436 protein-coding genes, 6 tRNA genes, 8 pseudogenes and 2 riboswitches (2 of these 452 cut by a window edge) are annotated in these 446,828 nt (G+C 62.2%); of the genes and pseudogenes, 225 read left to right on the top strand and 225 right to left on the bottom strand.

The window, feature by feature from the left end; translation table 11 throughout:
• The 8 genes from mutS to ACX82Z_RS18330 form a co-directional block, all read left to right on the top strand.
• Window positions 1-1,931: the 3' portion of a DNA mismatch repair protein MutS gene (gene mutS, locus ACX82Z_RS18365; protein ID WP_459911869.1), read on the top strand. 757 nt of this gene lie to the left of the window's left edge; the window shows 1,931 of its 2,688 coding nt (coding positions 758-2,688); the start codon falls outside the window, past its left edge; it ends in the stop codon at window positions 1,929-1,931.
• Window positions 1,928-2,494 (top strand): hypothetical protein, encoded by a 567-nt coding sequence (locus ACX82Z_RS18360; protein ID WP_459590451.1) that lies wholly within the window; start codon window positions 1,928-1,930, stop codon window positions 2,492-2,494. Before mutS ends, ACX82Z_RS18360 begins: the two co-directional genes overlap by 4 nt.
• 73 nt (window positions 2,495-2,567) lie before the next feature.
• Window positions 2,568-5,339: a [protein-PII] uridylyltransferase gene (locus tag ACX82Z_RS18355; protein WP_459590450.1), complete on the top strand. Its 2,772-nt coding sequence runs from the start codon at window positions 2,568-2,570 to the stop codon at window positions 5,337-5,339.
• A 1-nt stretch (window position 5,340) separates the two neighbouring features.
• Window positions 5,341-6,939: a murein biosynthesis integral membrane protein MurJ gene (gene murJ, locus ACX82Z_RS18350; protein WP_459590449.1), complete on the top strand. Its 1,599-nt coding sequence runs from the start codon at window positions 5,341-5,343 to the stop codon at window positions 6,937-6,939.
• Window positions 6,940-7,006: 67 nt separating this feature from the next.
• Window positions 7,007-8,071, top strand: coding sequence for a tryptophan--tRNA ligase (gene trpS, locus ACX82Z_RS18345; RefSeq protein ID WP_459590448.1), 1,065 nt, complete (start codon window positions 7,007-7,009; stop codon window positions 8,069-8,071).
• A gap of 70 nt (window positions 8,072-8,141) precedes the next feature.
• Window positions 8,142-8,633 carry a universal stress protein gene (locus ACX82Z_RS18340; protein ID WP_459590447.1) on the top strand — a complete coding sequence of 164 codons (492 nt, stop codon included), beginning with the start codon at window positions 8,142-8,144 and terminating at the stop codon, window positions 8,631-8,633.
• Window positions 8,634-8,874: 241 nt separating this feature from the next.
• Window positions 8,875-9,450 (top strand): NifU family protein, encoded by a 576-nt coding sequence (locus ACX82Z_RS18335; RefSeq protein WP_459590446.1) that lies wholly within the window; start codon window positions 8,875-8,877, stop codon window positions 9,448-9,450.
• Window positions 9,451-9,710: 260 nt separating this feature from the next.
• The gene (locus tag ACX82Z_RS18330; RefSeq protein ID WP_459590445.1) at window positions 9,711-10,214 is read left to right on the top strand and encodes an MmcB family DNA repair protein; all 504 of its coding nucleotides are present in this window, start codon (window positions 9,711-9,713) and stop codon (window positions 10,212-10,214) included.
• Here ACX82Z_RS18330 and ACX82Z_RS18325 read toward each other — a convergent pair whose 3' ends face one another.
• The 6 genes from ACX82Z_RS18325 to ACX82Z_RS18300 form a co-directional block, all read right to left on the bottom strand.
• Complete coding sequence (locus ACX82Z_RS18325; RefSeq protein ID WP_459590444.1) at window positions 10,215-10,781, bottom strand: ActR/PrrA/RegA family redox response regulator transcription factor; 567 nt, start codon at window positions 10,779-10,781, stop codon at window positions 10,215-10,217.
• 22 nt (window positions 10,782-10,803) lie between these two features.
• Window positions 10,804-12,147, bottom strand: a complete 1,344-nt coding sequence (locus tag ACX82Z_RS18320; RefSeq protein ID WP_459911867.1) for an ActS/PrrB/RegB family redox-sensitive histidine kinase — start codon at window positions 12,145-12,147, stop codon at window positions 10,804-10,806.
• Window positions 12,148-12,201: 54 nt separating this feature from the next.
• Window positions 12,202-14,643 (bottom strand): ATP-dependent helicase HrpB, encoded by a 2,442-nt coding sequence (gene hrpB, locus ACX82Z_RS18315; protein ID WP_459590443.1) that lies wholly within the window; start codon window positions 14,641-14,643, stop codon window positions 12,202-12,204.
• A 96-nt stretch (window positions 14,644-14,739) separates the two neighbouring features.
• Window positions 14,740-15,225: a bacterioferritin gene (bfr, locus tag ACX82Z_RS18310; RefSeq protein ID WP_459590442.1), complete on the bottom strand. Its 486-nt coding sequence runs from the start codon at window positions 15,223-15,225 to the stop codon at window positions 14,740-14,742.
• Window positions 15,191-15,502: a (2Fe-2S)-binding protein gene (locus ACX82Z_RS18305; RefSeq protein ID WP_459590441.1), complete on the bottom strand. Its 312-nt coding sequence runs from the start codon at window positions 15,500-15,502 to the stop codon at window positions 15,191-15,193. The genes bfr and ACX82Z_RS18305 overlap by 35 nt, the downstream gene beginning before the upstream one ends.
• A gap of 298 nt (window positions 15,503-15,800) precedes the next feature.
• Window positions 15,801-17,102 carry a PQQ-dependent sugar dehydrogenase gene (locus ACX82Z_RS18300; RefSeq protein ID WP_459590439.1) on the bottom strand — a complete coding sequence of 434 codons (1,302 nt, stop codon included), beginning with the start codon at window positions 17,100-17,102 and terminating at the stop codon, window positions 15,801-15,803.
• Between the two features lie 210 nt (window positions 17,103-17,312).
• Here ACX82Z_RS18300 and ACX82Z_RS18295 point away from each other — a divergent pair, with 210 nt between their 5' ends.
• Window positions 17,313-18,788: an aldehyde dehydrogenase family protein gene (locus ACX82Z_RS18295; protein ID WP_459590438.1), complete on the top strand. Its 1,476-nt coding sequence runs from the start codon at window positions 17,313-17,315 to the stop codon at window positions 18,786-18,788.
• 33 nt (window positions 18,789-18,821) lie between these two features.
• Complete coding sequence (locus tag ACX82Z_RS18290) at window positions 18,822-19,568, top strand: glucose 1-dehydrogenase (protein WP_459590437.1); 747 nt, start codon at window positions 18,822-18,824, stop codon at window positions 19,566-19,568.
• A gap of 6 nt (window positions 19,569-19,574) precedes the next feature.
• Here ACX82Z_RS18290 and ACX82Z_RS18285 read toward each other — a convergent pair whose 3' ends face one another.
• The gene (locus ACX82Z_RS18285) at window positions 19,575-20,321 is read right to left on the bottom strand and encodes a sulfite exporter TauE/SafE family protein (RefSeq protein WP_459590436.1); all 747 of its coding nucleotides are present in this window, start codon (window positions 20,319-20,321) and stop codon (window positions 19,575-19,577) included.
• 173 nt (window positions 20,322-20,494) lie between these two features.
• Here ACX82Z_RS18285 and asnB point away from each other — a divergent pair, with 173 nt between their 5' ends.
• Window positions 20,495-22,006, top strand: a complete 1,512-nt coding sequence (asnB, locus tag ACX82Z_RS18280; protein ID WP_459590435.1) for an asparagine synthase (glutamine-hydrolyzing) — start codon at window positions 20,495-20,497, stop codon at window positions 22,004-22,006.
• A 13-nt stretch (window positions 22,007-22,019) separates the two neighbouring features.
• Here the strand turns inward: asnB and ACX82Z_RS18275 are convergent, their stop codons facing one another.
• The 6 genes from ACX82Z_RS18275 to modA form a co-directional block, all read right to left on the bottom strand.
• Window positions 22,020-23,009, bottom strand: a complete 990-nt coding sequence (locus ACX82Z_RS18275) for a L,D-transpeptidase family protein (protein WP_459590433.1) — start codon at window positions 23,007-23,009, stop codon at window positions 22,020-22,022.
• Between the two features lie 94 nt (window positions 23,010-23,103).
• Entirely contained in the window at window positions 23,104-23,829 is a 726-nt protein-coding gene (locus ACX82Z_RS18270; protein ID WP_459590432.1) for an alpha/beta fold hydrolase, read from the bottom strand.
• A 78-nt stretch (window positions 23,830-23,907) separates the two neighbouring features.
• Entirely contained in the window at window positions 23,908-24,579 is a 672-nt protein-coding gene (locus tag ACX82Z_RS18265) for a glutathione S-transferase family protein (RefSeq protein ID WP_459590431.1), read from the bottom strand.
• Window positions 24,580-24,661: 82 nt separating this feature from the next.
• Complete coding sequence (modC, locus tag ACX82Z_RS18260) at window positions 24,662-25,744, bottom strand: molybdenum ABC transporter ATP-binding protein (protein ID WP_459590430.1); 1,083 nt, start codon at window positions 25,742-25,744, stop codon at window positions 24,662-24,664.
• On the bottom strand, window positions 25,744-26,421 hold the full coding sequence (modB, locus tag ACX82Z_RS18255) for a molybdate ABC transporter permease subunit (RefSeq protein ID WP_459911865.1): 678 nt from the start codon (window positions 26,419-26,421) through the stop codon (window positions 25,744-25,746). Before modB ends, modC begins: the two co-directional genes overlap by 1 nt.
• Before the next feature lie 70 nt (window positions 26,422-26,491).
• Window positions 26,492-27,232, bottom strand: a complete 741-nt coding sequence (modA, locus tag ACX82Z_RS18250; RefSeq protein ID WP_459590429.1) for a molybdate ABC transporter substrate-binding protein — start codon at window positions 27,230-27,232, stop codon at window positions 26,492-26,494.
• 300 nt (window positions 27,233-27,532) lie between these two features.
• Here modA and ACX82Z_RS18245 point away from each other — a divergent pair, with 300 nt between their 5' ends.
• Genes ACX82Z_RS18245 through fhuB form a run of 5 tightly spaced genes read left to right on the top strand, consistent with a single transcriptional unit; the run spans window position 27,533 to window position 33,995 of the window.
• The gene (locus ACX82Z_RS18245) at window positions 27,533-29,593 is read left to right on the top strand and encodes a TonB-dependent siderophore receptor (protein ID WP_459590428.1); all 2,061 of its coding nucleotides are present in this window, start codon (window positions 27,533-27,535) and stop codon (window positions 29,591-29,593) included.
• A gap of 13 nt (window positions 29,594-29,606) precedes the next feature.
• Window positions 29,607-30,365 carry a siderophore ferric iron reductase gene (locus ACX82Z_RS18240; protein ID WP_459590427.1) on the top strand — a complete coding sequence of 253 codons (759 nt, stop codon included), beginning with the start codon at window positions 29,607-29,609 and terminating at the stop codon, window positions 30,363-30,365.
• Window positions 30,358-31,125, top strand: a complete 768-nt coding sequence (locus ACX82Z_RS18235; RefSeq protein WP_459590426.1) for an ABC transporter ATP-binding protein — start codon at window positions 30,358-30,360, stop codon at window positions 31,123-31,125. The genes ACX82Z_RS18240 and ACX82Z_RS18235 overlap by 8 nt, the downstream gene beginning before the upstream one ends.
• Before the next feature lie 3 nt (window positions 31,126-31,128).
• Window positions 31,129-32,040 carry an iron-siderophore ABC transporter substrate-binding protein gene (locus ACX82Z_RS18230; protein WP_459590425.1) on the top strand — a complete coding sequence of 304 codons (912 nt, stop codon included), beginning with the start codon at window positions 31,129-31,131 and terminating at the stop codon, window positions 32,038-32,040.
• Entirely contained in the window at window positions 32,037-33,995 is a 1,959-nt protein-coding gene (gene fhuB, locus ACX82Z_RS18225) for a Fe(3+)-hydroxamate ABC transporter permease FhuB (protein ID WP_459590424.1), read from the top strand. Before ACX82Z_RS18230 ends, fhuB begins: the two co-directional genes overlap by 4 nt.
• Window positions 33,996-34,007: 12 nt before the next feature.
• On the opposite strand, the gene ACX82Z_RS18220 is transcribed toward fhuB, so the two are convergent.
• Entirely contained in the window at window positions 34,008-35,423 is a 1,416-nt protein-coding gene (locus ACX82Z_RS18220; protein ID WP_459590423.1) for a glycosyl transferase family protein, read from the bottom strand.
• Window positions 35,424-35,570: 147 nt separating this feature from the next.
• Here ACX82Z_RS18220 and ACX82Z_RS18215 point away from each other — a divergent pair, with 147 nt between their 5' ends.
• The 6 genes from ACX82Z_RS18215 (at window position 35,571) to ACX82Z_RS18190 (ending at window position 42,172) form a co-directional block, all read left to right on the top strand.
• Window positions 35,571-37,712, top strand: coding sequence for a TonB-dependent receptor domain-containing protein (locus ACX82Z_RS18215; RefSeq protein ID WP_459590422.1), 2,142 nt, complete (start codon window positions 35,571-35,573; stop codon window positions 37,710-37,712).
• A gap of 8 nt (window positions 37,713-37,720) precedes the next feature.
• Window positions 37,721-38,479, top strand: coding sequence for a siderophore-interacting protein (locus tag ACX82Z_RS18210; protein WP_459590421.1), 759 nt, complete (start codon window positions 37,721-37,723; stop codon window positions 38,477-38,479).
• Window positions 38,480-38,521: 42 nt separating this feature from the next.
• Window positions 38,522-39,415 carry a siderophore ABC transporter substrate-binding protein gene (locus ACX82Z_RS18205; RefSeq protein ID WP_459911864.1) on the top strand — a complete coding sequence of 298 codons (894 nt, stop codon included), beginning with the start codon at window positions 38,522-38,524 and terminating at the stop codon, window positions 39,413-39,415.
• A 129-nt stretch (window positions 39,416-39,544) separates the two neighbouring features.
• Window positions 39,545-40,465, top strand: coding sequence for an ABC transporter permease (locus ACX82Z_RS18200; RefSeq protein WP_459911863.1), 921 nt, complete (start codon window positions 39,545-39,547; stop codon window positions 40,463-40,465).
• A complete protein-coding gene (locus tag ACX82Z_RS18195; protein WP_459590420.1) occupies window positions 40,455-41,423 on the top strand; it encodes an iron chelate uptake ABC transporter family permease subunit in 969 nt (322 codons plus the stop codon). Before ACX82Z_RS18200 ends, ACX82Z_RS18195 begins: the two co-directional genes overlap by 11 nt.
• A complete protein-coding gene (locus ACX82Z_RS18190) occupies window positions 41,420-42,172 on the top strand; it encodes an iron ABC transporter ATP-binding protein (protein ID WP_459590419.1) in 753 nt (250 codons plus the stop codon). Before ACX82Z_RS18195 ends, ACX82Z_RS18190 begins: the two co-directional genes overlap by 4 nt.
• Window positions 42,173-42,192: 20 nt before the next feature.
• Here the strand turns inward: ACX82Z_RS18190 and ACX82Z_RS18185 are convergent, their stop codons facing one another.
• The 6 genes from ACX82Z_RS18185 to ACX82Z_RS18160 all read right to left on the bottom strand — a co-directional run bounded on the left by ACX82Z_RS18185 (window position 42,193) and on the right by ACX82Z_RS18160 (window position 47,894).
• Window positions 42,193-42,636 carry an SRPBCC family protein gene (locus tag ACX82Z_RS18185; RefSeq protein WP_459590418.1) on the bottom strand — a complete coding sequence of 148 codons (444 nt, stop codon included), beginning with the start codon at window positions 42,634-42,636 and terminating at the stop codon, window positions 42,193-42,195.
• A 169-nt stretch (window positions 42,637-42,805) separates the two neighbouring features.
• The gene (locus tag ACX82Z_RS18180) at window positions 42,806-43,873 is read right to left on the bottom strand and encodes a TRAP transporter substrate-binding protein (RefSeq protein WP_459590417.1); all 1,068 of its coding nucleotides are present in this window, start codon (window positions 43,871-43,873) and stop codon (window positions 42,806-42,808) included.
• A gap of 96 nt (window positions 43,874-43,969) precedes the next feature.
• Entirely contained in the window at window positions 43,970-45,295 is a 1,326-nt protein-coding gene (locus tag ACX82Z_RS18175; protein ID WP_459590416.1) for a TRAP transporter large permease, read from the bottom strand.
• Complete coding sequence (locus tag ACX82Z_RS18170; protein ID WP_459590415.1) at window positions 45,292-45,804, bottom strand: TRAP transporter small permease subunit; 513 nt, start codon at window positions 45,802-45,804, stop codon at window positions 45,292-45,294. The genes ACX82Z_RS18175 and ACX82Z_RS18170 overlap by 4 nt, the downstream gene beginning before the upstream one ends.
• 292 nt (window positions 45,805-46,096) lie before the next feature.
• Window positions 46,097-46,879 (bottom strand): enoyl-CoA hydratase/isomerase family protein, encoded by a 783-nt coding sequence (locus ACX82Z_RS18165; RefSeq protein ID WP_459590414.1) that lies wholly within the window; start codon window positions 46,877-46,879, stop codon window positions 46,097-46,099.
• A 109-nt stretch (window positions 46,880-46,988) separates the two neighbouring features.
• Entirely contained in the window at window positions 46,989-47,894 is a 906-nt protein-coding gene (locus ACX82Z_RS18160; RefSeq protein ID WP_459590413.1) for a LysR family transcriptional regulator, read from the bottom strand.
• A 240-nt stretch (window positions 47,895-48,134) separates the two neighbouring features.
• Here ACX82Z_RS18160 and ACX82Z_RS18155 point away from each other — a divergent pair, with 240 nt between their 5' ends.
• Complete coding sequence (locus tag ACX82Z_RS18155) at window positions 48,135-49,100, top strand: Bug family tripartite tricarboxylate transporter substrate binding protein (RefSeq protein ID WP_459590412.1); 966 nt, start codon at window positions 48,135-48,137, stop codon at window positions 49,098-49,100.
• A 153-nt stretch (window positions 49,101-49,253) separates the two neighbouring features.
• Here the strand turns inward: ACX82Z_RS18155 and ACX82Z_RS18150 are convergent, their stop codons facing one another.
• The 9 genes from ACX82Z_RS18150 to ACX82Z_RS18110 all read right to left on the bottom strand — a co-directional run bounded on the left by ACX82Z_RS18150 (window position 49,254) and on the right by ACX82Z_RS18110 (window position 57,606).
• Window positions 49,254-49,715 carry a MaoC family dehydratase gene (locus ACX82Z_RS18150; protein WP_459590411.1) on the bottom strand — a complete coding sequence of 154 codons (462 nt, stop codon included), beginning with the start codon at window positions 49,713-49,715 and terminating at the stop codon, window positions 49,254-49,256.
• 10 nt (window positions 49,716-49,725) lie between these two features.
• Window positions 49,726-50,169: a hypothetical protein gene (locus tag ACX82Z_RS18145; RefSeq protein ID WP_459590410.1), complete on the bottom strand. Its 444-nt coding sequence runs from the start codon at window positions 50,167-50,169 to the stop codon at window positions 49,726-49,728.
• A 39-nt stretch (window positions 50,170-50,208) separates the two neighbouring features.
• A complete protein-coding gene (locus tag ACX82Z_RS18140; protein WP_459590409.1) occupies window positions 50,209-51,144 on the bottom strand; it encodes an SDR family NAD(P)-dependent oxidoreductase in 936 nt (311 codons plus the stop codon).
• Window positions 51,144-51,821: a hypothetical protein gene (locus tag ACX82Z_RS18135; RefSeq protein ID WP_459590408.1), complete on the bottom strand. Its 678-nt coding sequence runs from the start codon at window positions 51,819-51,821 to the stop codon at window positions 51,144-51,146. The genes ACX82Z_RS18140 and ACX82Z_RS18135 overlap by 1 nt, the downstream gene beginning before the upstream one ends.
• Before the next feature lie 62 nt (window positions 51,822-51,883).
• Window positions 51,884-52,867, bottom strand: coding sequence for a Bug family tripartite tricarboxylate transporter substrate binding protein (locus ACX82Z_RS18130; RefSeq protein WP_459590407.1), 984 nt, complete (start codon window positions 52,865-52,867; stop codon window positions 51,884-51,886).
• 111 nt (window positions 52,868-52,978) lie between these two features.
• Window positions 52,979-53,758, bottom strand: a complete 780-nt coding sequence (locus ACX82Z_RS18125) for a carboxymuconolactone decarboxylase family protein (protein WP_459590406.1) — start codon at window positions 53,756-53,758, stop codon at window positions 52,979-52,981.
• 22 nt (window positions 53,759-53,780) lie between these two features.
• Window positions 53,781-55,388 (bottom strand): GMC family oxidoreductase, encoded by a 1,608-nt coding sequence (locus ACX82Z_RS18120; protein ID WP_459590405.1) that lies wholly within the window; start codon window positions 55,386-55,388, stop codon window positions 53,781-53,783.
• A gap of 32 nt (window positions 55,389-55,420) precedes the next feature.
• Window positions 55,421-56,413: a D-2-hydroxyacid dehydrogenase family protein gene (locus ACX82Z_RS18115; RefSeq protein WP_459590404.1), complete on the bottom strand. Its 993-nt coding sequence runs from the start codon at window positions 56,411-56,413 to the stop codon at window positions 55,421-55,423.
• Window positions 56,410-57,606, bottom strand: coding sequence for a CaiB/BaiF CoA transferase family protein (locus ACX82Z_RS18110; protein ID WP_459590403.1), 1,197 nt, complete (start codon window positions 57,604-57,606; stop codon window positions 56,410-56,412). The genes ACX82Z_RS18115 and ACX82Z_RS18110 overlap by 4 nt, the downstream gene beginning before the upstream one ends.
• 221 nt (window positions 57,607-57,827) lie before the next feature.
• Between ACX82Z_RS18110 and ACX82Z_RS18105 the strand changes: the two genes are divergently transcribed.
• The 4 genes from ACX82Z_RS18105 to mprF are packed head-to-tail and all read left to right on the top strand — an operon-like array spanning window position 57,828 to window position 64,326.
• Window positions 57,828-59,162, top strand: coding sequence for an AcvB/VirJ family lysyl-phosphatidylglycerol hydrolase (locus ACX82Z_RS18105; RefSeq protein ID WP_459590402.1), 1,335 nt, complete (start codon window positions 57,828-57,830; stop codon window positions 59,160-59,162).
• 40 nt (window positions 59,163-59,202) lie between these two features.
• Window positions 59,203-60,201 carry an HlyD family secretion protein gene (locus ACX82Z_RS18100; RefSeq protein WP_459590401.1) on the top strand — a complete coding sequence of 333 codons (999 nt, stop codon included), beginning with the start codon at window positions 59,203-59,205 and terminating at the stop codon, window positions 60,199-60,201.
• Window positions 60,202-60,203: 2 nt separating this feature from the next.
• The gene (locus ACX82Z_RS18095; protein ID WP_459590400.1) at window positions 60,204-61,739 is read left to right on the top strand and encodes a DHA2 family efflux MFS transporter permease subunit; all 1,536 of its coding nucleotides are present in this window, start codon (window positions 60,204-60,206) and stop codon (window positions 61,737-61,739) included.
• A 1-nt stretch (window position 61,740) separates the two neighbouring features.
• The gene (gene mprF / locus ACX82Z_RS18090; protein WP_459590399.1) at window positions 61,741-64,326 is read left to right on the top strand and encodes a bifunctional lysylphosphatidylglycerol flippase/synthetase MprF; all 2,586 of its coding nucleotides are present in this window, start codon (window positions 61,741-61,743) and stop codon (window positions 64,324-64,326) included.
• Between the two features lie 75 nt (window positions 64,327-64,401).
• On the opposite strand, the gene ACX82Z_RS18085 is transcribed toward mprF, so the two are convergent.
• Complete coding sequence (locus ACX82Z_RS18085; protein ID WP_459590398.1) at window positions 64,402-65,298, bottom strand: aminoglycoside phosphotransferase family protein; 897 nt, start codon at window positions 65,296-65,298, stop codon at window positions 64,402-64,404.
• 168 nt (window positions 65,299-65,466) lie between these two features.
• Window positions 65,467-65,697, bottom strand: a complete 231-nt coding sequence (locus ACX82Z_RS18080; RefSeq protein WP_459590397.1) for a hypothetical protein — start codon at window positions 65,695-65,697, stop codon at window positions 65,467-65,469.
• 171 nt (window positions 65,698-65,868) lie between these two features.
• Between ACX82Z_RS18080 and ACX82Z_RS18075 the strand changes: the two genes are divergently transcribed.
• The 6 genes from ACX82Z_RS18075 (at window position 65,869) to ACX82Z_RS18050 (ending at window position 73,197) form a co-directional block, all read left to right on the top strand.
• Window positions 65,869-67,188: an HlyC/CorC family transporter gene (locus ACX82Z_RS18075; protein WP_459590396.1), complete on the top strand. Its 1,320-nt coding sequence runs from the start codon at window positions 65,869-65,871 to the stop codon at window positions 67,186-67,188.
• A 241-nt stretch (window positions 67,189-67,429) separates the two neighbouring features.
• The gene (locus ACX82Z_RS18070; RefSeq protein ID WP_459911861.1) at window positions 67,430-69,001 is read left to right on the top strand and encodes a peptide ABC transporter substrate-binding protein; all 1,572 of its coding nucleotides are present in this window, start codon (window positions 67,430-67,432) and stop codon (window positions 68,999-69,001) included.
• A 74-nt stretch (window positions 69,002-69,075) separates the two neighbouring features.
• Window positions 69,076-69,999, top strand: a complete 924-nt coding sequence (gene oppB, locus ACX82Z_RS18065; protein ID WP_459911859.1) for an oligopeptide ABC transporter permease OppB — start codon at window positions 69,076-69,078, stop codon at window positions 69,997-69,999.
• A gap of 10 nt (window positions 70,000-70,009) precedes the next feature.
• A complete protein-coding gene (locus ACX82Z_RS18060) occupies window positions 70,010-71,140 on the top strand; it encodes an ABC transporter permease subunit (protein ID WP_459590395.1) in 1,131 nt (376 codons plus the stop codon).
• 1 nt (window position 71,141) lies between these two features.
• Window positions 71,142-72,767, top strand: a complete 1,626-nt coding sequence (locus ACX82Z_RS18055; RefSeq protein ID WP_459590394.1) for an ABC transporter ATP-binding protein — start codon at window positions 71,142-71,144, stop codon at window positions 72,765-72,767.
• A 178-nt stretch (window positions 72,768-72,945) separates the two neighbouring features.
• On the top strand, window positions 72,946-73,197 hold the full coding sequence (locus ACX82Z_RS18050; RefSeq protein WP_459590393.1) for a hypothetical protein: 252 nt from the start codon (window positions 72,946-72,948) through the stop codon (window positions 73,195-73,197).
• A 52-nt stretch (window positions 73,198-73,249) separates the two neighbouring features.
• Here the strand turns inward: ACX82Z_RS18050 and ACX82Z_RS18045 are convergent, their stop codons facing one another.
• Genes ACX82Z_RS18045 through ACX82Z_RS18035 form a run of 3 tightly spaced genes read right to left on the bottom strand, consistent with a single transcriptional unit; the run spans window position 73,250 to window position 77,998 of the window.
• A complete protein-coding gene (locus ACX82Z_RS18045) occupies window positions 73,250-74,443 on the bottom strand; it encodes an osmoprotectant NAGGN system M42 family peptidase (protein WP_459590392.1) in 1,194 nt (397 codons plus the stop codon).
• A complete protein-coding gene (gene ngg, locus ACX82Z_RS18040) occupies window positions 74,424-76,223 on the bottom strand; it encodes an N-acetylglutaminylglutamine synthetase (protein WP_459590391.1) in 1,800 nt (599 codons plus the stop codon). The genes ACX82Z_RS18045 and ngg overlap by 20 nt, the downstream gene beginning before the upstream one ends.
• A 2-nt stretch (window positions 76,224-76,225) precedes the next feature.
• Window positions 76,226-77,998: an N-acetylglutaminylglutamine amidotransferase gene (locus ACX82Z_RS18035; protein ID WP_459590390.1), complete on the bottom strand. Its 1,773-nt coding sequence runs from the start codon at window positions 77,996-77,998 to the stop codon at window positions 76,226-76,228.
• 91 nt (window positions 77,999-78,089) lie between these two features.
• Here ACX82Z_RS18035 and ACX82Z_RS18030 point away from each other — a divergent pair, with 91 nt between their 5' ends.
• Both ACX82Z_RS18030 and hemA read left to right on the top strand, forming a co-directional pair.
• Window positions 78,090-78,593 (top strand): MarR family winged helix-turn-helix transcriptional regulator, encoded by a 504-nt coding sequence (locus tag ACX82Z_RS18030; RefSeq protein WP_459590389.1) that lies wholly within the window; start codon window positions 78,090-78,092, stop codon window positions 78,591-78,593.
• 115 nt (window positions 78,594-78,708) lie between these two features.
• Entirely contained in the window at window positions 78,709-79,986 is a 1,278-nt protein-coding gene (gene hemA, locus ACX82Z_RS18025) for a 5-aminolevulinate synthase (RefSeq protein ID WP_459590388.1), read from the top strand.
• Here the strand turns inward: hemA and ACX82Z_RS18020 are convergent.
• Together ACX82Z_RS18020 and mscL are read right to left on the bottom strand one after the other, a co-directional pair.
• Window positions 79,983-81,149, bottom strand: coding sequence for a pyridoxal phosphate-dependent aminotransferase (locus tag ACX82Z_RS18020; RefSeq protein WP_459590386.1), 1,167 nt, complete (start codon window positions 81,147-81,149; stop codon window positions 79,983-79,985). The two genes, hemA and ACX82Z_RS18020, sit on opposite strands and share 4 nt — an antisense overlap.
• A 55-nt stretch (window positions 81,150-81,204) precedes the next feature.
• Window positions 81,205-81,636 carry a large conductance mechanosensitive channel protein MscL gene (gene mscL / locus ACX82Z_RS18015; protein WP_459590385.1) on the bottom strand — a complete coding sequence of 144 codons (432 nt, stop codon included), beginning with the start codon at window positions 81,634-81,636 and terminating at the stop codon, window positions 81,205-81,207.
• Between the two features lie 195 nt (window positions 81,637-81,831).
• Between mscL and ACX82Z_RS18010 the strand changes: the two genes are divergently transcribed.
• Complete coding sequence (locus tag ACX82Z_RS18010) at window positions 81,832-85,317, top strand: PAS domain-containing hybrid sensor histidine kinase/response regulator (protein ID WP_459590384.1); 3,486 nt, start codon at window positions 81,832-81,834, stop codon at window positions 85,315-85,317.
• On the opposite strand, the gene ACX82Z_RS18005 is transcribed toward ACX82Z_RS18010, so the two are convergent.
• Both ACX82Z_RS18005 and ACX82Z_RS18000 read right to left on the bottom strand, forming a co-directional pair.
• Complete coding sequence (locus ACX82Z_RS18005) at window positions 85,318-85,971, bottom strand: response regulator transcription factor (RefSeq protein WP_459590383.1); 654 nt, start codon at window positions 85,969-85,971, stop codon at window positions 85,318-85,320.
• Between the two features lie 86 nt (window positions 85,972-86,057).
• Window positions 86,058-86,453 carry a hypothetical protein gene (locus ACX82Z_RS18000; RefSeq protein WP_459590382.1) on the bottom strand — a complete coding sequence of 132 codons (396 nt, stop codon included), beginning with the start codon at window positions 86,451-86,453 and terminating at the stop codon, window positions 86,058-86,060.
• Between the two features lie 107 nt (window positions 86,454-86,560).
• On the opposite strand from ACX82Z_RS18000, the gene ACX82Z_RS17995 reads away from it, so the two are divergent.
• From ACX82Z_RS17995 to ACX82Z_RS17985, 3 genes are read left to right on the top strand one after another with little or no spacing between them, the layout of a single operon-like run.
• On the top strand, window positions 86,561-86,908 hold the full coding sequence (locus ACX82Z_RS17995) for a DUF952 domain-containing protein (RefSeq protein WP_459911857.1): 348 nt from the start codon (window positions 86,561-86,563) through the stop codon (window positions 86,906-86,908).
• Entirely contained in the window at window positions 86,905-87,978 is a 1,074-nt protein-coding gene (locus ACX82Z_RS17990; protein WP_459590381.1) for a quinone-dependent dihydroorotate dehydrogenase, read from the top strand. The genes ACX82Z_RS17995 and ACX82Z_RS17990 overlap by 4 nt, the downstream gene beginning before the upstream one ends.
• A gap of 30 nt (window positions 87,979-88,008) precedes the next feature.
• The gene (locus ACX82Z_RS17985) at window positions 88,009-88,911 is read left to right on the top strand and encodes a histone deacetylase family protein (protein WP_459590380.1); all 903 of its coding nucleotides are present in this window, start codon (window positions 88,009-88,011) and stop codon (window positions 88,909-88,911) included.
• Here the strand turns inward: ACX82Z_RS17985 and ACX82Z_RS17980 are convergent, their stop codons facing one another.
• Window positions 88,912-89,178 carry a DUF6460 domain-containing protein gene (locus ACX82Z_RS17980; RefSeq protein WP_459590379.1) on the bottom strand — a complete coding sequence of 89 codons (267 nt, stop codon included), beginning with the start codon at window positions 89,176-89,178 and terminating at the stop codon, window positions 88,912-88,914.
• Between the two features lie 156 nt (window positions 89,179-89,334).
• Here ACX82Z_RS17980 and ACX82Z_RS17975 point away from each other — a divergent pair, with 156 nt between their 5' ends.
• Together ACX82Z_RS17975 and ACX82Z_RS17970 are read left to right on the top strand one after the other, a co-directional pair.
• On the top strand, window positions 89,335-89,538 hold the full coding sequence (locus tag ACX82Z_RS17975; RefSeq protein ID WP_459590378.1) for a putative periplasmic lipoprotein: 204 nt from the start codon (window positions 89,335-89,337) through the stop codon (window positions 89,536-89,538).
• 219 nt (window positions 89,539-89,757) lie between these two features.
• Window positions 89,758-90,387: a hypothetical protein gene (locus tag ACX82Z_RS17970; RefSeq protein ID WP_459590376.1), complete on the top strand. Its 630-nt coding sequence runs from the start codon at window positions 89,758-89,760 to the stop codon at window positions 90,385-90,387.
• A 94-nt stretch (window positions 90,388-90,481) separates the two neighbouring features.
• Here ACX82Z_RS17970 and rpiB read toward each other — a convergent pair whose 3' ends face one another.
• From rpiB to ACX82Z_RS17945, 5 genes are all read right to left on the bottom strand, one after another.
• Window positions 90,482-90,928: a ribose 5-phosphate isomerase B gene (gene rpiB / locus ACX82Z_RS17965; protein ID WP_459590375.1), complete on the bottom strand. Its 447-nt coding sequence runs from the start codon at window positions 90,926-90,928 to the stop codon at window positions 90,482-90,484.
• Window positions 90,929-90,942: 14 nt separating this feature from the next.
• Window positions 90,943-92,217 carry a TRAP transporter large permease gene (locus ACX82Z_RS17960; RefSeq protein WP_459590374.1) on the bottom strand — a complete coding sequence of 425 codons (1,275 nt, stop codon included), beginning with the start codon at window positions 92,215-92,217 and terminating at the stop codon, window positions 90,943-90,945.
• 2 nt (window positions 92,218-92,219) lie between these two features.
• Window positions 92,220-92,684: a TRAP transporter small permease gene (locus ACX82Z_RS17955; protein WP_459590373.1), complete on the bottom strand. Its 465-nt coding sequence runs from the start codon at window positions 92,682-92,684 to the stop codon at window positions 92,220-92,222.
• 66 nt (window positions 92,685-92,750) lie between these two features.
• The gene (locus tag ACX82Z_RS17950; protein WP_459590372.1) at window positions 92,751-93,743 is read right to left on the bottom strand and encodes a TRAP transporter substrate-binding protein; all 993 of its coding nucleotides are present in this window, start codon (window positions 93,741-93,743) and stop codon (window positions 92,751-92,753) included.
• A gap of 11 nt (window positions 93,744-93,754) precedes the next feature.
• Window positions 93,755-94,666 carry a FadR/GntR family transcriptional regulator gene (locus ACX82Z_RS17945; RefSeq protein WP_459590371.1) on the bottom strand — a complete coding sequence of 304 codons (912 nt, stop codon included), beginning with the start codon at window positions 94,664-94,666 and terminating at the stop codon, window positions 93,755-93,757.
• 204 nt (window positions 94,667-94,870) lie between these two features.
• On the opposite strand from ACX82Z_RS17945, the gene ACX82Z_RS17940 reads away from it, so the two are divergent.
• The 9 genes from ACX82Z_RS17940 (at window position 94,871) to ACX82Z_RS17900 (ending at window position 106,092) form a co-directional block, all read left to right on the top strand.
• A complete protein-coding gene (locus tag ACX82Z_RS17940; RefSeq protein WP_459590370.1) occupies window positions 94,871-95,602 on the top strand; it encodes a FadR/GntR family transcriptional regulator in 732 nt (243 codons plus the stop codon).
• Complete coding sequence (locus tag ACX82Z_RS17935) at window positions 95,599-96,615, top strand: ABC transporter ATP-binding protein (RefSeq protein ID WP_459590369.1); 1,017 nt, start codon at window positions 95,599-95,601, stop codon at window positions 96,613-96,615. Before ACX82Z_RS17940 ends, ACX82Z_RS17935 begins: the two co-directional genes overlap by 4 nt.
• A complete protein-coding gene (locus ACX82Z_RS17930; protein WP_459590368.1) occupies window positions 96,612-97,748 on the top strand; it encodes an ABC transporter ATP-binding protein in 1,137 nt (378 codons plus the stop codon). The genes ACX82Z_RS17935 and ACX82Z_RS17930 overlap by 4 nt, the downstream gene beginning before the upstream one ends.
• A 37-nt stretch (window positions 97,749-97,785) precedes the next feature.
• A complete protein-coding gene (locus tag ACX82Z_RS17925) occupies window positions 97,786-99,300 on the top strand; it encodes an ABC transporter substrate-binding protein (RefSeq protein WP_459590367.1) in 1,515 nt (504 codons plus the stop codon).
• Window positions 99,301-99,331: 31 nt separating this feature from the next.
• Window positions 99,332-100,837, top strand: coding sequence for an ABC transporter substrate-binding protein (locus ACX82Z_RS17920; protein WP_459590366.1), 1,506 nt, complete (start codon window positions 99,332-99,334; stop codon window positions 100,835-100,837).
• A gap of 57 nt (window positions 100,838-100,894) precedes the next feature.
• Entirely contained in the window at window positions 100,895-102,391 is a 1,497-nt protein-coding gene (locus tag ACX82Z_RS17915; RefSeq protein ID WP_459590365.1) for an ABC transporter substrate-binding protein, read from the top strand.
• Between the two features lie 65 nt (window positions 102,392-102,456).
• The gene (locus ACX82Z_RS17910; RefSeq protein ID WP_459590364.1) at window positions 102,457-103,404 is read left to right on the top strand and encodes an ABC transporter permease; all 948 of its coding nucleotides are present in this window, start codon (window positions 102,457-102,459) and stop codon (window positions 103,402-103,404) included.
• Window positions 103,401-104,279 carry an ABC transporter permease gene (locus ACX82Z_RS17905; protein ID WP_459590363.1) on the top strand — a complete coding sequence of 293 codons (879 nt, stop codon included), beginning with the start codon at window positions 103,401-103,403 and terminating at the stop codon, window positions 104,277-104,279. Before ACX82Z_RS17910 ends, ACX82Z_RS17905 begins: the two co-directional genes overlap by 4 nt.
• A 19-nt stretch (window positions 104,280-104,298) precedes the next feature.
• Entirely contained in the window at window positions 104,299-106,092 is a 1,794-nt protein-coding gene (locus tag ACX82Z_RS17900) for a gamma-glutamyltransferase family protein (protein ID WP_459590362.1), read from the top strand.
• An 8-nt stretch (window positions 106,093-106,100) separates the two neighbouring features.
• Here ACX82Z_RS17900 and ACX82Z_RS17895 read toward each other — a convergent pair whose 3' ends face one another.
• A complete protein-coding gene (locus ACX82Z_RS17895; RefSeq protein WP_459590361.1) occupies window positions 106,101-106,817 on the bottom strand; it encodes a GntR family transcriptional regulator in 717 nt (238 codons plus the stop codon).
• A gap of 249 nt (window positions 106,818-107,066) precedes the next feature.
• Here ACX82Z_RS17895 and ACX82Z_RS17890 point away from each other — a divergent pair, with 249 nt between their 5' ends.
• The 6 genes from ACX82Z_RS17890 (at window position 107,067) to ACX82Z_RS17865 (ending at window position 113,811) form a co-directional block, all read left to right on the top strand.
• Entirely contained in the window at window positions 107,067-108,101 is a 1,035-nt protein-coding gene (locus tag ACX82Z_RS17890) for a Bug family tripartite tricarboxylate transporter substrate binding protein (protein WP_459590360.1), read from the top strand.
• Window positions 108,102-108,175: 74 nt separating this feature from the next.
• On the top strand, window positions 108,176-108,697 hold the full coding sequence (locus tag ACX82Z_RS17885; protein WP_459590359.1) for a tripartite tricarboxylate transporter TctB family protein: 522 nt from the start codon (window positions 108,176-108,178) through the stop codon (window positions 108,695-108,697).
• Between the two features lie 9 nt (window positions 108,698-108,706).
• Window positions 108,707-110,224 carry a tripartite tricarboxylate transporter permease gene (locus tag ACX82Z_RS17880; RefSeq protein ID WP_459590358.1) on the top strand — a complete coding sequence of 506 codons (1,518 nt, stop codon included), beginning with the start codon at window positions 108,707-108,709 and terminating at the stop codon, window positions 110,222-110,224.
• The gene (locus ACX82Z_RS17875; protein ID WP_459590357.1) at window positions 110,221-111,249 is read left to right on the top strand and encodes a Gfo/Idh/MocA family protein; all 1,029 of its coding nucleotides are present in this window, start codon (window positions 110,221-110,223) and stop codon (window positions 111,247-111,249) included. Before ACX82Z_RS17880 ends, ACX82Z_RS17875 begins: the two co-directional genes overlap by 4 nt.
• Window positions 111,250-111,261: 12 nt before the next feature.
• The gene (locus ACX82Z_RS17870; protein ID WP_459590356.1) at window positions 111,262-112,284 is read left to right on the top strand and encodes a Gfo/Idh/MocA family protein; all 1,023 of its coding nucleotides are present in this window, start codon (window positions 111,262-111,264) and stop codon (window positions 112,282-112,284) included.
• 201 nt (window positions 112,285-112,485) lie between these two features.
• Complete coding sequence (locus tag ACX82Z_RS17865; protein ID WP_459590355.1) at window positions 112,486-113,811, top strand: M20 metallopeptidase family protein; 1,326 nt, start codon at window positions 112,486-112,488, stop codon at window positions 113,809-113,811.
• A gap of 185 nt (window positions 113,812-113,996) precedes the next feature.
• Here ACX82Z_RS17865 and ACX82Z_RS17860 read toward each other — a convergent pair whose 3' ends face one another.
• Entirely contained in the window at window positions 113,997-114,635 is a 639-nt protein-coding gene (locus ACX82Z_RS17860) for a VOC family protein (RefSeq protein ID WP_459590353.1), read from the bottom strand.
• Window positions 114,636-115,487: 852 nt separating this feature from the next.
• On the opposite strand from ACX82Z_RS17860, the gene ACX82Z_RS17855 reads away from it, so the two are divergent.
• The gene (locus tag ACX82Z_RS17855) at window positions 115,488-116,870 is read left to right on the top strand and encodes an amidohydrolase (RefSeq protein WP_459590352.1); all 1,383 of its coding nucleotides are present in this window, start codon (window positions 115,488-115,490) and stop codon (window positions 116,868-116,870) included.
• A 117-nt stretch (window positions 116,871-116,987) separates the two neighbouring features.
• Window positions 116,988-117,554: a DUF308 domain-containing protein gene (locus tag ACX82Z_RS17850; RefSeq protein ID WP_459590350.1), complete on the top strand. Its 567-nt coding sequence runs from the start codon at window positions 116,988-116,990 to the stop codon at window positions 117,552-117,554.
• A 79-nt stretch (window positions 117,555-117,633) separates the two neighbouring features.
• Here ACX82Z_RS17850 and ACX82Z_RS17845 read toward each other — a convergent pair whose 3' ends face one another.
• The 14 genes and pseudogenes from ACX82Z_RS17845 to ACX82Z_RS17780 all read right to left on the bottom strand — a co-directional run bounded on the left by ACX82Z_RS17845 (window position 117,634) and on the right by ACX82Z_RS17780 (window position 127,464).
• The gene (locus ACX82Z_RS17845; protein ID WP_459590349.1) at window positions 117,634-118,053 is read right to left on the bottom strand and encodes a hypothetical protein; all 420 of its coding nucleotides are present in this window, start codon (window positions 118,051-118,053) and stop codon (window positions 117,634-117,636) included.
• 133 nt (window positions 118,054-118,186) lie between these two features.
• On the bottom strand, window positions 118,187-118,372 hold the full coding sequence (locus tag ACX82Z_RS17840) for a hypothetical protein (protein ID WP_459590348.1): 186 nt from the start codon (window positions 118,370-118,372) through the stop codon (window positions 118,187-118,189).
• Window positions 118,373-118,506: 134 nt separating this feature from the next.
• Window positions 118,507-120,126 (bottom strand): MFS transporter, encoded by a 1,620-nt coding sequence (locus tag ACX82Z_RS17835; protein ID WP_459590347.1) that lies wholly within the window; start codon window positions 120,124-120,126, stop codon window positions 118,507-118,509.
• A 63-nt stretch (window positions 120,127-120,189) separates the two neighbouring features.
• Window positions 120,190-121,173, bottom strand: a complete 984-nt coding sequence (glsA, locus tag ACX82Z_RS17830; protein ID WP_459911855.1) for a glutaminase A — start codon at window positions 121,171-121,173, stop codon at window positions 120,190-120,192.
• A 473-nt stretch (window positions 121,174-121,646) separates the two neighbouring features.
• Window positions 121,647-121,722 (bottom strand) — tRNA-Phe (locus ACX82Z_RS17825).
• A 121-nt stretch (window positions 121,723-121,843) separates the two neighbouring features.
• A complete protein-coding gene (gene yacG / locus ACX82Z_RS17820) occupies window positions 121,844-122,053 on the bottom strand; it encodes a DNA gyrase inhibitor YacG (RefSeq protein WP_459590346.1) in 210 nt (69 codons plus the stop codon).
• Window positions 122,053-122,679 carry a Maf-like protein gene (locus ACX82Z_RS17815; protein WP_459590345.1) on the bottom strand — a complete coding sequence of 209 codons (627 nt, stop codon included), beginning with the start codon at window positions 122,677-122,679 and terminating at the stop codon, window positions 122,053-122,055. Before ACX82Z_RS17815 ends, yacG begins: the two co-directional genes overlap by 1 nt.
• 27 nt (window positions 122,680-122,706) lie before the next feature.
• On the bottom strand, window positions 122,707-122,925 hold the full coding sequence (gene infA, locus ACX82Z_RS17810; RefSeq protein ID WP_024588484.1) for a translation initiation factor IF-1: 219 nt from the start codon (window positions 122,923-122,925) through the stop codon (window positions 122,707-122,709).
• An 88-nt stretch (window positions 122,926-123,013) separates the two neighbouring features.
• Window positions 123,014-123,475, bottom strand: a complete 462-nt coding sequence (locus tag ACX82Z_RS17805; RefSeq protein ID WP_459590344.1) for an arsenate-mycothiol transferase ArsC — start codon at window positions 123,473-123,475, stop codon at window positions 123,014-123,016.
• Window positions 123,472-123,954 carry a UPF0262 family protein gene (locus tag ACX82Z_RS17800; RefSeq protein ID WP_459590343.1) on the bottom strand — a complete coding sequence of 161 codons (483 nt, stop codon included), beginning with the start codon at window positions 123,952-123,954 and terminating at the stop codon, window positions 123,472-123,474. The genes ACX82Z_RS17805 and ACX82Z_RS17800 overlap by 4 nt, the downstream gene beginning before the upstream one ends.
• Window positions 123,955-123,962: 8 nt before the next feature.
• Window positions 123,963-125,254 (bottom strand): annotated as a pseudogene (gene hisD, locus ACX82Z_RS17795) (histidinol dehydrogenase).
• 14 nt (window positions 125,255-125,268) lie between these two features.
• A complete protein-coding gene (locus tag ACX82Z_RS17790) occupies window positions 125,269-125,703 on the bottom strand; it encodes a DUF2948 family protein (protein ID WP_459590342.1) in 435 nt (144 codons plus the stop codon).
• A 95-nt stretch (window positions 125,704-125,798) separates the two neighbouring features.
• Window positions 125,799-127,088 (bottom strand): UDP-N-acetylglucosamine 1-carboxyvinyltransferase, encoded by a 1,290-nt coding sequence (gene murA, locus ACX82Z_RS17785; protein ID WP_459590341.1) that lies wholly within the window; start codon window positions 127,086-127,088, stop codon window positions 125,799-125,801.
• A gap of 181 nt (window positions 127,089-127,269) precedes the next feature.
• Window positions 127,270-127,464, bottom strand: coding sequence for a hypothetical protein (locus ACX82Z_RS17780; RefSeq protein ID WP_459590340.1), 195 nt, complete (start codon window positions 127,462-127,464; stop codon window positions 127,270-127,272).
• Between the two features lie 120 nt (window positions 127,465-127,584).
• Between ACX82Z_RS17780 and ACX82Z_RS17775 the strand changes: the two genes are divergently transcribed.
• Window positions 127,585-127,659, top strand: a tRNA-Thr gene (locus tag ACX82Z_RS17775).
• 111 nt (window positions 127,660-127,770) lie between these two features.
• Here the strand turns inward: ACX82Z_RS17775 and ACX82Z_RS17770 are convergent.
• Window positions 127,771-128,334 (bottom strand): TetR/AcrR family transcriptional regulator, encoded by a 564-nt coding sequence (locus tag ACX82Z_RS17770; RefSeq protein ID WP_459911853.1) that lies wholly within the window; start codon window positions 128,332-128,334, stop codon window positions 127,771-127,773.
• Window positions 128,335-128,493: 159 nt separating this feature from the next.
• Between ACX82Z_RS17770 and ACX82Z_RS17765 the strand changes: the two genes are divergently transcribed.
• From ACX82Z_RS17765 to ACX82Z_RS17755, 3 genes are read left to right on the top strand one after another with little or no spacing between them, the layout of a single operon-like run.
• Complete coding sequence (locus ACX82Z_RS17765; protein WP_459590339.1) at window positions 128,494-128,988, top strand: (2Fe-2S)-binding protein; 495 nt, start codon at window positions 128,494-128,496, stop codon at window positions 128,986-128,988.
• On the top strand, window positions 128,985-130,040 hold the full coding sequence (locus tag ACX82Z_RS17760; protein WP_459590338.1) for an FAD binding domain-containing protein: 1,056 nt from the start codon (window positions 128,985-128,987) through the stop codon (window positions 130,038-130,040). The genes ACX82Z_RS17765 and ACX82Z_RS17760 overlap by 4 nt, the downstream gene beginning before the upstream one ends.
• Window positions 130,033-132,279, top strand: coding sequence for a xanthine dehydrogenase family protein molybdopterin-binding subunit (locus tag ACX82Z_RS17755; RefSeq protein WP_459590337.1), 2,247 nt, complete (start codon window positions 130,033-130,035; stop codon window positions 132,277-132,279). The genes ACX82Z_RS17760 and ACX82Z_RS17755 overlap by 8 nt, the downstream gene beginning before the upstream one ends.
• A gap of 64 nt (window positions 132,280-132,343) precedes the next feature.
• On the opposite strand, the gene gpmI is transcribed toward ACX82Z_RS17755, so the two are convergent.
• Window positions 132,344-133,852: a 2,3-bisphosphoglycerate-independent phosphoglycerate mutase gene (gene gpmI / locus ACX82Z_RS17750; protein WP_459590336.1), complete on the bottom strand. Its 1,509-nt coding sequence runs from the start codon at window positions 133,850-133,852 to the stop codon at window positions 132,344-132,346.
• A gap of 113 nt (window positions 133,853-133,965) precedes the next feature.
• Here gpmI and ACX82Z_RS17745 point away from each other — a divergent pair, with 113 nt between their 5' ends.
• Entirely contained in the window at window positions 133,966-135,279 is a 1,314-nt protein-coding gene (locus tag ACX82Z_RS17745; RefSeq protein ID WP_459590335.1) for an NAD(P)H-dependent oxidoreductase, read from the top strand.
• Window positions 135,280-135,726: 447 nt separating this feature from the next.
• On the opposite strand, the gene proC is transcribed toward ACX82Z_RS17745, so the two are convergent.
• Window positions 135,727-136,536, bottom strand: coding sequence for a pyrroline-5-carboxylate reductase (proC, locus tag ACX82Z_RS17740; protein ID WP_459590334.1), 810 nt, complete (start codon window positions 136,534-136,536; stop codon window positions 135,727-135,729).
• A 180-nt stretch (window positions 136,537-136,716) separates the two neighbouring features.
• Here proC and folD point away from each other — a divergent pair, with 180 nt between their 5' ends.
• Together folD and ACX82Z_RS17730 are read left to right on the top strand one after the other, a co-directional pair.
• Window positions 136,717-137,616 carry a bifunctional methylenetetrahydrofolate dehydrogenase/methenyltetrahydrofolate cyclohydrolase FolD gene (gene folD / locus ACX82Z_RS17735; protein WP_459590333.1) on the top strand — a complete coding sequence of 300 codons (900 nt, stop codon included), beginning with the start codon at window positions 136,717-136,719 and terminating at the stop codon, window positions 137,614-137,616.
• A gap of 4 nt (window positions 137,617-137,620) precedes the next feature.
• The gene (locus tag ACX82Z_RS17730; RefSeq protein WP_459590332.1) at window positions 137,621-138,583 is read left to right on the top strand and encodes a GlxA family transcriptional regulator; all 963 of its coding nucleotides are present in this window, start codon (window positions 137,621-137,623) and stop codon (window positions 138,581-138,583) included.
• Here the strand turns inward: ACX82Z_RS17730 and ACX82Z_RS17725 are convergent.
• Together ACX82Z_RS17725 and ACX82Z_RS17720 are read right to left on the bottom strand one after the other, a co-directional pair.
• Window positions 138,577-139,659, bottom strand: a complete 1,083-nt coding sequence (locus ACX82Z_RS17725; protein WP_459590331.1) for a CobW family GTP-binding protein — start codon at window positions 139,657-139,659, stop codon at window positions 138,577-138,579. The genes ACX82Z_RS17730 and ACX82Z_RS17725 overlap by 7 nt on opposite strands.
• Window positions 139,660-139,666: 7 nt before the next feature.
• The gene (locus ACX82Z_RS17720) at window positions 139,667-140,776 is read right to left on the bottom strand and encodes a D-alanyl-D-alanine carboxypeptidase family protein (protein ID WP_459590330.1); all 1,110 of its coding nucleotides are present in this window, start codon (window positions 140,774-140,776) and stop codon (window positions 139,667-139,669) included.
• Window positions 140,777-140,949: 173 nt separating this feature from the next.
• Here ACX82Z_RS17720 and ACX82Z_RS17715 point away from each other — a divergent pair, with 173 nt between their 5' ends.
• From ACX82Z_RS17715 to ACX82Z_RS17700, 4 genes are all read left to right on the top strand, one after another.
• Window positions 140,950-142,113, top strand: coding sequence for a M20 aminoacylase family protein (locus ACX82Z_RS17715; RefSeq protein ID WP_459590329.1), 1,164 nt, complete (start codon window positions 140,950-140,952; stop codon window positions 142,111-142,113).
• A 47-nt stretch (window positions 142,114-142,160) separates the two neighbouring features.
• Window positions 142,161-142,237: transfer RNA gene (locus tag ACX82Z_RS17710), tRNA-Arg, on the top strand.
• Between the two features lie 25 nt (window positions 142,238-142,262).
• Window positions 142,263-143,177 carry an alpha/beta fold hydrolase gene (locus ACX82Z_RS17705; RefSeq protein WP_459590328.1) on the top strand — a complete coding sequence of 305 codons (915 nt, stop codon included), beginning with the start codon at window positions 142,263-142,265 and terminating at the stop codon, window positions 143,175-143,177.
• Between the two features lie 63 nt (window positions 143,178-143,240).
• Complete coding sequence (locus tag ACX82Z_RS17700) at window positions 143,241-144,284, top strand: AbrB family transcriptional regulator (RefSeq protein ID WP_459590327.1); 1,044 nt, start codon at window positions 143,241-143,243, stop codon at window positions 144,282-144,284.
• A gap of 9 nt (window positions 144,285-144,293) precedes the next feature.
• Here the strand turns inward: ACX82Z_RS17700 and ACX82Z_RS17695 are convergent, their stop codons facing one another.
• The 3 genes from ACX82Z_RS17695 to ACX82Z_RS17685 form a co-directional block, all read right to left on the bottom strand.
• Entirely contained in the window at window positions 144,294-144,905 is a 612-nt protein-coding gene (locus ACX82Z_RS17695; protein WP_459590326.1) for an alpha/beta hydrolase, read from the bottom strand.
• Window positions 144,906-144,913: 8 nt separating this feature from the next.
• Complete coding sequence (locus ACX82Z_RS17690; RefSeq protein ID WP_459590325.1) at window positions 144,914-145,846, bottom strand: VOC family protein; 933 nt, start codon at window positions 145,844-145,846, stop codon at window positions 144,914-144,916.
• Window positions 145,847-146,056: 210 nt separating this feature from the next.
• A complete protein-coding gene (locus ACX82Z_RS17685) occupies window positions 146,057-147,058 on the bottom strand; it encodes a PRC-barrel domain-containing protein (protein ID WP_459590324.1) in 1,002 nt (333 codons plus the stop codon).
• 223 nt (window positions 147,059-147,281) lie between these two features.
• Here ACX82Z_RS17685 and ACX82Z_RS17680 point away from each other — a divergent pair, with 223 nt between their 5' ends.
• On the top strand, window positions 147,282-148,202 hold the full coding sequence (locus ACX82Z_RS17680; RefSeq protein WP_459590323.1) for a diacylglycerol/lipid kinase family protein: 921 nt from the start codon (window positions 147,282-147,284) through the stop codon (window positions 148,200-148,202).
• A 57-nt stretch (window positions 148,203-148,259) separates the two neighbouring features.
• On the opposite strand, the gene ACX82Z_RS17675 is transcribed toward ACX82Z_RS17680, so the two are convergent.
• From ACX82Z_RS17675 to ACX82Z_RS17665, 3 genes are read right to left on the bottom strand one after another with little or no spacing between them, the layout of a single operon-like run.
• Window positions 148,260-148,478, bottom strand: coding sequence for a hypothetical protein (locus ACX82Z_RS17675; RefSeq protein WP_459590321.1), 219 nt, complete (start codon window positions 148,476-148,478; stop codon window positions 148,260-148,262).
• Between the two features lie 13 nt (window positions 148,479-148,491).
• Window positions 148,492-148,959: a hypothetical protein gene (locus tag ACX82Z_RS17670; RefSeq protein WP_459590320.1), complete on the bottom strand. Its 468-nt coding sequence runs from the start codon at window positions 148,957-148,959 to the stop codon at window positions 148,492-148,494.
• Window positions 148,960-148,966: 7 nt separating this feature from the next.
• Window positions 148,967-149,302, bottom strand: a complete 336-nt coding sequence (locus ACX82Z_RS17665; RefSeq protein ID WP_459590319.1) for an ElaB/YgaM/YqjD family protein — start codon at window positions 149,300-149,302, stop codon at window positions 148,967-148,969.
• Window positions 149,303-149,437: 135 nt separating this feature from the next.
• Here ACX82Z_RS17665 and ACX82Z_RS17660 point away from each other — a divergent pair, with 135 nt between their 5' ends.
• Window positions 149,438-150,559 (top strand): AI-2E family transporter, encoded by a 1,122-nt coding sequence (locus ACX82Z_RS17660; RefSeq protein ID WP_459590318.1) that lies wholly within the window; start codon window positions 149,438-149,440, stop codon window positions 150,557-150,559.
• On the opposite strand, the gene ACX82Z_RS17655 is transcribed toward ACX82Z_RS17660, so the two are convergent.
• Complete coding sequence (locus ACX82Z_RS17655) at window positions 150,552-151,313, bottom strand: Crp/Fnr family transcriptional regulator (RefSeq protein WP_459590317.1); 762 nt, start codon at window positions 151,311-151,313, stop codon at window positions 150,552-150,554. The genes ACX82Z_RS17660 and ACX82Z_RS17655 overlap by 8 nt on opposite strands.
• A gap of 166 nt (window positions 151,314-151,479) precedes the next feature.
• Between ACX82Z_RS17655 and ACX82Z_RS17650 the strand changes: the two genes are divergently transcribed.
• Window positions 151,480-151,893: a response regulator gene (locus ACX82Z_RS17650; RefSeq protein ID WP_459590316.1), complete on the top strand. Its 414-nt coding sequence runs from the start codon at window positions 151,480-151,482 to the stop codon at window positions 151,891-151,893.
• A 3-nt stretch (window positions 151,894-151,896) separates the two neighbouring features.
• Here the strand turns inward: ACX82Z_RS17650 and ACX82Z_RS17645 are convergent, their stop codons facing one another.
• Window positions 151,897-152,445, bottom strand: coding sequence for a sigma-70 family RNA polymerase sigma factor (locus tag ACX82Z_RS17645; RefSeq protein WP_252910290.1), 549 nt, complete (start codon window positions 152,443-152,445; stop codon window positions 151,897-151,899).
• A gap of 1 nt (window position 152,446) precedes the next feature.
• Complete coding sequence (locus ACX82Z_RS17640) at window positions 152,447-152,638, bottom strand: NepR family anti-sigma factor (RefSeq protein WP_459911852.1); 192 nt, start codon at window positions 152,636-152,638, stop codon at window positions 152,447-152,449.
• A gap of 243 nt (window positions 152,639-152,881) precedes the next feature.
• Here ACX82Z_RS17640 and ACX82Z_RS17635 point away from each other — a divergent pair, with 243 nt between their 5' ends.
• The 4 genes from ACX82Z_RS17635 (at window position 152,882) to ACX82Z_RS17620 (ending at window position 155,493) form a co-directional block, all read left to right on the top strand.
• Window positions 152,882-153,676 carry a response regulator gene (locus ACX82Z_RS17635; RefSeq protein ID WP_459590315.1) on the top strand — a complete coding sequence of 265 codons (795 nt, stop codon included), beginning with the start codon at window positions 152,882-152,884 and terminating at the stop codon, window positions 153,674-153,676.
• 104 nt (window positions 153,677-153,780) lie between these two features.
• Window positions 153,781-153,948 (top strand): DUF1328 domain-containing protein, encoded by a 168-nt coding sequence (locus ACX82Z_RS17630; protein WP_459590314.1) that lies wholly within the window; start codon window positions 153,781-153,783, stop codon window positions 153,946-153,948.
• Between the two features lie 66 nt (window positions 153,949-154,014).
• On the top strand, window positions 154,015-155,001 hold the full coding sequence (locus tag ACX82Z_RS17625) for a sensor histidine kinase (RefSeq protein ID WP_459590313.1): 987 nt from the start codon (window positions 154,015-154,017) through the stop codon (window positions 154,999-155,001).
• A 303-nt stretch (window positions 155,002-155,304) separates the two neighbouring features.
• Complete coding sequence (locus ACX82Z_RS17620) at window positions 155,305-155,493, top strand: hypothetical protein (RefSeq protein WP_459590312.1); 189 nt, start codon at window positions 155,305-155,307, stop codon at window positions 155,491-155,493.
• Window positions 155,494-155,508: 15 nt separating this feature from the next.
• Here ACX82Z_RS17620 and ACX82Z_RS17615 read toward each other — a convergent pair whose 3' ends face one another.
• Window positions 155,509-155,658: a histidine kinase gene (locus tag ACX82Z_RS17615; RefSeq protein WP_459590311.1), complete on the bottom strand. Its 150-nt coding sequence runs from the start codon at window positions 155,656-155,658 to the stop codon at window positions 155,509-155,511.
• Between the two features lie 132 nt (window positions 155,659-155,790).
• Between ACX82Z_RS17615 and ACX82Z_RS17610 the strand changes: the two genes are divergently transcribed.
• Window positions 155,791-156,384 carry a shikimate kinase gene (locus tag ACX82Z_RS17610; RefSeq protein WP_459590310.1) on the top strand — a complete coding sequence of 198 codons (594 nt, stop codon included), beginning with the start codon at window positions 155,791-155,793 and terminating at the stop codon, window positions 156,382-156,384.
• Window positions 156,381-157,490, top strand: a complete 1,110-nt coding sequence (gene aroB, locus ACX82Z_RS17605; protein WP_459590309.1) for a 3-dehydroquinate synthase — start codon at window positions 156,381-156,383, stop codon at window positions 157,488-157,490. The genes ACX82Z_RS17610 and aroB overlap by 4 nt, the downstream gene beginning before the upstream one ends.
• 3 nt (window positions 157,491-157,493) lie before the next feature.
• Here aroB and ACX82Z_RS17600 read toward each other — a convergent pair whose 3' ends face one another.
• On the bottom strand, window positions 157,494-157,799 hold the full coding sequence (locus ACX82Z_RS17600; protein WP_459590308.1) for a BolA family protein: 306 nt from the start codon (window positions 157,797-157,799) through the stop codon (window positions 157,494-157,496).
• 134 nt (window positions 157,800-157,933) lie between these two features.
• Here ACX82Z_RS17600 and ACX82Z_RS17595 point away from each other — a divergent pair, with 134 nt between their 5' ends.
• From ACX82Z_RS17595 to ACX82Z_RS17580, 4 genes are all read left to right on the top strand, one after another.
• A complete protein-coding gene (locus ACX82Z_RS17595; RefSeq protein ID WP_459590307.1) occupies window positions 157,934-158,551 on the top strand; it encodes a J domain-containing protein in 618 nt (205 codons plus the stop codon).
• Window positions 158,552-158,620: 69 nt separating this feature from the next.
• Window positions 158,621-159,607, top strand: coding sequence for a cobaltochelatase subunit CobS (gene cobS, locus ACX82Z_RS17590; protein WP_459590306.1), 987 nt, complete (start codon window positions 158,621-158,623; stop codon window positions 159,605-159,607).
• A gap of 7 nt (window positions 159,608-159,614) precedes the next feature.
• Window positions 159,615-161,513 carry a cobaltochelatase subunit CobT gene (gene cobT / locus ACX82Z_RS17585; RefSeq protein ID WP_459590305.1) on the top strand — a complete coding sequence of 633 codons (1,899 nt, stop codon included), beginning with the start codon at window positions 159,615-159,617 and terminating at the stop codon, window positions 161,511-161,513.
• Window positions 161,510-162,514, top strand: coding sequence for an esterase-like activity of phytase family protein (locus ACX82Z_RS17580; RefSeq protein ID WP_459590304.1), 1,005 nt, complete (start codon window positions 161,510-161,512; stop codon window positions 162,512-162,514). Before cobT ends, ACX82Z_RS17580 begins: the two co-directional genes overlap by 4 nt.
• Window positions 162,515-162,518: 4 nt before the next feature.
• On the opposite strand, the gene ACX82Z_RS17575 is transcribed toward ACX82Z_RS17580, so the two are convergent.
• Entirely contained in the window at window positions 162,519-163,145 is a 627-nt protein-coding gene (locus tag ACX82Z_RS17575) for a queuosine precursor transporter (protein ID WP_459590303.1), read from the bottom strand.
• Window positions 163,146-163,230: 85 nt separating this feature from the next.
• Complete coding sequence (rpmB, locus tag ACX82Z_RS17570) at window positions 163,231-163,527, bottom strand: 50S ribosomal protein L28 (protein ID WP_459590301.1); 297 nt, start codon at window positions 163,525-163,527, stop codon at window positions 163,231-163,233.
• A gap of 250 nt (window positions 163,528-163,777) precedes the next feature.
• Between rpmB and ACX82Z_RS17565 the strand changes: the two genes are divergently transcribed.
• The 3 genes from ACX82Z_RS17565 to ACX82Z_RS17555 are packed head-to-tail and all read left to right on the top strand — an operon-like array spanning window position 163,778 to window position 166,141.
• Window positions 163,778-164,530 carry a DUF3108 domain-containing protein gene (locus ACX82Z_RS17565; RefSeq protein WP_459590300.1) on the top strand — a complete coding sequence of 251 codons (753 nt, stop codon included), beginning with the start codon at window positions 163,778-163,780 and terminating at the stop codon, window positions 164,528-164,530.
• Window positions 164,531-164,590: 60 nt separating this feature from the next.
• The gene (gene yddG, locus ACX82Z_RS17560) at window positions 164,591-165,466 is read left to right on the top strand and encodes an aromatic amino acid exporter YddG (protein WP_459590298.1); all 876 of its coding nucleotides are present in this window, start codon (window positions 164,591-164,593) and stop codon (window positions 165,464-165,466) included.
• Between the two features lie 3 nt (window positions 165,467-165,469).
• On the top strand, window positions 165,470-166,141 hold the full coding sequence (locus ACX82Z_RS17555; RefSeq protein ID WP_459590297.1) for a lysoplasmalogenase: 672 nt from the start codon (window positions 165,470-165,472) through the stop codon (window positions 166,139-166,141).
• On the opposite strand, the gene ACX82Z_RS17550 is transcribed toward ACX82Z_RS17555, so the two are convergent.
• Window positions 166,067-166,558 carry a cupin domain-containing protein gene (locus tag ACX82Z_RS17550; RefSeq protein WP_459590296.1) on the bottom strand — a complete coding sequence of 164 codons (492 nt, stop codon included), beginning with the start codon at window positions 166,556-166,558 and terminating at the stop codon, window positions 166,067-166,069. The genes ACX82Z_RS17555 and ACX82Z_RS17550 overlap by 75 nt on opposite strands.
• Window positions 166,558-167,325: a hydroxyacylglutathione hydrolase gene (gene gloB, locus ACX82Z_RS17545; protein WP_459590295.1), complete on the bottom strand. Its 768-nt coding sequence runs from the start codon at window positions 167,323-167,325 to the stop codon at window positions 166,558-166,560. The genes ACX82Z_RS17550 and gloB overlap by 1 nt, the downstream gene beginning before the upstream one ends.
• Window positions 167,326-167,403: 78 nt before the next feature.
• Between gloB and ACX82Z_RS17540 the strand changes: the two genes are divergently transcribed.
• Window positions 167,404-168,159: a class I SAM-dependent methyltransferase gene (locus tag ACX82Z_RS17540; protein WP_459590294.1), complete on the top strand. Its 756-nt coding sequence runs from the start codon at window positions 167,404-167,406 to the stop codon at window positions 168,157-168,159.
• Window positions 168,160-168,193: 34 nt separating this feature from the next.
• Here ACX82Z_RS17540 and edd read toward each other — a convergent pair whose 3' ends face one another.
• From edd to zwf, 3 genes are read right to left on the bottom strand one after another with little or no spacing between them, the layout of a single operon-like run.
• On the bottom strand, window positions 168,194-170,008 hold the full coding sequence (edd, locus tag ACX82Z_RS17535) for a phosphogluconate dehydratase (RefSeq protein ID WP_459590292.1): 1,815 nt from the start codon (window positions 170,006-170,008) through the stop codon (window positions 168,194-168,196).
• Between the two features lie 26 nt (window positions 170,009-170,034).
• On the bottom strand, window positions 170,035-170,727 hold the full coding sequence (gene pgl / locus ACX82Z_RS17530; protein WP_459590291.1) for a 6-phosphogluconolactonase: 693 nt from the start codon (window positions 170,725-170,727) through the stop codon (window positions 170,035-170,037).
• 1 nt (window position 170,728) lies between these two features.
• Entirely contained in the window at window positions 170,729-172,198 is a 1,470-nt protein-coding gene (gene zwf / locus ACX82Z_RS17525; RefSeq protein ID WP_459590289.1) for a glucose-6-phosphate dehydrogenase, read from the bottom strand.
• 181 nt (window positions 172,199-172,379) lie between these two features.
• Here zwf and ACX82Z_RS17520 point away from each other — a divergent pair, with 181 nt between their 5' ends.
• Window positions 172,380-173,507, top strand: coding sequence for a beta-ketoacyl-ACP synthase III (locus tag ACX82Z_RS17520; RefSeq protein WP_459590288.1), 1,128 nt, complete (start codon window positions 172,380-172,382; stop codon window positions 173,505-173,507).
• A gap of 177 nt (window positions 173,508-173,684) precedes the next feature.
• Window positions 173,685-173,960 (top strand): hypothetical protein, encoded by a 276-nt coding sequence (locus ACX82Z_RS17515; protein ID WP_459590287.1) that lies wholly within the window; start codon window positions 173,685-173,687, stop codon window positions 173,958-173,960.
• A 56-nt stretch (window positions 173,961-174,016) separates the two neighbouring features.
• On the opposite strand, the gene ACX82Z_RS17510 is transcribed toward ACX82Z_RS17515, so the two are convergent.
• The 3 genes from ACX82Z_RS17510 to soxR all read right to left on the bottom strand — a co-directional run bounded on the left by ACX82Z_RS17510 (window position 174,017) and on the right by soxR (window position 177,411).
• Window positions 174,017-175,315 (bottom strand): NAD(P)/FAD-dependent oxidoreductase, encoded by a 1,299-nt coding sequence (locus ACX82Z_RS17510; RefSeq protein WP_459590286.1) that lies wholly within the window; start codon window positions 175,313-175,315, stop codon window positions 174,017-174,019.
• Window positions 175,316-175,366: 51 nt separating this feature from the next.
• Entirely contained in the window at window positions 175,367-176,800 is a 1,434-nt protein-coding gene (locus tag ACX82Z_RS17505) for a glutamine synthetase family protein (protein ID WP_459590284.1), read from the bottom strand.
• Window positions 176,801-176,979: 179 nt separating this feature from the next.
• Window positions 176,980-177,411 carry a redox-sensitive transcriptional activator SoxR gene (gene soxR / locus ACX82Z_RS17500; protein WP_459590282.1) on the bottom strand — a complete coding sequence of 144 codons (432 nt, stop codon included), beginning with the start codon at window positions 177,409-177,411 and terminating at the stop codon, window positions 176,980-176,982.
• A 66-nt stretch (window positions 177,412-177,477) separates the two neighbouring features.
• Between soxR and ACX82Z_RS17495 the strand changes: the two genes are divergently transcribed.
• A complete protein-coding gene (locus tag ACX82Z_RS17495) occupies window positions 177,478-178,917 on the top strand; it encodes an MFS transporter (RefSeq protein ID WP_459590281.1) in 1,440 nt (479 codons plus the stop codon).
• Window positions 178,918-179,017: 100 nt separating this feature from the next.
• Here the strand turns inward: ACX82Z_RS17495 and ACX82Z_RS17490 are convergent, their stop codons facing one another.
• Window positions 179,018-179,263 carry an SMc00767 family acetate metabolism repressor gene (locus ACX82Z_RS17490; protein ID WP_459590280.1) on the bottom strand — a complete coding sequence of 82 codons (246 nt, stop codon included), beginning with the start codon at window positions 179,261-179,263 and terminating at the stop codon, window positions 179,018-179,020.
• Between the two features lie 35 nt (window positions 179,264-179,298).
• Window positions 179,299-180,588: an isocitrate lyase gene (gene aceA, locus ACX82Z_RS17485; protein ID WP_459590279.1), complete on the bottom strand. Its 1,290-nt coding sequence runs from the start codon at window positions 180,586-180,588 to the stop codon at window positions 179,299-179,301.
• A 197-nt stretch (window positions 180,589-180,785) separates the two neighbouring features.
• Between aceA and ACX82Z_RS17480 the strand changes: the two genes are divergently transcribed.
• The gene (locus ACX82Z_RS17480) at window positions 180,786-182,216 is read left to right on the top strand and encodes a helix-turn-helix domain-containing protein (RefSeq protein WP_459590278.1); all 1,431 of its coding nucleotides are present in this window, start codon (window positions 180,786-180,788) and stop codon (window positions 182,214-182,216) included.
• On the opposite strand, the gene ACX82Z_RS17475 is transcribed toward ACX82Z_RS17480, so the two are convergent.
• Together ACX82Z_RS17475 and ACX82Z_RS17470 are read right to left on the bottom strand one after the other, a co-directional pair.
• On the bottom strand, window positions 182,217-183,194 hold the full coding sequence (locus ACX82Z_RS17475) for an NADPH:quinone reductase (RefSeq protein WP_459590277.1): 978 nt from the start codon (window positions 183,192-183,194) through the stop codon (window positions 182,217-182,219).
• Window positions 183,191-183,802 carry a ferric reductase-like transmembrane domain-containing protein gene (locus ACX82Z_RS17470; RefSeq protein ID WP_459590276.1) on the bottom strand — a complete coding sequence of 204 codons (612 nt, stop codon included), beginning with the start codon at window positions 183,800-183,802 and terminating at the stop codon, window positions 183,191-183,193. Before ACX82Z_RS17470 ends, ACX82Z_RS17475 begins: the two co-directional genes overlap by 4 nt.
• Window positions 183,803-183,867: 65 nt before the next feature.
• Here ACX82Z_RS17470 and ACX82Z_RS17465 point away from each other — a divergent pair, with 65 nt between their 5' ends.
• The 6 genes from ACX82Z_RS17465 to ACX82Z_RS17440 all read left to right on the top strand — a co-directional run bounded on the left by ACX82Z_RS17465 (window position 183,868) and on the right by ACX82Z_RS17440 (window position 190,462).
• A complete protein-coding gene (locus ACX82Z_RS17465; protein ID WP_459590275.1) occupies window positions 183,868-184,815 on the top strand; it encodes a DMT family transporter in 948 nt (315 codons plus the stop codon).
• A 75-nt stretch (window positions 184,816-184,890) separates the two neighbouring features.
• Window positions 184,891-186,339, top strand: coding sequence for a glutamine synthetase family protein (locus ACX82Z_RS17460; protein ID WP_459590274.1), 1,449 nt, complete (start codon window positions 184,891-184,893; stop codon window positions 186,337-186,339).
• A gap of 93 nt (window positions 186,340-186,432) precedes the next feature.
• Window positions 186,433-187,533, top strand: a complete 1,101-nt coding sequence (locus ACX82Z_RS17455) for a polyamine ABC transporter substrate-binding protein (protein ID WP_459590273.1) — start codon at window positions 186,433-186,435, stop codon at window positions 187,531-187,533.
• A gap of 56 nt (window positions 187,534-187,589) precedes the next feature.
• A complete protein-coding gene (locus tag ACX82Z_RS17450) occupies window positions 187,590-188,729 on the top strand; it encodes an ABC transporter ATP-binding protein (protein WP_459590272.1) in 1,140 nt (379 codons plus the stop codon).
• Window positions 188,730-188,735: 6 nt separating this feature from the next.
• A complete protein-coding gene (locus tag ACX82Z_RS17445; protein ID WP_459590271.1) occupies window positions 188,736-189,647 on the top strand; it encodes an ABC transporter permease subunit in 912 nt (303 codons plus the stop codon).
• On the top strand, window positions 189,647-190,462 hold the full coding sequence (locus tag ACX82Z_RS17440; RefSeq protein WP_459590270.1) for an ABC transporter permease: 816 nt from the start codon (window positions 189,647-189,649) through the stop codon (window positions 190,460-190,462). The genes ACX82Z_RS17445 and ACX82Z_RS17440 overlap by 1 nt, the downstream gene beginning before the upstream one ends.
• Here the strand turns inward: ACX82Z_RS17440 and ACX82Z_RS17435 are convergent, their stop codons facing one another.
• Window positions 190,463-192,370 carry an AsmA family protein gene (locus ACX82Z_RS17435; protein WP_459590269.1) on the bottom strand — a complete coding sequence of 636 codons (1,908 nt, stop codon included), beginning with the start codon at window positions 192,368-192,370 and terminating at the stop codon, window positions 190,463-190,465.
• A 154-nt stretch (window positions 192,371-192,524) separates the two neighbouring features.
• Here ACX82Z_RS17435 and ACX82Z_RS17430 point away from each other — a divergent pair, with 154 nt between their 5' ends.
• From ACX82Z_RS17430 to ACX82Z_RS17420, 3 genes are all read left to right on the top strand, one after another.
• The gene (locus tag ACX82Z_RS17430) at window positions 192,525-194,483 is read left to right on the top strand and encodes an acetoacetate--CoA ligase (RefSeq protein ID WP_459590268.1); all 1,959 of its coding nucleotides are present in this window, start codon (window positions 192,525-192,527) and stop codon (window positions 194,481-194,483) included.
• 366 nt (window positions 194,484-194,849) lie between these two features.
• Entirely contained in the window at window positions 194,850-195,836 is a 987-nt protein-coding gene (locus ACX82Z_RS17425) for an iron ABC transporter substrate-binding protein (protein ID WP_459590267.1), read from the top strand.
• Window positions 195,837-195,886: 50 nt separating this feature from the next.
• Window positions 195,887-197,416: an ABC transporter permease gene (locus tag ACX82Z_RS17420; RefSeq protein WP_459590266.1), complete on the top strand. Its 1,530-nt coding sequence runs from the start codon at window positions 195,887-195,889 to the stop codon at window positions 197,414-197,416.
• 2 nt (window positions 197,417-197,418) lie between these two features.
• Here ACX82Z_RS17420 and ACX82Z_RS17415 read toward each other — a convergent pair whose 3' ends face one another.
• On the bottom strand, window positions 197,419-200,547 hold the full coding sequence (locus ACX82Z_RS17415) for an ATP-binding protein (RefSeq protein WP_459590265.1): 3,129 nt from the start codon (window positions 200,545-200,547) through the stop codon (window positions 197,419-197,421).
• 247 nt (window positions 200,548-200,794) lie between these two features.
• Between ACX82Z_RS17415 and ACX82Z_RS17410 the strand changes: the two genes are divergently transcribed.
• From ACX82Z_RS17410 to ACX82Z_RS17400, 3 genes are all read left to right on the top strand, one after another.
• A complete protein-coding gene (locus ACX82Z_RS17410) occupies window positions 200,795-201,250 on the top strand; it encodes a phasin family protein (protein ID WP_459590264.1) in 456 nt (151 codons plus the stop codon).
• 250 nt (window positions 201,251-201,500) lie between these two features.
• Window positions 201,501-201,577 (top strand) — tRNA-His (locus tag ACX82Z_RS17405).
• Between the two features lie 68 nt (window positions 201,578-201,645).
• Window positions 201,646-201,837, top strand: a complete 192-nt coding sequence (locus ACX82Z_RS17400; RefSeq protein ID WP_459590263.1) for a hypothetical protein — start codon at window positions 201,646-201,648, stop codon at window positions 201,835-201,837.
• 6 nt (window positions 201,838-201,843) lie between these two features.
• Here the strand turns inward: ACX82Z_RS17400 and xseA are convergent, their stop codons facing one another.
• Window positions 201,844-203,400, bottom strand: coding sequence for an exodeoxyribonuclease VII large subunit (gene xseA / locus ACX82Z_RS17395; RefSeq protein WP_459590262.1), 1,557 nt, complete (start codon window positions 203,398-203,400; stop codon window positions 201,844-201,846).
• A 29-nt stretch (window positions 203,401-203,429) separates the two neighbouring features.
• Window positions 203,430-204,392: a LysR substrate-binding domain-containing protein gene (locus ACX82Z_RS17390; protein ID WP_459590261.1), complete on the bottom strand. Its 963-nt coding sequence runs from the start codon at window positions 204,390-204,392 to the stop codon at window positions 203,430-203,432.
• 213 nt (window positions 204,393-204,605) lie between these two features.
• Between ACX82Z_RS17390 and ACX82Z_RS17385 the strand changes: the two genes are divergently transcribed.
• A complete protein-coding gene (locus ACX82Z_RS17385; RefSeq protein ID WP_459590260.1) occupies window positions 204,606-204,893 on the top strand; it encodes a DUF1127 domain-containing protein in 288 nt (95 codons plus the stop codon).
• A gap of 94 nt (window positions 204,894-204,987) precedes the next feature.
• Here ACX82Z_RS17385 and ACX82Z_RS17380 read toward each other — a convergent pair whose 3' ends face one another.
• From ACX82Z_RS17380 to ACX82Z_RS17355, 6 genes are all read right to left on the bottom strand, one after another.
• Window positions 204,988-205,788, bottom strand: coding sequence for a DUF937 domain-containing protein (locus ACX82Z_RS17380; RefSeq protein ID WP_459590259.1), 801 nt, complete (start codon window positions 205,786-205,788; stop codon window positions 204,988-204,990).
• A 78-nt stretch (window positions 205,789-205,866) separates the two neighbouring features.
• The gene (ampC, locus tag ACX82Z_RS17375) at window positions 205,867-207,024 is read right to left on the bottom strand and encodes a class C beta-lactamase (protein ID WP_459590258.1); all 1,158 of its coding nucleotides are present in this window, start codon (window positions 207,022-207,024) and stop codon (window positions 205,867-205,869) included.
• A 99-nt stretch (window positions 207,025-207,123) separates the two neighbouring features.
• Window positions 207,124-208,497: a glutamate--cysteine ligase gene (locus ACX82Z_RS17370; RefSeq protein WP_459590257.1), complete on the bottom strand. Its 1,374-nt coding sequence runs from the start codon at window positions 208,495-208,497 to the stop codon at window positions 207,124-207,126.
• Between the two features lie 100 nt (window positions 208,498-208,597).
• Window positions 208,598-209,332 (bottom strand): 16S rRNA (uracil(1498)-N(3))-methyltransferase, encoded by a 735-nt coding sequence (locus ACX82Z_RS17365; protein ID WP_459590256.1) that lies wholly within the window; start codon window positions 209,330-209,332, stop codon window positions 208,598-208,600.
• A 58-nt stretch (window positions 209,333-209,390) separates the two neighbouring features.
• Window positions 209,391-209,819 carry an EF-hand domain-containing protein gene (locus ACX82Z_RS17360; protein ID WP_459590255.1) on the bottom strand — a complete coding sequence of 143 codons (429 nt, stop codon included), beginning with the start codon at window positions 209,817-209,819 and terminating at the stop codon, window positions 209,391-209,393.
• Window positions 209,820-209,872: 53 nt separating this feature from the next.
• Window positions 209,873-210,541 (bottom strand): DNA-3-methyladenine glycosylase I, encoded by a 669-nt coding sequence (locus ACX82Z_RS17355; protein WP_459590254.1) that lies wholly within the window; start codon window positions 210,539-210,541, stop codon window positions 209,873-209,875.
• 173 nt (window positions 210,542-210,714) lie between these two features.
• Here ACX82Z_RS17355 and ACX82Z_RS17350 point away from each other — a divergent pair, with 173 nt between their 5' ends.
• Together ACX82Z_RS17350 and ACX82Z_RS17345 are read left to right on the top strand one after the other, a co-directional pair.
• Complete coding sequence (locus tag ACX82Z_RS17350) at window positions 210,715-211,500, top strand: L,D-transpeptidase (protein WP_459590253.1); 786 nt, start codon at window positions 210,715-210,717, stop codon at window positions 211,498-211,500.
• A 187-nt stretch (window positions 211,501-211,687) separates the two neighbouring features.
• Window positions 211,688-212,551 carry a bile acid:sodium symporter family protein gene (locus ACX82Z_RS17345; RefSeq protein WP_459590252.1) on the top strand — a complete coding sequence of 288 codons (864 nt, stop codon included), beginning with the start codon at window positions 211,688-211,690 and terminating at the stop codon, window positions 212,549-212,551.
• Here ACX82Z_RS17345 and glcF read toward each other — a convergent pair.
• From glcF to ACX82Z_RS17330, 3 genes are read right to left on the bottom strand one after another with little or no spacing between them, the layout of a single operon-like run.
• Window positions 212,548-213,849 (bottom strand): glycolate oxidase subunit GlcF, encoded by a 1,302-nt coding sequence (glcF, locus tag ACX82Z_RS17340; RefSeq protein WP_459590251.1) that lies wholly within the window; start codon window positions 213,847-213,849, stop codon window positions 212,548-212,550. The two genes, ACX82Z_RS17345 and glcF, sit on opposite strands and share 4 nt — an antisense overlap.
• Window positions 213,849-215,051 carry a glycolate oxidase subunit GlcE gene (glcE, locus tag ACX82Z_RS17335; protein WP_459590250.1) on the bottom strand — a complete coding sequence of 401 codons (1,203 nt, stop codon included), beginning with the start codon at window positions 215,049-215,051 and terminating at the stop codon, window positions 213,849-213,851. The genes glcF and glcE overlap by 1 nt, the downstream gene beginning before the upstream one ends.
• Before the next feature lie 7 nt (window positions 215,052-215,058).
• Entirely contained in the window at window positions 215,059-216,555 is a 1,497-nt protein-coding gene (locus ACX82Z_RS17330) for an FAD-linked oxidase C-terminal domain-containing protein (RefSeq protein ID WP_459590248.1), read from the bottom strand.
• Window positions 216,556-216,661: 106 nt separating this feature from the next.
• On the opposite strand from ACX82Z_RS17330, the gene ACX82Z_RS17325 reads away from it, so the two are divergent.
• The 3 genes from ACX82Z_RS17325 to ACX82Z_RS17315 are packed head-to-tail and all read left to right on the top strand — an operon-like array spanning window position 216,662 to window position 219,536.
• Window positions 216,662-217,435, top strand: coding sequence for a (Fe-S)-binding protein (locus tag ACX82Z_RS17325; RefSeq protein WP_459590247.1), 774 nt, complete (start codon window positions 216,662-216,664; stop codon window positions 217,433-217,435).
• Window positions 217,435-218,871 (top strand): LutB/LldF family L-lactate oxidation iron-sulfur protein, encoded by a 1,437-nt coding sequence (locus ACX82Z_RS17320; protein ID WP_459590246.1) that lies wholly within the window; start codon window positions 217,435-217,437, stop codon window positions 218,869-218,871. The genes ACX82Z_RS17325 and ACX82Z_RS17320 overlap by 1 nt, the downstream gene beginning before the upstream one ends.
• Window positions 218,868-219,536 carry a LutC/YkgG family protein gene (locus ACX82Z_RS17315; protein ID WP_459590245.1) on the top strand — a complete coding sequence of 223 codons (669 nt, stop codon included), beginning with the start codon at window positions 218,868-218,870 and terminating at the stop codon, window positions 219,534-219,536. Before ACX82Z_RS17320 ends, ACX82Z_RS17315 begins: the two co-directional genes overlap by 4 nt.
• Before the next feature lie 9 nt (window positions 219,537-219,545).
• Here the strand turns inward: ACX82Z_RS17315 and ACX82Z_RS17310 are convergent, their stop codons facing one another.
• The 3 genes from ACX82Z_RS17310 to leuS form a co-directional block, all read right to left on the bottom strand.
• Window positions 219,546-220,442, bottom strand: a complete 897-nt coding sequence (locus ACX82Z_RS17310; protein WP_459590244.1) for a 1-acyl-sn-glycerol-3-phosphate acyltransferase — start codon at window positions 220,440-220,442, stop codon at window positions 219,546-219,548.
• A gap of 102 nt (window positions 220,443-220,544) precedes the next feature.
• Window positions 220,545-221,096: an LPS assembly lipoprotein LptE gene (gene lptE / locus ACX82Z_RS17305; RefSeq protein ID WP_459590243.1), complete on the bottom strand. Its 552-nt coding sequence runs from the start codon at window positions 221,094-221,096 to the stop codon at window positions 220,545-220,547.
• Window positions 221,083-223,710 carry a leucine--tRNA ligase gene (leuS, locus tag ACX82Z_RS17300; RefSeq protein WP_459590242.1) on the bottom strand — a complete coding sequence of 876 codons (2,628 nt, stop codon included), beginning with the start codon at window positions 223,708-223,710 and terminating at the stop codon, window positions 221,083-221,085. The genes lptE and leuS overlap by 14 nt, the downstream gene beginning before the upstream one ends.
• A 93-nt stretch (window positions 223,711-223,803) precedes the next feature.
• Here leuS and ACX82Z_RS17295 point away from each other — a divergent pair, with 93 nt between their 5' ends.
• From ACX82Z_RS17295 to ACX82Z_RS17285, 3 genes are all read left to right on the top strand, one after another.
• Window positions 223,804-224,466 carry a YggS family pyridoxal phosphate-dependent enzyme gene (locus ACX82Z_RS17295; protein ID WP_459590241.1) on the top strand — a complete coding sequence of 221 codons (663 nt, stop codon included), beginning with the start codon at window positions 223,804-223,806 and terminating at the stop codon, window positions 224,464-224,466.
• A 77-nt stretch (window positions 224,467-224,543) separates the two neighbouring features.
• Entirely contained in the window at window positions 224,544-226,034 is a 1,491-nt protein-coding gene (locus ACX82Z_RS17290; protein ID WP_459590240.1) for an SLC13 family permease, read from the top strand.
• Window positions 226,035-226,149: 115 nt separating this feature from the next.
• Entirely contained in the window at window positions 226,150-226,557 is a 408-nt protein-coding gene (locus tag ACX82Z_RS17285) for a hypothetical protein (protein ID WP_459590239.1), read from the top strand.
• A gap of 13 nt (window positions 226,558-226,570) precedes the next feature.
• On the opposite strand, the gene ACX82Z_RS17280 is transcribed toward ACX82Z_RS17285, so the two are convergent.
• Window positions 226,571-226,843, bottom strand: coding sequence for an usg protein (locus tag ACX82Z_RS17280; protein ID WP_459590238.1), 273 nt, complete (start codon window positions 226,841-226,843; stop codon window positions 226,571-226,573).
• 238 nt (window positions 226,844-227,081) lie between these two features.
• On the opposite strand from ACX82Z_RS17280, the gene acs reads away from it, so the two are divergent.
• Window positions 227,082-229,037, top strand: a complete 1,956-nt coding sequence (acs, locus tag ACX82Z_RS17275) for an acetate--CoA ligase (RefSeq protein ID WP_459590237.1) — start codon at window positions 227,082-227,084, stop codon at window positions 229,035-229,037.
• 54 nt (window positions 229,038-229,091) lie between these two features.
• On the opposite strand, the gene ACX82Z_RS17270 is transcribed toward acs, so the two are convergent.
• Both ACX82Z_RS17270 and ACX82Z_RS17265 read right to left on the bottom strand, forming a co-directional pair.
• Window positions 229,092-229,547, bottom strand: coding sequence for a cyclic nucleotide-binding domain-containing protein (locus ACX82Z_RS17270; RefSeq protein WP_459590236.1), 456 nt, complete (start codon window positions 229,545-229,547; stop codon window positions 229,092-229,094).
• Between the two features lie 56 nt (window positions 229,548-229,603).
• A complete protein-coding gene (locus ACX82Z_RS17265) occupies window positions 229,604-230,287 on the bottom strand; it encodes a response regulator transcription factor (protein WP_459590235.1) in 684 nt (227 codons plus the stop codon).
• Window positions 230,288-230,445: 158 nt separating this feature from the next.
• Here ACX82Z_RS17265 and ACX82Z_RS17260 point away from each other — a divergent pair, with 158 nt between their 5' ends.
• On the top strand, window positions 230,446-230,955 hold the full coding sequence (locus ACX82Z_RS17260) for a L,D-transpeptidase family protein (protein ID WP_459590234.1): 510 nt from the start codon (window positions 230,446-230,448) through the stop codon (window positions 230,953-230,955).
• On the opposite strand, the gene ACX82Z_RS17255 is transcribed toward ACX82Z_RS17260, so the two are convergent.
• The 5 genes from ACX82Z_RS17255 to ACX82Z_RS17235 all read right to left on the bottom strand — a co-directional run bounded on the left by ACX82Z_RS17255 (window position 230,948) and on the right by ACX82Z_RS17235 (window position 234,656).
• Window positions 230,948-231,589 (bottom strand): class I SAM-dependent methyltransferase, encoded by a 642-nt coding sequence (locus tag ACX82Z_RS17255; protein ID WP_459590233.1) that lies wholly within the window; start codon window positions 231,587-231,589, stop codon window positions 230,948-230,950. The genes ACX82Z_RS17260 and ACX82Z_RS17255 overlap by 8 nt on opposite strands.
• Window positions 231,586-232,011 carry an EVE domain-containing protein gene (locus ACX82Z_RS17250; protein WP_459590232.1) on the bottom strand — a complete coding sequence of 142 codons (426 nt, stop codon included), beginning with the start codon at window positions 232,009-232,011 and terminating at the stop codon, window positions 231,586-231,588. The genes ACX82Z_RS17255 and ACX82Z_RS17250 overlap by 4 nt, the downstream gene beginning before the upstream one ends.
• The gene (locus tag ACX82Z_RS17245; protein ID WP_459590230.1) at window positions 232,011-232,307 is read right to left on the bottom strand and encodes a YciI-like protein; all 297 of its coding nucleotides are present in this window, start codon (window positions 232,305-232,307) and stop codon (window positions 232,011-232,013) included. The genes ACX82Z_RS17250 and ACX82Z_RS17245 overlap by 1 nt, the downstream gene beginning before the upstream one ends.
• A 112-nt stretch (window positions 232,308-232,419) precedes the next feature.
• Entirely contained in the window at window positions 232,420-234,249 is a 1,830-nt protein-coding gene (gene typA, locus ACX82Z_RS17240) for a translational GTPase TypA (RefSeq protein WP_459590229.1), read from the bottom strand.
• A 116-nt stretch (window positions 234,250-234,365) separates the two neighbouring features.
• Window positions 234,366-234,656 carry a YggT family protein gene (locus ACX82Z_RS17235; RefSeq protein WP_459911850.1) on the bottom strand — a complete coding sequence of 97 codons (291 nt, stop codon included), beginning with the start codon at window positions 234,654-234,656 and terminating at the stop codon, window positions 234,366-234,368.
• 185 nt (window positions 234,657-234,841) lie between these two features.
• On the opposite strand from ACX82Z_RS17235, the gene ACX82Z_RS17230 reads away from it, so the two are divergent.
• Both ACX82Z_RS17230 and pyc read left to right on the top strand, forming a co-directional pair.
• Window positions 234,842-234,917 (top strand) — tRNA-Ala (locus tag ACX82Z_RS17230).
• A 134-nt stretch (window positions 234,918-235,051) separates the two neighbouring features.
• Entirely contained in the window at window positions 235,052-238,513 is a 3,462-nt protein-coding gene (gene pyc, locus ACX82Z_RS17225; protein WP_459590228.1) for a pyruvate carboxylase, read from the top strand.
• A 12-nt stretch (window positions 238,514-238,525) separates the two neighbouring features.
• Here the strand turns inward: pyc and ACX82Z_RS17220 are convergent, their stop codons facing one another.
• Both ACX82Z_RS17220 and ACX82Z_RS17215 read right to left on the bottom strand, forming a co-directional pair.
• Complete coding sequence (locus ACX82Z_RS17220) at window positions 238,526-239,707, bottom strand: GNAT family N-acetyltransferase (protein WP_459590227.1); 1,182 nt, start codon at window positions 239,705-239,707, stop codon at window positions 238,526-238,528.
• Window positions 239,704-241,065, bottom strand: a complete 1,362-nt coding sequence (locus ACX82Z_RS17215; RefSeq protein ID WP_459590226.1) for a lipopolysaccharide biosynthesis protein — start codon at window positions 241,063-241,065, stop codon at window positions 239,704-239,706. Before ACX82Z_RS17215 ends, ACX82Z_RS17220 begins: the two co-directional genes overlap by 4 nt.
• 362 nt (window positions 241,066-241,427) lie before the next feature.
• Window positions 241,428-241,624: riboswitch (cobalamin riboswitch) on the top strand.
• A 104-nt stretch (window positions 241,625-241,728) separates the two neighbouring features.
• Between ACX82Z_RS17215 and ACX82Z_RS17210 the strand changes: the two genes are divergently transcribed.
• A complete protein-coding gene (locus ACX82Z_RS17210) occupies window positions 241,729-244,608 on the top strand; it encodes a ribonucleoside-diphosphate reductase subunit alpha (RefSeq protein ID WP_459590225.1) in 2,880 nt (959 codons plus the stop codon).
• Window positions 244,609-244,768: 160 nt separating this feature from the next.
• Complete coding sequence (locus ACX82Z_RS17205) at window positions 244,769-245,890, top strand: ribonucleotide-diphosphate reductase subunit beta (protein WP_459590223.1); 1,122 nt, start codon at window positions 244,769-244,771, stop codon at window positions 245,888-245,890.
• Between the two features lie 36 nt (window positions 245,891-245,926).
• On the opposite strand, the gene ACX82Z_RS17200 is transcribed toward ACX82Z_RS17205, so the two are convergent.
• From ACX82Z_RS17200 to ACX82Z_RS17165, 8 genes are all read right to left on the bottom strand, one after another.
• The gene (locus ACX82Z_RS17200) at window positions 245,927-246,385 is read right to left on the bottom strand and encodes a PTS sugar transporter subunit IIA (protein ID WP_459590222.1); all 459 of its coding nucleotides are present in this window, start codon (window positions 246,383-246,385) and stop codon (window positions 245,927-245,929) included.
• The gene (gene mnhG / locus ACX82Z_RS17195) at window positions 246,382-246,777 is read right to left on the bottom strand and encodes a monovalent cation/H(+) antiporter subunit G (protein WP_459590221.1); all 396 of its coding nucleotides are present in this window, start codon (window positions 246,775-246,777) and stop codon (window positions 246,382-246,384) included. The genes ACX82Z_RS17200 and mnhG overlap by 4 nt, the downstream gene beginning before the upstream one ends.
• Window positions 246,774-247,055: a K+/H+ antiporter subunit F gene (locus ACX82Z_RS17190; RefSeq protein ID WP_459590220.1), complete on the bottom strand. Its 282-nt coding sequence runs from the start codon at window positions 247,053-247,055 to the stop codon at window positions 246,774-246,776. The genes mnhG and ACX82Z_RS17190 overlap by 4 nt, the downstream gene beginning before the upstream one ends.
• Entirely contained in the window at window positions 247,052-247,537 is a 486-nt protein-coding gene (locus ACX82Z_RS17185; protein WP_459590219.1) for a Na+/H+ antiporter subunit E, read from the bottom strand. The genes ACX82Z_RS17190 and ACX82Z_RS17185 overlap by 4 nt, the downstream gene beginning before the upstream one ends.
• Window positions 247,534-249,153: a monovalent cation/H+ antiporter subunit D gene (locus tag ACX82Z_RS17180; protein WP_459590218.1), complete on the bottom strand. Its 1,620-nt coding sequence runs from the start codon at window positions 249,151-249,153 to the stop codon at window positions 247,534-247,536. The genes ACX82Z_RS17185 and ACX82Z_RS17180 overlap by 4 nt, the downstream gene beginning before the upstream one ends.
• Window positions 249,153-249,494, bottom strand: a complete 342-nt coding sequence (locus ACX82Z_RS17175; RefSeq protein WP_459590217.1) for a Na+/H+ antiporter subunit C — start codon at window positions 249,492-249,494, stop codon at window positions 249,153-249,155. Before ACX82Z_RS17175 ends, ACX82Z_RS17180 begins: the two co-directional genes overlap by 1 nt.
• On the bottom strand, window positions 249,494-252,409 hold the full coding sequence (locus ACX82Z_RS17170) for a monovalent cation/H+ antiporter subunit A (RefSeq protein ID WP_459590216.1): 2,916 nt from the start codon (window positions 252,407-252,409) through the stop codon (window positions 249,494-249,496). The genes ACX82Z_RS17175 and ACX82Z_RS17170 overlap by 1 nt, the downstream gene beginning before the upstream one ends.
• Before the next feature lie 158 nt (window positions 252,410-252,567).
• Window positions 252,568-252,993 (bottom strand): hypothetical protein, encoded by a 426-nt coding sequence (locus ACX82Z_RS17165; protein WP_459590215.1) that lies wholly within the window; start codon window positions 252,991-252,993, stop codon window positions 252,568-252,570.
• A gap of 202 nt (window positions 252,994-253,195) precedes the next feature.
• Here ACX82Z_RS17165 and dgcN point away from each other — a divergent pair, with 202 nt between their 5' ends.
• Window positions 253,196-254,191 (top strand): N-acetyltransferase DgcN, encoded by a 996-nt coding sequence (gene dgcN / locus ACX82Z_RS17160; protein WP_459590214.1) that lies wholly within the window; start codon window positions 253,196-253,198, stop codon window positions 254,189-254,191.
• 46 nt (window positions 254,192-254,237) lie between these two features.
• Here the strand turns inward: dgcN and ACX82Z_RS17155 are convergent, their stop codons facing one another.
• From ACX82Z_RS17155 to infC, 18 genes are all read right to left on the bottom strand, one after another.
• Complete coding sequence (locus tag ACX82Z_RS17155) at window positions 254,238-255,125, bottom strand: VOC family protein (RefSeq protein WP_459590213.1); 888 nt, start codon at window positions 255,123-255,125, stop codon at window positions 254,238-254,240.
• A 54-nt stretch (window positions 255,126-255,179) separates the two neighbouring features.
• Window positions 255,180-255,644, bottom strand: a complete 465-nt coding sequence (locus ACX82Z_RS17150) for a DoxX family protein (RefSeq protein ID WP_459590212.1) — start codon at window positions 255,642-255,644, stop codon at window positions 255,180-255,182.
• A 90-nt stretch (window positions 255,645-255,734) separates the two neighbouring features.
• On the bottom strand, window positions 255,735-256,046 hold the full coding sequence (locus ACX82Z_RS17145) for a hypothetical protein (protein WP_459590211.1): 312 nt from the start codon (window positions 256,044-256,046) through the stop codon (window positions 255,735-255,737).
• A 98-nt stretch (window positions 256,047-256,144) separates the two neighbouring features.
• The gene (locus tag ACX82Z_RS17140; protein WP_459590210.1) at window positions 256,145-256,438 is read right to left on the bottom strand and encodes a DUF1330 domain-containing protein; all 294 of its coding nucleotides are present in this window, start codon (window positions 256,436-256,438) and stop codon (window positions 256,145-256,147) included.
• 24 nt (window positions 256,439-256,462) lie between these two features.
• Window positions 256,463-257,152, bottom strand: a complete 690-nt coding sequence (gene pyrF, locus ACX82Z_RS17135) for an orotidine-5'-phosphate decarboxylase (RefSeq protein ID WP_459590209.1) — start codon at window positions 257,150-257,152, stop codon at window positions 256,463-256,465.
• Between the two features lie 21 nt (window positions 257,153-257,173).
• Window positions 257,174-257,764, bottom strand: a complete 591-nt coding sequence (locus tag ACX82Z_RS17130) for an NADPH-dependent FMN reductase (protein ID WP_459590208.1) — start codon at window positions 257,762-257,764, stop codon at window positions 257,174-257,176.
• Window positions 257,765-257,837: 73 nt separating this feature from the next.
• Window positions 257,838-258,434 carry a phospholipid N-methyltransferase PmtA gene (pmtA, locus tag ACX82Z_RS17125; protein ID WP_459590206.1) on the bottom strand — a complete coding sequence of 199 codons (597 nt, stop codon included), beginning with the start codon at window positions 258,432-258,434 and terminating at the stop codon, window positions 257,838-257,840.
• A gap of 100 nt (window positions 258,435-258,534) precedes the next feature.
• A complete protein-coding gene (gene dnaJ / locus ACX82Z_RS17120; RefSeq protein ID WP_459911849.1) occupies window positions 258,535-259,659 on the bottom strand; it encodes a molecular chaperone DnaJ in 1,125 nt (374 codons plus the stop codon).
• A 206-nt stretch (window positions 259,660-259,865) separates the two neighbouring features.
• Window positions 259,866-261,785, bottom strand: coding sequence for a molecular chaperone DnaK (gene dnaK / locus ACX82Z_RS17115; protein ID WP_459590205.1), 1,920 nt, complete (start codon window positions 261,783-261,785; stop codon window positions 259,866-259,868).
• Between the two features lie 187 nt (window positions 261,786-261,972).
• Window positions 261,973-262,905 carry a lysylphosphatidylglycerol synthase domain-containing protein gene (locus tag ACX82Z_RS17110; protein ID WP_459911847.1) on the bottom strand — a complete coding sequence of 311 codons (933 nt, stop codon included), beginning with the start codon at window positions 262,903-262,905 and terminating at the stop codon, window positions 261,973-261,975.
• Window positions 262,906-263,149: 244 nt separating this feature from the next.
• Window positions 263,150-265,555, bottom strand: a complete 2,406-nt coding sequence (pheT, locus tag ACX82Z_RS17105; RefSeq protein ID WP_459590204.1) for a phenylalanine--tRNA ligase subunit beta — start codon at window positions 265,553-265,555, stop codon at window positions 263,150-263,152.
• Window positions 265,556-265,576: 21 nt separating this feature from the next.
• Window positions 265,577-265,975: a GFA family protein gene (locus tag ACX82Z_RS17100; RefSeq protein WP_459590203.1), complete on the bottom strand. Its 399-nt coding sequence runs from the start codon at window positions 265,973-265,975 to the stop codon at window positions 265,577-265,579.
• Between the two features lie 36 nt (window positions 265,976-266,011).
• Window positions 266,012-267,097, bottom strand: coding sequence for a phenylalanine--tRNA ligase subunit alpha (gene pheS / locus ACX82Z_RS17095; RefSeq protein ID WP_459590202.1), 1,086 nt, complete (start codon window positions 267,095-267,097; stop codon window positions 266,012-266,014).
• Window positions 267,094-267,921: a BUD32 family EKC/KEOPS complex subunit gene (locus ACX82Z_RS17090; RefSeq protein WP_459590201.1), complete on the bottom strand. Its 828-nt coding sequence runs from the start codon at window positions 267,919-267,921 to the stop codon at window positions 267,094-267,096. Before ACX82Z_RS17090 ends, pheS begins: the two co-directional genes overlap by 4 nt.
• 112 nt (window positions 267,922-268,033) lie before the next feature.
• Window positions 268,034-268,435: a 50S ribosomal protein L20 gene (rplT, locus tag ACX82Z_RS17085; RefSeq protein ID WP_459590200.1), complete on the bottom strand. Its 402-nt coding sequence runs from the start codon at window positions 268,433-268,435 to the stop codon at window positions 268,034-268,036.
• Window positions 268,436-268,467: 32 nt separating this feature from the next.
• Window positions 268,468-268,677, bottom strand: a complete 210-nt coding sequence (rpmI, locus tag ACX82Z_RS17080) for a 50S ribosomal protein L35 (protein ID WP_252911496.1) — start codon at window positions 268,675-268,677, stop codon at window positions 268,468-268,470.
• 223 nt (window positions 268,678-268,900) lie between these two features.
• Window positions 268,901-269,521 (bottom strand): methyltransferase family protein, encoded by a 621-nt coding sequence (locus tag ACX82Z_RS17075; RefSeq protein WP_459590199.1) that lies wholly within the window; start codon window positions 269,519-269,521, stop codon window positions 268,901-268,903.
• Between the two features lie 42 nt (window positions 269,522-269,563).
• Window positions 269,564-270,100 carry a translation initiation factor IF-3 gene (gene infC / locus ACX82Z_RS17070; protein ID WP_459911846.1) on the bottom strand — a complete coding sequence of 179 codons (537 nt, stop codon included), beginning with the start codon at window positions 270,098-270,100 and terminating at the stop codon, window positions 269,564-269,566.
• 187 nt (window positions 270,101-270,287) lie between these two features.
• Here infC and ACX82Z_RS17065 point away from each other — a divergent pair, with 187 nt between their 5' ends.
• The 9 genes from ACX82Z_RS17065 to ACX82Z_RS17025 all read left to right on the top strand — a co-directional run bounded on the left by ACX82Z_RS17065 (window position 270,288) and on the right by ACX82Z_RS17025 (window position 278,696).
• Window positions 270,288-271,064 (top strand): alpha/beta hydrolase, encoded by a 777-nt coding sequence (locus tag ACX82Z_RS17065; RefSeq protein ID WP_459590197.1) that lies wholly within the window; start codon window positions 270,288-270,290, stop codon window positions 271,062-271,064.
• Entirely contained in the window at window positions 271,064-272,221 is a 1,158-nt protein-coding gene (locus tag ACX82Z_RS17060; protein ID WP_459590196.1) for a benzoate/H(+) symporter BenE family transporter, read from the top strand. The genes ACX82Z_RS17065 and ACX82Z_RS17060 overlap by 1 nt, the downstream gene beginning before the upstream one ends.
• A 96-nt stretch (window positions 272,222-272,317) precedes the next feature.
• The gene (locus tag ACX82Z_RS17055) at window positions 272,318-272,749 is read left to right on the top strand and encodes a DUF2852 domain-containing protein (protein WP_459590195.1); all 432 of its coding nucleotides are present in this window, start codon (window positions 272,318-272,320) and stop codon (window positions 272,747-272,749) included.
• A 103-nt stretch (window positions 272,750-272,852) separates the two neighbouring features.
• Window positions 272,853-273,605: a M48 family metallopeptidase gene (locus tag ACX82Z_RS17050; RefSeq protein ID WP_459590194.1), complete on the top strand. Its 753-nt coding sequence runs from the start codon at window positions 272,853-272,855 to the stop codon at window positions 273,603-273,605.
• 43 nt (window positions 273,606-273,648) lie between these two features.
• Window positions 273,649-274,317 carry a phosphoribosylanthranilate isomerase gene (locus ACX82Z_RS17045; RefSeq protein ID WP_459590193.1) on the top strand — a complete coding sequence of 223 codons (669 nt, stop codon included), beginning with the start codon at window positions 273,649-273,651 and terminating at the stop codon, window positions 274,315-274,317.
• A 1-nt stretch (window position 274,318) separates the two neighbouring features.
• Window positions 274,319-275,539 (top strand): tryptophan synthase subunit beta, encoded by a 1,221-nt coding sequence (gene trpB / locus ACX82Z_RS17040; protein ID WP_459590192.1) that lies wholly within the window; start codon window positions 274,319-274,321, stop codon window positions 275,537-275,539.
• A gap of 2 nt (window positions 275,540-275,541) precedes the next feature.
• Window positions 275,542-276,384, top strand: a complete 843-nt coding sequence (gene trpA, locus ACX82Z_RS17035; protein ID WP_459590191.1) for a tryptophan synthase subunit alpha — start codon at window positions 275,542-275,544, stop codon at window positions 276,382-276,384.
• A gap of 52 nt (window positions 276,385-276,436) precedes the next feature.
• Window positions 276,437-277,348 carry an acetyl-CoA carboxylase, carboxyltransferase subunit beta gene (accD, locus tag ACX82Z_RS17030; RefSeq protein WP_459590190.1) on the top strand — a complete coding sequence of 304 codons (912 nt, stop codon included), beginning with the start codon at window positions 276,437-276,439 and terminating at the stop codon, window positions 277,346-277,348.
• 16 nt (window positions 277,349-277,364) lie between these two features.
• Window positions 277,365-278,696, top strand: coding sequence for a bifunctional folylpolyglutamate synthase/dihydrofolate synthase (locus tag ACX82Z_RS17025; RefSeq protein WP_459590189.1), 1,332 nt, complete (start codon window positions 277,365-277,367; stop codon window positions 278,694-278,696).
• A 53-nt stretch (window positions 278,697-278,749) separates the two neighbouring features.
• Here ACX82Z_RS17025 and trxA read toward each other — a convergent pair whose 3' ends face one another.
• Window positions 278,750-279,070, bottom strand: coding sequence for a thioredoxin (trxA, locus tag ACX82Z_RS17020; RefSeq protein WP_459590188.1), 321 nt, complete (start codon window positions 279,068-279,070; stop codon window positions 278,750-278,752).
• A 140-nt stretch (window positions 279,071-279,210) separates the two neighbouring features.
• A pseudogene (locus tag ACX82Z_RS17015) lies at window positions 279,211-279,859 on the bottom strand (glutathione binding-like protein).
• 97 nt (window positions 279,860-279,956) lie between these two features.
• On the opposite strand from ACX82Z_RS17015, the gene ACX82Z_RS17010 reads away from it, so the two are divergent.
• From ACX82Z_RS17010 to ACX82Z_RS16995, 4 genes are read left to right on the top strand one after another with little or no spacing between them, the layout of a single operon-like run.
• A complete protein-coding gene (locus ACX82Z_RS17010; RefSeq protein WP_459590187.1) occupies window positions 279,957-280,784 on the top strand; it encodes an urease accessory protein UreD in 828 nt (275 codons plus the stop codon).
• A gap of 10 nt (window positions 280,785-280,794) precedes the next feature.
• On the top strand, window positions 280,795-281,097 hold the full coding sequence (locus ACX82Z_RS17005) for an urease subunit gamma (protein ID WP_459590186.1): 303 nt from the start codon (window positions 280,795-280,797) through the stop codon (window positions 281,095-281,097).
• A 24-nt stretch (window positions 281,098-281,121) separates the two neighbouring features.
• The gene (locus tag ACX82Z_RS17000) at window positions 281,122-281,709 is read left to right on the top strand and encodes a HupE/UreJ family protein (protein ID WP_459590185.1); all 588 of its coding nucleotides are present in this window, start codon (window positions 281,122-281,124) and stop codon (window positions 281,707-281,709) included.
• Between the two features lie 13 nt (window positions 281,710-281,722).
• The gene (locus ACX82Z_RS16995; RefSeq protein WP_459590184.1) at window positions 281,723-282,028 is read left to right on the top strand and encodes an urease subunit beta; all 306 of its coding nucleotides are present in this window, start codon (window positions 281,723-281,725) and stop codon (window positions 282,026-282,028) included.
• A 12-nt stretch (window positions 282,029-282,040) separates the two neighbouring features.
• Here the strand turns inward: ACX82Z_RS16995 and ACX82Z_RS16990 are convergent, their stop codons facing one another.
• Both ACX82Z_RS16990 and ACX82Z_RS16985 read right to left on the bottom strand, forming a co-directional pair.
• A complete protein-coding gene (locus ACX82Z_RS16990; RefSeq protein WP_459590183.1) occupies window positions 282,041-282,598 on the bottom strand; it encodes a hypothetical protein in 558 nt (185 codons plus the stop codon).
• 156 nt (window positions 282,599-282,754) lie between these two features.
• A complete protein-coding gene (locus ACX82Z_RS16985) occupies window positions 282,755-283,273 on the bottom strand; it encodes a hypothetical protein (protein WP_459590182.1) in 519 nt (172 codons plus the stop codon).
• 214 nt (window positions 283,274-283,487) lie between these two features.
• Here ACX82Z_RS16985 and ureC point away from each other — a divergent pair, with 214 nt between their 5' ends.
• From ureC to ACX82Z_RS16940, 9 genes are all read left to right on the top strand, one after another.
• Window positions 283,488-285,200: an urease subunit alpha gene (ureC, locus tag ACX82Z_RS16980; RefSeq protein ID WP_459590181.1), complete on the top strand. Its 1,713-nt coding sequence runs from the start codon at window positions 283,488-283,490 to the stop codon at window positions 285,198-285,200.
• Between the two features lie 38 nt (window positions 285,201-285,238).
• Window positions 285,239-285,661 (top strand): EamA family transporter, encoded by a 423-nt coding sequence (locus ACX82Z_RS16975; protein ID WP_459590180.1) that lies wholly within the window; start codon window positions 285,239-285,241, stop codon window positions 285,659-285,661.
• 16 nt (window positions 285,662-285,677) lie between these two features.
• A complete protein-coding gene (locus tag ACX82Z_RS16970; RefSeq protein WP_459590179.1) occupies window positions 285,678-286,286 on the top strand; it encodes a glutathione S-transferase family protein in 609 nt (202 codons plus the stop codon).
• Complete coding sequence (locus tag ACX82Z_RS16965) at window positions 286,286-286,774, top strand: urease accessory protein UreE (RefSeq protein ID WP_459911844.1); 489 nt, start codon at window positions 286,286-286,288, stop codon at window positions 286,772-286,774. Before ACX82Z_RS16970 ends, ACX82Z_RS16965 begins: the two co-directional genes overlap by 1 nt.
• On the top strand, window positions 286,767-287,423 hold the full coding sequence (locus tag ACX82Z_RS16960) for an urease accessory protein UreF (protein ID WP_459590178.1): 657 nt from the start codon (window positions 286,767-286,769) through the stop codon (window positions 287,421-287,423). The genes ACX82Z_RS16965 and ACX82Z_RS16960 overlap by 8 nt, the downstream gene beginning before the upstream one ends.
• Window positions 287,420-288,037 carry an urease accessory protein UreG gene (ureG, locus tag ACX82Z_RS16955; RefSeq protein WP_459590177.1) on the top strand — a complete coding sequence of 206 codons (618 nt, stop codon included), beginning with the start codon at window positions 287,420-287,422 and terminating at the stop codon, window positions 288,035-288,037. The genes ACX82Z_RS16960 and ureG overlap by 4 nt, the downstream gene beginning before the upstream one ends.
• A 75-nt stretch (window positions 288,038-288,112) precedes the next feature.
• On the top strand, window positions 288,113-289,231 hold the full coding sequence (locus ACX82Z_RS16950; protein ID WP_459590176.1) for a 5-methyltetrahydropteroyltriglutamate--homocysteine S-methyltransferase: 1,119 nt from the start codon (window positions 288,113-288,115) through the stop codon (window positions 289,229-289,231).
• A 117-nt stretch (window positions 289,232-289,348) separates the two neighbouring features.
• The gene (locus ACX82Z_RS16945) at window positions 289,349-290,248 is read left to right on the top strand and encodes a D-alanyl-D-alanine carboxypeptidase family protein (protein WP_459590175.1); all 900 of its coding nucleotides are present in this window, start codon (window positions 289,349-289,351) and stop codon (window positions 290,246-290,248) included.
• A 448-nt stretch (window positions 290,249-290,696) separates the two neighbouring features.
• A tRNA-Arg gene (locus tag ACX82Z_RS16940) sits at window positions 290,697-290,773 on the top strand.
• Here the strand turns inward: ACX82Z_RS16940 and ACX82Z_RS16935 are convergent.
• The 20 genes from ACX82Z_RS16935 to mgtE all read right to left on the bottom strand — a co-directional run bounded on the left by ACX82Z_RS16935 (window position 290,744) and on the right by mgtE (window position 309,696).
• Window positions 290,744-292,402 (bottom strand): recombinase family protein, encoded by a 1,659-nt coding sequence (locus ACX82Z_RS16935; protein ID WP_459590174.1) that lies wholly within the window; start codon window positions 292,400-292,402, stop codon window positions 290,744-290,746. The two genes, ACX82Z_RS16940 and ACX82Z_RS16935, sit on opposite strands and share 30 nt — an antisense overlap.
• Complete coding sequence (locus ACX82Z_RS16930; RefSeq protein WP_459590173.1) at window positions 292,399-292,797, bottom strand: HVO_A0114 family putative DNA-binding protein; 399 nt, start codon at window positions 292,795-292,797, stop codon at window positions 292,399-292,401. Before ACX82Z_RS16930 ends, ACX82Z_RS16935 begins: the two co-directional genes overlap by 4 nt.
• The gene (locus ACX82Z_RS16925) at window positions 292,794-293,147 is read right to left on the bottom strand and encodes a toxin-antitoxin system TumE family protein (RefSeq protein ID WP_459590172.1); all 354 of its coding nucleotides are present in this window, start codon (window positions 293,145-293,147) and stop codon (window positions 292,794-292,796) included. Before ACX82Z_RS16925 ends, ACX82Z_RS16930 begins: the two co-directional genes overlap by 4 nt.
• Complete coding sequence (locus ACX82Z_RS16920) at window positions 293,144-293,461, bottom strand: hypothetical protein (protein WP_459590171.1); 318 nt, start codon at window positions 293,459-293,461, stop codon at window positions 293,144-293,146. Before ACX82Z_RS16920 ends, ACX82Z_RS16925 begins: the two co-directional genes overlap by 4 nt.
• Before the next feature lie 137 nt (window positions 293,462-293,598).
• Window positions 293,599-293,820 (bottom strand): DUF2274 domain-containing protein, encoded by a 222-nt coding sequence (locus ACX82Z_RS16915; RefSeq protein WP_459590170.1) that lies wholly within the window; start codon window positions 293,818-293,820, stop codon window positions 293,599-293,601.
• Window positions 293,821-293,822: 2 nt separating this feature from the next.
• On the bottom strand, window positions 293,823-294,950 hold the full coding sequence (locus ACX82Z_RS16910) for a TraB/TrbI/VirB10 family type IV secretion system protein (protein WP_459590169.1): 1,128 nt from the start codon (window positions 294,948-294,950) through the stop codon (window positions 293,823-293,825).
• Entirely contained in the window at window positions 294,947-295,969 is a 1,023-nt protein-coding gene (trbG, locus tag ACX82Z_RS16905; protein ID WP_459590168.1) for a P-type conjugative transfer protein TrbG, read from the bottom strand. The genes ACX82Z_RS16910 and trbG overlap by 4 nt, the downstream gene beginning before the upstream one ends.
• Complete coding sequence (gene trbF, locus ACX82Z_RS16900) at window positions 295,945-296,634, bottom strand: conjugal transfer protein TrbF (RefSeq protein ID WP_459590167.1); 690 nt, start codon at window positions 296,632-296,634, stop codon at window positions 295,945-295,947. Before trbF ends, trbG begins: the two co-directional genes overlap by 25 nt.
• Entirely contained in the window at window positions 296,631-297,992 is a 1,362-nt protein-coding gene (trbL, locus tag ACX82Z_RS16895) for a P-type conjugative transfer protein TrbL (RefSeq protein ID WP_459590166.1), read from the bottom strand. Before trbL ends, trbF begins: the two co-directional genes overlap by 4 nt.
• A gap of 2 nt (window positions 297,993-297,994) precedes the next feature.
• A complete protein-coding gene (trbK-alt, locus tag ACX82Z_RS16890) occupies window positions 297,995-298,261 on the bottom strand; it encodes a putative entry exclusion protein TrbK-alt (RefSeq protein WP_445998680.1) in 267 nt (88 codons plus the stop codon).
• A gap of 14 nt (window positions 298,262-298,275) precedes the next feature.
• Window positions 298,276-299,049 (bottom strand): P-type conjugative transfer protein TrbJ, encoded by a 774-nt coding sequence (trbJ, locus tag ACX82Z_RS16885; RefSeq protein ID WP_459590165.1) that lies wholly within the window; start codon window positions 299,047-299,049, stop codon window positions 298,276-298,278.
• Window positions 299,046-301,538, bottom strand: coding sequence for a conjugal transfer protein TrbE (gene trbE, locus ACX82Z_RS16880; protein WP_459590164.1), 2,493 nt, complete (start codon window positions 301,536-301,538; stop codon window positions 299,046-299,048). The genes trbJ and trbE (ACX82Z_RS16880) overlap by 4 nt, the downstream gene beginning before the upstream one ends.
• 10 nt (window positions 301,539-301,548) lie before the next feature.
• Complete coding sequence (locus ACX82Z_RS16875) at window positions 301,549-301,830, bottom strand: VirB3 family type IV secretion system protein (protein ID WP_459590086.1); 282 nt, start codon at window positions 301,828-301,830, stop codon at window positions 301,549-301,551.
• Window positions 301,830-302,162, bottom strand: coding sequence for a TrbC/VirB2 family type IV secretion system protein (locus ACX82Z_RS16870; RefSeq protein WP_459590087.1), 333 nt, complete (start codon window positions 302,160-302,162; stop codon window positions 301,830-301,832). The genes ACX82Z_RS16875 and ACX82Z_RS16870 overlap by 1 nt, the downstream gene beginning before the upstream one ends.
• Window positions 302,159-303,154: a P-type conjugative transfer ATPase TrbB gene (gene trbB / locus ACX82Z_RS16865; RefSeq protein ID WP_459590088.1), complete on the bottom strand. Its 996-nt coding sequence runs from the start codon at window positions 303,152-303,154 to the stop codon at window positions 302,159-302,161. The genes ACX82Z_RS16870 and trbB (ACX82Z_RS16865) overlap by 4 nt, the downstream gene beginning before the upstream one ends.
• A 146-nt stretch (window positions 303,155-303,300) precedes the next feature.
• Window positions 303,301-303,762, bottom strand: a complete 462-nt coding sequence (locus ACX82Z_RS16860; RefSeq protein WP_459590089.1) for a ribbon-helix-helix domain-containing protein — start codon at window positions 303,760-303,762, stop codon at window positions 303,301-303,303.
• A 10-nt stretch (window positions 303,763-303,772) separates the two neighbouring features.
• Entirely contained in the window at window positions 303,773-305,761 is a 1,989-nt protein-coding gene (locus ACX82Z_RS16855; RefSeq protein WP_459590163.1) for a conjugal transfer protein TraG, read from the bottom strand.
• 162 nt (window positions 305,762-305,923) lie between these two features.
• The gene (locus ACX82Z_RS16850) at window positions 305,924-306,814 is read right to left on the bottom strand and encodes a LysR family transcriptional regulator (RefSeq protein ID WP_058899646.1); all 891 of its coding nucleotides are present in this window, start codon (window positions 306,812-306,814) and stop codon (window positions 305,924-305,926) included.
• Window positions 306,815-307,410: 596 nt separating this feature from the next.
• Complete coding sequence (locus tag ACX82Z_RS16845) at window positions 307,411-308,262, bottom strand: universal stress protein (protein ID WP_058899645.1); 852 nt, start codon at window positions 308,260-308,262, stop codon at window positions 307,411-307,413.
• 96 nt (window positions 308,263-308,358) lie between these two features.
• Window positions 308,359-309,696: a magnesium transporter gene (gene mgtE / locus ACX82Z_RS16840; protein WP_058899644.1), complete on the bottom strand. Its 1,338-nt coding sequence runs from the start codon at window positions 309,694-309,696 to the stop codon at window positions 308,359-308,361.
• A gap of 535 nt (window positions 309,697-310,231) precedes the next feature.
• Between mgtE and ACX82Z_RS16835 the strand changes: the two genes are divergently transcribed.
• The 7 genes from ACX82Z_RS16835 to ACX82Z_RS16805 all read left to right on the top strand — a co-directional run bounded on the left by ACX82Z_RS16835 (window position 310,232) and on the right by ACX82Z_RS16805 (window position 317,678).
• On the top strand, window positions 310,232-310,504 hold the full coding sequence (locus ACX82Z_RS16835) for a hypothetical protein (protein WP_459590162.1): 273 nt from the start codon (window positions 310,232-310,234) through the stop codon (window positions 310,502-310,504).
• A gap of 180 nt (window positions 310,505-310,684) precedes the next feature.
• Entirely contained in the window at window positions 310,685-313,384 is a 2,700-nt protein-coding gene (gene mgtA / locus ACX82Z_RS16830) for a magnesium-translocating P-type ATPase (RefSeq protein WP_058899643.1), read from the top strand.
• A 336-nt stretch (window positions 313,385-313,720) separates the two neighbouring features.
• Entirely contained in the window at window positions 313,721-314,494 is a 774-nt protein-coding gene (locus ACX82Z_RS16825) for a hypothetical protein (protein WP_205630914.1), read from the top strand.
• Window positions 314,495-314,722: 228 nt separating this feature from the next.
• A complete protein-coding gene (locus ACX82Z_RS16820; protein ID WP_058899641.1) occupies window positions 314,723-315,421 on the top strand; it encodes an MgtC/SapB family protein in 699 nt (232 codons plus the stop codon).
• Between the two features lie 112 nt (window positions 315,422-315,533).
• Complete coding sequence (locus ACX82Z_RS16815; RefSeq protein WP_247647829.1) at window positions 315,534-316,571, top strand: sensor histidine kinase; 1,038 nt, start codon at window positions 315,534-315,536, stop codon at window positions 316,569-316,571.
• Between the two features lie 7 nt (window positions 316,572-316,578).
• Window positions 316,579-317,241 carry a response regulator transcription factor gene (locus ACX82Z_RS16810; RefSeq protein ID WP_058899639.1) on the top strand — a complete coding sequence of 221 codons (663 nt, stop codon included), beginning with the start codon at window positions 316,579-316,581 and terminating at the stop codon, window positions 317,239-317,241.
• Between the two features lie 116 nt (window positions 317,242-317,357).
• The gene (locus ACX82Z_RS16805; protein ID WP_082676025.1) at window positions 317,358-317,678 is read left to right on the top strand and encodes a PilZ domain-containing protein; all 321 of its coding nucleotides are present in this window, start codon (window positions 317,358-317,360) and stop codon (window positions 317,676-317,678) included.
• Window positions 317,679-317,713: 35 nt separating this feature from the next.
• On the opposite strand, the gene ACX82Z_RS16800 is transcribed toward ACX82Z_RS16805, so the two are convergent.
• The 8 genes and pseudogenes from ACX82Z_RS16800 to ACX82Z_RS16765 form a co-directional block, all read right to left on the bottom strand.
• Window positions 317,714-318,946, bottom strand: coding sequence for a DUF3363 domain-containing protein (locus tag ACX82Z_RS16800; protein ID WP_205631026.1), 1,233 nt, complete (start codon window positions 318,944-318,946; stop codon window positions 317,714-317,716).
• A 174-nt stretch (window positions 318,947-319,120) separates the two neighbouring features.
• Window positions 319,121-319,471, bottom strand: a pseudogene (locus tag ACX82Z_RS16795) (relaxase/mobilization nuclease domain-containing protein); the annotation flags it as partial.
• A gap of 293 nt (window positions 319,472-319,764) precedes the next feature.
• A complete protein-coding gene (locus ACX82Z_RS16790; RefSeq protein ID WP_058899636.1) occupies window positions 319,765-320,085 on the bottom strand; it encodes a hypothetical protein in 321 nt (106 codons plus the stop codon).
• Window positions 320,082-321,005 carry a lytic transglycosylase domain-containing protein gene (locus tag ACX82Z_RS16785; protein WP_058899635.1) on the bottom strand — a complete coding sequence of 308 codons (924 nt, stop codon included), beginning with the start codon at window positions 321,003-321,005 and terminating at the stop codon, window positions 320,082-320,084. Before ACX82Z_RS16785 ends, ACX82Z_RS16790 begins: the two co-directional genes overlap by 4 nt.
• 4 nt (window positions 321,006-321,009) lie before the next feature.
• Window positions 321,010-321,345: a DUF736 domain-containing protein gene (locus ACX82Z_RS16780; RefSeq protein ID WP_058900783.1), complete on the bottom strand. Its 336-nt coding sequence runs from the start codon at window positions 321,343-321,345 to the stop codon at window positions 321,010-321,012.
• Window positions 321,346-321,380: 35 nt separating this feature from the next.
• Window positions 321,381-321,926 (bottom strand): S26 family signal peptidase, encoded by a 546-nt coding sequence (locus ACX82Z_RS16775; RefSeq protein WP_058899634.1) that lies wholly within the window; start codon window positions 321,924-321,926, stop codon window positions 321,381-321,383.
• The gene (locus ACX82Z_RS16770; protein WP_058899633.1) at window positions 321,923-322,438 is read right to left on the bottom strand and encodes a DUF2840 domain-containing protein; all 516 of its coding nucleotides are present in this window, start codon (window positions 322,436-322,438) and stop codon (window positions 321,923-321,925) included. The genes ACX82Z_RS16775 and ACX82Z_RS16770 overlap by 4 nt, the downstream gene beginning before the upstream one ends.
• Entirely contained in the window at window positions 322,435-322,704 is a 270-nt protein-coding gene (locus tag ACX82Z_RS16765) for a helix-turn-helix transcriptional regulator (protein ID WP_058899632.1), read from the bottom strand. The genes ACX82Z_RS16770 and ACX82Z_RS16765 overlap by 4 nt, the downstream gene beginning before the upstream one ends.
• 469 nt (window positions 322,705-323,173) lie before the next feature.
• On the opposite strand from ACX82Z_RS16765, the gene ACX82Z_RS16760 reads away from it, so the two are divergent.
• Window positions 323,174-323,461: a DNA -binding domain-containing protein gene (locus tag ACX82Z_RS16760; RefSeq protein WP_058900782.1), complete on the top strand. Its 288-nt coding sequence runs from the start codon at window positions 323,174-323,176 to the stop codon at window positions 323,459-323,461.
• A gap of 9 nt (window positions 323,462-323,470) precedes the next feature.
• On the opposite strand, the gene ACX82Z_RS16755 is transcribed toward ACX82Z_RS16760, so the two are convergent.
• From ACX82Z_RS16755 to ACX82Z_RS16720, 8 genes are all read right to left on the bottom strand, one after another.
• Window positions 323,471-323,992 carry a DUF2285 domain-containing protein gene (locus ACX82Z_RS16755; RefSeq protein WP_058900781.1) on the bottom strand — a complete coding sequence of 174 codons (522 nt, stop codon included), beginning with the start codon at window positions 323,990-323,992 and terminating at the stop codon, window positions 323,471-323,473.
• A gap of 46 nt (window positions 323,993-324,038) precedes the next feature.
• Window positions 324,039-324,254 (bottom strand): transcriptional regulator domain-containing protein, encoded by a 216-nt coding sequence (locus ACX82Z_RS16750; RefSeq protein WP_058899631.1) that lies wholly within the window; start codon window positions 324,252-324,254, stop codon window positions 324,039-324,041.
• Between the two features lie 313 nt (window positions 324,255-324,567).
• Entirely contained in the window at window positions 324,568-325,410 is an 843-nt protein-coding gene (locus tag ACX82Z_RS16745; RefSeq protein ID WP_058899630.1) for a DUF932 domain-containing protein, read from the bottom strand.
• A 351-nt stretch (window positions 325,411-325,761) separates the two neighbouring features.
• The gene (locus tag ACX82Z_RS16740; RefSeq protein ID WP_058899629.1) at window positions 325,762-326,076 is read right to left on the bottom strand and encodes a DUF736 domain-containing protein; all 315 of its coding nucleotides are present in this window, start codon (window positions 326,074-326,076) and stop codon (window positions 325,762-325,764) included.
• Window positions 326,077-326,825: 749 nt separating this feature from the next.
• The gene (locus ACX82Z_RS16735) at window positions 326,826-327,365 is read right to left on the bottom strand and encodes a hypothetical protein (RefSeq protein WP_058899628.1); all 540 of its coding nucleotides are present in this window, start codon (window positions 327,363-327,365) and stop codon (window positions 326,826-326,828) included.
• Between the two features lie 40 nt (window positions 327,366-327,405).
• Window positions 327,406-327,831, bottom strand: coding sequence for a hypothetical protein (locus tag ACX82Z_RS16730; RefSeq protein WP_058899627.1), 426 nt, complete (start codon window positions 327,829-327,831; stop codon window positions 327,406-327,408).
• 181 nt (window positions 327,832-328,012) lie between these two features.
• The gene (locus tag ACX82Z_RS16725) at window positions 328,013-330,094 is read right to left on the bottom strand and encodes a ParB/RepB/Spo0J family partition protein (RefSeq protein WP_058899626.1); all 2,082 of its coding nucleotides are present in this window, start codon (window positions 330,092-330,094) and stop codon (window positions 328,013-328,015) included.
• Between the two features lie 884 nt (window positions 330,095-330,978).
• Window positions 330,979-331,107: a hypothetical protein gene (locus tag ACX82Z_RS16720; RefSeq protein ID WP_459590161.1), complete on the bottom strand. Its 129-nt coding sequence runs from the start codon at window positions 331,105-331,107 to the stop codon at window positions 330,979-330,981.
• A gap of 15 nt (window positions 331,108-331,122) precedes the next feature.
• Between ACX82Z_RS16720 and ACX82Z_RS16715 the strand changes: the two genes are divergently transcribed.
• From ACX82Z_RS16715 to ACX82Z_RS16705, 3 genes are read left to right on the top strand one after another with little or no spacing between them, the layout of a single operon-like run.
• Window positions 331,123-332,742 carry an ATP-binding protein gene (locus ACX82Z_RS16715; protein WP_459590160.1) on the top strand — a complete coding sequence of 540 codons (1,620 nt, stop codon included), beginning with the start codon at window positions 331,123-331,125 and terminating at the stop codon, window positions 332,740-332,742.
• Between the two features lie 32 nt (window positions 332,743-332,774).
• On the top strand, window positions 332,775-334,046 hold the full coding sequence (locus ACX82Z_RS16710) for a hypothetical protein (RefSeq protein ID WP_058899624.1): 1,272 nt from the start codon (window positions 332,775-332,777) through the stop codon (window positions 334,044-334,046).
• On the top strand, window positions 334,046-335,200 hold the full coding sequence (locus tag ACX82Z_RS16705; protein ID WP_058899623.1) for a hypothetical protein: 1,155 nt from the start codon (window positions 334,046-334,048) through the stop codon (window positions 335,198-335,200). Before ACX82Z_RS16710 ends, ACX82Z_RS16705 begins: the two co-directional genes overlap by 1 nt.
• Window positions 335,201-335,615: 415 nt before the next feature.
• On the opposite strand, the gene chrA (ACX82Z_RS16700) is transcribed toward ACX82Z_RS16705, so the two are convergent.
• From chrA (ACX82Z_RS16700) to ACX82Z_RS16685, 4 genes are all read right to left on the bottom strand, one after another.
• Complete coding sequence (gene chrA / locus ACX82Z_RS16700) at window positions 335,616-337,019, bottom strand: chromate efflux transporter (protein ID WP_058899622.1); 1,404 nt, start codon at window positions 337,017-337,019, stop codon at window positions 335,616-335,618.
• A gap of 11 nt (window positions 337,020-337,030) precedes the next feature.
• The gene (locus ACX82Z_RS16695) at window positions 337,031-337,849 is read right to left on the bottom strand and encodes a chromate resistance protein ChrB domain-containing protein (RefSeq protein WP_058899621.1); all 819 of its coding nucleotides are present in this window, start codon (window positions 337,847-337,849) and stop codon (window positions 337,031-337,033) included.
• A 260-nt stretch (window positions 337,850-338,109) separates the two neighbouring features.
• Entirely contained in the window at window positions 338,110-338,835 is a 726-nt protein-coding gene (locus ACX82Z_RS16690) for a hypothetical protein (RefSeq protein ID WP_058899620.1), read from the bottom strand.
• Between the two features lie 12 nt (window positions 338,836-338,847).
• Entirely contained in the window at window positions 338,848-339,585 is a 738-nt protein-coding gene (locus ACX82Z_RS16685; RefSeq protein ID WP_082676166.1) for a HupE/UreJ family protein, read from the bottom strand.
• A 147-nt stretch (window positions 339,586-339,732) separates the two neighbouring features.
• Here ACX82Z_RS16685 and ACX82Z_RS16680 point away from each other — a divergent pair, with 147 nt between their 5' ends.
• The 4 genes from ACX82Z_RS16680 (at window position 339,733) to ACX82Z_RS16665 (ending at window position 342,566) form a co-directional block, all read left to right on the top strand.
• Window positions 339,733-340,029, top strand: a complete 297-nt coding sequence (locus ACX82Z_RS16680) for a hypothetical protein (protein ID WP_459590159.1) — start codon at window positions 339,733-339,735, stop codon at window positions 340,027-340,029.
• 97 nt (window positions 340,030-340,126) lie between these two features.
• Window positions 340,127-340,408: a metal-sensing transcriptional repressor gene (locus ACX82Z_RS16675; protein ID WP_058899617.1), complete on the top strand. Its 282-nt coding sequence runs from the start codon at window positions 340,127-340,129 to the stop codon at window positions 340,406-340,408.
• A complete protein-coding gene (locus ACX82Z_RS16670) occupies window positions 340,408-341,721 on the top strand; it encodes an MFS transporter (protein WP_058900779.1) in 1,314 nt (437 codons plus the stop codon). The genes ACX82Z_RS16675 and ACX82Z_RS16670 overlap by 1 nt, the downstream gene beginning before the upstream one ends.
• Before the next feature lie 221 nt (window positions 341,722-341,942).
• Window positions 341,943-342,566, top strand: a complete 624-nt coding sequence (locus ACX82Z_RS16665) for a HoxN/HupN/NixA family nickel/cobalt transporter (protein WP_205630911.1) — start codon at window positions 341,943-341,945, stop codon at window positions 342,564-342,566.
• Between the two features lie 334 nt (window positions 342,567-342,900).
• Here ACX82Z_RS16665 and ACX82Z_RS16660 read toward each other — a convergent pair whose 3' ends face one another.
• On the bottom strand, window positions 342,901-343,404 hold the full coding sequence (locus tag ACX82Z_RS16660; protein ID WP_058899616.1) for a winged helix-turn-helix transcriptional regulator: 504 nt from the start codon (window positions 343,402-343,404) through the stop codon (window positions 342,901-342,903).
• A gap of 84 nt (window positions 343,405-343,488) precedes the next feature.
• Between ACX82Z_RS16660 and ACX82Z_RS16655 the strand changes: the two genes are divergently transcribed.
• Window positions 343,489-344,499: a dihydrofolate reductase family protein gene (locus ACX82Z_RS16655; RefSeq protein WP_205630909.1), complete on the top strand. Its 1,011-nt coding sequence runs from the start codon at window positions 343,489-343,491 to the stop codon at window positions 344,497-344,499.
• A gap of 451 nt (window positions 344,500-344,950) precedes the next feature.
• Here ACX82Z_RS16655 and ACX82Z_RS16650 read toward each other — a convergent pair whose 3' ends face one another.
• The 3 genes from ACX82Z_RS16650 to ACX82Z_RS16640 are packed head-to-tail and all read right to left on the bottom strand — an operon-like array spanning window position 344,951 to window position 347,753.
• On the bottom strand, window positions 344,951-345,658 hold the full coding sequence (locus ACX82Z_RS16650; RefSeq protein WP_058898338.1) for a VIT1/CCC1 transporter family protein: 708 nt from the start codon (window positions 345,656-345,658) through the stop codon (window positions 344,951-344,953).
• Window positions 345,655-347,100 (bottom strand): sensor histidine kinase, encoded by a 1,446-nt coding sequence (locus ACX82Z_RS16645; protein ID WP_058898339.1) that lies wholly within the window; start codon window positions 347,098-347,100, stop codon window positions 345,655-345,657. Before ACX82Z_RS16645 ends, ACX82Z_RS16650 begins: the two co-directional genes overlap by 4 nt.
• Window positions 347,097-347,753: a response regulator transcription factor gene (locus tag ACX82Z_RS16640; protein WP_058898340.1), complete on the bottom strand. Its 657-nt coding sequence runs from the start codon at window positions 347,751-347,753 to the stop codon at window positions 347,097-347,099. The genes ACX82Z_RS16645 and ACX82Z_RS16640 overlap by 4 nt, the downstream gene beginning before the upstream one ends.
• Before the next feature lie 133 nt (window positions 347,754-347,886).
• Here ACX82Z_RS16640 and ACX82Z_RS16635 point away from each other — a divergent pair, with 133 nt between their 5' ends.
• From ACX82Z_RS16635 to ACX82Z_RS16575, 13 genes are all read left to right on the top strand, one after another.
• Complete coding sequence (locus ACX82Z_RS16635; protein WP_058898341.1) at window positions 347,887-348,354, top strand: DUF2271 domain-containing protein; 468 nt, start codon at window positions 347,887-347,889, stop codon at window positions 348,352-348,354.
• 11 nt (window positions 348,355-348,365) lie between these two features.
• On the top strand, window positions 348,366-350,558 hold the full coding sequence (locus tag ACX82Z_RS16630) for a PepSY domain-containing protein (RefSeq protein WP_058898342.1): 2,193 nt from the start codon (window positions 348,366-348,368) through the stop codon (window positions 350,556-350,558).
• Complete coding sequence (locus tag ACX82Z_RS16625) at window positions 350,548-351,540, top strand: FAD:protein FMN transferase (RefSeq protein WP_459911841.1); 993 nt, start codon at window positions 350,548-350,550, stop codon at window positions 351,538-351,540. Before ACX82Z_RS16630 ends, ACX82Z_RS16625 begins: the two co-directional genes overlap by 11 nt.
• A gap of 1 nt (window position 351,541) precedes the next feature.
• Window positions 351,542-351,850 carry a hypothetical protein gene (locus ACX82Z_RS16620; RefSeq protein ID WP_058898343.1) on the top strand — a complete coding sequence of 103 codons (309 nt, stop codon included), beginning with the start codon at window positions 351,542-351,544 and terminating at the stop codon, window positions 351,848-351,850.
• 596 nt (window positions 351,851-352,446) lie between these two features.
• Window positions 352,447-352,740, top strand: a complete 294-nt coding sequence (gene tnpB, locus ACX82Z_RS16615; RefSeq protein WP_080600525.1) for an IS66 family insertion sequence element accessory protein TnpB — start codon at window positions 352,447-352,449, stop codon at window positions 352,738-352,740.
• A 208-nt stretch (window positions 352,741-352,948) separates the two neighbouring features.
• Window positions 352,949-353,758 (top strand): phosphonate ABC transporter ATP-binding protein, encoded by an 810-nt coding sequence (gene phnC / locus ACX82Z_RS16610; protein WP_006473175.1) that lies wholly within the window; start codon window positions 352,949-352,951, stop codon window positions 353,756-353,758.
• Window positions 353,755-354,603, top strand: coding sequence for a phosphate/phosphite/phosphonate ABC transporter substrate-binding protein (gene phnD / locus ACX82Z_RS16605; RefSeq protein ID WP_003501103.1), 849 nt, complete (start codon window positions 353,755-353,757; stop codon window positions 354,601-354,603). The genes phnC and phnD overlap by 4 nt, the downstream gene beginning before the upstream one ends.
• 70 nt (window positions 354,604-354,673) lie before the next feature.
• Window positions 354,674-355,480, top strand: a complete 807-nt coding sequence (phnE, locus tag ACX82Z_RS16600; RefSeq protein WP_006473411.1) for a phosphonate ABC transporter, permease protein PhnE — start codon at window positions 354,674-354,676, stop codon at window positions 355,478-355,480.
• Window positions 355,481-355,493: 13 nt separating this feature from the next.
• Window positions 355,494-356,492, top strand: coding sequence for a phosphonate dehydrogenase (locus tag ACX82Z_RS16595; protein WP_003501101.1), 999 nt, complete (start codon window positions 355,494-355,496; stop codon window positions 356,490-356,492).
• 12 nt (window positions 356,493-356,504) lie between these two features.
• Window positions 356,505-357,425, top strand: coding sequence for a LysR family transcriptional regulator (locus ACX82Z_RS16590; RefSeq protein ID WP_003501100.1), 921 nt, complete (start codon window positions 356,505-356,507; stop codon window positions 357,423-357,425).
• Window positions 357,426-357,765: 340 nt separating this feature from the next.
• Entirely contained in the window at window positions 357,766-358,368 is a 603-nt protein-coding gene (locus ACX82Z_RS16585; protein WP_003501098.1) for a recombinase family protein, read from the top strand.
• Window positions 358,361-360,013: an IS481 family transposase gene (locus ACX82Z_RS16580; RefSeq protein WP_003501095.1), complete on the top strand. Its 1,653-nt coding sequence runs from the start codon at window positions 358,361-358,363 to the stop codon at window positions 360,011-360,013. The genes ACX82Z_RS16585 and ACX82Z_RS16580 overlap by 8 nt, the downstream gene beginning before the upstream one ends.
• On the top strand, window positions 360,010-360,990 hold the full coding sequence (locus ACX82Z_RS16575; RefSeq protein ID WP_003501092.1) for an ExeA family protein: 981 nt from the start codon (window positions 360,010-360,012) through the stop codon (window positions 360,988-360,990). Before ACX82Z_RS16580 ends, ACX82Z_RS16575 begins: the two co-directional genes overlap by 4 nt.
• A 359-nt stretch (window positions 360,991-361,349) precedes the next feature.
• Here the strand turns inward: ACX82Z_RS16575 and ACX82Z_RS16570 are convergent.
• The 6 genes and pseudogenes from ACX82Z_RS16570 to traA form a co-directional block, all read right to left on the bottom strand.
• Window positions 361,350-362,996: pseudogene (locus ACX82Z_RS16570) on the bottom strand (recombinase family protein).
• Between the two features lie 42 nt (window positions 362,997-363,038).
• Window positions 363,039-363,371, bottom strand: coding sequence for a type II toxin-antitoxin system HicB family antitoxin (locus ACX82Z_RS16565; protein WP_012090880.1), 333 nt, complete (start codon window positions 363,369-363,371; stop codon window positions 363,039-363,041).
• A complete protein-coding gene (locus ACX82Z_RS16560; RefSeq protein WP_072294780.1) occupies window positions 363,368-363,622 on the bottom strand; it encodes a type II toxin-antitoxin system HicA family toxin in 255 nt (84 codons plus the stop codon). The genes ACX82Z_RS16565 and ACX82Z_RS16560 overlap by 4 nt, the downstream gene beginning before the upstream one ends.
• A 16-nt stretch (window positions 363,623-363,638) precedes the next feature.
• Window positions 363,639-363,953, bottom strand: coding sequence for a hypothetical protein (locus tag ACX82Z_RS16555; RefSeq protein ID WP_459590158.1), 315 nt, complete (start codon window positions 363,951-363,953; stop codon window positions 363,639-363,641).
• On the bottom strand, window positions 363,943-364,170 hold the full coding sequence (locus ACX82Z_RS16550) for a helix-turn-helix transcriptional regulator (protein WP_354149648.1): 228 nt from the start codon (window positions 364,168-364,170) through the stop codon (window positions 363,943-363,945). Before ACX82Z_RS16550 ends, ACX82Z_RS16555 begins: the two co-directional genes overlap by 11 nt.
• 137 nt (window positions 364,171-364,307) lie before the next feature.
• Window positions 364,308-367,167, bottom strand: a pseudogene (traA, locus tag ACX82Z_RS16545) (Ti-type conjugative transfer relaxase TraA).
• A 181-nt stretch (window positions 367,168-367,348) separates the two neighbouring features.
• Between traA and ACX82Z_RS16540 the strand changes: the two are divergent.
• Both ACX82Z_RS16540 and ACX82Z_RS16535 read left to right on the top strand, forming a co-directional pair.
• Complete coding sequence (locus ACX82Z_RS16540) at window positions 367,349-367,675, top strand: conjugal transfer protein TraD (protein ID WP_459590157.1); 327 nt, start codon at window positions 367,349-367,351, stop codon at window positions 367,673-367,675.
• Window position 367,676: 1 nt separating this feature from the next.
• Entirely contained in the window at window positions 367,677-367,943 is a 267-nt protein-coding gene (locus ACX82Z_RS16535; RefSeq protein ID WP_459590156.1) for a conjugal transfer protein TraD, read from the top strand.
• Window positions 367,944-368,042: 99 nt separating this feature from the next.
• On the opposite strand, the gene ACX82Z_RS16530 is transcribed toward ACX82Z_RS16535, so the two are convergent.
• From ACX82Z_RS16530 to ACX82Z_RS16505, 6 genes are read right to left on the bottom strand one after another with little or no spacing between them, the layout of a single operon-like run.
• Window positions 368,043-368,753 (bottom strand): hypothetical protein, encoded by a 711-nt coding sequence (locus tag ACX82Z_RS16530; protein WP_459590155.1) that lies wholly within the window; start codon window positions 368,751-368,753, stop codon window positions 368,043-368,045.
• Window positions 368,754-368,764: 11 nt separating this feature from the next.
• Window positions 368,765-369,979: a GIY-YIG nuclease family protein gene (locus ACX82Z_RS16525; protein ID WP_459590154.1), complete on the bottom strand. Its 1,215-nt coding sequence runs from the start codon at window positions 369,977-369,979 to the stop codon at window positions 368,765-368,767.
• Window positions 369,972-372,023, bottom strand: a complete 2,052-nt coding sequence (locus tag ACX82Z_RS16520) for a DEAD/DEAH box helicase (RefSeq protein ID WP_459590153.1) — start codon at window positions 372,021-372,023, stop codon at window positions 369,972-369,974. The genes ACX82Z_RS16525 and ACX82Z_RS16520 overlap by 8 nt, the downstream gene beginning before the upstream one ends.
• Window positions 372,024-372,026: 3 nt before the next feature.
• Window positions 372,027-373,040, bottom strand: coding sequence for a phospholipase D family protein (locus ACX82Z_RS16515; RefSeq protein WP_459590152.1), 1,014 nt, complete (start codon window positions 373,038-373,040; stop codon window positions 372,027-372,029).
• The gene (locus ACX82Z_RS16510; RefSeq protein ID WP_459590151.1) at window positions 373,037-375,766 is read right to left on the bottom strand and encodes a class I SAM-dependent DNA methyltransferase; all 2,730 of its coding nucleotides are present in this window, start codon (window positions 375,764-375,766) and stop codon (window positions 373,037-373,039) included. Before ACX82Z_RS16510 ends, ACX82Z_RS16515 begins: the two co-directional genes overlap by 4 nt.
• On the bottom strand, window positions 375,747-376,007 hold the full coding sequence (locus tag ACX82Z_RS16505) for a HigA family addiction module antitoxin (protein ID WP_459590150.1): 261 nt from the start codon (window positions 376,005-376,007) through the stop codon (window positions 375,747-375,749). The genes ACX82Z_RS16510 and ACX82Z_RS16505 overlap by 20 nt, the downstream gene beginning before the upstream one ends.
• A gap of 820 nt (window positions 376,008-376,827) precedes the next feature.
• Window positions 376,828-376,888: riboswitch (Fluoride riboswitch) on the top strand.
• A gap of 83 nt (window positions 376,889-376,971) precedes the next feature.
• On the opposite strand from ACX82Z_RS16505, the gene crcB reads away from it, so the two are divergent.
• Window positions 376,972-377,352, top strand: a complete 381-nt coding sequence (crcB, locus tag ACX82Z_RS16500; protein ID WP_459911838.1) for a fluoride efflux transporter CrcB — start codon at window positions 376,972-376,974, stop codon at window positions 377,350-377,352.
• Window positions 377,353-377,400: 48 nt separating this feature from the next.
• Window positions 377,401-377,730, top strand: a pseudogene (locus tag ACX82Z_RS16495) (EamA family transporter); the annotation flags it as partial.
• Between the two features lie 8 nt (window positions 377,731-377,738).
• On the opposite strand, the gene chrA (ACX82Z_RS16490) reads toward ACX82Z_RS16495, so the two are convergent.
• Window positions 377,739-378,956 (bottom strand): chromate efflux transporter, encoded by a 1,218-nt coding sequence (gene chrA, locus ACX82Z_RS16490; protein ID WP_459590149.1) that lies wholly within the window; start codon window positions 378,954-378,956, stop codon window positions 377,739-377,741.
• Entirely contained in the window at window positions 378,953-379,282 is a 330-nt protein-coding gene (locus ACX82Z_RS16485) for a PadR family transcriptional regulator (protein ID WP_459590148.1), read from the bottom strand. Before ACX82Z_RS16485 ends, chrA (ACX82Z_RS16490) begins: the two co-directional genes overlap by 4 nt.
• Before the next feature lie 159 nt (window positions 379,283-379,441).
• On the opposite strand from ACX82Z_RS16485, the gene ACX82Z_RS16480 reads away from it, so the two are divergent.
• The 7 genes and pseudogenes from ACX82Z_RS16480 to ACX82Z_RS16450 form a co-directional block, all read left to right on the top strand.
• Window positions 379,442-379,798 (top strand): ArsR/SmtB family transcription factor, encoded by a 357-nt coding sequence (locus ACX82Z_RS16480; protein ID WP_459590147.1) that lies wholly within the window; start codon window positions 379,442-379,444, stop codon window positions 379,796-379,798.
• Window positions 379,791-380,315, top strand: a complete 525-nt coding sequence (locus ACX82Z_RS16475; RefSeq protein ID WP_459590146.1) for an arsenate reductase ArsC — start codon at window positions 379,791-379,793, stop codon at window positions 380,313-380,315. The genes ACX82Z_RS16480 and ACX82Z_RS16475 overlap by 8 nt, the downstream gene beginning before the upstream one ends.
• Before the next feature lie 8 nt (window positions 380,316-380,323).
• The gene (gene arsC, locus ACX82Z_RS16470) at window positions 380,324-380,749 is read left to right on the top strand and encodes an arsenate reductase (glutaredoxin) (protein ID WP_459590145.1); all 426 of its coding nucleotides are present in this window, start codon (window positions 380,324-380,326) and stop codon (window positions 380,747-380,749) included.
• Between the two features lie 28 nt (window positions 380,750-380,777).
• A complete protein-coding gene (gene arsB / locus ACX82Z_RS16465) occupies window positions 380,778-381,848 on the top strand; it encodes an ACR3 family arsenite efflux transporter (RefSeq protein WP_459590144.1) in 1,071 nt (356 codons plus the stop codon).
• A gap of 12 nt (window positions 381,849-381,860) precedes the next feature.
• Window positions 381,861-382,613: an arsenical resistance protein ArsH gene (arsH, locus tag ACX82Z_RS16460; RefSeq protein ID WP_459590143.1), complete on the top strand. Its 753-nt coding sequence runs from the start codon at window positions 381,861-381,863 to the stop codon at window positions 382,611-382,613.
• 48 nt (window positions 382,614-382,661) lie between these two features.
• Window positions 382,662-383,801, top strand: coding sequence for an MFS transporter (locus tag ACX82Z_RS16455; RefSeq protein WP_459911837.1), 1,140 nt, complete (start codon window positions 382,662-382,664; stop codon window positions 383,799-383,801).
• A 293-nt stretch (window positions 383,802-384,094) separates the two neighbouring features.
• Window positions 384,095-384,687: pseudogene (locus tag ACX82Z_RS16450) on the top strand (IS5 family transposase); the annotation flags it as partial.
• Window positions 384,688-384,700: 13 nt separating this feature from the next.
• Here ACX82Z_RS16450 and ACX82Z_RS16445 read toward each other — a convergent pair.
• The gene (locus tag ACX82Z_RS16445) at window positions 384,701-387,664 is read right to left on the bottom strand and encodes a Tn3 family transposase (protein WP_459590142.1); all 2,964 of its coding nucleotides are present in this window, start codon (window positions 387,662-387,664) and stop codon (window positions 384,701-384,703) included.
• Between the two features lie 129 nt (window positions 387,665-387,793).
• On the opposite strand from ACX82Z_RS16445, the gene ACX82Z_RS16440 reads away from it, so the two are divergent.
• The gene (locus tag ACX82Z_RS16440) at window positions 387,794-388,393 is read left to right on the top strand and encodes a recombinase family protein (protein ID WP_009452622.1); all 600 of its coding nucleotides are present in this window, start codon (window positions 387,794-387,796) and stop codon (window positions 388,391-388,393) included.
• Window positions 388,394-388,535: 142 nt separating this feature from the next.
• On the opposite strand, the gene ACX82Z_RS16435 is transcribed toward ACX82Z_RS16440, so the two are convergent.
• From ACX82Z_RS16435 to ACX82Z_RS16425, 3 genes are all read right to left on the bottom strand, one after another.
• Window positions 388,536-388,940 (bottom strand): MerR family transcriptional regulator, encoded by a 405-nt coding sequence (locus ACX82Z_RS16435; RefSeq protein WP_009452623.1) that lies wholly within the window; start codon window positions 388,938-388,940, stop codon window positions 388,536-388,538.
• 70 nt (window positions 388,941-389,010) lie between these two features.
• The gene (locus ACX82Z_RS16430; protein ID WP_028793180.1) at window positions 389,011-389,670 is read right to left on the bottom strand and encodes a DsbA family protein; all 660 of its coding nucleotides are present in this window, start codon (window positions 389,668-389,670) and stop codon (window positions 389,011-389,013) included.
• On the bottom strand, window positions 389,667-390,107 hold the full coding sequence (locus ACX82Z_RS16425) for a disulfide bond formation protein B (RefSeq protein ID WP_024706423.1): 441 nt from the start codon (window positions 390,105-390,107) through the stop codon (window positions 389,667-389,669). The genes ACX82Z_RS16430 and ACX82Z_RS16425 overlap by 4 nt, the downstream gene beginning before the upstream one ends.
• Window positions 390,108-390,328: 221 nt before the next feature.
• Here ACX82Z_RS16425 and ACX82Z_RS16420 point away from each other — a divergent pair, with 221 nt between their 5' ends.
• The 10 genes from ACX82Z_RS16420 to ACX82Z_RS16375 all read left to right on the top strand — a co-directional run bounded on the left by ACX82Z_RS16420 (window position 390,329) and on the right by ACX82Z_RS16375 (window position 398,680).
• Complete coding sequence (locus ACX82Z_RS16420) at window positions 390,329-392,461, top strand: heavy metal translocating P-type ATPase (RefSeq protein ID WP_459590139.1); 2,133 nt, start codon at window positions 390,329-390,331, stop codon at window positions 392,459-392,461.
• Between the two features lie 66 nt (window positions 392,462-392,527).
• Window positions 392,528-393,145, top strand: coding sequence for a cation transporter (locus ACX82Z_RS16415; protein WP_459590138.1), 618 nt, complete (start codon window positions 392,528-392,530; stop codon window positions 393,143-393,145).
• Window positions 393,138-393,641, top strand: coding sequence for a copper chaperone PCu(A)C (locus ACX82Z_RS16410; protein ID WP_459590137.1), 504 nt, complete (start codon window positions 393,138-393,140; stop codon window positions 393,639-393,641). Before ACX82Z_RS16415 ends, ACX82Z_RS16410 begins: the two co-directional genes overlap by 8 nt.
• Window positions 393,638-394,258, top strand: coding sequence for an SCO family protein (locus tag ACX82Z_RS16405; RefSeq protein WP_012092648.1), 621 nt, complete (start codon window positions 393,638-393,640; stop codon window positions 394,256-394,258). Before ACX82Z_RS16410 ends, ACX82Z_RS16405 begins: the two co-directional genes overlap by 4 nt.
• On the top strand, window positions 394,258-395,001 hold the full coding sequence (locus tag ACX82Z_RS16400) for a cytochrome c biogenesis CcdA family protein (RefSeq protein WP_459590136.1): 744 nt from the start codon (window positions 394,258-394,260) through the stop codon (window positions 394,999-395,001). Before ACX82Z_RS16405 ends, ACX82Z_RS16400 begins: the two co-directional genes overlap by 1 nt.
• A gap of 25 nt (window positions 395,002-395,026) precedes the next feature.
• A complete protein-coding gene (lspA, locus tag ACX82Z_RS16395) occupies window positions 395,027-395,491 on the top strand; it encodes a signal peptidase II (protein WP_459590135.1) in 465 nt (154 codons plus the stop codon).
• Entirely contained in the window at window positions 395,488-396,600 is a 1,113-nt protein-coding gene (locus ACX82Z_RS16390) for a flavin-containing monooxygenase (protein WP_051085129.1), read from the top strand. The genes lspA and ACX82Z_RS16390 overlap by 4 nt, the downstream gene beginning before the upstream one ends.
• Window positions 396,601-397,039: 439 nt before the next feature.
• Entirely contained in the window at window positions 397,040-397,534 is a 495-nt protein-coding gene (gene copM / locus ACX82Z_RS16385) for a CopM family metallochaperone (RefSeq protein WP_459590134.1), read from the top strand.
• A gap of 120 nt (window positions 397,535-397,654) precedes the next feature.
• Window positions 397,655-398,053 carry a Cu(I)-responsive transcriptional regulator gene (cueR, locus tag ACX82Z_RS16380; RefSeq protein ID WP_459590133.1) on the top strand — a complete coding sequence of 133 codons (399 nt, stop codon included), beginning with the start codon at window positions 397,655-397,657 and terminating at the stop codon, window positions 398,051-398,053.
• A gap of 159 nt (window positions 398,054-398,212) precedes the next feature.
• A complete protein-coding gene (locus ACX82Z_RS16375) occupies window positions 398,213-398,680 on the top strand; it encodes a c-type cytochrome (protein WP_459590132.1) in 468 nt (155 codons plus the stop codon).
• Between the two features lie 16 nt (window positions 398,681-398,696).
• Here the strand turns inward: ACX82Z_RS16375 and ACX82Z_RS16370 are convergent, their stop codons facing one another.
• Window positions 398,697-399,308 carry a class I SAM-dependent methyltransferase gene (locus tag ACX82Z_RS16370; protein WP_459590131.1) on the bottom strand — a complete coding sequence of 204 codons (612 nt, stop codon included), beginning with the start codon at window positions 399,306-399,308 and terminating at the stop codon, window positions 398,697-398,699.
• A 10-nt stretch (window positions 399,309-399,318) separates the two neighbouring features.
• Window positions 399,319-401,685, bottom strand: coding sequence for a heavy metal translocating P-type ATPase (locus ACX82Z_RS16365; protein ID WP_459590130.1), 2,367 nt, complete (start codon window positions 401,683-401,685; stop codon window positions 399,319-399,321).
• A gap of 200 nt (window positions 401,686-401,885) precedes the next feature.
• On the opposite strand from ACX82Z_RS16365, the gene ACX82Z_RS16360 reads away from it, so the two are divergent.
• Window positions 401,886-402,587 (top strand): VIT1/CCC1 transporter family protein, encoded by a 702-nt coding sequence (locus ACX82Z_RS16360; protein WP_459590129.1) that lies wholly within the window; start codon window positions 401,886-401,888, stop codon window positions 402,585-402,587.
• Window positions 402,588-403,020: 433 nt separating this feature from the next.
• On the opposite strand, the gene ACX82Z_RS16355 is transcribed toward ACX82Z_RS16360, so the two are convergent.
• Window positions 403,021-403,731 (bottom strand): putative quinol monooxygenase, encoded by a 711-nt coding sequence (locus tag ACX82Z_RS16355; protein WP_459590128.1) that lies wholly within the window; start codon window positions 403,729-403,731, stop codon window positions 403,021-403,023.
• 160 nt (window positions 403,732-403,891) lie between these two features.
• Here ACX82Z_RS16355 and ACX82Z_RS16350 point away from each other — a divergent pair, with 160 nt between their 5' ends.
• On the top strand, window positions 403,892-404,764 hold the full coding sequence (locus ACX82Z_RS16350) for a LysR family transcriptional regulator (RefSeq protein WP_061498856.1): 873 nt from the start codon (window positions 403,892-403,894) through the stop codon (window positions 404,762-404,764).
• 164 nt (window positions 404,765-404,928) lie between these two features.
• Here ACX82Z_RS16350 and ACX82Z_RS16345 read toward each other — a convergent pair whose 3' ends face one another.
• Genes ACX82Z_RS16345 through ACX82Z_RS16335 form a run of 3 tightly spaced genes read right to left on the bottom strand, consistent with a single transcriptional unit; the run spans window position 404,929 to window position 405,982 of the window.
• Window positions 404,929-405,255 (bottom strand): hypothetical protein, encoded by a 327-nt coding sequence (locus ACX82Z_RS16345; RefSeq protein WP_459590126.1) that lies wholly within the window; start codon window positions 405,253-405,255, stop codon window positions 404,929-404,931.
• A 50-nt stretch (window positions 405,256-405,305) separates the two neighbouring features.
• On the bottom strand, window positions 405,306-405,662 hold the full coding sequence (locus tag ACX82Z_RS16340) for an antibiotic biosynthesis monooxygenase family protein (protein WP_090598490.1): 357 nt from the start codon (window positions 405,660-405,662) through the stop codon (window positions 405,306-405,308).
• Window positions 405,659-405,982 (bottom strand): NIPSNAP family protein, encoded by a 324-nt coding sequence (locus ACX82Z_RS16335; protein ID WP_090598491.1) that lies wholly within the window; start codon window positions 405,980-405,982, stop codon window positions 405,659-405,661. Before ACX82Z_RS16335 ends, ACX82Z_RS16340 begins: the two co-directional genes overlap by 4 nt.
• Before the next feature lie 72 nt (window positions 405,983-406,054).
• Here ACX82Z_RS16335 and ACX82Z_RS16330 point away from each other — a divergent pair, with 72 nt between their 5' ends.
• Window positions 406,055-406,738, top strand: coding sequence for an ArsR/SmtB family transcription factor (locus ACX82Z_RS16330; protein ID WP_090598493.1), 684 nt, complete (start codon window positions 406,055-406,057; stop codon window positions 406,736-406,738).
• Between the two features lie 499 nt (window positions 406,739-407,237).
• Here ACX82Z_RS16330 and ACX82Z_RS16325 read toward each other — a convergent pair whose 3' ends face one another.
• Complete coding sequence (locus ACX82Z_RS16325) at window positions 407,238-407,789, bottom strand: TetR/AcrR family transcriptional regulator (RefSeq protein WP_459590125.1); 552 nt, start codon at window positions 407,787-407,789, stop codon at window positions 407,238-407,240.
• Between the two features lie 121 nt (window positions 407,790-407,910).
• Here ACX82Z_RS16325 and ACX82Z_RS16320 point away from each other — a divergent pair, with 121 nt between their 5' ends.
• Genes ACX82Z_RS16320 through ACX82Z_RS16310 form a run of 3 tightly spaced genes read left to right on the top strand, consistent with a single transcriptional unit; the run spans window position 407,911 to window position 411,243 of the window.
• The gene (locus tag ACX82Z_RS16320) at window positions 407,911-408,900 is read left to right on the top strand and encodes an HlyD family secretion protein (RefSeq protein WP_459590124.1); all 990 of its coding nucleotides are present in this window, start codon (window positions 407,911-407,913) and stop codon (window positions 408,898-408,900) included.
• Window positions 408,887-410,092: an ABC transporter permease gene (locus ACX82Z_RS16315; protein WP_459590123.1), complete on the top strand. Its 1,206-nt coding sequence runs from the start codon at window positions 408,887-408,889 to the stop codon at window positions 410,090-410,092. The genes ACX82Z_RS16320 and ACX82Z_RS16315 overlap by 14 nt, the downstream gene beginning before the upstream one ends.
• Entirely contained in the window at window positions 410,089-411,243 is a 1,155-nt protein-coding gene (locus tag ACX82Z_RS16310) for an ABC transporter permease (protein WP_459590122.1), read from the top strand. Before ACX82Z_RS16315 ends, ACX82Z_RS16310 begins: the two co-directional genes overlap by 4 nt.
• 366 nt (window positions 411,244-411,609) lie before the next feature.
• Here the strand turns inward: ACX82Z_RS16310 and ACX82Z_RS16305 are convergent, their stop codons facing one another.
• The 5 genes from ACX82Z_RS16305 to ACX82Z_RS16285 all read right to left on the bottom strand — a co-directional run bounded on the left by ACX82Z_RS16305 (window position 411,610) and on the right by ACX82Z_RS16285 (window position 420,111).
• On the bottom strand, window positions 411,610-413,514 hold the full coding sequence (locus tag ACX82Z_RS16305; protein ID WP_459590121.1) for a UvrD-helicase domain-containing protein: 1,905 nt from the start codon (window positions 413,512-413,514) through the stop codon (window positions 411,610-411,612).
• A gap of 2 nt (window positions 413,515-413,516) precedes the next feature.
• A complete protein-coding gene (locus tag ACX82Z_RS16300; RefSeq protein WP_459590120.1) occupies window positions 413,517-415,499 on the bottom strand; it encodes an ATP-dependent nuclease in 1,983 nt (660 codons plus the stop codon).
• Window positions 415,500-415,586: 87 nt separating this feature from the next.
• Window positions 415,587-417,038 (bottom strand): argonaute/piwi family protein, encoded by a 1,452-nt coding sequence (locus tag ACX82Z_RS16295; protein ID WP_459590119.1) that lies wholly within the window; start codon window positions 417,036-417,038, stop codon window positions 415,587-415,589.
• Window positions 417,038-418,918: an SIR2 family protein gene (locus ACX82Z_RS16290; RefSeq protein WP_459590118.1), complete on the bottom strand. Its 1,881-nt coding sequence runs from the start codon at window positions 418,916-418,918 to the stop codon at window positions 417,038-417,040. Before ACX82Z_RS16290 ends, ACX82Z_RS16295 begins: the two co-directional genes overlap by 1 nt.
• Before the next feature lie 11 nt (window positions 418,919-418,929).
• Window positions 418,930-420,111: a Fic family protein gene (locus ACX82Z_RS16285; RefSeq protein ID WP_459590116.1), complete on the bottom strand. Its 1,182-nt coding sequence runs from the start codon at window positions 420,109-420,111 to the stop codon at window positions 418,930-418,932.
• 99 nt (window positions 420,112-420,210) lie between these two features.
• Here ACX82Z_RS16285 and ACX82Z_RS16280 point away from each other — a divergent pair, with 99 nt between their 5' ends.
• The 3 genes from ACX82Z_RS16280 to ACX82Z_RS16270 all read left to right on the top strand — a co-directional run bounded on the left by ACX82Z_RS16280 (window position 420,211) and on the right by ACX82Z_RS16270 (window position 423,796).
• The gene (locus ACX82Z_RS16280) at window positions 420,211-420,837 is read left to right on the top strand and encodes a hypothetical protein (RefSeq protein ID WP_459590115.1); all 627 of its coding nucleotides are present in this window, start codon (window positions 420,211-420,213) and stop codon (window positions 420,835-420,837) included.
• Window positions 420,838-421,155: 318 nt separating this feature from the next.
• On the top strand, window positions 421,156-423,216 hold the full coding sequence (locus ACX82Z_RS16275; RefSeq protein ID WP_459590114.1) for a ParB/RepB/Spo0J family partition protein: 2,061 nt from the start codon (window positions 421,156-421,158) through the stop codon (window positions 423,214-423,216).
• Window positions 423,217-423,349: 133 nt separating this feature from the next.
• A complete protein-coding gene (locus tag ACX82Z_RS16270) occupies window positions 423,350-423,796 on the top strand; it encodes a hypothetical protein (RefSeq protein ID WP_459590113.1) in 447 nt (148 codons plus the stop codon).
• On the opposite strand, the gene ACX82Z_RS16265 is transcribed toward ACX82Z_RS16270, so the two are convergent.
• The 3 genes from ACX82Z_RS16265 to ACX82Z_RS16255 form a co-directional block, all read right to left on the bottom strand.
• Window positions 423,783-424,220, bottom strand: a complete 438-nt coding sequence (locus ACX82Z_RS16265) for a DUF488 domain-containing protein (protein ID WP_459911836.1) — start codon at window positions 424,218-424,220, stop codon at window positions 423,783-423,785. The genes ACX82Z_RS16270 and ACX82Z_RS16265 overlap by 14 nt on opposite strands.
• 14 nt (window positions 424,221-424,234) lie before the next feature.
• Window positions 424,235-424,858 carry a DUF488 domain-containing protein gene (locus ACX82Z_RS16260; protein WP_459590112.1) on the bottom strand — a complete coding sequence of 208 codons (624 nt, stop codon included), beginning with the start codon at window positions 424,856-424,858 and terminating at the stop codon, window positions 424,235-424,237.
• Between the two features lie 155 nt (window positions 424,859-425,013).
• Window positions 425,014-425,724, bottom strand: coding sequence for a dual OB domain-containing protein (locus ACX82Z_RS16255; RefSeq protein ID WP_459590111.1), 711 nt, complete (start codon window positions 425,722-425,724; stop codon window positions 425,014-425,016).
• A gap of 807 nt (window positions 425,725-426,531) precedes the next feature.
• On the opposite strand from ACX82Z_RS16255, the gene ACX82Z_RS16250 reads away from it, so the two are divergent.
• The 5 genes from ACX82Z_RS16250 (at window position 426,532) to ACX82Z_RS16230 (ending at window position 429,265) form a co-directional block, all read left to right on the top strand.
• Window positions 426,532-426,849: a DUF736 domain-containing protein gene (locus ACX82Z_RS16250; RefSeq protein WP_459590110.1), complete on the top strand. Its 318-nt coding sequence runs from the start codon at window positions 426,532-426,534 to the stop codon at window positions 426,847-426,849.
• 500 nt (window positions 426,850-427,349) lie between these two features.
• Window positions 427,350-427,841: a DUF1772 domain-containing protein gene (locus ACX82Z_RS16245; protein ID WP_459590109.1), complete on the top strand. Its 492-nt coding sequence runs from the start codon at window positions 427,350-427,352 to the stop codon at window positions 427,839-427,841.
• Between the two features lie 116 nt (window positions 427,842-427,957).
• Window positions 427,958-428,482: a TetR/AcrR family transcriptional regulator gene (locus ACX82Z_RS16240; protein ID WP_459590108.1), complete on the top strand. Its 525-nt coding sequence runs from the start codon at window positions 427,958-427,960 to the stop codon at window positions 428,480-428,482.
• Complete coding sequence (locus ACX82Z_RS16235; protein ID WP_459590106.1) at window positions 428,479-428,742, top strand: transcriptional regulator domain-containing protein; 264 nt, start codon at window positions 428,479-428,481, stop codon at window positions 428,740-428,742. Before ACX82Z_RS16240 ends, ACX82Z_RS16235 begins: the two co-directional genes overlap by 4 nt.
• A 4-nt stretch (window positions 428,743-428,746) precedes the next feature.
• Window positions 428,747-429,265 (top strand): DUF2285 domain-containing protein, encoded by a 519-nt coding sequence (locus ACX82Z_RS16230; protein WP_459590105.1) that lies wholly within the window; start codon window positions 428,747-428,749, stop codon window positions 429,263-429,265.
• 13 nt (window positions 429,266-429,278) lie between these two features.
• Here ACX82Z_RS16230 and ACX82Z_RS16225 read toward each other — a convergent pair whose 3' ends face one another.
• Complete coding sequence (locus ACX82Z_RS16225; protein ID WP_459590104.1) at window positions 429,279-429,566, bottom strand: DNA -binding domain-containing protein; 288 nt, start codon at window positions 429,564-429,566, stop codon at window positions 429,279-429,281.
• 490 nt (window positions 429,567-430,056) lie between these two features.
• Here ACX82Z_RS16225 and ACX82Z_RS16220 point away from each other — a divergent pair, with 490 nt between their 5' ends.
• The 12 genes and pseudogenes from ACX82Z_RS16220 to ACX82Z_RS16165 all read left to right on the top strand — a co-directional run bounded on the left by ACX82Z_RS16220 (window position 430,057) and on the right by ACX82Z_RS16165 (window position 438,191).
• Complete coding sequence (locus tag ACX82Z_RS16220) at window positions 430,057-430,326, top strand: helix-turn-helix transcriptional regulator (protein ID WP_459590103.1); 270 nt, start codon at window positions 430,057-430,059, stop codon at window positions 430,324-430,326.
• Window positions 430,323-430,838, top strand: coding sequence for a DUF2840 domain-containing protein (locus tag ACX82Z_RS16215; RefSeq protein ID WP_459590102.1), 516 nt, complete (start codon window positions 430,323-430,325; stop codon window positions 430,836-430,838). Before ACX82Z_RS16220 ends, ACX82Z_RS16215 begins: the two co-directional genes overlap by 4 nt.
• The gene (locus ACX82Z_RS16210; protein WP_459590101.1) at window positions 430,835-431,380 is read left to right on the top strand and encodes a S26 family signal peptidase; all 546 of its coding nucleotides are present in this window, start codon (window positions 430,835-430,837) and stop codon (window positions 431,378-431,380) included. The genes ACX82Z_RS16215 and ACX82Z_RS16210 overlap by 4 nt, the downstream gene beginning before the upstream one ends.
• Window positions 431,381-431,414: 34 nt before the next feature.
• Complete coding sequence (locus tag ACX82Z_RS16205) at window positions 431,415-431,750, top strand: DUF736 domain-containing protein (RefSeq protein ID WP_459590100.1); 336 nt, start codon at window positions 431,415-431,417, stop codon at window positions 431,748-431,750.
• A complete protein-coding gene (locus ACX82Z_RS16200; RefSeq protein WP_459590099.1) occupies window positions 431,747-432,679 on the top strand; it encodes a lytic transglycosylase domain-containing protein in 933 nt (310 codons plus the stop codon). The genes ACX82Z_RS16205 and ACX82Z_RS16200 overlap by 4 nt, the downstream gene beginning before the upstream one ends.
• Window positions 432,676-432,996, top strand: a complete 321-nt coding sequence (locus ACX82Z_RS16195) for a hypothetical protein (RefSeq protein ID WP_459590098.1) — start codon at window positions 432,676-432,678, stop codon at window positions 432,994-432,996. The genes ACX82Z_RS16200 and ACX82Z_RS16195 overlap by 4 nt, the downstream gene beginning before the upstream one ends.
• Window positions 432,997-433,184: 188 nt before the next feature.
• Window positions 433,185-433,646 (top strand): annotated as a pseudogene (locus tag ACX82Z_RS16190) (relaxase/mobilization nuclease domain-containing protein); the annotation flags it as partial.
• Between the two features lie 168 nt (window positions 433,647-433,814).
• Window positions 433,815-435,047 (top strand): DUF3363 domain-containing protein, encoded by a 1,233-nt coding sequence (locus ACX82Z_RS16185; RefSeq protein ID WP_459911834.1) that lies wholly within the window; start codon window positions 433,815-433,817, stop codon window positions 435,045-435,047.
• A 27-nt stretch (window positions 435,048-435,074) separates the two neighbouring features.
• Window positions 435,075-435,701: a TetR/AcrR family transcriptional regulator gene (locus ACX82Z_RS16180; protein ID WP_459590097.1), complete on the top strand. Its 627-nt coding sequence runs from the start codon at window positions 435,075-435,077 to the stop codon at window positions 435,699-435,701.
• A gap of 16 nt (window positions 435,702-435,717) precedes the next feature.
• Window positions 435,718-436,617, top strand: coding sequence for an SDR family oxidoreductase (locus ACX82Z_RS16175; RefSeq protein ID WP_459590096.1), 900 nt, complete (start codon window positions 435,718-435,720; stop codon window positions 436,615-436,617).
• 1 nt (window position 436,618) lies between these two features.
• On the top strand, window positions 436,619-437,227 hold the full coding sequence (locus ACX82Z_RS16170) for an ASCH domain-containing protein (RefSeq protein WP_459590095.1): 609 nt from the start codon (window positions 436,619-436,621) through the stop codon (window positions 437,225-437,227).
• 73 nt (window positions 437,228-437,300) lie between these two features.
• Window positions 437,301-438,191, top strand: a complete 891-nt coding sequence (locus tag ACX82Z_RS16165; RefSeq protein ID WP_459590094.1) for a LysR family transcriptional regulator — start codon at window positions 437,301-437,303, stop codon at window positions 438,189-438,191.
• Window positions 438,192-438,213: 22 nt separating this feature from the next.
• On the opposite strand, the gene ACX82Z_RS16160 is transcribed toward ACX82Z_RS16165, so the two are convergent.
• Entirely contained in the window at window positions 438,214-438,840 is a 627-nt protein-coding gene (locus ACX82Z_RS16160; RefSeq protein ID WP_459590093.1) for a TetR/AcrR family transcriptional regulator, read from the bottom strand.
• Window positions 438,841-439,022: 182 nt separating this feature from the next.
• Here ACX82Z_RS16160 and ACX82Z_RS16155 point away from each other — a divergent pair, with 182 nt between their 5' ends.
• From ACX82Z_RS16155 to trbE (ACX82Z_RS16120), 8 genes are all read left to right on the top strand, one after another.
• Window positions 439,023-440,663, top strand: a complete 1,641-nt coding sequence (locus tag ACX82Z_RS16155) for a carboxylesterase/lipase family protein (protein WP_459590092.1) — start codon at window positions 439,023-439,025, stop codon at window positions 440,661-440,663.
• A gap of 73 nt (window positions 440,664-440,736) precedes the next feature.
• Window positions 440,737-441,633: a LysR family transcriptional regulator gene (locus tag ACX82Z_RS16150; protein WP_459590091.1), complete on the top strand. Its 897-nt coding sequence runs from the start codon at window positions 440,737-440,739 to the stop codon at window positions 441,631-441,633.
• Window positions 441,634-441,792: 159 nt separating this feature from the next.
• Window positions 441,793-443,781 (top strand): conjugal transfer protein TraG, encoded by a 1,989-nt coding sequence (locus ACX82Z_RS16145; protein ID WP_459590090.1) that lies wholly within the window; start codon window positions 441,793-441,795, stop codon window positions 443,779-443,781.
• A 10-nt stretch (window positions 443,782-443,791) separates the two neighbouring features.
• Window positions 443,792-444,253 (top strand): ribbon-helix-helix domain-containing protein, encoded by a 462-nt coding sequence (locus tag ACX82Z_RS16140; RefSeq protein ID WP_459590089.1) that lies wholly within the window; start codon window positions 443,792-443,794, stop codon window positions 444,251-444,253.
• 146 nt (window positions 444,254-444,399) lie between these two features.
• Window positions 444,400-445,395, top strand: a complete 996-nt coding sequence (gene trbB / locus ACX82Z_RS16135) for a P-type conjugative transfer ATPase TrbB (RefSeq protein ID WP_459590088.1) — start codon at window positions 444,400-444,402, stop codon at window positions 445,393-445,395.
• Window positions 445,392-445,724: a TrbC/VirB2 family type IV secretion system protein gene (locus ACX82Z_RS16130; RefSeq protein ID WP_459590087.1), complete on the top strand. Its 333-nt coding sequence runs from the start codon at window positions 445,392-445,394 to the stop codon at window positions 445,722-445,724. The genes trbB (ACX82Z_RS16135) and ACX82Z_RS16130 overlap by 4 nt, the downstream gene beginning before the upstream one ends.
• Window positions 445,724-446,005 carry a VirB3 family type IV secretion system protein gene (locus ACX82Z_RS16125; RefSeq protein ID WP_459590086.1) on the top strand — a complete coding sequence of 94 codons (282 nt, stop codon included), beginning with the start codon at window positions 445,724-445,726 and terminating at the stop codon, window positions 446,003-446,005. The genes ACX82Z_RS16130 and ACX82Z_RS16125 overlap by 1 nt, the downstream gene beginning before the upstream one ends.
• 10 nt (window positions 446,006-446,015) lie before the next feature.
• Window positions 446,016-446,828, top strand: the beginning of a protein-coding gene (gene trbE, locus ACX82Z_RS16120; protein ID WP_459590085.1) for a conjugal transfer protein TrbE. The gene runs 1,680 nt beyond the window's last position; 813 of the gene's 2,493 nt are visible here — the first part of the coding sequence; its start codon is at window positions 446,016-446,018; its stop codon lies beyond the right edge, outside the window.

Raw genomic sequence — 446,828 nt, 5'->3', positions numbered from 1 at the left:
TCATCGCCTATATCGAAAAGACGCAAAAGGCCGAACGTCCGCCGCTCGCCTTTCCCGAGCGCGAGGAGGAAGGGACGAGCCTCTTCATCGACGCGGCCACGCGCGCCAATCTGGAGCTTTTGCGCACATTGTCGGGCAGTCGCGACGGCTCGTTGCTGAAAGCCATCGACCGCACTGTGACGGGCGGCGGCGCGCGGCTTTTGGCCGACCGGCTGATGTCGCCGCTGACCGATCCCGCTGCGATCAATGCGCGACTCGATGCGGTCTCGTTTCTGATTTCCGAGCCGCGTCTTTGCGAAAGCCTGCGCGCGGTTTTGAAGGGCGCGCCGGACATGCCGCGCGCGCTCTCGCGCCTTGCGCTGAATCGCGGCGGCCCGCGCGACATGGGTGCGATCCTTGCCGGGCTCGACGCTGCCCGACAGCTTGCCGAGCTTTTGCAGGCCGCCATGCTGCCGGCCGAACTCATCGACGCATGCGAGGCGCTGGCCGGCCTACCCGCGTCGCTTCATTCGCATCTGGCGACGGCGCTGGCGGACGAACTGCCGCTCCTGAAGCGCGACGGCAGTTTCGTCGCCAAGACCTATGACGGCGAACTCGACCAGATGCGCGGCCTTCGCGACGATACGCGTCGCGTGATCGCGGGCATGGAGCGCGATCTCGTCGAGGAAACCGGCATCCGCTCGCTGAAGATCCGGCACAACAACGTGCTCGGCTATTATATCGAGGTGACGGCCGGAAACAGCGGCGCGCTGACCGAGGGGGATGCGGCGAAGGCGCGCTTCATCCATCGCCAGACGATGGCGAATGCGATGCGCTTCACCACGACGGAACTTGCCGAACTTGAAACGAAGATCGCCAACGCCGCCGACCGCGCGCTCCAGATCGAGCTTGGCGTCTTCGATCGTCTGCTAGGCGAAATCGTCGGCCATGCCGACGCGCTGCGCAAGGGCGCTGCGGCGCTCGCCGCGATCGACGTTGCTTCGTCGCTGGCCGTTCTCGCCGAACAGGAAAATTACGCCCGACCGCTCGTCGATGACAGCCTCGCCTTCGAGATCGAGGGCGGCCGCCACCCGGTCGTGGAACAGGCGCTGCGCCGTCAGGTGGCCGATCCGTTCGTGGCCAACGATTGCGATCTGTCGCCGGTGGACGGCGAAAAGAACGGCGCGATCTGGCTTCTGACCGGCCCCAACATGGGCGGTAAGTCGACCTTCCTGCGCCAGAACGCGCTGATCGCCATCCTCGCCCAGACCGGCTCCTTCGTGCCGGCGCGAAAGGCGCATGTCGGTGTCGTCGACCGCCTGTTTTCCCGCGTCGGTGCGTCGGACGATCTGGCGCGCGGGCGCTCAACTTTCATGGTCGAAATGGTCGAGACAGCGGCGATCCTCAATCAGGCGGGCGAGCGGGCGCTGGTCATTCTGGATGAGATCGGGCGCGGCACGTCCACTTTTGACGGGCTGTCGATCGCGTGGGCGGCGGTGGAATATCTTCACGAGAAAAACCGCTGCCGCGCGATCTTCGCCACCCACTTCCACGAGATGACGGCGCTGTCTGAAAAGCTCGCCCGCCTCGCCAATGTCACCATGAAGGTGAAGGAATGGGAGGGCGACGTCGTCTTCCTGCACGAGGTTGGGAAGGGTGCGGCGGACCGGTCCTACGGCGTGCAGGTGGCGCGGCTTGCGGGCCTGCCCGACGCCGTCGTCGCCCGCGCCCGCGAAGTTCTCGGGCAGTTGGAGGCCGGCGAGACGAGCGGCAAGGCCGAGCGGCTGATCGACGATCTGCCGCTCTTTTCCGTCGCCGCGCGAAAGGCCGAGCCGAAACCCGTTGCGGACAACCGGCTTGGCGAAGCGCTCGCCGCGATCAACCCGGACGACATGACCCCTCGCGAGGCGCTGGAGGCGCTCTACCGGCTGAAGGTGGAGGCGAAGGGGTGATCGACGAGCCACAGGCCATGCCGCCACCCCGGCCACTACCGGCACGCCGCCGGCTGCCGGTGGTAGCATTCGCCGCCATCGCGGTCCTTCTCGGGCTTTGGTTGGGCGTCCTGCTGGTGGCGCTCTTGCGTGGTCAGGTTGCCGGGATGACTTTCGAGGCAGCATCCGCGCGCTACACCGTGATGGCTGCGATCGCTTTCGTAGCCATTGCCGTGACCGTCGATCTCATGGTCGCGCGCTTGTGGGCGCCTGCGCCCTTGCCCGGCTCCGGCCTTTGGGCAGCGATGCGCGTTCGGTGGCAACGCGACCGGACCGAAGAGGAATTCGCCAAGACTGTAAAGGTCTTGCTGATATGTCTCGGCCTCATCGGAGTGATCGTCTTGTTGGCTGTCGCACCGTTTCAGGTTCTAATCGGCATCGTCATCGTTTTTGCATGTCTGTGGGCGGGCGACCAGGTCGTCATGATCTGTCGGAATGCGCGCTATCGCTATTTTCCCAGTATCGTATCGGCGCTTTCAGGCGGAGCGTTCATCGGCCTCATCATCGGATATTTCGGCTCCTGACGAAACGGCGCAAATGATTCCACTTGGGGCCGAGATGTTGTAGAGGACGGCGCAAAGGAACATCCGGGCGACGATGGCGACGATTCCCCTGAAACTCGATGAGATCGTAGACGTGCGCGGCTTGCGTGGCCGTCTTGATGCGCTTGCGCCCGCGACCGGTGCCGACCGGCAAGCCATCGTCGACCTCCTGAAGGAGACGCTGGCGAACGGACACGCCCGCGCCGAAGCCATGCTGATGGACGATGGCGGCGGGACGGCCTGTGCCGAGCGCTTGTCGCATCTCATGGACGTGATCATCCGCGCCCTCAGTGACTTCACCATCACGCATGTGCACGGGAAAAAGGGTATCCGTTCGCCCGAACGCATGGCGGTGATCGCCGTTGGCGGCTACGGGCGCGGGACGCTGGCACCCGGCTCCGACATCGATCTTCTCTTTCTCCTGCCGAAAAAGCATACGGCCGAGGCCGAGAAGATCGCCGAATACATGCTTTACATGCTCTGGGATCTGGGGCTGAAAGTCGGGCATTCGACGCGCAATCTCGACGAGTGCATCCGCCTGTCGCGCACGGATGTGACGATCCGCACCGCGATCCTCGAAGCGCGCTACATCTGGGGCGATACGCCGCTTTTCGACGAACTGGTCGAGCGCTTTGACGAGGAGGTCGTCAAGGATACCGGCCCCGAATATGCGCAGGCGAAACTTGCCGAGCGCGACCAGCGCCACGCCAAGATCGGCGACACGCGCTATCTGGTCGAGCCGAACATCAAGGAAGGCAAGGGTGGGTTGCGCGACCTGCACACGCTGTTCTGGATCGGCAAGTATTTCTACCGCGTGCGCTCCGCCGAGGAGCTCGTCGGCAAGGGCGTCTTCACGCGCCGTGAATATCTGGAGTTCCGCAAGGCCGAGGACTTCCTCTGGGCCGTGCGCTGCCACATGCACTTCCTGACGGGGCGGGCGGAGGAGCGGCTCCACTTCGATATCCAGCGCGATATCGCCGAGCGGCTCGGCTACCAGAGCCATCCCGGCCTTTCCGCCGTCGAACGCTTCATGAAGCACTACTTCCTGATGGCGAAGACGGTGGGCGACCTGACGCGCATCTTCTGCGCCGCGCTGGAGGAAGAGCAGGGCAAACACGTTCCCGGCTTCAACCGCATCTTTTTGAATTTCTCGCGCCGCCGCCGAAAGCTCGCCGGCACCAGTGACTTCGTCACCGATAATCACCGCATCAACGTTGCCGACGACGAGGTTTTCAGGCGCGACCCGGTGAACCTCATCCGGCTCTTCTGGCTAGCCGACCGGCATGGGCTGGAATACCACCCCGAGGCGCTGAAACTCGTCACGCGCTCGCTCAAGCTGATCGACCGGAACCTGCGCCGGGACAAGGAGGCGAACCGCCTCTTCATGGACATCCTGACCTCGAGCCGCAGTCCCGAACTCAATTTGCGCCGCATGAACGAGGCGGGCGTGCTCGGCAAGCTCATCCCCGAATTCCGCAAGATCGTGGCGATGATGCAGTTCAACATGTACCACCACTACACGGTGGATGAGCATCTGATCCGCTGCGTCGGCGTCCTGTCGGAGATCGAGCATGGCGAACGGGCAGGGCTTCAGCCGCTGTCGCATGCGCTCATGCCGCAGATGAAGGACCGGCGCGAGCTTCTTTACACCGCCGTTCTGTTGCACGACATCGCCAAGGGACGGCCTGAAGACCATTCGACGGCCGGTGCCCGGATCGCTCGGCGGCTGTGTCCGCATATGGGCTTTTCCGCCGCCGATACCGAGACCATCGCCTGGTTGATAGAGAACCATCTGGTCATGTCGATGACTGCGCAGACGCGCGATCTCAATGACCGCAAGACCATTCAGGATTTCGGCGACGTCGTTCAGTCGGTGGATCGCCTGCGGCTGCTTCTCATTTTGACGGTTTGCGATATTTCAGGTGTCGGGCCGGGCGTCTGGAACGGCTGGAAAGGCCAGCTTTTGCGCACGCTCTATTACGAGACCGAACTGCTCCTGACGGGCGGCTTTTCGGAGCTTTCGCGCTCGGAGCGCGCCGGGATCGCGCGCGAGCAATTGTCGGCCGCGTTGGTCGACTGGTCGCCGGAAGAAGCGCGCCGCTATGTCGGGTTGCATTACGACAACTATCTTTTGACCGTCGATCTGGCCGACCAGCTTCGCCATGCGGCGTTCCTGCGCGAAGCGGATGCCGCAAGCCGCAAGCTTGCGACCGACGTTCGCACGCATGAATTCGAGGCCGTGACGGAAATCACGGTGCTCGCACCCGACCATCCGCGCCTTCTGTCGGTGATTGCCGGCGCATGCGCGGCGGCGGGCGCCAACATCGTCGATGCGCAGATTTTCACCACGACGGACGGGCGGGCGCTCGACACGATCCTGATTTCACGCGAGTTCGAGCGCGACGAGGACGAGCTGCGACGGGCGCGCCGTGTCGGCACGCTGATCGAGGAGGTGCTGTCCGGCAAGAGCCGATTGCCGCAGATTCTCGAAAAACGTGCCAAGCCGAAGCGCGGCGCGAAGGTGTTCCGGGTGGAGCCGAGGGCGAATGTGCGCAACGCACTCTCGAACCGGTTCTCCGTCGTCGAGGTGAAGTGCCTCGATCGGCCTGGTCTCCTGTCCGAGATCACTGGCGCGATCTCCGATCTTTCGCTCGACATCGCGTCGGCCCACATCACCACCTTCGGCGAAAAGGTCATCGACACATTCTATGTCACGGACCTGACGGGCCAGAAAATCGAGAACCCGACGCGGCTTCAAAACATTCAGTCCCGTTTGATCGCGACGCTCGGCGGCAACGCCGAAGGTAGCAAACAGGCTGCAGAATAGCATGAGCCTGATCCGCAAATTCGCGACCGTTGGCTTCGGTACGATGGCGAGCCGCGTGCTCGGCTTCACACGCGAAATGTTGATGGCGGCGGCGCTGGGCATCGGGCCGGTCGCGGACGCCTTCTACGCCGCCTTCCAGTTCCCGAATACCTTCCGTCGGCTGTTCGCCGAAGGCGCATTCAACGCCGCCTTCGTGCCCCTCTACGCCAAGGAGGTGGAAGCCGGCGGCATCGACGGCGCAAGGCGCCTTTCGGAGGAAGTGTTCGGCGTCCTGTTTTCCGCACTGATCGTGCTGACAATCGTGATGCAGCTTTCGATGCCGCTCATCGTGGCGACCATCGTCGCACCGGGTTTTGCCAGCGAACCGGAAAAATTCGAGCTGACGGTCTCGCTCGCCTTCATCATGTTCCCGTATCTGATCTTCATGTCACTGAGCGCGATGATGGCGGGAATGCTGAATTCGTTGCGCCACTATTTCGCGGCCGCGCTCGCACCGATCGTACTCAATATTGTGCTGATCGGCGTTCTCGCCTATGCGTGGCGGCAGGGCCATGACGGCAGAGCTGTCGGCTATGGGCTTGCATGGGGCGTGCTCGTCTCCGGCATCATTCAGCTTGCCATTTTATGGATGGCGGTGCGTCGTCTGGGCGTTCGCATCAGGCTCCGGCTGCCGCGCCTGACCCCGAACGTGAAGCGGCTGCTCTGGCTCGCCTTTCCGGCCGCGATCACGGGCGGCATCACCCAGATCAACACCCTGGTCGGCACCGCGATCGCGTCGACGCAGGCCGCCGCCGTCGCCTCGCTTGCCATGGCCGACCGCATCTATCAGCTTCCGCTCGGCGTCGTCGGCATCGCGGTCGCGATCGTGCTCCTCCCCGAACTTGCCCGCGCGCTGAAGGCCGGTGACGAGCGAGAGGCGGCGAGCCTCCAGAACCGTTCGGTCGAGTTCACGCTGTTTCTGACGCTTCCGGCTGCGGCGGCGCTCTTCGTCATCGCCGAGCCGATCATCCGTGTGCTCTACGAGCGCGGACAGTTCGCCGAAATGGACGCGACGGGACAGGTCGCCGCGATCCTCGCGATCTTCGGTCTCGGACTGCCGGCCTATGTGCTGATCCAGGCGTTCCGCCCGGGCTACTTCGCCCGCGAGGACACACGCACGCCGATGATCTTTGCCGCGGTTTCGGCCGTGACCAACATAACGCTCGCGCTTCTTCTCCTGCCGCGCCTCGGCGCGCCGGGCATCGCGGTCGCCTCGGCGGTTGCCGCATGGGTCAACGTCTCGCTCCTGTTCGCAACGCTGCTCAGGCGCGGCCATTGGATCATTGACCGTTCGCTGGCGCGACGTGTGCCGCGTCTGGTCGCGGCGGCATTCGCCATGGGGTTGGCGCTGTGGTTCGCGGCCGATTTCGCCTCGCCATGGCTTCAGCCGTCCTCCGCGCTGATCGAGCAGATCGTTGCACTTTTGACGCTGTGTGCCGGGGGAGCGATCGTCTATTTCGCGCTTGCCTTCGCCATCGGCGGCGCGGATGTGGCGACTGTCCGCCGTGCCTTGCGCCGGCGCGGCAAGGCGTCCACTGAGGATGCCGGCTTGAACGGCTAAGCTCGGCGGGCTATCAGCCTGCAACCAAACGAACAGCGTTGGCCCTCCACAAGCCTGCAGGATGACAATGACCGCTTTCCAGCCTCTCGTCTTTTCCGGTGTCCAGCCGACCGGCAATCTCCATCTCGGCAATTATCTCGGCGCGCTGACGAAATTCGTCGCGCTTCAGGACAGCCACGACTGCATCTATTGCGTGGTCGACCTTCATTCGATCACGGCGCAGCTCGTCCATGCGGACCTCGCCGAGCAGACGCGCTCGATCACGGCTGCGTTTCTCGCGTCCGGTATCGATGCCAAGAAGCACATCGTCTTCAACCAGTCAGCCGTGCCGCAGCATGCCGAACTCGCCTGGGTGTTCAACTGCGTCGCGCGCATCGGCTGGATGAACCGCATGACGCAGTTCAAGGACAAGGCCGGCAAGGATCGCGAGAATGCCTCGCTCGGTCTGCTCGCCTATCCGAGCCTGATGGCTGCCGACATTCTGGTCTACCGCGCGACGCATGTTCCCGTCGGTGACGACCAGAAGCAGCATCTGGAACTGACGCGCGATATCGCCACCAAGTTCAACAACGACTTTTCGGGCCGCATCGCCGATCTCGGCATCGGCGTCGAAATTATGATGGGCGACGAGAAGGTGAACGGCTTCTTCCCGCTGACCGAGCCTTTGATCGAGGGACCTGCGACGCGTGTCATGTCTCTGCGCGACGGCACCAAGAAGATGTCGAAATCCGATCCGTCGGACCTGTCGCGCATTAATCTGACCGACGACGCCGACACGATCTCGAAGAAGATCAGGAAGGCGAAGACCGATCCGGAAGCGTTGCCGTCCGAGCTTGACGGGCTGAAGGGACGGCCGGAAGCGGAAAACCTCGTCGGTATTTTCGCGGCGCTTTCCGGCGTCACGCGCGAAAAGGTGATCGCCGATTTCGGCGGCCGTCAGTTCTCCGAGTTCAAGCCGGCGCTGGCCGATCTCGCCGTCGAGAAACTCGCGCCGGTATCCGCCGAGATGCGCCGGATTTCGGACGACCGCGCCTATGTCGATGGCGTGCTGCGCGATGGTGCGGAGCGGGCCGGCGAACGGGCCGAAGCGACGATGAAGAATGTGCGCCGCATCGTCGGTTTCCTCCAGTAGCAAGCTGTCGCTTGCCGGTTGACCTGCCGGCTGGCAGATTGCGCGCTGGCAAATCAGACTGGGAGCCAAAATGGTATCCAAACGCCTCAGCCGGGAAGCCGGCCATCGTCGCAAATTCCTGGCGGTCGTCGACGACACGCCCGAATGCGAGACGGCGATCGCCTATGCGGCGCGGCGCGCGCAGACGACCGGCGGCGCATTGCTTCTGCTCTTCGTCGTGGAGCCGGGCGAGGTGCAGCACTGGCTCGGCGTGGAAGAGATCATGCGCGAGGAAGCGCAGGCGACCGCACGCGCTGCACTCGATGGGCATGCCGCAAAAGCGCGCGAGCGATTCGGGATCGAACCCGAATTGATCGTGCAGGAGGGCAAGGCGACCGATGCGATCCACGTCTTGATCGAGGAAGACCAGGACATCGCGATCCTTGTTCTGGCAGCGTCGAGTTCGAAGGAGGGGCCGGGACCGCTGGTCTCGACCGTCGCGGGCAAGGGCGCGGCCTTTCCAATCCCCGTAACGGTCGTGCCGGGTTCGCTGTCGGACGAGGATATCGACGCCATCGCCTGATTTTTGAGCCGGAACGGCCTGCAAACGGCAGCTTTCTGCGCTTCTGGCGCTCACCTGCGCAATGTATGCTCCGCGCCAGTTATCCGGTGCCGCCATTTTCAATGCGCTCCAGGGCCGAAAATGCGCTAAGTTGCCCCCTTGGCGCATCAAATGCGCCGGCCAGCGCGCACGATGTTGCAATCGCGCCCGCAAGCTTCTATTTTAGAACTATTCCAGATTTGCGCGACAGCGAGACAGAACCATGTTCATCCAGACGGAAGCCACTCCCAATCCGGCGACGTTGAAGTTCCTCCCCGGCAAGGTCGTCCTCGAAGAGGGCACGGCCGATTTTCGCGACGCGGCAGGTGCCGCCGAGGCTTCGCCGCTCGCCGCCCGCCTTTTCGAAGTTCCGGGCGTCACCGGCATCTTCTTCGGTTACGACTTCATCACCGTCACCAAGGACGGGGCGGATTGGCAGCATCTGAAGCCCGCCATCCTCGGAACGATCATGGAGCATTTCATGTCCGGCCAGCCGGTCATGGCTTCGGGGTCGCAGGCGCGCGCCGATGAGGCTGCCGAAGGCGAGGAGTTCTATGACGCGGCCGACGAGGAAATCGTCGTTACGATCAAGGAACTGCTCGACACCCGCGTGCGCCCGGCCGTGGCACAGGACGGTGGCGACATCACGTTCCGCGGCTACGAGAACGGCACGGTCTTTCTGCATATGAAGGGTGCCTGCGCCGGTTGCCCATCTTCGACGGCGACGCTGAAGCACGGCATCCAGAATCTGCTTCGCCACTTCGTTCCCGAAGTGCAGCAGGTCGAGCAGGTCGTCTGATCCCAGCAGACGACCAGCATACGACATGAAAAAAAGCCGGGCTTTTGGCCCGGCTTCTTTCGTTGGCGGTTATCCTGTTGCCTGGACGGCTCGCCTCAACTTTGTTGGACAAGGTTTATTCCCCGCCTCGATGATTTGCCAAGTGTAAAAGCTCGAAAAGCGAGGTTACGCTTCGCTGTGAGCGCTCAGTTGCGACAATTCGGCAACAGAAGCGACGTTGGAGCCTTTGCACAGCGGGCGAATCCTGCGAAAATCACAATATGCCGATCATATCGCCAATACCGATCAATCCGCTTGCGGACGGGCGTCAGTCAGACCGTGCGTTGCTCGTGCGCCGGGGTGTTCAGCGCCTGCTCATCGATATGGGCGTTTCGGTCTTGCCGGAACTTTGCCTGCCGACGGGCCGGCGCGCCGATCTCGTCGCGTTGACGCCGAAGGGCGAGATCTGGATCATCGAGATCAAGACGTCGATCGAGGATTTCCGGGTCGATCGCAAATGGCCCGAATACCGGCTTCATTGCGACAGGCTGTTCTTCGCGACCCATCCGGGCGTGCCGGCTGACATCTTCCCGGATGAGTGCGGTTTCATCCTTTCGGACGGGTACGGTGCGGAGATCATGCGCGAAGCGCCCGAACATCGGCTGTCTGCGCCCTTGCGAAAGGCATTGACGCTCAGGATCGCCCGCGCCGCGTCCGCACGCATCACGGCTGCGGAGATGGCGGGCGTTGCCGTGCCGCTTCTGGAAGACAATGCGGAGTGTTGATCAGCGCGGCGCGCGCTTGGCCAGGATGCGCTGAAGCGTGCGTCGGTGCATGTTGAGCCGACGCGCGGTTTCCGAGACGTTTCGGTCGCACATCTCATAGACCCGCTGGATATGCTCCCAGCGCACGCGATCCGCCGACATCGGGTTTTCCGGCGGAGCGGCCTTTTCTCCCGACTGGCGCGTCAACGCTGCGAATACGTCGTCTGCATCGGCGGGTTTCGACAGGTAATCGACCGCACCGAGTTTCACGGCGGTCACCGCCGTTGCGATATTGCCGTACCCGGTCAGGATTACCGTGCGGCAATCATCGCGCTTGTCGCGGATGGCGGAGACCACGTCGAGACCGTTGCCATCGCCGAGCCGCATATCAACAACAGCATAGGCTGGCGGCGCGGCGCGCACCTTGCCGACTGCCTCCTCGACGCTCTCGGCGGTGTCGACGAGAAAGCCCCGGCTTTCCATCGCGCGCGCCAGACGCGTCACGAACGGCTTGTCGTCATCGACAAGAAGAAGGGTTGCGTCGTCACCCAGATCGGCTTGGTCGAGTGTGGCTTCGTCTTCGATCATCGTTTTGGTCCTATGTTCGCCTCTATCTAGGCGAAATTGCCGTATTTTCCAGCATTTCAGTCATTTTCGAGGGCAAATTCGCATCGATGACGCCGCGCGGCCACGAAACCTTCACGACCGCGCCCTGACCCGGTCCATGCGCGTTGCCGAAGCTGACGGTCGCTCCAGAGCGTTCAAGCAATGTCTTGGCGATGAAAAGACCGAGGCCCAGTCCGCCGCCGGCCGATGCGGCCGAACGTTTCGTCATATACGGCTCGCCGATGCGGTCGAGCACTTCGGGCGAAAACCCCTCGCCATCGTCCAGAACCTCAAGCGAGACCGACCCGGCGTTCCATTCCCATCGGATGGAAACGGTGCTGCGGGCGAAATCGACTGCGTTCTCCACAACGTTGCCGAGCCCGTAAATAACGCCGGGATTGCGTCGCCCGACGGGTTCGGGGCCGACGAGCTTGCCGGGCAGAAGGTTGATCTCGATCCCGAAGTCCCGGTGCGGTGCGATCACATCCTCGATCAGCGACGTGAAGGGCAGCCTTTCCATATGCGCTTCGCCTTGCGAGGACAGGCTGGTGAGCTGTTTCAGGATGGTGCGGCAGCGTTCGCTTTGCGAGCGCAGCAATTTGACGTCCTCGCCGTAGCGCGGGTCCTTGCCGAGCGCGCGTTCCATTTCCTTGGCGACCAGCGTGATCGTGGCGAGCGGCGTGCCGAGTTCATGCGCGGCGGCGGCAGCAAGGCCGTCGAGGGCCGACAGATGCTGCTCTCGCTGGAGAACGAGTTCGGTGGCGGCAAGGGCGGTCGCCAGCAGCCGCGCTTCCTCGGCCACGCGGTAGGCGTAGAAAGCCGTAAAAGCGAGGCAGGAGACGATCGCCATCCAGATGCCGGCTACATAGATGATCGGCATGGACAGTTCGGTGCCGGGAAACCACGGCAGCGGATGGTGGAAGAAGGCGAGGCCCGTCGCCATCGCGATCACCAGCGTGCCGAGCATGGCCGTCCAGCGCAGCGGCAGCGAAGTCGCGGAGATGATGACCGGCACGGTCATCAACAATGCGAACGGGTTGGTGAGGCCGCCCGTCATGTAGAGAAGTCCGCCCAGTTGCAGCGCGTCGAAGGTGAGGATGGCAAGGGCAGCGAGTGGCGGCAGGCGGTGCGTCGCCGGGTAACGCACCGCCATCAGGACGTTGAGCCATGCCGAGCAGGCGATGAGCGCGAGGCAAAGGGCGACGGGAACGGGAAACTGCAGCCAGAAGGCGACGATCAGCACCGCCGCGCTCTGACCGACAACCGCAAGCCAGCGCAGCCGGATCAGCGTGTTCAGCCTTATGTGGTGGGTATGCCGGGGGTCCGGCGCGAGAAGCTCATCGACCATCGCACCCTTATGCGTCCGCTCGCGCCAAACGCCAAGCGCGCTCATGTCGCATTCCTAAGTGCCGCGCGGCTTGGCGCGGGCTGTCGCCTGCGCCTCCAGCGGATTGTCCGGCCAGTGATGTTTCGGGTAGCGCCCGCGCATATCCGCCCGCACGTCGGCCCACGAGCCGCGCCAGAAGCCCGGCAGGTCGCGCGTCGTCTGGATTGGCCGGTGCGCGGGTGAAAGGAGTTCGAGTGTCATCGGCACGGTGCCGTCCGCGATGGAAGGATGCGTGTCGAGGCCGAAGAGTTCCTGCACGCGAATGGCGAGCACCGGACCGTTCTCCTCGTAGCGAACGGGCACGCGGCTGCCGGACGGCGCGTCGTAATGAGTCGGTGCCAGTGCATCGAGCTTGCGGTGCAATTCATAGGGCACGCGCGACATCAGCCCATCGTGAAGCGCGGAGACTGGAATGCGGGAGAGGTCGGCGGTGCCGGTCAGGAACGGCGCCAGCCAGTCGTCGAGCGTAGCCAAAAGCGTGTCGTCCTCCATGGCGGGCCATGGGTCGCCCAGCCCGCGATGGAGCCAGCCGAGCCGCGCGCGCAACGTTTGCGCGTTCTTGTTCCACGGCAGGATGGAAAGGCCATTGGCGCGTACGGCGTCGATGATCGCGTGGTCGGCATCCTCGCCTTTCGGTGCGGGCAGTTGCCGTTCGGCGAGCACGATCGCGCCGAGTCGTTCGGTTTCACGCACGCGCACCATCCCTCGCTCGCGGTCGAACGCGGCTTCGCGTATGGTTTCTATTCCATCTGAAAGAGCGAGGCGGATTTCGTCCTCGGTGATGGCGGCGGCCGAAGCGATGCGCGCATTCTGCGCGCGGCCCTGAAGGTCGGCGACGACGATGAATGGCGCGGCGGCAAGGCCGTCTGCCGCGTCGATCGTGCCGCCCCGGCCATTGGCGAGCACGAAATGTCCATGCGTGCCCCGTGCCTTGGCGACGCGGTCGGGATAGGCGAGGAGCAGCGTCGAGCCGGCGCTTGCCGTGCCGTGGTTTGATGCGCCAGCCTGCCCTGCGAGCCGCTTCGCCAGATCGCGCGCGGCGTCAGCACGCTGGCCTTTTTCGCCGGCAAAACGGCGCAGCCGCGTTTCGAGATCAATGCTCGTACCTCCCAGCCCGCGCTCGGTCAAAAGCACGGCAAGCCTTGCCGCAAGCCGGCTGTCGGGCGCTTCCGCCACCATATGCGCCAGCCTGACAGGTAAGGCGAGTTTGCGCATGCTCTGACCGGAATCGGTAAGTCGTTCATTACCGTCGAGTGCGCCAAGACGCTCCAGAAGTGCGCGTGCTTCGGCCAGCGCCGGGGCTGGAGGCGCATCGAGAAAGGCAAGCGTTGCCGGATCGGTCACGCCGAAGGCGGCCGCGTCGAGGATCAGGCCGGAAAGATCGGCTTCGAGAATTTCGGGCGTCGAAAAGGCGGGAAGGGCGGCGGTTTGCTCGGCGCGCCAGAGACGGATCGCGATGCCCGGTTCGGTGCGGCCCGCGCGGCCCGCGCGCTGGTCGGCGGACGCTCGTGAGGCGCGGACCGTTTCGAGCCGCGTCAGCCCGGTTGCGGGCTCGTATTTCGGCACGCGGGAAAGGCCCGAATCGATGACGATCCGTACGCCGTCGATCGTGATGGAGGTTTCCGCGATCGAGGTCGCCAGCACGACCTTGCGGCGTCCGGCGGCAGGCGGGCGGATCGCATCGTCCTGCGCCTTGCCGGCAAGCGCGCCGTAGAGCGGGATGATATCGGTGTCGGCGGCCACGCACCCTTCAAGACGCTCCGCGACGCGCTCGATCTCGCGCTGTCCCGGCAGGAAAGCGAGAATACTGCCTGAATCTTCGCTCAAAGCGGCGCGGATTGCGTCGGCCATCGCGTCTTCCACGGTGACGGAGGCAGGTCGTTCCCGGTAGCGTGTCTCGACCGGAAAGCTTCGCCCTTCGCTGGTGATGACCGGTGCGTCGCCAAGAAGCGTGGAAACGCGCGCGCCGTCGATGGTCGCAGACATGACGAGAAGCTTCAGTTCGGGTCGCAGCGCCTCTTGTACGTCAAGCGCCAGCGCCAGCCCGAAATCGCCGTCAAGCGAACGCTCGTGGAATTCGTCGAACAAAACCGCCGAAACGCCGGGCAATTCCGGGTTATCGAGGATCATACGCGACAGGATGCCTTCGGTGACGACGAGAATGCGCGTTTCAGGGCTGGACCGCGAATCCATGCGCATTGCATAGCCGACCGTCTTTCCGACCTCCTCACCGAGGAGGCTTGCCATGCGTCGTGCGGCGGCACGCGCGGCAAGGCGCCGAGGCTCCAGAAGAAGAATGCGGCCGTCATCGGCGATACCGGACTGCAAAAGATGGAGCGGCACGAGTGTCGTCTTGCCCGCACCCGGCGGAGCGACGAGCACAGCGCGGCCGTGACCCGCCAGCGCATCGGCCAGCGTTCCGAGCACATCGGTGACGGGGAGATCGGGCAGAATCATAATGTTGCCGGCATGACGACAGATCTGCCGGATCGCCTGGATGAAGGCGCGCAGGAATCCGGCCGCAAAGACAGGTCTCCTGCGCGTCGACGGGTTTTATTCGGCGTCGTTGGCCGGTTCCGCGTTGAGCTGGCCGTATTTTTCCTCGCCGAGCTTTTCGAGCAGTTCGAGCTGCGTTTCGAGGAAATCGATATGGCCTTCCTCGTCCGCGAGAAGCTCTTCGAACAGCTTCATCGTGACGTAGTCGCCCTTGTCGTGGCAGACTTCGCGCGACTTCTTGTAGGACGTGCGCGCATCATACTCGCCGGCGAGATCGGCCTCGAGCACTTCCTTCACATTCTGGCCGATGCGTAGCGGACCGACCTTTTGCAGGTTCGGATGGCCTTCAAGGAAGATGATGCGATCGATCAGCTTGTCGGCGTGATGCATCTCTTCGATGGATTCCTCGCGCTCCTTCTTGGCGAGCTTGCCGTAGCCCCAATCGTGTAGGAGCCGGTAGTGCAACCAGTATTGGTTGACCGCACCGAGTTCGAGGAAGAGGGCTTCGTTAAGCCGCTCGATGATTTTTGGATCGCCCTTCATTGGCATTGCTCCCGAATTGACCACGCAAACCGCGTACACGGTCGAGATATGTAACGACCTCGCCACCGGTGTCCACCGACCGGCGATGATATTCTTCCGTCACGCGGATGATCGTCTCTATCACATTCGGAAAGCAACCGCAGCACCGACCGCGCTGCTTGAGCGTATGGTAAACCTTGGCTGGCACAATGAGTTGCCAGGGATCGGAATCGAGCAAGGATATAATCGTCGCCTCGATTTCCTTCTGCGTAATGATATTGCAATGGCAAACAAGCATTCAGGCACACAACTGGCTGGCCGGGACTCGAATGCGAGCAGCGCTGGCGCCGGCACGATCCGGGAGCGGGATCGGCCTTTGTCGCTCCGCCCGGGTTCAAGGCCCGAACTTAGCTACCGACGCCCGTGGACAAAGGCGTCATGCCCCTAAGAAAAGCCTTCCCGTGTCGCTTGTCAATGAAAACATGATCAAATTGATCAAGTTGGAATTCTTCTAAACTTTGCCTTGGCTGCATCCGGTTATGAAAAAGGGCGACGCAGAAGCGCCGCCCTCCAAATTTTGTTTCGCGAGGCGGGTGTCAGCCGCCGGCGCGCGAGACGCGCAGGATCGACGAGCCACCGCCGCCGCGCTGTTCGGTGACCGCGTAGACCGCGCCATCGGGGCCGACCTGAACGTCGCGAATGCGTGCTTCGAGCGGCACGCGCTCCTCAAAGGAGACCTGATCTCCATCCAGATGAACCACGACGAGTCCCGTCGACACGAGACCGCCGATCAGGAACGCGTCCTGCCATTCGGGGAATTCCTCACCGTCATAAAGCGCCATGCCCGAGGGGCCGATGACCGGGTCCCAGTAATAGACGGGCTGTTCCATGCCGTCCTGTGCGGTCAGGCCGCCGCCAACTTCGGCGCCGGAATATTCGACACCATAGGTGATGACCGGCCAGCCATAGTTGAGGCCCGATTGCGGCATGTTCAGTTCGTCGCCGCCGGCTGGGCCGTGCTCGACGGTCCACAGGCGGCCTTCGGCGTCGAGTGCGGCCGACTGAAGGTTGCGGTGGCCGTATGACCAGATTTCCGGCAGCCCGCCGCCATCGACGAACGGGTTGTCGTCGAGCGGTTCGCCGTCGAAGGTGATGCGGAATACCTTGCCAAGGCCGCTTTCGGTGTCCTGCGCCTGCTCGCGGATCGGCGCGTCGGAGCGCTCGCCCACGGTGACGAAGAGTTCGTTGTCACCCGAGACGACGAGGCGCGAGCCGAAATGCTTGTCGCCGTCATAGCTGGGCATCTGCTGGAAGATCACATTGACGTCCTCCAGCGCACCGCCGCCGTCCTCGTCGGCAACGAGGGTCGCCGATGCGACGGAGGTACCGTTGCCGTCGTCGCGGGGCTCGGAGAACGAGAAGAAGATGCGGCCGGAGCTTTCGAAGTCAGGGGCGAGCGCGACATCGAGCAATCCGCCCTGACCGGCTGAGTCCACTTCCGGCACGCCGTCGATTTCCGGGCCGGCTTCGCCTTCGGCGGAGACGATGTGCATCGCGCCGTCCTTGGCCGTCACGAGCATGCGCCCGTCCGGCATGAACTCCATGGCCCACAGATGCGGCAGGCCGCTCGCCACCTCGTCGACGGTGACTTCCGGCATTTCGGCCGGCTGCGGTGCGCGCGTCTGCTCCGGGAAAGCCGGCTCCTGATCGGGCGCGTTGGCCTCTTCCGTTTCTACAGGTTCGCCGGCTGCGGTCGCTTCGTTACCTTCGGCTGGCGGGACGCCATCGACATTGTCGAGAGGCGAATCGTCGCCGGTCGATTGTGCCATGGCAGGTGCCGCCAGGAGACTCGCGGACAAAATGGTCGATGCCAGCAAGACGCGTGTGATCCTGATCATTGAAAGCTCCTCGTTGATTTCGATGTGTCGCGGCGCGTAGCGCCAAAACCTCGCATCCCAACGAGATGGATCGGGGAGCGTTGCATGAAATCACGTTTGATTTATCCGACCATAGGGAAGCTTTTCTCATGACGCGCGCTCCCGAAACCTTGCCGAGGTTTTCGCCAGCCGATAGCTTGCCGTTGCGGTGGAGCGCGGAGGAAGTTTCAAATGAACATTCAGGCGAGGCACGAGGCCGGCGTCATCGTAGCCAAGGGCGTATTCGTCGACAACCGGTGGATGGAGAGCGAGAGCGGCGAGACGGTCGACGTGATCGCCCCGGCGACCGGCGCGGTGGTGGCGCGGATCGCGGCGGGCAATGCGGCGGACATCGACAACGCGTATCGGGCCGCGCGCCGTGCCTTCGAGACGGGAGCGTGGAGCAAGCTCACCGCAGTCGAGCGCGGACGGCTGCTGACGAAGCTGTCGCGCCTCATCGAGAATAATGCGGACGAGCTGACCGCACTGGAGGCGCTCGATACCGGCAAGCCGATGAAGCAGGCGCGTGCGGATATTGTCGCCTGCGCGCGCTATTTCGAGTTCTACGGCGGTGCCGCCGACAAGGTGCATGGCGAGACGATCCCGTTCCTCAACGGCTACATGGCGCTTACCGAGCGCGTGCCGCATGGCGTTACCGGCCAGATCATCCCTTGGAACTATCCCGCGCAGATGTTCGGCCGCACGCTCGGACCGGCGCTTGCCATGGGCAACGCGACGGTGATGAAGCCTGCGGAGGATGCATGTCTGACGCCGCAGCGCCTTGCCGAGCTTGCCGCCGAGGCAGGCTTTCCAGAAGGTGCGATCAATATCGTGCCCGGTCTGGGTGAGGAGGCCGGCGCGGCCCTGACCGCCCATCCCGGCTTCGACTTCCTGTCGTTTACCGGAAGCCCGGAGGTCGGCACGATGGTGCAGATCGCAGCGGCCAAGAACCATATCGGGTGCACGCTGGAACTTGGAGGCAAGTCGCCGCAGGTGGTCTTCGCCGATGTCGATCTCGATGCCGCGCTACCATCGCTCGTCAATGCGATCGTGCAGAATGCCGGCCAGACCTGCTCGGCCGGCTCGCGCCTTCTGGTCGAGAAATCGGCCTACGACCGGATCGTCGGCGCGGTCGCCGAACGCTTTTCGAAACTGAAAGCCGGCACGCCGGACATGGACCTCGATCTCGGGCCGGTCATCAATGCGCGCCAGAAGAGCCGCGTCGAGCGCTTCTGCCACAATGCCGTCGGGGACGGCATCGAGATCATCGCGGAAGGCAGCGTGGCCGAGAACGTGCCGGAAGGCGGGTTCTACGTTGCGCCGAAAATGTTCGGCCGCGTTCCGCGCGACAACGCGCTCGCGCTCGACGAAGTATTCGGCCCAGTCCTTTCCGTCATCCCGTTCGAGGACGAGGCGGACGCGGTCGCGCTGGCGAACGGAACGGATTACGGCCTCGTCGCGGGCGTATGGACGCAGAACGCGAACCGGGCGCTGCGTGTCGGGCGCAAGATCCGCGCCGGTCAGGTTTTCGTCAACGCCTATGGCGCGGGCGGCGGCATCGAACTGCCCTTCGGCGGCATGAAGAAATCGGGCCATGGCCGTGAAAAGGGCTTCGAGGCGCTGAAGGATTTGTCGGCGTTGAGAACCATGGTCGTCAGGCACGACTGAACCAAACATCATCTGCATAAAGGGAGGAATTTCATGCGGCTTGAAGGCAAGACGGCACTGGTGACGGGCGGGGCTTCCGGGTTCGGCGCTGAGATCGCGACGACTTTCGTGCGCGAGGGCGCGCATGTCACGATCATGGATTTGAACCAGAAGGGCGCCGAGGCACAGGCGAAGGCGTGCGGCAACGGGACCGTTGCCGTCGGCGGCGACGTGACGAACGCGCAGGACATCCGCCGCGCCGTCGAGGCTGCGACACGGAACGGTCGCCTCGACATCGTCGTCAACAATGCCGGCTGGACGCATCGCAACAAGCCGATGCTGGATGTGACCGAAGACGAATTCGACAAGGTCTACGCGATCAACGTCAAGTCGATCTTCCATATGACCAACGCCACGGTGCCGGTGATGCGCGCGCAGGGTGGAGGCGTCGTGATCAATATCGGTTCGACGGCCGGCATCCGCCCGCGTCCCGGTCTGTCCTGGTACAACTCGACAAAAGGCGCGGTGAATCTCCTGTCGCGGTCGATGGCGGTGGAACTCGCGCCGGACAATATCCGTGTCAATTGCATCGCTCCGGTTATGGGCGCGACCGGCCTGCTGACTTCCTTCATGGGCGCTGAGGACACACCGGAAAACCGGGCGAAGTTCGTTTCGACCATTCCGCTCGGCCGTATGTCGACGCCGAAGGACATCGCCAATGCGTGCCTTTATCTGGCGTCCGACGAGGCGGAATTCATCACCGGCGTGATCCTGGAGGTGGATGGCGGTCGCACGATCTGACCGGCTTCACCCGGCCATGAAATCGTAGATGATCTTGATGGCGAGGGCGGCGAGAAAGGCGAGGATCACGCGGTCGAAGGTCTCTTTCGAAAGCCGCTGCGCCAACGCCGATCCGACCGGCATGAACATCAGGATCGGCAGCATGGCGGCAAAGGAAATGGCCAGTCCGTGCCATGTCATGATTCCTGCCGCTGCGAGCGTGGGAACCTGGGTGAGCGTCATCGCGACGAAGAAGATCGAGACGGTCGAGATGAACACCGGCCGCTCGAGCCGCATGGCATTGAGGAAGGTCAGCGAGACGGGCGCGGATACGCCCGACGCGCCCTGCATGATGCCGGCCGTCAGCCCAACGGGGATGCTCAGACGCTCGGCGAGGGGACGCCCCACCATCCAGTCCGGCCGTGCAAGGCGCGCGGCGATATAGGCGAAGACGCCGAAGGCGACGAGCAGCGACAGATAGTCGGCCGGGAAGATCGCGAGCATCACCGTTCCGACGATCGCGCCGACTGCACCGGCGATAGCGAACGTCCATATGAACGGGCCGGGCATCCGCGTTTTCCAGAACCGCCATGCCTGAAGCACGTTTGTCAGAAGATTGGGCACCATCATCACGACCACGGCAAAGCGCACGTCGAACATCATGGCGAGGGCAGGCACGGCGATGACCGGTGCGCCCGCGCCGGTCGCGCCCTTCAGAACGCCGCCGGCAGCCAGACACAGAAAGGCGATAGCGAGTGTGGACCAGTCGAACATTGCTTTCGTCTATCAGTGCCGGCGCGCCGCTGCGAGCGGGAAACGCTGCTGGACCGCCAAAAGTCACGCTGTGACCGTTTCGTCCAATTCGCCATGGAGGTCGCTAAAACGATAGCGCTGTCGCGATAGCGGCGTCAGGCTAAGGCATAACTGAAACAAGAAGAGAAAATTACATGTGCGGTTTTGTGTGTTTGTGGAATTTCGGCGACGAAGCGCTTGCGGCGCGAATGATCGCGAAGATCGGCCATCGCGGTCCTGACGCGGTGGCGGTGACGCGTCTCGAAGGCGCTCCGGTGATCATGGCGCATTGCCGACTGTCGATCATCGGGACGGAAGATGGCGCTCAGCCGATTGGTCAGGGCGACGACATGCTGGTTGTTAATGGCGAAATCTACAATTACGCCGATCTGCGCGCGATGCTGGGCGAAGAGCTCTTTCATACGAAAAGCGACAGCGAGACGGTACTGCACGCCTTCCGCACGGATGCGCCGCGCTGGGTGAACCGGCTCGACGGCATGTTCGCCTTCGTGCTCGCCACGCGCGAGCGGATGATCGCGGCGCGCGATCCGCTCGGCATCAAGCCGCTTTACGTCGCGCGGGTAGGTGAAGGCATGGCCTTCGCGTCCGAACTCAAGGCGTTTGACGGCCTTCATGTGGACAGTGTCGAGGCCATCCCGCCTGGCGGTCTGGTCGACAGCCGCGAGGGCACGCGCCATTGGTATCGCCGGCCACATGGCGCGGCGACGGCTGAGCCCGGTCTCGACGAAGAAATGGTGCGGCGCGAACTGCGCTTCGTTCTCGAAGCCGCCGTCGCCAAATGGATGGTCGCGGATGTCGAGGTTGGCTCGTTCCTGTCGGGCGGGCTGGACAGTTCCATCATCGCCGCGCTGGCGATGCAAAAAGGCCCGCGCCGGCTCAAGACCTTTTCCGTGGGGCTTGCCGGCAGCCCTGACCTTGTCGCGGCGCGTCGGGTGGCCGAGCATATCGGGTCCGAGCATTTCGAGCATGCCTTCACTGCGCGCGACATCGCCGACGTTTTGCCGCATGTGATCTATCATCTGGAAAGCGCCGACGTCGATCTGGTGCGCAGCGCGGTGCCGACCCATTTCGCGGCGAAGTTGGCGCGAAAGCATGTCAAAGCCGTTCTGACCGGTGAAGGCGCGGACGAGCTTTTTGCCGGCTACACCTATCATCACGCCTATGTCGATCGCCCGCGCGCGCTCGCCGACGAACTGACGCGTTCGCTCGGCACGATGCACAACATCAACCTTCAGCGCGTCGACCGCATCACGATGGCGGAAAGCCTCGAAGCGCGCACGCCGTTTCTCGATCGCGAACTGATCGACTTCGCCCAGTCCATACCGGCCGAGCTGAAGCTGCGCCGAACCGACCCCGCAGCGCGCGACGCGACGGGGCCGACGACGGAAAAATGGATATTGCGCAAGGCCTGCGAGGACCTGCTGCCGCACGATCTCATCTGGCGCAAGAAGGCGCAGTTCGACGAAGGTTCAGGAACGGTCGACGCGCTCGCCGAGGCGTTGCGCATGATCGAGGGAACTGACGCGCCGCTCGACCGCGAGGCCGAAGGTGCCCTTTATGAGCGTCTTCTTCGCGGGCAATATGCCGAGCCGGATTTGATCCTGAAGAACGCCGGCACATGGGTCATGAACCGCGAGGCGGTCTGACCAGTCCCTGGCTCTATTCGTTCGGCGAGTGCGGGTCTTTCAACGCGGCGTCCGGACGGCTGATCGGCACGCGGTCATTCGATGTGCGGCGTGCCATCGTCTTTTCGCCGCTGCGCTGAAGCATGGCGCGGAAAGTGGGGTGCATGCCGCCGTCAAGATAGGCGTGTTCGCGGAAACTCATGCCGGAGGTCAGCATGGCTTCCATCTGCATGCGGTCCGCTTCGCCGCGATTCGCGATCGCCGGTTCCGCCGCATTGACGGGACAGGCGGCCATCGGATCGGTCGACTGGATGTCTGTGTCGAAGACGTAACGGCCTTCGCAATAGGCAACGCGCGGCTGGCGGCGCGTGACCTCGAAAATGTCGTAGCCGCGCTTCAGGTCCTGCCAGAAGGCGAAATTCGCATTGCCCCGGTGCTTGGCCATGTTGCGCGGCGTCATGCGGAAGGGAAACGCCTGCACCTGAAACGCGGACTGTCCGCCGCGCAGCGCATCGCGCACCACCGCGTAGATTTCGCCGACGCCTTCGTCGGTCATCGCGTAGCAGCCGGAGGACGAACACGCGCCATGAACCATCAGCGCGTCGCCGGTATAGCCATGGGCAGCTTCCAGCCTGTTCGGATAGCCCAGATTGAACGACAAATGATATTGCGAGCGCGGGTTCAGCATGTTCGCGTTGACGTGATAAAAGCCTTCGGGTGCCTGCCGGTCGCCCGCGCGGGTCTTCGGCCCAAGCTGGCCCGACCAGCGGCACATCGGATAGGTCTTCAAAAGCGCGTAGCGGCCGTTGCGGTCCTGCTTCCAGACTTCCAGTTCGCTTTCCTGCTTGAAAATGCGAACGAGAACCGGGCTTTTCGGCGTCATCTGCTTTTGCGACATCTGCGCCACGAGGGCAGCCGGGATCGGCTGCGTGCCGCGCGTATCGACGTCGAGCACGCTGGATACGCAGCCCGAAAGGGCGAGCGACAATGCAAGGGCGACGACAGGCTTCAACATACGCAACATGGCACAAGATTCCGCTTCGGATCGGGTCCGCCTTTGAACCCGGCAATGCCGAAACCTGCGCCTTCGTGGTTAAGAAGAGGTTTCAGCATATCCTTTATTGCCCGCCGATTCGGCCGATCAGCTCACCCCATGACAAATCGTGATCGAATTTGCCGTGCTGGAGAAATTCGACGACCTGCGCGATGACCAGCGGATTGTTCATCATGAAAGTGTGGGTGACGGGCAGGACGATATGGTCGCTCATGCCGGCCAGCCGTGTGCTTTCGACGGAAACCTTGCCATCGTTCGGGCCTTGGAACGTTGTCGACAGGATCGGGTTGACCGTGCGGTCGCCGGCGATGATGCCGACCTCGAAATTCGCCTCGGGCAGCATGTTCGGAAAACTGTCCGCTTTGGTGCCCAGTTGCATGCCGGCAGGTCCGTTGACCAGTTCGAAGAGCGCGATGCCGCCGAACGTGTCGACGACTTCGGAGCCGTGATTGGGTGGGGCCAGCATGACGACGCGGCCGAGACTGTCAGGCTTGCCTTCCTGCAACCACGCGCGGGCGAGAATGCCGCCCATCGAGTGGGTGACGAAGTGGAAGCGCCGGTCGCCGCATTCGGCGACGGCCTTGTCGACATTTCTCAAAAGCGCCTCGATGGAAAGCTCGGTCGACGGATAGGTCTCGCTGATAACGGTGTAGTCGAGCCGTTCCAGTGTCTCCTCGATCAGGAGCATGGATGCTTCGGTACGTGCCAGCCCATGAAGCAGCACGACGCATTCTTCCGCCCAGGCTTTGGCGGGAAGAAGAAGGAGAAGAACGAGTATGAATGCACGCACGGGCCGGCTCCCGACAGCTTATGTCGCGCAATGATTGCCACATGGAGCATTGGCAAGGAACTCAAATTTTCCGGCGTGCTACACGTCGAATTTCATATCCGCCATTTCATGCGCGTCGATTGTCGCGAGCTGATCGGCAACCGCCTTGCGATAGGCAGGCCTGTCGAAACAGCGATCCTGATAGGCGACCAACGCCGGAAATTTCTCAAGAATGTGGGGGCGTCTCGCTATCTTCAGGACGGACGACATCATCAGATCGGCGATGGTGAATTCGTTGCCGACGAGCCAGATGCGCTCGCCCAGGGCGGTTTGCAATTGTTCGAGCCTTTGCTGCGCTGCTGCGACAACGATCGGCCGGCGCCTGTCTGCCTCTTGCTTGTCGTCGATAAAATATTCGACCTCGGCGATATTCATCAGGAACGGCTCGATCGAATTCAGCGCGGCAATAACCCAACATATAACCTGCGAGCGCTCGTTGGCGTCGGTTGGCAGGAGCTTGTCTGCGCGCGTCGCGACATCGATGACGATCGCACCGCTTTCGAACAGCGTCGGCCGGCCGTCTTCTTCGAGATACGGAACCTGCCCGAAGGGCTGCCGGGCGCGGTATTCAGCGGATTTGAGCGTTGGCGCGTCGATCAGCCGGACTTCGTACGGCCAGTTCACCTCGTTGAGAACCCAGCGTGCGCGATGGTCCCGCACTTGACCCGCCGCAAAGGGCGGCACCCATTTCATTGCCGTGATCGTGATCATCGAGTGTCTCCCGTGGGTATTTTCAAGAAAGACGTGGCCACACTATCCGATCCGACAAGATGTGTTCGAAGTGTCGGGACTTTTATCGGTTGGCGGCCAGCGACACGCTCTTGATCTGGGCGAACACGTTCTCGCCTTCGACGAGGCGCAAGGCTTCGGCCGAGCGCCGCGTGATGCGTGCGCGGATCGGCGCTTCGAAGTCGACGCCGATATCGAGCCGAACGCTCGCTTCCGCGGCGTCGAGCATGTCGATGCCGACGATGCGCGCCGGCAGGATGTTGAGCATGCTGGTGGCGTCTGGAAGGCTTCGGGCGATGGAAACGTCGCTCGCCGCTATGCGTACGCGCGCCTGTTCGCCGACGTTGAGCGACTTTGCCACGACGAGCATTTCACGTCCGGCGATGTCGAGAACCGCGATGCCGTCCGGATCGTGTCGCTCGACCTTTGCGGGAAGGACGGCCGCGAAGTCGCGCCGCGCAGCAAGCGGCGAATCCGGCGCTGACAGAACCTCGTTGAGTGGGCCGGAGGCGACCAGCTTTCCCTGCCGCAACAAGACGAGGTGGTCGGCCAGCCGCTCGACCTCGGAAATGTCGTGCGTCACGAACAGGATCGGGATTTTCAGATTCGCATGCAGCGCCTCGAAATAGGGGAGGATTTCGTCCTTCGCCATGCGGTCGAGTGCGGAGAGCGGCTCGTCCATAAGGAGCAGGCGCGGCTGGGAAAGAAGCGCGCGACCTATCGAGACGCGCTGGCGCTCGCCGCCTGAAAGGTTGGCTGGCGAGCGGTCGACGAGATGCGCGATGCCCAGAAGATCGACGATATCGTCGAAGCGCACGTGCTTTTCGTCGGCCTTGGCACGGCGCTCGCCATAGGTCAGGTTCTGGCGAACGGTGAGGTGGGCGAAGAGGCTCGCCTCCTGAAAAACGTAGCCGAGCGATCTCTTATGCGTCGGCACGAATTGCCGTTCGTCCTGCCAGACCTCGCTGCCGATCGCCACGCGGCCCGGCGTGCGATTGAGGCCGGCTACCGAACGCAGGATCGACGTCTTGCCGCATCCAGATGGTCCGAAAAGCGCGGTGATGCCGTGCATGGGCACGGAAAGATCGACGTCGAGCCGGAAGGTGCCAAGAGTTCCCTTCAGCGCGATTTCAATCCGCTCGGCCATCAAAACGCTCTCCGGCCGGTGCGCCGTGCCAGAAGCGACACCGACAGGATGACGACGAACGAAAACGCCATCATGCCTGCTGAGAGAATGTGCGCCTCGCGCCACCGCAGGGTTTCCACGAAATCGTAGATGGCGATCGACAGCACTTTCGTCTCACCGGGGATGTTGCCGCCGATCATGAGGATGACGCCGAATTCGCCGACCGTATGCGCGAAGCCGAGAACCGCGCCGGTCAGAAGGCCGGGGACCGCGAGCGGCAGGGCAATGGTGACGAAGCGGTCCCATGGCGAAGCGCGCAAGGTGGCCGCCACTTCGAGTGGTCGCACGCCCATCGCCTCGAAGGAATTGCGAATGGGCTGCACCATGAAGGGCAGCGAGGAAATGACGGACCCGACGACCAGCGCTTCGAATGAAAATGCGAAGGTGCGCATTCCGAACCACGGGCCGAGCCAGCCGCCGAGCGCCTGTGGTCCGAGCGCTACGAGAATGTAGAAGCCGAGCACGGTCGGTGGCAGGACGAGCGGCAGAGCGACGACCGTTGCCACCACTTCCTTCCAGCGCGATTTCGTCCAGGCGAGCCACCATGCGATCGGGGTGCCGACCACGATGAGCAGGATCGTGGTGATGGCGGCAAGCTCGAGCGTCAGCCGGATCGGCGACCAGAGTTCCTGAGACAGCGTTTCATTCCCCCGAAATGAAAAGCCGCGCCCCGGTCGTCCAGAGGCGCGGCGATTTCAAACTATCGGATCAGCGGTCGAGCGCGTAGCCGTATTTCTCGATGATGGCGGATGCCTCGTCGCCCGTCAGGAATTCAAGGAATGCCGCGGCGGCGGGATTGGCTTCTCCGGTGGTCAGGAGAACGGCGTCCTGCCGGATCAATTCGTAATTTTCCTGCGGGACGACCCAGCGCGAGCCGGCATCGGTCTGCGAGACCTGTCCGAGCGCCACGAAGCCGACCTCGGCATTGCCGGTTTCGACGAACTGGTAGGCTTGGCCGATGTTCTGGCCCTGCACGATCTTCGGCTGAAGAGCCTCATAGACGCCCAGCGCTTCCATCGTCTCGACAGCTGCCTTGCCGTAGGGCGCGGTTTCCGGATTGGCGATCGCGATCTGCTGGAAGTCTCCTGCTTCCAGTGTCTCCGGGCCTGTCACCTTGCCGTCCTCGATCGAATAGAGGACGAGCTGACCGATGGCGTAGGTGAAAACGGTACCCTCGACGCCGTAACCCTCTTCCACGGCCTGCGTCGGCCGCTGATCGTCGGCGGCAAGGAAAACCTCGAAGGGCGCGCCCTGCGTGATCTGCGTATAGAACTGACCGGTCGCTCCGAACGACAATACCGCTTCATGGTCGGTCGCCTCGGCGAACGCGGCTGCGATCTCGTTGGCGGCGTCGGTGAAATTGGCCGCAACGGCCACGTTTACGGTATCAGCGTGAGCTGCGGAAGCCAGCAGCGACGCGGTTGCAAATGCCAGAACGAAACGACGCATCGGCGCCCTCCTTTATATTGCGCTGAATATATTGGTAGTCGTATCGGGACTGATGCGCGCGCGCAAGTTCGTCTTTCACAATTCGTGACTTCGCAAATGCCGGCCACCGATCGCCGATGAAATGAGTGGCATTGGCGCAAACGCGGGTCTGTTAGCGTTCATACTCTGTGTCCGCATGCGGTCCGCGTTTAAGTTGACTATTCAAGTCAGGAATATTATCGCCTCTCTCGAAACGTCCTACCCAGCCGGTCGGCAAGGCAAGCGGTTCACCCGTCTTAGTTTTGTCGTCCGGGGGATTGGATGAAGGTCAAACTGCTTGCTTGCGCGTCTGCCGCGCTTCTCGCTGGCACCTGCGCATATGCACAGGATGATGCCACGGTTCTCGATGCGCTCGTGGTCGAGGGGGGCGATGCGCAGCAGACGGGTGGCTCCAGAGGTGAGACGATCGCACAGGATTCGGCAACAGCGACGAAGACCGATACGCCGATCATCGAGACGCCGCGCTCCGTCTCGGTCGTCACCCAACAGCGCATGGCCGATCAGGGTGTCCAGTCCGTGCAGGATGCGCTCGTCTATACGCCCGGTGTCTTCGGCGCGACCTTCGGCTTCGATACGCGCGGCGACTGGTCACGCATTCGCGGCGTCGATCCGGTCCAGTATCGCGACGGGCTGCAGGAACTCTTCGGCTTCTACAACAATGTGCGCCCGCACCCTTACGCGCTTGAGCGCATCGACATCCTCAAGGGGCCGGCTTCGGTGCTTTATGGACAAGGCTCCATCGGGGGCATCGTCAATCTGTCGAGCAAGCTGCCGCAGGCCGAGGCGCGGCGCGAGGCCTATGTCGAATATGGAAATCACGACCGCAAGGAGATCGGCTTCGATCTGACCGGCTCGGCCAATGCCGACGAGACGTTCCTTTACCGCCTCACCGGCGCGCTGCGCGACAGCGACACGCAGGTCGATTACGTGCCTGACGATTCGTTTTTCTTCGCGCCGTCCTTCACCTGGCGGCCGAGCGCGGATACGAGCTTCACGCTCCTCGCCAACCTCCAGCGCAACGAATCCGGCACCTCGACGCAGTTCCTGCCATGGGCCGGCACGATCTTCCCGGCACCGAACGGGCCGATCCGCGACGGCGTGTTCCTGTCCGAACCTGGCTTCGACGGCTACGATACCGAGCAAAAGGCCATCACCGGCATTTTCGACCATCGCTTCGACGAGGTCTGGTCGATGAGCGTGCGGGCGCGCTATTCGGACAGCACGTCCGATTATCGGACGATGTATCCGTCCTTCCCGCCGACCATCAATCCGGACGGCACCACCATCGACCGTATCGTGTCGGTCTCGCAATACGATGCGCGCGCCTTCACCGGCGACGTGCGCTTCAACGCGGATACGTCGACGGGCGCGCTCGGGCACAAGATCGCCTTCGGCATCGACCAGCAATATGTGAATCTCGGCTCGGCGTTCGCCGGCGGCATCGCAACGCCGATCGACCTTTACGATCCGGTCTACGGCAACCTGCCGATCGTCGACCCCTTGTCGCCTCGCACGGTGACTAACACGCGCCAGACCGGCTTTTATCTCAGCGACCAGATGAAATGGGACCGCTGGCATGCCTCCGTCGGTGTGCGCTATGACCTTGCCCGTGACGGTTCGGGCAATACGGAAGACGTCGTATCGAAGGATTTCGGGCTTCTCTACGCGTTCGACAACGGCATCTCGCCCTATGTCAGCTATTCGGAATCCTTCCTGCCCACCATCGGCGTAGATATTAACGACGATCCGTTCCGGCCGCGGCGTGGCAAGCAGGTGGAAGCGGGTATCAAATATCAGCCGCCAGGTTCTCCCTCGCTCTACACGGCATCCGTTTTCCATATCGAAGAGAACGGCCGCCTCGTTGGCGATCCGACCAATCCCGGTTTTCAGGCACAGCTTGGCGACGTGACGATCAGAGGCTTCGAACTGGAAGCGCAGACGGTCATCGCGGACGAGTTCGAGCTTCTGGGCGGCTACTCCTATCTCGACACTGAAACGTCGGACGGCTTTCGTCTTTCCAGCGTTCCCACCCATCAGGCGATGGCCTGGGCGACGTGGCGGCCGGGCGGTGAATGGGAAGGCTTCAAGATCGGCGCGGGCGCACGCTACGTCGGCTCGTCCTATGACGGCGTCGATACGATCAAGGTGCCCGACTACGTTCTGGCGGATGCCATGGTCGGCTACGAGGCGGAGAACTGGGAAGTTACGCTCAACGCACGCAACCTGTTCGACAAGTCGCATGTCGTCACCTGCCTCGCGCGTGGCGATTGCTTCCTCGGCCAGCGGCGCACGGTCTCCATGAAACTGACGTCTAAATTCTGAGGATCGGATGGGCATGGCGATATCGAAGCATTCGGACGAAGCGGCCTTCATGGCCGCCGTCCATGCTGCCATGCCGGGCATCGACGCCGAATTCGGCGAGACGCCGCCGGACTGGCTGGGTGGCGAGGACGACCGGCAGGACGCCGAGGCCGTCGCAACACTTCATCGGGAGATCGCCACAGCCTTTCCCGGCGCGGGGCGCGCCTATCATGCGGTGCGAAGCTGGTCGATGCTCGTCTGGCAACCGGCCATGACCGGCGTCATGGCGGTTCATTCCCACGGTCTCGCCTTGCCGGTCGAGCGCATGGGCCAGCGTGTCGCAGATGGCGGGGTCTATGGCTTTCGCCTGCCCGGCGGGCTGTCCAGCCATGGCACGACGGAGCATCTGATCGACATCACGGCGATGCGCATCAGGGCCATGTCGGATCGCCTTCACGCATTGCTTGGCGAGATCGCGCCTATGAAGGAGAAGATCGCGTTCCGGCTGCTCGCGGACCGGATCCTCGGCACGCTCGTTCATATCCATGCGCACGAACCGCAGTTGCGGGTTTGCGACCACGCCGCGCATTGGCTCGACGCTGCCGGTCTGGGCGAGATGAGCGGACTTGCCGAGGTCACACTCGACAGCGGCGCGCCGCATCCCGTCCTCGACCGCAAGGCCTGCTGCCTTCATTATCTGTGCGAGCCCGGCGCGCTTTGCATGTCCTGCCCCAAGCAGCCGCGCGAAATTCGCTTGGCGCGCATGCGCGACTACTGGAACGGCCATGCTTGAGTTGCGCGACATCGTCATGCGCCATGGCGGCCGCGAGGTGCTGAACGTGCCGTCGCTCGACCTGTCAGATGACGGTTTCACTGCCATCATCGGGCATAACGGGTCCGGCAAGTCGACGCTGATGAGCCTGATCGCGCGTCAGCAGACGCCATCATCCGGTGTCGTTCGCCTCGACGGGCGCGCAATCGACAGTTTTCCGCAGCGCGAACTCGCCCAACGTATCGCTTTCCTGCCCCAGGAACTCAGCACCGCGCCGGGGCTCGACGTGCGCGAACTGGTCGGGCTTGGCCGCTATGCCTGGCGCGGGGCGCTCGGACGCTGGCGCGAGGAGGACCGGCAGGCGGTGAACGCCGCGCTCGCGCAAACCGACATGACGGATTTTGCCGACCGCATGGCCGACCATCTGTCCGGCGGTGAGCGCCAGCGGGCGTGGATTGCCATGCTGATCGCGCAGGACGCGCCGCTCCTGCTTCTCGACGAACCCACCTCCGCGCTCGACCTCGTGCATCAATATGCCGTCATGTCGCTTCTTCGCAGTCTGAACCGTAAGGCGGGGCGGGGCATCGCGGTCGTCCTCCACGACGTCAATCTGGCCGCGCGTTTCGCCGACCGGGTGATCGCGCTCAAGAACGGTCGCATCGCCTTCGATGGCACGCCGCAGGAATTGATGGCGGACGACCTTTTGAGCGACCTCTACGGCATCGATATCCGGCTGGTCGCTCACCCCGACGACGCGCACCCCATCGCCATCGTGGCCTGATCCATGGCACGTCTGAGACTGGTCGCCCTCATCGCGGCGTTTCTTTTTTCCGCAAGCGCGATAGCCGGCGTGACGATCACCGATGATCGCGGAACGCAGACTTTCGATGAAACGCCCCAGCGCGTGATCGCGCTTTCATGGGCGGTCGTCGAGCAACTCGTCGAACTCGACATCGAGCCTGTCGCCATTGCCGATCCCGAAGGATACCGGCTCTGGGTCGTCCAGCCAGCAATCGGCGAAGGCATCGCCAATGTCGGACGCCGTGACGAGCCGAATATCGAACTGATCGCCGAGCTTGAACCCGACGTCATCGTCATCTCCGACGATCAGGAGCAGCTTGCGCCCGTATTGGAGCGGATCGCGCCGGTCGTCTATTTCAAGCTCTTCAGCATCGATCACGACAATGCGGAGGTGACGCGTACGAGCTATCTCGAACTTGCGCGCCTCCTCGGACGCGAGGACTACGCCCGGGAAAGGCTGCAAGCGCTCGATGATCGTCTTGCCGCCCTGCGCCGCAAGGTGTCCGATCATTTCGGTGGACGGCTTCCCAAGGCAACCGCGATCAGCCTCATGGATCAGGCGAGGGTGCGCGTCCATGGCGACAACTCCACCTCGCAGGCCGCACTTGCCGCACTCGGCTTCGAACCCGCCTTTCCGCAGCCGACGAGCGCATGGGGCTTCGTCCAGAAACGGGTCGACCAGCTTGGCACCGTGGAGGAAGGCGTCATCCTCAACATCGAGCCGTTTCCAGGCGCGGACCAGCTATTCGCATCACCGATCTGGCAGGCCATGCCGTTTATCCGCGCGGACCGCTTCGCGCGCGTGCGGCCGAGTTGGACGTTCGGCGGAGCCTTTTCCATCGGCTATCTGGCCGACGCCTTCACTGATGCGCTCCTGACACTGGACCCTGAATGAACCGCGCCGCGCTCTGCCTTGCCGCGCTCGCCGCATCCGTGCTCGCGCATCTTCTGGCGGCGAGCGCGCTGCCGCTCGGCGAACAGCTCGCGATCGTCTTCGGACGCGTGCCCGATCTTTTCGAGGAAGTGCGCTTTTACTATTCGGTCCTGCCGCGTCTTTCCATGGCGCTCATATGCGGCGCGGCGCTCGGCCTTGCCGGAGCCGTCATGCAGGAGGCGACGCAGAACCGTCTCGCCTCGCCGATGACGCTCGGCGTATCTGCGGGCGCCCGCGTCGGGCTTTATGCTGCGACGATCTTCCTGCCGGGTCTCGCCGCGGCTTACGGCGTCTGGTTCGCTCTTCTGGGCGCGGCGCTGTCCATGGCGCTGGTGCTGTCGATCGCCGGGCGTCAGGGCATAGGCGGCCTGCCGATTGTGCTCGCCGGCATGGCGCTCAACATGCTTTTGACGGCCATCGCCGTCGCCCTCATCCTCATGAACGAGTTCTACGTCCGTCACCTTTTCATCTGGGGCGCGGGCGACCTGACGCAGATCGACTGGACGAATGTGGAATGGCTGTGGCCGCGCATCGCGCTCGTCATTCCGCTGACCTTCCTTCTCGCGCGGCCTCTGACGCTTCTCCGCCTTGGCGAAAAGGGCGCGAGCGCGCGCGGCCTGCCGGTGCTGCCCGTCCTGGGGCTGGCGGCGGCGGCCTCTCTCTGGCTCACGGCTGCTGTCGTCGCGATCGTCGGCGTCATCGGCTTCATCGGCCTGATCGCGCCGAACATCGCGCGCATGTCGGGTGCGCAGTCGACGGCGTCCCGCTTCGCGTTGTCGACGCTGCTTGGCGCGGCGCTTCTCGTGGCGACAGACGCCGTCGCTCTGTTCGGCTCGAACTTCACCTCTGACATGATCCCGAGCGGCGCGACCGCTGCGCTTGTCGGCGCACCCGCGCTCGTCTGGCTCGCCGTCACGCAGATGCGTGCGCGTGAGAATGTCCGCTTCTTCCTGCCGAAGGGGCGCGATCGCCTGCCAAGTATAGGACTGGCTTTCATCGTCGCGCTCGCCGGTATCTTCATCGTCGCCTCGCTTTCGGTCGCAATCACTGCCGAGGGCTGGCGTATCGGCTGGCCGAACGAGCTTTTACTGGCCTTGCGCTGGCCGCGTGTCGCGGCGGCGGCCGCAGCCGGCGCATCGATCGCCATCGCCGGCGTCGTTCTCCAGCGACTGATCCGCAATCCACTGGCCAGCCCTGACATCATGGGCATGAGCTCCGGCGCGACGCTGGCGCTGGTCGGCTCGGCGCTGCTTGCCGGCGGATCGATCCATCAGGCAAGTTCGGGCGTTGCCGTTCTGGGCTCGGCGGCCGTCCTCGTCGCACTCGTCTTTTTCGGCCGCCGCAACGATTTCGCACCGGCGATCATGGCGCTCGCGGGCATTTCGCTTGCCGCCTTTCTTGACGCTGTCGTCCAGTTCGTCATCGCGCGCGGCGGCGAAGAGGCCTATGCGGTGATCGGGTGGCTTTCAGGCTCGACCTATCGCGTCCAGGCCGGCGAGGCAGCGTTTCTGGCATTCGCGGCCGTGCTTTTCGGGGCGATCGCGCTTCTGGCACGTCGTGCGCTGACGCTGATCGTAGCGGGCGACGGCACGGCTTCGGCGCGAGGACTATCGATATCTGTCGCGCGCCTCTCGATGCTCGTCTTCGCGGCAATCATCACGGCGACCGTCACTTCGGTCATGGGGCCGGTCGCCTTTGTCGGGCTGGTCGCGCCGCATCTCGCCTCGATCCTCGGCGCGCGCCGCGCAGCCGACCAGACGATTGCCGCAGCCGCGCTTGGAGCCAGCTTGATGGTTGCTTCCGATTGGCTCGGTCGCACGGTTCTTTATCCGGCTCAATTGCCGGCGGGGACCATCGCGGCGATCCTCGGCGGCAGCTATCTGATTTTCCTTCTGGCGAGACGGCGTCCGGTCTGAAGCCCTCGCAGTCTAACCGCGATGACGGCCGTTCCACGAACGGCGCGCAGTGTCGTGCGCTTCCTCGTAGGAGCGGTGTTCGCCGATCGCCAGTAGCGCGAACGCGGCGGTGGCGACGATCGTTTCCTCCGCGTCCTCGTCTTTCGCCGCGTCGTCCCACACGGCCTGCCAGTATTCAAGGCTGCTGTAGCCGTCCAGCCGTCGGGATGCGGACGCCCTCGACAACGCGGCCATCTGGAACTGCGAGATGCCGCCATCGGCCTGAAGCTTGACTTCCGAACGCCGGAAAGGGGTCGCCTGCGCGACGTCGCGATGGCTGCCGATCGTCAGCAGACGCGGCCAGCCCAGTTGCAGAGCCGCCTCCTGATGCAGCGAATGCAGCGCGCCGGCCGGCACACCCAGAATCGTAGCCGGCGCGCTTGCCGGGTTCAAAAGCTGGACGATCAGATTCAACGGCGAGCGCATCTCGAACTGGCGATAAAGCGCGATCAGGGCCTGAAGTTGCGGATCGACGGCGGCAAGCGGCAGATAGGCGATGTTGTGCCGGTCGAGCGCCATCTGGGCGTCTTCGAGGGACAGGCATCGCGCGATGCTCCCTATGCGCATGGCGGCGTCCAGCGGGTCGCCATGGTTGGCGAAACCGTGCAAAAGCACACGCCGGCCCGTGCCGGCCACCAGCCGCGCGGCGTGAAGGAACCATGGCGGACGGGTGTCGCGCGGCGACAGATAGGCCGGCCAGTCGAGATCGGCGATAGGTGAGGGCGGGGCACCGCGCCGCGCCGCACGAACCATGCCCGCCAGTTCGTTGGCGGTGGGATTGCGATATTGGAGAGCGATAAGGAATGCGCCGATCTGCACAGGATCGGCTTCGCCCTCAACGATGATCGAAAAGGCGTCTTCCGCTTCCTGTGGCGTCAGCGAACGCGACCGTCCCGCGCCCGCGCCCACCGTGGCGATGTAGCGTGCAAGACGAGCCTGCGCCGGCGCGTCGGCGCCAATCTCGGAAAGCCGTCTGGCATGAAAAGAGGGGTCGGGCTGGCCTTCCAGTATGACGGCGGGCCGCATGGCCAGCGGCGGCGACTGGATCAGGAGAGGACGATCCGCGGACTGCGCGTTCGAGGCGGGTGATGACGCGCCGCGCACGATATTGTCGACCTCGCTCGCCACCGCGCGCAATCGAATACGCAAATTCTCGGCAAAGGGTGTCGGCACGAAGCCGCGTCCGGTACGCGTGACGATTTCGTCGCCGAACATGTCTCGGATCTGGGCCAGAAGCCGGCTCATCGCCGGAACGCCGATGCCGAGTTGTGCGGCCGCGCCCTTGGCCGAGCCGGCGACGAGCAACGCGTCGAGCGCAACGAGCAGGCGCAACTGGCCGAGCGTGTCTCCGCCTCGCGCATCATCCTCGGTGGAACCGGCCCCGCTCAATGGCAGATCCCCGTTCCGGCGCATGGGTGCAGGTGGTCGAATTGCGATTTTTGCAACTTGGAATCGTTCTTAAACATCGACGTTGACCGTCCGGCACCTCGCGATAATAGGAGTGCTATAGTCAAGTTTGCAGATTGGGGCAATTCAATGATCGCTGGCAACGGGCGGGGGATTTCGCGCGCTATTTTGAACCATCACACCGGGCGGCTTCTGGCAGGTTCCTGCGTGGCATGTCTGGCGTTCGGGCCGGCTCTGGCGCAGGACGAGGAAGAAACCGTCATCACGCTTGACGGCGCGACGCAACTCCAGCAACTCGTCGTGACGGCCGCCGGTTTCGAGCAGAACGTCGCCGACGCGCCTGCCAGCATCTCCGTCATTTCGCGGGAAGACCTCGAAAAGGGCGCGTTTCGTGACCTGACCGACGCGCTCAAGGAAGTGCAGGGCGTTTCCGTCACCGGCATCGCCAATGAGCGCGACATCTTCATTCGTGGCCTGCCGGGCCAATACACGCTGATCCTCGTCGACGGCAAGCGCCAGACGACCCGCGATGCACGGCCGAACGGAAGCTCGGGCTATGAGCAGAGCTTCATCCCGCCGATCAGCGCCATCGAGCGCATCGAGGTCGTGCGCGGTCCGATGTCGTCGCTCTACGGCTCCGACGCGATGGGCGGCGTCATCAATATCATCACCCGCAAGGTTTCGGACGTATGGACCGGCGAAGTGACCGTCGAAGGCACCGTTCAGGAAAACCGCGACGCAGGCGACAGCGGGCAGGTTTCGTTCTATGGCGCGGGGCCGATCGTCAACGACGTCATGGGCCTGCAGGTCTGGGGGCGCGGTCTGCGGCGCGGCGAAGACCATTTCCTTGACGGGTTTCAGGGCAACCGCGAAGGCAACCTTGCTGGTCGCCTGACCATCACGCCGAATGCCGACCACGACATCTTCCTAGAAGCCGGTACGAGCCGTGTGCGCGGTTATACGAGTGCAGGCAAGGTGCTCGCCGACACTGCGAACGATTCCTATCGCGACTACGACCGCGACCACTGGTCGATCAGCCATACAGGCCGCTGGGGGCCGACGACCTCGGACTTCTCGTTCCAGCAGGAATGGGGGCAGCGCACGACGACGACCTGGAGCCCGGGGCTTGGCAGCTTCGTGGAAAATCCGCGCGCACCGAAGGTTCGCAATTCGGTTCTGGACGGAAAGTTCACGACGCCGTTCGACATGCTCGGGCAGCACACGCTCGTCACCGGCGGCCAGTTCCGCGATACGACGCTGACCGACCAGGGCCATCTGCCCGAGGACCAGACGATCTCGATCCAGCAATGGGCGGTGTTCGCCGAGGACGAGTGGCAGATGACGGACAGCTTCGCGCTGACCGGCGGCCTGCGCATGGATCACCACGAGGTTTACGGCACGCATTTCAGCCCGCGCCTTTACGGCGTTTGGCACGCGACGAACAATCTGACGCTCAAGGGCGGCGTGTCGACCGGCTTCCGTGCGCCGGAAATCCGGCAGATCGCGCCGGGCTATTACATGCCCACGCAGCAGGGCGTCGGCTTGATCGCGCCCAATCCCGATCTGCAACCCGAAAGCAGCGTCAATTACGAAATCGGCGCGCTTTACGACAACTACGCAGGCTTCACGGCCGGAGCGACGCTCTTCTACACCGAGTTCTCCGACAAGCTGAGCAACATGAACACGCACCAGCTCGTCGATCCCGTGACGGGCGACATCATCGACCCGCTCGGTGGAGCCTCGTGTAACGCAGCCGCGCTGGGACCCTATCCGGGTTATTCGTGCCTGTGGCAGAATTTCAATATCGACGAAGCCGTGATCCGGGGTATCGAGCTCACTTCCACATGGGACGCGACTGACGCGCTCACATTGCGGGCGAGCTACACCTTCACCGATTCCGAGCAGACCACCGGCGCTTTTGCCGGCTTCCCGCTCGCCCGCACGCCCAAGCACCGCGCTTCGCTGCGCGCCGACTGGATGACGCCGGTCGAAAACCTCGATGTGTGGGGAACGCTCACCTATCACGGCTCGGAGATCAATGCCGGCGCGCGCATCGGCGGCAACGGAACGCCGGTCGTCATCGACGGTGCGACGGGCCGCAAATACGATCCCTATACGACGGTCGATTTCGGCGGCTCCTACGCCTTCAGCGAAAGCGTGCGCCTCAACGCCGCTATCTACAACGTCTTCGACAAGACGCTCGACGTCGGGGACTACAACGCCACGATCGACGGCCGGCGGCTTTGGGTCAGCCTGAGCTCGACCTTCTAGGAGCATTCATGGACGCTTCGACAAACGCGGCTATGCCAGTCAACCGTCCTTCGGGACGGCCGGCGCTGCCCTCCTACAGGCTGGTCGTGCGCGGCGCGCAGGATGCGCCGGGCAACATGCGCCGCGTGATCTTCGATCTTCCGGGCGGATTCGACTATGCGCCCGGTCAGGCGCTGGTCACGATGATCCCGCTCGAAGACGGCGCGTTCGGACGCCGGGACTATACGATCAGGAGCATCGATCGAGCCGCTCGGACCCTCGCGATCGATTTCTTCCTTCACGGCGACACGCCCGGGCCGAACTGGGCGCGTCAGGCGAAGGAAGGCGATGAAATCGATGCGCGAGGTCCGCGCGGGCGAACGGTTTTCGATCCTTCGGCGGACTGGCATCTGATGACCGGTGACGAAACCTGCATTCCGGCGATTGCGCATATTCTCGAAACGGTTGCTGACGGCACCCGCGTCTTTGCCTTTATCGAGGTTGCGACACAACAGGACCGGATAGAGGTCGATACGCGCGCAGCGCTTGAAATCGTCTGGCTTTCCCGTGACGGAGCGCCCGCCGGTCCATCGCGCCTGATGAGCGATGCCGTCGCGGGGTTCACGCTGCCTCAGGGACGCGGCAAGGCCTACATCATCGGCGAGACGAGCAATGTTCGCGCCCAGCGCCGCGACCTCGTCGCGCGCGGCATGGAGCGCGCCGACATTCTCTCCGAAGGTTACTGGCGGCCCGGACGGGTCGGCGGTCACGACCATGTCGACGACTGACCGGCAAATCATATCAGGAACGGATATCTCATCATGAAGCACATGACATTTTTCGCCGCTCTGGCGCTTGGCGCGCTCCTTGCCGGTCCCGGCCACGCACTTACCGTCACGCACGCGCAGGGCGAAACCGAAGTGGCTGACAACCCGCAGACCGTGCTCGTCTTCGATCTGGCCACGCTCGATACGCTCGACGCGCTCGGCGTTAATGTGCAGGGCGTGCCGAGCGGCGCGATGCCGTCCTATCTCGAACAGTATCAGGGCAATGACGTCGCGCGCATCGGCTCGCTCTTCGAGCCGGATTACGAAGCCGTCGCCGCCGCACAGCCTGACCTCATCATTGTCGGAGGCCGCTCCGCCGCGAAATACGCCGATCTTGCGCGCATCGCGCCGACCATCGATCTCACCGTGGATCGCACGAACTTCATCGAGAGCGCGAAGGAAAACGTCGAGACGCTTGGCGAAATCTTCGGCAAGCAGGCGGAAGCGGAGGTGAAGCTCGCCGAACTCGACGCCTCAATCGCGAACCTCAACGAGGTCGCCGCCGATGCCGGATCGGTGCTCGTCATCCTGACGACCGGCGGACGCATGAGCGCGCATGGACCCGGTTCGCGCTTCGGCGTCATTTACGGTGAATACGGCCTGACGCCCGCGGTCGAGGGTCTCGATACCGGAAATCACGGACAGGCGATCTCCAACGAATTCATCCTCGAAAACAACCCCGACTGGCTCTTCGTCGTCGATCGCGACGCTGCCATCGGCCGCGAGGGAGAAGCTGCGGCTCAGTTGCTCGACAACGAACTCGTCGGCCAGACGACCGCATGGCAGAACGATCAGGTGGTCTATCTCGACCCGGTCGGCTGGTATCTCGTCGGCGGCGGCCTGACCGCGATGCAGATGAGCGTCGACCAGATCGCGACTGCGCTGTCGACGAACTGACCGCCTCGCCATGATGAGGTAGCCGGCGTCCGAACGGGCGCCGGCATCGCCGTTTTTGAAGATCGTTTCATCGGAACCTGAAAAGTGCGAGCCAGCCTTCCGCCAGCCATCGCCGCGCTTGTCGTGCTCATGATCGCCAGCCTGTTCGTCGGCGTCAGCAGCATCTCGCTGCCGGCGCTGTGGGCCGAGGGGCTGGACGGGCGCGCCGCACAGGTTCTGTTCGCAAGTCGCGTGCCGCGCACGCTCGCGCTCGTTCTGGCCGGAGCTGGCATGGCGGTCGCCGGCCTCATCATGCAGATGCTGGTGCGCAATCGTTTCGTCGAACCATCGACCGTCGGCACGGTCGAAGCGGCGACGTTCGGCATCCTGCTCGTCACCGTTTTCGCGCCGGGCATGCCCATCGTTGGACGGATGGTCGTGGCGGCCATATGTGCGCTCGCCGGCACCGCGCTCTTTATGCAGATCTTGCGTTTCGTGCCCTTGCGCTCGATCCTGATGGTGCCGCTGATCGGCATCCTTTTGTCTGGCGTCATCGGGGCTGTGACGACCTTCTTCGCCTACCGCTACGACCTTTTGCAATCGCTTGGCGCGTGGACGAGCGGCGATTTCTCGATCGTCCTTCGCGGCCGCTACGAACTCTTGTGGATTGCCGGCTTCATGACGGTGATGGCCTATGTGGCCGCAGATCGCTTCACCGTCGCCGGGCTCGGCAAGGATTTTTCGACCAATCTCGGCCTCGACTACCGCAAGGTCGTCGCGCTTGGCCTCGTCGTCGTGGCACTGGTCAGCGCCTCCGTCGTCGTCACGGTGGGCGTCATCCCGTTTCTGGGCCTCGTCGTGCCCAATGTCATCAGCCTGATGATCGGCGACAATCTGCGCCGCGCGCTGCCGCTCGTGGCGGTGATGGGAGCGGGGATGGTGCTTGTCTGCGACATCGTCGGCAGGCTGGTGATCCATCCTTATGAAATTCCCATCGGCACGATGATGGGGATGATCGGAAGCGCCTTCTTCCTGTATCTCCTGTTGCGGAAGAACACCCGTGTCGCCTGAGGTCAGAACACGCCGGATTACTCTGACATTCGTGCTTCTGTGCGGGCTGGCCTTCGTCGCTGTCGCCGCCTTCATGACGCTCGGCGCGCGAGGCAACTGGAGCTTCGTCCTGCCGTTTCGCGGCACGAAGCTGGTCGGCCTCGTTCTCGTCGCCGTTGCTATCGCCGTATCGACGGTCGTCTTCCAGACGATCACCAACAACCGCATCCTCACGCCCTCGATCATGGGATTCGACGCGCTCTACGTCCTGATCCAGACGGTGCTGGTATTCGCCATGGGAGCTGGAACGGTTTCCGCGCTCGATCCGCGTGCCACCTTCGCCATGGAAGTCGCGCTGATGCTCGTCTTCGCCAGTCTGCTCTATCGCTGGCTGTTCGCCGCGACCGTCCATTCGCTGCATCTTCTGCTGCTCGTCGGCATCGTCTTCGGCGTCTTCTTCCGCTCGGTATCGGGTTTCCTCCAGCGCATCATCGACCCGAGCGAATTTCTCGTCCTTCAGGACCGGCTTTTCGCCAGCTTCAACACGGTTGATCCGAGCCTGCTCGCGATCTCCTGTGTCGTGGTCGGTGCGATCTCGCTTGCACTTTGGCGCATGCTGCCGGTTCTGGACGTGCTCGCGCTCGGCCGCGACAACGCGATCGCGCTCGGTGTTTCCCATCAGCGAATGGTGGCCGTCTCGCTGGTCCTCGTCACTATCCTCGTCGCCGTGTCCACCGCGCTGGTTGGACCGGTAAGCTTCTTCGGCCTGCTCGTGGCAAACCTCGCCTATCTGGCGATGCCGAGTGCGCGCCATGCCGTCATCCTTCCGGCAGCCGCGCTTTTGGCCGTCATCTTCCTCGTCGGCGGGCAAGTCATTCTCGAACGCGTCTTCGCCTTCGATACGGCGCTCGCCGTCGTCATCGAGTTCATCGGCGGGATCGTCTTCATCGCCCTCGTCATTCGTGGAGCCGCGCGTTGATCGAAATCGAAACGCTTTCCAAATCCTATGGCGAAACATGCGTCCTCGATGCCGTGAGCCTGCAATTCGAACGCGCCGGCGTCACCGGCATCATCGGTCCAAACGGGGCAGGAAAATCGACGCTTCTGTCGATCGTCGGGCGGATCGTTTCGGCGGATAGGGGACGCGTCAGCGTTGACGGACTAGACATAAAAGCGACGTCCGGCGACACGATCGCCAAACGTCTTTCGATCCTGCGGCAGGACAACCACATGGCGGCGCGGCTGACCGTGCGCGATCTCGTCGCCTTCGGCCGCTATCCGTATACGAAGGGACGCACCACGATCGAGGATCGCGCCCATGTGGACCGTGCGATCTCCTATCTCGGGCTGGACGATTTCGCCGACCGCTTCCTCGACGAGCTATCCGGTGGCCAGCGCCAGCGCGCGCATATCGCGATGGTCCTGTGCCAGGATACCGATTACGTGCTGCTCGACGAGCCGCTCAACAATCTCGACATCAAGCATGCGGTCGCGATCATGAAATTGATCCGCCGCGCCGCGCACGAGCTTGGCAAGACGATCATCGTCGTCCTGCACGATATCAACATGGCGTCCGCCTATTGTGACCGGCTCGTCGTCATGAAGGACGGGCGCATCGTTGAGCACGGTGCGCCGCGCGATGTCATGGCGGCCGGACTTCTGGAGACAGTCTACGAGACGACGGTGAAGATCGTCGAAATCGAGGATCGTCTCGTCGCGATCTACTGAAGGCGGTCCCGCGACGAAAGCTACTGATTGATCTCGGGCTCGACGAGTTTTGCAAGCTTGCGCAGCGAATCCTGCCAGCCGAGATAGCAGGCCTCGGGCGGGATGATGTCCGGCACGCCTTGCTGCTCGATGTTGATTTCCGTGCCGACCGAAACGGCTTTGAGACTGACGGTGACCTTCATCTCGCCTGGTAGGTTCGGATCGTCGAATGAATCGGTGTAGACGAGACGTTCGCCCGGAACGAGTTCCAGATAAGAGCCGCCGAAGGAATGACTTTGGCCGGTGGTGAAATTGCGGAACGACATGCGGTGACTGCCGCTGACCTTCGCCTCAAGTTCGTGGACGGTGCAAAGAAAACCGTATGGCGGAAGCCAGCTTGCGACCGCATCCGGTTCGATGAATGCGCGATAGACTTTCTCGGGCTTGGTGGCGATGACGCGGTGAAGGCGGATCGTGCTGGGCATGGGTTTCTCCCGTGGTTCGTTTCTGCCGCCCGGCGGCATCTTGCCACCGGACATACGTAAGACGAAGACGCACGGGAAAAGCCGACATGCCGGCGAACAAATCCGGCATTGCTGAAAAGCACGGGAAACCGGCCGGGCGTCAATCGTCCGGCCGGCTTTGAACCGCGGCTCAGGTATAGCGGTAGGGCGCGCCCGCATCGTTCATGGTCTGCGCGTAGGTCTTCAGGATATCGACGACTCGGCGGTTACGCTCCGAGGTCTCGGCGATCTCGTCCCAGAATTCGAGCGCGGCCGCTTCGACGGTCGCCCATTCTTCGGCGGGAATGGACGTCAGCTCCAGCTTGCCGCCCTGCGTGCGGTAATGGGCTTCTCCCCACCAATACCAGTGCTGGCGGTAATAGTTCGAGGAATCGATCGTCAGCCGGTAGATTTCCTGCAGATGCGGGGGCACCTCGTTCCAGCGATCGGTGTTGACGAAATAGGAGCCGGCCCATGCGCCGCTGATATTGTTGGTCAGATAGTACTGGTTGATGTCGGCCCAGCCGACCGTGTAGGTCTCCGTCGCGCCGCACCAGGCCACGCCGTCGAGTTCGCCGGTCTGGATGGCCACTTCGATGTCTTCCCACGGCAGTGTCACCGGCACGACGCCGAAGCGCTGGAGGAAGCGCCCGCCCGTCGGGAAGGTGAAGACGCGCAGTCCCTGAAGGTCGGCCAGCGAACGGATCGGTTTGGTAGTGACGAAGTTGCACGGGTCCCATGCGCCCGCGGAAAGCCATGTTACGCCCGGGATTTCGGCATAGGCTTCCTCCCAGATTTCCTTCAGCCCATACCATTCCCACAGCACGGGCACGTCGAGCCCGTAGCGCGAAGCGAACGGGAAAAACGCGCCGAAGACCGACACGTCCACCGGCGAGGCCATTGAATCGTCGTCGCTCTGCGCGGCGTCGATCGTTCCGCGTTGTACGGCGCGGAACAGTTCGCCCTGCGGCACGAGTTGGTCGGCGGTGTAGAGTTCGATCTCCATTTCGCCATTGGCAGCGCGGTTGAAAGCCTCGATCTGCGGCTGGATCACATGTTCGGCGAGCGCCGGGCCCGCATAGGTCTGAAGCCGCCAGCGGATTGGCGCCTGCGCCTTCACATAGGGCATGGCGAGCGTGCTTGCGCCCGCCGCGCCGGCTGTCACGAGGCCGGCCTTCTTGAAGAAATCGCGTTTTGTCAGCTTGTCCTTTATTATCATGTCGTCGTTCCCCTTTTTTGTTGAACGCGCCCGATTTCGCCCGGACGCTTGGCGGCATCGAAAGCTGTCCTGCGGCGATGGTCTCCCTTTGTTTTGTCAGCGGCCGACGTAAAGTTGCGGCAGCCAGAGCGCGATTTGCGGAAAGGCCATGACGATGACCATCGTCAGCGCCATGAGCGCGACAAACGGCACGATCGAGCGATAGATGTCGACGAGCGTGATCTCCGGCGGCGCCATGGCGCGCATCAGGAACAGATTGTAGCCGAATGGCGGGGTAATATACGCGATCTGGCAGGTGATCGTGTAGAGGATGCCGAACCAGATCGGATTGAAGTCGAGCGCGATCACGAGCGGGATGTAAAGCGGCGCGACGATCACCAGCATGGCGGTGTCGTCGAGGAACATGCCGAGCACGATGAACGACAAAAGCATGAAGATCAGTATCGTCCACGGATCGAGCGTCCATGTGTCAAGCAAAAGCGCGCGGATCGCCCGTACCGCGCCGAGGCCGTCATAGACCGCACCGAAGCACAGCGCTGCAAGGATGATCCACAGGAACATGCACGAGATGCCCATCGTGCGGCGCGTGGATTCGTGAAGCACGGCCCAGCTCAGCCGCCGCGTCACGAGGGCCGCCAGCGTTGCCAAGAGTGCGCCGACAGCCGAGCTTTCGATAAGGCTCGTCACCCCGGTCAGGAACATGCCCATCATCGTGCCGAAGACGAAAAGCGGCAGGAGACCGGCGCGCAGGAGCTGGAATTTTTCCGCTCGCGTGATCGCCTCGCGTTCCTCGCGCGGCACGATCGGCGCAAGTTCCGGCTGCAGGTGGCAGCGAATATAGACATAGGCCGCGAACAGGCTTGCCATCAGAAGGCTCGGCAGGATGCCTGCGAGCCAAAGCTGCAGCACCGGCTGGCGCGCGATCATCGCGTAAAGAACCAGCACCACGGACGGCGGTATCAGGATGCCGAGCGATGAGCCGGCCTGAATGACGCCGGTCATCAGGCGCTTGTCGTAACCGCGCTTGAGAAGTTCGGGCAGCGCGACCGTCGCGCCGATCGCCATGCCGGCCACCGAAAGCCCGTTCATACACGAGATCAGCACCATCAGCCCGATCGTGCCGAGCGCCAGACCACCGCGCATCGAGCCGAACCAGACATGGAACATGCGGTAGAGGTTCGACGCGATGCCGCTTTCCGACAGGATGAAGCCCATGAAGACAAAGAACGGAACGGTGATCAGCGGAAACCAGTTCAACACCTGGAAGGCCGCATTGAACGGCATTTCCATTGAGCCCTGGCCCCATAGCCACAGTGACGCTGCCGCGCCGACGAACCCGATGACGCCGAAGACGCGCTGGCCCGTCAGCAGCAATACCATCATCGTGGAGAACATGAAGAACGTGATGAATTCCGAACTCATGCGATCGGCCTTCCGCGCGCCGCTGCAATGTCCTTGAAGAATTGCGAGATCATCTGCAAAAGCATCAGGAAGATGCCGATCGTCATGATCATTTTGATCGGCCACATGGGCGGAGCCCAGGACGTGTAGTTCTTCTGGTTGTAGGTGATCGCATATTCGGTGCTGGAAACGCCGCCGGCGAAAAGCACGCCCAGATAGAAGATCACGAAAAGGATGGTGAAGGCGTCGAGCATGGCTTTGCGCCGAAAGCTCATGCGGCTGTAAAACAGGTCCATGCGCACATGGGCGTCCATCTGGAGCGAGTAGGCACCGCCGAGCAGGTAATAGGCGGACAGGAGGAACTGGCTCATTTCGAGCGACCAGTTGACCGGAGCGCCGAAGACCAGCCGCGAAAAGACCGAGTAAAGAAGAACCGCCGCCAGTACGAAGAACAGGTACATCGCGAACCGCCCGACCCAGGCGTTGACGGTATCGACATAACGCACATAGAGCCGGATCGGTTTAGGCATTAACGGCCTCCCGGACTGATGCGCGGGGGCCGGTCACAAGCGAGCCGTAAAGTTCCGAAGGCACGATCGTGCAAAAAGAAGAGGGGTGAACACCCCTCGGCATCGACGACAGACAGGTCCGTACCGTTCAAGACACCCCCGCGACATCACCGCTCCTGTTACTGGCAGTAATTCGGGATGCGCGCATCGTGTCAATACCGCGAAACCTGTTTCCCCTTGCCATCACGACTGTCCCGCATGCTGGGGACGAACGGCCGGTCATTGACGACGCGACTTAAAAGTCCCGAATTGACTATCTCCCCTTGAACACAGGCGCACGCTTTTCCACGAAAGCTGTTTGCGCTTCGCGGGCATCATCGGTGTTCGAAAGGTCGACGGTCACCGTCTGTTCGAACCTGTAGGCTTCGCGCTCCGGCATTTCCTCGATGACCTGCATCGCCCGCTTTATGCGGTTGATGGCAAGCGGGCTCTTTGCAGCGATCTCGCGGGCCATCTGCATGACTTCGGCCCACATTTCCTCTTTGGGCAAGGCGGCTTCGATGACGCCGAGACGATAGAGTTCCGCAGCCGGATAGCGGCGGCCGGTCAGATACATGGCGTTGGTGCGCGATTTTCCGAAATGCTTCGAAACGAACTTGACGCCGCCTGCGAGACCCACGTCGATCTCGGGCATGACGAAATAAGCGTCCTCGACGGCGAACATGATGTCGCAAGCCAGCATGAGTGCGAAACCGGCGCCGAAGGCCGGACCGTTGACGGCGGCGATGACCGGCTTGTTGCAGTCGGAGACGGCGTAGAAATATTCGCGCGTCAACCTGTTGTGGCGCAGATAGTGTCCGGGTTCCTTCGAAAAGCCGGCGCGTTCCTTGATGTCAGCGCCAGCCGAGAAATACGCGCCCGAAGCCGTGAGAACCACCACGCGCACGTCCTCGCGGTCGTTCAGCGCATCGAATATCTCGATGAGTTCTTCGCGTTGGCCTTTGTTCTGAGCATTGACCGGCGGCCGGTCGATCGTGACGATGGCGATACCCTCGGCCACATCCAGCTTGTGAAACGAATAAGTCGGGTTGGACATACGGGCGCTCCTTCGTTGACGATGTCGACAGAATTAACGGCATCGATTTTGATGGAGCGAGCGCGCATCTGGAAAACCAGCTTTGCGCAAACTGGAACCTTGCGCAAAATCAGATCGTGCGGCGGAACGCTTCCACGATGAAGTCGACGAACAGCCGGGTCTTCGGCGATGTGTGCCGGCTGCGCTGGAAGACGGCGTAAAATCCCGTGTCGAAACCGACATGCGAAACATGATAATCGTCGAAGAGCCGCACGAGCCGTCCGTCTTCGATATCGGCTCGCACCGCCCATTCGTACATCAGGCAGATGCCCGTCCCGCCCAGAGCGCAATCCCTGAGCGCCGGCCCGAAATCCGACCGGAAATTGCCGTTGATCACGATGTCCGAGCGCGTGCCCGCGCTATCGAGAAACGACCATACGGACCGGCCGAGGTTCAGGCAGTAGGCAAGGCAGTTATGGTCTGCGAGATCGTGCGGTTCACGCGGTCGCGCATGGCGTTCCAGATAAGAAGGGCTGGCGACGACGACACGCTCGCTGTCGCCCAGCTTGCGGGCCAGATAGGCGCTATCGCGCTGTTTGCCGACGCGAATGTCGATGTCGACGTTCTGATTGACGAGGTCGCAATCGTGGTTCGACAACATCAGGTCGACCGAGATTTCGGGGTTTTCTTCCAGAAACCGGGGTATCAGCGGCACGAGAAACTGCGTGCCGACGAAAATGCGCGAGTGAACCCTCAGCGTGCCTTTGGGCCGTTGCCCGTAATCGCGTGCGCTGTCGGCAGCTTCCCCGACCTGCTGGAGAATGTTCTCGGCTTGAGGGAAATAGCTCTGCCCGGCCTCCGTCAGCGTCAATGCCCGGCTCGTCCGGTTGAGAAGACGCGTGCCGAGATCGTCCTCCAGCGCATTGATCAGCCGCGACACCGAAGCCGTCGACAAACCGAGATACCGCCCGGCGGCCGAGAGGCTTCCCTCCTGTACCGCCGCGCAAAACACCTGCATCGATCTGAACTTGTCCATGACAGGCAGATAGCACCGTCCATCGATCGGGAACAACTGATCGCAGACATCTGACCTTTCGCGAAATGCAAAGATGCTTGTCGAGCTTTAAGTGTTCATTTGCCGCACTCGACTTGCAATGAATCGGATCATGCTGTTCCGCCATGTCGAGCGGGGCGCGACGGGAGGGTCGCATGCCGAGGACGAACGCTGCTTGCGCGGCCTTCGATGGCATGGCGAACGCAAAGCTGGAGGAGCAAAATGAACAGACGGACCGCATCCGGGCTCATCGCACTGGCGGCAATATGCGCGATTGGCACGACCGGCGTTAAGGCGCAGGAATTTCCGCAAGGCCCCGTCACGATTATCGTGCCGTTCGGGGCCGGCGGCGCGACCGATATTCTGGGCCGCGTCATCGCCAAGTCTTTGGGCGAAGTGCTCGAGGTTCCGGTGGTCGTGGAAAACCGGGAAGGTGCTGGCGGTGCGCTCGGCTCCCAATATGTCGCCCGCTCGGCTCCCGACGGGCAGACCCTGCTCTTTCACACCGCGAGCGTCTCGGTCTATCCCGTGACCGTGCCCGATGCCGATTTCGACTATCTGCGGGATTTCGAGCCGATCACGCTGGCCACGCGGGCGCCCTACGTGGTTGCTGTTCGCAACGACACGCCTGCCGACGACATCAACGAATTCGTGGCATACGCGCAGGAGCGGCCCGGCGAACTTCATCAAGGCTCGCCCGGAACCGGCACGGTCACGCATCTGGCCGGTGAGTATTTCAAGCAGAAAACCGGTGTGGAGATGTTGCACATACCCTATGCGGGCGGTGCGGCGGTCCTTGCCGCGCTTCGGGGCGGTGAAATCGATTTCCTCGTCGACACCTATCTTGCGATTCAGGGCGCGGTCGAGAGCGGGGAAATAAAGGCGCTGGCCGTCGGAACGCCTGACAGGCAGGTGTTCAACGAGGATATCCCGACGCTGGCGGGACAGGGGATCGAGGACTTCGAACTCTTCACATGGTTCGCTTTCTCCGCCCCGAAGGGCACTCCCGCCGAGACGGTCGAGAAGCTGAATGGCGCAATCCTTGAGACGCTGCAGGACCCCGACGTCATCCGGGCCGTCGAGCTTCAGGGCGAGGTCGTCGGGACCAGCCCGGACGAATTGCGCAACCAGATCGTTCAGGAAATCGATCTGTGGACGGGCGTCGCGGAAAACGCAGACCTCGAATAAGGTCCGTCATCTTCGCTTCCTTTGCTAAAACCGAATGATGAAAAAGCCGATGAGGGCACGGGCCTTCATCGGCTTTTTTGCGCAACTGTCACGACAAGCGAGACAGCAGACGAACCGGCTGCTCATCCGCCGGTTCGCCCTATCACTGCCTGCTCAGGAAGCGTTGCGGTCCTGGTATTCGACCATTGCCGAGCCGACCGTCAGCTTCTTTCCGGTGTCGTCCTCGCACCAGACTTCGAGAACACAGACCGTCTTTTCGGCCGCGGTTCCAGTGACGGTTTCGACCTTCGCGCACGCGATCACCGGCTGGTTCTCGTAGATCGGCGCGATATATTTCGTTCGCAGGCGACTGCGGCTGGCGACGGCGGGGCCGAAGACGTCGACGAGCAGTCCCTGAATCCAGTTTGTGGAAATCATCCCGTCCGCGATGATGCCCGGAAAGCCCTGTGAGCGGGCGTAATCGTCGTCATCGTGGATGGTGGGGGGCTGCGTGTGGATGCGCCCGTCATCGGCGGCGATCGTGGGCTGCGCGTCGACATACCAGCGCATGCGCTCGCGCGTCATCGCGCGGGGGCGCGTGCGGATTTCGGTGCCCGGTTCGATGGAAAGCATCATGGCAGGCTCCTCAAGCGGCTGAATTGGATTGCGGCGAGTAGGCGAGGATCACCTGATCGCGATACCGGATCAGCAATTGTCCGGTGGCCACGTTGGTGAGCTCCATTTCCAAAAGCACGTAGTCGCGTCCTTTTTTCTGGTAGCGCTCGCGAATGTGCCCGACGACGCTGAGGCGGTCGCCGACATGGGCCGGCGCGAACACTTCCGCGTCGTACTCGTAGTGGATGCGCGCGGTCGAACCCGTCCCGGCGGGGCAGGCTTCCCGATACAGACGCAACTTGTCCAGGTGGATGAGCGTCGGCGGCATGATGATGCCTTCGGCCGCCTGGAAGCAATCGTGGTGCATCTCGACCGCGTGGCAATATTCGCGGATGACGAAGGGACTGAGCGTATACTCGACCGGCCCCAGAACATCGCCAGTGTCGAGGTCGGTGACGACGCCTCCAACGGCCATGGCATTTCTCCTTTGTTCAATTTCGTGTTTCGGTAATCGTCAGGACGGCGTCCAGTTGAACACGTCCGTTATGACTTCAAGCGGCGTGAGGAACGGCCCCGCGCCGTCCTTCATGCGCTGTGTGACGAGTTCGGGCGTCCACTTTTCGGCGCTATGCATCGCCCGCACGGGGCGCGGTGCGCTGTAGAGGTAGATTTCGCTGCCGCGTGCGCCGACGATCTGGCCGTTGACGTCTTTCGCCAGGTCGCTTGCGAGGAAGGCGGCCACGGGCGCCATGTGTTCGGGCTGCGATTTCGCGCGCGCGGCCTTGAGTTTTTCCAGCGCTTCCGCACTCATCAAATGGGCGCGTGCGCCATCGGTCAGATCCGTCATGCGGCTGGTGCTGGAGGGAACAAGGCAGTTCGACCTGACGCCGTAACGGGCCATATCCCGCGCGATTGCGAGCGACAGACCGGCGATGCCGAGCTTTGCGGCGGCATAATTGGCCTGTTTCGTGCTGCCGATCAGCCCGCTGGCGGAACTCAGATGCACGAAAGCACCGCCGCCATTCGCCTTGAAGATGGTAGCAGCCGCCCGGCTTAGACGAACCGCGCCATAAAGGTTAGTGCGCATGATCGCCTGCCAGTCGTCAAGCGACATCTCGCGAACATCGCCCATGCGGATGATCCCCGCATTGTTGACGACGATATCCAGACGGCCGAAGCTCTCGATGGCCTGTTCGACGAGGTCGTTGGCCGAACGCGGCTGGGCTATGCTGGCATAGTTCGCAACGGCCTTTCCGCCGCTTGAGGTGATCTCCGCAACCACGGCGTCGGCGACGTTTGCCCGTACATTGTCCCCGGCGACAGAGACGCCCAGATCGTTGACGACGACATTCGCGCCGAGCGAGGCAAGGCGCAAGGCGATGGCGCGCCCGATTCCGCCACCGCTTCCGGTGACGATCGCCACCTTTCCTTCAAGCAGTAAAGTCCGCATCAAAACAAATCCTTGGCCGTCTCGTGGGGCGAGGGCATTGCGGACGCCCAGCGGGTGAGCGTGCCGGCAAGGAGTTCTTCGTCCCATCCGCCATCGCGTTGCGCGACCCGTATGGGACGGGGTTGCGCGGCGATGTGAATTTCATCGCCGTTGACGGCAATGATCTGCCCGGTAACGTCGCTTTCGGCGAGATGGATCAGGATCGCGGCAAGGGTCTCGATATCGGTTTCGCTCGTGCCGGACGCGACGCAATTGCAGTGAGCGCCTGCACCCGCCAGATCGAGCGCCGTGATGCGCGACAGTCCCGCTGTGGCGAATGAAGAGATCGCGCTGGTCGCACCGGCTCCGCCGAAAAAGGCTTCGCGCTCAACGACATGCACGATGTTCGTTTTTCCGGCGGCTTGCGCCCCGTTCGAAACGCTTTGGGTGGCAACGAAAGCAGTGTCGATCGATCGCTCGAACGTCGACAGCCATGTGTCGATATCGATTTCGTCGAACCGATCCGCGCACGACCTTTCCGGCAGCACCGCTATCAGGTCGATGCCGTCCGCCGGCGCGACAGCGGCGTCGGATACGGAAAGAACCCTGACATTCGCTCCCAGATTTTGCAGATGGGGCGGCAAGTCCCGCCACTCTTTTGCCGTGGCAGGCATGATCAATGCAATTTCAGTCGGCATTTCCACTCTCGTAATTGGCAAGGCCCGGCCGGCCTTGCCTTCGGTTGGTCTTGCGCAGGCTTCTACTGTTCCAGAACGACGCGTCCGGTCGCCTGCAACTCGCGCCATTGTGCGATGTCGGCGGCCAGTTGATCATTTGCTTCCTGCGGCGTGCTGCCGACGGGCGTCATGCCAGAGCCGGCCAGACGTCGTACGAACTCTTCGTCCTCGCCGGCCTTTGCGATTGCGCTGCTGATCTTGTCGACGATATCGGCCGGCGTTCCGGCCGGTGCGAACGCGCCGATCCATATGTTCGTCGATGCCGCGCTGAGATAGCCGGCCTCGCCAAGCGTTGGAACATCGGGCAGTTCGGGCCAGCGTTCGTCGGAAGTGACGGCGAGCGCCTTCATCTGTCCATCGCGGATCAGAGGAATGGAGGTCAGCGTGTCGAACACCACCTGCACCTCATTGGCCATGAGACCAACCTGCGAAGGACCGCCGCCATTATAGGGAATGTGAACCATGTCGGTTTCGGTTTCGAGCTTGAAGAGTTCGCCGATCAGGTGTCCCGACGAGCCCGAGCCGGCCGATCCGAAATTCAAAAGGCCGGGGTTTTCCTGCGCATAGGCGACGAGTTCCTCGACCGTGTTCGCGGGCACTTCCGGGTTGGCCACGAGCACGAATGGCCCTTCGGCCACGACGCTGATCGGGATCAGGTCAGTCTCGGTGTCGTAGGTCAGTTCCGGATTGAACGCCGGATGGATGCCGATGACCGAAGTGTGGATCAAAAGGCGCTGGCCGTCGGGGTCGGATTGCGCAACGGCAGCCGTCCCGACGATACCTGCTGCGCCGCCCATATTCTCGACGATCACCGGCTGCCCGAATTCCTGCGACAGCAGCGGGGCCAGCAACCGGGCCGCCGCATCCGTCGAACCGCCGGGTGCATAGGGAACGACAAGGGTCAACGGCCCGTTCGGATAGGATTGCGCGTCCTGGGACAGAGCCGGCCCCGCAAGGCAAGCTCCCGTGGCGGCGAGCACGGCAAATACGGTATTGCGAAAAGACATGAGGCTCCTCCTTCAACAGTCTTCCTGCGTCGAAGGAGTGTCAGCGAGCCGGCGGCCCGTCTCAATATACAAAAAGCGTCAACGATCATTGCCGATTCTGCAAAGCCGGCGTCACATATCGGCGCGCGCTTTCATCAAAGCGGGCACGGCGATGGTGCAGCTATGTATCGCGATCGCGCTCGCCAGTTGCAGAACATCGCAGATTTCCTCCGGCGATGCGCTCTCGTCGAGCGCACGCCTGATGTGCCGTCGCAATGTCTCCAACTGCGGCGCGACCGGCGAGGCGTTGAGCGCGATTCCGATGAACGCCTTGATTTTCGGCGGAAGGGGCCCGTCGCGATAAGGGATTTCGCCATAGGCCAAAAACGCCCGAACGAAATGCGGAGCGAAACGAAACAGATGGTCCGCGCTTTCCGGCCAGCTTCCGGTTCGGGCGATGTAAGCCTGCTTTATTTCTTCTTCCGCAGGGGTGAGGGGACGCAACTCGTGACCACGGCCCGCGCGCCCCAGTTCTTCCGCCAGTATCGACATGCCCGCGTCGAGGGTCGAATGCGACGACAGGACGGTCAATTGAATGACCTCCAGAATTTCTTCCGGTGTCGCACCCTTCTCCAGCGCCATGGCGATATGCCGTTCCGTTCCCTTCTCGTAGAGATGGCTGACGGCGGCGTCGACGGCGATATAGATGAACTCGCAGACCTTAGGTTCCAGATGCTGCGAGCGCATGGGCGCATGCTGGTAGTCGAGATAGGCGCGAAGATAATCGGGAGCCATTTCGAGAAGGCCATGATGAAACGGATGCCAGTAGCCCCGAAGGGATTCGACCTTTGATCTGAGCTGCTGCGCCTCTTCCTTGATGATCGCAGCATTGGAGACGTTCGGGTCCGTCATGTCGATGAACTCCAGATGATGTTCAGGGACGATTGGCGTCGAGGATCATGCGCGCGGCCTTGTCGGCGATCATGACCGTCGGGGAGTTCGTGTTGCCCGACGTGATGAAGGGCATGACCGACGCATCCGCCACGCGCAGCCCCTCGATCCCCAGAACCTTGAGCTTTGCGTCGACGACGGCGTCCGGATCGTCGCTGCGTCCCATGCGTGCGGTCCCGACCGGATGAAAGATCGTCGTCCCGACATCGCCAGCGGCTTTCTTCAGTTCGGTATCGTCGGTCAGGTCCGCGCCCGGCAGATATTCCTCCGGTCGATACGTGGCCATCGCCTCCTGGGCCATGATCTGGCGGGCGCGCCGAATGGAATCGGCCGCCACCTGAAGATCCTCGTCGGTCGACAGATAATCGGGCGTGATCGACGGAGCATCGTCCAGCAGCGGCGAGCGGCTGTGGATCGAGCCACGGCTGGTCGGACGAAGGTTGCATACGCTGACCGTGATGGCGGGGAAATCGTGCATCGGTTCGCCGAACCTGTCCAGCGAGAGCGGCTGAACGTGGAACTGGATGTTCGGGGTGTCGTAGCTGGCCGAGGATGTCGTGAATGCGCCAAGCTGCGAGGGTGCCATCGTCATCGCGCCGCGCCGCAGGAGAGCATACTGCATGCCCATTCCCGCACGGCGCATCAGGGACCGGTAGAGCATGTTCAAGGTCGGGACGCCCGACACCTTGAAGATGATGCGAAGCTGAAGGTGGTCCTGAAGGTTCTCGCCTACTCCGGGCAGGTGCCGGGTCACGTTCAGGCCGAGATCGCGGAGCCGTTCGCCGTCTCCTATGCCTGACCTTTCAAGGATCAGGGGCGTTGCGACCGCACCTGCCGAAAGGACGACTTCGTGGCGGGCACGAAGGATGCGTTCCTGCCCTGCGATACGTGCGACCACGCCGGTTGCCTTGCCGTTCTCCATGGTGACGCGCTCGACCAGTGCATCGGTGAAGACGTCGAGGTTAGCGCGTTTGCGTGCGGGCGACAGGAAGCCGCGTGCGGCGCTCCAGCGTCGTCCGCGCTTCTGGTTCACGTCGAAATACCCACACCCTTCGTTGTTGCCGAGGTTGAAGTCCGGCGCGTTGGGAATTCCTGCCTGCTCGGCAGCGTCGATGAAGGAATCGAGAACCTGCCATCGCATGCGCGGCTGCTCGACGCGCCATTCGCCGCCGCTGCCATGAAGCTGCGATGCGCCGCGCCAATTGTCCTCATGCGCGCGAAAGACGGGAAGCACGTCGTCCCATCCCCAGCCTTCCAGTCCCATGTCGCGCCAGCGGTCGTAGTCGGCTGCCTGGCCGCGCATGTAGATCATGGCGTTGATCGCGGACGATCCGCCAAGCACCTTGCCGCGCGGATAGGCGAGTTCGCGCCCGTTCAGACCCGCGACAGGGTTCGTGCGGAAAAGCCAGTCCGCGCGCGGATTGCCGATGGCGAAAAGATAGCCGACGGGAATGTGAAACCAGATCCAGTTGTCACGTCCGCCAGCTTCCAGAAGCGCGACGCGATAGCGGCCATCCTGCGAAAGGCGGTTTGCAAGAACGCACCCCGCAGAGCCTGCGCCACAAATGATGAAATCGTAATCCGACGACATCGAGCCTCCCTTCTCTCGTCACCTTTGCAGTATCAATCGCCTGCGATGTTGTCAGGCATTGCGAGCACGCGCACGGGTGTCCCGTTCAGCCATGCCGCGATGTCCTCGACGACGTCGCCGAAATAGGCAGCGTAGTTCGAATGCGTGACATAGCCCAGATGCGGCGTGGCGATCAGGTTTTCGGTCTTGCGATACGGATGATCTGCGGGCAGCGGCTCGACGTCGAAAACGTCGAGCGCGGCCGCCGCGATGGCTCGTGACCGCAGAGCGGATAAAAGCGCGTCTTCCTGCACGACAGGGCCGCGTGACGTGTTGACGAGAAGCGCATGAGGCTGCATCGCCGACAAAAGTTTCTCGCCGACGAGGCCGCGTGTCTCATCGGTAAGCGGAACATGAATTGAAAGAATGTCGCTCGTTGCGAAAAGCGCCTCGATCGTGCCTGCCGGTTCGACGCCGGCTGCTGCGGCGCGTTTCGCGTCGAGCTTCGGCGTCCACGCCACAATGCGCATGCCGAACGCATCGGCGACGCGCGCGACCTGTGTACCGACCCGGCCGAGACCGAGAAGGCCGAGCGTTCGACCGGCCAGATCGCCGCCGACGCTCGACTGCCACGGATCGGCCGCGCGAAAATTGGCGATTTCCACATCGAGATGCCGGATCGAGGCAAGGATAAGTGCCCATGTCAGTTCGGCGGTCGGATTGCCGGCGTTGCGCGTGCCGCAAACCGTCTTTCCAAGCCGGGCAGCAGCGGCAATGTCTATTGCGGCATTCGCCATGCCTGTCGTGACGATCAGTTCAAGCTTCGGCAGCCGGCGCAAAAGGGCCTCGCTAAGCGGCGTGCGTTCGCGATTGACGACGACGATCTGGGCATCTTCCAGCGCTGCGTGAAGCTCCGTCGCGTCGTCGATATGCGTCTGGTGGATGACGATATCCAGCCGTTCCTTCAACGCCGTCCAGTCCGCCGCTTTCAGAACGGCGTTCTGGTAGTCATCGAGGATGACACATCGACGGCGCCGGATCGTCACCGAAAGGCCCCGGCGCTGCGCAAACGGTCGATCGTTTCCGCGTCATAGCCGAACTCGCCGAGGATTTCGTCGGTATGCTGGCCGATGGCCGGCGGCGGTCCGTCGAGATTGGTGTCGGTTCCGCTGAACTGGAAAGGCGAGGCGACGCTGGCCACTTCCCTGTCGCCGACCTTGAGCATGATCTTTCCGTTTGCAGCGTCGAATTGCGGGCTGTCGGCGGCTTCGCCGATCGAGTTGACTTTCGCCACGACGACGTTGGCGGCGCCCAGCCGCTCGACGAGTTCGGCGCAGCTCAATTCGCGGGTTATGGCCGAAAGCGTCTCGACGAGCGCGACCCGGTTTTGTCGTCTTGCGAATACATGCGAGAATTCGGGAACGTCCAGCTTTTCCGGATCGAGCGCCCGGGCGAGCTGGCCCCATAACTGATCCGTGCTGGCAATGATGACGACCTCGCCGTCCTTTGCCGGAAAGGACTGGTTCGGCACGCTCAGGTGATTTGCCGTTCCCATCGGTTTGCGGATCGTGCCGTCCATCCAGTACTCGGTGTAGAAATAGCTCATCAGATGCGCCGCGCTCAGCATCAGCGAGGTTTCGACACGCTGGCCCTTGCCGGTCTTCTGGCGATGCAAAAGCGCGCCGAGGACGCCCGTCACGATGGCGAGGCTTCCATGCAGATCGACAATGGCCGAGCCGGCGCGCACCGGCGGACGACCAGGTTCGCCCGTAATGCTGATCAGGCCGGAATGCGCCTGCAACGCCAGGTCGTTCGCGCCGACATGGGAGAGAGGACCCGAGCGGCCATAGGCGGAAAACTCGGTGTAGACGAGACCGGGATTGGCTTTTGAAAGCGCATCGTAACCGAGACCCAGACGCTCCATCACGCCGGGTCGGTAATTGTGGACGACCACATCGACCTGACGCGCCAGATTCTTGGCAATCTGCTTGCCCTGGTCGGTGCGCAGATTGAGTTCCATGCTCCGCTTGTTGCGATTGAGCGCGATGAAGGACGGGCTTGCGCCGCCGAGTTCCGCCGCCTTGTCCTTTTCGATGCCGTAATAGCGCGCTTCGTCGCCCCCCGGCGGCTCGATTTTCAGGATGTCGGCTCCCATGTCGCCCAGCATTTGCGTGGCCGCCGGCCCTGCAAAAACCCTTGAAAAGTCGAGAACTTTGATACCGTCGAGAATGCGTGTCATGTCCTGATCGTTCGGCTTGTCGTTGCGGCCCGCCCTGCCGGCAGAGCCCGGATGCTTTTTGCCTATCACCGCGATACGGGAGGGTGAACGCGTATAATGCGCAGACGATTGTTGCAGATTCTGGAAAGATTGATGCGTACGTTCCGGTTCGAAGACCCGTCTGGCGGGCGAGTGCGCGCCGCCCTATAAAGGCTGAATGCGAACCGATCCGGAGGCGGTTGGTGAGATTTGGCATCGCATCAGGTTGCGGAATGCTTGTGGCGCTCGCAATGGTCGCCGGCCCGGCTCTTGCCGACACGGAGCCTATCTCCAGCGGCCGGCTGAACGATGTTCCGGTGATCGTGCCGCAAGGCGATGCCACTTCGCTGATCGTCCAGTTTTCCGATCGCTCCGGGTGGAGCGAGGACGACGATGCGCTGGCCAACGCGTTTGCCGATGCGGGCGCGGTTGTGCTTGCGGTCGATTATGAGACTTACGCCGAAGCGCTCGATGCCGACGGAGGACAGTGCCTTTATCTGGGCGGGGAACTGACGGACCTCGCCCAGAAGGCGCAACGTTCGATCGGCATCGACGCCTATATGCAGCCGGTTCTGGCGGGCCGCGAGGAAGGCGCATCCCTAGCCTTCATGGCGCTGGCGGACGCACCTGCCAACACCTTCTCAGGCGCCATCGCGCTCGGCTATCGCAACGCCTTGTCCCTGCGGCTGCCCATCTGTCCGGGACCGGCGGTTGAGGAAACGCAAGGCAACTGGCGCAGCTACGCGATCGAGAATGAACTTCCAGAAGACGCTTTCGTCTTTGCGCCGTCCGATGTGATGCAGGAGATGCAGGCATCGTTGTCCTCCTTGCGCACCGTCCACCTCAGCGAACAGGACGACGACATTTTTCTCACCGAGGCCATTTCCGCTTTGCACCGATTGCTCGTCCCCGACGACGTGTTCGCCGGCTTGCCGGTCGTGCAACTCGACGGTGACGGCGCGCAAGGGCTGGTCGTCTTCATTTCGGGCGATGGCGGGTGGCGCGATCTCGACAAGACCATGGGCGAATGGCTTGCGAGCCAGGGCTACGACGTGCTGGGGTTCGATGCGCTCGCCTATTTCTGGCGTCAGCGTACGCCCGATGAGCTTGCCGCCGACATTCAACGTATCGTCTCGATTGCCGATCCCGACGCTGCCCTTCCTGTCATGCTCGTCGGCTATTCGTTCGGCGCGGACGCGCTGCCTCTGGCATGGCCGCTTCTGCCACAGGCGTTGCGTGACCGCGTCCGCGTCATCGGGCTTCTTGCGCCCGGCCAGTCGACCTCGCTCGAAGTGACGGTGGCTGGTTGGCTCGGCGTTCAGGGTCAGGAACAATACGACGTCGCGGGCGCAATCGCCGCGCTGCCGCCGCAAAAGGTCCTGTGCATTTACGGGACTGACGATACGGCGAGTTCGTGCCCGCTGGAGCATCTGCCGGCAGGTTCGGTCATCGCGACGTCCGGCGGCCACCATTTCGACGGCAACTACGTCGCGCTTGCACAGGCGCTCGTCACCCGCTTCAACACGGCCCGCGATTGATATAGGGTGCCGTTACGAGATGCGGCGGGAGCAGGTGCCGATGAGCCGATTGAAAGTCGTGCTTCTCCTTGGGGCGGTTGTACTTCTGGCGGTAGGATTCTACTGGTGGTGGCGTCATCAGACGCTCTATCCTTCCAGTGACGATGCCTACCTTCAGGCTCATATCTTCACAGTGACGCCGCAGGTCAGCGGCACGATCAGCGAGATCGATCTCGTCAACAACCAGCATGTCACGGCAGGCGACATTCTTTTGCGCATTGACGATCAGGCGCTGCGCCTTGCGGTCGATCAGGCACGCGCGCAACTGACGATCGCCCAGCAGAACGCCGATTCGGCGACACAGAACGTTGCCGCCGCGCAGGCGCAGGTCGAAGCCGCGCAATCCTCGCTGACTGAATCCACGACCGAACTGACCCGCAGCGAACAGCTTCTTTCGACCGGTGTCGTGACCAACGCGGTGGTCGACCAGTTGCGCGCGGCCCAGCAGCAGGCGACGGCGCAACTGAGCGCATCGCGTGCCACGCTCGCAGCCGCGCAAGCGCAGGCAGGCAGCGGTGCGATGTTGACGGCGGGCGTCGAGGTTGCGCAGGCAGCCCTCGGGCAGGCGCAGGTGGAACTCGATCATGCGACGGTGACGGCCCCCGCCTCCGGCTGGGTGGCCAATCTGAGCTTGCGGCCCAATCAGGCGGTAACTGCCGGCGTTCCGCTATTCTCCGTCGTCGAGGACGAGGAGTGGTGGGTCGATGCCAACTTCAAGGAAACCGACCTGGAGCGCGTCCGCCCCGGCCAGCCGGCGACGATCAGCGTCGATATGTATCCGGGCGTGCGCCTTTCCGGAGAGGTCGAAAGCATCGGCGCGGGATCTGGAGCGACCTTTTCGCTGCTGCCGCCCGAAAACGCGACCGGAAACTGGGTGAAGGTCACGCAGCGCTTTCCCGTACGCATTCGCCTGACGGAAGAAACCGCCGACCCGGCCATGCAGTTGCGGGTCGGCGCGAGCGTCACCGTCACGATCGACACGACGGGTGAAGAGCGGTGACGATGGCCTCCACGGCCGGCCCGCAGGCGCCTGTCGTCAGTGCGCGATGGCCGGTCGTGCTTGCCGTCGTTCTGACGGCCGTGTTGGAGGTTCTCGATTCCACTATCGTCAATGTCGCACTGCCGCATATGCAGGCGGCCTTCGGCATCGCCAGCGACCAGACGACATGGATATTGACGAGCTACATCGTCGCCTCTGTCGTCGTGATGCCGTTGACTGGTCTTTTTTCGCAGTGGATCGGCCGCCGCAGGCTCATCACGACCGCCATTGTCGGCTTCGCCACGTTTTCGGCCCTTTGCGGTGTGGCATGGAGCGTGGAAGTCATGGTGTTTTGCCGTCTGGGCCAGGGCCTGTTCGGCGCGTTTCTCATTCCACTTTCGCAATCGATCCTGTTCGACGCCTTTCCGCGCGAAAAACGCGGGCAGGCGATGGCGATGTTCGGCCTTGGCGTCGTCGTCGCGCCGGTACTCGGGCCGACGATCGGCGCGCTTTTGACCGAATATTTCTCCTGGCGCGCGGTGTTCTACGTCAACCTGCCCATCGCCGCCTTCGCGCTGATGATGATTTCGGGCGAGCTCAAGCGCGACGAAACGCGCAAGGTCAAGATCGACTGGACCGGCCTCATATTGATGGTGCTTGCGATCGGCATGCTGCAATATGTGCTCGATCAGGGGCAGTCGAAGGAATGGTTCTCATCGCACGCGATCCAGATCGCCGCGACCGTCTCGCTTCTGGCGGCGATCGGGTTCGTGGTTCACGGCTACGGCAATCGCGGCAACATCATCGACTTCGCGCTTTTGCGCGATCGCAGCTTCGCCAGCGCCAATATCGCCATTGTCGGCTTCGGCCTTGCCATGTTCGGCACCATCGCGATGCTGCCGCTTTTCGTTCAGGGGCTGCTCGGCTATCCGGTGCTCGATGCGGGTTTTCTTTTCATCCCGCGCGGACTGGCGGCCGGATTTTCCATGGTGCTGACCGGCGCGGTTCTCGTCCAGCGCTTCGACCCCCGCCTGCTGGTCTTTCTCGGGCTGACCCTGACGGGAACCGGCAACGTCATGCTCGGCTTCCTCGATCTGAATGCCGGTTTCTGGGATCTCGCCTGGCCGGGTGTCGTCTCGGGGCTGGGCATGGGGTTGTTCTTCGTGCCGATGTCCACGCTCGCTTTCCAGAACATCGGACCCGACAAGCAGGACGAGGCATCCGGCATTTACGGTGTGATGCGCTCGATCGGCTCGTCCATCGGCATCGCCTTCGTGGGCTGGCAGTTCGTCCAGCGCACGCAGGTCCACTGGGCGATCCTCTCGGAAAATGTGACCGCCTTCAATCCCGCCTCCTATGCGTTCCTGAGACCGCTCGGCCTTTCCCCTTCGACGCCGGAAGGCGCGGCGGTCATCGTCTCGCATCTGGCCGCGCAGGCGCAGATGCTCGCCTTTCAGGACGTCTTCTTACTGTCCGGCGGCGCTGCGTTCCTGATGATTCCGCTCGTCTTTTTCATGCGTGCGCCCGCAAAAGGCACGGCATCAGCTCCGGTTCACTGACATGCAGGACAGCGACGCCCGCACATTCCCGCTGACGCGACTTCTCGAACCGCGCGTCGCAGGGCCGTTGATCGGTGCACTCGCCGTCACCATCGGCTTCGTCGTCATCCATGAAATCAGCGGACGCATCCATCTGAGCGAAGTGCATGCCGCGTTCACGGCCACGCCGTGGTCGGCGATCGTCGCAGCAATCGCACTGACGATGCTCAGCTTTGCCGCGATGTCGCTCTACGACGTTCTCGCCGCGCGGCACGTCGCGCGCGGGAAAGTGCGTCCAAGCCTTGCCGCATTAGCGGGCCTCATCGGCTACGGTTTTTCGAACACGCTCGGCTTTCATGTCTTCATCGGCGGTCCGGTCCGCTATCGCATCTACCAGACGGCCGGTCTGGACGCCGCAGATGTGGGGCGCATCGTCGGCATTTCCTTCCTGACATTCACCGGCGGCCTGGCGACGATCATCGGCGTATCGCTGCTGATCGACCCGGCGGGCATACCCGCACTCCACGCGATTTCTCCGGCTGCGGACCGTGCGCTGGGAGCCGTCACACTGGTCGTCGTCGCCGCAGGCATCGTCTGGCTCAGGCTCGGCCACAAGGAAGTCCGCCTTTTCGGCTGGCGTTTTCCGCTTCCGGGCGCAGGCAGCGCCATCGTGCAGATCATCGTCGGAGCCGTGGACATCGGCGCTGCCGCAGGCGTGCTCTATGTCCTGATGCCAGCCGATATCGCACCAGGTTACGCGGCTTTCCTGCTCATCTTCGTCGCGGCGATCATCGCCAGCGTGATCAGCCATGCGCCCGGCGGCATCGGCGTCCTTGAAGCGACGATCCTGCTCGGACTCGGCGCGGGCATGCGGCCCGACGTCATCGCTGCGCTTTTGATGTTCCGTATCATCTACTATTTCGTGCCGCTCGGCGCGGCCGCTGTCGCCCTTGCCGTCTTCGAAGCGCTGAAGGCGCGCGCACGGCTCAAACCAGCTTCCGCGTGGGCTGGCGCATTCGCACGCCTCGTCGTCCCGCCAGCCGCCACCGCGCTGGTCTTTGTGGGAGGTCTCGTGCTGCTCGTTTCCGGCGCGACCCCGACCCTTGGCGAGCGCGCGTCCGCCCTTGAAAACATTTTGCCGCTTCCCTTTGCCGAGGCATCACATCTGCTGGCGAGCCTTACCGGCTTGCTGCTCATCATCGTCGCGCGCGGCTTGTTCCGGCGTCTCGCGCTCGCAAGGCTTATCGCCATCTCGCTGCTGCTCGCAGGCGCGGTGTTCTCGCTTCTGAAAGGGCTGGACTGGGAGGAAGCAGCGATCCTTACGGTGCTGGCCGGGCTGCTCTATGTGAACGCCCCGGCCTTCTACAGGAAGGGCAAGTGGCGCGCGTTCCGCCCGACGGCCGGCTGGATCGCCCTCATCATCATCGTTCTGGCAGCCGCCGCCATCATCGGTCTCTTCGCCTATCGCCATGTCGATTATCGCGAGGCGCTGTGGTGGCAGTTTTCGTGGGACGGCGATGCGCCGCGCTTTCTGCGCGCCTCGCTGGCGCTGGCCATCGTGGCGGCCGCCGTCGCGGTCGATGCGCTAATCAACCGCCCCGCCCAGCCGAAGCACGAGTTGATGCCCGTACCCGATGCAGTGCGGAAGATCTTGGCGACCTCGTCCGGAACCCAGCCCAATGTCGCGCTTCTGGGCGACAAGGCGTTCATCGTCTCGTCGAAAGAGAACGCGTTCCTGATGTATTCAACCTATGGCCGCTCATGGATCACGATGGGCGATCCTGTGGGCGACGAAAGCGCAGGACAGTCGCTGATCTGGCGGTTTGCGGAAATGGCGGACCGGGCAGGTGGGCGCGCGGTCTTCTATGCCGCTCAACCCCAATATCTGTCGACCTATCTCGATCTTGGCCTTGCGATCTTCAAGATCGGCGAGATCGCTCGCGTCGATCTTTCGGCCTTTTCGCTCGAAGGCGCCGCGCGCCAGCCGTTCCGTTACGCCGCCAACCGCGCGATACGTGAGAAGATCGAGTTCGCGGTCATACCCAAGGCGAAGCTTCCTGTCGTCATGGACGAGTTGCGCGAGGTGTCCGACGCCTGGATGGAAGGCAAGACCGGCCACGAAAAAAGTTTTTCGCTCGGCAGTTTCGACGAAGCTTATCTCGGCGAGTTCGATTGCGCCGTGATGTGCCGGGAAGGCAAGATCGTCGCATTCGCGAATCTGTGGCGAAGCGGCGATGGCGAGGAACTGTCCATCGACCTGATGCGCTACCGCCCGCACGTCTCGCATGTGCTGATGGATGCGCTCTTCGCCCAACTGATGCTCTACGGCAAAGCCGAGAATTATCGCTGGTTCAGCCTCGGCGCAGCGCCGCTGGCCGGGCTGGCCGACCATCCGCTGTCATCGACGTGGAACCGGATCGGAACCTTCATCTACAGGCGCGGCGACGAATTCTACAATTTCGAGGGTCTGCGCGCCTTCAAGCAGAAATTCGATCCGGTCTGGACCCCGCAATACATCGCGTGCCGTGGTGGAATTTCATTGCCGCAGGTTCTTCTCGACGTGACCGGGCTGATCTCGGGCAGCCCGATCGGCGCTCTGCGAAAATAGAGCCAAATGACTCGGACATTGAAGCCGGTCGCGGGTCCAATCGGATAAGCGACCGCCGAATTCAGGAGTTTACGGCTAACGGCCGTATACCTCAGTCAGTCGCGCGATCGTGCTGCGGCCCAGATCGCTCATGACCGGGTTCGTCTCCGTATAATACCACACCAGGCCCATGGCCTGCTGGAACGCCCATGCGGCGCCACGCTTCCATTCCATATCGACAACCTGGAGCGTTTCGCGAAAAAGAGACCGACGGTCCCGGTCGAGCAGATGCCACGCGACGATGAGATCGAGCGAGGGATCGGCAGGGCCGAAACTGCCGGTGTCGAGCACCCCGATCAGCCGTTCGCCGCGCATCAGCAGATTGGCCGGAATGAGGTCTTTGTGACACATTGCCGTGTAGCTGGGTGCTGGCAGTTCACGAAAATCTCGCCACATCTGCCGAAGACGACTCACCTCAAGGAGATTCTCGCTTTTGGAAAAGCAAACCTCCATCCAGTCGTCATGATCGGACAGACTTCCGCCCCGGCCCCGGCCGTCGAATGTGCGCCCTTTCAAATCCGCGGCGCGAAGGGCGGTTACGAGTTGGACAAGATCCAGCGCGAACCTGGAAGAAGCACCTTGGCCTGCTGCCGGCGAAGCGATCTGTCCCTCTACCCATGTCTGTACAAGCCATGACAACGGGTAGTCCAAGCCGGGTCGTCCGATGCCGATTGGCTTGGGGTTCGGGAAGGGGAAATACCTGCCGAACTCCGCACTGGCATTTGCTTCTGCTTTCAGCAGGCGTGTGCATTCGGCGAGATTCATCATTCGCAACGGGAAACGCGCCGCGTATTTGGAGCCTATGCGGAAAATCGCGTTTACGGTGCCTGCCGACTTCTGGGCGACAATTTCCTCGCCTCGAAATTGGGGAAACTGGTCCCAGATCAGTTCGCTAATGCGCGCCGGGTCGATGTCTATCTGGTCGATATGCATTTATGCACTCCGTCCAACAGCGCCCCTCTGATCTGTAGGTCAAGATCTCACCCGGTCGGTTCGTTACACTATCTTCAATTGCCGTTGAACACGATGTGACCGCCCGCCCGCATTCTCCCTCCCCCAATGTAGCGAAGGCCGCCATTCGGCGACCTTCGAAAACGTCTGTCAGGCGACCTGCCGCTTTTCGGTGAAGGCGATGTCGCCGATGACCCGCACCCGCACGCGCCGGGCGTCACCCGGCAGATAGGCTATCGGGATGTCCTCGGTTTCGAGCGTGGTGATCGTGCCGGGCTGTGCACCGGCTTCGATCGCGCGTTCCTTTGCAAGCTTCTCGGCTTCCGCGATCGCAGCGTCACGCGAAAGGTCGGCGACCATTGAACTCGTTCTTGTCGCCATGGCGCTCGGCATCCTGCTACAGCTTCTCTTCGCCGTTCACATGGGCTTGGCTGCCGGCCGCGGATTTTTCCCGACGAGGCATTTTTGACGACGCAAACTTTTTGCGGCGCCGAGTTGTGCTATCGCTGCACGAACGGCATCATTGCCGCTGGTTAATTTTAAAGAGGCACCATGGACCTCGGGTCTGTCCTAACCCTTTGCATCATCGTCTTTCTTCTCATCCTTTCAGGACTGTTTTCCGGCAGTGAAACGGCGTTTACCGCGGCGAGCCGCGCGTTCATCGCACGACGCGTCAAGGAAGGCAGCCGCAACGCCGAGCGGCTGGCCGGGCTTCGCGAACAAAAGGACCGGTTCATCGCGGCGCTTCTGATCGGCAACAATTTCGTGAACACCACCGCGACGGCGCTTGCTTCTGGACTGCTGATCGCATGGTTCGGCGAAAACGGCGTCGTCTACGCCTCGCTCGCGATGACCATCCTGCTGGTGTTGTTCTCAGAGGTGCTGCCGAAGACCTATGCCCTGCAGCGGCCTGACGATACGGCGTTGAGGGCGGCGCCGTTCCTGGCTTTGACGATGCGCCTGATGGGGCCGATCGCCAGCGTGGTGAACTGGTTCCTCAGCTTTATCTTCCGGCTTATCGGAATAGATCCCGTCGCCAACAAGCCGGGGCAGTCGGCCGAGGAATTGCAGGGCCTGATCGACATTTACGGGTTCGACGAGGTCGGTGACGCGCGGGATGTGGCGCGCGAGGAACGACTGATGCTGCGCGGTGTCCTTGCGCTCGACGACATGAGCGTCTCCGATGTCATGACCCAACGAACGCGCATCGTCGGGCTGAATGCCACCGACGACGTTCGCACGCTTCTGGGGCAACTTGTGCGTTCCAGCCATACGCGCGTTCCGTTGTGGGGTGAGAGCCGCGACGAGGTCGTCGGCATCCTCGATACGCGAGCGGCCCTCAGGGCGTTCGAGGCGGCTGATTTCAACGCAGACGCCATCGATCTTGGCCCGTATCTGATGGATGCGGTCTACGTTCTGGAGACGCGCGCGCTGCGCGACCAACTCCATGCCTTCCGTGCCGCACCTATCAAGATGGCGCTCGTCGTGGACGAACACGGGGCCCTCTCGGGGCTGATCACGCTCGAAGACATCGTCGAGGTCGTGGTCGGTCAGATCGCCGAGCGTGGCCAGCCGATCATCGCGGACCTTTCCGGCGATGGCGTTGTGACCGTCAGGGGCGATACCCGCATTCGCGACATCAATCGCGCGCTCGACTGGGACCTTCCCGAAAACGAGGTGGCGACCGTCGGCGGGCTGATCGTGCGCCGCCACGGCGGGCTTGCCGAAGTGGGGGAGGTGGTACGGATCGACCGCTTCGACTTCCGCATCCTCGAAAGGCATGGCTGGCGCATCGATGGTGTCGAGATCAGGCGATACAGCGTCGAAGACCAGGCCGACGATGTTTCGGCGCAGGCGGTTTCGAACGGCTGAGAGCCGCCACGGGGTTGTCAGGTCAAGGCGGCGGCGGTTCTCCACAGGCGCGTCTTTTGCGTTATGAGCCGCTGGCGGCACGAGACGCAATATCCTTGCGCGACACATATGTGTTTGCCCGCGCGGTCTCTTTCCCGCTTGCCCTGACTTCGCTCTTGTCCATAATCCGGCTCAATCGGCGGTGGGGCCATAAATATAAGGTGGAGAACAAGAGATGATGCGTCAATTCGTGAATGCGGCGATGGTATCGACCGCGATCGTGCTGGCAGGAGGACTGGCCGCTTCGCAGGCCATGGCCCAGACCGTTTACAATCGCGGCAATGACACCGATCCCTCGACACTCGATCATCATTTGACCTCTACGGTGGCTGAAGGTCACCTGATGCGCGACCTTTACGAAAGCCTCGTGGTGCAGGATGCGAATGCGCAAATCGTGCCGGGCGTCGCCGAAAGCTGGGAGGTCTCCGACGACGGCCTCGTCTATACGTTCAAACTGCGCGAAGACGCGAAGTGGTCGAACGGCGATCAGGTGAAGGCCAGCGATTTCGTCTTCGCCTACCGGCGCATCCAGAACCCGGAAACGGCCGCGCCCTACGCCAACATCCTCTACCCGATCAAGAACGCCGAAGCGATCAACACGGACGGCATGGCGCTTGAAGAGCTTGGCGCTGTCGCCGTCGACGACACGACGCTCGAAATTACGCTCGAACAATCGACGCCCTATTTCCTGGAGCTTTTGACGCACCAGACCGGCTTGCCGCTGCATGAAGCATCGGTGACGGAGTTCGGTGACCAGTTCACGCGCCCCGGAAACATGGTGACGAACGGCGCATATATGCTGGAAAGCTTCACGCCGAACGACATGATCGTCATGCAGAAGAACCCCGAGTTCCATGACGCCGAAAACGTCGCGATCGACACGGTGAACTACATTCCCTTCGAGGATCGCGCGACGTGCCTGCGCCGCTTCGAGGCCGGCGAAGTCCTGTCCTGCTCCGACGTTCCGCTGGAACAGATGTCCTACATGCAGGACAACCTTGCCGACGAATTGCACATCGTGCCGTATCTGGGCACCTACTATCTGCCGGTGAAGACCAACCGCGACGACGCACTCGCCGATCCGCGCGTACGCCAGGCCATGTCGATGGCCATCGACCGCGACTTCCTTGCCGAGGAAATCTGGCAGGGCGCGATGGTGCCGACCTATTCCTTCGTGCCCGAAGGCATCGGCAATTACGGCGAGCCGGCGAAGCTTCCCTATGCCGGCGACGACCTTCTCGACCGCGAGGATGCCGCGCGCGAGCTTCTGGAGGAAGCGGGCATTTCGGACGGCGAACTGACCGTGCGCCTTCTCTACAATACGTCGGAAAACAACCGGAACACGATGACCGCCGTCGCCGACATGCTCGGCAATATCGGCATCAACGCATCGCCGGAGGAAATGGAAGGCGCGACCTACTTCAACTTCCTGCGCTCGGACGGCGACTACGACATCGCCCGCGCCGGCTGGATCGGCGATTATTCCGACCCGCAGAACTTCCTGTTCCTGCATGAAAGCCAGAATCTCGGCTTCAACTATTCGCGCTGGTCGAATGCCGATTACGACCAGTTGATGCGCGATGCCGCTGCCGAAACCGACATCGACGCGCGCGCCGAAATCCTGAAGCAGGCCGAAACGCTGCTTCTGGAGGAGGTTCCGGTGATCCCGATCCTCTATTACACGGCGAACTCGCTTGTCTCACCGAAGCTTCAGGGCTGGGAAGACAACGTCATGAACGTCCACGGCACCCGCTGGATGTCCATTTCCGAATAATCGGAAGACGCGTTTCCGGCGCGCTCCGTCGCGCCGGACGCCGTGCGCTGCACGGCTTGGAAGGTTTGACCGACATGCTTGGCTATGTTCTGCGCCGCCTCGCCGGTGCGATCCCGACGGTGTTCATCATCGTCACCATCGCCTTTTTCATGATCCGGCTGGCACCGGGCGGCCCGTTCGATCTCGAACGTCCGCTCGACCCGCTGATCATGGAAAACATCAACCGCGCGTTCAATCTCGACAAGCCGCTGTGGCAGCAATATTTCCTCTATCTGGGAAATCTGGCGCAGGGCGATCTGGGACCGAGCTTCACACGGCGCGACTTTTCGGTCGTCGACCTGTTTCGCACCGGCCTGCCCGTCTCGATCCAGCTTGGCGGAACCGCGCTCGCCATCGCGCTCGTCGTCGGCGCGTTTTTGGGCGCGCTCGCTGCGCTGCGACAGAACACATGGGTCGATTACATGGTCGTCGGCACGGCCACGCTCGGCATCACCATTCCGACCTTCGTCATCGCCCCCGTCCTGTCGCTGTTCTTCGGCGTCATGATGGGCTGGCTGCCGGCAGGCGGCTGGGGCGGCGGAAACTGGCGCTATCTCGTCCTGCCCGTCGCCACGCTCGCACTCCCGCAGATCGCCATCATCGCGCGGCTGACGCGCGGGGCGACCATCGAGGCGTTGCGCTCGAATCATGTGCGTACCGCGCGCGCCTATGGCCTGCCGTCCCATGTCGTGGTCGGCGTGCATGCGCTTCGCGCGGCGATCCTGCCGGTGGTTTCCTATCTCGGGCCGACGGCGGCCGCGCTTTTGACCGGCTCAGTCGTGGTCGAGACCATCTTCGGCATTCCCGGCATCGGGCGCTATTTCGTGCAAGGGGCGCTCGGGCGCGACTACACGCTCGTGATGGGAACGGTGATCGTCATCGCCATGTTCGTCATCCTCTTCAATCTCATCGTCGACATCCTCTATGCGGTGCTCGACCCGCGCGTTCGCTACGATTGAGGAGGGCGCGATGACCGATATTCCCGTCACCGACCGCGACATCGACAACATCGCCGGGCGCTCGCTTTGGCAAGATGCATGGCTGCGCCTTCGCCGCAACCGCGCGGCCGTGGTCAGCGCACTGGTGCTGGTCGCGCTTGCGCTGGCCGGCATCTTCGGCCCGATGCTCTCGCAGCATCCCTATGACCGGATCTATCCGCAATATGTGCGCGCGCCGGCAAGCCTTGAGGCCTATCCGCGTGCCGACGACATCGTCCCCGCCTTCGAGCGGGCGGTTACGCGAACGCGCGTCGAAGCCGGGGAAATCGAGGTGGACGGTTCGACCGTGCGCGTGCCGATTTCCTCCGACGAGCCCATCGACCCGCGCATCACGCGCTATATCGACCGCTCGGACCTGTTCTTCAACGCGCGGATCGAGGAGCTTTCTGCGGACGAGCTGACGGGTCAACTCGTCGCCGACGTCAACCGCGTGCATTTCTTTTTCGGCACCGACGCCAACGGGCGCGACGTGATGGCGCGCACCTTCATCGGCATCCGCATCTCGCTCGCCATCGGGCTTCTCGCCTCGCTGATGGCGCTTGCGCTCGGCGTCACCTATGGCGCGCTGGCCGGGTATCTGGGCGGGCGCGTCGACAACATCATGATGCGCGTCGTCGACATCCTCTATTCGCTGCCCTTCATCTTCTTCGTTATCTTGCTCGTCGTGTTTTTCGGGCGAAGTTTCGTTTTGATCTTCATCGCCATCGGCCTGACGGAATGGCTCGACATGGCGCGCATCGTTCGCGGACAGACGCTGACGATCAAACGGCAGGAATATGTGGAAGCCGCGCAGGCCATGGGCGTGTCGAACTGGGGCATATTGCGCCGGCACGTCATCCCCAACACGCTCGGCCCGGTAATCGTGTTCGTCACGCTTCTGGTGCCGAAGGCGATCCTTCTGGAAAGCCTGTTGTCGTTCCTCGGGCTGGGCGTGCAGGAACCGCTGACCTCGCTCGGCATGCTGATCTCGGATGGGGCGGCGAACATGCGCGGCGCGCCATGGCTTTTGATCTTCCCTGCCGCGACGCTGACGACCATCCTCTTCGCCCTCAATTTCCTGGGCGATGGCCTGCGCGACGCGCTCGACCCGAAGGACCGCTGACATGGCAGACGAAACGATCCTCGCCGTTCGCGACCTCCACGTCGAATTCCAGACCAATGACGGCACGGTCCATGCCGTCAAGGGCATCGACCTCGACGTGAAGCGCGGCGAAACCGTCGCCATCGTGGGCGAATCCGGCTCGGGCAAGAGCCAGACCACCATGGCGATCATGGGCCTGCTCGCCTCGAACGGGCGTGCGCGCGGCTCGGCGACCTATCGCGGGCAGGAGCTGGTCGGCTTGTCCGACCGGCAACTGAACAGGATTCGCGGCAAGAAGATCACCATGATCTTCCAGGAACCGATGACCTCGCTCGATCCACTCTACAGGATCGGCAGGCAGATCGCCGAGCCGTTGCGCTACCATGCAAAAATGTCGGCGAAGGGCGCGCGGGCGCGCGTGATCGAATTGCTCGACCTCGTCGGCATTCCAGACCCGGCGCGCCGCGTCGACGCCTATCCGCACGAATTGTCAGGCGGACAGCGCCAGCGCGTCATGATCGCCATGGCGCTCGCCAACGATCCCGACATGCTGATCGCGGACGAGCCGACCACCGCGCTCGACGTGACGATCCAGGCGCAAATCCTCGCGCTTTTGGCCGACCTGCAAAAGAAGCTCGGCATGGCGATCGTCTTCATCACGCACGACCTCGGCATCGTGAAGCGCCTCGCGGACCGGGTCTATGTCATGCGTTCCGGCGAAGTGGTCGAAACTGGCGAGACGACGAAACTGTTCGACGCGCCGCAGCACCCCTATACGCAAATGCTGCTGGCCGCCGAGCCGACCGGTCGCAAGGCGGCCGTGCCCGCCGACGCACCGGTCCTGCTCGAAGGCCGCGATGTCGAGGTCGTCTTCGGCAGCAAGGGCGGCTGGTTCGGCACGTCGAACAGCGAAATCCGTGCGGTGGACGGCATTTCGGTCGCGCTGAGAGCGGGGCAGACGATCGGCATCGTCGGCGAATCCGGTTCGGGCAAGTCGACGCTCGGGCGCGCGCTCCTGCGACTTTTGCCCGGCGACGGCACGTATCGCTTCGAGGGAAAGGACATTTCGCAGGCTGACAAGCGCGAGATGCGTCCCTTGCGCAAGCGGCTGCAACTCGTCTTCCAGGACCCGTTCGGCTCGCTCTCGCCGCGCATGACGGTTGGACAGGTCGTTACCGAAGGGCTGAAGGTTCATGAGCCGGGCCTGAAAGCGAAAGAACGTGACCGGCGCGCGATCGACGTGCTTCGCGAAGTCGGGCTCGATCCGGCCATGCGCAACCGCTACCCGCACGAATTTTCCGGCGGCCAGCGCCAGCGCATCGCCATTGCCCGCGCCATGATCCTGAAACCGCAGGTCGTGGTTCTGGACGAGCCGACATCGGCGCTGGACCGCTCGGTGCAAAAGCAGATCGTCGATCTTTTGCGCGACCTGCAAAAAGCGCACGGCCTTTCCTACCTCTTCATCAGCCACGATCTGGCGGTTGTACGGGCGATGGCGGACTACATCATCGTCATGCGGCGCGGCCGGATCGTGGAGGAGGGGCCGACCGATGCGATCTTCGACGATCCCGCCGAGCCCTATACGCAGGCGCTGATGGCCGCCGCAATCGACGGAACGCCGTTCCGGCAAACAGCCGTCGAGACTTAACTTTTCATTAACCCTTTGCCGTCACTGTGGGTAAATCGCGCTTCGACCACGGATGTACTGGCGTTGCGCAACAGAACAAAGCCGGGCCTCGCGTCCGGCTTTTTCGCGTTCACCCTCGGAACACTCGTCGCGTCCGTCCGTTTTGAACGGGACCAATCTTCCAACCGAGGACACGACAATGGACCCGATGAGCAGCGACGACCGCGACGACGCAAAAGAAGGCCTGCAGCGCCAGATCGAGGATCTGCGGGAGGAATTGGCGGCGCTTCAGCAGGCAGCGGGCGAACGCGCCCAGCAGGCGTATGAGGTCGTCAAGGAAAACCCCGGCACGTCGATCCTGATCGCATCTGTCGTGGCCGGCGTGATCGGCTTCGTGATCGGCCAGCAGATGGAATCTGAAAAGCACAGCAACTACCGTTTCCGCTGGTAGCCTGCGATCTCACCAACAAAAAAGCCCGGCAAATGCCGGGCTTTTTTATGCTTCAGTCCTGACCGTCGGAATGCGAATGGATGTCCGGGTCGAATTCGACCTGTTCGGCTTCTTCGGTCGGCTGTTCGGTAAAGCCTTCCAGGCTCGACACCTCCGCCACATCGCGCTCGATCTCGACGGGACTCGTCACATAGGCGGCGATGAGTTCGGCGATCGACAAAAGCGCGTGGATATGGATGCGCTCATAGCCGTGCGATGCATCGATGCCGAAGGCGACGAGCGCCGTGCGTACGTCATGCCCGGCCTCGATCGCGGATGCCGAATCCGAGCGATAAAAGCGGAAAATGTCCTTCTGGTACTGGAGGCCATTATCGCGGCATAGATCGACCAGTTTTCGCGTCAGATGATAATCGAACGGCCCGGCCTGGTCGGCCATGGCGATGGTGACGCCGAACTCCGACGAATTTTGCCCCGGTGCCGTCGTGCCGTTGTCGATCGACACCATCGAGGCAATCTCCGGCGTGACGATCGCAGCGGCGCCGACGCCCACCTCCTCGGCGATGGTGAAGAGCCAGTGGATATCGACGGGTGTTCGCGCGCCCTCGTCTTCCAGCGCCTTGATCGCGGCCAGCGCGACCGCCACACCCGCCTTGTTGTCGAGATGGCGCGCATTGATGAAGCCGTTTTCGTGGAATTCGGGCTGTGTATCGATGGCGACGAAATCACCGATATCGATACCGAGCGCCAGCGTTTCCTCGCGGCTGACCGTCCGCGCATCGATGCGCAACTCGACGTAGCTCCAGCCGATAGGCAGAGTGTCGACATCCTCGTTGAAGGTGTGACCGGATGCCTTCAAGGGCAGGATCGTGCCACGATACGAGCCTTGCTCCGTGTAGATCGTCACGCGTGCGCCTTCGGCGAAGCGCGCCGACCATGTGCCGATCGGCACCAGTTCGAGGCGGCCATTGTCCTTGACGAACTTGACCTGCGCGCCGAGCGTGTCGAGATGGCTGACGATGGCGCGCGCGCCGCGCCGGCGCGAGCCCTGCCGGACGGCCCGGATTGCGCCGCGGCGCGTCAGTTCGGGCGTCAGGCCGAGCCGCTCCAGTTCCTGCGAGCAATAGCGGACGATCTGGTCCGTATATCCCGTCGGGCTGTTGATGGAGAGCAGATTTTCCAGTTGTCGAGCGAGATAGGCTTCGTCGATCTTCAAGATTGACCTCGATTTAATTGCGACCCAGGGCATGTGCGACCGAGCGCTGGCCCGACATCGGGAAAAGCAGGTCGACGAACCGCTCCGCCGTCGGTTGCGGCTCGTGATTGGCAAGCCCGGGTCGCTCGTTGGCTTCGATGAAAACATAATCCGGCTCGGCTGGCGAGCGAACCATGAAATCGATGCCGACGACCGGAATGTCAATTGCCCTTGCGGCCTTGATCGCCGCATCGACAAGCCGGGGATGGACTTGCGCCGTTACGTCGTGGATCGAGCCGCCGGTGTGAAGGTTCGCCGTCTTGCGCACGACGACTTCCGTGCCTTCACCCGGCACGTCATCGAGTGCGAACCCTTTTTCGGCAAGGCAGCGCTCGGTCTCCCCGTCGATCGGGATCGTGCTTTCACCCCCGGTCGCAGCCGCGCGGCGGCGTGACTGGCGCTCGATCAGCGAGCGGATATCCGTGCTCCCGTCACCGACGATGTAGGGCGGGCGGCGCATGGCGGCAGCGACGACGCGAAAATCGATCACGACGAGGCGCAGATCGTCGCCCTCGAAGCACGCTTCGAGAAGGACGCGGTCGCAGATATCGCGTGCGGTGCGGATCGCAGTCTTCACGTCTTCCAGCCTGTCGAGGCCAACCGCCACGCCCTTGCCCTGTTCCCCGCGCGCCGGCTTTACGACCACCTTGCCGTGTTTTTCGATGAAGGTAGACAGCGCGTCGTCGTCATCACTCGCGACGATCTGCTCGGGCACCATGATGCCTGCGCTTTCGACCACGCGGCGCGTCACCGACTTGTCGTCGCAGATCGACATCGCGACCGCCGAGGTCATTTCCGACAGGCTCTCGCGGCAATGGACCGAACGCCCGCCATAGGACATGCGGAAAAAGCCGCCTTCGGCATCGGTGATCTCGACATGGACGCCGCGTCGGCGCGCCTCGTCGACGATCAGGCGTGCGTAGGGGTTAAGCGCGTCATATTCGGCGAGCGGCGAGGCGAACAGCTTCTCGTTGATGGGGTTTTTGCGTTTGACGGCGAAGACCGGAACGCGTCGAAAGCCGAGCTTGTCGTAAAGCTTGATGGCCAGATCGTTGTCGTGCAGCACCGACAGATCCATGAAGGCCGAGCCCCGCGCGGCGAAATGCTCGGCAAGCCGGCGCACGAGCATCTCGCCGATGCCGGGATGGCGCGCCTGCGGATCGACCGCAAGGCACCAAAGCGAAGAGCCTTTTTCGGGGTCGTTGAAGAGCCGCGAATGATCGACGCCCGTGACCGTGCCGATGATCTCGCCGGTGATTTCGTCCTCGGCAACGAGATAGGTCAGCGAGCGGCTGTCGCGATTGCGCCAGAAGAAATCCGGGCGCACCGGCACCATGTTGCGCGCGGCGTAGATCGTGTTGACTGCGTCCGCGTCGACCTCCGACGAGAGGCGGCGGATGAAATAGCCCTTCGGCTGCTTGCGCGCCGGCCGGTAGGTTGCAAGGTCCAGTCGGAATGTGTGCGAAGGATCGAGGAAAATTTCCTGCGGCCCCATGGCAAGTAGCACATGCGGATCGCGCACATAGAACGCGATGTCGCGCCGCTCCGGCCCTTCCTCGCGCAGCGCCTCGATGATCGCATCGTTGCTTTCATAGGTCTGGCAAAAATGGAGCCTGCCCCACCCGCAATCGATGGATGCATTCGCTCGCGGTTCGGTCGCCGCCTGATCGTGCTGCGCGATGGGCTTCATCGTTTCGTTTCGCATCCTTCTCAAGCGGTGGCCGAGGGCCTTGTCGGTGCGGCCGCGCTCGGCGGCCGCCGTTCTGCGGGACATCGTCAGATTCCGTGGGTCTGAAGCCAAAGTTCCAGAAGCCCCACCTGCCACAGTTCAGAACCCTGCAGCGGCGTGATGTGATCCGATGGCTTCGCAAAAAGCCTGTCGAGATAATCGTCGCGGAAGATGGCGCGGTCCTTCGCGGCGTTCGATGTCAACGCGTCGCGCACCAGATCGAGATATGGGCCATCGACATATTTGAGCTGCGGGACCGGGAAATAGCCCTTCTTGCGGTCGATGACCTCGCTCGGGATCACCTGACGCGCCGCTTCCTTCAGGACGCCCTTGCCGTTCTGCTTGAGCTTTTCTTCCGGCGGGATTTTCGCGGCGAGTTCGACGAGTTCGTGATCGAGGAACGGAACGCGCGCTTCGAGGCCCCATGCCATCGTCATGTTGTCGACGCGCTTCACCGGATCGTCCACGAGCATGACCTGGCTGTCGAGGCGCAGCGCGGCATCGACAGGGGTATCCGCACCCGCCGCAAGCAAGTGATCGCCGACGAGCTTCAGGCTGGGATCGTGATCGGGCAGCCAGTCCGGATTGATATGCTGCGCCATTTTCGCGTGGTCGCGGTCGAAAAAGACCTTCGCGTAGTCGGAGACGACATCGTTGGAACTCGCCAGCGGCGGATACCAGTGATAGCCACCGAACACCTCGTCCGCGCCCTGGCCCGACTGCACCACCTTGATGTGTTTCGAGACTTCCTTCGACAGAAGGTAGAAGCCGACATTGTCATAGGAAACCATCGGCTCGGACATTGCCGCGAAAGTACCCGGCAGCGCGTCCATCAATTCGCTCGATGGCACGAAGATCTTGTGATGCTTCGTGTCGTAGTGCTTGGCGATCAGGTCCGAATAGACGAATTCGTCGCCCTTTTCGCCGTTCGCTTCCTCGAACCCGACAGAAAAGGTCATCAGCCCGTGCTGGCCTTCTTCGGCGAGCAATCCGACGATCAGGGAAGAGTCGACGCCGCCCGACAGGAGGACGCCGACCGGAACGTCGGCGACCATGCGCCGCCTGACGGCGACGCGCAGAGATTCCAGCACGCGGTCGCGCCATTCGTCGGAGGAAAGCGAATAGTCCGGATCGCGCTGATATGGCGGCTGCCAGTAGATCGTGTCCTTCGAGGTGCCGTCAGGCTCGATCACACGGATCGTGGCCGGCGGCATCTTCTTCACGCCGTTGATGATGGTGCGCGGCGGCGGCACGACGGCATGGAACGACAGGTAGTGGTGAAGCGCGATGCGATCGATCGACGTGTCGATGCCGCCGCCCTTAAGGAGCGCTGGAAGCGACGACGCGAAACGCAGCGCCTTCGGCGTCTCGGCGATGTAGAGCGGCTTGATGCCGAATCGGTCGCGCGCCACAACGACTCGGCCCGAATCCCGCTCGTGGATGACGAAGGCGAACATGCCGAGGAAACGCTCGACGCATTTCGTGCCCCATGCGTGATAGGCCTTGAGGATGACCTCCGTGTCGCCCGTCGAGAAGAACTCGTAGCCTTTGGCTTCCAGCTCGGCGCGCAGTTCCGGATAGTTGTAGATGCAACCGTTGAACGCGATGGTGAGGCCCAGCTTGCCATCCACCATGGGCTGGCGGGCCTTTTGCGACAGATCGATGATCGACAGGCGGCGATGGGCGAGCGCGGCATTGTTGTGCATCACCAGGCCCGATCCGTCCGGGCCGCGCGGCGCGATGGCGTCCATCATCTTCGAAATGGCGAAAGCCGATGGCTGCGCGCCGTCGAACCTGATCTCTCCGCAAATTCCACACACGGTTGTCTTTCCAACCCTCCGTTGTTCAATTGAAATTGATCGCCTAATCACTTATAGTTCGAATGATTAGATGTCAAATAATGAGGCTGTCGTGATTGATGTCCGGACGAACGCGGAAGGCTCGAAGGAGTTCCTTGGCGCTGACCTGAAAACGGTGGAGAAAGTGATCCGCCGCATCGTCAGGGCGCACGATCTGCAATCCAAGGCGCTGACCAAAGCGGCTGGCCTCACCGCCGCGCAGCTTGTGCTTCTCAAGGGGATCGCCGAGCTTGGAGAGGTGACGACGACCGCACTGTCGGCCCATGCAGACATCAGCCCGGCGACCGTGGTGACGATCCTCGACAATCTTGAAGAACGCGGGCTGATCGAACGGTATCGTTCCGAACATGATCGTCGCATCGTTCACACGCGCCTGACGCCGACGGGCAGCGCCAAGGTTGACGATGCGCCCGAACCGCTTGGCGATGCGTTCATCGCGCGCTTCGCAGCATTGCCGGCAAGTGAGCGCAAGGCGCTCGTCGCGATGTTCGCCAAGGCGGCGGACCTGCTTTTGCCTACGGCTGCTGCGGTCAGAAAAGATGCGCTTCACCCTTGATCTGTAGCGGCGCTTGGCCGAAAACCATTTTTAGAAGCGTTCCAGACGTGGCAATTTGTCGATTGGACGCTTCCGCGCGGCCAAATTATGTTGCGTGCGGCATATGGGACCGACCATGAACTACGACCGATTTTTCGAAGACGCCATCGCGCAGCTCCATTCCGAGCGCCGCTACCGTGTGTTCGCCGACCTTGAGCGCATCGTCGGTGCGTTCCCGCGCGCGATCTGGCGCTCGAACGGCGAGGCGCGCGAGATCACCGTCTGGTGCTCGAACGACTATCTCGGCATGGGGCAGAACGAACGCGTCATCGGCGCGATGCGCGATGCGGCCGGCCAGATGGGATCGGGCGCGGGCGGCACACGCAACATTTCTGGCACCAATCATCCGCTGGTCGAACTGGAAGCCGAACTTGCCGACCTTCACGGCAAGGAAGCCGGGCTCGTCTTCACCTCCGGCTTCGTTTCGAACGAGGCGGCGATCTCGACCATCGCGCGCCTGTTGCCGAACTGCCTGATCCTGTCGGACGAACTCAACCACGCCTCGATGATCGAGGGCGTGAAGAAGTCCGGCGCCGAGAAGAAGATTTTTCGCCACAACGATCTGGCGCATCTGGAAAGCCTGCTGCAGGCCGCGCCGCGCGAGCGCGCCAAGCTGATCGCTTTCGAAAGCGTCTATTCGATGGATGGCGACATCGCGCCCATCGAGGCGATCTGCGACCTCGCCGACAAATACAACGCGATGACCTATATCGATGAGGTTCACGCGGTCGGCATGTATGGCGCGCGCGGCGGCGGCATCACCGAGCGCGAGGGTCTGGCGCATCGCATCGACATCATCGAGGGAACGCTTGCCAAGGCGTTCGGCGTTCTCGGCGGCTACATCACCGGCAAAAGCGCGGTGGTCGATGCCGTGCGCTCCTACGCGCCGGGTTTCATCTTCACCACCGCTTTGCCGCCCGCTCTTGCCGCTGCGGCGACTGCGTCGATCCGCCATTTGAAGGTTAGTCAGGCCGAGCGCGAAGCGCATCAACGTCAGGCTCGATCGACCAAGGAAGCGCTGTCGGGCAGCGGTCTGCCCGTTATGCCCTCGCAGACGCATATCGTGCCGCTGCTCGTCGGCGACCCAGAGCTTTGCAAGCAGGCCAGCGATCGGCTGCTCGAAAAGCACGGTCTTTACATCCAGCCGATCAACTACCCGACCGTTCCGCGCGGAACCGAACGCCTGCGCATCACGCCGACGCCGTTCCACTCGGACGCGCTGATCGGCGAACTCAAGGACGCGCTGCTCGAAACCTGGACTGCGCTCGGCATTCCCTTCCAGTCCGATGCGAGCGATGCCTCGCATGAATCGGAACGCGTCGTTTCGCTGGTGACCGCCAAGGCGGGGGGTTAACGCCCCTCGATCCAGCGCGCCAGCCTGTCGGCCGCTTCCTCGACTTGGTCGAGACGGCGGTGGAAGCACAGGCGGAAGAAATCTTCGCCGCCCGGTCCGAATGCTGTTCCCGGTGCCAAGCCCACATTCGCCTCGTCGACGATCTCGAACGCGGCGCGGCGCGTGTCGGTGATGCCGTCGATCCTAAAAAATAGGTAGAACGCGCCCGGCGGCACGGTCAGGTCGACCCGACCGGTAGCGAGAAGCCGCTGCGAAATCGCATCGCGCGCGATCCGCGCCGCCTCGACCTCGCCGGCCACGAAATCGTCGCCCTGATCGAGTGCCGCAACCGCGCCGCGTTGCAGAAACGCAGGCGTGCCGGACGTCGAATACTGGATGAGGTTTTCGAAGGTCTGCTGAAGGTCCGGATGAACTTTCAGCCAGCCGACGCGCCAGCCGGTCATTGCCCAGTTCTTGGAGAACGAGTTGACGAACAGGATTTTGTCGTCCGGCTGCATCACGTCCATGAAGGACGGGGCGCGCGGTCCGTCGTAATAGAACAGCGAATAGATTTCGTCGGCGATGATCCAGAGACCGCGCTCGCGCGCGATGGCCAGAATATCCGCCAGCGTTTCGCGGTCGGCAGTCCAGCCCGTCGGATTGGACGGCGTGTTGACGAAGATCGCCTTCGTGCGATCGGTGATCGCCTCCTCGATGCCGTCGACGTCACAGTTCCAGCCATTGTCTGAATGGGCAAGGCGAACGGGGACAGGCACCGCACCGGCGACGCCGAGGGCGGCGGGAAAATTCGGCCATGATGGCGTCAGATAGATGACCTCGTCGCCCGCACCGGCGACCGCGTCGATGGCAAGCTGGATTGCCTGCATGCCTGATCCGGTGACGATGAACTCCTCATGGCCAAATTGCCGGCCGAAATGGCGCTGGTGATAGTTTGCCAGAGCGTGGCGCAATTCGGGGATGCCGCGCTGCCACGTGTAAAAGGTCTCGCCATCTTCCAGCGCCTTGATCGCGGCGCTTGAGATGAAGTCGGGAGTCTTCTTGTCGCCCTCGCCGGCCCATAGCGGGATGAGACCGGGTTTGGTGCGTCCATGGTTGACGACGGCAACGATGCCGCTTTCGGGCGCAAGCCGTGCTTCGCCACGCAGATGATCGAGGATGCTCATTTACGATGTCCGGATGGAAAGGCGTCCGACCGGGATGGCCGGACGCCGAAAGGTGTCAGACGGGGCGCTTAGCCAGAAGATCACGGATTTCCGTCAAAAGCGCGACATCGGCAGGCGGCGCGGGCGGAACGTCCGAGACCGCTTCCTGACGCTCCAGCTTGCGGCGCATATTGTTCACCATCTTCACCATCAGGAAGATGATCCAGGCGAGGATCAGGAAATTGATGACGACGGTGATGAAGTTGCCGTAGGCGAAGACCGCGCCCTGCTCGCGCGCGGCGGCGAGCGACGTAGCTGTGACGTTCGACGACAACGCCACGAAATAGTTGGAGAAGTCGAAGCCGCCGAAAATCGCGCCGACGACGGGCATGATGATGTCATCGACCATAGACGACACGATCAGCCCGAACGCGCCGCCGATAATGACACCGACGGCAAGGTCCATGACGTTGCCCTTGGCGATGAATTCCTGAAATTCCTTGATCATGATGGCCTCTTTGTCCCCTTGAGCCTTCTGAACGAAAGGTGCGGCAGGCTGCCGCATCGCACCCGAAGATAGCAGATGCGGCGCGCGGCAGAAGATGGAAATTTCGCTGGCCCCATCAACGTATCGATGAGACTCAAGTCCGATGGACAGCGCTTCCGGCTTATGGTTGCGTAAGCGAAGGAGGAGCGCGCCGACATGCAGGGCTGGGTAGTCGTCATCGTCGCCATCGGCTACGTCACGCTTCTGTTCGGCGTGGCGAGCCTTGGCGATCGCCGTTCGGCGCGCCACGGCCCCGGCAAGGCACGGCCTTATATCTACTCGGCCAGCCTCGCGATCTATTGCACGTCGTGGACGTTTTTCGGGTCGGTCGGTCTGGCCAGCGACCGGGGCTTCGAGTTTCTGGCGATCTATATCGGGCCGATCCTCGTCTTCGTCTTCGGGTTTCCGCTTTTGCGGCACATCATGCGGCTGGCGAAATCGGAGAAGATCACCTCGATCGCCGACTTCATCGGCGCGCGCTACGGCAAGAGCTTCGCGGTCGCTTCGATCGCCACGGTGATCGCTGCGGTGGGAACGGTGCCTTACATTGCGCTGCAACTGAAGGCGATTTCCGGCAGCGTCAGCCTCATGGTCGAGCATTATAACGGCGCGCCGCCCTCGTTCGATTTCATCATCGGCGACATATCTTTGATCGTGACGGTGCTGCTCGCGATCTTCGCGATGCTGTTCGGCACGCGCCATGCCGACGCGACCGAACATCAGGACGGGCTGGTTCTGGCGGTCGCGGTGGAGTCCATCGTCAAGCTCGCCGCATTTCTCGCCGTGGGCATCGCCGTGTCGTTCTTCTTCTTCGGCGGCGTCGATGGGCTGGTCTCGGAAATCCGCGCGTCGAGCCAGGCCATGGCCGCCTACGACTACCAGACACCGCTTTCGAGCTGGATCGTCATGACGGGGCTTTCGGCCATCGCCATCATCATGCTGCCGCGCCAGTTCTACGTGACGATCGTGGAGAACCGCTCCGAAAGCGAGTTGCGAACGGCAAGCTGGCTCTTTCCGGCCTATCTCGTGATCATCAACCTCTTCGTGATCCCGATCGCCTTCGCCGGCATCGTCATCATGGAGCCGGGCGCGAATTCGGACCTCTACGTCGTTTCGCTGCCGCTTCATTTCGACCAGAACTGGCTGGCGCTTCTGGCCTTCATTGGCGGGCTTTCGGCGGCGACCGCCATGGTGATCGTCGCCTCCGTCGCGCTGTCGATCATGATCTCGAACGATATCGTCCTTCCGCTCTTCCTGCGCCGCATGGCCAAGCAATATATGGCGCAGCAGGAAGATCTGTCGCAGCTCATCCTCAATATCCGCCGCGCCGCGATCTTCGTCATCCTCGTCGCCGCCTTCCTTTATTATCGCGAGATCACGAACAATACGCGCCTCGCCTCGATCGGCCTGATTTCGTTCGCCGCCGTCGCACAGTTCGCGCCGGCCTTCTTCGGCGGCCTCGTGTGGCGTGGGGCGAACGCGCGCGGCGCCGTCATCGGCATGTTGTCGGGCATCGTCATATGGGCCTACACGCTGCTTTTCCCCTCGCTCGCGCCACCTGACACCGCCATCGTTCAGTACGGCCTTTTCGGACTGGAGGCGCTGCGCCCGCAATCGCTCTTCGGGACTGAGGCCGATCCGCTGGTCCATGGCGTCCTCTGGAGCCTTTCGATCAACACGCTTTTCTTCGTGCTTGGCTCGTTCTCGCGCACGTCCAAGCCGCTCGAACGCATCCAGGCCGCGCTTTTCGTGCCGCGCGACGCCAATCCGATGCCGAGCTTCCGGCGATTCCGGACGACGGTGACGGTGGAAGACCTGAAAGACACGATCGCGCGCTATCTCGGCGTCGAGCGAACCGAGCGCTCGTTCCAGAATTTCGAGGCGAAGCAGAGTCGGCCGCTGGTCGGTTCCCAGCCCGCGAACATGGATATCATCCGTTTTTCCGAACAGCTTTTGACGAGCGCGGTTGGCTCGTCTTCCTCGCGGCTCGTTCTGTCGCTTCTGTTCCAGCGTCACGACCGCTCCTCGCGCGAGGCGCTACGGCTGCTCGACGATGCGTCCGAAGCCTTGCAGCACAATCGCGACCTGTTGCAGATCGCGCTCGACCAGATGGAGCAGGGCATCACGGTGTTCGACCGCGATTTCCGCCTGATCTGCTGGAACAGACAGTATCGTTCGCTTTTTTATCTGCCGGATTCGATGGGGCGCGTCGGCGTTTCGCTGGACGAGATACTCAACCACCTCGCCGACCGGGGCGATATTTCCTATGACACGATCCATCTGACGATCGACCGTCTTGCGGCCTTCCGCTCGCCCTGGCAACTCGAACTGAAAAGCACCGGGCGCATCATCGAACTGCGTTCCAATCCGATGCCGGATGGCGGGATCGTTGCGACCTATGCCGATATCACGCAGCGTGTGGAGGCCGACCTTGCACTCAAACGCGTCAACGAAACGCTCGAAAACCGCGTCCAGCGCCGCACCGCCGAACTCACGCGCGTCAACGAGGAACTGGCGCAGGCGCAGATGCTGGCCGAGGAGGCCAACCTCGGCAAGACGCGCTTTCTCGCCGCGACCGGTCACGATATTCTTCAACCGCTCAACGCAGCCCGGCTCTATTGCGCCTCGCTCGCCGAAAGCGTCGGTGAGGGTTCGGTCGGCGATTCCGTCGCCAATATCGAATCCTCGCTCGATTCCGTCGAGACGATCCTCGGCGCGGTGCTCGACATCTCCCGCCTCGACACAGGCGCGATGCGGGCCGTCGACACGACCTTCCGGCTTGACAGTCTGCTGCGCCAGATTCAGACCGACTTCCAGCCTCTGGCGCAGGAAAAGAAGCTCGATCTGCGCGTCATTCCCTCGCAGCTTGCCGTACGAACGGATCGAAACCTTTTGCGTCGCCTGGTGCAGAACCTCGTTTCGAACGCGATCAAATATACGCGTTCGGGAACGGTGCTCGTCGGCGTCAAAAAACGCGGCGAGCTTCTGGAAATACAGGTCCATGACACCGGGATCGGCATTGATCCGGAGGAGATGAAGACCGTATTCCGCGAGTTTCTGCGGCTTGCCGACGGCGCGCGCGAGGCACAGGGGCTGGGCCTCGGGCTATCCATCGTCGACCGTATCGCACGGGTGCTGCGTCTTGAAATCCGCATTCACTCGGTCAAGGGCAAGGGGTCGTGCTTTTCGGCGCTTCTGCCGATCGCGCAAGCCCCGCAGATATCGCTCGCCAGCGAAGCGCGGCCGCCGGTTGGCGCCAACATCCCGCTCGAGGGCGTCTCGGTACTCTGCATCGACAACGAACCGCGCATTCTCGACGGAATGCGCAAGCTGCTCGAAGGATGGCGCTGCAAGGTGGCGACCGCGCCGGGCTCGGAAGGGCTGGACGCGAGCCTGCCTCCGCCCGACGTGATCCTTGCCGACTACCACCTCGACGGCGAGGACGGATTTGCGGCGATTGCGCGCGCGCGCGAGATGTGGAACCGGGACATTCCCGCGATCCTCGTCACCGCCGACCGGTCGAACGACGTGCGTGAACACGCCGCCGCGCTCGACATTCCCGTCCTGCAAAAGCCGGTCAAGCCGGCGGCGTTGCGCATGATGCTGACCCGCTATCGCAAGTTCGCGCCGGCTGCGGAGTGATCAGGCAATGGGCTGCGGCTCGGAGCTTATCCGCTGAAGACGGATGACGGCCTGCGTGCGGCTGTCGACGCCGAGTTTTTGCAGGATGGCCGAGACATGCGCCTTGATGGTGGCCTCGGACACGCCGAGTTCATAGGCGATCTGCTTGTTGAGCAGGCCCTCTGCCAGCATGGTCAGGACGCGCGATTGCTGCGGCGTCAGCGATTGCAGACGCTGGATCAGGTCGACGATTTCGGGATCGCCTTCCTCGCCGAGGTCGAGATCGTCGGGCAGCGCAACGCCGCCTTCCAGAACAGTCGTCACCGCACCCCGGATTTCGTCCATTCCGGCCGATTTGGAAATGAAGCCGGCCGCGCCGAGTTCCAGTGCGCGGCGCACTGTTTCGGCATCGTCACGGGCTGAAACCACGACCACCGGTACGTTGGAAGAAATGCCCCGAAGCGCAACGAGACCGGAAAGACCGCTCGATCCAGGCATCGTCAGGTCGAGCAGGAGAAGGTCGATATCGTCATTGGCGACGACGCGCGCCTTGGCAGCGTCGAAATCGCCGACCTCCTCGACCAGGGCACCGTCGAACGAGGACAGCGCCTGCCTCAGCGCACCGCGAAAAAGCGGATGATCGTCGGCAATGACAAAGCGATGGCGCTGACCCAAAAACCCCTCCTTATTTCCGGCTCCCGCCAGCGGAGTTTAGTCGGATTGGCGGGTCGCGCCAGCATTATTTAGCGCTAGCCGCACGCTCATGTCCGGTCCGGCTGTGGCTCCTGAAGATCGTTCTCCCACTCTTTGACGGTGTCGAAGAAATTCTGGAAGAAACGGCGCATGTAGCTAAGCGATTGTTCGAATTCCTGCTCGGTGGGAAGCGCATGCTGTGCAGTGCCCTGCGCGCTTTCGAGCGCTTCGACGCGCCGTTCCAGATCGTCGATCCGATCCTCGTAGGCGATCCTGTCGTCGGTAGCGGTTCGGCAGACGAGTTGCGCGGACTGCTCTTGGCAGACCGACATTTGCCCGGTCGCCGTGTCCATGCGCACGAAGCCGTCCTCGGTTCGCTCCATGCGGTAGCGTTCCGTCTCCTGCGCGAAAGCCGAGGTTCCGAGCGTGGCGGCGATGCCCGCGAGAAAAATCATATGGCGCATTGGCGTGATCCTCTTCGATGACGCATCCAATCCATAAATGGTGTGAAGAACCCGGCGCTTCCATGGCGATGCTTTTCTTCCACGGCCACGGCGGCTATAGCGGCGGCATGAGCACATTGATTTACAAGATCGTGCCGGCGTCCCTCTGGCAGGCCGCAGAGAAGGCAAACCGCTTCGATGGCGCGCCCATCGATCTTGCCGACGGCTACATCCATTTTTCGACCGCCAGCCAAGTACGTGAGACGGCCGCCAAGCACTTCGGCGGACAGGACGCTCTCCTGCTTGTCGCGATCGATGGCGGCAGGCTGGGCGAGGCGCTGCGCTTCGAGGTCTCGCGCGGCGGCGCGCTCTTCCCGCATCTTTACGCCCCGCTCGACCCGAAAGCCGCCGAATGGGTAAAGCCGTTGCCGCTCGGCGCGGACGGCCTCCACATCTTTCCGGACCTCGACGCATGAAGATGCTTTATCACGCGCTGGCCCGGCCTTTCCTTTTCGGCCTCGACGCTGAACGAGCGCATGGCCTGTCCATCGCGGGGCTGAAGAGCGGTGTGCCCGTCTGCGCCCCGCCCGCCGCCGATGCGCGCCTGCGGACCGAAATCGCCGGGCTTTCCTTTCCCAATCCACTCGGCATGGCGGCGGGATACGACAAGAACGGCGAAGCGCCGGACGCGCTTTTGAAGCTCGGTTTAGGCTTTGCCGAAATCGGCACCGTGACGCCGAAGCCGCAGGCAGGGAACCCGAAGCCACGCATCTTCCGGCTTATAGAGGACGAAGCGATCGTCAATCGCCTTGGCTTCAACAATGAAGGTCATGACGCATGCGTTCGACGCATGCGGGAGCGGTCGGGGCGCAGCGGGATCGTCGGCGTCAATATCGGCGCCAACAAGGACAGCACGGACCGGATCGCCGACTATGCAGCGGGCGTCGAACGCTTCGCCGATCTCACTTCGTATCTGACCGTCAACATCTCCTCGCCCAACACGCCGGGACTGCGCGATCTTCAGACGCGGGCGAGCCTTCAGGAACTGCTTGACGCGGTGGTGAGTGCACGCGGTGAGCGGGTGGTGCCGGTCTTCCTCAAGATCGCGCCCGACCTTGCCGACGGCGACCTCGAAGACATCGCCGAAACCGTCCTCGCGCGCAAAATCGAGGGCATCATCGTTTCCAATACGACGCTGTCGCGGAGCGGCCTTCAAAGCGCGCTGGCAACGGAAGCGGGCGGCGTTTCCGGTCGGCCCTTGTTCCACCGATCCACCGTCATGCTGGCGCGGATGCGCAGGCTCGTCGGCCCCGCCCTGCCGCTGATCGGCGTTGGTGGCGTTTCCTCCGCCGAGACGGCGCTGGAGAAGATCAGAGCCGGCGCGGACCTCGTGCAGCTTTACACCGGCATGGTCTATGGTGGGCCGACGCTGCCCGGCGAAATCGTGCGCGGCATGAGCGCATTCGTTACGAAGGAAGGCCTTTCTTCGATCCGCGACATAAGGGATTCGCGCACGGATCATTGGGCGGTTCAGACACTCGACTAGCGTCAAGACCGATCCTATCTTCATGGTGCAATGACGCTTCCCATCATTCACCACCCCGATTACGACGCGCAGTTTTCCGCCGATCATCGCTTTCCGATGAGCAAATACGCGCGGCTGATCGAAGTGCTGCGCGAAAAGGGGATTGCCCGGCCGGATAACGAGCACCGCCCGGACCTTCCCGGTTTCGAAACGCTCGCGCAGGCGCATGCTGGCGACTATGTGCGCCAGGTTCTCGACTGCACCGTGCCGCGCGCAATCGAGCGCGAAATCGGCTTCCCGGTCGATGAACGCGTCTCACGTCGTGCGCAGCTTGCCAGCGCAGGAACGCTTCTTGCTGCGCGCATCGCCCTCGACACCGGGCTGGCCTGCAATGCGGCCGGCGGCAGTCACCATGCACGGCATACGCAGGGCGCGGGGTTTTGCACCTTCAACGATGTGGCGGTTGCCCTGGCGTCCCTCCTCGATGAAGGCACGATTTCTCGCGCACTGGTCGTTGATCTCGACGTGCATCAGGGCGACGGCACCGCCGAAATCCTGATGAGCGAGAGCCGGGTCTTCACCTTTTCGATGCATGCGGCGAAGAACTACCCCGTGCGCAAGGCCGTTTCCGACCTCGACGTCGCGCTGGACGACGGTCTTGAAGACGAAGCGTACCTGACCGAACTCGAACGCGTCCTGCCGCTCGTTGCCGATCACGCCAAACCGCAGATCGTCTTTTACAATGCCGGGGTCGACCCCCACCGCGACGACCGGCTCGGGCGGTTGGCCCTGACTGACGAAGGCTTACGCGCGCGCGACCGGACCGTCATTAGCTATTTTCGCGAGCGCGGCATTCCCGTGTGCGGCGTCATCGGCGGCGGCTATTCGAAGGACATCGACGCGCTGGCCGCGCGCCATGCCATCCTGTTCGAAACGGCCGCCAGCTTTTCCTGATCAGCCCTTGCGGTAGCTGAGAAGCCGGATGAGGAAGAAGGCGGGAATGACCAGCACCGCACCGAGCAGGAAATAGTCGATAAAGCGCCCGAAGGCCGCAAAGCCGGTGTCGTAAAGGTGCAGGAAGAAGTCGCGCACGCCGTAGATCACGTCATAGGGCGACCAGCCCATCACGCTCATAACGATGCCGACGAGAAACGAAACGACGATCAGCTTGACCAGCACCCGCAAGGGGCTGTCGCCGAGAAAGCGGTTCACTGCCGACATGTCACGTCTCCGTTGATGCGAGCTTGCAGATACGCTTTGCGCGCCGCGCGTTCAAGTCGCGCGTCATTTTCCGCCTCATTGGAAGGCTTTCTTAACCCTGATGGGAGAGGTTCGCGGCGGTTTGGACGAAGACCACCCTCAAGCTTGGAGAAAGACATGACGCGGGTTCTGGGCGCAGCTTTGATCGCCGTCACGCTTGCGGGGTGCGGAACGTCGCCCGCCATGCGCACGGCGAGCGGAGCGGTAATCGGCGCCGGCTCGGGCGCGCTTGCCGGATCGCTGATCGCGGGATCAACAGGTGCAGTCATCGGCGGGCTTGGCGGCGCTGCCGCCGGCGCAGTCATCGGCGCCGGGCACTGATCGGCCGGCCGAGAACCGACAAGCGTTCCGGTTCACATTTGCCGTGATTGGCATCTCTGGCGTCGCGCGCGCTTGACTTACCCGGTTAACTTCCAATAGCCCTTCGCCAAACATCCGTACACGCTTTGCACGCGTCGGACAGGGAAGGATTCCGGTTTGTCTTCAGCGTTCATAACAGATGCCGAACATCCGAGCATCCAGGGCCGATATCTTTCCTACATGGCCATTACGGCGGTCTTGCTCGTTCTGCTCATCATCTTCCCGTTCTATCTGACGCCGGATCTGCAGGAATTCTACGTCAGCGAAGGCGGGCCCATCCAGGTCTTCTCGGCGGCCGGATATCTGGTGACGATGACGACGCTCATTCGCGAACTGGATGGCCCTACCTTGCGCAGACACTGGTATCTGCCTGTTATTCCGCTTGCCATGTGCCTGCGTGAAATGGACTTTCATGCCCATTTCACCACATACAGCATCACGAAGACGCTTCTTTACGTTTCGCCGGAAGTTCCTCTCGTGGAGAAAATCTTCGGCGTCCTGGTGTTCGTCTTTCTCGGCATCACCGGCTATCTGCTCGTCGTTCGTAGCGGCAGGGCGTTCCTCAACGGGCTGCGCAGTTTTGACGTCACCAGCCTTGCCGTGGCTGCCGCCATTGCCAGCGCGGTTCTATCGAAGGCGCTAGACGGCGCGGCCAGCAATCTGGGATTTCTCGGGATCAACGTTCAGGCGACCTTGTTGTCAGTCTTTACGGAAGAAGTCCTGGAACTGGGCATTCCCGTGTTCATGGCCATCGCGACATTTTCCTATTTCGACCGGCAACGCCGCGAGCGGCCATCCGGCTTGCGCTGACATCGGGCGTCGTGTTCGGCCGAGTTCATCTCGCCGATACATGATCCATACGCCGGTCGGGAACCAACCGGCGTATGGAAACTGTAGGTAAAATCTAGCGAGCGGCGTCCATTTCGGCCAGCTTCGCGACACGGCGACGAAAATCCTCATCGGTCGAAAATTCGGCTTTCAGATAAGCCTCGACGAGGTCTTTCGCGAGCCACGGCCCAACGATCTGGGCACCGATGCACATCACGTTCACATCGTCATGTTCGACGGATTGGTGCGCGGAATGAACGTCGTGGCACACGGCGGCGCGGATGCCCTTGACCTTGTTCGCCGCGATCGAGGCGCCGACGCCAGTGCCGCAGACCATCAGGCCGCGTGTCGCCGCGCCGTCCTTGATGCGATCGGTGACCTGTTTTGCGATGTCGGGGAAGTCCACCGGGTTCGGGTCGTAGGAACCGACGTCCTCGACCTCATGGCCGAGCGATTTGACATATTCGACGATCGTCGACTTGAGCGGAAAGCCGGCGTGATCCGAACCGATTACGATGCGCATGGAAACTCCAGATTCTAGCGAAGCATTGAAGGAAGCCACAGGACCATGCCTTCCCAGAAAGTGATGATGGCGAGTGTTGCGAGAAGCGGCACATAAAACGGCAGCAGCGCGCGAAGCAACTGGCGCAAGGATACCTTTGCGATACTTGACAGGAGGAACAGCGACAGCCCCATGGGTGGCGTGAGCAGGCCGAACATCAGGTTGAATATTGTGATGATTCCCAGATGAACCGGATCGATTCCCGCCATGACCATCGGCGGTGCGATGACCGGGACCACGAGCAGCGTAGCCGTCGTGGAATCGAGGAACATGCCAGCGATGAAGAATATCAGGTTGGCGATGATCAAAAGAACGATCGGATTGGTCGAAAACTGGAGGATCCAGCGGGCGAAATCCTGCGGCACCTGTTCGACGGCCAGAATCCAACCGAACAAGGCAGCCACGGCGACGATGATCAGGATCGCACTGGTACTCTTGACCGTCATCATCAGCGCCGACTGCAAATGCGCAAAGGTCAGCTCGCGGTAGAAAAGCGTGCTGATCGCCAGCACGTAGACGACCGTCACGGCGGCGGCTTCTGTCGGCGTGAACATGCCCGCCAGCATCCCGGCAATCATCAGGACAGGGGCCAGCAAGGCGGGCAGGGCCGGCATGAGGTCGGCGAGAAGCTCGCGCAGCGTCGGCCAGCGCTCGGCGCGCGGGAGGTTGTAGCGATACGACAGGAACACCGTCGTCAGCATCAGGAGCAGAACACAGATAAGCGCCGGCACGATGCCTGCGATCAAAAGCTGCACGATCGAAACGCTGGTCACGGAGCCATAGACGATGAGCGGGATCGATGGCGGGAAGATCGGTCCGACGACCGCCGACGCACCTGTGACAGCCGCGGAAAACGGAGCTGTAAACCCCTTCTTGCGCATGGCCGCGATCTCGATGCGGCCAAGACCGCCGACATCGGCGAGCGCCGCGCCGGACATGCCCGAAAAGATCAGGCTCGAGAAGATGTTCACCTGTGCCAGACCGCCGGGAAAGCGGCCGACGGCGGTGTCCGCGAATTTGAAGATCCGGTCGGTAATTCCAGCCGAATTCATCAGATTGCCAACGAAGATGAAGATCGGAACCGCGACCAGCGGAAAGGAATCGAGCGCGTAGGTGATGCGCTGGACGAGCAACCCGTACGGCAGCCCCTCGATCATCACATAGATTATGGACGGAATCAGGATCGCATAAACGACGGGAAACCCGAGTATGAAAAGCGCAAGAAACGCTGCGATGACGGCGAGGCCCATGATCAGAATACCTTGGTTTCTTCTTGCGGCGGGTCGCGAAGGTCGATCAGGTGGGCAAGCGTGGCGGCCGCGAAACCGAAGAACGTCGAGCCCAAAAACAGCCAGAAGGGAATCTTGAGCGTGGGCGTGGCGTTGTTCAGGTTCCGGAAGATCGTCTGCCAGGCGACATAGGCGATGAAACCGGCTGCGGTCACTGCGGCGGCGGTAATCAAGAAGGTGAGCGCCTTGCGCAACGGATCGGGCAAGGCCTGAAGAAACTCGGCCATCAGGATATTTTCGCGTTCCAGAACGACGATCGGAAACGCAGTGAACACCAGGACGATCAGCAGGAATCGTGTGAATTCCTCGGCTCCTATGATCGCCGATCCGAACAGATCGCGCATGACGACCTGTGTGAACGGGACGACGACAAGTGCAACCAGAACGAGGGCGCAGAACGCACCGAGCAGGCGCCTGACGATGATCATCGGAAAACCTCCCGTGAACGGATCGGGCCGGCGGCCCAGAAATGCACCGCCGACCGCGTTACCGTCTTATTCGACTGCTGCGATCTGCTCGATATAGGTCTGGTAGGCCGGGAAGTCGGTGCGGATCTGTTCCAGAACCTGTGTGCGGAACCCATCGAGGTCGAGACCTTCGGCCTCGGTGACGACCGTCATGCCGTGACCTTTGAGCTCCTCGACAAGCTGGGTTTCGGACTCGTTGGCCTCCACGAGCGATTCCTGTGCCTCGCGCTCCAGAACTTCGGTGATCGCCTGACGCTGCTCCTCTTCCAGCCCCTGCCAGACTTCCTCATTGATGAAGACGGCGAGCACGGCCTGCATGTGTCCGGTCATCGCGATATGCGACTGGACCTCGTAAAGCTTGTTGGCGGTTATCATCGTCAGGGGATTTTCCTGACCCACGACGAGCCCGGTCATGAGTGCGGTCGGCAATTCGGCGACCTCTACCGGCGTCGGCGTCGCGCCGAAGCCCGTAACCATGGAAACCCAAAGATCGAGCGGGACGGCGCGGAACGGCTTGCCCGCCAGATCTTCCGGCGACTTGACCTCGAAATTCGACGAAATGTGACGTGCGCCGCGATAGATGCGCCCGATGATGCGCACGCCGCCTTCCTCGATCAGCCGCTCGTTGATCGCCTGAAGGGCAGGTGATGTTTGCGGGTCGGTTGCAGCCAGCGCGTGAGCGCCGTCGCGATAAATGAACGGCGCGTTGAACGCGGCGACTTCGGGAACAATGCGGGCAAGCGAGGCGAAATCGTGATGGCCCATCGCGATCGACCCCATACGCACGCCGTCGACGAGTTCAGCGACACCGCCGAGCTGGCTTGCAGGATAGACCTGTACGGTAACGTCGCCGTTGGTGGCTTCGGCGATGCCCTCGGCGGCATCGGCAGCGAAAACGGTCTGGATGTCGCCTTCGGCGCCCACATGCGCGTAGCGCAAATTGGCCGATTGCGCGCTCGTGGCGACACCTAGCGCAACTGCTGTCGCCGCCATCAATTTCAGTATCCGTGAATGAAACATGCGATTTCCTCCTATGTCGTCTTGTTTTCGTTGGATGCCGCAGCTCCCTGAAACGCAGCGATGAAGCTTTTGCGGCGAAGCTCATCACCGATCGCGAAATGCTCGCGCAAACGCCTGTCGGCCACGTCCGGATCGCGCGCGACGATTGACAGGAAAACCTCCCGGTGCGCATCGAAAAGCGAATCTCGGATGTTCGGCACTAAGGCCGTTTGCCTGCGGCGCTGGACGTGGCTGCGCCGGAGCAGGTCCGATATCGCCTGGTAGAGCATGATCAGCGCCGGACTGCGGCTTGCTTCGACGAGTGCCAGATGAAAGGCGAAATCCGCTTCGGCGCCTGCTTCGGGGTCCCCCAAAGTGTCGCCGAGAGCTTTCAAAAGATCGCTCAGACGCTCGAAATCGTTTTGACGGGCGCGCTCGCAGGCAAGGCGGATCGCCTGACATTCGATCGCGACGCGCGCCTCCATGACATCGTCCAGAATGTCGGGCTGCTGGGCAAGGCAGAACGTGAAGAAGTCGGCCAGAACCGAAACGTCGGCACGGCGCACATAGGTGCCCTTACCATGGCGAATGTCGAGAAAGCCGAGCATGGCGAGCGAGCGAAGCGCCTCGCGCAGGACCGGGCGTGAAACGCCAAGGCGCAAGGACAATTCGCGCTCGCTTAAAAGCCGGTCGCCGGCATTGAGCTGGCCGGACAAAAGCTGCTCGCGAAAATAGGAAAAGACCTTTTCCGCACCCAGCAGTTCGTCTGCTCCCTCCAGAAGCACGGCACTCCTCCCAAGTGGCCTTACAGTGGTCAGACCACTAATGCCGATTTTGACGAGCAGCGTCAAGCCAGTGAAAAAGTCGAGCAGCGCCTGAGATGCATCGGAAAGACGAAAATCCGCTCTAATGTCGTCGCGCCGATGCTGATCGTCAGCAATCATGAAGGTTCCGGCGAGCCTGCCCTCACCAACCTGACCGCAACTTCCCCTTTTTCGGCGCTCCGATGAGCTGCGCCCGGTCCTGCCTGCGGTGCGGTCAACAATTGCCGAATATTTCCGCATCATGTGACGTTGACACTCGAACGGGCAGAGCGCCACTATGCCTAAGGGAACCTTTCATGGGAATGGTGCGCGGGGCTTTCGGGAGTGGCAGGAAATAATGGTCGGTCGAATTCACTGCTGGCTCTGGACCGGCTGCGCGCGCTCATTCGCGACCATCGGGATGAAACGAGTTACCAGCTTCCCGCTGAGCGCGAGCTTGCGCAATCCATGGCGGTCGGCAGGCGTGCGGTTCGCCGTGCGCTGGAAGTCCTCGAGGCCGAGGGCATCATCTGGCGTCGGCAGGGGAAGGGAACCTTTATCGGCAATGGTCCCGCATCGAGCAGTGATAGCCTCACCGATCTCGCGACCCGCACGAGCCCGGGCGACATGATGGAAACGCGGCTCGTCCTCGAACCCGGCATTGCGCGGCTTGCCGCGCTGCGTGCATCGCGCGAGGACATCGACGCGCTGGAAAGATTGTCGCGCCGGGCTGCAACTGCGGTCGACGACGATGGGTGGGAATTGTGGGACAGCGTCTTTCACCGCCGAATTGCCGAATGTGCCGGAAACTACATGCTGGCAGCCCTTCTGGATGCCATTCAGCGCGTGCGGCAGGAACCGGAATGGCGCAATCTGCGTGCGTCGACCCGCACGGAGGAACGGCGCCAGCGCGTGTTTCGCGAACATGACGAGATCGTCGCGGCGATTTCGAGCCGCAACGGTCAGGCGGCCGAGCAGGCGATGCGCCGCCATCTACGCACGATCGACACCAATTTGCGTGCGCAGATCAACGGCGACGATGCGGCCGCCGCCGACGAGGAAAGGATGGAAGGTTGAAGCAAGGGATCGAGCCGGCCGGCGAGGCGCCACTTCTGGAGGTCGAGAATTTCTCGCTCACCTTCGCGCCCAACGCCCCCGTGGACCTGATCGACGGGATATCGTTTTCCGTAAGGCGCGGGCGCACCTTGTGCATCGTTGGCGAGTCGGGTTGCGGGAAGAGCGTCACGTCGCTGGCGCTGATGGGCCTGTTGCCGACGCCGCCCGCCCGCATCAAGGCGGGAACGGCGAAGTTCGAGGGACGCGACCTTTTCTCGATGGGTGAGCGGGCGCTTGCCGACATGCGCGGCAACGAAATCGCGATGATCTTCCAGGAACCGATGACCTCGCTGAACCCGGCCTTTACCGTCGGGCAGCAGATTTCCGAAGGTATTCGCCGTCATTCGAAGATGTCGAAAGCTGAGGCGCGCAAACAGGCGTTAAAGATGCTCGAATGGGTGCGCATTCCCGCGCCGGAAAAGCGGCTCGACGCCTTCCCGCATCAACTTTCCGGCGGCATGCGCCAGCGTGTGATGATCGCCATGGCGCTCGCCAACCGACCGAAGCTCCTGATTGCAGACGAGCCGACGACCGCGCTCGACGTGACCATCCAGGCGCAGATTCTGTCGTTGATCTCGAAGCTGCAAAGCGAGACGGGTACGGCGATGATCCTCATCACCCACGATCTGGGCGTCGTGGCGGAAGTCGCCGACGAGGTCGCCGTTATGTATGCCGGCCGCATCGTCGAGCAGGGGCCGGTCGCTGCGATCTTCGACGATCCGCAACACCCCTATACGATCGGCCTGCTCGGCTCGATGCCTTCGCTCGGCAAGCGGGAAGGCCGGCTCGCCACCATCGAGGGTTCGGTGCCGCCGCTCGATGCCATGCCGAAAGGATGCCGTTTCGTGGATCGCTGCCCGTTCGGCGATGCACGCTGCCGCGATGAGGTGCCGCCATTGGCTGAATTCGGCGAGGGCCACCGCGCCGCCTGCTGGTATGCGCCGCTGGAAAAGAATTTCGGAGTGGCCGCATGAGTGCTGAAAGCGATCAACGCACCGAAGCGCCTGTCATCGAGGGACGCAACCTGCACCGCCGCTTCGGCGGCCGGCGGGGAATTCTCAAAGTCGAGCCGGTGGTTCACGCGGTGAGCGACGTGTCGTTGGCCGTCTCGAAAGGCGAGACATTCGCGATCGTGGGCGAGTCCGGCTGCGGGAAATCGACGCTCGGCCGCCTGCTTCTGAGGCTGATCGAGCCGAGCGAGGGGCAGGTTTTCTACCAGGGCAGGGACATCACCAATCTGCCGGCCGGCGAATTGCGCAAGCTTCGCCGCGAAATGCAGATCATCTTCCAGGACCCGTTCGCTTCGCTCAATCCGCGTATGAGCGTCGGCTCAATCATCAGCGAACCGCTGCGCCTGCATGGGCTTGCCCGCGGCAAAAACGCCAACGAGCGCGTGAGCGAGCTTCTGTCGCTGGTCGGCCTGCGACCGGAAGCAGCCGACCGCTATCCGCACGAGTTTTCCGGTGGTCAACGCCAGCGCATCGGTATCGCCCGCGCTCTTGCCTCCGATCCTACGCTTATCATCGGCGATGAGCCCGTCTCGGCGCTCGACGTTTCCGTGCAGGCGCAGGTCATCAATCTTCTGGAGGAGTTGAAGGAACGGCTCGGCCTGACGCTTTTGATCGTCGCACATGACCTTGCCGTCATCCGACACATGAGCGACCGCGTCGCGGTGATGTATCTGGGCGAACTCGTCGAGCTTGCGCCGGTCAACAACCTCTACGACAATCCGCTCCACCCCTATTCTCAGGCGCTGCTGAAGGCGATCCCGGTCGCGTCCGTCGACGCATCGCGCGCTCCGCGCGAGCTTTTGCAGGGCGACGTGCCAAGCCCCACCGCGCCGCCCTCGGGCTGCCGGTTTCATACGCGCTGCCCGCATGCGCGCCCGTTATGCAGTGAAAAGCATCCGAAGCTGGAACCGGCCGATGGCGGAACACAGGTGGCCTGCCATTTCTGGCGCGAAATCCAGAACGCCGGGTCGAGCCTTCCGCTTCTTGCCGGTGCGGCAAGCCGCACATCCGAGGCGCGGCTCGCGCTTTACAGGAGTGCCCAGGCAGGAGCTTTGGCCGTGAAACCAACGGCCGCCAGCACCCAAACAGTTGAATGATGACCGTTGTGCCGGCACAGCCGGCAAGGAGACAGACATGAACGACCGGAACATGAATTTCGCCAGCCGCGCCAGATTGGTGCTCGCCGGCGTCGCGCTCGCCATGATGGCAGTGCCCGCCAGCGCGCAGACGCTTTCGATCGGCCTTCAGGACGATCCGGACCTTCTCGACCCGCATCGCGCCCGCACTTTCGTAGGTCGCATCGTCTTCACTTCGCTGTGCGACAAGCTCGTCGACATAACGCCGGAACTGGAGATCGTTCCCTCGCTCGCCACGAACTGGGAGCTTGACGAGGAGCGTACAAGGCTGACCATGTCGCTGCGAGACGACGCCGTCTTCCATGACGGTGCGCCGATCGATGCCGAAGCGGTGAAGGCCAATCTGGACCGCGCGCGCGAACTGCCCGACAGTCTGCGCAAGAGCGAGCTCGCATCGATCGAAAGCGTCGAGATCGTGGACGAGCTGACCGTCGCGCTCAATTTGTCCGCACCGGACGCTGCGCTTTTGTCCCAGCTTTCCGACCGTGCCGGCATGATGATGTCGCCGGCAAGTTTCGACGACACGTCTTCCAATCCCGAACCGGTCTGCTCCGGCCCATATAAATTCGTCGAGCGGGTCCAGAACGACCGCATCGTGCTGGAAAAGTTTGCCGACTACTGGGATGCGGAAGACTACCATTTCGAGCGGCTGATCTTCCGGGGCATCCCGGACAACACGGTGCGCTTCGCCAATCTCCAGTCCGGCGATCTTCAGATCATCGAGCGGATCGGGACGACCGATATCGAAGCCGCCGAAGCGAACGACCGGTTGACAGTCGTGCCGGTGACAGGGCTCGGCTTCCAGGCGCTACAATTCAACCTGCGCGACGAGAACAGCCCGCTCGCCGACGAGCGTGTGCGCCGCGCCTTCGATCTGGCGATCGACCGCGACGTCATCAATCAGGTGGTGGGTGCCGGGCTTTTCCAGCCAGCCTTCCAGCCCTTCCCGCCGGCAAGCTTCGCCTATGAGGCCGAACTGGACCGCACGGGCCGCGATGTCGAGGGTGCGAAGGCGCTTTTGGCGGAAGCCGGCCATGAGCGCGTCTCGTTCGAACTGTCCTTCGGCAACAACACGACGATGCAGCAGGTGCTGGAACTCGTCCAGGCGATGGCGTCCGAGGCCGGCTTCGACATCACGCTGCGCCCGACCGAATTCGCCGCCCTTCAGGGCGAGTTGCGCGAAGGCCGCTTTGAGGTGTCGCAATCGGGCTGGTCCGGCCGCGTCGATCCGGACGGCAACATCCATCAGCAGGTGACCTGCGAGGGCGCGCTCAACGACGGCCGCTATTGCAATGCGCGCGTCGACGAACTTCTCGATGATGCACGCAGCGCAAGTGAGGTCGACGAGCGCCGTGCGCTTTACGCCGAAGCGCAGGAAATCCTGACGCAGGAAAAGCCGGTCGTTTACCTCTACTACCTGCCGTACCCGTTCGCGCATGACGCGCGTCTGCAAGGTTTCGTCGGCTATCCCGATGGAATGATACGCCTCAAGGGCGTGGAAATGCTCGACTGACAACAAGAAAAACCAGAGGAAGGAACTGCGCATGAAATTGTCCAGAACACTGCTCGTGGCCGCGCTGATGGCCGGCACCGCCCTGCCTGCGATGGCACAGGGCTCCACGCTCAGGATCGGCCTTGCGGAGGACCCCGACCTTCTCGACCCGCACCGGTCGCGCACATTCGTAGGCCGTATCGTCTACGCCTCGCTGTGCGACCGGTTGGTCGACATCTCGCCCGAACTCGAATACGTGCCGGCGCTCGCGACGGAATGGGCATGGAACGACGACAACACGGAACTGACCTTCACGCTGCGCGAAGATGCGACGTTCCACGACGGCGAACCGTTCAACGCCGAGGCCGCCAAGGCCAATATCGAGCGTGCGCTGAACATGCCCGACAGCTTGATCCGCTCGGACATTTCGGCGATCGACACCGTGGAGGCGGTCGATGAGTACACGTTGAAATTGAACCTCAGCGAACCGAACGCGCCGCTTCTGGCGCAGATTTCCGACCGCGCCGGAATGATGATGTCGCCGGCTTCCTTCGATCAGGAGGGGAGCTGGGAGCCGGTCTGTTCCGGCCCGTACAAGTATGAATCGCGCACGCAAAACGACCGCATCGTCCTGTCGAAGTTCGAAGACTACTACGCGGCGGACGAATATCATTTCGAAGAGGTGATCTTCCTGCCGATCCCGGACGGTACCGTGCGCCTCGCCAACGTTCAGGCCGGCGACCTCGACATGATGGAACGCATGACGCCGTCCGACGCCCAGGCCGTCGAGGGCAATGAGAGCCTGCAACTCGTCGTCGCGCCGACGCTCGGCTATCAGGCCGTGCGCTTCAACACTGATAACGGCCCGCGCTCTGAATCTCCGCTGGGACAGGACCCGCGCATCCGTCAGGCGTTTCAGTACGCGATCGACCGGCAGGCGATCTCGGAAATCATCGGCAACAATATCTGGCAGCCGGCGCAACAGCCCTTCGCACCGAACAGCCCGTATTACGACGAGAACTTCCCGGCGACCGAACGCGACGTCGAGCGGGCGAAGGAGCTTCTTGCGGAGGCCGGGCATGAGCGCGTCGCTTTCGAAATGATGCACGCCAACTCCACCCAGGCTTCGCAGCTTGGCGAGCTCATTCAGGCCATGGCATCGGAAGCCGGCTTCGACATCTCGCTGCGGCCGATGGAATTCGCCGCTCTTCTGGCGGAAATGTCCGAAGGCAATTTCGACGCTTCGGCAAGCGGCTGGTCCGGACGCGTCGATCCTGACGGCAACATCTACAATCACCTCGCCTGCGACGGCTCGAACAATGATTCGCGCTATTGCAACGAAGAGGTGGACGCCTTCTTCATGGAAGCACGTGCGACATCCGATCAGGCCGAACGCAAGGCGCTCTATGATCAGGCGCAGGCGATCCTCCAGGAGGACCTTCCGCTGGTCTACACCTACCATCCGAACCAGCCGTCCGTTTTGCGGTCCGAGATCGAGGGATACACGCCCTATCCGGACAACATCATCCGTCTGCGCGGCGTTCAGCGCGCCCAATAATTGTCGAGGCGGCATCGCGTTCGCGATGCTGCCTTCATTCCCAATGGAGAGCCGACAATGCGTAAGACCCTTTTAATCGCCGCCCTGATGGCGGGCACCGCCACTCAGGCTTTCGCGCAGGACGCCACCTTGCGCATCGGGCTTCAGGAAGATCCCGATGCGCTCGACCCGCACCGTGCCCGCACCTTCGTCGGCCGCATGGTCTTCACCTCGCTGTGCGACAAGCTCGTCGATGTCGCGCCCGACCTTTCGATCGTGCCTCAACTGGCGACGGAATGGTCCTGGAACGACGACGCGACCGTCCTGACCTTCCAGTTGCGTGACGATGCGACTTTCCAGGACGGCACGCCGTTTAACGCCGAGGCCGCGAAAGCCAATCTCGACCGCGCGATGACGCTTCCCGATTCGCTGCGCAAGAGCGAACTCGCCTCAGTGACCGATGTCGAGGCCGTTGACGAATATACGCTGGCGATCACCGTCGCCGAACCGGATGCGACGCTCCTGTCCCAGCTTTCCGATCGCGCGGGCATGATGCTCGCGCCCTCCGCCTTCGAAGATTTTGCCAACAATCCCGTCTGCTCCGGCCCGTACAGCTTCGTCGAGCGGGTCCAGAACGACCGCATCGTCCTCGAACGTTATGCGGATCACTGGGACGCGGACGCGTATCATTTCGACCGGCTCGTCTTCCTGCCGATCACCGATACGACGGTTCGGCTCGCGAATTTACAATCGGGGGACATCCAGCTTCTGGAACGTCTCGCCCCGTCCGACATCGCCGCCGTCGAGGGCGATCCGAACCTTGAATTTCTGCAGGAAGCGGGAACGGGTTATGTCCAGCTTCGCATCAACATCGCGAACGGCAGCCGGGCGGAAACGCCCTTCGGGCAGGACAAGCGGGTCCGGCAGGCGTTCCAGCTCTCGATCGACCGCGAGGTGATCAACGAGGTCGTCGGCTTCGGGACCTATGCCCCCGCGCAACAGCCTTTCCCGCCCGCGAGCCAGTTCTACAGCGAGGATTTCCCCGTCACGACGCGCGACGTGGAAGCGGCAAAGGCGCTTCTGGCGGAAGCCGGGCATGAGCGCGTCCCGGTCGAACTCGTCTTCGGCAACACGACGACGACGCAGCAGATTTCCGAACTGATCCAGGCGATGGCGGCGGAAGCCGGCTTCGACGTGACGCTGCGTCCGACGGAATTTGCGGCCATGCAGCAGGAGATGACGTCGGGCAATTTCCAGGTCGCGCAGATCGGCTGGTCGGGCCGCATCGATCCGGACGGCAACATCCACCAGTTCGTGACCTGCGAGGGCAGCCTCAACGATGGCGACTATTGCAATGAGGAGGTCGACCGGCTGCTCGACGAAGCGCGTCGAACGACCGATCTCGACACGCGCATCGACCTTTATACGCAGGCGCAGGCCATCATTCAGGACGAGCTTCCGCAGATCAATCTCTACTACCAGCCGCGCGCCTTCGGTGTCTCGACGCGGCTGGAAGGGTTCACCGCGCATCCCGACGGCATGATCCGCCTGAAAGACGTGCGTTTCGCCGACTGACGAGGACCGGCGGTCCGAACGGGCCGCCGGTTCCTGCAACCTGGAAATCGCAGCAGGAACAGCCCATGCTCCAGATCATCGCCAAGCGCGCCGTGATCGCCATTCCAACGGTGATCCTCGTTTCGATCATCGTCTTCGCCCTGCAAAAGCTCTTGCCGGGCGATCCGCTCCTGACGCTTGCCGGCGAGGAACGCGATCCGGAAGTTCTTGCCTATCTGCGCGAACAATACCGGCTGAACGACCCGATCTACATCCAGTATTTCGTCTGGGTCGGGCAGGTGCTTCGGGGCGATTTCGGCTTTTCGCTCCGCACCGGCATTCCGGTGACGACGCTGATCGTGCAAAAGCTTCCGGTGACTCTGCAACTGGCGACCATGGCGATGTTCTGGGCCGTGCTGATCGGCATTCCGATGGGCATCTTGGCTGCAGTCAAGAAGGGAACATGGGTCGACTACATCACCTCCGTCTTCGCGTTGTCGGGTGTTTCGATCCCCAATTTCTGGCTCGGCATCCTCCTGATCTTTTTCGTCTCGGTGAAGATGCAATGGCTGCCGGCCTCCGGCTATGTGCCGCCGACGGAGGATTTCGTGCAGTCGCTGCGCACGATGCTGATGCCGTCCATCGTTCTCGGCACGGCACTCGCGGGCCAGTTGATGCGCCATACGCGCTCGGCCATGATCGGCGTTTTGAAGACCGACTATATCCGCACCGCCCGCGCAAAGGGTTTGCTTCCAGCGATCGTCATCTACAAGCACGCGCTGCGCAACGCGCTGGTTCCGATCGTCACTTTGTTGACGCTGATCTTCGGCGAACTGATCGCCGGTGCGGTTTTGACCGAGCAGATTTTCACCATTCCCGGTTTCGGCAAGCTGATCGTCGACGCGGTGTTCACGCGTGACTACGCCGTCGTGCAAGGCGTCGTGCTCGTCACCGCGATCGGCTTCATTTTGATGAACCTCGTCGCTGACGTTCTTTATGTCCTGATCAATCCGCGCCTGAGGTATTCGTCATGAGCGCCGTCACCTCTCCCACGATTGCAGCGCCGGTTCTGCCGAAAAAGAAGAACCGCGCGCTCGCGAAGTTCGTGCGCAACAAGGCGGCGGTTTTCGGCGCGATCGTCGTCGTCTTCTTCGCACTGGCGGCAATCTTCGCGCCGTTCCTGTCGCCCTACGAGCCGTTGCAGACGAGCTTCGGCTCCATCCGTCAGCCGCCTTCGGCGACCTACTGGTTCGGCACGGACGAGCTTGGCCGCGATATCTTCACCCGCATGCTCTATGGCGCGCGGGCCTCGCTCATGGCGGGCGTGGTCTCGGTCGGCATCGCAGTCGCCATCGGCGTGCCGCTCGGGCTTCTGGCCGGCTATTTCGGCTCCTATGTCGACATGGTGATCTCGCGCTTTACCGATGCACTTCTGGCGATCCCGTTCCTAATCCTCGCCATTGCGCTGGCCGCCTTTCTCGGGCCGAGCCTCACCAATGCGATGATCGCCATCGGCCTTTCCGCCGTCCCGATCTTCATCCGCATCACCCGCGCGCAGACCCTGTCGGTCAAGGCGGAGGACTATGTGGAAGGCGCACGCGCCATCGGCCTGCCGAACTTTCTCATCATTACGCGCTACGTCTTCCCCAACACGCTTCCGCCCATCATCGTTCAGGCCAGCCTGACGATCGCGACCGCCATCATCGCGGAAGCGAGCCTGTCCTTCCTGGGTCTCGGACAGCAGCCGCCGAACCCGTCATGGGGCGCGATGCTCAACACGGCCAAGAACTTCATGTCGCAGGCGCCCACCATGTCGGTCTTCCCTGGCGCGGCGATCTTTCTCGTCGTTCTCGGCTTCAACCTTCTCGGCGACGGACTGCGCGACGCGCTCGACCCGCGTGAAAACTGATAACTTGCAAGGAAACATCATGTTCACGACCAGACCCGAACTTCTGGGCACCTTCGGCGCCGTCACCTCGACCCACTGGCTGGCCACGGGTAGCGGCATGTCGATGCTGGAGCGCGGCGGCAACGCGTTCGACGCTGGCGTCGCCAGCGCCTTCGTGCTTCAGGTCGTCGAGCCGCATCTGGTCGGGCCGGGCGGCGACGTGCCGATCGTTTTCCATTCGGCCAAGACCGGCAAGACCGAGGTCCTGTGCGGTCAGGCGACCGCGCCGGCCGGCGCCACGATCGAGCACTATCGCGCCGAGGGACTAAAGCTCATCCCGGGCAACGGTCTTCTGGCGACTGTGATCCCCGGCGCGTTTGACGCCTGGATGGTGCTCTTGCGCGACCATGGAACGATGACCGTGCGCGACGTTCTGGAGCCGGCTATCCACTATGCGCAGAACGGCCATCCGCTCCTGCCGCGCGTGGCGAACACGATCGCGGGCCTGAAAGATTTCTTCGAAAAGGAATGGCCGACCACCGCCGAACTTTTCGTGCCGAAGGGCGAGTTGCCGGAAGCCCGCAAGCTTTTCCGCAACGAGAAACTTGCCGAGACGTGGAAGCGGATCATCAGGGAAGCCGAGAGCGTCGGCGGTGATCGCGAACGGCAGATCGAGAAGGCGCGCGAGGCGTTCTATAAGGGCTTCGTCGCCGAGGCGATCGATGCGTTCGCACGCAACAATGCGTTCATGGACGAAAGCGGCGAGCGCCATCGCGGCGTCATCACCGCCGACGATATGGCGGGCTGGCAGGCGACCTATGACGCGCCGGTCACGCTCGACTATGGCGATTTCCGCGTTAACAAGATCGGGCCATGGGGGCAGGGGCCGGTGTTTCTCCAGACCCTTTCGATCCTGAAGAATTTCGACATCGGCGCGATGGGTCATTCGTCCGCCGAATTCGTCCACGTCCTGACCGAAGCGATGAAGCTGGCTTTCGCCGACCGCGAAATCTACTACGGCGACCCCAACTTCACCGATGTGCCGCTCGAAGCGCTTCTGTCGGACGCCTATGGCGCGGAGCGCGCCAAACTGATCGGCGACAAGGCGTCGTTCGAATTGCGGCCGGGAACGGTCGATGGATATGGCGACCAGGTCGCGCAAGGCATGGCCGCTCTCGAACGCCTGTCGACGACCGGTACGGCATCCGCCGCCAACGAGCCGACGACCGCCGAAATGCGCTCGGCACGGCGCGGCGACACGGTCCACGTCGATGCGATCGACCGCTGGGGCAACATGATGGCGGCCATGCCTTCCGGCGGCTGGTTCCAGTCCTCGCCCGTCATTCCCGAGCTTGGCTTCATGCTCAACACGCGCGCCCAGATGTTCTGGCTGGAAGACGGATTGCCGGCATCGCTTGCGCCCGGCAAGCGCCCCCGCACCACTCTGACGCCAACGCTCGCGGAGAAGGATGGCAAGCCTTACATGGTCTTCGGCTCGCCCGGCGGCGACCAGCAGGAGCAGTGGCAGCTTCAGTTCTTTCTGCGCCACGCGCATCACGGGCTAAATCTGCAGGAGGCGATCGACCTGCCGATGAGCCATACGGGCCACTTCCCGTCCTCCTTCTACCCGCGCCAGCGCCGGCCCGGAAACCTGACGATCGAGGAGACGTTCGGCGAAGCGGTGCTCGGCGATCTGAAAGCACGCGGCCACGATGTCGAGCGTTCGCCGGAATGGACGATCGGGCGCCTCGTCGCCGCCGCGCGCGACAGCGATGGCCTGATCCACGCTGCCGCGACGGCGCGTCTGATGCAGGCTTACGCGGCCGCCCGGTAGGGGCGCTCTTACGGATTCGGATGGTCGCCGCGCAGGATGTCCATGACCGAGTTGACATGGGATTGCATCAACTCGGCCGCCAGCTCCGGGTCGCCTGCCCTGATCGCATCGACGATGAGAAGGTGCTCCCGGTACGCCTTCGCGGCGCGGCCGGGAATCGAGCTTTGCAATTGCAATCGCGCACGGTCGACATGGGTCTTGCTCGAAACGATCAGTCGCCACGCATCGGGCACGCCAGCGATCTCCGCAAGCAATCTGTGGAACTCCTCGTCGACTTCGAAAAAGGCGATATAATCGTCGCGTGAGGTGCAGTCGGCCTGGATCGCCAGAACGCGCGAGAGACGGTCCAGCTTCGCCCCGCCGATAGTCGCAAGGCGTTTGACGACGGCCACTTCGATCGCGCCGCGGCAAAAGATGGCCGAGAAAATCTTCTGCCTGTCGATCGACGTCACGACGGAGCCGACCTGCGGCCGCGTTTCGACGAGTTCTTCCTTCGCGAGTTGCTGGAGCGCCGCGCGAAACGGCGTGCGGCTTACACCGAGAACGTCGGCAAATTTGGATTCATAGATTGGCGTGCCGGGTTCGATCCTGTTTTGAATGATTGCCTGGCGAAGAGCCATGTAAATCTGCGGCGACATCGGCTCGGAAAATTCGATCTTCACGCCGTTGACGGCCTGCCGATAAATGTCCTCGACGTCGCCCTTCTTCCTGATGGCTGTGTCCATTCGATGCGTTCCGGTCAAATATGTTCGACAATTCCGAGCCGGCAAAGAGCGACCCAATTATTTCCGATCCTAGTATACCAGATACACCCGCGCCGCAATTCGCGGCAAGCGCGCGCCTGCCCTTGATGTAACAATCCTTCCGCTGCGGCACACGACGGTTGCGCCCCTCCGAAACTTATGTATGCTAGTATTCTAGCTTGGAGGAAAGCTAGCGGAATTTTAAGGCAAGCTTCGATTTGGGAGGAAATCATGGCGCATATGCCAAACTATGTGATTGCGGCCATTGTCGCGGCGATGCCGCTACCGGCAACCGCACTGGCTCAGGAGTGGATCCCTGATCGTCCGATCAACATCATCGTGCCGTGGGGTGCAGGCGGCGCAACCGATCAGGTAACGCGCGTGACGGCTCCGATCCTGGCGGAGGCACTGGGTGTCGACGTCGTCGTCGTCAATCAGCCCGGCGCATCGGGCGCAATCGGTACGCAGGAAGTTCTCAATTCGACGCCTGATGGCTACACCCTTCTCGCTACAGGTGTCGCCGACGCCGCAACCTATGGCGTCACCGGTCTTATCGAAGGTACCACCATCGACGACTGGCACCTTTATCTCAGCGTCGCCAACGTGGCGCTGGTCAGCGTCCCGGCCGACAGCCCCTATAATGATTTCGGCGAATTGCTGGAAGCGTTCCGCTCGGAAGGAAGAAGCATCACAGTTGCGACCGCCGGCATCAGTTCCGCAGGTGGCACGGCCATTGCCAATCTCGCCGAGGTCGGCGACTTCGATTACAACCTCGTCGCTTATGAGGGCGGCGGACCGGCCACGATCGCAACGGCATCCGGCGAGGCCATGGTCACGACACAGCTTGCCGGCGAACAATCCGAGCTTGTGCGCGGCGGACGCCTGAAGCCCCTCGCAGTGCTCGCGGAGGAGCCGTTGGTCATCGACGGCGTCGATCCGATACCGTCGGTCCTCGAATGGTTGCCCGACCTCGATCTCGCCTACAATTATTTCGGCGTGCTCGCTCCCAAGGGGCTTCCAGACGACATCGTCGAAAAACTCGACACCGTGTGGGAGGAACAGGTGGCGACCGCACCGTCGCTGCGCGGCTACGCCGAAACGGCCGGCGCGGTCCATTCGCCGGCCTGGGGCGAGGAGGCGCGCTCCATGGTGTCGGCCACCGTCGTCGCACAGGCCTGCGCGGCCGTCGAAGCCGGTAACGCCGTCAACGATCCTTCGACCATCGGTGTCGATTGCGAGGCACGCACGGAAACGCCGGTGCAATAAATCGAGGCGCGCAGATGAAGGCGGTGGGGGCGATGTCTCCACCGCTGCCAAAGAGGCCGGACAGCGAAATCATCATGCAAACTGAAGCACATGAACGCGCGATCAGGGCAAAGGCCGACCTGCTGGCGGGAATAGTTCTGACACTGCTGGGTCTCTACGTCTTTTACGAAGCCTACAACATGCCGCGTCTGGAGATGCGGCGCATCCACCCCGCGACGATTCCCGGCCTCGTCCCGATGATCCTTGGAGCCGGCTTGTCATTGCTCGGCGCGATGCTTGCCCGGCGCGCATGGCGCATGGATGCGCCTGACGGCTGGCGCGGGCTGGCCGCTTTGTTCGGGACCCTCGTGGCGGCCCGCGTCATGGCCGGCGTTCTGCTGGTGCTCCTTTTCACGTTTGGACTAATCGGATGGCTCCCCTTCTGGGCGGCGTCGATGATCTTCATCGCGGCTTTCATCCTGACTTTCGAGCGGCTTCTCACCGACGCCCCGGTCCCGGCGGCAACTTCTTTCTTCTGGGCGGCGGTGACCGCCATCGTGTGCGGCGGAGGTATCTACTACCTATTCTCCGCCGTCTTCCTCGTTCGACTGCCGTGAGGGGAAGCGATGTTTGACGGCCTGATGATGCTTGGCCAGGGCATTGGCCTGTTTCTCAATCCCGAATCCCTTTTCAATGTGGTCTGGGCGACACTTCTTGGGCTTGCGATCGGCCTGCTGCCGGGCTTGACGGCGACGATGGGCGTCGCGCTGATGGTGACCCTCACTTACAAGATGGCCCCCGAGCAGGCGATCCTGACGCTCATCTGCATCTATCTCGGCGCGATATACGGCGGCAGTCGCACCGCCATCCTCCTGAACATTCCCGGCACGCCGGCCGCCGCTGCGACAACCCTCGACGGCTATCCGCTGGCAAAGCAAGGCAAGGCCGGTCTGGCGATGGGGCTGTCTACGACGTCCTCTACGCTCGGTACGCTCGTAGGTGTCTTCTTTCTCGCCCTGATCGCGCCCGCACTTGCCGAAGCCGCGATGAATTTCGGCTCCTACGAATTCTTCTGGCTGGCATTGTTCGGTGTCATCATATCGGGCCAGATGGCGGGCAGCGACACGCCGATCAAGGGCTATATCGCCGGCATACTGGGTCTGCTCGCCGCAATGGTCGGCATGGAAAGCCTTCACGCCTATCAGCGCTTCACTTTCGGCATCCCGCAACTGGGCGCCGGGATCGATCTGATCCCCGCCATGGTCGGCGCATTCGGGCTGGCGGAAATTCTGAGCACGATGAAGCGGCGCAACAATGCACGGATCGCCTCGGTGAACGACCGCGTGATCCCGCGTCTCAGGGAAGTCTTCCAGCATTGGCGAACGATCATCAGGTCCGGCCTCATCGGCACTCTGGTCGGCATCATCCCGGGCGTCGGCGAGGATGTCGGATCATGGACATCCTATGCAGCCGCGAAGCGGTTTTCGAAGAAACCCGAGGAATTCGGGCACGGCAGCCAGGAAGGGCTGATCGCCGCCGAAACCGGCGACAACGCCGTGGTCTCCGCGTCGATGATCCCGACGCTCACGCTCGCCCTGCCCGGTTCGGCCGCCGCCGCAGTGCTGATTGCCGCCATGTATCTTCACGGCATCCGACCCGGACCGATGCTGATGGTGGAAAATTCGGCGTTTCTCTATCAGGTCATCGCCATGCTGTTGCTGGCGACCTTCGCCAATCTGATTTTCGGACTGTCGCTCACCAGATTGTTCATCAAGATACTGTCGGTTCCGCGCGAACGCCTGATGGCTGTCATCGCGGTGTTGTGCGTTGTCGGTTCGTTTGCCGTGACGCAGCGCATGTTCGACGTCTACATCATGCTGGGCTTCGGCATCGTCGGCTTCCTGCTGCGCGAAATGAAATATCCGATGGCGCCGCTGGTGCTGGGCATCGTGCTCGGTGATCTTCTCGACATCAACCTGCGTCGCGGCCTGTCGCTGAGTGACGGCGATTTCACGCCGTTCCTTACGCGACCGATCAGCGCGATTTTATGCGCTGTCGTCGTCCTCACCATATTGATGAGCATACCGGCCATCGGCAGCCGCGTGACATGGGCCTTCAGACGGTTAGCCAGGCGGGAGGGATGAGCTTGATCGGCATCGGTATCGTCGGCGTCGGCATGGTCGCGGGAACCCACGTCCGGGCGCTGGAGGACTTGCGGGACATCGCCAAGGTCGAGGGCGTCTACGCCCGCGACGCCGATCGACTGGCCGGGTTCTGTACGCAATGGTCCCTTCCGCAGGCTCGAACCTTCGAGGATATGCTCGAAAATCCCTCGATCGAGGTTCTGATCATTTTAACGCCGCCAAACGCGCGACTTGAATATGTCCGTGCGGCCGGGGCGGCCGGCAAGCACATCCTTCTCGAAAAGCCGCTGGAGCGAAACACTGTGGCGGCACAGGAGCTGGTCGATATCGCAAAACAGGCGGGCGTCACGATGGGCGTCCTTTTCCAGCATCGCTTCCGGGAGGTCTCGGTCAGGCTGTCGGAACTCGTCGCCTCGGATGCGCTCGGCCAACTCGCACTTGTACAGGTCAACGTCCCCTGGTGGCGCCCGCAGACCTATTACGACGAGCCCGGACGCGGGACCTATAAACGCGACGGCGGCGGTGTGCTCATCAGCCAGGCCATTCACACGCTCGACCTCATGCTGACCTATACCGGGCCGGTCGCCGAAGTCGTCGCCTTGATGAGCACGACACGCCTCCACCACATGGAGGCTGAAGATTTCGCCGCCGCCGGCGTCACCTTCAAATCAGGTGCCGCAGGCTCGATCGTCGCGACGACGGCATCTTATCCCGGCGCCGCGGAATCGATCGAGCTTCACTTCGAACGCGCCTCCGCGCTTCTGCGATCCGGCACGCTGACGATCTCCCATCATGACGGTCGCATCGAAACCTTCGGCGAAGCCGCAGGCACGGGCGGCGGAGCCGATCCGATGGCGTTTCCGCATGACTGGCACGCTTCGGCGCAGCGTGATTTCATCGAGGCCGTCCGGGACAAACGCAGCCCGAGTGTGACCGGCGAGGAAGCCCTCAAGGTTCATCGCCTCATCGACGCGATGGTGCGCGCCTCGAAAGAGCGCCGCGCCGTTACCCTGGACGAGACATAGGACCAACAAGCCATGAGCGGTTCGCAAATCACCGTTGGTGTGATCGGGATCGATCACCGTCACATTTATGGAATGCTCGAAGGCATGCTCGATGCCGGCGCAACCTGCAAGGGCTGGTGGACGGAAGGCGAGCCGCAAACACTCGCCGGGTTCGTCAAACGGTTCGCGGATACTCCCCGGGTCTCGCAAAAACAGGCGCTGCTCGATGACCCCGACATCGACCTGATACTCATCGCATCCCCTCCGCATCACCGCGCCGACGATGCCATCGCGGCCATGGAACGCGGCAAGGATGTCATGCTCGATAAGCCGGGCTGCATCTCGCTCGACCAACTCGACCGCATCAAGGAGGTTGTCGCCAGAACGGGGCGCATCTGGTCGGTGGACTTTTCGGAGCGCTTCGAGGTTCCTTCCGCCATCAAGGCTCTCGAACTCGTACGAGAAGGCGCGATCGGCAAGGTCGTCCAGACGCTGGCCGTCGGGCCGCATCGCCTCAATCGGGCGACGCGGCCGGACTGGTTCTTCGACAAGAGCCTTTATGGCGGTATTCTCGCCGATATCGGCACGCATCAGATCGACCAGTTTTTGACCTTCACGGCGTCGAAAACAGCGAGGATCGTCACGGCGACGGCAGAAAATGTCGGCAATCCGGACAATCCCGCCTTTCAGGATTTCGGCGAGATCATGTTCGAAAGCCAATCGGCGCGGGGCTATGCGCGCCTGGATTGGTTCACGCCGGACGCGCTGCCGGCTTGGGGGGACGGTCGGCTCCTCGTTCTTGGCACCGAGGGCTATATCGAGCTCCGGAAGTATGTCGATATCGAGGGACGGCCCGGCGCCGACCACCTCTTTCTCGTCAACAATGCCGAGTCCCGCCATATCGACTGTTCCGACATTGCCCTGACCTATTTCGGCGATCTCGCCGCAGATGTCGCGAACCGGACGCAAAATGCGATGACGTTCGAACATGCGGCGGAGGTCACACGACTGGCCATCGAGGCACAGATGCTGGCTGACGGTCATCTCAGGGAATAAAGTTACGTCGACATTCAATTTGAAGCATTCAAGGTGGACGCGCCGTGCCACGCCCGCTTCGCGTTTCGCATGAGGCCCGACGGGTTTCTGGCCCAATGTAAGTTCATGCAGTCTTGGTTGACTTGGAGACGAGGGTCGCCAGACTGCTTACAGCCGTGCGTTGATCGAGGGTAAAGGCGCACGGGAACCGGGAGAGCTCGAATGAACCTATCGCAATTCGTCCGCACGCATCTGGCGGCGGGAATCTGTCTGGCAGCCATCGCTTCACCAGCATTGGCGCAAGCCTATGATGCCGACGATATCGGTACCCGCGTCTCGGAAATCGAAGATCAGATCATCGAATGGCGTCGCCATTTTCACCAACATCCCGAGCTTTCCTATCAGGAGCATGAAACAGCCGCCTACATCGCCGAGGCGTTGGCGCAGATGCCGGGGATCGAAGTGGAAACCGGTATCGCGCAGACGGGCATAAAGGCGGTTCTCACCGGCGGCCAGCCCGGCCCGGTCGTCGCCCTGCGCGCCGACATGGACGCCCTGCCGGTCGAAGAGCGCAACGATCTGCCGTTCAAATCCACGGCGACGGCCGAGTGGCGCGGGCAGGAAGTGAACGTGTCGCACGCCTGCGGACACGACACGCATATGGCGATGCTGCTCGGCGCGGCCAAAATCCTCTCCGACATGCGCGAGGACATTCCCGGTACGGTCGTGTTCCTGTTCCAGCCAGCCGAGGAGCAGGGGCCCGGTCCGGTCCCGAGCGGTGCTGGCGCGATGGTCAGCGAAGGCGTGCTCGAGAACCCGAAGGTAAACGTGGTCATGGGCCAGCACATCTTTGCGGGCGCCCCTTCCGGCCAGATCAACTATCGTCAAGGCAGCCTGATGGCGAGCGGTGACGCCTTCACCATCACGGTCGAAGGGGTTGGCGGTCACGGTGCCAGCCCTTGGACCGCCAAGGACCCTATTCTCGTCGCCTCGCAAATCGCGCTCTCGCTGCAGAACATCGTCAGCCATCAGGTCAATCCGATGGATGGCGGACCGACCGTGGTGACGATCGGCTCGTTCAACAGCGGCAACCGGCCGAACGTCATTCCCGAAACAGCCGAACTGACCGGCACGATCCGCAGCCTGTCTCCCGAAAACCAGCGGATCGCACATGAGAGCCTGACGATGAAGGCTGAGCATATCGCGGCCAGCGCCGGCATGACGGCTACGGTGGAAATCCAGACCGGTTACGAAGTTCTGATCAGCGATCCCGATGCGACGCGCAGCGTCGTCTCGGCACTGAATGACGCGTCACTCAACGGAGAAGCTGTCGAGATCCAGCCGACAATGACATCGGAAGATTTTGGCGCGTTTGGTGCCGACATTCCCGTCGTCTTCTGGCACCTGCAGGCATCGCCGCACGAAGATCGCGACGGCGCGCCGAACCACTCGTCGGAATTCCAGATCGACGAAGCGGCAATGGCGGTCGGCACCAAGGCGTTCGTCGGAGCGACGCTTGCTTATATGGACGCGCATCCGCAGGAATAGGGAAAACGTCGGGGGCAGGCGAGCCTTTCTGCTTCCGTGCGGACGCTTAAGGAGGGCGGCCGGCCCGTCCCGTTACAACAGCGTTTTCGAAAATGGGATCGTGTTGGGCGACGATATATTGCGGGCGACTATTCGACTCTTCGGATGCGTGATCCCGAGGGCTTCACGCTGCGGTCGCGTTGAACTCAGGTTAGTTCCTTTACGCCATGGGGCGTTTCTATAACGGCACGATAACGGACCATAGGACCGCGTATGACTTCGGGCGGGCGATCAATTTCGAGGCCGAGATACAGTCTTGCTATGATCTCAGGGGCGGGATGTTCAAGGGTGAATTTTGCCAACCGTGCGCCCAGATCAGGAATGGTTGCGATATATCCAGAGTCGCCACGGTGGTCGATCAACGAGGGCGCAGCGCCGTCAAGTGGAAGCGAACCGTCCTTTTGAATGCTGAACGCGAATGTCGGGGCTTCGGGCGGCAGTGGAATCTCTTCGCCAAAGATCGCCGCATGTTGCGTCAGGATAAAGCCAAGAGCCTGCGTGCTGGCGACCCAGCCGCGTAAGCGACGGCCTCCGTCCCAATCTGCCCTGACTTTGCGGTGATCATCGACACCGAACCAGCGAGCACGTCCCGGATCAAACCCATCCGGGTCCAGCGCCACGATTTCCAGATAAGTTGAAGCGCCAAGTCGAAGGCGGTGATTGTGCGTTCCCATATATTCGTGACGGCTCCCAAAGGGCACGTCTAGTCCGAGACAGTCGCGAACATGCTCTGCGCCTTCGGAAAGGCTGGGGGCAATCACAGTCAAATGGTCCAACTTCAGCAATTAGTTCCCCGTTTGGGCAAGGTGCTTCGCACACAACCCTACATCTGGCTGCATCTCAGATGCACGGCTCGACATTCCATTTTTAGCGTAGATGTTTGAACGACCAAACCAGGTTCGGTGCCTCGGGGCTGCGGAAAATAGGATGGAAAACCGACTGCAGGCTTATCAGCTTGAAGCTTGGAAGACCGGACTTGCCGTTATTGTGCTAAGCGCTACGGTGCGTTCATAATCCAGTCCCATGGGACCAGCGCGCACTTCCTGCACTGTGGGCCGAAAGCGCGCCTCTGCCATTGAGCCAATCGTGATTGCGTCGTCCGGTATGCTCGAACCGCATTGCGAGCGCAGCGTACCAGTTCGGTGATCGAGGTCTACGGCCGGTTCTGAGAAACGCTCGTCAATCAATCAACGGCAGCGACTGGGTCGCGAACTGCCGACGGCCTCATTGCGGTGTGGATGCTGCAAATGAGGAGAGTCATTTTCCGTGCGAGCTCAGCCCAAAAAAGCGCGCGGCCAGCTTTGAGAGTTCATCGAAACATCCGCACCTCCACCTTCCGGGATTGTAATATTAGCTGCCTGTGATAGGCCTTACCTTGCGGAATGTGTGTTGCTTGGGGAAGGTGGACGCAACGTTGTTTTGAACGCAACGAGGTGGAGGTCGAAATGTGGGACAGTTCCCCGGAACTATTGCCTTTTATGTCGCGCCGGTCCCTTCTGATTGGATCACTTGCAACGACCGCATACGCTCTGGTCCCTTCATTGGTTCGGGCGCAAAGTGCACAGTCTGGGCGATCGACCCCGCCTGCATCCGCACAGCCCGCCTGGGATGCCGTCGAAACGTTTCGCGAAGCCATTTTGCGCATTTCCCGTGAAGTCTGGGAAAATCCCGAACTTTCCCTGCATGAGGAGATTTCGGCCGAGATTCATCTTCGAGAACTTCGTGAGGCGGGATTCACGATCGTCAGCACGGGCACCTCTGGAATTCCCACCGCCTTCGTAGCTGAATGGGAAAATGGAGAAGGCGGCCCAAAAATCGGTTTCCTTCCGGAATATGACGCTCTTCCTGGGCTGGGAAACGCTGCTGAACCACGCCAGACGCCCGGGCCGACAGGCGTTGAAGTGGGGCATGGTTGCGGCCACAACATGCTCGGCGCAGGCTGCACGGGCGCTGCATTCGCCCTGAAGAAAATGATGATCGACGATGACGTCGCCGGCACCATCCGGGTCTATGGTTGCGCAGCTGAAGAGACCGAAGGCGCAAAGGTCTATATGGCGCGAGATGGTCTGTTCGATGATCTCGATGCATGTCTTGCCTGGCATCCCGGTCCGATGAACGCCACGGGTCTGTTGCGGACTGCAGCCGTCAATATGCTGCGCATTCGATATACCGGTCGCACGGCGCATGCCGGCGTCGATCCATGGGACGGTCGCAGTGCCTTGAAGGGTGTCGAATTGTTCGGGACCGGCATCCAGTTCATGCGCGAACACATCAAGCCGACGACGCGTATGCACTACTCTATCACGGATGGTGGAGGCACTCCGAATGTCGTGCCGGAACACGCGGAAGTTCTCATCATGATCCGCGATCAGGACCGCGCGGAAGTCGACGCCACGACCGAGTGGGTGAGAGACGTCGCGAATGGCGCAGCCACCACGACCCAGACCTCAGTCGAGATCAATCATTTCTTCGGCATGCACGATCTGCTGCCCAATGAAACCCTCGCTGCCCGGTTACATGAGCACATGTCCGTGCTGCCCATCGAATGGACGGAAGAAGAGCAGGAATTTGCAAGGGCCTGCCAGCGGGAAATGGGCCTCGATGAAGCTGGCCTGATGCCGATGGTCGTGCCTCTCCTGCCTGAAATCACGACAGGCGGCGCAACCGATGTAGGCGATGTCAGCTACAATACGCCCACTGGACTTTTTGCACTCGCTACGATGCCGATCGGAGTAGGCCTTCACACTTGGCCCGTGACGGCCTGCGGAGGCATGAGCATCGGAGACAAGGGCTCCATTTACTCCGCTGCAGTCATGGCAGGTGTCGGATACGATCTCATGACGGATGCTGATTTGCGGGCTGCCGCACGCGCGGATTTCGATCGACGCAAGGACGGCAGAGAATATGTGTCGCCTTTGCCGGAAGGACGCGTTCGTCCGGACAACATCCCTGCACACCTTCTTTTGAGAGACGGCAGTTCCGAACTCGGCGTCGCATATGACGACCAGCAACCGGAGTGATGTCGAATACGCCAAGTAAGCGGGAAGCCTCCTTGGCGGCTAACGGTCGCAAGGCGCGTGAGGCGCATCTTCAGGAACGCGATACCGCCAAAAGGCGGAGTGAATGAAGGAAAGCCAATGTCCAGAGCGAACACCGCTTTGAATGCGTCCATCAAGGCTCTGCGCGGTATCGTCATGATCGTAGCAGGCTTCTTCGTCATTACGTATCCGGTGGAAGCGGTGCGGTTCGTACTGCTGGCCGGTGGTGGACTTCTCGTTCTGGATGGTATTCTCAACCTTACGAGCCTCAATTTTTGGGGCCATCGGGACCTCGAATACTGGATCGGATTGGTCCGCAGCCTGCTCGCCATCGCGACGGGCCTGATGATAATATTTGCTCCTTGGCTGGGCTCGATCCTTTCGATGGATGTCCTTCGTTGGCTGATTGGCGGACAGGCAATCCTTGTCGGCGTTGCCGAAATGGCCACCCTCCTCGTTCGTCCCAAAATTTCGGCTATAGAGACACCTGCATGGACCACAGTCATAAGTGGCGGGACCTATGCCCTTTTCGGTTTGCTACTCATTTTCATGCCGGCCGATATCGCCGCCATTCTTGCAAGGATCGTCGGCGTCTTGATGGTCGTCTTTGCCATCAGCCTGTTCGTCGAAACTTGGAGCTTGCGCGCGATGGGAACGCGCCGCTGATCGACGGGCTTGGGCAAGCCTGGCTCCGCCACAACTGACGATCGATGAGTTTTCGCTTCTGTCGCGGGCGAACTCGGCATTAGTTCAAAAACGCCGAGTTGAAACTCCACATCACCATCATGGCAAAGCCGTACGGTATCAGAATACCTAATAGCAGAGCGGCGATGATGGTCGCTTTCTTTAGTACGAAAACGGGATGTTTTTCACGATGAGATCGTTTTCGCCAGTTCGCCATGTCCCGAATGGCGATGAAAGCGTTCCAGACACAAAGAACAAGTCCTAATGAAAGAAAGGCCCATCCGATTATGGAAAGGGCGAAATCCTGCGGGATGCCTGGCAAGGCATCGTAGTCCAGTCCCGAAACTGTATTCCCAGCTCCAATTTCAGCCTGGAACAAATCAAGTCCGAGAGCGATTATTGCGCCAAAAATCACGTAATTTCGGTAGTGAGACGCGACGTAGTCAAGGGTATATGGTGCGGGCTGTTGTTCCAGCGACATCGATCAGCTTTCAGACACCTTTCATGCGCGCCACGGCCGGCGAAGGGCGGGAGCCGGATTGAAATATCGTCTATGCTTCGGACATCGAGACCGTTAGCCAAGCACGGATGATTTCTCCAGCGCGGTTTCGCGCCTAGTTCCGTCGTACGACCTTGGCGATGAGCAGACCGATACCGATCGCCAACAATACACAGCCACCGACAAGTCCCGCGGTGGCATCGTATCGATAGCCGGATGCGGCAACCAGAAAGCCGACGATGATCAGCCCAATAGCAATGAGTTTATTGACCATCAAGGGTGATGTGCTTTGCTGAGACATGAATACTCTCCCGGTTCAGTAGATCTTCGATGGTGATTGGTCATAATTTGGGCAGGTCAGACGTTCGGCCCAATGAAGCGCGCCGATACCCTCTGTCGCAAGCCGCGGAATATCTTGGTTGCGCCAACAAGCTGTCAGCCCTCCGGAATTTCGCCCGGTCGATAGGACGGTAGCTTTCCGGTGGGAAAAATCGCCACGATGGCCAATCCAGCCATTATGAGAAATCCGATCTTCAGCGCGAGCAATCTGGATTCGGTATTCACGCGCAGCGCTTCGGCCTTCTGTTCCGGTGATGCTGTCGTCGCTGCAATGACATTGGCCAGTTGATCGTTGCTGACGAAGGTGATGCTATCGAGATTGACCTGCGATTGAATTTCGATCGGCAATTGGGGATTTTCGGTAAGCTGCCGCATGACTGCGGAGCTCAAAAGCCCAACCAGCAGCGCGCCCGCGACGGCTGTTCCGACAGCGGCAGCAAGGTTGTTCGTCGTTCCACGCAGTGAGCCGACATCACCGGCAAGCTCCTTGGGCGAGGCGGTGACGAGCACATTGAAGACAAGCGTGACCAGCGATCCCTGTCCGATGCCGAACAATATGAGACCGAACAGAACCGGAATCGAGCTCCAGTCATTGCGCACGACGAAAGCAAGCCATAGCAGGGCTACCGCACAAAGGATGAAGCCGGCACGGCCTATCTGCCTTGGGGTGAACTTTGTGTAGAAGCGCACGATGACCATAGCGGCGAAAAACACCGTCAGGTTGAATGGCAGCATGGCGACAGCCGTCGCCAAGGGCGTGCGGCCTTGCACGATCTGAATGTAGAGCGGAACCGAGAAGTTGAGCGCGGCTTCCAGCGCAACCACCGTGAACATGGCGTAGACGGCTGCTCGCTCCTGAGGCGAGTCGAGAACGGCAAGCGCAAGCAAGGGTGTCTTGCCACCCGTCTCACGCCTGCGTGTCCAGGCAAAGAAAGCCTGCCCCAGAACAGCGCCGATAACGATCATGATCGGAGCGGGTGAGACACCCAGCAGGTTGAATGGTGCTGCTGAACGGGCATACACCAACCCCCAGCCATTCAGATTGTTGAAGCCGAAACTGATGAGGATGATGGCGGCAGCGGCAAGCAGCACACCCACACCGTCTATGCGCACGTCCGACCGGCCATGGTCGGGTTTCAGGCGGAAGCTCAGCACGAAGACCACAACCGATACGGCAATCAGGATGCCGAAAACCGGTCGCCAGCCGATGAAGGTTCCAAGAACGCCTCCGATCAGGAATGCCAGAACACCTGCACCTGCGCGCGCCGAACCGAGCGCACCAAGCGCGGTGGCCTGCTGCTGCCCGCGATAGTTCTCGGCAATCAGGGCAACAAGCGCCGGAACGATGACGGCCGCCGCTCCTCCGCACAGCGACTGCGCGGTAATCATGATGGTCGCGTTCCAGCTCATGGTCATGAGCACCTGAGCGAGACCGAACGTGACGACGGCTATTCGAAAGACCTGCACCGCGCCGAAGCGCTGAACCAGTTTTGCGCCGAGCATCACGAAGCCGGCCACGATCATCGAATAGGCGACGATGCCTGTAGCTATCGTTGTCGGAGGAACGCCGAAACTGTCGACCATGCCGCCCATCGCGACAGGCAGCGATGCCACGTTGAATGACATGATTGCCTGCCCGAAGGCGATCGCGATCATCGGAACCCACGAGTTCCTCACCTCGACGTCGAGTTCACCGGCGGATGTTGCGGTTGCCATAGCTGCGATCCCCTCACGATCGCCGAACCAATCGAGCCGAGACCGGCTCAATTATCGGCACTGTCAAGATATCAACAAATCAAGCCCCAGCCTTTGCGACAGAAACTGTGTCGCCAACTGACCTCGTACGCTGTTTCCGGCCTGATCTAGCGGTGGGGCAAACGTGCCCAGCCCGCCCTTGCCGGGAGAAATCGTAACGATCCCGCCGCCGATGCCGCTTTTCCCTGGCAATCCCACTTCATAGAGCCAGTCTCCCGACGTTTCATACAGTCCCGCCGTCAGCATCACGGCCAGCGCAAAATGGCAGACCTCCGGCTTGACGACCTGCTCGCGTGTGACCGGATTGAAACCGCCATTTGCAAGCGTTGCTCCCATCGTGGCCAAATCCTTCGCCGTGACGTCGAGTGAACATTGTCGCGTATAGAGCTCGACGGCTTCGACCGGGTCGCAATAGATTCGCCCAAGGCTTTCCAGCATCCATGAGATGCTGCGATTGCGGAAATTCGTTTCCGAAGCAGATCGATAAACCTCTTCGTTTACAGAAAGCGTTCTTCCCGCAAAGCGGGACAACCCATCAACGATGAAACGCCACTTCGCATCTTCGTCAGCACCGGGCGCCAGACTGGTCGTCGCAATGGCCCCGGCGTTGACCATCGGGTTGGTCAGTCCATGAGGATCGCGCTCGATACCCGTCGTTGAATTGAAAGCATATCCAGTCGCATTGGCACCGATCCGCTCCCGCGCCCCGGTTGGACCTATGACATCACAGATCAAGGCGAAGATGAACGGCTTGGACACACTCATAATGGTGAATTCGCGCTCGGCATCACCTACCGAAAATACACGGCCATTTGTGCCGACAACGCAAATGCCAAACAGTTCCGCTGGTGCGCGTGCAAGGGCTGGATAGACTTGGGATACCTGGCCATCCGTCAAAGACGCAAAGCGCTGATGCGCGTCACGGATCAGCTGAGTTGCAAAATCTTCTGGTGGCAAATCTCCCGTCGAAACAAACGTTTCTTCAGAGTTTAGGAATTTTTCTGGAATCTCCACAGGTAACTCCCGATAGAAATCAGATTTTTGAAAAAACTCCAATCTATACAACTTATAGCGTAAAGTATTATATCAAAAATTCCGTTACGGAACTTTCCATAAAGCGCAGATAAAATCAATGTAATTATTTGAGTTTTCGCTAAATTCCTGTCCGCTCAAATGGTCGCTGGCGATAGTGCGCGATGCGGGAGGTGGCCCGAATTGGAAAAGCGATTCATTCCCTGATTGGCCGCACCGAACGCGGACAGGCGTGAAGAATGGTTCTCAACGACCGATTCTGCCAGATCATGAGAGCCGTTTTTGCGCCCGAAAGGGGGGGGCAAAAGCTAACGCGCCTCTCGAAGTAAAACCGATCAGCGCGAGGTTGAGTAAGGACTGGTTCTCTAAGCACAACTATGGGAGCAAGTGTACAACGACGGGTGTCGTGACACGTGACACCTAAGATTCAGAACGTTGCTGGATACAAATGGTGCCTAGGGACGGAATCGAACCGCCGACACTGCGATTTTCAGTCGCATGCTCTACCAACTGAGCTACCTAGGCAACCGCTTCGCAGGTGGCCCGAAGACCTTGGGCGGGGTTGGTTCCCGCCGGAAGCGCGTGGGTTATAACACGTCAAATCGCGCTGTCCAGCGGCTGACGCAGCGATAACCGGCGAAAAATTTCACGTCTTGCTGCCGGGCTCCGTTTCGCCTGGTTCGTCCTCGTCCGGACGGCCCGGGATGACGTAGGAGCCGGTGAGCCACCGGTTGAGGTCGACATTCTTGCAGCGCACGGAGCAGAACGGAAAAGTCGCGCGCTGGGAGGGCTTGCCGCATTCGGGGCAGGGACGGGGTGGACGCAGTGGCGTCACCTTCTCGGGGTCGATCGCCATTAAACGGCCATCCCGGCCTGGGGCTGGATTTCCGGCCTGAAACCATCGCCTGAAAGCAGGCTGATCGCCTCATAGAGCGGCAGTCCGACGACATTGGTGTAGGAGCCGACGAGCTTGACGACGAAGACGCCTGCAAGGCCCTGAATGGCATAGCCGCCCGCCTTGCCGCGCCATTGGCCCGACTGGAGATAGGTCTGGATGTCCGCGCGTGACAGGCGCTTGAAGCGCACGCGCGTCTCGACGAGACGCACCCGAATCTTGCCTGCCGGCGTGACGACGCAGACGCCCGAATAGACCCGGTGCGCACGACCCGAAAGAAGCTTCAGGCAGTCCTCCGCCTCTTCCAGCGTTTCCGCTTTCGGAAGGATGCGGCGACCGACGGCGACGACCGTGTCGGCGGCGAGGACGAAAGCGGGGTCCTCGCCCTGCCGCTTCAGGCCCTCCGCCGCATGCTCGGCCTTGGCCTGCGCGAGGCGCTTGGCGAGCGAGCGGGGATGTTCGGCCCGGTGCGGGGTCTCGTCGATATCGGTGGCGAAGACGCGGTCGGGCTCGATGCCCGCCTGCTGGAGAAGCTCGATCCGTCGTGGCGAACCCGATGCGAGCACAAGCTTCTGGGAAATGCTCATCGAAATCCTGTGCCGCGCGGCGCGGGCTTACTTGAAGCGATAGGTGATGCGGCCTTTGGTCAGGTCGTAGGGCGTCATCTCGACCTGGACCTTGTCGCCGGTGAGCACGCGGATGCGGTTCTTGCGCATGCGGCCGGCCGTATGTGCAATGATCTCGTGATCGTTTTCTAGCTTGACCCGGAACATCGCATTCGGCAACAATTCGACGACGACGCCCGGGAACTCGAGGACTTCTTCCTTCGGCATTCGGAACCTTTGGTTTGTGCTGGTTTCGGCTATATAGGCCGTGATCGGCGCGGAACCTATAGGAAGTTGTCCATTTTGGAAACACGCATTATGCGTCGTTGCTGGCTTCGCTCCCGAACCTTTTACCGATCTGCGCTGACAGCCTGTTTCGCACGTCACGATAGGCGGCGATGATCTGCTCGCGCGTTCCGGTTGCGACCGAGGGGTCCGCCGTCGGCCAGTACTCGACATCGATGGACATCGAGCGCGTCAGTTCGAGCGCCGCATGGTGCGCTTCAGGCGCAAGCGTCACGATCAGATCGAAATAATCGTCTTCCAGTTCTTCGAGCGTGCGCGGTGCGTGCTTCACCTCGGGCAGGCCGGCTTCCTTCAGAACGGCGTCGACGAACGGATCACGCTCGCCCGCGCGCACGCCAGCGGACGAGACGAAGATGCCCTTCGCCAGCATGTTCCGGGCGATCGTCTCGGCCATCGGCGAGCGGATCGCGTTCATGCCGCACAGGAAGAGAATCGATTTGGGGCGCGCCTTGTCTCCCGCCAAGGCCGTCATCCGCGCCAGTGCAGCACGCAGACCAGCGTGAACAGCCGCCGCGCCGTGTCGAAATCGACGTCGATCTTGCCCGAAAGCCGGTCCATCAAAGTTTGCGAGCCTTCATTGTGAAGCCCGCGCCGGCCCATGTCGATCGCCTCGATCTGGCTGGGCGTGGAGGTGCGGATCGCGTCATAATAGCTTTCGCAGATCAGGAAATAGTCCTTCACGATCCGCCGGAAGGGTGTCAGCGAAAGAACGTGCGTCACGACCGCGTCGTTGCTTTCGCGTGTGATGGAAAAGACGAGCCGCGCATCGGCCAGCGACAGCTTGAGCTTGTAGGGGCCACCCGCCTGATCGCCGATCGGATGAAAGGAATTGTCCTCGATCAAGTCGAATATGGCGACGGCGCGCTCGTGCTCGACATCGGGCGTCGAACGGCCGATCGAGGTGTCGAGCTCGACATCGATCAGGCGGTTGAGGGAAGCGCTCTCACCCATCGCATCGCTCAGATGTTGAGCCGGATGGAGACGGCGCGACCGTGCCCGTCCAGCCCCTCGGCCGCCGACAGCGCGATGGCCGCCGGGCCGAGCGCGCGAAGCTGGTCCGGCCCGCATTTCAGGATCGAGGTGCGCTTCATGAATTCCAGAACCGACAGGCCCGACGAAAAACGCGCCGAGCGCGCCGTGGGCAGGACGTGGTTCGAGCCGCCGACATAGTCGCCGATCGTCTCTGGCGTGTAGCGTCCGAGGAAGATCGCACCGGCATTGCGGATGCGGGGCAAAAGCGCTTCCGGGTCGGCGACTGCGAGTTCCAGATGCTCGGCCGCGATCCGGTCGATCAGCGGGATCGCCTCGTCGAAATCGGCGACGAGAATGACCGCACCGAAATCGCGCCAGCTCTGGGCTGCGATTTCGCCGCGCGGCAGGGCGGATATCTGGCGCTCGACTTCCTCGGCGACGCGCGTGCCGAACGTGACGTCGTCGGTGATGAGGATCGATTGCGCCGCCGTGTCGTGCTCGGCCTGCGCGATAAGGTCCGCCGCTATCCATGCCGGATCGTTGTCGCCGTCGGCAACGACGAGGATTTCGGACGGCCCCGCGATCATGTCGATGCCGACCGTGCCGAAGACCTGTCTTTTGGCTGCCGCGACATAGGCGTTGCCCGGACCGACGATCTTGGCGACGGGCGCGATCGTTTCGGTGCCGTAGGCGAGGGCCGCGATGGCCTGCGCCCCGCCGACGCGGTAGATTTCATGGGCGCCTGCGATATGCGCGGCTGCCAGCACCAGCGGGTTCACCGTTCCGTCCGGCGTCGGCACGACCATGGCGATGCGCGGCACGCCCGCCACCTGTGCCGGAACGAGGTTCATCAGAACCGAACTGGGATAGCTCGCTGTTCCGCCGGGAACATAAACGCCGACCGATTCCACCGCCGTCCAGCGCGATCCGAGTTCGACCCCGATCGCGTCGGTGTAGCGGTCGTCCGCCGGTAATTGTCGCTGGTGGTGCGAGGCGATGCGGTCATGCGCCAGTTGCAGCGCCGCAAGCGTATCCGCATCGACCTTGCCGAGCGCGGCATCGATCTCGCCTTGTGTGAAGGCGAGGCCGTCGACCGACATCTTCATCCGGTCGAAGCGGTTCGTATAGTCGATCAGCGCCGCATCGCCCCGGCCGCGCACATCCGAAACGATGGCGCGCACCGCATCGTCCACATCCTGTGCGGCTTCGCGTTTGGAGCCAAGAACTCCGCGAAGGCGGTCTCGAAATCCGTGTCGCGTGTGTCGAGGCGGAAAGTCATTCGAAATAGGCGTCCTAAACGGCGTGCTGCGGTCTTGTGCCCGTTTCCCATGCCGCGCCGAGATCGGCAAGCCGCGCCTCGATATATTCGACATCGAGCCGGATGACGGCGTTTCCGGCAAAGATCAGTTCGATCGTGCCGGAAGGCGCGTCACCTGCGCTGAAGCGAAGGGTCAAAAGTTCGAGCACGTCATCCGCGCGCGCCCGGTCGATGCCGGTCGTCTTCATCGCCGAAACGCCCTCGAAGTGAAGGACCGAACGTCGGCGCTCGTAATCGCGCTTGAAGAAACCGGTCTTCTTTTCCCACACGAAGCGGTTCATCGCGATCACGAGGCGTCGTGAACCCGGCTCGTAGGATACGTTCCCGGTCTTGAGAACCGCATCCTGGCAATAGGCGGAGAGGACTTTCAGATCCTCTTCGTCGAAGGCGACGAGTTTCAGTTCGCTCATTCCGCTTCCCGATATCTGCTGTGCCCGAGGCGTGACGACGACATTAGTTCAGTTGCAGCGCAACGAAAACCCGAAAGGCGGGACGGGAGTTCCGGTCAGGACGACAGCCGCTCGATCGCCGCGCCGCAATTCGACAGCTTCGTCTCCAGCCGCTCGAAACCACGGTCGAGATGATAGACGCGGTTGACGATCGTCTCACCTTCGGCGGCGAGGCCGGCGATGACAAGCGAGACGGATGCGCGAAGGTCGGTCGCCATCACCGGCGCGCCGCGCAGCCGGTCGACGCCCTCGATGATCGCCGACTGTCCGGACAGCGAGATGTTTGCGCCGAGGCGAGCGAGCTCCTGAACATGCATGAAGCGGTTTTCGAAAATCGTTTCGGTGATCTTCGAGCGGCCCTTGGCCATGGTCATCAGGCCCATGAGCTGCGCCTGAAGATCGGTCGGGAAGCCGGGAAATGGCTCCGTCGTGACCTCGACCGGGCCGATGCCGGCGCCGTTGCGGGCAATGCGCAGGCCCGAATTCGTCTCGGAAATCTCGACGCCTGCAAGGCCAAGCGTGTCGAGCGCGCTTTGCAGGAGATCGCCGCGTGCGCCTTCGAGGATGACCTCGCCGCCGGTCATGGCGACGGCCATCGCATAGGTGCCGGTCTCGATCCGGTCGGGAATGACCTCGACGCGCGCCCCGTGAAGACGCGACACGCCCTCGATCACGATGGTCGACATGCCTGCGCCCGAAACCTTCGCGCCCATCGCGTTGAGGCATTCGGCAAGGTTCACGACCTCCGGCTCGCGCGCCGCATTTTCGAGAATCGTCTCGCCCTTGGCGAGCGTTGCCGCCATCATCAGGACGTGCGTCGCGCCGACCGAAACCTTCGGGAAGACGTAGCGCGCACCGACGAGGCCGTTCTTTGCGCGGGCGACGATATAACCCTGTTCGATATCGATTTCGGCGGAAAGCGCGCGCAGGCCGTCGATGAAGAGATCGACGGGACGCGTGCCGATGGCGCAGCCGCCCGGCAGCGACACGCGGCATTCGCCCATGCGCGCCAGAAGCGGTCCGATCACCCAGAAGCTCGCCCGCATCTTGGAGACGAGTTCGTAAGGTGCGGTCGTGTCGACGATCTCCTTGGCGGTGAAGTTGATCGTGCGCGAATAGCCTTCCTGCTGGGAAGAGCGGCGGCCGTTGACCGAATAGTCGACGCCGTGATTGCCGAGGATGCGGATCAGCTGCTCGACATCGGCCAGATGCGGCACGTTGTGCAGCATCAGCGTCTCGTCGGTCAAAAGCGAGGCGATCATCAGGGGCAGGGCGGCGTTTTTCGCGCCGGAGATGGGAATGGTGCCGCGAAGCTCGTTGCCGCCAAGGATGCGGATGCGATCCATCTTGAAGTTCTCTTTCCCGGTCCGGTTTCGGACACGGCTGGTGTGGCATGAAGGTGCGCGTCGCGCCTGTGCTGGCCGATGGCATGGATCGGGCATGTCGCGACTCACCGCTGAACGACGGTCAGGGTAACGCCTTTAGCCGATGCGCAAGGCAGGTTCAAGGAAGCGACGGGCGAGCCGGTCAGTCAGCTTCGGTCGTCTCGTCGGGCAAAAGCCCATCGGGCCGTTGGTCTTCGGCCCCGGCGCGGCGCGCGCGCAATTGCGCCTTGCGGCGCTGGAGATTGGCCCGCAGGCGCTCGGCAAGGCGCGTGTTGCGCCTTTGCGCCTGTCGCTCCGCCTCATGGCCCGGCGGATTTTGGCTGGTCTTGTCGCTCATGGTCTCAAATTAGCCTGCGCGCGCGGCTTGCGAAACCGCTTTCGCAGCGGCGTCTCGAAAAGGTCTTTTGGGTGCTTGCGCTCATCGGATGCCTATGGCAGAAGTCCGCCGCATCCGGAAGCTGCGGTAGCTCAGTGGTAGAGCACTCCCTTGGTAAGGGAGAGGTCGAGAGTTCAATCCTCTCTCGCAGCACCATCTCAAATTTTGGCACTGACGTAACAGCGCGCGCTATTTAACCGCCTAGTCTATGCTCGAAGCGCGAGATTGGAGCGCACTCTCGGGCAAATTCCCGCCCTTTCAGAGCGCTCAGCGTTTCAGGCCTTCCACGAAGATATCGAGTAGCCGCAGGACTTGGCTACGCCAGTTCGGACCCGGTTCCCGCGCGTAACAGAACGCGTACATGGTCTGGAGCAGGTCGTCGCCCGTCACGTCCCGGCGAATCTGGCCGGCGTCGACGGCCCGTTTCAGCAAGCGGTCGACGGCAGCAAGAACGCGATTGATCTGATCGGTATAGGTCTTCTTCGATTCTTCCGTCATCGCGATCGCAAGCGCGCCAAGAAGGCCGCGTTTGGTTTCGACAAGCGCGACATTGGCGTGTAGCCAGCTTCGCAGTGCCTCGACCGGATCGTCCGCGTCGACCAACCCCTCTGCCGTTTCGACGAGTTGCTCCATATCCTTGCTGAAGACGGCATGGAAAAGCGCCTGTCGCGTCGGAAAGTGCCGATAGAGAGTTCCGATCCCGACGCCTGCCTGCCGCGCCACAGCCTCGAGGCTGGCTTCCGGTCCGCCTTTGCCAAGGACGTCCTTCGCCGTCTCGACGAGTCGATCACGATTTCTCAGGGCGTCGGAACGCGGCTTGCGCTTGCGCATTTCCAATGAAACTAAATCTCCAGCTTGAAAAACGGAGGGTGCCTCCGTATAGTCTCTTTCGTGTCTACTCGAACATCTCGATTATCGGGCGATCATACGGGCTTCTCTGCCCCGGCGCGAGTAGCTGACCACCAGCAAATCCCAAAGGAAGGAAGCAAGATGCCACTTTCCATCAACCTGACGATAAATGGCGGGGTCCGCGATGTCGCGCTGGACGATCCGCGCGTCACGCTGCTCGACCTGCTGCGCGAACGCCTTGCGTTGCCCGGAACGAAGAAGGGCTGCGATCGGGGACAGTGCGGAGCCTGCACCGTTCTCGTGAACGGACGGCGGGTCAATTCGTGCCTGACGCTGGCGGCGACACTGGACGGTGCCGAGATCACCACCATCGAAGGCCTGTCGAACGGCGAGCTTCACCCGGTTCAGGCCGCTTTCATCGAGAACGACGCTTTCCAGTGCGGATATTGCACACCGGGCCAGATCATGAGCGCGGTGGGGCTCATCGCTGAAGGTAGCGCCGGCGACGATCCCGAGCGCATTCGCGAAGGCATGAGCGGCAATCTTTGCCGCTGCGCGGCCTATCACGGAATTACGCTTGCGGTGCAGGAAGCGACGCGCCGCATGGCCGGCGAGCGAAGGGAGGACGCGGCATGAAAAGTTTCGATTTCATCCAGCCCGCCACCATCGACGAAGCGCTGGCCGCATGGCAGCCGGGCGCTTCATGGCTTGGCGGTGGAACCAATCTGGTCGACCTCATGAAAACGGGAGCACTGCAACCGGACAGGGTCATCGATGTCAATCGCCTGCCGGACCTGCGGAAGATCGAGACGCTGCCTGACGGGTCTACCCGCATCGGCGCGCTCGTCAGCAATGCAAAGCTCGCCAGCGACAGTCAGTTTGCAGGCGACTTTCCCATGATCACGGAGGCCGTGCTTTCGGGCGCGTCCGGCCAGCTTCGCAATGCGGCGACGGTCGCGGGCAATTTGATGCAGCGGACCCGTTGCGCTTATTTTCAAGATCCAAACGCGGCCTGCAACCGGCGCGAGGCCGGCTCCGGCTGTGATGCGCGCGATGGAGAAAACGCCAATCTGGCGGTGCTGGGCTGGAGCGATGCGTGCATCGCGACCAGCCCGTCGGATTTCTGCGTTCCGCTCGTAGCACTTGATGCGGTCGTCGAAATTCGCGGTCGGGATGGGCAGCGCGAAGTTGCCATTTCGGATTTCCATCTTCTTCCCGGCGATACGCCCGAGCGTGAGACCGCGCTACAGCCCGGCGAACTCATCGTTGCGGTCCGCCTGCCGGCCGAAGCGAAGCAGTTTGCCGCCAACGCGCGTTATCTGAAAGTGCGTGAGCGCACCTCGTTCGCCTTCGCTGTCGCCTCGTGCGCCGGAGCATTGCATATGGAGGGCGGCCGCATCTTGAAGGCGAGACTGGCGCTCGGCGCGGTCGCGGCCCGGCCCTGGCGCGTCGCTGAGGCCGAGGCGCTTCTTGCCGGACATGCACCGGATGCCGATCTCTTCGCCCGTTCGGCGGATGCCGCACTTGCCGGCGCTTCGCCGTCCGGCGCGAATGGCTGGAAGATCGAACTTGCCCGTCGCACGGTCATCCGTGCGCTCGAAATGGCTGCTGCGGGCACTCCCGCGCGCATGCCCGCACTTCCCGCATCTCCCTTCGGAGAAAAAGTCGGAGAGCTCGCTCATGTCTGATATTCTTGCCCATCCCGTCCGGTTCGGTTCCAGTTCGGGCCAGCCGGTCACCCGTCGCGACGGCATCGCCAAAGTGACCGGCGCTGCCGTGTTCGCTGCCGACAATGCACCGGAAAAGCTGCTCTACGCCGTCTACGTCCCGGCAACGATCGCACGGGGCCGTGTCGTTCATCTGAACACGGAAGCGGCCGAGGCGCATCCGGGCGTCACCCTCGTCCTGACGCCGCAGAACCGCCCGGCGCTACAGGGAGATCCGTCGGAAAAGCCGACCATGTTCTCCTTCCGTGTCGAAGTGCTGCAGGATGACACCGTGCGCTATGCAGGCCAGCCGGTCGCAATGGTGGTCGGCGAGACGCTGGAGGCTGCTACCGAAGGCGCGCGGCTTTTGAACCCGCGCTACGCAGCCGAACCGGCGCGCACGGCACTTGGCGACAATGAACCCTTCGGTTTCGAGCCGCAGGGCTTCGGTCTGCCGGCCGGTGCCGAGCATGGAGATATCGACGCCGGACATGCGGCCGCCGACAGGTCGGTGGACGTAACTTATGAGACGGCGTCGCAATACCACAATCCCATGGAGACGCATGCCGTCGTCGCAAGCTGGGGCGACGATCAGCTTACGCTCGACATGCCGAGCCAGGCGCTTGCGATGTCATGTGCAGGGTATGCGTTCTTCTTTGGCATCCCCGCCGAAAACGTCACATTGCGCAGCCCGTATCTGGGCGGCGGGTTCGGCTCGAAGGCTATTCCGAGCGGTCCGCAGGTGCTGGCGATACTCGCTGCGCGCGAGACCAGGCGACCCGTCAAGCTGATGCTTACCCGCCAGCAGATGTTCGGGCCGGTCGGACATCGCGGGGCGACGCGTCAGCGACTCCGCCTTGGGATCGCCGCCAAGGGCGATCTGACGGTCATCGACCACGAGAGCGTTGCAGAAACCTCGACCTTCGACGATTTCATCGAGCCGGCGGCGAATGCATCGCAGGGGCTTTATGCCGCGCAGGCGCTGCGTTCGGCCCACCGAGGCGTTCGTCTGGATGTCGGAACGCCCGGCCCTATGCGCGCACCGGGCGAAGCGTCGGGGTCGGCTGCACTCGAATGCGCCATGGACGAACTCGCCGAGGCCGCCGGTATCGATCCGCTGGAGTTCAGGCTGCTCAACTATGCGGAAACGGAACCGGGCACCGGCAAGCCCTATTCCTCGAAGGCTTTGCGCGAATGCTACATGCAGGGTGCAAAGCGGTTCGGCTGGGCCGGGCGCCCCCTTCGATCGGGCCAGATGCGCGACGAGAACGGTCTTCTTACCGGCTGGGGAATGGGCACCGCGCTCTTTCCCTGTCCGATGTTCGCTGCCGAAGCGACCGCCACGCTGCGCGCCGACGGAAGCGCGCTCGTCGAAACATCTGCGGCCGACATGGGGCAGGGCGCCTGGACCGCTCTTGCGCAGATCGCAGCGGATAGCCTAGGCGTGCCGCTCGACAGGCTAGAATTTCGCGCCGGCCATTCCAAACTGCCCGATGGGGGTGTCGCTGGCGGTTCGGGCCATACCGCCACGGCCGGCAATGCGCTTCACGCGGCAGGCAGCGATGTCATCGCCCAGCTTGGCCAGATTGCCGCTGAAGACAAGGGGTCGCCGCTGCACGGTGCCGGCAATGCGCGCTTTATTGCGCGTGATGGCCGTATCCATGTCGAGGGGGACGAGAGCCGAAGCGAAAAGCTGGCCGACATTTTCGCGCGTGTCGGCAAAGCCGAGGTGACGGGCAGCGGCAGCGCCTCTCGCCCGCCGGAGGATGCGGAAAAGCACGCTATGCACTCGCACGGCGCCGTCTTCGCCGAGGTCAAGGTCGATCCTGATCTTTGCCAGATGCGCGTCACGCGTCTGGTCGGCGCATTCGCGGCGGGCCGGATCATCAATCCACGGCTGGCCGAAAGCCAATTGATGGGCGGGATGATCTGGGGCATTTCGTTCGCCCTTCACGAAGAGGCCAAATTCGACCGCCGTTCCGGCCGTGTGATGAACGCGGATTTCGCGGGCTACCATGTGCCGGTGAACGCGGACGTTGCCGGGCTTGAGGTCATCACCGTTCACGAGGACGACCCTTACGTGAATGCGCTCGGCATCAAGGGCGTCGGCGAGATTGGCATCACCGGCACTGTGGGCGCGATCGCGAACGCGATCTGGCACGCTACGGGTCGGCGAATCCGCCGCTTTCCGATCCGCATCGAGGATCTTTTGACGGCGTGAAAAAGGCGGCGCGTCTGCCATCGTGAGCGATGACGGACGCGCCGCACCTATATGCGGCAGCGCCTTACCGGATAAGGGACTTGCCCGTCATCGCCGCCGGCTGCGCAACGCCCATGAGGTCGAGCAGCGTCGGCGCGACATCGGCCAGAATGCCGTCGCGCACATGATGGTCACCCGGTCCGACGATCACCGGAACCGGGTTCGTCGTATGCGCCGTGTGCGGCAGGCCGGTTTCAAGATCGATCATCTCTTCGCAATTGCCGTGATCGGCGATCACCATGAGCCTGCCCCCGTGTGCCTCCACGGCTGCTGCGATGCGCCCGAGCGCCCCATCCACCGTCTCGACGGCTGCGATGGCCGCCGCAAGAACGCCGGTATGTCCCACCATGTCGGGATTGGCGAAGTTGACGATGATCAGCGAATAGTTCCCGCTTTCGATCGCTTCGAGAACCTTTCCGCACAGTTCCGGCGCGGACATGTCCGGCTGAAGATCGTAGGTCGCAACCTTGGGCGAGGGAACCATCACACGGTCTTCGCCGGCAAAGGGTGCTTCCTCGCCGCCATTGAGAAAGTAGGTTACGTGCGGATATTTCTCGGTTTCGGCCAGATGCACCTGTGCGAGGCCGGCCTTCGAGACGGTTTCGCTGAGGCCATCGGAAAGCGTCTGCGGCGCAAAGAGCGTTGCGAGGAACGGGTCGAGCGCATCGCCATATGACACCATGCCGACCGCGCCGGCAAAGGCGATGCGGCGCTGCCGCGCAAAGCCGGTGAAAGCGGGATCGACGAGCGCGGTGAGGATTTCGCGCGCCCGGTCGGATCGGAAATTGAAGAAGACGAGGCCGTCGCCGTCCTTCATGCCGGCATAGTCGCCGATCACCGTCGGCAAGATGAATTCGTCGGTCTCGCCGCGCACCGATCCGGCAGCGATTGCCGCCTGCGCCGTGGCCGAATGTTCGCCCGTCGCTTCGGCCATCGCGCGATAGGCCTTTTCGACCCGCTCCCAGCGATTGTCGCGGTCCATAGCATAGTACCGGCCTGAAACGGTCGCGATCCGCGCGCTTGCCGGCAGCCTTGCTTCCACCTCGGCGAGGAAGCCGGCGGCCGAACTCGGCGCGGTGTCGCGTCCGTCCGTAAAAGCGTGAAGGGCGACGGAAACACCCGCATCGGCAAGGATATGCGCGACTGCGAGCGCGTGGTTCTGATGCGCGTGAACGCCTCCGTTCGAAACGAGGCCTGCCAGATGGCAGGTGCCGCCCGATGCCTTGAGCGCCGTGATGATGCCGGACGCGGCAATGCGTTCGGCAAGTTCGGTTCCGGCCGCCGCCTGGTTGATGCGTGGCAATTCCTGAAAGACGATGCGGCCCGCGCCGATATTGAGGTGTCCGACTTCGGAATTGCCCATCTGGCCGTCCGGCAGGCCGACGCTCGGGCCGAAGGTGGTCAGCGTCGCATGACCCCAGTCGCGCAAGAGGCGGTCGAAAGTCGGGGTCCGCGCTTGGCTGACCGCGTTGCCTGCCGTGTCGGGCGCGATGCCCCAGCCGTCGAGGATCGTCAGCACCACCGGTTTCGTCATCGTCGTTTCCCGCGTCTTTTCACTGGCTGGCCGTAGATAGGACAAGTTCGATTGACAAGCCAATGGCCAGCCGCTCTATCTGCCGGCGATTTTGCCAAGGCCGAGGTTTCCCGATGACTGACATCGCCCTGACGGGGCTTGCCCGCGATCTCGCCCGCCGTGCGGACGAGGGTCGCCCGGTGCGCATCGGTGTCATCGGCTCGGGCGAGATGGGCACGGATTTGGTCACGCAGGGCATGCTGATGCCCGGCATCGAAGTGGCGGCGGTCGCGACCCGCCGTCCATGGACGGCGCGCCAGGCGATCTCGATCGCCTATGGCGACGACGCGCGCGCTGCGGAGGCGGATACGCAGTCGAAAGTGTCGGCGGCGATCGAAGGTGGCCGCATCGCCATCACCTCGGTTGAGACCATGGTAACCAACCCGCTGATTGACGTCATCATCGATGCGACCGGCAAGCCGGGCGTCGCCGCCGATTTCGACCTGATGGCGATGGAGCACGGCAAGCATCTGGTCATGATGAATGTCGAGGCCGACGTGACGATCGGCGCGTATCTGAAGCGCGAGGCCGACCGGCTCGGCGTCGTTTATACGGTCGGCGCGGGCGACGAACCATCCTCTTGCATGGAACTGATCGAGTTCGCGACGGCGCTCGGCCTGAAAGTAGTTTCGGCCGGCAAGGGCAAGAACAATCCGCTCGATCACGACGCCGTTCCGGACGACTGGCGCGAGGAGGCCGAGCGGCGCAACATGAACCCGCGCATGCTGGTCGAATTCGTCGACGGCTCGAAGACCATGGTCGAGATGGCGGCGATCGCGAATGCGACCGGCCTCGTTCCCGACAAGCCCGGCATGCACGGGCCGAATGCGGGGCGCGACGATCTCGCGCGCGTCCTTATCCCCCGCGAGGACGGCGGCGTCCTGTCGAGAAAAGGCGTGGTCGACTACACGATCGGCAAGGGTGTCGCGCCGGGCGTCTTCGTCGTGGTCGAGGCGACGCATCCGCGCGTCATCGAGCGCATGGACGATCTCCATGTCGGCAAGGGGCCGTATTACGCGTTCCACCGGCCTTATCATCTGACGAGCCTCGAAGTGCCGCTCTCCTGCGCCCGCGCAGTGCTTTACGGCAAAGCCGATATGGTGCCGCTGGCGCGCCCTGTGGCGGAAGTCTGCGCGCTCGCCAAGCGCGATCTGGCGGCAGGCGAAACGTTCGACGCTATCGGCGAGACTTGTTACCGCTCCTGGACGATGACGGCCGGGGAAGCCACCGCCGCGAATGCGATACCGGTCGGTCTGCTCGAAGGCGGCAAGGTTCTGAAGCCGGTCAAAAAGGGCGAGCTTCTGACCGCCCAAAACGCAGCCCCCGATACATCGACTCGGCTGTGGGCTCTGCGCAAAAAACAGGAAGAGATGATCGCAGGGCTTTGAGCCGCAGCGACATAACTCCTCATCCGGCCTTACTTGGCACCGTCTGGCTCAATGCGTCAGCAAAAAACTTATCCCCCCTCTGCTCGACCTCCGCCATACTCCGTCGCATCGCCTTCGTGGGAACCGGTGCGCACCGGGTATCGGGAAGGCGGCGATGACCTCCCCCCGATGGCGTCGGACACTATCGGGCATGTGAGGGCTGGGAACAGGCCGGCGTGGCGGGCCGCTTGCATGTCGCAAGCCGTACGCCATGCGGAAAAGCCGCTGGGGCTAATGTCTTTTAGGGCAAAAGCCTTCGTGACCGGTCGAGAGCCAGGCAGCCATCGGTGGGGTGCGTGGTTCGCGCCACTCTAAACACCATAGGAAGGCACGGCCCGCGCGCCCCGCTTCCCGTTCTTTGACAATGGCCGGATGCTGAAAGGCAGGCGCGGCGACGAATCCTTGTGTCTACTTGCCGAGTTCTTCCGAGCGTGCGCGGGCGGCGTCGACCGCCTCCGTCACCAGCTTCTCCAGCCGACCCTCATCCATGAAAACTGCCAGCGCGGCCGCCGTCGTGCCATTCGGGCTCGTCACCTGTCGGCGCAGTTCGCCTGGTTCTTCGTCGCTTTGCACGGCAAGGCAACCGGCTCCATAAACGGTCTGCATCGCGAGCAATTTCGCGGTGTCGGCCGGCAGCCCTGCCGCCTCTCCGGCTTTCGTCAGGCATTCGATGAAGTGGAACACATAGGCAGGTCCTGAGCCTGACACGGCGGTCACCGCGTCCATCAGGCGCTCGTCGGTGATTTCCGCGACCTCGCCGCTCGCCGACAAAAGCTCCGCGACGAACATCTTCGAGGCTTCCGGTACGTTGCCGTTCGCCACCGTGACCATCATCCCCTTGCCGATTGCTGCCGGCGTGTTGGGCATGCAACGCACGATGGCGGCATCCGCGCCGAGCAGCGTTTCGAAGGTCGCAATCGGCGTTCCAGCGGCGATGGACAGGAACGTCGCTGCCGGAGAAAAGCGCCGATAGGCAGGCACCACCTCGCTCATCACCTGCGGCTTGACGGCGAAGATGACGAGATCGGGCGCGATGTCGCCAAGCGCGTCTTCTGTCTCGTGTGCCTGCACTCCTGCCTTCCCGGCGCGCTCACGCAAGGCTGCGTTCGGCTCGACCACGGCGACCTCGCTCGCTTGAAGCCGCCCGGCCGACAGCCAGCCTGACAGCATCGCATGGCCCATATTGCCGCATCCCACGAGAACGACCCTGATTTCCACTTTCCGTCTCCCTTGTCCTTTGCCATGACTAGATGGACCGGCGTCGGATTTCACGCAACTGGCCATGAACGGGGCTGGCGCGATTGGCCGTTTCGCGCCAAAGAAGGACGTTGTCGTGAAAGCGCTGCCTGCGTCAGTGTTGACGATGCGGGTGCAACGAGAATGCGAATGGGAGCGAGCATGGCCGAGAAAATCGACGGCAAAGCGATTGCCGAGGATGTCGTGGCGAAGGTGAAGGCGGGTGCCGCCGACCTTCTGGCCGAGGCTGGCGTGACGCCGGGCCTCGCAGTCGTCATCGTCGGCGAAGACCCGGCCAGCCAGGTTTATGTCGCCTCGAAGTCGAAGAAGGCGAAGGAATGCGGTTTCTTTTCCGACCAGCACACGCTGCCGGAGGACACGTCCGAGGCCGATCTTCTGGCGCTGATCCAAAGGCTCAATGCCGACGAGCGCATCCACGGCATTCTCGTCCAGCTCCCGCTGCCGGACCATATCGATTCGGGCAAGGTGATCCAGACGATCGCGCCCGAAAAGGATGTCGACGGCTTTCATTTCATCAATGTGGGCAAGCTCGGCACCGGTGAACTCGACACGGCCTTCGTGCCCTGCACGCCGGCGGGATCGATGCTCCTGATCGAGCGCGTGCGCGGCAAGGACCTTTCGGGCCTCTCGGCTGTCGTGATCGGCCGTTCGAACATTGTCGGCAAGCCGATGGCGAACCTGCTTCTGGCGGCCAACTGCACCGTCACCATCGCGCATAGCCGCACGAAGGACATCGCCGCGCTGGCAAGAACGGCCGATATTCTGGTCGCCGCCGTCGGGCGGCCCGAAATCGTCAAGAGCGATTGGGTCAAACCCGGCGCGACCGTGATCGATGTCGGTATCAACCGTATTCCCGCGCCCGAAAAGGGCGAAGGCAAATCGCGCCTCGTCGGTGATGTCGCCTATGAGGAAGCCGCGCAAAATGCCGGCGCGATCACGCCCGTTCCCGGAGGCGTTGGGCCGATGACGATTGCGATGCTGATGGCCAACACGCTTGCCTCCGCGTGTCGGTCGGCAGGCGTCGAACCGCTGAAGCTGTAGCGCGATGACCGATCCGTCGCCCGGCGGACGCCAGTTCGCCTTTCTCCTCGTCGACAAGTTTTCGATGTTTTCGCTTGCCGCGGCCATCGACACGGTGCGTTCGGCAAATCGTCTGGTCGGACACGATTTTTATTCCTGGACGACTGTCTCGGCCGATGGCGAAGCCGTCATCGCGTCGAACGGCCTGCCGCTCAAGATCGACTACGCCATCACCGATGTGCCGCAGGTCGACATCTTCTTCGTCTGCGTCGGGCTGACGACCGAGTTTTCCGGCAAGAGCAAGGTGCTTGCCGCGCTGCGCAGCCTTGGCCGCCGCGGCGCCACGCTCGGCGCGCTGTCCGTCGGCTCGTATCTTCTGGCGGAGGCCGGCCAGCTCGAAGGGCACCGTTGCACGATCCATTGGGAGAACCGCGCCGGATTTCAGGAGCGCTTCCCGGACATCGAATGCACCGGCAACGTGTTCGAGATCGACCGCAAGCGCTACACCTGCGCGGGCGGGACGACCTCGATCGATCTGATGCTGGAGATCGTACGGGCCGATTTCGGCGCGGGCCTTGCCAACGAGGTCGCCAACCAGTTTCAGTACGAGCGCATCCGCTCGGCCGGCGACCGCCAGCGCATCGGACCCGAGCGCGATCTGACGGGCAAATCGGCCAAGCTGAAGAAGATCGTCGAGCTGATGGCCGACAATCTGGACGAGCCGTTCTCGGCCGTGGAATTGGCCAAGTCGGCCGGTCTGTCGGTCCGTCAGGTGGAACGGCTGTTCCTGCGCCACCTCAGCGTGACGCCCGGCCGCTACTACATGCGTTTGCGGCTGGAGCGGGCGCGCGAACTTTTGCGTCAGACGAACCTGCCGATCCTCGACGTGGCGATCGCGACGGGGTTCACTTCGCATTCCTATTTCGCGCAGAGCTATCGTCAGCTCTTCGGTCGCCCGCCGAGCGAGGAACGCCGCACGACCTATTGACGCGGTGAATAGCCGGCGATGGCGAGCGGATTGTCGATCATGGCGGCGCGGTCGGGTGCATCGAGCGCCGGCCTGCCGACGAATGCTCCGAAGAGCCGCTGCACGTAATCTTCCGGCAAATCGTGGGTGATCAGAACGAGACGCGTGCCGCGTTGCCCGTCCGGCCACGCGGGAAGGCGCGCCGGCGGATGCAGGAGCTTTTGCACGCCGTGGATGACCAAAGGCCGCTCCGGGTCTTCGGCAAGCTCGATGATGCCCTTCATGCGCAAAAGCCGCTCGCCTTGCGTAGAGCGCAGGAGATCGAGAAACATCTCGATCACCGACCACGACACGGGTTGGTCGTGGACGAGCGAAAAGGTGCGGATGCGCGGATCGTGATGGGCATGGTCATGATCGTGATCATGGGAATGGTCATGGTGATCGTGACCAAGCCAGCGTTCGACATCCGCCGTTTTCGTCGCCGCGTCGTAAAGGCCGCATGCGATGAGAGAGGCGGTCGCTGGCGTCTGCGCCGCATCGACGATCTCGGCATTCGGATTGAGCGCGCGCAGCCGGGCGATCAGCGCCGACGTGTCGTCCGCAAAATCCGTTTTCGACAGCACGATCCTGTCAGCGACAGCGACTTGCCGGCGGGCTTCTTCATGCGCGGTCAAGGTCGAAACCCCGTTCACCGCATCGACCACAGCCACCACTCCGTCGAGCCGGAAGGTGTGCATCAGGGCGGGATGGCCCATGACGGATTGAAGGACGGGAACAGGGTCGGCAAGTCCGGTTGTCTCGATCACGATCCGGTCGAGCGCGGCGATCCTGCCGGTTTGCATGCGGTCGACGAGATCGGCCAGCGTATCGACGAGTTCGCCGCGCACGGTGCAGCACACACACCCGTCCGAAAGTTCGATGACGCCGTCGCCGGATTGTTCGACGAGAAGGTGGTCGATGCCCACTTCGCCGAATTCGTTGATGACGACGGCGGTGTTCTTCAGTGCCGGGTCCTTCAGGAGCCGGTTCAAAAGCGTGGTCTTCCCCGATCCCAGAAACCCTGTCAGGATCGAAACCGCGATAGGCTCGGTGCGCATTTTCTGATCAGCCGCCCTGTGCCTGAACGGATTGCGGCGAGTAATCGGGTCGCGGCGTCGGCACCGGCACGTTCGCATAGCGCGGCTGGGTCGAGCGCGGGCCGGTCGCACCGCCAAGGCTGACGGCGATCGCGACGGGATCGCCTGTCCGCTCCTTGATGAAGCGGGACGTATAGATCGAATTTCCCTGTTCGTCGCGGCGCTTGGCGCGCTCGCGCCAGGCTTCCTCGGTGCAGACGACCGGGCGCAGATTGGCCGGCTCGGTATTGGCGAGCGCATCCGGGCGCAGGCCGGAAAGGAGCGGCGCGTTTCCGGCTGGATTGAGAAAGCCGTTACCGAGGAGATCGGCGGCTGTGTCGGCGCGTTCCTCAGGCGAAAACGAGCCGACGACGACGGCGAGCAGCGAACGGCCGTCCTTGGTGGCGCTGGCGACCAGATTGAACCCGGACGGGCAGGTATAGCCAGTCTTCATGCCGTCTGCGCCCGCGAAGCGGCCGATCAGCGTATTCGTGTTCTCCATGATGTTCTGGCCATCGGCGAGCGCGTCCAGTTCGAAGTAATTGGCATATTGCGGAAAGTCTCGCTTCAGCGCGATGCCGAGAACGGCGAGGTCGCGTGCTGACGTGTATTGCTGCTCGGAATGCAGCCCGTGCGCGTTGATGAAATGGGATTGCGCCATGCCGATACGCTGCGCCTCGGCGTTCATGCGCGCGGCGAAAGCAGCTTCCGAGCCGCCGACATTGATGGCGATCGCGGTGGCGACATCGTTGGCCGACTTGACCATCAAAATCTTGATCGCGTTGTCGAGCGTTAGCACGGAGCCCGACGCATAGCCCATCTTGGACGGCGGCTCTTTCGTCGCCTCGCTGGTAATCTCGATCGGGCTGTCCATCTGGAGTTCGCCCGCCTCGACCGCGCGAAACGCGACATAGGTCGTCATCAGCTTGGTGAGAGACGCCGGGAAGACGGGCTTGAACGCCTCTTCCTGCTGGAGGACCTGACCGGTGTTCAGGTCGACGAGAATCGTGGGATTGGCAAGCGCCTGATGCGCCTGGAATGTGACCACGACCGCCAGAGCCGCAGACATCGTCTCAAGAACAAGCCTGTTCACCATCATCGAGCCAATTCGCCTCTTGCCGTGGCCTTCGTCGTTTCAGTAACTTGCGGGCGGATCGGTTAACGAACGCCTGTCCGATGAACGTCAGGACGGCGCGCCCGCCAGCGCTGTTCTGAGCTATTTAGACTATGTGACGCCAAAATGGCAGGCCGGGCGGACAAGGATAGATCAAAATGCCGATACTGAACCGTGCCGCCGAGATGCAGGACGAAGTCGCCGGCTGGCGCCGTCACATCCATTCCAACCCTGAACTTCTTTACGATTGCCACGAGACGGCGGCTTTCGTGGCCGAACGGCTGAAGGAATTCGGCGTCGACGAGATCGCGACAGGCATCGGGCAGACGGGCGTCGTCGGCATCATCCGGGGAAATCTCGGCGATGGCCCGACGATCGGCATGCGCGCCGATATGGACGCGCTGCCGTTGAACGAAATCACCGGCCGGCCCTACGCCTCGAAAGTGGCCGACAAGATGCACGCCTGCGGCCATGACGGGCACACGGCCATGCTGCTTGGCGCCGCGAAATATTTGGCAGAAACGCGCAACTTCAAGGGTGCGGTCGCGGTCATCTTCCAGCCGGCGGAAGAGGGCGGGGCGGGCGGCCTCGCCATGGTCAAGGACGGCATGATGGAGCGGTTCGATATTTCCCGCGTCTTCGGCATGCACAACATGCCGGGCCTTCCCGTCGGCCAGTTCGCGCTGCGTCCCGGTCCGCTGATGGCGGCGACCGCCGAGTTCACGATCAAGGTCAAGGGCAAGGGCGGCCACGCCGCCATGCCGCACGGCACGGTCGACCCGATCGTGATCGGCAGCCAGATGGTGATGGCGATCCAGACGATCGCGGCACGCTCGGTCGACCCGATCGAATCGGTGGTCGTCTCCGTCACGAAGTTCCATGGCGGCGATGCCTATAACGTCATTCCCGAAGCGATCGAGTTCGCCGGCACGATCCGCACCTTGAAGCGCGAAGTGGCCGACAAGGCCATCGAGCGCATCCGGGCGATCTGTCAGGGCATCGCGCTCGCGGGCGGCGCAGCCGCCGACGTCGACATCGACGTCAACTATCCCGTCACCTTCAACGATCCGGGCGAAACGGTGTTCGCGACCGGGATCGCAAAGGCGGTGGCAGGTGAGCCGAACGTCAACGACAACGTCGCTCCGGTGATGGGTGGGGAAGACTTTTCCTACATGCTGGAGGCTCGTCCCGGCGCCTTCATCTTCATCGGAAACGGCGATACGGCCGGTCTTCACAACCCGGCCTACGACTTCAACGACGAGGTCATTCCCCACGGCGTCAGCTATTGGGTCAAACTCGCTGAAACCGCGCTTGCGGCATAAGCAAAGGCTTGGCGCAGGTAGGCGAAGCGTTTATGTCTGCGCCAAGTGGTCCCGTAGCTCAGCAGGATAGAGCATCAGATTCCTAATCTGAGGGTCACAGGTTCGAATCCTGTCGGGATCACCATGTCGAACAATGAGAGAGACGGCGAATGATGGCCCTCGGTGGCAACAGGTCGGAGCCCTCATTCTTTGCCAACTTCGAACGTCTTCAGGTTGAGACCGACGGTGTGGCCTTCGAAGGTGTCACCGGTGGTTCAGGCCCTGCTTTACTTCTGCTGCACGGATATCCGCAGACCCACATCGCGTGGCGACGTATAGCCCCGGAACTCGCTAAGAATTACCGATTGGTGATTCCCGATCTGCCGGGCTATGGCGCGAGCCGCATCTTCGACATAGCCGAACGGTGGACGAAACGCCGAGTGGCGAAAGCGATGTCCGAACTGATGGCCGAACTTGGCCATGATCGCTTCGGCATCGTCGGTCACGACCGGGGTGCGCGTGTCGGCTATCGGCTGGCTCTCGATCATGCATCTCGCGTCTTCGCTTATGCGTCGCTTACCGTCGTTCCGACGCTCGACGCGATGCAGGCTGTCGATCACCGCTTCGCACTCAATAATTTCCATTGGTTCTTTCTTGCCCAGGACGATGATTTCGCAGAGCGCGCGCTTGCGTCTGACCCAGACGGCTTTTTGTCACGCGTACTCACACGGATGACTGGCGGGCGAGATTTTATCGATAGTGCCGCGGCAGCGGCATACTATGAGGCGTTTCGTCGTCCATCGGTTCGACGCGCCATTATCGAAGACTATCGCGCCGCAGTCCGTGACGATCTGGAGGCCGATCACGCAGATTTCAACGTCGGCCGCAAGCTTGATGCCCCGGTTCTGGTAACGTGGTCAAACCGAAGTGTGCGTTCTGATGGCCCCACGCCCGAGTCGATCTGGCGGCGATGGGCCGACGATGTCACGGGCGTCCCCGTTTCCGGCGGTCATCTCCAGCCGGAAGAAGCGCCGGACGAAATACTCGCTGCGCTCCTGCCTTTTCTAGGGAAAGCTTTTGGTTGATGACGTTCTCCCGGCGAAATGCCAGCGACGGAGTGAAGGAATGATCCTTTCCAGCCCTGCCGGATGAGAAGCCTTCTCGCATGGTGCGTGCTTTTCGCATTGTCCGCCATATTGTTCCTGTTGCTGGAACTTGGCGACCTACCGGCGGCGATGCTGATCGGGTGCATGGTCGCTGGCATCGTCGTCGGTGTCAGGGGCGGCGATATCGCAGTTCCGCCATTTGCCTTTGCCGGCGCGCAGGCCGTCATCGGCTGTCTCATCGCCGGCTCGCTCACGCCCGCGATTTTCCCGGTGTTTCTGGGCGAGTGGCACCTGTTCCTGCTTTCAGTGCTCGCCACCATTTTTGCCAGCAGCCTGCTCGGATGGCTCATCAGCACGTGGAAGGTGCTGCCGGGAACCGTCGGCGTCTGGGGATCGGCGCCGGGTGCCGCGACCGCAATGGTCCTGATGGCCGGTGCTTTCGGGGCGGATCAGCGGCTTGTCGCCTTCATGCAATATCTGCGCGTGATCATGGTCAGCGTCGGCGCGGCGATCGTGGCGCGTCTTTGGGTCGACACCAGCGGCGTGGAACTTCCCGCGCCGGTCTGGTTCCCTCCGATCGAAACCACCGCATTTGCCACGACGCTGGCGATCGCTGCGCTCGGCGCGGGCATCGGAACGCTCGTCCGGCTGCCGTCACCACATTTTCTGGGGGCTTTCATTTTCGGTTGCGTGGCGCATCTGGCGTTCGGCGTCGAATTCCAGATACCTCACTGGCTGATGATGGCCTCCTTTGCGCTGGTCGGCTGGACGATCGGACTGAAGTTTCGAAGCGAAACCCTGCGGCACGCGGCGCGCGCCTTGCCGCAGGTTTTACTGTCGATCGTCGCTCTCATGGCGTTTTGCGGCGGCATCGCCTTCGTTCTCGCCAACGAAATGGGTATCGATCCGCTGACCGCTTATCTCGCGACCAGTCCGGGCGGGATGGATACGATTGCCATCATCGCGGCCGCCACGGACGGCGTCGACATATCCTTCGTCATGACGATGCAGGCGATGCGCTTTCTGTTCGTATTGGTAATGGGACCGACCATCGCGCGACTGGTTGCTCGGATGGTCAGGACCTGACCCGTCCCGTCAACTCCACCGCGACAGGAAACGTCGTGCGGCGTCGATCTCGACCGGGCGAACCTCATGCGCTCCCTCATGCCATACCGTTTCGACCTTCGCGCCGAGCCCATCCAGATAGCTTTCGAGCCTGTTGGTGAGGTTCGGCGGGCAGATCGGGTCCTTGCGCCCGGCGGTGATCAGGATCGCGGTCTTTTCGAGCGAACCGTCGACCTCCGGCTGAAACGGGATCAACGGATGCATGAGCACCGCGCCGTCAAAGAGAGCAGGGCGTGCGAAGAGAACCGATGCGAGAATGTTCGCGCCGTTCGAATAGCCGAGGCCGAGAACGACCGATGGCTTTCGCTCGGCGATATGCGCTTCGACGAAGGCGGCCGTCGCTTCGGTTCGCGCGGCAAGGTCGTCCATGTCGTAAACGCCTTCGCCGGTGCGCCTGAAAAAGCGCAGGGCGCCGCCTTCAGAAACGTCGCCGCGCGGCGACACGATGGTCGCCGCCGGCAGAAGATCGCGGGCAAGATCCGGGAACTGATGTTCGTCCCCGCCCGTGCCGTGAAAGGTGAAGAGAAGCGGCGCACCCGCGCTGCCCTCCTCGATCCGGTATTTATAGGTATCCAGCGGCATGGGTGGCCTCAATCCGTGATCGGTTGCAGGTTCTGCTCCAGAAACGGGCGCAGATGCTCATGCTGGGCGGGAAGTTTCAACGCTTCGCCCAAATGCGCTGGGTCCTCGTCGCGGTCGAAGCCCGGCTCGTTGGTCGCGACCTCGAAAAGTACGCCGCCCGGCGTACGGAAATAGATCGCCCAAAAATAATCGCGGTCGATGACCGGCGTGATCTGCTGCCCGGTATCGATCAGGGCCTGGCGAACGGCAAGCTGCGCTGCGCGGTCTTCGACGGCGAACGCGACATGGTGGACGGAGCCTGCGCCCTGCTGCGCGCGGGTCATCATCGGATGCGCCTCGAGGTCGACGACATTGGCGTCGTTGCCGCCCTCGACGATGAACCGGCGCACCGCACCTTCCTTGCCGGCTTCCTTGTAGCCCATCGCGGACAGGAGTTCGGCTTGACGCTCGGTGTCCTGCAAACGCATGGCGACCGACCGGAAGCCGCGGATCGCATGATCGGCGGTAACGCCATTGCCGGTCCATGGCGCGCGTGCATCGCCTGTGGTCTCAACGAGAGCGAGACCGTCTCCGTCCGGGCCTTCGAACCGAATGCCGCTTTCACCGAAACGATCGTAGCGGGCGACGCCAGCAACGTCGTGTTCGCCAAGACGCTTTTCCCAATAGCCGAGCGAGCCTTCCGGAACGGAAAAGACCGTCGTGCCGACTTCGCCCGTTCCGGGGCGACCCCGCGCAGCGTTCGGAAACGGGAAATAGGTCATCACCGTGCCCGGGGTGCCGGCGCCGTCCGCATAATAGAGATGATAGACATCGGGAGCGTCGAAATTGACGGTCTTCTTGACCCGGCGCAGGCCGAGCGTGTGCGTGTAGAACTGATTGTTCGTCTGGGCGTCACGCGCCATCGCGGTCACGTGGTGCAGCCCTTTGATCTGATTGATCATGTCCGATCCTTTCTCGCGTTCGGCCGAAATAGCCGTGAGGTCATCGCTATATTTGCGATTGCACGGGCAAATGAGAAGATCGCCTCACAGAATGGACTGTGCTGTGATGGTGAACGATCGGGGAGAATTGTTCATCGATCATTTAAGGGGCCGGAAATAACAAAGGCCCGGGATTGCTCCCGGGCCTTTGCATAGCTCAAACTAAGACGATCAGTTCGCGGGGTTGACCAGAATCTGGTCGTCGCGATTTTCGGCAAAGGTCGCCTCGTCATATTCCGGCTGAGCTTCGAGCTGCTCTTCCGTGAACGAGGTGTAGAGATAATAGTCGCCGTCCTCGTCCGTCATGAACGCCAGATTGTCCATGTCGACTGCGACCTGCTTGCTTCCGATGCCGAGGAAGCCGCCCACATCGATCGTCACCGCATCGACGGCGTCGCCGTCGAGGATCACGTCGCTGATCGAGCCGACATTCTCGTCATTGGCACCATAGACGGTCGTGCCGATGAGTTCGTCCGCGCTGAGGCTGGCGGCGTCGACGTCGGTAAGCGTCGAACGATCGATCGCGGCGGTCTGCGTCTCGTCCGTGGTAGCTGCGTCGTCACCGGTCGGTGCAGCAGCCATGCTATCCGTTCCCGTGTTAGCGGCCGGAGCGGTCGCCATCGTGTCTGTGGCGGCATCGTCGGCCGGGGCAGCGGCACTGTCATCCGTGGCGGCGGGAGCCGTCATGGCACCGCCCGTTGCGGCCATGCCTTCAGGATTTTCCGGATCGTAAAGCTCCCGGTCGAAAGCTTCCTGCTGCTCGAGCTCTTCACGGGTGGTCGGGATCACGAGCCAGGTCGAGCCATCGTCGCGCTGGGCCCATTCGATCTCGTTATACTGAAGTGCGACGTCCTTCTGACCGAGGCCGAGGAAGCCGCCGACACCCACGACCACGAGTTCGGCGCGGCCTTCTTGATCGAGCACGATGTCATTGACGGTACCGATATTCTCGGCGTCGTCGGCCACGCCGCTGTAGACGTTCTCACCGATGATGTTGGAAGCGAGGTGACCTTCGATCGCCTCCGGGCCGGGGGTTTCCATGGCCTCGGCAGGTGCGGTGTCGGTCATCGGGGCGGCTGCCGGGTCCTGCTCGGCTGGAGCCGTCGTCTGCGCCATGGCGCCGGTCGTCAAAAGAGCGGCAATTGCAGTAGTCGCCAAAAGGGTGCGGATCATGATAATTCTCTCCTTGTGCACATCCGTTGCACGGCCGCGACGCCAAACTTTTCGCAGAGGGCGGGGTCGCGGCCTTCACGGGTCAACAACGCGTGTTTCATACGCTGGTTCCGCCAAAATCTATGGTTGCAGTCGATTTCGGGGTCGCTTTGCGGAACCTCTGCAAGGATTTTCTCTTTCCTGATCCAGTCGGCGCGAACCGCGTCATGCAGGGGGACAGCCAGTGCATTTCAGCGCAATCTTGAACGGCGAGGGGGGTACGCTGCGTACCACCGATCTCGACGCGCTTTCGAACGACATTCGTGCCAAATTCGAAGCGGCCGGCCATTCCGTCGAGATAAAGGTGGTCGAGGGCAATGACCTTGAAGCTGCGCTCGATCAGGCCGTTGCCGACAAAAAGGTGGACGGGGTTTTGATCGGTGGTGGGGACGGGAGTGTCTCCGGCGCGGCGGCCAAACTGATGGATACGGGCAAGGTTCTGGCCGTATTGCCGGCAGGGACGATGAACTTGTTCGCCCGCAGCCTTCGCTTACCGCTGGATTTGGGCGAGGCGCTCGATGCACTGGCGCGCGCGTCGGTGCGCGAGGTAGATATAGCGACGGCTAACGATCGCGCCTATGTCCATCAATACTCGATCGGCATGCACGCCAAGCTGGTGCATCTTCGCGAACAGCGCGAGTTCGCGTCACGGCTCGGCAAGATGCGGGCATCCGCGCAGGCGGCGCTGGGCGCGGTTCTCAACCCTCCGCGCATCAAGGCGCGTTTGAAACTGGCCGACGGAACCGAAATCGACGCGCGCACCTCGTCGATCGGGATCACCAACAATCTTTATGGCGAAGGTCACATTCCATACACCGATACGCCGGATGGCGGGGTGCTCGGCATCTACATTACCAAGGCGCGAACCCGCAGCGAGATATTTTCGTTCGTCGCGAAGATGGCCATGGGCAGATGGAAGGCCAACGAGCAGGTAGAAATCTACCGCACAACCGCCGTTGTGCTGGACATCCTTTCGACGCATCACAAATTCAGCAGCGTGATCGACGGAGAACTTTGCGAACTCGAAAAGCGCGTCGAGTTCAAGATTCATCCAGGCGCGCTCAAGGTGCTGATGCCCGGCGATGTAGAACCGAAGGATCAATAAGCGCACGAAAAAGGGCGCCGATGATGGCGCCCTTTCGATGTGATCGCGATGTTCGGCCTATTCGGTAACCGGTGTATTGCCGCCAGGTGCCTCGGCGGGCTGCTCCGTCGGCGCGCCACCCGTCGGTTGTTCGGGTTCGATGCTTTCGCCGAACGATCCGACCGCCCACCAGGCGATGGCGGCGAGGATAAGCGCGACGACCAGGATCGTCAGCACGTTCGTTCCCTTTCGGCCCTGCCGGGCCTCGGTCGGGTTGACCTTTACCTTGTCGTCCATGACCAATCCCCTTTTATAAATCGTCAAGCGGAGCGCGACCCCGGCGACGAGGCGCACGCGGGCCGGCATTTTCCTTGTAGATAAGATAGCCGATGACGCCGAGAACCGGCACGGTGAGCGCCGCGGCAGAACGCGGGTTGGCAAGCAGTGCCGGCAGCGCGGCGACGGCGGCAGTCGTGGCCAGTGCCTTGGTATCGACCGCGCGTTTTCTTGCTGCCCTTCGGGCCTGCGTTTTCGCCGTCACGCTTTGGAAGACGACCGTTACGATCGCCAGCGCAACGAATGTGCCAGCGAATATCAGCGCGGCGGTAATCGGACTCCACCGGGTCGCCGCCCAGATATAGGCTGCGATCAGCGCGAACAGGACACCAAGCAGGATGAAGAACGCGGCCGCGCTGTAGGCGACAGCCGCACGTTTCATCCGTCCGATGATGTTCGAGGTTTCGCCAGCTACCAGCGATGAGAGAAGCGTTACAAGCATTTCAAGCTCAGCGACGCGTCAGCAGCGCCAAGACGAAGCCGACACCGGCTGCGATCGCAAGAGCGCTTATCGGCTTTTCGCGCACAGCTTCCGTCAACTGCGCTTCATAGTCGTGGGCCTGTTCGCGGATGTCCTCGATAGCGGCTTCGCTGCGGACCTTGAGATTCTCGATGCCGGACGACGCGACGCGGCGTGCCGAATCGTAGGAGTTCTGTCCAGCAGCACTCAGTTCGTCCTTAAGCTTCGTCACGTCGCTGCGAAGACGTTCCACCTCGGCTTCCAGATCGGCCTTCGTCTTGGCATCGCTCGCCTTGACTTTCGCGGTAGTGGTCGGTGAAGCCATGGAAAATACTCCTGTATCATATTGCCTCGCACACAACGTGCCCGTCTCTTTCCAGTTCCAGCCCGCTCCATGGATTTATGAGCAGGAACGAATTCAACCCGCCCGGCGTTGCGCAAAGGTGCGGGAGATGGATATTTGAGTTTAAAATACAGTCAGGCGCGATACACCGAAAAACGGCCGCCGATCGTTCGTCTTCCGCCGAAATCGAACTACGAGATCGTGCTTCAGCGCGCATCTCAGATTTCGCTCGTGATCGTCGGCCTCCTGGCCGTGATGTTCGCACTGCATTTCGGTCGTTACGTTCTGGCGCCGACGGCGTTCGCTCTGGTCATCGGACTGGTGCTGGGACCGGTGGCGAGCCGCATCGAGGCGCGGGGCGTTTCACCCTACGTCTCGTCCCTTCTCGTGTTCATCCTCTTCGTCGTGATCGTCTGCCTGATCGCGCTCGCTCTCGTCGGACCGCTCTCCTACTGGACCGAACGCGCACCGCAGGTCTGGGACCAGCTCCAGCTGCGCATCTCGCAATTGCGCGAACCGATCGAGGCGTTGCGCAACATTCAGTCGGGACTGCGCGACGCCACCGGCGACAGTGGCCTTACCGTCTCGCTCGAACCCGGTTCGCCGATGGACAGCCTGATCACGGTTGCGCCTGCGATCGGCGCGCAAATCCTGATCTTCATGGCGAGCCTTTATTTCTTCGTCGCCACGCGGCACGAAACGCGGCTGGCCGTCCTGAAGCTTTGTGTCGGTCGCCGGTTGCGCTGGCGTACGGCGCATATTTTTCGCGATGTGGAGACGATGGTGTCGCGTTATCTGTTGTCGATCACGGCCATCAATATCGGGCTTGCGGTGGCGGTGACGTGTGCATTGTGGCTTGTCGGCGTTCCCTCGCCGGCGCTCTGGGGCATTTTGGCAGGGCTGCTCAACTTCGTCATGTATATCGGCCCGGCAATCATGGCGGCGATCCTGTTCGCCGTCGGCCTCGTCACCTATGACACCATTCCCGGCAGCCTTATGCCACCGCTGGTCTATCTCGCCGTCAACCTCATCGAAGCGCAGTTCGTGACGCCGCTCGTGATCGGGCGAATGATGACGCTCAATCCCTTCATCGTCCTTCTGGCGCTGACATTCTGGATCTGGATGTGGGGACCGGTCGGCGGTTTCGTCGCCATCCCGGCCCTTCTCGCCTGCTATGCGATAGCGCGCAACCTCATCCCTGGCTGGGGCGGTGTCGAGGGACCTGATCTTCCTAAATAAAAGGGCGCGAAATATTCGACTGATCGCCGGTCCAGCCGGCAACCCGTTCAAGGCCTTCCAGATCGAGCACTGTGCAGCCGCGATCGCGCCATTGCAGCAATTCGCGTTCGGCCAGCTTGCGGATAGTCTTGTTGGTGTGAACGAGCGACAGGCCAAGCGTATCTGCCACATGCTGCTGCGTGATCGGTATTTCGAGCGGAGCCTTCTGGCCGTGCAGGCCAGTGCCTTCGGCGCGCCGCAGGATGAACGCGATCAGATAGGCGAGCCGCTCCATAGCGTTACGCCGGCCAATGCTGAGCAAATTCTCATCCAGCATGCACTCCTCGCGCGAGGCGATCCAGGTGATGTCGTAGGCAAGGTCCGGATGCTGCTCGTAAAGCGACAGAAGTTCGCTGCGTTCGAAAACACACAGAACCATCGGCGACAGCGCTTCGACGGAATGCTCCATCTCACCCAGCATGGTGCCCTGAAGCCCGAGAAGATCACCCGGCATCGCGTAGTTGACGATCTGCCGGCGACCGTCCGCCAGCATCTTGTAGCGAAAGCTCCAACCTTGCAAAACGGTGTAAAGGTGCGGGTTGCGCGTGCCTTCGGCCAGAATCGTCGCGCCGCGGTCGACTGTCAGTTCGCCCTTTTTGAAGCGGCTGACGAATTCCAGTTCCGACTTTGTGAAATGGCGAAAAATCTGCCGCGCATGCAACGGACACTTCTCACAGGGAAACTTCCGTGCTGAACGGATCGCAATATCTGCCAAGCCAGGCTCCCGGAAAATGAAGAATGAAGTGTCGTCGCAGTGACTATAGACACCGCGTTTTTCACTTGTCAGCGGAATTCTCGAGCCTTTTCAAATATATTCGATAAAGCTCATGGACATGTCAAAATTAAATGACAGGACGGAGCTATGCTGACCAATTGCGCCGATGAGCAAGAAACGCGCCTCGTCTGACAAACCATTAAAAGATTTGCGCATTCTCGTGATGGAGGACGAGTTCCTCATCGCGATGGATGTCGAGCAGATTTGCAACGACCACGGTGCGGAAGAAGTCGTCATCCTGCGCACGCTGAAGGAGCTCGACGATCACACGATCGTGGAACGCGGTATCAGCGTCGCGGTCGTCGACGTGATGCTCGCTGGCGAATCCACGGTCGAGTTCGCCAAAACCTTGCAAGAGAGCCGAATTCCGTTCGTCTTCGCAACGGGTTACGCCGAAAACGAACACCTCTTCGAGGCGTTTCCCGGCATCCGTGTCGTTGGTAAGCCCTATTCCGGTCCTGCTCTGGTCACCGCCCTTCTGGAGGCGATGACCAATAGAGGCGACGGCGCGCTGACTTGAGCGTCAGGCGGCGTTCGAGCCCATGACCTGCGCTGCGATCGCATCCGGTCCGTAGTCGGATTCGCCCGAGACCTTCAAAAGCTCCTGAAGGCGCGTGCGCGCGCGGCTGACGCGGCTCTTGATCGTGCCGACGGCGCATTCGCAGATTTCGGCCGCTTCCTCGTAGGAAAAGCCCGACGCGCCAATCAGGATGATCGCCTCGCGCTGGTCTTCGGGAAGGCGCTCCAGCGCATTCTTGAAGTCGCCCAGATCCATCGATCCGTGCTGGCTCGGGTGGACTGCAAGACGCGCGGTCATCGCGCCGTCGCTGTCCTGGACCTCGCGGCCGCGCTTGCGCATCTGCGAATAGAATTCGTTGCGCAGGATCGTGAAGAGCCAGGCTTTCAGATTCGTGCCGGGCTGGAACGACGATTGCTTGTCCCACGCCTTGACGAGCGTTTCCTGCACGAGATCGTCGGCGCGGTCCGAGTTTTGCGAAAGCGAAACGGCAAAGGCGCGCAGGCTCGGCACGGCGCTGAGAAGCCCGGTCTTGAAATCTGTATCGCCAGCCATGTCATTCTCCCTTGCGAGCGGCATCGCCCGTTTCGCGATCTTCCAGCTGCTTGAGAAGATCCGCGAATCTGTCAGGGATTTCTTCGGTGACGAGTTCGTCATAATATTGTTTGAGGCGGCGTCCGATTTCGGAATTCGAACCGAGCGGTTCTGTGCGCTCGATAGCGTCCTCTTTTTTTATGTTTGGCTTCATTTGTGGTTCGCTATCCCCTGAACTTGTGTCGCCTGCCCAACGTGCGGCAATTGCCATGCATCGTCCCCTGTTCTCGTTGCGCCTCGGGCCGGGTCAGCCCAGGATAGGCGCGTAAAATCGTTGTCAAACGCCAAGTCCCGACGATTTGTTCCATTGAGCCGGAACTTTTTTGCTGCAACCCCGTTTGAGGGACGCTACTGATCCGCATTTCCTGCCTTTATGTCTTGAGGGAGACGTTACAATATGAGTTTATCCGCAAGGATTGCGCCGCATTTGCCGTTCCTGCGTCGCTTTGCGCGTGCCGTTTCCGGTTCGCAAACGAGCGGTGACGCCCTCGTCGCCGCCACGCTCGAAGCAATCATTGCCGATCCGGCCGTCTTCCCGGCGGCGTCCACCGATCGTATCGGGCTGTACCAGATTTTCACCAAGCTGTTCTCATCGATCGCCGTGCGCGTTCCAGATGAAGCTCCGGCCAATCCCTGGGAAAGCCGCGCGGTCGCCAATCTATCGTCGCTGGCACCGTTGCCGCGTCAGGCGTTCCTGCTCGTCGCCGTCGAAGGGTTCGGCGAGCGCGAGGCGGCCGAAATTCTCGATGTCGGCCAGGACGAGTTCACGCAGCTTCTCGGTCAGGCGAGCAACGACATCTCCCGTCAGGTCGCGACCGATATCCTGATCATCGAAGACGAGCCGCTGATTGCCATGGATATCGAGCAGATGGTCGAAAGTCTCGGTCATCGCGTCGTCGGCACTGCGCGCACCCACAAGGAGGCGACGGCGTTGTTCAAGACCAGCAACGCCAAGATGGTGCTTGCCGATATCCAGCTTGCCGACGGCAGCTCGGGCATCGATGCGGTGAACGAGATACTTGCATCTGCGACCGTTCCGGTGATCTTCATCACCGCGTTCCCGGAGCGTCTGCTGACCGGCGAGCGCCCCGAGCCCGCGTTCCTCGTGACCAAGCCGTTCAACCCGGACATGGTCAAGGCGCTGATCAGCCAGGCCCTGTTCTTCGATCGCCAGTCGCAGGCAGCGGCCTGACCGTCGTGCCCGCCGTACATTAGCCGGTCGTCGAGTGGGAACTAGCGCACTCGACGGCGCGTTTAACTGTGAAAATGGCGGCGGGCCATCAAGGGAGATTTAAGATGCTTCGTTGGGCACTCGTATTTCTTGTGGTCGCGCTCATCGCCGGCGCCTTGGGCTTCGGTGGCGTTGCCGGTGCATCCGCCGGTATCGCGCAGATTCTGTTCTTTATTTTTCTGGTTCTTCTCGGCGTTTCTCTTGTTGCGGGATTCATGAGGCGAGCAAACTGATCCAGCCGGCGCCATTCGGCGTCGACTGGCCGTTTCAGCACAGAACGGTATTGGGGGCATTCCGGAGTGAGCTTTGAGACCGCCGACATGATCGACGAGGAGCGTGTTCTCGCGACCGCGTTGAAAAATGCTGGCGTAGCCGTCATCGCGCAGGACCGGAATCTAAGCGTCCTGTGGGTGCAGAACCTTCCATCATCTTGGCAAGGTGGTGCTGCGGTCGGCAGCTCTGATGCTGATTTTCTCCCCCAAGCCGAAGCGGAAAAATCGATCGCCATCAAACGGCAGGTTCTGAGTTCAGAGCGGTCCGATCATTACGAGATGCGGCACGGTTCGGACGATGGCGGCCGGTGGTTCTCCGTCTGGATCGATGTCAGGCGCGATCGGGACGGCACGGTACAAGGTGTCCTGTCGACCATTGTCGATATCACCAACCAGAAACACCGCGAACAGACTTTGCGCACCCTGCTGCGCGAGGTCAGCCATCGCTCGAAGAACCTGCTCGCGATCATTCAAAGCATCGCAACGCAAACCGGTCGCTATTCAGGCTCGATCGAAGTGTTCCTCGCGCGCTTTCGTGGGCGCATCCAGTCGCTGGCGTCCTCTCAGGACCTCGTGACGTCTTCGAACTGGCGTGGCGCGATGCTGAGCGAACTGGTTGCAGGGCAGGTTAGCCGCTATTGTGAGGACCCCGCCTTCTCGATCCGCTTGAAGGGCGTCGATCCTTATCTCAACCCCAATGCTGCCCTTCATATCGGTCTTGCCCTGCATGAACTGGTGATCAATTCGATGAGCCATGGCGCGCTGTCGCGTCCGAACGGATATGTAAATCTGTCGGCCTCGCTTGAGGAAACCGAACCGGGAAAACGCGTCGTCGTGCTGAACTGGCAGGAAAACACCCGTGTTGCCGACAGCGATATCGGTGACAGGCGGTTCGGCAGCATCGCGCTGGAGCGCGTTGTTCCCGCCTCGGTGGAAGGCGAGGCCTCACTTAGCCTCGCGAATGGCTATCTGGATTATCGGCTGAGCATTCCGGAAAGCAATTTCGAACTTTAAGCGTGCAAATCGGTGCCGCTTCGTGGTCGCCGATCTTACCAATACCCCAAAAAGAAAGCCGGCCACTTGGGCCGGCTTTTCAGAATGAAGAAGGTGTTCGGGGGATCCACGCTTCTTCGAATTTGTGAAACGCCTTTCGCGAGGGGGGCGATTGGAGGGGTCGGCGTCAGGCCGCTTCACTGGGGCAATAATCGCCGGAGCGACGGGAGGTTCCCTTGCGTCCGATCTTTTTTTAGAATGCCCTGTGGGAACCGAAAAACGCCGGCGCCGTTCTACCGCCAGCATCAGGTCAGGGAGAGGAACATGATCGCTCACATGGCAAATCTCGAGCGGGCAGCGCGTGTTGCCATGGGCGGTCATCACGAGGACAATTCCGACCCTCTGCCGCCCGGCCCGAATTACGGTCCGTTCGGCTATTTTCGCCTCGCGCTGATGATTTTAGCCGTGATGATTGCCGGCCTTTTCATCGTCAACCTGCTCGGCATCTGGTAAGCGCCATTTTATGCGTCAGCGCTGCGGCTGAAGGCGTTCGGGCGGGATGCGAACGGTCATCTCGCCTCGGTTCGGTTCGACGAAAAGGACGAGCGCATACATCGCGCCGTAGCCGATCCCGGCCAGCACCAGTAGCGTCATCAGAAACCGGAAAAGTGTAGGCATCGGTCTCCCATAATCCGCTGCGTTGCCTGTACCTTTATGGGACGGGCTCTGAACGAGCGCAAGCATAAGTCGCAATCGGAACGCTTGACGTTCATCCCGTTCCTGTCGATACCCACGTTACGGGAGACGGGCATGGACGCGAAGGCGATGGCAGATCAGGTAAGGCGCGTGCGTGCCCGCTTGCGCGCGCGGCCGATCGTTCTTGTCGGCCTGATGGGGGCTGGCAAGACGTCGGTCGGACGCCGTCTCGCGCAAATTCTCGACCTGCCTTTCGCCGACAGCGACCACGAGATCGAGTCCGTGTCGCGCATGAGCGTGCCTGAACTTTTCGAAGCCTATGGCGAGACTGAATTCCGGGCATTGGAACAGCGTGTCGTCACGCGGCTCGTCACGGATTCCCCGGCCGTCGTCGCAACCGGTGGCGGAGCGTTCATGAATGCAGACACGCGCGCCATCATCCGCGCGCATGCGCTGTCCGTCTGGTTAAAGGCCGATCTCGACACGTTGATGGAGCGCGTATCGCGTCGGACCAATCGCCCGCTTTTGAAGGCATCCGACCCGAGGGCGGTGATGACAAAGCTGATGGCGGACCGTTACCCGGTCTATGCCGAGGCCGACATCACCATTTTTAGCCGCGATGCAAGGCACACGGTGATCGCGGGCGAGATCATCGACGCCATCGACCGCGCGGTCCTGCCTGCGCAAGAAGAGGATCACATCAATTGAACGCACGCGTCGACGTCGCGCTTGGGCCGCGCAGCTACCCCATCCTCATAGGGCCGGGTGCGCTCGATGAAGCTGGCGAAAGGATTGCCGAACGTCTGCCGGGTGCGCGGCTTGCCATCGTCACCGACGAGAACGTTGCGAAGGCGCAATTGCCGCGACTGACGGCGTCGCTCGATGCGGTCGGCATCGCGCATGAGGCGCTCGTCCTGCCCGCCGGTGAAGCGACGAAGCGTTTTGCCCGGCTGGAAGAAGTCGTCGATTTCATTCTGGCTGGCCGGTTCGAGCGCAATGATTGCGTCGCCGCGCTCGGTGGCGGCGTCATCGGCGATCTGGCGGGCTTCGCCGCCGGCATCGTGCGCCGTGGCATGGAATTCGTGCAATTGCCGACATCCCTGCTCGCACAGGTTGATTCCTCCGTCGGCGGCAAGACAGGCATCAACACGTCGCGGGGCAAGAATCTCGTCGGCGTCTTCCAGCAGCCTGCGCTGGTGCTAGCGGATACCTCGGCGCTCGATACGCTCTCGTCGCGCGAATTTCGTGCCGGCTACGCCGAAGTCGCCAAATACGGGCTGATCGACCAGCCCGATTTCTTCGCCTGGCTGGAAGAAAACTGGTCCGCGATCTTTGCCGGCGGTGCGGAGCGCGTCGAGGCGATCCGCCGCTCCTGCGAGGCGAAGGCAGCCGTCGTCGCGCGCGACGAGCGCGAAACAGGCGACCGGGCGCTGCTCAATCTCGGCCATACATTCGGTCATGCGCTCGAAGGCGCGACGGGTTACGACAGCGCGCGTCTGGTCCATGGGGAGGCTGTCGCGATCGGCATGGTGCTGGCGCATCGCTTTTCCACGCGGCTCGGACTGATCGATGAGGCAGAGGTCGAGCGTGTCGAGCGGCATCTTGTGACGGTCGGCCTGCCGACGAAAATGAGCGACGTTCCCGGCGGACTTCCTGGCGCGGACGCGCTTTTGACCTATATCATGCAGGACAAGAAGGTCGCGCGCGGAGCGCTGACTTTCATTTTGACTCGCGGTATCGGACGATCCTTCATCGCCAAAGACGTATCGCCGACCGAGGTTTTGGCCTTTCTCGAAGAAAGCCTCATCGGCTGATCCCTACCAGCGGGTCGCTTCGCCGGGCGCGGCAGGTTCGACGGCGAGCGCGTGGACGCCGCCTTCAAGTTCGGCGCTAAGCGCCTCGTTGACGGCGCGGTGGCGCTCGATCCGGCTCATGCCGGCAAAGGCCGGGGAGACGATACGGACGCGAAAATGTGTCTCGCCGGTGCCGTCGAAAGCCTCATGATGGCCCGAATGCTGGTGATGGTGGCCGGCATGCAGGTGGCTTTCATTGATGACGACGAGCCGTTCGGGGCGAAAACGCTCGGTGAGCTTCGTTTCGATGGTGGTCTGGATAGTCGTCATTAAGGGCTCCTGTCTGCGGCGCGTTGCCGCTTGTAGCTGATTTGCCGGCATGACGTGCATTGTCGGCTGAAAGTCAATTCTTGTTTCGCGCGCCGAAGCATCCATAATTTGCGGTTCGACGATTACGGGTCCTCATGAACGCCTATTCGAAATATTTCGAGAAGATCAAGGTGCGCCGCTCGCCCGAGGCGGAGCGTGCGTCCAGCGAGCCCGTGTGCCAGTGGGATGGCTGCGAAGCGGCCGGCACCCATCGCGCACCGGTCGGGCGCATGGCCGAAGGTCAGTATTTCAAGTTCTGCTTCGATCATGTGCGCGAGTACAACAAGGGCTTCAATTATTTTTCCGGCGTGCCGGACAGTGACGTGGCACGCTTCCAGAAGGAAGCTTTGACCGGCCACAGGCCGACATGGAAGATGGGAACGAGCCGGGGCGCGCAGGCGACGCCCGATTTCGCCCAGAAGCGTTCGGGACGGGCTGGCTATTATCAGCGTCTGCGCGATCCCTACGGTATGTTCGGTGAAGACGACAAGGCCAACCGTCCGCGCCAGCGCAAGCTGAAGTCGCTTGAGGCCAAGGCCATGGAAACCTTGGGCCTGGAGCCGTCCGCGACTGGTGCGCAGATCAAGCAGCGCTATAAGGAACTGGTGAAGAAGCATCATCCCGATGCCAATGGTGGTGACCGTGCCTCCGAGGACCGCTTCCGGGACGTTATCCAGGCCTACCGGATGCTCAAGCAGGCGGGTTTGTGTTGATGGCGCCGTCTGCTAAACGGGTGGCCTGAAAAGGACGAGCGGCGGATTTCCGCCGCATGTGGAGACAAGATGAACAAGGTTGACCGCGACATCGCAAATCTGCCCGATACGACCGTTCCGGTCGCAGAGACCTTCGGCTTCGAATCCGAAATGGTCGTGCCGGCCTATTCGGCAGCCGACGCGCATGTGCCGGATATCGACCCCGACTATCTGTTCGACAAGCAGACGACGCTCGCGATCCTCGCCGGCTTCACCTACAATCGCCGTGTGATGGTGTCCGGCTATCACGGCACCGGCAAGTCGACCCATATCGAACAGGTCGCGGCCCGGCTCAACTGGCCTTGCGTGCGCATCAATCTCGACAGCCATGTCAGCCGTATCGATCTCGTCGGCAAGGACGCCATCGTCGTGCGTGAGGGCATGCAGGTCACCGAGTTCAAGGACGGCATCCTTCCCTGGGCCTACCAGCACAATGTCGCGCTCGTCTTCGACGAATACGACGCCGGCCGCCCGGACGTGATGTTCGTCATCCAGCGCGTTCTGGAATCTTCGGGCCGCCTGACGCTTCTCGACCAGAGCCGCGTCATCCGCCCACATCCCGCCTTCCGCATCTTCGCCACTGCCAACACGGTCGGGCTCGGCGACACGACCGGCCTTTACCACGGCACGCAGCAGATCAATCAGGCGCAGATGGATCGCTGGTCGATCGTCACGACGCTGAACTATCTGCCGCATGACGACGAAGTGAACATCGTTCTGGCCAAGGCCAAGCATTTCCGCAACGAAAAGGGCCGCGACACCGTCGGAAAGATGGTGCGCGTCGCCGACATGACGCGTTCGGCGTTCATCAATGGCGATTTGTCGACGGTGATGAGCCCGCGCACGGTCATCACCTGGGCGGAGAACGCCGAAATCTTCAAGGATGTCGGCTTCGCTTTCCGCCTGACCTTCCTCAACAAATGCGACGAACTTGAACGGTCGGTCGTGGCCGAGTTCTACCAGCGCGCCTTCGGCAAGGAACTGCCCGAAAGCGCCGCAAACGTCGTGCTCGCATAGGAACCGAATGGCGGGACCGGGCGACAATTCAAGGGCAAAATCGGCCAAAGGCACCGACACCGACACGTTCAAGCGTGCGCTGTCGCTTTGCGTGCGCGCCATTTCCGGCGATGCGGAGATGGAAGTCTCCTTTTCGAAGGAAAAGCCGGCGCTGACAGGCAGCCGCGCGCGACTGCCCGATCTTCCCAGGAAGCCGAGCGCCAACGACATCGCGGTTACGCGCGGTCTTGGCGATTCGATGGCGCTGCGCCGCGCTTGCCATGACAATTCCGTCCATTCGCGCCTCGCGCCCCAGGGCAAGCAGGCACGCGCGATCTTCGACGCGGTCGAGCAGGCCCGCGTCGAGGCGATCGGCTCCAAGGCCATGGCGGGCGTCGCCGACAATATCGGCTCGATGCTCGAGGACAAATATTCCAAAGCCAATCTTGCCGCCGTCACTGAGCGCGCAGACGCGCCGCTGGAAGAGGCTGTGGCGCTCATGGTGCGCGAGCGGCTGACCGGACGCTCGGTGCCGCCCAGCGCCGAGCGCGTCGTTTCGCTGTGGCGCGACTGGATCGAGGACAAGGCCGGCGACACGCTCGACGGTCTGGCGACCAATGTCGAGGACCAGCAGGCCTTTGCCCGCGTCATGCGCGACATGCTGGCGTCGATGGACATGGCCGAGGATCTTGCCGAGGACGAGCAGTCCGACGACAGCGAGAACACCGACGATGATCAGCCGCAGGGCGACGATTCGGCGGAGGAGGGCGGCGAAGACGATTCGGGATCGGATCGCAGCCAGCCGGACGAATCGCAGGAAACGAGCCAGGACGACGAGGGCGGCGAGACCGAAGCCACCGATGCGTCGGCCGACGACATGGCCGATGACGACGAACTCGACGCCGAGACGCCGGGCGAGACCCGCCGCAACGACGACCCGCTGGCCAATCTGTCGAGGGAGATCGACTACAAGGTCTTCACCCGTGAGTTCGACGAGACGGTGAGTGCCGCCGAATTGTGCGATGAAGAGGAACTGGAGCGCCTCCGCGCCTTCCTCGACAAGCAGCTTGCAAATCTGCAGGGCGTCGTCGGTCGGCTGGCGAACCGGCTGCAGCGCCGCCTGATGGCGCAGCAGAACCGCTCGTGGGAATTCGATCTGGAGGAAGGCTTTCTCGATCCGGCCCGCCTCGTGCGCGTCGTCATCGATCCGATGCAGCCGCTGTCCTTCAAACGCGAGCGCGACACCAATTTCCGCGATACGGTCGTCACCTTGGTGCTCGACAATTCCGGCTCCATGCGCGGCCGTCCGATCACGGTCGCGGCGACCTGCGCGGACATTTTGGCGCGCACGCTGGAGCGTTGCGGCGTTTCGGTCGAAATCCTCGGCTTTACCACGCGTGCGTGGAAAGGCGGGCAGGCGCGCGAGAAATGGCTGAAAGGCGGAAAGCCCGCCGCTCCCGGCCGCCTCAACGATCTGCGCCATATCATCTACAAGTCGGCCGACGAGCCATGGCGCCGCGCGCGCCGCAATCTCGGCCTGATGATGCGCGAGGGGCTTCTCAAAGAGAACATCGACGGCGAAGCGCTCCTGTGGGCGCATCAGCGCCTGATTGCGCGGCCCGAGCAGCGCAAGATCCTGATGATGATCTCGGACGGCGCGCCGGTCGATGATTCGACGCTGTCGGTCAATCCAGGCAACTATCTCGAACGCCATTTGCGCGCCGCGATCGATCTGATCGAGACCCGCTCGCCGGTCGAGCTTCTGGCAATCGGCATCGGCCACGATGTGACGCGCTATTATCGCCGTGCTGTCACCATCGTTGATGCGGAGGAACTGGCCGGCGCGATGACCGAGCAGCTTGCGAGCCTCTTCGATGAGGAAAGCGCACGCGATACGAGGCGCTCGGGCTTCCGTCGCGCTGGATGAGGCGTGGGTCCGGCCTTGTCCTGACAGCGCTTGCGGCCTTCCTCGCTTCTTCCGTCCATGCACAGACCGCGCAGCCATTCGCGGTCGACATCTCGTCGACGCCGATCACGTCTTTTCGCGTGATCGGCGCAGAGGGCGATTACGGCCCGCTCACCTTTATCGGCGGCTTTTCGATGAGCGGCGATGAGCGCGAGTTCGGTCAACTCTCCGCCTTCCGGTTCTTGACGCCGGGCGAACAGTTTCTTGGCGTTGCCGATCATGGCTATTGGTTTGCCGGACGCGTCGAGCGCAATGCGGATGGCGTGCCGATGGGGATTGCCGATTTCACCATGCAGGCGATGGTGGATGAAGCGGGTACGGTGATCGACGACAAGCATCTGGTCGATGCCGAGGGGTTGTCGGTGTCGAACGGGATCGCGACGGTCGCGTTCGAGCGGCAGGCGCGCGTATCGGAATACCGGATCGATCCGGCCGGCATGGCCGGGCCGGTTCGCGATCTCGATTTTCTCATTCCGCGCCATGAGCTTCGCTACAATGCGGGAATGGAGACGGTCGCGAAGGCACGCGACGACGGGCCGCTCGCTGGCGCGCGGGTGGTCGTGGCCGAAAAGTCGATCGATCGGCAAGGCAATATCTTCGCGGCCGTGATCGAAGGTCCGCGAAAAGGCCTTTTCAAAGTGCGTCGAACGGACGAGTTCGACGTGACCGACGGGGTCTTTCTGCCGGATGGCGACCTTCTTCTTCTCGAACGGCGGTTTTCCTATGCGCGCGGCGTCGCCATGCGGTTGCGGCGGATTGCCGAGGATACGATCCGGTCCGGCGCGCTGGTCGATGGCGAGACGCTAATCGAGGCGAACATGACCTACAATATCGACAATATGGAAGCGATCGACGTCTTTCGCCGCGACGACGGCGCGTTGGTCGTCGCCTTGATGTCGGACGACAACCAGAGCTGGATTCAGCGCGCGCTCTATCTGGAGTTCGAACTGGCCGAGGATTGAACGGCTATCGAACCGCCGGCAGCGGCCGAATGATCGACAACAGCGCGCCGTAAGGCACCAGCGCAATCACGCCGATCGCCAGCTTCACTATCAGATCGCCGACCGCAAGCTGCATCCATAGCGGCGCCTCGCCGCCGAAGATGAACGGCACGTTGAAGGCGAGCGACCCGTCGTCGAGGCCAAGACCCGTATCGAGAAACGCGAAGCGCGCTGCGAACGCGATCGAGAAGAACAGGATCGTATCGACCAGCGCGCCGATGATGCCCGAGGCAAGCGGCGCGCGCCACCAGACCTGATGGCGCAGGCGATCGAAGACGAAGATGTCGATGAGCTGGGCGGTGAGGAACGCGGTGCCGGATGCGATCGCAATGCGCGGCGAGGCGAACCAGACGGACAATACCACGGCCAGCGCGAAACCGACATAGACGACGCGGCGTGCAACGGCGTTACCGAAGCGACGGTTCGTCAAATCGTTGACGAGAAATGCGAAGGGATAGGTGAAGGCGCCCCAGGTGAGGAGGTCGCCGAGGCCGAAATGCTCGAACTGGTATTGCACCAGAACGTTCGAGATGACGACGATGAAGGCCATGGCGGCCACGAAGGGCCAAACGGAAAGTGTCCGTGCGTTCATTTTTTTAGCCTGGGTTATGGAACCAGTCGGCGCGCGTATCGGACGATAGCGCGCGCCGTCGAAAATCTAGAACCGAAAAGCGGGATCAGGCGGTCGCCTGTTCCTCGGTCTTCTTTGTGATCTGCTTCTTCAGGAGGCGGGCGCGCTGCGACAGTTCGTCCGTCTTAGCCTTGAGCAGGAATGCGTCGAGACCGCCGCGATGTTCGACCGAACGCAGCGCGTTCGCCGAGATGCGCAGGCGCACATTCTGGTTCAGCGCTTCCGACTGGAGCGTGACGTTGACGAGGTTCGGCAGGAACCGACGGCGCGTCTTGTTGTTGGCGTGGCTTACATTGTTACCGGTCAGCACGGCCTTGCCGGTCAGTTCACATGCGCGGGACATCGTCTCAAACCTTCAGTTTCGTCTCGGCTGGCCGATAGAACCCTTCCGCACCAGATGCGTCGGCGCGCGGGTCCATTCAGGCGGCCTCATTGAAAAGTTGCCGTTCCATAGTGGCATTTCGATTGGCGGTCAAGCCGCCGTGAGGAAGAGCCGGCAACACATATTCGCCGAATTCTCGCGCTCCAAAGGTTGTATCCCCTGATTTGGCGGTACGGAAGGGCGTTCCGCCAGCAACCGATGGAGTTGTCCGATGGTGCGCATCGCGCCCGTTCTCGCCCTTGTCGCCACAATGTCCGCCGCGCCTGCCTATGCGACGCAAACGTTCAGCACCGACTATTCCGTGACGCTGCTGGGCATTCCGATCGCCAAGGCCAGTTTCCGCAGCACGATCGAAAACGACCGTTTCCGCATCGACGGATCGCTTGCAAGCTCAGGCGTGGCCCGCCTTTTCGAGCGAACGAACGGCACGACCACCGTATCCGGCGGCTTTTCGCAGACCGGCACGATGCCGAGAAGTTACGATCTGGATTATACCTCCGACGAAAAACGCCAGCGCACGGCGATCCGCTTTTCCAACGGTCAGGTGACGTCGACCGAAAACGTGCCGCCGTCGCGCCCGCGTCAGGGCGACTGGGTGCATTTGCGCGACGAGCATCTTCGTGCCGTTGCCGATCCGATCTCCGCGACCTTGATCCGCGCAGGCAGCGCCGATGAGGTGTGCAACCGCACGATCCCCTTTTACGATGGCGAGATGCGCGCCAATCTCGTCCTGACGCCCGCGCGCTCGACGCGGCAGGGCACGGTCGCCTGTTCGGCGCGTTTCGAGCCTGTGGCGGGGTATCGGCCGAGCCGTTCGGCGCTGCGCTATCTGCGCGACCGCTCGCGCATCACCATCGCTTTCGCGCCGCTCGCCGATACGGGGTTCTACGCACCGGTCGATGCATCCATCGGCACGCAGATCGGCACGGTCAGGATCGTGGCGCAGAACATTCGCCAGCAGTAGCCATTGCGCCGGTTGCGCGCATGGTGATCCCGCGCTACGCCCGTCGAAACGAGGGGCATCATGGCGCGGGCAACGGCAATCGGCTTTACGGCGGTCATCATGTGGGCGCTTCTGGCGCTTTTCACATCGGCGTCCGGCGACGTGCCGCCATTTCTGCTTTCGGGCCTCGCATTCTCCGTCGGCACCCTCGTCGGTGTCGTCATGCGCGTCGTGTCGCCGCCACAGGGGCGCGTCGCCGTTCCGCCGGTGGTTTGGCTGATCGGCATCGGCGGTCTCTTCGGCTACCACTTCTTCTACTTCACGGCGCTTCGCAACGCGCTGGCCGTCGAGGCAAGCCTGATCGCCTATCTGTGGCCGCTCCTGATCGTACTCGGCTCCGCGCTGATGCCCGGCGAGCGGCTCGGCTGGCACCATGTCGCGGGCGCTCTGATGGGGCTTGCCGGGACGTTCCTCATCGTAACGCGCGGCGGCGGGCTGGCATTCGATCCGACCTATGCGTTCGGCTATACGATGGCTGGCATATGCGCCCTGTTCTGGTCTGGCTATTCGCTCCTGTCGCGCCGTTTCGCCGAAGTGCCGACCAGCATCGTCACATGGTTCTGCCTAGCAACGGCGATCCTGTCCTTTGCCTGCCATTTTGTGCTCGAAACGACCGTCTGGCCGCAAGGCGCTGGTGAGTGGCTCGCCGTTCTCGGCCTCGGCCTGATGCCGGTGGGCGCGGCGTTCTACACCTGGGACTACGGCGTCAAGCACGGCAACATTCAGGTGCTGGGCGCGGCCAGCTACGCCGCGCCGCTCTTGTCGACGCTGGTTCTGATCGTGGCGGGAACCGCCGCAGCGACCACGAACGTCATCGCCGCCTGCCTGCTGATCACGGGTGGCGCGGCGCTGGCAGCGAAAAACATGATCGCGAGACGCAAGCCGGCGAAGGTCTGACCCATGCTGCCATTTCCCGGAGGTCTCGAATCGCAAGCGAACGGCGCGCTGATCATCTCAGTCTGCGCGGCGCTGATCTATCTTTTCGCCCATGCACATCCCGTCTCATGGCGGCGCAGCGCGGTCAAGACCGCTGCTATCGCATCGCTGGCATGGCTCAGCTTCGTCGAGGGCGGGCCGTGGCTTCTGACCGCCGGGCTGGCGCTCAGCGCACTCGGCGATCTCGCGCTTGCGCAGGAAAACGACGAGCGTTTCTTTCTTGCCGGTCTCGGCGCATTTCTCGCCGCACACATTGCTTATGTTATCCTGTTCGCCGGTGGCGGCGAGGGGATCGCGATCCTGACGGGCGAGCCGTGGCGGCTTGCGGCCGTCGCCGCGCTTATCGTCTTCGGCGGCTTCATGCTGTTGCGGCTCTGGCCAGCGCTCGATGGTGCGATGCGCCTGCCCGTCCTTGCCTATCTGATCGCGATCGTGGCGATGGGAATAGCTGCGTTCACGACACGCGAGCCAGCGATCATGGCGGGCGCCGTGTTGTTCATCGCGTCCGATGCGATTCTTGCGACCGAGCGATTTTTGCTGTCGGCCGATTCGCCTCGCCGCTCACTGACCGGCCCGGCCGTCTGGATTACCTACGCCGCCGCGCAGCTCCTCATCGCGCTCGGTATCCTGCTTTAGACATGGCGACCAGCCGGGCGGCGCAAGCTCGAATGAGCTGAACTCGAAACCCGGCGCGACGGTGCAGCCGACCAGCGTAAACGCGCCGGTCGAGCGGGCAGCCTGCCACGAGCCAGCCGGCACGATGCCTTGCGGTATTTCGCCGGCTTCAAGATCAGTGCCGAGACGGACGGTCCGTAATTCACTGCCCTCGCTCCAGATCGACAATTCCAGCGGCGCGCCCATGTGAAAATGCCAGACTTCCGATGCGTCGGCGACCCGGTGCCAATGCGAGCGCTGGCTGTCTTCGAGAAGAAAATAGATCGCTGTCGAATGACCGCGCGCGCCGCCGTTTTCGTCGCGGAACGTCTCGACATACCAGCCGCCTTCGGGATGCGGCTGCATCCCCAATGTCGCGATGATCGTCGCTGCATTCACTATGCGTTGTCCTTGCGCTTGCGAATCTCTGCGAACACTGCCGCGTCGCTCGCGCTTTCCATGCCGAGCGTTTTGCGGATCGCCGGATCGTGTGGACGCAGGAACGGGTTGGTCTGCTTTTCCAGCCCTATGGTCGTCGGCAGCGTTGGCTTGCCGTCCGCCCGCAGCGCCTCGATCTTCGCGGCACGCTCCTTGAGTGCTGCGTTTTGCGGATCGACCGTCAGCGCGAAACGCGCATTCGACAGCGTGTATTCGTGTCCGCAATAGACGATCGTTTCATCCGGCAGCGCCGCGAGCTTCGACAGCGAGGCGTGCATGGTCGCCGCGTCGCCTTCGAACAGCCGCCCGCAGCCGAGCGCGAAGAGCGTGTCAGCCGTGAAGGCGATGCCGGCCTCCTCGAAATAGTAGGAGACGTGGCCTGCGGTATGCCCCGGCGTTTCGATGACCCGGACCGGCTTGCCGCCGAAAGTCAGCGCGGAGCCTTCCGCGACCGTCTCGTCGATGCCAGGAATTTTCGACGCTTCTGCCTTCGGACCGACGATCTTCAGCCCGAAGCGGTCTTTCAGCGCGAGATTGGCCTCGACGTGGTCGCTATGGTGATGTGTGACGAACAGGACCGACGGCGTCCATCCGGTACGCTCGATCGCATCGAGGATCGACCCTTCCTCCGGTGCGTCGATCAGCACGACCTCACCGGTGTCCTCGTCGCGGATCAGAATGCCGAAATTATCCGTCCGGCACATGAATTGCTCGACCTGAAGTCCCATGATGAATCCTTTTTGCTTTTCCGGAACGATAGGACTGCGCATTTGCAATGTCACCAGCGCCGATTAATCTGGCCGGCGATGAGGAACGATATCGTCGATCTGCGCAGTTTTTACGCCTCCACCCTCGGTAAGCTTGCCGAGCGGTCGATCGCGATGGGCATTTCGGCGGTCTGGGCGAATCTCTCGCGCGAACGGCTGGTGGGGCTTGGCTATGCGCTGCCCTGGCTGGAGCGGTTCGGCACGGGGGCCGACCGCGTCTTCGCCTTCATGCCGGCAAATCAGGGATCGGTGCCGTGGCCGCTCGGCGGGCCGTGCACAACCGCGCTCGTCTTCGAGGAGGAACTGCCGCTGCACGATTCTTCCATCGACCGCATCCTGCTGATTCATGCGCTGGAGCATGCCGAAAATCCCAAGGAGATGCTGGTCGAGATGTGGCGTGTGCTCGCACCCGGCGGGCGGCTTGTCCTCGTGGTGCCGAACCGGCGCGGCGTTTGGGCGCGCATGGAGCACACGCCGTTCGGAACGGGACGGCCGTTTTCGCGAAGCCAGTTGACCGCGCTGTTGCGCGAAGCGAATTTCACGCCGGGCGCTTGGTCGGATGCGCTGCACTTTCCGCCCGTGGAGCGCCGCTTCATGATGCGGTTCTATTCGCTGATGGAGCGCACCGGGCGGCGGCTCTGGCCGCTCTTCGCAGGCGTTCTCATCGTGGAAGCCCAAAAGCGGATGTATCAGGGAATTCCCGTCACGCAGCGCGCCTCCCGCCGCGTTTTCGTGCCGGCCCTGTCACCGCAAGGCGCGGCACATGCGAGAGCTGAGCAATCCCAGGAAAAGTGAAGCGGTTTTCCGTCCGGGATTGCGTTAAAAAAGATCAGAAGACCGCTGCGCCCTGATCGGCCCGCCCGGCCATTTGGCGGAAATTTTCGAACAATTCACGCCCAAGCCCGAAGCGGTTTGCCGAAAGGTCCGGCAGCACCGAGTCGCGCGCGTCGAGGGTCGCCTTGTCGAGACGCACTTCGAGCGTGCCCGTCTCGCCATCGACGAGCACGATATCGCCGTCGCGCAATTTGCCAATCGCGCCGCCGTCGAGCGCCTCGGGCGTCACATGGATCGCCGCTGGCACCTTGCCGGATGCTCCGGACATGCGCCCGTCCGTGACGAGCGCTATCCGGTGACCGCGATCCTGCAACACGCCGAGCACGGTCGTCAGGCGATGCAGCTCCGGCATGCCGTTCGCTTTCGGCCCCTGAAAACGCACGACGGCCACGAAATCGCGGTCGAGTTCGCCGGCCTTGAAGGCGGCGTTCAGCTCTTCCTGATCGTCGAAGATGATCGCTGGCGCCTCAATGACGCGGCGTTCCGGCTTGACGGCGGAGGTCTTGATGACAGCGTGGCCGATATTGCCGTGCAGGACCTTGAGGCCGCCGGTCGGCTGGAATGCCTTGGGGAAAGGCGCGAGCACCTTCTCGTCGCCGCTTGTCGCAGGCGCGGGTTCGCGCGTGATTGCGCCGTCCGCTCCAAGCCGGGCTTCCACCGCATAGGGCCGCAGACCTTCACCCCAGACGGTCTGGACATCCTCATGCAGCATGCCGGCATCGAGTAACTCGCGGATCAGGAAGCCGAGGCCGCCTGCGGCATGGAAATGGTTCACGTCGGCAAGCCCGTTCGGATAGACGCGTGCGAGAAGCGGCACGACGTCGGAAAGATCTGAAATGTCCTGCCATGTCAGCTTGATGCCGGCGGCAGCCGCCATCGCGATCAGATGGATCGTGTGGTTGGTCGAACCGCCCGTCGCATGCAGCCCGACGACGCCGTTGACGATGGAGCGCTCGTCGATCATGCGTCCCGCTGGCGTGAATTCGTTACCGAGCGCGGTGAGGCTGAGTGCGCGCTTTGCAGCCTCCCGCGTCAGCGCATCGCGAAGGGGCGTCCCGGGATTGACGAAGGAGGAACCGGGCGTGTGCAGGCCCATGATCTCCATCATCATCTGGTTGGTGTTGGCCGTGCCGTAGAAGGTGCAGGTGCCCGGCCCGTGATAGGATTTGGATTCCGCTTCCAGAAGTTCGGCACGCCCGACCTTGCCTTCGGCATAGAGTTGGCGAATGCGCGCCTTTTCGTCATTCGGCAGGCCTGTCGTCATCGGGCCGGCGGGGATGAAGACGGCCGGCAGATGGCCGAAGGTGAGCGCCGCGATCGTCAGGCCCGGCACGATCTTGTCGCACACGCCCAGATAGACGGCGGCGTCGAACATGTTGTGCGACAGGCCGATAGCCGTCGCCATCGCGATCACGTCGCGCGAGAAGAGCGACAGTTCCATGCCCGGCTGGCCCTGCGTGACGCCATCGCACATGGCCGGCACGCCGCCTGCCACCTGTGCGACGCCGCCGGCCTCACGCGCAGCGTCCTTGATGAGCTGCGGGTAGGTTTCGAAGGGCTGATGGGCCGAGAGCATGTCGTTATAGGAGGTGATGATGCCGAGATTCGGCACCACGTCGCCGGCCAGCGCCGCCTTGTCCGAAACACCGCAGGCGGCAAAGCCGTGGGCGAGATTGCCGCAGGACAGCACTGCACGATGTGCACCGCGCGAAATCTGCGCCTCGACGCGTTCGAGATAGGTTTCGCGGCTCTCGCGCGAGCGCTCGCGAATTCGGTTCGTCACGGCGTTGACGGTCTGGTGCAGGCTCATGGCGGCTCCAATCAAGATGGCGCGGCTTACGGCGCCCAATAGGTGACGACGGGCGTGTTCGCCGCGTCGAGAACGGCGGCGACGGGCAGTTTGCCTTCGGTCGCGCGCTCCAAAACGGCGCGTTTTTCAGCGCCCTCGATATGTAGATACGTCGCACGCGCCTTCGAGAGCGCGTCGAGCGAAAGCGTCAGCCGCGGCTCTCCCGCGCTCGGCGCATGGACGGGCAGAACGGCGGGACCCGGCGTCTGCGTCAAAAGCATGTCTGCGTCGTCGGCATCGGGAAAAAGGGAAGCGGTATGCCCGTCCGTTCCCATGCCCAGGACGAGGATATCGAGCGGCAGCAAAGAAGCGATGGCTTCGCCAGCCTTGGCTGCCACATCGTCGAGTTCACCCTGCGAATAAAGCGGCACGAATGACGCTGCGGCGGCCTTGTGAACCAGAAGGTTTTCGCGCACGAGCTTTTCGTTCGAACGGTCCGACGACGGCGGCACGAAGCGCTCGTCGGCGAGCGTCACGATGACGTTTTTCCAGTCGAGTTCGATGGCGGACAGGCATTCGAAGAAGCGTGCGGGCGTCGTGCCGCCCGACACGGCCAGCGTTGCGCGACCGCGTTGCGCGATTGCCGCATTCAGCCCGTCCGCGACCTTTTTCGCCAGCGTCGAGGCAAGCAGGTCCCGGTCGGGGAAGGATCGCATGTCGGGTGCGTTGCCTGCCGCCATGTCAAATGCTCTCGTGCCAGGTGCGCCCGTCGCGTTCGATCAGCGCGATGGAGCCGGACGGCCCCCATGTGCCGGCGGTATAACCCTGAACGCCCTGCTGGTTCTCGCTCCACGCGTTCTGGATCGGATCGATCCACCGCCACGCGGCCTCGACCTCGTCGCGGCGCATGAAAAGCGTCTGGTTGCCGCGCACCACATCCATGATCAGCCGCTCATAGGCGTCCGGGTTTCGCACGTCGAAGGACTGCGCGAAGCTCATGTCCAGCGCGACGTTGCGCAGGCGCATGCCGCCCGGGCCGGGGTCCTTGATCATGATGAACTGCTTGACGCCCTCGTCAGGCTGAAGACGGATGACGAGCTGGTTGGCGACGACGTTTCCGGCGCTTTCCTCGAAGATGGAATGCGGGATCGGCTTGAACTCGATGACGATTTCCGAGACGCGCTCGGCCAGCCTCTTTCCGGTGCGCAGGTAGAACGGTACGCCCGCCCAGCGCCAGTTCTCGATCTCGGCCTTGATCGCGACGAAGGTTTCCGTTTCGCTTTCTTCGCCCAGTTCCTCGGCATAGGCCTTTACCGCGCCGCCGGCCGATGCGCCGGCCTTGTACTGTCCGCGCACCGTATGCTTTGCCGACTCATTGCCGTTGATGCGCTTCAGTGCGCGCAGCACTTTCAGCTTTTCGTCGCGCACGGCGTCGGCGTCGATGGCCGCCGGCGCTTCCATCGCCACGAGGCAGAGAAGCTGGAGCATATGGTTCTGCACCATGTCGCGCAGCGCGCCTGCTTTGTCATAATAGGAAACGCGGCCCTCGAGCCCGACCGCTTCGGCGACGGTGATCTGGACATGGTCGATATGGGCGGAATTCCACAACGGTTCGTAGAGCGCGTTGGCAAAGCGCAGCGCCATCAGATTCTGCACCGTCTCCTTGCCGAGATAGTGATCGATGCGGAAAATCTGCTCCTCGTGGAAGACGCGGCCGATCGCATCGTTGAGCGCTTTGGCCGAGGCGAGATCGCGGCCGATCGGCTTTTCCACGATCACGCGGCTCGTCTCGGTAACGAGGCCGGCCTCACCAAGATGCCCGACGATGTCGCCGAAAAGGGCCGGCGCGACGGCAAGGTAAAAGGCGCGGATGCGGTCGCTGTCGCCGATGGCTTCCTTGAGCTTGTCGAAGCCTTCACCTGATTTCGCGTCGACGTGAATGTAGGAAAGGCGCTTGAGGAATTGGTCGACCTGCCTGGCGTCGATATCGGCCGCCGGGACATGATCGGCGATGGCCTTTCGGGCGAAATCGCGAAAGGCTTCGTCGGCAAGTTCGGAGCGCGAAGCGCCGATGATGCGCGTCGGTTCGGAAAACTGGCCGGCCTTCTGTCGCTGGTAGAGCGCGGGGATCAGCTTGCGCTCGGCAAGGTCGCCCGTGCCGCCGAAAACGATGAAGTCGAAGGGTTCGACGGGAATTGTCTGGCTGGTCATTTCTGCTCGTCCATGGCGTTGCGGCACCTATACTCTAATCGATTTAGATTGGCCACCCCACTGATTTCGGGGCATGGCGGCAATGCGCCCGGCGCAGACCTTTGCCCCACAGTACGTTTTCCCCTATCTGTGGCACAAGAACGGGCCGTAAAGCGCCCGCATGTTAAAACGGGAAACGCCCATGTTTAAGGTCGCCATCACCGGCACCGGCATCTTCACGCCGCCGGAAACCATCACCAACGCCGAACTGGTCGCCTCCTTCAACGACTATGCGAGCCTTCAAAATGCGGCGCATGCTGGCGAGATCGAGGCTGGCACGCGCGAGGCGATGGCGATGTCGAGCGAGGAATTCATCGTCAAGGCGTCCGGGATCGAGCGGCGCTACGTGATGGAAAAGGCCGGCATTCTCGATCCGGAGACGATGCACCCAAGGCTTCCCGCGCGCAGCGACGACGAAATCTCGATCATGGCCGAGATCGCACTCGACGCGGCAAGAAAGGCGATGGACGAGGCAGGATTGACGGCTGGCGACATCGACGCGGTGATCTGCGCGGCCTCCAACCACGAGCGCGCCTATCCGGCCATCGCCATCGAGGTGCAGGAGGCGCTCGGCATCAAGGGCTTCGCCTTCGACATGAATGTCGCCTGCTCGTCGGCGACCTTCGGCATCCAGGCGGCGGCCGACATGATCCGCTCCGGTTCGGCCCGCGCGATCCTGATGGTCAATCCCGAGATCACCTCGGGACATCAGGAATGGCGCGACCGCGACTGTCATTTCATCTTCGGTGACGTCTGCACGGCGGTCGTTCTCCAGCGACTGGAAGATGCGACGTCGAACAACGCTTTTGAAATCCTGTCGACGCGCTGCCTGACGGAATTTTCCAACAATATCCGCAACAATAACGGCTTCCTGCGCCGCACCCGCGAGGGTCAGATGGAAGATCGGCGCGACATGCAGTTCCGCCAGGAAGGGCGCAAGGTCTTCAAGCAGGTCGTGCCGATGGTCGCCGACATGATGTTGTCGCACCTTGCCGATGAGGACATCGAGCCATCGCAACTGTCGCGCCTCTGGCTGCACCAGGCAAACAAGGGCATGAATGACCTGATCGGCGCGAAAGTGATGGGTCGCAAGCCGACCGGCGAAGAACAGCCGAACGTGTTGCAGGAATTCGCGAACACGTCTTCCGCTGGATCGATCATCGCCTTTTCACGCCATTCGAGCGATCTGCCCGTCGGCAGCGTCGGCGTCATCTGTTCGTTCGGTGCCGGCTATTCGGCAGGCAGCGTCATCGTGAAAAAGGCCGGATGAGCAACAATCATCTGGCGCGCGCGAAGCTGCGAATGATGATTTGGTTCACCGGAAGATGCTGAATTCTTTGTGATTGACCGTCGGCGGTTACGCGAAACTTATTTGGACAACTTTCGTGACTCCTTTTGACCGGCACAAGTCGGTTCGAAGAGTTTCTTCACACGAAGGGAGTTTCAGATGAAAACCTATATTCTAGCCGCCGCTGCTACGCTGTTGATGTCCGGTGCCGCTCTTGCTGGCGATCCGCCGATCATGCTCGGCAATTTCAGCGCAAGCGTGAAGGAGGCCGCATCTGAGCACACCGATCAGACTATGCGCTCTTCGAACGTGGACCGGATGCCGACCGCTTCCATCGGCCAGATGCGTATGGATGGAAACGCTTCGATGCAGTCGTCCAACTGGGATGAAACAGCGGCGCGGACGCGCTCCTGGGAATATCCCGGCGCGCGTTGATTTTTCTCGCGCATGAAAATGAAAAGGCCGCTCGTCTGGAGCGGCCTTTTCGCGTTTTAAAACCGGTCGCGCAGCGCATACCAGTTGAGCGCGAGGAACAGGAGCGGCGCTCGTAGCGCGCGCCCACCGGGAAAGGCCGGAATTTTCAGTTCCTCGAAAAGTTTCAGCCGGTCGCGATTGCCTGCGACGGTCTCGGCATAGAGCTTGCCCATGAAGTTCGACAGCATGACGCCGTGGCCCGAATATCCGCCAACCGAGATGACGTTCGGCATGACTTCGCGGACATAGGGCCTGCGCGGCATGGTAATGCCGACATAGCCGCCCCATTGATGCGTCAGTTCCACATCTTTCAATTGCGGGTAGACTTCAGTGATCTGCCGCTTGATATGGTCGGCGATGTCCTTCGGATCGCCAGTCGAATAGATTTCGCGTCCGCCGAATAGAAGCCGACCGTCTTTCGAACGGCGGAAGTAGCGCACGACGAAGCGGGAATCGTCGACGCTTTCTCCGCCGGGGAGCACGTCGCTGTCGTCGCCGAGCGGCACGGTCGCGCCGATGAACGAGCCGATCGGCATGATGTGCGCGGCGCTTTTGGGTTCGAGGTCGCCACCATAGGCGTTGACGGCGATCAGCGCCTTATCGGCGGTGATCGTGCCCCGCGCCGTCGTCACGCGCACCTTGCCGTTTTCGCTTTTGATGCTTGTCGCTGACGTATTTTCGTAAAGCTTCGCGCCGGAAGCTGCCGCCACGCGAGCCGTGCCGACGACGAGCTTCATCGGATGGATGTGACCGGTTCCCGTATCGCGCACGCCGCCGAAATAATGCGTCGAGCCGAGCCGGTCTGCGGTTTCCTTTTCGTCCATCCACGAAATGTGCGGATAGCCGAAGCGCTCCGCCATGATGGCCGGATGCGCCTGATAATCCTTGAGGTAGCGCTTCTTGTGCACCACCGACATGTGCCCCGGCACGTAGTCGATCTCGATGCCGTTGGCGGCGGAAAAGTCGAGAAGATGCGCCTTGGCTTCCTCGGCAAGGTCGAACAGCGCCTTGGCACGCGTGAAGCCGAGTTCGGCTTCCATGTCCTCCGGCCACGCCCGCTGGCCGGTATTGAGCTGCCCGCCATTGCGCCCCGATGCCCCGTCGCCGAAGTGATATTGCTCGATGAGGACGACGCTGACGCCCGCCTTTGCCAGATGCGTCGCGGCAGAAAGCCCCGTGAACCCGCCCCCGATGATGACGACATCGGCGGTGACGCTGCCGTCGAGCGGCGGGTAGGACGGCCGCTCACCGACGCTTGCCTCATACCACGAGACACCTGGAGAAATGGGGGATTGGTAAGGAGCGCCGGTGGTCATTGCTTGAAACTCGATCAAAGGGAGGAAGGGAATGGTGAAGGGCGGTTCGCCCTACACATTCAACAGCAGATACTCCCGCTCCCACGGGCTGATCACTTCCATGAAGGTCTCGAACTCTGCCTTCTTGATCGCCGCATAGGTCGAGACGAACTGCTGCCCCAAAATGCCGATCAGATCATCGTCGCCTTCGAAAAGCTCGACGGCTTCCAACAGGCCGCGCGGCAGTTCGATCTCATCCTCGTTGACGCTCGATCCGGTTGGCGCGTCGCAGCGCGTCTCGCGCAAAATGCCGATGAGGCCGCAGGCGAGCGAAGCGGCGAGCGCCAGATAGGGATTGGCGTCGGAGGAAGGGATGCGATTTTCCACGCGCCGCCCGGCAGGGTCCGAGCGCGGCACGCGAAACGCGGTCGTGCGGTTGTCGTAGCCCCACATCGTGTTGACCGGCGCGGCGGAGGCCTGCGTCAGGCGGCGATAGGAATTCACGTAGGGCGCGAGCATGACGAGCGCGTTCGGGATGTGCTTTTGCAGGCCGCCGATGAAATAGGCGAAGGTATCGGTCTCCGAGCCATCGGCGGCGGTGAAGACGTTCTTGCCGGTCTTGGTGTCGACGATCGACTGATGAATGTGCATGGCCGAGCCGGGCTGGCCCTGGATGGGCTTTGCCATGAATGTCGCATAGGTGTCGTGCTTCAGCGCCGCCTCGCGGATCGTACGCTTGAAGAGAAACACCTGGTCGGCAAGCTCGATCGGGTCGCCATGGCGCAGATTGATCTCGAGCTGGCCCGCGCCCTCCTCATGGATCAGCGTGTCGATCTCGAGGCCCTGAACTTCGGAGAAATGATAGATGTCGTCGATCAGTTCGTCGAACTCGTTGACGCCAGCAATCGAGTAGCCCTGTCCGCCAGCGATGGCGCGGCCCGAGCGGCCGATGGGCGGGACGAGCGGATAGTCCGGGTCCGGGTTCTTGCGCACGAGGTAGAATTCGATTTCCGGCGCGACGACAGGCTTCAGCCCATGGCGCGCATAGGCGTCCACCACCTTGCGCAGGAGGTTGCGCGGTGTGAACTCCACCATGCGCCCGTCCTGATGCACGAGATCGCAGATCACCTGCGCGGTCGGATCGCTTTCCCATGGCACGACCGAAAGCGTGGAAAGGTCCGGCAGGAGTTTCAGGTCGCCATCATCTTCCGGATAGGAAAAGCCGTTGCCGTCCTCGGGATATGAGCCCGAAATCGTCGTCATAAAGACGGCGGAAGGCAAAGCGAGCGAGGTGTTCGACGTGAATTTCTTCGACGGCATCATCTTGCCGCGCGCGACACCGGCCTGATCGGGCGTGATGCACTCGATGTCCTCGATGCCGCGCCATTCAAGCCAGCCGCCCGCTTCCTTCCAGTTCTTCACCCCCCGGACGTTCTTCACGAATTGCGGAACGCGGGTGCGGGTGGCCTTGGCCGGCGCGCGGTCTTGGGGCTTGGAGGCAGGCATCAATCACCACTGAATGTTGGATATGCCTGACTATAGACGCGCGGGACGATGGAAGGGAAGGGGAGGCACGGAGGAAGGCGGGGAGGGTGTAGTTCCGATCCCATGGTGAACTTCCCCATGGCGAACTTTTGCAGCAGGAACTGACCGCCGTTGAAAGCAAGGTAGCAGTCTTCGCTTTCCTAAAGTAGTCGGGCACCGGGGCCGTCTTTCGCCAGATGATCGTTCGCGTTGACCAGCGGGCAGCGTTTCACGCTTAGGCATCCGCAACCTATGCACATCGCCATCTTGTCGCGAAGTGCGGTGAGAAGCTCGATCCGCCGCGTTAGATTCTCATGCCAGTTTTCTGCGATGCGCTCCCAGTCAAGGATGTCAGGTGGCGCGTCGCGTGGTAGCGACGAGAGCGCTTCGGAGATCTCCGCGAGCGGAATGCCTGCGCTCTGCGCTACCTTGATGACCGTCACGCGCCTTAGGATTTCACGTCGGTAGACCCGATGATTGGCCGAAGTCCTTTCGGAGGCGATCAGCCCCTTGCGTTCATAGAAATGGAGCGTGGAGATCGGTAACCCGCTGCGGAGCGAAAGCTCACCGACAGACAATTCTTTCCGTGCCATTCGCAAGCTCCTTGACCTCAACCAATGTTGAGGGCGTAACAGCACAACCGTCAAGAGGAGGCGGGCATGGCAGACACTGGGGCAGAAACAGAGAAAGACGCGGAGACATTCGTGTCATGGAGGGAGTTTCTTGGAAGCCCTTATGCGGCATCGCTGTCCCTGGTCTGCCTGGCCGTCTGGCTGCACGCGGCCGATAGTCTGATCGTTGCCACCATGCTCCCCTCTATCGTCGACGAGATCGGCGGGGCCGCTTTGGTGGGCTGGTCCGTCTCGCTTTACGAGATCGGGTCGATCGTCGCGGGGGCGGCCAGCGCATTGCTGACCATGCGCTTCGGCCTGCGCGCGCCGATGAGCATGGCCGCTACCCTGTTCGGGTTCGGCTGTATTCTCAGCGCCGTCAGCCCGACCATGCCGTTGCTTCTGACGGGACGCGCCCTGCAGGGACTCGGCGGCGGCGGGCTGGTGGCGATGGGCTTCGTCGCGGTCGGCCTGATCTTCCCGCGCCGTTATATCGCGCGCGCGATGGCGGCTGCTTCGACCCTTTGGGGCGTTTCGGCTTTCGCCGGGCCGCTGGTCGGCGGCTTCTTCGTGGAATATGCGACTTGGCGTTGGGGCTTCGCCTTCTTTGCCTGCCAGGCATTCGCACTCGCCTTCTGGATCGTCTTGCGAAGCGACGCGGGCACGACACGATCCACGGCCGACGCTGCCGCATTCCCTGTCAGGCGTTTGTCCCTGTTGTGTCTTGCCGTCGTTCTGGTCGCCTTCGGCGGCGTAGAGGTCTCGATCGCGCGAACGGTCCCATCAGTTGCCGCCGGTCTGGTCTGCCTGGTCACCTTTCTATGGCTGGATGAGCGCGCGGGCGACACAAGGCTTCTTCCGCGTCGCCCGTTCGATCCGTGGCGACCGGGCGGTGCCGCGCTGCTCATGATCCTGTCCATGTCGATGGCAACCATCGCAATCACAGCGTTTGGCCCCCTGCTGGTCACGGCTATCCACGGCATATCTGCGTTGACTGCCGGTTACATCGTTGCTTGTTCGTCCATCGGCTGGACGGTCATGGCCGTTCTGGTCAGCGGATTGCCTGAGCGTTTCGATCGGCTGATGATTGCCCTCGGCATGACGGTTGTCACCCTTAGCATCCTCGGCTTTCTCTACGTGGTGCCTAACGGGCCTGTCTGGCTGATTGCCATATTCGCGGCTCTGGAGGGCGGCGGCTTCGGTATGGCGTGGACATTTATTCTCAGGCGAACGGTTGCGCTCGTCGATACAGGCGATGTCCAGCGAGTTTCAGGCGCGATTCCCACGATACAGAGGCTCGGCTACGCTCTCGGTGCGGCCTATGTCGGAATCGTGGCGAACGCCTCGGGCTTTCTGACCATGGCGACGACCACAGATGCCGCGAAGGTTGCCCGATGGGTTTTCGCGTCGTGTGCTCCCTTCGCGGCAATCGGGATGATCGCAATGAGCGTACTGATACGTGACCGGACTGGGAAATCGCGGCAGTAACAGCAATGAATGAAGCAGTCTGAGCCACCATTGCCACTGCGACGTCCGAACGCTAGGCGGCACATTTGTGCCGCCCCTTTGTCGCGTTGAGCCGGTTTTGTCAGGCTGCGTTGCGTGCCTGCGTCACGATGACGGGGGTCAGCAAATCGCCCCAGTTACCCTCGCCGCCATGATGGCGTGCGGAGCGCACCAATTCGACCGAGACGCCGGCTTCGACGGCCTTCATGACCGACTGGTTGAGGCGGTGCAGATCGTTGGCGAGCATGCGGATCGCGGCCTGCTGGTCGCCATTCATGGAGGAAGACTGTTCTTCGGCCCGTTCCTTGACACGTGTGATGGATGCCATTGTCGTTGCTCCTTCTCGAAGGGTTGCGCGTCGGTTCACTCAGCCGCCGGGCGGAACTGTTCGTGTTCGGTGGATTCGTGCATGGCGGTCGTGGACGACTGGCCGCCGGTGATCGCCATCGACACCGCATCGAAATAGCCGGTGCCGACTTCGCGCTGGTGCTTCGTCGCGGTGTAGCCGTTAGCCTCGGCCGCGAACTCGGCCTCCTGAAGCTCCGAATAGGCCGCCATCTGGCGGTCCTTGTAGCCGCGCGCCAATTCGAACATGCCGTAGTTGAGCTGGTGGAAGCCGGCGAGCGTGATAAACTGGAACTTGTAACCCATCGCGCCGAGTTCCCGCTGGAACTTCGCGATCGTCGCGTCGTCGAGATTTTTCTTCCAGTTGAAGGACGGCGAGCAATTATAGGCGAGCATCTTGCCGGGATGCGCCTTGTGCACCGCTTCGGCGAACTTGCGTGCCTGTTCGAGGTCCGGCTTGCCGGTTTCCATCCAGATCAGGTCGCAATGCGGGGCATAGGCGATTGCGCGTGCGATGCACGGCTCGATGCCGTTTTTGACGTTGTAGAAGCCCTCGACCGTGCGGCCCTTATCCTTGTCGACGAAGGGCGCGTCGCGCTCGTCGATGTCGGAGGTCAAGAGCTTGGCGGCCTCGGCGTCGGTGCGCGCGACGACCAGCGTCGGCACGCCCATCACGTCGGCGGCAAGGCGCGCGGCGTTGAGGTTGCGAATATGCGCGGCGGTGGGGATCAGGACCTTGCCGCCCAGATGCCCGCACTTCTTCTCCGAGGCGAGCTGGTCCTCGAAATGAACGCCTGCAACGCCGGCCTCGATGAACGCCTTCATGATCTCGAACGCGTTGAGCGGGCCGCCGAAACCGGCTTCGGCATCGGCGACGATCGGCGCGAACCAGGTGTCGACCGAAAGGCCGTTGCCCTCCGACGTTTCGATCTGGTCGGCGCGCTGGAGCGTCCTGTTGATACGCTTGGCAAGTTCCGGCGCGGCGTTGGCCGGATAAAGCGACTGGTCGGGGTACATGGCCGACGCGGTGTTGGCGTCTGCGGCAACCTGCCAGCCGGAGAGGTAGATCGCCTTCAACCCGGCGCGGACCATCTGCATGGCCTGGTTGCCGGAAAGCGCGCCAAGCGCGTTGACGAAATCTTCCTCACGAATGAGCTTCCACAGACGGTTCGCGCCGTTTTCGGCAAGCGTGTGGCGAATCTGGACCGAGCCGCGCAGCCGCTTCACGTCCTCGGTGGTGTAAGGCCGTTCGATGCCGTCGTAACGGCCTTCCGGTGCGGATGGAACGAGGTTGTAAAAATCGGTCATTCTGTTCTCCAGTCGATAAATCCGATGCCCGGTTTCGATACGGACGGTTCATGACGGATTTACATTGCATTGCAAAATTAACGGAGAGAATTGCGCAAAATCGGTATTTGAAACGGGTCACGCTGTATTGTCTTTGACCGATGCCGCATGTAAATTTGTAAAAACTGTCAAGTCGCCGGCTTGTAAAGGCGTTGTAAATGGCTGAGCAGAAAATCTTTGCGGGACCTCGTATCCGGCGCATTCGCAACGGCAAGGGCCTGACACAGACGGCGATGGCCGAGGCGCTCGGCATCTCGCCGTCCTATCTCAATTTGATCGAGCGCAATCAGCGTCCGCTGACGGTCCAGCTCATCCTCAAGCTGGCTGGCGTCTTCAAGATCGAGCCGGACGAGTTGCAGGGCGAGGGGGCGGGAGCGGTCACTGCGCTGAAGGAGGTCTTCGCCGATCCGCTGCTCGCCGGCGAATTGCCGGGCGATCAGGAACTGATCGAGCTTGCCGAGGGCGCACCCAACGCGGCGGCGGCCGTCGTCAAACTCTACCGCGCCTATCGCGAACAGGCCGAACGCCTGACCGACCTTTCCGATCTTCTGAACCGGGAAGGGCGTGCGACGATCACCGCCGCGCGTCTGCCGGTCGACGAGGTGCGTGAGGTTATGGAGCGCCGAGCGAACCATTTCGCGAAGATCGAGGAGGAGGCCGAAGCGTTCAACAAGCTGCTCGGCGGCGACGAACTGATGCCGGCATTGAAGGAGTGGCTGCGGCGCGAGCACGGCATCGTCGTCAAGGTGCTGCCCGTTGCCACCATGCCGAACTGGCGGCGGCGTTTCGATCGCCATTCGCAGCGCCTGTTCATTTCCGAGCGCCTGTCGCCTTTCGACCAGTTGCGCGAGGTGGCGATGGAAGCCTGCCTCGTGCGCATGAACGTCGTCATTGCCGCTGAGGTGCAGGCGCTGAAACTGTCAAGCGACGAGGCGCGCCGTCTCGCTCGCTTCGAACTCGCCCGCTACGCCGCCCACGCGCTGATGATGCCGTACCAGGCGTTTCATTCCGCCGCTTTACGGGCGCGCTACGACATCGATGTCCTGCGCTCGCGCTTTGGCGTTTCATTTGAGCAGGCGGCGAACCGACTGACGATGCTCGGCCGCACCACGCTGCCGGGCATCCCGTTCTTCATGCTCGAACTCGATCAGGCCGGAAACCGCTTTCGCCGGGCGGGTGCGCAAGGGTTTCCGCAGGCGCGCTTCGGCGGCGCGTGTCCCAAGCTCGCCGTCCATGCCGCGTTCGGTCAGCCGGGGCAGATTTTCGTCGAGGCGGTCGAGATGCCGGACGGCGCGGAATATTTGACGATCAGCCGGACACTGGAAGGGCCGCAAGGCTCGTTCACCGAGCGCCCGCGCCGCACCGCAATCCTGGTTGGCTGCGACATCGGCTTCAGGGACGAACTCGTCTATTCCGGCGCATTGCCGGCGGGAGTGGCTGCAAAGCCGGGTTTCGGTTCGGTTCCGGTCGGGCCGGCCTGCCGGCTGTGCGAGCGGATCGGCTGCCTCGCCCGCGCCGAACCACCCGTGACGCGTCCGCTTGGCCTTGATGAAATGGTGACGGGTTTAAGCGCATTCGATTTTCAATAATCAGTCGATCCGCAACACCACATTCCCAACGACCTTGCCGCTTTCCTCCGCCTCGTGAGCAGCGACGATCTCGTCGAGCGGGTAGGCCGCGCCGATCGTATGGCGAAGCTTGCCGGCATCGAGCAGTTCGCAGAGTTCTCTGAGCCGGATCGCACGTTGTTCGGCGGTCAGTTCGTAGACGACGAAGACCTGCAGCGTCAGGCTGCCCCACAGCATCGCGGGAAAGGATATTGGCACGTCGCCCGGCACGTTCGAGCCGTAGCACACCAGTCTGCCGTGAGGCGCAAGAACGCCATCCGGAAGGAGTGCCGCGGTGGACGAAAGATCCATGTCGATGATGCCGTCCGCGCCCTTGTCGTCCGTCAATTCCTTCACACGGTCGGCGACATTCTCGCCGCGATAGTCGATCACCTCGTCGCAGCCGGCATCGAGCGCGTGGTCGCGCCGCGCTGGTGACGCCGTGCCGATAACCCGTGCGCCGGCCATCTTTGCCATCTGCACGGCATAGTGGCCGACCGATGCTGCGGCACCGGTGACAAGCAGGGTTTTGCCGGCGATATCGCCGTTTAGTTTTACCGCATGAAGCGCTGTGAGTGCGGGAATGCCGAGGCACGCGCCTGCTTCGAAATCGACTGCATCGGGAAGACGCACGGCCTGCGCCGCTGGCAATGCGATGAATTCGGCCGCCGTTCCGGAAGCGCGTTTCCACTGGCCGTTCCAGACAAAGACGCGCTCGCCGATCCGCGCGGCGTCGACGCCTTCGCCGACGGCCTCGACGATGCCCGCACCGTCCGAATGCGGCACGATGCGCGGCGCGATCAACGGGCGGCCCATGCGGCTCTTGACATCGGACGGGTTGACGCCCGAGGTCTTCAACCGAACCAGAACCTCGCCGGGACCGGCCTTCGGTGTCGCCATCTCGCCGAAATTCAGTACGTCGCGCGCCTTGCCGTTTTTCTCGTACCAGCCTGCCTTCATCGCATTCTCCCGTTTCTGCGCCGCAAGGTTGCGGCTTGGCGGGCGATTTGCAAGAGGATGAGCGGTGCGAACCACAACAAGGCTTCGCTCCAGTCGCGCGTCAGCAAAAGCCAGTGCGCCAGCGTCAGGATCGCAGCGGGATAGGCGAGGCGCTGGATGCGCTTCCAGTTACGCCCAAGACGCCGCATCGCGGCATCGCTGGAAATGATCGCCAGAACGGCCAACGCGGCAAAAGCGAGCCACCCCGTCCACATCGAAGCCCATCCCATTCCCGCGATGATATCCGCCAGATTGCCGATCGAAAGCGAGAAGACGACCATATGGATGGCGGCATAGGCGAAGGCGGCAAGCCCAATGGCGCGGCGCTGGCGGGTAAGCCATAGCGTCCAGCGTGACGGGCCGAAAAGGGTATGCAGCGGTGTGATCGCGAGCGCGAGGATAAGCAGCACCGCAGCCGCCTCGCCGGTCGGACGGATCGGCACGCGCCAGGGCGCTCCCAATGCCAGCGGGGCCAGCATCGCCAGCGACGGAACCATCAGCAAACCGAACAGGAAAGGTCGCGAATTGAGAAGCATGGGTGAGCCAATTAGACGAACCTTCTGGATCACGCCATCTCCACGGGCGGCCCATAGAGATTTCGGGCGTCGGTGTGGCGCTTGATGGAACCTTCGACATGTCCGAGACGATGCCTGTCGCTGCCACGCCTGCCGTGCCTCAAAACGAGGAACGGGTCGGGCTTGCGCTCGTCTTTCTGTCGGCCTTGTTCTGGAGCTTCGGCGGCGCGATCGCGCGCTTTATCGAGACGCCGGATTCGTGGACGATCGTTTTCTGGCGCTCGCTCTGGGCTGCGGCGTTCCTCCTCGGCTTCATGATCTGGCGAGACGGCATTAAGGGAACGAAGCAGCTATTCCGGCGGATGGGATTGCCCGGCGTCGCTGTCGCGCTCTGCTTCGCCACGGCCTCGACTTCGTTCGTCGTCGCGCTTTCCCATACGACGGTCGCGAACGTGCTCTTGATGCAGGCAGGCGTTCCCCTCATCGCGGCCTTGATGTCGTGGGTTCTGTTTCGCGAACGTGTCGCACCTGCGACATGGGCTGCAATCGTGGCCGTCATTTTTGGTGTTGGCGTGATGGTGTCGGAATCGCTGACCGGTCAAGTCTCGCCCATCGGCGACGGGCTGGCAGTGCTGATCGCACTGGTTTTCGCCTGTGCGACGCTGATCACGCGGCGCTTCTCGCATGTACGCATGACCCCGGCGACATGCCTCGGCACGCTCATCGCCGCATCCTTCGCATTGACGCAGGCTGGCAGCCTTGCCGTCACCGCCCCGGATATGGGGTTTCTCTTTGCCTTCGGCGCGATCAATCTGGGTCTCGGACTGGCCTGTTTTGCCAGCGGCGCACGCCTGATCCCGGCTGCGTTCGCCGCTCTACTCGGTACGTTCGAGATGATGCTCGGCCCGGTCTGGGTCTGGCTCATCCATGCCGAACTTCCCTCGACGCGGACAATCGTCGGCGGCTCGATCGTCTTTGCCGCGCTGCTCGTTCATATCGCGCTTGAGTTTCGCCGTCAGCGCCGGCCGGCAAAGCCCGGCGTGACGGGGCTGCCGCAACCGAACTGACCCCGAACTGGACATTGACTCGCGTCTTGCCGAAAGGCACCTTGTAACAATCCGCAACAATCGAACAGGTTTATCTTGCATCCCACGGCAACGGGCGTCCTCCAGAACAACAGCGAAACCAATATTGAAGTTCTGGCGGCACCACCGCCACCGGATGCGGATGGGTCGAAATTCGTCTCGCCGGATCACGAGCGCGAATATCGCGCCTTCATCGAAGAACATCCCGATATCGAGGCCGTCGAGTTTCTGCTCGTCGACCCCAACGGCGTCATGCGCGGGAAATGGGCGCCGGGCGATGCGCTGAAGAAGGCGTTCGAGGAAGGCATCAACTTTCCCATGTCGCTTCACGGCCTTGACGTGTGGGGGCGCGAGGTCGAGGCGACCGGCCTGCATATCGAAACGGGCGACAAGGACGGCTATTGCCGCGCAACGCGCGAGACGCTTTCCATCGTGCCATGGGCCAAGCGCAAAACGGCGCAGGTTCTGCTCCAGACCTTCACGCCGGAGGGTGAGCCTTTCATGGCCGACCCGCGTCAGGTGTTGAAGAAGAAGATTGCCGAGGTGAACGAAAAGGGCTTCTTCCCGGTCGTCGCCTTCGAACTCGAATTCTACCTCCTCGACCCGAATACGGACTGGGACGATGGCATGCCCGGCCCGGTCGGCGCGACTGCCGGCCCGGATCGACTGCGCATGTACGGCCTCGACGATCTGGCCGAGCACGCCGATCTTTTCGACATGATCCGCGATGCGGCAGACGCTCAAGGGTTGCCGATCGATACGATCATCAAGGAGGCGGCACCCGGCCAGTTCGAGGTGAACCTCAAGCACAGGGCGGACCCGCTGAAGGCAGCCGACGATGTCATCATGCTGCGCCGGATCGTACTTGGTTGCGCGCGGGCGCATGGCCTGACGGCGACCTTCATGGCCAAGCCGTTCCTGGAATATGCCGGCAACGGCATGCACGTTCACGCATCGATGCTCGATGGTGACGATCGCAACATCTTCGGTGGCGAGGGCGGAGAAAAGCGTCTGAAATCGGCTGTTGCCGGCTTGCTCAAGACGATGCCGGAATCGCTGCTTCTCTTCATCAACACCTGGAACGGTTTTCGACGTATTACGCCGGGCTCCTACGCCCCGACGCGCGCAGTGTGGGCGTATAACAACCGCTCGGTCGCGCTGCGCATTCCCGTCTCCAACGAGCAAAACCGCCGTGTCGAGCACCGGATCGCCGGCGCGGACGCCAACCCCTACCTGGTCCTGTCGGCGATCATTCAGGGCATGGTCGAGGGCATCGAGGGAAATGCCGTTCCGCCTCCTCCTGTCGAGGGCAACGCCTATGACGACGAGGACGCGCTGATGCTGCCCGACGACATGGACGACGCGCTTCTCCTGATGGAAAAGAGCAGCTTTGCCGACCGTGCGCTCGGACCGTTGCTCGCCAAGGTCTATCGCGATCTGAAACGGGCCGAGATCATCGCGTTCTGGGCCGAGATCACGCCGCTGGAGCGTACCACCTATCTTTGAGCGCTTTCGGCTTGCCGCGCTGCAAAATGAACAATAGCTTGACCGTCAATCCGGCTCCTGAAAGCCGCAAGAAACCGACAGAGGAGAAGTCGAATGAAGTCACGCAACGCGCTTATCGGTGCGGCCGTGTCTGCCGTGGGTATCGCGATTGCCGGCGGTGCCGGCGCGCAGGATCGCGTCGTCAACGTCTACAACTGGTCCGACTATATTGACGACTCGCTGTTGCAGGAATTCACGCAGCAGACCGGTATACGCGTCGTCTACGACGTGTTCGATTCCAATGAAATCCTCGAGACGCGTCTTCTGGCTGGTTCCTCGGGCTACGATGTCGTTGTGCCGACGGGTCTTTTCCTGTCGCGTCAGATCCAGGCGGGCGTGTTCCAGGAACTCGACAAGTCGAAGCTTCCGAATCTTGAGAACATGTGGGACTTCATCGAGGGCGAGACGGCGAAATACGATCCCGAAAACGCCTATTCGATCAACTACATGTGGGGCACGGTTGGCATCGGCTACAATTCGGCGATGGTCGAGGAGCGCCTCGGAACATCCGAGATCGATAGCTGGGACATCGCTTTCGACCCCGAGCAACTCGCCAAACTTGCCGATTGCGGCGTCTATTTCCTCGACAGCGCGACCGACATCCTGCCCGTCGTTCTGCATTATCTCGGCAAGGACCCGAACTCCACCGACACGGACGATCTTGCCGCCGCGGAGGAAGTCATGATGGCGGTGCGACCCTCCATCCGCCGCTTCCACTCGTCGGAATACATCAACGCGCTCGCCAATGGCGACATCTGCTTTGCGATCGGCTGGTCGGGCGATGTCTTCCAGGCCGCCGACCGCGCTGCGGAAGCGGGCAACAATGTCGAAGTGTCCTATTCGATCCCGCAGGAGGGCACGCAACTCTGGTTCGACCAGATGGCGATCCCGGCCGATGCGCGAAATGTCGAGGAAGCTCACGAGTTCCTGAACTTCATCATGGAACCCGAAGTCATCGCGAAGGCGACGAACTACGTCTATTTCGCCAATGGCAACAAGGCTTCCGAAGAGTTCATCGAGCCTGAAATTCTGGAAGACACGGCCATCTATCCAGACGATGCGACGCTGGAGAAGATGTTCACCGTCATGCCGTACGAGCCGCGCTTCCAGCGTCTCGTTACGCGCAGCTGGACGCGTATCGTCACCGGTCAGTAAACAACAAGAGGCTCGGGAAACCGGGCCTTTTCCTTCATGCAATTCAGGAAAACGGCATGAAATCGCTCGGCAGCATCCGGCGCAGCTTCGCACCCTGGACGGATCCGGAGGCCAAACCCTTCATCGCGTTCGAGAACGTCACGAAGTCGTTCGGCGATTTTACGGCCGTCGATAATCTTTCGCTGAGCGTCTATGAGCGCGAGTTCTTCGCGCTTCTGGGCGCGTCCGGCTGCGGCAAGTCAACGCTCCTGCGCATGCTGGCCGGTTTCGAAAACCCGACGTCCGGCCGCATTCTGCTCGACGGGCAGGACCTTGCCAGCATACCGCCCTATCGCCGGCCGGTGAACATGATGTTCCAGTCCTATGCGCTGTTTCCGCATATGACGGTCGAAAAGAACATCGCCTTCGGCCTGAAGCAGGACGGCATGCCGAGGGCCGACATCGAAAAGCGCGTGGCCGACATGCTCAAGCTCGTCAAGCTGGAGCAGTTCGCCAAACGCAAGCCGCATCAATTATCGGGCGGCCAGCGCCAGCGTGTCGCGCTTGCGCGCTCGGTCGCCAAGCGGCCGAAGGTTCTGCTTCTCGACGAGCCGCTCGGCGCGCTCGACAAGAAGCTGCGCGAGGAAACGCAGTTCGAACTGATGGATCTGCAGCAGGAACTGGGCCTCACCTTCATGGTCGTCACCCACGATCAGGAAGAAGCGATGACGATGGCTGACCGCATCGCCATCATGGACAAGGGCGAGGTGATGCAGGTCGCAACGCCCGCCGAAATCTACGAAGCGCCGGCATCGCGTTTCATCGCCGATTTCGTCGGTTCGGTGAACCTGTTCGAAGGCAAGGTCGCCGGCCATGATTCCGGTCGCGTGAAGATCGCGACATCCGGCGGGTTCGACATCCACGCCGACGAAAGCGCGAGTGCGCAGGACGGTGCGACGGTCTGGTATGCGGTGCGTCCGGAAAAGATTCGGATTTCGTCGAAGCGTCCCGAGACGGCGGTCAATGCCGTCGAGGGCGAAGTGTGGGACATCGGTTATCTCGGCGACATGACGATCTACAACGTCAAGCTGCCTGACGGTCAGATCGTGCGCTCCAGCCAGCTCAACGCGATGCGCACGATGGACGACCCGCTGACCTGGAACGACCGTGCCTGGCTCGCCTTTCCGGCCGACGCCGGCGTCGTCCTGACGCGGTAGACGCTGATGAACCGCCTCGCCGCAGCGATTGCAGCCCGCCTGACGATCATCGCGCCCTATCTGTGGCTGCTGGTCTTCTTCCTCGTGCCGTTTCTGATCGTCTTCAAGATTTCCCTGTCGACGACCGCGATCGCGATGCCTCCCTATACGCCCGTCTTCGATCTTGCCGAAGGCTGGACGGCGCTGGTGGAGGGCGCGCGCGAATTCACCCATGAAAACTATCTCTGGCTGTGGGACGATCCGCTTTACATCAACGCCTATCTCAACTCGGTCAGGCTGGCGGCGATTTCCACGTTCCTGACGCTTCTGATCGGCTATCCGATGGCCTACGCCATGGCGCGCGCGCCATCTTCGCTGCGCGCCGTCCTTCTGATGCTGGTCATCCTGCCGTTCTGGACGAGCTTCCTGATTCGCGTCTATGCGTGGATCGGCATTTTGCGTACCGAGGGACTTCTCAACCAGTTGCTTCTTTCGCTCGGTATCGTCGATCGCCCGCTGGTCATCATGGGCACTGACACCGCGATCTATATCGGCATCGTCTATTCCTACCTGCCGTTCATGGTCCTGCCGCTTTATGCAACGCTGGAAAAGATGGATTTCTCGTTGATCGAGGCCGCGCAGGATCTCGGCTGCACCGCCGCCAGCGCCTTCTGGAAAATCACGGTGCCTCTCTCGGTTCCGGGCATCATTGCCGGCTGCATGCTCGTCTTCATTCCGGCCGTCGGCGAGTTCGTCATTCCCGACCTCCTCGGCGGCTCCCAAACGCTGATGATCGGCCGCACGCTCTGGAACGAGTTCTTCGCCAACCGCGACTGGCCGGTCGCCTCCGCCGTCGCCATCGTGCTTCTGCTCGTCCTCGTCGTACCGATCATGTTCTTCCAACAGGCGCAGGCGCGCGCGCAGGAACGGGGGCGTTGATGGAACGGCTGTCGCGCTTCAACGTCGTCTCGCTCGTCTTCGGGTTCGCGTTTCTCTACATCCCGATCCTGATCCTCGTGATCTATTCCTTCAACGCGTCGCGGCTTGTCACGGTCTGGGGCGGATTTTCGACCCGCTGGTACGTCTCGCTTTTGAGCAACCAGCAATTGCTCGATGCGGCCTGGGTGACGCTGCGTGTCGCCTTCACTTCGGCTACGATCGCGACGGTTCTTGGCACGATGGCCGCGATGGCGCTCACGCGTTACACGCGGTTTCGAGGGCGCATCCTGTTTACCGGCATGGTCTTCGCGCCGCTCGTCATGCCGGAAGTCATTACTGGCCTGTCGCTCCTGCTGCTGTTCGTCGCCATCGGCCTCGATCGCGGCTTCATGACGATCACGCTCGCCCACATCACCTTTTCGATGTGCTTCGTCGCGGTCGTCGTCCAGTCGCGCCTTCTGGCCTTCGATCGCTCGCTGGAGGAAGCGGCCATGGACCTTGGCGCGACGCCGGCCCGCACCTTCTTTTCGGTGACGCTGCCCGTGATCCTGCCGGCGATCGTGGCTGGCTGGATGCTCGCCTTCACGCTGTCGCTCGACGATCTCGTTATTGCAAGCTTCACCTCCGGGCCGGGTGCGACGACGCTGCCGATGCGCATCTACAGTCAGGTTCGACTTGGCGTGACGCCCGAGATCAACGCCGTTTCGACGATCCTGATCGGCGTCGTTGCGATGGGTGTGATCGTTGCTTCGCTGATCAACAAGCAGCGCGACGTGCAGCGCCGTCGTGACGAGCAGGCAGCCGCGCAGGGCTGATCAGTTTTCAGGCGACGGTTCCTGCGTTTCTGGCTGCGGTTCAGCTTCCGCTTCGTCGCCGGTTTCCTGCTCCTCGGTCGCTTCGGGCGCGACGACAGGCGACACGAACGGCTCGTCCCACCCACCGCCGACGAAAAACGACGTGGGATCGCCCGTCGCCTGCCCCTGACCGTCGACCGCGACGATGTTGCCCGACAGGGCGAGCGCGCGGCCGGCCAGCGGCACGACGCCGTTGAGCGACAGGCGGCGGCCGTCGAGTTGCACGGTCGCCGTGTCGACGCGGGCAAGGCCGCGCCCGACGGTCGCCGAAAATTGCAGCGCGCGGATCGGCAGCGAACCTTCGGCTACGGTCGACAAGGGAAAGAAGGCACCTTCGTCCGTTTGTCGCATGAAGGCGGCGGGGTCGATGCCGACGATGTCTCCGGCTCCGAAATTCGCAGTAAGCGTGCCTTCCGAACTCGAAATAACGGAATTCCAGTCATTGCCGCGCCCGCGCAGGATGGCCGACATGTTGCCGCGCGTTTGCGGGATGAAGCGCTTCGCACCCGTTTGCAGCGCCATTGCGCCGACATCGACCTCGCTTGCCAGAAAGCGCAGCTCGACCGCGTTTTCCGGGCCCGTCGGATCGATACGGATGCCGGCCTGAATCGTGCCTCCGAATGCCGACGCATCGGATATGTCGAACGCGGCCGTGCCGTCCTTGAGCTGCGCCGTGGCGGCGACGCCGTTGAGCGGCAGATCGCCCAGCATCGCACGGCTCGCCGAAAGCCGCAGGTCGAGATTGAGTTGCCCGGCCGCCTGTTGGTCGATCAGGTCGCCGGTTGCTCCCGCCTGGCGCATCTGCGGGGTAAAGGGTGCGAGAAAGGTGCCCAGATTGAGCTGTTCGAAGGCGATCGACCCGCTCACCGACGGTGTCGCGCCATTCGTCGACATTTCGAGGACCCCGGTGCCAAGACTGCCGGCCAGATCGAGCGCTGCGTTTTCGACGTGCAGGCCCTGCGCGCCGCCTCTCACATCGCCCGAAAGCTTTGCCGCGCCGATGGTGTGACCTGCTGCAATGTCGGCGCGCAGCCATTCGAGCGTCCGGCGCAGCGACGGGGTCTCGAAGCTTGCCTCGCCATCGAAATAGGCATCTGCGGAGAGGTTGGCGGTGCCCTCGAAATTGAACTTTGCCGGCGCGGCGTCGAGCGCTACGCGCATCGGCGACGTGCCGCCGGCCAGAAGAAGCAGCGGCCCGGCGCTCGACGCTTCGACCCGGATCGCTTCGCTGCGCCAGACCCCGTTCGCCACTAATGTCGCGGGCCGGTCAAGCGCCGGCCAGCCGATCTGGCCCGTCAGGCCGGAAAGGATGATCTCGTCGGCCCCGTCGTTGACGACGGCGATACGGCCGTCATTGAACGTCACCTGCCCGAAGGGATCGTCCGGCAATTGTCCAAGGTCAGGGTTGGATGGGCTTTGCGACAACGCTCCGCCGGCCGCCGCGATTGCGCGGCTCATCCGCCCCCCGCCCGGAAGCGGTGGCAGATCGAAGAAGGGCGTCGGCTGTGTCAGCCGCAAAAGCGGATGTTCAAGCGCGATGCGCGAAAAGACGACATCGCCGCGAATGGCGGCAAGGGCGGACATGTCGATGTCGACGCGCTCGGCCTCGAGAACGGGCTGGCCGTCATGGCTGCCCCATTCGTAGAGCGCGACATTCGAAAGATGGGCGGAGAACGTCGGCCACACGTCGATGCGCGGCGCCTGGCCGAGCTGGACGCGATAGCCGCTCCACGCCGACAATTCGTAGGCGATGCGGTCGCGCACGATCTGCGTGGATGCGATCCAGGGCAGCGCTGCGATAAGCACGGTGGCGACCGCGAGAATGATCGCAAGCCCGATAATCGCGCGTTTGACGATCCGTCCCTGCATCCATCCTCGCCGAAAGTCTCGATCCGGTTTAATCGATGCACCCGGCATTTCAAGCATTTGTGGCCGCCCGATGGCGATTGCCAACCTGTTTGTGGCGCTTGTCAGCGCCGGGCGCGGCATGCTTCAAGGGTTTCGGCCTGTATGGGAGGAATACATGACGATGAATGCACCGCTTTGGAGCCCGACACGAAAATCGCTTGAGGCCGCGCCGATCACGGCTTTTGCGCAGGAGGCGGGACGCATCGCCGGTCGCGATCTGTCAGACTACGACGCGCTGCATGCCTGGTCGATAGAGGATCGCGAAGCCTTTTGGAATCTCGTCTGGGATTTCTGCGGCATTAAGGGCGAAAAAGGCGCGCGCGTGCTTGCTGATGGCGATCGAATGCCCGGCGCGCAGTTCTTTCCCAATGCCCGGATCAACTTCGCGGAAAATCTTCTGTCGCGCAGCGGGCCGGATGACGCGCTCGTGTTTCGCGGCGAAGACAAGGTCGAGCGCCGCCTGTCTTGGGATGAATTACGCGCGCACGTCTCGCAGCTTCAGCAGCTTTTCCGTTCGCGCGGCATCGTGGCGGGTGATCGCATCGCGGCGATGATGCCGAACATGCCTGAGACGATCGCTGCGATGCTGGCGGCAGCCTCGCTCGGCGCCATCTGGTCGTCCTGTTCGCCCGATTTCGGCGAGCAGGGCGTGCTCGACCGCTTCGGTCAGATCGAACCGAAGCTGTTCGTCACCGTCGATGGCTACTGGTATAACGGCAAGGCGATCGATGTGTCTGAAAAGGTCACGGCGGTCCTCGACAAGCTGCCGAGCGTCGATCGCGCATTCATCGTCGACTATCTCGGCAAGGCCGCAGACGTCGCGGCGAAATCGGGCCGCGCCGAAACGATGGACAAGGCGATATCCGCGTTTACGCCGGACGAACTAACATTCGAGCGTCTTCCCTTCTCCCACCCGCTCTATATTCTGTTCTCTTCAGGAACGACGGGCATTCCCAAATGCATCGTGCATTCGGCCGGCGGCACGCTGATCCAGCACGTGAAGGAACACCAGCTCCTCTGCGGCATCGTCGAGGGTGATCGCGTCTTCTACTTCACCACCTGCGGATGGATGATGTGGAACTGGCTCGTTTCGGGCCTTGCATCGGGCGCGACGCTTCTTCTTTACGACGGCTCGCCGTTCTATCCGGACGGCAACGTCATCTTCGACTATGCGGATGCCGAGAGGATGACGTTCTTCGGAACGTCCGCAAAGTTCATAGACGCGGTCAGGAAGGGTGGGCTGGAGCCGGCGAAAACGCACGATCTGTCATCCGTTCGCGTCATTTCCTCGACCGGTTCGCCGCTTGCGCCCGAAAGCTTCCGCTTCGTGTATGACGCCATCAAGGCTGACGTGCATCTTGCTTCGGTCTCGGGCGGAACGGATATCGTCGCATGCTTCGTCGGCGCGGTTCCCGGCCGCCCGGTCTGGATCGGCGAGATACAAGGTCCGGCGCTCGGCATGGCAGTCGATGTCTGGGACGACGAAGGCCGCCACGTCGAGCAGGAAAAGGGCGAACTCGTCTGCACGAAACCCTTTCCCTCGATGCCGATCATGTTCTGGAACGACGAGGACGGAGCGAAATACCGGTCGGCCTATTTCGAGCGCTTCGACAATGTGTGGTGCCATGGCGATTTCGCCGAATGGACCGAGCATGGCGGCATCATCATCCACGGTCGCTCGGATGCGACGCTGAATCCGGGCGGCGTTCGTATCGGCACGGCTGAAATCTACAATCAGGTGGAGCAGCTTCCCGAAATCGTGGAGGCGATCGCTATCGGGCAAAGCTGGGAGGATGACGTTCGCGTCGTCCTGTTCGTGCGTCTGGCCGAAGGCGTAACCCTTGATGACGAACTGGAAACGAAAATCCGCACGAAGATCAGGTCTGGCGCAAGCCCGCGCCATGTGCCGGCCCGCATCCTCGCAGTGGGGGACATTCCTCGCACCAAGTCGGGCAAGATCACCGAACTTGCCGTTCGAGATGTGGTGCATGGACGCCCGGTCAAAAACAAGGAAGCGCTTGCCAATCCCGAGGCTCTCGAACTCTACCGGGACATGCCGAAGTTGAGAACGTGACCGGCGGTTGGTTAACGAAATATAGTGCGGAAATTTACTTCGTCTGGATCAAGACTGACATTTGGTAAAATTCGATGCGGGCCGTTAGGGTCCTGTTAACGGTGTGCGCTTCATGATGATGATAACTTGAGACATCAGGCCCATCCGCTTCGGCAGATGCGCCGCCGCTTCAAGTCCCCTGTGTGACACAAATTCCAAGGCGCCCCATGCGGGCGCCCTTTTTGTCTGCGGCATAAGGGCTGCGGTGCAAGTGCTAATCTTGACCATTAAAATCAGGTAATATACGCCTTTTTCCGCCGGCGACGACCGGACGCAGCGCCCTTTGGGCGTTTCTTGCGCTAGACGGGTTTGAGAGGGAGTTTTTCGATGAAGAAACTGATTGTGGGATCTCTGGCGGCAGCGCTTGCGCTTCCGGTCGCTGCATCCGCGCAGGAACTGACCATCTATTCGGGTCGCGGCGAAGCGCTCGTCGCTCCCATCATCGCGCAGTTCGAACGCGAATCCGGCATCGACGTCGACGTGCGCTACGCGGGCACGGCTGAACTGGCTGCGCTTCTTCAGGAAGAAGGCGAACAGTCGCCGGCAGACGTGTTCTGGGCGCAGGATGGTGGCGCGCTCGGCGCGATCACCCCGCTTTTCGCCGACCTTCCGGCTGAAGTGAACGAGGGCGTCGCCGCTCCGTTCCGCAACGTGAACAACAAGTGGGCTCCGACCAGCGGCCGCTCGCGTGTCCTTCTCTACTCGACCGAACGCGTCGAAGACGATGCGCTGCCGGCTTCGATCAAGAATCTCGTCAACGAGGAATATAAAGGCCGCGTCGCTTGGGCACCCACCAACGGCTCGTTCCAGGCATTCGTGACGGCGATGCGCGTTGCCGAAGGCGACGAGGCGACCAAGGAATGGCTCGAAGGCATGATCGCCAACGAAACCCAGGTCTATCGCAACAACGGCACGCAGGTCGAAGCGGTCGCAAATGGCGAAGTCGATTTCGGTCTCGTCAACAACTACTATCTGGGCCGTTACCTCGCCAATGACGAGGACTTCCCGGTTGCGCAGACCCATTTCGAGGCCGGCGACATCGGCAACCTCCTGAACGTTGCCGGCGTCGGCATCGTCGCTTCCAGCGACAATCAGGAAAATGCCCGGACCTTCATCGATTACCTGCTCTCGGCTCCCGCGCAGCAGTACATCACTCTTGAAGGCTACGAGTATCCGGTCATTCCGAATCTCATCGGCCATTCCTCGCTGGAAGATTTCGACACCGTTCTCGAAGTGAGCCCCGAAGTCGATATCGACCAGATTTCCGATCTGGACGGCACGCTTGAACTTCTGCGCGAAGTGGGCCTGCTCTGATTTCCAGGACGCATGCACTATGGCCGGCGCGCCTGCGCCGACCACCCTTGATGCTGCTCGCTCCGGCCTTTCTGGTCGGGGCGGGTATGCTTTTGCCCATGGTGTATCTGGTGGCGCGCGCCATGGAGGCCGATGCCGCCTCGCTTGGGGAAATCGTTTTTCGGCGCCGTAATTTCGCGCTTCTGGTCAACACGCTGACCCTGACCGCTTGCGTGATTGCCGCCGTGACCGTGATCGCCCTGCCGCTGGCATGGCTCGTGACGCGTACCGATCTCGGCTTCAGGAAATTTCATTCGATCATGGGCGTCCTGCCGCTGGCGGTGCCCGGCTATGTGATGGCCTATGCGCTGATCGGGCTTTCGGGATATTACGGCTTCGCCAACCAGTTCTTCGGCGTCAGCCTGCCGCGACCGCAGGGGCTGACAGGGTCGGCCATCGCGCTGTCGCTCTACACATTCCCCTATCTGTTTCTCAATTTGCGCTCCGCGCTGATGGGCCTCGATCCGGGGCTGGAGGAAAGCGCGCGCAGCCTCGGTCGTTCGCCGGCCAACACGTTTTTCACGGTCGTCCTGCCGCATCTGGTGCCGGCGCTTCTGGCGGGCTGGCTCGTCATCGGCCTTTACGTACTGGGCGATTTCGGCGTCATCGCCTTGATGCGCTACGAGGTCTTCAGCTACGCGATCTATACGCAATATTCGGGCGCGTTCGACCGTATCTACGCGGCATGGCTGTCGCTGATGCTGATGGCGGTCACGCTTTCCTTCATCCTGGCAGAGGCGCAACTGCGTGGGCGTCGCTACGCGCGTGTCGGCAAGGGCACGCAGCGCGCGCACAAGCCGGTTGCGCTTGGCAGATGGCGTCCCGTCGCCTGGCTCTTCGTCACTGTCGTCTACTGCGCATCGATCGGTCTTCCGGTCATGGTGCTGATCTACTGGATGGCGCAGAGCGGCTTCGTGGTCGATTTCGCCGAGGTCGCGAACGCGTTCATGCGCACGACGATCATCGCCGTTCCGTCTGCCGCGATCGCGACGCTTCTCGCGCTGCCGGTCGTTTATCTGACGGTACGCTTTCCCTCGCCTCTGTCGACCTCGATCGACCGGCTTGCCTATCTCGGCTACGCGGTGCCGCCGCTCGCCTTCGCGCTGTCGATGGTATTCTTCTCGCTGCGCGCCGTGCCCTTCCTCTATCAAAGCCTGACGATTCTCGGCTTCGCTTATGTGATGACATTCCTAGCGCTTGCCATGGGACCGTTGCGCAGCCGGCTTATGCAGATCGGCCCGCGTCTGGAAGAAGTGTCGCGCTCGCTCGGCCACGGACCGTTCGAATCCTTCATGCGCACGACGTTTCCGCTTCTGCGCCGCTCGATGGTCGCGGCGACGCTGCTGGTCTTCATCATGATCGTGAAGGAACTGCCGATCACCTTCCTGCTCGCGCCGACCGGCTACGGCACGCTCGCGACGGCTGTCTTCAGCCGCACATCGGAGGGGATGATGGCCGAGGCCGCGCCCTATGCGCTCCTGATCGTGCTGTTTTCGAGTTTTTTCGTCGGGCTGATCCTGCGCTATGAAGGACGCAGATAGGTTCAGTCTGCAAGGACACGCGTGGCAGGAAAGTCGATCTCGACCAGCGTTCCCTCATCGGGCTTGGAACTGATCGCGAAGCGCGCGCGATTCGCTTCCACCAGCGCCTTTGTCAGAGGCAGGCCGAGGCCGGTGCCTTCGCGGTGGCTGCGCTTCAGTGCATTGACCCGCTTGAACGGCTTCAGCGCCTGATCGATTTCCGGTGCGGTCATGCCGATGCCGGTATCGCGCACACGCACCGCGATCCCGCCGTCCGGTTCGAGCGCGGTTGACAGGATCACCTGACCGCCCGCCGGCGTGTAGCGCACGGCGTTGGACAGAAGGTTGAGGGCGATCTGCCGGATCGAGCGCAGATCGGCCACGACGTCGGGCAGGCGCGAGGCGAAGGACGAGCGGATGATGACCCGTTCGCGGTTCGCCTGCGGCTGCATCATCGCGACGGCTTCGCCGAGGACGTCATTGAGCGAGACCGCTTCGTAGTTCAGTTCCTGTTCGCCGGCCTCGATCTTGGAGATGTCGAGAAGGTCGTTGACGAGGTCGAGCACGTGGTTGCCCGAGCGGCTGATATCACGCAGATAGTCGCGGTAGCGCTCGGTGCCGATCGGCCCGAAGCTCTCATTGATGATCAGCTCGGAAAAGCCGATGATCGCGTTCAGCGGCGTGCGGATCTCGTGGCTGATCCGGGCGAGGAACTCGCTCTTTTGCGACGATGCGCGTTCGGCTTCGGCGCGGGCGTGGGTCAGGTCTTCTTCCACGCGTTTCCAATGCGTGATGTCGCGCAGGACGGCGCAGTAGCCGCCATCCATAGGCAGGCGACCGATGGTCATGAAGAGGGGGATGAAGCCGCCTTCTGCCTCGCGCCCGATCACCTCGCGGCCGTCATTCATCACCGCGTCGACACCGCTTCCGGCGATCCGCTCGACATAATCCTGCGCGCTGCGCTGGCTCTCTATGGCGAAGAGTTCGCGAAAGGCCCGTCCCTCGACGGCGGCGCTGTCGAAGCCGAACAAGGCTTCGGCCGGCTGCGAGATGGAACGCACAGCGAAATCGTTGTCGATCAGAACCACGCCGTCCGTCGCAGTGTCGATGATTGTCTGAAACTGCGCCAGATGCGCGCGCAGAACGTCGTTCTGGTCGTCCTCGGCGGGCAGGGTGGTCTCGGCCTTCTCCTGCGCGACCAGCGTCAGCATCAGCGCCTTGCCGCCATGCCACGGCACGGCGTGAAGATGCGCCTTGACCGGCACTTCGGTGCCGTCCGCGCGCTTGAGCGCAAGTATGCCGTCCATCGCCGGACGTTCGGTTTCGAACAACGCATCGAGACCGCCTGCTTCTGCGAACGCTTTGAGGGAGGCAAAGCCGGTCAAATCGAAAAAGGCGGAATTGGCGAAATGCAGCTCTTCGCCCGAATGGATCAGTGTGGCGACCGGCAGATGACCGATCAGTTCATCCTCGACATGGGTCTCCTCGGTCGAAGTGGTGGCAAAGGCAGAGGGCAGGAAATGCACGGTCGCCGGCGGCATCGGCGCATTTTCGTCGACTCCTGCCTCTTGGGAAGCGGGCGCAGGCTCGCTCTCGGTTTCGTCAGGGCGCGCATCGGCCAGATGGACGATGGTTGCGCCGTTCGCCTCATCGGCCTCCTCTTCGATCACCGAAGCGTCGTCGGGGTCGCTATCTGCAAACCGCGCGCGCTCCTGCGCCTGCCGATCGTCGGTTGCGGCGTCGTCATCGTCCGGGCCGATCTGGCCTTTCAGCCTCGTGCCGATTTCCCGGAAGGTCTCGCGGTCGCCCGGCGAAAGGGTCTTTGCCGGGAGCGTCCTTTTGTCGTCGAGGCGGACGACATTATCGCCGGCATCTTCTGTGGCCTCCGTTTGGGTCGCGGTATCCGCCTCGGCAACAGGCGGCTCGTCTGCAGGTGCGGCGTCCGCCTGTTGCGGGCGCACGAGAGCTAGCCCGAGCGCATCGGCGTCCTCCACCGCATCGGCCGGCCTGACCACGCCGAAGCCGCGAAAGCCTTCGAATGTCCGGTCACGATCGTAAACCGGCAGCGCGGCGAGATCGACCGGTACCTTGAGCGCGTGTCCTTCCACCGGCCAGAAAACGGTGCGACCCGACCAGGTGTCGCGGCGTTCGAGAAGGGCGGAAATCTCTCCGTCGAGATCGAAACCGAAGACGGTCGCGACATCACCGAAACTGCGCCCGATGATGTCGGCCGCATTGGCACCGACCGCCCTGATGAATTCGGGCGACACCTCCTTGAAGCGCCCGTTCGCATCGGTTCGCCACACGAACCGGACCGGTTGCACCGGCAGGTCGTCGATGGGGGGAGGTGCCTTTTCAAGGAGAGCAGCGGGGTCCGCCTCGCCTTCGGACTGGCCCGGCTCGGCCACTTCGTCGGGGATCGTCGTCGGGGGTGCTTCGGACACGCTTTCCAGCGGTTCTGGAGTCTCCACGACGTCTTCTTCGCCATCGTCCGAGGCCGGCTGCACGGTAAGGAGCAGATGCAAGGGCGGCTCGTCGGAAAGACGCGCGAATCCGACGGGCAATTGGCCGCCATCCACCTCGACGAGCGTCTTGACGAGGCGATCGCGCTTGCGTGCGACATTGTCGATCAGTCCCCTCAAGGCACTTTGCCCGAGACCCAGTTCATCGAAGTCGTCCGTTGCGGCAACGAGGGTGCCTTGCGCGCCCACGAGACCCGCCGCATAGCCGGCTTGCGAAAATCCACTGATCACGGCTGCGGCGTTCGCAGAAAGCCCGCTGGCGCGGCTAGCGGGCTGGCACAGCATGATCGCAAGTTCGCCGCGCGGCAGGCGCAACTGGGCAGCCTCCAGCGTGACCATTCGGCTGATCGCTCCTTGGTTCAACCGCAGCGAGATCGTCCGTTCGGTGCCGATCCGTGGATAGCCCGACAGGGACGCGACCTGACGCCTCGCCTGGACGCTGAGGCCCGCATCGCTGCCGGCGGCGCTGTCGATGTCGGCGTGGCCGAAAAGCGCAGCGCCTGGCCCGTTCGCCCAGATCACCTTGTCGAGTTCGGGCGGTAGGAGCACGATCGCGTCACCGCGCGCGAAGCGTTCGCGCACGCCGTTGAGGACGGCGACGTCGATGAAGGAATGGCCTGCAGCCGTCATCTTTTACCTGTGCTCACGCGGTGACGGGTCATTTAACCCTTCGTTAATAAAAGCGCTGCGGCTCCGCGTCCACAGCATCCGCCACCGTATATGGGCTGGATTGCAGATGTGGTTAATCGGCAGGCAGTCCATATCGCAATGCACACTACGAATATTGCGTTGCACAAAAAATCAGCTATATTGATCGTGACGACGTTGCGGCAGGCAGGAAATGGTCGCGCCGCTCCAATTTGAAAAGGGACCTTTCATGAGCAAGACCACCGCCAAGGCCGCAGATGTGCTCGACGCCGCCGCGTTCGACGCTGGCAAGGCTGCCGACCAGTTCCGCGTTTTCGCCGAAAACGGCCTCGAGCAGTCGCGTCAGGCCTATGACAAGATGAAATCGCATGCCGAGCACACACAGCAATCGATGGAGGCAACCTTCGAGACGGCTCGTCAAGCTGGCAGCGAAATGTCGTTGAAGTCGATCGCCGCGCTGCGCGCCGGCAGCGAACTGAGCTTCGCGCATTTCGAGGCGCTGGTGAAGGCGAAGACGATCTCGGAAGTCTTCGAGTTGCAGACGGCCTTCGCGCGTAAGTCGATGGAGCTTGCCGTCGAGCAGGCACGGGATTTCCAGGCGACGTCCACGAAGGCCACCGAAGAGGTCATCAAGCCGATGAAGGACGCGTTCGAAAAGTCCGTCAAGGAACTAGAAGCCGCCTGAGGCTTTCACCGAACGATTTTCGCCTGCGGGCAAACCTCCTCCCTTGCCACAGGCTTCGACCTGCTTCTCCTCTCGCAGGTCGATCGATGAAAAGACCGGGCTCGTCCCGGTCTTTTCATATCTGCGCTATCGCTGTGTCCCGGCAGGCGGCGGTTGCCCTTCCGACAGGTGTTTTTCCTTAGCGAGACCGGCATTGCTGCTTGAATTCGGGCCTGAATGCCCGTAAGAGGCTGCCCAGCCAGTGGATCATGCGGTTGTAGCTCAGCTGGTTAGAGCGCCGGATTGTGGATCCGGAGGTCGCTGGTTCGAGCCCAGCCAACCGTACCATCCAAACTCCTGACCTCATTTTGCCTGAAAAGCGCGCCGAGCGGGCGAATCCGTGATAGGCATTGCATATGGCAACGGCATTTCCATTTCGCGCGACCTTATTGATCGTTCTGGCTGCGAGCGTTTTGGCAGGCTGCGGCGTGGGCGGTATGACCCGGGCCGTGACCACGGCCGGAGGCGGCCTCGATCGCGGCGAATGCCTGGCGGAACAGTTTCGCACCGGCCTGCCTTGCGATCAGGACCAGTTCTCCGTCGAATGATAAGCGTTAGAAAAGCGTGCCTTGACCAGCCGGGCCGGAGGACGTTTTTGGTTTGGCCTTCGGCCGCGCTGCCGCGTCCTGCGCGGTGATGGCGGCGACGTCGCCATCGGCAAAGCGGATCGACACCGCATCGCCCGTCGAGACTTCCGCCGCCCGCTTCACGAGCTGGTCTTGCGCGTCGAGAACCACCGCGAAGCCGCGCTCCAGAATCTTCGTATAGGAAAGCGAGCCGGCTAGCCGCGCCGCCTGCTCGAAACGCTGGCGGCGTCGCTCGATCGCCCTGTCGATCGACTGGCGCTGGCGTCTCTCTGAATTTTCCACGCGCTGACGCCCCATTTCGATGCGCCGCATCAGGGCCGTTGGCGTGACACGCGAGGCATCGCGCGCCAGACGGTTGCGACGGTTAACAACCATCGCTTCGAAACTGACGGGCAGCCGGTTCGCTGCGCGCCCGGCGCGCAGCCCCGCGTCGGATATCCGTCGCAACAAGATGCCCGGTGACAGGCGAAGTCCGCGAAAGCGCAGCTTCTTGGCTTCGGTATTGGCGATCAGTGCGCGTTGCAGCCGGCTCGCCGCCTCGTCGAACCGTCGCCGAGGCAATGCGAGAAGCGCATCGGCCGAAGGCAGCGCGCGTGCTGCTGCGCGCAGCGTGTCGCGTTTGCGCTGCGTGCTTCGCGATACGGAGCCTTTCAGCCGCGCGGAAAAGCGCGAGACCGCCGCTTCGAGTTCGGCCTTCACCGGGACGGCCATTTCCGCCGCTCCAGTCGGTGTTGGCGCGCGCCTGTCGGCGACGAGGTCGATCAGCGTCCAGTCCGTCTCGTGGCCGACGGCCGAGATGACGGGGATTTGCGAGGCCGCGACGGCGCGGACCACCGCCTCGTCATTGAAGCCCCAAAGGTCTTCGAGGCTGCCGCCGCCGCGCGCGACGATCAGGAGATCCGGCCGCGCCATCCCCTCCGGCAGTGCGTTGAAGCCGGCAATCGCGTTCGAGACCTCCGCGCCGGTGGTCTCTCCCTGAACACGCACCGGCCAGACGACCACATGCACGGGAAACCGATCCGTGATGCGGTGGATGATGTCGCGGATGACCGCACCGGTCGGCGAGGTGATGACGCCGATTGTTCTCGGCATGAAGGGCAGCGGGCGCTTGCGCTCGGCCTCGAACAGCCCTTCGGCTGCGAGACGGCGCTTGCGCTCTTCGAGAAGCGCCATCAGCGCACCCGCACCGGCCGGCTCGATATTGTCGATGACGATCTGGTATTTCGACGAGCCGGGATAGGTGGTCAGCTTGCCCGACGCGATGACTTCCATGCCCTCTTCGGGACGGAAGCGCAGCTTGGAGAACGTGCCTTTCCAGACCACAGCCTCGATGCGCGCGCGGTCGTCCTTCAGCGAAAAATAGGCGTGCCCAGACGAATGCGGCCCGCGATAGCCGGAGATTTCGCCACGCACACGCACATTGCCGAACGTGTCTTCCACGACGCGTTTGAGCGCGCCGGAAATTTCGGAAACGGAATATTCGCTCGCATTGGTGCGCGAATCGGAAGCTTCGGAATCGGACATGATGGAGTCGTAGTGGGTTCGCGCGCGGCTTACCAGCCGGGAAGCATTTGCCCGGGACGAAGCCGTTTTGCGCGCCCGTAGGCAAGGCCGGCGAAGTCGAAATGCCCGGCCTCGTCCGTTGCGGGCGGCACGACCGAAATGTTGTCGAGGCTTTCGGAGATGTGGCGCGCGAGCGCATCTACGATCTGCGGCTGGCTGGAATGGCCGCGCAAGATTCCGATCCGGCAATCGGGCAGCGCGCCGAACCCGTCGGATTCGCCGAGGATGCGCATGCCCGGACGAAGCGCGCATTCGGGCAACACGGAAACCGCCAGCCCGGAAAGAACCGCCGACATGATGACGGTCGCCGACCAGCTCGTAAAAATGATGCGATAGTCGCGATTCATCGTATCGAGCACGTCGCAGGCCGTGCGTCGCCAAAGACAACTCGGACGACCGAGCGCGAGCGGCAAAATTTCCTCCTGATGTATCTCGTGGTTCATCGAGCCGACCCACAAAAGCGGCTCACGCCGCACGACTTCCGAGCCGCGCGCGTCGTCATGTGTGATGAGCGCGATGTCGAGCTGCCCGCGCTTGATCTGTTCGACGAGATTTGCGGTCGGCTCACAGGTGACGGACAGTTCGACGCGCGGATTGGAGCGCAGGAACCGCGCCATGATTTCAGGCAGGAAGCGGTCGGCATAATCGTCGGGCGTGCCGATCCGGATATGGCCTTCAAGCGAGGCGTCGTCGAAGGCCGCAAGCGTTTCGCGATTGAGCCGGATCAGGCGGCGAGCGTAGGACAAGAGCCGCTCACCGTCCTCGGTTAGTCGGTTCGTGCGCCCGTCCTTCGCGAAAAGCTGCTTGCCGACGCGCTCTTCAAGCCGGCGCATCTGCATTGACACGGCCGATTGCGTGCGGTGCACCTCGTCGGCGGCGCGCGTGAACGAACCCATGTCGGCGATTGTGATGAAGGTCTGCAACTGGTCGAGATCGAGCGGCGCGGCGGGCATCGGACTAATCCATCATGATCATTGATGTTAAATATTAGAAACATTCGTTCGACTAATCAATCGAAGCAGCGCATCTTCCAATTGTTCCCACATGCCGGCCTGTCGCCGGGCATGCGTCCTCTCGGTCGCCGCCCGCAAGGGACGTCCTGTGCCTGAAAACCTCGCGCCGAGCAGGAGATAGCCGCCGCACCCGATTGAAAAAGGAGAATTGTCATGACCGCCCTCGATCACACCACGACATATGCCAGTGCCGCCCCGCTGCGCACGGATGTGGCGTCGCGCGTGGCGAACGGGTTCAAGGCAGTTCTGCGCGCGATGTTCAATCGTCGCCATCTCGGCGATTTGAGCGAGCTTTCCGATCACCAACTGGCCGATATCGGCCTGATGCGATCCGATCTTCGTGAAGCTAGGCTCACTCCGATTCCGGCTGACCCGACAACGACGCTGAGCGAACTATCGCGGCAAAGGCACCGCGAGCGCACGGCACGCCGGGTCTTCTGATCGGCGAGCGAACCACCAGCAGGCGCTCCCACTCACCGCCGGAACCCTCCCGGCCGCCTGCATCTTGCCCGGTCTCTCACGAGGCCGGGCCTTTTTACTTTTTCGGCTTCGCCTGCGCAAAGAATCCGTCGACGAGGCTGGCCATCGTCTTTTGATAGTCTTCCTGCTGCCGTCGGCCTGTCTCGAACATTTCGCCGAAGAAATTTTCGAACGGGAAGGGCGTCGGCTCATCTTTTGCCGTCGGCTCGCCGGGGCGCGCGGACGGTGCCATCTGCATCATATCCTCGAACATCTTCATGAACGGGTTGTGCGCGAAGGGATCGGGCGTCTTTTTCGGCTTTTCCTGCGCCTTCGGCGCGAACATGTCCTGCATCATCTTCGAATAGGCGTCGAAGGGATTGGCGTTCGCTTCGGCCTGCGGCATCATTTTCTGGAATGCGTCGATAAAAGGATTGGAGCCAGCGCCCTGCATCTGGCCGGTCGCCTGCTTGAAAAACCCGCCCATCATCATGGCCGCGAGCGACGGCATCATCTGGCGATATGCTTCCTGTGCGATGCCCGTCGCCTGCGCGGCTTGTTCGGCGACAGCGCGCGACAATTCCTTTGAGCCGAACATCTGGGCTAGAACATCGTTGCCTGCGGCGACGCCCTCGGGTGTGAAGGCGCGCGTCGCGTCCTCGAAATATTTCGCATATTGCCCGCTGCCCATCGCGGTCATGAACTGCGAGAACCCGAACGGGTCCGCCGTGTTGCGCTTCAACGCTTCGGAAAAGGCCGGCAAAAGCGCTTCGAGCGCGAGTTCGCCCTGCTGCCGGGTCAGGTTCATCTGACGTGCGAGCAGATCGGCGACACGGCCGTTCTGCGCCTTCATCATCATGTCGTAGAGCGGCAGCATTCTATCCTCCCGAAACGCGGCGATCCTTGACAGAGTATCGCAAGGACCGCGCGCGGCAAGGGCTGATGGAAAAGACGGCTACCGTGCGTCTGCCAGAGCTTCCAATATCGCATACCCCGCCTCGACCCGTGCCGAATTCGGATAGAAGCGGTTGGCGAGCATGACGACGCCGATCTCCTCGTCCGGCACGAATGCGACATAGGCGCCGAACCCTCCGGTGGAGCCGGTCTTGTTGAAGAGCGTCGGCGTGGCGGGCCGTTCCGCCGGCTCGATTGCCGCTGCCGCATGCGGCTCGAGTGCCATTTCTGTCGAGTTGCCGGCGACGAGTTGTGCCAGCGGCGTCGGATAGGAATATTGCTCCCAGCCGAGGGACTGAACGAGTTCGCCGGAGCGGAAATAGCCGATCTGCGTTCCCTCGACCGCTTTTTGCATGTCGCCTTCGAGAGACTGCGGCCGGATGTTGGCTTCGACGAAGCGGATGAGATCGGATGCGGTGGTCTTGACCCCATAGGCCTGCCCGTCGAGCACGCCGGGATTGACCCGCACCTTGTTGCCGGAACCGGAGTGCCCCCACGAGTAGTCGTCCATCCGCTCGTCGGGAACGTTGATGTAGCTCGTATTCATGCTGAGACCGGGGAAGATCGCGCCCTCGATCAGGTCCGCATAAGGCCTTTCCATGGAGAGCGCGGCGAGATGGCCGAACAGGCCGAGGCTGGGATTGGAGTACTGACGGACCGTTCCCGGCTCGGCATCCGGCTGCCAGTCGCGATAATATTCGACCATGCTCGCATCATTCGTCACCGCATCGGGGAACTGAAGCGGAAAGCCCCCGGCCGTATAGGTGCCCAGATGAAGGACGGTTGCGTCATCGACGGGCGTGCCGGAGAGTTCTGGCATGTATCGGCCAGGCGTATCGGACAGGGAAAGCGCGCCGCGTTCGATGGCATAGGTCGCGAGCATTGCCGTAATCACCTTGCTGACCGAGCCGATCTCGAAGATCGTCTCGTCGTTTACGTCCCTGTCTTCGCCGCGTTCGACGGTGCCATAGTTGAAAATATAGGCCTGCCCGTCGACCGTTACGGCGACAGCCATGCCGGGAATATCGTGCTGCGCCATGAGCGCTTCGATCTCGCGGTCCACCGCGGCGGTGATCGAGGCAGGCGGTTCGGCCGCACTCGCGGGGAGTGCGAAAGCGGCCAAAGCCAACGACGGCGACAGTCTGGTGATGAGTTGCATGGGTGTTCTCTCCGTGACGCAAAACTTGCACGCGCGGCAGAACGCCGTTGCAATGTGGCCTGACGGAGGCCGCATCATGTCTATCTACATGAGACGCTTCTAATAGGCGTATTCGAGGAACACGGGCTCGATCGACCCGCCCCAGCGCGTGTTGTAGGCCCGCACCATTTCTTCCGCACTCGTCGTGCCGCGCGCGATAACCTCGTCGAGCGGTGCGAGAAAGCCGGTCTCGTCGTAACCTTCGCTGTTTTTGAAGGCGCGGTTGGCAAGGCCCATACGCGAGATGTTGAGAACCTCGCGGCCGATCTCGCGAAGCGTGTGATTGCGGAACGGCGTCGCAAGCCCTTGCGACGGAACGGCCTCGCGCTGCGAAAGCGCCTCGGCGAAGGTCCAGTCGCGCGTCAGTTTTTCGGCAGCGTCGAGCGCTGCGTCGTCGTAGAGAAGCCCGACCCAAAAGGCGGGGAGGGCGCAGATGCGTCGCCATGGACCACCATCCGCGCCGCGCATTTCGAGGAAGCGCTTCAGCCGCACGTCGGGAAAGAGTGTCGACAGATGATTCGCCCAGTCGCCCATGGTCGGCAGGCCGTCCGGGATTTCGTCCTTCAGCGCGCCGTCCATGAACTGGCGAAACGTGACGTGCGTCACGTCGAAATAGCGGCCTTCGCGAATGAGGAAGTACATCGGCACGTCGAGCGCCCATTCGACATAGTCGGCAAAGCCGAAATTCCCGGCAAAGCACAATTCGAGCATGCCGGAACGCGCATTGTCCGTGTCGCGCCAGATATCGCCGCGCCAGCTTTGCAGGCCGTTCGGCTTGCCTTCGGTAAAGGGCGAGTTGGCGAAAAGCGCGGTCGCGAGCGGCTGGAGCTTCAGCGACACCTGCATCTTGCGGCGCATGTCGTCTTCGGACGAAAAATCGAGATTCACCTGGATAGTGCAGGTGCGGTACATCATGTCGAGACCCTGCGTGCCGACCTTGGGCATATAGGCTGTCATGATGTCGTAGCGCGATTTGGGCATGCGCGGCGTCTCGGCCAGCGTCCATTTCGGGCTGCCGCCAAGTCCGAGGAACCGGATGCCGAGCGGCTCGGCGATCTGGCGAAGCTGCGCCAGATGCGCGTTGCCTTCACGGCAGGTCTGGTGGATCGTCTCGACAGGCGCGCCCGAAAGCTCGAACTGTCCGCCCGGCTCAAGACTGATCGCGCCCTGTCCCGTCGGCTCGACGAGACCGATGATGTGGCCCGCATCGATGATCGGGTCCCAGCCGAGCGTCTTTTGCATGCCTTCCAGAAGCGCGCGGATACCGCACTCGCCGCCATAGGGAACGGGACTGTGGCCGTCGACGTAGAACGGGAATTTCTCGTGCTCGGTGCCGATCCGCCATGCGCTTTTCGGCTTGCAGCCGGCAGCCAGATAATCGGTCAGTTCGGATTTCGATTCGATCGGCCGGAAGTCGGTGGTGTCGCGTGCCATTCAAGAGTCTCCGGAGCCGGTCGGCAGGATGTGTGCGCTTGTTGCCCGCAAACGGGATGCGCGATCAAGCGAAAAATCCTGACGATCGCGTCAATGCGCGTTACCAGTCTCCGATCGTTGCCTGAATGACGGCGAGCGCGGCGACGGCCGCCGTGTCCGCGCGCAGGATGCGCGGCCCGAGCGGAATGGCGGTGACGTATGGCAAGGCGTGCAATTGCCGGCGCTCTGCGTCGGAAAAGCCGCCTTCCGGTCCGACGATCAGCGCGAGCTTGCGGCCATTCAAAGTTTGGAGCGTGTCGACCGGATTATCGCCTGCCGCGCTTTCGTCGCAGAAGATCAGCGCGCGGCTTTCGTCCCACCCGGCGAGCAGCCGGTCTAGCTTGATGGCGTCGTGGACCTCGGGTACCGCGAGGATACCGCACTGTTCGGCCGCCTCAAGCGCGTTAGCCTGAAACCGGTCGGTGCCGATCTTGGAGACCTGCGTGTGCTGGGTGATGACGGGCTGGAGCGTGCCTGCGCCCATTTCGACGGCCTTCTGGACCATGTAGTCGAGTCGCCCGGCCTTGATCGGCGCAAAGCAATAAAGAAGGTCCAGCGCTGCGGGCTGCGGACGCGTTTGCTCGCGCGGAACGAGGCGTACGCACTTTTTCGCGATCTGGCTTACGGTCGCCAGCCACTCGCCGTCTCGCCCGTTGAACAGGAGAACGTCGCTACCCTCACGCATGCGAAGGACGTTTGAAAGGTAATGGCTTTGCTGGGTGCCAAGCGCGATTTCGACGTCGCCCGAAAGCGCGTCCGTCACGAAAAGCCGCTGCATCTTGTAATTCGCGCGCATGACGAACGAGATGCACGAGCGGTGGTGGCGCGGTCAAGCCCGCGCCACCCCGTAATGGTTATTCGGCCGGAGCTTCCGTCGCCGGCTGTTCTGCGGGTGCCGCGCGTTCGCCGCGTTCGTGACGTTCATCGCGATTGCCGCGCCAGTTGCCACGGAACGGACGGTCGTCCCGGGTGATCTTGCCGTCCTCGTTGCGGTCCATGCGTGCGAACTGACGCTCCGTGCGATTTTCCATCGCCGCCGTGAATTCCTCGCGCGAGATCATGCCGTCGCCATCCGCATCGAGCCGGTCGAAGCGGGCTCCGGCACGCTCGGCCATGATTTCGGCAAAGCGCGCCTGATCGAGATTGCCGGCGCGGATTTCCTGGCGGAGTTGATGGCGCGGGCCTTCGCGAGCCGGCTTGTCGGCATTGTTGGGCGCCTGTGCGAACGCAGCGGTAGAGGCCGCGAAGCTGCCGATGAGAATGAGTGCGATGGTTTTTTTCATGACGATGTCCTCGTATCGATCGTGTCCCTGAAGACACGATGGCGAAGCGGACATTACGGCGCGCTTTCCGGCAGATTAAATTTGCGTAACGGACGCGCAATCTGCTGACGCTCCCGCTCGACTTCGTCGCGGCAAAAACAGCCCTCGATATGATCGTTGACCAGACCCATCGCCTGCATGAAGGCGTAGATCGTCGTCGGCCCGACGAACGACCAGCCCTTCTTTTTCAGAATCTTCGAGATGCGCGTGGAGATTTCCGTTTTCGGGTTCGCGCGCAACGCCTCGAAGTCGAATGTCGCGGGCCGTTCATGCGGTTGCGGCTCGAACGACCAGAAGAAGGCCGCGACCGATCCGTGCTCGTCAGCCAGTTCGACGGCGCGGCGCGCATTGTTGTAGACGGAGGCGATCTTGCCGCGATGGCGGATGATGCCGGCATTGGTCAGATGCCGTTCGATCTCGCTTTCGGGCCGTGTCGCCAGAACATGGAAATCGAAGCCGTCGAACGCCTCGCGGAAATTCTCGCGCTTGCGCAGGATCGTCAGCCACGAAAGCCCCGACTGGAAACCCTCGAGGCACAGTTTTTCGAACAGTCGCGTATCGTTCAAGACTGGCCGGCCCCACTCGCCGTCATGATAGGCGCGGTAATCGGGCAGATTGCCATGCCACGAACAGCGCAGCTTTCCGTCGTCGCCCCGGATCAGTCCGGCCACTTCGTCGCTCATTCCTGCCCCTCTTTAAGTTCGCGTTCACCAACGAAATCAACGCACCGCTAACCACGGCAAAAGCTTTCGACAAGGATATACGTTTTACAGGCACAGATTCACACTTCGCTTGGCATCGCTCCTGACAATGAAGGTCGCAAAAGTGGCCGTCACCCCTTCGAGGAAGATCGTTCATGCCGATGTCGAAAACCATTGTGCGGCTTATGCTCGCCGCCGCGCTGATGCCAGCCGTCGCGCACGCGCAGGATCGCTATGGCGAACGCCCGCCGCTCGTCGTCAGCCCGGACCTGTCCGCACCATGGGTCATGCAGCTTCAGCGCTCGCCGCAGGGCGCTCCGATCCGCCAGCGCGCCGTGCAGCAGCGTGTCGTGCCGAGCGCACGCGTGGCCGTAGCGCCGGCACCTGTGATTCGCTCGCGTCCGACGCCAGTTCCGGCCCCGGTCCAGTCCGCCGCCGTTGCGGCTCCGGTTCCCGCCATGCCGCAAGGTACGACCGCCGGTATCGATCCGAAGTTCCTGCCGCAACAGGTCAGCTATAGCGGCCCGCACGCGCCCGGCACGATCATCATCGATACGAGCGCGAAATTTCTTTATCTCGTCGAGGCCGGTGGCATGGCCCGCCGATACGGCGTCGGCGTCGGCCGCGAGGGTTTTTCGTGGAAGGGAACCGAGACGATCACCCGCAAGGCCGAGTGGCCGGACTGGCGTCCGCCCGCCTCGATGATCGAGCGCGAACGCAAGAAGGGCGTGATCCTGCCGGTCCATATGGCTGGCGGCCCGAACAATCCGATGGGCGCGCGCGCTTTGTACCTCGGCTCCACGCTCTACCGTATCCACGGCACCAATCAGCCCACGACGATCGGCCATGCCATGTCGTCTGGATGCATCCGCATGCGTAACGAGGATGTCACGGACCTTTACGAACGCGTGAAGATCGGTACAAAGGTAGTCGTCAGCTAGAAGTTGATAACGAGATTCCCGGAGAGGGGAATGTCGGCCGCGCCGGGGGGCAAGCGGCCGCAGCGACGAGGGACGGCAACGCCACGTCGCACGAAGGGCAGCGCGATTTCAACGTCGCGCTGCCCTTCGATTTTTGTGGAGGAATGTGCCGGACATCCCTGGCGCAGTATTTGGGAGGGGAGCCGGCATGGACAGCCTGCTGACGATATTTCTACCGATCTCGCTCGGCACGATCATGCTGTCGCTGGGCCTCGGACTGACGATCACGGATTTCCGGCGTGTCGTCGCCAGGCCGAAGGCGTTCACCATCGGCGTCGTCCTGCAACTCCTGATGATCCCGCTCGTCGCCTATGTGCTGGTGCGTAGCTTCGGGTTTTCCGGCGAACTGGCGCTCGGCGTGATGATCCTGAGCTTTTGCCCAGGCGGGCCAAGCTCGAACATCCTGACGAAGCTCGGTCGCGGCGACCTTGCACTCGCCATCGCGATGACGGGCGCGACGAGCCTGATCGCGGTCGTCACCGCGCCGGTTCTGGTCGCGCTTTCTGCGGGGCATTTCATGGGCCTCGACGCGCCGGATATCGACGTGCGAACGCTCGGCCTCACCATGTTCGCGATCACCGCCATACCGGTCGCCATCGGCATGGTGGTGCGCGCCGTCGCGCCGGGTGCCGCGAGTTGGCTGGAGCCGGTGCTCGACCGGATCGCGCTCGCTCTATTCGTCGTCATCGTCATCGGCGCGATCGCTGCGAACTGGTCGCTGCTGACTGCAAACCTCGCAGCGCTCGGGCCGCTTCTCATTTTGCTGAACGTCGTCCTGCTGTTCGCCGGTCTTGGATTGGCGCATGTCTTCAGCCTGTCGCAAAGAGAGGCAACGGCAATCGCCATCGAAGGCGGCATCCAGAACGCCACGCTCGGCATCGCGATCGGCTCGCTGATCGTCGAGCGCGCAATGGCGCTGCCGCCGTTCAGCCTGCCATCGGCCATGTACGGCGTGACGATGTATGCGGTCTCGATCCCGTTCGTCCTGTGGCGGCGAAGGCTGGCAGGTTAATTCAGGGCGGCGGGCTTCGGCCCGCCATAGGCCCAGTCCAGGAGCGCGACCGTGTGAACGATCGGCAGTGCCGAACCGGAAGCGATCTGCGTCATGCAGCCGATATTGCCGGTGGCGATCAGGTCGGCGCCCGTCGCCTCGATATTTTTCACTTTACGGTCGCGCAGACGCTTCGAAATCTCCGGTTGGAGAATGTTGTATGTCCCGGCCGAACCGCAGCACAAATGCCCTTCCAGCGGCTCGCGCACGATGAAACCCGCTGCCTGAAGCAGCGTCTTCGGCTGACGCACGATCTTCTGGCCGTGCTGCATAGAACACGCCGAATGATAGGCGACGGTTAGTGCGGGCTGCGATGGAGGCGCGGGAAGGTCGAGCGTGGACAGATATTCGGTCACGTCCTTCGCCAGTGCCGAGACCCGGGCGGCCTTTTCGGCATAGGCCGGATCGAGCCGCAGCATGAAACCGTAATCCTTGATTGTCGTGCCGCAGCCGGACGCCGTGATAACGATAGCGTCTAGCCCACCTTGTTCGATCTGACGTGTCCACACGTCGACATTGCGCCGGGCCGCATCGAGCGCGTCGTCCTCGCGGCCCATATGGTGGACGAGCGCGCCACAGCAGCCCTCGCCTTCGGGCACGACGACCTCGACGCCAAGCCGCGTCAAAAGACGCACCGTTGCTTCGTTGATGCCCGGATCGAGAACCGATTGCGCGCACCCGGTCAAAAGCGCGACGCGACCCTTGCGCTCGCCTTCGGGATCATGCCTGCCGGGCTTTGAAACCGGCGAGGCGGCCGGGACGGATTTCGGCGCGAGGTCGAGCATGGCGGCAAGCGGCTTCAGCCCCGGCACCGCACGGAACATGCCGGCGAAGACACGCCCGAACCCGGCGAGCTTCAGGCTCGCGCGCATGCGGTCCGGATAGGGCAGGGTGGCGGCGAGCAGCGAGCGGACCATCCGGTCCATGAACGGACGCCGATAGGTCTTCTCGATATGTGCGCGGGCATGGTCGACGAGATGCATGTAGTGGACGCCGGAAGGACAGGTCGTCATGCACGAAAGGCACGACAGGCACCGGTCGATATGGGTGACGACCGTACCGTCTGCCGGGCGGTCGTTCTCCAGCATGTCCTTGATCAGGTAGATGCGCCCGCGCGGGCTGTCGAGTTCGTTGCCGAGCGTCACATAGGTCGGGCAGGTAGCGGTGCAGAACCCGCAATGGACGCATGTGCGCAGGATCTTCTCGGATTCGGCGACATGTGGATCGGCAAGCTGGGCGAGAGAGAAATTCGTCTGCATCAACCCATCCTGCCGGGGTTCAAAATGCCATTGGGGTCGAACTGCTCTTTCAGCCGGCGCGAAAGCGTGGCGAGCGCGGGCGGTTGCGGCTGGAAGACCTCGCCGGACGCTCGGTAGCTTGCGGGTGCCCGCACCAGCGTCGCATGGCCGCCGCCGAAATGCTGGATCAGCGCGCGAATGCCTTCGGCCTGTGGCTCGGCCTCCATGCGTGCCCAGATCAGGCCGCCCTGCCAGTCGTAGAACACGTCGACACCGGCATGAAGGCGAAGCTCGGCAACCATCTTGAAGCCTTCCGATGGCGTCATCGAAATGCGCCAGACGGGCCGCTGCGTGCCGTCCGCATAGGGCTTGCAGTCGCGGATTTCGCGCCAGACCTGCCGTGAGCGGCTTTCGTCCAGAATTTCGCTCGCGCCCTGCGAGGCGAGAAGTTTTCCCAGCGTATCGAGGCGGTACGAAACCGACGGGCCAAACCCTTCAAGGCGCAAAAGCGTCGAGGCCGACCCTTTCAGCACGCCGTCCAGAACGCGGCCCGTGACGCTCGGCGGCAGATGCGCGGCGGACGAGATTTCCGCGCTCGACCCCATCGCCGCTGCCATGGCGAATGCCGCCGGTCCGTCGTCCAGTCCGCGAACCACGAACGTCCTTTCGGTTTCGGCTGCAGGCAGAACCTTGAACGTCACGTCGGTGACGACCGCGAGCGTACCCCACGAGCCCGCCATGCCTTTGGAAAGATCGTAGCCGGTGACGTTCTTGACGACGCGCCCGCCCGACTTGAAGGCCTCGCCGCGTCCCGAAACGGCGTGGATTCCAAGAACGTGGTCGCGCGCAGCACCCGCCTTCAGACGGCGCGGGCCGGAGAGGTTTGCAGCAAGCACGCCGCCGATCGTGCCGCGTCCGACTTCGCCGCCAAGCAGCGGCCCGTAATCCATCGGTTCGAAGGCGAGCTCCTGCCGGCTTTCGGCGAGCAGCGTTTCGATTTCGGCGAGCGGCGTGCCGGCACGCGCCGACAGCACGAGTTCTTCGGGCTCGTAGAGCGTGACGCCGGTCAGTGCCGACAGGTCGATCACGTGTTCGCTCTGCGCCGGTCGGCCAATGGCGCGCTTGGAGCCGTGGCCGAGAATTTCGAGCGGCGTTTCTTCCGACACGGCCCATGAAACGGAGTCCAGCACGTCGGCGGGGGAGGCGGGAGTGAATGTGGTCATGCGGTAGTCAAAATCTCGGAATGTCCGGGAAGGGCACTTGCCCGCGATGGATGTGCATGCGGCCGAGTTCGGCGCAGCGATGGAGCTGTGGGAAAACCTTGCCGGGATTGAGCAGGTGGTCCGGGTCGAACGCGCATTTGACGCGGATTTGCTGGTTGAGATCGATTTCGGTGAACATTTCGGGCATCAGGTCGCGCTTTTCGACGCCGACGCCATGCTCGCCTGTCAGGACGCCGCCCACCTCGACGCAGAGGCGCAATATGTCGGAGCCGAAGCCCTCCGCCTTCTCAAGCTCGCCTTCCTTGTTGGCGTCGTAGAGGATGAGCGGATGAAGGTTGCCGTCGCCGGCATGGAAGACATTGGCGACGCCGAGGCCGTAATGCTCCGACAATTCGCGCATGCGCGCCAGCACCTTCGGCAGTTCTTTGCGCGGGATCGTGCCATCCATGCAGTAATAATCCGGCGAGATGCGCCCCACCGCCGGGAACGCGGCCTTGCGACCGGCCCAGAAGACGGCGCGTTCCTCGTCCGATTGAGAGATGCGGCAGGTGGTCGAACCGTTCTGCGCGGCAAGGCGTTCCACTTCGCCGATCAGATGATCGATCTCCGCCATCGGCCCGTCGAGTTCGACGATCAAAAGCGCCTCGACATCCATAGGATAGCCGGCATGAACGAAGGCTTCTGCGGCGTGGATTGCAGGCCGGTCCATCATTTCCATGCCGCCGGGGATGATGCCCGCGCCGATGATATCGGCCACGCATTGCCCGCCTTGCTCGGATGTGGGAAAGCCGATCAGCAGCGCGCGCGCCGCCTCAGGCTTTTGCAGGATGCGCACCGTGACCTCGGTGACGACGCCGAGCAGCCCTTCCGATCCGGTCATCAGGCCGAGAAGGTCGTAGCCTTCCGAATCGAGATGCTTTCCACCGAGCCGGATCACTTCGCCGTCGATCAGCACCATTTCGATGCCGAGCACATTGTTGGCTGTCAGCCCGTATTTGAGGCAATGCACGCCGCCCGAATTTTCCGCCACATTGCCGCCGATGGAGCAGGCGATCTGCGAGGACGGATCGGGCGCATAGTAGAAGCCCTCCTGCTCGACGGCCTTTGTGATGCCCAGATTGGTCACTCCCGGCTGCGCCGTGACCGTGCGGTTGGCATAGTCGATGTCGAGAATGCGGTTGAAACGGCTCATGACGAGAAGCACCGCGTCTTCCAGCGGCAGCGCGCCGCCCGAAAGCGAGGTGCCGGACCCGCGCGGCACGACGCGTATGTTGCGCTCGCTGCAATATTTGAGGATGCGCGAGACCTGGGCGGTCGTTTCCGGAAGCACGACGACGAGCGGCAACTGGCGGTAGGCCGTCAACCCGTCGCTCTCGAAGGCGCGCATGGCGTGCTCGGCCTCGACCACGCCTTCGCCCGGCACGATGATGCGCATGTCCGCGACGATTTCGGCGCGGCGCGACATCGTCGCGACGTCAGGCGCGGGCATGGTCAGTCCGGTCATGGCAGGTCCTCCATCTTGCCTTATAGCCGCGTGCGCCCAACTGGCCTATTGAAAAAGGAGGCTCGCAGCTTATCGTGCCGGCCAGTTGAATGCAGCGGGAGGCGTCTTGCAACATCAAACGAAATCACGGCCGCATGTCGGCCTGTTCGTAACCTGTCTCGTCGATCTGTTCCGACCAAGCGTCGGCTTTGCGGCGGTCAAGCTGATGGAAGAGGCCGGATGCAGCGTCGACGTGCCCGCCGCGCAGACCTGTTGCGGACAGCCGGCTTATAATTCCGGAGACCGGGACGACACGCGCGAAATCGCCAGGGCGACGATCGCTGCCTTCGAGGAATTCGACTACGTCGTCGCGCCCTCCGGCTCCTGCGCCTCGATGCTGAAAAAACATTATCCGGCTCTTTTTGCAGGTGACCCGGTCTGGGAAAGCCGCGCGAGCGGGTTTTCGAAGAAGGTCCACGAACTCGTGTCCTTCCTCGTCGATGAATTGCGCATCGAGGGCGTCGACGCGAAACTTGCCGCCACGACGACCTATCACGATTCCTGTTCGGGTCTTCGCGAACTCGGCATTCGCGAACAGCCGCGCAAGCTTTTGAAAAGCGTAGAGGGGCTGAAGATCGCCGAGATGGAGGAGGCGGATGTCTGCTGCGGGTTCGGCGGCACGTTCTGCGTCAAATATTCGGATATCTCCAACGCGATCGTGACGAAGAAGACCGCCAATATCGAAGTGGCGGGCGTGGACATGCTGCTCGCGGGCGATCTCGGATGCCTGATGAATATGGCCGGCAAGTTGCAGCGCGAAGGATCGGCCATCGAGGTTCGGCACGTTGCCGAGGTTCTGGCCGGCATGACCGAACAGCCGCCGATCGGAGGCAAACTCTGATGCAGATAACATCTCCCGCCTTCAAGAAGAATTCCGTCGAGGCGCTGTCGGATGCGCAGCTTCAAAAGGCGCTCGGCAACGTGCGCGCCGGCTTCATCGACAAGCGCAAGAAAGCGGTCGACGCGCTGCCGGAGTTTGACGCGCTGCGCGACAATGGCAAGGCGATCAAGGACCACACACTCGCCCATCTGGACCTCTACCTCGAAGCCTACGAGGAGAAGGTGACGAAGGCCGGTGGCCATGTCCACTGGGCGCAAACGGCTGAAGACGCGCGCAACATCATCCTCGATCTGTGCAAGTCGCGCGGCGTGAAAACGGTCACCAAGGGCAAGTCGATGATCTCCGAGGAGATCGCGCTCAACGACGCGCTGGAAGACGCCGGCGTGCGTCCGGTCGAGACAGATCTCGGCGAATACATCATCCAACTTCGCGGTGAGCATCCGAGCCACATCATCGCGCCGGCCGTGCATTTGAACAAGGAGCAGATCGAGGCGGATTTCCGCCGCGTCCACACCCATCTGCCGGCCGACCGCGAACTGGTCGAGCACGAGAAGCTTCTGACCGAAGCGCGGGAGGTTCTGCGCGCCGAATATTTCAAGGCTGATCTCGGCGTTACGGGCGCAAATTTCCTCGTCGCCGAAACCGGCTCGTCGATCATCGTAACCAACGAAGGCAATGGCGACTTGACGCAGATTTTGCCGCGCATCCATGTCGTCATCGCCTCGATCGAGAAAGTCGTGCCGACGCTGGAGGATGCCGCGCAGATTCTTCGGCTTCTGGCGCGCTCGGCGACGGGACAGGAAATGAGCGTCTATACGACGGTGTCGACCGGCGGTCGGCGCGAGGGCGATCCGGACGGGCCGGACGAATACCACGTCGTCCTGCTCGACAATGGCCGCTCGTCCATGCTCGGCACCGAGTTTCAGGAGATGCTGCGCTGCATCCGTTGCGGCGCGTGCATGAACCATTGCCCCGTCTATCACGCCGTCGGCGGGCACGCTTATGGCTGGGTCTATCCCGGCCCGATGGGTGCGGTGCTGACGCCGTCGCTGATCGGCGTCGACAAGGGCGGACATCTGCCTAACGCCTCGACCTTTTGCGGGCGCTGCGAGAGCGTTTGCCCCATGCGCATCCCGCTGCCAAAGATGATGCGGCACTGGCGCGAGCGCGAATTCGAGCGTGGACTGAACCCCGCTGCTGCGCGCTATGGCCTCAAAAGCTGGGCGTTCTTCGCAAAGCGCCCGCGTCTTTATCGGTTCTTCGCCTCGCTCGGCATTCCCGCGCTTTCCGCCCTTAGCGGCATGAAGCACCGCTTTTCATGGCTGCCCTTTGCCGGCGGCTGGACGAAATATCGCGAGATGCCGGCTCCCGAGGGCCGGACCTTCATGCAGCAATGGGCGCAGCGCGAGGCGCTGAAGCAGGAGGCGACGCGATGAGTGCGCGCGATGCGATCCTCAACAAGGTGCGCGCTTCGCTGAAGGCGGGCGCGGGCGAGCGCAAGTCGGTCGTGGAGGAACGCCTTCGCGGTGCACCGCGCGGCATCATTCCCGAACGGGGCAAGTTGGCCGACGCCGCCCGTATCGATCTGTTTGAAGCGCAGGCGCAAAAGGTCTTCGCGACGACGGAGCGTCTTGCCTCCCATGCCGACCTGCCGGTGGCGGTGGCATCCTATCTGCGCTCGAAGAACCTGCCGGCCTCGATCCGCATGGGCGAGGACGCGCTTCTGCGGGGCGCAGACTGGTCGAGCCAACCTGCGCTCGAAGTGCGAAGCGGCCCGTCCGACGGAACCGACGAGACCGGACTAAGCCATGCCTTCGGTGCCATCGCTGAGACTGGAACGCTGGTGCTTCATTCGGGCGCGGACAATCCGACGACGGTGAACTTCCTGCCCGAGCATCATCTCGTCGTGGTCGATGCGAAGGATGTTGCCGGCGATCTGGAAACCGTCCTCGCGCAAATTCGCGACAAGTTCGGCAAGGGCTTGATGCCGCGCACGTTGAACATGATCACCGGGCCGTCGCGCTCAGGCGACATCGAGCAGAAGATGCTGCTCGGCGCGCACGGACCGCGTGCGCTGCATGTCTTCATTGTCGGCGGATAGACAAAAGCTCTAACGCGAAAATTCTGCATCCGGTTCGGTTGCAAGCCGGTCGATCGTGTGCGTCTGTAAAAGCGCGGCGACCTCTGCGGCGTCGCCTGCCAGAAGATCGGGCGAAACGGGCTTTCCGACCGTGATCGAAAACGGCTTGCGCTTCTTGTTCAAAAGCTCGTGGAAAATCGTCATGTCGCGCATTTCGTTCGAATAGCGCGACAGGAGATAGAAAAGCCCCGAATTGCGCGCCGTGATCCGAACCGGCACCACCGGCACATTGTAGCGCCGTGCTAGCGCCACGAAGCTCGGCTGCCAGGGACGCTCGGTCAGCTTCTTCTGGTTCCAGTAGGCGATTCGCCCGGATGGAAAGAGCACGACTGCCCGCTCCGATGAAAAGGCACGCGCAGTCATTTCGAGCGTGTCGCGGCTCTTCGAACGCGTCTTTTCGCCCTGCCGCCACTCGACGGGAATGATCACGTCGCGAAAACCCGCCGCAACGCGCAGTGCATCGCGGTTGGCGAAGATGGAAAGATCCGTGCGGATCGGCTTCATCAGCTCATAGACCGCGACACCATCGGCAATGCCGGTCGGATGGCTTGGCGCGAGAACGAACCCACCGGTCTTCGGAATGTTTTCCCGGCCCGTGACGGAGACATCGAGAGCCAGAAGCCGGTTGAGGAAATCGAACGCCTCAAGACCGGACAAAGGCGCGATCTCGTCTGCCATCGCGACAGCCAGATCGTAATCGAAATAGCGGTAGATCAGCGGCCGCAAAGCGGGCCAGGCGAAGTTCTGCGAAAGCCGCGTCGCCCGTTCCGCTATCAACTGGTCTATGATGTGGTCGCGCGGCTTTCCTGAAGCAAGGAAATGCGTGACGAGCGAGCTAATACTGTACGGCGTTTGCCGAGAGTTCATTCTGTGCACTCCGCCATGCATCGTCGTGTCGCCCACTGGCATGACGTGCGCATGACATTCTGACAAGAATGCCTTTGGTAACAAAAAGTTCCCACCGATCAGCTATCGTGTAGCAATGCGCGACAGGTTTTGTGCGATCGCCAGCCGCACGAGTTCGGCAGCTTCGCGGGCGGCGCGGTTCTGGGCGTCGCGCGATGCACGCAATGCGGCGAATTGCTGTGCCGAGACGTCATAAGGGGCCTGTGCCGAACGACGTCCCTGACCGACGGTGCGGCCTGTCGAATCGGTCAACACGTAGCTCACCGTCACGGTGACCAGCGAGGCAGTCGGCTCGTCGTCGCGTCCTCTCTGGATCGACAAGGCGGCCGCATCCGAGACGGAAACCGATAGCCGGGCATTATACTGCGGTGCAGAGGGCTCGCCCGCCCCGCCCGAAAGCAGGAAGATCAGATGGTTGCGCACCTCCTGGCTGACCCGGTTCCCAACAGGTGCGACCCCCACAGACGCCATTTGCGCGCTGACGGTTCCGCCCGGTGAAGATGGTGTCGGATTTCCGTGAAGCGGCTGCACGGTGCAGGCCGCAAGCGCAACGAAGGAAAGCAGCGCCGCAAGGGTGACGAGCCGGCGCGAACGGACGGTATCAGGCAACGACATTCACGATCCTCTGCGGCACGACGATGACTTTGCGCGGGGACTTGCCTTCGAGCGCCTTTTGCACGAAGTCGAGAGCGAGCGCCGCAGCCTCGACGGCAGATTGATCCGCGTCGCGCGCGATTGTCAAATCTCCGCGCTTCTTGCCGTTGATCTGGACCGGCAGCACGATCTCGCCATCGACGGTCAGCGCCGCGTCGAAAGCCGGCCACGGCCGCTCGGCGACCATGCCGTCGCCGCTGATTGCCGCCCAGCATTCCTCGGCCAGATGCGGCATCATCGGCGCGATCATCGCGATCAGCATTTCGACCGCTTCACGCAGAGCAGCCTTTTCGGCAGCGTCAGCCGGGCCAATTCCCTGAAGGCGTGGAGCAAGCGCGTTGACGAGTTCGTAAAGCCGCGCGACGGCCTTGTTGAAGCCGAGCCGTTCGATGTCTTCGCCGACCGCCTTGACGGTCTTATGCGCCAGTTTCGAGATCGCCGCAGCCTCGCCGTCCTGAGTGGCCTTCGGGGCGACGCCGGCCAAAGCCTCGGCGGCTTCCGAGATAAGACGCCAGACGCGCTGCACAAAACGGTGCGCGCCTTCGACGCCCGCTTCCGTCCAGATCACGTCGCGATCCGGCGGCGAATCGGACAGCATGAAGAAGCGGGCCGTGTCCGCGCCGTAGGAGGCGATGATGTCGTCGGGGTCGACGACGTTCTTCTTCGACTTGGACATCTTCTCGATCGAACCGATCGCGATGTCCTCGCCCGTGGAAAGCAAGGTCGCGCGGCGCGTGCCGTCGGCTTCCTCGATTTTCACTTCGGCAGGCGTGACCCAGCCTTTTGGACCCTTATAGGTCTCGTGAACGACCATGCCTTGCGTGAAGAGGCCCGCGAACGGTTCCTCGACAACATTCACATGGCCGGTCGCCTTCATCGCGCGGGTGAAGAAGCGCGAATAGAGAAGATGCAGGATCGCATGCTCGATGCCGCCGATATATTGATCGACGGCAAGCCAGCCCTTCGACCCATCCACATAGTCGAGGCTCGTCGGCTCGGTCTCGTTCCACGGATCGGTGAAGCGTGCGAAATACCACGAGGAATCGGCGAAGGTGTCCATCGTATCGGTGTCGCGGCGCGCATCCCCGCCACAGGACGGGCACTTGACGTGCTTCCATGTCGGATGGTGGTCGAGCGGATTGCCGGGCCGGTCGAAGGACACGTCGTTGGGCAGTTCGACCGGGAGTTGATCGGCTGGAACCGGCACCGATCCGCACGCATCGCAATGGATAACCGGGATCGGACAGCCCCAGTAGCGCTGGCGTGAGATCAGCCAGTCCCGCAGGCGGAACTGCACCTTGCGCGCAGCCTGCGGGCGACCGCCAAGATCGGTCTTTTCCAGCCGCGAGGCGACCTCCTCGAACGCGTCCTTCGGCGTCATGCCGTCGAGGAAGCGCGAATTGATCATCACGCCGTCGTCGGTATAGGCCTCGTCGACGATCTGGAACGTAGCTGCATTACCGTCGGCGGGCATGACGACGGGCACGACCGGCAGGCCGTATTTGTTGGCGAAGTCGAGGTCGCGCTGGTCGCCCGACGGGCAGCCGAAGATCGCGCCCGTGCCGTAATCCATCAGGACGAAATTGGCGACGTGAACCGGAAGCGTCCAGCTTTCGTCGAAGGGGTGGACGACGCGGATGCCGGTGTCGAAGCCCTTCTTCTCGGCCGTTTCCAGTTCGGCCGCGGACGTGCCGCGATGGCTGATGTCCTCGATGAAGGCGGCCAACTCGGGGTTCGTCTCGGCCGCCTTTCTCGCCAGCGGATGATCGGCCGCGATCGCCATGAAGGACGCGCCGAAGATCGTGTCGGGACGGGTCGTGTATACTTCCAATTCGCTCTCGCCCTGTGGTGCCGTTGCCGGGTCGAGCTTCCAGCGCAGTTGCAGCCCTTCCGAACGGCCGATCCAGTTCGACTGCATCAGCTTGACCTTCTCGGGCCAGCGGTCGAGCGTATCGAGGCCGTCGAGCAGATCCTGCGCCATCGCAGTGATCTTGAAGAACCATTGCGTCAGGTCGCGCTGTTCCACCAGCGCGCCGGAGCGCCAGCCGCGCCCGTCGATCACCTGCTCGTTGGCCAGAACCGTCATGTCGACCGGGTCCCAGTTGACCTTGGCGGCGCGGCGCTCGACCAGCCCGGCGGCCAGCATGTCCGTGAACATCTTCTGCTGATGCTTGTAGTAGCTCGGGTCGCAGGTCGCGAATTCGCGCGCCCAGTCGAGCGACAGGCCCATCGTCTTCAACTGACCCTTCATCGTCTCGATATTGGCATAGGTCCAGTCGCGCGGATTGACCTTGTTGTCGCGCGCGGCGTTCTCGGCCGGCAGGCCGAACGCGTCCCAACCCATCGGATGCAGGACGTTGTAGCCGGCGGCCCGCTTGTAGCGCGCGACGACGTCGCCCATCGCATAATTGCGCACATGGCCCATATGGATGCGGCCCGACGGATAGGGGAACATCTCGAGGACGTAATACTTCTCGCGTGGATCGTCGTTTTGCGTGGCGAAGAGCTTCGCCTCGTCCCAGGCCTTTTGCCATTTCGGTTCGGATGCGCGCGGATTGTATCGTTCGGTTGCCATGGCCTGCTTTTCACCGGATAAGGTGCGGGAATTCGTCCGGGTGTTCACCACGGATCGCGGTTGAATTCAACTAAATGATGAAATGGGAAGCTGATGACTGATGCCGCCGCCCACCTTGCCGAGGTAAAGGCAGCCATTGGAAAAGCGGAAAGCGAAGCAAACCGCACTGCCGGCTCCGTCACGCTCGTCGCCGTTTCCAAGACGTTCGACGCCGATGCGATCCGCCCTGTCCTCGAAGCGGGCCAGCGCGTCTTTGGCGAAAACCGCGTTCAGGAAGCGCAGGGCAAGTGGCCGCAACTGCGCGAAACGTTCTCCGACATCGAGCTCCATCTGATCGGGCCGCTACAATCCAACAAGGCGAAGGAGGCCGTCGCGCTCTTCGACGTGATCGAGACCGTGGACCGCGAAAAGATCGCCGCCGAACTGGCGAAGGAAATGGAACGGCAGGGCAAAAGCCCGCGCCTCTACGTTCAGGTTAATACCGGGCTTGAAGAGCAGAAGGCCGGCATCGACCCGCGCGAGACCGTCGCTTTCGTGGCGCGCTGCCGCGAAATCCATGGCCTCGCCATCGAAGGCTTGATGGCGATCCCGCCTGCGGGCGAGAATCCCGGCCCGCATTTCGCGCTTCTGGAGAAACTGGCGCGCGAGGCTGGCGTCGAGAGGCTCTCGATGGGAATGTCGAGCGATTACGAGACGGCGATTGCCTTCGGCGCGACTTCCGTTCGCGTTGGCTCGGCGATATTCGGCACACGATGAGCTTTGGCAAATCGCTTGATTCCTTCTTCTTTGCGGAATAAGCGGGCCGACGCTTCGGATCAGGAAAGGACCAACCGGTGAGCGAGACAAGCAAAAAGGACGACGAGCGCACGGCATTGCGCCCCGTTCCGATCTTCGCGGGCCTTCTGGTCTTTGCGATCCTCATGTTCCTTCCAGCACCCGAGGGTTTGTCGATCGAAGGTTGGCGCGTCGTCGCCGTGGCAAGCCTCATGATCATCTGGTGGATCACCGAAGCGATCCCGGTTCCCGCGACCGCGCTCGTGCCGATCGCGCTCTTCCCGATGACCGGCGCGACCACCGGCTCGGCTGCCACCTCGCCCTATGGCGATCCGATCATCTTCCTGTTCATGGGCGGCTTCATCCTGGCGCTCGCCATGGAGCGCTGGAACCTGCACCGGCGCATCGCGCTCAACATCGTCTCGCGCACCGGAACGCAGCAAAGCCGCATCGTCGGCGGCTTCATGATCGCGACGGCGTTCTGCTCGATGTGGGTGTCGAACACCGCCACCGTCGTCATGATGCTGCCAGTCGCGCTCTCGGTCGTTGGCCTGATCGGCGAGGACAAGAAGTCGAACTTCCCGCTGTCGCTGCTTCTGGGTGTCGCCTACGCAGCTTCCATCGGCGGCGTTGCGACGCTCATCGGAACGCCGCCCAACGCGCTTCTGGCAGGCGCGCTCAACCAGACCTACGGCTACGATATCGGTTTCGCGCGCTGGATGATCATCGGCCTGCCGATCGCTCTCGTCATGCTGGTCATAAGCTGGCTGTTCCTGACGCGGCTGACGCTGAAGCTGGAAAAGGGCGAGGTCGAAGGCGCGAGCGAACTCTTCCGCAGCGAGCTTGCCAAGCTCGGCGCATGGTCGGTGCCCGAAAAGCGGGTCGGGATCGTCTTCGTCGTCACGGCGCTCGCCTGGATCTTCCGCACGATCCTCGACGATTACATTCCCGGCCTCAACGACACTTCCATCGCGATCATGGCAGCGCTCGTGCTGTTCGTGCTGCCGGCTGGCGACGGCAAGGGCGGTGCGCTCATCGAATGGCGCAACGCGTTGCGGCTTCCCTGGGGCGTGCTGTTGCTTTTCGGTGGCGGTCTCAGCCTTGCGGCGGCGGTAGTCTCGACCGGCCTCGATCAGTGGATCGGCGACCAGATGGGCAATGTGGCGAGCATGCTGCCGCTGATCGCGGTAATCGCACTCGTTGCGACCGTCATCCTGCTTTTGACCGAGTTCACCTCGAATACGGCGACGGCGGCGACCTTCCTGCCTCTGATGGCCGCGCTCGCAGTCTCGCTTGGCGAAAATCCGCTGACGCTGACGGTGCCGGCTGCGATCGCCGCGTCGATGGCGTTCATGCTGCCGGTCGCAACACCGCCGAACGCGCTCGTCTTCGGCTCGGGTCATGTATCGATCCCGCAGATGGTGCGGCAGGGCATATGGCACAATCTGGCCGCCCTCGTCCTTTTAACGACGCTCGGCTACTGGCTGCTGATCACCTTCTTCGGTGTCACCATCGGCGAGATTCCGGACTGGGCGCAGCGCGCCTCCTGACAAGTTGAAGGGCCGCCTTGAGCGGCCCTTTTCTTTTCGCTGTTCGGCTGCCCGTTGCAGGCGTACAATCACGGGTGTTGAAACATGGGGACATTCTGCACGAAGGAGCAGGATCATGAACAGCACCCCGTCTGGCGGCCGCACGCCGCTCCACACAGACCACTTTCACATCCGCGTCTACAAGATGATGCTCGGCATGCTGGTGCTCTTCGTTCTGGCGGCCTGGTATGGCTTCGGCGACAGCGGGTATGTCGATTATCTTCTGATCATCGTGACCGGCTTCATGGTCATGGCCGCCACCTTGCCGCTGATCGCGACACGCGTATGGCGGCACCATCCCCCGCCAGAGCGGATGCCCAGACCAGCCGACAGGGAAGAGTTCTTCGACTGGAGCGAGCGCGAGATCGATGTCGATAGCGGCAAGATGACTGGCGGTAAAGCAGCGTTCGAGGCATTGCTTCCGCTCGGTGCGGTCTCTTTCGCGATGCTCATCTTCGCGATCCTGACGCATATCATGCGCTGAGCGCGTTGCGCCTTCAGTGAAGGACGAGTTCTCCGCTGACATTCTTCCATTCGTTCGGCGAAATCAGCCTCTTGTGGCTGTAGCTGACCGAATGGAGCGGGCCGTCGAGCGTTTCACGCCAAAATTCGAGAAATCGGTAGAGTTCGGGAAATCTCGGCGCGAGATCGTAATGTTGCCAGATGAATGTCTGGAGCAGTCCGGGATGGTCGGGCATCCGGTAGAGAATCTGTGCCGTGGTCAGCCCGTAGCCCTGGAGCATCAGCTCCATTTCGCGTGTCCGTTGCATGGTTTTCAAACCCCGCATGACCGATGAAGCAGGCCAAGTGTGCGGATCGAATGGTTAATCGTCTATTGATTTTGATGCACACACGCTGATTTTACTGCGCCGGACCGGCAGTATCGGCGCACCCCTCGAGGGCCGTTTCACGCACCCATCGTCTAATGTTGCCCCCGCACGTCAAATGCTAATAATGCCGCCACCAAAGCGGTTGCGTCCGCTCAAAAAAGCCCAACGGGAGGAATGCATGTCCGAGGTGAAAGTCCATCGCGTGAAGCCGGAATGGAAAGATGGCGCGCTCATCGACAACGACACCTACCTGAAATGGTATGAGAAGAGCGTAGCCGATCCCGAAGGCTTCTGGGCCGAACACGGCAAGCGGATCGACTGGTCCACCCCTTACACGAAGGTCAAGAACACGTCTTTCGATGGCGACGTTTCGATCAAATGGTTCGAGGACGGCAAGACCAACATCGCGCATAACTGCATCGACCGTCATCTCGACAAGCGCGGCGACCAGACGGCGATAATCTGGGAAGGCGACGACCCGTCCGAAGACAAGAAGATCACCTATCGCGAACTCCACGACAAGGTCTGCCGCCTCGCCAACGTGCTCAAGGAACACGGCGTCAGGAAGGGCGACCGCGTTACGATCTATATGCCGATGATCCCCGAGGCTTCCTATGCGATGCTGGCCTGCGCCCGCATCGGCGCGGTGCATTCGGTTGTCTTTGGCGGTTTTTCGCCGGACGCGCTCGCCGGCCGCATCGTCGATTGCGAATCCACCTTCGTCATCACCGCTGACGAGGGCCTGCGCGGCGCAAAGAAAATCCCGCTAAAGGAAAACACCGACAAGGCGATCGACATCGCAGCGCGCCAGCATGTGATGGTCAAGAAGGTGCTCGTCGTCAAACGTACCGGTGGGAATGTCGGCTGGGCGAACGGACGCGACATCTGGTACGAGGACGAGATCGAAAAGGTCTCTGCCGATTGCCCGGCCGAGCCGATGGGCGCGGAAGACCCGCTTTTCATTCTCTACACGTCCGGCTCGACCGGCAAGCCGAAAGGCGTACTCCACACCACCGGCGGCTACCTCGTCTACGCTTCGATGACGCATGAATACGTCTTCGACTACCACGACGGGGACATCTACTGGTGTACCGCCGATGTCGGCTGGGTCACGGGGCACTCCTACATCGTCTACGGGCCACTCGCGAATGGCGCGACGACGCTGATGTTCGAAGGCGTGCCGAACTATCCCGATGCCGGACGCATGTGGCAGGTGGTCGACAAGCATCAGGTCAACATCTTCTACACAGCGCCGACCGCCATCCGCGCGTTGATGGGCGCAGGCGACGAGCATGTGACGAAATCTTCGCGCAAGTCGCTGCGCCTTCTCGGCTCGGTCGGCGAGCCGATCAACCCGGAAGCGTGGGAATGGTACTACCGCGTCGTCGGCGACGAACGCTGCCCCATCGTCGATACGTGGTGGCAGACGGAAACCGGCGGCATCCTGATCACGCCGCTGCCCGGCGCGACGGATTTGAAGGCAGGCTCGGCGACGCGGCCATTCTTCGGCATCCAGCCGCAACTGGTGGACAATGAAGGCGCGGTGATCGAGGGCGCGGCCGACGGCAATCTGTGCATCATCGACAGTTGGCCGGGCCAGATGCGTACGGTCTATGGCGATCACGAGCGCTTCATCCAGACCTATTTCTCGACCTATCCCGGCAAGTACTTCACCGGCGATGGCTGCCGGCGCGACGAGGACGGCTATTACTGGATCACGGGCCGCGTCGATGACGTGCTCAATGTCTCGGGACACCGCATGGGTACGGCCGAGGTGGAATCGGCCCTCGTCGCCCATGACAAGGTGTCCGAGGCCGCTGTCGTCGGCTATCCGCACGATGTGAAGGGTCAGGGCATCTACAGCTACGTGACGCTGATGAACGGCGTCGAGCCGACGGACGAGTTGAAGAAGGAACTCGTCGCCCATGTCAGGAAGGAGATCGGGGCGATCGCTTCGCCCGACAAGATCCAGTTCGCCCCGGGCCTGCCCAAGACCCGCTCGGGCAAGATCATGCGGCGTATTTTACGCAAGATCGCCGAGGACGATTACGGCGCGTTGGGCGACACCTCGACGCTCGCCGATCCGGCCGTCGTGGACGATCTGGTCGAGAACCGGCAGAACAAGAAGAAATAGCGGTTATATCGACCGCACAATCGGGTCAGGCTCGAGAATGACGAGCGCAAAAAGTCACTCCGAAAAGCGTGGCGCGAGCGTCTGGATTTCCGCCAGAAGCGTCCCTAGATTGCTCGTGATCCGTGAATGCAGCAGCGCAGCCGTCTCCGGATACTCCGTCAGGATGCGCCGAAAGAGCGTGCGGTTGAGCCGGATCAGTTCGACATCGGTGACCGCCGCCGCGCCGGTCAGGCGCGTCGTCGGCGCGATGATCGCAAGCTCTCCCAGCATCGTGCCAGGCCCGACCTCGGCCAGTGTCACACGCTCTCCGTCGCGCTCACGGTAGAGCGCCACGGTGCCGCGCGTGACGACATAGCCGCTCTCGGCCGACTGCCCCTCGCGGTAGAGGACGCGTCCCGTCGCCAGGCGCAGGTTCTCCGCGCCGAAGGCGAGCAGGCGCAACTGTTCCTGCGTGAACCCGTCAAGGAGTTCGACGCCGGACAGAATGCGAATGTCGTCGTCCAGTGCCATCGGCTTCCCCGTCCGCCTGCCGGAATCCCCGTTCCCGTAGGCAGCCTCGACCCAAATCAGGGAACGAGCTTGTATCCGCCGCTTTCTGTCACAAGAATTTCGGCATTGGAAGGATCGCGCTCGATCTTCTGGCGCAGACGGTAGACGTGGGTTTCGAGCGTGTGGGTGGTCACGCCCGAATTGTAGCCCCAAACCTCTTCGAGCAGCACGTCGCGCGTGACGACCTTCTTCTCTGAGCGATAGAGATATTTGATGATCGAGGCTTCCTTCTCCGTCAGCCTGATCTTGCCGCCCTTGGCGTCGGTCAAAAGCTTCTGGCTCGGCTTGAAGACGTAGGGGCCAACATTGAACGTGGCGTCCTCGCTCTGCTCATGCTGGCGCATCTGGGCGCGGATGCGCGCCAGCAGCACGGCGAAGCGGAAGGGTTTCGTCACATAGTCGTTCGCGCCGGCTTCCAGGCCGAGGATCGTGTCCGAATCGGTATCCTGCCCGGTCAGCATGATGATCGGAGCCTTGTAGCCGCCCTTGCGCAGCATCTTGACCGCCTCGCGCCCGTCCATGTCCGGCAGGCCGACATCCATGATGAGCAGGTCGACGATACCGCCGCGCGCGGTCGTCACGCCCTTGCCGGCCGTATCTTCCTGCAAAACGTCGAACTCTTCGTAGAGCGACAATTGCTCCGCGAGAGTCTCGCGCAAATCCTTGTCGTCGTCGACGATGAGAATAGTCCGTGACGTCATCGTTCAATCCATCTTGTTCAAGCAGGGGCGCTGGTCCAGAAAGGGGACGAGGCCGGGTGGAAATGACTTTAAAAGTGGCGGCATTGAGCAACAGATCATATGCGCGATTCCGTGAATGCAACGGACCTGCGGCGAAAAAAGGACCGTTTATCCGACATATGGTAGTGCGTCCGGCCCCGCTCGACCAGAGGCAGGGTCTGCTTGCCATTGGCGGGCGCGTCATCCGCTGCGCATTGGGCAAGGGCGGCATCAGCGCGTTCAAGCGCGAGGGCGACGGCGCGACGCCGCTGGGACGGATGCGCGTGTTGAGCGCCTATGTCCGCCGCGATCGGATGCGTCCGCTGGCCTCCGGCCTGTCGCTGACGCCGATCCGCGCCGCTGACGGCTGGTGCGATGCGCCGGGAGACCGAAACTACAATTGGCCCGTTCGCCTTCCCTATCCAGCAAGCTGCGAGCGCATGCGCCGCGACGACCACCTTTACGACGTCGTCATTGTGCTCGACGCCAATATCCGCCCGCGCAGGCGGGGTATGGGCAGCGCGATCTTCTTCCATCTCGCCCGGCCGGGATACCTGCCGACCGAGGGCTGCGTGGCCGTCTCGCGCCGCGACATGGAATGGCTCTTGCCGCGCCTGTCGCCGAGAACGAACCTGACCGTGGTCAGGTAAAAGACCAGACGGTCGTCTTCTTCACCTCCGCGTCTTCCAGTATGCGCGTGACCGGCACCTGATAGGTCGCACGCGCCAGAAGATCGGATTTCGGCAGATAGGCGCGGCCCGGATCGCCGACAATCACCTCGACACCTTGCGCAACAAGTTCGCGCATCCACGGGACAAGGCGTTCGGCAAAGGCGCGGTCGTAGAAAACGTCGCCGGCCAGAAGAATGTCGCAGTCAAGAGATTCGCCGACCAGATCATGTGCGGTGAATCTCACCACTACTCCGTTCGCCTGCGCATTGAGCGCTACCGCCGCGTCGCAGAACGGGTCGATATCGCTTGCAAGCGCCGATGCCGCACCGGCCTTCATCGCCGCGATGGCGACGAGACCCGACCCGGTCGCGAAATCCACCACGCGCTTGCCCGCGACGATCTGCGGATTGTCGAGCACGTAACGCGCCAGTCCCTGCCCACCGGCCCAGGCGAACGCCCAGAAGGGCGGCTCGACGCCGATGGCCTGCAACTCGTCCTCGGTGCGATGCCAAAGGTCATGCGCTTCGTCGGCAAGGTGCAGGCGAATCTCGGGAACGTGGGGCGGCGCGATCAACGCGGTATTGGCGCGGATGAAATCGCGCCGGTCTTTCACGGTGTTTTCTTGAATCCGGCCATGCGGCAGACTTCCTTCCACTCGTCCGGCTTCACCGGCTGAACGGAAAGGCGCATGGAGGTGACGAGCGACATGTCGGAAAGCTTCGGATTGGCTTTCACGTCGGCAAGCTTCACCGGCGTCGGCACGGTCTCGACGGCACGCACGTCGACACATTCCCAGCGCGCATCTTCGGTCGTGGAATCGGGATGGACCTCTTCGCAGACCTCAACGATGCCGACGACCTCAAGCCCGATATTGGAATGATAGAAAAAGCCGAGATCGCCCTTCTTCATCGCGCGCATATTGTTGCGCGCCTGATAGTTGCGCACGCCATCCCACTCGGAGCCCTTTTTGCCCTTGGCGACGAGATCGTCATAGGAAAAGACGTCCGGTTCGGACTTGAACAGCCAGTAGTTCATCAGGCCGCATCCGGCTTCTTGAACACCCAGTTCCAAGGCTTGATGTCGACGCTCTCGAACAGCCCGGCTTTGGCATAGGGATCGGCGTCGGCGATCTGTCGCGCTTCGGCCTCGCTTGCCGCTTCCAGCGCGACCATGGAGCCGTTCGGCTTGCCGTCATCGTCGAGAAAGGGGCCGGCGAAACGCAGCGTACCTGCGGCATCGAGGTCGTTGAGATACTCGACGTGAGCCGGGCGGTTGTCGAGCCGGGTCTGAAGATGCCTAGGCTTGTCATTGCACAGAAGAATGTAGATCACGAGCCGCTCCCTTTTTGCTTGCTGTCCTCGAATAGTCCGGCGACGGGTTCGAACGCAAGACGGCCGCGCCTTCGGGTGAGGGCGCGGCCGTTGAAAAGCGGATGTGGCAGGATCAGGCGACGCTTGCGGTCTTGGCCGACTTTTCGAAACGCTTGCGCTCGTTCGGGTCGAGATAGAGCTTGCGCAGGCGGATCGACTTCGGCGTTACCTCGACCAGTTCGTCGTCCTGAATCCAGGCCAGCGCGCGTTCCAGCGTCATGCGGATCGGCGGTGTCAGGCGCACCGCCTCGTCCTTGCCGGCGGCACGGATGTTGGTCAGCTTCTTGCCCTTGAGGACGTTCACTTCGAGGTCGTTGTCTCTGGAGTGAATGCCGATGATCATGCCCTGATAGACCTTGACGCCCGCATCGATGACCATCGGGCCGCGATCTTCGAGGTTCCACATCGCGAACGCGACCGATTCGCCCTGATCGTTGGAAATTAGCACGCCGTTGCTGCGGCCGGCCAACTCGCCCTTGTAGGGCTGGTAGGAATGGAACAGGCGGTTCATGACGGCCGTGCCGCGCGTGTCGGTCAAAAGCTCGGACTGGTAGCCGATCAGGCCACGCGTCGGCGCATGGAAGACGAGACGCTGGCGGTCGCCGCCCGACGGGCGAAGCTCGACCATCTCGGCCTTGCGCTCGGACATCTTCTGGACGACGACGCCCGAATGTTCCTCGTCGACGTCGATGACGACTTCCTCGATCGGCTCAAGAAGGTCGCCGTTCTCGTCCTTTTGCATGACGACGCGCGGGCGCGAGACGGCCAGCTCGAAGCCTTCGCGGCGCATCGTCTCGATCAGGACCGCGAGCTGCAATTCGCCGCGGCCGGAAACGAAGAACGAGTCCTTGTCGGCCGATTCCTCGATCTTGAGCGCGACATTGCCCTCGGCTTCCTTCATCAAACGATCGCGGATGACGCGGCTCGTCACCTTGTCGCCTTCGGTTCCGGCAAGCGGCGAATCGTTGACGATGAAGGACATGGTCACGGTCGGCGGATCGATCGGCTGCGCCTGCATCGGCTCGCTGACCTGCGGGTCGCAGAACGTGTCGGCGACGGTGCCCTTGGACAGGCCCGCGATGGCGACGATGTCGCCTGCCTGCGCTTCGTCGATCGGCTGGCGCTCGAGGCCACGGAAGGCGAGGATCTTCGAAATACGGCCGGTTTCGATCTGCGAGCCATCATGGTGGAGGACCTTGACCGCCTGGTTCGACTTCAGCGTGCCCGACGCGATGCGCCCGGTGATGATGCGGCCGAGGAACGGGTTTGCCTCAAGAATCGTGCCGATCATGCGGAACGGGCCGGGCTCGACGGTCGGCTCCGGCACATGCTTCAGGACGAGGTCGAACAGCGGTGCGAGACGGCCTTCCTTCGGGCCTTCCGGGCTTTCGGCCATCCAGCCGTCGCGGCCCGAACCGTAGAGGATCGGGAAGTCGAGCTGCTCGTCGGTCGCATCGAGCGCGGCGAAGAGGTCGAACACCTCGTTGATCACTTCCTCGTGGCGCGCGTCCGGACGGTCGATCTTGTTGATCGCGACGATCGGCTTCAAGCCGACCTTGAGCGCCTTGCCGACGACGAACTTCGTCTGCGGCATCGGGCCTTCGGCCGCGTCGACGAGCACGATCGCGCCGTCCACCATCGACAGGATGCGCTCCACCTCGCCGCCGAAGTCGGCGTGGCCGGGCGTGTCGACGATGTTGATGCGCGTGTCCTTCCAGTCGACCGAAGTCGCCTTGGCGAGGATGGTGATGCCGCGTTCCTTTTCGAGATCGTTCGAATCCATCGCGCGCTCGGCGACGCGCTGGTTCTCGCGGAACGAGCCCGACTGCTTGAGGAGTTCGTCGACGAGCGTGGTTTTGCCATGGTCGACGTGCGCGATGATCGCGATATTGCGGAGATTCATGGTGTCTCTTCAGGAATAAAGGCCGGCACGCATGGGCGCGGGCGATTTTCGTTGCCGCGCTCATACAGGCTTTTTCGCATTTGCGAAAGGGGGCCGATTCAGCCGGCCCCGCTCTGTCAGATCAAAGCGGGCGCGACGGTCGTCAGGATGAAGGTGCGAATGAAGAAGATGATGAGGAGCAGGATGATCGGCGAGATGTCTATCCCGCCGAGGTCGGGCAGGATGTTGCGGATCGGCCGCAGCGCCGGTTCGGTCACGCGATAAAGGAAATTGCCGATCGTGCCGACGAACTGGTTGCGCGGATTGACGACGTTGAAGGCATAGAGCCAGGAGAAGATCGCCGACAGGATGATCAGCCACCAATAGATGTCCAGCGCCAGAATGATGGTCTGAATGATGGCGATCATGCCGGTCTCCGTTGGCAGGTCGGCGCGCGACCGGTGCTTGTCCTGCATGCCTGCCGTTCCGGCCTTGGCATGTGCAAATGGTGGCCGACATGTAGCCGCTGGACCGGCGGCGGACAAGTCCTTGAGGCGCGACATGGCGCTTGACAGAAATCGACCCCGATCCCTAAATGCGCGTCACTGGTGACGGGGCTGTAGCTCAGTTGGGAGAGCGCGTCGTTCGCAATGACGAGGTCAGCGGTTCGATCCCGCTCAGCTCCACCAGACAACTCCAGCGAACTTGCGGCAGTACTTCGTAGATACGCGGATGCCTGAAGGCGTTGATCTTGGCCGGTCGATCTGAAATCGTGATCTCTGACGGTCTGATGAGACCTGCCGCCCGCCTTGGAGTGCCTGCCTTGAAAATCACGAAAATCCTCGTCGCGAACCGCTCGGAAATCGCGATCCGCGTGTTTCGCGCCGCAAACGAACTCGGCATCAAGACCGTCGGCATCTGGGCCGAAGAGGACAAATATTCGCTGCACCGCTTCAAGGCGGACGAGAGTTATCAGGTCGGACGCGGTGCGCATCTGGACCGCGATCTGGGGCCGATCGAAAGCTATCTGTCGATCGAGGAGGTGATCCGTGTTGCGAAGCTTTCGGGCGCGGACGCGATCCATCCAGGCTACGGCCTGTTGTCCGAAAGCCCTGAATTCGCCGAAGCCTGCGCCGAGGCCGGCATCACCTTTATCGGCCCGAAGCCGGAGACGATGCGCCGGCTCGGCAACAAGGTCGCCGCGCGCAATCTCGCCATCGAGATCGGCGTTCCGGTCGTGCCCGCGACGGAACCGCTGCCCGACGACATGGCCGAGGTGGCGACGATGGCCGATACGATCGGCTACCCGGTGATGCTGAAGGCATCGTGGGGCGGCGGCGGGCGCGGCATGCGCGCGATCCATAAGGCCGAAGACCTCGCGCGGGAGGTTACGGAAGCCAAGCGCGAGGCGAAGGCGGCCTTCGGCAAGGACGAAGTCTATCTGGAAAAGCTCGTCGAGCGCGCGCGCCATGTCGAGGTGCAGGTTCTGGGCGACACCCATGGCAATGCGGTGCATCTTTTCGAGCGCGACTGCTCGATCCAGCGGCGTAACCAGAAGGTCGTCGAGCGCGCGCCTGCACCCTATCTCGACGATGCCCGGCGAGCGGAACTGTGCGGCTATGCGCTGAAGATCGCCGAGGCGACCGCTTATGTCGGCGCGGGCACGGTCGAATTCCTGATGGATGCCGACACGGACGAATTTTACTTCATCGAGGTCAATCCGCGCATCCAGGTCGAGCACACGGTGACTGAGGAAGTCACCGGCATCGACATCGTCAAGGCACAGATCAAAATCCTCGAAGGCGCGGCCATCGGCACGCCCGAGAGCGGCGTGCCGGCGCAGGAAAATATCTGGCTCAACGGCCACGCCATGCAGTGCCGGATCACAACGGAAGATCCCGAGCAGAACTTCATCCCCGACTATGGCCGCATCACCGCCTATCGCGGAGCGACCGGCTTCGGCATCAGGCTCGACGGCGGCACCGCCTATTCGGGCGCGGTCATCACGCGGTTCTACGATCCGCTTCTGGAAAAGGTGACGGCATGGGCACCCTCGGCGGAGGAGGCGCGCCAGCGTATGGACCGCGCCTTGCGCGAGTTCCGCATCCGCGGCGTGGCGACCAATCTCACCTTCCTGGAAGCGATCATCAATCACCCGAACTTCCGCGACAATTCCTATACGACGCGGTTCATCGACACGACACCCGAACTCTTCACCGCCGTGAAGCGGCAGGATCGGGCGACGAAGCTTTTGAATTATCTGGCAGACGTTTCGGTCAACGGCCATCCCGAGGCGCGCGGCCGCGCGACGCCGAAGGCGGACGCGCCCGCACCGCGCGTTCCGTTCGCCGGTGGCGTCGTGCCGGACGGCACGAAGCAGCGCCTCGACGCCGAAGGCCCGGACGCCTTCGCGCGCTGGATGCGTGCCGAAAACCGCGTGCTCGTGACCGACACGACGATGCGCGACGGACACCAGTCGCTGCTGGCGACTCGCATGCGCACGCATGACATCACCGCAATCGCGGGCACCTATGCGCGGGCCTTGCCGGATCTTCTGTCGCTCGAATGCTGGGGCGGTGCGACCTTCGACGTTTCGATGCGGTTTTTGACCGAAGATCCGTGGGAACGCCTCGCCAAAATCCGCGAGGCCGCGCCCAACATCCTTCTCCAGATGCTGCTGCGCGGCGCAAACGGCGTCGGCTATACGAACTATCCCGACAATGTCGTGCGCTATTTCGTCAAACAGGCAGCGGCCGGCGGCGTCGATCTTTTCCGCGTCTTCGACTGTCTCAACTGGGTGGAGAACATGCGCGTGTCGATGGACGCGGTGCGCGAAGAGGGCAAGCTTTGCGAGGCGGCGATCTGTTATACGGGCGATCTGTTCGACGCCGGCCGCTCGACCTACGACCTGAAATATTATCTCGGGCTGGCGCGCGAACTGGAAGCGGCCGGTGCGCATATTATCGCGATCAAGGATATGGCCGGGCTGATGAAGCCGGCTGCCGCGAAAGCGCTCTTCAAGGCGTTGCGGCAGGAGACCGACTTGCCGCTCCATTTCCACACGCACGACACGTCGGGCATTTCGGCCGCGACGGTGCTGGCGGCGGTGGAGGCCGGCGTCGATGCGGTCGACGCGGCGATGGACGCGTTTTCCGGCAACACCTCACAGCCCTGCCTCGGCTCCATCGTCGAGGCGCTCAAGGGCAGCGATCGCGACACCGGACTCGATCCCGAATGGATACGGAAGATCTCCTTCTACTGGGAAGGCGTGCGAAGCCAGTACGCGGCGTTCGAAAGCGATCTCAAGGGACCGGCATCGGAAGTCTATCTTCATGAAATGCCCGGCGGTCAGTTCACCAATTTGAAGGAACAGGCGCGCTCGCTGGGGCTGGAAAGCCGCTGGCACGAGGTCGCGCAGGCCTATCACGATGCGAACGCCATGTTCGGCGACATCGTGAAGGTCACGCCGTCGTCGAAAGTGGTCGGCGACATGGCGCTGATGATGGTCTCACAGGACCTGACCGTCGCGGATGTGGAGAAGCCGGGAAAGGACATATCCTTCCCCGATTCGGTCGTCGCCATGCTCAAAGGTGATCTTGGCCAGCCGCCGGCCGGCTGGCCGCAAGCATTGCAGAACAAGGCACTGAAGGGCGAGACGCCGATCACCGTCAGGCCCGGCTCTCTCCTGAAGGCCGCCGATCTTGATGCCGACCGGACGCGGATCGAGGAAGAACTCGAACGGAAGCTTTCCGATTTCGAGTTCGCCTCCTGGCTGATGTATCCGAAGGTGTTCACCGATTTTGCGGTGGCCAGCGGCGAATACGGCCCGGTCTCGGCCTTGCCGACGCCCGTCTACTTCTACGGCATGAGCCAGGAAGACGAGATTTTCGTCGAGATCGAGCGCGGCAAGACGCTCGTCGTGCGCTGCCTTGCCATCGGCGACACTGACGAAAAGGGCATGGTCACGGTCTTCTTCGAACTGAACGGCCAGCCCCGCCGTGTGAAAGTGCCCGACCGGCTGCGCGGTGCGGGTGCTGCGAAGGCGCGCGCCAAGGCGGAAGCCGGCAACGCGACCCATGTCGGCGCGCCGATGCCCGGTGTTGTCTCCACGCTCTCGGTGGCGTCCGGTCAGAAGGTCTCGGCCGGCGACGTGCTGCTGTCCATCGAGGCGATGAAGATGGAAACTGCGCTTCACGCCGAACGCGACGGCGAGATCGCCGAAGTGCTGGTCAAGGCCGGCGACCAGATCGACGCCAAGGATTTGCTCGTCGTCTACGCGTCGTAACGGCCCGGGTAATTATGCGCGTCTCAGCCATGATTTGAGACGCGCTTTGCCAGCGACACCAGCGATAACTGCTGCATGCAGTAGTTTCGTGCGCGAGCCCTGCGGGCCGACGACGACCGTTCCCATCGTCTTTTGCGAATCCCAAAAGCCGGTGATCACATGCCCGTCGATCATGGTCGACGCGTCCATCTCGTCGTAACGATCCTGCTCGAAGAAATCGGTGACCACCAGATATTCCAGCACCATGCCGGGGCCGTATTTGCGATAGGTCTCGTCGAAGGCGCATTTGGGCGTGAAAAGTGTCCGCCCGTCGCCGATATTGACGCTGACGGCGATCGGCACGCCATCGAGCAGAAGGCTGTCGACCACCGCCAGCCCCGGTGCGAAGGCAGCGCGTGCGAAGGCGGCGTGCGGAGCGCGCGACAGAAACGCCGTGCCCTTCGCGCCCTTCCAGCCCGCATTTTCCAGCGTCAGAAACGCTTCGAGGCGCGATCTGACGGTCTCGCAATCCGTGGCGCGCTCGAATGAGACCTCGCCGAGTTCGCTGAGCCGGCGTAAATTGCGCTCCACATCCTTGCAGCGCTTCTTGCCAATGACCGTTTCGGCATGCGTCCTGAAATTTCCAGCCGACCTTGTCAGCACCGCTCGCCGATAACTGGTTGCAGCCTGCGCCGTGAAGCCGAAGCCATTCGCATTCCGGGCGAACATCTGCATGAACGGTCCATCGAGCGCCATATGCGCAAACAACCAATGCCGCGGCAGCTTTTTACCTTCCGACATCAGGCGGGTGAGCGTTGCGACCGCGCTTTCCGCATGCTCGCGTGCGATCAGCGGCGTGCCGCCTATCTGGTAGAGATTGTTTGCCGGCTGGCCGAAGGCCAAAGGCCCGGCACCTCTGACACGGAACGGCAAAAGGCCCGCCAGCCCGCCCCCGTTTCGCGGGCGCAGGACCAGCGCTTTCATGCCCCTTCCGTCACCCATCGCCTCGATGGCGGACGTGACCATCGAACGGGCGAAGAAGGGATTGTCCTCCAGCGCATCGGCCGACAGCGCGTTCCAGTGCTCGGCCGGCAGCGCAGCCAGCGCTGCGGCGTCTATCACCTCGGCCCGGCAAGGCATTTTCGTCGTATGCAAGGCCCGGGCGCCAGCGATCCGGCGCGCGTAGGAGGACGATTGATATATCGTGTCGCTCATGTTCGAACCTCCTGATGGGCCGTGGCGGCGATGCTGCTGAAACCTGCCGGCAGGACGATGCCCAGTTGCCGGTGCGCGAAGATGGCGAGAATGATGCCGCGCAGGGCAAGCGCGGTGGCGGTAGCGATCGCTGCACCCGTCATTCCCATTATCGGGATCAAGGTGAAGTTGAGTGCCAGATTGGCAAAAAGCGCGATGAAGAATCCGAGCGCGCACAGGCGCTCGCCGCCCGTCATGGTGAGAATGTCCTCGCCGGGGCCAAGCGCACAGGCCATCACGATCCCGAGGCACAGGACGGGAACGACGGACGTGGCCGCGTCGTATCCGTCACCGAAAAGAGCGAGCAGCGGGCCGGCGAAGACCCACAGGAACAGCGCGCCGGCAATGGCGAGCGTGGTCGAGAGCGTGGTAGCGGCCCCGACTAGACGCTGGAGCTCGTGACGCTCCCCTTGCGCCGCAAGAGCCGCGTATTTCTGCGCGGTCGCCGCCGATATCCCATAGGGAACGTAGGAAAGTATCTGCGCCAGTCGCGTCGCGGCGAAATAGAAGGCGACGATCTCGGGCGGCATGAACAGGCCGAGGATCAGAATGTCGGCATTGTGGAACAGAATTTCGCTGGCTTCCAGCAAGGCCACCGGCATCGCCACCTTGAACCAGCAGCCGATCCTGTAGGTCGCCCTCGCACCGGCGAGCAACTTCTTCAGTTCGCCGCGCAGGAGCAGATATTGCACGGCGACCGAGGCCGCCAGCCCGCCGACGGTGAAGCTCATGATGGTGACCGCGTCGGCCGAACCGCCCGTGGCGAAAACGAAACCGACGCCTGCCAGAATGGCCAGATGCCGCAGGAGCATCGCAGGCCCGATGCCCAGAAGCGGCTTGTCGAGTCCGCGCGCGATCGCCTCGAGAAACTCCTGAAGCACCAGAAGCGGGATAACGAGAAAGGCGAGCGTCGCCAGCGTGACCATTTGCGGCGAAAGCCCAGTCGGGCCGAAATGGATGATTGCCAGCGCAACGAGCGTCACAATCAGCGAAACGCCGAGCGCCAGCGCGAGAGCGAAATGGAGAAGGCCAAGCGCCGCGCCGGCGTCGCCCTTTGCCCGGTATTCGGAAACGAACCGACAGACGAGCTGGTTGGTGCCGACCGTCGCGCCATGCCCGAGAAGAAAAAGCCAGACCAGAACCAAAGCATAGGACCCGAACGCTTCGGCTCCGACGAGCCGCGCGGCGGCGATCTGGGCGACGAAAGCAAGGGCAGCAGCGCCGACGCGAAGGCCCATGACGGATATGCCGGTACGGGAAAACCCGCCCGGATGCGACGCCATTCTCGCCCTGACTATCTCGATCAGGCCCTTGCCCATTTCCCTCGCCCTTGCTCCGGCGCGTTACTTTACAATCGAACGCGCCAAGCGCATGTCGTCAAAATCAATTACGCTTAACAGAAACTTAGCGGACGAACGCAACTTTGGCTGTCAGCGAATTGCAGCAACATTCGCTGAAATCCCCATTTTGCATTTTGGCATAAAAATAATGATCAAGTGTTAAGCTTGAGAATGTCGCTGTCAATACTGACCGGGAATCGCTCCTTCGGACATTCATACTCCATGCTTCCAGCTCATCGATCTTGGCGAGGCCGCAGCGTGTGTCCCACCACGCCGATGCACTCGTCATCATTGCGATGTGAATATCCAAACTAGATATTGACGAGTGTGGGGGTCGCTACGCAATATGCAGTTGTCAGGGTCTTCCAAAGTCGATTCGGTGATGGAGGCTAAGAGGGAAGTCGGTGAAATGCCGGCGCTGCCCCCGCAACTGTAAGCAGAGAGCGTTTCGTCGAGTATGCCACTGGTGTTTACCGGGAAGGCCGACGAAAAGCCGCGACCTGCGAGCCAGGAGACCTGCCTTGACGATGTGAACGAACCCGGGCGGGGTGCTCCGGCGGTGCGCATGGCTCATGGTCGTCATTCGGCCAGTGAATTTGCGCGTTGCTTCTTCATCCCCGTCCACAGCGCCACGGGGACAAGATGCCGGCGACCAGTGCACTTCAATCAAACGGAAACCATCCGATCGAACTTCCGGTCGAAGCGGCCACGAAGGCGCCGGCCGAGCCCGGCTATCGCCTGATCCGACGCAATGGCGGCGTCACGCCGTTCGATGCGTCCAAGATCACAATCGCTTTGACCAAGGCGTTTCTCGCTGTCGAGGGCTCGACGGCAGCAGGCTCGCGCCGCGTCCACGACATCGTCGAGGAACTGACGGACGGAGTCGTTTCCGCGCTGACGCGGCGTGTCGGGGAGGGGCGCACCTTCCATATCGAAGATGTGCAGGACCAGGTCGAACTCGCCCTGATGCGCGAGGGACATCACAAGGTCGCTCGCGCCTATGTGCTCTACCGCGCCGAGCGTGCACGCGAACGCGAAGCCGAAGCACCTGCCGCCGTGCAGTCGGCGGCATCCTCGCTGAACGTGAAGGGAGAGGACGGCGCGCTGCTGCCGCTCGACGAGGCGCGCCTTGCCCGCATCGTGGAAGAGGCATGTGACGGGCTTGATGCGGTGTCGTCCGTGCCGATCCTCGCCGAGACGAAGCGCAATCTTTATGACGGCATCACCCTCGACGAATTGTCGCTCGCCCCGATCCTTGCCGCGCGCACACTGGTCGAGCAGGAGCCGAACTACGCGTTCGTCTCGGCGCGCCTTCTCATGGACAAGCTGCGCCGCGAAGCGCTGACCTTCGTGTCGGGCCGAAGCGAACAGGCGACACAGGCCGACATGGGTGCGCGCTACGCTTCCTATTTCCCTGACTTCATCAGTACCGGCATCAAGGCCGACCTGATCGACCCGGAACTTGGCCGGTTCGATCTCGCCCGACTGGGTGCTGCACTGAAGCCGGAGCGCGACCAGAACTTCCAGTATCTCGGACTTCAGACGCTCTACGACCGTTATTTCCTGCACACAAAGGGCAAGCGTTTCGAACTGCCACAGGCGTTCTTCATGCGCGTTGCGATGGGGCTCGCGATCCGCGAAATCGACCGCGAGGCGCGGGCCATCGAGTTCTACGATCTTCTGTCGTCCTTCGATTTCATGGCTTCGACGCCGACGCTGTTCAATTCCGGCACGACGCGGCCGCAGCTTTCCTCTTGCTTCCTGACCACCATCGGCGACGACCTCGACGCCATCTTCAAGGGCGTGAAGGACAACGCCTTGCTGGCTAAATATTCCGGCGGGCTTGGAAACGACTGGACGCCCGTTCGCGGCCTCGGTGCGCATATCAAGGGCACCAATGGCGAAAGCCAGGGCGTGGTGCCGTTCCTTAAAGTCGCCAACGACACGGCCATTGCGGTCAATCAGGGCGGCAAGCGCAAGGGTGCGGTCTGCGCCTATCTGGAGACGTGGCACGTCGACATCGAGGAATTCCTCGACCTTCGCAAGAACACGGGCGACGACCGCCGCCGCACGCATGACATGAACACGGCGAACTGGGTGCCGGACCTGTTCATGGAGCGTGTCGAGGCGAACGGCGAATGGACGCTGTTTTCACCGGATGAGACGCCGGACCTGCATGACCTTTACGGCAAGCCGTTCAAGGCCGCCTATGAGGCTTATGAGGCCAAGGCCGCGGCGGGCGAATTGCGCGTTCATCGCAAGGTGCGTGCGCTCGATCTGTGGCGGCGCATGCTGACCATGGTTTTCGAGACCGGGCATCCGTGGGTGACGTTCAAGGACCCGTGCAACATCCGCTCGCCGCAGGGGCATATCGGCGTCGTGCACTCGTCGAACCTTTGCACCGAGATCACGCTGAATACGTCGAAGGACGAAGTGGCCGTGTGCAATCTCGGCTCGATCAATCTCTTGAACCACGTCACGACAAAAGGTCTCGACCTCGACCGGTTGGCAAAGACTGTCGGCACGGCGATGCGCATGCTGGACAATGTTGTCGACATCAATTTCTACACCATCCCAGAGGCGCGCAACTCGAACTTGAAGCATCGTCCGGTGGGGCTTGGCCTGATGGGTTTTCAGGACGCGTTGCAGAAGCTGAAGATTGCCTATGCGTCGAAAGACGCCGTCGAGTTCGCCGACCGTTCGATGGAAGCGATCAGCTATCACGCCATCTCCGCTTCGGTCGATCTTGCCGCCGAGCGTGGCCGCTATCCAAGCTTCAACGGTTCGCTGTGGTCGCAGGGCATCCTGCCGATCGACTCGATCAAGCTGCTCGAGGACGCGCGCCCCGGCGTGGATATGGATGGAGAAGCGACCCTCGACTGGGCCGCTTTGCGCCAGCGCGTGACGACCACCGGCATGCGCAATTCCAACACGATGGCGATCGCGCCAACCGCGACGATTTCCAACATTTGCGGCGTCTCGCAATCGATCGAGCCGGGCTACCAGAACCTTTTCGTCAAATCGAACATGTCGGGTGATTTCACCGTCGTGAACGCACAACTCGTCCATGATCTGAAGGAACGTGGCCTTTGGGACGAGGTCATGGTGTCGGACCTGAAATATTTCGACGGGTCCATCGGCCAGATCGACCGAATCCCTGACGATCTGAAGGCGATCTACGCGACCGCGTTCGAGATCGATTCGGCCTGGCTGATCGAGGCGGCATCGCGCCGGCAAAAATGGATCGACCAGGCGCAGTCGCTCAACCTCTATATCGCCAATCCATCAGGCAAGAAGCTCGACGAGCTTTATCGCTTCGCGTGGAAGAAGGGGCTGAAGACGACCTATTATCTGCGTTCGCGTTCGGCGACCCACGTGGAGAAATCCACCTTGAAGGGCACGGACGGCAAGCTCAACGCAGTGTCGGCCAGCGTTGCCGCTGCGCCGATCGAGGTCGATCCGAATGCCGCGTGGGGCAAAGCCTGCGCGATCGATGATCCCGAATGTGAGGCGTGCCAGTAAGGCTCGAATTTACCCCTCTTCCGTCTCGGCGCGTTGCGCCGATCCACCTTCTCCCACAAGGGGAGAAGGTAGGGTGCTCTTCCTTCTCCCCTTGTGGGAGAAGGTGGCCGAGCGGAGTGAGGTCGGATGAGGGGTCGTAAAACATATGAAGGAACACAAAATGCTCGACTGGTCAGAACCCAAAGCCACACCCGCCGCCACGCCGTCCGGTGAAGGTGCTCCACTCGCAGACGCTACCGGCCTTGGCGAGATCGAACGCGGCGGCGCGCGCGTCTCCGTGGACGACAAGCGCATGATCAACGCCCGCGCCGACGTGAACCAGCTTCTGCCGCTCAAATATCGCTGGGCGTGGGAAAAGTATCTCTCCGGCTGCAACAATCACTGGATGCCGACCGAGGTTTCCATGCAGGCCGACATCGCGCTGTGGAAGTCGAAGGACGGTCTGACGGAAGACGAGCGGCGTATGATCAAGCGCAATCTCGGCTTCTTCGCCGCGTCTGAATCGCTCGTCGCGAACAACATCGTCCTCGCCATCTACCGGCACCTGACCAACCCGGAATGCCGGCAGTATCTTCTGCGTCAGGCGTTCGAGGAGGCGATCCACACGCACACGTTCCAGTACATCGTCGAAAGCCTCGCTCTGGACGAGGGGGAACTCTTCAACATGTATCGCGAAGTGCCGTCGATCACCGACAAGGCGGCATGGGCGCTCAGGCACACGCAAAACCTCGACAATCCGGATTTCCAGACGGGAACGCCGGACGCCGACCAATCATTCCTGCGCGATCTGGTCGCTTTCTACGTCATCTTCGAGGGCATGTGGTTCTATACCGGCTTCGCGCAGATCCTGTCGCTTGGCCGGCGCAACAAGATGGTCGGTATCGCCGAGCAGTATCAATACATTCTGCGCGATGAATCGATCCACTTGAACTTCGGCATCGACGTCATCAACCAGATCAAGATCGAGAACCCGCATCTGTGGACGAAGGCGTTCCAGGACGAGGTGCGCGGCATGATTGCGGATGCCGCTGAACTCGAGGCCTCCTACGGCCGTGATACGATGCCGCGCGGCTTCCTTGGGCTGAATGCGGCGCTGTGCGAACAGTATATGCACTTCATCGCCAATCGCCGCTGCGCGCAACTCGGTCTGTCACCGGTCTTCGCCGAGGTCGAAAATCCGTTCCCGTGGATGTCGGAAGCGATGGATCTGAAGAAGGAAAAGAACTTCTTCGAAACGCGCGTCATCGAATATCAAAGCGGCGGCGCGCTAAGCTGGGACTGAACGGCTCCAGAGTGATGCCGGCATGCCCGGCATCTTTTATTCGGGCGGTAGCACGCACTTGACCTGAAGGAAGTCGATCACGTCCTGCGGCGTGGCGGCGGTGCGCAACCCGTTCAGGAATTTCGGGTCGCGCAGATATTTCGCGAACTGCGCGATCATCTGCACGTCCGTCGCCTCCGGCGGCGTGACGATGCCGAAGACGATGTCGACCGGCTCGTCGTCCGGCGCCTCGAAATCGAGTTCATCGCGCAAAAGGATGATCGCGATGACCGGCCGGTCGAGTTCGGCCAGCTTGGCGTGAGGGATCGCGACGCCCTTGCCGATCGCTGTCGAACCGAGCTTCTCGCGCGCACCGAGCGCGTCCGAAACGGTGTCGGGTTCGATCGACGTGTCGCCCGCGATCAGGCGCGCCAGCGCCTTTACGACGCTGCGCTTGCCATCATACGACGCCTTCGTTTCGACGCGCGCGGCGGAGATGAAATCGGTAAACTTCATTGGGCGGTCTCTTCTGTTTCCGGGGTTTCCGGCTCCGGCGCGTGGCGCGCTTCCTTGGGCAGTTCCGGGCTGCGTTGCATGCGGTCGCGGTAAAGCGTGGCGCGGCCGAGCATCATAAGCGTGACGGGCGTCGTCACCGTGACAAAAATGCCGATCAGGATTTCGTGGAAGATGGGTCGTGCGGACGCCGCCGTGAAGATGATCATCGATGCCATGACCATGCCGCCCGCACCCCAGCTCGTGGCAAGCGTCGGCGCATGGATACGGTCGTAGAATGTGCGCAGGCGCACGAGGCCGATCGTGCCGAGCAAGGTCAGCCCGGCGCCCAGAAGTAGGAACGCTGCCGCCGGAATTGCAGCCCAGATCGGAACATCGGCAAGATGGATTGTCATTCGATCACCTCGCCGCGCATGAGGAATTTTGCCAAAGTCACGGTTGCGACGAAGCCGAGCATGCCGATGACCAGTGACGCTTCGAAGAAGATCGTATTGCCGGTGCGCACGCCGAAAGCCAGCAATTGGAGCATCGCGCATACGTAAAGCGCGTCGAGCGACAGGATGCGGTCCTGCGCGCGCGGGCCGACCGCCATGCGCCAGGTACAAAGGCACATCGCGATTGCCAGCGCGCCTTGCGCGATCCAGATCGCGGTGATGAGGATCGTTTCGCTCATTCGAAAATCTCCAGAAGCAGCCGCTCATAGCGTTTTCCGATGAGTTCGATCCACTCGTCGGGATGAACGAGATCGAAGACATGGATCAGGAGTTCGCCGCGAGCCGAATTGTAGTCGAGCCAGGCGGTGCCCGGCGTACTCGTCAGGATGATCGACAGGATGGCGAGCGCCGACGGGTGGCGAACCTTGAGCGGGATGGTGATGAAGCCGGACGTGCGCGCGCGCTTGGGCCCCGAAAGGATGATGCGCGCCACGGCAATGTTCGATCGAACGATGTCGTAAAGTACGATGCCGAGGAGCTTGGGGATCAAAAGCCAGCGCCGCACCTTCAGGCTTTTCTCACCGAGCGCGGCAAGGCCATGCGTGCATGCGATGCCGATGATGATCGACAGGACCAGATGGCCCGGCGTGAAACCGCCCAGAAGCAGCCACATCAGGACGAGGCCGGCCGCCAGAAGCGGGTATGGAACGATCGCGCTCATTGGCTCGTCTCCGCAAATGGCGGCACGCGCTCGGCACCGAGCACGGCATCGAGATAGCGGTAGGGATCATGAAGATCCGCAGCCGTCGCAAGGAACAGATCCATAGCCGGTCCGGCCATGATCGCCAATGCCACGAGCAGCCCGAGAAGGAAGAGGATCGGTGCGGTCTCCGTTACGGTGATGCGCGGAAGCAGCGGCTCGACGGGCGCCCAGAAGGTGCGAATGCCCATTCGCGACAGGGCGATCAGCGCCACGATGCCGGAAAAGATGAGCAGCCCGACAAGCGCGCCGCGCATGAAGACGAATCCATCGAGATCGGCGGTTCCCGTTCCGATAATCGCATCGAGGATCGCGAACTTCGCCAGAAAGCCGGAAAAGGGCGGCAGTCCGATAAGGACCAATGCGATGATGGAAAATCCGATGCCGAGGATCGCGATCGAACCGGGCATGATGCGGCCGATCTCGAATTCCTCCGCCTCCTTTTCCTCCTCGCCGTCGCCATAGGCTTCGAGCGTGACGGCAAGAACCGCCGAGGCCGAATCCTGCTCGCGTTCGAGAAGTTCGACGATGAGGAACATCGCGCTGACCGCAAGCGTCGACGAGATGAGGTAGAACAGCGCGCCTGCGGTCGTTTCCGGCTGCGAGATGCCGAAGGCGGCAAGCAACGTGCCGGACGACATCAAGATGAAATAGGACGTCGCGCGCTTCATCGATTGCGAGGCGAGAACGCCGATCGAGGCAAAGGCGAGCGTTGCGGCACCGCCGAGGAAAATGACCATCGAGCCGAACGCCGCACCCTCGTCGGGAACGAGCAGGGCGAGGCGCAACAGCGCATAGATGCCGACCTTGGACAGAACGGCGAAGACCGCCGAAACCGGCCCTGCCGCCGACGAATAGGCCGGCACCAGCCAGAAGCCGAGCGGCCACATGCCAGCCTTGACGAGGAAGGCGAGGCCGAGCATCGCAAGGCCCACATGCAGCGCCGGCTGGGCAAAGCCTTCAAGCTCGGAAGCCAGCGCGGATATTTCCGCCATGTTGAGGCTGCCGGTCGCGCCGAACACCATGGCGATGCCGATCAGGAAGACCAGCGCCGCAGCGAGGTTGATGGCGATATAGTGCAGGCCCGCGCGCACGCGCAGCGCCCCGCCGCCATGCAGGACAAGGCCGTATGAGGCGGCCAGCATCACCTCGAAGAAGACGAAGAGGTTGAAAAGGTCGCCCGTGAGAAACGCGCCGTTGAGGCCGATCAGCAGGAACTGGAACAGCGAGTGAAAATGCGGCCCGACGCGTTCCCATCTCTCGGTTGCGAAGACGACCGCCGGCAACGCCAGCAGCGCCGTCAGCGTGAGCATGATCGCCGACAGGCGGTCCGCGACGAGGTTGATCGCGATGGGCGCTGGCCAGTTGCCAAGCAGATAGACGATGCCGAGCCGTTCCTCGCCGGAATGAACGCGCCACAGAAGCATGCTCGATACGGCGATCAGCGACAGGATCGACAAAAGCGAGAGCGTCGATTTCAGCCGGCGCTCGCGATCGTCGAAGAACAACATCAGCGCGCCCGCGAAAAGCGGGATCAGGACCGGCGCGATGGCGAGATGGGTGGGAGTAAGGTTCATCATCCGTCCTCCCTGCCGTCGACATGGTCCGTGCCGGTCAGTCCGCGTGAGACGATCAGAACGACGAGGAAGAGCGCGGTCGTCGCAAAGCTGATGACAATGGCTGTCAGAACGAGCGCCTGCGGCAACGGGTCGGTATAGGCCGCCACGTCGACTTCATAGGCACCGTCGAGAACCGGCGGCGCGTTCACGCGCAGGCGCCCCATCGAAAAGATGAACAGGTTGACCGCATAGGAAAGCAGCGCCAGCCCGATGACAAGCTGATAGGTGCGCGGGCGCAGGATGAGCCAGACGCCCGATGCGGTGAGAATGCCGATCGCGGCTGCGATGACGAGTTCCATCAGCTTTGCCCTCCTTCGCTTTTCGCTCGAGGAGCCTTGCCGCGCTTGAGGCGCAGCGACTGGTGGGCGATGGCGACCAGCATCAGAACGATCGCGCCGACGACGAGGCTGAAGATGCCGAGGTCGAACAGAAGGGCGGAGGCTGTAGGCATTTCACCGATGAACGGTATCTCCGTATATTGGAAATAGGTGGTGAGGAACGGATAGCCGAACAGGAAGGAGGCCATGCCGGTCAAAAGTGCAACCATCAGGCCAAAGCCGATCCAGCGAACGGGAAGGATGCGCAGTCGCTCTTCGACCCAGCGTGTGCCGCCTGCCAGATATTGCAGAAGGAACGCGATCGCCATCGTAACGCCCGCCGCAAAACCGCCGCCGGGAAGATCGTGCCCGCGCAGGAAGAGATAGGCGGCCAGAAGCGTGACGACCGGGAACATCCAGCGCATGATGACGGAGGGAACGAGAAGGTAGTCCTTCAGCGTTTCGCCGACCTCACGATCCGTGCGTCCGTCGTCGAACTCGTCCTGCTCACGCTGCTGGTAGGGCAGGCCGGCATTGTCTTCGGCGGGGCGGAAGCGGCGAAGAAGCGCGAAGATCGTCAGCGCCACGGCGGCAAGCACGACGATCTCGCCGAACGTGTCGAAGGCGCGGAAATCGACCAGGATTACGTTGACGACGTTTGTGCCGCCGCCGTCAGAATAGGCGTGTTCGAGATAGTAATCGCCGACCGATGGCGGCAGCGGCGTCAGCATGACGAGCAACGCGACGATGGCGACACCGACGCCCGCGGAAACGGCGATCGCGAAGTCGCGGTGACGACGCAGGCGCGTCTTCATATCGACGCCTTCGTAGATCTCTTCGTCGCGCTTGGGCAGCCACCTCAGGCCGAGCAGGATCAGAACGGTCGTGACGATCTCGACGAGAAGCTGGGTGACGGCGAGATCGGGTGCCGACAACCACACGAAGGATACGCACAGGACGAGACCGGTGCCGCTCATCAAGATGACGGCCGCGAGCCGGTGGAACTTCGCCTGATAGGCGGCTGCGACCGCGCAAAACGCGCCGATGGCCCATAGCGTGCCGAGAACGGGGTCGAGGCCGCGCGCGGTGAAGGCGGGCCACCTGTCGCCCGCACCCCACATCGCCCAGACACCGGCGAGCACCGCGAGCGCCACGAAGATGCGCAGTTGCGGCTGCAGGCGGCGCGTGGCGAGCACGGCTTCGAGCGCGCGCGCCCAGCGCCAGCTCACCGTCACCAGAATGCGCTCGAAGATGCGCTGGCCGCGCAGGCGTCGGAAATAGGGCGGGCCTTCCTCGCTGGTGCGCAGATAGTTCTTGAGCTGCCAGTAGATGAGGGCGCCCGCGACGAGCGCGACGACGCTCATCAGAAGCGGAATGTTGAAGCCGTGCCAGAGATAAAGGCCATAGTCTGGCGTGGCGTCGCCGAGGACGGAAACGGCGGCCGCATCGAGAAACGCGCCGACGGCGATGCCGGGAATGATGCCGACGATGACGCAGGCGATCACGAGGAGTTCGATCGGCAGGCGCATCCAGTGCGGCGGTTCATGCGGCTCCTGCGGTAGGTCGTCGGGCTTGGGGCCGAAGAAGACCTTGTGGATGAAGCGGATCGAATAGGTGACCGCGAACGCCCCTGCGAGCGTGGCGACATAGGGCGCGACGCCGTCGAGGAGCGTATCCTGATGCTGTTCCAGCGCCTCGGCGAAGAACATCTCCTTCGACAAAAAGCCGTTGAGAAGCGGCACGCCTGCCATTGCCGCGCTGGCCACCATGGCGAGTGTCGCGGTGATCGGCAGCGCGTTGAACAGTCCGCCGAGTTTTCGCATGTCTCTGGTGCCGGCCTCGTGGTCGATGATGCCGGCCGCCATGAAAAGCGATGCCTTGAAGGTCGCGTGGTTCATCATGTGGAAGATGGCCGCGACAAGCGCGAGCGGACTGCCGAAACTCAGCAATGTGGTGATGAGACCGAGATGGCTGATCGTGGAATAGGCGAGCAGCCCTTTGATGTCGTGCTGGAAGATCGCGAAATATGCGCCGAGCAGAAGCGTCGTCATGCCCGCGAGGCCGACGATGGTGAACCATTCGGGCGTGCCGGATAGGACGGGCCAGAATCGGGCCATTAAAAAGACGCCCGCCTTGACCATGGTGGCCGAGTGCAGATAGGCGGAGACGGGCGTCGGCGCCGCCATCGCGTTGGGCAGCCAGAAATGGAACGGAAACTGGGCGCTCTTGGTCAATGCGCCGGCCAGGATCAGAAGCAGCGTCGGCACATAAAGATCGCTCGCGCGGATGACGTCAGCGGATGCAAGCACCACGTCGAGGTCGTAGCTGCCGACGATATGGCCAAGCAGGACCATGCCGGCGAGCAGGCAAAGGCCGCCTGTGCCGGTGATGGTCAGCGCCATGCGCGCGCCGTCGCGCGCGGCCTGGTTGTGATGCCAGTAGCCGATCAGCAGGAAGGAGAAGATGCTGGTGAGTTCCCAGAACACGGCGAGCAGGATCAGGTTGCCCGAGATGACGAGCCCCTGCATCGCGCCCATGAAAGCAAGCAGGAAAGCGTAGAACCGCGCCACCGGGTCCTTCGGGGACATGTAGTAGCGCGCATAGATGACGACGAGCAGGCCGATGCCGGTGATCAGCATCGAGAACAGCCAGGCGAACCCGTCCATGCGCAGCGAGAACGAAAGGCCGAGCGCCGGCACCCATTCGATCGTGTGGCGCACGACACCGCCATCGACCACCGACGGATAGGCCGAAGCGCTGATGACGAGCCCGGCGAGCGCGACCGTACCGGCAAGCCACGCTTCCGCGTTGCGCGCATTGGGTGACAGGAGCGCTGCCAGCACCGCCCCGATGAAGGGCAGCGCGACGAGAGCCGCAAGAAGTCCGCTATGCCACATCAGGAAGCCGCCCCTTCCTCGAGATTCCGCCCAGCAATGATGCCGTCTTTCAGAAGGAACTGAAAGCGTGATCTGGAAAGAAGGCGCATGGCGGCTGGAGCGGACATCAGGGGGCTTTCAATATCGGACTAGCAAAAGTACCCCATCGCTTCCAACGCTCAGGTCGGTTTGCCGGGGGGCGGGTTTACGGATGAGAGGAGGTTGGCGGGCGGTGCCCGCGACGAATATATGCCGACCAGCTCGAACCGATGCAGGAGACCGTGCTGGGTCGACGGAGCGGCGTCGTCGCCGAAATCGACCTCGGCTTCGAACGATGCGTGCAGGATCAGGGGATTGCTGTCACTGGCGTCGGCGCGCGACTCTGCGGCGCAGTTCAGCCGGTTGCGGCACTCGTCGGCCTGTTCGGGAACCGTGTGGGTCTGGTCGATCGCGTCGGCCGAGATCGAGGCGATGGGATGGGACGGAACGGACGGAAGGCCGCCATAGGCGAGCACCGCGAAAAGCAGAAGCACGAAGGCAGGCAGGCGCCAGATCGGCACATACCAACGCGTATTCCCTGCAGATGCGGTGCGGGATGCTTCCACTCAGAACGTCTCTTCGGTTTGGAATTTCCTAGATAGTCCGCGGGCCATGTCTTGTCCATGCGGCGCAAGCGCCCAATCGCATGTTTTGGCAAGCTTCGCGCGCCCCGCCTTAGTGCTGCACTCCCCGACACCTAGGTGCTGGACCTTGAGGCTCGCTTTGCAAGATGCGAAAAGCGGTTTCGGCCAACGATGCGAGAGTGAAATGCTCAAGACCCCTTATCTCCTGTTTCTCGGTGACGTTCCCGATCCGCTTGCCGCCAAGGTGGCGAACGGCATCAAGGACTGGCGGCCGGACCTGTCCGTCGGCCAGTACCGGATGGATGGCTGCAAGGCCGATCTCGGCCTTAAGGATATGACCATCGGCGAAGCGAAGTCTGCCGGAGCAAAGACGCTCGTCATCGGCGCGGCCAATCGTGGAGGGGTCATTTCCAGGGAATGGGTCGCGGTGATGCTCGAAGCGATCGAGGCTGGCATGGATGTGGCGTCCGGCCTGCACGATCTTCTGGCCGACGTGCCCGAACTCGTCGCCGCTGCGCAAAAGCACGGCGTGAAGCTTATCGACGTGCGGCTCCCGACCATCGATTATCCGATCGCCAACGGCGTGCCGCGCAAGGGCAGGCGGTGTCTTGCGGTCGGAACCGACTGCTCGGTCGGCAAGATGTACACCGCGCTCGCCATGGAAAAGACGATGCGCGAGCGCGGCATGAACGCGACCTTCCGCGCCACCGGCCAGACCGGCATCCTGATTACCGGAGAGGGCGTGCCGCTCGATGCCGTCATCGCCGATTTCATGGCGGGTTCCATCGAATGGCTGTCGCCCGACAATGACGACGACCACTGGGATTTGATCGAGGGGCAAGGCAGCCTCTTCCACGCGTCCTATTCGGGCGTCACGCTGGCGCTGATCCATGGCGGGCAGCCCGACGCGCTGGTGTTGTGCCACGAGCCGACGCGCGCGCATATGCGCGGCCTGCCCGGCTACAAGCTGCCGTCGCTCGACGCGTTGCGCGATCTGGCGCTCCAGATGGCGCGCATCGTCAATCCCGACGTCAAGGTCGTCGGCATTTCCGTCAACACGGCGGGCATGAGCGAGACCGAGGCGCGCGCCTATCTGGCGAAGGTGGAAGACGAAATGGGCCTGCCGACGGTCGACCCGTTCCGCGACGGGGCGGGCCGTCTCGTCGACGCGCTCGCCTGATGCTTCAAGTCGAATGCCGCGCCTTTGGTTCGGGCGCGGCATTCGTTCAAGCCTTGGCGGCTATGCGGATTTCGGTTCCCCACGGATCGGCGAACACCGTGCCATCCGCGTGCTCGCGGCTGAGAAGCTCGATATAGGCAAGGCCCGCCTCGCCGGGCGAACGCTGGCGCGCGCCAGCGCTTTGCCATTCATTGACCGCGATATGATGATGGTATCGCCCGGTCGACAGGAACACGGCACCGGCACGGCTGCGAACGGCATCGAACCCCATCTCCTCCTGCCACCAGCGGCCGCCGGATTGGGCATCGCCCACCCGCAGGTGAACGTGGCCGACGATGGTGCCGGTTTTTGCACCCTGCCATGATCTGGAGGGATCGTAGCGGCTTTGGACCAGCCGCTCGAAATCGAGTGGCAGCGACGCCATTTCGACCTGTCCGTCGCTCCAGTGCCAGTCCAGCTGGTCGCGGTCCGCATAGATCTCGACGCCGTTGCCTTCCGGGTCCGTCAGATAGACCGCTTCGCTGACCAGATGGTCCGATGCGCCGTCGATGCTGAAATCGTTGCTCGCAGCATGAAGAACCCAGGCGGCGAGGTCGACGCGCGAGGGCAGCAGGAACGCGGTGTGGTAAAGGCCCGCGCTTTGCGGTGAGGCATGCGTCGCTTCTGGCGCGGGCAGGAGTTCGAGCAGAACCTTGCCGTTGACACCGAGCGTGATCGAACTGCCGGCAGCGGCTATCTCTTCCAGTCCGACCGTGCGGATATACCACTCGGCAAGACGTGCCGCGTCCCGTGCCAGAAGCCCGACCTTGCCGATGTTGACGGGCGCGGCTGCTGCCGTGCCCGGCGTCGACGATAGTGCGACGGAAGGTAGGAATGCGGCCGCGGTGACGATGCCGCCCGCCTTGAGTATGGATCGTCTCGTCCATGCGTTCATGATGATCTTCCCCTTTGCGAAAGCGGGAGCGCTTGATGGCGCTCCCGCAAACACTCAGAACTGACGGCCGATTGCACCGTCGACCGAGTATCTGTTTCCGCCACGCACAACGAAGAAGAACGTCACGGCCGCCCAGATCAAAGCCAGTTCGGCACCCGAATATCCTTCGCCGAGCCGGACCCAGTGGAACCATGAGACGATAAGCAGGACGATGGTGGCGGCGAGCGCGGCCGGCCGCGTCAAAAGGCCGATCAAGAGAAGAAAGCCGCCGACGAACTCGGTCGTCGCGAGAGCGGGCGACCAGAGCCAGCCGGGATAAAAGCCGATCCCCTCGACCATCTGCACCGCGCCGAGCGGTGCCTGGATCTTCGGCCAGCCATGCGCCATCAGCGCGAAACCGGCGATGACGCGCAAAAGCGTCTCGGAAACATCGCCCAGCGCCGCATAGATCGGCTTGAGGCCCGGAACGATGAGGTTTTGGGATTCGGTTGGGGTCGTCGTGACAGTCGAGTCGGTCATGATGTGTACTCCATCGCGAGCGCTCGTTTCTGCGAGGCTCGACGCATTGATTTCGCTCCTTTCGGGAGCGTGAATGAATGAGGATGGAGTTCAGGCGCGCGGTGGGCGCTTCGGACTTGAAGGCGACAGGCCGTCATCGGTGACGGCGGAAGCGGCAACATGGACATGGCCGCCGGATGCGCTCAGAACCATGCCGCTTGAGGCCAGATAAGGCCCGAGGCATTTCGAGGGTTTCTCGGCGGAGTTGCCCTTGGCCGGGACCATAGCCGGATCGATGCAAAATTCACCGTTCTCGATCGTGACGCAGCCCGATCCCGAATCAAGGACCGGGCTCGCGGCGGAAGCGGCGAACGTGGCCGCCAGCAGCGACAGGACCATAATGAAGGGAAGCAGGAATCTCATGCGATCAGCGGAACCGGTCCAAAAGCCAGACTGCCTTTTACGGTCAGCCGCGTGCATTGCGCAAGGCCGCTTCGATCCCGTTTCGGTGAACGCTGCGGTCAGCCGTCATAGCCTTCCATGATGGTCATCTCGGCATCGGCCACTTCCTGCCGGATCGCCTTGGCGGCCTGATATTCGGACGAATTGTAGCAGTCGAGAGCGGCCTGCATTGACGGGAACTCGATGACGACGTTGCGTCCGCGTCCTTTGCCTTCCATCGCCTGATAGCTGCCGCCGCGCGCGAGGAACTTTGCTCCGTAGCGCTCGAAGGCCGGCTTTGCCGTCGAGACGTAGTCCTTGTATCGCTCGGCGTCGCGAACGTCGACATGCGCGATCCAGTAGCCCTTTGTCATGATTTCCCTCCCGTTTGCAGGCGCTCAGACGCCCTTCATTTCATCAAGAATGGCCGATGCGGCCGCCCGACGGTCCGGCGCAGCGACGATGGGACGGGCGACGACGAGATGGCTCGCGCCGGCCTTGAGCGCATCTGCCGGCGTGACGACGCGCTTCTGGTCGCCGTGATCCGTGCCGATCGGACGGATGCCCGGTGTCACCACCGCCATATCGGCTCCAACGATGTCGCGTATCGCGCGCGCCTCGGCGGCCGAGCAGACGACACCGCCCATGCCGGCTTCGCGCGCCTGCGCCGCGCGTTTGGCGACAAGCGTGGCAGCACTATCATGATAACCGGCGTCGACGAGGTCGGCGTCGTCCATCGAGGTCAGAACCGTGACGCCGAGCAGGCAAAGACCACTGCCCCTGGCCGCTTCGACGGCAGCACGCATCGCCTTCGGATAAGCGTGCAGTGTGAGCATGGAGACGCCCATCTTGGCGATGTTCTCGACACCCTTTGCGACCGTATTGTCGATGTCGAGCAGTTTCATGTCGAGGAAGACGGATTTGCCGTCGGCTGCAAGCTCGCGGGCGAAGTCGAGCCCGCCGGCAAAGGCAAGCTGATATCCGATCTTGTAGAAGGAGACCACGCCGTCGAGTTCGGCGACCGCGCGCCCCGCCTCGCTGAGCGTGGGCAGGTCGAGACCGACGATCAGGCGATTATCCGGCGTCATGTTTTCCCCTCTCGCAGTTCGTCAGGCGTTAACGCGCGGCGACATCGCATTGGCATGGTCGATCAGTGCGCGGCAAAGCCGCTCCATTCCCTTGCGCAGCCGCTCATCCTTGAAAGCGCCGTCGTCGTCAAATGCCGAACCGCCATTCGGCACCGAGACCTGCGGTGCGATCACATCGGCCTGAATGTGCGACAGCACGGCCCGAAGATGCGCGCCGCTGCGGATACCCGCGAAATGGCCGGCCGACGACGAGCACAGCGCCATCACCTTGCCGTTGAAGGGACGCACGGGTCGTCCGTCGACCTTCGAGACGCGGCTGATCCAGTCGATCGAGTTCTTCACCAGCGGCGGGATGGAGCCGTTATATTCGGGCGTCGCAATCAGCACCGCGTCATGGCCGTCGAAGAGACCCGCGAGCTTGATGGCGTTCTGCGGTACGCCCTTCTCGGCTTCCAGATCTTCGTCCATCAGCGGCAGCGGGTAGTCGGCCAGCGAGATGCGCGTGACGTCGGCACCCTGAACTGCAAGTTCCTTATGCGCCAGATCGGCCGTCTTGCCGCTGAAGGCTCCGCTGCGGGTGGAGCCGGCGAAGACGAGGATTTTCGGCGTCATGAGTTATTGCCCCTGCGTGTGTGCATCCGGGTATAGCCGATGCGTCCGGCCTGTCAAAGCAGGTGGGAGGCGGTCAGGCCTGCGGGCGGCGATAGAGCCAAAGCTGTGTCGGCGGGAAGTTACGCAGCACGAAGTCGAGATGCTCGACGACATAATCGCCCCGACCTGCCGGGACAGGCGATTTCGGGCCGTAGGTGAGTTGGACGACCGGCCTGCCGGGCGGCACACGGTTCAAAAGGTCGTCGATATAGGCGACGCGTTGGGGAACCGGAAAGTTGAGGAGCGGTACGCCCGAAACGATCGCGTCGAATGTCAGGTCGCGATTGTCGCCAAGCGTCTTATCGAGATTGAAGGCGTCGCCTTCGATGATGTTCACGCCGGGAAACTGCTCGACGAGATGCTCGACGAAATCGGCGGAATATTCGATCGAATAAAGCTTTTCAGGCGCGACCCCGCGTTCAAGGATCGCCTTGGTGATGACGCCCGTGCCGGGGCCGAGTTCGAGGACGGGCAGGCCTGATTCGGGGTTGATGACGGACGCCATGCGGCGCGCGGTAACGGAACTCGTCGGAAGCATCGCCCCCACAGCGCGCGGCTGGTCGATCCAGCCCTTGAGAAATTTCAGTTCCTCGTCGAAGCGCCGCGTCAGCCGCTGCAATCCGTTCTTCATGCGTCCATCCCTTCAAGCCGCGGCAAAGGAATCATGCCTGCACGCAAAGGACAAGCATTATCCGGGCCAAGCGATTGCAAGGCATTGTGATGAGAGGATGTCAGTTGCCGAAGGATTCGAAGAAATCCTTCATCCGGCTGAAGAAGCCTGACGATTGCGGGCTGTTTTCGGTGGACGACAGTTCCTCGAACTCCTGCAGCAGTTCACGCTGGCGCTTCGACAGGTTCTGCGGCGTTTCGACCGCGACCTGAATGTAGAGGTCGCCGACCTGGTTCTGGCGCAAAATCGGCATGCCCTTGCCGCGCATGCGGAACTGACGGCCGTGCTGGGAGCCTTCGGGCACTTTCACGCGCGTTTGCGTGCCGTCGAGCGTCGTCACTTCGAAACCGCCGCCAAGCGCAGCCGTCGTCATCGAAATGGGCACCTTGCAATACAAATCGGCACCGTCACGCTGGAAGAACTCGTGCGGCTTGAGCGACAGGAAGATGTAGAGATCGCCAGAAGGTCCGCCGCGAAGCCCTGCTTCGCCCTCACCGGAAAGCCGGATACGCGTCCCGTCCTCGATGCCTGCTGGAATGTTGACCGAGAGCGCGCGCTCTTCGGTGACGCGGCCCTGACCGGCGCATTTGCGGCACGGGTCCTGGATCGTCTGGCCACGGCCCTGGCACTGGGGGCAGGTGCGCTCGATCGAGAAGAACCCTTGTGCGGCGCGCACGCGGCCCGATCCCGAGCACATGGCGCAGGTCGTCGGCTGCGTACCGGGCTTTGCGCCCGATCCGGTGCATTCGTCGCATACGATGGAGGCCGGCACGCGTATCTGCGCGGTCTTGCCGGCGAAGGCTTCTTCGAGCGTGACTTCCATGTTGTAGCGAAGGTCCGCGCCGCGATTGCTCGCTCCGCCGCGACGGCGACCGCCCATCATGTCGCCGAAAATGTCCTCGAAGATGTCCGCGAAGCCGCCGCCCTGTCCGAACCCGCCTCCACCGCCGAACCCGCCGCCGTGTTCGAAGGCGGCATGGCCGAAGCGGTCATAGGCCGCGCGTTTTTGCGGGTCCTTCAGCGCCTCATAGGCCTCGTTGATGTCCTTGAACTTTCGTTCCGCTTCCGAATTGTCGGGATTGCGGTCGGGGTGGAACTGCATGGCCAGCTTGCGGAACGCGACCTTCAATTCCTTCTCGTCGGCGCTCTTTTGCACGCCGAGGGTCTCGTAATAGCAGGCCTTCATGGTCATCCCTGGCTAGGTTCTCTTGATCTGGCGACGGGCTGCCTTCGCGTCCATGCCGGACGGGCAATCAACTCGGTTCGATTTAGGAAGCCCGACGCTCCTATGCCATAGCGCGTGCGCGTGGCCACGCGCATTTCGGCAACAATTCGCATCAAAAACGAAGAAACCCGGCCTTGAGCCGGGTTTCGACAATTCGCCGGATAAGATCAGGCGGACTTCTTCTTGTCGTCGTCGTCGTTGATTTCCTCGAAATCCGCGTCCACGACGTCCTCGCCGCTCTTTTCGGCATCCGCCTTGGCGTCGGCTTCGGCAGCTTCCGCCTGGCTGGCCTCGTACATGGCCTGACCGAGCTTCATCGACACTTCGGCAAGCGTGGTCGTCTTGGCCGTGATGTCGTCGGCGTCATCGCCTTCGACGGCGGTGCGCAGGTCGGTGATCGCATTTTCGATCGCCTGCCTGTCCTCGGCCGAGACCTTGTCGCCATAGTCCTTCAGCGACTTCTCGGACGAGTGGATCAGGCTTTCGGCCTGGTTCTTCGCCTCGACGGCGGCACGGCGCTTCTTGTCCGAATCCGCGTTGGCCTCGGCGTCCTTGACCATGTTCTCGATGTCGGCGTCGGAAAGTCCACCCGATGCCTGGATACGGATCTGGTGCTCCTTGCCGGTGCCCTTGTCCTTGGCCGACACGTTGACGATGCCGTTGGCGTCGATGTCGAACGCGACTTCGATCTGCGGCACACCGCGCGGTGCGGGCGGAATGCCGACGAGGTCGAACTGGCCGAGCGCCTTGTTGTCGGCGGCCATTTCGCGCTCGCCCTGGAACACGCGGATCGTCACGGCCGACTGATTGTCTTCGGCTGTCGAGAAGGTCTGCGACTTCTTGGTCGGGATCGTCGTGTTGCGGTCGATGAGGCGCGTGAACACGCCGCCCAGCGTCTCGATGCCAAGTGACAGCGGCGTTACGTCGAGCAGCAGCACGTCCTTGACGTCGCCCTGTAGAACGCCGGCCTGAATGGCCGCGCCCATGGCGACGACTTCGTCCGGGTTGACGCCCTTGTGCGGCTCCTTGCCGAAGAACTGCTTCACGACTTCATGCACCTTGGGCATGCGCGTCATGCCGCCGACGAGGACGACTTCGTCGATCTCACCCGCATTAAGGCCAGCATCCTTGAGAGCCGCCTTGCAGGGGCCGACGGTGCGCTGGACGAGATCATCGACGAGGCTTTCGAACTTCGCGCGCGTCAGCTTCATCGTCAGGTGCTTCGGACCGGTCTGGTCGGCGGTGATAAAGGGCAGGTTGATTTCGGTCTGCTGCGAGGAGGACAGTTCGATCTTCGCCTTTTCGGCAGCTTCCTTCAGGCGCTGGAGGGCCAGCTTGTCGCCCTTCAAATCGATGCCCTGTTCCTTCTTGAACTCACCCGCGAGATATTCGACGAGGCGCATGTCGAAGTCCTCGCCGCCGAGGAAGGTGTCGCCGTTCGTCGACTTCACCTCGAAGACGCCGTCACCGATCTCGAGGATCGAGATGTCGAACGTACCGCCGCCAAGATCGTAGACGGCGATGGTTTTGCCGTCCTTCTTGTCGAGGCCGTAGGCGAGCGCGGCAGCGGTCGGCTCGTTGATGATGCGCAGCACTTCGAGACCGGCGATCTTGCCGGCGTCCTTGGTGGCCTGGCGCTGGGCGTCGTTGAAATAGGCCGGAACCGTGATGACGGCCTTCTCGACCTTCTCGCCGAGATAGGATTCGGCGGTTTCCTTCATCTTTTGAAGGATCATCGCGGAAATCTGCGAGGGGGAATAATCGGTGTCGCTCGCCTTGACCCAGGCGTCGCCATTGCCCGCCTTGACGATCTTGTAGGGCACCATGCCCTTGTCCTTCTGCGTCGTCGGATCGTCGAAGGTGCGGCCGATGAGGCGCTTGATCGCAAAGAGCGTATTTTCGGGATTGGTGACCGCCTGGCGCTTGGCCGGCTGGCCGACGAGGCGCTCGCCGTCACCGGTGAAGGCGACGATGGAAGGCGTGGTACGCGCGCCTTCGGCGTTTTCGATCACCTTGGCGTCCTTGCCGTCCATGACGGCGACGCACGAATTTGTCGTGCCAAGATCGATACCGATTACTTTAGCCATTTTTCTTGTCTCCGCTTAGCAGGCCGTCTTTGGACCCTGTGAGGCGTTCCGTTCGACGGCCCCTGTTCGTTGAAGAGTACCGCGCCCGAACGCTTCGGAAAGCGCCGTCGCAGCTGTGCGGCGTATATAAGAAGGGGCAATTTGGGACGCAAGCCGGTCCTGAAAATCAATCCACCGCATTGTCCGGTCAGGACGTCTCCGCCTTGCCGGCAAGCTGCGCGCGTTCGAAGCCGAGCACGACGAAAAGCGACACGATAAGCGGGATGATCAGGTAGAGCAGCCGGAACACGAACAGCGCGGCGAGAACGTCGACCGGGTCCATGTCCGGCAGGCCGGTGATGAAGACGAGTTCGAGAACCCCGATACCTCCGGGCGCATGGCTGATCAGCGCCACGGAAAAGGAGACGAGGAAGATGCCCAAAATAATGAAATAGCCCGGATTGCCGGCTTCCGGCAGCGCGAAATAAACGATCGCGGCTGCGCAAGCGAGTTCGAGCGGCGCGATGACGAGCTGGCGCGATACGATGGGCAGGCGCGGATAGGTCAGTTCGAACGAGCCGACCTTGAGCGGGCGCAGCTTGAGCCAGCTTCCAATCACATAGATGGCGATCAAAGCGAGGATCGCGAGCGCGGTCATGGTCGACGCCTTGACGGGCAGAACGTCGGAGAAACGCTCGGTGATGTCGGGTTTGATAAGGAGCACGATCGCGGTGAGCAAAAGCGTGCCGAGCGCAAAGGTAAAAGAGCAGAACGCGACGAGGAAACCGATTTCCGAAGCGGTCAGCCCCTTCGAGGAATAGGCGCGGTAACGCACGAGCGCGCCCGAAAAGACCGACGCGCCGATATTGTGCGCGAGCGCGTAAGTGGTGAAAGAGCACAGTGAGATGAACAGCCAGCCGACCCTGCGCTTCAAATGCATCAGCGCGAGGTGGTCGTAGCCGGCGAGTGCTGCATAAGCGCCGAGCGTGGCGACGACCGCGAGGCACCAGTCGCGCGTGGAAATCGCCACGAAACTGTCCCAGAACTCGTCGAACGAGGTTCCGCGCAATTCCTCGGCCAGAAGCCAGATCGAAAAGGCGACGGCGCAAAGTCCGACGACAGCCCAGATCTTGTTCTTCAGCGTTCCATCTCCCGAATCTCTACCGTCACCCGCATTGATCTATCGATCACGTCAAATGTCGAGTTGAAATATTTCAGAAGCGTTGCGGCCGAAGATTTATATGGCGGCACAGATTTTTCTACCCGCCCGTCCGCGTCCCCACGCCGCGTGCTTCAGGCCAACTCATCGAAGCAGAAGATGGCGATGTCTTGACGGCGCTGGAGTGGTGGCCGGGACGACGGGCGTCATCCCGGCCTGAACGCCTTTATGTCCGCAGCGTGCCGCCGGTCGATTTTTCGACATTGGCGACAATCTTCGCGGCCAGCGCTTCGAAATCCTCGTCGGTCAAGGTGCGTTCGGCTGGCTGGATCGCGACCTCGATAGCGACGGACTTCTTGTCGGCTCCAAGGGACGCCCCCTCGAAAATGTCGAAGACGCGCACGTCGGAAACGAGCTTCTTGTCGGCGCCGGACGCGGCCTTGACGATCGCAGCCGCCTCGACGCCTTTGTCGACGACAAAGGCGAAGTCGCGCTTCACCGCCTGAAAGGGCGACAATTCCAGCTTCGGCTTGGTGCGTGTCGCCTTCGCCTTTGGCTCGGGGATCGCATCGAGGAAGATTTCGAAGCCGGCAAGCGGACCGGACGCGTCGAGCGCCTCAAGCGTCTTGGGATGGAATTCACCGAACGTGCCGAGGATCATCTTCGGTCCGAGCTTGATCGTGCCCGAACGGCCCGGATGATACCAGGCCGGTCCGCCGGCTTCGACCTGCAACTTGTCGACCGGCGCACCGGCCGCTTCAAGCGCGGCGAAGGCGTCGGCCTTGGCGTCGAAGACGCCGACGGGACCGGCATTTCCGGCCCAGTTGCGACCCGCGCCGTCGAGCTTCGCCGTGCCGCGGCGAATGCCGGCTGCCACACGACGCTGGCCGTCGGCTGCATCGCTTTCATAGGTGCCCGACACTTCGAACAGCGCCACGTCACTGAGCCCACGATCGGCATTGCGCTGCGCGGCTGCGATCAGTCCCGGCAGAAGCGAGGGACGCATGTCGGACATGTCCGCCGCGATCGGGTTGGCGAGCTTCAGCGCGTCCGACCCGCCGCCGAACAGTTCGGCATGCGCGGCCGGGATGAACGACCAGGTGACGGCCTCCATCATGCCGCGCACGGCGAGCGCTCGCTTGGTAGCGCGGGTGCGGATTTGGATCGGCGTCAGCATCTTGCCGTTGACCGCGCCGAAAGACGGCAGCGGCTGCGGCGCAATGTTGTCGACACCATAAATGCGCATGACCTCCTCGACGATGTCCGCCTTGCCGTCGACATCCGGCCGCCAGGACGGCACCGCGACCTCGATCGCCTCGCCCTTGTCCTGTGATGCAAAGCCCAGCCGGTCGAGGATCGAGATGGCTTCGTCTTTCGCAACGTCCAGCCCGGTCAGGCGCTTGACCTCGGAAACCGGCATCGAGATATGCTTCGCGGTATATTCGTCATAGCCCGTGACTTGCGTTTCACTTGCCGTTCCGCCGCAGATGTCGAGCACGAACTGTGTCGCAAGTTCGATCCCCGGTGCCATGAATTCGGGATCGACGCCGCGCTCGAAACGGTAGCGCGCATCGGTGATGATGCCGAGCGCACGGCCCGTCTGGGCCACGTTGATCGGGTTCCAGAGGGCCGATTCGATCAGGACGTCGGTCGTATTCTCGTCGCAGCCCGAATGCTCGCCGCCCATGATGCCGGCAATGGATTCGACGCCGTTTTCATCGGCGATGACGCACATGCCCGGCTTCAGCGTGTATTCGCGCGTGTCAAGCGCCAGCACCTTTTCGCCCTCGCGCGCCGAGCGCACGGTGAGATCGCCCTTGACCTTGGCCGCGTCGAAAACGTGCAGCGGACGGCCGCGATCGAAGGTGACGTAATTGGTGATGTCGACAAGCGCGTTGATCGGACGAAGGCCGATCGAGATCAGCCGCTGCTGCATCCATTTCGGAGAGGGGCCGTTCGTCACGCCCTTCACGAGCCGCAGCGCGAAGCCGGGGCAAAGATCGGGCGCTTCGATCGTCACTTTGACCGGCGTTGCGCCCGACCCGGCGACAGGTTCAACCGGCCCGGTCTTCAGCGTGCCGAGCCCGGAGGCGGCCAGATCACGCGCAATGCCGTAAACGCTCGTCGCGTCCGGCCGGTTCGGCGTCAGATTGATCTCGATCACCGGATCGTCGAGCTTGGCATAGGTCGCGAAGAGTGTTCCGACAGGCGCGTCGGCCGGCAGGTCGATGATGCCGTCATGTTCGTCGGAAAGCTGCAACTCGCGCTCCGAGCACATCATGCCGTGGCTTTCGACGCCCCTGATCTTGCCGACGGAAAGCGTCACGTCGATGCCCGGAACGTAGGAGCCCGGCGCTGCAAATGCGCCGATCAGACCTTCGCGCGCATTGGGTGCGCCGCAAACGACTTGAACCGGCTTGCCGTCGCCCGTATCGACCATCAGGACGCGCAATTTGTCGGCGTCGGGGTGCTGGACCGCGCTCAACACTTTCGCGATCACGAAAGGCTTCAGCGCAGCCTTGTCATCGACGGCCTCGACCTCAAGGCCGATCATCGTCAGCCGCTCGCAGATGTCTTCGAGCGTCGCCTCGGTTTCCAGATGGTCCCTGAGCCAGGAAAGCGTGAATTTCATCTTCTCATGTCCAATTGTGCGTCAGCGCTCGACGGAAAAACCCTTGTAGCGCGGAAGGTCGTCTTCGATGTGGAGGAACGGCAATTGCCGCTCGATAAAAGCATGCAGTGTCGGCGGATAGTTTTCCGGGTCGTCCATGAAGCCGAGCGAAAGATAGATTTCACCGGGCAGCCGTTCGTCGCGATAGCCGATCTGACTGCCGCAATGCTCGCAGAAGGAGCGCGTCACGCCGCCCGCTCGCCACGTCTTCGGTTCGCCGTGCCACGTCAAATCTTCGTCGCGAAACCCCACAAATGCCATGACCGGCGCACCGGTCTGCTTGCGGCAGTCGCGGCAGTGGCAATAGGAGCGGAAGGTCGGTTCGGCCGAAGCGTCGAGCGCGATCAGGCCGCAACGGCAGGACCCTGTGTGAAGCGTCATTGGTACGCACCTTTCACAAGAAGAGAGCGTCGATCCCTAGCTCGACAACCCTCCGAACAGCGTCGGCATGTCGAGCGGGCGGAAGCCGTAATGCGACAGCCAGCGCACGTCGGCGTCGAAGAAGGCACGCAAATCCGGCATTCCGTATTTCAGCATGGCGATACGGTCGATGCCCATGCCCCAGGCGAAGCCCTGATATTCGTCCGGGTCGAGGCCGCCGGCGCGCAGAACGTTCGGATGCACCATGCCGCAGCCGAGAATCTCCATCCAGTCATTGCCCTCGCCGAAGCGCACTTCGCCCGGGCGCGAACGATCGCACTGGATGTCGACCTCCATCGACGGTTCGGTGAACGGGAAGAAGGACGGGCGGAACCGCATCTTCACCTGGGGCACCTCGAAGAACGCCTTGCAGAATTCTTCGAGCACCCATTTCATGTTGGCGACGTTGGCCGTCTTGTCGACCACCAGCCCCTCGACCTGATGGAACATGGGCGAGTGGGTGGCGTCCGAATCCTGCCGGTAGGTCTTGCCAGGAATGACGATACGGATCGGCGGCTTCTGCGTTTCCATCGTGCGGATCTGCACGGGAGACGTATGCGTGCGCAAAAGCTTCCGCTCACCGGCCTCGTTCGGCTGGAAGAAGAACGTATCGTGCATTTCGCGCGCCGGATGGCCCTCGGGGAAGTTCAGCGCGGTGAAATTATAGTAGTCCGTCTCGACATCGGGACCTTCCGCAATGGCGAAGCCGAGATCGCCGAAAATTGCCGTGATCTCGTCGATCACCTGGCTGATCGGGTGAATGCGCCCGCGCTCGGCCGGCGACTGGCGAACGGGAAGCGTCACGTCCAGCGTTTCCGCGGCAAGACGAGCATCGATCGCCGCATCGCGCAACTCGCTCTTGCGCGCGTTGATGGCGTCGCTGACGCGCTGCTTCAGCCCGTTAATCGCCGGTCCCATCGTCTGGCGTTCTTCCGGGCTCATGGAGCCCAGCGTCTTCAGCTTCTCCGAGACCGAACCCTTCTTGCCGAGAGCCGAAATGCGCACCTCTTCGAGCGCGCCCTCGTCGGTGGCGGACGCGACGGCGTCGAGCGTTGAACGTTCAAGGTCTTGAAGGTCGGTCATCGAGTATCATCCGTGGTATTTGCGGGCGTGCCGCTGGTCTTTCGGTGCGCTGCGGCGGGAAGCGCCTTGCGCAAGAGTTCTGTCGTGGCGAGCGCGCGCTTGCCGTCATTGCCGAGCTTGATAGGCCGTAGTGCCTTCAGAACCGGCGTCAGTAATGTGAAGAAGCGCACGAAACGGCGAAGTTCGCTCACGGTCTGGGCCGGCGCGCGATCAACATAGGCTCCGACGGCGCGCTGCTCGGTTTCGGGAAGCATCCCGCGTCCGCCGACATGCATGAAAATGAGCCATGCGTCACGCGCCTGCGCGGCCTCCAGCGGCATGACGGCCTCGGGTTCTTCCTCGAAATCGAGAAAGCCGATGCGGCCATCGTCGGTCAGGAACAGATCGCGCGGATGCGGGCGTCCATGGCACAGGCCGGCCATATGCGCGCGGGCCAGCGTCTCGGCCATTTCGATCAGAAGCGCGTCATGTTCTTGAAGGTTGTACTGCCGTCGCCGCGCGAGTTCCTCCGAAACCGATGGCGCGGCGTCGCTCATGATCAGGGCGTTGTCGCCCGCATGCAGGATCTCGGCCACCGGGAAACCGGCTGCCTTGAACGCGGCGGTCTTGCGCGTCTCGCGATCGAGAATCGACGGCGCATCGGCATAAGGAGACGCGCGTAGCGTGGTGATCGGGGCAAAGCGCGAAAGCCGCGCGTGCATGCGCTTGAGAAACGGCCGCGCCTCGGCGTCGAAATGCTTGATCCAGACGGTCCGGTTCCTGACGCGCGCCGACGAGATGCGCTTGCCCCGGCTCTCGTCGAGCAGGCGCCGTGCGTCGTTCATCGTCAATGTCGCCCGTGCGATCACGATCCGCCTCAAAATGCGAAAACCCGCGCAGGATGTCTCCAGCGCGGGTTCCCAATTATCAAATTTGCAGGGTTTGGGAAGCGCTGGCTCAGGCGACCGCGCGTTCAAACTCACCCGGCGTCTTGTCCTTGAGGTACTCGAGCGCACCCTTGGACTTGGCGACGAGAGCGGCGAACGCCGCCGGCTCGTGGATCGCCAGATCGGAAAGAACCTTGCGGTCGACTTCGATGCCGGCCTTGTTGAGGCCGTCGATGAGGCGGCCATAGGTCAGGCCGTGCTCGCGAGCCGCCGCGTTGATGCGCTGAATCCACAAGGCGCGGAAATTGCGCTTGCGGTTCTTGCGATCGCGGTAGGCGTATTGCAGCGACTTCTCGACCGCCTGCTTGGCGATGCGGATGGTGTTCTTGCGACGGCCGTAAAAGCCCTTGGCGGCCTTCAGAACCTTCTTGTGCTTGGCGTGGGACGTTACGCCCCTTTTGACACGTGCCATGTCATGATCTCCTTAAAATCGGGTCCGAAGGCTCAAAGGCCGCCGCCGTTGGGCAGATAGTTCTTGATGACCTTCTTCCCATCGGGCTCGGCCAGAACCATCATGCCGCGTGCGTCGCGGATGAACTTGTTGGAACGCTTGATCATGCCATGGCGCTTGCCTGCGGCAGCCGCCTTGACCTTGCCGGAAGCGGTAATCTTGAACCGCTTCTTGGCCGAAGACTTCGTCTTCATCTTGGGCATTTTGCTTCTCCGTTTTGATGTGCTCACGCGTACCGGCTTGCACCGGCCGCTCCGCGAGGCGTCGGAAAACCGACGGCGGCCAGTCGGCCGCTTCTCGCTTCGCTCGATATTCGAGTTGAGCTTCTAAGCATTACGAGCCGACACGGCATGCCCTGCCGGACGGCTCATGAACGCGCGGTCTATACAGAAGACCGCCTGAAAGCGCAACAGGCTGTTGCGCGGCTTATGGAAGACGAAGCAGCACCGGCAGGTAACCGGCCGATTGCGCCCATTCGATGCTCTCGAAGGCGGGAACGGCGAGGAAGAAGACCAGCCCGTCCGACAGGGTGCGATAGAGAAGGGCAGGGCGTGCCACGACCGTTTCCACATCGCTGTAGATGGAAAAACGTGGCCAAAAACGCGGAACGCGCGCCAGATAGTCGGCATATTCCGTGCCGAATTTTTCCGACAGGAAACGCTCCTCGCGCAAGATGACGATATGGAACGCCGCGACGGTCGCCACGCCGAAAAACGCCGCGACGACCAAGCTTCCCGTCTGCGCACCGACGCCCACGGCGGCAATTGCGGAAAAGACGTAGAGCGGATTACGGCTGATCGAATACGGTCCGCTGTCGACGACCTGCGCGGATTTGCGCCCGCCGATATGCACGGTGCACCAGAGCCTTCCGAGGATCGCCGCGCCAATCAGCCCGAGGCCGAAGGCTTCGACGAATTCGTGCGCGCGCTCGGAGAGGCTGGATCGCACGATCATGAGAACCAGAGATGCCGAGACGATCAGGATCGCAAGAACGAGCCGGCGCATTCGTTGAAAACGCGCCAGACTGGAAACCTGATCGTCGCTCATGGCAAATCCGTCACACGGGAAGCAACAGGGAGCGTCGCAAGATCAGCGCGGCGCCAGCACCATCATCATCTGGCGGCCTTCGAGCTTAGGCTCGGCCTCGACCTTTGCGATCTCGGCGACTTCCTCGCGCACGCGGTTGAGCAGTTTCATGCCCAGTTCCATATGCGCCATCTCGCGGCCACGGAAACGCAGCGTCAGCTTGACCTTGTCGCCTTCGTCGAAGAAGCGGCGAACGGCCCGCATCTTGACGTCATAGTCATGCGTGTCGATGTTCGGACGCATCTTGATCTCCTTGATCTCGATGGTCTTCTGCTTCTTGCGGGCTTCTGCGGCCTTTTTCTGGCTCGCATATTTCATCTTGCCGAGATCGGTGATCTTGCAGACGGGAGGCGTCTGGTTCGGCGAGATTTCCACGAGATCCATTCCTGCTTCCTCGGCGAGGATCAGGGCTTCATTGATCGACACGACGCCACGGTTGAGGCCTTCTGCATCGATGAGCTGTACCTGCGGTACACGGATGTCGCGGTTGGAGCGCGGGCCTTCTTTGGTCGGCGCCGCGGCTTTGAACGGTCTGCGAATGGTCGTAGTCTCCTCAAATCATTGACGTTCAGGATGTCATTTTTGCGCGGGCGCTGGCATGCGCCCCTCGATAGCGCGTGTCAATAACACGATACGGGCAAAAAATCACTGGGCTGGCGAAAAACTGGCGATCTGCCCCGCTCATGCTATCAGATGGCGCAAATCGCCGCCGGATCAAGGAGAGAACATGACGGACGCCGCGCCGCAGCATCTTGACGTCAACGGAATCGACATCGCCTTGCGCCACCGGCCCGGGCGATCGCCCGGTCTCGTCTGGCTCGGCGGCTATCGTTCCGACATGATGGGCACGAAGGCGGAAGCGCTCGACGCATGGGCCGGTGAAAACGGCTATGCCTTCCTGCGACACGACTATTCCGGCCATGGCGAATCGGGCGGCGACTTTGCCGATGGCACGATCTCGCGATGGCTCGAACAAAGCCTTGCAATCTTCCGTCGATTCAGCGAAGGGCCGCAAATTCTCGTCGGCTCGTCGATGGGTGCGTGGATCGCGTTGCGCATAGTGCAGGAACTGCAAAAGGCCGGCGAGGGGGACCGCGTCGGCGCGCTCCTGCTGCTTGCGCCCGCACCCGATTTTACGGTCGAGCTGATGGAGCCGGAACTGACCGACGCTCATCGCCGCGACCTCGAAACGAAAGGCTACATGGAAGAGCCATCCGAATATTCGCCCGAACCCAACATCTATACGCGCGCGCTGTTCGAGGACGGACGCGCGAACCGCGTTCTGGACGGCATTATCGACACGCATTGTCCGGTGACGATCATCCAGGGCCTTGCCGATCCCGACGTGCCGCACACGCACGCGCTGAAGCTCGTCGAGCATCTGCCCGCCGACGATGTGACGCTGTCGCTGGTCAGGGACGGCGATCACCGGCTGTCGCGACCGCAGGACATCGCGCTGATCGTGAAAGCGGCGCAGGGGCTGGTCGAGCGGATTTCCGCCTGATGCGGCTTTCGGTCGTCGTTTCGTCTTTTGTCGCGGCCGTCGTCGGTTTCGGCGGCACGCTGGCTCTGGTCATTGCGGCGGCAACCGCCGTTGGTGCCACGCAGGCCCAGACGGCGAGCATGGTCACGGCTGTCTGCCTCGCCAAGGCGGCTGAAACTCTGATCCTGTCGTGGTGGACACGCATGCCCGTCATCACCGCATGGTCAACGCCAGGCGCGGCGCTGATTGGCGCGAGCGCCGGCTTCACCATGGGCGAGGCGGTCGGTGCCTTCGTCGGCGCAGCGGTGCTTTTGACATTGACCGGTCTCGTGCGCCCGCTGACGCGCCTCGTCGCGCTGATCCCGTCCTCGGTCGCGTCCGGCATGCTTGCCGGCATCGTCGTCGCTTTCGTCATGGGCGCGGCGCGGGCGGCAGGTGCAGACCCGGTTTTGGTCCTGCCGCTGCTCGTGGCCTTTTTCATCATACGCCTTGTCAATCCGGCGCTGTCCGTTCTCGTCGTTCTGATCGGCGGCGTGATGCTCGCCTTTGCGCTTGGCCGCGTCGGAACGCTGCCCGCTTTCGAAATGTCGACGCTGGTCTGGACGACGCCTGAATTTTCCGTCGCCGCCTTCATCGGCCTTGCCGTGCCGCTTTATCTCGTCACCATGGCTTCGCAGAACCTTGCCGGTATCGCGGTCCTGCGTGCGGCAGGTTACGAGCCGCCGGCGGGCACGCTGATCGCAACGACCGGTTTCTTCTCGCTGATCTCCGCGCCGTTCAACGCGCTGACGACGAACCTCGCGGCCATCTCGGCTGCGATCTGCACCGATCCAGACGCGCATCCTGATCCGACGAAGCGGTGGCTGACCGGGCCGTTCTACGCGCTCTGGTATGTGATCTTCGCGATCTTCGGCGCTTCCGTCGTCGCACTTTTCGACGTTCTGCCGCAAAGCCTGATCCTGCTCGTCGCCGGGATCGGACTGCTCGGGCCGCTCATGAACGCGTTGGCGCTTGCGATGGCCGATCCGGCAGAACGCCTGCCCGCAATCGTCGCTTTTGCAGTCACCGCATCGGGCGTGGCGGTTGCCGGCATCGGCGCGGCGTTCTGGGGTCTTCTTGCCGGGCTTGCCGTCTTCCTGCTCGACAAGGCTGCGGCAGCTCGCCGCGCAAAACCCTGATCGCGTCCGATTTTTCTTGAAGTGGGTTCGGCGCTTTCCCATCTGCGTTGAAGCAGCCATGACGGCTGCCAGCCACCGGGAAAGGAACGGGTGACGATGACGAAGACCGCACTGATCCGTCCTGCATGGACGCCAGCTACCATCGCCTTGATGGTCATCGGCTTCATGGTGTTCTGGCCGCTCGGCCTCGCCATGCTTGCCTACATCATCTGGGGCGACCGTCTCGACGGTTTCAAGAGCGAGATGAACCGCGCCACGGACGGATTTTTCAACTCCTGCCGCAAGGGTGCCTATCGCACGCATGCGCCGCGCACGGGCAATGTCGCCTTCGACGACTGGCGCGAGAAGGAACTCGCCCGCATGGAAGAAGAGCGCCGCAAGCTCGACGAAATGCGCACCGAGTTCGACGACTATCTGCGCGAACTGCGCCGCGCCAAGGACCAGGAAGAGTTCGATCGCTTCATGTCCAACCGCTCGCGCAACACGCCGGACAAGCCGCAGAACGGCGAAATCCTCAACCCGGCCTGATCGCCGGCTTGAAACCACAGACCACGGCGCCGCCCACGCGGCGCCGTTTTTGTTTGCAACGGTTGCGCTCCCGCGCAAATCTCGAATCGTCTAGACTGACGTCATGGTGCTTGGCCTTCTTCGCTCCCGACCCCGCGCTCCCGCCGCGCCGATCATTCGCGATCACCGTGTCGCGGGGCGGACCCTTCCTTTACGCATCGTCGAAAATGCGCGGGCCAAGCGGCTGACGCTGCGCATCGACGCGGGCGGCAAGGGGCTGCGCATCACCATCCCGCCGGGCGTCGCACCGCGCGAGGTGGACAAGTTTCTCGACCGTCATGCCGGTTGGCTCGAAACGCGGCTGGCGAAACTGCCGGGCGATGCGACGCTGCAGACCGGCGTGCGCCTGCCTCTGCGCGGTGTCCCGCATCTGATCGTCCACCAACCCGGTCGCGGAACGGTGAGCCTTGGCGAAATCGAAGGCGAACCGGCGCTAATCGTCCATGGCGACGAGCGTCATCTGCCCCGGCGGCTGGCGGATTTTCTGAAGAAAGAGGCCAAGCGCGACATCATCTCACTGGTCGAAAAGCATACGCTGAGCGTCGGCCGGAAAGCCAAGGCGATCCGCTTCAAGGACACGACGAGCCGCTGGGGTTCGTGCACGTCGGACGGAACGCTCTCCTTTTCTTGGCGCATCATGATGGCCCCGAAAACGGTCATCGACTACCTCGTAGCCCACGAGGTCGCGCATTTGAAGGAAATGAACCACGGCCCGAAATTCTGGGCGCTGTGCCGCGAGCTTTGCCCGCGCACCGACGAGGCCCGCGCGTGGCTGAAGAAAAATGGCGGCGCATTGCAGGCGATCGGGTTCGGGTAGCTCCTCCTCGACTTCGCCGTGTTTTCGTGGCACCTGCCGTCCTATGACACTCGATACCAAGATATGCGGCTTGAAAACGCGTGCGGCGGTAGACGCTGCGCTGGCGGGCGGCGCGTCGCATATCGGCTTCATCTTCTTCGAAAAGAGCCCGCGCCATGTCGCGCCGGCCGAGGCCGGTCGCCTGCGCGAAACCGCGCGCGGCAGGGCGCAGGCCGTGGCGGTGACGGTCGATGCCGATAATGCCGCGCTCGACGCCATCGTTTCCGAAATGTCGCCTGACATCATCCAGTTGCACGGCAAGGAAACGCCCACACGTGTCGCCGAGGTCAAGGCGCGCTATGGCCTGCCGGTCATCAAGGCGTTTGCGGTCAGTACGCTGGACGATCTTGCGCGTATCGAACCCTATCGCGGCGTCGCAGACCGGTTCCTGTTCGACGCCAAGCCGCCTAAAGGTTCCGACTTGCCCGGCGGCAACGGCGTTTCGTTCGACTGGAGCCTGCTCGCCGCGCTTGACCGCGATATCGATTACATGCTTTCCGGAGGGCTCAACGCAGCCAATATCGGCGATGCGCTGCGGCAGGCGAACCCGCCGGGCATCGACATATCCTCCGGTGTGGAAAGCGCGCCGGGCGTCAAGGATGCCGCGTTGATCGACGAATTCTTCGCGGCCGTTCGCGCCGCACGCGCCGATATGGCCAAGGAGACAGCTTGAAATGAACAGCCCGGTCGCGCCCAATTCCTTCCGCACAGGCCCTGATCAGGACGGAATGTTCGGCATTTTCGGCGGTCGCTTCGTCGCCGAGACGCTGATGCCGCTGATCCTCGACCTCGAGCGCGAATGGAACGCGGCCAAGGTCGATCCGGAATTCCAGGCCGAACTGAAATCGCTGTCGACGCATTATGCGGGCCGTCCATCCAAGCTCTATTTCGCCGAAGGGCTGACGCGCCATCTCGGCGGCGCGAAAATCTTCTTCAAGCGCGAGGATCTGAACCATACGGGTTCGCACAAGATCAACAATTGCCTCGGTCAGATCCTGCTTGCGCGGCGCATGGGCAAGACGCGCATCATCGCCGAGACCGGCGCGGGCCAGCACGGCGTCGCTTCCGCGACGGTGGCGGCACGATTCAACCTGCCCTGCGTCGTCTATATGGGCGCGACGGATGTCGAGCGGCAGAAGCCGAACGTCTTTCGCATGAAGCTGCTCGGCGCCGAGGTGAACCCCGTTTCGGCCGGCCACGGCACGCTGAAGGACGCCATGAACGAGGCGTTGCGCGACTGGGTTACGAATGTCGAGGACACCTATTATCTGATCGGCACGGCTGCCGGCCCGCATCCCTATCCCGAACTTGTCCGTGAGTTTCAGTCGGTGATCGGCATCGAGGCGCGCGCGCAGATGCTGGAGCAGGAAGGACGTCTGCCCGATGTCGTCGTCGCGGCGGTCGGCGGTGGATCGAATGCCATCGGCATTTTCCATCCATTCCTCGACGATCCGGACGTGAAGATCATCGGCGTCGAAGCCGGTGGGCATGGCCTGTCGGGCGACGAGCATTGCGCCTCGATGAATGCGGGTAAGCCGGGCGTTCTTCATGGCAACCGCACCTATCTGCTGCAGGACGATGACGGACAGATCAAGGACGGCCACTCGATCTCGGCCGGGCTCGATTATCCGGGCGTCGGTCCCGAACATTCCTGGCTGCGCGACACCGGCCGCGTCGAATATGTGCCGATCATGGATGACGAGGCGATGGAAGCCTTCCAGCTTTGCACCAAGACCGAGGGCATCATCCCGGCGCTGGAATCGGCCCATGCCATCGCACAGGCGATGAAGATCGCGCCGGCGATGGGCAAGGACAAGACGATTATCGTCAACTTGTCCGGTCGCGGCGACAAGGACGTTCATACGGTGGCCACGATGATGGGCATGGAGATCTGACGATGACCGACACCCGCATCGACCGCCGCATGGCCGCATTGAAATCTGAAGGACGCCCGGCGCTCGTCACCTATTTCATGGGCGGCGACCCGGACTATGAAGCCTCGTTGTCGATCATGAAGGCGCTGCCCAAAGCCGGCTCCGACGTGATCGAGCTCGGCATGCCGTTTTCCGACCCGATGGCCGATGGCCCGGCGATCCAGGCGGCCGGCCTGCGCGCGTTGAAGGCGGGCCAGACGCTGAAGAAGACGCTGGCGATGGCAGCCGATTTCCGACGCGAGGACGACGAGACGCCGATCATCCTGATGGGCTACTACAATCCCATATACATCTACGGTGTCGACCGCTTTCTCGAAGATGCTAAAGCATCCGGCATCGATGGCTTGATCGTTGTCGATTTGCCGCCCGAGATGGACAGCGAATTGTGCGTGCCGGCGCTGAAGGCCGGGATCAACTTCGTCCGCCTCGCAACGCCTACGACCGACGACAAGCGCCTGCCCAAGGTTTTGGAGAACACGTCGGGTTTCGTCTACTACGTCTCGATGCTCGGCATTACCGGTTCGGCGCTGCCGGACACCACGAAGGTTGCCGGTGCGGTCGCGCGCATCAAGGGCCATACCGACCTGCCGGTTTGCGTTGGCTTCGGCGTCAAGACGGCGGAGCAGGCGCGCGCCATCGGCGCGTCGGCTGATGGTGTCGTCGTTGGCACCGCGATCGTCAACGCAGTCGCCAATGTGCTCGGACCGAAAGGCGAGAAGACCGCCGATCCGGCCGAGGCTGTCGCGACGCTGGTATCCGGTCTGGCGCAGGGCGTTCGTTCCGCGCGACTTGCAAAGGCAAGCTGACCGGCCCATTTCCCATAGAACCGCGACGAATAGATAAAAGAACAGGCCCGCGATGAACTGGATCACGAACTACGTCCGCCCCAAGATCAACTCGATGCTCGGCCGGCGCGACATGCCCGAAAATCTCTGGATCAAGGATCCCGAGACGGGCGAGATGGTGTTCCACAAGGATCTCGAGGGCAATCAGTATGTGATCCCGGCATCCGGCTATCACATGAAGATTTCGGCCAAGGAACGGCTGCGCTACTTTTTTGATGACGGCAAATACGAGACGGTCGAAAACCCGAAGGCTGCCGTCGATCCGCTGAAATTCCGTGATGAAAAGCGCTACACGGACCGCCTGCGCGACGCCAAGGCCAAGACGGGCATGGACGACGCCGTGCTCAATGGCGTCGGCACCATCGAAGGTCTGCCGATCGTCGCGACCGTTCAGGATTTCGCCTTCATGGGCGGCTCGCTCGGCATGGCAGCCGGCGAGGCGATCATTCGCGGTTTCGAGACGGCGATCGAGAAGAAGCGCCCGCTCGTTCTTTTCGCCGCCTCCGGCGGCGCGCGCATGCAGGAAGGCATCCTTTCGCTGATGCAGCTTGCCCGCTCGACGGTCATGGTCGACCGCCTGAAGGAAGCCGGCCTTCCCTATATCGTCGTGCTGACCAATCCGACGACTGGCGGCGTCACGGCTTCCTACGCGATGCTGGGAGACGTCCAGATCGCAGAGCCGGGTGCGCTGATCGGCTTTGCCGGCCCGCGCGTCATCGAGCAGACCATTCGCGAAAAGCTGCCCGAAGGGTTCCAGCGCGCCGAATATCTGATGGAGCATGGCATGGTCGACATGGTCGTCTCGCGCCTCGAACTGAAGGCGACCATCGCGCGTCTGCTGAAAATCCTGACGCATACGCCGCTCGAACCCGTTCCCGCGCTCGCCGACCTTTCGGAAGAGGTCGACGAAAAGACCGCCGCCTGATCACCGGAACCCGAACATGACGCTCCTGACAGCCGAGCAGGAAATCGAGCGGCTGATGTCGCTCCACCCGAAGGGCTTCGACCTTTCGCTGGAGCGCATCCGCGATCTTTTGGGGAAACTCGACAACCCGCAGGATATGCTGCCGCCCGTCATCCACATCGCCGGCACGAACGGCAAGGGCTCTGCCGCCGCCTTTTCACGCGCCCTGCTGGAAGCGGGCGGGCGCACGGTTCATGTCCACACCTCGCCGCATCTGGTTCACTGGCACGAACGTTACCGGCTGGGAGAAGCGGGTGGCGGAAAGCTCGTCAACGACGCGATCTTCGCCGAGGCAATCTCGCGCGTTGCAGAGGCGAATGGCGGGCGCACCATCACCGTCTTCGAAATCCTGACCGCCGTCGGCTTTGTCCTCTTTTCGGAGCACCCGGCGGATGCGGCGATCCTCGAAGTCGGGCTGGGCGGTCGCTTTGATGCGACCAATGTGATCGCCCGTCCGGCCGTCTCCGTCATCATGCCGATCTCGCTCGACCACGAAGCCTATCTCGGCGACAAGGTCGAACTGATCGCGGTCGAAAAGGCCGGTATCGTCAAGCGCGGCCAACCGGTCGTCATTGGCGCGCAGGAATATGAGGCCGCCCGCGAGGTGCTGATCGACGCGGCTGATCGCAATAGCTGTCCGGTTCTGGTCTACGGTCAGGATTTCATCGCCTATGAGGAAAACGGGCGGATGATCTATCAGGACGATGACGGCCTGCTCGATCTGTCGTTGCCTCGCCTTCCCGGCCGCCACCAATACGCCAATGCCGCAACCGCCATCGCCGCGATCAAGGTGGCCGGTTTCGACGGTTCGCTTCGTGTCGCTGACCGCGCGATGAAGAAAGTCGATTGGGCCGGCCGCATGCAAAGGCTGACCGAAGGCAACCTCGTCGATCTCGCGCCCGACGGTGCGGAAATCTGGCTCGACGGCGGACACAATCCCGGTGCCGGCATCGTCATCGCCGAAGCGATGGCCGAGCAGGAGGAAAAGCGTCCCCGTCCGCTCTTTCTCATCGCGGGGATGATCAACACCAAGGACCAGTCCGGCTATTTTCGAGCCTTCGAAGGCATGGCGCGCCATGTCTTCACGGTTCCGGTGACGCATTCGGAAGCCGGCGTTCCCAATGATGAACTCGCCGCTCGCGCGATGGAGGCGGGATTGTCGGCCGAGCCGGTCTCGTCGGTGGAAAGCGCGCTCAAGCTTCTGGCGGAGACGTGGGACGGGTCGGATGCTTCGCCGCGCATCCTGATCTGCGGCTCGCTTTATCTCGCCGGCGAAGTTCTGGAAAAGAACGGCACGCTGCCGGCCTGAAACGAAAAAGCCCGGCGCTTGGCCGGGCTTTTTCTTCATTTATCGAATGACGATCAGACGTTGCCGCTGATCCAGGACGACAGCGCCGTCTTCGGAGCCGCGCCGACTTTCATGTCGGCGACTTCACCGCTCTTGAAGATCATCAGCGTCGGGATCGAGCGCACACCGAACTGGGCTGCGAGTTCCGGGTTCTCGTCGATGTTGATCTTGGCGATCTTGACCTTGCCGTCCATTTCGGTGGCGATCTCGTCGAGCGCCGGTGCAATCATCTTGCACGGACCGCACCATTCGGCCCAGAAGTCGACGACAACCGGCTCGGCCGCCTGCAGCACGTCTGACTGGAAATTGTTCTTGTCGATCTTGATCGCGGACATTCGGAGGCTCTCCTTGAAATCGTGTTGGCCCTGATGTGGTGCTATGTCGCGCCGGCTTCAAGCGAGCCGGCGCCCAGAATCATTGAAGCTCAATTCAGCACGGATGAACTGAGCTTTCAAACTGCGGGAACCGGCCAAGCCTAATCGCGCTTGGGCACGTTGAGACCGGTCTGGCTCGCAGGCCGGGCGATGCATCGCTCGAGCCAGGCGTTGACGTTCGGCAGATCGTTGAGCCCCAGTTCCTCGCGCCCGCCGTAAAACACGTCGATGCCGCGCACCCATGGGAAGAGGGCGATGTCGGCGATCGTGTAGTCGTCGTCCATAATGAACTGGCGGCCATCGAGCCGTTGGTCCAGAACCTTGAGCAGCCGTTTCGATTCATCGCGATACCGATGGGCGGGCCTGCGATCTTCGAAATCCTTGCCGGCGAACTTGTAGAAGAAACCGTACTGGCCGAACATCGGCCCGACGCCGCCCATCTGGAAGAACAGCCATTGCAGCGTCTCGTAGCGCCGGGCCGGATCGACAGGCAGAAGCTTGCCGGTCTTTTCGGCCAGATAGACGAGGATCGCGCCGGATTCGAACAGGCCAAGCGGCTTTCCGCCGGGGCCGTCCGGATCGATGATGGCGGGAATCTTGTTGTTCGGGTTGAGCGAAAGGAATTCCGGCGTCTTCCAGCGCGACCGAGATTTTCACGCCGTTGGGCGTTGGCAGCGAATAAAGTTGCAGGCGCTCTGGATGCTGCGCTGGCCAGCGCTTTGTGATCGGGAATGCGGACAGGTCGGACATGAAGATCTCCGTTTGCGGGTCTCACCCAGATATGGCTTGGCATGCCGGTTGCAAGCGTTACGCTGTCGCTCCCTAACGTGGAAATTCGAATCTCCTCATGCTGCCCCTTCAATCTCCGGTCATGCAGCGCGTGCGCGCAGATGGACGCCTGTCGGTCAGGAAGATCGACGGGCGAACGCGTCTTCACCGGCTGTTTCAGGAGGGCGCGGCCAAGATCCGCTTTCCTGCACCTGAAAGTGCGGCGCTGGAGGCGGTTCTGATCAATACGGCCGGCGGACTGACAGGCGGCGACCGCGTCGCCTGGGCGGTCGATGCCGCAGCCGACACGGCACTTAGTCTGACCACGCAAGCCTGCGAGAAGATTTATCGTGCAGATTCCGGCCGTGCGCAGGTCGAGGTTGCCCTGAAGGCGGCGACAGGGGCGCGCCTTTCCTGGCTGCCCCAGGAAACGATCCTGTTCGACGGCGCGGCCCTGTCGCGGAGGCTCGATATCGATCTGGCGGCGGATGCAAGCGCGCTCATTCTCGAAGCGACGATCTTCGGGCGACAGGCGATGGGGGAGAGTGTCGAGCGGGCGATCTTCCACGATCGCTGGCGCGTGCGCCGGGCCGGTCGGCTCGTCCATGCGGAAGATTTCCGCATCGGTCCGGACGTTGCCGCGCAACTCTCACATCCGGCGATCGCCGGTGGCGGCCGTGCCGTGGCGACGCTTTTGTTCATCGACAGCCGCGCGGAAGAAATGCTTGCGCCTGCGCGCGCGTTGACGGGCGAGGCGGGCGGCGTAAGTTTCTGGAATGTCGGCAGGACTGGCAAGCTTCTTGCCAGAATCGTCGCAGAAGACGGCTATGCCTTGCGCCAGCGACTTTTGCCGCTCGTAAGACTGCTCAATGGGCAGGCAGGCCTGCCCAAGATTTGGACAAGTTGAAAGTGACGCGATGAATCTGACGCCACGGGAAAAGGACAAGCTGTTGATCGCGATGGCAGCCATTGTCGCGCGCAAGAGGATGGAGCGCGGCGTAAAGCTCAACCATCCCGAGGCGATCGCGCTGATCACCGATTTCGTCGTGGAAGGCGCGCGCGACGGCCGGTCGGTCGCGGAACTGATGGAGGCCGGCGCGCATGTCGTTTCCCGCGATCAGGTCATGGAGGGGATCGCCGAGATGATTCACGACGTGCAGGTCGAGGCGACCTTTCCCGATGGCACCAAACTCGTCACCGTCCATGAGCCGATCCGCTGAAAGACAAAAATGAAGGACTTCCCCATGTTCAAGCGTCTGCCTCTCGCCGCCTTCGCGCTGGCTCTTTCCGGTTTTCCGGCCTTCGCGCATCCGGGACACGGCGCGCATGACGCAAACGGCTTTCTGACGGGCTTCCTGCACCCCTTCACCGGGCTCGATCACATTCTGGCGATGGTGGCGGTGGGCCTTTGGGCGGCATCGCTCGGCGGCCGGTCGGTGCTCGCCGTGCCGGCGGCCTTCGTCGCCTTCATGTCGGCCGGCTTTCTCGTCGCATTGGCCGGCGTGACTCTGCCCTATGTCGAGCCGATGATCCTTGGCTCCGTGGTCGTGATCGGCCTTCTCGTCGCAGCGTCCGTCAAGCTGCCGGTCGTTCCGGCAGCCATTCTCGTGGGGCTTTTCGCGGTGTTTCACGGCCATGCCCACGGCACCGAAATGGGTCATTCGGGTGCGCTTGTCTATGGCGCGGGTTTCCTGATTGCGACCGCGCTTCTCCACGCCATCGGCATCTGGCTCGCCGTCGCGCTTGCCCGCCTCGACCAGCGCGATCTCCCCGTGCGCGCACTTGGCGCGGCGACCGCCTTTACCGGCGTTCTCGTCTTCATCGCCGGCTGACAGGAGGACGTTCATGATCCCGGGCGAAATCATTCCAGCTTCAGGCGACATCGAACTGAATGCCGGCAAGGACGCAGTGACGATCAAGGTCGCCAATTCGGGCGACCGCCCGATACAGGTCGGCAGCCACTACCACTTCTTCGAGGTCAACGAGGGTCTTGTCTTCGACCGTGAGGCGGCACGTGGCATGCGCCTTGACATCGCGGCGGGAACGGCGGTGCGTTTCGAACCCGGTCAGGAACGCGACGTGACGCTGATCCCGGTGGGGAGCACCCGCATGATCTTCGGCTTCCAGCAGAAGATCATGGGCGGGCTCTGAACAGTGGGCAGCCTATTGCGCAGGCGCTTCCTCAGGATCGGTCCCCGCGTCGGGCGCAGTCTCCGGATCGTCGGTGGCGGCATCGGGAACGGCCGAACCCGGCTCTGCGCCGGCGACGAAGATCGCCGCCGTCTGGTTCTCGTTGGTGAACTCGATCGCGACGATGTCGCGCACGAGAATCTGACGCGAATTCACCGCATGGTAGAAAATCGCACTGCCTTCGATCGCCTGCTGCAATTCGACGATCTCGTCGGCATGTTCCTCGCGCTTTTCGCTGATCCCGCTGTCGCCTCGTCCGACTTCCGGCAAAAAGACGATATCGACCTCTTCGACGTTGAAGGCGCGGCGCACGATCTGCGCGTGATCGAGGGTCGCCTCGATCGCGGTGATCACTCGATCGCTTTGTTCGGTCGCGCTCAGCTGTTCGGTCTTGACCTCGCTGTCGACGATCGTGTCGATCGCGCCTTCGCTGTCGAGGCCCTGGGCCAAGGCTGCCGGGGCGGCGAACACGAGAGCGCCGGCAAACAGGACGGCGAGGCGCGGCAATGTTCTGGACTTTATGATGGCCATGTCGTTCGGTCTCTTGTTCGTCCGTTGGTCGGTCTGGGGATTTTCCATATCTGGCGCGTGCCAGCGCATTTCGCAACCGCGAAGCGCACTCGTTCTAACGCAAAAAGGCGGCGCAGGTTCAAGCCCGCGCCGCCACAATTCATGTCACGCTATGAATTACTGCACATAAACGACGAGCGAGCCATCTGCGGCCGTCTCGGCGGCAACGACATTGGCAACCTCGACATTTTCAGCCTCAAGGGCCGTCGAAATGGCCGTGTTGGCTTCGAGTGCCGCCTGAAGTTCCGTGATCTGCGCGCTGTTCTCGCTCGTCGCGGTTTCGAGCGCTGCGGTGTCCGCACCTTCCAGATCGTTGACCTCGACGACTTCTATGCTGCCGACCTCGGTCATGGTGTCGATGGCGGCAATGCCGGTCGCATTGCCTTCGATTGCGGCGAGCGCGCCGTCGAAGGTCGCTTCGCCGCCGATGGAAGCGGTTGGGTCGCTGTCGACCTCGCCGGGCAGCGTCGTCGCGCTGGCCGGAGCCTCCATCGTTTCGGTGCCGCCCGACCCGCCGGTTTCCGTCTCGGCGCTCGTGTTCGGCACCGGAACGGGACTCGTCTGCGCAAGCACGGGGCCGGCAATCATCGAGGCGCTCATCAGTGCGGCGGTGGTCAATCCAATAATGCGTTTCATCGTGAATTTCCTTTTCGGTTCGATTTAGAATCTGTCCCTTGCTCACGATTGCCGTCCGTGAACGACTGGCCCCTCAATGCGTGGGCGCTGGCTCGGTTTCATTCGGCGCAAGGCCATTCGCGGGTCATTTCGTGGCGAAAGCGTGCGCAATGTGATGACCGCGTGTCGCGCCGCGCCCAAGCCCTTAAGAACCATCGCTTCGCAGGAGAACCCAATGCCTGACCGCCTGTCGCGCGCCGCCTATGCGCGCATGTTCGGACCGACGACCGGCGACAAGGTACGCCTCGCCGATACGGAACTCTTCATCGAGCTCGAGCGCGACCTGACGACCTATGGCGAGGAGGTGAAGTTCGGAGGCGGCAAGGTGATCCGCGACGGGATGGGGCAAAGCCAGATCGCGCGCGCCGACGGGGCGGTGGACACGGTCATCACAAACGCGCTGATCGTCGATCACACCGGCATCTATAAAGCCGATGTCGGGCTGAAGGACGGGCGCATCCACTCGATCGGCAAGGCCGGCAACCCCGACACGCAGGACGGCGTGACCATCATCATCGGTCCGGGTACCGAGGCGATCGCGGGCGAGGGAAAGATCCTGACGGCCGGTGGCTTCGATGCGCATATCCATTTCATCTGCCCACAGCAGATAGAAGAGGCGCTGAATTCGGGCATAACCACTATGCTGGGCGGTGGCACCGGTCCTGCGCATGGCACGCTGGCGACGACTTGCACGCCCGGCCCGTGGCATCTGGCGCAGATGATCCGGTCCTTCGACGCGTTCCCGATGAATATCGGCCTGTCGGGCAAGGGCAATGCCTCGCAGCCGAAGGCGCTGGAGGAGATGGTTCTCGGCGGCGCCTGTGCGCTGAAGCTGCACGAGGATTGGGGAACGACGCCGGCTGCCATCGACTGCTGCCTGTCAGTCGCCGATGCGTTCGACATTCAGGTGATGATCCACACCGATACGCTGAACGAAAGCGGCTTCGTCGAGGATACGATTAACGCTATCGACGGACGCACGATCCACGCCTTCCACACAGAAGGCGCGGGCGGCGGACACGCGCCCGACATCATCAAGGTTTGCGGCTTCGAGAACTTCATTCCGTCTTCGACCAATCCGACGCGGCCCTACACGGTCAACACCATCGCCGAGCATCTCGACATGCTGATGGTCTGCCATCATCTGTCGCCGTCGATCCCCGAGGACGTTGCATTCGCCGAAAGCCGCATCCGCAAGGAAACCATCGCGGCTGAAGATATCCTGCACGATATCGGTGCGTTCTCGATCATATCGTCGGATAGCCAGGCCATGGGCCGGGTTGGCGAGGTTGCGATCCGCACCTGGCAGACGGCCGACAAGATGAAGCGCCAGCGCGGACGTCTGAAGGAAGAAACCGGCGAGAACGACAATTTCCGCGTTCGCCGCTACATCGCGAAATACACGATCAACCCGGCAATCGCTCAAGGCCTGTCGAAGGAGATCGGCTCGATCGAGACCGGCAAGCGCGCCGATCTCGTCCTCTGGAACCCGTCCTTCTTCGGCGTCAAGCCGGACATGGTGCTTGTCGGTGGCATGATCGCGGCCGCGCCGATGGGCGATCCCAACGCATCGATCCCGACGCCGCAGCCGGTTCACTACCGCCCGATGTTCGGAGCCTACGGCAAGGCGGTGGCGAATACGTCGGTCACGTTCGTCTCGAAGGCCGCGCTCGATAGCGGCCTGCACGAGAGGCTCGGTGTCGAAAAGCAGATGGTTGCGGTCGAAAACACGCGTGGCGGCATTTCCAAGCGCTCCATGGTGCTGAACGATGCGATGCCCCATGTAGAGGTCGATCCCGAAACCTACGAGGTGCGTGCGGACGGTGAGTTGCTTACCTGCGAGGCCGCAACGATCCTGCCGATGGCGCAGCGATATTTTCTGTTCTAACACGGACAGGCGTGCAAGCAGGGATCGGAAGGGGAACGATGGCCGCCTCATGGCAATTCTGGGCGTTGATGTCGGCCGGCTTCGCAGCGCTCACCGCCATCTTCGCCAAAGTCGGCGTGGAGAACGTCTCGTCCGACTATGCGACGTTCGTGCGCACGATCATCATCCTGTTTCTGGTGACCGGCATCATGATCGCAACCGGCGGGTGGCAGGCACCCGAAAGCGTTTCCAGGCGCACCTATTCGTTTCTCGTTTTGTCGGGGCTTGCGACGGGCGCGTCGTGGCTCTGCTATTTCAGGGCGTTGCAGCTTGGTGACGCGGCGCGTGTCGCGCCGCTCGACAAGTTTTCGGTGGTGCTGGTGGCCATATTCGGCGTCGCGTTTCTCGGCGAGAAGCTGACCGCCACACATTGGGGCGGTATCGCGATGATCGCGGGTGGCGTCATCTTGTTGACGCGTTAGAAAAGGGAGGAAACTTATGTACAAGGCTATCGGCGCGCCCGGGTCCCGGCTGACCCGCGTCACATGGATGCTCGAGGAACTCGAAGAGCCCTACGAGATCGTCAACGCCAAGATGCACACCGAAACGATGCGACGGTATAATCCGAGCGGCAAGATGCCGGCGCTGGCGGATGGCGACCTGACCGTGGTCGATTCGGCGGCCATCGTCTTTTATCTGGCCGACAAGCATTCCGAAAAAGGTCTGGGCGGAACCGGCCCGGCCGACCGCGCCGAGATCGCTTCGTGGCTCTTCTTCGCGCAGGCCGAACTGGAGGCTCCGCTTTGGAACAAGCTGAAGCATCGCCTGCGGCTGGCCGATGAGTTGCGCGCCGAGGTCGGTCCGTGGTGCAATGCCGAATTCGCGAACGAGATCGAGACATTCGACAAACGCCTTGGCGACAATGAATTCGCCATGGGCGACCGCTTCACGGCCGCCGACGTGATCCTCGGTCATTGCGGGCAATGGGCGAGGGGGGCGAAGTTCGAAATCGCGTCGGACCGGGTCAACGCCTATTTCGACCGCGTGCTGGCGCGTCCGGCACTGGCGCGTGCGAAGCAGAAGGAAAAGGAAGCCGCAGAGGCATGATGTATCGGGCAGGCGAAATCGTCAGGGCGAAGGATCGCGAGGGGCGCACGGCGATCGGCAGCGCGTCGCTCGCCCATGACGAACGGCATCTGCGCCGCAAGCTCCTGATCCTCGATACGGGCGCGCGCGTGCTTATCGATCTGCCGCAGCCGGTCTCGCTCGGCGCTGGCGATTGTCTTCTGCTCGATACGGGCGATCTGGCAGAGATCGGGGCGGCGGACGAAGATCTTCTCGAAATCCGTCCACGCGATCCGCTGCATCTGGTCGAACTCGCCTGGCATATCGGCAATCGGCATCTCGCCGCGCAGATCGAGGAGGACCGGATTCTCATCCTGCACGACCACGTCATAGAGGCGATGCTGGAGGGGCTTGGCGCGACGGTGGCGCATGTGAAAACGGGTTTCGAGCCGGTGCGCGGCGCCTATTCGGGAAAGGCGCACAGGCACGATCATCACCACACCCATTCGCACGATCACGGCCATGGCTGATCCGGCTGCATCGCTTCGCCTGATGGCATGGCTGTCGCCGGCCTTCCCGGTGGGCGCGTTCAGCTACAGCCACGGACTTGAGCACGCGGTCGGCGACGGCATCGTTTGCAACGCAGATGGATTGCATGATTGGCTCGGCGCGCTGCTCGACCATGGCACGGCGTGGAACGACGCTCTCATCGTTGCCGAGGCCTGGCGGCGCGCGACGGCAAATGATGACCTGAGCGAACTGGCCGAACTTTGCGAGGCGATGGCCGGCTCGGCCGAACGGCATCTGGAAACGATGGCGCAGGGCGCGGCTTTCGCAAAATATGTCGCGCAGTGGACGGACGGTCGATGGCTGCCCGATCCGTGCCCCTATCCGGTCGCGTTCGGAGCGTCTGCCGGCTGGGCCGGTCTCGACCCCGAAGCGACGATAGCCGCCTTCGCGCAAGGGTTCGCCTCCAACCAGATTCAGTGCGGCATTCGGCTCTCGCTTCTCGGACAGGAGGCAGGCGTGCGGCTGATCCATGGTCTTGAGGCGAAGATCGTTTCGCTGGCTAATCGTGCCAGCGATGCTTCGCTCGACGAACTCGGCGGCGCAGCGCTTATCGCCGAAATATCCGCCATGAACCATGAAATCCAGCATACGAGGCTGTTCCGCTCATGACTTCACCCAACGGCCCCCTTCGCGTCGGCATCGGCGGTCCGGTCGGCTCCGGCAAGACGACGCTGACCGAAAAACTGTGCAAGGCGATGCGCGAGGAGTTTTCCATCGCGGTCGTCACCAACGACATCTACACGAAGGAGGATGCGACCGCGCTGGTGCGCCTTCAGGCATTGTCGGAAGACCGTATCGTGGGCGTGGAAACGGGCGGATGCCCGCACACGGCGATCCGCGAGGACGCGTCGATCAATCTTCAGGCGATCGATGCGCTCAATGCCCGCATTCCCGGCCTCGATATCATCTTCATCGAATCGGGCGGCGACAATCTCGCCGCGACCTTCTCGCCCGATCTCGCCGATTTGACGCTCTACGTCATATCGGTCTGTCAGGGCGGCGACATTCCGCGCAAGGGCGGGCCGGGGATCACGCGATCGGACTTTCTCGTCGTCAACAAGGCGGATCTCGCGCCCTACGTGAATGTCGATCTGGCGCAGATGGACATTGACGCCAAAGTCTCGCGAGGTGCGCGGCCGTTCGGCTTCACCGATCTGTCGCGCGGCCAAGGCGTTGCCGAAATCGTCGACTTCATCGTCGAGCAGGGCGGCTTGCGCGCCTGAACGCATCGACGCTTGCGGCTTCATCGGATGCCGTGTAAGCGCATGCACATGTCTTTATGTCTTAAGGAGGATTTGATGTCCGCAACGCCACCCTTTCGCGCCGACCACGTCGGCAGCCTGCTTCGTCCGCAATCGGTCAAGGATGCTCGCAAGAAGTTCTTCGAAGACAAATCCATCGAGGCGGACGAGCTGAAGGCCGTCGAGGACGAGGCGATCCGCGACGTTATCCGCCTGCAGGAAGAGGCCGGCATTCCGGCCATCACCGACGGTGAAATCCGTCGTCAGTTCTGGCATTTCGACTTCATGGGCGAACTGACCGGCTTCGAGCTGGAGCGCCGCGACGAGGGCGTCCAGTTCCACGGCACCAAGATTCCGCCGGTCTATCCGACGATCACGGGCAAACTCGATTTCCCCGACGACCATCCGATGATCGAGCACTTCAAGTTCGTCGCTGCGAACACGAAGGCGACGCCGAAGATTTCCATCCCGGGCCCGAGCTGCTGCCATTTCCGTGTCGCCAAGGACGACATTCATCCGGCCGAATACAAGGACGTCGAGGTTCTGTTCGCCGATCTGGCGAAAACCTACGCCAAGGCGGTCAAGGTGTTCTACGAGGCCGGCTGCCGCTATCTCCAGATGGACGACATCTTCTTCGCCTATCTGTGCGACCCAAAGCACCGCGCCGACAAGAAGGCGGCGGGCGACGATCCGGACTGGCTGATCGATCAATATGCCTGGATGATGCACGAAGCGATCAAGGATCGACCCGACGACATGGTCATCGGCATGCATATGTGCCGTGGCAATTTCCGCTCGACCCATGCGGCCGAAGGCGCCTACGACCCAGCAGCCGACGCGATCTTCAACAAGACCGGCGTCGACATCTATTTCATGGAATACGACACCGAGCGTGCCGGCGGACTGGAGCCTCTGCGCCTTCTGCCGAAAGGCAAAAAGCGCGTGATGCCCGGCTTCATCACCACAAAGACGGGCGAGCTTGAAAAGCTCGACGACCTGAAGCGCCAGATCGACGCGGCCTCGAAATTTGCCGATATCGACCAGCTCGGCATCGCGCCGCAATGCGGTTTCGCCTCGACGGAAGAAGGCAATGCCATCACCGTTGACGACCAGCGCCGCAAGCTCGATCTCGTCGTGAAGACGGCCGAAGCAATCTGGGGTGGCACCGACAAGTAAGCCGTCCGCCTGCCGCTCACATTTTGTTTCGCGGCGGGCCTGTTCATTGCCGCTTAACCATGTCTCGGGCACAAATTGCGTTTGGGACATGGCTTTGCGGGAGCGGGACGAATGGACATGATGAGGCGAAAGGCGGTTTCGCCGGCAGCGGCGGTGCTGGCGGCTTTGTGCCTGTTCCTGTCCGCCTGCACGGCAGCATCGGTTCTGCCCGATCCGCCGCCCCCAATCCCGTCCGAAAAATACGCCGCCATCGTCGTCGACGTAAGTTCGGGCCAGACGCTTTATTCGGCCCATTCCGATTCGCTGCGCTATCCGGCATCGCTGACCAAGATGATGACGGTCTTCATGCTGTTCGAGACGCTGGATCAGGGCCGCATCACCAAGGCGTCGATGATCCCCGTCTCGGAAAACGCGCGCGCGCAGGTGCCGACCAAGATCGGTTTCGACCGAGGCGGCTCGATCGATGTCGATTCGGCAATCCGGGCGCTCGTCATCCGCTCTGCGAACGACGTGGCCGTCGCGGTCGCCGAGCATCTGGGTGGCACGGAGGATAATTTCGCGGCGCTGATGACGCAGCGAGCGCGCCAGATGGGCATGTCGTCCACCACCTTCCGCAACGCTTCAGGCCTCCCCAATGCGGGCCAGCAGACGACCGCGCGCGACATGGCGCTGCTTTCGATCGCGCTGAAGAAACGCTTCCCGCATCACTATCATTATTTCGGCAACCGCGAGTTCACCTATGCGGGCCGCACGATCCGCGGGCATAACGATCTGCTCGAAAGCGTCGCGGGCGTCGATGGCCTGAAGACCGGCTATATCCGTGCATCGGGATTCAATCTCGCCACCTCGGTCGATCGCGGCGGACGGCAGATGGTTGCGGTGGTGATGGGCGGCGAAACGGCAAAAGCGCGTAATGCGCACATGGCGCAGTTGATCGAGCAATATATGCCGATGGTCGGGAGTAGCGCACCGAACGCGCCGCAGCCGCGCCGCCCGATGTTGTCCGCTTTCAACTGAGCGGTTCTTCACCACGGACAACCCTCCTCGGCGAAGCATTTCCCATAGAATTAGAGACGCTTAACTTCGCCTTCGCGCATCCGGCCCAATCACATGTTGATGCGCCATCGTGCTTCGGGTATGAGGCTATCGGTCAGCGCAAGCGCTTTACACGGATGCACCCGTAGCTCAGCTGGATAGAGTGTCGCCCTCCGAAGGCAACGCTAAGTCAAGCAGAAAACGGGTGGTGGTCGAAAAAGTCGAGTAAGATCAAGCGATTGGTGAAACTCGACGGAAGCATGAAAACCTCCTCTGTGCTCACGGAAGCACCGCGGAAGCAAACTGAAGGAGGCTGTAGAGTACGAACGACGACAATCGGCGGAGCCTCTGGCCCACCCCGTTTCCGCTCGTCCGATTGATGGATTCGCGATTGACCCTGTTCGGTCACGAGCCCTATCTGAATACCGATGCACCCGTAGCTCAGCTGGATAGAGTGACGGCCTCCGAAGCCGTAGGTCACAGGTTCGAATCCTGTCGGGTGCGCCATTTCAGAACAGAACTATGAACGCCGAACGCCGCCGTTTCTACGCTTGAAGCGGCGACCAGCGTTCGCAGCAATTCCGACTTCGATCCCATGATGCGAACCTCGTCGTCGGCAACCTCGACACGCTGCGCCAGCGCGCGCAGATGGTCGCGGCGGTAGCCGCCATCGTCGAGTCTGATCCGTTCACGGGCTTTGCGGGCAAACCCCTTGAGCATATCGGGGGTGACGCCCTGATTGCCTGAACTGTCGAGCGCGAGCTGCGTGCGCTCGGCGTCAGCGGCGGCTTGATCCCGCAATGCCTTGAGGCTCACCATACGCTCTTTCGCCATGGCGTCGTCCTTATCGACCATGCCGGCTTCGATGGCGTCAAAGAGACGGCCGAGCCGCTGGTCGGCTTCCGTGATTCGCCTTTGAAGCTCGGCAAGATGCTCGCGGCGGCGCTCGGTGCGCTCCTGTCGGCGGTCGATGACGCTGGCAAGGACGGTTTCCAGCCGCTTGGGCAGGAGCAGGCGATCCCCGATATAATCGGCGACCGTATGGTCCAGCTTGTCCATGGGGATCGTGCGACCTTTGCAGCCGGTCTTGCCCTGCCGGGCCTTGGTCGAGCAGGTGTAGTAGCGGTATGTCGCGCCCGTGCTGCCTTGGCCGGTGCGAAGCGTCATCGCGCCTCCGCATTTGGCGCAGAAGCAAATGCCGGTCAGGAGCGTCGGGCCGCTGGAGACACGCGCAGGCGTCACCATGGGATTGCGGGATTTGAGGCGGGCTTGCACCGCGTCGTAAATCTCGCGCTCGATTAAGGGCGGCACCGCCATGATGGCGACTTCGCTCTCGGGCTTCTTTTCCCGGTCCTTGTGCGAGCGGGTGTTGAACCTGTGTTCGCCGATATAGGTGGTGCGGGTTAGGATGGCGTGGATTTGCGCCAGCCCCCACCGTCCGCCGTCGCGGGTGAAAAAGCGGCGCTCGTTGAGATAGGTGGCGATGGCCTTGACGCCCATCGCGCCGGACGTGCCATCGCCTTCAAGGAATAGCCGATAGATCAGCCGCACGGTGTCGGCGTGCAGCGGGTCGATCTCCAGCTTCTTCTTGATCTTCGATCCCCGCTGCTCGGCCGCGACGATGCGATAGCCGATGGGCGGCCTTGCGCCGTTCCAGAAGCCTTGCCGGGCGTTCTCGTTCATGGCGCGCAGGACGTGCTTGGCGTTCTCCTTCGACTGATATTCGTCGAACAGGGCCATGATCTGCCGCATCATCTGGTGCATGGGATCGTCGCCCATCTCCTGCGTGATGGACACGAGCTTGACGCCGTTCTTCGCCAGCTTGCGAACGTAGAACTCCATCTCGAAGTGATCGCGGAAGAAGCGCGAGAAGCTATGCACCACGACAATATCGAAGGGCGCAGGCTTGGACGTGCCCGCTTCGATCATGCGCTGAAACTCGGGGCGCTTGTCGTTGGTGGCGGTTGCGCCTGCTTCGATGAACGTCTCCACCAGTTGCAGGCCCCGCGCCTCACAATAGGCTTCGCCCTGCCGCTTCTGGTCAGGAATGGAAATGTCATGCTCGGCCTGCCGGGCGGTCGAGACGCGCAGGTAGAGGGCGGCGCGGGCGGTAACGGTTGGGCTGTGCATGTTCATAGCCGGTCTCCCATAGCCTTCTTCGCCTTGGGGCGGTCGATCAGGGGCAACGCCAGCTCCACCCGGTCATGCACCACCTTGGGCGCGAGCTTGCGCCCATGCCCCGGCTCAAGCCGCACGAGGCCGTAGCTCTCCATGGTTTTCAGGGTGCGTGACAGATTGGAACCGGCCCGGCCGGTGATTTCCGCCAGTTCCTCCAGCGAGGCCGGGGCCTTCTCGGCGATGATGCGCAGCAGCTCGCGGTTGCCGGCCGACAGCACCTTGGCGAAGGATTCGGTCGAAGTGAACCATACCTTCGGATCGCCGGGCGCGGGCTTTTCCTCACCGCGCGCGATCCGCATGGTGCGGGCCTTCATGTCTTCGTAGTCGGCGATCCCGACTTTCAATGTGGTCATAGGGCACCTCGTTCCTTCAACACCGCGTCCACCGCCTGCCAGAAGTCGGCCAGCAGCGTGGCCGCATCCTCGTAGGCGTATGGCTTCACGGTCTGTAAGCGGTGCCGATGGTCCATCGGCTCGCCGCGCCTGCCTCGGCCGACTGGATGGGCATTGTCGAAGCCGACCAGCCGTTCGCCCGAAGGCCCGTGAAGCGTGAGCGAGTAATCAAGGCCGTGCGGCTTTTCCGGCGACGCCGGAACGCGGGTGACAACGAACTTCACCCAATGGCCGCCCTCGGGATCGACAAAAAGCATCTGTCCGTCGAGGTCCAGAAGCGTGTCGAGGCCCGGATCACGATCCGCGCTCACGTCTTTTTCCTATCAGTTTGAGATAGGAAATGCAAGCTGTTCTCCGGCTTTCTCGGGTTCAAGAGTTCGTCGAACACGTCGCCGAACCAACGCTCGAACACGTCGATCTCGGCCTCGGTGACGGGAATGTCCTCCGGCCAATCGTCGGTGACGCGCATCCTCTGTCCGTCCGGGCCGAGAAGCGGCGCGTCGGCGGCTCGCGCCCGGCCGTCCGGCTTGGGATCGTCGGCGTAATCGAAAAGATCGTCGGGAAGGGGTTCGGGGATCGACTGTCGCGGTCGCCCTTTGCGGGTGCGGCGGCGCTCTGCGCACATGGAATCCTCCTTGGTTCTGGTGGATTCCGGGGCGTTCAAGGCCCCGGAATTAAGCGAACCATGGAGGGGGATCGGCGGCCTGTAGCGTGCCGCATTTGCGTTGATGCGCTGGCGGCACCCCCGCCGCTAAGGTGATTCTAGCTTGCGGTTCGCCGTGCCTTGGCGAAACCGCGATCCGTGGCGATGAACCGCTCAAGCATCGGCACGATCAGCCTGACGGGATCGGCGGCGGGCTGGCTGCTCTCGCGGGCCAGCACCTCGGCATAGGCGATCAGATCGCGGTGAAGCGGCGCGGGCAGCTCCACCGTCACTTTCACGGGCTTGTCGTCGGGCAGCGGGCCGAGTTTCAGCTTTGCCATGGTCAACCTCCTGCCGGCTCGATCACAAGGTCGCGGGTGATGATGATCCTGACCGGGAAGCCGGGCCGGATCGTCAATGTCGGCGCGACCTGCAACTGACGCTGCACGATCTGCTGGCCCGCCTGATTGATGGTATCCTGCGCCCCGTCGCGGATGGCGCGGATAAGCCGGTCCTCGTCGCTGGTCGCCAGCTCCGTGCCAACCGCGAGCAGCGTGGACAGCCCGGCCGCCTTCATCAGATCCCACCAATGATAATCGACGCCATCCTCAAGGCCGGCATAGCCGCTGGCATCCGCGCCCGGCAGGCGCTCCAGAACGATGGAACGGCCGCCCGGCAGGATCAGGCGGTTCCACACCAGCAACACGCGGCGCTGGCCGAAGGTCACGCCATCATCATATTGGCCGATGATGCGCGTTCCCTGCGGGATCAGGAGCAGCGAGCCGGTCGGGCTGTCATAGACGTTCTCGGTCACCTGCGCGGTGATCTGGCCCGGAAGGTCGGAACGAATGCCGGTTATCAATGCAGCCGGGATCACGGCCCCGGCCTGAAGGGTGTAGGGCGAGGCCGGCGGCGCGACGCGATCCGGCGAAACCGTCTGCCGGTCCACGGGTCCATTGAGGAAAGTTGCGTGCCGGTCCTGCGTCGCGGGCTGCCCGCCAAGGCCCAGACCGGCAAGGCCGGGCATGGCCGTTCCTGCCGGCGCTCCCGTGCGCGGGCCGGACTGGAAGAACACGTTGCTCAAGCGCGCTGCTTCTTCCTCGGCGCGGCGGCGTTCTTCCTCCGGATCGACGGCGGGCGTTGCGATGGCCGGCGGCGCGACAGGCTGGCCCCGGTTCTGCGCGTCGAGGATCGGACGGCCGAGGTCGCCGGGCAGCGCGGGGCCGAGCACCGGGCCGGTGTAGTCACGCGGCAGGCCGGACAGCCCGTCCGCCGTGGGGCGGTTCTCGGTCGAATAGAGTTCTTCGCCTCCCGGTCCGGCATCGCGGGTCTGGAGGGCGTAGATCAACGCCCCGCCGATGCCGAGCAACGCGACAGCGCCGACGCCTGCCAGCATCTTGCGGGACAGGCGGGTGACGCGGGGCGATTCAGCGCGCAGGCGCATGGGGGCGGCGGTATCGGTATCGCTCATGAGGACGATCCTCCCGTGGTCGTGCTGGCTGGCTCTGCTGCGGCCTGCGTCGGGTTGGTGCGGACGATCCTGACGACCTGCTGGCGGTTGCCGCTGCCAAGGCGCAGCTCGGCCGCGCCGAACAGGCGGTCCACGATCAGGACGTTCTGGTGGATGCGGGAATTGACGATCTGCGGTTCGCCATTCGTGCCGAGCACGAAAATCGGTGGCATTTCGCCCTGCACGATCCCGGCCGGGAAGACGACATAGACGCGCCGTCCATCGTCGAACACGGAAACCGGCCGCCATGGCGGGCTGTCGCCCTGCACCTGCAAGCCATAGCGATAGTTCCGCGCGGCCTCGGCCGGGATAATCGGCGCGGCCGGGACGGTCTGGCGCTGGCCTGCTGGCGGTGTGGGATAGGCCCATGCCACGGCCGGCATGTAGAGCGATTCCCGCGCGCGCAACTCGATCATGTAGGTGCGCCGGTCGGTGGTGACGACAAGGTTGGTGGAAATGTCCGTGCGTGTCGGCTTCACGAGGATATGGACGCGGCGGTTCGCACCGCTGCCGCTCTCGGTGTCGCCGATGATCCATCGGGCGGTGTCGCCTGCCGCGATCGGCCCCGCGCCAGTCAGGCTTTCGCCCGGCTCCAGCGCAATGGTCGTGATCTGCCCGACTGCGGCATAGACCTGATAGAGCGCGCCTTCGCTCCACGGATAAATCTGGATCGCATTGTAATAGCCTTCGCGGCGCGGCTCGACGCGGGCGGCGGCGTTGGCGTTCTCGACACGGCCGGTCGGCGTGCCGGCAGCCTCGCCGCCCCGCGCCACGGTCCATGCCGGCGGGACATGCAGCGGCCGGGGCGTGTCGTTGGTGACGGCCGCCTGCACGGTCGGCAGCGGCGGCACGGTATCGTCATAGGTCCATTGCTGGGCGCGATTGGTGGCGCAGCCCGCAAGCATGGTGGCCGAAAGCAGCATGGCGGCAATGGCCGGGGTGCAGGTGATCGTCCTCACTGGCTCATCTCCCGCGACCATGAAATTGCGTTGACGTAGATTCCGAGCGGATTGGCGCGCAGGCGCTCGGCATTGCGCGGTGGCTGGATCACGATGGTCAGGATCGCGGTCCAGCGTTCGGTCGTGGCGAGCTGGCCGTTCTCGAAATGGCGTTCGGTCCACGCAACGCGGAAGCTGTTGGGCGAGGCCCGGATGACGCTCGACACTTCGACGGCGACCTGCTGGCGACCGACGCGCGTGAAGGGATCGTTCGCCCTCGCGTAATCGTTCAATGCCGCCGCGCCGCGATCCGTGGTCCATTCGTAGGCCCGTAGCCAGTTCTGGCGGACAATGATCGCGTCGGCCGGGATCGCGCGGACCTGCTCGATGAAGCGACCGAGATGGAAAGCGATCTGCGGGTCAGTCGGCCGATAATCGGCGTTCGCAGGCGCGACGGTCTGCGCCTGTCCGAGATTATCGACCTGAACAACCCACGGCACCACGGTCCCTCGTGCCGACTGCCAGACCAGCGCCGAGGCGAAGCCTGCGGAAAGAATCAAGGAGCCGAAGGCCATGAGCCGCCAGTTGCGAGCCTGCACGCGGGCCGAGCCGATGCGCTCGTCCCATGCCTGCGCGGCCTTTTGATAGGGCGTCTCGGGTTCGGGTGATTTGCCGTAGTGTGTCGATGGTCGTTTGAAGATGCTCATGAGCGGTCACTTTCAGAAAGATTGACGGAAGAGCCGGAGCCGTGGCTGTCGCCGGAGCGCACCGCATGGGCGGCCATGGTCGTGCCGTGGTTCATTGCCTGCGAGCGCCGCATCTGCTGTGCCCACGCGGGAGGGCTGCCGGCCGACCCGGATGCTGCTGCGGCCGGGGCGGCGCTCGCGCCGCCGACCGTGCCCATCGACGATGTGCCGCCGCCAGCGGCAAAGCCTGCGCGCGCGCCATCGGTGAAGCTGGATTTGACGGATTCGCTGGCACGCGCGGCGGCACGTTTCAGGGGTGAGATGGCGGCCGATCCTGCGGCGCGTGCAACGCCGCCGAGGCCCGAAGCAACGCCTGCCGCCCCAGACTGACCGAGCGAGCCGACGCTATAGGCTGCGGTCGCCGCGCCCGCGGTGGTGGCACCTCCGCGGACGGCCGCGGCCCCGCCGGACAGGGCAGCGGCACCGCCCTTCGCGGCGAGCATGGTTGCGCCGCCAGCGGCGACGGCTGCGCCGCCGACCGCAAGGCCGGTTCCCACGGCCGCGCCCGCGCCAAGCTGCGGGCCGCCCGAAACGATGCCGTTGGCGATTCCGGGGCCGAAGATGCCGAGGCCGAGCAGCGACAGCGCGGCGAGCACAATCGCCATGGCGTCGTCGATGGTCGGAGTCTGACCGCCGAACCCGGCCGTGAACTGTGAGAACAGGGTCGAGCCGATGCCGATGATGACGGCGAGCACCAGAACCTTGATGCCGGACGACACCACGTTGCCAAGCACGCGCTCGGCCATGAAGGCAGTCTTGCCGAACAGCCCGAAGGGAATCAGCACGAAACCGGCGAGCGTCGTCAGCTTGAACTCGATCAGCGTCACGAAAAGCTGGATGGCGAGGATGAAGAAGGCCAGCACCACCAGCGCCCAGGCAAACAGCAGGCACGCGATCTGGATGAAGTTCTCGAAGAACGCGATCCAGCCCATGAGGTCGGAAATGGAGTCGAGGAGCGGCCGTCCCGCGTCGAGGCCAGTCTGTGCCACGCGGCCGGGACGCATCAGGTCTTCGACGGAAAAGCCGGTGCCGGACGCCATCAAGCCGAGGCCGGCGAAGCTCTCGAAGACGATGCGCGCGAGGTTGTTCCAGTTGGAGATGATGTAGGCGAAGACCCCGACGAACAGCGTCTTTTTCACCAGCCGCGCGATAATGTCGTCATCCGCGCCCCATGCCCAAAACAGCGCGGCGAGCGTCACGTCGATAACGATCAGGGTGGTGGCGATGAACGCCACCTCGCCGCCGAGCAGGCCAAACCCGCTGTCGATGTAGGAGGTGAAAACCCCTAGAAACGAGTCGATGACGCCCGTGTTGCCCATGGTCAGCGCGCCTCGCTGCGGTCACGGCCGAGGAAACGGTCACGGGATTCAGCCCAAGCGGCGAGGCAGTCGGCGTCACTCGCCGCCGCCTCGCCGAGTTGCTGGCAACGGCGCAGGGTTTCGCGCAGGGGATCGGCCGGCGGCTGGAGGGCCGGCGCTGGGGGTGGCGCGGAAGGTTCGTCCTTCCGCGCCATGTCGATTGCGGTCGCCGTGACGGCGATGGCGATGAACACCACGGCCCCGAGCCGGGCCAGCATCTTGCCGTCCATGGCGAGCCTCCCGGTCAGTTGTTGCCGTTGTTGAACATCTGTGCGTTGCCCGGCTGATAACCGCTGCCCGGCGTCAGGAAGCGCTCGCGCTGGATGCGACCCTGCTCGGCGGCCGTCGCGCGTTCGGCCTCCGACAAAGCGTTCGCCCGGCCATTGGCGGAGATGACGGCGATCAGGTCGGAGAGCTGCTGCGACTGGAGCGCCAATAGTTGATTGCCAGCCTGCGTCGCCTGCAATGCCCCGGTCGCGCCCTGACTCTGGCCGACAAGCGCGGCCATCTCGGCGCGGTTGGTGTCGATATTGCCGACCGCGCCTGCCTGCACGCGCATCGCGTCCTGCAAGCCGCCGACCGTGTTTTCCCAGCGGCCACGCGCATCGGCGACAAGCTGGGCTTCGGTCGCCGAAAGCGAGACGTTGCCATATTGCTGCTGGAACGCTTGGTCGATCTGCCCGACCTCGAAGGCAATATTCTGCGCCTGTCCCAAAAGCTGCTGCGTGCGCTGGACGTTCTGCTGGAGCTGCTGGAGCGAGGAATGCGGCAGGCTCGCAAGGTTACGGGCCTGATTGATGAGCATCTGCGCTTCATTCTGGAGGCTGGTGATCTGGTTGTTGATCTGCTCCAGCGTGCGCGCGGCCGTCAGGACGTTTTGCGCGTAGTTGGACGGGTCGTAGACGATCCGGCCGAAAAGCTGGGCATGGGCCGGTGCCGCCGCCATTGGGGAAAGCGCGACCGGCACGGCAAGCGCCAGCGCGAGGGCCGAGGCCCCGACGATTTTGGGATAGGTCATGGAAGAATCTCCTGTGTGGGGTGGGTATCGAGCCGGGCCGGCGCGGCGGCTTCCGGTCGGTCGGCAAGATTGGTGAGGTTCGGGATCAGGTCGGCCGCCCAATCGACGCCGCGCGCCCGTAGCCATGCGGCGAGGAAGCCGTCGCGGCCGGCCTCAGTGACGATCTGCGCAATGAGCGTCTGGTCGGATTTGGCGGATGCGGCGCAGAGCGCGAGGCCGACTTCAGACAGGCCCAGCTCGAACAGGCGATTGCCGCGCCGCGACTGGCAGTAATAGTCGCGCTTGGGCGTGGCCCGTGCGAGGATTTCGATCTGGCGGTCATTGAGGCCAAAGCGGCGATAAATTGCCGTGATCTGCGGTTCGATGGCCCGTTCATTCGGCAGCAAAAGCCGCGTTGGGCAGCTTTCGATGATCGCAGGCGCGATGTTGCTGCCGTCGATGTCGGACAGGCTTTGCGTGGCAAAGATGACGCTGGCGTTTTTCTTGCGCAGCGTTTTCAGCCATTCGCGAAGCTGGCCGGCGAAGCCTTCGTCGTCCAGCGCGAGCCAGCCCTCGTCGATGATGAGCAGGGTCGGCCTGCCGTCGAGCCGGTCGCCGATACGATGGAACAGATAGGCGAGCACGGCCGGGGCCGCGCCGGTCCCGACAAGGCCCTCGATCTCGAACGCCTGCACATCGGCCGAGCCGAGATGTTCGGCTTCGGCGTCGAGCAGCCGGCCATAGGCACCGCCGACGCAGAACGGGCGCAATGCCTGCTTCAAGTCGTTCGACTGGAGCAGCACGGCAAGGCCGGTGATGGTGCGTTCTTCGACCGGCGCGGACGCAAGCGAAGTCAGCGCCGTCCAAAGATGCTCCTTTACCTCCGGCGTGATGGCAACGCCCTCGCGCATGAGGATGGCGGCGATCCAATCGCCGGCCCATGCCCGTTCATAGGTGTCGTGGATGCGGGCGAGCGGCTGGAGCGAAACGGACGCCTCAGCCCCTTCTGTCAGTCCACCGCCGAGGTCGTGCCAGTCGCCGCCCATGGCGAGCGACGCAGCGCGGATGCTGCCGCCGAAGTCGAAGGCGAAGACTTGACTAGCCTCATAGCGGCGGAACTGGAGCGCCATGAGCGCCAGCAGGACGCTCTTGCCCGCGCCGGTCGGGCCGACGACTAGAGTATGCCCCACGTCGCCGACATGGAGGGAAAACCGGAACGGGGTTGAGCCTTCGGTCTTTCCGAAGAGCAAAGGGGGCGCACCGAAATGCTCGTCCCGTTCCGGCCCCGCCCACACCGCCGATAGCGGGATCATGTGGGCGAGATTCAAAGTGCTGATGGGCGGTTGGCGGACATTCGCGTAGGCGTGTCCGGGCAGCGAGCCGAGCCAGGCATCGACCGCGTTGACGGTCTCGGCCATGGCGGTGAAGTCGCGGCCCTGAACGATCTTCTCGACCAGGCGCAGCTTCTCGTCGGCAATGCGGGGATCGGCGTCCCAAACGGTGACGGTCGCCGTGACGTAGGCCATGCCCGCCACGTCCGCGCCGAGTTCCTGCAACGCCATGTCGGCGTCGAGCGCCTTGTTCGCGGCGTCGGTGTCCACGAGCGCGGACGCCTCGTTGGTCATCACCTCTTTCAAGATCGCGGCGACGGACTTGCGCTTGGCGAACCACTGGCGACGGATGCGGGTCAGCAGCCGGGTCGCATCGGTCTTGTCGAGCAGGATCGCGCGGGTGCTCCACCTGTAGGGGAACGGCAGCCGGTTCATTTCGTCGAGCAGGCCGGGCGTCGTCGCGGTGGGGAATCCCACGATGGTCAGGACGCGCAGATGCGCGCCGCCAAGGCGCGGCTCCAGCCCGCCGGTCAACGGTTGGTCGGCAAGCAGCGTGTCGAGGTGCATGGGCACCTCGGGCACGCGCAGGCGATGGCGGTTCGTCGAGATGGTGGAGTGGAGATAGGTCAGCGTCTCGCCGTCATCCAACCAACGGCATTCGGGCATGAAGCCGTCGAGCAAAGCCAGCACGCGGTCGGTGCGGTCGATGAAACCGCGCAGCAGCTCCCACGGGTCCACGCCCGCTTTCTCCCGGCCCTCGTAGAGCCATGTTTCTGCGCGGGCGGCTTCCTCGGCCGGGGGCAGATAGAGAAAGGTCAGGAAATAGCCGGACACGAAATGCGTGCCCGCTTCCTCGAAACCGGCTTTGCGCTCGGCATCGACCAGCGCGGATGCCGGATCGGGAAACGTGCTGTCGGGATAGGTCGCGGCCTCGCTGCGCTGCGCCTCGACAAAAATGCTCCAGCCCGATCCTAGACGGCGGACGGCATTGTTGATGCGCCCGGCGACGGCGACCAGCTCGGCCGCGACGGCGGAATCCAGATCGGGACCGCGAAACTTCGCGGTCCTCTGAAAACTCCCGTCCTTGTTGAGCACGACGCCGGAGCCGACCAGCGCGGCCCATGGCAGATAGTCGGCGAGCCGGGCGGCGGTGCGGCGGTATTCGGAAAGGTTCATCATGGCCGCGCCCTCACACCGACAGAAAAGCCGGGATGCGCAGATGCCTGCGCCCGACCTCGACGAATTGGGGATCGCGCTTCGCCGCCCACACAGCCGCGAAATGGCCGATGGCCCATATGGCGAGGCCGACCAGCCAGAGGCGCAGGCCGAGGCCCACGGCCCCGGCCAGCGTGCCGTTCATGATGGCGATGGCGCGGGGAGCGCCGCCGAGCAGGATATGCTCGGTCAGCGCCCGATGGACCGGAACGGTAAAGCCCGGCACCGCGTCGAGCTGTTCAAGGCCGCCCGCCATCAAACGAGCGCCCCGCCGCCGAACGAGAAGAACGACAGGAAGAAGCTCGACGCCGCGAAAGCGATGGACAGGCCGAAAACAATCTGGATCAGCTTGCGGAAGCCGCCACCTGTATCGCCGAAGGCCAGTGTCAGGCCGGTGACGATGATGATGATGACGGCGATGATCTTGGCGACCGGCCCCTCGATGGATTGGAGGATGCTTTGGAGCGGCGCTTCCCATGGCATCGACGAACCGGACGCGTGGGCGGCCGGAGCGAGCATGAGGCTGATGGCAAGGGTGAATGCGGCGGTCGCCATGGTGCGATAGCCGCGCGAGAATGTGCGGATCATGAAGATTCTCCTGTGCTGGTGGGGATTGCCAAAGGGATGGGATGCGTGATGCGGTAGTCGCCGTCCGGCCCCAGCCCTTCGACGCGGGCGAGTTCGGCCAGCCGGCGCGCGGAACCGCGCCCGGAAAGGACGGCAACAAGGTCGATGGTCTCGGCGATCAGCGCGCGTGGGACGGTGACGACAGCCTCTTGAATGAGCTGTTCAAGGCGACGGAGCGCACCGATGCCGGTGCCGGCGTGAATGGTTCCGATCCCGCCCGGATGGCCGGTGCCCCATGCTTTCAGAAGGTCGAGGGCTTCCGATCCGCGCACCTCGCCGATGGGGATGCGATCCGGGCGCAGGCGCAGCGAGGAACGGACCAGATCGGAAAGAGTCGCCACGCCGTCTTTCGTCCGCATGGCGACAAGGTTGGGCGCGGCGCATTGCAGCTCGCGCGTGTCCTCGATGATGACCACGCGATCCGAAGTCTTCGCCACCTCGGCGAGCAGCGCGTTGGTCAGCGTGGTCTTGCCGGTGCTGGTGCCGCCCGCCACGAGGATGTTGGCGCGGGAGGAAACGGCCGCGCGTAGGATCGCGGCCTGATCGGCGGACATGATGCCGGCCGCCACATAGTCGTCGAGGCTGAATACGGCGACGGCGGGTTTGCGGATGGCGAAGGTCGGGGCGGCGACCACGGGCGGCAGCAGGCCCTCGAATCTTTCGCCCGACTCCGGCAGCTCGGCCGAGACGCGCGGGCTGCGGGCATGAACCTCCGCGCCGACATGATGCGCGACCAACCGCACGATGCGTTCGCCATCGGCGGCGGACAGCCGCTCGCCCGTGTCGGACAGTCCTTCGGACAGGCGGTCGATCCACAACCGCCCGTCCGGGTTGAGCATCACCTCAACCACGGCCGGGTCTTCGAGCAGCCGGGCAATGGCGGGGCCGAGCGCGGTGCGCAACATGCGCGCGCCGCGCGCAATGGCTTCCGGTTTTTGGTGGTTGGTGGTCATGTCGGCCCCGGCTTGTGGCGGGGCGCGACAGGCGATCCCCGGATCGGGGTCGATTAAGAGAGGCCGAAATCCGGCTGGTTCAACAAGTATCTAGCTGCGTGCGGTGATCGGCGGCGAACGGCGGCAAATAGGATGGGTCCGAATACTTACTCTTGATCGCCGTTGGTCTTTGACTCATCCGGCAACGGATCGTCACGGAGTGAGTCGAGGTCACGCGACAGCTCTTTGAGGAACCTGTCGCCTGTCGCCAGCCTCCGGCCGAGATTCTGCATGAATCCCTCGAACCGCTCCGCACCTTTCGCGCGGGCAGCGGATTGCGCGGTCCCCGAAAGCGGCGGCGTGAGGGTCATCCAGAAATGGATGAACTGCGCGACCGTCTCGCCAAGAACGGCAAGGTCCATGTCGAGCGTGTCGATCTGGCGGCCGAGCTTGTCCAAGCGCCGCGACATGGCTGCTTCAAGCTGGTCGGCGGAATCGCCTGACAGATAGGACATGACGGCCGCCTCCACGATGGCGGATTTCGAGACTTTGCGGCGCAGCGCCAGCGACTCGATCTGCGGCATAAGCGCGGGGTCGAAATAGAGATTCAGGCGGGTTCTGGTTGCCATAGGAGTGTCCTCAAAGGTCGATTCCGTCATCGGGATTCAATGCCACCTGCCGCGCCACCATCCTCATGCGCTGGCGCATGGCGCGGGCCTTGGCCGCGTCAACGTCTGGCTCGTCGTCCAGAAACTCGAACTCCTGTTCGGGCGATGGTGCCGGGGCGACAATTTCCTCATGCTCGGGCAATTCCGGTTCGCGGCGGATTCCAGCATTGGCCGGATCGCCCCCGGCCTCGTCTCCGGCGTCCATCGCGGAACCGCTTTCCGCTGCGACCACGCGGCCGGACCAGTCATCGGACGATGGGCTGGGCGCCAGCGGAGCGGCGACCAGATCGGGCGGTGGCAGGATGCGCTCCTGAAACCGCGCGTCCTCGTAGTAGCGGGCCTTGGTGGCGCGGATCGGCGGCGTGCCCGCGACCATGACGATTTCGTCGGTCGGCGGAAGCTGCATGATTTCGCCCGGCGTCATGAGCGGACGCGCGGTTTCCTGCCGGGAAACCATCAAATGCCCCAGCCACGGCGCGAGGCGATGGCCGGCATAGTTGGTGGAATCGCGCAGCTCGGTCGCGGTGCCGAGCGCATCGCTCACTCTTTTGGCGGTGCGCTCGTCGTTGGTGGCAAAGCTGACGCGCACATGGCAGTTGTCGAGGATCGCGTTGTTCGGCCCATAGGCGCGCTCGATCTGGTTGAGACTCTGCGCGATCAGGAAGCCTTTGAGGCCGTAACCCGCCATGAAGGCCAAGGCGGACTCGAAAAAATCCAATCTGCCGAGCGCCGGAAACTCGTCCAGCATCAGCAGCAAGCGATGGCGCTTGCCGGACGTATGCAATTCCTCGGTCAGCCTGCGGCCGATCTGGTTGAGGATGAGGCGGATCAACGGCTTGGTGCGGTTGATGTCGGACGGCGGCACAACGAGATAGAGGCTGGCCGGCTCCCGGCTGCCGACCAGATCGGCAATGCGCCAGTCGCAGCGCGCCGTCACCCGCGCCACAACCGGATCGCGATACAAGCCGAGGAACGACATGGCCGTGGAAAGCACGCCCGACCGTTCGTTCTCGCTCTTGTTGAGCAGTTCCCGCGCCGACGACGCGATGACGGGATGAACGCCAGCCTCGCCAAGATGCGGCGTGTCCATCATCGCGCGCAGGGTCGCCTCGACGGGGCGGCGAGGATCGGACAGGAAGTTGGCGACGCCTGCCAGCGTCTTGTCCGGTTCCGCATAGAGGACATGCAGGATCGCGCCGACAAGCAGGCTGTGGCTGGTCTTCTCCCAATGATTGCGCTTGTCGAGGCTGCCTTCGGGATCGACCAGAATATCCGCGATGTTTTGCACATCGCGGACTTCCCATTCGCCCTGACGCACCTCCAGCAGCGGGTTGTAGGCCGAGGATTTGGCGTTGGTCGGATCGAACAGCAGGACGCGGCCGTGCTTCGCGCGGAAGCCGGCCGTCAGCGTCCAGTTCTCGCCCTTAATGTCGTGGACGATGCAACTTCCCGGCCATGTCAGCAGCGTCGGCACCACCAGTCCGACGCCTTTGCCGCTGCGGGTCGGGGCGAAGCATAGGACATGCTCGGGACCGTCATGGCGCAGATAGTCGCGGACGTATCGGCCAAGCACCACGCCATCCGGGCCGAGCAATCCGGCCGAGCGGATTTCCCGATCCTCGGCCCATCGCGCCGAGCCGTAGGTCGCAACGCCGCGCGCCTCCCGCGCCCGGATGATCGACATGAGGATGGCGGCGGCGATGGCGATGAGGCCGCCGGACGCAGCAACGAAAGCGCCCTCGACGAAGATCGTGGGCGCATAGGCGTCGAAGGAGAACCACCACCAGAAGAAGGCCGGCGGATAATAGACCGGCCAGCCGGCCAGCTCGAACCACGGATTACCAAGCTGGGGCTGGAAGCCGAGGCGGAAGGCCGTCCATTGCGTCGCCGCCCAGGTCGTCACCAGAACGATGGTGAAGACGACAGCAATCTGACCCCAAAGGATTCGGCCTCCGCGCACACGGGCTCCAATCGGCAAAAAGGACGGAGCCGATCAGAGAGTGGGCAATTTCAGAACAGGCAACAGGAAAGGTGATACGGGAGGGCTGCCGGATACTGTCGGCGGTAAATAGGACGGGTTGTGTGGAGGCCGGTGCGTCGTCTCGCTGGACGAGATAGCGACTCAGGCCGCCCGCTGTGATCGTCCCATCTCAGCCGCGAGGCCGAGAAGATTCCTGAGAAGGAGACTGCGATTGTGTGGGGACCAGACTGCGGAGAACGCAAACGGTTCCGGTTCGTCGAGGATCGGCAGGAATGTCACTCCTGGCGCTTGGATCAGCGATGTCGCCTCGCCGACGACCGTTACTCCATAGCTCTGCGCGACCATCGACAGCAGCGTGCCGCGCTCCACGTCGAACCGCATGATCGCGAGGTTTGGGCAGCCGCCGGCCAAGCGCAGGACGATATGGTCATACGCTTGGGGTCCGGTGCCGCCATGTCGGACGATGAAGGTCTCGTCTGCCAGATCGGCCCAGGTCACGCCCACTCGATCCGCAAGCGGATGGCTCGACGGTAGCACGGCCAGAAGCCGCTCGTTCCATATTGGCCGCGAATGGCAATCGGGAAACTCGGGCGAGCCTGCCACGAATGTCACGTCCAGCCGGTTGGCGCGAAGCTGCATGAGGGTATCACGGGCGGTCCCTTCCGCGATCTCGACCTCGATCCCAGGATGCTGCTGACGGTATCGTTCAAGTAGATTGGCGAGGAAGCTGCCGGGGATCAGAGCATGGATGCCGAGCCGCAAGCTGCCCTGCTCCCCGCGCGCCACCATGCCAGCGGTCCTGACGGCATAGTCGAGCTGGTCGACGCCAGCCGCCACCCGGTCGACGAAGTAGCGGCCCGCATCCGTCAGTCGGACGCCGCGTGCATGGCGCTCGAACAGAAGAATGCCGAGGTCTTCTTCCAGTGCCTTTACGCGCGCGCTGACGCTGGATTGGCTGACACCAAGAGCGTTTGCGGCATGGCGAAAGCTCAGATATTCTGCAACCGCCAGCGTTTGAAGCAACGCCGCCATGGGAACGCGACCGCCGAGGAGCAGCGAGGGCTGCCATGACTGACTGTGTTGGAGGGATCGGCGCCGCATAACCGTCGGCGCTCCTACATGCAATCAAGCGGTTGCCGTGATGGCATCGTTTCTGCCGGATTCGGGCTCAACCGTCGCGCTGTCATTTCTCATCCAGTCTGCATGTGCTTCGAACGTCTCCCCACGGACGTAGAACAGACGAGCCCAACGGCTGACGACAGGCCGAGTTGGTTGGCGATCAACCCCTCAGATCATCAAATCATCTCTTCGTTTGTTGCTCAGCGCGTTTTACCCATCAACAGTCGATGGCAGTCAATAAGAATAACGACTGCTAGCTCTTGAGGGTGTGCGCGATGGTGTGGGCGTGATATATCTGAGTATTTGGAGACTATACCTTTGGTAGTTTTCTATATACCAAAACTGCTTCTATCTAGCGCAGTTTTTTGTAGCCTTTGACCCGGATAAATTGGGATGCCCCCGGTCTAAATTTAGGAGAGGCATGTCAACGTGTCTGCGCCAAGCCCGGCGGGACTCTGCGCTACCTTTGCCGAGCGCGGCGCGGTTCACGCGCTTGCGCGTTCCGATCCCTATTCGCGGATGTGTCCGGCAACCAACAGGTCGCATCCCGCCTCCGAGAGAAGCCGCCGGGCGACGCTCCCCAGCAAGGCTTGCGCAGCCGCGTTCCTGCCTTGTGTCCCCAAGGCAAGCAGGTCGACACGGCCACTTCGCGACAACTCCACCAACGCTGTGCCCGGAGCACCCCGCAGGACCAAAGCATCCGCTCCAGATGCATGCTTTCGTGCGAAGTCCGCAAGCTGACGACGGCAGTCGTTCATTTTGGCCTGCCGAAAGCGTTCCGCATCTTCCGGTCGTGTCCCAACCCGTAGCATCGCCTGCTCGAAGGGAAGCGGAACTTCATAGGCATGGACGAGATCTATCCGTGCATCCGGCACCAGCGTCCGGGCAGCTTCGAGAGCGGCTTCGGACAGTGGGGAGAAATCCACGGCTACGGCAACGCTACGGTATGGCTGCGCGCTCTTGTTGCGCACGACAAGCACCGGAACCGAAGCGGTGCGCACGACGCGATCGGCCGTCGAGCCGAACACGCGCTGCATCACTGTAGACGGCTGCCCCGGCCCGATGAGGATGATGTCGGCCGACAACTCTCGGGCGGCGGTATTGACACAGCGATGGGGCACTCCGAACTCGACCTTCAGCGAAGGCGTGGCGGCGAATCCCGCGGCCCTGGCCAGTGCCTCCAGCGTCGTGCGTGAGTGCTGATCTACCGCACCTTGCAATTCCGGTTCCCCTACATCCATGTTTTCGACGACATGTTGGACGGTAACGGCAGCACCATGCTGCGCCGACAACTGGGCGGCGCGAGCAAGCACCTGTGCCGCATCGTGTTGAAAATCGACCGCAACAAGGATTGTCTGCATGGATTGTCCCTCCTGTTCATTTCGGTCTTGAGATGCTGTCGGGCATGAACTTTCCAAGGTTCATGCACCTCTTGCCTTCCATCGCGCTGCGTATGCTCAAAAAAGAAATGTTTGCGCGATCCCGAAATAGATCAGAACCCCTGCGACATCGGCGATCGACGTAACCAACGGCCCGCTTGCCGTTGCGGGGTCGAGACCGATACGGGTCAGAACGAAAGGCAGGGTGAGGCCGATCAGAGAGCCGGCGAGCACAATGACCACCATCGCCAGCGAGACGACCAGGGCGATGTCCAAACCGCCACGCCATGCACCAATCCCGTATATGGCCATCGCCATGGTCAGGCCCAGCAGCCCCGCGACCAGAATCTCCCGGCCAAGCATGTGCCCTAAGTGGCCCAGTTGCACCTCTCCCGTCGCCATGGCTCTGACCGTAAGCGTCGATGCCTGCGACCCTGCATTGCCGCCCGAAGCAATGAGCAACGGAAGGAAAAACAGCAGGGCCATATGGGCGGCGATGATGTCTTCAAAATGTGCAATCCCGGCGCCTGAGAAGATATTGCCAAAGACCAGCAAGACCAGCCAGAATACGCGCGCGCGATAGAGCATCAGGATTGAGGCGCGCCCGACGCTTTCGGCCAGATCACCCACGCTGCCGGCCTTGTGAAAATCCTCGGTCGCTTCCTCAGTGATGACGTCAAGCGCATCGTCATGGGTGACGATGCCGACGATCCGGCCATCCGTGTCGATGACCGGCAGGGCGACAACATCATAGCGTGCGATCTTGCGGGCCACGCTCTCCTGATCCTCGTCGACCCGCACGGCGCGCGTATCGCGCTCCATGATTGCTTCGATCTGCTTGTTGAAGGGAGCGAGGATCAAGTCCTGCAACCGGACGGAGCCGAGGAGCTTGCGGTCTGCATCGACCACATAGGCGCGGTAGATCGTCTCCTTGTCCGGCGCCTCGCGGCGCAACGTGTCCAGCGCCTGCCGCGCAGACAGGTCCGGGGACAACACCGCATAGTCCGATGTCATGATCGCGCCCGCCGTGCCGTCCTCATAGGCCGCAAGGCGACGGATGTCCTCGCGCTCGGCCTGGGCGAGTGCGGGCAGCAACGCTTCCTGTTCGTCCTCCGTCAGCGCGTTGAACAGATCGGCACGGTCGTCCGCGTCCATTTCGCTGACGACAGCGGCCAGTCGGGCGCGAGGCGCAGAGCGGGCCAGCGCGACCTGTTGCTTACGATCGAGATAGCCGAGAATCTCGGCCTGCCGTCCGATGTCGAGAAGGTTGAGAACGCGCCAGTCGGTGTCGGCATCGTGTTCATCGAGGAACTGCGCAATATCGGCGGCGTGCTTTGTAGCGAGGAACTCGCGATTGATGTCGTCGTCGGCGTTCGAGTCGGTCTCAAGCGCGCGGGCGAGGGTTTCAAATGTCATCGTCACCTCGGTTTTGTCACGCTATCCCGCACGGACAGCGACCGGGGCAAGGGACAATTAGGCCAGCAAGCTCAGTCGTGGCGCGCCAAGGTCAGCACTTCGTTTTCGGCGTAAACGACTGAGATAGTCGTCCATCGGCTACCGCACATTCTCCGGTCAAGCTACGCCGCATCTACGCGGATGACAGCCCCGCTCTGCCGTCGATGCCGAGACGCTCAAAGCCTTTGTCTCCTTAGCAGATGAGCCCCGATCAAGGATAGGACCATCGGCCCGGAAGGGGCGGTAATATACCAAGGTATATGGAAACAATACTTTCGGCCGCTCTGGCTTTCCTCAAGCGCGCTGGAATTGCCGCGCTAAGCGGACTAAAGAATGGCCACACCGTCCAGCGGGCTGCGGCGCGCACGGACAAATTCAGGAAAGAAAGCGATGTCGAGCGACAGTAGTCGATCTAAAGCGCTGCAAGAGATACCCCGCAGGGACTAGGCAACTAGGTCTCCCTCGTGGTGTCCGCGCAGCGGAAACGAGGTGAGACATGAACAACATCATTCACATTTGCGATGTGAGGCCGCCGCTGCGTCGGCGCGAACTCGCTGCGCCGTTCAACCGGCCCGCCGCGGTCGCGCACAATACGCCGTGCCTGGCCATGCAATGGTCCGTCAGCCCCGATACGAAGCGCCTGACGGCTCGCTGGCACAGCGACTACCCCATCACTTCCAACCAGAGCGCCAATGACGAGCCCGGTGCGTTGCGACGCACCGGGTCGCTCTCGCGCGAAATGCCGGCAAGGAGGCTCCGCTATGGATGACGGGCCTAGTTGCGGCGCCGTTTCGGACACATGCGAGGCCAGTGCGGCGGCCGCCCCCCAATCGCAACCAGAACAGAACTCAGCACGGCTGCGCCGGCGAGGAAGGAACCCATTGCTCCCGTAGCGCAGGGTTGACCGTCCTGCCGCGCCGCCGGGCGCACATCACAAGGCAGGACCGACATGAACGAAACCCTTCTCGCCCGTTCGCGGCACAAAAACCACCATCACCAGACGTCCGCTGCGCTCTCCATGCGCGCAGCGCGTGAGGCAAACAACGACCTCAACACGACGCTCACGATCCTGAAGGCGTCGCTCGACGGATTGACCGACGCCGACGCCAACCTGCGCTTGCAGGAAAACGGGCCGAACGAAACCGCTCACGAGAAGGCACCGCACTGGACCGTCCAACTGCTCGCGACATTCAAGAACCCTTTCATTCTGGTTCTGGCGACGCTCGCGGCGATCTCCATCTACCTTGAACCGGATGACCTGACCGGACCGATCATCATCGGCACGATGATCGTTCTGAGCGTGATCCTGCGGTTCTGGCAGGAGTTTCGCTCGACACGAGCTGCCGAGGCCCTGCAAGCGATGGTTCGCACAACCGCCACGGTGCTGCGCCGCAACGGGACCGATGCCGAGGGGGATTGGTCAGAAATCCCGATGCGCGACCTCGTCGTCGGCGACATCGTGCGCCTCGGTGCCGGAGACATGATCCCCGCCGATGTGCGGCTGATCGAGTCCAAAGATTTGTTTGTCAGCCAGGCGGTTCTGACCGGCGAGTCCATTCCGGTCGAGAAATACGACACGCTCGGCGCGGTGGCCGAGAAGTCGGCGGACGCCATAGCGCCGGCCGACGCCGGCCCGCTGGACCTCAACAACATCTGCTTCATGGGCACCAATGTCGTCAGTGGCCAGGGCCGCGCCGTTGTGGTGTCGACCGGCAACCAGACCTATTTCGGCTCGCTCTCCAAGGCAATTGTCGGGACGCGCGCCGAAACCTCCTTCGATCGGGGCGTGAAAAGCGTCAGCTTCCTCCTGATCCGCTTCATGCTGGTAATGGTGCCGATCGTCCTCGTCATCAACGGGGTCGTGAAGGGCGACTGGATCGAAGCGTTGATGTTCGCGCTGTCCGTCGCGGTCGGTCTGACGCCCGAAATGCTGCCGCTGATCGTCACCGCTAATCTCGCCAAGGGCGCGGTGGCGATGTCGCGACACAAGGTGATCGTGAAGCGCCTCAACGCGATCCAGAACTTCGGCGCCATGGACGTGCTTTGCACCGACAAGACGGGCACGCTGACCCAGGACAAGGTCATTCTGGAAAACCATCTCAACGTCGACGGTGTGGTCGACGACAGCGTGCTCCAGATGGCATGGCTGAACAGCCATCATCAGACCGGCGTCAAGAACCTGCTCGATCTCGCGGTGATCGACTATGCCCAGGCGCACAAGGGGCGTGCGGGCATCAAGCGGCCGTTGCACTATCGCAAGTTCGATGAAATCCCGTTCGATTTTGTTCGGCGGCGGCTCTCGGTCGTCGTGGCGGGGGATCGCGACGAACACCTGCTTGTGTGCAAGGGCGCGGTCGAGGAGATGCTGTCGATCTCGGCCTTTGTCGCCGGTCCCGATGGCCCGCGTCCCCTGGACACCGAGCAGCGGACGAACCTTGTCGCGCGCGCCAAGGCGCTGAACGAGGACGGGCTGCGCGTGATCCTTGTCGCGACCCGCGAGTTCGCACCTTCCCAAACCAAGACGGCCTATTCGGTTCAGGATGAAACCGGGCTGACGCTGCACGGCTTCCTGGCCTTCCTCGATCCGCCCAAGGAAAGCGCTCACGCCGCGATAGCAGCGCTGCATTCCCATGGGGTCGCGGTTAAAGTCCTGACCGGCGACAATGCCGTCGTCACCGCGAAGATTTGCCATGAGGTCGGTCTGGACGTCCGCACGCCTGTCATGGGCCGCGACATCGCCAAACTCGACGATGCTCAACTTGCGAACCTCGTAGAAACGACGACGGTCTTCGCCAAGATGTCGCCACTCGACAAGGCGCGGGTCATCAAGGCTTTGCAATCGCGCGGACATACGGTCGGCTATCTGGGCGACGGCATCAACGATGCGCCCGCGCTGCGCGATGCCGATGTCGGCATTTCGGTCGATACCGCCGCCGACATCGCCAAGGAGTCTGCCGACATCATCCTGCTCGAGAAGAGCCTGATGGTGCTGGAGGAAGGCGTCGTCAAAGGCCGCGAGACCTTCGGCAACATCATCAAATACATCAAGATGACGGCCAGCTCGAACTTCGGGAATGTCTTCAGCGTCCTCGTTGCGTCGGCCTTCCTGCCGTTCCTGCCGATGCTGCCGATCCACCTGCTGATCCAGAACCTCTGCTACGACATCTCGCAGCTCTCGTTGCCGTGGGACCGGATGGACGAGGAATATCTGGAGAAGCCGCGCAAATGGTATGCCGGCGACATCGCCCGCTTCATGGTGACGATCGGGCCGATCAGCTCGATCTTCGACATCACGACCTTCTGCCTGATGTGGTTCGTGTTCAGCGCGAACACCATCGGCGAACAGTCGCTGTTCCAGTCGGGCTGGTTCATCGAAGGCCTGCTTTCGCAGACGCTCGTCGTCCATATGATCCGCACGCGGAAGATTCCCTTCTTCCAGAGCACGGCGACCTTGCCTGTGGTCTTGCTGACCGGCGCGATCATGGCGATCGGCATCTACATCCCGTTCTCGCCGCTCGGGCACATGATCGGGCTTCAGCCGCTGCCTTGGGCCTACTTCCCCTGGCTCGTCGCTACGCTGGCCGGCTATTGCGTGCTGACCCAGTTCGTCAAGACGCTCTACATCCGGCGTTTCGGCGCCTGGCTGTGAGGCAGAGGTGAACCCACCGCGCAAGACCGACGCGGAATGTCAGGAGAGAGCGCCGGCAAATCTGTCGGCGCTCCTCACCGAAGTTGGTCTCCTGCTGGCAATCTATCAGCGTGCCAGAGTCCCTTTTTCGACGATGCACCTGCCAATCCATGAGCATCGACACGAAACCTGCCCCGAAGCGCAGCGGGGCGATCCGCGAAAGGACAATGACGATGGACGACCCTTCTAGTTGTGGCCGGTTTCCGGCCCGCCCCCTCAGCTCAATTCCATAAGCGCAGCACCACGGCAGGCGAATGGTGACGCGCCGATCACCCGCCTGCCGTGGAGTTCTTCACCATGTTTCACCGCCGCCTTGCCGCAGCCCGCAAACCGTTTCGTGTCACTCGGCCGTCACCCGACGTCGCGGTGCGTAACGCAGTCCAACGCCTGATCGCGCTCGCCATCTACCTGCTGCTAATTGCCGTCCTGCTGCTCGTCGCGCCACCGGCACGAGCCGATGGCGGAGCGCATGTGGTCGATAGCGCCAATCCCGAGACGCCTGGCGTCTGTCACCTCGAATCCTGGGTCACGCACTATGGGCAAGGTCGCGGCTTGCTCAACTCGTCGCCGGCATGCACACCGCTCGCTCTGCCCAATGTCGAGATCGGTGGAGCCATCCAACATCTCTGGGACAGAGCAGACGAGACGACCATCGGCCCGGCCGTCAAGGTGAACCTGCGGCCCACGGATACCGGCCTTGGTATCGGACTGATCGTTGGCGGTGCTGTCGGCCTTCGATCCGGTCGCGTGGAAACGGGCAGCCTCGTCGTCCCTTTCAGCATTCCGATTGGCGATCGGATCTTGGTCAATCTCAACGCTGGCTGGACTTATGCCTATGCCCGCGAGCATCGGCAACAAGCCTTCTTTGGAGCGCAGATCAACGCGCAGGTTCGCCCCGACCTGACCGCTATGGTCGAGATTTTTGGTCATGAGCGGGAACGTCTCGGACGCCAGGTAGGACTTCGCTGGAACCCCGGCGGTGGACGCTACGATGTCGATCTTCTCGCCGGCCACCGCGTCGACGGCACCAGCGCGCAAGCCATCACCCTCGGTCTGACAGTTCGCTATTGAAGGGGGATGGCATGGTCACATTCCTCAAATGCTCAGCCGCTAGAACCTGCTTCACAGTCGCGAGCGTCTTGCTGAACGCCGCCGATCTGGTTCGCAGATGGACGACGCGATTACTTTGGAACCACAGGATCGGCCTTGTCGATGCGAGGCTTCTTCTTTCCGTGGCGAGACATCTCAACCGGGCAGCAATCCGCCTGATCCGTATCACGCCATGTTCGAGGAACCACGATGAATTTTGAGCAGCTTCTCCACACTGTCTTCGGTTTGAGCGCCGCATTCCTGCTCGGCGGTCTGATCGGCTTCGAGCGCCAGTGGCGCCAAAGGCTGGCCGGCCTGCGCACCAATACGTTGGTGGCGTTGGGCGCCGCGACCTTTGTTCTGTTCGCAGGATTCTTCCCAGGAGAAGCCAGTCCAACCCGAGTGGCGGCGCAGGTGGTGTCCGGGATCGGCTTCCTCGGCGCCGGCATCATCTTCAAGGAAGGGCTCAATGTCAGCGGCCTGAACACGGCCGCGACGCTCTGGTGCTCCGCAGCCGTGGGCGTTCTGTGTGGCGCCGGCTTCTATCCCCATGCTGCCATAGCAACGGCGTTCGTCATCAGCGTCAACCTCGTGCTGCGGCCTCTGGTGCGGACGATCGGCCGACGTCCGATCGCTGCAAGCGACGCCGAGGCGGACTACGCGATTTCGATCGTCTGCCACGGGGAGATCGAGGCTCATGTCCGGGCGCTTCTCCTGCGAGACTTGGGGACCACCTTGCACATTCGCGAGCTGGAAAGCAGCAACATCGAAGACAGCAATCGCGTCGAGGTTTCCGCTTCCGTGCGGGCCGACAGCCGGCAGGACCGACTTCTTGAACAAATCGTAGGTCGCCTGAGCCTCGAACCGCTTGTCACGGCCGCCCGGTGGCGCCTGGATGCGATAGGATGATTGCGAGAAAGATGACTCATAGGGCTAGATACGGAATTATTATCATACCCGTTGCTCAACAATCACCAGCGCGCGTGGAAGGATTGGCCGTTTGACCGGGAGACGCCCCCGCTTGACAGGAACAGGCGCCGCCTTGCGGTGGGTGCTAATGCTCGGCTTATTTATGGTGATCTTCGTCGCCGACACGATCACCGATATGGAGATCGCCGTTGCGGTGTTCTATGTCGCTGTCGTTCTCATTGCGGCCGGCTTCCTGCGAACGCGCGGCGTTCTCGCCGTTTCGGCTATCTGTGTTGTCCTGACCATTGCCAGCCTCATGTTCACACGGTCCGGCGCTTATGAAGCGGGCGTGATAAACTGCGCGCTAAGCCTCTGCGCGATCGTCATCACCACATATCTTGCCTTGACGAAATCCTCGGCGATCCTCGCCGAGCATGAGGCACGGGCGCAACTTGTCAGGCTCGCCCGCGTCAATTCGCTGGGGGAACTGACGGCCTCTATCGCGCACGAGGTCAATCAACCCTTGACCGGCGTCATAACCAGCGGAAACGCGGGATTGCGTTGGCTGGCAGCCGCCCCTCCCAATCTGCCAAAAGCGCAGCAAGCCCTTAAACGTATCATCAGTGACGCCAACCGGGCCAGCAGCGTTGTCGGGCGGGTCCGCAGCCTCTCGAAGCGCGCTGAGCCGAAGGCTGAGTGGCTCAATGCGGTCATGATCGTCAACGAAATCGTCGCACTGAGCCGTGGCGAGCTTGACCAACACAACATCGTTGTCCGAACGCACGGTGACGACGATTTGCCCCTCGTCTTTGCTGACGGCGTCCAAATCCAGCAGGTTATGCTCAATATCATCTTGAATGCTGCGGAAGCGATGGCGAACACTCCCGAGGACCAGCGAGAAATAGTAATCGTAGTGTCACGCCAAGACGGTCGTTGTGTGCAATTCTCAATCGCGGACAATGGTTGCGGCATATCACCCGACACGGTGGAAGGGGTGTTCGAGGCATTCCAGACCACAAAGCCGGATGGGATGGGAATCGGGCTTGCCGTCAGCCGTTCCATTGTGGAAGCGCATGGCGGGCGGATTTGGGCCAGCCCGAGACGGGGCGGTGGAGCGGAGTTCCACTTCACCCTGCGCGGACAAAGTTAGGTGCGGGATGAGCGTGATGATGACAAGCAACGAGAAAGACCATCCCATCGTCTATGTGGTCGACGATGACAAATCCGTCCGCGACTCTCTGGAAGACCTGCTCGCGTCGGTGGGGCTGCGGTCGATGCTTTTCGCATCGACACAGGAGTTCGCGCGCTGTGAGCGACCGGATGGCCCCGCCTGCCTTGTGCTCGATGTCCGCATGCCGGGATTGAGCGGACTGGATTTTCAGGAGGAAATGACAAAACTCTGCATTCACATACCCGTCGTCTTCATCACCGCGCACGGCGACATACCGATGTCCGTCAGGGCCATGAAAGCAGGAGCCGTAGAGTTCCTAACGAAGCCGTTCAGGGAGCAAGACCTTCTCGATGCGATCCAGCAGAGCTTAACTCACGATCGGGCGCATCGTCAGGAGAGCCGTGTCAAGGAAGAACTGGATAGACGCTACGCCAGCCTCTCGGAAGGCGAGCGGGAGGTCATGGACCTTGTCGTCAGCGGCCTGTTGAACAAACAGGTTGCAGCGAGGCTTGACGTTAGTGAGGTGACGGTGAAGGTTCGGCGAGGTCAAGTTATGCGGAAGATGGGGGCGGATTCGCTGGCCGATCTGGTGCGTTTCGCCGAACGTATCCACGGAACCAACGGCGGGGTGCTGGACCTCAAGTTCTAGGACATACTTTCGTATATTCTTCCGATGCCAATGCACAGCGCGCGTAAGCTGGCATCTTAAGGATGAAATGGGTGCGGAACGTATAGGATTCTCGTCAGCATTCCGTGAGACTGGCGATGACTCAGGCGAGTAGTAAATCAGATTTGGCCGTCCCCTCTGACGCGGAGCGTCGAGTTGCGCCCCGTAGGCGGACGTTGTTCTCCGGCAAGATCATTTTCAATCAGCAATCCTCGATCCTAAACTGCATTGTTCGGAACCTTTCCGAGTCCGGTGCATGCCTTGAAATCGACTCGCAAGTTGGAGTTCCCGACCAGTTCGAGTTGCTCGTCGAAGGTGCGGGTATCAGGGCCGAGTATCGTGTCATCTGGCGACGGGTCAAACGGATCGGCATTTCGCGTGTCAACGCCTCCAGCGGTCGTCAGAATGACGACATGTGATGATCGGAAAGCGCCTTCCTTCGCGTGACACATAGCTAGATTGCCATACTTCGCGATCGTCCCAACTGCCACGACACCGATCCGCCCTGCACGACGCCCATGACCTCGCGGCCGAGCTGGCGGTCGATGACCGGCCGCCACGGGACAAGGGTGAACTCGTGACTCTTTTCCACCACGGCAAACTTGCCGCTGGATAGCTGCACGGTGCTGGTGAACTTGCCGCTGACGTTCTCGCCGTCCGTGGCGACGCGGAACGGGAGGCCCTTGCTCGCGGCCATCTCCGCGCCGACGCGGGCAACCTCCCGCTCGCGCAAGGTGGCGAGAAGGTCGCGCCGGTAGAAGACACGGCCTTGCTGTTGGCGCGTAGCGTCGCCCTGTTCGATGTGATGCTCGCGGCGCTGGTCCATCGCCTCGCGCACCTGCTGACCAAAGCCCGCCGATGAAAGATCGGTGGTTTCGCCGTGGATCAGTCGCCTGTCCAGCCACGTCGCGCCGTCCGATCCGATCTGCTTGTCCAGATCGACCGGGGAAAGGACGCGAACGCTGGCCTGCCTGTCGCGGCCGGCGTCATGGGCGGCGGCGCGGCTCTCGAAGTCCTTGGGGATGCGCCATTGGTCGGCGTCGATCCGCTCGACGATCCCGGCCCGGCGCAGCGCCTCCAGCCGGCGGACATGGGCATCGACATATCCCTCGTATTCGCCGCCGGGAACGCGGCCCTCGAATTTCGCCTGCTCCAGATGGCGGCTCGGCCGATAGATGCCATCCTCGGCGATGGCTGTGATGCTGCGGTCGGACGGTCGGGCCGTCGCCTCGGCGGGGCCGATCTGAACGACGCTGCCGATGCGGGCGTCCTCCAGCCGCTCGGGCGCAATGCCGGCGATGTGGTGTGTGCGGCCGTCGATCCCGTCCACCACAACGGTCAGGTTCTCACCCAGCTCGTCGGACAGGTGCTTGTCCACGACGCGGCCGATGATGGGCGTCTCGGGCGCTCCGTCATGGATTTGGAAACTCATGGGATCGCGTTCGCCGCCTTGCGGGCCGAGCGCCTTCTGCATGGTGCGGATGATGTCGCCGCGCTCACCCAGCTCGCGCAGGGCCGGCTCCATGTCCTTGCTCAACTCCCAAACGCCCGGCGCGTGCTCGGTTGCCAGCCCCATTTTCTCCAGCTTGGCGAGGCGGCGCAGGCGCAGCGTCCGCTCGAACTGGCGGCGTGGTGCTGCCGGTTCATGGCGCAGGTCGAGGAAACGGGCGTCGGCTTTCTCGGCCATAGCGCCGTCGATCCGGGTGAAACGGTCTTGGTCGATCTCGGCCGACAGCTTGCGGGCCTGCTCGATCTCGGTGACGGGGCCGAGTTCCAGACTGGCAAGCTCGCTGGCGCGCTCGCGCAGGCCGGCGGAAAGGTAATCACCGTTGATAACTAGATCCCCGCCCATATCGTCGCGGCCGTTGACGATGACATGCACATGGGGATGGCCGGTGTTGTAGTGGTTGACGGCCACCCAATCGAGTTTCGTGCCGAGGTCGGCTTCCACCTGCTCCATGAAATCGCGGGTGTAGGCCGTGAGGTCCGACAGCTCCGCGCCGTCCTCGGGCGAAACGATGAACCTGAATTGGTGGCGGTCGTCCTTGCCGCGATCAAGGAAAGCGTCGCCATCGGCGCGGTCCTCGGTCGCCGAATAGAGCTGGCCGCGCTCGCCATCGCGTGATGTGCCGTCGCGCTGGACATAGCGCAGATGCGCACGGGCGCGGCCGCCCTTCCATGCGGCCTTGACGCTGCGCTGCTTGACGATCACGCGGCGGCTGCCGGGCTGGCGATGATGCCAATGGCCGGAGATGTTGCGGGCGCGCACGAAGCTCGCGCCCCGGCCGCGCTTCACGCCCCTGCCGCTGGCGATCACGGCACGGGACCGCCCCGGCGATGACGGGCGAGCGGATGACGGCAAGGAAGGGTCGCGGGAGGCTGCCGCCTGATGCTGGCGGGTGATCTTCCTGACCTGCGTGAAAAAGCTCTTGGTCTTGCCGGCCTTCGGCGTGTCGGATCGGATGCGGCCGGGCTTCGGCCGGACGCGGTTTTCGTCGTCGGCGCTCACGGGCGCGACTCCAGCCAAAACCGCCGGAAAACGGCCGATCTGCGCCTATGGTGCCGCTCGAAACCCTGCAAAGCCAAGGCTTTGCGCGAAATCGCGGCACGCCGCCCCTCAAAACCATGGTGCCGGAATCGGCAGCCTAACCAGCGTGCAGACAACAACAATTTCCAGAAGCGGCCCGACATGGTGCCGTCTTCTTTAATCTTGCCCTCCGCCTTTTCTGCCTTTTCCGCCCCTCCTGGCGTGAATCCAGCCAGGCGCAAATCTGCACGACTGGACACCGGAATGAGCACCGCCGAGCGCGGGAACGCCGTCCTCATGGCGTTCCTGCATCGCTCGCGCGGGCCACGAAAATGCTGTCGTCCTGCGACTCCGCATCGGCGGGATCGCGCGCCGGTACGGCCGCGCGGGCATCGCCGGACTGCGCCTCGGACGGCGGCGCAGCGGCAGCCCGAATGTCGGTCGAGCGCATGACGAACAACGGTGCGTCGCGCCAATCTGGCGGCGGTGGCGGTGCCGATGACGGCGGTTCGGTTGCAGCCGCACCGCCAAGGATGGGCACGAGCGCGGCGACATAGGCGCGCGTCTCGGCCGGCAAAGTGCGGCCGGTCGCGAGATATTCGCCATAGCGGCCAGGGCCGGCATTGTAGGCGGCGAGCATGGCCGCGATGTTGCCGTAGCGGTCCCACATCTCGCGCAGATAAGCTGCACCCGCCATGATGTTGTCGCGCGGCTCATAGGGATCACGGCCGAGACCGTATCGGCCGCGCAGCTCCGCCCATGTCGCGGGCATCACCTGCATCAACCCCATCGCGCCGGCCGAAGACACGGCGCGCATATCGCCCGCGCTTTCGGCGCGCAGCACGGCGCAAATCCAGTGCTCGGGGATCCCAAACCGCTGCGACGCCTCGGTGATGTGCTCGGCATGAAGACCGACGGTGGCGGGGCGGACGATGGGCGCGGATTGCGCGACCGCCGCGGCCGATCCGCTGCCGGACGAGAGCACGCCGACCAACAGCAGGACGGCGCAACGCCATCCTGCCTTGTCTCCGCCACGACGCCAGCCTGCCAGCGTGCTCGCTGCGGTCAAGGGTGCGCGCGAAGCGCCGGCGAAACGCCGCCCCTGACCTTCGCTGTGCGCGCCGGCCGTCTGATCGCCGAGCGGGACGAAGGGATGAGACAGCTTTTCCGCGAACAAAGGGATGAGGGCTTTGAACGCGATCGAGACGTGGGACCGCATGGAGTCAGTCCCGCTCGCTGCGCGGTTTCGGCCGGTTCCAATGCAGCGACCAGGCGCCATCATCGTCATCGGACCGGAAGAGGTTCGCGCGGATCGGCAGCGCGAATGTGGGATCGTCGAGCTGGCAGGACAGATAGTCGCCGGCCTTCTCGCCGGTCTCCTTCCACGCGGCCCCGACTTCGGCACCGGCCGCGTCACCGATATAGATGCGGAAATCCGGCGCGTTCTCGGCGTCGGAGTTTTTCGCCGGGATCAGCACGACTTCGGCGTCGATGATGAGCGTGCGGATGCGGCCGGAATAACCGGTCTTGGTCTTCTGGAATGCGCCAAGGTTCGCCATGGGAATCTCCTTCGGTTGTGGGATGACGAAAAGTGTCAGTGCGTCGGAGTGCGCCATTCGGAGCGGCCGTCGCCTTCCTCATCGGTCCAGAGCGGACGCGCCCGGCCGATGACGGAGCTTGCGGGAATGGGTCCGAAGTAACGGCCGTCGAGGCTGTCTCGGACTTCCCAATTCATGAGGAAGAGTTCGCCGTCGCCGATGACACGGCAGCCCTGCCAGACAGGCAGATCGCGACCGATCCGGTCACGCTCCAGCGCCTCGCCCATCTCCACCGCATCGACGGTGATGGTGCGGCCGATCCGGCAAACCCGCTGTCCGGGCAGGCCGAGAACGCGCTTGAGCAACGGCACGCCGCGCCCGACATAGCCGCGCTCCGTCATGAAGCGCCCGAGCGGTTCGGGCGGCATAACGGCGACCAGTTCGGGCACCTCGATCCGGTCGGCCGGCTCGACCGTGTAGAAGCCGATCGGCGCGCTCGCGGTCGCGTTCCAAATGAGCTTGGTCGGCATCTCGAAGGCGCTGGCGACGGCGATGCCGAGCACCGCCAGCACCGTCACCGTGAGGGTGCGGCGGCGCGTCATGGGTCGAATCTCCGGCGATGGAGCCAGGCGGCATGGCGCTCGGGCGTGTAGGTGTGCGGCTCAAGACCGGCGCTCAGCCGGTTGTGGACGTGCCGCCAATGGTCGGGCGAAGTGTCTGCCGCATCGAGGCCAAGCGCTTCCACGGCGTCGATGGCGGCAAGCGCGCGCTCGACCTTCGACCAGCCTTCGAGGCGCAACAGGATGTCGCCGCCGGGGCGTACGAATGGCAGCGTCTGGAAAGGCTCGCCGCGCCCGATGGCCCGCACGATGTCGATGCGCGAGATGATCGTGCCGTGCTCGCCGACCGCCCATCGAACGAAGGCGAAGATGCTGTTCGGGGCGAAGCCGACGACGCTGCGACGGCGATCGAGAATCTGTTCATGGCACTTTCGGCCGAAGCGTATCCAATGCTCGACCTTCTGCTTCTGGAACGTCAGCTCGACCAACGTGGTGAAGGGCGCGGGTCCGTCTGGCTGCGGCCGGCCGTGCGCACGGTACGCGCGGCGGCTCATTGTCCGCCCCGCTCGTCGGGCGTCAGCGGACGTGCGGGAAACACGCGGCCGGGCGTCTGCTCGCGCGTGGATTTACGCGCGCCGATCGCGCTCCAGTCTTGCAGGTCCTCGACCGTGTAGAGGACTCGGCCGCCGATCTTGCGATAGGTCGGGCCGGTCCCGTAGGTGCGATGTTTCTCTAATGTGCGCAGCGATATGCCGAGGAAGCGCGCGGCTTCCTTCGTGCGCAGCAAGCGCGGCGGCAGCCCCGCCAGCGGGTTGGTCATGGATCACCTCCGGTTCGTCAGGACGCGGCTGTCGGTGGCGACAGCGGGCTGTGGCGAACCATGGCGAGGGACCGGCGGCGCGTAGCGTGCCGCATTTGCGTCTATGCGCTGGCGGCACCCCCAAAAGGAGCGGTGGCAAGCGGAAAAAGCGAGGAGTTTCAGCGCATCGTCGCGTTCAGCGCCGAAATGGCGAAGACAACGACAGTCGGGTCAGATAAGACTGAGCGCGGAGCAGACGCGCTGCTCCGGGGCGTCGAAACCCCTGGTTAGCGGTTGGTGCCGGCCGTGACGGCACCACCACTCCTTGACCTTATGGTCGGGGAGCCTGTGGCGTATACAACAGGTTCTCCGAGCTAAAGGCCACGGGGCCGTCTAACCACGGTTTCGAACTCCCCGATCACCAAGAGTCAGAGAGAATCGTTTGCGGGGGCGCACCGCAGACAAGCCTTCTCAAAAACGGGGAATGGCCATGTCAGTGCCAGTCGAACTCGATCCCGATGTGGATGATCTAGCGCCAACGGGAGACGCCATTACGCCCTATGACGAACAGCACTACGTCACCTATCTGCGCGTTCTCGATGCGAATGCGGAAGGCGCGGACTGGAGGGAAGTCGCGCAAATCGTCCTGCACCGCGATCCCGTCGGCGAGGAACTTCGGACGCGCCGATGCTGGCAAAGCCATCTCGAACGCGCGCAATGGCTTTCGCGGGAAGGCTATCGGCGGATTCTGGAACAGGCTGCCGCCAACAAGGCGTGAGACCGTGAATCAGCGCTTGCCGGACTTGATCGGATAGTGGAGCAGCAGGCGGTAGCCGCCCCGCATCATCTTGATGCCATGCGCGACCAGGCGACGAGCTTTGTTCTTGCGCGGGTCGCTCTCGAAATCCTCCTTTGTGCCGCGAAAGCTGAGCAGGACTTCGGCGATGGTGCGGTAGCTTTCGCCGCGCAGCGTGGCGTCGAGAGCGCGCAGGGACAGGATGTGCCATTGCCGGAGTTGGGCGGGCAGCGCCCCGAAGGGCGGTCCAGGCCGACGCCGATCCACCGAACGCCAGAGGCGGCGGGCGGCATGTGAGCGAAGCTCCATGAAGGCGTCGAAAGGCAGACGTGCGACATAGAAGGTAGCGGCGTCGGGCACGGCCTCGCGCAGCCAGAACTGATGTGCGACGCCATCGACCTGCCAGATGCCGTGCCAGCCATCGGCGGCGCGGCGCAGATCAAGACCGTCGAGATGCGCGAGCGTGAGCACGGGTTCGGTCTCGTCGGTTTCGTTCTCGACCGGCGACAGGATCACCGCATGCGGCTGAAACCGCGGCGTCCAGAACAGAGGCTGCCGGTCAGGCGGCGTATCGGGATCGCACGGGAAATCGTAAACCCCAGCGTTGCGCGAAGGCTTCCAATCGCTCCGTCCCCGGCCGTTTGATCCGGGTGATGGATTCGAAATCGCGACGATATTCGTCATGGCGGCGAAGGTATTCCCAGGCGAAGCCGGCGGGCGCGATTTTCTTGATACGTCCGTATTCCGCCGGCGAGCGCCAGTCGATATTCAGCATGGCGTCCTCTCCCTATACACCGGGACGCGCAGGGCGATGCCCGGATAGGGAGATTCTCCAACAACCGGAAGCATGAGAAGCCGCTCAATTGAGATATGTTGAGCGCCTAACCCGATCAATACATTGGTTATTTTGTCGTTAACATGTCTGCTTTGTTTCCGCGAGCCGGGCAAGGCCCGGCGAGCGGCGGCCATGCCCCGCACATGGCCGCACCGCCGATCCGCCACGCCGGATCGGCGGAAAATTCTGTGAGGCCGGAAGCCTGAACGGTGAAGGACGGTAGAGCCGGTTTCCCGGCTCTACCGTCTTACGGTCATCCCGCCTTCAAGCGCTGCATCCCTTCCGCCAGCGTCCAGAGCGCGCGATTGAGCGTCACGTTCTGGTCGATGCCGTTGATGGCGCGGGTCTGGCTGCGGCGGATACGGCCCTCGGCGTTGCGCTTGCGCCCCTGCAACCCGCCCCGAACGACATTCTCCTGAATGACGTTGAACGTGCTCCACAGGCTGCGCCCGACGTCCTCGCGGCGGCGCGGCTCGATGATCTGTTCGGGCCGCACCGGGCTTTCGTCCTCGCCGTAGCGGGCGACAAGGCTGACCTCGGCAAGCAAGCGCTGCTCGTCTTGGGAAAGCTGCGTCTCCTTCATGGTCTCGCTGGCGTCGATCAGCCGGGGGAAGTCCTCGGCGACGGTGTAAACGCCCTCGATAATGTCATGCTGGATGTTGCCCTTGTGCGGCACGCGCACCTCCTCGAACCGCTCGCCCGCGATCATGCTGTTGGTGCAAACGAAACGGAGCATCCCCGCGAACATCTGATAGGCGCTGGTCCCGTCGTGGCTGTTGACGATGATGACTTCGGCGGCCTCCGGCTTGCCGATGCTGTCATCACGGCGCAGGCGCAGCATATGCTTGGCGTGGCCGTGGCGGCTGCCGTCGCGGGGAACGGACTGGACGGCGAAGAACGGGAACCATCCTTCCCGGCGCAGCCCCTCCACAATGTCGATGGTGGGGACATAGACGTAACGCTCCGAACGGCTGTCGTGCGCCTCGCGGGCGAAGATGGAGGGGACGTGGCGATACAGCGCCTCGTTGTCGAGCGGATCGCGTCCGCTGATCTGGTGGGCGTTGCGGCCGAACCGGGTGGCAAGCTGATGATACATTGTCGGTTCCTTCCTTGGGCTTGGGTTTCGCGCAGCGGAAGCGCCGCGATGAAACCCTGCCCGTCGGCGAGACCGGGTGTGCAAACGGAGTGGGTGGCTTCGCGGGGAACCGGCTGCACGGAACGCGCTCGCGCGTGGAGGAAGCTGGGCGGAAGCCACTCCGAAGTGCGCCGAGGGCTGGCCCTAAGCACTGGCCCGGCCAGAGCGGAGCGGAGGCCGGGAAGAAGATCTGATCGGGAGCAAATCCGAGGCCGGAAAGCCACCTCTCCCGATCTCCATATTGTTTGACAGGCGGCGGTCATGAGCATGACGAAGTCCCGCTCGAGAGCGGGGCTTCGCGGGTTTCCGGCCTCAGTCGGCGTTGCGGCGGGACCAGATGAGGTTGTGGCTTTCGCCGTCCTCGGCCGTGACCAGGCTGGCGTAGATGGGAGCCGGGAAGCTCGGATCGTCCAGCTTGACCGAGAGGTATTCGCGCTGCGTTTCGCGGGCGGTCTTCTTCCAGGCCGCGCCGAACTCGGTGGCGCCGGCGAAGATGCGGAAGTCGGGGCCGCGCTCGCTGTCGCCCTCGGCCGGGACGAGTTTCACGGTCTTGACGTTGAGGGTGAGGGTCTTGACCGTGCCGGTGTAGCCGTTGTCGGAACTGGTGAAGGTGCCGATGGTCGCCATTGTCGTGTTCCTTTTCCTATCGGGCCGCGCCTATCGCGACCTCGATGGGGGTCGTGCGACCGGGGACGATCGGCCCCGCACCCGTGAGGGCTGGAACATCGTGGAAGGCGGCCGGCGACGGCATTTTTGATCTCGCGATGCAAAGCCGAAGGCGGCGGAAAAAAGCTGGCGACGGACGTTGCGGGAAGACGATCGAGGCGATGTTTTGACATGGCCGGTCTTCGGTCAGACCCATCTCATTCGAGGACGCAGATGGGCGGCCAGCGTGGAATCGTCAGGAACACGATGGCGCACCCGGCCTCCGCGCCATTGGCGACGACGGCAAACCGTGCCGGTCGAACACAGACCTCATCCTCAAGACCGCGACTTGGGGCATTCCCGGCTGGCAAAGCAAAGGCGCTTCGCGTCGCTTATCTTCGCGGGGTCACCGCGATCGACATGGCCGAAGTCCGCGGGCGGGATGTGATGCGTCCCATCCGAGTCACGCAGGCAAGCCAGCATCTCCTTTCCGTTGCCGGGATGTGTCGCGGCGAGTGGTGACGCCGCCTCTCGCCTCCGCTGCAATGCCGACTGGCGCCAGCAGCCTATGACGCCGCACGCCGATGGGGCGTCATGCGAGTTGCCCGCCGCCGCTGCCTTCGCGTTAGCGATTGAAGCCGAATGGCGGAAGCGCGCCGCAGGCGTGGTTCCGGCGCAGCCGAAAGCGCGGCCCGAAGGGCCACGCTCTAACGCCTCGTTACGAAATCCAACTAGCTTGACCGCAGCAGCGCGCGCGGTTGCCTCACGCAAAGATCGGAAATGGGTAAGAACGTATCTATTAAAAGGTGCGGCCTTGGCGCGGTCATTTCGGATGCAGCGACATACCGCAGAGCATATTCGGACGCCGCGGTGTGGAGTGCATTGATGGCCGCGAGATATTCTTCAAGAAGCGCCACGGGTTCGCCGTTAAAACGATCGGGCCAATTTCCGTCGGCCTGCGCCTGTTGCCAGACCTTCCGAGCTTCGGATGCAGCCTCGTCTCGCAGAGGTTGGTTCAGGTCGTGCGCCCAAAGCGCCGCGATGTTGTGCCCGTATTTCTTTCTCACATCGCCAAGCGAGAGTCCCGCTCCAACGAGATTGGCTTTCAGCAGCACCTCGATGCCATGCGCCGTGAGATGAAGGACCGGCGTGAATAGCACTCTGGATGTCTGGTATTCCTCCGAGCGACGCAATACGTCTGCCGCGCTCAAAAATCGCTTCGCGGTTGCGAGCAGCTTCCAATGGTCGGTTTCGCTAAATTCTTCGGTCAACGGCTTCTCGCTATTTCATTATAGTCGGTGCACCTCCGCCTCAGCGAGCAGGTGTAGCGCCACCGGGCAAAGGTGCGGCCAACCGCATCAACGCCGACACGCCGACGAACCCGCCGCCAACGATGCAGAAAATTTGCCGCCACACTTCGGACGGCACGGCCTCGCGCGTGATGCCGGAGACCAGCGCGTAGCCGGCGACGGCGGCGGGCGCGGCGAAGATCAGCGCCACGATGAGGCGCAGGATCGGCGAGCGCAGCGTGTCGAACAGGAGCGCCAGGATGCCGAAGGCCACGCCGCCCGCAAACAGGCCGACAAGGCCCGCGCCGATCAGGCCGGAGCCGGTCGGATAGGCGAACTGCGCGGCGGTCAACCCGAGCATGAAGGGCAAGGCATGCACGGCGAGCGTATAAGCGACGACGCAGAGAACCGCGATCAGCGCCACACTCATCAACATCACGGCGATCATGATCGTCCTCCTGTTCTCCTTTCCTTCGCCCGCCCTTCCGGTTCGATTGTCTATTGCGACAATACATCTGAAAGGTCGTGTTTGCAGTCGGAAAGTCGAGGTCATCCGGTCGCGCGGGGCAGCCGCGCGGCTGGATTTTGGAAAAGGAAGCCGGGACCGCTGACGCAATCCCGGCTCACTCTCATTCCGCCGCAACCGAGAAAGTGTCGGCGTTCTCCACTTCCGGCGCATTCCCCGCTTCGGCGGTTGGGGCCTCCGGCTGCTCATCGGCCAACCGCACGGGCCGCTCGGTGCGCAGCAAGGGCGGAAGCCAGCCGGTCCCGGCAAGAAGCTGCTCGGCGGTTTCCGCCATCGCCTGCTTCTTCAAACCCGCGATCCGATCCGCCGCCTCGTCGCCAAGCGCTTCCCGCACGGCGGCGACGATATGGGCCTTGGTGACGCGACCGAGATAGGTCCGCACGGTCGGCGTCCAGTGCGCCGTCATGTCGAGGGCAACCGCCGTCGCCAGCCTGTCCACCGTCTGATCGGCACGGGGCTTGCGCTCCCAAGGCAGCTTCACCGCATTGACGGTCAGCGAGGCGCAATGCGCCAGCAGCGCCATGACGCTCGCGTGATCCAGCCCGGCGATGAAGTTCCACAGGTCCGCCACGTCGCGCGGCATGTCCGCCGCCCATCCGGCATGACGGTCCTCCAAAGCCTTCGCTGCCGCCGTGTCCTCGATGCCGTCCGCGTGAGAAGCTAGGGCGCTGCTCGTCGGGCGGATGTCGAGGCAATGAGCGTCCCCGCCGCCGCGATAGAAGGTCTGCGCGGCCAACGTATGGGTCACGGCGATCAGAGCCATGTCCGGCTGCTCGCCAAGGGCGAGACGCAGGCCAAGGGTGCGACGGGCGGTCAGATCGCGGATCAGCGAGTCCGACAGCGGCTTGCCATCATCCCCGGCGTCCTCGTCCTCAGCCTCCAGCGCGGAGACATGGTTCCCGTCCTCGTCATGCTCGCCGTCCTCGATGATCTCTCCATCGCCGTTGACGCGCACGCCGTCGATGACGGCTTCGCCATCCTCAGCTTCCGGTTCCGGAGCCTCGTCCTCGGATCGGATGAAACCGCGCTCGATGCGAGCCGTGCCGTTATGATTCAGCACGACAAACACGCCAGCGCGCGCAATCTCGTCCGGGTCATAGGCATGGCGCTTTCCGTCGATACGCTCGATCTCGGCTTCAAGCTCCGCGAACCGGGTATCCACCTCGGGCGGCAGGTCCACGTCCGCGTCCTGCCACTCTGCCGACAGGCGCTCAAGTTCCTCCTGCGCGGCATTGTAGGCGGCGGCGTCTTCCTCGGAAAGCTCCACCGGCTGCGGATAGCTGCGGCGCATACCGTGGGCGTGGGGCCAGTCGATATGGGCCGAAACCCACTTCCAGCCTTCGGTCTCGTGAACCTCGGCGGCGTTCTGTTCCAGCTTGTCGATGACAAGCCGGTCCAGCAGCGCGGCGTCCTCATAGAAGCCGCCGCGATCCTCGGTGAACAGGTCGCGGATGATGTTGCCGCCTGCCTCCGTATAGGCTTCCGCGCCGACGAAGACCGCCCGCCGATCCGTCGCCGCCACGTTGGTCGCGGTCAGGTCACGGCGGATGATCCATGGCTCCTTGTTGTAGGACAGGTTCTCATAGACCCGCTCCTGCCGCGCGTGATCCTCGGTGATGGCGAAGGCCATCAACTGGTCGAGGGTCAAGCCGCCATCACGGTAAACCTGCATCAGCTTCGGGCTGACAGCGCCAAGACGCATGCGCTGCTTCACCACATGCGCCGTCACGCCGAAGCGGGCCGCGATTTCCTCGGCTCCCCATCCGCGATCCTCCGCAAGCTCGCGGAAGCGCTCGAACTGATCGGCGGGGTGCAAGTCTTCGCGCGTGACGTTCTCGTCAAGGCTGATCTCGGCAGGGTCGTTCGCCGTGTCGATGACGCAGCGGATCGGCTCGGTCTTCTTGATCTGCTTGCGCTTGACGCGAAGCAACTGCGCCAGCCTGCGGCCTTCCCCGATGCTGACGAGATAGCAGCCGGTCGGCTGGCCTTCGCCGTCAAGCTCCGGCTCCACCACGAGGTTTTGCAGGATGCCCTTGGCGGCGATGCTCGCCGCCTTCGCCTCGATGGACGCCTCGCTGTGCGGTGTCTTCCGCGCGTTCTTCCGATGCTTCTTAAGCTTGTTGAGGGGGATGAAAACCGACGCGCCATTCTCGATGGCGGGGGCGCTGTTCGCATTCGTGGTCATGGTCTTTCTCCTATGGGCTTGGGTTTCCGCGCAGCGGAAGCGCCGCGCTGAAACCCTGCCCGTCGGCGAGACCGGGGGGTGCAAGGCGCAAGGGCGGACGGGCGGAGGGGGATCACCCGGCCTGCACAAGCGCATCGAAGTCATGACGAAGGTGCGCAGTACGCATCCGCGCGGAAGGCTGGGGATACCGCCTGCCCGCCCTTGTGCCGCGCCGGGGGGCAGCGCCCCCAAGCAACCGGCCCGGCCAGAGCGCAGCGGAGGCCGGGGAGATAGATCGGATCAGGATATGAGAGCGCGGCGGGCTGGAGACCCTGGTATCCTGATCGCCGTTCTTTACAGAACGATCTCTCTAGGCAGATGTGTATCCATTGGGTACACTCCTGGCATGACCAAAAAAGATGTCGGGTTGCGCATCAGGTTGGACCGGGATCTTCGGGACGAATTCGTCGCGGCGTGCCAGGTCCATGATCGTCCAGCGGCACAAGTGATTAGGGAGTTTATGCGCGAGTACGTCCGCGAACGCGTCGCGTCCTCCGCTGCCAGAACTCCGCAACGAGAAGCGAGGGGGAACGAAGAATGACGTCGGCGAGCCCGTCCATGGACCAAGTAGACGACGGCCCGACCGACGTGAGCGAGTTTGCATGAGCAATGTCAACGTCAGGCGGCTGGTCGAGAACATCCGATCCGGCACAAATGTCTATACGCCGCTGGTGGAGCTTGTGGTAAACGCCATTCAGGCCATCGACCAAAAGGGCGTTAAGAATGGTCTGATCCAGATCGAAATCCTGCGAAGCGGACAGGCGGACATCATTGACCGCCTTGAGGATATCGACGGCTTCATCGTCAAGGACAACGGGGTTGGCTTCACGAAAAGCAACCGCGATTCATTCGACACACTCTATACCGAACAGAAGATCGCCGATGGTGGTAAAGGTTTCGGCCGGTTCACCTGCCTCAAATATTTCGACCAGGTGAAGGTGGCGAGCACCTTCGCCGATGGCGATGCGCTCCATGATCGATCCTTCAGGATGGGTTTCGACAAGGACATCATCGTTGACGAGAAAACGACCGCTTCTGACAAGCGGGAGACCGGCACCGCCGTCGAGATTTCCGGCATTAAGTCGGTCAAGTTCCCGGACAAGCGCCTCGATACCGTCAGCCGCGTTATCGTTGAACGGCTGCTGCCGTATTTCGTAGACAAGGATCGGGCGTGTCCGCGTATCGTGATCCGGGAAGCGAAGGAGCCATCCGGTGGCGTCGCTCTCAACGATTATCTTGGCAAGGAGAACAGCCAGATTATCGAGATGCGAGTTGAGCAGGGTACGTTCACACTCACAGCCAACGAAGAGGCCAAGGATTTTCAGGTCCGCGTCTTCAAATTCTATGCGCCAAGGTCGTCCAAGAGCAAAGTCAGTCTCGTAGCACATCGGCGCGAAGTGACTGACAACGCGCTTCAGGCCTATATACCCGAATTCGCCGAGGAGTTTTACGAGGCTGGTCCCGACCAGGATTTGTCCAAGGGGCGCAATTTCGTCGTCAAATCCTATGTTTTCGGCAACTACCTCAATGACAACGTGTCGCTCGAAAGAGGCGAATTCCGCTTCCAAGCTGACAACGACCTACTGAACGGCATCTCCCAAAGCGAGATCGAGCAGAAGGCCGCCGAAATCGCGCAGTCGGCGGTCGGCTCGGAAATTACTGAGCGGAAGCGACGCAAGGAGGCACGCATCGCCGACTATGTGTCGGCCGATGCGCCCTGGCACCGGACGCTCGCAAATGAGGTCAATTTCGACGCCCTGCCCATGCGCCCGTCCAACCAGGATATCGAGCTTCACCTTCAAAAGAAGAAGTACGAAAAGGAAATCCAGACGCGATCACAGGTGGCCGCACTGCTGAAATCGGAAAACCCCGATGAGCTGGGCGAGAAAATCACTCAGCTTATGGAAAGCATTTCCGACACCAGTAAGAATGATCTCATCCACTACGTTTCCATGAGGAAGTGCGTTCTCGACCTCTTTTCCAAATCTCTGGAAATCGACGCCGATGGCAAGCACAAATCGGAAGGCGACGTGCATGACATCATCATGCGGCGCAAGAAAGATTCAGAAGACCTCGACTACGATGCGCATAATCTCTGGATGCTGGATGAGCGGCTGAATTTTTCCTCCTACGTGTCTTCCGACAAGCCACTGAACAGACCCAATGGCGACAGAACAGATATCACCATCTACAACCGGCGCGTTGCCTTTCGTGGTGAGAACGAGGCCAGCAATCCCATCACGATTTTCGAGTTCAAGAAGCCGCAGCGCGACAATTTCGCTGACCCGTCATCGAAGGAAGACCCAATTCAGCAGATCGTTCGCTATGTGAACCAGATTAGAGACGGGAAGTTCAAGACCCCCGCAGGACGGGATATTATCGTCAACGGCACTACGCCATTTTACGGATACGTAGTTTGCGACCTAACCGCCAAAGTCAGGAAATGGCTTGAGTTCGAGAAGGACTTTACACCTATGCCTGATGGACTTGGATGGTTTCGATGGTTCGGTAACAACAGTCTCTATATGGAGGTTTTGAGTTGGACTAAGCTCCTTCGTGACGCAGAAATGCGAAACAAGATATTCTTCAATAAACTTGGAATAGACTGAAAAGATACGAGCAAAAAAACTAGGGGGGATGTATGGGAACTGCGAGCGACAAGGAAATCAAGGGCGCATGGGTAATCCACCACGGTCGCAAGCTCGTTCTGGATGTGAACGGACCAGCGGAGTTTCCCGCCATCAACGAGGCGGCGAAGGCCGCGACGCTCCTTACGAAGCTCGGCCAAACAAACCAGGCAACCGTCACCAAGCTTGAAGCGCGCGCTATTGCTGTGGCCTCGGGTCTCGATCCCCGGTTGGAGCTGAATGGACTTCTCCAGGTGCTTGAGCGGAAGCGCCTGATCGATCAGTCCAAGGACGACATCTCTATTCTGGGCGTCACGACGCGCGGCTCGCTCGGGCATGCCACCGACATCTACAACGAGGCCGAGCCGAGCACCTACGAAGAAGCGTCAATCACGCTGGCGGAAGTCGCTTCGGAAGCGCCCATCCGGCGCGCCGATGTCTCGCAACGGATCGGCGATACGCACAAGCTCACCAACGCTCAAGTCGGCGATTTTCTCGACCGTGCCGAGGGCATCGGGTTTGTCGATAAGGAAGGTGATGGAAACGACCGGCTGCTGTTCAACGGCAACCTTTTCCGCCGGTCGTCCGTGGTCAAAACCCAGAAGGTACTAACCTCCCTCACCGATGCCGAACAGCGTTTGGTCAGCGAGATCACCGAACAACTATCCAAGAGCGGATGCTTGAGCGTCCAGCACGTTGAGCACGTTCTGTCGAAGCCGCTCTTTGAGAAGCTGGTCGCGGCAGCCGTCTATGATCTCAACGAGGTCACGAACGAGGAAGGCAGCCATGTCTACGTCACTGCGCCCGCCGCCTTTCATAAATTTGTCGATCCGATGGTGGATGATTGCTTCGACATGGCGAAGTCGCTCGTGGCGGCGCTCACCTACGGTATGGTTTCTCGGTCATCCTCCCGAGGCCGGATCACCCAACTTCCTGCACTTGTAGGCAAGCTGATCTCTGGCCGTGAGGTTGGCCCAACGACTTCCATCGGACAGGACTATCGGGTTCTTGAAGTCAACGGCGTCGTCAAGCTCAGGGGAGACGCGAACTACGCCAATCGCTACTATCTGCGGCTGCTCAAGAGGGAGGTAGGGGAGCTTGCGTTGCAGGTGCTCACGCAAGGTAACGCTTATGCCCAATCTCTTGCCGATCTGCCCAGCGCGCCCATGGCGGGATACATCGGACCCGAAGAGAGCCGCACCTCGATTCGTAAGAGCCAATCCCCGTTGAGTAAGCGAGCGACGCGGGATGTGCTAGAGGCCGTTCGCGGCGGGCGGGTGCTGTGATGATCGACAAGGTGCAAACGCCCAAGGGAGCAGTGTTGGAGGAGGTACTGCGCGCCTACTTTTTGCGCGCCGGTTTTTTCGTCGTTCGCGGAGTGCCGTTTCGCTTCGCTGACGAAGAGCTCACTGACGTCGACCTTTGGTTATATGAGCGTCCGACCGGCACCTCTCGGCGGGTGCAGATTTGCGACATCAAATACAAGCAACGCCCAAAGGCAGTTGAGCGCCTCTTTTGGACGAGTGGGCTGGCCGATGCACTCGACGTTGACGGTGCCTATGTTGCAACGACCGATAAGCGTAAAAGTCTACGGTCCGTAGCGGAGAAGCTGGACCTGCAACTGATCGACGGAACAGACATTCAACGCATTCAGAACAGCCAGGCTGTTCTCTATGCGGAGCGAATGGGCGATGAGCAACTGATCGCCGATTTACAGGCAGTTGATAAAGGCTTCCGAAACAAGAACCTCCAGGACGCACGGTTTGATATTCTGTCGGCTCTCTCGGAGGGGTTTGGCGCTCCGTCCGCTGTCAGAGCTTTGGAAGGCTTCTCCCGGTTGGCCACGGCCGCCGTTGCTTACCATCCGGACTCACAGGCTGCTCGCTCGGCTGGCCGCTTGGCCTATCTTGCCGGGGCCATAGCTTGCCAGAGCCTTGATTACGTAAGCGTCGGCGCAGCATTTCGAACAATAGACGAGAGGCGGGACTTGATCCTGCGGGCTGTGCGAATGGGTGCGTTGGGCAATGACGATGGGCAGCAGACGCTTCGCTTGGCTCTGGCGCTGGTCGAAAAATACGCACCCGGTGGCAGGGGAACCGCTATGGCAGTAGAAGCCGGCTTAAAACGAGATTTGGATCAAATCCCTGCTGAGATCGTTGCGGATCAAGCTGTACGGCTCCTAAAATCGGACCAGCTTTTCGTGACCGGGCGAGAGCTTGAAATGGCAAGCTACCACACTGCGCTGCCGACGTTCGACGGCCTCAGCGTCCAAACCAAATCGATGCTAGGAGCACTTCTCGATTATGCCAATGTCGATCGTCAACGATTCGCGAACGCATGGAAATCTAAAGCTGGCGCAACTATCGCATCCGCCCAGGCGATGACTGAACAGGTTGAGAAGGACGCTTCATCGCAAGCCTCTCTTTTCGGAGAGGAATAGCTATTGTCGCAGTGATTGACTTGAGCGGCGCACCACAATCCCTAGTACGAAAGGTGTCTCGATGCGATGTCGCGCAGGCCAAACAGCTAGCCGGTCTATTTAAGAGAGCCATGGAGGGCTATGGAGTGTACGTAGTTCTCATCGCTATCCCGCATGGCCCGCCGAACACCGCCGATTGCCCTCCACAACGCGATGTTACCGCCGATCACCGCACTCGCACCAAGCGACGCTGAGAACCGCCGATTCTACGCTACAGCCCGATATATCTGAAGATCAGCTACGGCAGCAAACGACGCCATCTCGGCGGTTCAATGGATGCTCAGCCATACCAAAATAATTCGGTTAGAGGCGATTGATTGCAGGGAAGTAACCGAGACATTACGATCTAGCTAATAGGCGAGATACTGCCAGAAGATCAGAACGGCGATGGAACCTGCAAGATCAGTACGCCAGCTACGGCACATGCTGCCAGTGTGGGGATCATCCCGACCTTAAACCGCAGCATCGCGATCATCGCTGCTGCCGAAAGAAGTGCAGCCCGCCAGTCGATGGATGCCAGCACCGGCAGGTCCGGTCCCACGCCAAACACCTCGAACGTCCGAACCTCACGGAAGACGACATGCAGCGCGAACCAGATAGCGAGGTTCATCACGACCCCGACCACTGCGGCGGTAATCGCCGAGAGGGCAGCAGAGATTGTCTTGTTCCCTCGCAGTGCCTCGCTATAGGGCCCGCCGACGAAAATGAACATTAACGACGGCGCGAACGTCACCCAAAGGGTGAGCAACGCGCCGAGACTGCCGGCAACGAGCGGATCGAGCGCGCCCGGAGCACGATAGGCCGCGAGGAACCCGACAAATTGCAGGACCAGGATCAGCGGTCCGGGCGTCGTCTCGGCCAAGCCGAGCCCGTCAACCATCTCGCCGGGGGCCAGCCAGCCGAATGTTTCAACGGCCGCTTGCGCGACATAGGCGAGGACGGCATAGGCGCCCCCGAAAGTCACGACCGCCATGGTGGTGAAGAAGGCGCCGATTTGCGTCCAGACGCTTGCCTCCTCCATAATAAGCCAGAGGATAGCGACTGGCGCGAGCCAGGCCGGTATCCAGACCGCCAGCACACCGAGCGAGCGTCTCCATGATGGCGTGGCATGGCCGAGTTCACCTCGCTCGAACATCACGTCGATCACGCCTGCGGGATCGCGCGTCTCGGTGCCAGACCCGTGCCCGCCGGCAGCAAAACGCGCGGGTGCTACGCGGCTGCCGATCCACCCGACAATGCCCGCCATCAGGACGATGATCGGAAACGGAATGCGTAGAACGAATATGCCGACAAAGGCGGCGACGGCGATGACGATCATCGCTCGGTTCTTCAGAGCACGCCGTCCGATCCGCAGAACCGCTTCGACGACGACGGCAAGCACCGCCGCCTTGACGCCGAAAAACACGGCATCGACCAGCGGCAAGTCGCGATAAAGCGTATAGAGGATGCTGAGTGCCAGCATGACGAGCGCGCCGGGCAGCACGAACAGGATGCCGGCGATCAGCCCGCCCAGCGTGCGGTGCATCAGCCAGCCGACATAGGTGGCAAGCTGCTGCGCCTCGGGTCCGGGCAAAAGGATGCAGTAATTGAGAGCGTGCAGGAACCGCTGCTCGCTGATCCAGCGGCGGTCCTCGACCAGTTCCTTGTGCATGAGCGCGATCTGTCCCGCTGGTCCGCCGAAGCTCAATAGGCCAATCCTCGCCCACACCCTGGTCGCCTCCAGAAGCGTCGGGGTTTCAGGCGCGGCAACGGGTGCGTCCGTGGACGTGGTAGTCGTCATGGCCGCCTCCCTCAACCTGTCGTCCGACCGGACGGCCAGTTGTGCGTCTCGTCGGTGGCGTCGCGGCACCAACGATAGAAGGCATCATAGAGAAGAAGACCGGCCTCGAGCTGTTCAAGGTCGTCGCGGAACATGCGGGAGAGGCCAAGCGAAGCCGCAAGGAACCCGGATGCCTGCGGCACGAGGTCGAGCCGCGCGGTGTCGGCCGCGCGCACGATGGTCGCCAATCGGTCGAGCGGTTCGGAGTTCAGCCCAAACTCTTCGATCATGACATCGAAGGTGCAGCGTTCGCCGCGATGGCTCCAGAATGTGTCGTCGATGTCGAACGGAGCCGCATTGAACCGTTCGGCGACTGCCGCCACTTCCGATGCGGCGACGAAGAGGAACACGGCATGGGGATCGACGAAACGGCGGATCAGCCAGGGACAGGCAATGCGATCCACCTTGGGTCGTGTGCGTGTGATCCAGACGGTGCGCCCGGCCTCGTTGCGCGGCGGCAATTTGTCGGTCGTCGTGAGCAACCCGCCAGCGGCCCGCCACGCATCGAAGCCACCCTCAAGGGTCTCGGCCTTGATTCCCTCGTGGCGTAGCCAGGCGGCGACGCCCTGACTGATCTTGAATCCCTGCTGGCAGACGACGACGACATCACGACTGGACAGTTCGGTTGCCCACGTTGTCACCGACCGTGCGTCACGACGCTCAGCGGTTGGCAACAGTCGGGGATCGGTGTCGAAATCTTCGTTCGTACGGACATCGACGATCGTCGGCGCATTCGGCAAGCCGACGAGACGTGAAAGCTGGGATACGGTGATTTCAGTGTTAGACGGCATGGCGTCCAAGCTCCTGTTTTTCGGGAGTTAGGACGCGATCTTTGGGCTGTCGCCTCACGGGGCAATCGCGAATAGCCCCTTGAGCTTTTTATAGGCCAAAATGGCATATGTATTCAAGAGGCTGATCCGCCAAGCTAACTGTCGTAGCAAGAAAAAGCCCAGGGCCCCACTTGTCCAGTGGAGCCCCAGGTGGAGGAGATCATGCAGACGCACATACGGTCTTTAACCTGCCCGTATTGCATCAGCACTCGCTACGCTAACTATCGCCTCATCTCCGAATAGGAACCGGCGGTTCGCAAGGTCATCGTAACATCGGCATCCGTCCGGTTTCGCCAGAACCAGCCATGATTGCCGGTAAAAGCAGCCTCCAATTCGCCTTCCTGCTCAGGGACGCCGCGCCCCTGCTCATAGGAAACCGACTGGCCACCGCCATCGCCGTGCGTATCGTAGTTCACGACTGCGCCGTTGGCTGTCCAGAAGAACCGGGCGCGCTCGCCTTCGGTCATCACAAGCTTGATTTCTGTGCCTTGGCCGGGCGTGAGGATAAAGGACACCTCGTCCCGCCATTCAGAAGCAGGGGCGGCCGCTTGCTCCTGTGGGGCAGGAAGCGCCGCCTGTTCTTGTGCGGGCTGAACTTCGATCAATCCGGCGAGCGGATCGGCGAGTGGCGTTGTAGCGGGAACGCCTGCGGCGATGCCTTGTATCGCCGTCTCGATCCGGTCCAGTCGGGAGACTAGCTCGGCATTGGCACTGGCGGCCATATTCGCCGCATCCTGCGTGGCTTCATCGGCAAGCTGCATCTTGATTTCGCCCATCTGGGTCAGGCCGAGGACGCCGCCGATGCCGGTAGGGTCGACGCCGTACTCGGACGGCAGCACCACGAAGGCGAGAATAGCCGTAGCGGTGATGCTCGCGATCCAGGTGGAGCGCATTAGCTGAGCCGAGGTCGGCAGTTCCGCCCGGCGGGGAAGGTCGGTATTATACATGGGTTATTCCTTTCAGGCCGCCGGAGCGAAGAAGAAGCCGGCAATCTGGTAGCCGGTGAGAACGAAACCAGCGACCATCATCGCGACGTTCATCGTGTAGGCGTGCTTCCAGAAGCTCGGCTTCCAGCGCCAATAGCTGATGACGATCAGGATCGCGGACAGTGCGAGGAGTTGGCCGATCTCGACGCCGACGTTGAAGGCGAGAAGGTTCGGCACCAGGCCGTCCGGCGAAATCTCGTATTCGATGATTTTGGTCGAGAGGCCGAAGCCGTGGAAGAAACCGAAGATCAGCGTCGCAGCCTTGGTGTTGGGCTGGAAGCCGAACCATCGCTGGTACGCCCCCATGTTATCGAGCGCCTTGTAGACGACCGAGAGGCCGATGATGGCGTCGATGATGTAGCTGTTGATGCCGATGTTGAAATAGACGCCCGCCAGCATCGTCGTCGAGTGGCCGATGGCGAACAGGCTGACATAGGTGGCAATGTGCTTCGGCCGATAGAGGAAGAAGATCACGCCGAGCAGGAACAGGATGTGGTCGTAGCCCGTGACCATGTGCTTGGCCCCGAGATAGATGAAGGGGATCAGGTGAACCCCGGTGATTTCCTGAATGTAGCCCTTGTCTCCCTCGGCAATGGCGTGCGCGAAGGCGGGACTGGCGAGCAGCGCCTGTCCGAACAGGACGGCGAGCATGATGAGAGCGATCCGTCCAAGCGCATGGCGTGGCGGCCCCTCGTGAGAAGGTCTTTGCATGAAAACTCCGATAGTCGTCATTGACTGTGGCCGCGTGCGCGACCGCGATCAGGCGAGGACGATCGGTCTCGGCGGACGTTCGAGCCGATAGCTTGTGCCGAGGTGGGCCGTTTGCGGCGGCCGTGGCACCCACGCGGGAACCAGGGCTTGCAGAGCAGACGCTGTGCCGCGCGGCGTAGTGGGCGTTTCGTGCGAATGGTCGGCGGGGTTGTGGCCATGAGAATGACCTGCCGTCCGTTCGTGGTTTTCTCCGTCGTCGTGGCTATGCCCGTGCTCGGCGATCTCCGTTTCGAGCTGGGCGTGCCGTTCGGCTTCGGCGACAGCAAGGGCGATGCGATCGTGGGAAGGGGAGTGCGCGGCGTGGGGCAAAAGCGAGCCGAACGCCATCGCAAAAGCGAGGACGAGGCACAGCATCGCTCTGTTGACCCGGTTCGACATGATTAACGGATACTCACCAAAATCTTAACATTTCTTTGTCGCGTGACGTATTTTGGTTCTCAGACGGCTTGGCACATCCTCTACGGGGGGATAGCATAATAGAATGGATCAGACACCACATCTTCACGAAACGCACCCTCAGATTGTCAAGCGGCTCAAGCGCGCGGATGGTCATCTACGCGGCGTTATCGAGATGATCGAGGCCGGCAGGCCGTGCCTCGACATCGCCCAGCAGCTCCACGCCGTCGAGAAGGCCATCGCGCAGGCCAAGAAGACGTTGATTCAGGACCATCTCGACCATTGCCTTGAGGAAGTGGTCGGACCGCTCGCCCGTGAGCGGCGGCGGTCCATCGACGAGTTCAAGGAAATTGCGAAGTATCTATGATGCTGGCGATCCTCAAAAACCGGACCTATCGCCATCTTTTTCTTGCCCAGGTCATCGCACTGGTCGGGACCGGTCTTGCAACGGTCGCGCTCGGGTTGCTCGCCTTCGATCTGGCGGGCGAGAACGCTGGCGCGGTGCTCGGCACCGCGCTGGCCATCAAGATGATCGCCTATGTGACGGTCGCGCCCATCGCGTCGGCCTTCGCGGAGCGGGTGCCACGCCGCGCCATGCTGGTGGCGCTCGATCTCGTGCGCGCCGCCGTGGCGGTCTTTTTGCCCTTTGTTACCGAAATCTGGCAGGTCTATCTCCTGATCTTCGTGCTCCAATCGGCCTCGGCTGCCTTCACGCCTGCGTTTCAGGCGACGATTCCCGACATCCTGCCCGACGAAAAGGAATATACGCGCGCGCTCTCCCTCTCGCGGTTGGCCTATGACCTCGAAAGCGTCGTCAGTCCCATGCTGGCTGCCGCACTGCTTGCCTTCATCTCCTTCCACGATCTGTTCGGCGGCACAGTGATCGGCTTCCTCGTCTCGGCGGCGCTGGTGGTGTCGGTCGTGCTGCCTAGCCCGAGGCCGTCGCAGCCGCGCGGCATTTATGACCGCACCACGCGCGGCATCCGCATCTATCTGGCGACGCCGCGCCTGCGCGGGCTGCTGGCGATCAACCTCGCCGTCGCATCGGCGGGTGCGCTCGTCATCGTCAATACGGTCGTCTATGTGCAGGCCGTTTTCGGTCTCGACCAACAGGCCATGGCACTGGCGCTTGCCGCCTTCGGTGGGGGCTCGATGGTCGCGGCCCTTGCGTTGCCGAAACTGCTGGAGTCCATCCCCGACCGCACCGCGATGCTGGCGGGTGCGGCATTGCTGGCGACGGGAACGCTGGTTGCCGCCGTGTTGCCCGGCTACGGCTGGCTGCTGCCGCTCTGGTTCGTGCTCGGCATCGGCTATTCGACCGCGCAGACGCCATCGGGCCGACTGCTCCGGCGTTCGGCCAACCCGGAAGATCGGCCGGCTCTGTTCGCCGCGCAGTTCGCGCTATCTCATGCCTGCTGGCTGATCGCCTATCCACTTGCGGGCTGGTCCGGCGCAACGCTCGGTCTGCCGGCGACAGCGATCATTCTCGCCGCCCTAGCAGCCGTCGCTATTTCCATCGGCCTCGCGGTCTGGCCCGCCGATGATCCGGAAATCGTCGAGCATGGCCATGACGAGCTTCCGGCCGACCATCCGCATCTTGGGGAGGCTGGACACGGGCATCGTCATGCCCATGCCTATGTGATCGACGATATGCACCTCGCATGGCCCAGCGAGCGCTGAGCGTGGCGTACGGCATGGTGCGCAAACCACTCCGAGGTTTCTTGCTGCGCGTGAAGGTCACGAACACGGGCCGCGTCATCGCCTTGGCGGCGATCAAGCTGCGGTTTCTCTGATGTGGCAGTTCTACCAACAGCTCGTCGCGCTCCAGCGCGAAATCTATCTCACTTTCGCCGACCGGATCGGATCGTTCGCGGCGACCGGCGACCGGCGACTGGTCTGCGTTGGCCGCCTATCTGCCGATGGGCATCCTGTTCGGAGCAGCGCACGCCCTGACGCCGGGCCACAGCAAGGCGGTGCTCGCCACATATCTCGCCGGGTCCACCGCGTCCGTTCCGCGCGCGCTCGCCACCTCACTTGCGCTCTCGTTCACCCATGTCACGATATCGGTCCTGATCGTGCTTCTGTCTCTCCCGCTGATCCGTTTCGGCTTCGGGGCTGAGGCAGGTCGCGCGCCGGTGCTTGAGCAGATCAGTCGCGGGCTTCTGGCTGCTATCGGTGTCTGGATGATCATCAGAGCGGCTTGGCCAAAACCTCGACAGGCAAACCATGCCAGTCCGGCGTTCGGTGTGATGGCCGGGCTGATACCGTGCCCGCTCACTCTGTTCGTCATGACGTTCGCGGTTTCACGGGGCGTCCCGGAGGCAGGCATAGCTTTTGCCGTGGTGATGATGGCTGGCGTTGCCGCGACGCTATCGGGAGTGGCCCTGGCTTCGGTTACCTTTCGGGGTGGCCTTCTCGCTCTTCTCGGCGCACGCCCACGCCTGATTGTGTCGGTGGGCCGTGCCTTGTTCGGAGCGAGCGGGATTTTTCTTGTCGTCCTGGCGATAACGGACCTCGCCAAATGAGCCCGCCAAGTTGCGATCAGCAAGAAAATGACGAGTACCCGTTCGACTAAACACCGATTTCTTCAATGCGTGGGATCGTTGCATGGGAACGTTGTTGGCGGAAAACTGCTGTGCTTTCAGAAAATTCCGACCAGTGTTCAGGTGTCAATTTGGAGGGCTATAGCGTAGGTGTAGTTCTCAGTTTCATCGGCTTCGGCCCGCCAAACACCGCCGGTTGCCCTCTATAGCGCGATACTGCCGCCGATCACCGCATCCCACCGGATGAGATAGTAAGCCGCCGATTCTACGCTATACCCCGACGCGGATGAGCGCTGAGGGTGACGTCCAGAGGGCTTCAGCCGGGGTGGCTGCTTTTCTCGACAGCCGCCTTATAGGCATCGGTCAATGCGGCAATGACGGCCGTCGTCTCTCCCTGCCTTTCCTGACCCAAATGGACATGCCGGAGTTCATCCATGAAGGCTGCCCACATCTCCGGGCCACCTTCTTCCAAAAGCCGGGCACGAATGGCCAGTTCAGGCGTCGTCTGGCAGAATTTCCGGCCCCAAGCGCCGACCGCCACCACGACGGGAAGGAGTTCAATGGCCTTCTCCGTCATGCTGTAACGAACCTTCTGCTTGTGGTGACCATCGTCGTTGCGCGTCACCAGCCCCAGTTCGACCAGCCGCCTCAGGCGGGCGGCAAGAATGTTGGAGGCGATCCCTTCGAGCGAGTTTTCCAGCAGGGCCCGGTAGTGCCGATGTCCGCCGAACATCATGTCGCGCAGGATGATGAGGCTCCACCGGTCGCCGACGACCTCCATCGCCTGGTTGATGGGACAGCCTGACTTCTGTTCGCGCATTCGCATGCCTTTATCGTTTGCTTGCATTATGCAATCAGTTAAGTCAGGCTTCCAGTTGCAATATGCAGCCAGTCGGAGGACGGAATGCGCAAGCTGATTGCCTGGAACCTGATGAGCCTCGACGGTCACTTCCAAGGTTCGCGACCTTGGGATCTCGATTTCCATCAGTCGGTGTGGGGGGACGAGCTCGAAGCCATCTCGCTCGATCAGCTCGCAGACATGGACATGCTTCTTTTCGGTCGAAAGACCTATGACGGCATGAAGGACCACTGGGAAAGGGCCAGCGGCGCCATAGCCGAAGCCATGAACGGCATGCCCAAGCGGGTCGCATCGCGCCGCGTGGAAGAGACGACATGGCGCAATGCAGCGGTCATGGATACCGATGTCGTAAGTTTCGTGCGGCGAGAGAAGGCGACGGCCGGCAAGAACATTTATGTGTTTGGCAGCGCCGACCTGCTGGACACGCTGCTGATGCACGGTCTGGTGGACGAATGCCGAATCTGTCTGGCCCCGTTGACCCTTGGCCGTGGCTCGCCGCTGTTCAAGTCGGGCAGAGGCCAGAATCTGAAACTGCTGGAAGCCCGCACGTTGAAGACGGGCGGCATCTTTGCCCGCTACGATGCCCGTCCCGACAGGGTGGACAGCGCTCTTCGCCTAGTCGAGGCTCCGGCCGATGCGGTCTATGCCGCGCTCGTCGATCCCGAAGCTATGGTATTGTGGCGGGCGCCGGACGGCATGGCGGCGGAGGTGCTGGAACTAGATCGCCGCGAAGGCGGGCGGTTTCGCATGGCGCTTCGCTATGACAATCCCGACCAGCCGGGTAAGTCCGGTGACGGCTCGGATATATTCGAAAGCCGCTTCGTCCGCCTCGATCCGCATCGCGAAGTGACCGAGGCTATTGCTTTTCAATCCGACGATCCCGCGTATTCCGGGACGATGATGATGACGACGCATCTACGGCCCGTCGGCGATGCGACTGAAGTCTCGATCATTGCGCGGGATGTCCCGGAAGGCATCGCACAGGAGGATCATCTCGTCGGGTTGAGTTCAACGCTCGCGAAACTGGAGGAATTTTTGCTGCAACGTCCCTCGTAAAGACAAGCTGGGGGCTTTGACCCTCGCGAAAATGCAAGGTCGCATCTCGCCCCCCGCTTATCCTTTGTACCACGCCTTAATAGAGGGCTATAGCGTAGGTGTAGTTCTCCGTTTCTTCGGCTTCGGCCCGCCAAACACCGCCGATTGCCCTCTATCCCGCGATATCGCCGCCGATCACCGCATTCCACTGGGTGAGATAGTAGGCCGCCGATTCTACGCTATAGCCCTATGTATCTTGAGAGCTGCGACGGCAGCTTCCGACCCCATTTCTGCCGTTTGCTGATGACTTTTGAAGTCCCGATAGCTGCCATTAATGGGTGAAGAATGAGCATCGGCATACATGCCGTGCCAATGCCGTCGCAACAGTGGCTGACTACAGCGAACGGCGTGACCAAGGCCAACTTCGTCAACCTCGTCAAACTCTATGGCTCGTTTCACCGACACGGCGACACTAAGCGGTTACGCCGAAAACAAGACCAACGAGCGCGGTAACTGCCATGGCTGCTGCGCCCCAAAATAGGACGCGCAAGGTGGGGCGCAGTTTGGGGGCACCACCAGCCTGGGCGCCCAGCGCGCCGAGGCCCGCCAGACAGATCAGGGTGGTGACAACCACGACCGGAATGGTGGTGCCCGCCGGCGCCAGCACGGCCGCGATCACAGGCAAGGCAGCGGCGACGGTAAAGGTCAGGCCAGAGGCCAATGCCGCCTGCAGCGGATTGGCGCTATGGACTTCGGATAGGCCCAGCTCCTCCCGCACATGTGCGGCCAGGGCGTCCTTCTCGGTCAGCTCTCTTGCGACCAGCGCCGCCGTGGCCGGCGACAGGCCACGCGATTCGTAGATCGAGGCGAGTTCGGCTTCTTCCTCGGCCGGTGTATCGACCAAAGCTTGCTTTTCGCGCGAGATGTCGGCGCGCTCGATATCGGATTGCGAACTGACAGAGACGTACTCGCCTGCCGCCATCGACATGGCCCCCGCGGCAAGCCCGGCCACGCCGGCGATCAGAATGGCACCAGGGCCGGGGTCAGCGGCCGCAACGCCGACGATCAGCGACGACACCGAGACGATACCGTCATTGGCCCCCAGCACAGCGGCACGCAGCCATCCGGAGCGGTTGATAAAATGGACTTCTTCGTGGGCAGACTGGTACGGAAGGGTCATGCTTTCACCTTGAGATCGGCGCCCGTTTCGGCGTCATGGATGGTTTGTCGACTATCGCTTCTGGGCAAAATCATCATGGCCTCAAAGCCATCCATGAAACCCGACGCGGGGGAATTCAGGGACAGCGAGCCGCCGGCCTGCTCGAGAATCGAGCGCGCGATGGATAGGCCCAAGCCGCTGCCTTCGGCCGCTGTATCGCCGCGGGCGAAAGGCTGCCCCAAGCGCGCCAAATCCGCCGCCCCGACCACGCTGCCTTGGTTGGTGATCCGCACGGCGCCGGGCGCGGCGACAATGACTTGGACTGGCTGGCCCGCCGCGCCATGCTTGAGGGCGTTTTCAACCAGATTGCGCAACGCGATGGCAAAGGCATCGGGATCGATGGCCGCAACCAGGCCGCCTACGGCGGCGTCGACATGCACGCGGTGATGCCAGAGCGTGCTGGCGTTGAAATCATGCACGACCATGTTGAGCACCGGCAACAAATTTGCCTGCCGATCAGACCGGGCAAAGCCTGCCTCGACGCGTGCAAGCTGCAGCAGTTTTTCCGACAGCTTAGCGAGCTTCTTCAGTGCGGTCTCGATCTCGACCAGCCGGGTCGCGCCCGGGCCATTGCCCAGTTCGGCAGCAAGCTGCTGAGTCTGTGCCAGCGCGCCCGCGATGGGGGTGCGCAATTCATGGGCGCTGCGAGCCGCAAAGGATCGCTCGGCATCGAGAGCCGACTTGAGCCGCGACATCAAGGCACCGACGGCCTCGGCAATCGGGGCCAGCTCGGCCGGATGGCCTTCCGACAGCAGGGGCTCGAGATTCTTGCTGTCGCGCTTGGCAATATCGCGGCGCAGGGCCTCCAGCGGACGGAGCGCCAGGCGCATGGCCAGCCAGACACCGCCGGCCATCAGCGGCAGGAGGGCTAGCAGAGGCAGCCCCAAGGCTGAGATGGCGTCCATCAGCCCGTTCAGGCGCCGGTCGCTGGTTTCCAGGATGAGGATGGAAAAGCCAGTGCGATCCGTCAGTCCGAAGGTTCGCTGACCATTGAGATCGGCAAACCCGTTCGACACGCCTGTCGGAAGGTCGAGGTCGGTCGCCTGCTGATCGCGCAGCACGATGTCGCCCAGGCTGTCGAACACGACATAGGTAAAGCTCGAATCGTGCGGCACCGGCGGGGCGGACAGGCCGTCGTCGCCAGTGTCGGGACGATCATCGTCGTCGCCCCCCTCATCATCGGCGCCGACAATCAGCCGGCCGCCATCGCCCCGCTCGCGCAGGTCGTGCACGGCCAGCGGCAGCAGACGCTGGGCGCTCTGCTCCAAACTGTCGTCATAGGCTTCGTTGAGCTCATGCTGCATGACGCTGACCGAAATGGCCGCGGCGCCTATCCACAGCAGGGCCATGCCGGTGGTCAGGCCAAGCGCCAGCCGCAGGGCAATCGAGGGGCGCCGCGTCATGCCTTCACCTGGTAGCCCAGACCGCGGATGGTCTGGACGAATTCGCGCCCGAGTTTCTTGCGCAGCCGGCTGACATAGACCTCCACCGCATTGCTCTCTACTTCGGCGCCGAAGGCATAAAGCGAATCCTCGATCTCGGACTTGGTGACGATGCCGCCGCGGCGCGCCAGCAGGCGCTCGAGCACGGCCCATTCGCGGGCCGTTAGACTGGCCTGGGCGCCGTCGACGCTGGCGATGCGCCGGCCCATATCGATGGTCACGCCGGCCGTGGTGATCTCGGGCGTGGGATTGCCGCCGTAGCGACGGGCGACCGCGGCGATGCGGGCACCCATTTCGGCCAGGTCGAATGGCTTGACCAGGTAGTCGTCGGCGCCGGAATTGAGACCCTCGATGCGGATGGCGACCTGATCCTGCGCCGTGGTGATGATGACCGGAACGGCATTACCGGCGGCGCGCAGCTGCCTGAGCAGATCGAGACCACGCCCGTCCGGCAGGTTGAGATCGAGCAGCACCAGCTCATAGGGCACGCTGGCCAGCGCGAGGCGGGCATCGTCGAGCCGCTGCATCCAGTCGACCGCATGGCCGGCAGCGAGCACATGGTCGCGGATGGCGGCGCCCAGCACATGGTCGTCTTCGATCAACAGCACGCGCATGTCTGGGCTCCCCAGGACGGCCTAGCGCGCCAAGCTTACACCAGGCTGAACGAGAAACCTTGTCCGCTTCAGTCTGCTGTCAGCTTGTCATGGTCAAAGCTCCCCAACGAAATGCCGATCAGGAGCCTCGACCATGAAGAAACTCGCCGCCTTATTGATGCTGGCAACGGCGCTCAGCGCCCCCAGCATCGCCATGGCTCGGGATGTCAGCATCCAGACGAGCCTGGTGCAATATTCTGGCCACGCCGCCTATCTGGCCGTCTATCTCACCAATCCCGACGGCAGCTACAATTCCACGCTCTGGGTTTCGGGCCAGAAGACGAAGTATTACGGCGACCTGCGCGGCTGGGCTCGGGCGGTATCGAGCGGCGGATCGCTCAATCTGGACGGCATCACCGGCGCCAGCGTCGGCAGCGGCGAAACGCTGACCGTGCATGCCAATCTCGCTGATACCCTGCTCGATGCCGGCTACCAGATCCGCGTCGACAGCGCGGTCGAAAATGGCGGCCAATATGCCGACGACGCCGTGATCGACCTGACGTCCACGCCCGCGACAGCGAGCGGCACGGGCTATGTCAACACCATCTCCCTTGGTCTCTAGCGAGCAGGTCCATGCGCAGCTTTCACTCCCTGGCGGGCCTGTTCGGCGGCCTGCTCGTCATCTTCATGGCGTCAACCGGCTTCGTGCTCTCGCTGCAGCCGCTCGCCGATGCGGCCACAACGATGGCGGCGGACGGCGGCGTTACCGTCGCGGCGCTGGCTGACCGCGTGGCCGCGGAGCTGCCCGGCGTGGAACGGCTGGTGCGTTCGGCATCGGGCCAGCTGGTCGCCTATACGGCGCAGGATGGGATGCGCAACGCCGTGATTGTCGATCCCCATACGGGTGCGGCGGCCGGCGCCTATGCGCCGTCAGCCTTTTTCAGCTTCATCACCGACCTGCATCGCTCCTTCCTGCTGGGCAATGTCGGCCACGGCGCCGCCGGGGTCGCGGCGCTGGTCATCCTGGCGCTCGCCATCAGCGGCATGCTGCTGCTGGTTGGCAAGATGGGCGGCTGGCGCAAACTCTTTACAGCGTCGCGCGGCACCGGCTCGCAGCGGCTGCATACCGATCTGGCCCGCATCGGCGTTGCCGTGCTGCTGATGACGTCGCTGACCGGCGCCTATATGTCGGCGGTCAATTTTACGCTGCTGCCGGAAAATGCCGGCGCGATGTTCGCCTTTCCGCCGGCCAGCGCCGGCGACACCGTGGCGCCCATTGCCTCGCTGGAGGCGCTCGCCGCCATCCCACTGACTGACCTGCGCGAACTGACCTTCCCGGCGATGGGCGATGCCACGGACGTCTTCACCGTCACCACCCAAGCCGGCCAGGGTTTTGTCGACCAGGGCACCGGCGCCATGCTTTCCTTCACGCCCAATGACGCCTGGCAGCGGGCCTATGAATTTATCTACCTGCTCCATACCGGGCAAGGCGCGCCCATGGTGGCGCTGCTGGTGGGACTTGGCGCGCTGAGCGTGCCGTTGCTGGCCGTGACCGGCACAATCATCTGGTGGATGCGTCGCCGCAACACGCCCCGCGTTCTCGGCAATGTCACCTGGCGCGAGGCCGAAACCGTCATCCTGGTGGGCAGCGAGGGCGGCGGCAGCTGGGGCTTTGCCGCCACGCTGCAGCAAGCCCTGCGGCAACAGGGCCAGCAGGTGCATGTCGCTGCGATGAACGCGCTGCGCCGCAGCTATCCCAAGGCAACCAGCCTGCTGGTGCTCGCAGCCACCTATGGCGACGGCGCGGCGCCGGCCTCGGCCCACCAGTTCCTCGCCCGGCTCGAGCGCTTCGCCGCGACACCCGGCTTTGCCGTACTCGGCTTCGGCGACCAGGGCTTTGCCCAGTTCTGCGGCTTTGCCGCTCAGGTCGATGCCGCGCTGGCGGCCAAGGGCCTGCCCCGCCTGCTGCCCTTCGGCAGTGTCGACCGCCAGTCGGCCGGGCAGTTCGCGGCCTGGGGCAAGAGCCTCGGCGCGCGGCTGGGCCTGCCCCTGGTGCTGAACCACGTTGCGGCGCGTCCAGCCACCAGTCAACTCGTGCTGGTGGAGCGCACCCTCTATGGCATGGAAGTGCAGGCGCCGGTCGCCGTGCTCAGATTTGCGGCGCCGCCGTCGCGTGGCGGCTGGTTCGGCCCCCAGCTGCCGCGTTTCGAGGCTGGTGACCTGGTCGGCATCGTGCCGCCCGGCGCCGACGCCCCGCGCTACTATTCGCTGGCCTCGGCCTCGCGGGACGGCATGCTGGAAATCTGCGTGCGCAAGCAATCGGGCGGGCTGTGCTCGGAATTCCTGCATTCGCTCGTTCCGGGCGAGACCATCGACAGCTTCATCCGCCCCAATCCGGACTTCCGGCCCAAGCAAGGGCGCCGGCCGCTGATCCTGATCGGCGCGGGCGCTGGCGTGGCGCCGCTAGCGGGGTTTGTCCGCCACATCAGCCATGGCCGTCCGGTCCACCTGTTCTTCGGCGGCCGCGATCCGGCATCGGATTTTCTCTATCGCGACGACCTCCAGACCGCGCTGGACGAGGGCCGCCTGACCTCGCTCAACACCCGCTTCTCCCGCGTCATGGGCGGCGGCTATGTGCAGGATCTGGTTATGGACGAAGCCGAGGCGGTGCGCCGCCTGGTCAGCCAGGGCGCGCAGATTATGGTCTGCGGCGGGCGGGACATGGCCAATGGCGTGCGCGGGGCGATCGAGACCTGCCTGGCGCCGCTAGGCCTGAACGTGGATGGCCTCAAGCAGAAGGGACTATACCTTGAAGATGCTTATTGAACGCAGCGAACACTCCCAGCCGGGCCTGATGGCCTTGCCTCTGGAGCGGCAGGTGATCAGTGGTGCCACCATGGGGACGCGATACTCGGCGGTGTTCTACGCCCCGGCGGACGGCCACCGATCCACACTGGCCCGCGATCTGCAGGCGGCAGTCGATGTGGTGGACACCCAGATGTCGACCTGGAAACCCGATTCCGCGCTGATGCAGCTGAACCGAGCGCCGACCCATGTCTGGTGCAAGCTGCCCGAGGCGCTATTTGGGGTGCTGACGGCGGCTCTGGAGATTGGCCGATTGTCGGAAGGTGCCTTCGATATCGCCGTGGGCGACCTCGTCGCCGCCTGGGGCTTCGGCAGCCAGGCCGCCGGCAGCGATCAGACGCTTCTGGACGCCGCAGATCCAGCTCCCCGACGCCCGGCCCATCTCTGCCTCGAGCTCGATCCCGCGCAACAGAGGGTGCGCAAGCTTGCCGCAGTCACGCTGGACCTTTCCGGCATTGCCAAGGGCTTCGGTGTTGACGAACTGGCCCGCGTGCTGGGGGGCCATGGCATTGCCCACTTCCTCGTCTCTATCGATGGCGAATTGCGGGCCGCCGGCGGTAAGCCCGACGGGTCGCCTTGGCGCGTGGCCGTCGAGAAGCCTGAAATCGGGCATCGCGCCGTGGAGGGCGTGCTCGAACTGGGCGAGGGCGCTGTCGCCACGTCCGGCGACTACCGGCACTTCGTCGAGCGCGACGGCATCCGCTATGGCCATACCATGGACCCGCGTCGCGGCGCTGCGCTGGCGGTTGGTCTGGCGGCCGTTACCGTCTTGACCGAGACCTGCATGGCCGCCGACGCCTGGGCAACCGCCATGCTGGTGCTAGGCCCGAGAACCGGCGCCGCACTCGCCGCCCGACACAGCATCGAGGCTCTGTTCATCGACCAGGCCCTCGTCGCGGCATCATCCCCGATCTCAACACCTGAAATCACCAAGGAGAACTAAAATGAACGCATCAAGCATCCGAATTACCGTCGCGATGTGCACCCTGTGCATTGCCCTACCGGCCATGGCAGGTGACGTCAGGGCGCAGCTAACGCCTGATCTCATCTACAGCCACTGCCAAACCGCAGGTGTCGGCAGCCAGACTGAGGGCACTTTCATGCTGCCAGGCGGCCGCGTTACGGGCACGGTGTTGTGCACAGAGGCCGATCTTGCCGCAGCCAACATGATGGCTCCGACACAATATGGCGAAGAGGAAGATGATGACGACGACAACTATCGTCGCCCCGATGGCGACGATGATCGCGACTGAGCTTTCTATGCCGAACTAGGCGACAATGCCGAAGATCGCGCGAATCCCCGCGGTGATCGCCATCGCGAGGGCGCCCACGACAGGACCCGGACGGGTGATCGCCGTCCGGCCGCGCTAATGGCACAGTGCTGTGCACCGAGGCGGATGATTTCATGTCCAACATGGTACTGGCATACCGCGAGGGATAGACCACAAGAACGACCATGGTAAGGACCGCAAAAGACGTCGACGACGTCTGATCCCCTTGCGCGACGGTGCCAGAATTGCATTGGTCCTTGCAGCACCCGCCATCGCCAAGCGTCCTAAGACCCGGCGCAGACGATTAGTCCCAGCTTGGCGCTACCTATGTTACCCGCGCGACGCATCCCGCTAGCTCTCTCGTTGCTCCGGGTCAGCTATGGCAACTGGGTATTCCCTGCCTAGGTGTAGCGGCTTGCCAACATAAGCGCCTCTGCTCGCAAACATCGGCATTTTCTGCTCGAATTATCTGACAATGGAGCGGGCGTCGTGCTCACGCTCTTTGCCAATGTGCTCGCAAACATCCGGGTCTGCTTGCAAACATCCGCCACGTGCTCAGATTAATTGCCAGCGACGGCATGGTCAAACCGGGACGCCTGCCTGTCGTAGTTGCTCGGTCAGCTGACGGGAATATTCGGGATCAAGGGTGCCCGCCAGGAAGGCGCGGATATACGGACATGCGCTGTGGCTTTCCCTCCTTGGCGCTTCGGGTGCAGGAGGTTCTGCAGCATGATCCGTTGTCAGGGCATCTCTTCGTCTTCAGGGGCCGCAGATCGGATATTTTGAAGATCATCTGGCATGATGGTCTGGGCGCCTGCCTTTTTACCCGGCGGCTGGAGAAGGGCCGGTTTATCTGGCCGAATATGGGATAGCATCCGTCAAGGTGGTGTAGAATTGGGACCGGGCCGTCATGATCAGGCGGCTCTGGGTGAAATTTCTCCATCGCAGCTACGCGAGGAGGTAGAGCTGAGTTTAAGTGCTGTCATTGAAGTTTCACGAGCCTGATAAACGGACGTCATATGTCGCCCATAGTGATGCAAATATTCAATCGATGCACCACTAACGATCAGGATTATTGTGATGCTGGCTCTGAACGGAGTTGCCGTGACCTATGCCAACGGCACCCAAGCTTTGAAGACAACGACATTGACGTTCAACCAGGGTCAGTTCGTCGTGCTCCTCGGTAGATCCGGCGCAGGCAAATCTACCCTCATCCGGACACTCAACGGCTTGGTTGCGCCGACGTCTGGTTCGATCACTTCTAACGATATTGGTGCTCTGGATGCGGAAACTAAGCTTCGCATTCACCGAAGGCGAACTGGGATGATATTCCAGCAGCACCAACTCATAGGGCGCTTGAGCGCGCTCGACAACGTCATGACGGGCCGCCTGGGCTACCACTCTGGCTGGCGTACGTTGTTCCCTATGCCGCGTTCGGATCGAAGGCTGGGGTTGGAATGCCTTGAACGCGTAGGCCTTCTTGATAAGGCTCTCGTCAGGGCGGATCAACTATCCGGCGGTCAGCAGCAACGGGTGGGCATTGCGCGCGCGCTGGTCCAGAAGCCCCAACTGGTCCTTGCAGATGAGCCCGTTGCAAGTCTGGACCCTGAAACGGCTGTCGAGGTCCTGTCGCAGCTTCGCGAAATATGCACAGCCGACGGCATCACTGCTGTGATCAGCCTTCATCAGATCGATCTAGCTCGCCGGTTCGGCGACCGGGTCATTGCTATGCGCGACGGGGAAGTGGTTGCGGACGCCGCTGTCGACGAACTGACCGATCAAATGTGTGCGTCGATCTACCGCAGCGCCCCAAGAAATCCGACCACAACACAAGATTTGTCCAACTACGAGTATGATCAACCTTTAGCTGCCATGGAGGCCGCATTATGAAGAAGCTTCTGTCCCTCGCATTCCTCGCCGTTCTTGGCTGGAGTTCGTTGGCGCATGCTGGCTCAAATCCAGAGACATTGCGCGTCGCGTTGCTACCGGACGAGAACGCCGCCACTGTCATCAAAAACAATCGTCCTCTCGAGGAGTATCTTGAGAAGACACTCGGTCGGGAGATTGAACTGATCGTAACGACCGACTACTCGTCAATGATCGAAGCGATGCGTTTCGGCCGGCTTGAGTTGGCTTATTTCGGGCCGCTCTCTTACACGCTCGCGAAAACCAAGGCTGATATCGAGCCTTTCGCAGCACTTATGAAGGATGGCGAAACTACCTATCGCGCTGTAGTTGTCGCCAATGCAGAGGCTGGCATCGAAAGCCTTGAAGATGCAAAAGGGAAAAAGGTCGCGTTTGGGGACGTGGCTTCCACCTCAAGCCACCTTATCCCGAAATCTATGCTGCTTAAGGCCGGAGTTGAGGCTGGAAAAGACTATAGCGAGAACTTCGTAGGGTCGCATGATGCCGTGGCTATTGCAGTGCAGAATGGCAATGCTCAGATTGGCGGACTTTCGTTGCCCATCTACAATTCAATGGTCGCTCGTGGCACCATTGATCCTAAGAAAGTTATCGCCCTCGCCGAGTCCGATCCGTTCCCGCAGTACCCCTGGACCATGCGGTCGGATCTTGACACTTCGTTGAAAGAGGCGATCACCAAAGCCTTCATCGACCTTAAAGACGAAAAGGTATTGGCATCCTTCAAAGCCGATGGGTTCGCTCCGATCGATGACAAAGCCTACGACGTCGTCCGTGAGCTCGGTAAAGTGCTGAACTTGGACCTGAGTCAGTAAGGCGCGTTCGAGACAGTTTCTCACCTTTCGACGCAGGCGCTGGCCTGCGTCCTTTCTTCCAGGATATGTGATGACACAGCCGTCGGCCGACTACGACTCTATCCTTCAACATCAAAACAAAGCTTGGACCAGAGCTGGCGTGATCGCGTTGGCAATTGCGTGTGTGATCATTGTTAGCAGTTATCACTCCGGTCTTCTTGATCTGGAGCGTCTGGGATCTGGGTTTCCTGCGCTCTGGCAGCTCGGTACGGAAATGTTTCCCCCGGATTTCAACCGAGGCTTGGAGTGGATCAGCCCTCTCATCGACACTCTGGCGATGAGTATAGCTGGGACTGCGATCGCGGTACTGATATCACTTCCAGTTGGCTTTTTCGCCTCAGGGAAAACAGCACCCAACGCTGTCATCTATATGATCTCGCGTGGATTGTTGAATGGTCTACGGTCGATCCCGGAGCTGATTATGGGCATCGTCTTCGTGGCGGCAGTGGGATTTGGAGCGCTCCCAGGCGTGCTGGCTCTTGGTCTTCACTCGGTTGGCATGGTGGGCAAGTTCTTTGCGGAGGCGATCGAGCATTGCGATAATGCGCCTATAGAAGCCGCACGCGCAGCTGGTGCGTCGCCGTTCCAGATCGTGACGCGGGCGATCTTGCCACAAGTTCTACCGCAATTGGCCGATGTGACCATCTATCGGTGGGAGTACAACTTCCGCGCCTCGACAATCCTGGGCACTGTGGGAGCTGGTGGTATCGGTTTCGAGTTGATGACATCCCTCCGGATCATGAATTATCAGGAGGTTCTTGCGATCATGCTCGTTGTCCTTCTGATGGTCACCATCGTTGACCAGGTCGGCGCTCTCCTCCGCCGCCAGCTGCAATAGAAGGATAAATTAAATGCTCCCAAAGGTAGTAATCACCCATCGCGTCCACGAGGAGATTATCTCAAAGCTATCTCCCCACGCTCGTTTAGTTTGCAACGATACTGATGATACATGGCCCCGCGAGAAACTGCTCGCAGAATTGAGCGACGCCAAGGCGATGATGGCGTTCATGCCGGACATGATCGACGCGTCTGTACTCGCGCACGCTCCCGATCTTCAACTTGTGGCATGTGCGCTGAAAGGCTTCGATAACTTCGACATCGAAGCCTGCACGCAGCGTGGAGTCCACGTCACGATAGTGTCCGATCTTCTCACTGACCCGACAGCCGAACTTACAATCGGTCTGATGATTGCTCTTGGGCGGCACATTCTGCCAGGCGACAAGAGCGTCAGGAGGGATTACAAAGGTTGGCGCCCTCGGTTTTACGGCCTTGGGCTGCAGGGCACAGCAATCGGCATTTTAGGGATGGGAGCGATCGGAAAAGCTATAGCACAGCGCCTAAGTACCTTCGGCGCCATTGTGTCGTACTGGGATCGTCAATCCCTGGACAAAGCCGATGAGATCAGACTGAACGTAAAGCCTCTTGAATTTGACCAGTTGATCTCGTCGTCTACCTTTCTTGTGTGTGCACTCCCGCTTTCGGCCGAAACGAAGCATCTCCTCGGCGCTGAACAACTCGCCAAAATGCCCAAAGGAGCACTTCTTATTAATCCTGCACGCGGAAGCGTGGTTGATGAAGAGGCTGTTGTCGCTGCATTGCAGGCGGGGCGCTTGGGAGGCTACGCCGCTGATGTTTATGAGATGGAGGACTGGGCCAGACCCGACCGGCCTGACAAGGTCCACGGGGGTCTCCTCAATCGCGAACATGATTCGATCTTGACACCCCACATAGGCTCAGCAGTGGCGAAGTCGCGTTTGGCTATCGAGCACGAGGCTGCTGACAACATTATAGATTTTGTCCAAGGCCGAAGACCTCGTGCGGCAATTAACGAGGTTCAACTAATTCCTTGATTAGAGAAAGTAATGTTTAGCCTTTCGCATGTCGCAGCATTCATAGAGGTAATCGAAACTGGCAGCTTTCACGAGGCGTCGCGACGGCTTCAGATATCCCAACCGACTGTCTCACATAATGTGAAACGATTGGAGGATATACTAGGGGTGCGGCTGGTCGAGAGGAGGAAGGACAAGTGTGTGCCGACTCGGCAAGGGCTCGTATTCTTGCCATTCGCACGCAGCCTTTTGACCGTCACGAAGAGATCTCTGGACCGCCTGCACAGCGGCCGGATTACGTTGGGTGCCAGTACTAACATCGGTACCTATATTTTGCCAGTCCACTTGAAGCGTTTACAGGATGCTCAAGGCCGGCCACCTGAGGTGGCCGTTGCCTCAAATCCTGAAATCATCGAAAAGCTCTTGAGGAAGGAGATTGATCTAGCCTTTACCGAATGGTGGGACGATCGAAAAGGATATCAAGCCCGCCTTTGGCGGAAGGAAAAGCTGGTAATAATCGTATCCCCACAGCATAATTGGAGGACGCGAAAAACAATTGAAGCGGCAGAGTTATTTCAAGAGTCCCTCATTGGCGGAGAACGTGGAACCGGTACCGGATCCGTGCTCCGCGAGGCCTTCGGCCAAGCGGCAGAGCAATTCCCAATCTCATTCAATGTCGGGAGCACTGAGGCTGTGAAGCATGCAGTTCGAGCTGGTCTCGGCATTTCGATCGTGATGAGGAGCACTGTCCTCGATGAGCTCGCGTCGGGTAGGCTTTATGAGGTTTCTGTTGAGAATGTGGTTCTCGAAAAGTCTGTGTGGGCTGTACATCCCGTACATATGGAGGATGGTTCACCGGAAGCAATCGCGCTTAAGGTTATACTCGATGCGAGCGCCCCTCTGGGTGACCTAGAGCACGTCCACATTACTCGGGGTCATATCCGCAAGATTTGAAGTAGTTGGCGCATTCCTGCGGCTCGAACATGGTAACGGCCTGGCCGACCGCATCCTTTGGTATCGCCGCCTCAATTCCCGGAGTATCCCATACAAGGGGGACAAGATCGGGGACCGCCCGATTTTCGATGCGTAAGGTTCCCTGCTCCATGTCGCGAATATTCGGCCGTCAGACACATAGTTGGTTTCCATGGATCGTTTGTCATAAACGAGGGTTTTTGAGCATGCCATAGCGCATGCCGTCACGCCCCTTGAATGGCGCGATGGAATCTTCTCAAAACTGTTATAGAAACGGTTGTCGCAAAATGCTATGTGTCCAACGACTTTCAAGAACATTTGGATGGCTATGCGGGTCGGGTACGCCAGGGTCAGCACGATCGATCAAAATCCGGAGCTTCAGCTTGAGGCGCTGAGACGCGCCGGTTGCGAGAAGGTGTTTACCGAGCGCGGGTCAGGCGCTCGCGATGACCGCCCGGAATTGGGCCGAATTCTCTCCGACGTGCTTCGCACTGGTGACACGCTCGTTGTCTGGAAACTCGATCGGTTGGCGCGATCGCTAAAGAAGCTCATCGCGACGGCGGAAGAGTTGGAGCGCGCGAAGATCGGGCTCGTGTCCTTGACCGAGAGCATTGATACGACGACGCCGGGCGGCATGCTGACCTTCCATGTCTTCGGTGCGATCGCCCAGTTCGAACGTGCTCTGATCCGCGAACGCACGACGGCTGGACTGGTCGAGGCGCGGCAACGTGGCCGCAAGGGTGGCCGCCCGCCCGCGATGCGCCCGGGCGATATTGCCGCGGCGCGCGCCCTGATGAAGGAAGGCAGCATACCGGTACGCAATATTGCGCAGCGCATGGGGGTTTCTGTTGCAACCCTCTATCGTCATATCGGCAAGAAGGGTGGCTCTCCCAAAACAGTGGAATCCGAGGACGTCCATGGCTGAGCGGAGAAAGCGGCCGCCCGGAGAGGCTCTTGTCGATCTTCGACGCCGATTGTCGCTGCTTTCTCCCCGTGATCCAGGCCGTACCGAGATTGTTGCTCGTGCCGCCGATGCCTACGGCATCTCGATCTGGACCCTGTATCGGGCGCTGCGGGAGTTGAACCGCCCGAAATCCGTACGGCGCGCCGATCACGGAACCTCCCGGATCGCCCCGCAGCCGGAGATGGAAACCTATGCCGAAATCATCGCGGCCCTGAAGATCAGAACGGCGAACCGGAAGGGGCGGCATATCTCCACGGCGCGCGCCATCAAGCTGCTTGAGGAAGACGGCGTGGTGACGCCCGATGGCCTGGTCCGTGCACCGCCCGGCATCTTGAAACGCGCAACGGTCGATCGGCTGCTGCGTGTTTCCGGCCTGGATTATGCGCGCGTCACCCGCCCGGTGGCTGCCGTCCGATTCCAGGCGCGGCGTTCCAACGAACTCTGGCACTTCGACATGAGCCCGTCCGACCTGAAGCAGGTGGAAGCGCCGCTTTGGGTCGAGGAAGGGCGCGGCCGGCCGACGCTGATGCTGTTCTCCGTGGTCGATGATCGCTCCGGCGCGAGCTATCAGGAATACCGCTCCGTCTACGGCGAGGACGCGGAGTCCGCCTTGCGCTTTCTCTACAATGCCTTCGCCGCCAAGCCTGAACCGGAACTGCCGCTTCAGGGGATTCCAACGACCATCCATATGGATAACGGGCCGGTGAGCCGCTCGCGCGTTTTCCAGTCCGTCATGGGTAGCCTTGGTGTCCGGGTTCTCACGCATATGCCCCCGTCGGACAGCGAGCGGCGCACGCCGGCGCGAGCGAAAGGCAAGGTCGAGCGGCCGTTTCGCACGATCAAGGAAGTGCACGAGACCCTCTATCATTTCCACAAGCCGAAGGACGAAGAGGAAGCCAACCTTTGGCTCAGGCGCGCCTTGGTCACCTACAATAACGGCGACCATCGCACAGAGTCTCATGCACGCATCGAGGATTGGCTGCGGCATCTTCCTCCTGACGGGGTGCGGGCGATGTGCTCCTGGGAGCGGTTCTGCGCCTTTGCGCGCGAACCGGAACGACGGACGGTTGCTGGAGACGCGACCGTATCGGTCGAAGGCGCATCCTATGAGGTCGAGCCCGAACTTGCCGGCGAAACGGTGACCTTGCTCTGGGGCCTGTTCGATCAGGAACTGTTCGTCGAGCATGAGGGCAAGCGCTTCGGTCCATTCCAACCTTCGCGCGGGGCGGTTCCCCTCTTTCGCTATCGCAAATACCAGAAGAGCAAGCTCGAAGAGCGGCTCGACAAGGTGGTGCGCCTGGCAGACCAACTTGGGCTCCCCCGCGCCGCGGTCACCGGCGGGGATCGTCCATTGCCTTCGCTGCCCCCGACCACGGCTGGGCTGAGTGTACGGCGGACACCGTTTCCGGAACCCGCAATAGAGACCGCTTATCCAAATGGCCTCGCAGCCCGTGGGGCCATCGCCGACCAGCTCGGCCGGCCGATCGGCGCGATGAATGCCGGTGACCGCGCCTTCATCAATGAACTGCTTGGAGAAACACTCGACAAAAAGATGATCGCGGCCCGTATCCGCGAACGCTTCCAGGCGCGAAGAAAGGAAGAATGATGCTCGCTGACGTTCAATCCAGTTACGGCCTCGACCGGCCTTTCCAAGGGGCCGGCAACTTTGAGACCGAGCATCAGCGCACGATCATCCGCGAGGTGTGTGCGGCCGTCCAGACCGGTCGGCTTGTCGTGGTCTCCGGCCTGGTCGGTTCGGGGAAAACCCACCTTTTGCGCCGCATCGAGGCCGAACTCACCAAAGCCGGCAAGGTCGCACTCGCCAAATCGCTGGCGGTCGACAAGCGGCGCACTTCGCTGCCATCGCTCATTGAAGCCCTGTTCTACGACTTGTCTCCCGGCGATCGTGCGCAGGTCAAGATCCCCAAGCAGGCCGAGCGCCGGGAGCGCGACCTGCGCGACATCATGAAAAAAGGCAAACGGCCGATCGTCCTCGTGGTCGACGAGGCCCATGACCTGCACCACAAGACCTTAACCGGCCTGAAGCGACTGATGGAGGTGGTCGCCGACGCCGGCGTGCTCCTTTCCGTACTTCTTGTCGGGCATCCCCGGTTGCGCAATGATCTGCGCCGGCCGCAAATGGAGGAGATTGGCTACCGCACGACCATTTTTGACTACGAGGGGATCGGCTCCGCGCGCCGCGACTATGTTGCCTGGCTGCTTGGCGCCTGTGCGGCCGAAGGCGTAAAGGTTGGCGAACTCCTCGAGGAAGAAGCCATCGACCTCATCGCCGAACGTTTGCGCACGCCGCTTCAGATCGAGATGCATCTCACCCTCGCATTCGAGCAGGGCTTTCGCCTCGGCGCCAAGCCGGTTACCGCCGAAATCGTCGAGCAGGTCCTGTCCCGCGCCATCGACGATCTCGAACCGACGTTGACCCGAAATGGTTACGATGCGACGGCTCTGGTCACGCACCTCAATGCTCGGCCGTCGGATATCCGCGCCTTCCTGGCGGGCACCCTTGATCCCGAATATTCCCGTCAGCTGACCGAGCAACTACGACAGGCAGGCGTCCCGGTTTGACCATGCCGTCGCTGGCAATTAATCTGAGCACGTGGGGGATGTTTGCAAGCAGACCCGGATGTTTGCGAGCACATTGGCAAAGAGCGTGAGCACGACGCCCGCTCCATTGTCAGATAATTCGAGCAGAAAATGCCGATGTTTGCGAGCAGAGGCGCTTATGTTGGCAAGCCGCTACACCTAGGTGACCAGAACGAGGGACGTGCAGCACTCGAATCTGGTACCAAGGTCCTGCCCGCGTTCGGTAGCTGAAGCGCCGGGACATCTGGGGTCGGCCAAACAATGGCCGGTATCCCATATACCTTCGCCAAAAGCAGACTGGCAGAAACCCACCCCGATCAAGCCGTTCGCCGTAGACTAATTTAGAGGGCTATAGCGTAGATGTAGTTCTCTGTTTCGTCGGCTTCGGCCCGCCATTTCAGTCCCTGAGTGGGCACTGAGTTTACGCCACTTCCCGCCACAAGCGTCTGTGGCAGCCGGGACTTCGATCCCATGATGCGAACCTCGCCCTCCTCGACGCGCTGCGCGAGCGCGCGCAGGTGGTCGCGGCGATAGCCGCCGCTTTCCAGCCGGATACGGTCGCGGGCCGTTGCGGCGAACTTGCGCAGCATTTGCGGCGTGACGGCCTTCTGTCCCGAGTTTTGAAGCATGGCCTGCGCGCGGTCTGCATCGGCCTTGGCCTGATCGCGGGTGGCCTTGAGTCCGTCGATGCGGTCTTTCAGCGCCGGGTCGTCCAGATCGGCGACGCCTGCCTCGATGGCGTCATAGAGCCGCTTGAGGCGCAGTTCCGATTCGGCAGAGCGTTTGTTCAACTCAGCGATATGCTCGCGACGGCGCTCGGCGTGCTCTTCCCTACGATCAAGCGCAGCGGCAAGCACGGTTTCCAGCCGCTCGGGCTAAAGTAGCTGTTTCTCAAGGTGATTGACGACAAGATCGTCCAGCTTCTCCATCGGCACGGCCATGCCCTCGCAGGCGGTCGGCCCCTGCCTCGCCTTCATGGAGCAAGCATAATAGCGATAGCGCCCGCCCTTGCCGGTGCGGATGGTCATGGCCCCGCCGCACTTGGCGCAATGGATCAGTCCGGTCAACATGGTCGGGCCGCTGATGACGCTGGCGGGCATGACCTTGGGATTGCGGGCCTTGAGCAGCCTCTGAACCGCGTCGAACATCTCTTTGTCGATGATCGGCGGGACCGGAACCGTCACGATCTCACTGACCGGCTTCAATTCCTTGGTCTTGCTGCGCTTGTTGAACTCATGCTCGCCCATATAGGTGCGGCGGGTCAGGATGCGGTGAACCTGACCGATGCCCCAGCGCACGCCATCGCGGGTGAAGATGCGGCGGCTGTTGAGATAGGAGACGATGTTTTTGACGCCCATCTGGCCGGTGGTACCGTCCCCCTCCAAGGCAAGACGATAGATCAGGCGCACCGTGTCAGCGTGGAGCGGGTCGATTTCCAGCTTCTTCTTGGTCTTGGTTCCGCGTTGCTCGGCGGCGACGGTGCGATAGCCGATAGGAGGAAGCGAGCCGTTCCAGAAGCCTTGCCGGGCGTTCTCCTTCAAGGCCCGCATGACGTGCTTGGCGTTTTCCTTGGACTGGTATTCATCGAACAGCGCCATGATCTGCCGCATCATGACGTGCATGGGGTCATCCCCCATTTCCTGTGTGATCGAAACCAGCTTCACGCCGTTCTTCGCCAACTTGCGGACATAAAACTCAAGCTCGAAGTGATCCCGGAAGAACCGGCTGAACGAATGGACCACGACAACATCGAACGGCGCGGGTTTCGACGTTCCCGCCTCGATCATGCGCTGGAACTCGGGGCGGCGGTCATTGGTCGCCGATGCGCCGGGTTCGATGAAGGTCTCGACCAGTTGCAGGTTGCGCGCCTTACAATAGGCTTCGCCCTGTCGCTTCTGATCGGGAATGGAAACATCATGCTCGGCCTGTCGCGCCGTCGAAACGCGCAGATAAAGGGCGGCGCGTAGCGGCACGGTGGAAGCGGTCATGGCGATGTCTCCTTTCAAACCCGGTCGAACCGAACGGTGCCGCTATTCAGCGGCCTCCCGGATCGTCCCGACGATCCATTCATTCAGGCTCTTGCCCGATGCTGCTGCGGCAATGACCGCTGCGGCATGGTCGTCGGGGGTAAGGCGGACATTGAACTTACCGGAGAACTTCCGGCGCGGCTCAATACCCTTCTCCCGGCACATTTCGAGATAGACTGCCAGCGACTTGCGGCCTTCCTCGATCAGATCGTGGACGCTCTCGGCATAGAAATCGGCCCCGCCATTGAGACCGACAAACTCGCCGCGCAGCATCTGAATCTCGGGATCGAAAGCGATGACCGCCTTCTCGCCATTGATTTCAACGACATTGTTCATGGCTTTACTCCGTGTTCGTCCAGCCATTTTCGGATGCTGGCAACCGCACCTTTGTCCGTATCCGGTGACGGATGCGGGCGATGAAAGACGCGCACTTCGCCGAACAGGAACACGCCGACGCGCGACCCTTCCCGCTCGCTGACTTCCGCCCCGAGAGCGACAAACAGCGCCTCTATATCGGCCCAGCGGATCGACCCGTTGACCGGGCGGGCGAAGATCAGTTCCAGCGTGGCTCTGTGACGCTTTTTCATGGAGTATCCAGTATCATTATTTAGTACCGCTTTCAACATCAATATTAGCCCCAGCGTCGGACGATCCAGTGTCGGGGTCAAAGAGTTCATCGAAGAGGTCGCCGAACCATCGCTCGAACACCTCGATCTCGGCTTGTGTGACCGGAACGGGATCGGGCCAGTCGTTGGTGACAGTCCATGTGCTGAGGTCATGTTTAGGCGGCCTACCGGGGAACGGCCACGGATAGCCCAGCAATTCCTCAAGCTGCTCGGACGCCGTAGGCGGTCGTTTGGTGCGCCGAGAGCGGGATGCCGTCACCGGCTTGCGGTCGTCGCTGCGGTCAGAAGTCATCGAGGAAGTCAAATTCGTTGAACGAACGCTGCCGCCATCCGGCAGGGTTGGCGACCCAGCGATTGATGTCGGATTCCTTCCATCCCGCGCCGTTGGTGCTGATCTTGATCTGGGGTGGAAAGGTGCCTTCAGCGATCTTGCGATAGATGGTGGACCGGGACAGCCCGGTGCGGGCGAGAACGGTCTTCAAACGAACGATACGGTCTGGTTGACGCATGGCTGCGTTGCCTCCTGCTGGTTGTTTCTGACGATTGCAGAGACCAGACAGAACAGTGATTTATAGTTGTGCAACTGATATTTAGGCAGCGTAGGGCTATGGCGTAGAAACGGCGGCAAATAGGAAAGTTCTTCGCTCTACAATCCGATGCCCCGGCCTCTGCCAAGGCCATGACTGAGGGAAAGTTGCCGCCCGAGCCTCATGCCTGAGTCGAAATCCATGTCGATGCCGAGTTGCTTCTTGCGACCTTCGAGCAGGGATTCCATCTGTGGATCGCGCTCAAGACTTTTTGCCATGTTGCCCATCTCTGCCCGCGCGGCCTTGTAGCCGGAATAGTTGCCTGCCGCATACTGGCGGTCGCCGGTCTGCTTGAGGTCCCGGAACCGCTCCACGAAGCGGTCGGCGCGCAGTTCGGGATTTTGGCGCATCTCGGTTTCCAGTTGCAGAGCGCGCCTTGCAGGCGCGGCGCGATCAGGATCGCCAGAGGCGACATCGGCGGCAAAGTCGGGATTCCGTTTATAGACCGCCTCGGCATCGCGGGAACCGTGAGGACGCACATCGTCAAATCCGGCACGGGCTTCGTGCAGTTCCTGCACTTGTTCGGGTGTGGCGGCCATGTCTCGCGCCTGCGCCACGAAGATCGTGTCAACGGCACGGGCATGACGGACAAAGGCCCGGCCACGAGCACGGCGCAACGCGGTCTCCGGGTCTTCCCCGGCCTGCCGTTCCGGCATCAGCCTGCGCATGATCTGTGCGACACGGGCGCGAAAGGTGATTCCGCGCCGTTCGGCATAATCCTGCGCCGGGTCGTAATCCGTCGCCATGTCCTTCGACCTGTCACGCGACAGGATGTTGACGAGTTTGTCCTGACTGGCGAAGTCGTCGCGACCATAATGCAGGTCCGTGCCGTCGCGATGGCGCGACAGGGAAACATAGCTGCCATGGGTGTCCACGCCTGGTGTCGCCAGCACATGCGTCCGATCCACCGTCATGCCCTGCGCCTTATGGATGGTCGCGGCATGGCCGTGATCGATGCGGTCGTAGTCTTTCAGGTCGAAAGCGATGGACCGGCCATCGTCGGTCTGCACGGTCATGCTCTGCGCGCTGACCTGTTCGATGGTGCCGAGCGTGCCGTTCTTGACGCCAAGGCCGCGCTCGTTTTGCAGGAACATGACGCGATCCCCGCTGGCAAAATTCCGGTCGCCGCGCTCGACGGTCACGCGCACGTCCTCGCCCAGATCACCCGCCGCCCGCATCCGGTCACGGGCCGCCTCGTTGAGTTCGCGGACCTCGGCGTTGGTGTGGGCGAGGATGATGCGGCTGCTGTCCGGCGATGCCTGCCGGTCGCGATCCCATCTGTCGATCAGGTCGCCGCGCGCCTGTTCGCGCGTTTCGGCGGAATGCACCATGCCGTGACGGTCATAGGCGCTGATCGCATTGCCGGTTCTTCCTGTCGCCAGATCATGGGTCGCGTCACGCTGCCAGTCCTCGCGCTGGCGGCGCACCTCATGGATTTCCACGCCACCATGACGGTCGTGGATAGACCGGAACGCCGCGCCAGCCTCGATGGATTGCAACTGCTGCGGATCGCCGACCAGAACAACCTTTGCGCCAGCCTCGGCGGCATGGGACAGAACGCGCTCCAACTGCCGCGTGCCGACCATGCCCGCCTCGTCGATGACAAGCACGTCGCGGCTGGTGAGCATGTCGCGGCCATTCTCCCAGCCGTGTTCCATGCTGGCGATGGTGCGCGAGGATATGCCCGCTCCGCTTTCCAGATTCTCGGCAGCGATGTCGGACAGGGCAACGCCGCGAACCTCAAAGCCCGCCGCTTCCCATGCCTCGCGGGCCACGCCAAGCATGGCGCTCTTTCCCGTCCCGGCATAGCCGACGACGATGCTAAGATCACGTCCGTCCGTCACATGCGCCAGCGCGTGGGCCTGCTCGCCGGAAAGAACAAGGCCGCGTTCTTCCGCGCGGGCAAGTGCGGCCTCTCTGTCGCGGTCGCTGACCTCGTGCAATTCCTTCTCGGCCATCACCTCGACGGCGCCGTGCAGGCGCTGTTCCGCCTCGATCATGTCGCGGGGGGGTGAACCGATCCTCGCCGCGTCCGTCCTGCCCGAGTTCGACCAGATCGGGCGAATTGCGCATCGCGCCCATCACCTCGTTGAACTGGTCTATGCCGTCGCTGTGGCGGTGCGCGAACTTCGCCATATCGCGCCGCATGAAGGTCGATTGCTGCTGCGTGATCGCGTCCAGCGCCACGGAAGGATCGGCGATGATCCGTTCGCCATTGTTGCGGGCAATCTCGCGATGCAGTTCCGCGCGATCCGCTACGTCCGGCCCTTCGCCCTCGATGCGTTGCGCAGGCGCGCCGATCTGGCTTTGCGGCTCAAGCCCGATGCCCTGCGCCTCAAGACTGCGATGGTCGATGCGGGCGTCTATGTCGAGTTCGGAACGCCGTTCGTTGACATGCTCGGCCCATCGTTCGCGCCAGCGCTCCACCATCTCGGTGCGGTTCCAGTCCCGGATCTTCGGGCCGAAACCGCTCTCGTCCACCGAGCGCATGGTGAGCATGACATGGGCATGGGGCTTCGGCATCCCGTCCTCGCCGATGTCCCAATGCACATCCAGGTCGGCAATCATGCCCTGATCGACAAATTCGGCGTGGGCGAAGTCGCGGGCCAACTCGATGCCCTGCGCCTGCGTCATCTCGCGTGGAATGGCGAATTCCACCTCGCGCGCAAGCTGCGCGTCCTTGCGGACCTCGAAGGCTTCGACATCGTTCCAGAGCCGTTCGCGGTCGCCAAGATGTTCGGGCGCGTTCTCCGGCAGCAGGATTTCGGAATGGACGACGCCGCGCTTGTTGGAAAAGTCCTGCACGCGGTCGATGCGCTCGTCGCGCATCCGCGAAGCCGAGCGGTAAGCGGCGGACGCCACCGCACTGCTTCCGGCCTTGCGGCCAATGACCTTGACGTGAAGATGATAGATCGCCATCGCGATCAAGCATTGCCACGGTCAAGCGCACGTCGGAACGACGTATAAGCGCACCCTCCCTCAAAAAAAACTCGGGATGGACCGGGCCGTGCCACACCGTCCCGGCAACATTACTGTGTTCTGCTGCCTTCGCAACTATCCTTACCGCATCAACCACTTGAGACCGGGAAAGGACACGGCAATGCGCAAACCACGGGACTACGATGCGGAATTGAGGGCGCTGGAGGACAAGGCGCGGGAACTCAAAACCCGAAAGGTGCAGCAGCTTGGCGAACTGGTCATCGCCACCGGAGCCGATGCGCTCACTGCCGACGAACTGGCCGGTGCGCTCGTCGCGCTGGCGGAAACGACCGATGCCGGAAAGAGGGAGGCTTGGGCCAAGCGCGGGGCCGCGTTCTTTCAAAGCAGGTTGCGGCGATCTGCACCAGCGCCTGACCGCGACACTGGCGGCGCTCAAACGCAACCGGGCGGAGCGCAACCGGCATCAGGCGGCGCGGGCGCGGCATGACATGCGAAGCTGGCAAATCGAGCGCCGCAAGCGAACACGGCACCTGATCGAACTCGGCGGCCTCTTGGTCAAGGCGGGCATCGTGGACCTGACCAGCGATGACCGCGCCATGATCTACGGCGCATTGCTCTGGATGGCCAAAAAGCTTCAGAGCGAGGACGGCGAACGAGCGCGAGAACTTTGGGTCCAAAAGGGGGAAGCGACATTCGCGGCGGAACGTCCAGCAGGCTTGCATGACAGAACGCAACCGCAGCAGGACCGGGCATGACCGATGGCGGGCGGCGCGAAGACCTCAAATATCGCAGCGCTGCCCGCCATCGCGCGGCGACGCCGCGCAAGAAATATTCTCCCGCCAGTTCAGATACCGCTAGGCCCGAGGCACCTTAAGATTATAGTCAGACTCCAGCATATCAACGATCTTCACAAGGGCGCGAAATATGCTCAACTCGTTAGCGCCAAATTTGTAGGCGCCAGTAAGAAGTTCTTCGGGTTTTAGGTCGTCAGAACGTCCCCGGCGCTTAACTTTCTCGTCTCCACATAAGAATGTCGTGGGGTAGCGAAAAGAGCGACCTTCGCCTTCCCAAATGCCACCGGGTCCATAGTTCTGAATGTTGCCATTATAGCATTCGCCAGCAATGATATCTTCCATGCAAGTGAGCAAATCACGGATAGGGACGACCTTGGCCCGAGTGTCGCGCACATAGCGAAACTGCTGAATGCCGCGCTCCACCTCATCGCGTTGCGATGAAAAATATTCGTTCTCAGCGGCAGCCTTACGCTTCAGTTCATCGAACACATCAGCGGGCACATCCTCCGACCTTTCACGCAAGTCGATGAAGGCATCTACTTCGTCGACAATGAAGGAAGCTCTCTCTTCCCACGTTTCGCTAAACTCATTGGACCATTCGATGATCTGATCTTTGAAGGGCAACGCGGAGCCGAAGTCTATCTCCAGAAAGGCTGCATAGCCCGTCGTTTCCGACTCGATAAAGTAATTCTGCATATCGCGGTCGCCGGGCCACGTTTCCTTCGCAGCCGCTTTTATAGCACCAAGAATATCGGATGGGATTTCTGCCAAAATCCATTCTCCTATAATGCGTTGTCTGAACGGCGTCGAGCCAGCCGCGCCGCTGCCGGATCGTAGATATAATCCGTGATCGTGCCGTCCTTGATCCGTTCCACGGCGTCGTCCACGACGAAGCGCGGCACAAGGAACCATTCGCGAGGCACGACAGGATTGCCGAAACGATCCTTGATCTCGATGTCCAGTTGGGCAGGAGCGAAGATGCGGTGGATCAGGTTTTCGAGCTTCACGCGGTTGATGTTGTAGAGCGTGTAGGTGGCGACCACCTCGACCTCGGCCATGAGGAAGGTTGGATCGAGCCTAGCATTGGCAAGACGGCGGGTAATGTCGCCGCCGGTCACGCCGATCTTGTGCAGCACGTCGCGATTGGCGGCGACAAGCGGATGATCGGACTTGCTGCGAAGGACGTAGATGGTCCCGCTCGCAATATCCTCGTCGTCGCTTTCGCCAGCGAACAGCGGGCCGGCGCTCGGCTCGGTGATGCGCCGTCCGGCCTCGTCCTTGTAGAGCGCCCGTTGTAGCGAACGGCGTAGGAGGTTGCTTTCCGTCCCGTTGGAATAGACCACGCGCAAGCGGGCGTCGGTTTCCCCGTTCGGCGCGCGGAAGGTTTCGCCGACCTCGGCGACATAGGCGACCTGACCGCCAAGGATGAAGAATTGCCCCTCGATGATGTCCGCTTTCAGGAAACCGGCATCCTTTACAAACTGTCGGGTCGTGCGAACGCCGGAATCTAGGTCGATCTGCACCTGTTCGAACAGGGGCTTAAACCTCTCGAAGTCGGGACATGGCTCCCGGTTGGCGATCTCCTCGGCGGCGCGTTTCTCGGCGGTGGATCGGACATGGCGAAGCTCGGTGATTTCGGAGGCACCTGCGGCCCCGGCAAGCTCGGCCATAAGCGCATCGGCGTCCATTTCCTCGGCGGGCGTCGCGGGCGCGGCGATTTCCGCGCTGGACAAAAGCCCCTGACGGTCGAGCGGCGCGAGAAGCGAACGGCACTCCTCCAAAGCGCCAAGCCGGTGCAGCCGCACGGCATAGAGCCGCTCGAACATATCGCGGTCCTCGCCATGCTGCGGCGCGCGGCCATGTTCGTCAGTGAACCGCTGGATTTCCTCGAACCCGGCGATGATGCGCTCCTCGCGAGGGCCGCGCCCTACTTTCTTTTCCGGCTGGGCGAAATCCGCCAGTTCGTCGCGCAGTTCATCAAGATCAAGGTCACTCATAGCGCCCCTCATCCTTGAAGCGCACGAAAGCGGCGGCACCCTCGGCCATGCGCTTTTCCCATGCGTCGGTCGAACTGATGGACGGAAGCCGCCCGCGTTCCTTCTTGAACTGGACCGCCCGGACGGCAAGTTGCTTGGCTTCCTCCGGGGTGAGACTGGTGCGGCGGGCGGAAATGGCGGCGGCGACTTGTTTCAGGCTTTCCTCGCTCATGGTCTTGGCGAGGATGGCATAGGCTTCCTGAAACGGATTGATCCGATCGATCAGGTCGATGTCGAGTTCGCGCACGTCCATTGCGAATTTGCGAACGCCGTCGATCAGCGCCGTGTTCGCGCCCGGCTCGTCGCCGGAACCGTCGCCGCCAAGGGCGATCTTCTTGGCCTGTTGGGTAAGATTGAGAGCCGCGATAGCGTGCTGACGCACGGCCTCTTGATCCTCCTCGTCCAGTTCGGGATATTTGTCCTTGATGATCTTGCCCAAGCGAAGCTGGGTCAGCTCCTCGGGAACAAGTTCCTCGTCGAACAGGCCGCGCTCGATAGAAGGCTTGTCCTGCACGAAGCTGGCGATCACCTCGTTCAAATCCTCGCGGCAGATGCGGGCAGCCTCCGGGGTTTTGGGTTCGGCAAGTCCCTTGATCTCGATCTGGAAAACGCCGCGCTCCTCGTTGAAGCCGACATTGCATTTGTCTGGCTGATAGCCATTGTCGCCATAGTCAAAGCCGGGTTCGGCGGTGCTGGTTGCGGGGTTCTTGGGCTTGAACTCAAAGCGCGGGGCCAAGACCTGCTCCATGAGCAAGCTAGCGGCGATGGCCTTCAAGGTGTCGTTGACAGCCTCCGTCACGGCGGATTTGGCAGCATCCGGTTCGGCAATCAGGTTGGTGAAGCGGGCGCGGGTCTTGCCCGGCGCGTCACGGGTGGCGCGGCCGATGATCTGTACGATCTCGGTCAGGCTGGAGCGGTAGCCGACGGTCAGGGCGTGTTCGCACCAAATCCAGTCGAAGCCTTCCTTCGCCATGCCGAGCGCGATGATGATGTCCACATGATCGCGGTTGTTTTTCTGCGAGGGATCTTTCAACGCGGCGGAAACGCGATCCCGCTTGCCTGCATCATCGTCCACAAGGTCGGCGATGCGAAGGACGCGGCCTTCCGGCGTCTTGACCAACTGGAAGCCGGTGGCCGGGTCGATGCCCTGCCATTCGCCAAGCTCCTCGATGATGTGTTCGACTTCCTTGATCTTCTGCCCGGTGCTTTCCCGCGAATTGACGTTGGGGATGTGGATGATGGTTTTCTCGGCTGAGTCCAGCACGGCGAGTATGTCGTCGGAGTAAGCGCCGGAGTAGAAGGAATAGCCGATGTCGAGCGATTTCAGATACTCGTAACCGTTTAGCTGCTCGTAATAGGTGTAGGTGACGGTATCGAAATTGGCCTCGTCCTGCGGAGCAAGGACGGCTTCGGCATCGCCCCGGAAATAGCTGCCGGTCATGGCGACGATATGCACCTTGTTCCGGGCGATGAACTGGCCCAGGTGCAGGCCCAGCTTGTTGTCCGGGTTCGCCGAAACATGGTGGAACTCATCAACGGCGATCAGCCGGTTGTCGAACGCCTCCGTGCCGAACCTGTCCACCGCGAAGCGGAAGGTGGCATGGGTGCAGACCAGCACCTTGTCATCGCCCTGAAGGAAGGCCCCGACGCTGTTCACCTTGCCGCCGTCCTCGCCCGGCGCATTGCAGAGATTCCATTTAGGGGTCACGGTCCAGTCGGCCCGAGAGCCGAACTTGGTCAGTGGCTCGTCGGCGAAGCTGGAGCCGATACTTTTCTCCGGCACGACGATGATGGCTTGTTTCAACCCTTGGTTCGCCAGCTTGTCGAGCGCGATGAACATGAGGGCGCGGCTCTTGCCTGACGCCGGAGGCGATTTGATAAGTAGATATTGCTCGCCGCGCTTCTCATAGGCGCGTTCCTGCATCGGCCTCATGCCAAGGGCATTGGCTTTGTTGGTGCTGCCGTTGCGGGCATAGGAAACTGAGACGGAAGGAACGCTCTTCATAGCTTACACTAGCTCCCCGAAACGCCTTCCCTGCGACATGACGCCGACGTTCGCGAGCCGATGTCGGAAAGCTAGCTCGAAGTCGTCGAGTTCGATTGCCGACAGCAAGAAGCCCTTTCCTTTCGGCTCAAAGACCAGCACCTTCCCATCGTAAACGCCAAATCCATGATCTTCGGGCATAGGAAGTGTCAGCTTTTCCATCGCATTATCATTTTCCCTGTAGTTCTTCGTCACGTTTGGGCCTATTTCTGTTTTGAAAATTATCTCACCAATTAATGTTGAGTTTCCCTTGTTTTTCTTCAATCCAAAGAAACGTCGAAATCCACTCGGCGCAAAGATTTGATTGCCCGGTTTATCCGGACCACGGTTCTTAGTAACGTAACCCGCCTCAATCCAGAAACCAGTCACTGGGACTTCGGAGTTGGTCGTTTGTCTCATATCCTTGGCGGCGGTTAGCTCGCGATGGCGCGCTTCATATTCGTCTGCGACGTCGATCAATGGGCAAGCGCCATCCCATAGCCCGTTGAACACGGCGGAAACAGGCTCGATTAGTTTACCGTATGCAATTGCATCGTCTGCGACGATGGCAGCGCCCGCCTCTATGCTGCGCCGGAGGCCGTTGTATGAAAAGTTCCCGGAGCCGAGCACCAAGCCGTGCGAACCTGATGCCGCATTTTCCAGCAATGCGACTTTTGGATGAAAATCTCGGCGAGGTTTAAAGCCGGGACGCCTTACTACAGCCTTGCCATCAAAAATCCGAACCTCTGTGTTTTCGGCTTCAGCTATCGCCTTCAGCGCTCGCGGATCGGTACGCCCGTAATCTATACCAAACAGCCAGCGCGAAGGGGTTTCAGACCAAAAATTTGATCCGACCCCTAAATCAAAAGCTCTGAATCCTGACTGCGTCGCGTAAGCAAAGCATCCGTAAAAGCTGCTTGCAGCGATAGAATTCTTAACTCGCACGATTTCTGACAAGGTTGTCGTTCCTGACAGAATGTCATGGGCAAATCCGCTCATTTACCAACAACCTTTCGATACAATTTGAAGAGGCTTTCGAGTCTCTCGCTGTCATTCTTGATGACGCGGCCGAAATAAATACGTTCAACCACTTCATCATTTTGCAAGTGTGCATCCAGAAGATCGTCTGGCATAGCGCCTGGATCATAGAGATCGGATATGGACGCTGGAAAATGTCGCTCTCGTGCGATCAGGATACTTTCGGCAGACCGGCTCAGATCAGCTTGATTCTTCTCTGTAAGAGGCGGCACCGGGAAGGTGTTCCATCCGAGTGTATTTGAGTACGAAAAGTCAGTTCGCATACGAACGCAGACCGTTCCTATCCAAACCCAGTGAAGACGAGAAGCAATCAACGCGATGTTCCACTTGGGAGCATCATATAATGCGAAGTTTCTGTCGCCAATTATGCACTCTTCATTGACAAGATCGACCGGGAGATAATCTCGATTCTCTGAGGACACTCTCGGAACCACAATTGCGGATTTCCGTGCAGTGCCTGCGATCTGCACAAAGCGATGCGGAGTTTGCGCAAATGCCCGCGTAGATGGCGCGGGGGATTGTTTCCTATTTTTCGCCACGAAATCCAATCGCTCGGCGATGAAAGGATTCGATCTAGCCGCCTCCGCCTCGCTGTCTTCAATCCAAAGGCAATATCGAAGCTTACCCTTTATCAATTCGTCCGAACCTAAGAATCGTCGCACAAACCGCCGCGTGTCAGAATTTTGCCTAAGGTCGCGTGCCTCTTGTGTTGTTAGAAACAGATGTCCGCCATCGCGAGGCATATTTCCAAACAGCATTGGCGACTGCGGACCTAAGGGTTTGGTAGCCTTGGTTATTGTGTCCGGCATGTCAGGCACGAGATAAGGCCCGATCAATTCGCATTGCCGAACTAGCCCACCATCACCGAACAGGCGCTTTGACTTGGATGATTTTGGTCCAAGACCAATAATGATTACTGTGACGCCCGCATTATGACTTGCGAGATTTTTCCAAGTAAAGGGGGTATGGGCGAAGCATATTTCCTTACTCTGATTGAAAACAACTGGCCAAATCTCTGAAGCCTGCTGACCTTGACAAATGCTATTTGTGGTCACAAAGGCTGCCATCGCTTCAGGAACTACACGCGCATATTCTAGGTATGCTGCAACCCAACCTGATACAAAATCAGTCGTTTTCGCGAGTTGGGGGTGCCGGGACCAAGCCCACACAAGATCGTCCTTTTGCTGATCATCTTGCCATTTGCTGCCCCGGTAGGGTGGATTGCCGCAAATGTAGGTCTCACCACCTTCGTTCTCGAAGTCGATTTGCGCTTGATCCAACGGTGTCGAGAACAGGTCGTCGCCTACCAGCTTCACTCCGGTCCCGGTCGGCGGACAGATGGACAGCCAATCCAGCCGAAGCGCATTGCCGCAGGTGATCCAGTTTTGCGCGTTGAGCGGCAGAAACTCGTTCAAGGCGAGTTGCTGCCCGCGATAGAGAACGTCGCACTGATATTCTGCGATGATGAGCGCTAGCCGGGCGATCTCGGCAGGGAAGTCGCGTAGTTCGATACCCCGGAAATTGGTCAGCGGAATATCGGATTTCCGCGTTTTTTCGTCGCGCCTTTCGTTGATGATAGCTTCGATTGCCCGCATTTCCTTGTAGGCAATGACAAGAAAATTGCCGCTACCGCAGGCCGGATCGAAAACCCGGATACGGGCCATGCGGTTGCGCAGGTTGAGGAGTTTGCGGGGGTTGTCGCCTGCCTCCTCAAGATGCTCGCGCAGGTCGTCCAGAAAGAGCGGATTCAGCACTTTCAGGATGTTCGGGACACTGGTGTAGTGCATCCCCAGCGCGCCGCGTTCCTCATCGTCGGCGACGGCCTGAATCATCGATCCGAAAATATCCGGGTTGATCTTCCGCCAATCGAGATTACCAATGTGGAGTAGGTAGGTCCGGGCGATCTTGCTGAAATGCGGCACGTCCAGACTGCCCGAAAACAGCCCGCCGTTGACATAAGGGAACACGTCAGCCCAACGGGATAACGTGGCGCTCGCCCGGTCCTTGATCGGCGTGTTCATTGCGCGGAAAATCTCGCCGATCACCTGATGGGTGTTGGTCGAGTCCCGCGCGCTCATCTGGTCGATAGTGGCGGTGAACAGGCCGGTGCCGTTAAAGATATCGGTATCTTCCGCGAAGAAACAGAAGATCAGCCGGGCCATGAAGTGATTCATGTCGGGGCGGCGCTCGGCGCTCCCCCAATCGAGATTGTCTTTCAGCAGTTCGACATAGAGCTTGTTGAGGCGGCTCGTGGCGCGGATGTCGAATGAACTGTCCCGCACCTGCTTGACGGTGCTGATCCCGGCAAGCGGCAGGAAGAATCCGAAATGGTTCGGGAAATCGGCATAGGCGCAGGCAACGGTCTCGCCGGATTCGATGTCCTCGGCCTCGAAGGCCACGCCATCGGTGGCAAGGATGAACTTGGCCTTGCCACGCGTCGTGGCGGGGCTGGCCCGTAGCGCGGCAAGCTTTTCCGTCACGCTGCCGAGATCAGCAGCGGCGATATGGATGTTATTGGTCTGGAGAAGGCCGCCCACGTCGGACTTGTTCGACGCACCGGAGCGCAGCCGCTTGATGGTCGTGGCCTTGTTGCCGAAGGCTTCTAGGAAGGCGAAAGGGAACTCTGTCGCATCGAACGGCTGCTCAGCGAGCGCGGATATGGCCTCTTCAATCTCGACGGCGTTCATGCGTTCCTCCGCTTTCCGTGATCGATGCACGGTAAGGCTCAACCTTGATCTTCTTGGCCCGGCGCACAACCTCGGCCAGCTCGTAATCAAGCTGCCGCATCAGCCACTCGCGGGCAGGTGTGCCGAACGCCTTTTCCAGCCGAACGGCCATCTCCGGCGAGATGCCCGAGCGGGCGTTCAACAGGTTACTGAGAGTCTGCCTGTCCACCCCAAGAACCCGAGCAGCGTCAGTGACGCTCAATCCGTTCTTTTCAAGGCAATCCTGCCGGACTGTCGTTCCTGGGTGCATCTTCAGTGATTCTCACCAAGCCTTCGTGGGAGTAACGCTATAGTGATAATCGACACTCGACAACTTGATTCATGCCGGTTGCCGTGATGATCCCCGGTGGCGAGACGCGATCTCGCGCTGCATGATCGACCGGAACGCCGAAGATGTGTCAGAGTTAAGCGGAAATCATAGGGCTATAGCGTAAACGTAGTGATCATCACTATCAGTCGCGGTCCGCCAGTTTGCTGCCGATAGCTCGATATTGCCGTTTATAATCGTTCTGATGAACGGTGCCGCTGTTCTAAAAGCGAATGGAAGTGCGGGCGGCTAATTCCCGACAATGGCGGCTGTCAGCGGGATCACCTCTGCGCGCAGTAGCACCTGGAGGTTCGCATCATGGGATCAAAGTTAGAATTGCTGCGAATGCCGGGCGGCGCTTAAAGCGTGCGTATAGAAACGGCGGCGTTCAGAGCTCTGTACTGAAATGGCGCGCCGTGCCGGGTGAAGATGACAGCTACATCTACTCTATAGCCCTCTAAATCGTGGGCTAGGATCTCAGTCACCAACGACTATAAAAGGCCGCGAGATATAGGGTTTCAGCACGACAGTTGGCCTAACCACTATCGACACCGAACGGCGTGTTGCGACGATCGGTTGAACCCACCACCGTATTCTGGCCGTTCGCGGATTTTAGCGCTGTTCCTGCTACCTGCCGTGGGAAGGCTTCGGAACCCAATCTACAGCAGCGCAGCCCTCGCAGCCTTTGACGCCCGACCCGCGCATTGCTATATTTCCCCGTGATGGGGATGGAGTTCCCCGATAACCGCCGCAAGGCTGATGACTCCTGCCGGACGCATTGCGTCGGCGGGAGCAGTGCACCCTCCGAAGGCCGTCCGGATAGGACTGTAAGTCGCCCACAGGAGGGGCACCCGCATGTATCTCGTTTCTCGCTTCGTTTGTCTTTGTCGGAGGCGAAATTGGGTCCGTCATCCGCTACGCTTTAAGCATCGGTGTTCTGCGGCTCGGCTGGACCGGATTTCCGGTCGCCACGCTCGCCGTCAACGTCATCGGCGGCCTTGCCATGGGGATGCTCGCAGGCTGGTTCGCCTTCAGGGGCGGCGGCCCTCAGGCGTGGCGGCTTTTCCTCACCACCGGCCTGATGGGTGGCTTCACGACTTTCTCGACCTTCTCGCTGGAGACTGTCTTGCTCTACGAAGAAGGCAGGATCGGCGCTGCGGCTTGTTACGTCGGCGCTTCGGTTGTGCTGGCGATAGCTGGGCTTGTCGCCGGCCTCGCGCTCGTCCGCGCCTTCAACTGAGAGAATGACCGTCATGGGCACAACGTCCTCCCATGGTAGGACTGGGCTCTGTTCTCGGTCGCCTTCGCCGCGCTAACCGCAATCTTCGCCAAGGTCGGCGTCGAGAGCGTCAATTCCGATTTCGAGACCTTCGTCATCGTCGTCATGCCGGGCGGAATCCAGTGGGCGACCGGGACCTGGCAGGTGCCCGGCCGGACGTGGGTGTTCCTGTTCCTGTCCGGCCTTGCGACGGGTGCCTCTAGGCTCGGCTACTTCCGCGCCCTCAAGCTCTGCGATGCTGCACGAGTCGCGCCGATCTCCAAGCTGAGCGTCGTCCTGGTCGCCATATTCGCGGTCATCTTCTTGGGCGAGAAGCTGACCCTGCCGAACTGGCTCGGACGTGCACCTCAAGCTCCTAGAGCGAGTCCCACCCCGCCGACTGCTGCAATGATGACGACCAACCACGGCGGGGCTTTCCATGCCATCAGCGCCACAAAGCAAGCCAGCGCTAGTGCAAAGTCACGCATATCGCCAATGGCGCTGGTAAACACCGGCGAATAGAGTGCCGCACCCAGAATGCCGACGACGGCGGCGTTTGCGCCCTGCATCAGCGACTGGGCCGACGCCATGGCGCGGAACCGGTCCCAGAACGGCAGCACACCGATTAGGATCAGGAAGCCGGGCAGAAACACAGCGAGAAGCGCAATGACTGCCCCGAACACGCCGTTTGGCTCTGGCCCAAGCACCGCGCCTAGGTAGGCTGCAAAGGTGAAAAGTGGTCCAGGCACTGCCTGCGCCGCGCCGTATCCAGCAAGGAACTGGTCCGGAGTTACCCAACCAGGTGCCACGACCTCTGCCTGCAAGAGCGGGAGGACAACGTGGCCGCCGCCGAACACCAACGCGCCTGCGCGGTAGAAGCTGTCGACCACCGCCAGAGCTTGGCTCTGCGCTGCGAGTACCGGAAGTAGGAAGAGCAGCGCAAAAAAGGTGGCGACCGCCGCCGCTGCCATCCCGTGGGATACTGGCATCGTGACATGCCCGCCGACGGGCGCTCCCGAACCGCGCCCCAGCGCCAGACCAGCTAGCGCGCCCAACACGATTGCCCCGACCATTCCGAATGCGGTTGGCAGAAACGCCAGCATAACGACAGCGCCAACCGCAATCGCGGCGCGCTCCCGATCGGGGCAGAGGTTCTTCGCCATGCCCCAAACGGCCTGCGCGACGATCGCGACCGCCACGATTTTGAGCCCATTAAGCACGCCTGTCCCAATAGGACCCGTTATCGACGCCGCCGTCATCGCGAAGACCGTAAGCACAAGAGCCGAGGGCAGTGTAAAGGCGATGAAGGCGGCGAGCGCGCCGAGCCAGCCCGCGCGCATCATCCCAAGAGCGAAACCCACTTGGCTAGAAGCCGGGCCAGGCAAGAACTGGCAGAGCGCGACCAGATCGGCATAGGCTTGATCGCTCAGCCATTTCCGGCGCGTGACCAGTTCATCACGGAAATAGCCGAGATGCGCGATAGGCCCTCCGAAAGAGGTAAGGCCGAGCTTGAAGAAGGTGAAAAAAACCTCTCGTGGCGTTCCTTTCGCCGGTTGAGCCTCAGCCGTGGCAGTCGTGTCCGTCATTCTGCTCCTGCCTCACCCTTGAGTTCCTGCAAACGAACCCGCGCCACCGCCAGCCCTTCGCGCCCCTTGTCTGTGATCGTATAAAACTTGCGCGACGTCCGCCCATCGCGTTCGGTCTTGCTAACCAGGTAGCCGTCACGCTCCATCTTCGATAGCATCGGATAGAGCGTTCCCGGCGACAGCCGGTAGCCGTGACTGGCAAGTTCCTCGATCATCCACTGCCCGTAGATATCGTGCTCGGCCGCGTGATGCAGCACATGCAGCCGAACGAGACCCGCCAGCAAATCGTGATGCTCCATAGTGCGCTTGCGCGTGTCTCCACTCATATCGCCTTCCGTTATCGATATTCGATATCGTCATATTATGACATCTACGCAACACCTGTCTTGCACCGTTGCAGAACACGTTGGAGAAGTGCGGGGTTGGCAAAGCGAGTTCGGGAGGGTAAGTAACATCTCAATATTCGTTGAATTGTTGAGATACCTATGATCGAAGAACAAGCTCTCGCTGCCTTTTCGGCGCTCTCGCAGGAGACGCGCCTTCGCATCGTCAGGCTGCTCGTGACGGCGGGACCGGCCGGGCTTTCCGCCGGCGCGATCGGTGAGGCGATGGAGGCATCGTCCTCGCGCATGTCGTTCCACCTCAGCCATCTCGAACATGCCGGTCTGGTCGCGTCACGGCGCGACGGCCGGTCGATCATCTACAGCGCCACCTATCCAGCGCTTGCGGGTCTGATCGAATTCCTCATGCGCGACTGCTGCCAGGGCCATCCGGAAGTGTGCCAACCGGCCGTCGCCGCTCTCTCCTGTTGCGAACCCATGAAGGACACCACCCATGTCTGATCCGGTCTATAACGTCCTTTTTCTCTGCACCGGCAATTCGGCGCGGTCGATCCTGGCCGAAACAATCCTCAATCAGATGGGAAATGGCTGTTTTCGCGCCTACTCGGCTGGAAGCCGGCCCAAGGGAGAGGTTCACCCGCTCGCCATCGAGACGCTTCAGCACTTCGACTATTCCGTCAAAGGTCTCCGCTCGAAAAGCTGGGACGAGTTTGCCGAGCCATCGGCCCCGCAGATGGATTTCGTCTTTACCGTTTGCGACAACGCTGCCGGCGAAGCGTGCCCGATCTGGCCGGGCCACCCAATGACGGCACATTGGGGCATTGAAGACCCAGCGGCGATTTCCGATCCCGTCGAACAACGCACGGCCTTCGTGACGGCCCTGCGCTACCTCATGAATCGGATTTCGGCGTTTATCGCCCTGCCGGTCGCGACGCTCGACAGGTCGTCGCTCAAAATCCGCCTGAACGAGATCGGCCAGGCCGAAGGGGCAAACAAGCCCCGCGACAGTGCCGCGTGAGGCCGACTATGGACACGATCATCTACCACAATCCCGATTGCGGCACCTCGCGCAACACGCTCGGCCTGATCCGCAATGCCGGCGTCGAGCCGCACGTCATCGAATATCTCAAGAGTCCGCCGTCGCGCGCCATGCTGGTGGACCTGATCGCCCGCATGGCGATCACACCGCGCGAGCTTCTGCGCGAAAAGGGCACGCCCTACGCCGACTTGGGCTTGGACGATCCGGGCTTGAGCGACGATGCCCTGATCGACGCGATGATGGCGCACGCGATCCTCATCAACCGACCGATTGTCGTCACACCTGCCGGAGTACGGCTCTGCCGTCCTTCCGAAGCGGTTCTCGATCTCCTGCCGTCACAACAGGGCGCGTTCATCAAGGAAGACGGCGAGCGCGTCGTGGACGAGAACGGCAATCGGGTCGTCGCGGCCTGAAGTTCTGAACCTTCACTGGAGACTGACGATGGCCTCTTCTGAGCCAGCGACGCGCCTGTCGTTTCTCGACCGCTATTTGACGCTGTGGATTTTCGCCGCCATGGCGTTCGGGGTAGCCCTTGGCACCCTGTTTACGGACCTGCCTGATGCTCTCAATGCGATGTCGATCGGAACGACTAATATTCCGATCGCCATCGGCCTCATCCTCATGATGTATCCGCCGCTTGCCAAGGTGAAATACGAGGAACTGCGGCAGGTCTTTGCCGACAAGCGCGTGCTGATTCTGTCACTGATCCAGAACTGGGTCATCGGCCCCACGCTGATGTTCGCCCTGGCTGTTATCTTTCTGCGCGATTATCCGGAATACATGACCGGCCTGATCCTCATCGGGCTAGCCCGCTGTATAGCCATGGTGCTTGTCTGGAACCAGCTCGCGCGCGGTGACAACCAGTATGTGGCCGGCCTCGTCGCCTTCAACTCGATTTTCCAGATACTGTTTTTCTCGACCTACGCATGGCTGTTCCTGAGCGTCCTGCCACCACTTTTCGGCCTCGAAGGTAGCGTCGTCGATGTTGGCTTCTGGACCATCACCGAGGCGGTACTGATCTATCTCGGCATCCCGTTCCTGGCCGGCTTTCTGACGCGGCGCATCCTCATCGCACGCCGGGGGGAGAGTTGGTACGAACAGGAGTTTCTGCCCCGCATCAGCCCGATCACGCTCGCCGCGCTGCTGTTCACCATCGTCGCCATGTTCAGTCTGAAAGGCGGCGACGTTGTGCGTCTACCGTTCGACGCCGTGATGATCGCGGTTCCTCTGGCCATCTACTTCGTCGTCCAGTTCGTGATCAGCTTTGCGATGGGTAAGCTGATTGAGGCTGATTATCCCCGCACGACGGCGATCGCCTTCACCGCTGCCGGAAACAATTTCGAACTGGCGATCGCCGTCGCCATTGCCGCATTCGGCCTGGCCTCACCAATCGCCTTCGCGGCCGTGATCGGCCCTTTGGTCGAAGTGCCGGTGCTTATCCTGCTCGTCCATGTCGCCCTTCGTCTGGGTCGTCGCTGGTTCCCGGCGACTGCGCCCACGGCAGCCCGATAAGAGAAGTTCATCATGCCGTTGCGAACACTATCCGACCCCGACCACCTGCCCGCGCTCGATCGGCGCTTCGCCATCGAACAACCCGGAACGGGGCTCGGACCGATGGACCGCCCGCCGCGCATCCTTTTGCTTTACGGGTCACTCCGGCCTCGCTCCTTCTCCCGGCTGGCGACGGAAGAAGCCGCGCGACTGCTGCAACTCTTTGGCGCGGAAACCCGAATTTTCGATCCGAGCGAATTGCCGTTCCCCGATCAAGTGACGAAGGACGATCACCCCGCCGTTCATGAGCTGCGCGAGCATGCGCTTTGGTCGGAAGGCATGGTTTGGTGTTCACCGGAGCGCCACGGCCAGGTCACGGGTCTAATGAAAGCGCAGATCGATCATTTGCCGCTGTCGATCGGCAGTGTCCGGCCAACGCAGGGACGCGCACTTGCCGTCATGCAAGTCTCGGGCGGCTCGCAGAGCTTCAACGCCGTCAACACGCTGCGGCTTCTCGGTCGCTGGATGCGCATGATCACTATCCCAAACCAATCAAGCGTCGCCAAGGCCTATCAGGAATTCGATGAGAACGACCGCATGAAGCCGTCGAGCTACTATGACCGGATCGTGGACGTGATGGAGGAACTGGTACGCTTTACGATCCTCACTCGTCCGCATGCCGGTCAGCTCGTTGATCGGTATTCAGAGCGAAAAGCGGCCGCACTCAAGCACGATCCGACGACCGATAAGAGCGCGATCAGCACACCTCAAAAGCAGTCCGCATAGACGATGGCTTGCGTGAATCGGCTGACGGTCCACGCCCTTGGCGTGGTGATGATCTTCACCTGGGGCAGCACCTACTATCTGATCGCCGTTCTTGCCGCGCCGATCGTTGCCGATACGGGTTGGCCTCTTGAATGGGTAGTCGGTTCTCTTTCGATCGGGTTGCTGGTCGCCGGGCTTTCCGCCCCAACGATCGGGGATGCGATTTCGAGACACGGCGGACGGCCAATCCTGGCTCTTGGCTGTCTCATCATCGCCGCAGGTCTGGCTATGATTGCGGCCGCGCCAAACCTGGCGATCTTCATGGCCGGGTGGGCGGTTCTCGGCATTGGCATGGCCGCCGGGCTGTACGATGCCGCATTCTCGACCCTCGGCGGGATCTATGGAGAGAAAGCCCGCCCCTCGATCACGACGCTGACACTTTGGGGAGGCTTTGCGAGCACGGTTTGCTGGCCACTTTCAGCCGCTATGGTCGACGCGGCAGGCTGGCGCGGGGCTTGTTTCGCTTATGCGGCTATTCTCCTGGGCGTTTGTCTGCCCTTGACCCTCACCATGGTGCCGCAAGCCACACGGCCGCTAAAGCAGTCGAGTGTCGACGCCGATGCAACGCTCATGCTCTCGCCTCGGGAGCGAGCCATGTTCTGGCTATTCGCCTCGATCCAGATCATCGCAGGCCTGTTCGTCACGATCGTCTCGGTACATCTGCTCACGCTCCTGCAAGCCAGAGGAATATCGCTGGCCGAGGCGGTCACGTTCGGCGCGCTGATCGGGCCAGCCCAGGTCGGCGCGCGGGTTCTGGAAATGCTCGGTCGCGATCGCCACCATCCGATGTGGACACTAAGCGCAGCGGTTGTTTTATGTGCTGCCGGATTAATCGTGCTAGCGGCAGGGCTGCCGATTGTTGGACTGGCGTTGATCCTCTACGGCGCAGGGAACGGCATCTTTTCGATCGCGCGGGGGGCGCTTCCGCTCAGTCTCTTTGGTCCGGGGCAATATGCACCTATCATGGGACGGCTCGCCCGCCCCGGCCTGATTGCACAAGCTGCTGCTCCCATGATCGGCGCAATTTTGATTTCCAGGCTGGGCTATGACGCTCTGCTTCATGTCATAGCAGTTTTGGCGACACTCAACGTCTTTATCGCCGGCATGCTTTGGCAGGTCGTTCGACAACGTCCGCTTGGAAGCAGTTGACTGCTGAAAGCTGCCTTTCCCCCTCGTCCCAGTCAGTGGCGTCCGATCAACCAATCGCGCTTGGGAAATGATTTTCAAAGGTAGCTCTGGCGCCGCAGCTGCCAATCCACGTCTGAGGACCATGATTGAGCAACTGCCCTGCAAAAGCGACTTATGTCGATGTTTAGTGAATGCCCGGACCATCATAGGGTCTCTAAAATGAGGCGCGAGCGAATAGCTCCTAGGTCGTGTGGACTCTTGGGATTCCCTTAAGGGGAGGATCGTGATTCAAGGCTGTCTTTTGGGAGGCAGCGATGGGTGTTTTGGACCGCCTGATTCTTCGTGACGACCAGTGGGAGCGGATATCGGCCCACATCATCGGTGACGAGCGGACGCGGGGTTCGTCAGGTCGCGACAACCGGATGTTTGTGGAAGCGGTGCTTTGGATCGTGCGCACCGGTTCTCCCTGGCGCGATCTGCCGGATGCGTTCGGCGACTGGAACAGCGTCTTCCGCCGGTTCAGCCGCTGGAGCCGCAAGGGCGTCTGGTGGCGCATCTTCGCAGCGATGTCGGACGATCCGGACTTCGAGTACCTAATCGTCGATTCCACTATCATTCGCGCCCACCAGCACGCCTCAGGGGCCAAAAAGGGGGGCCTGAAGATCAGGCCCTTGGCCGCTCACGCGGTGGCCTGAGCACCAAGATCCACATGGCTGTCCGAGGTCTCGGGTGCCCGGTGCGCTTTACTCTCACGGCTGGCCAAAGAGGCGACTGCCCGCAAGCCTACGGCCTCATCGAGGGACTGCCGGCAAAGGTCGTCATGGCCGACGCCGCCTACGATGCGGATCCGCTACGCACCGCAATTGCCGGCAAGGGCGCTGTCGCCGTCATTCCCAACAACCCGTCACGGCCTCTGTGCATTATCGGGACATAGATTCACGGTAGCTATCGGGGATTCGAAGGGGCATGAGTCCGTCGGCATCGAGTTCAATGCCGTCTGACCAGACATAATCGCCGGTGAGGTTGATCCGGTCCCAGCCCAAAGGTGAAAGCTGCGAGAGTAGAGCGGGATCAATTTTCACTCCGCGACTTCCAAGTTCACTCACGGCGCGGTCGAGATAGCGGCAGTTGAACAGGATGATTGCGGCGGTGACGAGATTGAGTGCTGCCGCTCGCATTTGCTGATTTTCGATACCGCGATCCCGGAAGCGGCCGAGCCGGTGGAACGCAACCGCGCGCGCCAGACTGTTTCGCGCTTCGCCCTTATTGAGTTCACCCGTGACAAGCTGGCGAAGCGCCGGATCCTTGAACCATCGCAATGTGAAGAGTGTGCGCTCGATACGGCCGACCTCGCGAAGGGCAGCGGCAAGGCTGTTTTGTTGCCGGTAGGCTGAGAGCTTTTTCAGGATCAGCGATGGGGTGATGGTTCGGTCGCGCATCGCCCTAATGACGCGATGAATGTCGTGCCAGTGATTGACGATCAGATCGCGGTTGAGCCTGTTCCCGAACAGCGGCGCGAGGCGTCCGTAACGCTTGGGCGGCTCGAAGGAATAGAGGCGGCGATCGGAGAGGCGCGGAATACGTGGCTCAAAATCAAGCCCGAGCAGGTCCATGACCGCAAACACGATATCGGAGACGCCGCCGCCATCGACGTGCAGCGCGGAAAGGTTGGCGTTGCTTTCGTGGCCGAGAATGCCGTCGAGGGCATGGATCGCTTCGCCGGCAGTGCCCGCGATCACGGTTTGATGGAGCGGTGCGTAGCGGTCGGTGATGGTGGTGTAGATTTTGACGATCGGGTCGCGGCCGTAATGCGCGTTGACCTGACCGCCAGCCTCCCCGGCGCCACCAAGATAATAAGCCTGCCCATCGGCAGAGGCGCGCCAGCCCTCACCGAACCAGGCCGCCATTGGTTCGGCCTGTATGGCGTCGGTCAGACAGCCGAGCGCGGCGCGAAACGTCTCTTCACGCATGTGCCACGTCTGCATGCGCAGGAGCGTGCGCCGCGATGCCACGCCGCAGACCTCAGCCATCCGTGACAGGCCGAGGTTCGTCGCTTCCGCAATCATAGCTGCGAGAAAGGATCGTTCATCGCTGGGCGGCAACCCGGTCGAGACATGACCGAAATGGCTGGTGAAACCGGTCCAACGTTCGACCTGAGACAAAACATCGGTGATGCGCGTCGTCGGCACGAGATTGTAGCAGGTCCGGACGAACTGTCTGCCATCGTCGCGTTCGGCAAGATCGGTTTTCGGCTCTTTCGGAAACCGCAGTCGGTCACCGGAAAACAGCGCGGGATCGCCGCTGGTCAGCCCCCCTGATACCTTGAGCAGCGCAGTATCCAGTTCGGCCGCGCGGGCATCGAGCCACACATGAGGATCAGGAATATCGGAGACCTGTGCCGGGACCGGATCCGTACTCGGTGAAAGCAGCGTTTCCAGAGAGCGGTGCAGTCGGGAGGTTGGCACCCAGATGTCGCCCGCCGCCAGTGCTCCAGCCAACGCGGAATAGGTCGCCAGCTCCCAATGGGTTCGGTCGATCTTGTCGTCCGTGACGACATAGCGCTGCCATCGCCGCTCGATATGCCCGAGCGGCAAGCCATCAGGGAGCGCCGTGCGCCAGTCGCCATCGAGTTCGGCCAGGATCGCCATCGCTGCACAGAGCGGCGCGGTACCCTTGCGACCCTCGAACGTGAACGCTTTCAGGAAGCGCGGCCCCGCCCGCTTGAACGTCCGATATTCTGGCCCGATTTCACTGATGGCATTATCTCGTCCCGGCCTCGTGGTTCGCCGGAGAAGAGCAGCGTCGGCATCGATCGTATCGAGCGAGGCGACCGCTGCGACCGCTGCTGCAATATCGCCGCCGGCGCGTGCGGCTTTGCTGACCGCCTCAAGCACGTCGGCGACACGGATTAATCGGTCGCGGCCCTGGTCGGCAGAAGCGGCAACCGTCTGTTCAAGGCGTTTGCGGGCACGCAGATGCGCTCGCCCGATGAGCGAGTCGAACATACCGATAGCTGTGTCAGTCAGCGTGGCCTCAAACTCGCGCAGCGTCGCCACAAGAATAACATGCCGCCGCGCCGACCCCATCTGCTGGAATGCCTGCGCGGTGTAGCGGACCCCTTCGCGCGCAAATTGCTCCATTCGGGGTTCGTATCGTCTATCGATGGCGGGCGTCCTGATGCCGCGAACCAGTGCGATCTTGTCAAGAATACCGACGAGCGAGGCAGAGGCGACGCGCGGGGTGGGTTCCCGTAGCCAGGAAAATCGGCTTTGCCTATCGTGCGTTTTCTCGGCGATAAGCGCGTCAAGTCGGCTATGGGTGGCCGGATCGAGACGATTGTCGATGTCGGCGATGATCCGGTTTTCGGCCGCGTGCATCGCTTCGGCGGCCATGCGCTCGACCACGGTGATTCCGGAAATGACTATCTTACGGAAGCGCAGTTCGTCGAGGAAGTTGCCCAACAAGACGCGTCCGTTGGTCAGGCCGACAGCTTCGGCTTCCAGCCACGCTCGAAGCGTTGCGCGCATCGGCTTGGTGAGGTCGGTGAACCCGAAACGCGCCTTGATCGCGAGAAGCTGATCGTAGCGTGTGGGCGTCCGTCGTGCGAAACCGCCGATCACTTCTGCATCGATCCCGATCTGCTCAGCGATATGGTCGAGCATGACAGCGGGCAGCAATTCGCCGCGTCGGAGATGCCTCCCCGGATAACGCAGACAGCAAAGCTGCAAAGCATAGCCAAGCCGGGTCTCAGGCGTGCGGGCGCTGTTGATGGCAGCTAGGTCGTTTACGTCCAGACTGTGATGGCGGACGACCGTCGTCTCGTCTTCGGGCAGCGCCAACAAAGCGTCGCGCTGAGGGCCGGTCATGTAAATGCGTGCTGGCATCGGTTATCCCTTTCAAAAATCACTTGCCTTTTGATACAGTTTTGCAAGAGGATTGTGAAAGGCATTGAGCCTTGATTTGCGGTCATGGTCATCCTGCTTCCGTAGACGGCCGTTTGTGAAAGGATCGAATTGAGCACCGCACCTTATTTGATCGGCTATGCTCGCGTGTCGAAGGGGGACGACCAGTCGAACGCAGCACAGTTGCGCGCGCTGACGGCAGCGGGTTGTAAACGCGTCTTCGAAGAATCCGCCAGCGGCGGGCGATGGGACCGGCCGAGGCTCCAGGAGATGATCGGCCAGCTACGGGATGGCGATGTCGTTGTTGTCTGGAAGCTCGACCGGCTTTCGCGAAGCCTGAAAGACCTGCTGCACTTGATGGAAAAGATCGAAGCGGCGGGGGCCGGCTTCCGGTCGCTGACCGAAGCGATCGACACGACGACACCGGCAGGCCGCATGATGATGCAGATGGTCGGCTCATTCGCCGAGTTCGAGCGCGCCATGATCCGCGAGCGGACTAGCGCAGGGCTAGCGCAGGCGCGGTTGGAAGGGCGGCTCGGTGGTCGGCGGCGCAAACTTGACGATAAGAAACGGCGTGAGATCGCCGAATCCGTTGTTGCGGGGCGCAAGTCCGGCGCCGAGATGGCGCGGCTCTATGACGTGAGCGAGCCAACCGTCTCAAGAATCGTTGCCGAATATCGTCAGCGGGAAGCCCATGAGGCCTTGGCATGACTTGGATCCGATGACCTCCATGGGGTGGAAAGCGGAAAGGCCGCTTTCAGCAGCCAACCCTTCCAAGCGGAAGATGTCGAACGACCTACCAATTGCAGTCGATCAAGACATGGATCGTCGGCAAAGCTGCATGGACCTCCGATCATTTCGGCGACAGGGTTTCAATGATCCGGCAATCGTCGACGATGCCGCACTCGCACTGGTCGATCATTCTGTCGAGTTCGGCCTTGAGCGCCATGAGATCAGTGATCTTCTTTTCGACCTCTGCACGATGTTCGCTAGCGATGGCATCAACTGCTGCGCAGGATTGTCCGCGATTGTCGGATAGCGTGAGAAGCGCTCTGATCTGGTCGAGCGAGAAGCCCAGGTCACGTGCCCGGCGGATAAAGCTCAGCCGGTTCAGATGGTCTGGCTCGTACGCCCGATAATTGCCTTCGGTACGCGAGGGCTCGGGCAGTAGACCGTTCTTCTCGTAAAAGCGGATCGTTTCGACCTTGGTACCGGTTTGCCTTGCAAGATGACCGATCGTCAGAATTGAAGAGTTCATTTTATGACCCTATAGCGTATACAGGGTCATGTAGGTTCTATTTGGACGTTTGTCGATCTCGATGGCTCGCCTAGTGCGCCGCTCTGGCGCTCTCCACCTCTTCACGCACCAGGTCGTGGAGTTGCTGCGGTCCGAAGGATTCCAGCGGCCTGCCATTCACGAAAAAGGTCGGTGTCTGGCGCACATTATTGCTCTGAACATCGGCCATATCCTGCTCAAGAACGGCGTCAATCTCGGCCGAGGACATCTCACGCCGTGCCTGCTCAACATCCAACCCAGCCGCCGCCACGATTTCCCAGGCTTTCTCGAGATCGGGTGCACCATGCACGGCCCATTCCGGCTGTCGCGCCAGCAGGGCTTCCAGTATCGGTTCGTATCTGTCCTGAAGACGGGCTGTTTCCAGAATCCTGACGGCTTCGTCAGATCCGTCATGGAAGGGCGCGTATCGGATGACCAGGCGCGTCTCGGCAGGGAAATTCGCCATGATCTGCTTAACGGCTGGATAGAAAGCTCGGCACGCCTCGCAGGACGGATCAAAGAATTCCACGATCGTCACCGGCGCATCCGCTGGGCCGATTACGGGTGAATGCGCCCTGACCAACGCATCACCTTGCGCCGGTGCAACGGGCTGTGCCGAGAGGCCGCCGTACCGGTCGTAGATAAAGGCACCGCCTGCAAAGACAATCAGTGCGACAAGGCCAGTGAGAAGTACGATGGACCGTCTGGTCATGTTGAACGTCTCCGGTGCGCGAGAACGAGAAGAAGAGCGATGCTCCCAAAGGCGGCGAGCGATAGGTAAGGGAGCGGCAAAATGCCAAGGACCGTCATCTCGACGCCAGAACATGACGGGCCGTCTTGTGTACAAGGCTCGATGGCTGCTGGAAGGATCCTCGCATAAAGGAGGGAGTGGAATGCAGCGATGGCGGCACCTAGGGCAGCCAGTGGAAGTCCGTACCGGGAAACGCTGGCATCACCTCGAAAGCTAGCGACAGCCAGAATGACCGCCAGCGGAAACATGAAAGCGCGCTGATGCCAGCACAGATTGCACGGCGTCTGTCCCATGACCTCACCAATGAAGAGAGCGCTGAGCGAGGCGGCAAGCGCAATGAGCCATGCCGAGAAGACGAACGCCCAGGTATTTGCAGTCGTGCCCGCCCCGGTGGTCATAGCACTCCCTTTCGCCATCGTTTCGCTTCGCTCCATTTACCTTTGCATTCAACTATTTCTGCACCCTGTACCCACTACAGGGTCAAGGCTCCTTAATGAAGTTGTACCGCGAATTTGCACGTGGATCGCAGCGCGAAATCAAATAAACGAAGTCCACTCTTGACCCTATAGTTGCTACAGGGTCTATCTGCGGTGTCACATTAAACCATCGAGGTGACACCATGGCGGCAGCGAGCCCTTACAGACTGCGTATAGAAGGCATGGACTGCGCCTCGTGCGCATTGAAAATCGAGACGGCGATGCAACGCCTGCCGGGCGTTAGCGACATCAATGTCAGCTACGCCAACGAGACGCTAGCATTGCAACTCGATGAAGACCGGACGGCCCTCGGCACTATTGAGCAAAAGATCCGAGCGCTCGGGTACACGCCAGTGATCGAGCAGGCTGAGACGAAGGGGGGTCCGCCTCGGAAGCGCATCACAGAGGCGTGGTGGAAAGGCAGCAAGGGTCGGCTTGTACTGCTGACCGGCGCACTGTTCATGCTTGCCTTCGCCATTGCGCGTATCCTGCCGGATTGGGAGCAATGGCTCTATTCAGGTGCGGCCCTGATCAGCGTTATCCCGTTCGCGCGGCGGGCGGTCGCCGGTGCGATGTCCGGCTCACCCTTCACCATCGAGACGTTGATGACGGTCGCGGCACTCGGCGCGGTCGCCATCGGCGAGGCCGAAGAAGCTGCTGTCGTGATCTTCCTGTTCGCAGTGGGCGAGCTGCTTGAAACCGTGGCGGCAGGCCGTGCGCGGGCAGGCATTGAAGCGCTGATCGATCTCGTGCCCCGGGTCGCGTTCCGCGAGCGTGATGGTGTCATTGAGCAGGTCGCTGCCGAAGAGTTGGCTATTGGTGATGTCGTCGTTGTTCGGCCTGGGGACCGTGTGCCGTCTGACGGCACGGTGATTGATGGTGCATCTGAGGTCGATGAGGCGCCCGTGACAGGCGAATCCATGCCCGTGCTTAAAGAAGCCGGCGCAAACGTCTATGCCGGCAGCATCAATGCAAATGGCGAGTTGCGAGTGTCGATCAGTCATGTCGCGGCCGACAATACCATTGCCCGCATCATCCACATGGTCGAGGAAGCTCAGGAATCAAAGGCCCCGACGGCGCGTATGATCGACCGTTTCAGCCGCTGGTATACGCCTGGCGCTATGGTCGTCGCGGCTCTGATCGTCGTGGTGCCGCCGCTCGCCTTCGGCGGTGACTGGATGACATGGGTATATCGGGGTCTTGCGACGTTGCTGATTGCTTGCCCCTGCGCGCTCGTGATTTCCACGCCGGCGGCTATTGCCTCGGGTCTTGCCGCCGGCGCGCGTCAGGGATTGCTGATTAAGGGGGGCGCGGCACTGGAAATACTCGGTAAGGTCGTAACTGTTGCCTTCGACAAGACAGGAACGCTGACGCGTGGCCATCCCCAGGTGACGGACATTGTGCCGATCAATGGGGACGAGAACGCCGTCCTTGCCATTGCAGCGGCCGTCGAGCGCAGCACCAGCCATCCTCTCGGGGTTGCAATCGTGGAGGCGGCAAAAGTGCGGGGGCTCGAACTGCCCGTCACCTTCGGGGGCGGCGTTGCCACACCCGGCAAAGCGGTCACAGCGCGGTTGAAGGACGGCTTCGCTTCGGTCGGGTCTCCCCGTCATGCCGCCGAACAGGCTGCCCTCGAAGAGAACATTGCCGAGACGATCACCACACTGGAGAGCCAGGGCAAGACGGTCGTCGTGCTTATAAAGGGCAAGACCATCGAGGGATTGATCGCGTTGCGCGACGAACCGCGCGACGACGCTATCGAAGGTGTGAAGCGGCTGACAGATCGCGGCGTGCGCCCTCTGATGCTGACCGGCGACAACAAGCGCACGGCCGACGCCATTGCGGCTCATCTCGGCCTTGAGGCGAGCGCCGAACTTCTGCCCGACGCCAAGCTCGCCGAGATCGGCCGCCTCAGGGCTGATGGACCGATTGCCATGGTGGGAGACGGTATCAACGACGCTCCGGCGCTCGCTGCTGCCTCCGTTGGCGTTGCCATGGGTGCGGGCACCGACGTCGCGCTGGAAACCGCTGATGCCGCGCTGCTCAGAAACCGGGTGACGGGTATCGCTGATCTCATCGGATTGTCGCAGGCGACGCTCGGCAATATCTGGCAGAACATCGCAATAGCGCTTGGTCTGAAGGCTGTCTTCCTCGTGACGACTCTATTCGGCATTACCACGCTCTGGATGGCCATCCTCGCCGATACGGGCGCTACTGTCCTCGTTACGGCCAATGCGCTGCGCCTGCTGACCTGGCGCGGCACCCGCGACAAATGAGCTTGAACAGTGCGCACATGCAGGTCGCGGCTTCCACTTCTCGCCAAGAAAGCCGAGGTATAATTTATGAGTAATCAGTCCCAGGGCAGTGCCAATTCATCCGAGAAGAGCGAACAATGGGCGCTCGCATGGGTACTTGCGATTAATACTGCCCAGGCAGCCATTGTGGGGGGATTAGGGTGGTGGGCTCAGTCAACAGGATTGATGGGCTCTGCACTCGATAATCTTGGCGATGCCGGTGTCTACGCTATTAGCCTTTTCGTCGTAGGTCGCGGTTTGGCGGCGAAGGTTCGAGTTGCCCGGCTGTCGGGTATCCTTCTGATGGTTTTCGCTGGTCTTCTTCTATTTGAAGTCGGTCGTCGCTTCTTCACTGGCTCCGATCCGATAGGGCCGGTCATGATTGCCGTGGCAATCGCGAGCGCGCTTACGAATATGATCTGCATGTGGTTCCTGAATTCTCATCGGGAAGGCGGCGTGCATCTGCAAGCCTCATGGATTTTCACGACAAACGACATGCTCGTGAACTCAGCCATCGCGCTTTCGGGTCTGGCCGTAATCCTTTTCAATTCGCCCTACCCGGATCTGATCATCGGCCTGGGCGTGGTTGTTGTCGTTGTCAGAAGCGGCTTCGAAATCCTTGAGAAGGCCGGCGAAGCTGGAAAAGGAGAAAAGGAACATGACTAGTTTGCGAGCCCTATCCGCCGCCTTCCTTGCCCTTGCAGTGTCGATCTCTCCTGCTGTGGGTCACGACTTCCAAGCTGGTTCGATCACCATCAATCACCCGTGGTCACGCGCGACTCCGCCGGTCACGCCGGTAGCCGGCGGCTATCTGACGCTGACAAACGATGGCGATATGGCCGATCGCCTGGTTTCAATCTCATCACCTCTGTCAGACCGGGTGGAAATCCATGAGTCGACCGTGAGCGATGGGGTTGCCAGCATGAGGCCTGTGCAAAATGGCATCGAAATTGGAGCTGGCGAGACCGTCGAGCTTCAACCTGGCGGTATGCACATCATGTTCTTGAAGCCATCGCGCCCTTTGAAGGATGGGAAGCGGTTTGCCGCGACTCTTGTGTTCGAGCAGGCCGGTGCGATCGACGTTGAGTTCGTTGTGCAGAACATGGGTGCTCGTCCGGAATTTGCGAACGAACATGACGGGCACGGAGAGGCTGTCCAATGAGCGGCGTCAAACTTTTCCGCCTTGTTGCATGGGTTGCCGTCGCCGCTGTCGGCGGGCTTTTCATCGGCCTGTCCGTATCCAAGCCTTGGCAACAGCAAACCGTGGCGGTCGCGTCCTCGACAGGCACGGCAGCCATCGGCGGCCCGTTCCAGCTCACATCCCATCGAGGCGAAACGATCGACAATGCTGCGCTGGCCGGAAAGCCTTATCTCGCCTTCTTCGGCTTCACCCATTGTCCCGATGTGTGCCCGACGACGCTCTATGAACTGAGCGATCTCATGAACGAGCTCGGGCCGGTGGCCGACCAGTTCAACGTCCTGTTCTTCACCGTCGATCCCGAACGGGACACACAAGAATTGCTGGCTCAGTACATGACAGCCTTTGATAACCGCATCCTCGCACTGCGGGGAAACCGACAGGAAACGGACGCTGTGGTGAAGGCCTTTGCGGCCTATGCGCGAAAAGTGCCTCTGGAAGGGGGCGAATACACAATGGATCATACCGCCGGCGTTTACCTGATGGATGCCGAGAGCCAATTCGTCGGCACGCTCGACATGCACGAGCCGCGTGAGATTCGATTGCAGAAGCTCCGCCGCCTGGCGGGCGAGATTGGCTGATGGAGTTCTCCAGTATCGGAATAGCGACGGCTTTCGCCGCAGGTGTCGTATCCTTCCTGTCGCCCTGCGTCCTTCCGCTGGTGCCGGGCTATATCTCCTACGTCGCAGGCCGCACGATTAGCCCGGATGGCACTGCGGCCGATGCCGAATTCAAGGCGGCAAGCCGAACTCTCGGCCTCAGCCTCTGCTTCGTGCTCGGCTTTACGACCGTGTTCGTCCTCCTTGGGGCCAGCGCAACCGTGTTGAGCCGGCTCCTGCGCATGTATCTTTTCGAAGCGAACCTGATCGGAGGCGTAATCGTCGTCCTCTTCGGTCTGTTCACGACAGGCCTCGTACCAATGCCCTGGCTCAATCGTGAAGCGCGGTTCCATGCCAATCCGGGCAGCGGAAGCGCCGGCGCGGCTTATCTCCTCGGTCTCGCTTTCGCGTTCGGCTGGACTCCCTGCATCGGACCAGTGCTGGGCGCGATTCTGACCCTCTCCGCTGCCAACGCCACGGTTGCAAGCGGAACGACGCTGCTCGCCGTCTATTCCCTGGGCCTTGGCCTCCCTTTCATCTTGGCGGCTTTATTCATGCGCGGGTTCATGGCGCGGATGATGTCGATGCGCCGCACCGGCCGGGTGCTCAAAATCGTCGCTGGTGGGGTGATGGTGGTGATGGGCATCGCCATGATCACCGGCCATCTCTCTAGCTTTGCAATATGGCTGCTCCAGACGTTCCCGGCCCTCGGTCGGATCGGCTAAGCCGGAGTTTAAAGGACATTCGGACATGCTCAGGCTCGGCCTTCCACTCGCCCTTGGCGGGTTTTTCATTGATCAGGCGACGAAGTGGTGGGTCATGGACCATGTTATGAATCCACCTCAGGTCATTCCGGTCACCGGCTTCTTTAATCTCGTGCTCGGCTTTAACACCGGCGTGAGCTTCGGATTGTTCGGCCAGGCGCCGGTTTGGCTCCTGATGGCGTTCCCGCTCGCTATAGTCGCCGGCCTCCTTATCTGGATCCATCGAAGCGACAGCCGCCTGACGGCATCCGCCCTCGGGCTCGTGGTTGGGGGGGCGCTCGGCAATCTGCTCGACCGGCTCCGGCAGGGTGCCGTGACGGATTTCCTGGATTTTTACATCGGCAGCTATCATTGGCCCGCCTTCAATCTTGCCGACGTGGCGATTGTCTGTGGGGTCGGGCTTTTGCTGGTGGAGAGCGTTCTGGCACGAGGCAAAACAAAGGCTGCATGAACAGAAGCCCTCGCCAGCTATCCGTGAGCCATGGTTCGGAGGAAATAGACGTTCTAGTGATCGGCGCGGGTCAAGCGGGACTCGCAGCCGGCTATTATCTTGCCCGACCAGAGCTTTCATTCCAAATCGTCGATCGCCATGCCCGCGTCGGCGACAGTTGGCGCCATCGCTACGATTCCCTGACCCTGTTCACTCCGCGCGCATTTAGTTCGCTGCCTGGTCTTGCGCTCGATGGGGACCCAGAAGGCTATCCAACGCGAGACGAGTTTGCGAATTATCTCGAAACCTACGCCAGCCATTTCGACCTACCGGTGCATTCCGGAAATGGTGTGGCTCGGCTCGAACGCCGGGCCGATGAGCGGTTCGCCGCGCAACTCGACGATGGCAGGTACATAGTAGCGAAGGCAGTGATCGTCGCGACGGGTGCGTTTCAGAAACCGATAATCCCAACGATTGCTGCCGGCTTCGACAGCGCAGTCAAGCAACTAACACCGGAAAGTTATCACAATCCCAGTGATCTCCCGCTTGGCATGGTCCTTATTGTCGGAGATGGAGCAAGCGGACGCGACATCGCAGCCGAGCTGGCTTTGACCCATGAAGTGGTGCTTGCGGCTGGACGCAGCCGCCGTCTGTTTCCCGAGCGCATTCTGGGCCAGAGTACATGGTGGTGGCTGCACACATTGGGCTTGATGAGAGCAAGGCCCGAATCGACGATAGGACGCGTGATGCGGCGCGCGGACCCCTTTCCTGACAGGGATCGGAGCCTTGACGACTTGGAACGAAGGGGCGTAGCCGTCGCGAAACGCTTAGTCTCTTCACAAGACCGCCTCGCATTCTTTGCCGATGGATCGAAACGGGTGATCGATTCCGTCATCTGGTGCATCGGATATCGAGACGATAGCGCATGGCTCCAGATTCCAGGCAGTACCCGTTCCAACGGAAGCATTCTGCAAGAAGGCGGCCTTTCTCCCGTACCGGGCCTTTTTCATCTAGGACGTCCGTGGCAGCGAAATCGTGCTTCAGCCCTCGTGATGGGCGCTGGTGAAGATGCTTCCGCAGTTGTCGCCGCATGCGCGAAATTCTGCTCCGGTCGCGACGTGCCGGTATGATAGGTCGCGGTGACGTCGGCCACCTGCAGCGTCTGGTTTCAGAAGCAATGACCTGCCTCAGGGACGTCCCGGATGGCGTCGCTTGTTGCCCGACCGCGTTGGTACCGTCCAGCAGGTTCCTACCGTGAATCTATGTCCCAATAATGCACAGGGGCCATACTCACCAGGCTCATGCCAAACCGAGCGACCAGCACAGCCTTCTCACCGTTCAGATGGACGCCGACTGTGATGTTGCGACATTAGGCTGTTGCATGATGGCTCATTGCTGTCCGGGGATTTCAGTCGGAGCGCATGAAATTACCACCGTTTCGGCCAGCGACGAGACGACGGCTGCGACGCCGGTGCCGGGCTTGGGAAGCGATCCTGGGGTGATCCTCCCCCCTCCGCGACGTCTGTGGCTCTGATCGCTCGACAAATCATACATTCAGGAGAAATCAAGATGACTATCGCAAAGACGATCCTCGCCGCGGCTGTCGCCGCTACCGCATTCTCAGCGCCCGTCATGGCGCAGGACGCGGAATTCCAACTCCCCGAGCAGTGCACGACAGCGGCTGCCTCGGGTGGCATGGACCACTCGGCCATGGGACATGGGGGCATGCCCGGCAATCAGGGCGGCGGCATGAATGCGGGCATGATGGAGATGATGGGCATGGGAGGCATGGACCTCGAAAGCATGCCCGAGCATGTCCAGGAGAACATGCGCAAGATGATGATCACCATGCCGGCCATGCACGAAGGCATGATGATGGAGGATGCCGACGTGGCCTTCGCCTGTGGAATGATCGCCCACCATCAGGGCGCCATCGACATGGCTGAGGTGTTGCTCGAGCACGGCGACGATCCGCAGATGCGCGCGCTTGCCGAGGAGATCATCGCGGCGCAGGGCCCCGAGATCGAGCGGATGACCACTTGGCTGGCTGAGAACGCCAACTGAGACCACAGCGGCCGCGCGGTGCAGACCGCGCGGCCACTTCTGTCCGCGCGCATCGAAATCACTTGAGCTTCCAGCGGCTGGAACCCTTATGTTGGCGGGAGCAACTATGGAGATGCCGCCATGAACATCGGAACAGCCGCCAGGCAATCGGGCCTTGCGCCCAAGACGATCCGCTACTACGAAGACATCGGTCTGCTGACCGCCGACCGGGCTGCCAACGGGTACCGCGACTATTCCAACGAGGACGTCCATCGGCTGCGCTTCGTCCAGCGGTCCCGTAGCCTCGGGTTTTCAGTCGAGGAATGTCGGCAGCTGCTCTCCCTCTATACCGACCGCGACCGCGCCAGCGCGGATGTGAAGGCGATCGCCACCGAGAAGCTTGGCGAGATCGACCGCAAGATCGCGGAACTGACCGGGTTGCGGGAGATGCTCGGGCATCTTGTCGAGAATTGTCACGGCGACGCCCGCCCTGACTGCCCGATCATCGACGGGCTCTCGGGAAGGTCGCGCGACCACTAGGACTTAGGAGATCGGAACGATGATGGGCGACGGCATGATGTGGGGAATGGGGCTGTGGGGCGTGGTGGTCGCCATTCTCGTGGTGCTCGTCGTTGCGGCTCTGGTCAAATACGTCTTCTTTCGCTGATGGCAGAGTCGTGGCGCATTCGGGGGCATCGGATGCCGGTCAAGCCTATCTTGTCCGACCTACTTCTGTTGCCCGCATTGTCCGCGTTAATCGGGCTCATGCCGCTTCCGGCCGCGGCGTTCCTCCACGCCTCCGAGACCGATACCGGTGCCGGGCGCGAGCTTTACGTCGAGCACTGCGCGGCCTGCCACGGCGCCGATCTGGAGGGACAGCCCAACTGGCGCAGCTCCGACGCCAACGGGCTCTATCCGGCGCCGCCCCATGACGAGACCGGCCACACCTGGCATCACGATGACGCGATGCTGATCGACTACATCACCCGAGGCGGTCAGGCCGTCCTGGACGACATGGACGTGACCTTCACGTCGGGCATGCCGGGCTTCGGTTCTGTTCTGGACCCGAGCGAGATCGAAGCCATTCTGGACTACATCAAGTCAACATGGCCCCAGCACATTCGCGACGCGCAGGCGCAGCGGTCGATCGCGGCCGGTGCCGATTGACGGTTTCCCGCACCCGTCAGACTTTCTGGAAAAGCCCGAAGTAGAACCGCTGCACGCTGCCCCGAGGCGTGCGGTGCGCGTGGTTCAGCGATCTGACGAGCCGATATCCGCTGCCAAGCCGTGTCGAAAGCAGGGCCGCATCGTATCGAGCGACCGGTAAGCCGCTGCACGAGGTCGGACCTTCGAGTGCGAACGTGCCGATGATGGCGTGGCCGCCGGGGACGAGGGCCTTGTTCATGACTTTCAGATAGGCTTCCTGATCCGAAGCCTCGGTCAGGAAATGGAACGCGGCCCGATCGTGCCAGACGTCGAAGCGGCCGGAGGGCTGCCAGTGCAGGACGTCCGCCACCACCCATTCGATCGGTGCATCCGGCGGTAGCCGCGCGCGCGCCGTGCGCAAGGCGGTTTCGGAGAGATCGAGAACCGTAATGCGGCGGAACCCCTGGTCCAGCAGGCAATCCACCAGCCTCGATGAGCCGGCACCGACATCGACGATGGCCGCATCCTTGCTCGCGCCGGTCTCGGCGATGAGGTCGAGCGATACCTGCGGACGGTCCTCGAACCAGCTTGTCTCGGCCTCCTCCTTGCTCCGGTAGACGCCTTCCCACCGGTTCGGGTCTTCGGACATCGTCACCCCTTCACAGCTCGATCCGACGCAGTCGCAGCGCGTTACTGATCACCGAGACGGACGACAGGCTCATCGCCGCCGCCGCGATCATCGGGGACAGCAACATCCCGGTGAGCGGGTAGAGCAGCCCCGCCGCGACCGGCACGCCAAGGGCGTTGTAGGCGAAGGCGAAGAACAGGTTCTGCTTGATGTTGCGCAGGGTGGCGCGTGCCAGCTTGCGCGCCCGGACGATGCCCATCAGGTCGCCCCCCAGCAGGGTGATGCCGGCGCTTTCCATCGCCACGTCGGCCCCTGTGCCCATTGCGATGCCGACATCGGCGGCAGCCAGCGCGGGCGCGTCGTTCACCCCGTCACCCGCCATCGCGATCTTGTGGCCGTCGCGGCGCAACTGGTCGATGAGGTCCTTCTTGGCCTCGGGCAGCACGCCTGCGCGCACCTCGTCGATGCCGAGCCTGCCCGCCACCGCCTGCGCCGTGCGCTCGTTGTCGCCGGTCGCCATGATCACCCGCAGACCCTGAGCGTGAAGTTCCCTGATCGCTTGTGCAGTACTCTCCTTGATCGGGTCGGCCACCGCCACGATACCCGCAAGCGCGCCGTCGACCGCGATGAACATCGCCGTCTTGCCGTCGGCGCGCAGGGTGTCGGCCTTTGCCTCGGCCGCCCCCGTGTCCAGCCCCATCTCCTGCATCATCGCGGCATTGCCGAGCGCCACCGCGCGTCCCCCGACACTGCCACGCACGCCCTTGCCGGTGACGGCGTCGAAGTCGGTCGCTTCCAGACGCGGGGCGCCCTGCGCTTCCGCCCCTTCGACGATCGCCTCCGCCAGCGGGTGCTCCGAGCCACGCTCGAGCGCTGCGGCGAGCGACAGCAGGTCGGTCTCGGTGATGCCCGCAACCGCCACGGTATCCGTTAGCTTCGGCTTGCCCATGGTCAGCGTGCCGGTCTTGTCCACGATCAGCGTGTCGACGGCCGCCATGCGCTCTAGCGCCTCGGCGTCCTTGATCAATACGCCTGCCTGCGCGCCGCGCCCTGCAGCCGTGGTGATGGAGATCGGCGTCGCCAGCCCCAGAGCGCAGGGACAGGCGATGATCAGCACCGACACCGCGGAGGCGATGGCAAAGACCAGCGCGGGCTCGGGGCCGACGGTTAGCCAGACGATGAAGGCGACGATGGCGATGGCGACCACGGTCGGCACGAACACCGCCGACACCCGGTCGGCCAGCCCCTGGATCGGCGCGCGCGATCGGCGCGCGTTCGACACCATGGCCACGATCTGCGCCAGCACGGTGTCGGAGCCGACCTTGCCCGCCTCGATCACCAGAGAGCCGTTCTTGTTGATCGTGGCACCGGTCACCGCATCGCCCGGGCCCTTTTCGACCGGCATCGACTCGCCGGTCAGCATGCTCTCGTCCAGCGACGAGCGTCCGTCGATCACCACACCGTCGACCGGGACCGCATCGCCGGGGCGGACGCGCAGCCTGTCCCCCTCCATGATGTTTTCCAGCGGCGCGTCGTATTCCGTGCCGTCCGGCAGGATGCGCCGCGCGGTCTTGGGCGCGAGGTCCAGAAGGGCACGGATCGCATCTCCGGTGCGTTCGCGTGCCCGCAGTTCCAGCACCTGGCCCACGAAGACCAACGCCACGATCACCACGGCCGCCTCGTAGTAGGTGCCGACGCCATGGCCCATCCGGTAGGCATCCGGAAACACGCCAGGCAGGAAGGTTGCGACCAGCGAATAGAGATACGCCGCCCCCACGCCGAGGCTGATCAGCGTCCACATGTTGGGCGACCGGTTCAGTACCGAATCCCAGCCACGCCGGAAGAACGGCAGGGCCGCCCAGAGGATGATCGGCGTCGCCAGCACGAACTCCAGATAGCTCGCCGTCTGATGCCCGACCCAGTCGCGCACCGGCAACGCCACCAACTCACCCATCGTCAGGATGATGAGCGGCACCGCGGCGGCGGCCGAGATCCACATCCGGCGGGTGAAGTCGGTCAGTTCCTCGCTGGGCTCGTCCGAGGGCACCATCCGTTCCAGCGCCATACCGCAGATCGGGCAGGACCCCGGCGCATCGCGCACGATCTCCGGATGCATCGGGCAGGTGTACTGGACGTTGGCCGGAACAGCTTTCTTGCGGCCTGCGGCACGACCAGAGGCGTAGAACCAGGGATCGGCCTGGAACTTCGTCTGGCACTTGCCCGAGCAGAAATGGAAGTCCTTTCCGCCGAAGGTTTCCGATCGGGTCTCCGGCTTCAGGGTCACCGTCATGCCGCAGACAGGGTCGATGGCCGTTGGACCAGTTCCAGGCGCATCGTGGTGCGTCGGCATTTCGTCATCGGTGTGGGCGTGACCTCGGTGCGGATCGACGGTGGACATGGTGTTCTCCTTTCGCGGACGGTGCCGCGCGAAGGCCAATGCAGGACCCTCAGCATCAATGTGCTCCTTCCTGTCACTGGAAGGTCAAGTGCAGATCGTACCGTGACGGGGGATCGCACGACGAAGCCGGTCGGACATCGTCACAAGATACCGCTATAGTAACGCATGAGCGCGATTGCGGCTTGGAAAGATTTTCTCTGATGAGTCGTCTGTCGCATTCAGAAATCCACATGGTGCATCGCATCGGCTGGTTGCGCGCTGCTGTTCTCGGGGCGAATGACGGCCTCGTTTCAACTGCGAGCTTGGTTGTCGGGGTCGCCGCGGCCGGATCTGGTCGTCCCGAAATCCTGATCGCCGGACTTGCCGGCCTCGTCGCCGGAGCGATGTCGATGGCGGCCGGCGAATACGTCTCGGTCAGTTCGCAGACTGATGCGGAACACGCCGACATCGCGCGCGAGACGCGGGAATTGAAGGAAACGCCCAAGGCGGAGCTGGACGAGCTGACCCGCATCTACATGGCGCGGGGGCTTGATGAGGGCCTCGCCCATCAGGTTGCGATCCAGCTGACCGCAAAGGACGCACTTGCCGCTCACTCGCGTGACGAACTCGGCATCTCGGAAACGGTCACCGCGCATCCGATCCAGGCTGCCCTGGTTTCGGCGGCGACCTTCGCCGTCGGGGCGGTCATCCCGCTCATCATTGCGGCGCTCGTGCCTGCCACTCAGATCACTCTCATCGTCGCGGTCACCACTTTGATCGCGCTTTCGGTGCTGGGCGGACTCGGTGCCTCAGCCGGAGGTGCGGGCATCGTCAAGGGAGCCGTCCGCGTCACCTTCTGGGGCGCGCTTGCCATGGCCGCGACCGCAGCCGTGGGGACGCTCTTCGGTGTGACTGTCGGCTAGGCAGGTGTGGAGTTTCTGATGGGGACGGCACTACAAGGTCAAAGCGAATGCTGGAAGTCGCCACTGGCACCCAACGAAAAGCATGATTTCAATGGGTTAAAGTGGAGAAGGTTGGATATCAGGCCCATCCCCTCCGCCACTTTGGTAAAAACCGGGAACGCCGATTCCCGCCGACTTTCCTCCTTTGGTGGCTACCGGCGTCCTCAATAGGGTGTTTTTTGCTGCCCTCGATGTAGATCGCGTCGTCCGCGATCTCGGCGTGTTGGGCGAAGGCGCGGACATGTTCCCGCCGATAGCCGCCCTTTCCAAGCCGGAGGCGAGTGCGAGCTTCGCTTGCCAGTTCCGGCACGGCCGCTTTGGCGTGAATCTAAATTCAAACAGCAAAGCGCCCGATGGATTGCACCGGGCACTTCTTTCTCAAGTCACCTCGAGATTACTTGGTAGCGAGGATTTCGAAATTGTGGACGTTTGCCACCACACCGTCGTCCCATCCACCTGAGATCAATTCTGAAGCCTTTTCATTCAGGAGTCCGGCGACTTGTCCGGCAAAGTGCGCTTCGCGGCCAGAGTTGTCGGCAAAGATGTCGAAGTTGTTCCCGTCAATCTGCAGCGCCGCCCAGAACAATGTCTTGGGTTCAGTTTCTGCGACGATGGGGCCGGCGGCGGTCAGCAAGGCTGCCAATTCGGGGCCTTTACCTGGAGCAGCTTCGAGCTTGATGTAAGTTGCGGTCGTTGCCGTGTAGAGATCAACCGGCGCCTTTACCGACAGGACATCGGAGTTGTTGATATTCGCGACAACACCGTCGTCCCATCCTCCGTCGACCAGCGCGTCGGCGTTTTGCTTCAAAGCCGCAGCAACCGCTCCTGAGAAGTGAGCGTCGCGTGCTTCTTCATCTGCGAAGATGTCAAAGATTGCGAGCATATCGTCGGCTTGCAGAGCAAACCAAAGTACAGTTCCCGTCTCTGTTTCCCGCACGATAGGTGCGGCACCTGCCAGAAACTCCGCGAAGGCTCCGGTCTGGCCTTCGGCGGCGGGCATGGCGATGTAGCTGGCAGTATGATTTTCCATTGCGTTGTCCTGTGCAGTTGCAGAAGTTGTGAACAGAGCCAGTGCGGCGAATGTCTGAAGGATTTGCGCTTTCATGGTCGTCTCCTGATTTGAAGTGCATCGTGTTTGGTTTCGATGCACTCTTGTCCCATGCTGGGTGCGCCGGGCTCCAATTCCGAAATTCTATTCTTTGATAGACGTGGACTATCGAACTTGTTTTGATGGCCTGAAATGAGATGTGACGGAGAATGTGGCGATGGAAATGAACCAGATCAGGTATTTTCTTGCCGTCTGCGAGCACCGAAACTTCACCCACGCAGCCAGTGCCTCCAATGTCTCCCAACCTTCCTTGACGACTGCGATCAAGAAACTTGAAGACGAGCTTGGAGGTGACCTGTTTGTCAGGGACCGTGCGGGATGCAGGCCTACGTCCCTCGGTAAACTCATGCAGCCAAGGTTGCAGAAGGTTCACGATGAGACGCGACAGGCTAAGGCAGAGGCGGTCCGTCATATGCGCTTGGAGCGGGTTCCAATCTCTGTCGGTGTCGGCGAAACGATTGGCCACAACAGGATTTCGGCAGCTATGGAGCGTACTCGTACGCGATTGCCGCAAGCCGAAATCGAATTGATCGTTGCGTCAACCTCCGAGCTTCTTGCCGGGTTACGAGATGGTGAATTTGACGTTGTAGTCACCGCAGAGAAGGTCAGTGAAGACCTCTATCGTATAGACCATCTCTATGAAGAGGACTACAAGGTCGTGGTGTCAAAGTCGCATCCGTTGTCTGAACTAAATGCGATCTCTCTTTCGGCTCTTGCTAAAACTGACATGCTTGACCGCCTAAATTGCGAAATGCGGGATGTTTTGCATGGGGCCTGCGCGGATCATGGTCACGAACTCTACGCGGCCTATCGGTCAAATCGCGTGGATTGGTTAGTTGAACTTGCTCGGCAAGGGTCAGGTGCGGTGATCCTGCCAGCCACCGCTATTCCTTCGGACATGGGCCTGGTGTCGAAACCCATCGATGGCCTTGAAATATCAAGAACTGTTTTGGCCCTTCGATATCGGCACCAAACGACGAGACCAGAGACAAATGATCTGATCCGTGAGATGACGCGCACGCTGGCGTAGTGAGGTCGGTAATCGACATTCGCCCATCGTGCAGCATTCGTCACTTTGGGCTCAGACCAGACTTTCGCGGCATCACGCTCGAACGTCCGTTCTACTTTTCTTCGAGATCTCGCCCGCAATCCGCCACTTAGCGCTGGAGAAATTGCGCCAGATTGCGGTGAAGGTCACAGCGAACCACACCCATTGTGTGCGGTGATAGTCGTCGGTGACGAGGCCGTACTCCTCAAGAAGCCACCGCGCCGCGTGAGGCGACCTTCGGCGCGGGTAACAGTGGGTGGGTTCTTTTCAATCTTGAAGAGCCGCTTGATTTCCCTGATGACCTCTTCAGCAGACGGCCCCGACTTTGCCGTCGGGTGGAAGTGAATGAACGGCAGGTTTCGGGCGCCGAACGCGGCGCTCCGAACGGCGACAATGGGGTCGATTGCCGCCAGTTCGCGGCAGCCGATGACTAACACTAGATCGGGGTGGAAAGCGGTCGGGCAGGTTTCCAACCGGCTGGGCCAAGACAGCCTTAGGTGTGGGGCTCTTCATAATGCCCGACTCATCTTGCCTGCATGTCATGGTACCGAAGAGAGTCGATCGGCGCTCCGGCACGCTCATTCAGACTATAGCTCCGCACCACGTGCGCCACCCGCAGCCGGTAGTCGGCGAAGACACCGCCCCGTCCAAGGGCCTGGGCCGCACGATGCTCTTCTGTAGCGCGCCAGCGCTGCGCTGCATCCTCATCCCTGAAGAACGACAGCGACAGGATTTTCTGGGGATCAGAGAGACTCTGAAATCGCTCAACGGAAATGAACCCGTCGATCTGTTCGAGCACCGGGCGTAGCGCCGCCGCAGTGTCGAGGTATCGATCGTGTTGGCCTTCATTGGGAACAACCTCGAAAATGACGGCTATCATCCCGGCTCTCCGTGGGGTGCGGAGACCAGCTTCAGGAATGTCCTGTCCTCGCGCAGCAGAAATTTTTCGGACTTGGCGAATTCGTAGTTCTCGCGGCCGATGGGATCGGCGGCAAGTCGTGCGCGATAGGCTTCGTAGTCGGCCAGGCTCGCCACCTGATAGATGCCATAGGCCAGTGTGCTCGACCCTTCATGGGGAGCGAAGTAGCCGATCAGATCGGCCCCACATCGCGGAATTGCCTGACCCCAGTTTCGGGCATACCGGGCGAAAGCCTCCTTCTTCGTCGGATCGATCTCGTAGCGGATCACGCAGGTCAGCATGGTGTTCTCCTGTTTGTGCTGCGAAACCCCTAGCCGATTGCTCGAGGCGAATGCTTCGATTATGATCGAACCATGAAAGAAGGTCCGGACATCTCACATATTGCCAGCCTGATTGGCGATCCGGCGCGCGCGAACATGCTGACGGCGCTGATGGTCGGCAAAGCCCTGACGGCCAGCGAGCTTGCGCAAGAAGCCGGCATTACGCTTCAGACCGCGAGTTCCCATCTGAGCAAGCTTGAGAAGGGCAACCTGTTGCGCCCGCGCAAACAGGGGCGGCACAAGTATTTCTCACTGGCAAGCGACGAGGTCGCGCATACGCTCGAGGCACTGATGGGACTTGCGGCGAATGCTGGCCACCTGCGCTCCAGGCCCGGCCCTCGGAACGCTGCGCTGAGGGAGGCACGGGTCTGCTACAATCACCTCGCAGGGGAAATGGGGACGCGGCTCTACGAGAGCATGATCACGCGGCAGTTATTGCGGCTGAATGGGGAGGAAGTTGAACTCACGACTGCGGGCGCGGGTTTCGTTCGGGACTTCGGGATCGACCTTGATGCGCTAAAGGCGCAACGATCCGCCTTGTGCCGCCAATGCCTTGACTGGAGCGAGCGGCGCTCGCATCTGGCAGGAAGCCTGGGGCGGGCGATGCTTGTTCGCATCGAAGAACTGGGCTGGGCCAAGCGCGATACGAAAACCCGCATCGTGGCGTTCAGTCCGAATGGTAAAGTGCGCTTTGATGAGTTGGCCGCCCGAGGCTGAAAGGGGTTCGGCGGACAAATTGAAGCCCCATCGCTAGCACCACTACGTGTCTGCTTTTCGGCAAGCGCAGAGAAGGCTGTGATGACCGCAAAGAGGTCGGGAGTCGCCGTTTGCTGGTCTTCAAGTTTTATCGGGCTGTAGCGTGGAATCGGCGGTTTCGCATGCCGGTCGGTGGGTGTGCGGTGATCGGCGGCAATGTCGCGCTGTAGAGGGCAATCGGCGGTATCTGGCGCGCCGTGCCGGGTGAAGATGATAGCTACATCTACGCTATAGCCCTCTAAATCTAGGCACAAGCGAATGGCTCCAACGGGGGGGACTGCTGTCAGTCCGCTTATGGGGTTTCATGTGGGGAAAGCGGACATGGCTAAGCCGACGTGCCTTTCCATGGGGCGGGGATGACGCTGCCGCCATGCCGAGGCCGTCCTTCTGCGTTGCCCTGGCTTCTGGCATGGCGGCACAAGCGACCTTGCTACTTCATCCCATCCAATCGGTATTTCATTCAGATCAATGCGCGTATGAACGCTCCGATCAGATCGTCGGCCTCGATGTCATTGGGGATCTGCCCCTGCAGCGCGAAGCCGGACCAGAGGGCGGAAAATCCGAGCGACATCAACATCGGCGGCAGTTTCGTTTCCACGCCATATTGCTTTCGGATTGCTTCGATCGCATGTGCGATGAAGGCATGCTGAGCGGCACGCAACCGGTTGTAAGCCGCAGCAAACTCACGATCTCTTAGCGCGTGAACCTGGAATTCGAGCATCACCAGTGTTCCGGCTCTGTCGTCCTGCATGGATTTGAGCCAAGCGCCCAGTCGCTCCATAATCACTTCGAGCGGCCCTTCCCCGAGCAGAATGGCCTTCATCCAGTCCAGCCGGACCCGCATGTGTTCTTCCAGTACTGCTTCGAGAAGAGCGTTGCGCGTTGCAAAATTGGAGTAAAAGGCGCCCTGGGTGTAGCCGGCACGCTCCGTGATGCCGCGTATGGAGGCGCCGGAAATTCCGTTCTCGAAAATCTCGGCGTTCGCAGAGGCGATTAGCGCCTCGCGCGTCATCTGCTTTCTGTCGGCGTGTCTCATCGCACTCTTTCCGATCGATGCTCTTCATATTTATATATCGCTTGACATATAAATATCAACTGACATATTTATGTATCGGATCAAGGATGCCATTATCATGAAATCGAGAATCGCCTTCATTATTGTCGTCGCCGTGCTCGCCGGCGTTGCGGCCCTGTCCATATGGGCCTCCCTGGCGCCTGCCATCGTTCTTGTTCAGGGCGAGGTGGAGGCCACGCGTGTGGATATCGCGCCCCGGGCGTCGGGCCAGGTGGCTGCGGTGCATGTCAATGAAGGCGAACGCGTCGAAGCTGGCGCGCTACTGATCGAACTCGACAGCCCCCAACTCATGGCAGGTCTGGCCTCGGCTGAAGCGGCGGCGCGGGTCGCGCAAGCCGACCGCGAGCGCATCAACAGCACCCGTCCCGAGGTGATCGAAGCCCGCGAGGCGGAACTCGCGAAGGCCGAGGCCGATCTCGAACTCGCCCAGCAGACCTATGATCGCCTCGTGGCGCTGACCGAACGTTCGGTTGCTTCCCAGCAGCAGCTCGACAGCGCCGAAAACTCGCTCTCCGCCGCCCGTGCCGGAGTCACGTCGGCTCAAGCCAACCTGACCCTTGCGGTCAACGGCGCCAGCCCTGAAGAGCGCGCGGTCGCCGACGCGCAGTTGCAGCAGGCGGAAGCCTCCCTCAACCAGGTCCGCACCGATGTCGCGGAGTTGTCCGTCTCCGCTCCGATCTCGGGCGAAGTGGTCAGCCGGGTCGCCGAGGTCGGGGCGCTCGCCGCCTCGGGCGCTCCGCTTCTGTCCATCGTCGATCTGGACGATGTCTGGTTCACGTTCAATCTGCGCGAGGATTTTCTGGACGGTTTGCAAGTCGGAGACGTGCTATTGGTCGACGTTCCCGCCGTCGGCCAGGATGACCTACAGGTAAGCGTCACCTCGATCAGCGCATTGGGCGCATACGCCAACTGGCGGGCGACGCGGGCGACGGGGGATTTCGATCTGCGCACCTTCCAGATCCGCGCCCGCCCTGTTGGACCCATCGAAGGCCTGCGCCCCGGCATGAGCGCCATCATCGACTGGCAGGCCGGTCATGTTGGCCGCTGAAAAAGCGGTGCGGCCGGGGGTCATGCGGGTGGCCCAGCGCGAGTTGCGCCGCATCGCCAGCCGTCCCGCGCTGTCCTTTTTCGTTCTGACCTTACCGCTTCTGGTCTTTCTCATGCTCGCCTCGATCTTCCGGGCCGGCGTGCCGACCGACCTGCCGGTGGCGGTGCTCGACCTCGATCGCAGCGCCCTTTCCCGCCAGATCGTTCAGGCGGTAGACGCGGCGCCCGAAGTCGCGGTCGCTCATCGCCCGCTCGATCTTTCTGAGGCGCGGCACCTGGTTCTGAGCGGACAGGCCTATGGTGTGGTGCTGTTGCCCGCCGAATTGGAGCGCGACGTGCGCGCTGGCCGTCGTCCGGAGGTGGTGCTGTTCTACAATAACCAGTTTATGACCCCCGGCAGCGCCGTGGCGCGAAGCATGCAGACCGCGCTCGCCAATGTGAACGCTGGGATGGCGGTTTCCATGCGCGTCGCGCAAGGCGAACCCAACCATCAGGCGATACAGGCGGTCAATCCCATTCCCGTGCAGCAAAGCCCGCTCTTCAATCCCACGCTGGACTATGTCCACTTCCTGCTGGCCGCCCTGATGCCCACCGCGCTGCAAATCTTCATTTGCGCGGCGACCGCCTATACCGTCGCGCTCGAGCGGTTGAGGCCGGGTAGGTTGAGAGCCATGACGCGGCTCGGCGGCGGGGTGGTGCCTGCGATGCTCGGCAAACTTTTGCCCTACACCGTCATTTTCGCGACCGTCCTCGCCCTTGGCGACGCATTGCTGCTCTTTGTCTATGACATGCCGTTCAACGGCAGCATGCCGATCTATCTGACCGGCAGCCTCCTGTTCATCATCGCCTATCAGATGATCGGGGTGGTTTTCGGTCTGGCCGCCGGGTCGATTTCGCTTGCGCTCGGCGCAGCCGGCATCTTCACTGCGCCGGCCTTCGGGTTCATCGGGGTCAGCTTTCCCCGTCTCGCCATGCACGGTTTCGCGACATTCTGGAGCGTCCTCTTGCCGCTCACCTGGTATATGGACCTCCGCGTGGACCAGATGCTGCGCGGCGCACCGGTGGACATCTCGCTCGCTTCCCTCGGGGCTCTGGGGTGGTCGACCCTGGCCTATGCGGTTCTCGCGGCGCTGCTGCTGGTCATCCGGCGACCCCGCGACGCCTCCGGAGAGATGAAGGAGGTTTCGGCATGAAAGCGTGGTTCGAAGAATTCCAAGGCGCCTTTTCGGCCATATTCAAGGATCGGGCCGCCTTCTCGATCATGGTTCTGGCGATCATCGTCTATGGCTTGCTTTATCCTCAGCCCTATCTGGGCGAGGTGGTGCGCGAGGCGCCCATCGTTGTGGTCGATCAGGACAATTCCGTCACGTCCCGGGAATTGCTGCGCCGTATCGGCGCCTACGACACGGTGCAGATCGCCGGCTCGGTTCCCGACATGGTGACCGCGCGCAGGGCGCTTCAGGCCAGGCAAGCCTTCGCCATCCTCGTCATTCCCGAATTCTTCGAGCGCGACCTTCTGGCCGGGCGCAGCGCGCCTGTCGCCGCTTATGGCGACGCTAGCTATTTCCTGCTCTACAACACGACCATGACGGCCATCACCTCGGTCGCCCGCGAAATGGGAGCAGAAATCACCGCCGGACGCATGGTGCAGCAAGGCAAGGGTGCTCGGGCGGCTGCCAGCATCCAGCCCATGACCGTGACGGCGGTGCCGCTGTTCAATCCCCAGGGGGGCTACGCCAGCTATGTCGTGCCCGCCTCGGCCGTCCTCATCCTGCAACAGACCCTTTTGATTGGGGTCGCGCTTCTGAACACCGGTGCGGCAAACGCCCGCCGCAGCGTCCGGCCGTTCACCGTCCTCACCGCGCGGGTCGCGGCCTACGGCCTGCTTTATAGCATATGGATGCTGGCCTATCTGGTGTTGCTGCCGGTCATTCTCGGCATGCCGCGCATCGGCGGCCTACTTGATCTTTTCATCCTCGGCGTACCCTTCATTCTCGCGACCATTTTTCTTGGGCTTGTCTTATCCATGGTCCTGCCAGTGCGTGAATGGGCGATCCTGGCCATGATGACCATGGGCATCCCGCTGTTCTTCCTATCAGGCGTGGCATGGCCCATCGAGATGTTGCCGCAATGGATGCAACAGGTTGCGCTCGCGGCCCCTAGCACCTCGGCCATTCCTGGCATGGTGCGCATCAATCAGATGGGCGCCTCATGGCAGGACCTCATACCTCAGGTGGCGACGCTCTGGATTCTGACTGCCGCATATGCCGCGGTCGTCCTCGCCGGACTGCGCTTGTTGCGCGGCAGACACGGACTGCCAGGTCAAGCCGTGCTCGACAGGTGAAAGGCGGCAGGTCAGCCTACACGGCTGCCCAACCCTTGCTCGCGCGCAGCCTGTCGCCCGTAGCCATGCCGTTGATGCGGCGGCGATCAGGATTAATCGAACGATGTCTGCTTTTGCGGAGAGGCGGACGCACTCGCTATGGCCGAGATGAGGTCGGGAGTTGCCGTTTGCTGGCCTTAAGTTTTATCGGGCTGTAGCGTGGAATCGGCGGTTTCGTATGCCGGTTGGTGGGTGTGCGGTGATCGGCGGCAATATCGCGCTGCGGAGGGTAATCGGCGGTATTTGGCGCGCCGCGCCGGGCGATGATGAGAACTACGTCTACGCTATAGCCCTCTAACGCCGCATTCTACAATGGTTTAAGAGAGGTCACGCGACATCTACCGTCTGCACCCCCGCCTTGCCGAGAAGCTCATACAACGTTGCGATTTTCGTTCGTGTACCTCGACGCGCGCAGTAAGAAAAAACGACGCGCTGCTTGGCGCGCGTGAAGGCGACGAAGAACCCCGCCGTCGCTTCGATTTGATCGCCGGCAAAACTCCACCATGCTCCATCGTCCAGACCGACAAAAATGACGCTGTGGTATTCAAGTCCCTTACTTTTATGGATCGTCATCAGCGGTATCGCGTGAACGCCTTCATACGCATCGAGCGCCGATGCCCAGGCAACGCCACCGGCGCAGGAAGCCGCGAGATGAACAGCGGCGGCATCGAGCACCTTATCGAGCCATCCGCCCTGACCATAGGCAGGATGGACCGCGATCAGTCGTTCCCGGCCGACAAATGCTAGAATGTCATCCACCATGGATCGAGCAACTGCTTTCGAGGCTGGTGGAGTGGAATGGGCGGCTGCCAACTTGAGTGCGTATGCGTCCAGTTCGCGGGAAAGTCTGGCCTGCGCCGCCTCTTCGTCGGGTGCGATCCCGTGAAGCGCCGCCAGCGCCTCTTGGCAATCCGTCCAGTGTCGGCCGGCCCGCTTTGTCATCGCGAGGCGCAGAATGGCGATGACTAATTCCGAAGCTTCCTCGGCCAGCAACTCTTGGAGCATGACCGCGCCGACGGTACCGGCCTCATTACGCAGGGGAATTCCGGCGGCGGCAAAAGCTGGTTCGAGGACTGCTGCATAATCGACTGCCTTTTGCCGGACGAGCAGAACGAAATCGCGCGGGCCAAGGTTGTGGGTTTTCATTTCCGCGACAACGAACGCCGCCAGGCGACCCGCTTCGACCTCCGGCGTCGAGAAATCCCAGATTGCGCAACTGTCTCCGGCGATCGTGCCTGCCGTTTTCGATACCGGAGCCACGGCGCGGGCGTCCAACGCCTGTGCAAGGACATGCTGGATACGCACCAGCTCGGGTGATGACCGGTAGTTGTTGAAGAGCGGCGTCCGTTTCCCACCAAAATCGGCGTCGAACGCGGTGAACGGATCATCCATCGCCATCGCCCAGCGCATGATCTGCTGCTTGTTGTCACCGACAGCCGTTATCACCGTCTCAGTGCCGAGAAAGATGGTTCGAACCAGATCATATTGGATCTGCGTCGTGTCCTGAAACTCATCCATGAACAGGTGCGAATAGGTCAGTCGAAGCGCGTCACGCGCCATCGGATTGACCCGCAACAGGAGTTCGGCGAGCCGCCCGATCATGGGGAACGACAGGATGCTCTTCTTGCCTTCGTGAAGCGAGGTTTGCCAGAAGCGGTTAGCGGCCCATTGGCCCGGCGTCGGCTTTGACCAACCGTCCACCGGGAGCGGCGACCCAACAAGATGACGGCGCTCGAATGTCTTCACCGCTATCGCCTGGAGGTCGGCATAGGTGCCAACTGACGCAGGAGGCGTGCCGACCGTCTGATACAGAAAATCGCGGTAATCACGATCATTGGGGAAGATGATGTCGTAATCGGGCCGTGGCCGCCAGCGTTCGGGCAGCGCCTGACCAAAGCGGTCAATAAGCCCTTTCGCAAAGGCGTCGAAGGTCATCGAGTCGAAGCGCCCGGCATGATTGCGATGGCAGCGCTGACGGACGCGCGCAGCGAGGTTGGTCGCGGCATCCCGCTTGAAGCTGATCGCGAGAATACGCCTTGGCGCGGGTGCCGCGCCTGTTTGAAGGAGATAGGCGGCGCGTTGCGCCAGCAGTTCCGTCTTGCCCGCGCCGGGGCCGGCGATGACGGATCGATTGTCTGTCGAGCGAACGACCTTCAACGCATTTGCTTCGAGCGCTTCCACGCCCACCGGCTTCCAATCATCGGGGCGAACCCGTCGCGACAGCACCGCCATGGCTAATCCCGCCGCAACGACTTGGCGATATGCTTCAGAATCTCGGCCAGAACCGGAGGCATGTTCTCGGCCAAATCCTTTTTCTTGATGTGAGTCAGAGCTGCGAGATGCGTTGCAGGCTTGCTGTTGGTGAGGAAGTGATAACGGTAGGCTGGCAGAAGCGCCGGATAATCCTTGAATGGGCCAGTGTAGAGAGTGAGCCCTGACCCCGCCGTCCCGAGCACCACTTCCGCCGCCTTATCAGCAGCCATTTTCGGACCGCCGCCCTTGGGGATAATCGCTTCATAAGCGTCGGGGAAGGCCTCAAGCATAGCCAGATCGAGATCGAGAGGTGATGAGAAAAAGACCCCATGCGGTTTGAGGCTGTCGACCCAAGCCTTTAGGTTCTTGCGGTCTTCGGCATCCTGCCAAGTGTGCATCGTCGCGAAGTCGGCGTCGGACAAGATGCCCTTGTCAATCTTCAGGAGCGTGGCTTTTGGCGCGCCAAATTCGATGAGTTTTTCGATCATCGTCTTCACCCGCCCAAAGCCACCGCCGTCGCGACCCAGATCGAGATCGAGAAGGGTCGCGTGTGGGATGCCGAGATGTTTCAGCAATCGCCAGAAATGCTGCACATGCCGCCCGCCCAAGGGCACGATGGCGACGAAGGCAGGATCGATCAGGAGATCGAGCGCATCGGCCAAGGGTGGCAGTACGATCCGTTCCGAGTCGCCTTCGACCAGCAGGACGAACCTGGCGAAGTAGAGTTCAGGATATGCGAGCATAGCGCCACGGACGAACTTGGACGCCTCGTCAATGCCCGGCGGAATCTTGATTTTCTTGACCGTCGAGACCCGCGTCTTCGGGTCGCACCGGCAGTAGCGGACCTCTCGCGGATTGACGCGGCTCAGCACCGCTGGCGAATGGCTGGTGACGATCGCCTGCACGCCGCCAGCGTCGGTTAGGGACCGAACCTGACCAATGATACGCGCGAGGAAGTATGGGGAGAGATGATTTTCCGGCTCTTCTAGCGCGAACAGCGTAAGCGCCGGGATACGGAGGGTATCGTCACGGAAGCCGTCCACGGTGCCAGCAACAACCTCACGCTCCAAATCAAACACTGCCGCAGCCAACGCGAAATAGAACAGCGATTGCTGCCCGTCGCTCAGGGCGTCGAGACCGCGTTCCTGGCCGTCCGGTCCCTGCTCGAAAATGACGGCGATCTTGCTGATGATGTCCTCGAACCGGCGACTGACCAAGCTGAGCCGGGGTTTCGTATCGACAACATCGTCGTGAAGCCCGGACCAGCGCGCCTGCAAGGCTTTGCCGATTGCGGCGATGGCCGACTCGCCCTCGAAAGCTGTCGCCAGGCTTTCGGTGGCTTCCTGAACGGCCTCTTCTGTTTCGGACGACCATTCGATAGCTCGCAGCAGGCGCGCAGCGAGCGCCCCTGTCGTCGCTTTGATCTGCGCCGCGGCGTCCCGGCTTGCTGGTGTGTAATAGAGTTGGATCAGGCCGCGATCGGCCGCCGACACCGGATGGCACTTGTCCTCGGCCGGCTCGTCATCGAGTGTATCGACCCAGAATAACTCCTGCGAAACCTCTCCGTCGACCGTGCCGTCATCTTCCCATCTGGCTTCAAGACGCAACCGGCAGACCGGCGACTTACCCTCCCGTTCGATCTGCATATGCCTGAACGAGGGTGCGATCGTCTCTGGCGTCGCGGTGCCATCGGCCAACTCTGGCAGACCGATCGACACGTCGATAAACAAATCCTTAGGTTCACGATCGTCGGGATCGTCACCTGCGCCCAAGTGGAAATCCGAACGCTGAACCGTGCGCTGCGCACGCGACACGCCGAACAGTTTCGACAAGGCATGGAGCAGCGCGGTCTTGCCCGCCGCATTCGGGCCGACGACCGCCGTGATCTCGGGCGAGATCGGCACTGTGATCGGATCAGGGCCGAAACAGCGGAAGCCGGACAGGGTTACGGATTCGATACGCACATGCTTCCTTCCATCAGGCGGTCGACGGGGTTATCGCCTCCGTCGCGTGGTTGTTGATGTCCGTGTGAGGGATAAATCGCACTGCGCTCACATGAACAGTCGATAAGGGTAAGCGTTTCGGGGCAGATCTGGGACATTCGCAATCGTGCGGGCTAATTTTTGTGAATAACGAATACTGACCGGCACCGGGTCGTAGAGCGCATCGTTATTCCAGTCCATTTTCGTCAATGCGAGCGCCTCGTGAGCGATTAGCTCAAGTGGTCCGCTACCCGCATGGCGAACTAATTGAAGTGGGCGAGGTATACTTTTCTTGCCCTGATAATAGTCACCTTTGGTAGATACTTCGGGCGCATTACCGGCGACCCATACCAGCGCGGAATTGCCCGAGCGAACCACCATCGTCCCCCTTGGCACGGGATAGCCTGACGGCTTTGTAGGTGGCTTTTGCTGGCCGGACTCTATCAGCCAGACGCCGCGCCAGCAGGATGCCGAACTCACCTCGACGCATTCGATCTCCGCGACCCCGGCCAGCGCATCGAACGCCCCTTCGATCTCGCTATCCTTGAACGCCGTAGTCTTGTGGATGACCATCCGCCTGGGGAGGTTGCCACCATTGCGGCCTTGGTAGAGCGAAACGCTGCGAGCAAGGACCGCGCGCATGTCGTCGCGGCTCAGAAACGGATTCCTGCGTGCCTCAGCAACGTCGGCAACGGGATCCTGAGCCTCGAAAGCCACGAACTGCATACCACCGCCATCCATGTCGAAGACCTGCGAGCAGCACGTCACATAATGTGCATCTCGCTGATCGCCTCGCAGCGCATAGGCGAGGCCAATGTAAGCCGTGTCGATCGGCACGCCGTTCAGCGGTGCCAGCTTCCACGGCGTACCGGCGGCTTTCACATAAAGAGCGGTTGCCAGTCTCCATGCGAGCGACGCCTTGTGCGTGAATGTGAAGGCACGGTCGTTCAGCACCTGGGTTGGGATATTGTATCGAGCGCCAAGCGCTTTGAGCACGTCATGGGCGTCGAAGAATTTGCTACGTGTGGCTGGACTCCAGCTATCTGGGAAATGAACAAGAACAACGTCGAACTCATTGCGTACCGTGTCGAGCCGTTGGAGCGCCGCTTCCATCGCGTGGTAAAGGCGAGTTTGCGGGTCGCCCTCTCCAGGCAACTCCCGAATATGCTCGGGCCATTTGATATGGGCCTCGCGCGGTGCCGCTTCGAGGGCGACGCGGAAAAGGCGCTCGAAGCCGGGATAGTGTGGAACATATTCCGACCTGTCGGACGGTCGATGCGCGTTCCTCAACAACAGCATCAGTTCGCCGCGTCTTCTAAAAGCGCTCTCCGGCCCTACTGTCGCGATCCTTATCCGTGGGGTGTACCCGCCGAATGACCCCTTCGAATAAGGCCCAAAATTCGCGAGCCCCCGAAGCGGATGGACATCTACCTGTGTGGAATCCGAGGGCGAGAAGGAAAGGTCCGGTTCAGCGAGTAGCGTGAACGGCGGAAGCTTTGTCGAAAGGACCGAACTACTCATCACGTGGTCCTGTCGAAATAAGCGTGGTGATGACCTGGGCGACTCCAACCCGTGACTGGCGAAACCTCGAACAGTGCATCTACTCCCGCACCGTCCTGCAACCCGAAAGCTCGCTTCGTCTTACCTCCGGAGTCGGTCAAAAGCTGAGCCCACGCGGCGATGATGCTTGCCCAGTTTCTGTTATAGCGTTGTGCCCAACGTTCCCTGCGCCAATCGCCTGCAGGATCTCCACCGCGCTCTGGCCGCGCGCCCATCGGGTCGGAACTTGAATTTTCCGGATGCTCCGAACTCCCAACCTGGGCTACCTCGACGCGCGGAATATGCACGAACGTGTAGGGCTCAAAGCCGAGCCACCAGCGTCCGTTGATAAGGTCCAGTTTCAGGAACAGTCCCTCCTGAAAGGGAAATCCTAGACCAGGAACAGTGCCCGTTAGATCGCTTTTATAGGCATTCCGAAGGTTGGATAGCAGTTGCGCGTTCCGACGTGCCTGCTCACGATCCTCTCCGTCGCGCGGTGAGGCTATAACGACGGAATGGCCATTACGCTTGTACCGCGGAATAAGCGGTAGGCGGCGTGCTAAGCTTCTGACCAGTGAATCGTAGATGAGGCCCATCGCCCAACTGTCTACGGCTGGATCGAGTTTGATTTCGCCGTCGAGGGTTGCCCCAAGTGATGCAAGCGCATCAACGACTTCTTGATCCCTGCCAAAAACAGCTAACTCTCGCCCGTTTGCCGCGACTGTCGCTTTAACGCCCTTGTCCTTGAGGATTTCGCGGATTGTGGGGGAGGTCGTGCTCTGCGCGAGCTTCACGCGACGGGCGGAGCGCGGCATGTTTTCGATCAGCAGCGAAGAATAACGCAAGACGGGAAAGTTTCGGGCCTCGGTGATCGGCAATTGTACTGGAACCAAGCGCGGCGTCGGACGCCCTTCCATCACGCGATCAAAAAGTGGCTTAGGCAGATCTGTTATCTTTACGATATCGGCAGCCAGCTCATCGAAGGTCGCACACTCGACGACGGCCACGTCCACGCCGGCCGCTGCGGCTCGACCCAGAAATTCGGTCACTGCGGGCAGCAAGCGCGACGCCGACGAGGTAAGCCAATAAAGTCCGTTGGGAAATGGCGACGGCGCGTCGAGAACCTCCGTCAGAGCCTCCATGATCGAAGCGTCACGTCCGCTATAGCCGACGAAGATCATTCCGAAGCGCTGGCCAGATTCCACCAACACATGCCGCATCCGGGTGTCCTGTTCCTCCAGTTCCGATCCCGTATTCTTAATCGCGATCGACTGGTAATCGCCGTGTAGCTTGGCGACTAATGGCCAGTCCGACTCATTGAGGCACCGCATGGCGCGGTCGGCGGAATCGATCGCCGCCACGGTCGGGCGGTTCTGCTCGCTTACTGGCAGGATCCCATTTGCCGAATGCGCCGACTCTTCGATGAGTGGATCGAAATTCGTCGTGAAAACGCAATCGACCTTGCCAGCAGCCATCAGACTGCCAAGTAATTTGTGTCCAAAACAGGGGCTACCCTTTGAGATCGCATCGTCAATATACTGGCGGCGATGACGGGCCTCTGGATACACCGCTTCAAAGGCCTTGGCATATTCCGTCGGATCGCCGTCAGGCGGCAACAGTGACGTTTGCCGGAAGAAGGCATCGATCCTGTCGATCCATATTGGGTCAGCGGTATCGATCTCCCGCTTTGACAGGTTCGTCTCGCGGCAAAAGATTTGCGCCTTGAAATCGCGGATCATGGCATAACCGGTCGGGATGCCGGATGCGGCCGATGCGCCGGCCCCGAGAAACCATGCCACCAGATTTGGCCTAAGATCGAAGGAGGTCGCGAACTGGGCGGCGGATAGAGTTTTTACAGGCACAGACTCCCCCTTCATGCCGTAATGGGGAGCGGGTCGGTTCCCTCGCTCAGGATGGCGAGATAGCGCCGGTAACTGAACACGCGCCCCCGTTTGCGCCCGGTGATTTCCTCGACGATTCCGAAACGCTCCAGATCGGCGAGCGCCGCATTGACCGTGGGGGCCGAGAGACCCGTCTTCTGGACGAGCTGATTGGCGGTCAGGAACGGATTCTGCTGAAATAGATCGTGGATGCGAAGCGCCGAGCCTGCCCGGTCACTCTCAGCCGTAATCCGTTCGCGGTCCTCCTTGAAGAGATCAACGATCCGGGTGGCCGCATCGAACGCCTGATTGGCGGTGTCGGCCACGCCCGTGAGAAAGAAGTCGAGCCAGGCTTCCCACGCGCCATGTTCGCGCACTTCCTGAAGCAGCCGGTAATAGTCGGCCCGATGGGTTTTGAGGTAGAGGCTCAGATAAAGCAGTGGCTTGCGCAGCACGCCATTGACGCAGAGATATAGTGTGACCAGCAAGCGTCCGATCCTGCCGTTGCCGTCCAGGAATGGGTGGATGGTCTCGAACTGGACATGTAACAGTCCGGCCTTGATGAGGGCGGGCAGACGTGATCCCTCCTCGTGCATGAACCGCTCGAGCGCGTCGAGGCAGCCATCCATCTCGGTCTGCGGAGGCGGTACGAACAGCGCGTTGCCCGGGCGCGTTCCGCCGATCCAGTTTTGCGATCGCCGGAACTCGCCGGGGCTCTTCGTTCCGCCACGTCCACTTTGCAGCAGCCGCGCGTGCATCTCCCGGATCAGACGCAGCGACAGCGGCAGTTCTTCCAGCCGTTCAAGGCCGTACATCATGGCGTCGACATAGTTCGAGACTTCGCGGATGTCATCGATCGGCTGACCGGCCTGCGCCTCGGTCTCGAAGCGGAGCAGGTCCGAGAGGGTCGATTGGGTTCCCTCTATTTGCGAGGAAAGAACCGCTTCCTTCCGCACGTACATATAGAGGAACAGTTCCTGGCGGGGTAGCAACATAGTGATGCCGTCCAGCCGTCCCAAGGCCCGTTCCGCCAGACTCAGCTTCTCCAGCAGGGCCAGAACGTCAATCGACGGCTCCGGCGGTAGTGGGGGCGGCACGAAAGCGCGCACCATTTCACCCGCCACAGGGGTTTCTACGAAACGGCCTAGCCGGAGGTTTGGGGCTGATTCTGACATGCCCCATTATGTGTTTGCATCGCTATTTAAGCAATGACCACTTGGCTTAAATAGGAAATAAGCTAAGGTAAGCGCTCTTAAATAACGGGCGATACCATCATGGGCGGGTACACGCAGAGGGTTCGTGACAGTATTCTTCCACTCTCAGTGGCAGCAACCTTGCCGGCTGCGTTCAGCGAATGGTCTTTCACCGACAACACAGTCGATCACGAGCAGCCTATTGAAACCTGTGAACTCTGCGGCCAGCAGGATCTTCGCTACCATTTCGAGATCGCCAATCACTATACCGACTCGACGCTCTGGGTCGGCTCCCACTGCATACTCCAGTTCGACGTAGCCGTCCTCGAAAAGGGTCGGCGTCTGTCGCCGACAGAGGCGAAACGGCACCTCGCCAAGCTGACCCAGCAGATGCAATTGGAATCTTGCATCCGCACGCTGGAGCAACTCGCCGCAAAAGAAAGCAGTCCGATCCTGTCGGGCGCTCTGGATTACTACCGCAAGAACAAGAAGCTAACCCCTAAATACGCCGCCGTCGTTTTCTGGAAACTTCAGGCGTTCAACGTCGATCATAATCCGTCGTTCTTTCAGGTCGAACTCCGTCGCGCCCAGCATATTGACGACCTGAGGCAGATGCCGACCGCGCGCGTCCACCGCTTTTGGAGCGCATTGACGACGGCGCAGCGTCGCAAGGCTGTTGAGCTGGGTCACTCGCCACCAATGGGGTAGCTATGGCGATCACATGCACGGCTTTCAGGTTTTGTGCCTTTGCACATCCTGATCCGATCTTGTGCCCGGCTCCCGCTGGCGCTCACGCCTGGCGGGTTGCTTGGGGGCGCTGCCCCCTGGCGCGGGGCAAGGGATCGCTGACGCTCGACCGAGCCGGTGTCCCCGGCCTTCCTCCACGTCGTTCCTCCGTTCCGTGCAGGCCGGGTGATCCCCCTCCGGCTCGGTTGCCCTTGCCCCTTGCACCCCCCGGTCTCGCCGACGGGCAGGGTTTCAGCGCGGCGCTTCGCTGCGCGAAACCCAAGCCAAAGGATCAAGACCATGACCGACACCATCGAGACGACCGCCACGGTTTCCGTAGCCCCCGCCGTCGAGAACGGCGCAGTGCTGTTTGTGCCGCTGAACAGGTTGAAGAAGTCCCCCCGCAACGCCCGCAAGACCCCGCATAGCGAAGCCCATATCGAGGCGCTGGCGGCCAGCATCGCCGCAAAGGGGATGCTGCAAAATCTGGTGGTGGAGCCGGAGACGAACGCAGAGGGTGAGCCGACCGGCAGCTATTTCGTCACCATCGGCGAAGGCCGCAGACTGGCGCAGATGCTACGGGTCAAGCGCAAGCAGATCAAGAAGACGGAAAGCCTCCGTTGCGTTCTGGACACCGTCAACGACGCAGCGGAAATCAGCCTCGACGAAAACGTCACCCGTGAAGCCATGCACCCCGCCGACCAGTTCGAGCGGTTCCGCGAGCTGGCGGACAGTCGCGGATGGGGCGCGGAAGAGATCGCCGCCCGGTTCGGCGTGACCGCCCATGTCGTCCGGCAGCGGCTTCGCCTTGGCGCGGTCAGCCCCAAGCTGATGCAGGTCTATCGGGACGGCGGCTTGTCGCTGGACCAGTTGATGGCTTTCGCCATCGTGGACGATCCGGCCCGGCAGAAACAGGTGTTCGACAACCTGTCCTATAACCGCGAACCGTGGACGATCCGCCGCGATCTGACCAAGATGACGGTCGCGGCCAACGACCGGCGCGCGATCTTCGTGGGCGCGGATACGTATGCAGAGGCTGGCGGCACGATCATCCGCGACCTCTTCACCGAGGACCGGGGCGGCTATTTCGCGGATACCGCGTTGCTGGACCGGCTCGTCATCGAAAAGCTTGAAGGCATCGCTGCAGAGGTTCAGGTCGCAGAGGGATGGAAGTGGACCGCCGCCCACATCGACTTCCCCCATGCCCACGGCCTGAACCGCACCTATCCGCACCCGGTGGAACTGTCGGAGGACGATGCCGCTGCCTACGACACCGCGCAACAGGAACTGGAGGCGCTGTCGGCGGAGTGGCAGGATATGGATGTGGACCTACCGGACGAGGTGGATCACCGGTTCGCGGCGCTGGAAGCCGAGATCGAGCGCATTGACGCCAAGCGCCACGCCTATGACGGCGACGAGATTATCCGTGGCGGGGTGTTCGTCATCCTGAACCATGACGGCACGGCCCGGATCGAACGCGGCTTCATCCGCGCCGAAGACGAAGTGCCGGAAGCCGAAGGCGATGCGGGCGGTGACGGCGGCAGCGTTGTGAACGGCGTTCGCGTCAACCGCGATGGCGAGATCATCGAGGACGGCGACCATGATGGAGACGGCGACGCCGTTCCCGCGTCGGAGGCCGAGGACGAGGACGCAGGGGATGCGGGCAAGCCGCTGTCGGACTTGCTCGTCCGCGATCTGACCTCGCGCCGGACGCTGGGCCTTCGCCTTGCGCTGGGCGAGCAGCCTGACATAGCGCTGATGGCCGTCACCCATGCGCTCGCCGCGCAGACCTTCTATCGCGGGGTGGACGCCGCTTGCCTCGAAATTCGACCGACCAGCAGCGCGCTCGCATCTCACGCGGACGGCATCGAGGACACGGTAGCGGGCAAGGCGCTTTCGGATCGTCACGCCGGATGGGCGGCTGACATGCCGCGCGATGTGGCGGACCTGTGGGGCTTCGTAGCCGGTCTGGACCATGCCAGCGTCATGGCGCTGTTCGCCCATTGCGCCTCGCTGACCGTCAACGCGGTGAAGCAGCCTTGGGAGCGCAAGCCCCACGCCCATGCGGCAGCGGAGAAGCTGGCAACGGCGGTGGCGCTCGACATGACGGCGCACTGGACGTCCACGGTGCGGACCTATCTTGGTCGCGTCACCAAGGCGCACATCCTCGCCGCCGTGCGCGAGGCCGTCAGCGTCGCGGCGGCGGAACGGATCGCGGGCTTGAAGAAGACCGATATGGCGGAGGCTGCCGAACAGCTTCTGGCTGGCACCGGCTGGTTGCCTTCGGTGCTGCGCACGACGCGGCCCGTATGGCTGGACGACCGCCAAGACGGTGACGCCTTCCAGATCGCCGCCGAGTGAGGATTGGGCCGGGATCGCATTAGCGGTCTCGGCCTTCCTTCCGTCCATCACCCAAAAATCGGTCGCGCGGGGATCGACCCCGCGCGACCGATCCGATGCGGCACGCCGTCATCGGATTCAGGAGGATCGTTCGATGATCGTGCTCATGTTGTTGGCCGTCGCGCTGGTCGCTGACCTCTGTGTGCTGGCCTTTACGCTCGCCGTCTATGCGCTGCCCTTCATGCTTGGCGTCGAGGCGGCGAAGTGGGCATGCGCTTCCGGCTCCGGCCTGATCGGCGCAGGGCTCGTCGGTCTCGTTGCCGGGGCGGCCGCCCATGGCCTGCTGGTGTTCGCCTTCACCTCGCTGCGCTCGCCGGTGCTGCGCCTGAACGTGGCGCTGGTCTTCGCCGCGCCCGCCGCCGTCGCGGGCTACGCCCTCATCCACGGCGTCACGGGCGACGCCGTGCCGTCCGAAGTCTGGCGGCAGATCTTCTGTCATCGGTGGAGGCTTCATCGGTGGGGCGGCAGTCATGCGGTTGGTCTGTCAGACACCCCATTGGTAGTGACCGTGGGTGGATCAGGCAGGATCAGAGGTGCCTGACTTTCAAAGTGCCGTCCCATTTGCTGTTGAGATATTCGCAGACGAGCCGCCGATGGCAATGATGGGGTTTGTCCTCGGAACACAGCAGACATCCGCCTTCGAACATTTCGGGCTTGAACCTGTCCTCGATTTTACGCTGCGCCATCAGTCGCATGAACGAGTTTTCGTAGATGCCCCAGTCGCCCTTGTCGCGCTTGAAGGCTTTCAGGATGTCGTCGGTCGGGGCGAGAAGCGGCTGATGCACATATTGCGCGCCGCAGATCGTCTTCACGAAAAAAGCGAGGTCATCGGCTTTCGCGAAACCCGCGAGCTGCGACGTGTTATGGAGCCGGACGTCGATCACCTTTTTCACGCTCGCGCTCTTCAGCCGGTCGAAAAATTTGGCGGCCGTCGTCTTGGTGAAGCCGATCGTCGTTAATTCCACACCGCTCAAATCACCTACTCCGCCGCCGCCGGTTTCCGCGCGCTAGCTTCTCGCTCGGAAAACGCGACCTTCATTGCTCTATCCCGATAAGCTGCGGCGAGGCGTTTCGCGGGCGGCTCGAAGAGATCGATATCGCTCTTTCCCGCCATGTCCATCAGCCTGTCCTCAATCTGCCGATGATCGACGATCTGACCTCCGCTTAGGATATGGCGGACAGTCACCCCACGCTCTTGCAGCGCCCGGCCCACTAGAAGGCAGCGATGGCAATCGAGCGGATCATGCTCCGAGCACATCATGGCGATGCGATACTTCTTCGCTCCATCGATGACACGCTCCAGTCCTCTCGCGAAGTCCGGCGTCTCAGCCATTTTCTCGTAATCGGCCACTCCGTCGCAAAAGAACCCTTTGCCTTTCGGACGCCCGCCTAGTTCTTCACCAAGAAAGACATAGGCAACGTCGTCCTGGCGCAACTCGTCGCGCAGGGTGTCCCTATTGAAGTGCGGGAAGTGCCGCGAAAACGGTGCAGTTCTCACATCGGCGACCGCCGTGACCGACGCCTGACGCAGCAGCGCGAGGAAACGCTCATAGGGCAGCGTCGAATGCCCGATCGTCAGAACCTCCACAGCCGCATCCGCCAATCCTGGCCTCCTTCATGCTACGACCGTTCGTCCGACACGATCTCCATTTTCAGCGCGTCGCGATCATATCAATGATGCACCCGTACGACCAGCTATCTTCGAGCGCATCATAGACTTTTGCAGCTGAACAGATTGCTCATTATGACATAAGATAGTCACAAGAAGTACAGGCCGTTGACTTGCGCGTAGCAACTATTCGGCATCGCCGCGAATGGACGACACAGGCCAAGGCGAACGTGAATGCTTTGGCTTGCGGCCGCATCGGCCTCCAATGCAGCGACCCCTCCCGCGAGGAACCGGCTTTTTGCAGCATCGGCGGGCACCGAGAAGTCATACTCGATGCCGGCCTGGTCGATAAGCGCGCGGAGCTGCCGTTTGCCAGGAGACGGATTGTGCTCGTAGAAGGAGATCGACCCCGGCTGGATCATGATGGCGTCGAGTGAACCGGTCTGGACACCCGCTGTCACATGCGCCTTGCCCGAATTGGCTCGATGCAAATGCCCCCCGAAGGCTTGGGCGATCGACACTGATACACCAGCCGCGACAGCGTGTACGATCTGCGCGGCAGTCATCTGACCGAGGACCGCGCTGTTGTTTCCGACAATGAAAATGCGATCCTCAGTCGCATGGGGAAACGGAAAATTTGCCGGTGGACCTGCTGCATCGAACCGAACGTGATTGCCTACAGCGAAGAACTTTCCCGGTCCTGCATCCTGAACCGTCCAGAAGCGTGATGCCTCCACGGCGGCGTTCGCGGTCGGCGGTTCCGGACGGATCATGCCGCCATTGTTCAAGTCCCACCCTGCAACGCAGAACAAGTCGTTGTACCGAGTGACATCCGTTATTAGCAATTCGTAAGTCGACATTGATCTGACCCTTTCCCCCTTATTTGCTATAATCTGTGTTGGTCAGGGCGTTTTCGCAAGTATAGCGAGCGAAGGAGTGGCGTTGCCCTGCGGGCCGCGCTTTCGGCTGCGCTGGAACCACGCCACAGGCCCGTTTCCGCCTTCGGCTTCAATCGCTAACGCGAAGACCGTCGGTTGCCAGTTCTGTCGATGATGAAGCCCCAGCCGGGTGCGCGTGGCATGGGGGTGACTGGCGACAGTGCTAGCGGCAAGACCGCAACGGTGGCTTCTCCATCGCCGCATCGCCGCCCTCGGCCGGGTAATGCGCACTGAATTTTGGATCGCCCGTTGACGAGAACGATCACGTTGCGCTTGAGGGTGATCGGCTCCGGCCTGCAGACGTCGGTGCTGGGACGAAGATGAAGATCGGGAGGCGGTCCGGTCTGGCCGTGGACGACGGGCGGGCATTGCCGTCGAAAGCCGGGGGAAGATTAACGCGCTGGCAGGTTCACTGCCCTTTCAACGTCTGGCGCGTCGGCCGATCGCCACCAGTGCCGTATTCCTCGGATCTCCCTTTCAGCCACGCCCACGGCGTCCTCGAATGGATTGGGTCTGACCGAAGACCGGCTGCGCCTCGTTCGTCTTCCCGCAACGTCCGTCGCCAGCTTTTTTCCGCCGCCTGCGGCTTTGCATCGCGAAGCAAAAAAGCCGTCGCCGTCCGCCGTCCACTGCGTTCCCGCCCTACGGGTGCGGGGCCGATCGTCCCCGGTCGCACGACCACCATCGAGGCCGCGACGGGCGCGGCCGGATGCAAAAAGGAACACGACAATGGCGACCATCGGCACCTTCACCAAGAACGAAAACGGCGCAGGCTTCACCGGCGCGGTCAAGACCCTGACCCTCAACGTCAAGGCCAAGTTCGTCGCCACCGAGGGCGATAGCGAGCGTGGTCCAGACTTCCGCATCTTCGCCGGCACCACCGAGTTTGGCGCGGCCTGGAAGAAGACCGCCCGCGAGAGCAGCCGCGAATACCTCTCCGTCAAGCTGGACGATCCGAGCTTCCCCGCACCGATCTACGCCAGCCTGGTCGAGGACGAGAGCGGCGAAAGCCACAACCTCATCTGGTCCCGCCGCAACGGCGACTGAGGCCGGACACCCCCGAAGCCTCGCTCATACGAGCGGGGCTTCGTCATGGTCATGCCGTCACCGTCTTGCAGGGAATAAGGAGATCGGGATGCGTGGTTCTCAGGTTCTGCGGATTTGCACATTCCGATCAGATCCTTTTGCCCGGCGTCCGCTGGCGCTTATGCTGGGCGGGTTTGGCTTAGGGGCGCTGCCCCCCGGCGCGGCGCAAGGGATCGTTGACGCTTGACCGGGCCGGTGTCCCCGGCCTTCCTCCACGTCGTTCCTCCGTTCCGTGCAGACCGGGTGATCCCCCTCCGGCCCGGTCGCCCTTGCGCCTTGCACCCCCCGGTCTCGCCGACGGGCAAGTACCCGAAGCGCTGACCTAAAGGGGCGATGTCACCAAGGCTTGCTATGCCTATCCGCTCGCCATGCTGGTCACGCCTGAACAGCAGTTGTCACAGCCTCCGACGCCATATATATACGCGTATATTTATCCTTGGTCGTGAACGTGAGGCTTGGCTATGACGCAACCAATTTCTCATCTAGCCCTCGTGCTGATAGCCATCACGATGGGGCTCGCCGTAGCTCACGCCCTGGAATACCCCGGAAAGATGCGTCTGGACGAAGAGGCGTACCGAACCGTCCAAGCTATTTATTACCCTGGCTTCACCGTCGGCGGCCTCGTGGCCGAGCTTGGCGGCATCCTTGTTCTTTGCGGATTGCTGTTTTTGATCCCAACAGGGTCCGAGCGGTTCTGGTGGACCGTCGGCTCGCTTGGCCTGATGCTTCTTCTCCACGCGACCTATTGGGTCTGGACGCATCCGGTGAACGGCTTCTGGCTTCAAGACACCGAACTTTCGGGGGCAGGATCGTCCTTCTTTTCGATTTTCACCGGCGAGAATCGCGACTGGCGAGGGCTGCGTGACATCTGGGAATACTCCCATATGGCGCGCGCAGTGCTCGGCGTAGCCAGCCTGCTCTCCATGTCCATCGCGCTGACGAAGCCTTTATGAGCGGCGCGGCGAAGGGACGGGGCAGACCTGCATCGCCCTCGGTCGGCCTGACGCGCGAAACCATCGTTGCGGCTGGGCTGCTCATGATCGATCGGGACGGTGCCGGCGCTTTGACGATGCGCGGTCTTGCGGCCCATCTCGGCGTGACCCCCATGGCGCTGTACAATCATGTCGGCGACCGGGCCGACCTTCTTCGGATGATCGCCGGGAAGGTGATCGATGCGATCGAGTTCGATCGGGAGGGCGCGAACTGGCGCGGCCGGATCGAACATTGCTTCAGCATGCTCCGGGCGGCCTGCGGTCGACATCCCGAATTGATGCGAGAGATGCAGGCCACCAATGTCGCTCCGGCCTCGATCTTCGCCCCGATGAACGTGACGCTGAGTGCGCTCGGTCAAGCCGGGATGAATGAGATCGATGCGCTGCGCGTTTACTTCATGCTTGTGCACTTCACGCTGGGGCAAGCGGGATACGAGCATCGAGCGCCGATCACGGAAATGGACCCGCGCGTCAAAGCTCGTTCGCCAGGGGCAAGCTATGAGGCCGTCGACCGGCTTGATCTGCCGGAGACTTGGGACTTCGACGCCGCGTTCGAACTCGGGCTGCGCGTTGTCCTGGATGGCGTGGAAGCGCAGCTATGATCGAAATCGATTGGCGCTCTCCAGCGGAATACCGGCATGCAAGGACGATTACGGCTGCCGGTTTCGCGTGGGAATATCTACGCCGACATCCCGAATACCGGCATGACGTGCAGCGGCTAACTCTGCCGAAGTGCCCGGCGCCCGACCAACTGGAGCGGTTTACCGAGCGCTGGGGGTTGCGATTTTCCACGCGACCCGGACAAGCCGCACGGCAACGAACCCACCTTCTGGTCGCCACGGCAGAGGCCGCAGGCGATTGAGCTAATGCCAGCGCGGCCGCCGCACACACTCGCACCCATCATCGCGGTCGCTCTCGTCGCGCTCAATGGGCTGGAGTTGCGTCAAGCAGACGATGGGTGGCACGGTATTTGGACTGCTGATGGCGTCGCCCACCAGGTCTGGCTACCGGACGCGAACCTCGCTGAAACGGTCGCGCTGGCCGTCGCGCTGCCGCTTGATGACTTCACGGACTTGAGGCTTCATGCCGTCCGGCGTTTCTGGCGCTGCGTCCGCCGCCGACCGGCGGGTCCGCCGTTTGGCGCTCTGCCTGCGCAACTCCGCCAATGGCATATCCTGTCCCTGCGCGCGCTCGATGCCCGGCTAAGCGGCGAGAGCTACCGTACCATCGCCGAAGTCCTGCTCGGCTTTCGCGGCACTAAGGAGGACTACGAGAGCGATCCACGCAAAAGCAAAGCCCGCCGGCTCGTTGCTCACGGAGTCCATATGATGCGCGGGGGCTATCGCCTGCTGCTCCATTACCCTCTCAAACCACGGAAGCGCTGAGCCGGTCGAGCTTTCATTCTTCGTTCGCGCCCGACTGCTCCAATATCCGTCGATACCCCTCGCGCGAGAGCCATTGCGCCCGTTCGAGATGCGTCTGCCAGCATCGGAAGGTCCGGCGCTCGTCGGCGACCGGGTCGCGATGGAGGACGATTTGTGCGGCCTCCCTCCAGTCCGCGCCGTCCGACTTAGCGTCGAGCAGCCGCAGATAGGTCACGAAATGCCGTTCGTCGTAGACGGTTATGGTGTCGCCGGTCGGCGCTTCGTCTTCCACGTCGGGATCGAGTTCGACGGGAACCCGCATGGCCATTCCCCTTCATCACGAGAGGGCCTTTGCTTGCGGTTCGCCCCCGCAAACGGCCCCTCTGACCTGGTGATCGGGGAGTTAGTAACCGTGACTAGACGGCCCCATGACCTTTAGGCGAGAAGCCCTGGACATACGCCATGGGCTCCCCGACCATAAGGTCGAGGATGGTGGTGCCGTCACGGCCGACACCAACCGCTAGTCAGGGGTTACTACGCCCCAGAGCAGCGCGTCTGCTCCGCCTCCAATTCTAGCCGAACAGCGCGGTGATGTCTCCGCCAATTCGGCGCGGCCGCATCGTCGGCGCCAGTCTCCCAGCCTCGATCCGCAGCCGAATCCCTTCGCCCGACCAGCGCCTTATGGCGCCAATGGGGGGTGCCGCGAGCGCATAGGCGCGAATGCGGCACGCTACCCGCCGCCGATCCCTCGCCATGGTTCGCCGCAGTCCGCTGTCGCCACCGACAGCCGAATCCCGACTGGAGGCAAATCCATGACCAACCCGCTGGCGGGCCTGCCGCCGCGCCTGCTGCGCACCAAGGAAGCCGCGCGCTTCCTCGGCATATCGCTGCGCACTCTTGAGAAACATCGCACCTATGGGACCGGGCCAACCTATCGCAAGATCGGCGGTCGCGTCCTCTACGCGGTCGAGGACTTGCAAGCCTGGAGCGAGATCGGCGCACGCCGATCGACGCGCGAGGAGACTGCTGGCCGCGTCTTTCCCGCCCGCCCGCTGACGCCCGAAGAGCGGGGCGAGCGATGAGCCGGGGCAGCTATCGCGCGCACGGCCGCACGCTGCCGGAGGCCCCCCCGCCGTCCGCCACGACGGTCGAGCTGACCTTCCAGCGCGGCCAGGTCGAGCACTGGATACGCTTCGGCCGCAAGAGCTACGAGCAGATCATCGATCGCCGCCGCAGCGTCGTCGGCTTCACGCCGGACAGCGTCTTCGCCTTCGTCCGATGGGCGAAGGGCGAGCACGGCACGGTCATCTCGCGCATCGATATCGTTCGCGCCGTGCGGCGCGGCGAGCCGTTCCAGACGCTGCCTTTCGTCCGCCCCGGCGGCGAAATCCTGATGCGCCTCGACGGCTGGACCAAGGTGCAGCGCGCGCTTGCCGCGATCGACGCGGTGGAAGCGCTGAGCCTCGATCCGGCCGACGCCTCGCCGGAGCACTGGCGACACGTCCACAACCGTCTGACCGCCAATCTGGAGCCGCACGCCTACACGCCCGAGCGACATGCCGCATGGCTTCATCGCCGGAGGATGGACCCATGACGCGCCGCCGCACGCTCGCGGTGACGGCGCTGGCCGTCATCGGCATCGCCGCCGCCGGCGCGATCGAGACGCCGACGAAACTGATCTGGAACGCCACCGCCAGCGCACCCATCGGCTTCTACATCGTCGAGCCGGCCGACGCGCTCGACGTGCCCGAGCTGGTCGCTGTCATGCCGCCCGAACCGCTCGCCGCCTTCATTGTCGAGCGCGGCTACATCGCGCCTGGCGTGCCGTTGTTGAAGCGCGTCGTCGGCCTGCCAGGGCAGCGGGTTTGCCGGATCGGACGCACCATCACCGTCGATGACGTGCAGAAGGGCGAAACGCTGGAGCGCGACCGCTTCGGCCGCGCACTGCCCGTCTGGCGGGGCTGCCGCGTCGTCGGCGACGGTCAGCTCTTCCTCATGAACCGGCACGTCCGCGACAGCCTCGACGGCCGCTACTTCGGCCCGATCCCGGCAAGCGCCGTCATCGGCCGAGCGGTCCCGCTCTGGACCGATGAGGACGGCGACGGCCGCTTCAAGTGGCGCGCCCCGACGCGCTGAAACCACCCCGAACACCAAACCCAGGAGACTTTCCATGGCACTGATCGGCCAGTTCATCCGCACGGCCACCGGCTATTCCGGACAGCTTCGTTCGCTCGGCCTCGACGAGCGGCTCGTCATCGTTCCCGTCGAGCCGGGCGCGGTGAAGAACGCACCCGACTATCGCGTGCATCTCGACGGCGAGGACGGCCCGGATGTCGGCCCGGCGTGGAAAGACGCCAGCGAGAACGCCGGCGAGTTCCTGTCCCTGAAGCTGGACGGGCCGCTCTTTCCGTTTCCGATCCGCGCGCGATTGTTCCAGTCGAACGACGATCCTTCGTCCTGGGACCTGCATTGGAAGCGCCCCCGCAAGCGCGAGGATCAGGAATGACGCCCGCGCGTGCCCGCGTCGTCCTCGGGTCCAATACCGGCATCCCTTCGTTCGCGGAAAGACCGTCTCATCCCTCCGTCCCGCTCGGCCACCGGACGGCCGGCGCGCGCAGCGAAGGTCAGGGGCGGCCATCGGCCGGCGCTTCGTGCGCACCCTTGACCGCAGCGAGCACGCCGGCAGGCTGGCGGCGAAGCGGAGACAGGATAACGTGGCATTGTGCCGTCCTGATACTTTCCGCCGCGCTTTCCATCTGCGCCGGACCGGGCGTCGCGGTCGCGCAATCCGTGGCCGTCGAGCGCCCGGCCGCCGCCCATCCCCATGCGGCCCATATCGCCGAGGCGTCGCAGCGGTTCGGCATCCCCGAGCACTGGATTGCCGCCGTGCTGCGCGCCGAGAGCGCAGGCGATATGCGCGCGGTCTCGTCGGCTGGTGCGATGGGATTGATGCAGGTCATGCCCGCGACCTGGACCGAGCTGCGCACCCGCCACGGCCTCGGCCGCGACCCGTATGACCCGCGCGACAACATCCTCGCGGGCGCGGCCTATCTGCGCGAGATGTTCGACCGCTACGGCAATGTCGCGGCGATGCTGGCGGCCTACAATGCCGGTCCCGGCCGCTATGACGAATACCTCGCGACCGGCCGTACCCTGCCGGCCGAGACGCGCGGCTATGTCGCCGTGCTCGCGCCGATGCTCGGGGGCGCGGCTGCGTCCGAACCATTGTCATCGGCATCGCCACCGCCGCCAGACTGGCGCGATGCCCCGCTGTTCGTCAGGCGCCCGGACGACACGCGAACTGTCGCCGAGCCGCCGTCCGAGGCACGATCCGGCGCCGCCAGCGTGACCGTTCCGGCGCGCGATCTCGATGCTGACGAGCCGCAGGACGGCGGCATCTTCGTGGTCCGCGCGCGTGTTGGAGGAACGCCATGAGGGCGGCGTTCCAGCGCTCGGCGGCGCTGGTTCCGGTGTCCGATCAGGCTGGTTCGCGCTTGGCTGGATTCCCGGCAGGAGGGGCACAACAGGCAGGAAGGGCGGAGGGCAAGATTAAAGAAGACGGCACCATGTCGGGCCGCTTCTGGAAATTATTGTTGTCTGCACACTGGTTAGGTGGCCGGTTCCGGCACCGTGGTTTTGAGGGGCGGCGTGCCGCGATTTCGTGCAAAGCCTTGGCTTTGCAGGGTTTCGAGCGGCACCATAGGCCCATATCGGCCTGTTTCCGGCGGTTTTGGCTGGAGTCGCGCCCTTGAGCGCCGACGACGAAAACCGCTTCCGCCCGAAGCCCGGCCGCATCCGATCCGACACGCCGAAGGCTGGCAAGACCAAGAGCTTTTTCACGCAGGTCAGGAAGATCACCCGCCAGCATCAGGCGGCAGCCTCCCGCAATCCTTCCACGCCATCATCCGGCCGCCCGTCATCGCCGGGGCGGTCCCGCGCCGTGGTCGCCAGCGGCAAGGGCGTGAAGCGCGGCCGGGGCGCGAGCTTCGTGCGCGCCCGCAACATCTCCGGCCAATGGCATCAGCGCCAGCCCGGCAGCCGCCGCGTGATCGTCAAGCAGCGCAGCGTCCGGGCAGCGTGGAAGGGAGGCCGTGCTCGCGCGCATCTGCGCTATGTCCAGCGTGACGGAACCTCACGCGACGGCGAGCGGGGCCAGCTCTATTCGGCGACCGAGGACCGCGCCGATGGCGACGCCTTCCTTGATCGCGGCAAGGACGACCGCCACCAATTCAGATTCATCGTCTCGCCCGAGGACGGCGCGGAGTTGTCGGACCTCACGGCCTACACCCGCGATTTCATGAAACAGGTGGAAGCGGACCTTGGCACGAAACTCGATTGGGTTGCCGTCAATCACTACAACACCGGCCATCCCCATGTGCATATCGTCGTCAACGGCCGCGACGATACCGGCGGGGATCTGGTCATCAATGGCGACTACCTTTCCGCCGGCCTGCGCGAACGCGCCAGCGAGCTTGCCAGTCTGGAACTCGGCCCCGTCACCGAGATCGAGCAGACCCGCAAGCTGTCGGCTGAAATCGACCAGGACCGTTTCACCCGCATCGACCGCGCGATGGCAGAGGAAGCCGATGCCCGCTTCCTCGACGTTCGCCATGAACCGGCAGCGCCGCGACGGCAGTTCGAGCGCACGCTGCGCGTGCGCAGGCTCGCCAAGCTGGAGAAGATGGGGCTGGCGGCCGAGCACGCGCCCGGCGTCTGGGAATTGAGCAAGGACATGGAACCGGCTCTGCGCGAGCTTGGCGAGCGTGGCGACATCATCCGCACCATGCAGAAGGCGCTCGGCCCGCAGGGAGGCGAACGCGATCCCATGAGCTTCCAAATCCATGATGGTGCGCCCAAGACACCCATTGTCGGCCGCGTCGTGGACAAGCACCTGTCCGACGAGTTGGGCGAAGACCTGACCATAGTAGTGGACGGGATCGACGGGCGGACGCACCACATCGCCGGCATCGCGCCCGAGCGGCTGGAGGACGCCCGTATTGGCAGCGTCATCCAGATCGGCCCGGCAGAGGTGGCAGCCCGGCCGTCCGACCGCACCATCACGGCCACCGCCGAGGACGGCATCTATCGGCCGAGCCGCCATCTGGAGCAGGCGAAATTCGAGGGCCGCGTTCCCGGCGGTGACTATGAGGGCTATGTCGATGCTCATGTCCGCCGGCTGGAGGCATTGCGCCGCGCCGGGATCGTCGAGCGGATCGACGCCGGCCAATGGCGCATCCCCGATGATCTGGTCAGCCGCGCCGCCGCCCATGACGCCGGCCGCGACCGGCAGGCCAGCGTTCGCGTCCTTTCCCCGGTCGATCTAGGCAAGCAGATCGGATCGGACGGCGCGACGTGGCTGGATCGGCGTTTGATCCATGGCGAAACCACCGACCTTGCGCCAGCCGGCTTCGGCCAGCAGGTGCGGGAGGCCATGGACAAGCGCCGCGAGCATCATATCGAACAGGGCGACGCCACCCGAGCGCGGAATGGCCGTATCTTCTACCGACGCAGCCTTCTCGCCACCCTGCGCGAGCGCGAGGTTGCCCGCGTCGGCGCGGAGATGGGCGAGAGCAAGGGCCTGCCGTTCCGTGCTGCCACGGACGGCGAGAACGTGAGCGGCAAGTTCACGAGCACCGTGCAGCTATCCAGCGGCAAGTTCGCCGTGGTGGAAAAGAGCCACGAGTTCACCCTTGTCCCGTGGCGGCCGGTCATCGACCGTCAGCTTGGCCGGGAGGTCGCGGGCGTTGTGCAGGGCGGATCGGTGTCGTGGCAGTTGGGGCGGCAACGAGGGCTTGGGCTGTAGTCTGCGCCGTCGGGCAGGTCTTCCAAAGTGACCGCAAACATGCAAACGTTAGGTATGCAAGAAGCTAAGAAGACTACAAAGGCCGCACAGGCGACGGCGACGAAAGAACGGCTGATTGGGATCGCGCGCGCGCAGTTCGCCGAGCGCGGTTACGAGGCCGTAAGCCTCGACGACATTCTCAAAGAAGCCAACCTAACCAAAGGCGCGATCTATCATCATTTCGGCGACAAAAAGGGCCTCTTTCGTGAGGTGGTGACGCTCGTTCAAAGCGAGGTCGCGGCAAAGGCCCGCCGAGTCGGGCAGGCTCAAGCCGAACCTATCGAAGCGTTGCTTGCGGTCTGCCGGTCCTTTTTCTCCCAGCTCCGCAAGCCGGACGTGATGAGGATCGTTTGCATGGAGGCTGGTGTATTTCTGTCTTGGGCAGAGTGCGCCGAGATTGATGACAAGCATATGCTTGCCGTGATGCGCGAGTTCGTGGGAGCCTCTCAGGCAAACGGCCTGCTGGCGTCTCTGGACACGGAAGCGATCACCCGCGTCATCACCGGCTCCATCTACCAGACTGTCGAATGGGCATCTCACGGCAGGACTCCCTCACGGATCGCCAAGGGGGAGGAAGTCGTTCTGTCGCTTGTCCGGGCGGCGGCGCACGCTTGACCAACATACCTAAGGTATGTCAATAACACATACTGAAAGTATGTGGAGAATCCCTTTGTCCGAGCCGTCCCCCATCGTCGTTCTAGGAGCGAGCGGAACCATTGGCAGTCATCTTTGCACGAACCTGATCGCGCGAGGTCTGCCCGTTCGAGCAGTATGGCGCAGCCGGCCGGTGCAGATTCCGGGCGTGGAATCCGCCAAGGCCGATGTTGCGTCAGGCGAAGGGTTGAATGAGGCGTTGCGGGGTGCGCAATCGCTTTTTCTCCTGACCGGCGACATGCCGGAGCAGACGCAGGCCGAGCTTCACATCGTTGAGGCGGCGGCGAAGGCTGGCGTCGCCCATATCGTCAAACTCTCGACATGGGGCGCGGAAACCGAAGGTTTTTCGATAGCCCGTATCCATCGACCTGTTGAGCGGGCCATTGAAGCATCCGGCCTAGCCTATACGTTCCTACGGCCGAACTGCTTCATGCAAAACTTCGTAACTTACTATCTCACAACGCTCCGCGACTTCGGAGTCTTGAGGCTGCCCTGCGATGAGGATCGCATCAGCTTTATTGACGCGCGTGACATCGCAACGGTGGCCGCTGCAACCTTAGCCAATCCTGCACAGCATCCGAACGAGGCTTATGCGCTGTCCGGGCCGCAAGCCCTGACGTTTGGTGAAGCGGTGGCGGTGCTTGCACAGGCGACCGGCAAGCAACTTCGATATGAATGTGTTTCGGAGGCGGACTTTCATACAGACATGGAGCGTTTCGGGCTGCCATCGAGCTACATCCGCGAAGTGATCGAGCTATGCGCTTCGTATCGTCGCGGAGAGTCAGAGCCAGTAACGTCAACCGTTTCCGACATTACAGGTCATCCGGCGATACCCTTTTCAGGGTTCGCCCGCGACCACGCTGCGATGTTGCGCTGACATGCTGTTCCGCGCCGCCATCCTCGAAAAGATCGCGCGCGGTGAGGTAACAATCGCCTTCCGATATTGGCGGAGGCCGACCGTCAAAGCAGGCGGAAGCCTCCGCACGTCAGTCGGGGAACTGGCAATTGAATCGGTGGAACGCTGCGAACCGGCTGACATATCAGAGCGCGATGCGCGTGCAGCGGGCTTTGATGAGAAAAGCCAGCTCTTGGCCGAACTCGATCAGCGTGCCGACTCGAAGCTCTACCGCATAACCTTTCATTTTGGCCGTGCCGATCCCCGCGTTGCCTTGCGCGAACAGGATCACCTCAAGCCGGCGGAAATTGAAAAGATCGCAAGGACGCTGGATCGGCTTGACGGTTCAGCCCAAAGCGGGCCGTGGACACAGCAGGTTATGCGAATGATCGCCGACCAGTCCGGCATAACGGCTGGAAAAATCGCGGCCGTTCTCAACGTCGAAAAGAACGCCCTCAAGCGCAAAATCCGCAAACTCAAGGAACTCGGGCTGACAGTGAGCCTCCATCGCGGCTATCGCATTTCTGCTCGCGGGAAGGCTGTCCTTGGGGCGCTTGGAGACGGCGGGGATCGCAGCGATGCGACGCCGTAAGGTCAAGCCCGGCCCTCAAGAAGATGTTTTGTTGCCTGCATGGCGACGTTCCCCTCTTGGCAATCACATTCCCATGGCGTCGCTGATCCAGACGCTCGGCGTTGCCGAGTATCTGAACTTCCGACACGCGGCGAATGCCATGGGCATCAGCCAGTCCAGTGTCAGCGCGCGCGTCAAGGCGCTTGAGGAAGACCTTGGCATCCTCCTGTTCGAGCGCCATGCACGCGGAGTCCGGCTGACGGAAGCCGGTCGGCATTTCGTCGAACGGGTGACGACCGGCATCGACCAGCTCGACCATGCAGTCAGGACCGCCGGTATGGTGGCGCGGGGCGAGCATGGCCGGCTGCGCGTCGGTATCCATGCCCTCATCCCCGGCAGCTTCCTCGCCACCCTGATCCAACGCTACCGGGAGCTGCATCCGGGGATAGACGTGGAGATCGCCGAAGGAACGGCCCGTGATAGCATCATGCGGCTTCGGGCAAACAGGCTGGACCTGACTTTCGTGGCGGGCTCGCCCGAGTTTCCCGACTGCCATTCGCAGCCGATATGGACCGAACGATTGCTGGCCGCGCTGCCCTCGCGCCATCCGCTCGCCGATAGAGCGGGCGTGACCTGGGCTGATCTGGCGGGCGACACATTCATTGACCGGCAGGGTGGCACCGGGCCACAGGTGCATGACCATATCGTCATGCACCTCGCTGGCAACTCGCCGGACCTGTCGATTCTGCGCTTCGACGTTGATCGTATCACACTGCTGTCGATGGTCGCGCAGGGTTATGGCGTCACCATTGCCGGCGAGGCGACGACGCTCCTGCACGCGCCCGGCGTGACGTTCCTGCCGATCCTCGACGAACTCGAACCTCTGCCGTTTTCTGCGATCTGGTCCCCACACAATCGCAGTCCGGCTCTCCGAAGCCTTCTCGACATTGCAGGCCAGATGAGTCGGTCGGGCCGGTCGATCTGACCACTCCGGTATTGCCATGAGTTCACCTGCCACCACGTGATGACGGCGTGTTGTTGCGCCGATCGGGGATAAATATGCCGTCTAGCACATAGTCGATCAATTGCTCGGCGCTTCTCTTGTCGCGTACTCCGAGGAGGATGCGTGACGACATGCCATCCTGCACCGCGACCAGCTTCTCGGCCTCCATAGCGAGATCGAGCCTATCCGGGATTTGACCAGTCTTCTTCGCCTGCTGGAGAATATGGACTATTAAGTCGTCGAGATGCGGGCCGCCTTCAAAGAGTGTGCTGATGATATCAGGATCAGATATGGCCCGAACGAAGTAGGCTACGTTAACTAGATAACGATCCCGACTTTCTTTGTCTAAAGGTACCAATGTGAGTAGCAGGTTTCTTAGGCGCTCGCGTGGAGTTCCATCAACTAGCGTATCTTCGATATATTTTCGATCACGCTGAAGACGATAGGAGAAGGCGTCCGCTAAGAGACGTTCCCGAGTCGAGAAGTAATACTGCACCAAGCGCGTCGAGATTCCCGCTTCGGCGGCTACGCGCCGCATGGTGACATCTTCCAAGCCACCTTTTGCAGCCAGCCTCCACACCGCCTCGGCGATCTGCAGTCGGCGTTCTTCATGATCGGCAGGTCTCGCCATCCGCCTTTCTCACTTTCGTTTCGATCAAAACTGGCCAGCGCCGATACGACCGTATCAAGATACAGCCTGTTGCGACGACCCCAATGGAAATTATTGACTTGGACCAATTTTGATACGATCGTATCAAGCGCAGATAGCCCGCGCTTTCGTGCACCCGCAGCCCGTAAATAGCGAGATCGAGAATGGCCTTTCCCCACACAATGCTCAAAAGCAGCGTTCTACGATCATCATTGTGCGGCCTCATCCTTTCCGTGCTTCTCGTTGCGTGCAATGGCCACGCTGGCGAAATCGATCCTGACGGACGCGCGGTTGTGAAAGAGGGCGCGTTGCAGGGGACACGGGTGTCCAATGCATGGGTGTTCCATGCTGTCCCGTACGCCGCACCGCCGGTTGGGGAGCGGCGCTTCGCAGCACCGCAGCCTCCCGAGTCGTGGGAAGGCGTACGAGATGCGAGCGACGTGGGTCCCTTATGCCCGCAGGGCGAAGCGCTCGATGAAGACTGCCTTTACCTGACTATATCTGTTCCAGGCAACGGCGCAGACGAGCCCAGGCCAGTTATGGTTTGGCTCCATGGCGGTGGTCTACATGTCGGCTCGCCGAACGAGTATGACGCGACGCGGATGGCCGTCGAGGGCGACGTTATCGTCGTGAAGGTCGCTTCCCGGCTTAACGTGTTTGGCTACCTCGCATTGCCAGGCCTTGAGGGAGGCGGCCAGTTCGGATTGCTCGATGAGCAAGCGGCCTTGCGATGGGTCCGAAGCAACATTGCCGCATTTGGTGGTGACCCAGACAATATCACGCTGTTCGGAGAGTCTGGCGGCGCGGTTCGGACGTGCGCCCACATCGTCTCTCCCGGCTCGCGCGGGCTTTTTCATAAGGCGATTTTGCAAAGCGGTGGCTGCCACACGGAGTGGCCGACCAATGTCACCGCCTTCGGCACCTTTTGGGTATCCATTGAGCAAGCTGAACAGAAGGGAATTGAAATTGCCCAGATGCTTGGCTGCACTCAGGATGCTGACAACGCGCGGATTTCCTGCATAAGGGACATTTTCCCCGCGAAACTCCTTGAGGTGGGCGCGGAGAGAAGCGGCCAAGCCGCTTATGGTACGGCGACGCTTCCCACCATGCCTGGGACCGCACTCGCGGATGGGGATTTCAATCACGTACCCGTGCTCGTCGGCACTAACCGCGACGAAGGCCGCTCATTCGTCGGTCTCGCGCGTCTCTTGGGCTCGCCGATCACCGAGGACGTATACGCCGATCTGTTGAAGGAAGGTTATGGAGAACATGCTGAGGCCATCGGCAGGCGCTATCCGGTTTCTTTGTTCCCCGGAGAACCGGAGGCCGCTGCGCTCGCATGGGCTGAAACTATTACCGCACGCATGTTCGCTTGTCCGGCCAACGAGGACATGCACGCGCTCGCGGCAAAGGCTCCTGTCTATGGGTATCTATTTGACGATCCGAATGCCATTGGCCTTGTACCGTTCGCGCCCGACTTTCCGTCCGGCGCTTCACATTCAGGCGAACTGCCGCTGCTGTTCGATCTGACGAACGGGATGCCGATTGATATCGGAACGGGTGAAAAGCTGCCCCTTAGCGAAGAACAACGGACACTCGGCGAAGCCATGATTCGCTATTGGACGACCTTTGCCCGTACTGGGGCCCCCAATGCCTTGGGGCTGCCGCACTGGCCAAGGTTCGATCCTCCACGCCAAGCATCCGTACTCCGACTAACTCCAGACATGGAGACGACCGAGCTTATTGATGCGCACCAACTCCACCAGTGCGACTTCTGGAAGACGATCATTGAACGAACGCGGTAACATGCGGCGGTTCTCTTACAAAGGTTTTGGTGAACGAGGCGAAGGTAACAAACCTCTCTCGCTGGGAGCACGTGTGCCCCTTGTTTCTTTAATTCAAACGCTCGCTGTCGCCGAATATCTGAACTTCCGCCATGCCGCGAACGCCATGGGCATCAGCCAGTCGAGTGTGAGCGCGCGGGTGAAGGCGCTGGAGGAAAACCTTGGCATACTCTTGTTTGAGCGTCACGCACGCGGCGTCCGGCTGACAGAAGCCGGTCGGCATTTCGTCGAACGGGTGACGACCGGCATCGACCAGCTCGACCATGCAGTCAGGACCGCCGGTATGGTGGCGCGGGGCGAGCATGGCCGGCTGCGCGTCGGTATCCATGCCCTCATCCCCGGCAGCTTCCTCGCCACCCTGATCCAACGCTACCGGGAGCTGCATCCGGGGATAGACGTGGAGATCGCCGAGGGCACGGCCCGCGATAGCGTCATGCGGCTTCGCGCCAACGGCCTCGATCTTACATTCGTAGCGGGCTCACCCGAGTTTCCCGATTGTCATTCCCGCCCCATATGGCGCGAACGGCTTCTGGCCGCGCTGCCCGCACGCCATCCGCTCGCCGATGGGGCGGGCGTGACCTGGGCCGATCTGGCGGGCGAGACGTTCATTGTCCGGCAGGGCGGCACCGGGCCGCAGGTGCATGACCACATCGTCATGCGCCTCACTGGCAACGCGCCGGACCTATGCATTCTGCGCTTCGACGTTGATCGTATCACACTGCTGTCGATGGTCGCGCAGGGTTATGGCGTCACCATTGCCGGCGAGGCGACGACGCTCCTGCACGCGCCCGGCGTGACGTTCCTGCCGATCCTCGACGAACTCGAACCTCTGCCGTTTTCTGCGATCTGGTCCCCACACAATCGCAGTCCGGCTCTCCGAAGCCTTCTCGACATTGCAGGCCAGATGAGTCGGTCGGGCCGGTCGATCTGACTCGCTCGGCAGTTTACCCGGCCTCGCGATCCCGGTGCGCCCCATCCTATTTGCCGCCGATAGTATCCGGCAGCCCTCCGGCATCATCTTTCCTGTTGCCCGACCCGCGAACGCCTACTCTCTGATCGGCTCCGTCTCTTTTGCCGACTGGAGCCTGCATTGCGCGGAGGCCGAATCCTTTGGGGTCAGATCGCTGTCGTCTTCACCATCGTTCTGGCGATGACGTGGGCGGCGACGCAATGGGTTGCCTTCCGCCTCGGCTTCCAGCCCCAGCTTGGCAGTCCGTGGTTCGAGCTGCCGGGCTGGCCGGTCTATTACCCGCCGGCCTTCTTCTGGTGGTGGTTCTCCTTCGACGCCTATGCGCCCGCGATCTTCGTGGAGGGCGCGATCATCGCAGCGTCGGGCGGCTTCATCGCAATCGCCGCCGCCATCCTCATGTCGATCATCCGGGCGCGCGAGGCACGCAACGTCGCGACCTACGGTTCGGCGCGATGGGCCGAGAACCGGGAAATCCGCGCCGCCGGTCTGCTCGGTCCCGATGGCGTGGTGCTCGGCCGATACGACAGGGACTATCTGCGCCATGACGGTCCCGAGCATGTCCTATGCTTCGCGCCAACCCGGAGCGGCAAAGGCGTCGGATTGGTGGTGCCGACGCTGCTGACATGGCCCGCATCCGCCATTGTCCATGACATAAAAGGGGAAAACTGGACGCTGACAGCGGGCTTTCGCGCGAAGCACGGCCGCGTCCTGCTGTTCGATCCGACCAACGCCAGATCGTCCGCCTACAACCCGCTGCTGGAGGTTCGGCAAGGGGAATGGGAGGTCCGCGACGTGCAGAATATCGCCGATATTCTGGTCGATCCCGAAGGCAGTCTCGACAAGCGCAACCATTGGGAAAAGACCAGCCATAGCCTGCTTGTCGGTGCGATCCTTCATGTTCTCTACGCGGAGAAGGACAAGACCTTGGCAGGCGTCGCCAACTTCCTGTCCGATCCCCGCCGTCCGGTCGAGGCGACCTTGCGCGCGATGATGGACACGCCGCATCTCGGCGAGGCGGGCGTTCATCCCGTAATAGCGTCATCGGCCCGCGAGCTGCTGAACAAATCCGAGAACGAGCGGTCGGGCGTGTTGAGCACCGCCATGTCGTTCCTCGGCCTCTACCGCGATCCCGTGGTGGCACGGGTGACGGCAAGATGCGATTGGCGCATTGCCGATCTGGTCGGAAGCCGCCGGCCCGTCACGCTCTATCTGGTCGTGCCGCCGTCCGACATAAACCGCACCAAGCCGCTGATCCGCCTGATCCTCAACCAGATCGGCAGGCGGTTGACGGAGGAATTGACCAGCTCCGGCAAGCGCCATCGGCTGCTGTTGATGTTGGACGAGTTTCCGGCGCTCGGCAGATTGGATTTTTTCGAGTCCGCCTTGGCCTTCATGGCGGGTTACGGCCTCAAAGGCTTCCTGATCGCGCAGAGTCTCAACCAGATCGAGCGCGCCTATGGGCCGAACAACGCGATCCTCGACAACTGCCATGTGCGCGTCAGCTTTGCCACCAACGACGAGCGCACCGCCAAAAGAGTGAGCGATGCGCTCGGCACCGCGACCGAGCTGCGCGATTCCACCAACTATGCCGGCCATCGCCTCGCGCCGTGGCTGGGGCATTTGATGGTTTCCCGGCAGGAAACCGCGCGTCCGCTCATGACGCCGGGCGAAATCATGCAGCTTCCGCCGACCGACGAAATCGTCATGGTCGCGGGCACGCCGCCGATCCGCGCCACCAAGGCCCGCTACTACGAGGACGCGCGGTTTCAGGAGCGCATCCTGCCACCGCCCGATCTGGTCGCCGCTCCGCTGGCGCCCAGCCCATCGTCCGATGACTGGTCCGGCCGCGTGGTCGCAGCGGAAAGCGGTTCCGCGATGGACGCCGGAGACGAGGCCGGGGGCGATCCGGCCAATGCTGGAATCCGCCGCGAACCGGAATTGCCCGAGCATGAGGAAATTGTCGCCCCGGCACCATCGCCCGAACAGGAGTTCGAGTTTCTGGACGACGAGCCAGACGTTGACGCGGCCAAGGCCCGCGCCATGCGCCAGCGCATGAGGATGGTGGCGCGGCAGGTGGCATTGAATCCCGATGACGGAATCGACCTTTGAGGACACTCCTATGGCAACCAGAACCCGCCTGAATCTCTATTTCGACCCCGCGCTTATGCCGCAGATCGAGTCGCTGGCGCTGCGCCGCAAAGTCTCGAAATCCGCCATCGTGGAGGCGGCCGTCATGTCCTATCTGTCAGGCGATTCCGCCGACCAGCTTGAAGCAGCCATGTCGCGGCGCTTGGACAAGCTCGGCCGCCAGATCGACACGCTCGACATGGACCTTGCCGTTCTTGGCGAGACGGTCGCGCAGTTCATCCATTTCTGGATGACCCTCACGCCGCCGCTTTCGGGGACCGCGCAATCCGCTGCCCGCGCGAAAGGTGCGGAGCGGTTCGAGGGATTCATGCAGAATCTCGGCCGGAGGCTGGCGACAGGCGACAGGTTCCTCAAAGAGCTGTCGCGTGACCTCGACTCACTCCGTGACGATCCGTTGCCGGATGAGTCAAAGACCAACGGCGATCAAGAGTAAGTATTCGGACCCATCCTATTTGCCGCCGTTCGCCGCCGATCACCGCACGCAGCTAGATACTTGTTGAACCAGCCGGATTTCGGCCTCTCTTAATCGACCCCGATCCGGGGATCGCCTGTCGCGCCCCGCCACAAGCCGGGGCCGACATGACCACCAACCACCAAAAACCGGAAGCCATTGCGCGCGGCGCGCGCATGTTGCGCACCGCGCTCGGCCCCGCCATTGCCCGGCTGCTCGAAGACCCGGCCGTGGTTGAGGTGATGCTCAACCCGGACGGGCGGTTGTGGATCGACCGCCTGTCCGAAGGACTGTCCGACACGGGCGAGCGGCTGTCCGCCGCCGATGGCGAACGCATCGTGCGGTTGGTCGCGCATCATGTCGGCGCGGAGGTTCATGCCCGCAGCCCGCGCGTCTCGGCCGAGCTGCCGGAGTCGGGCGAAAGATTCGAGGGCCTGCTGCCGCCCGTGGTCGCCGCCCCGACCTTCGCCATCCGCAAACCCGCCGTCGCCGTATTCAGCCTCGACGACTATGTGGCGGCCGGCATCATGTCCGCCGATCAGGCCGCGATCCTACGCGCGGCCGTTTCCTCCCGCGCCAACATCCTCGTGGCGGGCGGCACCAGCACCGGCAAGACCACGCTGACCAACGCGCTGCTCGCCGAGGTGGCGAAGACTTCGGATCGCGTGGTCATCATCGAGGACACGCGCGAGCTGCAATGCGCCGCGCCCAACCTTGTCGCCATGCGGACGAAAGACGGCGTGGCGACTCTTTCCGATCTGGTCCGTTCCTCGCTGCGCCTGCGCCCGGATCGCATCCCCATCGGCGAGGTGCGCGGATCGGAAGCCCTCGACCTTCTGAAAGCATGGGGCACCGGCCATCCGGGCGGGATCGGAACCATTCACGCCGGCACCGGCATCGGTGCGCTCCGTCGCCTTGAACAGCTCATTCAAGAGGCTGTCGTCACCGTCCCACGCGCGCTGATCGCCGAGACCATCGACCTTGTTGCCGTCCTTTCCGGGCGCGGTTCCGCGCGCCGGCTGGCCGAACTCGCCCGCGTCGAAGGGCTGGGGCCGGACGGCGACTACCGCATCACGCATCCCATCCCTTTGGCAATCCCCACCAGCACAGGAGAATCTTCATGATCCGCACATTCTCGCGCGGCTATCGCACCATGGCGACCGCCGCATTCACCCTTGCCATCAGCCTCATGCTCGCTCCGGCCGCCCACGCGTCCGGTTCGTCGATGCCATGGGAAGCGCCGCTCCAAAGCATCCTCCAATCCATCGAGGGGCCGGTCGCCAAGATCATCGCCGTCATCATCATCATCGTCACCGGCCTGACACTGGCCTTCGGCGATACAGGTGGCGGCTTCCGCAAGCTGATCCAGATTGTTTTCGGCCTGTCCATCGCTTTCGCGGCGTCGAGCTTCTTCCTGTCGTTCTTCTCGTTCGGCGGCGGGGCGCTCGTTTGATGGCGGGCGGCCTTGAACAGCTCGACGCGGTGCCGGGCTTTACCGTTCCGGTCCATCGGGCGCTGACCGAGCATATCCTGCTCGGCGGCGCTCCCCGCGCCATCGCCATCATGAACGGCACGCTGGCCGGGGCCGTGGGCCTCGGCCTGCGCCTCTGGCTGGTCGGCCTCGCCATATGGGCCATCGGCCATTTCGCGGCTGTGTGGGCGGCGAAGCGCGATCCCCAATTCGTCGAGGTCGGGCGCAGGCATCTGCGCATCCCGGCTTTTCTGTCGGTGTGAGGGCGCGGCCATGATGAACCTTTCCGAATACCGCCGCACCGCCGCCCGGCTCGCCGACTATCTGCCATGGGCCGCGCTGGTCGGCTCCGGCGTCGTGCTCAACAAGGACGGGAGTTTTCAGAGGACCGCGAAGTTTCGCGGTCCCGATCTGGATTCCGCCGTCGCGGCCGAGCTGGTCGCCGTCGCCGGGCGCATCAACAATGCCGTCCGCCGTCTAGGATCGGGCTGGAGCATTTTTGTCGAGGCGCAGCGCAGCGAGGCCGCGACCTATCCCGACAGCACGTTTCCCGATCCGGCATCCGCGCTGGTCGATGCCGAGCGCAAAGCCGGTTTCGAGGAAGCGGGCACGCATTTCGTGTCCGGCTATTTCCTGACCTTTCTCTATCTGCCCCCGGCCGAGGAAGCCGCCCGCGCAGAAACATGGCTCTACGAGGGCCGGGAGAAAGCGGGCGTGGACCCGTGGGAGCTGCTGCGCGGCTTCGCGGATCGCACCAACCGCGTGCTGGCGCTGCTCGATGGCTTCATGCCGGAATGCCACTGGCTCGATGATACGGGCACGCTGACCTATCTCCATTCCACCGTCTCGACCAACCGGCATCGCGTGCGCGTGCCCGAAGTGCCGATGCACCTCGACGCGCTGCTGGCCGACCAGCCGTTGACCGGCGGGCTGGAGCCGCGTCTTGGTGGCGCGCATCTGCGCGTCCTGACCATCGTGGGATTCCCCACCGCGACGACGCCCGGCCTGCTCGACGAGATGAACCGGCTGCCGTTTCCGTATCGCTGGAGCACCCGCGCCATCCTACTCGACAAGACCGACGCGACG

It is taken from the genome of Aliihoeflea sp. PC F10.4 (genome assembly GCF_054612275.1).
Note: the sequence above shows the minus strand (reverse complement) of the source record. Positions and strands in the feature narration are given on the sequence as shown.

Excerpts from the sequence above, each read along its gene's own strand:
- arsC (WP_459590145.1), top strand. The coding sequence starts at position 380,324 with ATGGACACGATCATCTACCACAATCCCGATTGCGGCACCTCGCGCAAC.
- rpmI (WP_252911496.1), bottom strand. The coding sequence starts at position 268,677 with ATGCCCAAGATGAAGACGAAGTCTTCGGCCAAGAAGCGGTTCAAGATT.
- ACX82Z_RS18125 (WP_459590406.1), bottom strand. The coding sequence starts at position 53,758 with ATGACGGACCCGAACGTCTCCAATGCTGCGATCATCAAGGAAGAGGCG.
- ACX82Z_RS18305 (WP_459590441.1), bottom strand. The coding sequence starts at position 15,502 with ATGCTTGTTTGCCATTGCAATATCATTACGCAGAAGGAAATCGAGGCG.
- ACX82Z_RS17215 (WP_459590226.1), bottom strand. The coding sequence starts at position 241,065 with ATGGGCAAGGGCCTGATCGAGATAGTCAGGGCGAGAATGGCGTCGCAT.
- ACX82Z_RS17580 (WP_459590304.1), top strand. The coding sequence starts at position 161,510 with ATGAGGCGTGGGTCCGGCCTTGTCCTGACAGCGCTTGCGGCCTTCCTC.
- ACX82Z_RS16310 (WP_459590122.1), top strand. The coding sequence starts at position 410,089 with ATGAAAGCGTGGTTCGAAGAATTCCAAGGCGCCTTTTCGGCCATATTC.
- ACX82Z_RS16335 (WP_090598491.1), bottom strand. The coding sequence starts at position 405,982 with ATGCTGACCTGCGTGATCCGCTACGAGATCGATCCGACGAAGAAGGAG.
- ACX82Z_RS17185 (WP_459590219.1), bottom strand. The coding sequence starts at position 247,537 with ATGAGCGCGATCGTTCCATACCCGCTTCTGGCGGCCGGCCTCGTCCTG.
- ACX82Z_RS16620 (WP_058898343.1), top strand. The coding sequence starts at position 351,542 with ATGAACGCATCAAGCATCCGAATTACCGTCGCGATGTGCACCCTGTGC.
- ACX82Z_RS16675 (WP_058899617.1), top strand. The coding sequence starts at position 340,127 with ATGGATCAGACACCACATCTTCACGAAACGCACCCTCAGATTGTCAAG.
- ACX82Z_RS17000 (WP_459590185.1), top strand. The coding sequence starts at position 281,122 with ATGTTCAAGCGTCTGCCTCTCGCCGCCTTCGCGCTGGCTCTTTCCGGT.
- ACX82Z_RS17850 (WP_459590350.1), top strand. The coding sequence starts at position 116,988 with ATGTCCAGAGCGAACACCGCTTTGAATGCGTCCATCAAGGCTCTGCGC.
- ACX82Z_RS16305 (WP_459590121.1), bottom strand. The coding sequence starts at position 413,514 with ATGGCGGTGCTGTCGCGACGGGTTCGCCCCGATGATTGGAAGCCGGTG.
- ACX82Z_RS18060 (WP_459590395.1), top strand. The coding sequence starts at position 70,010 with ATGACCGATATTCCCGTCACCGACCGCGACATCGACAACATCGCCGGG.
- ACX82Z_RS16705 (WP_058899623.1), top strand. The coding sequence starts at position 334,046 with ATGATCGACAAGGTGCAAACGCCCAAGGGAGCAGTGTTGGAGGAGGTA.
- ACX82Z_RS18000 (WP_459590382.1), bottom strand. The coding sequence starts at position 86,453 with ATGCGCCATATGATTTTTCTCGCGGGCATCGCCGCCACGCTCGGAACC.
- ACX82Z_RS17365 (WP_459590256.1), bottom strand. The coding sequence starts at position 209,332 with ATGCGCGCGAATTACAAGATGCAGCGGCTTTTCGTGACGGACGCGCTT.
- ACX82Z_RS17720 (WP_459590330.1), bottom strand. The coding sequence starts at position 140,776 with ATGATGGTGAACAGGCTTGTTCTTGAGACGATGTCTGCGGCTCTGGCG.
- ACX82Z_RS16445 (WP_459590142.1), bottom strand. The coding sequence starts at position 387,664 with ATGCCAGCACGCATTTACATGACCGGCCCTCAGCGCGACGCTTTGTTG.
- ACX82Z_RS16970 (WP_459590179.1), top strand. The coding sequence starts at position 285,678 with ATGTACAAGGCTATCGGCGCGCCCGGGTCCCGGCTGACCCGCGTCACA.
- trbJ (WP_459590165.1), bottom strand. The coding sequence starts at position 299,049 with ATGACCTATCCCAAAATCGTCGGGGCCTCGGCCCTCGCGCTGGCGCTT.
- trpS (WP_459590448.1), top strand. The coding sequence starts at position 7,007 with ATGACCGCTTTCCAGCCTCTCGTCTTTTCCGGTGTCCAGCCGACCGGC.
- ACX82Z_RS16420 (WP_459590139.1), top strand. The coding sequence starts at position 390,329 with ATGGCGGCAGCGAGCCCTTACAGACTGCGTATAGAAGGCATGGACTGC.
- ACX82Z_RS18095 (WP_459590400.1), top strand. The coding sequence starts at position 60,204 with ATGGCCTCCACGGCCGGCCCGCAGGCGCCTGTCGTCAGTGCGCGATGG.
- ACX82Z_RS16315 (WP_459590123.1), top strand. The coding sequence starts at position 408,887 with ATGTTGGCCGCTGAAAAAGCGGTGCGGCCGGGGGTCATGCGGGTGGCC.
- ACX82Z_RS17950 (WP_459590372.1), bottom strand. The coding sequence starts at position 93,743 with ATGTTTCATTCACGGATACTGAAATTGATGGCGGCGACAGCAGTTGCG.
- ACX82Z_RS18175 (WP_459590416.1), bottom strand. The coding sequence starts at position 45,295 with ATGAGTTCGGAATTCATCACGTTCTTCATGTTCTCCACGATGATGGTA.
- ACX82Z_RS17595 (WP_459590307.1), top strand. The coding sequence starts at position 157,934 with ATGAACGCCTATTCGAAATATTTCGAGAAGATCAAGGTGCGCCGCTCG.
- mgtA (WP_058899643.1), top strand. The coding sequence starts at position 310,685 with ATGAACGAAACCCTTCTCGCCCGTTCGCGGCACAAAAACCACCATCAC.
- ACX82Z_RS17990 (WP_459590381.1), top strand. The coding sequence starts at position 86,905 with ATGAAGATGCTTTATCACGCGCTGGCCCGGCCTTTCCTTTTCGGCCTC.
- ACX82Z_RS17540 (WP_459590294.1), top strand. The coding sequence starts at position 167,404 with ATGAGGAACGATATCGTCGATCTGCGCAGTTTTTACGCCTCCACCCTC.
- ACX82Z_RS17370 (WP_459590257.1), bottom strand. The coding sequence starts at position 208,497 with ATGGCACGCGACACCACCGACTTCCGGCCGATCGAATCGAAATCCGAA.
- ACX82Z_RS17650 (WP_459590316.1), top strand. The coding sequence starts at position 151,480 with ATGAGCAAGAAACGCGCCTCGTCTGACAAACCATTAAAAGATTTGCGC.
- ACX82Z_RS18235 (WP_459590426.1), top strand. The coding sequence starts at position 30,358 with ATGCTTGAGTTGCGCGACATCGTCATGCGCCATGGCGGCCGCGAGGTG.
- ACX82Z_RS16580 (WP_003501095.1), top strand. The coding sequence starts at position 358,361 with ATGGCTGAGCGGAGAAAGCGGCCGCCCGGAGAGGCTCTTGTCGATCTT.
- modC (WP_459590430.1), bottom strand. The coding sequence starts at position 25,744 with ATGGCCGAGCGGATTGAAATCGCGCTGAAGGGAACTCTTGGCACCTTC.
- ACX82Z_RS17175 (WP_459590217.1), bottom strand. The coding sequence starts at position 249,494 with ATGGAACTCGTCATCGCAGCCGCGATCGGCATTCTCACCGCATCGGGC.
- ACX82Z_RS16990 (WP_459590183.1), bottom strand. The coding sequence starts at position 282,598 with ATGGCCATCATAAAGTCCAGAACATTGCCGCGCCTCGCCGTCCTGTTT.
- ACX82Z_RS17345 (WP_459590252.1), top strand. The coding sequence starts at position 211,688 with ATGGACAGCCTGCTGACGATATTTCTACCGATCTCGCTCGGCACGATC.
- ACX82Z_RS17900 (WP_459590362.1), top strand. The coding sequence starts at position 104,299 with ATGTTCACGACCAGACCCGAACTTCTGGGCACCTTCGGCGCCGTCACC.
- ACX82Z_RS18150 (WP_459590411.1), bottom strand. The coding sequence starts at position 49,715 with ATGATGCTTTCCATCGAACCGGGCACCGAAATCCGCACGCGCCCCCGC.
- ACX82Z_RS17920 (WP_459590366.1), top strand. The coding sequence starts at position 99,332 with ATGAAATTGTCCAGAACACTGCTCGTGGCCGCGCTGATGGCCGGCACC.
- ACX82Z_RS16390 (WP_051085129.1), top strand. The coding sequence starts at position 395,488 with ATGAACAGAAGCCCTCGCCAGCTATCCGTGAGCCATGGTTCGGAGGAA.
- ACX82Z_RS18180 (WP_459590417.1), bottom strand. The coding sequence starts at position 43,873 with ATGATAATAAAGGACAAGCTGACAAAACGCGATTTCTTCAAGAAGGCC.
- acs (WP_459590237.1), top strand. The coding sequence starts at position 227,082 with ATGTCCGAGGTGAAAGTCCATCGCGTGAAGCCGGAATGGAAAGATGGC.
- ACX82Z_RS17635 (WP_459590315.1), top strand. The coding sequence starts at position 152,882 with ATGAGTTTATCCGCAAGGATTGCGCCGCATTTGCCGTTCCTGCGTCGC.
- ACX82Z_RS16455 (WP_459911837.1), top strand. The coding sequence starts at position 382,662 with ATGATCTTCACCTGGGGCAGCACCTACTATCTGATCGCCGTTCTTGCC.
- ACX82Z_RS16630 (WP_058898342.1), top strand. The coding sequence starts at position 348,366 with ATGCGCAGCTTTCACTCCCTGGCGGGCCTGTTCGGCGGCCTGCTCGTC.
- murA (WP_459590341.1), bottom strand. The coding sequence starts at position 127,088 with ATGGATCGCATCCGCATCCTTGGCGGCAACGAGCTTCGCGGCACCATT.
- ACX82Z_RS17415 (WP_459590265.1), bottom strand. The coding sequence starts at position 200,547 with ATGACGGCTGCAGGCCATTCCTTCATCGACGTCGCCGTCCTCAACGGC.
- ACX82Z_RS17065 (WP_459590197.1), top strand. The coding sequence starts at position 270,288 with ATGACGGACGCCGCGCCGCAGCATCTTGACGTCAACGGAATCGACATC.
- ACX82Z_RS17865 (WP_459590355.1), top strand. The coding sequence starts at position 112,486 with ATGAACCTATCGCAATTCGTCCGCACGCATCTGGCGGCGGGAATCTGT.
- ACX82Z_RS16660 (WP_058899616.1), bottom strand. The coding sequence starts at position 343,404 with ATGCGCGAACAGAAGTCAGGCTGTCCCATCAACCAGGCGATGGAGGTC.
- ACX82Z_RS16710 (WP_058899624.1), top strand. The coding sequence starts at position 332,775 with ATGGGAACTGCGAGCGACAAGGAAATCAAGGGCGCATGGGTAATCCAC.
- ACX82Z_RS16725 (WP_058899626.1), bottom strand. The coding sequence starts at position 330,094 with ATGACCACGAATGCGAACAGCGCCCCCGCCATCGAGAATGGCGCGTCG.
- typA (WP_459590229.1), bottom strand. The coding sequence starts at position 234,249 with ATGAATCTCCGCAATATCGCGATCATCGCGCACGTCGACCATGGCAAA.
- cobS (WP_459590306.1), top strand. The coding sequence starts at position 158,621 with ATGAACAAGGTTGACCGCGACATCGCAAATCTGCCCGATACGACCGTT.
- ACX82Z_RS16175 (WP_459590096.1), top strand. The coding sequence starts at position 435,718 with ATGTCAATAACACATACTGAAAGTATGTGGAGAATCCCTTTGTCCGAG.
- ACX82Z_RS17480 (WP_459590278.1), top strand. The coding sequence starts at position 180,786 with ATGGCTGAGCAGAAAATCTTTGCGGGACCTCGTATCCGGCGCATTCGC.
- ACX82Z_RS16730 (WP_058899627.1), bottom strand. The coding sequence starts at position 327,831 with ATGATCGCCGTGATGTTGATGAGTGTGGCGCTGATCGCGGTTCTCTGC.
- ACX82Z_RS16225 (WP_459590104.1), bottom strand. The coding sequence starts at position 429,566 with ATGCGGGTTCCCGTCGAACTCGATCCCGACGTGGAAGACGAAGCGCCG.
- ureG (WP_459590177.1), top strand. The coding sequence starts at position 287,420 with ATGACTTCACCCAACGGCCCCCTTCGCGTCGGCATCGGCGGTCCGGTC.
- ACX82Z_RS16845 (WP_058899645.1), bottom strand. The coding sequence starts at position 308,262 with ATGCAGACAATCCTTGTTGCGGTCGATTTTCAACACGATGCGGCACAG.
- ACX82Z_RS17840 (WP_459590348.1), bottom strand. The coding sequence starts at position 118,372 with ATGTCTCAGCAAAGCACATCACCCTTGATGGTCAATAAACTCATTGCT.
- mscL (WP_459590385.1), bottom strand. The coding sequence starts at position 81,636 with ATGATCAAGGAATTTCAGGAATTCATCGCCAAGGGCAACGTCATGGAC.
- ACX82Z_RS17210 (WP_459590225.1), top strand. The coding sequence starts at position 241,729 with ATGCCGGCGACCAGTGCACTTCAATCAAACGGAAACCATCCGATCGAA.
- mprF (WP_459590399.1), top strand. The coding sequence starts at position 61,741 with ATGCAGGACAGCGACGCCCGCACATTCCCGCTGACGCGACTTCTCGAA.
- trxA (WP_459590188.1), bottom strand. The coding sequence starts at position 279,070 with ATGTCCGCGATCAAGATCGACAAGAACAATTTCCAGTCAGACGTGCTG.
- rpmB (WP_459590301.1), bottom strand. The coding sequence starts at position 163,527 with ATGTCCCGCGCATGTGAACTGACCGGCAAGGCCGTGCTGACCGGTAAC.
- ACX82Z_RS16240 (WP_459590108.1), top strand. The coding sequence starts at position 427,958 with ATGCGCGGTCTTGCGGCCCATCTCGGCGTGACCCCCATGGCGCTGTAC.
- ACX82Z_RS16670 (WP_058900779.1), top strand. The coding sequence starts at position 340,408 with ATGCTGGCGATCCTCAAAAACCGGACCTATCGCCATCTTTTTCTTGCC.
- ACX82Z_RS18230 (WP_459590425.1), top strand. The coding sequence starts at position 31,129 with ATGGCACGTCTGAGACTGGTCGCCCTCATCGCGGCGTTTCTTTTTTCC.
- ACX82Z_RS16155 (WP_459590092.1), top strand. The coding sequence starts at position 439,023 with ATGGCCTTTCCCCACACAATGCTCAAAAGCAGCGTTCTACGATCATCA.
- ACX82Z_RS17025 (WP_459590189.1), top strand. The coding sequence starts at position 277,365 with ATGACGCTCCTGACAGCCGAGCAGGAAATCGAGCGGCTGATGTCGCTC.
- ACX82Z_RS16640 (WP_058898340.1), bottom strand. The coding sequence starts at position 347,753 with ATGCGCGTGCTGTTGATCGAAGACGACCATGTGCTGGGCGCCGCCATC.
- dnaJ (WP_459911849.1), bottom strand. The coding sequence starts at position 259,659 with ATGAAGGCCTGCTATTACGAGACCCTCGGCGTGCAAAAGAGCGCCGAC.
- ACX82Z_RS17075 (WP_459590199.1), bottom strand. The coding sequence starts at position 269,521 with ATGAGCGACGATCAGGTTTCCAGTCTGGCGCGTTTTCAACGAATGCGC.
- ACX82Z_RS16785 (WP_058899635.1), bottom strand. The coding sequence starts at position 321,005 with ATGCGGTCCCACGTCTCGATCGCGTTCAAAGCCCTCATCCCTTTGTTC.
- ACX82Z_RS17360 (WP_459590255.1), bottom strand. The coding sequence starts at position 209,819 with ATGAAAAAAACCATCGCACTCATTCTCATCGGCAGCTTCGCGGCCTCT.
- ACX82Z_RS16715 (WP_459590160.1), top strand. The coding sequence starts at position 331,123 with ATGGGTTTCGACAAGGACATCATCGTTGACGAGAAAACGACCGCTTCT.
- rplT (WP_459590200.1), bottom strand. The coding sequence starts at position 268,435 with ATGGCACGTGTCAAAAGGGGCGTAACGTCCCACGCCAAGCACAAGAAG.
- ACX82Z_RS16280 (WP_459590115.1), top strand. The coding sequence starts at position 420,211 with ATGGGCGGGTACACGCAGAGGGTTCGTGACAGTATTCTTCCACTCTCA.
- ACX82Z_RS17380 (WP_459590259.1), bottom strand. The coding sequence starts at position 205,788 with ATGCTGCCGCTCTACGACATGATGATGAAGGCGCAGAACGGCCGTGTC.
- ACX82Z_RS17930 (WP_459590368.1), top strand. The coding sequence starts at position 96,612 with ATGAGTGCTGAAAGCGATCAACGCACCGAAGCGCCTGTCATCGAGGGA.
- ACX82Z_RS17420 (WP_459590266.1), top strand. The coding sequence starts at position 195,887 with ATGCTGCTCGCTCCGGCCTTTCTGGTCGGGGCGGGTATGCTTTTGCCC.
- ACX82Z_RS17180 (WP_459590218.1), bottom strand. The coding sequence starts at position 249,153 with ATGAACCTTACTCCCACCCATCTCGCCATCGCGCCGGTCCTGATCCCG.
- ACX82Z_RS16760 (WP_058900782.1), top strand. The coding sequence starts at position 323,174 with ATGTCAGTGCCAGTCGAACTCGATCCCGATGTGGATGATCTAGCGCCA.
- gloB (WP_459590295.1), bottom strand. The coding sequence starts at position 167,325 with ATGGGACTTCAGGTCGAGCAATTCATGTGCCGGACGGATAATTTCGGC.
- lspA (WP_459590135.1), top strand. The coding sequence starts at position 395,027 with ATGCTCAGGCTCGGCCTTCCACTCGCCCTTGGCGGGTTTTTCATTGAT.
- ACX82Z_RS18295 (WP_459590438.1), top strand. The coding sequence starts at position 17,313 with ATGAACATTCAGGCGAGGCACGAGGCCGGCGTCATCGTAGCCAAGGGC.
- hemA (WP_459590388.1), top strand. The coding sequence starts at position 78,709 with ATGAACTACGACCGATTTTTCGAAGACGCCATCGCGCAGCTCCATTCC.
- leuS (WP_459590242.1), bottom strand. The coding sequence starts at position 223,710 with ATGGCAACCGAACGATACAATCCGCGCGCATCCGAACCGAAATGGCAA.
- ACX82Z_RS16285 (WP_459590116.1), bottom strand. The coding sequence starts at position 420,111 with ATGTCAGAATCAGCCCCAAACCTCCGGCTAGGCCGTTTCGTAGAAACC.
- soxR (WP_459590282.1), bottom strand. The coding sequence starts at position 177,411 with ATGGCACGGAAAGAATTGTCTGTCGGTGAGCTTTCGCTCCGCAGCGGG.
- ACX82Z_RS16550 (WP_354149648.1), bottom strand. The coding sequence starts at position 364,170 with ATGCGTCAACCAGACCGTATCGTTCGTTTGAAGACCGTTCTCGCCCGC.
- ACX82Z_RS16825 (WP_205630914.1), top strand. The coding sequence starts at position 313,721 with ATGTTTCACCGCCGCCTTGCCGCAGCCCGCAAACCGTTTCGTGTCACT.
- ACX82Z_RS17760 (WP_459590338.1), top strand. The coding sequence starts at position 128,985 with ATGAAAAGTTTCGATTTCATCCAGCCCGCCACCATCGACGAAGCGCTG.
- ACX82Z_RS16870 (WP_459590087.1), bottom strand. The coding sequence starts at position 302,162 with ATGATCCGCACATTCTCGCGCGGCTATCGCACCATGGCGACCGCCGCA.
- ACX82Z_RS17100 (WP_459590203.1), bottom strand. The coding sequence starts at position 265,975 with ATGACGCTTCACACAGGGTCCTGCCGTTGCGGCCTGATCGCGCTCGAC.
- ACX82Z_RS16525 (WP_459590154.1), bottom strand. The coding sequence starts at position 369,979 with ATGAGTGACCTTGATCTTGATGAACTGCGCGACGAACTGGCGGATTTC.
- ACX82Z_RS17960 (WP_459590374.1), bottom strand. The coding sequence starts at position 92,217 with ATGGGCCTCGCCGTCATCGCAGCGTTTCTTGCGCTTTTCATACTCGGG.
- ACX82Z_RS17455 (WP_459590273.1), top strand. The coding sequence starts at position 186,433 with ATGAAGTCACGCAACGCGCTTATCGGTGCGGCCGTGTCTGCCGTGGGT.
- ACX82Z_RS17640 (WP_459911852.1), bottom strand. The coding sequence starts at position 152,638 with ATGAAGCCAAACATAAAAAAAGAGGACGCTATCGAGCGCACAGAACCG.
- ACX82Z_RS17915 (WP_459590365.1), top strand. The coding sequence starts at position 100,895 with ATGCGTAAGACCCTTTTAATCGCCGCCCTGATGGCGGGCACCGCCACT.
- murJ (WP_459590449.1), top strand. The coding sequence starts at position 5,341 with ATGAGCCTGATCCGCAAATTCGCGACCGTTGGCTTCGGTACGATGGCG.
- ACX82Z_RS17870 (WP_459590356.1), top strand. The coding sequence starts at position 111,262 with ATGAGCGGTTCGCAAATCACCGTTGGTGTGATCGGGATCGATCACCGT.
- chrA (WP_459590149.1), bottom strand. The coding sequence starts at position 378,956 with ATGACGGACACGACTGCCACGGCTGAGGCTCAACCGGCGAAAGGAACG.
- ACX82Z_RS16975 (WP_459590180.1), top strand. The coding sequence starts at position 285,239 with ATGGCCGCCTCATGGCAATTCTGGGCGTTGATGTCGGCCGGCTTCGCA.
- yacG (WP_459590346.1), bottom strand. The coding sequence starts at position 122,053 with ATGGCGATCGACCCCGAGAAGGTGACGCCACTGCGTCCACCCCGTCCC.
- ACX82Z_RS16685 (WP_082676166.1), bottom strand. The coding sequence starts at position 339,585 with ATGCAAAGACCTTCTCACGAGGGGCCGCCACGCCATGCGCTTGGACGG.
- ACX82Z_RS16485 (WP_459590148.1), bottom strand. The coding sequence starts at position 379,282 with ATGAGTGGAGACACGCGCAAGCGCACTATGGAGCATCACGATTTGCTG.
- ACX82Z_RS17955 (WP_459590373.1), bottom strand. The coding sequence starts at position 92,684 with ATGATCATCGTCAGGCGCCTGCTCGGTGCGTTCTGCGCCCTCGTTCTG.
- ACX82Z_RS16745 (WP_058899630.1), bottom strand. The coding sequence starts at position 325,410 with ATGTATCATCAGCTTGCCACCCGGTTCGGCCGCAACGCCCACCAGATC.
- ACX82Z_RS17430 (WP_459590268.1), top strand. The coding sequence starts at position 192,525 with ATGACGATGAATGCACCGCTTTGGAGCCCGACACGAAAATCGCTTGAG.
- ACX82Z_RS17815 (WP_459590345.1), bottom strand. The coding sequence starts at position 122,679 with ATGAGCATTTCCCAGAAGCTTGTGCTCGCATCGGGTTCGCCACGACGG.
- ACX82Z_RS16360 (WP_459590129.1), top strand. The coding sequence starts at position 401,886 with ATGAGTCGTCTGTCGCATTCAGAAATCCACATGGTGCATCGCATCGGC.
- ACX82Z_RS16375 (WP_459590132.1), top strand. The coding sequence starts at position 398,213 with ATGCCGGTCAAGCCTATCTTGTCCGACCTACTTCTGTTGCCCGCATTG.
- ACX82Z_RS16195 (WP_459590098.1), top strand. The coding sequence starts at position 432,676 with ATGAGGGCGGCGTTCCAGCGCTCGGCGGCGCTGGTTCCGGTGTCCGAT.
- ACX82Z_RS16945 (WP_459590175.1), top strand. The coding sequence starts at position 289,349 with ATGATGAGGCGAAAGGCGGTTTCGCCGGCAGCGGCGGTGCTGGCGGCT.
- ACX82Z_RS16800 (WP_205631026.1), bottom strand. The coding sequence starts at position 318,946 with ATGGCCGAGAAAGCCGACGCCCGTTTCCTCGACCTGCGCCATGAACCG.
- ACX82Z_RS17250 (WP_459590232.1), bottom strand. The coding sequence starts at position 232,011 with ATGAACTACTGGCTGTTCAAGTCCGAACCGGACGTCTTTTCCTATGAC.
- ACX82Z_RS17670 (WP_459590320.1), bottom strand. The coding sequence starts at position 148,959 with ATGCTTGTAACGCTTCTCTCATCGCTGGTAGCTGGCGAAACCTCGAAC.
- ACX82Z_RS16165 (WP_459590094.1), top strand. The coding sequence starts at position 437,301 with ATGGCGTCGCTGATCCAGACGCTCGGCGTTGCCGAGTATCTGAACTTC.
- ACX82Z_RS16435 (WP_009452623.1), bottom strand. The coding sequence starts at position 388,940 with ATGAACTCTTCAATTCTGACGATCGGTCATCTTGCAAGGCAAACCGGT.
- ACX82Z_RS16625 (WP_459911841.1), top strand. The coding sequence starts at position 350,548 with ATGCTTATTGAACGCAGCGAACACTCCCAGCCGGGCCTGATGGCCTTG.
- ACX82Z_RS17045 (WP_459590193.1), top strand. The coding sequence starts at position 273,649 with ATGACACTCGATACCAAGATATGCGGCTTGAAAACGCGTGCGGCGGTA.
- ACX82Z_RS16515 (WP_459590152.1), bottom strand. The coding sequence starts at position 373,040 with ATGAGCGGATTTGCCCATGACATTCTGTCAGGAACGACAACCTTGTCA.
- ACX82Z_RS16770 (WP_058899633.1), bottom strand. The coding sequence starts at position 322,438 with ATGAGCCGCCGCGCGTACCGTGCGCACGGCCGGCCGCAGCCAGACGGA.
- ACX82Z_RS16430 (WP_028793180.1), bottom strand. The coding sequence starts at position 389,670 with ATGACCAGACGGTCCATCGTACTTCTCACTGGCCTTGTCGCACTGATT.
- ACX82Z_RS17315 (WP_459590245.1), top strand. The coding sequence starts at position 218,868 with ATGAGTGCGCGCGATGCGATCCTCAACAAGGTGCGCGCTTCGCTGAAG.
- ACX82Z_RS16370 (WP_459590131.1), bottom strand. The coding sequence starts at position 399,308 with ATGTCCGAAGACCCGAACCGGTGGGAAGGCGTCTACCGGAGCAAGGAG.
- ACX82Z_RS17715 (WP_459590329.1), top strand. The coding sequence starts at position 140,950 with ATGCCGATACTGAACCGTGCCGCCGAGATGCAGGACGAAGTCGCCGGC.
- oppB (WP_459911859.1), top strand. The coding sequence starts at position 69,076 with ATGCTTGGCTATGTTCTGCGCCGCCTCGCCGGTGCGATCCCGACGGTG.
- ACX82Z_RS16400 (WP_459590136.1), top strand. The coding sequence starts at position 394,258 with ATGGAGTTCTCCAGTATCGGAATAGCGACGGCTTTCGCCGCAGGTGTC.
- ACX82Z_RS16255 (WP_459590111.1), bottom strand. The coding sequence starts at position 425,724 with ATGTCGACTTACGAATTGCTAATAACGGATGTCACTCGGTACAACGAC.
- ACX82Z_RS17780 (WP_459590340.1), bottom strand. The coding sequence starts at position 127,464 with ATGAGCGACAAGACCAGCCAAAATCCGCCGGGCCATGAGGCGGAGCGA.
- ACX82Z_RS16585 (WP_003501098.1), top strand. The coding sequence starts at position 357,766 with ATGGCTATGCGGGTCGGGTACGCCAGGGTCAGCACGATCGATCAAAAT.
- ACX82Z_RS17725 (WP_459590331.1), bottom strand. The coding sequence starts at position 139,659 with ATGCGCACCGAGCCTATCGCGGTTTCGATCCTGACAGGGTTTCTGGGA.
- ACX82Z_RS17400 (WP_459590263.1), top strand. The coding sequence starts at position 201,646 with ATGGCAACGGCATTTCCATTTCGCGCGACCTTATTGATCGTTCTGGCT.
- ACX82Z_RS16200 (WP_459590099.1), top strand. The coding sequence starts at position 431,747 with ATGACGCCCGCGCGTGCCCGCGTCGTCCTCGGGTCCAATACCGGCATC.
- ACX82Z_RS17890 (WP_459590360.1), top strand. The coding sequence starts at position 107,067 with ATGGCGCATATGCCAAACTATGTGATTGCGGCCATTGTCGCGGCGATG.
- ACX82Z_RS17675 (WP_459590321.1), bottom strand. The coding sequence starts at position 148,478 with ATGGACGACAAGGTAAAGGTCAACCCGACCGAGGCCCGGCAGGGCCGA.
- ACX82Z_RS16405 (WP_012092648.1), top strand. The coding sequence starts at position 393,638 with ATGAGCGGCGTCAAACTTTTCCGCCTTGTTGCATGGGTTGCCGTCGCC.
- ACX82Z_RS16650 (WP_058898338.1), bottom strand. The coding sequence starts at position 345,658 with ATGACCCTTCCGTACCAGTCTGCCCACGAAGAAGTCCATTTTATCAAC.
- ACX82Z_RS18160 (WP_459590413.1), bottom strand. The coding sequence starts at position 47,894 with ATGGACAAGTTCAGATCGATGCAGGTGTTTTGCGCGGCGGTACAGGAG.
- ACX82Z_RS17620 (WP_459590312.1), top strand. The coding sequence starts at position 155,305 with ATGATCGCTCACATGGCAAATCTCGAGCGGGCAGCGCGTGTTGCCATG.
- ampC (WP_459590258.1), bottom strand. The coding sequence starts at position 207,024 with ATGCAACTCATCACCAGACTGTCGCCGTCGTTGGCTTTGGCCGCTTTC.
- ACX82Z_RS18055 (WP_459590394.1), top strand. The coding sequence starts at position 71,142 with ATGGCAGACGAAACGATCCTCGCCGTTCGCGACCTCCACGTCGAATTC.
- ACX82Z_RS18215 (WP_459590422.1), top strand. The coding sequence starts at position 35,571 with ATGATCGCTGGCAACGGGCGGGGGATTTCGCGCGCTATTTTGAACCAT.
- ACX82Z_RS17285 (WP_459590239.1), top strand. The coding sequence starts at position 226,150 with ATGAACAGCACCCCGTCTGGCGGCCGCACGCCGCTCCACACAGACCAC.
- ACX82Z_RS17575 (WP_459590303.1), bottom strand. The coding sequence starts at position 163,145 with ATGAACGCACGGACACTTTCCGTTTGGCCCTTCGTGGCCGCCATGGCC.
- ACX82Z_RS17520 (WP_459590288.1), top strand. The coding sequence starts at position 172,380 with ATGTTTAAGGTCGCCATCACCGGCACCGGCATCTTCACGCCGCCGGAA.
- cobT (WP_459590305.1), top strand. The coding sequence starts at position 159,615 with ATGGCGGGACCGGGCGACAATTCAAGGGCAAAATCGGCCAAAGGCACC.
- ACX82Z_RS16125 (WP_459590086.1), top strand. The coding sequence starts at position 445,724 with ATGGCGGGCGGCCTTGAACAGCTCGACGCGGTGCCGGGCTTTACCGTT.
- ACX82Z_RS17610 (WP_459590310.1), top strand. The coding sequence starts at position 155,791 with ATGGACGCGAAGGCGATGGCAGATCAGGTAAGGCGCGTGCGTGCCCGC.
- trbG (WP_459590168.1), bottom strand. The coding sequence starts at position 295,969 with ATGGTCGCGGGAGATGAGCCAGTGAGGACGATCACCTGCACCCCGGCC.
- ACX82Z_RS16555 (WP_459590158.1), bottom strand. The coding sequence starts at position 363,953 with ATGACTTCTGACCGCAGCGACGACCGCAAGCCGGTGACGGCATCCCGC.
- ACX82Z_RS17515 (WP_459590287.1), top strand. The coding sequence starts at position 173,685 with ATGAAAACCTATATTCTAGCCGCCGCTGCTACGCTGTTGATGTCCGGT.
- xseA (WP_459590262.1), bottom strand. The coding sequence starts at position 203,400 with ATGTCCGATTCCGAAGCTTCCGATTCGCGCACCAATGCGAGCGAATAT.
- ACX82Z_RS17130 (WP_459590208.1), bottom strand. The coding sequence starts at position 257,764 with ATGACGCCGAAAATCCTCGTCTTCGCCGGCTCCACCCGCAGCGGAGCC.
- ACX82Z_RS17050 (WP_459590194.1), top strand. The coding sequence starts at position 272,853 with ATGGTGCTTGGCCTTCTTCGCTCCCGACCCCGCGCTCCCGCCGCGCCG.
- ACX82Z_RS17235 (WP_459911850.1), bottom strand. The coding sequence starts at position 234,656 with ATGATCGCCATCATTCAGACCATCATTCTGGCGCTGGACATCTATTGG.
- chrA (WP_058899622.1), bottom strand. The coding sequence starts at position 337,019 with ATGACGACTACCACGTCCACGGACGCACCCGTTGCCGCGCCTGAAACC.
- ACX82Z_RS16410 (WP_459590137.1), top strand. The coding sequence starts at position 393,138 with ATGACTAGTTTGCGAGCCCTATCCGCCGCCTTCCTTGCCCTTGCAGTG.
- edd (WP_459590292.1), bottom strand. The coding sequence starts at position 170,008 with ATGAGCCTGCACCAGACCGTCAACGCCGTGACGAACCGAATTCGCGAG.
- ACX82Z_RS17880 (WP_459590358.1), top strand. The coding sequence starts at position 108,707 with ATGTTTGACGGCCTGATGATGCTTGGCCAGGGCATTGGCCTGTTTCTC.
- ACX82Z_RS16740 (WP_058899629.1), bottom strand. The coding sequence starts at position 326,076 with ATGGCGACCATCGGCACCTTCACCAGTTCCGACAACGGCTACACCGGC.
- ACX82Z_RS17495 (WP_459590281.1), top strand. The coding sequence starts at position 177,478 with ATGGCAGACACTGGGGCAGAAACAGAGAAAGACGCGGAGACATTCGTG.
- ACX82Z_RS17190 (WP_459590220.1), bottom strand. The coding sequence starts at position 247,055 with ATGAGCGAAACGATCCTCATCACCGCGATCTGGATCGCGCAAGGCGCG.
- ACX82Z_RS17885 (WP_459590359.1), top strand. The coding sequence starts at position 108,176 with ATGCAAACTGAAGCACATGAACGCGCGATCAGGGCAAAGGCCGACCTG.
- glcF (WP_459590251.1), bottom strand. The coding sequence starts at position 213,849 with ATGCAGACGAATTTCTCTCTCGCCCAGCTTGCCGATCCACATGTCGCC.
- pgl (WP_459590291.1), bottom strand. The coding sequence starts at position 170,727 with ATGGCGGCAGGCAACGCACCCGACATGCGATCCTTCCCCGACCGGGAC.
- ACX82Z_RS17765 (WP_459590339.1), top strand. The coding sequence starts at position 128,494 with ATGCCACTTTCCATCAACCTGACGATAAATGGCGGGGTCCGCGATGTC.
- ACX82Z_RS17060 (WP_459590196.1), top strand. The coding sequence starts at position 271,064 with ATGCGGCTTTCGGTCGTCGTTTCGTCTTTTGTCGCGGCCGTCGTCGGT.
- modA (WP_459590429.1), bottom strand. The coding sequence starts at position 27,232 with ATGCGTCGTTTCGTTCTGGCATTTGCAACCGCGTCGCTGCTGGCTTCC.
- ACX82Z_RS17005 (WP_459590186.1), top strand. The coding sequence starts at position 280,795 with ATGAATCTGACGCCACGGGAAAAGGACAAGCTGTTGATCGCGATGGCA.
- ACX82Z_RS16695 (WP_058899621.1), bottom strand. The coding sequence starts at position 337,849 with ATGCCGTCTAACACTGAAATCACCGTATCCCAGCTTTCACGTCTCGTC.
- ACX82Z_RS17875 (WP_459590357.1), top strand. The coding sequence starts at position 110,221 with ATGAGCTTGATCGGCATCGGTATCGTCGGCGTCGGCATGGTCGCGGGA.
- ACX82Z_RS17260 (WP_459590234.1), top strand. The coding sequence starts at position 230,446 with ATGGTAGTGCGTCCGGCCCCGCTCGACCAGAGGCAGGGTCTGCTTGCC.
- ACX82Z_RS16590 (WP_003501100.1), top strand. The coding sequence starts at position 356,505 with ATGTTTAGCCTTTCGCATGTCGCAGCATTCATAGAGGTAATCGAAACT.
- ACX82Z_RS18210 (WP_459590421.1), top strand. The coding sequence starts at position 37,721 with ATGGACGCTTCGACAAACGCGGCTATGCCAGTCAACCGTCCTTCGGGA.
- ACX82Z_RS17200 (WP_459590222.1), bottom strand. The coding sequence starts at position 246,385 with ATGAAGTTTACCGATTTCATCTCCGCCGCGCGCGTCGAAACGAAGGCG.
- ACX82Z_RS17355 (WP_459590254.1), bottom strand. The coding sequence starts at position 210,541 with ATGAGCGACGAAGTGGCCGGACTGATCCGGGGCGACGACGGAAAGCTG.
- ACX82Z_RS17010 (WP_459590187.1), top strand. The coding sequence starts at position 279,957 with ATGCTGCCCCTTCAATCTCCGGTCATGCAGCGCGTGCGCGCAGATGGA.
- ACX82Z_RS17745 (WP_459590335.1), top strand. The coding sequence starts at position 133,966 with ATGACTGACATCGCCCTGACGGGGCTTGCCCGCGATCTCGCCCGCCGT.
- ACX82Z_RS17055 (WP_459590195.1), top strand. The coding sequence starts at position 272,318 with ATGACGAAGACCGCACTGATCCGTCCTGCATGGACGCCAGCTACCATC.
- tnpB (WP_080600525.1), top strand. The coding sequence starts at position 352,447 with ATGGTCAAACCGGGACGCCTGCCTGTCGTAGTTGCTCGGTCAGCTGAC.
- ACX82Z_RS16535 (WP_459590156.1), top strand. The coding sequence starts at position 367,677 with ATGCGAAGCTGGCAAATCGAGCGCCGCAAGCGAACACGGCACCTGATC.
- ACX82Z_RS17970 (WP_459590376.1), top strand. The coding sequence starts at position 89,758 with ATGGCCATTACGGCGGTCTTGCTCGTTCTGCTCATCATCTTCCCGTTC.
- ACX82Z_RS16985 (WP_459590182.1), bottom strand. The coding sequence starts at position 283,273 with ATGAAACGCATTATTGGATTGACCACCGCCGCACTGATGAGCGCCTCG.
- arsB (WP_459590144.1), top strand. The coding sequence starts at position 380,778 with ATGGCCTCTTCTGAGCCAGCGACGCGCCTGTCGTTTCTCGACCGCTAT.
- ACX82Z_RS18020 (WP_459590386.1), bottom strand. The coding sequence starts at position 81,149 with ATGAGCATCCTCGATCATCTGCGTGGCGAAGCACGGCTTGCGCCCGAA.
- ACX82Z_RS16250 (WP_459590110.1), top strand. The coding sequence starts at position 426,532 with ATGGCGACCATCGGCACCTTCACCAAGAACGAAAACGGCGCAGGCTTC.
- ACX82Z_RS17980 (WP_459590379.1), bottom strand. The coding sequence starts at position 89,178 with ATGTCGGCAGTGAACCGCTTTCTCGGCGACAGCCCCTTGCGGGTGCTG.
- ACX82Z_RS16565 (WP_012090880.1), bottom strand. The coding sequence starts at position 363,371 with ATGAACAATGTCGTTGAAATCAATGGCGAGAAGGCGGTCATCGCTTTC.
- ACX82Z_RS16210 (WP_459590101.1), top strand. The coding sequence starts at position 430,835 with ATGACGCGCCGCCGCACGCTCGCGGTGACGGCGCTGGCCGTCATCGGC.
- ACX82Z_RS17310 (WP_459590244.1), bottom strand. The coding sequence starts at position 220,442 with ATGAACTCTCGGCAAACGCCGTACAGTATTAGCTCGCTCGTCACGCAT.
- ACX82Z_RS16205 (WP_459590100.1), top strand. The coding sequence starts at position 431,415 with ATGGCACTGATCGGCCAGTTCATCCGCACGGCCACCGGCTATTCCGGA.
- ACX82Z_RS17755 (WP_459590337.1), top strand. The coding sequence starts at position 130,033 with ATGTCTGATATTCTTGCCCATCCCGTCCGGTTCGGTTCCAGTTCGGGC.
- ACX82Z_RS16275 (WP_459590114.1), top strand. The coding sequence starts at position 421,156 with ATGACCGACACCATCGAGACGACCGCCACGGTTTCCGTAGCCCCCGCC.
- phnE (WP_006473411.1), top strand. The coding sequence starts at position 354,674 with ATGACACAGCCGTCGGCCGACTACGACTCTATCCTTCAACATCAAAAC.
- trpB (WP_459590192.1), top strand. The coding sequence starts at position 274,319 with ATGAACAGCCCGGTCGCGCCCAATTCCTTCCGCACAGGCCCTGATCAG.
- ACX82Z_RS16140 (WP_459590089.1), top strand. The coding sequence starts at position 443,792 with ATGGCAACCAGAACCCGCCTGAATCTCTATTTCGACCCCGCGCTTATG.
- bfr (WP_459590442.1), bottom strand. The coding sequence starts at position 15,225 with ATGAAGGGCGATCCAAAAATCATCGAGCGGCTTAACGAAGCCCTCTTC.
- ACX82Z_RS16805 (WP_082676025.1), top strand. The coding sequence starts at position 317,358 with ATGACTCAGGCGAGTAGTAAATCAGATTTGGCCGTCCCCTCTGACGCG.
- phnD (WP_003501103.1), top strand. The coding sequence starts at position 353,755 with ATGAAGAAGCTTCTGTCCCTCGCATTCCTCGCCGTTCTTGGCTGGAGT.
- pheT (WP_459590204.1), bottom strand. The coding sequence starts at position 265,555 with ATGAAATTCACGCTTTCCTGGCTCAGGGACCATCTGGAAACCGAGGCG.
- ACX82Z_RS18130 (WP_459590407.1), bottom strand. The coding sequence starts at position 52,867 with ATGTCTTTTCGCAATACCGTATTTGCCGTGCTCGCCGCCACGGGAGCT.
- trbK-alt (WP_445998680.1), bottom strand. The coding sequence starts at position 298,261 with ATGGACGGCAAGATGCTGGCCCGGCTCGGGGCCGTGGTGTTCATCGCC.
- folD (WP_459590333.1), top strand. The coding sequence starts at position 136,717 with ATGGCCGAGAAAATCGACGGCAAAGCGATTGCCGAGGATGTCGTGGCG.
- ACX82Z_RS17555 (WP_459590297.1), top strand. The coding sequence starts at position 165,470 with ATGCTGCCATTTCCCGGAGGTCTCGAATCGCAAGCGAACGGCGCGCTG.
- yddG (WP_459590298.1), top strand. The coding sequence starts at position 164,591 with ATGGCGCGGGCAACGGCAATCGGCTTTACGGCGGTCATCATGTGGGCG.
- ACX82Z_RS16215 (WP_459590102.1), top strand. The coding sequence starts at position 430,323 with ATGAGCCGGGGCAGCTATCGCGCGCACGGCCGCACGCTGCCGGAGGCC.
- ACX82Z_RS17330 (WP_459590248.1), bottom strand. The coding sequence starts at position 216,555 with ATGACCGGACTGACCATGCCCGCGCCTGACGTCGCGACGATGTCGCGC.
- ACX82Z_RS17140 (WP_459590210.1), bottom strand. The coding sequence starts at position 256,438 with ATGACAAAGGGCTACTGGATCGCGCATGTCGACGTTCGCGACGCCGAG.
- ACX82Z_RS17425 (WP_459590267.1), top strand. The coding sequence starts at position 194,850 with ATGAAGAAACTGATTGTGGGATCTCTGGCGGCAGCGCTTGCGCTTCCG.
- ACX82Z_RS16835 (WP_459590162.1), top strand. The coding sequence starts at position 310,232 with ATGAACAACATCATTCACATTTGCGATGTGAGGCCGCCGCTGCGTCGG.
- ACX82Z_RS16245 (WP_459590109.1), top strand. The coding sequence starts at position 427,350 with ATGACGCAACCAATTTCTCATCTAGCCCTCGTGCTGATAGCCATCACG.
- ACX82Z_RS16415 (WP_459590138.1), top strand. The coding sequence starts at position 392,528 with ATGAGTAATCAGTCCCAGGGCAGTGCCAATTCATCCGAGAAGAGCGAA.
- ACX82Z_RS17615 (WP_459590311.1), bottom strand. The coding sequence starts at position 155,658 with ATGCCTACACTTTTCCGGTTTCTGATGACGCTACTGGTGCTGGCCGGG.
- ACX82Z_RS17490 (WP_459590280.1), bottom strand. The coding sequence starts at position 179,263 with ATGGCATCCATCACACGTGTCAAGGAACGGGCCGAAGAACAGTCTTCC.
- trbB (WP_459590088.1), bottom strand. The coding sequence starts at position 303,154 with ATGACCACCAACCACCAAAAACCGGAAGCCATTGCGCGCGGCGCGCGC.
- arsH (WP_459590143.1), top strand. The coding sequence starts at position 381,861 with ATGCCGTTGCGAACACTATCCGACCCCGACCACCTGCCCGCGCTCGAT.
- ACX82Z_RS16915 (WP_459590170.1), bottom strand. The coding sequence starts at position 293,820 with ATGGCAAAGCTGAAACTCGGCCCGCTGCCCGACGACAAGCCCGTGAAA.
- ACX82Z_RS16595 (WP_003501101.1), top strand. The coding sequence starts at position 355,494 with ATGCTCCCAAAGGTAGTAATCACCCATCGCGTCCACGAGGAGATTATC.
- pyrF (WP_459590209.1), bottom strand. The coding sequence starts at position 257,152 with ATGACGCCGGATAATCGCCTGATCGTCGGTCTCGACCTGCCCACGCTC.
- ACX82Z_RS18335 (WP_459590446.1), top strand. The coding sequence starts at position 8,875 with ATGTTCATCCAGACGGAAGCCACTCCCAATCCGGCGACGTTGAAGTTC.
- ACX82Z_RS16295 (WP_459590119.1), bottom strand. The coding sequence starts at position 417,038 with ATGAGTAGTTCGGTCCTTTCGACAAAGCTTCCGCCGTTCACGCTACTC.
- ACX82Z_RS16820 (WP_058899641.1), top strand. The coding sequence starts at position 314,723 with ATGAATTTTGAGCAGCTTCTCCACACTGTCTTCGGTTTGAGCGCCGCA.
- ACX82Z_RS18290 (WP_459590437.1), top strand. The coding sequence starts at position 18,822 with ATGCGGCTTGAAGGCAAGACGGCACTGGTGACGGGCGGGGCTTCCGGG.
- ACX82Z_RS17805 (WP_459590344.1), bottom strand. The coding sequence starts at position 123,475 with ATGACGGCCTTGGCGGGAGACAAGGCGCGCCCCAAATCGATTCTCTTC.
- mgtE (WP_058899644.1), bottom strand. The coding sequence starts at position 309,696 with ATGACATTTGAAACCCTCGCCCGCGCGCTTGAGACCGACTCGAACGCC.
- ACX82Z_RS16720 (WP_459590161.1), bottom strand. The coding sequence starts at position 331,107 with ATGGAGCGCATCGCCATCGGCGAAGGTGCTCGCCACCTTCACCTGGTC.
- ACX82Z_RS17270 (WP_459590236.1), bottom strand. The coding sequence starts at position 229,547 with ATGGCACTGGACGACGACATTCGCATTCTGTCCGGCGTCGAACTCCTT.
- fhuB (WP_459590424.1), top strand. The coding sequence starts at position 32,037 with ATGAACCGCGCCGCGCTCTGCCTTGCCGCGCTCGCCGCATCCGTGCTC.
- ACX82Z_RS18325 (WP_459590444.1), bottom strand. The coding sequence starts at position 10,781 with ATGATCGAAGACGAAGCCACACTCGACCAAGCCGATCTGGGTGACGAC.
- ACX82Z_RS17730 (WP_459590332.1), top strand. The coding sequence starts at position 137,621 with ATGACCGATCCGTCGCCCGGCGGACGCCAGTTCGCCTTTCTCCTCGTC.
- ACX82Z_RS18300 (WP_459590439.1), bottom strand. The coding sequence starts at position 17,102 with ATGATCAGGATCACACGCGTCTTGCTGGCATCGACCATTTTGTCCGCG.
- zwf (WP_459590289.1), bottom strand. The coding sequence starts at position 172,198 with ATGACCAGCCAGACAATTCCCGTCGAACCCTTCGACTTCATCGTTTTC.
- ACX82Z_RS18075 (WP_459590396.1), top strand. The coding sequence starts at position 65,869 with ATGGACCTCGGGTCTGTCCTAACCCTTTGCATCATCGTCTTTCTTCTC.
- ACX82Z_RS16425 (WP_024706423.1), bottom strand. The coding sequence starts at position 390,107 with ATGACCACCGGGGCGGGCACGACTGCAAATACCTGGGCGTTCGTCTTC.
- ACX82Z_RS17510 (WP_459590286.1), bottom strand. The coding sequence starts at position 175,315 with ATGACCACCGGCGCTCCTTACCAATCCCCCATTTCTCCAGGTGTCTCG.
- ACX82Z_RS16220 (WP_459590103.1), top strand. The coding sequence starts at position 430,057 with ATGACCAACCCGCTGGCGGGCCTGCCGCCGCGCCTGCTGCGCACCAAG.
- ACX82Z_RS17265 (WP_459590235.1), bottom strand. The coding sequence starts at position 230,287 with ATGACGTCACGGACTATTCTCATCGTCGACGACGACAAGGATTTGCGC.
- ACX82Z_RS18245 (WP_459590428.1), top strand. The coding sequence starts at position 27,533 with ATGAAGGTCAAACTGCTTGCTTGCGCGTCTGCCGCGCTTCTCGCTGGC.
- ACX82Z_RS17320 (WP_459590246.1), top strand. The coding sequence starts at position 217,435 with ATGCAGATAACATCTCCCGCCTTCAAGAAGAATTCCGTCGAGGCGCTG.
- ACX82Z_RS17505 (WP_459590284.1), bottom strand. The coding sequence starts at position 176,800 with ATGCCTGCCTCCAAGCCCCAAGACCGCGCGCCGGCCAAGGCCACCCGC.
- ACX82Z_RS16330 (WP_090598493.1), top strand. The coding sequence starts at position 406,055 with ATGAAAGAAGGTCCGGACATCTCACATATTGCCAGCCTGATTGGCGAT.
- copM (WP_459590134.1), top strand. The coding sequence starts at position 397,040 with ATGACTATCGCAAAGACGATCCTCGCCGCGGCTGTCGCCGCTACCGCA.
- ACX82Z_RS18045 (WP_459590392.1), bottom strand. The coding sequence starts at position 74,443 with ATGCCCTGGGTCGCAATTAAATCGAGGTCAATCTTGAAGATCGACGAA.
- ACX82Z_RS18185 (WP_459590418.1), bottom strand. The coding sequence starts at position 42,636 with ATGCCCAGCACGATCCGCCTTCACCGCGTCATCGCCACCAAGCCCGAG.
- ACX82Z_RS16775 (WP_058899634.1), bottom strand. The coding sequence starts at position 321,926 with ATGACGCGCCGCCGCACCCTCACGGTGACGGTGCTGGCGGTGCTCGGC.
- ACX82Z_RS16910 (WP_459590169.1), bottom strand. The coding sequence starts at position 294,950 with ATGAGCGATACCGATACCGCCGCCCCCATGCGCCTGCGCGCTGAATCG.
- ACX82Z_RS16340 (WP_090598490.1), bottom strand. The coding sequence starts at position 405,662 with ATGATAGCCGTCATTTTCGAGGTTGTTCCCAATGAAGGCCAACACGAT.
- ACX82Z_RS17945 (WP_459590371.1), bottom strand. The coding sequence starts at position 94,666 with ATGATTGCTGACGATCAGCATCGGCGCGACGACATTAGAGCGGATTTT.
- phnC (WP_006473175.1), top strand. The coding sequence starts at position 352,949 with ATGCTGGCTCTGAACGGAGTTGCCGTGACCTATGCCAACGGCACCCAA.
- ACX82Z_RS17790 (WP_459590342.1), bottom strand. The coding sequence starts at position 125,703 with ATGAGCGAACTGAAACTCGTCGCCTTCGACGAAGAGGATCTGAAAGTC.
- ACX82Z_RS18265 (WP_459590431.1), bottom strand. The coding sequence starts at position 24,579 with ATGATCACGATCACGGCAATGAAATGGGTGCCGCCCTTTGCGGCGGGT.
- ACX82Z_RS16475 (WP_459590146.1), top strand. The coding sequence starts at position 379,791 with ATGTCTGATCCGGTCTATAACGTCCTTTTTCTCTGCACCGGCAATTCG.
- ACX82Z_RS18100 (WP_459590401.1), top strand. The coding sequence starts at position 59,203 with ATGAGCCGATTGAAAGTCGTGCTTCTCCTTGGGGCGGTTGTACTTCTG.
- ACX82Z_RS18010 (WP_459590384.1), top strand. The coding sequence starts at position 81,832 with ATGCAGGGCTGGGTAGTCGTCATCGTCGCCATCGGCTACGTCACGCTT.
- ACX82Z_RS17630 (WP_459590314.1), top strand. The coding sequence starts at position 153,781 with ATGCTTCGTTGGGCACTCGTATTTCTTGTGGTCGCGCTCATCGCCGGC.
- ACX82Z_RS16780 (WP_058900783.1), bottom strand. The coding sequence starts at position 321,345 with ATGGCGAACCTTGGCGCATTCCAGAAGACCAAGACCGGTTATTCCGGC.
- ACX82Z_RS16520 (WP_459590153.1), bottom strand. The coding sequence starts at position 372,023 with ATGAAGAGCGTTCCTTCCGTCTCAGTTTCCTATGCCCGCAACGGCAGC.
- ACX82Z_RS17155 (WP_459590213.1), bottom strand. The coding sequence starts at position 255,125 with ATGAACGCATGGACGAGACGATCCATACTCAAGGCGGGCGGCATCGTC.
- ACX82Z_RS17280 (WP_459590238.1), bottom strand. The coding sequence starts at position 226,843 with ATGCAACGGACACGCGAAATGGAGCTGATGCTCCAGGGCTACGGGCTG.
- trbL (WP_459590166.1), bottom strand. The coding sequence starts at position 297,992 with ATGGGCAACACGGGCGTCATCGACTCGTTTCTAGGGGTTTTCACCTCC.
- ACX82Z_RS16350 (WP_061498856.1), top strand. The coding sequence starts at position 403,892 with ATGGAAATGAACCAGATCAGGTATTTTCTTGCCGTCTGCGAGCACCGA.
- ACX82Z_RS17895 (WP_459590361.1), bottom strand. The coding sequence starts at position 106,817 with ATGGACACAGCCATCAGGAAGAAGGGCGACGTCGAGGACATTTATCGG.
- ACX82Z_RS16160 (WP_459590093.1), bottom strand. The coding sequence starts at position 438,840 with ATGGCGAGACCTGCCGATCATGAAGAACGCCGACTGCAGATCGCCGAG.
- ureC (WP_459590181.1), top strand. The coding sequence starts at position 283,488 with ATGCCTGACCGCCTGTCGCGCGCCGCCTATGCGCGCATGTTCGGACCG.
- ACX82Z_RS16560 (WP_072294780.1), bottom strand. The coding sequence starts at position 363,622 with ATGAAAAAGCGTCACAGAGCCACGCTGGAACTGATCTTCGCCCGCCCG.
- ACX82Z_RS16850 (WP_058899646.1), bottom strand. The coding sequence starts at position 306,814 with ATGGCGGCGTTGCTTCAAACGCTGGCGGTTGCAGAATATCTGAGCTTT.
- ACX82Z_RS17385 (WP_459590260.1), top strand. The coding sequence starts at position 204,606 with ATGACCGCCCTCGATCACACCACGACATATGCCAGTGCCGCCCCGCTG.
- trpA (WP_459590191.1), top strand. The coding sequence starts at position 275,542 with ATGACCGACACCCGCATCGACCGCCGCATGGCCGCATTGAAATCTGAA.
- trbF (WP_459590167.1), bottom strand. The coding sequence starts at position 296,634 with ATGAGCATCTTCAAACGACCATCGACACACTACGGCAAATCACCCGAA.
- ACX82Z_RS17770 (WP_459911853.1), bottom strand. The coding sequence starts at position 128,334 with ATGCGCAAGCGCAAGCCGCGTTCCGACGCCCTGAGAAATCGTGATCGA.
- ACX82Z_RS18205 (WP_459911864.1), top strand. The coding sequence starts at position 38,522 with ATGACATTTTTCGCCGCTCTGGCGCTTGGCGCGCTCCTTGCCGGTCCC.
- ACX82Z_RS18170 (WP_459590415.1), bottom strand. The coding sequence starts at position 45,804 with ATGCCTAAACCGATCCGGCTCTATGTGCGTTATGTCGATACCGTCAAC.
- ACX82Z_RS16950 (WP_459590176.1), top strand. The coding sequence starts at position 288,113 with ATGTCCGCAACGCCACCCTTTCGCGCCGACCACGTCGGCAGCCTGCTT.
- glcE (WP_459590250.1), bottom strand. The coding sequence starts at position 215,051 with ATGACCACATTCACTCCCGCCTCCCCCGCCGACGTGCTGGACTCCGTT.
- ACX82Z_RS17295 (WP_459590241.1), top strand. The coding sequence starts at position 223,804 with ATGACTGATGCCGCCGCCCACCTTGCCGAGGTAAAGGCAGCCATTGGA.
- trbE (WP_459590164.1), bottom strand. The coding sequence starts at position 301,538 with ATGATGAACCTTTCCGAATACCGCCGCACCGCCGCCCGGCTCGCCGAC.
- ngg (WP_459590391.1), bottom strand. The coding sequence starts at position 76,223 with ATGTCCCGCAGAACGGCGGCCGCCGAGCGCGGCCGCACCGACAAGGCC.
- ACX82Z_RS18145 (WP_459590410.1), bottom strand. The coding sequence starts at position 50,169 with ATGGCCGTTGGAGGCGTCGTCACCGACCTCGACACTGGCGATGTTCTG.
- ACX82Z_RS16790 (WP_058899636.1), bottom strand. The coding sequence starts at position 320,085 with ATGAGGACGGCGTTCCCGCGCTCGGCGGTGCTCATTCCGGTGTCCAGT.
- ACX82Z_RS16765 (WP_058899632.1), bottom strand. The coding sequence starts at position 322,704 with ATGACCAACCCGCTGGCGGGGCTGCCGCCGCGCTTGCTGCGCACGAAG.
- ACX82Z_RS17910 (WP_459590364.1), top strand. The coding sequence starts at position 102,457 with ATGCTCCAGATCATCGCCAAGCGCGCCGTGATCGCCATTCCAACGGTG.
- ACX82Z_RS17985 (WP_459590380.1), top strand. The coding sequence starts at position 88,009 with ATGACGCTTCCCATCATTCACCACCCCGATTACGACGCGCAGTTTTCC.
- pheS (WP_459590202.1), bottom strand. The coding sequence starts at position 267,097 with ATGACCGACCTTCAAGACCTTGAACGTTCAACGCTCGACGCCGTCGCG.
- ACX82Z_RS16930 (WP_459590173.1), bottom strand. The coding sequence starts at position 292,797 with ATGACCACATTGAAAGTCGGGATCGCCGACTACGAAGACATGAAGGCC.
- ACX82Z_RS16645 (WP_058898339.1), bottom strand. The coding sequence starts at position 347,100 with ATGACGCGGCGCCCCTCGATTGCCCTGCGGCTGGCGCTTGGCCTGACC.
- ACX82Z_RS17665 (WP_459590319.1), bottom strand. The coding sequence starts at position 149,302 with ATGGCTTCACCGACCACTACCGCGAAAGTCAAGGCGAGCGATGCCAAG.
- ACX82Z_RS17600 (WP_459590308.1), bottom strand. The coding sequence starts at position 157,799 with ATGACGACTATCCAGACCACCATCGAAACGAAGCTCACCGAGCGTTTT.
- ACX82Z_RS16655 (WP_205630909.1), top strand. The coding sequence starts at position 343,489 with ATGCGCAAGCTGATTGCCTGGAACCTGATGAGCCTCGACGGTCACTTC.
- ACX82Z_RS18110 (WP_459590403.1), bottom strand. The coding sequence starts at position 57,606 with ATGACACGCATTCTCGACGGTATCAAAGTTCTCGACTTTTCAAGGGTT.
- ACX82Z_RS18155 (WP_459590412.1), top strand. The coding sequence starts at position 48,135 with ATGAACAGACGGACCGCATCCGGGCTCATCGCACTGGCGGCAATATGC.
- ACX82Z_RS17845 (WP_459590349.1), bottom strand. The coding sequence starts at position 118,053 with ATGTCGCTGGAACAACAGCCCGCACCATATACCCTTGACTACGTCGCG.
- ACX82Z_RS18240 (WP_459590427.1), top strand. The coding sequence starts at position 29,607 with ATGGCGATATCGAAGCATTCGGACGAAGCGGCCTTCATGGCCGCCGTC.
- ACX82Z_RS16960 (WP_459590178.1), top strand. The coding sequence starts at position 286,767 with ATGGCTGATCCGGCTGCATCGCTTCGCCTGATGGCATGGCTGTCGCCG.
- ACX82Z_RS18135 (WP_459590408.1), bottom strand. The coding sequence starts at position 51,821 with ATGCCGACTGAAATTGCATTGATCATGCCTGCCACGGCAAAAGAGTGG.
- ACX82Z_RS17975 (WP_459590378.1), top strand. The coding sequence starts at position 89,335 with ATGACGCGGGTTCTGGGCGCAGCTTTGATCGCCGTCACGCTTGCGGGG.
- ACX82Z_RS16170 (WP_459590095.1), top strand. The coding sequence starts at position 436,619 with ATGCTGTTCCGCGCCGCCATCCTCGAAAAGATCGCGCGCGGTGAGGTA.
- ACX82Z_RS16935 (WP_459590174.1), bottom strand. The coding sequence starts at position 292,402 with ATGAACATGCACAGCCCAACCGTTACCGCCCGCGCCGCCCTCTACCTG.
- ACX82Z_RS16860 (WP_459590089.1), bottom strand. The coding sequence starts at position 303,762 with ATGGCAACCAGAACCCGCCTGAATCTCTATTTCGACCCCGCGCTTATG.
- ACX82Z_RS17835 (WP_459590347.1), bottom strand. The coding sequence starts at position 120,126 with ATGGCAACCGCAACATCCGCCGGTGAACTCGACGTCGAGGTGAGGAAC.
- ACX82Z_RS17700 (WP_459590327.1), top strand. The coding sequence starts at position 143,241 with ATGAGAAGCCTTCTCGCATGGTGCGTGCTTTTCGCATTGTCCGCCATA.
- ACX82Z_RS16185 (WP_459911834.1), top strand. The coding sequence starts at position 433,815 with ATGGCAGAGGAAGCCGATGCCCGCTTCCTCGACGTTCGCCATGAACCG.
- ACX82Z_RS18355 (WP_459590450.1), top strand. The coding sequence starts at position 2,568 with ATGGCGACGATTCCCCTGAAACTCGATGAGATCGTAGACGTGCGCGGC.
- ACX82Z_RS17445 (WP_459590271.1), top strand. The coding sequence starts at position 188,736 with ATGAACCGCCTCGCCGCAGCGATTGCAGCCCGCCTGACGATCATCGCG.
- ACX82Z_RS18330 (WP_459590445.1), top strand. The coding sequence starts at position 9,711 with ATGCCGATCATATCGCCAATACCGATCAATCCGCTTGCGGACGGGCGT.
- ACX82Z_RS16810 (WP_058899639.1), top strand. The coding sequence starts at position 316,579 with ATGAGCGTGATGATGACAAGCAACGAGAAAGACCATCCCATCGTCTAT.
- ACX82Z_RS18080 (WP_459590397.1), bottom strand. The coding sequence starts at position 65,697 with ATGGCGACAAGAACGAGTTCAATGGTCGCCGACCTTTCGCGTGACGCT.
- ACX82Z_RS18320 (WP_459911867.1), bottom strand. The coding sequence starts at position 12,147 with ATGGTCGATGAGCTTCTCGCGCCGGACCCCCGGCATACCCACCACATA.
- ACX82Z_RS17925 (WP_459590367.1), top strand. The coding sequence starts at position 97,786 with ATGAACGACCGGAACATGAATTTCGCCAGCCGCGCCAGATTGGTGCTC.
- ACX82Z_RS17440 (WP_459590270.1), top strand. The coding sequence starts at position 189,647 with ATGGAACGGCTGTCGCGCTTCAACGTCGTCTCGCTCGTCTTCGGGTTC.
- dgcN (WP_459590214.1), top strand. The coding sequence starts at position 253,196 with ATGCTCAAGACCCCTTATCTCCTGTTTCTCGGTGACGTTCCCGATCCG.
- ACX82Z_RS17390 (WP_459590261.1), bottom strand. The coding sequence starts at position 204,392 with ATGCCCGCCGCGCCGCTCGATCTCGACCAGTTGCAGACCTTCATCACA.
- gpmI (WP_459590336.1), bottom strand. The coding sequence starts at position 133,852 with ATGACGAAACCGGTGGTGCTGACGATCCTCGACGGCTGGGGCATCGCG.
- ACX82Z_RS18050 (WP_459590393.1), top strand. The coding sequence starts at position 72,946 with ATGGACCCGATGAGCAGCGACGACCGCGACGACGCAAAAGAAGGCCTG.
- ACX82Z_RS17145 (WP_459590211.1), bottom strand. The coding sequence starts at position 256,046 with ATGAGATTCCTGCTTCCCTTCATTATGGTCCTGTCGCTGCTGGCGGCC.
- ACX82Z_RS16635 (WP_058898341.1), top strand. The coding sequence starts at position 347,887 with ATGAAGAAACTCGCCGCCTTATTGATGCTGGCAACGGCGCTCAGCGCC.
- ACX82Z_RS17220 (WP_459590227.1), bottom strand. The coding sequence starts at position 239,707 with ATGAGCGACACGATATATCAATCGTCCTCCTACGCGCGCCGGATCGCT.
- ACX82Z_RS17995 (WP_459911857.1), top strand. The coding sequence starts at position 86,561 with ATGAGCACATTGATTTACAAGATCGTGCCGGCGTCCCTCTGGCAGGCC.
- ACX82Z_RS17705 (WP_459590328.1), top strand. The coding sequence starts at position 142,263 with ATGATGGCCCTCGGTGGCAACAGGTCGGAGCCCTCATTCTTTGCCAAC.
- ACX82Z_RS16235 (WP_459590106.1), top strand. The coding sequence starts at position 428,479 with ATGATCGAAATCGATTGGCGCTCTCCAGCGGAATACCGGCATGCAAGG.
- ACX82Z_RS17800 (WP_459590343.1), bottom strand. The coding sequence starts at position 123,954 with ATGGGTGAGAGCGCTTCCCTCAACCGCCTGATCGATGTCGAGCTCGAC.
- ACX82Z_RS16965 (WP_459911844.1), top strand. The coding sequence starts at position 286,286 with ATGTATCGGGCAGGCGAAATCGTCAGGGCGAAGGATCGCGAGGGGCGC.
- ACX82Z_RS17645 (WP_252910290.1), bottom strand. The coding sequence starts at position 152,445 with ATGGCTGGCGATACAGATTTCAAGACCGGGCTTCTCAGCGCCGTGCCG.
- ACX82Z_RS16540 (WP_459590157.1), top strand. The coding sequence starts at position 367,349 with ATGCGCAAACCACGGGACTACGATGCGGAATTGAGGGCGCTGGAGGAC.
- ACX82Z_RS17205 (WP_459590223.1), top strand. The coding sequence starts at position 244,769 with ATGCTCGACTGGTCAGAACCCAAAGCCACACCCGCCGCCACGCCGTCC.
- ACX82Z_RS16365 (WP_459590130.1), bottom strand. The coding sequence starts at position 401,685 with ATGTCCACCGTCGATCCGCACCGAGGTCACGCCCACACCGATGACGAA.
- ACX82Z_RS17435 (WP_459590269.1), bottom strand. The coding sequence starts at position 192,370 with ATGCAGGGACGGATCGTCAAACGCGCGATTATCGGGCTTGCGATCATT.
- ACX82Z_RS17475 (WP_459590277.1), bottom strand. The coding sequence starts at position 183,194 with ATGAAGGCAGGCTGGTACGAGAAAAACGGCAAGGCGCGCGACGTACTG.
- ACX82Z_RS17465 (WP_459590275.1), top strand. The coding sequence starts at position 183,868 with ATGTCCGAGACGATGCCTGTCGCTGCCACGCCTGCCGTGCCTCAAAAC.
- ACX82Z_RS17450 (WP_459590272.1), top strand. The coding sequence starts at position 187,590 with ATGAAATCGCTCGGCAGCATCCGGCGCAGCTTCGCACCCTGGACGGAT.
- ACX82Z_RS16320 (WP_459590124.1), top strand. The coding sequence starts at position 407,911 with ATGAAATCGAGAATCGCCTTCATTATTGTCGTCGCCGTGCTCGCCGGC.
- ACX82Z_RS16690 (WP_058899620.1), bottom strand. The coding sequence starts at position 338,835 with ATGTATAATACCGACCTTCCCCGCCGGGCGGAACTGCCGACCTCGGCT.
- ACX82Z_RS16130 (WP_459590087.1), top strand. The coding sequence starts at position 445,392 with ATGATCCGCACATTCTCGCGCGGCTATCGCACCATGGCGACCGCCGCA.
- dnaK (WP_459590205.1), bottom strand. The coding sequence starts at position 261,785 with ATGGCTAAAGTAATCGGTATCGATCTTGGCACGACAAATTCGTGCGTC.
- ACX82Z_RS18120 (WP_459590405.1), bottom strand. The coding sequence starts at position 55,388 with ATGTCGTCGGATTACGATTTCATCATTTGTGGCGCAGGCTCTGCGGGG.
- ACX82Z_RS17350 (WP_459590253.1), top strand. The coding sequence starts at position 210,715 with ATGCCGATGTCGAAAACCATTGTGCGGCTTATGCTCGCCGCCGCGCTG.
- ACX82Z_RS16575 (WP_003501092.1), top strand. The coding sequence starts at position 360,010 with ATGATGCTCGCTGACGTTCAATCCAGTTACGGCCTCGACCGGCCTTTC.
- ACX82Z_RS18275 (WP_459590433.1), bottom strand. The coding sequence starts at position 23,009 with ATGTTGCGTATGTTGAAGCCTGTCGTCGCCCTTGCATTGTCGCTCGCC.
- ACX82Z_RS16355 (WP_459590128.1), bottom strand. The coding sequence starts at position 403,731 with ATGAAAGCGCAAATCCTTCAGACATTCGCCGCACTGGCTCTGTTCACA.
- trbB (WP_459590088.1), top strand. The coding sequence starts at position 444,400 with ATGACCACCAACCACCAAAAACCGGAAGCCATTGCGCGCGGCGCGCGC.
- hrpB (WP_459590443.1), bottom strand. The coding sequence starts at position 14,643 with ATGATTCTGCCCGATCTCCCCGTCACCGATGTGCTCGGAACGCTGGCC.
- ACX82Z_RS16270 (WP_459590113.1), top strand. The coding sequence starts at position 423,350 with ATGATCGTGCTCATGTTGTTGGCCGTCGCGCTGGTCGCTGACCTCTGT.
- aceA (WP_459590279.1), bottom strand. The coding sequence starts at position 180,588 with ATGACCGATTTTTACAACCTCGTTCCATCCGCACCGGAAGGCCGTTAC.
- rpiB (WP_459590375.1), bottom strand. The coding sequence starts at position 90,928 with ATGCGCATCGTAATCGGTTCGGATCACGCCGGCTTTCCGCTCAAGTCG.
- ACX82Z_RS18070 (WP_459911861.1), top strand. The coding sequence starts at position 67,430 with ATGGTATCGACCGCGATCGTGCTGGCAGGAGGACTGGCCGCTTCGCAG.
- ACX82Z_RS17905 (WP_459590363.1), top strand. The coding sequence starts at position 103,401 with ATGAGCGCCGTCACCTCTCCCACGATTGCAGCGCCGGTTCTGCCGAAA.
- mnhG (WP_459590221.1), bottom strand. The coding sequence starts at position 246,777 with ATGACAATCCATCTTGCCGATGTTCCGATCTGGGCTGCAATTCCGGCG.
- ACX82Z_RS18140 (WP_459590409.1), bottom strand. The coding sequence starts at position 51,144 with ATGCGGACTTTACTGCTTGAAGGAAAGGTGGCGATCGTCACCGGAAGC.
- ACX82Z_RS18200 (WP_459911863.1), top strand. The coding sequence starts at position 39,545 with ATGATCGCCAGCCTGTTCGTCGGCGTCAGCAGCATCTCGCTGCCGGCG.
- ACX82Z_RS16995 (WP_459590184.1), top strand. The coding sequence starts at position 281,723 with ATGATCCCGGGCGAAATCATTCCAGCTTCAGGCGACATCGAACTGAAT.
- ACX82Z_RS17690 (WP_459590325.1), bottom strand. The coding sequence starts at position 145,846 with ATGATCAATCAGATCAAAGGGCTGCACCACGTGACCGCGATGGCGCGT.
- ACX82Z_RS17685 (WP_459590324.1), bottom strand. The coding sequence starts at position 147,058 with ATGATCCGCACCCTTTTGGCGACTACTGCAATTGCCGCTCTTTTGACG.
- asnB (WP_459590435.1), top strand. The coding sequence starts at position 20,495 with ATGTGCGGTTTTGTGTGTTTGTGGAATTTCGGCGACGAAGCGCTTGCG.
- ACX82Z_RS16510 (WP_459590151.1), bottom strand. The coding sequence starts at position 375,766 with ATGAACGCCGTCGAGATTGAAGAGGCCATATCCGCGCTCGCTGAGCAG.
- ACX82Z_RS16750 (WP_058899631.1), bottom strand. The coding sequence starts at position 324,254 with ATGCTGAATATCGACTGGCGCTCGCCGGCGGAATACGGACGTATCAAG.
- ACX82Z_RS16325 (WP_459590125.1), bottom strand. The coding sequence starts at position 407,789 with ATGACGCGCGAGGCGCTAATCGCCTCTGCGAACGCCGAGATTTTCGAG.
- ACX82Z_RS16920 (WP_459590171.1), bottom strand. The coding sequence starts at position 293,461 with ATGTGCGCAGAGCGCCGCCGCACCCGCAAAGGGCGACCGCGACAGTCG.
- ACX82Z_RS18285 (WP_459590436.1), bottom strand. The coding sequence starts at position 20,321 with ATGTTCGACTGGTCCACACTCGCTATCGCCTTTCTGTGTCTGGCTGCC.
- ACX82Z_RS16230 (WP_459590105.1), top strand. The coding sequence starts at position 428,747 with ATGCCAGCGCGGCCGCCGCACACACTCGCACCCATCATCGCGGTCGCT.
- ACX82Z_RS18165 (WP_459590414.1), bottom strand. The coding sequence starts at position 46,879 with ATGTCCAACCCGACTTATTCGTTTCACAAGCTGGATGTGGCCGAGGGT.
- lptE (WP_459590243.1), bottom strand. The coding sequence starts at position 221,096 with ATGTCGTTGCCTGATACCGTCCGTTCGCGCCGGCTCGTCACCCTTGCG.
- cueR (WP_459590133.1), top strand. The coding sequence starts at position 397,655 with ATGAACATCGGAACAGCCGCCAGGCAATCGGGCCTTGCGCCCAAGACG.
- pmtA (WP_459590206.1), bottom strand. The coding sequence starts at position 258,434 with ATGAAGAACGGATTGCAGCGGCTGACGCGGCGCTTCGACGAGGAACTG.
- ACX82Z_RS18340 (WP_459590447.1), top strand. The coding sequence starts at position 8,142 with ATGGTATCCAAACGCCTCAGCCGGGAAGCCGGCCATCGTCGCAAATTC.
- ACX82Z_RS18085 (WP_459590398.1), bottom strand. The coding sequence starts at position 65,298 with ATGCATATCGACCAGATAGACATCGACCCGGCGCGCATTAGCGAACTG.
- ACX82Z_RS17150 (WP_459590212.1), bottom strand. The coding sequence starts at position 255,644 with ATGACCGACTCGACTGTCACGACGACCCCAACCGAATCCCAAAACCTC.
- ACX82Z_RS16480 (WP_459590147.1), top strand. The coding sequence starts at position 379,442 with ATGATCGAAGAACAAGCTCTCGCTGCCTTTTCGGCGCTCTCGCAGGAG.
- ACX82Z_RS17170 (WP_459590216.1), bottom strand. The coding sequence starts at position 252,409 with ATGTGGCATAGCGGACTTCTTGCGGCTCTCGTCGCGCTGCCCTTCATC.
- ACX82Z_RS17410 (WP_459590264.1), top strand. The coding sequence starts at position 200,795 with ATGAGCAAGACCACCGCCAAGGCCGCAGATGTGCTCGACGCCGCCGCG.
- infA (WP_024588484.1), bottom strand. The coding sequence starts at position 122,925 with ATGCCGAAGGAAGAAGTCCTCGAGTTCCCGGGCGTCGTCGTCGAATTG.
- ACX82Z_RS17090 (WP_459590201.1), bottom strand. The coding sequence starts at position 267,921 with ATGAACGACGCACGGCGCCTGCTCGACGAGAGCCGGGGCAAGCGCATC.
- ACX82Z_RS16875 (WP_459590086.1), bottom strand. The coding sequence starts at position 301,830 with ATGGCGGGCGGCCTTGAACAGCTCGACGCGGTGCCGGGCTTTACCGTT.
- ACX82Z_RS17565 (WP_459590300.1), top strand. The coding sequence starts at position 163,778 with ATGGTGCGCATCGCGCCCGTTCTCGCCCTTGTCGCCACAATGTCCGCC.
- ACX82Z_RS17695 (WP_459590326.1), bottom strand. The coding sequence starts at position 144,905 with ATGCCGCTGGATACCTATAAATACCGGATCGAGGAGGGCAGCGCGGGT.
- accD (WP_459590190.1), top strand. The coding sequence starts at position 276,437 with ATGAACTGGATCACGAACTACGTCCGCCCCAAGATCAACTCGATGCTC.